The organism is Flavobacterium foetidum (assembly GCF_004634245.1).
GTDB lineage: Bacteria > Bacteroidota > Bacteroidia > Flavobacteriales > Flavobacteriaceae > Flavobacterium > Flavobacterium foetidum.
This window is the reverse complement of record NZ_SJTF01000004.1, coordinates 1-339,277: the sequence shown is the minus strand read 5'-3', so window position 1 is coordinate 339,277 and position 339,277 is coordinate 1. Positions and strand designations below refer to the sequence as shown.

The window sequence follows — 339,277 nt, the reverse complement described above, 5'->3', positions numbered from 1 at the left end:
TGCTCCCCCTCTTGGGCTCGAACCAAGGACCCTCTGATTAACAGTCAGATGCTCTAACCAACTGAGCTAAGGAGGAATCACCTAAAAAGGTAAATATGTTTGCTAAAAAGTTGCTCCCCCTCTTGGGCTCGAACCAAGGACCCTCTGATTAACAGTCAGATGCTCTAACCAACTGAGCTAAGGAGGAAGTTGCTGTTCTTTTTAGCGAGTGCAAATATAATTGTTTTTTTAGTTTCTCAAAAATATTTTAACTCTTTTTCTTGATTTTTTTTTCTACTTCGTAATTGCTTTATAAATATCGTTCCCATTAGCAAATATAAGCAGTGTGATAAGTAGTACAATACCAATCATTTGAGCATTTTCTAAGAATTTATCGCTAGGTTTTTTGCCGCTAATCATTTCATACAACAAAAACATTACATGTCCGCCATCGAGTGCCGGAATTGGCAATAAATTCATTACGCCAAGCATAATTGACAATAAAGCTGTAATTGTCCAAAAAGCTTCCCAGCTCCAGGTTGGAGGGAAAATTCCGAAAATAGCACCAAATCCGCCGACTTGTTTGTAAGCTTTGGTTTGCGGGTTGAAAATCATTTTCAGCTGTTTTCCGTAATTTACCAATTGATTTTTTCCTTTTTCAAGACCAACCGGAATCGATTCAGCAAAACTATATTCTTTAGTGCTAATTTTATAATAGCCTAACTTTTCTAAAGTTTTCAAATCAACACTTCCAACTTCAATGCCTAGTTTCCCTTTATTGTCGACTTTTAGCGTAACCGGAGTCTGCTTCAAATCACGTAACACAATGGCAGAAAGGGTTTTTCCTTTATTGTTTTTAAAGATTGATATAGCTTGATCGTAATATTTGGTTTCTTGTCCGTTTATGCTTACCATGATATCTTTCGGTTTCAAATCTTGGTTTGCCGATTCTGCAGGAACATTTTTAACCGCAAACGGTACGCGCATTCTCAATAAAGGCCCTTTTTCAGTTTTAGACAACTGGTCTACAAAATCTGTTGGAGGAGTAATCGTGATTTGTTTTCCGTTTCTTTCAATAAGGATCTGTTTTGCCATAATAATGTTCATATTCAGATCGCCGTCAATATTCTCTATTTTTTTATCATCAATAGAAATTAATTTGTCTCCAGTTCTAAAACCAGCTTTAAGCATAGCAGGATTTTCAACTAAGATTCCATCTTTCAAATCAGTATTGGCAATATAAGTATCGCCATAGACAAATGCCATTCCGATATAGATAATAAAAGCCAAAATAAAGTTTACCGTAACACCGCCAAGCATGATGATCAAGCGTTGCCAAGCTGGTTTAGTACGAAATTCCCAAGGCTTTGGAGGTTCGGCCATCTGCTCTTTGTCCATGCTTTCGTCAATCATTCCAGAAATTTTCACATAACCTCCCAACGGAAGCCATCCGATACCGTATTCTGTTTCTCCGATTTTCTTTTTGAAAAGTGAATATTTAACATCAAAAAACAAATAAAATTTTTCGACTCTAGTTTTAAACAATTTAGCAGGGATAAAATGCCCTAATTCATGAAGAATAATAAGTAAAGATAAACTCAATAGAAATTGAGAGAGTTTGATAACTATATCCATTTTATATTTTTAGTTCGTATTTAACGCACAAAAGTAGCGTTTTCTATTTTAATTTAAGACTGCAAGATAATGTTTAAGATTTTAAATGTTTGTTAATTAATAAACATTTCAATATCTCGTTTTAACAAGATGCCGTAACTTTACTTTTTAAACATTGCCTTATCAATAGGTAGCACAAAATCAGTAAAAGTTACAATTATGGCTTCACAATTATTTTCTCCTTTAACTATAAAAAATATTACCCTAAAAAATAGAATTGTCATTTCGCCCATGTGTCAATATTCTGCCGAAGACGGTTTTGCAAACAATTGGCATTTGGTGCATTTAGGAAGTCGTGCCAGCGGTGGTGCAGGTTTGATTATCCAGGAAGCGACTGCGGTTTCGCCAGAAGCCAGAATTTCTCCTTCAGACCTTGGAATCTGGAAAGATGAGCACATCGAAAAACTAAAAGAAATCAATCAATTTATTGTTTCTCAAAATTCGATTCTCGGAATCCAATTGGCGCATGCTGGACGAAAAGCCAGTGTTTCGGCTCCGTGGCTGGGCAATAAAAAGTTGGATTTCGCTCAAGGCGGATGGCAGACGGTTGCCCCAAGTGCGATTCCGTATCACGATGACGAACCTTTTCTTCCAGAAGCTTTAGATAAAAACGGAATCCAAAAAGTCATTTCCGATTTTAAATCCGCAACCAAAAGAGTAGTAGAAGCGGGTTACCAGGTTTTAGAAATTCATGCCGCACACGGTTATTTATTGCATCAATTTTTGTCTCCATTGACCAATGTAAGAACAGACGAATACGGTGGAAGTTTTGAAAACCGAATTCGTTTTACCCTAGAAATTATCGAAGCGGTTCAGTCTGAATGGCCTTCTAATCTTCCGTTGTTTGTTAGAATTTCAGCAACCGACTGGGTAGAAAACGGATGGAATCCAGAAGAATCCGTACAGCTTTCCAAAATATTAAAAGAAAAAGGGGTAGATTTAATCGATGTTTCGTCAGGCGGATTGGTTTCGCATCAAAAAATTACCCTTGGGCCAGGATACCAAGTTCCTTTTGCAGAAAAAGTAAAAAAAGAAGTCAATATCGCAACAGGAGCAGTTGGTTTAATTACCGAAGCCAAACAAGCCGAAGAAATCTTAAATAACGGTCAAGCCGATTTGATTTTATTCGCCAGAGAATCATTAAGAAATCCGAATTTGCCTTTGGATTTTGCCAAAGAATTAAGCAGCGATATTGAATGGCCAAAACAATACGAAAGAGCTAAACTTTAATATTTTTATTAGCCACAGATTACACGGATTAAATTGATTTTTAGCCACTAATTACACAAATTTTCACGAATTTATTTAAGTTTTAGGGCGCAACGATTTGTGTAAATTTGTGTAATTAGTGGCAAACAAAAAACCTTTTTAATCACATTAATCTGTGGCAAAAAAAAACATAACAACATGCAGAAAATAAAAACAGCATTATTATCATACGGAATGTCGGGGAAAGTTTTTCACGCTCCGTTTTTAGATATTCACCAAGGATTTGAATTATTAGGTTCTTGGGAAAGAAGCAAAAAACTAATTCAGGAAGATTATCCATACGTAAAAAGTTACGCTTCGCTAGACGAATTATTAAACGACGATGTCGATTTGGTAATTGTGAACACGCCAGTTGGAACCCATTACGAATATGCGAAGAAAGTGCTTCTAGCAGGAAAACATGCCGTTGTAGAAAAAGCTTTTACCACAACGGTCGCAGAAGCAAAAGAATTGGCAAAAATTGCAAAAGATAAAGGATTGAAATTGGCCGTTTTTCAAAACAGAAGGTGGGACAGCGATTTCAAAACCGTAAAGAAAGTTATCGATGACGGCGTTTTGGGAGATTTAGTGGAAGCCGAATTTCATTTTGACAGATACAATCCGTTGCTGAGTCCAAAAGCGCACAAGGAAACTGCCAATGATGGTGCGGGAGTTTTAAAAGATTTAGGGCCACATATTATTGATCAGGCAGTAAGTTTATTTGGCTGCCCAAAATCGGTTTTTGGAGATATCCGCGTAACCAGAGAAAATTCTGTTGTAGACGATTGGATAGATTTGACATTATTTTATTCTAATTTCAGGGTCAGAATAAAAGCAGGTTTTTTTGTGAGAGAAGCTAATCCAGCATACGTGATTCACGGAAAAAAAGGCTCATTTTTGAAACCACGCGGAGATGTTCAAGAAGACGAGTTAAAAGTGGGTAAAAAGCCAAATGTAGATTCTTGGGGAACAGAAGATGAAAGTCTACAGGGAATTTTACATACTGAAATAGATGGTAAAATCATCCGCGAAAAAATCCCGACACTTCAAGGCAATTATTTCAGTTTCTTTGACGGCGTTTACGATTCTATCGCAAATAACAAAGCAGAACCTGTTACTGCAGATGAAGGCGTAAAAGTAATGCAGGTTATAGAAGCGGCAATTGCAAGCAACGCACAGCAAAAGGTAATCAGCATATCATAAAAGGGAAACGATTTCTAAAGCTTGGCTTTTTGTAAGCTTCGGGGAAGCGTACTATTTATAGCAGAGAATTAATCCTTACAAAATATAGCTCCAGCGGAGCGGCATGTTTTTATAATCTGAAATGTATGTCGCTCCGCTGGAGTTTTTTTTATTTGGGATATTAAATTTCTATAAATTTTACCCCGCTGGGGTTTTATGTAAGTTTTTTAAAATATTACATCTCGTAAAATGATTTCTTTTTGATGTAGCTTCTTTTTTGGTTTCAAATTAAAAAACGTAACAAATTATAATTCGACTAAACCCGAAAAATTGTAATTTTAATAAGAAGAATTCAATCAATAACCTTCGAATTTATAAACAATAACGTTGTAAATTGTGCATAACCCTAGGCTCTGTATACTTTGCCAGGCGTTTTTAGTAATTTTGACAATATTCAATAAAATTCAATATGCTGATAAATTTTAATCCGTTAGCGCTTTTTCAAACCAAAGGGAAAATCAAGAAAGTATTTAGAGAAGCAAAAGCTTCCTATTTAAAACGAATTCGATTTGCCGTTGGAATGTTTTATTTCGGAATGGGATTAAGTTTTGCCACTTGGGCGAGCCGAATTCCAGATATCAAAACAGCGCTGCATTTAACCGAAGGCGATTTGGGTTCTATACTTTTTGCGCTTCCCGTTGGGCAATTGGCTATTATGCCTTTTTCGGGAAAAATGGTAACGAAATTTGGAAGCCACCGAATTTTGATTTTTTCTCTTATAATGTATGTTTTCTGCCTTGTTAATTTAGGTTTGGCAACAACATCGCTACAATTATCGCTCGGGTTATTTGTTTTTGGACTATTCGGAAACTTAGCGAATATTGCTGTAAATACGCAAGGTGTTTATACCGAAGTTTTGTTCAAGAAAACAATCATGTCGTCTTTTCACGGAATGTGGAGTTTTGCCGGATTTACAGGAGCATTAGTCGGATTGGGAATGCTGGCTTTAAAATTAAGTCCGCTGCATCATTTTATAATTGTGGGTATCATCGTTTTATTGATGGTAGCTTTTAATTTCAATTTTTTGGTTAGGGCCAAAGAAAAAAAGAAAGCCAAACAAGAAGGAAAAAAACTATTTGTAAAACCAGATTCGGCTTTGCTTTGGCTTGGAGTTATTGGATTCTGCAGTATGGCCAGCGAAGGTGTTATGTTCGATTGGAGCGGTGTTTATTTTAAAGATATTGTACAAGCGCCGGGGCCTTTGGTGGTTTTAGGGTATACTTCTTTTATGATTATGATGGCCAGCGGAAGATTCCTTGGAGACGGATTAATCAATAAATTTGGCCGCGAACGTGTTATGCAGATTAGCGGTGTCATGATTTCGGCCGGACTTTTTACAGCTGTTTTTCTTCCTTATATTATTCCGTGCACCATTGCTTTTATGTTTGTTGGTTTGGGAGTTGCTACCATTGTGCCTACCGTTTATAGTATTGCAGGTAAAAACCCAACAGTTCCTGCGGGAGAAGCTTTAACGATTGTTTCGAGTGTGAGTTTCCTTGGTTTCTTAATGGGACCACCTGTAATTGGCCATATCGCTCAAAGTTTCGGACTGCAGTTTTCTTTTGCTTTTATCGGAATTTTTGGAGTGCTGATTGCTTTTATGGTTTCTAAAATTAGAACTACTGTTTAGTTTTACAATTAAGCTTTTATTAAAATTAATAAAATCCTAAATAAATTTGTAAGAATTTATTTAGGGTTAAATATTTTGTTTATATTTGAATAACAAGCGACTTGCTTGCTGTTGAATTTTTTCCAAAAACCAATTTTTATCTTTTGAATGAAGGATTTGAAATCCTAAAGTAATGTTCACAGTAAATTGGATTTTTTGATGGTAAAAAAATACGCAGTCTTCTTTATTTTTTGGTTTTTTTATTCTGCCTTTGCACAGCAGGAAATAACAGTCATAGGAACTGTAATAGATGCAAGAACTCAAAATCCGCTGGAAAATGTAGTGGTGACGATACAGAATACAGCTGTAATGCAGCTCACTTCTAAAACAGGAAAATTTGAGCTTCACGTATTTCCGACTAAAGAACAATTGCTTTTGCTGAGAAGCCAAGGCTACAAAGATTTTCTTTTAAAACTACAGTACACTTCGGGACAAAATATCAATCTGGGCATTTTACAATTAGAAGATACCTATACAGATGAAGTTCCTGCTGCATTAATTACCTTATCAGACAATGATTTTTCTGATGACAACAGTTCATCCGAAATGACATCGGGTTTACTGCAGTCTTCACGCGATGCTTTTATGCAGACAGAAGCATTTAGTTGGGGTCAGGCCCGATTCAGGGTTCGTGGTTTAGACAGCGAAAACGGAACTATGATGCTCAACGGAATGACAATGAACAAAATCTACGATGGCAGACCGCAATGGAGCAATTGGGGAGGCTTGAATAATGTGCTTCGCAATCAGGAATTTTCAGTTGGAACCACGGCATCCAATTATACTTTCGGGGGGATTTTAGGAACGCAGCAAATTTCTACAAGAGCTTCATCCTATCGAAAAGGAAGCTCACTCACCTTTTCTGGAAGCAATGCTGCTTATACTTGGCGCGCTATTGGCTCATACGCTTCTGGAATGAGTTCTTCGGGCTGGGCTTATGTTGTCTCAGCAGGAAAAAGATGGGCAGAAGAAAGTTATTTTGAAGGAACCGATTTCAATGCAGATTCCTTTTTTCTTAGTGTTGAAAAGAAAGTTAACACGAAACATTCGCTCAATTTTACCGGATTTTATACTCCAAATTCACGTGGAAAAAATTCTCCCAATACCACTGAGGTTACGAATTTACTGGGCGAGAAGTACAATTCGTATTGGGGATTTCAGAGTGGCAAAAAACGGAATGCAAGGATTAAAAGAGTAGAAGAACCTTTGTTCATGCTCAATCATTATTTTAAAATTAATGATAAGACAAATCTGAATTCAACCGTCATGTATCAATTCGGGCAAGTGGGAAACAGCAATATTGACTACCAAAATGCTGACAGTCCAGACCCTGTTTACTACAAAAAAATGCCGAGCTATTTTAGCTCACTTTATGCAAAAGATTATGGTGAATTTTCGGGAGAATTTACGCCAGATTATGAAAATGCGGCCAAAAACAAAACGGCTCTTCTAGCAAATCCGCAAATTGACTGGAATGCAATGTATTTTGCCAATCAAAAGCAGACCCAGAACGGTTATGAACCTTCAAAAAGCCACTACGTTTTGTACGAGGACAGAACAGATGATAAGACTTTTGCAGTAAATTCAAATCTAAATACGCAGCTTACTTCCAATATTTCTTTTGATGGCGGATTTACTTTCAGAAAACTAAAATCACATAATTTCCAATATTTGCTGGACCTTTTGGGCGGAGAATATTTTGATGATATCGATTCGTTTTACAAAGGAAATCTGTCGCAATCTGATTTGCTGCATCCAGACAGACAAGTAAAAAAAGGAGATACTTATGGTTATAATTATAATTTTTTAGCTAATACCTTAGATGCTTTTACGCAGTTTAAATTTGTTTATAATAAAACAGAATTCTATTTGGCTCAATCTTATTCTATGTCAGATTATCAAAGAGAAGGATTGTATCAAAACGGACTTTATCCAACAACTTCTCTAGGGAAAAGTGAGAAAGTTAATTTTGAAAATTTTGGTTTTAAAGGCGGATTCACCTATAAAATTTCAGGAAAGCAATTGTTGTTTTTTAATGCAGCACATTTAACAAGAGCACCTTCGCTTCGAAATACTTTTTCTAATTCACGATTAAACAATTCTATAGTTGACGGGTTAGAAAGTGAGAACATATCGAGTGCTGATGCAAATTATATATACCGCTCAGCTAAATTAAAATTAAGGCTTACCGCTTATTATACTTTGATTAAAAACACTTCAAAAACATCATTTTTCTATGCCGAAGGAATTTTTGATAATGGAGCAGGTTATGATGCTACAGATGCTTTTGTAAGTCAGACCCTGACGCATTTAGACAAGAAAAATACAGGTGCAGAATTGAGTTTTGAATATCAGCTTTCTTCTACAATAAAAACCACTTTAGCTGCGGCTTACGGAAATTATATCTACAACAGTAACCCAAACGTAATGATTACTAATGACGCAAACATTTCAAAAGACAATAAACAGACTACTTTTGATTTTGGACAGGCCTATCTTAAGAATTACAAACAACCTGGAACTCCACAACAGGCTTATTCTTTTGGATTAGAATATCGAAACCCGAAATTTTGGTGGATTGGTACTAATGTTAATTATTTGGCAGAAAACTATATTGATGTTTCGCCCATTTCAAGAACATCTCAATTTTATATCAATCCAGCAAATGGTTTTCCGTTTCCCGAAGCAACTTCCGAAAGAGGAAACGAACTTTTGAAACAGGAACGATTTAATCCCGTAACACTATTAAATATTAATGGAGGAAAATCTTGGCGCATCAGTAAAAAATATATCGGACTTTTTGCAAGTGTAAATAATGTCTTAAACACAATTTATAAAACGGGCGGATTTGAACAGGCGAGAAATGCCAATTTTAGAGCTTTAAATCAGGACGTTTCCAGTGGCACGCCATCTTTTGGTCCAAAATATTATTACGGTTATGGACGAACTTATTTTTTAAATCTCACAATTGGTTTGTAAATCAAAATTTAATTGTCATGAAAAACACATTTTTGAACCCATTTATTGGAATTATATTGTTAAGCCTTATCAGCTGTAATACCGAAACTGAAACACCAGAATTGATTTGTACGCAACCAGATTTGGCAGTAAACAAAACCGTCGAAAAAGTTTATGAACTTTCTGGAAATACAGCCAAACAATATCTCTATGATGATGTTATTGAGGCTTATGTTGTTTCTAGCGATGAAGGCGGCAATTTTTTTAAAACGATTTATCTGCAGACTAAAGCAACAGACAAGCTTCCCGCATTAGGATTTAGTGTTCCCGTTGATGCATCCAATACTTATATCGATTATAGACTCGGAAATAAGGTGTATATAAAACTTAAAAATCAGTTTACAGATTTGTATTATGGCGGATTGCGAATCGGGAGTCTGTATGTAAGCAACGCGGGAGACCCAACGATTGGAAGAATTTCTCAAACGGAGTATAAAAATGTGCTAAACGCTTCCTGCACCATAATTGACGAAAATTTATTAGTTGAATCACTGTCTATAGAAAAAGCGCTCAATGACAGTAAATTAAATACGCTGATAGAATTAAATGATGTCGAGTTTACAGAAGCTGCCTTGGGACGACATTATTTTGAAGAGTCTAATAATGTTGGTGGTTCAACCAATTGGTATCTGAGAGACAAAACGGGAAATCAGATTATTTTTAGAACCAGCAGTTATGCAAAATTTGCCGAACATTTTGTTCCTGAAGGAAGCGGAAAAGTAAGAGGCATTCTAACAAAATTTGGCTCTGATTATCAATTTATGGTTCGCTCCGAAAGTGATGTTGAAATGAATGGAAAACGAAATACGCCCTTTTTTGCAGAAGATTTCCAGTCGGTTGCAAACAACGTCAATTTTGCACTACCAGGCTGGAGCAATATTGTAGAAAAAGCAACCAAGTTATGGAAAAGCATGGTGTATTCCGGAAATGGTTATGCCGAATTCAATACCACAAGCACAACGGCTGCCGAAAATGTTGCCTGGCTGATAACTCCAAAAATAAATTTAACAGGTTATAAAAATGCTGTTTTATCTTTTAGAAGCGCACAGCATGATTTAAAAGTAGATTCGCCATTAAATACTCTTGAAGTTTACGTTTCAACCAATTTTGACGGTTCAAGCGTCACCAAAGCAAAATGGACAAAACTGGAAGCAAAAGTTCCGTCTCTTTCAACTCCTTCCCGCGAATTCATGAGTTCCGGAGGAATTGACCTTTCTGCTTATACCGGAAACATACACATCGGATTTAAATACATCGGCTCTGGAAAAGACAAGACTTTGAATGGCGCTTTTATGGTTGATGATGTGAAGATTTTTGGGGAGAAGTAATTTAAGCTAATGAATAATAATTATGAAAAATAGAATACTATTGTGCCTGTTACTGATTAATGCAACATATGTTATTGCACAAGAAAAAGAATTTATAATCCATGACGATATCAAAAATGTATCCTCTAAAGTGTCAGATTATCATACTTTGCTGATAAATGATTTTGCATTTGCGTCTCAAAATGATACTATCTTTGAAACAGATTTTATTATAAAAAATGAAGAGTATAGTTCAGATACTGACGAAAATTATTTAAAACTGAAAACGGACAAGATATTAAAAGTAACTTCCCACTGGAATATTCTATTAACCAAGTTAGATGACAAAGAAACAAAGGTTTCAATTAAGTTAGTAAAAGCCGAATCAGGAAAGATGGTTTTGAAACTGAATCAAATTGTTTCAAAAGGAAAATTAGAGCAGAATTTAAAGGACTACATCAACAATAATAAAGTCAGTGAAGTTCATAATAAAAATGAAAACCAATCAAAAGCACAAAGTGAAGTTACAATAAGGCCTTTGGGAAATGGGTATAAGTTGCTTGAGAAAGACAATTATTCTGTACAATTTCCAGTCAAATGGGAAATGCAATGTCCTGGACCATTTCTTGAGCCGTTTTGTATGAGCGGTCCAAAAGAAGAAGAATATGTATATGTAAATTTAATAAAGGAAGATGTTAAGGAGGAATTTCATCACGAATTTTCTCAGTATGTAAAATATCAAGTTGAACAGCTCATCACTGATTGGCAAAAAGTTGTAAAGGAGGAAAAGATTAACGATAAGACATATATGATTGAGTATTATACTATTCTTGATAACAAGTTAAAATCAATACGATATTTCTATTCAATTGATAACGAATGTTACATACTGACATTTTGCGCCAATGACAATTTTTTTAATCTGTATTTAGAAGAAGCAACCAAAATAATGAATAGTCTTAAAATTAATAACAAATCAATTAAATTTTAGAAACAACATAAATTGTTGGTTTTAAGTATTGTAAGATTTGTTTTTTGTTTTTTAATGTTCCATATGTTTAATTTTTCATAGAATTTTGTATTTTGGTCATCCCAAATCAATACAAAAACTTATGAAAAACTACTTTATTGCCATCTTGTTGATGGTTTTTCCATGTTTGATCCACGGCCAGGATGCACCGGTTAAATTAAAACAGATTAATATCGTAAAAACAAATTACCAAAACTCTAAAGACGGTGAAATTGTTAATAAAACAATGGTTTTTAAAGACGGTAAACTTCAGACTATTACAACTTCAGATGTGGTTCAGCATTTTTACTACAATAAAAACGGTCTTCTGGACATGACTGTAAAAGATAAAATTGGAAGCGACTGGAAAGAAGTGATCAATTATACTTATGATGCGGATAATAACATTACCAAATTTGTAAAAAAATATCAGGAAGGGCCAAATTATATAACCAAAACAGTTTCGTTTGTTTATGAAGGTGCACGAGTAAAAGTAACTACAAAAAAGAGTACCAATCACCAAAATCTGGTTGAAGATATTGAATATTTGGTTGAAAACGGAATTATCGTAAGACGTACGTCACGAGACCGAAATAAGGCCATTATTGGAAAATTAGAATATGTTTATGTAAACGATAATGTCTCTAGACATAAAGGATTGGTTGGAGATAAAATTTCTAAATCATATACGTATGATGATAAAAAATCTGTTGATCAGTTAATCGTTCAAAGCCTTTTTGGGGATAATTATAAAGTTATCGTTCCAATGATTTCGTATCACGAAGATGAATTCGCTTTTGAGTCGATTTCATATAATAATGAATTGAATTTCAGTCCGTCTTCTACAGCGCTAGTTGCAGTGAGCAGAAAGTACAAATACAACAAATTGAATTTCCCGATTTCTTGCTCTCAAATTGAAGAAAACGGAATCGTAAAAACAGAAAAAACGTTTATTTACGAGTAGGCTTTCAGTTTGTCTAAATTATTCAAATGGAATTTTGTTGTGTCACTCGCAACAGAATTCCATTTTTTATTAAAGGGATATATGGCGATATAAATTTAAAATCAAAATTGTATAAGTAAATGTAGCGCGTAATTGATTAAATTTGCAGCTTATTCAAGACTATGTTAGAAAAAGAAGTTATAAATTTTGAGAGAACGGTAATTGTAGGTATCGTAACTCAGAACCAAAGTGAGGAAAAGCTTAATGAATATTTAGACGAATTGGAGTTTTTGACTTACACCGCTGGAGGTGAGGTGATAAAACGCTTTTCGCAAAAAATGGAACGCCCAAATCCGAAGACTTTTGTCGGTACAGGGAAAATAGACGACATCAATCTTTTTGTAAAAGAAAACAAAATATCGACTGTAATTTTTGATGACGAATTGACGCCATCTCAGCAAAAAAACATTTCTAGAATTATTGATTGCAAGATTCTCGACAGAACGAACTTGATTCTGGATATTTTTGCACAAAGAGCAGAGACTTCGTACGCAAGAACACAGGTTGAATTGGCGCAATGCCAATATTTGCTCCCAAGACTTTCGGGTTTATGGACACACCTTGAGCGTCAAAAAGGAGGGATTGGTATGCGTGGTCCAGGAGAGACTGAGATTGAAACAGATAGACGTATTGTTCGTGACCGAATTTCGTTATTGAAAGAAAAAATCAAAACAATCGATAAGCAGATGGGAATTCAGCGTAGCAATCGCGGTGCCATGGTGCGTGTCGCTCTTGTGGGATATACCAATGTCGGGAAATCGACTTTGATGAATGCTATAGGCAAAAGTGATGTCTTTGTTGAAAACAAATTATTTGCCACTTTGGATACAACGGTTCGAAAGGTTGTGATTAAAAACTTACCGTTCCTGCTTTCAGATACGGTTGGATTTATTCGAAAACTGCCAACTCAATTGGTGGATTCTTTTAAAAGTACACTCGATGAGGTTCGTGAAGCCGATTTGCTTTTGCATGTTGTAGATATTTCGCATCCCGATTTTGAGGATCATATCGAATCGGTAAATAAGATTTTACAGGAAATAAAAAGCAACGACAAACCAACGATTATGGTTTTTAATAAAATCGATGCTTACAAACACCTGACAATCGACGAAGACGATTTGATTACCGAAAGAACCAGAAAACACTGGACATTAGACGAGTGGAAACAAACCTGGATGAGCAATTTGGGAACCGATAAAGCATTGTTTATATCTGCCACTCAAAAGGAAAATTTTGAAGAATTTAGAGAAATGGTTTACGAAGCAGTTCGCCAGATTCATATCACTAGATTTCCTTATAATAATTTCTTGTATCCGGATTATAAAGATGCAATCGAAAAGGAAGAAGAATAAAAACAAAAAGCGCTCTAAAATTAAATTGGAGCGCTTTTTTTAATGACTAAATAGAAGCTTATTGTTTGTATCTAGCCCCGATGGAGGCGTTATCCTTGCTGGCCCGACGTCGGGCAACAGCGAGATATAGCCGAGAGCGGGAAATCGTGTTTATTCTAATGCCTTTTGTTTGGCTCCTGATGAATTAGAATCCAAAATTAACACCTAAACCAAATACTTGTCTGGTTTGAAAACCTCTGAAAGCATTATCGTCATAAATGGCTTGGAACGAAAAGTTTGCTGACAGGTATTTGTTTACCTTCATGATAATGTTCAACGAATAATCCATGTCGACGTTTTGTGGATCTTCAAGATAGTTTGAATACAGATTTAAGGTGTTTTCGGCCGTTACATTGGTCATAATAGCCAATTTGTAATAAACGGAAGCGTAAAAACCTAATTCGTAACGCATGCTTTTGTTGGCATCGACACCAAAATAAGTGCCGTCTACATAATCGATTCCAGATGTGTATCTGCTGTCTACGAATGTAAATTTTGAGGTTAGGGGCGCAAAATTTATTTTTAGGTTAGCATCTTTTGTCCAGTAAATTCCGGGACCGGTTGTAAGGTAACCAGGAGACATAAACTTAGTGTTTTCTGTTCTGATTTCTTTTCCGTTCTCGTCCTGACCGTAAATATACCCAGTGGTAAATTGCGTTCTAAAGTTCAGGAAATAAGAATAATACCATTGTCCAAAAGCTCTTTTTCCGACTATCGAATTGAGTTCGAAACGGTCATCTGTTTTCTTTTCGAAGTCGGCATTTTTAGTTTGCAATAAACCGTAAGATGCCAAAATCTTATTGTCCCAGGTTAAATCATCTTTTTTGTAATTAAGATCGTAATTAATACCGAGAGTTCCAGAAAAACTGTCTTCACCGCCGGCAATCCAGTTATTGAAACTGGACTGATTGAGTAATAGAGAGAAATTTCCTTTGCTCTTCCAGCCTTGACCTTCGATGGTGTCGTTTATTTTTTTGACTGCTTTTTCGGTATTCTGAATGAGTTCTTTTTCTGAGTTTTGTGCCTGAACAAAAGTAAAGTTCGCCACGATGCATAGTAAAAACGCCAACTTTCTCATGGTTGTATAGTTTAAGTGTATCATCAAATATACTAAAACCAACGGAAAACTGAGGGATAAATTGTCTGCAATTGCGGGTTATTTCTTAGATTGTTTGTATAGAGGTACTGCAGAGCAAGCCTCTCCGTACATGATGCTTCGTGCAAATGGCTGCAGATTATTTGCTGCCAAAATATAAGCACGCATCGGAACAGGTTTTCTAGAACAGCCTTTTACGATTACAGGTTTGTTGGCGTAAACAGAATAGTCGATTTTACTAAGGATTTCTTCGTAAAGACTTGCATCAAGATCTTCGATTGTTCCGTTCACTACTTTTTTGGCAAAAGGCGCTAGATGAACACCTACTAAAATTAATGCCCAAGCCGGAATAATAGCGTCTGTACCACAATTTACCGCTACATATTGATCTTGGTATTGCGACCAATCGTGGTTTTTAAGATGTTCTCTAAAGTCTTTTTCTTTTAGTAGAAATCCTTCCAAAAGCCATTGCGAAATGTCAATCTGCACACGCATTCCTTTTGGATAATAATCCTCTAAATCAAAAACTTCTAAAGCACTATTGGCTACTTTATTGATGATTTCTTCCATGATTTTCTAGTAAACAGTGTTCAGTTTTTAGTGCTCAGCCTAATAACTGAACACTAAAAACTAAATACTGAACACTTTTTATTAAAGCATTCCTAATTCTAACTTTGCTTCTTCGCTCATTAAATCTTTGCTCCAAGGCGGATCGAAAGTAATTTCTACATCTACATCTTTTACGTTTTCAATAGTTTTTACTTTTTCTTCAACTTCTCTTGGCAAGCTTTCTGCAACTGGGCAGTTTGGAGAAGTAAGTGTCATAAGGATTTTTACTTCGTAATCTGTGTTTACCATTACGTCGTAAATTAATCCTAATTCGTAAATATCTACCGGAATCTCAGGGTCGTAAATGCCTTTTAAAACTCTTACGATTGATTCACCTAATTCGTTTGTGTCTATTTCTTGTTCCATTGTTTTTGATTTTTCACCATATAAGTTATATAAGTTCATTTGAAATTGTATACTTAAATAAAATACACGATGTTTTATTTTTATAATTTAATCTTCTAACCAACGATATAATTCATTGACGTATGTTTTTTGACCTTCGTGATAAATGTTTGTAACATTAAAATTTATCATTAATCCTATTGGAGAATTTAGAAGTTTCATGTAAGACATTAGTTTGGCTATATGGATTGGAATAATTTGATCAACAGCTTTTAACTCCAAAACCAAACAATTTTCAATAAATAAATCACATCTTAAATCAGATTCTAACTCCAAACCTTTATACTGAACAGGAATTTTTAATTCTGATTGAAAGCTTAATCCTCTCAGAGAAAGTTCTTTAATCATGCACTGATGATAAATACTTTCTAAAAGTCCTGCGCCAATCTTTTTATGAACTTCAATTGCCGCTCCATTAACTTGATAAATTAAATCAGTCAAATATTTCTTTGTTATCATTTACTTTTTTAAGCAATAATAAGAAATAAAAAAGAAAGATAAAACTTACTTTATTTTTCTTCTCCATAATCTTGAGGTAAAAACTTAAATTTTCTTACATCACTTATATGGTTTAATTTTTTTAATTCTTGTTTTTTGCATCAAAAGCCAAAGCGTACATTTTGATGTTTTTTATCATCGAAACTAAACCGTTTGCACGTGTTGCTGATAAATGTTCTTTTAGGCCAATTTCGTCTATAAAATCAGTATCAGCTTCCAGAATATCTTTTGCTTTTTGATTAGAGAAAGCGCGAATCAAAATCGCTATTATTCCTTTGGTCAAAATAGCATCGCTATCAGCTGTGAAAACAATTTTATCGCCTTGTTCTTCACCTTGCAACCAAACTTTAGACTGACAGCCTTTAATTAAATTCTCGTCGGTTTTGTATTCTTCTTTGATTAACGGAAGACTTTTTCCAAGTTCGATGATGTATTCATAACGCTGCATCCAATCGTCGAACATTGAAAATTCGTCTATTATTTCGTCTTGTATTTCTTTTATCGTCATAATTATTCTTTAGCAAAATCAACTAATAAATTCACTAGTTTTTCGATTTCTTTTGGTGGAAAACCATTGTCAAAACCTGGTGTTTCGTATGTTTTTCCGTCTTTAGTTATTTTTAAATTTCCTATTGCAACACCATCATATGTGCGTTTGTCGGTAGGTGCTTTAAGTGAAGAAAGACCTTCTAAATTCACTTTTGAATATGCAGTAACAATTTCATTCCACTTTGCATCATCAATATTGATTTTTTCAGGTTCTGCATTACGCTGTTTAGTAACCAAAACCGTTTTGTTTTCTACTACAATACTTTTGTAATAGCCTCTTGACATTGCAGAATATTCAATTTGAGTTGAAGTCATATCTGTTTTTTTCTGACTGCAGCATCCAGTTGCCACAAAAAGCGTTAAAAGCAATAAAGACAATATTCTCATACAATAGATTTTTAGCTTAACATGGTTTGCGCTTTCTTAACCGCATCAACCATTTGGTCAATTTCTTCTTTTGTATTATAGAAAGAAAACGAAGCACGAATGGTTCCTGGAATACAGAAATAACTCATGATAGGCTGTGCACAGTGATGACCAGTTCTAACAGCAATTCCTAACTTATCGATAATAGAACCAACATCATACGGATGAATTCCGTCGATATTAAACGAAACTACAGAAGCTTTATTTTTGGTATTTCCATAAATTCGGATTCCTTCAATTTCAGATAAACGTTTTGTAGCGTGCTCTAAAAGTTCGTGTTCGTAAGCCTGAATGTTTTCAAAACCAACGCTGTTTAAATAATCAATTGCAGTTCCTAAAACAATTCCGCCCGCGATATTTGGAGTTCCGGCTTCAAATTTATGAGGCAAATCTGCGTAAGTAGTTTTTTCGAAAGTAACTTCTTTAATCATTTCGCCGCCACCTTGATAAGGAGGAAGTTTGTTCAGCCATTCTTCTTTTCCGTACAAAATTCCAGTTCCAGTGGGGCCACACATCTTATGGCCAGAAAAAGCATAAAAATCACAGTCTAATTCCTGAACATCTGGTTTTAAGTGCGGAACTGCCTGCGCTCCATCAATTAAAACTGCAGCGCCAACAGCATGTGCTTTGTCAATAATATATTTTATAGGATTGATTACACCCAATGCGTTTGAAATATGATTTACGGTAACGATTTTGGTTTTTTCCGAAAGTAAAGCATCGAATTCTGAAATTATTAATTCCCCATTTTCATCAATTGGAATTACTCTCAAAACTGCACCTGTTTTCTCGCATAACATCTGCCAAGGCACAATGTTACTGTGATGTTCTAATGAAGAAACCACAACTTCGTCACCAGCTTTTAAAATCGAAGCAAAACCGTTTGCAACTAAGTTAATTCCGTGTGTTGTTCCCGAAGTAAAAAGCACTTCGTGAGCATGTTTTGCGTTGATATGGTCTTTTACTTTTCCGCGAGAAATCTCATAAGCGTCAGTCGCTAACTGGCTCAAAGTGTGAACACCACGGTGAATGTTGGCGTTGATTTCTTGATAATATTTTACTTCTGCATCAATTACAACTTGCGGTTTTTGCGAAGTAGCTCCGTTGTCGAAATATACTAATGGCTTTCCGTTTACAGTTTGAGAAAGTATCGGGAAATCAGCTCTTATTTTTTGAATATCTAGCATGTCTTATTTAGAAAAAATCTATTTACAAAAGTACTAAAACTAAATTTGTTTATACAGCAATTCTATAATTTCCTTTTATGGCGCCATTGTTATAAGCCGTAAATGCTGATTCCGTAAAAAAAGATTTGCTTTTGTGAATTATCCGAAACAGATTTCGGATTTGAGTCTTAAAATCATGAACATAAATTATTTATATTGCAACAAAATACTAACTCATCATGAAAAAAATTCTCAAAGTACTACTGCTTGTATTGGTTCTCGCCTTTTTGTATTTCGGATTTACAACTTATCCGAAGCTGGATTTAATTTCGGGTTTCTCTGCCAAAAGTGTTGCGTCAGGACATTTTATTGACAATCGTCCGTTGGATTTAATTCAGAAAACCGATAATGATATTAAGTTGGTTGATTTGGCTAAAAACTCCATTGATGATGCTGGAAAATTTGCCATTTCTTCTGTTTACGGATTAAAAGAACGAAAAGCCATTTATCGTGAAGGCTTAGGAGCAACTTTGATTAATGATGATTTTGATGTTACAAAACCATATTTGCTTCCCAAAAGAACAAAACTTGAAAATAATCTTCCTTTTCCATATGGAAATAATGAACCAAAAGATACTGCATTTTCGAATGTTGATTATTCGAAATTAAAGAAAGCAGTAGACAATGCTTTTGATAAAACGGGGGCAAGAATTAAAAGAACTCGTGCCGTTGTAGTTTTGTATAAAGATCAATTGATAGCCGAAAAATACGATACAGGTTTTAATAAGGACAGTAAAATTTTAGGTTGGTCAATGACTAAAAGCATCACAAGTTCTGCTTTTGGAGTTTTGGCAAAACAAAGAAAAATTGATATTTACAAACCCGCTCCAGTTGCAGAATGGCAGAATGATGAACGCAAAAACATTACACTAAACGATTTGCTTCACATGAATTCCGGATTAGAATGGGAAGAGAATTACAGCACAATCTGCGACGCCACAAAAATGCTTTTCCAAGCAGAAGACATGGGAAAAGTGCAATTGGAAAAACAAGCGCAATTTAAGCCCAACACGCATTGGAATTATTCGTCAGGAACAACTAATTTATTGTCTTTAATTTTAAGAAGACAATTTAAAACACAACAAGAATATCTTGACTTTTGGTACAGCGCTGTAATCGACAAAATCGGAATGAACTCAATGATTGTGGAGCAAGATATGTCAGGAACTTTTGTGGGTTCGTCTTACGGATGGGCAACGCCACGCGACTGGTCAAAATTCGGATTATTATACTTAAGAAAAGGAAACTGGAACGGAGAACAAATCCTTGACGAAAGTTGGGTAAAATATACTGCAACACCAACCAACACTTCTGAAGGAAAATATGGTGCGCAATTTTGGCTAAATGCCGGAGGAAAATTCCCAGATGTTCCGCGAGACATGTTTTATTGCAGTGGTTACCAAGGTCAAATGGTGGCAATTATTCCGTCTAAAGATATGGTGATTGTGAGAATGGGAGTGAGAGAAGAAGAACCTGGATTTGATTTTAATGGGTTTTTGAAAGGGATTATTGAGAGTGTGAAGAAATAGAGATTGTTTACTCTTCCTGCAAGGTTTTGGAAACCTTGCAGGAAGAATAGGGTGTAAAAAAGCAAAATTCGCAAAGTTTTGTAATAAACCTTTGCGAACTTTGCGTAACCTTTGTGTCTTTGCGGTAAAACCTCGACTACAAATCAAACCCTAAATTCACGCCCAATTTCATAGCAATGATTTTAGTAATTCTTTGTTTTAATTCTGGTATTTTGATGCTTTCGATAACGGCATTTGAGAATGCGTACATTAATAAAGCTTTAGCTTCTTTTTTTGGGATTCCGCGTGACTGCATATAGAACATCGCTGTTTCGTCAAGCTGTCCAACAGTACAACCGTGAGAACATTTTACGTCGTCGGCGAAAATCTCTAATTGAGGTTTTGCGTTGATTGTTGCTTTATCACTCAATAAAATGTTATTGCTTTTTTGGAAAGCATTTGTTTTTTGAGCTTCTTTTTCAACCAAAACTTTTCCGTTGAAAACTCCTGTTGAACGATCAGAGAAAATTCCTTTATAATCTTGGAAACTTTCACAGTTTGGCTGTGCGTGGTTTACCAAAGTATAATGGTCCACATGTTGTTTATCATTCAAGATAGAAATTCCGTTAAGCGTACTCGTTAATCTTTCTCCGAAATGGTAAAAGTTTAAGTTGTTACGAGTTAAATTTCCTCCAAATGAGAAAGTATGGACAGAAGCATGACTTTCTTGTTGCTGTGAAACGTAAGTGTTGTCTATTAAATTTGCTTCGTTATTATCGTTCTGAATTTTGTAATAATCAACAATCGCGCGTTTTTGAGCAAAAATCTCCGTAACAGAGTTTGTCAAAACAGGATTTTCGTTCAAACTTTGGTGACGCTCAATAATTTGAACATGTGAATTTTCACCCACAATAACCAAATTTCTTGGTTGTACCATTAGAGCAGCTTCATTTCCAGTTGAGAAATACATGATTTCAATTGGTTTGTCAGCCACTTTTTTCTTTGGAATATTAATAAACGCACCTTCAATTGCAAAAGCAGTATTCAATGAAGTCAAACTGTCATCTTTACTTGCAATTTGATTAAAGTAAGTATCAATAACCATTTTATATTTTGGTTTAGTCAATGCCGATGACATCAAACAAACATCGATTCCGTCATGTGTTGTAGAAGACAAATGGGAACTGAAAACACCATCAATAAATACTAATTTGTACGTATCAATTTCGTGTAAAAAGTATTTTTTTACCTGATTGAATTCGATTGCATTTTCCTGCTTTGGAAAAACCGTAAAGTCATTTTTTAAGATGGCATTTAGCGATGTGTATTTCCAAGCTTCTTCTTTTTTGGTTGGGAAACCTTTATTTTCGAAGTTTTTTAAAGCATTTGTGCGTATGTCATGTAAATCCGAATGTACATCGACACGCTCTTCAAAAGCCATAAAAGACGATACTAATTTTTCTTTTAAATCCATTTTCGTAGTTATAAGTTATAAGTTATGAGTTATGAGTTTTTGCAAACTGTAAACTGTAACTGTAAACTAGTTTTCTGCTTTAATCCAGTCGTATCCTTTTTCTTCTAATTCGTAAGCCAATTCTTTTCCACCAGATTTTACGATTCTTCCGTTGTAAAGAACGTGAACGAAATCAGGAACGATATAATCTAATAAACGTTGGTAGTGTGTAATCACGATAATAGCGTTTTTGTCGCTTTTTAATTTGTTTACACCATTTGCAACAATTCTTAAAGCATCGATATCCAGACCAGAATCCGTTTCGTCTAGGATAGCTAATTTCGGCTCTAACATTGCCATTTGGAAAATCTCGTTTCTTTTTTTCTCTCCTCCAGAAAAACCTTCGTTAAGAGAACGAGAAAGAAACTTACGGTCGATTTCTAATAATTCCGATTTTTCACGAATTACTTTCAACATTTCGTTAGCTGGCATTTCTTCTTGTCCGTTTGCTTTACGAGTTTCGTTGATAGCAGTTTTCATGAAGTTGGTAACGCTAACTCCAGGAATCTCTACTGGATATTGAAAAGAAAGGAAAACTCCTTTGTGAGCTCTTTCTTCTGGAGCTAAATCAGCAAGATCTTCTCCGTCAAGGATTACTTCACCATCTGTAACTTCATAGTTTTCGTTTCCTGCAATAACAGCAGAAAGCGTACTTTTTCCAGAACCGTTTGGTCCCATGATAGCGTGAACTTCTCCAGCTTTAACTTCTATATTAATTCCTTTAAGGATTTCTTTATCACCAATTGCGGCGTGAAGGTTTTTTATTGATAACATCTTATTTATTTGAAAATTTAGATAATTTGAAATTTGAAAATTTCAAGATTGCTATTTTTTATTTTTTTTATTCGTAATGTCCTTTTAAAGAGAGAATCTCCAATATTTCGATAGTTCCTTCGTCAGTAACTCGGTATATTATTCTGTGTTCTCTATTTATTCTTCTAGACCATTTTCCTGAAAGTTCATATTTTAATGGTTCTGGTTTTCCTATGCCTTCGAAAGGATGAAGTAAAATATCTGCAATTAAAGCTGTAATTTTATTCATGACTGCTTTATTCCCAGATTTTTTCCAATATTCTCTGTCTTTTAGAGCTTTTTCAGAATAAATTACTTCCACAAATCTTCCAAGTCTATTTTAACTCCTTTACCATCTTTTATGCTTTGCTCAGCATCTAGAATCTCTTTTACAAATTCAGGATTATATGGTTTTTCATTTTCTTCAACAATTTCAAAACCAAGAGATTTTGCCAGTGATTGAAAAACCGGAAAATCTTTCTTCTTTACATTTTTTAAGATGATGTCCATAATTCCTTAATTTTTTATTAACCTACAGATCCTTCTAAAGAAATCTCTAATAATTTTTGAGCTTCAACCGCAAATTCCATTGGAAGTTTGTTCAAGACATCTTTACTGAAACCGTTTACAATTAAGGCAATCGCTTTTTCAGTCGGGATACCTCTTTGGTTGCAATAGAAAACCTGATCTTCTCCAATTTTACTTGTAGTGGCTTCGTGCTCGATTTTTGCTGTTGGATTTTTACTTTCGATATAAGGGAAAGTATGCGCACCACAATTGTTACCCATTAATAACGAGTCACATTGAGAAAAGTTTCTTGCATTTTCTGCTCTTGGCGAAATTTGCACTAAACCACGGTAGCTGTTTTGTGATTTTCCAGCCGAAATACCTTTAGAAATAATAGTCGATTTAGTGTTTTTTCCTAAATGGATCATTTTAGTTCCAGTATCCGCTTGTTGGAAATTATTGGTAACAGCAATAGAATAAAATTCTCCTACTGAATTATCTCCTTTTAATACGCAAGAAGGATATTTCCAAGTTACAGCAGAACCTGTTTCAACTTGTGTCCATGAAATTTTAGCGTTTGTTTCGCATAAACCTCTTTTGGTTACAAAGTTGTAAACCCCGCCTTTTCCTTCTTTATTTCCAGGGAACCAGTTTTGAACCGTAGAATATTTAATTTCAGCATCGTCTAAAGCGATTAATTCAACCACAGCAGCGTGTAATTGGTTTTCGTCACGACTTGGAGCTGTACAGCCTTCAAGATAAGAAACGTAGCTTCCTTCATCAGCAATAACTAGAGTTCTTTCAAATTGTCCAGTTCCTGCTTGATTGATTCTGAAATACGTTGAAAGTTCCATCGGACATTTTACACCTTTTGGAATATAACAGAAACTTCCGTCAGAGAAAACTGCTGAGTTCAATGCTGCGTAGAAGTTGTCTTTTTGAGGTACAACAGTTCCTAAATATTTTTTTACTAATTCTGGATGTTCTTTGATTGCTTCAGAAATCGGGCAGAAAATAATTCCTTTTTCAGCCAAAGTTTTCTTGAAAGTTGTTGCTACCGAAACAGAATCGACCACAATATCCATAGCGATATTGTTCATCTTTTTTTGTTCGTCGATAGAAATTCCTAATTTTTTGTACATCTCTAATAATTCTGGATCAACATCATCCAAAGTTTTATTAGGATCTACTTGTTTTGGAGCTGAATAGTAAGAAATCGCCTGAAAGTCTGGTTTTTCATAACTTACGTTTGCCCATTCTGGCTCAATCATTTCTTTCCAAGCACGGAAAGCCTCGATGCGCCATTCGGTCATCCATTCTGGTTCTTCTTTTTTAAGAGAAATGGCTCTAACAATTTCTTCGTTTAAGCCAATAGGGAAAGTTTCAGATTCTATATTGGTATAAAATCCGTACTCATATTCTTTAGTTTCCAGTTCGATTTTTAAATCGTCTTCGGTGTATTTACTCATTTTTAATTTTTATCTAGAAAAATGTTTTCAGCTTTAATTATAGCGAAAATGATTCTCCGCATCCACAAGTTCTGCTTGCATTCGGATTATTGAAAACAAATCCTTTTCCGTTTAATCCGCCAGAGAATTCTAATATAGTCCCTGCTAAATATAGAAATGATTTTTTTTCAACAGCAATAGATATCTCGTTGTCTACAAATATTTTATCATCATCGTTTTTGGTCTTATCAAATTTTAATTCATATGACAAACCAGAGCATCCGCCGCTTTTAACACCAACTCTTACATAGTCGTGCGCAGCATCAAAACCGTCGTCTTTCATTAAGTCGATGATTTTCTTTTTGGCAGTATCAGAAACTTTTATCATTGTTCTTAGTTGTTTGTTTTTAATAAGCAATTTTTCTTCTGTAATGAATTTAGTACAGATTTAAAACGCTAATATTCAATGTTAAATCAAAATTGTCTGCAAAGATACGACTTAAAAACCTTTTTCCATAACGCTTCACATTATTATAACAAATGTTAAAATAGATATTAGTTATTTTAACCCGTTGGGTGAAATAGAATTAGATAGCTCATTCAGAATTAAAATCTAATTTATCTAATAAAATCCTTTAATCCTGATAGCTATCGAGAGCGTGAAAATTCTTTTGTTTGTAAATTTTTCACGCAGATTCAAAACAGATTTAGACATATTTATATCAAAGCTGACTTAATAGAATTGAAAAAAAAATTTCACCCAATGGATTATTTTTAATAAAAAGTACGCAATTTATCCTCTCGAGATTATTTGATAGTTTAAGCCATCTCATGGTTGCTATTTTTAACTTTTTGAACAGATTTTAGCATAAAGAAATTGTATTTCCTAGCTTTGTTTTTCTAATAAAATTGAACTTATGAAACTCTACCCAATAGAATCAGGAAATTTTAAGTTAGACGGTGGCGCAATGTTTGGCGTGGTTCCCAAAACAGTTTGGAACAAAACTAATCCGGCCGATGCCAATAATCTAATCGACATTGCGGCAAGATGTCTTTTAATCGAAGATGGAAATCGTTTGATTTTGATTGATACCGGAATGGGAGATAAGCAATCTGAAAAATTCTTTGGCTATTATTCGCTTTGGGGATCACATTCGCTAGATAAATCTTTGGCGAAATATGGTTTTGATCGAAATGATATTACAGATGTTTTTATGACGCATCTTCATTTTGATCATTGCGGTGGAAGCGTGCAATGGAATGCCAATAAAACAGGATATGAACCCGCTTTTAAAAACGCAAAATTCTGGACAAACGAAAACCATTGGGAATGGGCCACAAAACCCAACGCTAGAGAAAAAGCTTCTTTCTTGTCTGAAAATATTCTGCCAATGCAGGAAAGCGGACAGCTCAATTTTGTTACAAGACCAGAAACTGATTTTGGATTCTCAAAAGAATTGAATTTTGATATTTATTACGTTGACGGTCATACCGAAAAACAAATGATTCCGTACATTAAATATCAGGATAAAACTATTGTTTTTTGTGCCGATTTATTAGCAACAGCCGGACACATTCCGCTGCCGTATGTTATGGGATATGATACAAGACCATTGCTTACCATGCCTGAAAAGTCAAAATTCCTTAATCTAGCTGCAGATCAAAATCATTATTTGTTTTTGGAACACGATGCACATAACCAGATTATAACGGTGGAGCATACTGAAAAAGGGGTGAGGCTAAAAGAGGTTTTTACGTGTGACGAAATTCTTTAAATTGATTTGTGATTTTTCTTTAAAAAATTGAAAAAAAGCTTCATAATTTCATAACACAGTGTTAATGGTTAGTTTTTTGTAACAAAAAAGTATAATTTAGACCCTTGATTTAACTTCTTATAAAAATAAACATACATGAGCCACATAAAACCTTTTAAATTATCTGCTTTTGCTTTATTAGTTTTAGCAGGTTGCAGCGCCACTGTTCAAGCGCAGGTTTCTACATCTAAAGAATTTATAAAAGCACCTTTAGAGATTGTAAAAAAAGCTCCAGTTTCAGAAAATGAACTAAAGAGATGGAGTCATCTGGATTTAATCAAAGATTCTATTCCGGGAATGAGTGTTGATAAAGCTTATGCCGAATTATTACAGGGTAAAACGGGAGTAAAAGTAATTGTCGGAATTGTAGATTCTGGTGTAGATATCGAACACGAAGATTTAAAAGGAATGATTTGGACTAATCCTAAAGAAATTCCAGGCAACGGAATCGACGATGATAAAAACGGTTTTATTGATGATGTGAACGGATGGAATTTTCTTGGCAATTCAGTACACGAAAATCTTGAAATGACCCGCATCGTTAAAAAAGGCGATGACGGTTCTGCACAATATAAAGAAGCTTTGGCGCAATATACAGAGAAATATGAGAAAGCTCTAAAAGACAAAGAGCAGGTAGATTTCTTATTGGATGTTCACAGCACTATCAAAAAAGCATTAAATAAAACTACTTACAAAGTTGAAGATCTAAGCGCGATTACTTCTGCCGATGCAAAGGTGTTACAAAGCAAGAGAATAATGACTCAGATTTTTACCAACGCAGGCCCGACATTTGATCCGGAAGCTGATTTTGGAGAATACAAAGAACAAGTTTACGATCAATTAAACTATAACTTAAACAAAGAGTTCGACGGAAGAAAAGTCGTAGGCGATAATCCAGACGACATTAAAAATAACCGTTATGGCAATAATGTTGTTTTTGGCCCAGACAAGGAAAAAGCGCTTCACGGAACACACGTTGCCGGAATTATTGCTCAGATTAGAGGTAATAATCTAGGTGGAGACGGAGTAGCAAACAACGTTGAAATCTTGACCGTTAGAGCAGTGCCAGATGGCGACGAATATGATAAAGATATCGCTTTGGCAATTCGTTATGCTGTAGATAACGGTGCAAAAATAATCAACGGAAGTTTCGGTAAAAGCTTTTCGCCGCACAAAGATTGGGTTTATGACGCTATAAAATATGCAGCTAAAAAAGATGTTTTAATTGTACATGCTGCAGGAAACGATGGATATAATATTGACGAAACCAAAAACATCAATTATCCGAACGATTCTAAAGATAACGTAAAAGAGTTTTCGGACAACGTAATAACAATTGGCGCAATCAATAAAGAATATGGAAAGAATGTTGTAGCATCATTTTCTAATTTCGGAAAAATAAATGTAGACGTTTTTGCTCCAGGTGAAGAAATTTACGCAACTGTTCCGAACAATAAATACAAATATCTGCAAGGAACTTCTATGGCATCTCCAAATGCTGCTGGAGTTGCGGCTTTAATCCGTTCGTATTATCCAAAATTAAAAGCTGCTCAAGTTAAAAAGATTTTAATGGAATCAGGTGTGGCGCTCCCTTCTCAAGTAGTTTTAGGAGAAAATCCAAATCCAGATCAGGAACCGGTTGCGGTATCATCTGCAGAATCTTCAAAAACAGCAAAAATGGTAAATGCTTACAATGCTTTACTAATGGCAGAAAAAATGTCTAAGAAATAAAAAGAATACACTATTAATCCGATGGAAGAGTGAATGCTCTTCCATTTTTATTATTTACTAATCATGCGAAAAATTATTTTACTTTCATTTTTGAGTTTAGGTCTAAGCTCGACATTTGCGCAAAATGCCCCATATTGGCAGCAGCATGCCGATTATAAAATGGAGGTTTCGATGGATGTTAAAAACTATCAGTACAAGGGAAAACAAGAATTGGTTTATACCAATAATTCTCCTGACACTTTAAAAAAAGTATTTTATCATTTATACCTAAATGCTTTTCAGCCTGGAAGCGAAATGGATGCGAGACTTCATTTTATCAAAGATCCTGACGGAAGAATGGTAAATAAGGTAAAAACCGCTGATGGTAAAGAAGTAAAACAAAGCCGTATTGAAACTTTAAAACCAAATGAAATTGGGTTTTTAAAAGTTACAAATTTCAAACAAGATGGAGTTGCGGCGCAAACAAGAGTTTCAGGAACTATTTTAGAAGTTACCTTGGCGAAACCAATTTTGCCAAATTCAAAAAGTACGTTTACTTTGGATTTTGACGGACAGGTTCCGGTTCAGGTTCGTCGTACCGGAAGAAATAACTCTGAAGGCGTTGAACTTTCGATGTCGCAGTGGTATCCAAAATTGGCTGAATTTGATTTTGAAGGATGGCATGCAGACCCATACATTGCGAGAGAATTTCACGGTGTTTGGGGTAATTTTGACGTAAAAATTACAATCGACAAAGAATACACAATTGGGGGTTCAGGATATCTTCAGGATAAAAATGCAATCGGACATGGTTACGAAGACGAGGGCGTGACAGTCACATATCCAAAGAAAACAAAAACATTAACATGGCATTTTATTGCGCCAAATGTTCACGATTTTACTTGGGCTGCTGATAAAGAATATACTCATGATATTGTAAAAGGACCAAACGATGTCGATCTGCATTTCTTCTACAAAAACAATCCAAAAACTACGGCAAACTGGAAACAGTTAGAGCCTTTAATGGTTAAAGTAATGGACTATTACAACCAAAGAGTTGGTGCTTATCCGTACAAACAATATTCATTTATTCAAGGAGGAGACGGCGGAATGGAGTATGCTATGTGTACGCTTATGCTAGGAAACGGAACTCTCGAAGGAATTCTGGGAACAGCAACACACGAGTTAGGACACTCTTGGTTCCAGCATATTTTGGCATCAAACGAATCAAAACACCCTTGGATGGATGAAGGTTTTACAACTTACATCGAAGACAGTGCTTTGAATGAATTGAAAGGAGACAAAAAAGAGGCTAACCCATTTAAAGGAAATTATGCCGCTTATTACAGTTTGGTAAATTCTGGAAAAGAACAGCCGCAAACTACTCACGGAGATCGTTATGACGAAAACCGTCCGTACAGCATTTCTTCTTATATTAAAGGAAGTTTGTTCTTGTCTCAGTTAGAATACGTAATCGGAAAAGAAAATCTTGATGCTACCTTAAAAAGATATTATAATGATTTCAAATTCAAGCATCCAACTCCAAATGACATCAAAAGATCTGCAGAAAGAGTTTCTGGTGCTGAGTTAGACTGGTACTTAACAGACTGGGCTCAAACAACCAATACTATCGATTACGGAATAAAAGATGTGGCCGATAATTCTGGAAAAACAACTGTGACTTTAGAAAGAATCGGGAGAATGCCAATGCCTATCGACTTAAAAGTAGATTATACAGATGGGACTTCTGAAACATTCTACATTCCGTTAAGAATGATGAATTTCATCAAACCGAATCCAAATCCAAACGAAAAAAGAACAGTTTTGGCTGATTGGGCTTGGGCGCAGCAAAACTACAGTTTGACGATTGACAAAAACAAAACGGCAATCAAAAAAATCACTATCGATTCAAGCGGATTAATGGCTGATGTAAAACAAGGAAATAATGTTTTTGAAGTGAAGTAATTCTTCTTCAAATTAGTAATAAAAAAATCTCGTCTAGAAATTCTAAACGAGATTTTTTTTTTTAGAGCATCACAAAAGGCATTTTTAATAAACAGGATTTCCCGCTCTCGGCTATATCTCGCTGTTGCCCGACCTCGGGCCAGCAAGGATACCGCCTCCATCGGGGCTAGATACAAACAATGGGCTTCTTTTAAAGATTTAATTTAGCACTGTCCAAAGATTCTCTCATTTTTGTCATTTCGACCGAAGGGAGAAATCGCACTAGAAACTCGACAAAGATTAGCGATTCTCTTTGTGGATTCACGAGTGTGATTTGCTTTGCCAGTTCGCTATCGCTCGAGTCTCCCTTCGGTCGAAATGACAAAACAATAAAAAACCTCCAGCTTTAGCTGGAGGCAATATTTTATAATGATATTAAAATCCTTACTGAACAAGATTTCAACCCAAATGCTCAATCATATCTTTTGTCATTGATTCCAAATCAAATTTATGATTCCATCCCCAATCTTCTCTGGCAGCAGAATCATCGATACTTGCCGGCCAGCTGTCCGCAATTTTCTGACGGAAATCTGGATTGTACGTAATCTCAAATTCTGGAATATGTTTTTTGATTTCGGCGGCAATTTCAGTTGGCGTAAAACTCATTGCGGCTAAATTGTACGATGAATGAATCTTAATCTGCTCCGCTGGAGCTTTCATGATGTTGATGGTTGCATCGATTGCATCATCCATATACATCATTGGCATTTTGGTTTCTGAAGATAAAAAGCATTCGTATTTTTTATCTGCAATCGCTTTGTAGAAAATATCAACAGCATAATCTGTAGTGCCGCCCCCTGGAGGAGTAGACCAGCTGATTAAGCCAGGATAACGAATACTGCGCACATCAACACCGTAGATATTATGATAGTATTCGCACCATCTTTCGCCTGATTGTTTACTGATTCCGTAAACCGTTGAAGGTTCCATTATGGTATATTGAGGCGTGTTTTCTTTTGGAGTTGTAGGTCCGAAAACTGCAATACTTGATGGCCAGAAAATTTTCTGTATTTTTTTAGCTTTAGCCAAATTTAAAACATGAAAAAGCGAATTCATATTTAAGTCCCAAGCAAAAGCAGGATTCTTTTCTGCTGTAGCCGACAAAAGTGCAGCCATCAAATACACATCGGTAATTTGATGAATTTCTACCAAATGTTCAATCTGATTAAAATCTAAAGCGTTGACCACTTCAAACGGACCTGAATTAACAACATCAGTATTTAATTTACGGATATCAGAAGCGATAACATTTTCGGTTCCGTATAATTTGCGCAACTTTTGCGTCAGTTCTGTACCAATCTGACCGCATGCGCCAATGATCAATATTTTTGGATTCATTTTTTGTTATTTTTTGCAGACACAAATATAACGTTTTCGCAATAACATCTGTTTTTTACAATCATAAATTATTAATTCAACAATAAAAAACTTTGTTCGTTACAAAATTCTTGACAGAAGGCTTTCGTTAAGAATAGGATGCTATATTTTTGTTTTTATGAGAAGATAAAAAAGAAATCTTGTAAATGGGCAGGAAAAGACAAATGTAAACTTGTAGGAGTTGCAGTAAAAAAACAGAGTTTACAATTGTAAAATTTACTTCGTAACTTTGCAGTCTAATGTTTTACAAATGAATCATAAAATATCTCTTTTCGCACTTTTATTTTTTGTGTTGATTTCCTGTCAGAATGAAAATGAGAAACGCAAAGCTGAGAATGCCAAGGAAGCTAAAAAGAAAGAAGTTATTTTTAATAATATCAGTAAAAACTGGATTTTTATTGACGAGCCTATTAATGAGATTTCAGAATCAAAAATAAACTCATGGAAAGAGTGGCGCGAATTTCTTCAGGAATTGGGATATAAACCGAAAAAAACAATAGGTGCTTTTCAGAAAAAATCGGCAGTGATTTCAAAAAAAGCAATGGCCTTAAACAATAATATTCCGCCTGAATTTAATCAACCGCACATCAAAAGCCGTATTTCAATTTTAATTACCAAAATTCGAATGCTGGATTTGTTTATTCATTTAAATAAAATTCCAGACGATAAAGTGGTTTTTTTGGTTGGAGAAATCAATAAAGAATTGATTTCTTTAGAAAGGCAGATGGATAAGGTTATTGAAAGAAGCAAGATTCCGAAAGAAGAAGGAGAAGCAGATTTTTTAAAAATGTTAGACACGGCGCGTGCGATTCCGAATTCTGCTCCGCCATTAGATCAAAATATTCCTAAAATTGAGTAAAAACGCCTTATATACCACATACGATAATCTGCCAAAAGCACAGCAGATTGCCACAAGTTTACTGGAAGGGAATCAGGTAAAAATGAACATCAGCGGATTATTAGGATCTGCTGTTTCGTTTATTATACGTTCCGTTTTCAGGAAAACCGAACTGCCTTTTTTGATTGTTTTAGACAACAAAGAAGAAGCCGCTTATTACCTAAACGATTTAGAGCAAATGATTGGAGAACAAGATGTTTTGTTTTACCCTGCATCATTTCGCCGCCCTTATCAAATAGATGAGACTGATAATGCAAATGTTCTACTTCGTGCTGAGGTTTTAAATAGAATCAATTCTCGAAAAAAGCTAGCGGTAATTGTTACCTATCCGGAAGCGCTTTTTGAAAAGGTAGTTACTCGTAGGGAATTAGACAAAAACACCTTAAAAGTAGCCTTAAATGATAAGATTTCGATTGATTTTATCAATGAAGTTTTGTTCGAATACGAATTCAAAAGAGTAGATTTTATCACAGAACCTGGAGAATTTTCAGTTCGTGGTGGAATTGTAGACGTGTTCTCTTTCTCAAACGATCATCCGTATCGAATTGAGTTTTTCGGAAACGAAGTCGACAGCATCAGAACTTTTGATGTAGAGACACAATTGTCTGTAGAAACGCATAAAAAAATCACGATTATCCCGAATGTCGAAAACAAGCTTTTTCAGGAAAACCGTGAAAGTTTCTTAGATTACATTGCGGAGAAAACAGTTCTTTTCATTCAAAATACAGAAGGCCTTTTTAGTCAGTTAGACAAACAATTTGCAAGAGCAGAAGAAGCTTTTGAGAAACTTTCGAAAGAAATAAAACACGCCACGCCAGAGCAATTGTTTTTAAATCAAGCTTCATTTATAAAACGAGCTTTAGATTTTTCGGTTGTAGAGTTGACCTCGAGACCGGTTTTTAAAACCACTAAAAAATTCGAATTTCATATTCAGCCTCAGCCGTCATTCAACAAACAATTTGATTTATTGCTGAATAATCTGAGCGATAATCATTTTAACGGATATGTTAATTATCTGTTTTGTTCGAATGAAACTCAGGCAAAACGTTTTCATGATATTTTTGAAAGCTTAGACGAAGCCAATTCAGAGAACATCAGAAAACATTATCACACGATTGTGCTTCCTTTGTATCAGGGCTTTATTGATGAAGAAAACCAAATAACGGCTTATACCAATCATCAGATTTTTGAGCGTTATCATAAATTCAACATCAAAAACGGCTATTCTAAAAAGCAAAATATCACTTTAAAAGAATTAACCGCACTTTCTGTCGGTGATTATGTCACGCACATTGATCACGGAATCGGGAAGTTTGGCGGATTGCAGAAAATTCAAGTAGAAGGAAAAACGCAGGAAGCCATAAAATTAGTTTATGCCGATAATGATATTGTGTATGTAAGCATTCATTCGCTTCATAAAATCTCAAAATACAACGGAAAAGACGGAACGCCTCCCAAAATCTATAAATTAGGGTCGAATGCTTGGAAGGTTTTAAAACAGAAAACCAAAGCGCGCGTCAAACATATTGCGTTCAACTTGATTCAGCTTTATGCGAAACGCCGTTTAGAAAAAGGTTTTCAGTTTGCGCCAGACAGTTATCTTCAAAACGAATTAGAAAGTTCGTTTATTTACGAAGATACGCCAGACCAAATGAAATCGACGGCAGAAGTAAAAGCCGATATGGAGAGTGACCGCCCTATGGATCGATTGGTTTGTGGTGATGTTGGTTTCGGAAAAACCGAAGTGGCGATTCGTGCTGCTTTTAAGGCGGTTGATAATAGTAAACAAGTTGCGGTTTTGGTTCCAACAACGATTTTGGCGTATCAGCATTACAGAACCTTCTCAGAGCGTTTAAAAGACATGCCAGTTTCCATTGGTTATTTGAATAGATTTAGAACTGCAAAACAAAAAGCACAGACTTTAAAAGATTTAGCCGAAGGAAAACTAGATATTGTAATTGGAACGCATCAATTGGTAAACAAAAATGTGGTTTTTAAAGATCTCGGTTTATTGATTGTCGATGAGGAACAGAAATTCGGCGTAAACGTAAAAGATAAACTGAAGACTATCGCTGCCAATGTCGATACGCTGACATTAACCGCAACGCCGATTCCGAGAACGCTTCAGTTTTCGTTGATGGCGGCGCGAGATTTATCGGTAATTACAACGCCTCCTCCAAATCGTTATCCGATTGAAACGAATGTCGTTGGTTTTAATGAAGAAATTATCCGCGATGCGATTTCGTATGAAATTCAAAGAAACGGACAAGTTTTCTTTATCAATAACCGAATCGAAAATATAAAAGAAGTGGCGGGAATGATTCAGCGTTTGGTTCCAAATGCAAGAGTCGGAATTGGTCACGGGCAAATGGATGGCGCAAAACTCGAAGAATTGATGTTGGGTTTCATGAACGGAGATTTTGATGTTTTGGTGGCAACCACAATCATCGAAAGCGGATTGGATGTTCCAAATGCGAATACAATTTTCATCAATAATGCTAACAATTTCGGCTTATCAGACTTGCATCAAATGCGAGGTCGAGTAGGGCGAAGCAACAAAAAAGCATTCTGCTATTTTATCTGTCCGCCGTATTCGTCAATGACCGAAGATGCTAGAAAACGTATTCAGGCTTTGGAACAGTTTAGTGAATTGGGAAGCGGTTTCAACATTGCCATGAAAGATTTGGAAATTCGCGGTGCCGGAGATTTATTAGGAGGAGAACAAAGTGGTTTCATTAATGAGATTGGTTTTGATACCTACCAAAAAATCATGAACGAAGCGATTGAAGAATTAAAGGAAAACGAATTTAAGGATTTGTATCCTGAGGAAAACGACATTGATACAAAGGAATATGTAAAAGACATTCAAATAGATGCCGATTTTGAGCTTTTATTTCCAGATGAATATATCAATAACGTTTCGGAGCGTTTGGTCTTGTACAACGAATTAGGAGCCATAAAAGACGAAGCCGATTTACAAGAATTCGAGAAAAAACTAATTGACCGTTTTGGTCCATTGCCAAAACAAGCTGTTGCCTTATTAAACAGCATCAGAATAAAATGGATTGCCACAAGAGTCGGTATCGAGAAATTGGTCTTGAAACAAGGCAAAATGATTGGCTATTTCGTATCAGACCAACAATCTGATTATTATCAATCTTCTAAGTTTAGAAACGTCTTGAATTTTGTTCAAAAGCATGCAACACTCTGCAAAATGAAAGAAAAACAAACCGTAAACGGCTTACGTTTGTTGTTGACTTTTGAAAATGTAAAGTCTATAAAACGGGCTTTGGAGTTGATGGAATTGTTTGAGGAGTAAAATTTTAATTATTTATATGAAAGCAAAAAATATATTACTTTATATACTAATAATAAGTGCGGTTCTAGGCTGCAGTTCTGATAATTCTAATGATTCATATGGTAAGGATTTTAATAAGAATTTATTAAAGTCTGTTACAGTTGAAAAAGGAGGTTATGAAGAGCTTTACAAATTTGAAAATGGATTTTTAACAGAAATAACGTATCAATCGGCAGATGGTGAAAATCAAAATTACAAATATGAGTATGATGCAGAAGGAAAAGTGATAAAGCAAAAATACAAATCAGCAACGTATTCTCAATCTAATTTATATGAATATGATAGTCAAAAACGGCTGATTAAGACTACTGTTGAAGGATCTGATGATTATACGACATTGGAATATACTAAGAATAAGGTAATAGTGACACACTATCAAGTACTATTCCTTGATAAGCCACATACTTATGTTACTGAACTTAACACAGATGATACAGGAAGAATTTTAAAAACGATTGCTGTTAAGGGTTTTACAGACGAGAATGGTGAAGAAAACTATTCTACGACTGAATTTGTTTATGATACAAGAGGGAATATAATAAAAAGAATATCAAGTAATAGAACTAATTATATTGATATTGAGGAAAATGAATATGATGATAAAAATAATCCATATTATTACAGCTTTAAAAAACTAAATCAAAGTTTGTATTATGTAATTTATAATACCCTTAGTTCACCTGCAATTTATTATTCTCCAAATAATAGAACAGCAATAAAATATCATGGAAAAACTTATGTAAAAGATAAAATGCTTTATAATTCAGAAAATTTTCCTATAAAAAAGACCCATTATATTTATGAGGACGGAGTAAATCTTAACTCAGAAGATGAAATAATTTTGGATTATTACTAGTAAGATATTTTCTAATTTTCTAATTAATGATTAAGGATTGCAACAAATTATTTTTAAATAATTCGTGAATTCTTGGCTAAAAAAATTAAGTTTTATTTACCTTTTATTTAGGAAAAACCTTAGAACTAAAAAGTTTTCTTTGAATCAAAATTTTCAAAGCCAACATTTATGCAAAATCAATTTCTTGTTCTTTTTTTACTTTTTGGATTTACTTCTATTTTTGCCCAAGGTACAGACAAAATCATTTCAAACGATTCTTTAAAATCTGAAACTATTGATCCGCTTCGACCCGCAAAAGCGGCCTTTTATTCTGCAGTTCTACCCGGTTTGGGTCAGATTTACAATAAAAAATATTGGAAACTTCCTTTGGTTTACGGTGCAATTGGTGTAAGTACTTATTTGTATATAGACAATCAGAAGAGTTATAGAATGTACAGAAATGAATATAAAAATAGACTTGAAGGAAAGGTAAGCGATTCGCCAAGCCTTGCTAGATTAGACGAAAACAGGCTAATTAGAGCGCAAAAAGGATTTCAGCGCAACCGAGATTTATCAGCACTTTTTATGGTTGGTTTTTACGTCTTAAATATTATCGACGCCAATATTGATGCGGCTTTATCGCAGTTTAATGTCAACGAGAATTTGGCTTTTAAGCCTAGTTTCAGTCGTAATGACATCACTCTAAAAAATGAAGTCGGCGTAACGCTCACTTACTCATTTTAATTACTCAAAAGTATTACTCTCTTTTTTGTTTAAAGTCTTTTGTTTCAATATAAAGCAAAAAAAATCACTCCGCGGAGTGATTTTTGGCATTATAGTGGTTTTTGGTTAGATGATTTTCATCGTAAGTTAAAAAGAGGCCTCAGAATAAATTCTAAGGAATATATTGTAATATTGATTTGCTAGATTGTTTCACAAATATATAAAAATATTATTCGTAACAAATCATATGTAAAAAAACTTAATTCGTATTTTTTGTTAGTTTTTTGTATGAAACAGGCAAAAAACGCCGAAAGACCACTTTTTACAGGTATGTGTCATATGAACGCATTTGATAAAAAAATAAAATTTGATTATGTAAATACGGAAAAATATTCCTGTTATTTCATTTGTCTTTTAAAGTATGCGAGCATCTAAAAAATAAAAAATCCTTTTACCGACAGATAAAAGGATTTATGAATTATTATTTAAGATTATTTAGTTTTTAAGATCTTTAATCACTTTAAAAGCAACGTCTACCTGATCTTCTCCAACTAATATAGTAAATTCATTAGAAGTAGAAATTACCTCATTGATGATAATTCCTTCCCAAGCCAAACGTTGGAAGATAAAATAATAAATTCCAGGAACTACGATATTTTCTTTTGGCAGTTTTACAGTAATCGAAGCCAAATTATCTAATTTCTGAATTAATTTCTCTCTCATAAAGTGTTTTTCAACTAAATGATTCACACTGCTGCTGACAACGATATTGGTTTCGTTAACACCACGAGATGAGGTATAAAAAATATCAGATAAAGCATTAATGTCAGAAATTAAATCGGCCTGTTTGTTTAAAACCGTTTCAGAAGCGGCAAAAGTGTAATCGGTAAGCTCAGAACGAACCGTGATTTCTCCGATATTCTTGATTACTTTGTTGATTTTATGGTTCAATTTAAAATCCAGTTCTTCCGTAAGTCGTTTCAAAGACATTACAACAGCTCCTTGTTTTACTTCTTTCCCAAACTCACTTTCTAGTTCGGTCATAATATTTCGCGAAAGTGAAGTCAGGTTAATAATTCCGAGCGAAAGGGCGTTCAGTAGAAATGGTTTTGTTTTAATGTAGTTTTCTACAATAGAAGACACAGTTTTCATAATTCTTTTTTTTTTTTTGTAATTCGGTTGGTTGTTAATTTAACATTGCGATGTTATAAATCTCTGCAAATATAAATAAAAAAACAATTTGTTACAATTATAACAATAAAAAATTATGTTAAAAGTGATAAAATGCGTCGGTAAGATGTTCAATTGCAAATGATTCCCCGTTTTTATGGATTGCAACGATGTCAAAACGGATTTCTAAATCTTCTTCAAAATCCTTTTCCCTATCGTTTATGTAGGCATTTACTGCTTTTACCAGTTGTTGTATCTTTTTGGGCTTTACAAAATCTTGTGGCAAACCGAAATCTAAACTTGATCTGGTTTTTACTTCAACAATGGCAATAACATTATCTTTTTTGGCAATAATATCTATTTCGGCTTTTTGTGAAGTAAAGTTTCTTTCCAAAATTTCATATTCATTTTCTTCAAGATAAGATGCGGCTAAATCTTCACCTAATTTTCCGAGTTCGTTATGTTCTGCCATGGTTATGTTTTTGTTTCAGGTTTCAATTTTGCATGATATAGCGAATAAAAAAGCAAAGCCACAGAGTGATTTACACTGTGTGACTTTGCGCCTTTACGTGATTTATGTGGTATTTTTGGAAATTCCTTAGATAGGAAATATTTATTTTTGGAAAATAACGGTACTTCCAGAAGCATTTACATCAATAGAAATTGTGCTTCCCATTATCAAAGCCCTGTTATCTTGAATATGTCCTGCAGGGAAATTGAATATTACTGGTATAGTATACTTTTTAGTTACGTCGTCGATAATTTCTAAGGCGTTTTTGCCCCAAGGAACTTCGTTGTCTTTCATCTTGGTCATACCGCCTATAATAATTCCTTTTAGGTTTTCTATACAGCCGTTACGTCTCAGATTCATCATCATGCGGTCGATGTGATATAGATATTCATCTAGATCTTCAATAAATAAGATTTTATCTTTACAGTCGATTGCCGATGGAGAGCCTAATAAGCTATATAAAATAGAAAGATTGCCGCCTACAATTTCTCCAGTCCCTTTTCCAAATCGGTTCATATTGTGTGCTGGAATTGAGTAAGAAACAGGTTCGCCAAACAAACTCGATTTCATTGAACTGATTGCAGCAGGTGTAGCGCGCGGAATTGTAACGGGCATCACACCGTGTATCGATTTGTATCCCATTGTGTTTAAATGATTATGCAGAACTGTGACATCGCTAAAGCCGATTATCCATTTTGGATGTTGTTTGAATTTGGTAAAATCTAATAAGTCCAGCATTCTGACAGTTCCGTAACCGCCTCTCACGCACCAGATAGCTTTTATGTTCGGATTGTCAAGTTGTTTCTGAAAATCTGCCGCTCTTTGTTCATCTGTTCCGGCCAGTTGATGATAATCTAACCCGATGGTACTTCCAACGACGGCTTCTAGTCCCCAGCTTTTCAGTAAATCTATTGTAGGTTTTAGATTGTCGTCGATGTTTTTTCTGGCTGTTGCTACAAGGGCAACTGTATCTCCTTTTTGTAAATAATGTGGTGTTATCATGTTTTGTTGTGATTGACAGGTGAACGATTGAAAAGCAAAAATAAGAAATGCGATTGTAAAGTGTTTTTTGAAGAAAGAGTTTTTCATTATCATTAGTGTATTGCTTTTCATTTTGAATGATAAACAAATATAAAAAAATTAGAAGTTAAAATTATTTGAATTTTCTTACAATTAAATAAAATGCTTAATATTGGACTTTAAAAAGTAAATTTATGAAGTTTTTTAAAATTAGTTTTTACATCCTTATCTTCTGTTCGTTTCAGATTTTTTCGCAATCCAAAAAATACAAAATTCACACCATTGCATTTTATAATTTAGAAAATCTCTATGATACCAATAACGATGCCTTTACAAATGATGATGAGTGGACACCAAACGGCGCACAAAATTGGACAAATGAAAAGTACCATCAAAAACTTAAAAATCTATCCAGAGTAATTTCTGAAATAGGAACACCAGAAAATTCGAATGCGCCCATTTTGTTAGGCTGCGCCGAAGTAGAAAACAGGGGAGTCTTAGAAGATTTAATCAAAGAACCGAAACTGCAGCAATTTGATTACGGAATTATTCATTTTGATTCACCCGACAAACGAGGAATTGACGTTGCGTTGCTTTATCAAAAAAAATATTTTCGCCCGACTTCCTTTTCTAATATTCCATTACTTGTTTATAAAAGGAAACTCCCAAAGAAAGAAGAGCAAGTAGAAGTTGAAGATGATGAGCTTGAAGTTAAGAAAGAAAACAACAATCGTGTTTTTACAAGAGATCAGCTTTTGGTTTCGGGGTTTTTAGAAAATGAAGAAATGTATATTATTGTCAATCATTGGCCGTCTCGATCAGGAGGTGAAAAAGCGACAACTTTGTTTCGAGAAGCGGCAGGGAAATTAAACCGAAAAATTATCGATTCGCTACAGCGCATTAACCCGAATGCAAAAGTAATGACAATGGGAGATTTTAATGACGGGCCAATCAATAACAGCATTAAGGTTGCTTTGGGAGCAAAAGGCAAAAAAGAAGAAATGAAAGAATTTGATGTTTTCAATCCGTTTGAAGAACTTATGAACAAGGGAATGGGAACTATTGCCTTTCGAGATTCTTGGAATGTTTTTGATCAAATTATAATGACCGAATCCTTGACCAAATCAGACTTTACCACTTTTAATTTTTGGAAAGCAGGAATTTACAAGGCTCCATACTTTATTCAATCCTCGGGGCAATACAAAGGTTACCCGCTCCGAAATACATTGTCAGAAGCTGGTTTCAGCGACCATTTTCCTGTTTACATTTATTTGATAAAAGAATTTGGATCGTAGATACGCACTGTAGCACTTCTATTTTTTTATCGAAATGGAATTAGAAACCTTAAGACGCACTGCAATGCGTCTTTGCAAATTCACTACCTTAGCTTTTCAAAATTTAGAATTAAAAAAATGGCTATAGCAAAACCTTTTAACCTCACCAAATGGATTGACGAAAACCGTCATTTACTAAAACCGCCTGTTGGAAATAAAAACCTATATATAGATTCTGGAGATTACATTGTAATGATTGTGGCGGGCCCAAATGCGAGAAAAGATTATCATTATAACGAAACCGAAGAGCTTTTTTATCAATTAGAAGGCAGTATAAAAGTGGTAATTCAGGAAGATGGTGAGCGAAAGGAAATGGAATTAAACGCAGGCGATATGTACTTGCATCCAGCAAAAGTGCCACATTCTCCCGTTCGTTCTGCAGGTTCTATAGGTTTGGTAATAGAGCGTAAACGTGCTGGGCAAGGTTTTACCGATGGTTTGCTTTGGCACTGTGACAATTGCAATCACAAACTTTATGAAGTGTATTTTGAACTGCATAATATCGAGAAAGATTTCTTACCTCATTTTGAGCATTTTTACAATTCAGAAGAATTGAGAACCTGCGATAAATGTGGAACAGTTATGGAAACAGATCCGAGATTTGTGGCAAAGAAATAAATTGAATTTAATTTTAGATATCAAACCCGATAGGTTTTAAAACCTGTCGGGTTTATTTTTTTACGCTCAATATGAATTTTGCAATCATTTTTGATGTATTTTTGTATTATAAATAATCTATAATTATATCAAAAATGATACAAGAGATAATCGCATATAAAAATATTGTCGATAATATAGAAAGTTTAATGAACAAATCACCTTTTAAAAAAAGCTATATTATTGAGCAAGTCGGTATTCCAAGTCCAACATTCTATCGTAAATTAAAGACTCAGACTTTTTCTGCAGATGAAATGCTTTCAATCGCTAAAATTCTTTCTCCAGAAGAAAATTTCAGATTAGAATTAAAACAAGAAATCGAACAGGGCAAACGTGATTTCGAAAATGGAGATTTTATTACTCATGAGGAAATGCTTGCAGAATTGAGAAGTAAAAATCTTATTTAGATTTATAAATCATAAGAGTTCAAAGGAGGTTGTTGGCGATTATTCCAAAAAGCAATCAGTTTTATTTGATTTTCTTTTATTTCATAATACAAAGTGATATGTTTTGAGATTACTATTTCTCGGCATTCTAAATCATCCCTATATTTTCCTATTTGAGGATTTTTTTCTAATAATTTATTTACTCTTAATACATCAAGAATAAATTTTTCTGCTATTAATGGTGACCAGTATAATTCTAGATAATTTCGAATAGAGTAAAAGTTATACTTTGCTTTTTTTGACCAAACAATTTTCATTTTTCAAAAAATTTAGTCAGCTAAAATATAAAAAATAACTTACAAAATTAAATTCTACAACTCAAACTTCTTGCCTTGTTCAGGATAAATAAGCTTCAATCCTAAATCGTTTTGGGCTTTTAACTGCTCTTTAATTTTGGCAATATTTTTTGCAGGAGGTTTTAAATGTGTAATAATGATTTTAAAATTCTCTAAAGATCCTTTTCCAGCCATTTCTTCCAAAATATGAAGTTCTTTCATTAAATAATTTGGGGTTAAATGCCCAAACAGAAATTTATCTGGCTGTTCGTTAGGAAACGAAACTTCAATAAAAATGCCTTTCAATTTTTTGGCTTTTACCAACGGAGCTATAGTTTTCCATAAGTCGCGAAGATTATTGCTTTTTTCTACTTCGTCTGGACCTGTGTCGCCTAAATATAAAACGTATTCATTATTGCTTTTAACTAAAAAAGCAGTGCTTTCAAATGGATTGACGTGGCTTAACGGAAAAGCCTTAACCGTCATTTTAGTATTTGAAATTGAAGTTTCTTCACCAATATTTAGAGTTTGAAAGTGATATTTTTTTAGTGGAAAACCAGGACCTTTATCTCCAAAATTTGCCCACGTCTCATCATTAAAATAATGATTTTCCATCATTTCCATGCATTTCTCTGTTGCATAAACGGTTTTAGAAGAATCAGCAGGAGAATTGATGATCAAACCCGAAACATGATCCAGATGTGCATGTGAGATCAAATAACCTTTTATATATTTTTTTAAAACTTCGCTTGTCGAAACTTTAAAAGTTTTCTTTTCGATCGCTTTTTCAATTCCGGCATTTATAGTTCCGGCATCGAGACAGATATAATCGTTTGTGTTAATCGGAGCAAGCAAATAAGCCGAAAGGTTTTTTTCGTCAATTCCGCCTTTTATTCCTAAAGGAACTACCTGAAAAGAGGATTTTTCTTTTTGAGAAAAAACATTCGATGAAATTAAAAGAAAACAAAGAAAAAAACGGCTGAAATTATTCATAATCTAAAAAATTGGTGTTGCAAATTTCATCAATAAAATAGAAACAAAGCACTCTATTATGGAAAAAATCATTGTAATTAATCATAAATTTACATTTGTCTAAAAATATTAAATCATGATTAGAAACATAGTTTTCGTACTGTTTTTTATTTTAATGTCTTCAAAAGCATATTGCTGTGATTGCTCTGGAAAACCATCAATAGAGAAAAATTGGGAACTAGCAAGCGAGGTTTTTGTTGGGGAAATAGTAAAAATAGATAGCTTGTTATATGGAAGTTATGGCCAAAAGGTCTATGTGTTTTCAGTAAAAATAAAAAAGTCATACAAAGGGAATTTTTTTCCTGGTTATGAATTTAGAGATTTGCTGGCTACTGATTCTGGGTCTTGCGACTTCTTTTTTGACATCGGGAAAGAATATCTGATTTATGCTAAGAGTAGCAGTTATGCCTTGTATAGCTCGATTTGCTCGAGAACTGATTTATTAAAAAATATCGATTCGACAGAATTAGTTTTGTTAAATAAATTGAACAAAGATTTTTTGAATGATAAAAAAGTTAAAATTTCAAGATTTCAAGATAATATTGAATATCAAATCGACTTAGTAAAAAATTCTTTTGAAGAAGAATTGAAGAGAAAAGAAATTATTATTTATGGTTTGTCTATATTGAGTTTTATTCTCTTTTTGATCATTTTGTTTTTAGGAAGCAAGAAAGCTTTTAAAAGGAATATTTAATTGAAATTCAATCTGAAATAATATCTTTACATTTATAATATAACAATTTTAACTAAAAAAGTTACAATGACAACAATAGCATCGCAATTTGGAATGAAGGAAGCTCTGGAAAAATTGGGCATCAAAACCATAAATGAAGGAACATCGACAGGAACAAATAATTTTTCATCGGGAGAAATTTTAGAAAGTTATTCACCTGTTGACGGAAAATTAATTGCTTCAGTAAAAATGTCAACGTCTGAAGATTACGAAAAAGTAATTCAGACCGCAACGGAGGCTTTTAAGACTTTTAGATTAATTCCTGCGCCACAACGTGGTGAAATTGTACGTCAGTTTGGAGAAAAATTGCGACAAAATAAAGAGGCGCTTGGTAAATTGGTTTCTTACGAAATGGGAAAATCATTGCAGGAAGGTTTCGGAGAAGTTCAAGAAATGATTGATATCTGCGATTTTGCTGTCGGTTTATCGCGTCAGCTTCACGGATTAACGATGCATTCTGAAAGACCGGGACATAGAATGTACGAGCAATATCATCCGCTAGGAATTGTTGGAATTATTTCGGCGTTTAATTTTCCGGTTGCGGTTTGGTCTTGGAATACAGCATTGGCATGGATTTGTGGTGATGTATGCGTTTGGAAACCTTCTGAAAAAACACCTCTATGCGGTATTGCATGCCAGAATATAATCGCTGAGGTTATTAAAGAAAATAATTTGCCAGAAGGAATTTCTTGTTTGATAAACGGCGATTACAAAATAGGCGAATTAATGACCGGCGATACTCGCATTCCGCTTATTTCTGCAACAGGTTCGACAAGAATGGGAAAAATAGTGGCACAGAAAGTGGCAGCCCGATTAGGAAAATCTTTATTAGAATTAGGAGGAAACAATGCGATTATTGTTACGCCAGATGCTGATATAAAAATGACGGTTATTGGAGCTGTTTTTGGAGCAGTCGGAACAGCCGGTCAGCGTTGTACTTCGACACGTAGGTTAATCATTCACGAAAGTATTTACGATAGAGTTAAAGACGCATTAGTGGCCGCTTACAAGCAATTGCGAATCGGAAATCCGCTGGACGAAAATAATCATGTCGGCCCTCTGATTGATGTTCATGCTGTAGAAATGTATGCGTCGGCTTTAAATAAAGTAGTGGCCGAAGGCGGAAAAATTTTGGTTGAAGGAGGAGTGCTTTCAGGAGAAGGCTACGAAAGTGGCTGTTATGTGAAACCAGCAATTGCAGAAGCAGAAAATTCATTTGAAATTGTACAGCACGAAACTTTCGCTCCCGTTTTATATCTGCTAAAGTATTCTGGAGAAGTTGATAATGCAATCGAAATTCAGAATGGTGTTGCGCAGGGATTATCATCAGCAATTATGACTAATAATTTAAGAGAAGCCGAAAGATTTCTATCTGTAACAGGTTCTGATTGCGGCATTGCAAACGTAAATATTGGAACTTCGGGAGCAGAAATTGGTGGTGCTTTTGGTGGCGAAAAAGAAACCGGAGGAGGACGCGAATCAGGTTCTGATGCCTGGAAAATCTACATGAGACGTCAGACGAATACGATCAATTATACCACAAATCTTCCGTTGGCGCAGGGAATTAAATTTGATTTGTAAAATATGATAAACATCGGGTTATTTAAAATGCTTTTTCTATTTTAGATTAAGCATTTTTATTTAATTTATTTTATGAATCAATTTGAAGCGACATTTACGGATATTTCCGAATGGCACAAAAATGTGCATTATAGTACAGGTGGAACGAGAAGTAAATATATTGCTTTGGAACCAACTACTAACGATGAATATTTTTTCAAGGGATCTAAAGAAACAATTGAAGGGGAGATTAGATATCCGACAGAGTTTTGGTCGGAAATTGTTTCTTCAAAAATAGGACAGTTTTTAGGGTTTCCAATGTTGGATTACAATATTGCATTTGATGAAAATCATAAACAAAGAATTGGGTGCATATCAAAATCTATGATTTTAAATTCAAATGATAAATTAACAGAGGGTAAAACTTATTTAACAGGTTTTAGACCTCACTATGATCCCGACCAGCATAAAAAAGACTATACATTTCAATTTATTTGTGATGCGCTTAAAGACTTTTCTTTGGATCATTTTATCAAAAATATAATTGAAATTATTGTGTTCGATAGTATTATTGGAAATTCAGATAGACACCAAGAAAATTGGGGTGTTCTGTCAACTTATGAGTTAGATGAAGATTTGGTGAAAGAAGAGATATCAAGTGTTTTTGATAAAATTAAAAATAAAATAAAAAAACTGTCAAATAGCAATTTAAAAGAAGAAACAAAAGTTCATGTAAAAATGAACTCAGATTATGTTACGTACACTTATAATTATCATTTTGCTCCAATTTATGATAGTGGATGTTGTCTCGGAAGGGAGCATACTGATCAAAGAGTTTTAAAAATGTTGAATGATAAACAAATGCTGGAAGCCTATGTGAAAAAAGGTGAATCGGAAATTCATTGGAATGGTAATTTGAAGAAAAAAAAGCATTTGGAGCTCATTGAACTATTAATAAATGAAAATCCTAAAACTAAAAAATATATTAAAAGAGTCAAAGAAAGATATAATTCCGAGTTAATTAAAGAAATTATAGATAATATCGATAAGAACATTCCAATTAATTTAATTAACTTTAAATTATCTGACGAAAGAAAGCAATTGATGTTTAAAGTGATAACTTTGCGTATCGAAAATTTAATAAAACTTTTATGAAAGCAATAGGAAACATACACCTTATCTGGAGACCAGGAAAAGGCAGTAGTCGAATATCTGTAGGTACTATAAAAAAAAGTGCTTCAGAAGGAATCCGCTTTCAATATAATCAGGCAGGAGTAGATAAAGCAAAAAAACTTGGTTTTGTACATTACGAAGGTTTTCCTGACACGGATAAGATTTATTCTGAAAATGTAATTGAAATTTTTGGACAACGTTTAATTAGAAGCGAAAGACCAGATTTAAAGGATTTTTATGATTTTTGGGGCATTGATCTTACTAAAAGAGATGATAAATATTATATGTTAGCTTTTACGCAAGGTCTGCTTCCTACGGATAGTTTTGAATTTTTAGCTGATTTTAATCCAAAAGATGGACTATCATTTGTGACAGAAATAACAGGGTTAAGTGAAGCCAAAATTCCTTCAGAAATGATTGTTGTAGGGGATATTTTAAGATACGAATTAGAGCCAGAAAATGCTTTTGATAAAAATGCCGTTAAGGTTTTTAAAGGGAACTCTTATTTAGGACATATTAAACTTGTTCATTGCAAGGTATTTCATAAAACTCACAAGCAATTAATGTTAATTGTGAAAGGAGTCGAAAAAAATGGAGTTTTGAAAAGAGTATTTGTGAAAGCAAGTCTTTAATAATTTGTTATAAATTCTTTTCTTACTTTGACGAAAGTAAAGAGACTAAATAAATAGAAAAAACTATTTTCTTTAAAGAATTCCGAGTTAATTCAAATCAGGTTCTGATGCTTGGAAAATCTACATGAGACGTCAGACGAATACGATTAATTATACCACAAATCTTCCATTGGCGCAGGGAATTAAATTTGATTTGTAAAAGATACCCAATTTAATTGCAAACCGCTTTTTTCATTAATTGAAGAAAGCGGTTTTTTATGGCACAATTTGTAGTATTTTTACTTTAATTTGTGTTTGCCGTTATTTTCCGAGCATCATAATGATGACTAATTTATAAGCAACTAATAATGACTGTGATTTTTTTAGCTGGACTTACTCCTTTTGGATATGCATTTATTGGAGTTATTCCGTTATCTTTTTTATTGGCCTATCTATGGCTGAAATCATCCAATAAAAAACAAAAGGGTGGCTGTTTGTCTCTTGGTTTAGCAGCACTTTTAATTGGGTTTGCTTTAATGTTTCCTATTTCTTTCTCATTTGCTATTATTGAAAACGGAAATAAAATTGCAATAATCGGCGTAGCGGTTTTTTGGATTTTAATTTTAGGTCTGGTCGCATACTTTTTCATTGCAAAGAAAACGACCGCAGTAAAAAATGTGATTTTTTCTATAATAAAATATTGTCTTTATTTACTATTTCTTGGGCTGTTTCTTACACTTGTTCTCGGAATGGCTTATTACATTTACGCTCGTCTTTTTACATCAGAAAAAAAAGATGATCCAATTTGGCCAGCGTTTTTGTGCATCTTTTTTATAGCGTCTTTGATTTTAGCGGGATTTGGTCTTTTAAGCAGAAATAAGGAAGAGAAGAAAAAAGAAAAAACGACTTTTTATAATCTAGAGGAGGCTAAATTAAAACCAGAACTGGTTATCGAATTGGATTTGTCTAAACAACAATTGAAAACATTTCCTATAGAGATTTTACAGTTTAAAAGTTTAAAGTTCTTGGTTTTAAGTCATAATGAAATTACTGAAATACCGAATGAGGTCAATAAATTGCATAAACTTATCGGTTTGGATTTAAGTAATAATCCTATTTCAGACTTAGAGAGAAGCAGAATAAGAAAATTACTTTCTAGTGAAGTTGAAATTATATTTTAAAAACTATTTGCCATTTTATGAATGATCTTTTTGAATTTTTAACCCATAACAAAACAGATGCTGTAGAGGTTATTTTTTTAATGCTTTTTAGTTTAGGAATCGCTTTGTTTCAAACGGTAATTTTTTCTGGTCTCTTTAATTTGAAATTTCCAAATTGGCTGTTTTTTATTTTATCTCCCGCTATTGTTGGAATTAGTTTTTTAATAGACCCTTCTTTTCCTTTGGCTGCTGTGCTGCTATTATTTATTTCTGTTTTTGTTTTTGCAATTATAGGTATGATTTATTCGGGAATTCAAAGTAGTAAAGAGGATAAAATAGAGCGAGAAAAGTTTAATAAAAAACATAACATTCCAAAAACCACTTTTGGTCAAAAGATTCTAGGTTTTTTTATAGTAGCCAGCATTTTTGGAACTTTTGCTTTATTGGCGGAGACCGGAAATCTAAAACTTCTTTTTTTAATTATTCCCGGTTTTATTATCCTAAAGAATATCTTTTTTCCCAGCAGTAAAAGCAAATTTATGCGTCTGCAATCCATTCTTCCCACTTCAAAAATTGATTCAATTGCGATGGGAATGGTCGAAGTAGAAGGCGATTTAGAAGAAATCGAACCTATTATTTCGCCGTATTTTAATAAACCCTGCATTGGATATTATTATAAAATTGAAGAAGAAAGCAAACCTGACGATGATGGAAGAACGACTTATTCGACTATTTTTAGTGAAATTAAGACAGGTAAATTTAAAATTAAAGACGAAACAGGTTCTGTTACTGTTGACGGAGAAGGAATGGAGTACTTTTTTGATAGGGTTGATAATCAAAAGGGTGGTAAGACTAGGCATTCTGAAACGTATCTAAAAAATAATGATTATATGTTTTTGGTGGGTTACGCCTCTTCGGATAATGGAAATACAATCATAAAAAAAGGAAACCCAGATAGTGTATTTGGAATTGCAATTCCGAGAAGTATTTCCTTTAGAAATAAATACAAACTTTTGTTGGATTCTTTTTTGATTACCTTGTTTTTTATTTCGCTTCTAATTATTTATATCATTCTAAACTAACCAATATGACTGTTCAAAACATCGCTTTAATAGCCGGAATAATTCTTCTAATTATATTTTTTAATTTTTTCATCAGAATTTATAATAAGCTGGTTATGCTTAAAAATAATTATGAAAAAGCCTTTAGAAACATAGATGTGATTCTAATGCAAAGAGCAGAAGAAGTTCCAGAGTTGGTAAAAGTGGCTTCTAAATTTATGGAACATGAAACGGAATTATTAACGAATCTAACTAAATTAAGAACCGATTTTTTGAACTCAAAATCAGTTGGAGAAAAAATTGAAAATGCAAATGAGTTTTCAAAAACGATGAAAAACCTATTTGCTGTTTCTGAAAATTATCCAACCTTAGCATCCAACAGTAATTTTTTGGAACTGCAGCGAAGAGTTTCGCAAATGGAAGATAAAATTGCAGACAGAAGAGAGTTTTTTAACGACAGCATAAATCTTTACAATGTGGGAATTGAAGAGTTCCCTAACTTTATTTTAGCCAAAATGATGGGGTATAAATCTCAGAGTTTATTTGATGTAACACCAGAACAAAAGAAGTACGATGGAATTCAATTTTGATACTTTTTTTGGATATGAACAACTGATAAACAATCAGCCTGATATTGTTATGATTTATAGTTTTGCAGGCATAGTTTTCGGAATTTTGGCTTTGATTTTTTTAGCAATCATTAGTAGAAAACTTGGGCTTCATAGCATAAACAGTTTTATCATAAATCCGTTAATGCTGGTATTAGGACTGACATTTATAGTATCGATTCTGCCAACATTCATTTTCTACGTAGCTGCATCTGATATTTCTTTTGTAAAGATTGTTTACAGCTGGATTGTAATTTTTATTGGTATGTTATTTTTCGTTGGAATTAATCTAGAAACGATAAAAAAATGTTTGAGTGAATTTGGAAAAATAACAGAGCAACAAGAATTCAGAAACCGTAATAGATAGAAATAAAATGCAAAAGGCTTCCAAAATTTAGGAAGCCTTTCTTTGTTTAGAAAAGATTTATTTTTTTATGATTTTCTGATTAATCGTTCCTGCAGTAGTTTGGATTCTTGCAATGTAAGTTCCTGGTGCCAGATTACTGAAGTCGATTGTTTCAGTGTTTCTTTGAACAGTTTTTACCAAATTTCCTAGAATATTAAAAATTTCGATACTTTCCACTTTTTGAGCATTGTCAGTCAAATATAAAGTACTGTTCACCGGATTTGGGTGTAAAATTACTTTTTCTTCGGTCTGAGAAAATAAATCAGAATCAGCAATTTTTAAGTTTCCGGTATTGTAAATCGTGCTCATATAAAATAAGTTCGAAGTATCTTTTTTGGTTATAGTATGACTTCCCGCGGTAAGTGATACTGTTACAATTCCGTTTGTTGCTACTTTATCTATATTATCCACTTTTATAGTGGCTGCCGCTTCAACAAAGACCAAAGTTAAAGTACTTGTTTGAGTAGTTGTAAACGAAATGTTGGTAGAAGATTCGATTTTTAAACATTGGGTAAGAGTCAAACCATTATAGGTAACTGTTCCTTTTGTTGTAGAAAGGTTGCCTGTTATAGTGTAGAAATCGCTGTCTTTTCCAGATACAGTAAAATTATGTATTTCATCTCCAGAAGGATTACTAGTTGTAACGGTTATAGTTCCAGAAGCTGTTGCTGCGGTTCCTGTTCCTGTAGTCGTTACTGTATACGCTACATTCGCAGTTGGTGTTCCTGTAATGGTAATGGTCTTAGCCGAAGTGTTTTTCACAAAGCTGATTCCAGAAGCTGGTAACCCGGTTACTGTTGCATCGGTAGCAGTGCCGCCCCAAGTAAATACAATTGTATTTATTGCTGTTCCGGCTGCAACGGTTTGACTGTTGTTATTCGTAGATGTCAATGTTTGAGTTGCAGTTGCATTAACTGTTATTGTACCAGATCCTGTTGCAGGAGTTCCTGCCGAACCTGTTGTAGCAATAGAATAACTTACTGTAGCGGTTGGAGTTCCCGTAATTGTGATTGTTTTAGCTGTAGTGTTTTTTACAAATGATAATCCAGAAGCTGGTAAACCCGTTACTGTTGCGTCTGTTGCATCTCCGCCCCATGTAAAAACTATCGATTGTATTGCAGTACCACTAGCAACAGTTTGATTGTTGTTAGAAGTTGAGGTTAACGTTTGGTTTCCGATTGTTTCTCCTTGTACAGCAACCAAACTTGTCTGGTAAGCGTTTAGCGCATCTCTCAACCCTATGTTTACGCCATCTGCGGTATCATCAACGGCATTATTGAATGTCCATTGAAAATCGCCACCAGAAACACGTCCAGCATACTGCATAACTGTTGTTTTTGCATTTTCAGGACTTTCTGGAGTATAAGCATACATCACACTTGAATTGGTGTCGAAATTATTATAAGTTTTAGCTCCTTTTTTTGATTTGATACTACTGCTGATGGTTTCATTTCTAGTTGAAGCAACGTAGGCATCAAACTCTACAGGATATGTTGAAGTATCATATGCAATAAAACGGTTTTGTCCACTCATAGTGTTGTTGAAAGCTTTAATGGTACCACCGTCTTCGCTTGAAAATGTTCCTCCAGTTCCGTAAAAAATGTCTGTGCCTTGCATTGAAGTTAGCATCGGATATTTACAGTTTCTAAAAAAGTTAGCCTCTACAAATACAGAAGAACCTAGTGTAGATCCTACGCCGTATTTAGAATTTCCGTCATAATAGTTGTTGTAAACGTGAGCTGAATAATAACGAATTCTCGGATGACGTGAATCTGAATGATCGTACCAGTTATGATGGTAAGTGATGTATAAACCTTCAGTCGTTCCTTCGCTTAAACCCAATAAATTGCTTTTTCCGTTATCCCAAAAATGATTGTATGAAAAGGTAACGTAAGTGGATTTTTTGCAATCTAGAGCTCCATCACCTTTTATTTGATCTGCGTCGCCACCAGGTTTTCCATAAAAGAAATCACAATTATGTACCCAGACATAATCGTTGTCTTGCTGTAAACCAATGTTATCGCCTTCGCCACTATCCACATTCATAATTCCAATATTTCGAATTTCTATGTTTGAAGCATTTTTAACCCTAATCCCCCAGCCATCTGCTGTAGCATCGTTTCCAATTCCTTCCAGAGTGATGTAGCTTGCAGCATTGTTATTATTTTCAATTACTAAATCACCATTCATCATATAAGTTAAGTCGGTGATTTGACCAATCATGCGAATAATTAAAGGTCTTGTGTCTTTTCCTTTTTTATATCCGTCAAGTATGGTTTGCAGTCCGACACACGGATTTGCTGATGCGCCAGTAACGTTTAACGAAATTGTATTTTTTGTTTGTTGCGTAATGTAAAGAATTACAGCATTGCTTTTTGGCGTGCCGTCTGCATTATACGCGCCAGGAACACGAGCGTTAGAAAAGGCAAATCCAGATCGGTCATGTGCTTTTACTGTTAAAGAAGAAGTTGTGGTCCCGGTTCCTTCAGCACCCGAAATAACGGGTTTGATTTTTATAGTGTACGTTCCTGCTTTCAATCCTGGAATATCAGCTCTAAAATAGGTACCATAACTCCTAATGAGCTCGTTGTCAATTTTTTGGTCAACTAGCCCACCTCCAGTGTAGTATACATTGTAGGTTTGAGCGTTGCTTACTGGTTGCCATTTTACAAAAGCAGATTCAAGCCATCCCGACGCTTCGTTAATAGATTGAGCCCATAACTGTGCAGTCATGAGCATCACTGCCAGATAAAGTAATTTTTTTTTCATAATTGTTTGGTTTAAGGTTCATGATAATTAGTAAGTGGTTTAGTTGTAATCGATTACACAAAAATAAATATAAATTGATAATAATGCAGTTTTTTACTGATAAAATTTTGTATATCGTTAAAAATTACATTTTAAAAAATCAAAAATGCAACAAATTACAAAAATTGTAATTAATTGCATAAATTGAAATTTACAAATCAGTTGTATTCGTTGAGGAAGTTATTACTCAGCAAAAAATGTGGTTTAAAAATGGTAAATTCTTGCTTTTTTTATTGCATTAAAATTACATTAAAATTTGTAAGAAAAAAGACAAAATTATTTTTTATTATATTAAGATTCGCATATAAAATAAAAAAGCCTTTCTGGTCAAACAGAAAGGCTTTGATATGATAGAAATAAAAATTTAATCTCTACTGTATAATTTTGATAACAATCTTAAGAATTCGATATACAGCCAAACCAATGTAATCATCAATCCCATTGCACCGTACCATTCCATAAATTTAGGCATTCTTTGTTGCGCTCCTTTTTCTATTAGATCAAAATCTAAAAATAAATTTAAGGCTGCTATAATAATTACAAAAACACTAATTCCGATGCTCATCAACGAATTTCCGTAATGAACAGGAGTATAGTTAAATATTAGAGAAGCAAGCCAAGAAAATAAGTAATAAGTTGCAATTGCTAATGTAGCAGCAATAACTATCGACTTAAATTGCTCATTAACTTTTACTATTCTAAACTTATATAATCCCAGACAAACCAAGAAAGTAACCAAAGTTGCTCCCACGGCATTCAACACAATTCCTGGAAATCTTATTTCAAAAATAGCTGAAATTCCTCCGATAAACAATCCTTCAAATAATGCATATCCCGGTGCAAGATAAGGTGATGCTTGAGGCTTGAATGCAGAAATTACAACAAGTATCAAACCAACAATAGCACCTCCGATTGCAGGCAGCATCGGATTCATTCCATTAAATGCCATCCACCATGTAATCATAGAGGAAGCGCATAAGATTAGAAATAAGATTGCTGTTTTGTTGATTGTTCCAGAAATAGTCATTTCCTGATTATAATCAATAACTTGCCCGTTTACTTGCTGAGTTCTGGAAGTAGCGTTTGATGAAAATCGTTTATTACTTAAAAATGGGTTGTTAGAATTAAAGTTCATAGTTTAATACTTTTAATTGAACTCAAATATATGGAGTTTTTTTCAAGTGTAGTTTATCGTATAGACTTTTTTAACATGAATTTCTCTTCTTGTAATTTGGCTGAAAATAAAAAATCCATCAAAAGTTGTTTGATGGATTTTCTAAGAATATAGGGGTTTCCGATTAGTTTAGTAAATCTAAAACTAATGAAGGAAATAAACCTAAAATAATATTTAAGGCAATCGAAACTACCGCTGCGGCATAAATAAGGAATGGTTTTCCGGTTCTTTCCTGGTTAGGCTCTTTAGAATACATTGCAATGATCAATTTGAAATAATAACCAACGCTGATGATTGAGTTAATTACCGCAACAATTACTAAACTAACGAACCCTGCTTTGATGGTTTGGTCGAACAAAAATAGTTTTGCAAAGAATCCTGAGAAAATAGGAATACCCGCCATTGATAATAATGATGCGGTAAGAATCGCAGCCAAAAGCGGATTTGTTTTTCCTAGTCCGTGGAAATTTGTGATATCTTCATTGTCATGATCTCTACATACATATAAAATCACACTGAATGCCGCAATTCCGGCTAAAGCATAAGCCGCCGTGTAATACAATAAAACACCAGCTGAAGCAGAAACCGTTAATAGTGTCATTAACATAAATCCAGCGTGAGAAATACCAGAAAAAGCAAGCATACGTTTTACATTTACCTGTCTTAATGCCATGATGTTTCCGACAGTCATAGAAGCAATAGATAAGAATACAACGATATTCTGGAAAGTATATAAAAGATCCTGATTTTCTAGAGATGAAATTAAATTAAGACCAGAAACCAATTTAAACAATGTTGCAACGGCTACAATTTTAGCAAGCGTGCTCATTAAAGCGGTTGTCAGAGCAGGCGAACCTTCGTATACATCTGGAGCCCAAAAGTGAAAAGGAACAGCCGCGATTTTAAACAGCATTCCAACAACCATCAAAATCATTCCGATCGGAAACCATATTGGCAATTCGGCAGATAAGGCGCTTTCATGAATTTCTGTTATATCAAAACTCCCCATAGCTCCATAAATCAAACAGATTCCGAAAAGGATAATACCCGAAGCAAAAGAACCCATAAGAAAATATTTCATTCCAGCTTCATTGCTTTTGATGTTTAAACGGTCGCTTGCCGCTAAAACATACAAAGCGATAGAAAGAACTTCAATCCCTAAAAAGAACATAGCTAAGTTTCCGAACGAAACCATCGCAACGCCACCAGCCAATAAAAATACTTTTATAGCTACATAATCTGAAATTTTGGTTGGGTGATTATGATAAAAATTATGACTTAAAGCTACCAGAAAAATGGTTATAATGATAAACAAAGATGAGAAAGCAGTAGAGAATTTGCTCACTGTAATCATGTTGTTGTAATAACTTTGTTCTGCTCCAAACTCGCAATAATTAAGAGCCAAAACACCAAGCAATCCTGCAATGGTAATCGGAATAATGGCTTTCCTTAAATTAAGAATTTCAAACAATAGGCAAAAAATACCCAATCCTGTTATAGCTATTAATGTATTCATTTTTGTTTTTTTGATTTAGGATTTCAAAAAATAATGAGTTCCTAATTTATTTTGTTTAAAATATTAATTCTTATTGATTACGCTCAAAATAGTTTCAAGACTTGGAGTGATTAAATCTGTAATTGGTTTTGGATAAAATCCGAAGAACAATAATACAGCAATAATTACTGCAAATGAAATTCCTTCATTAAGGCTCACATCAGCAAATGTTTTTGAGTTTGCTTCTCCCAGCATTACCTGCTGAAACATTTTAAGCATGTAATAAGCACCTAAGATGATAGTAGTTCCTCCTAAAACTGCAAACCAGATATTAATTTGAGACAAGCTATACAATACTGTAAATTCTCCAACAAAATTGAAAGTACTAGGCAACGCAACCGAAGCCAAAACCAAAATCAAAAACATAGATGTAAATTTTGGAGATTGTATGCGGATACCGCCCATTTCTGAAATTTCTCTAGTTTCAAATCTTCTGAAAATAACTTCTGCAGCAAAGAATAATCCAACTACCACAAAACCGTGAGCAATCATTTGGAGTACAGCACCTCTTAAACCATCAAGAGTAAGAGTATAAGATCCTGCCGCAATCAAACCAACGTGTGCAAGAGAAGAGTAAGCCAAAAGTTTTTTCAGGTCTTTTTGTTTCAAAGCCACGATAGAGCCGTAGATTACACCTGCAATACCGAGAGAAATAAAAATATTCAAATACTCTTTTGCAGCAAGCGGAGCAATCGGCAATTGCCAACGAAGTACACTGTATAATCCCATTTTAAGCATGATACCAGATAAAAGCATCGTTCCAACAGTTGGTGCTTTTTGGTATACATTTGCCTGCCATGTATGGAAAGGAATAATCGGAATTTTGATCGCGTAAGCTAAGAAGAACGCCAAGAAAATCCATAACTGCTCGTTAGAAGATAATTCTGCAGCATATAATTTTTCAAGCAAGAAGCTTCCGGTTTTTTGGTATAAATAGATAAAGGCGGTCAGCATGAACAAAGATCCTGCAAGGGTATAGATAAAGAATTTAACCACTGCTTTTCTGCGTTCTTCAGCATCACCATTACCCCAGATAAGTGCGATAAAGTAAATCGGAACAAGAGCAAGTTCCCAGAATACATAATACAAAAGTCCGTCTGCAGCCAAGAAAGTCCCGGCCATAGCAAATGCCATAAATAAAATTAAGGCATAAAATGATTTGGCATTTTTGTATTCATTCCCAAAAGATGAAAATATAATAATCGGAGTTAAGGCAAGAGTTAACAAAACCATTGCAATTCCAAGTCCGTCTGCATTTAAGGCAAGAACGATAGTTGGTTTATTGATCCAGTTTGCGATAAAGCTAATGTTTTCGCCGGCATTATAATTATTCAATAATAGAATCGAACATCCAAGAGCTGCCAAACTAAAAAGTAATGCAACTTTTGAAGCCAGTTTGTCACCAGATAAATAAGTGGCAAATGCACCAATTAAAAGTATAATTAATATAGTAGAAACGTTCATAGTTATAATATTATTGAGCTAAAAATAAATAGGAAACAATTGCGCAAAGTCCTATGACAAAAACAAACAGATACAATCCAATACTTCCGGTTTGTATTTTTTTACCTTGAAAAGCGATTTCTCCTGTAACTTTTCCAAATCCGAAAACAAACGCGGCTATACCTGTTTCAATATAATCTCTAAAGAATTTAGATAAAAAGTTAATTGGCTTTACGATAACAGCTTCATAAATTTCATCGATATAATATTTATCATATAAAAGCTTAGACAAACCAATAATATTGTCATCAGATTCAGGTACATTATTTTGTTTGAAATATTTAATGTAAGCAATCAGTATTCCTAATAAACCGCCTAAAACAGCAACACCCATCAAAGTGTATTCTGTTGCGCCTAAATGGTGTTCTCCGCCTTCAGCTTTTGTGAAAAGAGGAGAAAGGTATTCATTTAGCCAACTGTTTCCAGGTAAACTAATTAATCCGCCAAAAGTGGCTAAAATAGCTAAGATGATAAGTGGAATAGTAATTAATGAACCACTTTCGTGCAAATGATGTTTTTGTTCTTCAGTTCCTCTAAATTCTTTGAAGAAAGTCAAGAACATCAATCTAAACATATAAAAAGCGGTCATGACAGAAGCAATAGACCCAACAACATATAATGGAATACTGTGATGGAAAGCCGTCAATAAGATTTCGTCTTTAGAAAAGAATCCAGAGAAGAATGGAACACCTGAGATTGCTAATGAAGAAATCATCATGGTCCAGAATGTAATTGGCATTGCTTTACGTAGTCCACCCATTTTGCGCATGTCTTGTTCTCCGTGTAATCCGTGAATTACAGAACCTGAGCCTAAGAATAAACAAGCTTTAAAGAAAGCGTGAGTGATTACGTGAAAAACAGCTACTTCATAAGCTCCAAAACCTAATGCCAAGAACATTAAACCTAATTGTGAAACTGTTGAATAAGCCAATACTTTTTTGATGTCGTTTTGAACTAAACCAATAGTAGCTGCCAATAATGAAGTGATAGCTCCAATAACTGCTATGACAGTTTGAACGTCAACTGCTAAATCAAAAACAAAGTTTAATCTTGTTACCATAAAGATACCTGCAGTTACCATCGTAGCTGCGTGGATTAATGCAGAAACTGGAGTTGGTCCAGCCATGGCATCTGGCAACCAAGTGTATAGCGGAATTTGAGCAGATTTACCACAAGCTCCAATAAACAAACATAAAGCGGCTAAAGAAAGTAACGGAGAACCTTCGGAAACTGCAGTTTTTAAAGTTGCATAATCTAATGTAGAAAACATTGACCCGATGATAAACATTCCGATTAAAAGACCTAAATCTCCAATTCTGTTCATGATGAAAGCTTTTTTCGCAGCATCATTGTAATCTTGGTTTTTATACCAGAATCCAATTAACAGGTACGAACAAAGTCCGACACCTTCCCATCCGATGAAAAGAACTAATAAGTTGCTTCCAATTACAAGTGTGATCATAAAGAAAACGAACAAATTCAGGTAAGAGAAGAATTTGTGCATGTTTTCGTCATCATGCATGTAACTGATAGAGTATAAGTGAATCAAAGACCCGATTCCAGTCACAAAAAGTAACCAAAGAACAGATAATTGATCTAATAAAAATCCGAGATTGATTTTTAAGTTACTGATCTGAATCCAATCAAATAAAGTAACTTCAATTCCTTTTCCAGTCGAATTTATTTGATTAAAAAGTACAAGAGTAACTATAAAAGAAATTGCTACGGCAAGTGTTCCGATTGTTCCAGAAACAGTTTTTCCTAAGCTTTTTCCAAAGAAAACATTGATTAAAAATCCTAAAAAAGGCGTTAATACTAAAAGTAAAGCTAAATTGGTATCCATTTCTGATTATCCTTTTAAATTTTTTAAATTATCGATACTGATTGATCCAATATTTCTAAAAATAGAAACCAAAATGGCCAATCCTACCGCAACTTCAGCTGCAGCAACTGCCATCGAGAAGAACACAAAAACTTGTCCTTGCGCATCCTGATGATAAGTTGAAAAAGCAACAAATAAAAGGTTTACCGCATTCAACATAATTTCGATAGACATGAAAACGATAATTGCATTTCGTCTGTACAATACACCAAAAATACCAATACAGAAAAGTACGACACTCAAAAAGATGTAGTTCTCAATACCTATTTGATTTAATATATTACCCATTATTTATTTAATTTTTCTTTTTTAGACAATAGAACTGTTCCAATCATAGCCACCAAAAGCAAGATCGAAGCAAATTCAAACGGAACCATATAGTCGTCCAATAAAATTTTACCTAAAACTTTGATTGATTGGAAATCTTCTCCAGTAGAATCGTACTCGCCTACAATTGGTTTAGAGTTGATGAAAAGAGCAATCAAAACAATTAGGATTAAACAGAAAGAAACAATAGCGCCTAAACGTGTGATTCTAGGGCGGTGCACATCTTTTTGTTCGTTCAGATTCATCAACATGATGGTAAACAGGAACAGAATCATAATTGCTCCCGAGTAGACTATTATATGAACAACAGCTAAAAATTGAGAATTTAATAGTAAATAATGACCAGCGATAGAGAAGAAGCAAATCACTAAGTAAATTGCTGAGTGTATCGGGTTTCTGCTGAAAATAGTCAAGAAAGCAGTAATAATGGTAATAAACGCTAAGATACAAAATATCACCCCTACAGGAGTTGCGTTTGCAAGATCTGGAATATGTATCATTTAGTTAGCGTTTTTAAGTTGAGCGTTTTTCATAGCCATTTCTAAAGGCATTACCAATTTATCTTTCCCGAAAATGAAATCTTCTCTTTTGTAATTAGCAGGAACTAAAACTTTAGATTCGGTTAAGTAAATAGCGTCTTTTGGACAAGCTTCTTCACATAAACCGCAGAAAATACAACGAAGCATATTGATTTCGTATATTTCAGCGTATTTTTCTTCTCTGTATAAGTGTTTTTCATCAGCTTTGCGTTCTGCGGCTTTCATTGTAATCGCTTCTGCAGGGCAAGATAAAGCACATAATCCACAAGCGGTACAGTTCTCACGACCTTGTTCATCGCGTTTCAGCATGTGCTGGCCACGATAAACCGGACTCATTTCGCGAACCTGCTCAGGATAATGAATGGTAACTTTTTTTCTGAAAAGGTGTTTTACAGTAATAAACAAACCTTTTACAATCGCCACAAGATACAATCGTTCAATAAAAGACATGTCCTTATTTGACACCACCTTTTTTCTACCCGATAATGATATAGTTTCTATTGACATTTTTACTATTATAGTTTATGATTTACAATTTGAAAAGAATCAAATTCAAAATCTATTTGTTTTTATTTGAAGCAATTACGATTCTTAGAATCCTAAGGTTGCTAAGATTTCATGTCTTAAAATTACAACACCTGTAATCATGATATTAATGATCGAAAGCGGAATTAAAATTCTCCATCCTAAGTTCATTAATTGGTCATATCTAAATCTTGGAATTGTCCAACGTACCCACATATAGAAGAATATGAAGAAACATATTTTTGCAAATAAAGCTCCAATTCCTAATAAGTTTGCTGCATTTACACCTACGTTGTCAACCATCCATTGCATTCCAGGGTAGTTGTATCCTCCAAAGAATAAAACAGAAATAATTGTAGAAGAGATAAACATACTTGCATATTCGGCAAATAAATAGAATCCCATTTTCATAGATGAATATTCTGTGTGATAACCTCCAATTAACTCGTTCTCACATTCTGCTAAGTCGAAAGGAGTTCTGTTTGTTTCTGCAAATGAACAGATTAGGAAAATTAAGAATGATAATGGCTGATAAAAAACATTCCAGTTCATTCCCTGTTGTTGTAGTGAGATTTCTTTTAAGCTCATTGTGCCAGTCATCATCAATAAAGCGATTATTGATAATCCCATTGCAATCTCGTACGAAACCATTTGAGAAGCTGCACGAATAGCTCCCATCAAAGAGAATTTGTTGTTAGAAGCCCATCCACCAATCATGATGCCGTAAACTCCAACAGAAAGCACTCCAAAAATGTATAATAAAGCAATATTTACATCGGTAGCCTGAAGAATGATGTCTCTTCCGAAAAGATGCAAACGATCTCCCCACGGAATTACAGCACTCGTCATTAAAGCTGTACTCATTGCAATTGCTGGCCCAACAACGAATAAAAATCTATTTGGCGTGTTTGGGAAAAACTCTTCTTTAGAGAATAATTTCATACCATCTGCAAGCGGCTGTAATAAACCTCCCCATCCAGCGCGGTTTGGTCCAACGCGGTCTTGCAAGAAAGCGGCAACTTTACGTTCTGCCCAAGTAGAATACATAGCCATAATCATTGTTACCGCAAAAACGACAACAATAACAACACTTTTTTCTATAATAAATGCACTTTCCATTTCTTATTGTTTTTGATCTTTATCAGTTAATGGAATTGCTGCCATACTAATTTTTTTACGGTCGATATCTCTACCTAAAAGAATGTTCTTTTCTGTATCGATAGTAACTTTCTCTAGTTTTTGAGTGTAATTGTTTTGGTTGATAACAGAATCTTTTTCAAATTCTCTTGGCCCTTCAATAACCCAGTCATTCACATCTTTGTGATCAAAACGACAACTGTTGCAGATGAATTCTTCAACTTCATGGTACTCGTCTTTACGACCAGTTACACGCTGAATCTCTCCACCAAACATCCAAACGGTAGTTTTACCGCAACATCCTGGAGTAGTACATTCTCTGTGTGCGTTGTAAGGTTTATTAAACCAAACTCTTGATTTAAAACGGAAAGTTTTATCTGTTAAAGCTCCAACTGGACAAACGTCGATCATGTTTCCAGAAAACTCGTTGTCGATTGCTTTAGAAATTCCTGTTGAAATATTAGCGTGATCACCACGATCTAATACTCCGTGAACTCTGTTGTCTGTCAATTGATCTGCAACTTGTACACATCTTTGACATAAAATACAACGGTTCATATGAAGTTGAATATTTGGACCAATATCTTCTGGCTCGAATGTTCTTTTTTCTTCAATATAACGTGATTTCGGGTTTCCGTGCTCAAAACTTAAATTTTGAAGATCACATTCTCCCGCCTGATCACAAATTGGACAGTCTAATGGGTGGTTGATTAATAAAAACTCTGTTACAGATTTACGCGCTTCGGTAACTCTGGCAGAAGATTTACTGTTTACTTCCATTCCGTCCATACATCCTGTTACACAAGATGCCATAAGTTTTGGCATTGGTCTTGGATCAGCTTCACTACCTTTAGAAACTTCAACTAAACAACAACGGCATTTTCCACCGCTGCCTTTTAATTTTGAGTAATAACACATGGCTGGCGGCACCAAATCTCCACCAATCATACGTGCAGCCTGCAGGATCGTTGTTCCTGGTTCTACGTCTATACTTTGACCGTCTATGGTTACTTTCATCTCTTTATTTTGTTTTTTTAGTTTCAGGTTTCAGTTTTCACGTTTTCACTTGAAACTAAAAAAACTTGAAACTTTAAACTATTTTAAACTTTTTTGTTGAAAGTCGGAATATTGAAAAGAATTGCTGTCCTTTTTAACATTATGAACTTTATAACTTTATGCTTTTTATTTTTAAACGATTGCTTTACCGCCAACTAAATGTTTTACTTGTGAAAAAGGTTCAGCGACAAAGTGATCTCTATTTTTGATTTTTTCAGGGAAACGAACATGATATTCGAACTCATCTCTAAAGTGACGAATTGCAGCTGCTACTGGCCAAGAAGCTGCGTCTCCTAGAGGACAGATTGTGTTTCCTTCAATTTTGCTTTGAATGCTCCACAATAATTCGATATCCTCTTCACGGCCTTGACCGTTTTCGATTCTCCATAAGATTTTTTCCAACCATCCAGTTCCTTCACGGCAAGGAGTACATTGTCCGCAAGATTCGTGGTGGTAGAAACGAGCAAAGTTCCAAGTGTTTCTTACCACACAAGCAGTATCGTTGTAAACAATAAATCCTCCAGAACCCAACATAGATCCGGTAGCAAAACCACCATCACTTAAAGATTCGTAAGTCATTAAACGATCTTCACCGTTTGCTGTTTTGAAAATCAATTCAGCTGGTAGAATTGGCACAGAAGAACCTCCTGGTACAAATGCTTTTAAGGGACGGCTTGAAGACATTCCTCCCAAATATTCATCAGAATTCATGAATTCGTCTACGCTTAAACCTAATTCGATTTCGTAAACACCAGGATTTTTAATATGTCCTGAAGCAGAAATTAATTTAGTTCCAGTAGAACGTCCAATACCAATTTTAGCATAATCATCACCAGAATTGTTTACAATCCATGGCACAGTCGCAATAGTTTCAACATTGTTTACTACCGTTGGATTTGCCCAAAGACCAGAAACCGCTGGGAAAGGTGGTTTAATACGAGGATTTCCTCTTTTACCTTCCAATGATTCGATTAATGCTGTTTCTTCTCCACAGATATAAGCTCCAGCTCCACAGTGAACGTGAAGTTCTAAGTCATAACCTGATCCTAATATATTTTTTCCTAACCATCCGGCAGCTTTTGCTTCGGCGATTGCTCTTTCTAAGATTTTAAAAACCCACATATATTCTCCACGAATGTAGATATATGATAAGTTAGCACCTAAAGCGTAGCTAGAAGTAATCATTCCTTCGATTAATAAGTGAGGAATAAATTCCATCAAGAATCGATCTTTGAATGTTCCCGGCTCCGATTCGTCGGCATTACACACTAAGTGTCTTGGTCTTCCTGATTTTTTATCAATAAAGCTCCATTTCATTCCAGCAGGGAAACCTGCACCACCACGACCACGTAATCCTGATTTTTTTACTTCCTCAGTTACTTCGTCTGGAGTTAATGTTTTTAAAGCTTTTTCTACAGAAGCGTATCCGCCATTTTGGCGATAAACTTCGTAGGTTTTAATTCCAGGAATATTGATTTTATCTAATAATATTTTTTGTGACATCTTATTTATCGTGTAATATTATTTTATCCTCTCTACAATCAGCAATAATCTGATCGATTTTTTCTTCTGTCAGTTTTTCTTTGTAGAAATCTCCCAACTGCATCATCGGAGCGTATCCGCAAGCACCTAAACATTCTACACCAGCAATGGTAAACATTCCGTCTGGAGTAGTTTCGCCCATTTTAATGCCTAATTTTTCAGAAGTATAATCCATTAAATCTTCGGCACCTCTTAAACAACAACAAGAAGTTTGGCAGAACTCAAACATATACTTGCCAATTGGCTTCTGGTTGAACATCGTGTAAAAAGTAACCACTTCATAAACCTCAATTGGTTTTATCTGAAGAATCTCGGCAACTTTATCTTGCAGTTCAATACTAAGCCAGTTGTTATGTGCATCCTGAACTTCGTGCAAGACAGGCAATAAAGCCGATTTTTGTTTGCCTTCAGGATAATGGCTGATCAATTCATTGATGCGGTTCATCAATGCCTCAGTCATATTTATTTCTTGTTTGTAATGTTTTCTTTCCATTTTATTCTTGTTTTGCCACAAAGGCGCAAAGGCACAAATATTTTAATTTAAATTCTAGTATCTAAAATCTAAATTTTTTTAGGCGTCTAATTCTCCTGCAATTACGTTCAAACTTGAAAGGATGATAATCGCATCAGAAAGCATGGCACCTTTAATCATTTCTGGGAATGCTTGGTAATAAATAAAGCATGGTCTTCTGAAATGTAATCTATAAGGAGTTCTACTTCCGTCTGTAACTAAATAGAAACCGATTTCTCCATTTCCTCCTTCTACTGGGTGATAGATTTCTGCAACTGGTACAGGAACTTCTCCCATTACAATCTTAAAGTGATAAATTAAAGATTCCATAGAAGTATAAACATCTTCTTTTGGAGGAAGGTAGTAATCTGGAACTTCAGCATGATATTCGTTTCCTGGAGGCATTTTTTCTAATGCTTGACGAATAATGCTTAAACTTTCCCAAACTTCAGCATTACGAACACAGAAACGATCGTAAGTATCACCCGATTTTCCAACAGGAACGATAAAATCGAAATCTTCGTAAGATGAGTATGGCTGTGCTACACGTACATCGTAATCAACTCCCGCAGCACGTAAGTTTGGACCTGTAAATCCGTATGCCATTGCTTTTTCAGCAGTGATTGCACCAACGTTTACAGTTCTGTCAAGGAAAATTCTGTTTCTCTCGAATAAGTTTTGGAATTCCTGCCATACTGGAGGGAATTCTTCTAGGAATTTATCTAGTTTTTTGAAAACTTCCGGAGACCAGTCTCTTTCAAAACCACCGATTCTTCCCATATTGGTAGTCAAACGAGCTCCACAAATTTCTTCGTAGATTTCGTAGATTTTTTCTCTAAATTGAAAAACGTACAAGAAACCAGTATACGCACCAGTATCTACACCCAAAATCCCGTTACAGATAATATGATCCGTAATACGAGCCAGCTCCATAACGATAACTCTTAAATACTGCGCTCTTTTAGGAACTTCAATACCTAATAGTTTTTCTACTGTCATCCACCATCCCATATTATTAATAGGAGAAGAGCAGTAGTTCATACGGTCTGTAAGAGGTGTAATTTGATAAAAAGGACGATTTTCGGCAATTTTCTCGAAAGCTCTGTGGATGTAACCAATAGTTGGCTCAGCCTCAAGAATTTTTTCACCATCCATTAATAGGATGTTTTGGAAAATACCGTGAGTCGCAGGGTGAGTTGGACCTAAATTCAGTACAGAAAGTTCGCTTCCGTCTTCGTTAAGTCTCTCCTTAATTATTTTAGCATAACGATGCTCTGGTGGTAATAATAGTTCTGACATTTTATAATGTTGAATTATTTTTTAGCAATTTGATGTTGTTCTTCCAAAGAATCTGTCGTCTTTGTCGGTTCTTCCGCTGTCTTCCATTGGGAATTCTTTTCGCATTGGGTGAGACTGCATTTCGTCCATGTTTAAAATACGTTTCAACTGAGGATGTCCTATAAAGTTGATTCCGTAGAAATCGAACGTTTCTCTTTCCATCCAGTTCGAACTCAAGAAAATATTCGAAACCGATTTAATTTCTGGTTTTTCTCCGTTTAAGAAAACTTTGATTTTTAGTCTTTTGTTTTCGTACCAGTTGTGTAAGTGATAAACAACTGCAAACTGACGCTCACTTTCGTTATCTGGGTAATGGATACCGCATAAGTCAGTTAAGAAATGAAATTGTAATTCTGGATCGTTTTTAAGGAATAGAATCAACGGTGTGATTTTATCAGCTGAAGCTTCTAAAGAAAAAATATCTCTCTCTTGCTGAAAGTTGAAAACATCGTTATTGAATGTTTCAGTAAGTTTATCTTGGATCAGGGTGTTTTCTAAAGCCATCTTATGAGATATTATATGAAGCTAATAATTCTTGATATTCTGGAGAGCTTCTTCTTCTAACAGATTCGCTTTTTACCAGTTCTTGAAGTCTCATTACTCCATCAACAATTTGTTCTGGTCTTGGCGGGCAACCAGGAACGTAAACATCAACAGGAATTACTTTGTCAATTCCCTGAAGTACTGAATACGTGTCAAATACTCCTCCTGAAGAGGCACAAGCGCCAACAGCAATCACCCAGCGAGGCTCGGCCATTTGTTCGTACACTTGTCTTAAAATTGGAGCCATTTTTTTTGAAATAGTTCCCATTACTAACAACATATCTGCCTGACGAGGAGAAAAACTCACACGTTCAGAACCAAATCGAGCTAAATCGTAATGAGATGCCATTGTGGCCATAAACTCAATTCCGCAACAAGATGTCGCAAAGGGTAATGGCCAAAGAGAATTCGCGCGTGCCAACCCAACAACATCACTAAGTTTTGTAGCGAAGAAACCTTCACCAGTAACTCCTTCCGGTGGCGCAACCATATTTACTTTTGAATCGCTCATTTTTATTTTAGATTGTAGATTTCAGATTTTAGATTTTTGACCTTGAAACCGAAATCAATTTTAAAATTCAATATTGTGTTTTGAGATATTATTTTCAAACCTAAAATTCTAAATCAATTTAATCTAAAATCTAAAATCTGAAATCTAATATTCTTTATTCCCACTCTAATGCTTTCTTTTTGATGATGTAGAAAAAACCAACTAAAAGCAAAGACATGAAAACTAACATTTTTAACATTCCTTCAATTCCTAAGTCTTTGAAGTTTATTGCCCAAGGATAAAGAAAAATAACCTCTACGTCGAACAATACGAACAAAATGGCAACTAAGAAGTATTTTACAGAGAATGGAATACGGGCGTTACCAACAGATTCGATACCACATTCGAAGTTTTTGTCTTTAACTTCAGAGGTTCTTCTTGGTCCTAATTTTCCAGAAATAATAATTGTTCCTACCACAAAACCAACAGCTAAAAGAAACTGCATTAAAATAGGAATGTAACTGTATTGATCAGATTGCATAAACTTCGGTTTTATACTTAAAAAAATGAGCCACAAAGATAACTTGGAAGTCTGTAAAACACAAGCTAAAAAAGGATTTAAGTAGGCTGCGAAACCGCGTTTATGTGTAATTTTTATTGATTATAAATAACGAAGAGTTATTTTAATATTTTTTTAAGAATCGTCTAAAAAAAAACGTCCCGATACTTCGGGACGTCTTTTGAGACCATTCAGAGGCAAAAAAAATAAATTGCTATATTTTTCTTAGATCACTGCCACTTTAGCAGCAACTTTCCCTTTTCTTCCTTCTTCTTCTTCATAGCTTACACGGTCACCTTCGCGTAATTCTTCCGCGTTAATTCCTGAAGCGTGAACGAAGATATCTTTTCCTGTTTCTTCGTCTGTAATGAATCCATAACCTTTAGACTCATTGAAAAATTTTACTGTACCTGTACGCATTGTAATTGTAATAATAATTTATAATAAAACAAATGTAACATATAAATTCATACAAAAGACATCTACATGTTAATTTTTTCTAAAAATTATTGATTTACAGTGTTTTTACGTGGTTTGTTGCTGCAATTTTGATATGATTCATGTTAAAATGAGAATCATTAAAAATACTTCAAAAAGTAAGAAGTTTTTGACTTTATGATTAAGCCATTTTTACAAAGATTCCGATGATTTTTTAGTTAAAAAAGTCTTTGTACTATTTTTTTTCGTTTTTGAAAAAAGTTGCATGAAAATAAAAAACCGCAGTCTAGAAAGCTGCGGTTTTAAAAAATTGATTTCAAATTGATTATACCAAATCAACTTTAATATGTAATTCTTTCAATTGTGTCTCGTCAATGGCAGCAGGTGCATCAATCATAACGTCACGCCCTGCATTGTTTTTAGGGAATGCGATAAAATCTCTAATCGTTTCCTGACCTCCTAAAATCGCAACTAATCGATCCAAACCAAATGCTAATCCACCGTGTGGCGGAGCTCCAAACTGGAAAGCGTCCATTAAGAAACCAAACTGCGCTTTTGCTTCTTCTTCGGTAAATCCTAAATATTTGAACATTAATTGTTGTGTCGCCTTGTCGTGAATACGAATAGAACCTCCACCAATTTCGTTTCCGTTTAAAACCATATCATAAGCATTGGCACGAACTTTTCCTGGCTCGGTTTCTAACAATGCCATGTCTTCTGGTTTTGGAGATGTAAATGGATGATGCATTGCGTGGTAACGACCGCTTTCTTCGTCCAATTCCAATAATGGGAAATCTACCACCCATAATGGAGCAAATTCTTCTGGATTACGTAATCCTAAACGAGTTGCTAGTTCCATACGTAAGGCAGATAATTGTGCTCTTGTTTTATTTGCTGGACCAGAAAGTACAAAAATCATATCGCCAGGATTTGCTTCTGTTGCTTTTGCCCAGTTTGCTAAATCGTCTTGATCGTAGAATTTATCTACAGATGATTTGAAAGTTCCGTCTTCATTGCATTTTACGTAAACCATTCCAGATGCTCCAACTTGCGGACGTTTTACCCAGTCAATCAATCCATCGATTTCTTTGCGGGTATAATTTCCTGCTCCTGGAACAGCGATTCCCACAACTAGTTCTGCTGCATTGAATACAGAGAATTCCTTATGTTGTGCAAATTCGTTTAATTCGCCAAATTTCATTCCGAAACGAATGTCCGGCTTGTCATTTCCGTATGTTTTCATAGCATATTCGTAGGTAATTCTTGGGAATTTCTCTACCTCAATGCCTTTGATTTCTTTTAATAAATGTCGCGTCAATCCTTCAAAAACATTCAAAATGTCTTCTTGTTCCACAAATGCCATTTCGCAGTCAATCTGTGTAAACTCTGGCTGACGGTCTGCACGTAAATCTTCGTCACGGAAACATTTCACGATTTGGAAATATTTATCCATTCCACCCACCATCAAAAGTTGTTTGAAAGTTTGTGGAGATTGTGGCAACGCATAAAACTGACCTTCGTTCATACGGCTTGGTACGACGAAATCTCTTGCTCCTTCTGGAGTCGATTTGATTAAGTAAGGCGTTTCAACTTCGCAGAAATCTAAATCAGACAGATATTTACGAACTTCGATTGCCACTTTGTGACGGAATAATAAACTGTTTTTTACAGGATTTCTTCGGATATCCAAGTAACGGTATTTCATTCTGATGTCTTCCCCGCCGTCCGTTTCATCTTCAATAGTAAATGGAGGGGTAAGAGCAGTGTTTAAAATTGTTAATTCAGAAACTAAAATTTCGATTTCGCCCGTTGGAATGTTTTTGTTTTTGGCTTCACGCTCAATAACGGTGCCTTTTACCTGAATAACAAACTCACGTCCAAGAGTTTTAGCCAGTTCAAAAACGCTTTTTTCAGTACGACTTTCGTCGAAAATAAGCTGTGTAATTCCGTAACGGTCGCGTAAGTCAACCCAATTCATAAATCCTTTATCACGTGATTTTTGTACCCATCCCGCAAGAGTAACTTCGGTATTGATATTTGAGGCATTTAATTCGCCGCAATTATGACTTCTATACATATTCAAAATTTTAGACTGCAAAAGTAAATACAAAATTCAAGATAATATAGCAAAGTGATAAGTTGATGCAGAATAATTTCAAATAAATTGTTAATTCTGAAATTTTGAAGCTTAAATTTCTTTAGTTTTGATTCACTAAAAAACAAATAATAAAACCCATGAAAAAACTTTTTGTTGCTGGTTTAGTAATCATTAATGCTTTGAATGTTATAGGTCAAAGCAAGAATTCAATTAAGTTCACTGCTAAAATCTCGAATAGAAACAGTGATACGTTGGTCATTCAAGGAAGAAATAACTTTAAACAGGTAATTCCGATCGATAAAAAAGGAGTGTTTTCGGCTTCATTTGATGCTCCAAAAGGGTTTTATGTTTTTTCTGATGGTACAGAATCCTCTAACTTATATTTAAAACCAAATTCTGAAGTAAATCTGACTATGAACGCCAAAGAGTTTGATGAAACGATAGTATATAAAGGTAAAGGCGTAAATGAAAGTAATTTTTTGGCGCAACAGGCATTAAAGGACGAGAACTTTCAAAAAGATGCATTCAGCAAAGAAGCTGCCGCGTTTGGAGCTTTGTTGGATGCAAAATTAAAAGCGGATACAGAAAGTGTTGAAAAAGGTGATTTTGAGCCCGAATTTAAGACTGCCTTAAAAAGCAGTTTTGAAAGTTTTTATCAATATGCATCTCAGGAATACGAAAGGGCGGCAAAAGCAAATAAACTCGTAGGAAAACCTTCTCCCGAATTTGATTATGAAAACCATAAGGGAGGTCAAACTAAACTGGCAGATCTAAAAGGGAAATACATTTATATAGATTTGTGGGCGACTTGGTGCGGACCTTGCCGTGCAGAAATTCCATATCTTCAGAAAATTGAAGAGAAATTTCATGGAAAAAACATTGAGTTTGTGAGCATTTCGATTGATAAATTAAAAGACAAGGAAAAATGGAAAAAGTTTGTTACCGATAAAAATCTTGGCGGCGTACAGCTTTTTGCAGATAAGGACTGGGAATCTGAATTTGTTATGAATTACGGTGTAACTGGAATTCCGAGGTTTATTTTGATCGATCCAAAAGGAAATATTGTAAATCCGGATGCTACACGACCATCTGATCCTAAGCTCGAAAGTGAGCTCAATGCATTACTGAACTAATTTATTTACGAAATTTAAAACGTTTTCGTAAAAACGTAATAGTCTTAGAATACCAGTAAAACCAGTGCTTGAGCGCTGGTTTTTTTGTTTTTGATATTTTTCCAATGTTAAGTTTTTATTCAATGTTACCAAATTGTTAAGCAAAAGTTTTTTTAATGTAAACATTTAACTATATTTGATAACGATTTGATAACATTAAATACCTAAAGATATGAAAAAGAGTGTGATTTTAGCGGCTGTATTGTTCTCTGGAATTTTGAGTGCGCAAGAAGGTAAACCTGAATTGGACGCTGTTGGAAATAGAGTAAAAGCAATCTATTATTATGAAAATGGAAATGTACAACAGGAAGGTTATTTTAAGGATGGAAAATTAGACGGTGTTTGGGTATCTTATGATGTAAAAGGAAATAAAACGGTAGAAGGTGAGTACACAAATGGTCTAAAAACCGGAAAATGGATGTTTTATAACGAAAAAAATCTTTGTGAAGTGGCATACGAAAACAGCAGAGTAAGTTCTGTTAAGAATCTTCAAAAAAATGCTGTTGCTAACAGAAATTAAAAGATTACGTTTATTGTTTTTTGAGAACCGCCTTTATCGGCGGTTTTTTATTTTTTAAAAATAGAGCAAGTAAAATAATTTAAGAAAAAAAAGCCTGAAAAAAATTCAGGCTTTTTTGTATTGAAAAAGGTTTTTAAACAGCTTTGGGTTGTACAGGTTTTAAATTATAGGCGATATAGAGTGTAATTGAGGCTAATACAATCCAGAAAACATCTATAAAGAAAATTTGAATCTCATTGCGCATAAAAGAATTCCAGAACCAGTTTCCAGTTATGATTCCGTTTGTAATCGGAATCAAGAATCCTAGTATGCTTCCTGAAATCAAGCAGAATTTGTTTGTAAATGCATCATTCTTTTTTAGGATAAAGAAAACGGTCAGAAGAAGCCATCCGCCAAAATAAATCTTAAACAAATCAGATTGGCTTAGTGGATAGAAAATTTTGCTTCCAATAAATGCTAAAGCTGTAATTGGATACATGCTCAAACAAATTGCCAGATAAATTCGAACTACTGCGGCGTTGAAACGTTTTTTCTTTTCTGGTAGGTTGTTTTTTTGTCTAGCAACAAGCCAAATCATTACTCCAGAGATAATCACAAAACAACTTATTATTCCGAGAACAAAACTTATTATTTTTAAGGCATAGCCTCCGTAATCACCAAAATGAATTCGGTACAATACGTTTTTAACAACATCCAGATAACTGGTTTGCGTTATCGGATTTTTTTTGGCAATTTCTTTTCCGTCTGCAATACGGTAAATGACTTTTCCGATTGCGGTAAATTTGGTGTGGCTAGGTAATTCTCCTTCGACTGTAACGTGCATGTTGACATCGCCGTAATTTTGAATAATAACGCGTGTTATCTCAAAATCTTTCCAATTGCTTTTCGTCTTTGCAACCAAATCATTAATACTAAACGGATTTGCCAGTTTTTTGTATTCAAATGGGTGATCAACGTCGTTATATTCTAATTCTTTATATAATTTACTCTCGTCTCCGTCATATAATGCCATTACGGCTGGCGCGACAATGAGCAGCTTGATCATGAAAAAAGCTCCAGTTACTGCATAAACAAACTGAAAAGGGAGTCCGATCATTCCTAAGGCTGTATGAGCATCTGTCCATAAAGTTTTTAGTTTTTCTTTTGGTCGGAACATGTAAAAATTAGAAACAATTTTATTCCAGTGCAGTAAAACTCCGGTTACAATTGCAAATAAGAAAAACAAAGCGGTAAATCCTGAAAGGTAATAACCTACAGGATAAGGAATCTGTGCAAAAAAGTGCAGACGATATAAAAGTTCTCCTAGCGAATACGATTCTTCATAAGTATAAGACTTGAAACTTTCGGTATCCAGATAAAAAAACTGTCCGTCTTTTTGTTTTTCAGGAGCAAGAGTATCTCTTGTCCCTTCCATGTAAACGGCAACACGTTTTTCTATATTGGGCTTAGAGATAGTGATATTTCTGCCGTGTAAAATGTATTTTTTATCGAGGTTGTCCAGTGCATTATTGTAGTCTAACTGAATTTCTCTCGTAATTGCAGTAGATTCACTTCTTTCCCAATTGATGATTTCATCTCTAAAAAAAGAAAAAGACCCTGCAAAGAAAATTACAAAAAGAACAACACTGATTACAATACCGCTGACAGTGTGTGTGTGAAAATAAATATTATAATGACGGTTATTCATAAATTATTGCGCCGTTGTATTATAGGTTTGACCGAGATAAATAAAAAGACAAAAAACCAAAGTGAGCAAAATATAGATTGCCCAGATTTTCCAAGCACTTTTGGCAAGAAAAGCAAGTACCATAAGAGCTACCCAAAGAATAAAACCGGTAAAAGCCATTGTCATTAAAACATTGGCACGATTAAACCATGCAGCAAGAGCAAGGTGAAAACTTATAGCAACAAAATAACCGCCCAATATTGCGGCTGTGATTTTGGCAATACGCTGCCATACAGACTGCGTCAAATATTTAGGATTGGCTGGCATAATTTAGTTGTAATATAATTCTATTAAAGCGGCAATCAAAAAAAGAACGTAAACAACTTTGTGATTTACCTTTTTAAGAGGCGCTAAAATAACGATTAGACTACCAATAGTCATAAGTTGGATAAAAAACATCAAAGTTCCGCATCCCAAAGACTTTGTATAAAGCCAAAAAGCATAAGCAATAAGTAAGAGTGCTAATCCTGCTCGCTTGGTTTGTTTTGGATTGTCTTTCATCCATTTTTCAAAACCTAGATCATACGACAAAACGGCCCTTTTCGAGGTGTAATAAAGTGTATAAAAAGCTAGAAAAACGATAATGCTGGCTATTGTAATCATAATCTTTAAAATTTAAAAAACACCTTTCTCCTAAAAGAAAGGTGTTTGGAATGTTTTTTTTGTTAGAATCGGTATGAGAAACTTGCAGCTACGCTTCTAGCATCTTTCGGGTGAACCGTTGACCATCCATCGTAAATGTCCTCATTTGCAATGTTGTTCATTTTTAAAGTAAGCGTGTATTTCTCCGTTCCGTAAAAGATAGAAGAATTTAGTACGGTATATTCTGGAATTGTAAATACTCCAGCTAAAGTTCTGTTCATTATTTTGTTGTCGCTTGCATAGTTACCTCCAAAACCTAAACCAAATCCTTTTAAGTCGCCGTTTGTAAATTTATAACTAGCCCAAAGGTTTGCTAAATTCTGCGGACCAGCGCTTTCGGGTCTGTGATTTACAAAATCTGGTAATCCGGCAGTTAAAAGAGCATCGTTGTAACTGTATCCTAATACTATGTTTAGGCCATTAATTGGGTTTGCAATAATTTCTGCTTCGAAACCTTTATTTTTTTGTGCACCATTGTCATAACTAGTTGTAGTTGTTGCTCCATAATCAGTGTAAACCATATCTCTTACTTTAGTGTCATAGTAGCTAAAAGTAGCATATAATTTTTCTTCGAAAACATTTAATTTTGTACCAACTTCAAATTGAGCAGCATGCTCTGGTGAGAAAGTTCTAGGTGTTCTAGTACCATCAGCAGCAACATCGGTAATTGGTGACGGGTTTACGAAACCATCCATGTAGTTAGCAAAAATCGAAACTTTATCGATAATTGGCTGGTAAACTAAACCAAATTTTGGAGAGAAAGTAGTTTGGTTAAAATCGTCTGATTTTGTGGTTACATCTCCTGAATTCATGAAACGGTCAATACGTAAACTTGCCATAGCAGAAAGAGCAGGCGTAATATTGATTACGTTAGATACATAAGCACTAAAAACTTCTTGTTTTTGTTTGCTGTTGTTTGCAGGAGAATTTGCTAATATAGCTTCGGCATGTGCTCTTGATAAATTACCATTGTCTCCATTTGTGATATAGTTATTAGGATCAGTAATTCCATATACATTTTCATTGACAGTTTGTAAAGGATCATTTCCAATATAAATAAGACTTTCATTGTAAACATATCCTGAGCCATTATCAACCAGCATTCTATTGAAATAATCTAAACCAGCAACAATTCTGTTTCTTAAGTTTCCAATTTTAAAATCTCCAATAAAATTCTGCTGGATATCGGTTGTTAAAGTTTTGGAGTCATTATTTGTAAATGATCTTCCTAAAACTATTCCATCGTTAATGCCGCTAAAATTACCTGTTATATCATACAAATATGCATAGTATCCTAATGATTTTGTAGAACTTCTTGCAAGGACTGTTTGTGAAGACCATTGGTCAGAAATTTTATAATTCATTTGTCCCTGAAGACTGTATGATGGTGTTTTAAGTGTTAACTGATTACTGGTGTACGAACGTTTGTTGTCATATCCCAATTCGTCAATGTTGTTAACACGTAGAGGTGAAAAACGGTCTAAAAACAACATAGTAGGGTTGGTACTTTCGCTGCTTAAAAACTCAGTATTAACCAGGAATGATAATCTATCATTTACTTCGTAAGAAAGAGAAGGAGCTACAAATATAGATTTTCTAAAACCTGCGTCTTGAAAACTATCTTCGTCATGATAAGCTGCATTTATACGGAAGTTTACTTTGTGCTCTTCGTCAAGCGGAGTGTTAACATCGGCAGTAACCCTGTTCAAACCATAGCTTCCGGTAGTATAACTGATTTCTCCTCCAAAATGATCATATGGTTTTTTAGTAGTGATGTTGATTAAACCTCCATAAGAGATTAAACTGCTTCCAAATAGAGTTCCTGATGGCCCTTTTATTACTTCAATTTTGTCAATATTAGCAGGATCCAAACTTCCATTAGATAAACCTGGCAAACCATTTATCATAGTGGGTTGAACTACAAATCCTCTAAGAGAAAAATAACCCGCACCATCTCCGCCACGGCCAGTAGATGCCCAAAGCTGTGTTAGACCTGGAGAGTTTTTAAGTGCGTCGTCAATATTTGTAACTACTTGTTCTTTTAAAAGTTCAGCTGTAATTGTAGTATAAACTTGTGGGTTTTCAAGATTTTTTAAAGGAAGTCTTGATACTTGTTGTGTCTCTTTACGTGCAAGCGGATTTTTTTTACCATTCCCGTTTACTACGATTTCACTTAATTCTTCAGAATTAGGATTAATTACAAAATCTTCTACTAATTCGTCACCACTGTTTAAGGTGATGCTTTTTTCTTTTGAAGAATACCCTACTCCAGAAACTCTGATGACGTAACTACCTGGTTTTAGATTTTTTAGTTCGTAACGGCCTTGACTATCTGTGTTGGTGCCAATTTTTGTTCCTTTTAAAATCACAGAAATGTTGTCGGCACCGTCATTATTGGTTAAAGTGATCTGACCTTTAATAGTAGCTTTTTCCTGAGCCCACATGGTTGCGGTTGTGAATAAGAAAAAACAAAAGCTCAAAATCGAAATTGAAGATTTAAAGTTCATTTTATTTAGAATTGGTTTTAATAGCGCAAATGTAAGTCTTGATTACTTATCAAGCAAACTTTATTTTTATTTATTCCAAATTAAATGCCTTAAAATTTCATTAAAATTGTATTAGTAGGAAATTAGATAAAAAAAGAAACCCCGCTCGAGAAGAGCAGGGTTTCTAATTATAATGATAATTTAAGAATTACAATTCTAAAGCACGTTTAACGTCACCATTCATTAATAATTCTACTGGGTTTTCTAAAGCTTCTTTTACAGCAACCAAGAAACCAACAGACTCGCGTCCGTCAATGATTCTGTGATCGTATGAAAGTGCTACGTACATCATTGGGTGAATTTCCACTTTTCCGTTTACAGCAATAGGGCGCTCGATGATGTTGTGCATTCCTAAGATTCCAGACTGAGGAGGGTTGATGATTGGAGTAGATAACATACTTCCGAAAACACCACCGTTTGTAATTGTAAAAGTTCCTCCGGTCATATCGTCAACAGTAATTTGACCATCACGAGCTCTTAAAGCCAATCTTTTGATTTCAGCTTCGATACCACGGAAAGTTAAGTTTTCAGCATTACGTACAACAGGAACCATTAGGCCTTTTGGTCCAGAAACTGCGATAGAGATATCACAGAAATCATAAGCTACTTTATAATCTCCATCCATCATAGAGTTTACATCAGGATAAAGTTCTAAAGCTCTCGTAACTGCTTTTGTAAAGAAAGACATAAAACCTAACCCAAGACCGCCATGTTTTGCTTTGAAAGCATCTTTGTATTCATTACGGATGTTGTTGATAGGAGTCATGTTAACTTCGTTAAAAGTAGTTAACATTGCTGTATCATTTTTAGCAGCAACTAGTCTTTCAGAAACTTTACGACGCAACATAGAAAGTTTTGTACGCTGCGATCCGCGGTTTCCTCCAGTTGGCGTTCCCATAGATGGTACTGCGTTTACAGCATCATCTTTAGTGATTCTGCCGCCTTTGCCAGTTCCTGTTACAGTTGCTGGAGCAATGTTTTTCTCGTCTAATATTTTTCTTGCTGCTGGAGATGGAGTTCCCGCTGCATAACTTGTAGCTGCAGGAGCTTGTGCTGGTTCAGCCTTTGGAGCCTCAGCTTTTACTTCAGCTTTAGGAGCTTCCGCTTTTGGCGCCTCTGCTGCTGGAGCTTCTGATGCGCCACCTGCTGGTTTAGCAGCATCTGTATCAATTAAACAAACTACAGCGCCAACTGCAACTGTATCACCTTCTTCAGCTTTTAGTGTAATAACACCGCTCATTTCAGCAGGTAATTCAAGAGTTGCTTTGTCTGAATCTACTTCAGCAATCGCCTGATCTTTTTCTACATAATCTCCGTCTTTTACTAACCAAGTTGCAATTTCAACTTCTTTTATTGACTCCCCTGGTGATGGGACTTTCATTTCTAAAATCATCTTTGTTTTTGTTTAAGGTTTTTATGGTTTCAAGTCTCATGTTGTTGAACCTGAAACTTGAAACTTGAAACATTTTTTTATTATCTGAATAAATTTTTATCGAATACCATTCTAATAGCGTCAGCATGGCGGCGTTTTGCACGTGTATAACTTCCTGATGCAGGAGCAGAATATGCTTTTAATGAAGCTAATCTCCATTTTACAAGGTCAAAGTTCATTAACATAAAGCTGTATGCTCCCATGTTTTTAGGTTCTTCCTGAGCCCAAACATAATCATCTGCGTTTGGATATTTAGCAATGATTTCTTTAATCTGCTCAACAGGGAAAGGGAATAATTGCTCGATACGAATAACAGCAACATCATTTCTTCCGTTGTTTTCTCTTTCTGCTACGATGTCATAGTAGAATTTACCTGTACAGAAAACTAAAGTTTTCACGCCTTTTTTATCTACTGCATTGTCATCAATTGTCTCTTGGAAGCTTCCGTTTGCAATTTCGTCAACTGTAGATACACATCTTGGATCGCGCAGTAAACTTTTTGGAGAAAAAACTACTAATGGTTTACGGAAGTTAGTTTTCATTTGTCTTCTTAACAAGTGAAAGAAGTTTGCTGGAGTTGTACAGTCTGCCACATACATATTGTGTCTCGCGCAAAGCTGTAAGTAACGTTCCATTCTTGCAGAAGAGTGTTCAGCACCTTGTCCTTCATATCCGTGAGGCAATAACATCACGATACCGTTTTGGTTGTTCCATTTATCTTCTCCACAAGAAATATATTGGTCGATCATGATTTGAGCACCGTTAGAGAAATCCCCAAATTGTGCTTCCCAAATCGTTAAGGCTTTTGGGTTTGCTAAAGCATATCCGTAGTCGAAACCTAAGACGCCATATTCTGATAAAAGAGAGTTGAATACGCCAAAGTTTCCTTTTTTGTTTTCAATTCCGTTCAACAAAATTACTTCTTCTTCAGAATCTTCTACTTTAACCACCGCATGACGGTGAGAGAAAGTACCACGCTCAACATCCTGGCCAGAAATACGAACATCAAATCCTTCTGTTAAAAGAGATCCGTAAGCCAATGCTTCTGCAGTTCCCCAGTCAACGGTATTGTTGTCGTATCCAGCTTTTCTGTCGGTAACAATTTTGGTGATTTTGTTGATGAATTTTTTATCTGATGGTAAAGTTGAGATGGTATTGATGATCGAATCTAAACCTTCTTTACCAAACGTAGTGTCTACTTTTTGAAGCATTTGTGTGTCAGTCACCTGCACAAATCCTTCCCATTCGTTTTTCATGAATGGAGTAATGATAGTCAAGTCTTTTTTACGAGAAGCTTCTAAGTTTTCTTCTAAAGCAGTCTTGTATTCTTTTTCTAAACCATTAACGTAAGATGCATCGATTACGCCTTCAGAAAGTAATTTCTCAGCGTAGATATCTCTTGGGTTTTTATGTTTAGCAATGATTTTGTATAAAACTGGTTGTGTAAAACGAGGTTCGTCTCCTTCATTATGACCGTATTTTCTATATCCTAATAAATCGATAAATACGTCACGTCCGAATTGCATTCTGTAGTCTAATGCAAAAGATACAGCGTGTACAACAGCCTCAGCATCGTCAGCATTTACGTGTAATACTGGAGATAAAGTTACTTTAGCAACGTCTGTACAATAAGTAGACGAACGAGCGTCTAAATAATTAGTTGTAAATCCAACTTGGTTGTTGATTACAATATGGATTGTTCCTCCTGTTTTGTAACCGTCTAATTGTGCCATTTGAATGATTTCGTAAAGAATACCTTGACCTGCTATTGCAGCATCTCCGTGAACGGCGATTGGTAAAACTTTAGAGAAATCGTCAGCAAAATATTTGTCTTGTTTTGCTCTTGTGATACCTTCAATTACAGCTCCAACCGTTTCTAGGTGAGAAGGGTTTGGCGCTAAATTGATGTTGATGCTTTTTCCTGATCTTGTTTTTCTGTCGGCAGTAAGACCTAAGTGGTATTTTACGTCACCGTCAAAATATTCTTGATCGTAATCTTTTCCGTCAAATTCACCAAAGATATCTTGAGTAGATTTTCCAAAGATGTTTGCCAAAACGTTCAAACGACCACGGTGAGCCATTCCCATTACAAATTGCTCCACACCTTTTTCTGCAGCTTGTTCGATTAAAGCATCTAAAGCTGGGATGATAGATTCTCCACCTTCTAATGAGAAACGTTTTTGCCCCACATATTTAGTATGAAGGAAATTCTCAAAAGAAACCGCTTCGTTTAATTTATTTAAGATAGTTTTCTTTTCGTCTGTAGAAAAATTAGGCTGATTTACGTTTACAGCCAATTTATCCTGAATCCATTTTACAACACCAGGGTTTCTGATGTACATATATTCTATACCAATATGCTGGCAGTAAATTGCTTTAAGGCGGTTTACAATAGCTTCTAATGAAGAAGGTGTCATTCCGATAGTTTGCGCAGCGTCAAAAACAGTCTGAAGATCAGCAGATGATAAACCGAAATTCTCTATATCTAAAGTCGGAGATGATTGTCTGCGGTCGCGAACAGGATTTGTTTTGGTAAACAAATGCCCGCGTGTACGGTATCCGTCAATTAATTTTAGAACATTGAATTCTTTCTGAAGTTTGTCTGAAACCTGACTATAATCTGTGTTTGGGCTCGTCACATACTCAACGATTGTCTGCACTGGATTTTCGTCATTATAAGTAGCCATTCCAAAGTCGAAACCTTGAAAGAAACTTCTCCAGCTTGGCTCAACGCTGTCTGGGTTTACTAAATATTGATCGTATAATTGTGCAAAAAACTCGGTATGCGCTGCATTTAAAAATGAAAACCTATCCATAATATTAGTGAATATACTTTTTGTTAAATAGAATGGCAAAAGTACAACAATCGCATTTATTTAGATCTTTTTTTTAAGTACTTTTACGTAAAAATTTGTTAAAATAAACGTTAACTATGAATAAAATTCAATTTTCAATCGATTGCAAATTCTTTTTTGTGATTTTGACAGCGTTATTTTCTAGTTATGCAACTGCGCAGCAGCATTATGTTATTGACAACAAAAATAATTTTTGGGATAAGGTGCAGTTTGGTGGCGGACTAGGCTTAGGATTTGGTTCTGGATATACCGACATTTCTATAATGCCAAGTGCGATTTACAATGTAAACGAAATTGTGGCTGTTGGTGTCGGACTCCAATTTGGATATCTCAATTCCCGAAATTATTATGAATCGTATGTGTATGGAGGAAGTCTGATTACACTTGTAAATCCGATTCCAGAAGTCCAGCTATCTGCAGAATTGGAACAAGTGCGAGTAGATACAAGATATGATTCTAATATTAACCGACCTGCTTTTTCTGATAGTTATTGGAATACAGCGCTTTATTTAGGCGCCGGCTACAGAACCGGAAACGTAACAATCGGTGCACGTTACGATGTTCTGTATAATCCCAATAAAAGTCTTTACGGTTCTGGATTTATGCCTTTTGTCAGGGTATATTTCTAAGGTTCTAAGGTGCTGAGATTCTAAGATTCTCAGGTTTTTAAAAGTATAAAAATTTGAAAAAAATAATATTTTTAATTACGGTAATTGTGGTTTTAAGCTGTAACAATTCTAAGAAGTCACATGCTGATAATAAAGCAGTGGCTGTAAAGAAAGAATTACGACCTTTTTTTGATTCGGATGAAATCGACCATTATTATTTGAATTTTTTGGAGGAAGATTTTACAGAGATTATGATGAAAGAGAAGAATACTCCAGAAGAACTAGAATTTATAGATTTATTCGTTCATACCTTTCCGGACATTATTCCAAAAGAAAATTTCGAAAGAATTCTATTGAATTACAACTACAAAAAATCAAATTTATCACTTAAACAGCAGAAAGAGATTGAAAATGTGTTTAGTGAGAAAGATTCATTGCAAGATACTTTCGCTGGTTGTGCAGCAGAATATCGCGATATTTTTATTTTTAAAAAGAAAAAAGAAACAGTAGGAATAGTTAAGATGTGCTTCAAATGCGGGCGAGTTCAATTTATTGGAAACAAAATTGACACTGAAGGTTTTGGTCTTTGGATAGAGTTAGATAAACTACAAAAAATCGTAAGACCTGAAAATTACAGCATTTTAATAAGACACCATTAAACCTTATATTAATTTCTAATCGGAAGTCAAGAAAATTATAGAATAGTTAAAGCACTAAGGGTCTTAGCGTCTAGGCGTCTTATTTATAATAATTTACAATCAAAAGAAGAAAACGACTGAATAGCTAAAAACCTTAGAACCTTAGAACCTCAGCACCTCAGCACCTCAGCACCTTTATTTATAATAATTCCGAAACCAAACCTTCTGCCATTCTCTTTTTAGAACAAGAAATGAAACTTCTTCAGCCAAAATAACCAAATCAGAGCCATCAAGTTGTTTGATTTCGTTTTCTGGAACATCAATAATGTAAAGCAGATTCAGATATTCAGCAAATTTGTACTGAATCATTCGGTAGATTTTTTCGTGAAGCTGAATCTTTAATTCTTCGGGCGAAATGCTGAGCGGAAAATCAACTCCTTCATTAGCAAGGTTAAAATCTTTGTTGATCTGTTCGATAAGATTTAAATATAATGTCTCTGCTTGAGCCTGAGCAAACAATGAGTCGGTATTTACTGGTGCAACAAACATACTATTTAGATTTTACGGAATACTTGAAACTGAATGCTGAACACTAAACTTTGCGTCCCATTAAGTTTTCGCCAAAAGTTCTTAAAACGCTTTTCTTTTCTGCATTTATATCCATTTTTTCAAGCGTTTCAAATGCTTTAAAAGTGTACATTTCAATGGCATCCTGAGTCGCTTTTGAGGCTCCCGAATCGTTAAAAACCGCTTTGGCAGTTTCGATTTTTTCTGAATTATCTTCTAATTGTAAGCTGAACAATTTCTGGAGTTCAGAAGCTTTTTCTGCAGACGAAAACTCTAGAGCTTTTAGATATAAATATGTTTTTTTGTTTTCGATAATGTCTCCTCCAACCTGTTTTCCAAAAGTTTCCGGATTTCCAAAAGCATCAAGATAATCGTCCTGTAACTGGAAGGCGATTCCTAAATTAAGGCCAAATTCGTAAATCAAATCGGCTTCTTTTTCAGAAGTTTCGGCTACAATAGCGCCCATTTTCATGGCAGCGGCAACCAAAACCGCTGTTTTGTATTCGATCATTTTAAGATATTCCGGAATCGAAACGTCATTTCTTTTTTCAAAATCAACATCCCATTGCTGTCCTTCGCAAACTTCAAGAGCAGTTTTACTGAATAGTTTTGCCAGATTTCTAAAAACATTCGGTTCGTACTGTTCAAAATATTGATAAGCTAAAATCAGCATCGCGTCACCCGAAAGAATTCCGGTATTCAAATCCCATTTTTCATGAACTGTAACTTGTCCTCTTCTTAGAGGCGCATCGTCCATGATGTCGTCGTGCACAAGCGAAAAATTATGAAAAACCTCTACTGCCATCGCTGCTGGTAGTGCGGCTGTGTAGTCAGTATCAAAAACCTCGGCCGCCATTAGGGTTAGAACCGGACGGATGCGTTTGCCTCCAAGTCCTAATATATATTCTATTGGTTCGTAAAGATTGTATGGTTCTTTATGGATGTTTTGCTTTTTTAGGTATTCAATAAAAAAATCCTGGTACTGACTTATATCGTGCATAAAATGAAATTCTGATTTACGAGCCTCAAAGATACAATTCAATTATGATATATTTTGATTGAAAAGAACTAAAAGAGTGCTATGCTGCTAAAAACATCTTGAAGTATCTTGATTCTTAAAATGTTAAAATTATTTTTAAAAAACGCGGAAACTTTTTTGGTATTTACAGTTTCCTGTCTATATTTGCACTCGAAAATGGAAACTAAGAAAACGACAAAAGTTTCCAAAAGAGCTTTACAGTTTGTAAACGCAATAAAATTAGGTGCTTATGAAAACAACATGGACTTTAGACTCAACACAATCTGACGTTTTAATAGAAATGAGACGTTCTAGAACTGCTTATGTAGGTGGAACTGCCAATAAGTTTGATGGTTATGTAAATTTTGATGATAATGAGATTGAAGATGCTATGGTCGAATTTTCATTAGATATTCAGAATAAAAATGAAAGTTTCCAATCGATTGATGCTTATTTACAGCTTCAGGATTTTTTTGAAGAAGACGAACATCCGATAATCAGTTTTAAATCGACTTCTTTTCAGAAGGTTAATAGAAACATTAACTTTTTCAAAGGAGATTTAACGATAAAAGATATCACGAGAGTCGTAGAACTTGATGCCGAATTTATTAGTGAAAACACTTATAACGGACAAAAGAAAGTAGCTTTTGAAATCAAAGGCAATATCAAACGCCAAGATTTTGGTCTGGATTACAGTTCTTTTCATCATAAAGATGGAAATGCACTTGGTAAAGATATCAAGCTGATTGCGAATTTAGAATTCAGCATATAAATCTTACAAGATTATTAATTTAATGTAAAATTATTACAAATAGTACGGAAACTATTTTTTGTTTTTTAGTTTCCTCGTTATATTTGTAATGCAATGAGAGTAATAATGAAAGAGAAAATAATATCCAAAGCAAGTGAATTGTTTTTAAAACTCGGTTTTAAAAGCGTTACCATGGATGATATTGCAGGAGAAATGTGTATTTCTAAAAAAACGATTTACAAATATTTCTGTAATAAAGAAGTGCTTATTGAAGAAAGCACCTCAATGGTTCACAAGCAGGTTCATGAAATTATGGACACCATCGTTGCAAAAAATTATAATGCCATTCATGAGAATTTTGAAATCAGAGAAATGTTTCGTGACATGTTTAAAAACAACATCGACACCTCTCCAATTTATCAGTTAAAAAAGCATTATCCTGAAATCTATAAAAACATTTTGTCTCACGAAATTGATCAATGCACAAAATGTTTCAGAGACAATATAGAAAAAGGAATTCAAGAAGGATTATACCGCTCTGATCTGCATGTAGAGACCTACGTGAAGTTTTATTACACCCTTATTTTTCATATAAACGAAAATACGGTTTCTGAAAGTGAAGCTCAGAAAATAGAATTAGAAGCATTAGAATACCATACTCGTGCAATGGCTACAGAAAAAGGAGTGGCCGAGCTCGAAAAACAATTACAAAGAATTATCAATTAATCATCAATTTCCAAAATACTGCCTTTTAAATAGAGGGCGGTGATATATTTAATTTTCAAAAAACAAAATAATAACTACTTATGAAAAGAATCCTTCTTATAGTTTTGTGCATTACAGGCTTATCGGCCAGTGCACAGACAACTTTAACCCTGAAAGATGCGGTAAGTTACGCGCTTCAGAACAAAGCCGATGCCAAAAAGGCCAAGCTTCAGGTTGAAAACAGTGAATATAAAATTCAGGAGGTGCGCTCAAGAGCATTACCGCAAATTTCTGCAAACGGAAATTTAACCCATAATGCAATCATTCAGACTACGGTTATTGACGGAGCGGCTTTTAATGCACCAGGAACTGTAATTCAGGCTGCATTTGGACAGAAATGGATTTCTACTGCGGGAATTTCCTTAAATCAGACCATTTTTGATCAGTCCGTTTTTACGGGATTAAAAGCAGCACGATCTACTCGTGAGTTCTATCAGATCAACGACCAGTTAACAGAAGAACAAGTTATCGAAAGAGTGGCCAACAACTACTATTCTGTTTATGTACAACAGGAAAGATTAACTTTATTAGACAGCAATTATGTAAATACAACAAAAGTACGAGACATTGTACAAGGACAATTTGATAACGGTTTGGCAAAAAAAATTGATTTAGACCGTATTGTGGTACGAATGTCAAATATCGACACAGAACGTCAGCAGATAAAAAACCAGATTGCTTTGCAGGAAAATGCACTGAAATTTTACATGGGAATGCCTATCGAAACTCAAATCGTACTGCCAAAGGAAGAATTTGAAGTAAGTCCGGTTGCCTTAACACAAGAGCCAAACATTGAAAACAGAACCGAATATCTGCTTTTGAAAAAACAAGAAGAGCTTTTGGTTTACAATAAAAAAGCAGTTCAAGCAGGTTATTATCCAACACTTTCTTTAAGTGCAGGTTACAATTATATTGGTCAGGGACCTCAATTTCCTTGGTTTGCAAAACCAGAAAAAGGGGTATACTGGTCAGATTTCTCAGCAATTGCATTAAACTTAAACGTACCTATTTTTACAGGATTTGGAACTCGTGCCAAAGTAAGACAAGCTGATGTTGAAATCAGATCGCTTCAGGAAGACATCAAAGACACGAAACTTTCTCTTGATTTAGATTATAGAAATGCAATAACGCAGATCAATAATAATTTGGTAACTATCGAAAATCAGAAAGAGAATATGCGTTTGGCTGCAGAAATTCTTAGCAATACCAACAACAATTATCTTCAAGGATTAGCATCTTTAACAGATTTGCTAGATGCACAAAATGCATCGCTTGAAGCAGAAAACAATTATACAAGAGCAGTTTTAAATTATAAAATTGCCGAAATATCTCTAATCAAATCAAAAGGCGAACTAAAATCTCTTATTAAATAACTAATTACAATGAAGAAAATAATTATAACAATCGTAATCATAGTCGTGGCTTTAGTCGGGATTAACTACATCTTAAATAAAAATAAGGCAGAAAACGAAGGCAAGACTGCAATTGTAGCAGAAAAAAACGCAGCGGTTTCTGTAAAAGTAGCAACGGTAAAAACAGAAGATGTTAATCTTGGTTTTACCGCAAACGGAAATTTTGCACCAATTCAGGAATTGACTTTCTCTGCTGAAAAATCTGGAAAAGTAATCAGTGTTTTAGTAAAAGAAGGTGATTATGTGCGAGTAGGACAGACTCTTTTAACAGTAAGAGGTGATGTTATCAATGTAAATGCTCAGGCAGCCGAGGCAGCTTATCAAAATGCAAAATCTGATTATACAAGATACGAAAATGCATTTAAAACAGGCGGCGTTACGAAACAGCAACTAGATCAGGCAAAATTGGCTTTAACAAATGCACAGTCTAGTTATACTCAAGCTAAAATCAATGTTGGAGATACTAGAGTTAAGGCTCCGATTAACGGATATATCAACAAAAAGTATGTTGAACCAGGATCTATTTTAGCAGGAATGCCAGCAACTGCTTTATTTGATATTGTAAATGTTTCTAAATTAAAACTGACTGTTACAGTAAACGAAGCTCAAGTAGCAAGTTTAAAATTAGGAAATACGGTAAACATTACAGCTAGTGTTTATCCTGATAAAACATTCTCTGGAAAAATTACGTTCATTGCCGCAAAAGCAGATGCTTCTTTAAACTTCCCGGTTGAAATCGAAATTACAAACAATGCTAACAATGACTTGAAAGCGGGTATGTACGGAACGGCAAACTTTGGTTCAAACAACCAAAAACAAAACTTAAAAGTGGTTCCTAGAAATGCATTCGTAGGAAGTGTAAGCAGCAACGAAATCTTTGTAGTTGAAAACAACACTGCTAAACTGAAAAAAGTGGTTGCTGGAAGAATTTTAGGTGATAAAGTTGAAATTATCAGCGGTTTGAATGATGGTGAAATTGTAATTGTTACAGGTCAAATCAACTTACAAGACGGAAATACAGTAGAAATTATTAAATAAAAGTAATTAGTGGTTGAGGGTTTTAGTCCTTAGTCCTTAGTTTTTTAGTACCTGGCTGGGTGTCATTAAAAACTAAGTGCTAAAAAACTAAGGACTAGGAACTAAAATACTAAGAACTTAATAAAAAGACATATGAAATTAGCCGAAATATCAATAAAACGTCCGTCGTTGGTAATTGTACTGTTTACAATTCTGACATTAGGTGGATTGTTCAGCTACAGCCAGTTGGGCTACGAGCTGATCCCAAAATTCGAAACCAACGTTATTACGGTTTCCACTGTTTATCCGGGAGCTTCTCCAAGTGAGGTTGAAAATACCGTTACCAAGAAAATTGAAGATGCGATTGCATCCTTAGAAAATATCAAGAAAATCGACTCGAAATCATATGAGAGTCTTTCAATCGTATCGATTACATTGACTTCAAATGCAAATGTTGACATTTCGATGAACGATGCACAACGTAAAATTAATGCGATTTTGAGTGATCTTCCAGACGATGCAGATCCGCCGTCATTGACTAAATTCTCTTTGAGTGATTTACCAATTATGACGCTTGGCGCGAATGGTAAAATGGATGAAGCAGCTTTTTATGATTTGATTGATAAAAAGATTGCGCCGGTTTTATCTCGTGTACAAGGGGTTGCTCAGGTAAACATCATTGGTGGTCAGGAGCGTGAGATTCAGGTAAATCTTGACGCGGTTAAAATGCAAGGATACGGACTTTCGGTTCCTCAGATTCAGCAGACTATTCTGACTTCGAATCTGGATTTCCCTACTGGAAATATCCAAACTCGTAATCAGAAAATCTTAATCCGTTTAGCGGGTAAATATAAAAACGTTGAAGAATTAAGAAACTTAGTAGTTTCTTCTCAAAACGGAATTCAAGTTCGTTTAGGAGACATCGCTGATGTTCAGGATACTCAAAAAATTGCAGAGAAAATTGCACGTGTTGACCAAAAAAGTGCGATTGTTCTTCAAATCGTAAAACAGTCAGATGCAAATGCCGTTGCGGTAAGTGAGCAGTTGATTAAAACAATCAAAACATTAGAGAACGATTACAAATCTGCTCAATTGAAGTTAGAAGTAGCAAAAGACAGTACGGTCTTTACTCTTGAAGCGGCAGACTCTGTTGTACATGACTTGTTGATTGCGGTTATTCTGGTAGCATTCGTAATGTTGTTCTTCTTGCACAGTATTAGAAACTCATTGATTGTAATGGTATCTATTCCTGCCTCTTTGATTGCAACGTTTATTGGAATTTACTTATTAGGTTATACGCTTAACTTGATGTCGTTGCTTGGTTTATCTCTCGTGGTTGGTATTCTTGTGGATGACGCGATTGTGGTATTGGAAAATATTTACAGACACATGGAGATGGGTAAAAGCCGAATCCGTGCCGCTTACGACGGTACTGCAGAAATTGGAGCAACTGTAACTTCGATTACTTTAGTAATTGTGGTGGTGTTCTTGCCAATTGCAATGAGTACAGGATTAGTATCAAACATTATTACACAATTCTGTGTTACGGTAATTATTTCGACGATGTTCTCGTTATTGGCTTCGTTTACAATTATTCCGTGGTTATCTTCTCGTTTCGGAAAACTGGAACATATTGAAGGTAAAAATCTTTTCGGAAGAATCATTCTTGGATTCGAAAGCTACTTAACTCGTTTTACCGACTGGGTATCGAATTTGCTTAACTGGTGTTTAGATCACTACATTAAAACAATGGTAGTTATTGTGGTAATGTTCTTCGGTACAATCTTCTGGTTAATGGGAGGCGGATACATCGGAGGAGAATTCTTCGCATCATCTGATAGTGGTGAGTTCTTAGTGCAGATTGAGATGCCAAAAGATGCTTCGTTAGAGCAGACCAACTTTATGACGCAAAAAGCAGAAGCTTTCTTAAAAGGAGAAAAATATGTTTACAGCCAAATTACAACAGTTGGTCAGACCAGTGAAGGTTTAGGAGCAGCTCAGGCAACAGCATACAAAGCAGAGATTGACGTTAAAATGATCGAGCAAAAAGATCGTACAGACGACGCCAATGTTTATGCAGCAAAAACAAAACGTAAACTAGAGAAAATATTAGTTGGGGCTAAAGTAAAAACAGTTCCGGTTGGTATCTTAGGTACTGCTGAAGATGCAACTTTAGGTTTGATTGTAACTGGTCCAAACGTAGAAAGTGCGATGAAATTTGCCAAAATGGCCGAAGCTGAATTGCGTACTATTCCTGGAACAACCGAGATTAAATTGACAGTTGAAGACGGAAATCCTGAAATCAACGTTCAGGTTGATAGAGATAAAATGGCAGCATTAGGATTAACACTTCAAACGGTTGGTTTAACGATGCAGACAGCTTACAGCGGTAATACAGACGGTAAGTTTAGAGCTGGAGAATACGAATATGATATCAACATCAAATACAACGAATTTGACAGAAAAAATATCACAGACGTTAGTAACCTGATTTTCATCAACAATGCAGGTCAGCAGATTAAATTAAACCAATTTGCAACAATTACAGAAGGTTCTGGACCAAGTAAATTGGAGCGTAGAGATAAAACGGCTTCTGTAACCGTACAAGGACAGAACGTTGGGGTACCGGCAGGAACAATCGTTCAGCAATGGCAGGAAAAACTAGATAAGTTGAAAAAACCAACAGGAGTTAACTACATCTGGGGTGGTGACCAAGAAAACCAATCAGAAGGATTTGGTACTTTAGGGATTGCATTATTAGCGGCTATTATCTTGGTTTACCTTGTAATGGTTGGATTATATGACAGTTTCGTTCACCCGTTTGTTGTATTGTTCGCAATTCCGCTTTCGTTCATTGGAGTTTTATTTGCCTTGGCATTGACAAACAATACTTTAAATATCTTTACCATCTTAGGGGTCATCATGTTGATTGGTCTGGTGTGTAAGAATGCGATCATGCTTGTGGATTATACCAATCAACGAAGAGCAGCTGGAGAATCTATCAGAAGAGCGTTGATTCAAGCAAACCACGCTCGTTTACGTCCAATCTTGATGACGACAATTGCGATGGTATTCGGTATGTTCCCGATTGCATTAGCATCTGGAGCCGGAGCTGAATGGAAAAACGGATTGGCTTGGGTAATTATCGGAGGTTTGATTTCTTCATTATTCCTAACGTTGATTGTGGTTCCGGTTATCTATGATATTATGGAGAAAATCATTAGAAAATTCTCTAAAGGAGAGAAAATCGACTACGAAGCCGAAATGGTTGCCGATTATGAGCATACAGAATTAAGCGAAGACGGTTTCAATCCGAAACATACTCATTAATAGTTTTAATTTTTGATAGAAATTCCAAAGTCCGAATTGGAATTTCAAAATGAAAATCCCAGATTCCTTTAAAATGAATTTGGGATTTTTTTTGGCTAAAATTATTTCACGCAGATATTACAGATTTTAGCAGATTTAAAAAAGACTACGTTTGTATTAAATATAGCCTGTGGTTTCAACCACAGGAGACGTATTATATAGATTTTGTACCCGTGGTTAAAACTACGGGTTATGTTGAGCAAAAGGATAAATATTTTAGCAGATCAGATTAAAAAATCAGCCTTTATCTACCTAAATCTTTTTTAAATCTGAGTGAAAAAAATAGCACTATAAATTGGAATTTGGAATTTGAGCTTTGGAATTTAAACTTTGAGTTTTGGGATTTTTTTATTGTTAATTGAAAAAGCTGTTTATTTGCATTATCTTACAAAACTACTATGTTACAAAAAGACAAATCTGCAGCGATTGGTTTCATTTTCATAACCATGTTGATTGATATTACAGGATGGGGAATCATCATTCCTGTGATTCCAAAATTAATCGAAGAATTGATTCACGGAGACATCAGCGAAGCCGCAAAAATTGGCGGTTGGCTGACTTTCGCGTATGCGATAACTCAATTTGTATTTGCTCCTGTGATTGGAAATTTAAGCGATAAATTCGGAAGAAGGCCGATTATTTTAATTTCCCTTTTCGGATTTTCGATGGATTATATTTTACTGGCATTTGCACCAACCATTACCTGGTTATTTGTAGGAAGAATTATTGCCGGAATAACTGGAGCAAGTATTACTACGGCTTCAGCTTATATTGCCGATGTGAGCACTGCCGAAAACCGGGCTAAAAACTTTGGTTTAATTGGAGCCGCTTTCGGTTTAGGATTTATTATCGGACCTGTAATTGGCGGACTTTTGGGCCAATATGGATCTCGTGTTCCTTTTTATGCAGCAGCAGTATTATGTATGCTTAATTTTCTGTACGGATTTTTTATTCTGCCTGAATCATTGAAAAAAGAAAACCGCAGAGCTTTTGAGTGGAAAAGAGCAAACCCTATCGGAGCGATTCTCGGACTAAAAAAACATCCTACTTTGATTGGCCTTATTGCGGCAGTATTTTTCTTGTATGTGGGCGGACACGCGGTACAAAGCAATTGGAGTTTCTTTACCATTTACAGATTCAATTGGGATGAAAAAATGGTCGGAATTTCATTAGGGATAATCGGTCTTTTGATTGGATTGGTACAAGGACTTTTAATTCGATGGATCAATCCGAAATTAGGGAATGAAAAAAGCATTTACCTAGGATTGACATTGTATACTATCGGAATGTTGTTGTTTGCCTTTGCTACAAAAAGCTGGATGATTTTTGTGATTTTAATTCCGTATTGCCTTGGCGGAATCACGGGACCAGCACTGCAATCGGTAATTGCAAGCAAGGTAAAACCCAGTGAACAAGGAGAAATTCAGGGAACTTTGACCAGTTTAATGAGTGCTTCCTCTATCATCGGGCCGCCCATGATGGCGAATGTTTTTTACTTTTTCACACACGACGAAGCCCCTTTTAAATTTGCGGGAGCGCCTTTTATATTAGGCGGAATTTTAATGTTATTGAGTACGGTTGTAGCTTATTTTTCGTTGAAAAAACATACGGCTCCAAGAACAGAAATAGAGAATCAGGAAGCCATATAAAAAACTAAAGACCCCTCCAACATTAGGCAGCTTCGGAGAAGCGAGATATTTATAGAAATCGTATTAATATTAATTACGAAGCTCCAGCGGAGCGACATATTTTTAACGAAGCTATTTCGCTCCGCTGGAGCTCCTTTATATCGATGATTAAATTTCTATAAATATTTTGCTCCGCTGGAGCAGTTTTACATAAAAATAGGTTTGTCTAAAAAGTGAGACAAACCTATTTTTTATTATTTGGAATTTGGATTTTTTTTATTGTAATTTCTACTTCAAATACAAATAATGATTAAAATAATCAATAATCGCTTTTCCTTCCAATAGAACATCGGCGCCTATAATGCCGTGAACAGGTTTCGCTTTAAACGATTGCAAAGCTTCATTTACATGCGAAAGATCAAAAATTACTAGACTGAAATCTTTATTTTTCCATTTGCCCAATTCTAGTTTGTTTTGAGAAGAAACCTGTGTTTTCATTCCGGTTGCGCCAGCCCCAGAAGCTTTTGTTTTAGAATTTTTAGCGGCCAGTTCAAAACGTTCGATACATTCAAAACCAACACAAGTATTAGATGCGCCTGTGTCGAGAATAAACGTTCCGCTGATGCCGTTGATTTTGGCTTTTATCTGAAGATGCTGTGTTTTGGTAATTTTGAATTTTATTTTTTTGTATTTCTCTATTTTGAGAATTTCGTGAAGATTTTCCATTTTTTTCTATTCTTGATTCCCAAAAATAAAGCAATTACAGCCAAAAAGCTAATGATGTAAAAGATATAATTAGAAGATTTTTCAGGAGTTTCGATAGTTCCGTAATACACAAAAGCACTCCAATAGTAAGGAGATTTTTTGGCGTTCGGAATATTTTCATCTTTTAGAAATGCTCTTTTTGCATTAGCGCTAGCTTCTGCAAAAGAAGCATTCTGTTTGATTTCTCCGTAAAAATAATCCATAAAAACAGAGGTCGTATAATCGTTTACATTCCATAAAGAAAACAAGAGATTCTGCGCTCCCGCAAACTGAAAACCTCTTGCCACGCTCATCGCTCCTTCTGCTTTAAACAATTTTCCGATGCCTGTCTCGCATGCACTCAAGACAACCAAATCAGGATTAAGCTGCAAGTTGTACATTTCTGAATATAAAATTTCGTCATCATAAAATTTGATGCTTGCAGGGTCTTCCAAATTTCCCGCAGACGCATGAGTGCTGAGGTGAATAATAGATTTTCCGGCAATATTGTTTTTGAAATTAGAAAAAGAGGCATTTTCATTCTCAAAAAACTGTCCGTCGAAATTATGTTTTATTGATTGTAATTCATTTTTAGAAAAACGAAGTGTATAATTTGTATTTTCAAAAATTGGAAAAATGCCAAGAATACTTTTTTTGCTGTTGGAAAGAGGAACAGAATTCAAGTAAAACTGAGCCGAATTATTATAAGCAATATCAAAATCATACAACAGATATTGCATTTTTGAAAAGTTAGTTGTTTCAGATTTTGTCGTAATTAAAGCTTCAAAAGGAAGAAAATCTAAAATGCCATCTGGAATTATGATTAGGTTTTTCCTGTTTTTTGATTTTGGAATTTTAAGTTTTTGATAGATTTTATTGCTTATAAGAGTATAGTTTTTAGGGTTATTGGTGATTGTTTTGGCATCATTAAAATAATCGATAAAACCCGCTAAATCAGAAAGTCCTCTATGTTCTAAAGAAATAGAATACAATTTTATTTTTCTGTTTTCTAGAGTGAAATTATAAATACGATGCAATCCAAAAAAGTATTCGACCAAAACGGCATTTTCATTTTCTAGCTTATCTTGTAGCTTTTGCAAATCAAAATCATTTTGATTTTTTATACTGTTTTTTGTTTGCTTCGATTTTAAGAGCAACATCAATTCGTTTTGTTTCTTTATAGCTTCGTTGATTTTTGAAATGTCTGCCAATACAAGCTTTTGCTGTTCTTTTAAAATAATAGTATTCCAATTTTGCAATTGCTGCAAAATCAGTTTTTGCTCTCTCGAAAGTAATTCAGAGTTTTCAAGATGATTTTTTAAAACTATCGATTTTGTTTTTTCAGACAACAGAAACGCACTTTCGATATAACTTTGCTTTTTCTCTTTTTCGAAAAGCCAATTGTAGATTTCGATGCATTTTTCGGTTCGGTTTCGGTTCCTGATTTGTGTTACAATCTTAGAGTTTTCGTAAACCAAAAGAGCCTGAAGCAGTTCTTCTATATGAAACGATAGTTCAAAAGTTTTTAAGGCATTTTTGGGTTCGTTTTGTGCGGCATAAATTTCTGACTGAAGATCTAAAGCATCAAGCAAAACTGTTTCAGCATAAAGCGAATTTACATCTGGAAGCGAATTTTTAGAACCTCTAAATTTAGGAATCAGGATTTCAAAAATATTGTTTATACGCTGCGAAGCTTCATTAAACTTTTCCTGTTTGAAATACAGAAAAGCATTCTCGTAATAAAGTTGCGCGATTTTGCGAGGCTCGTTCCCAGTATTTTTTTGAAATTCAATTGTCGCTTTCGCTAAAAATGACTCAGCAGCTTTCAGGTCATTTTGTTCGATTTTAAGTTTGGCTAAATTTCGATAAGCATTTGCCAATGTTTCGCTTTGTGATTTGTTATTTTGTAATAAGGAAATCGCTTTTAAAAACGAATTTTCGGCTTTGTTGATACTGCTGAATTGTACATCAGGATTTATATTTTCCAATAAATAATTGGCACCGAGATTATTGTACAAAATACCTTTTTGAATAGACGAAAGCTTTTCGGTTTTGAGCATTTTGTCAATCAATTCAATGGCTTTATCAACGTTTCCTGTGTTTTGATAAACATTTGACAGATTGAGAATTGCCGCAACTTTCTGGTCTTTGTTTTTTTCTTCATTGGCAATAAAATAGTACTGTTTGATGATGTTTTCGGCATTTTTATAATCGCCCAAAATGGTATACAAATTCCCTAAAGGCTTTAAACAGAATTCGACAATATCATAATTCTTCAGCTTGTATTTCTGATAAGTCATCCAGGCATTTTCATAGCTTTTGACTGCTTTTAAAGTCTGTCCAAACTGATTTTCGTAATAGGCTTTGTTGCAATTCAGAATAACAATTGCTAATAATTCGTCTTTGGTTTTTGGCTTAGGGCTTTTCCAGAAATCATTCTCTATATTCTTGAGATTTTGTAACGCTTCCGCAGAAGGATTTGTGGTAAAAATATCAACAGCGTTATATATTTTATCCTCCTGATTTTGTCCGAAAACATTCAGACTCAGGAAAAGGAAGATAAAACCATATAAGTGATATAATTTCATATAAAGTTGTTTTTTTGCCACAACCCGAGCGATAGCGAACAGGCGAAGCAATTTCACGAATTTTCACAAATCAAAAATCCAATAATAAGCATTATGACTGCTATTAAACAGACTATTTTTTTTAGGCCACAGATTAAAAAGATTTTTAGGATTTTTTGTTCCGGTCTCTAAATCTCGGGATGAGATTGGACTGTTTGTTTTAATCTGTGTTAATCTATATAATCTGTGGCAAAAATTTGTTTAAACCTGAGTTATGAATAATCATATAAGCATTATTTAAAATTAGTGGAAATTAGCCAAATTGCTTCGCCTGTTCGCTATCGCTCGGGTCGTGGCAAAAGATCCTTTGGGAATCTCTGTGGAACCTTTGAGCATCTTTGCGAAATAACCTCTAAAATTTCCAAATTCCATAAACCTGAAAATAATTAAAATTCTGTTCAAAACTCATCACATAACGAGCGCCGAGACTTGGTCCAATTCTCGCAAAACCAGCCGTTAAATCCAATAAAAGCCCTGTTTTTACATCTGTAAAACTGTTTTTTATTTTATCAGAACTACTTGTAGAGCTGATTAAAAAGTTCTCTTTATCGCCTTCATAAGTATCAATCTTTATACTCTGATTTTGCTCAGAAGAAACATTGATATTCGCCTGAATTCCCGCACCGATTCCGATATAATTATTGATGTTGTACCGAATTAAAACCGGAATTTCCCAATTGATGTTTTTGTTTTCAGTCGTAGTCGTAGTACGGACTAACTGTCTCGTACCGTTGGCATTGGTATTGAATTGGTCGGAGATATTCGTTGCGCTGTTGTATTGGTTAAACGCGTTTTCCCATTCAACTTGCCAATAAAAGCGATACGATTTAAAAGGCGAAAGTGTTGCTCCCACAAAATAACTGGTCGATTTTTCTAAGTCGGGATAAAAATTATAACCCGCTTTGGCGCCAATCGAAATTCCGGGTAGGAATCGGGTAGTGGCGTAGTTGGTAATAATAGGTTCGTTTTTGTCAAAAATAATGGCTGTTCTGCTTTTGGTTTTTACCTTATGAAAATCTTCGCCAAACTTCATAGAGTATTTTACAAACCCTTTAGTAGAGTCTTTTTCTTGCACGTTTTTTTGTTCGCTTCCGGGCAGATAAATATTTTTAAAAGTAAAAATGATCTGTTTTTGTTTGATAATGGTATCCAGACAACTCACGGTTGGTTCTTCTCCTTTTGGGCAAATTGGGCATTCTGGATACATGCTTTCAATCTGGAAAGTCTTTTTATCAAACATATCCGGAATATCGGTTTCTAAACGTATTTTTCGTGCCGGACCCTCGCCATTATTCTGAAAACGAGTCTTGAAATTCACCCTTTTAAAACGCACCAATCTATAATTCATGAATCTTCCGTTAGAACCCATTTTGTTTGGGTCGTGAGAAGTTACGATTTCCATTTCCAGTTTTTTGATTTTATGGTTTTTATAACTTCGGTTCGGAACAAATATACCGCGCATCGTAACCGTTGCACTGGTATCTTTAATCATTTCGGGAGTGGTTTTGAAAGTGTAAAAAACATTTCGTGTTTCGCCCGGATTCGCATCGTCGAATTCTAAAACAGAAACATTATGATAAGTTTTATTGGCATCGGCAAGAGAAGCATCCAAATCTTCTTCTGTAGTGGTGTTTCGATATTTTTTTGATTTCAAATTCGCTTCAGCAGAAGCTGTAAAATTATTAGAATCGTTAAGGTCGTTTACAGACGCGACAAGGTTTTCTTTTACTTCCCTCTCGCCAGCATATGTTCTGAAATCGCTTAATTCGAAATTGTTGTGTTTGAATTCTTTTTCGTTGTAAAAAAGATACAGTTTGCCGCTCGAAACATAATTCTCGAGATTTTGGTAACTTACCACCACTACCATTTCTTGTTCTGGAATCGGGTCGCAGTTTTTAATAATTGCAAAACCGTTTTGTTCTGCTATCGAAGCAATATCTTTATAATCGTGATCAGTGAGGTCGTTTACAGCCACTTTTTTCGGGCGTGTTGCAGGAGGTTTGCCGTTGTCGTAATTGTTGGTTACGGCAAGTCTTGTGGTGTATGTTCCCTTTTTTTTGTACACATGCTTGGGTTCTGCTTCTTTACTGTAATGCCCGTCGCCGAGTTCCCATAAATAAGAATAGCTTGGTTTTGGCGCACCCGCAATCGGAATCAAAGGCGGTGTTTCGGGTTTAAAACTAACGCGGTTTCCATTTTGCGCAAAACCAATAGAGGCTCTTCGTGTTATGGTGTCTTTAACTTTGGTTTGACCTATTGAGATAATAGAAAATAGAATAAAGAAAATAGACAATTGTGGTTTCATAGCAGCAAGTGTTTTTTAGCCCTGATGGGAATGGCATACTTTTTCTGGCTCTTTAGCTAGAAAAGATACAACAGACAACAGGGTCAGCTTCTAAAAATCATTAAAATGTTTTTAAAACTGGATTAAATGTAAAAAAAAGCGGTGAGCAAATCACCACTTTTTCTTAAAAAAGCATTTGTAAGTTACTGAATAGCATTGATTGCAGCAACCAGTTGGGCTTCTGTACCGACTGTTGTTTCGGATAGATTAAAGGTATAAACAGCATTGGCAGTTGTGGTTACTCCTTTTATTGCATAACGCCAGTTTCCGTTGTCCTCTGTTACGAAAATGATGTGGCAAGCAAGACCAATCGGAATTTGTCCGTAGTGTTCGCTAAAAAGACCTTGAGGCGTATAAGTGTCTAATTTTGCAAGGGCATTTGTTCCTTCTCCGTCATAAGAAAGGTAAACTGCGCTGTTTTTGTTATCGTAACCATCAGGAACATCAACCAGAATAGTTGTTTTAGGTCGTGGATCGCTGTAAAAACGATCGATATTAGTCCAGCCAAAATTTCCGAATGTTACATAATAATTGTTTCCTTCTCCTTGCACACCGCCTTTTCCGTCGGCTCCACGAGCATCTTTCCAAGCCAATTCACCCTCTTCATCAATAACTCCAGTCCATAAAGTCATTAAGTTATCATAACCATCTGTCAAAGCTGTAGGAACAATCATGTTCATTTGACATGTAGTTTGTAATTCGACTCCCCCCTGAGTTGCCTTGATGAAGAATTCTCCTCCCGAAATCAGCAGGTTTTTCTTTCCGTCAGCAGTAATTCCTATCGTTGGTTTGTTGGTTACCAGCATATTTCCTTTGTCAAAAAGTTCGATATATTCGATATTTACCTGACCCGTTACCGCATTTCCGTTTTTGGTTAAACAGTCGCCATTTATGTACAATTTTACGCCTTTTGCAGAAGTTAGGCTGACAACGCCATTTCCTGCAGTTATAGTAAAGTTTTGTGTGTTTCTTTTTACTCCTTTTTCGCTGATGCTCTTAAAAGCAGCTGCTGTTGGAGGCGAAAGTTTGATATCGTCACCATCGCTGTTGTCGCAGCTTGCAAAAGTTGTAATGGCCAATAATAAGAGTCCGATTTTTTTAAAATTTGTTTTCATCATTTTTAGTTTTATAAATCTGGCTTGATGTTATCAAGTGTTTTTCAGATTTGGTTAATTAATTTTTAGTTAAATCAATTCGGGTTTGATTTTGTTACCCTGGTTTTCAAAAAATATTTTTAAATGCTTTTACACCGTTATATCAATTAGCATTAAAAATTGTTACCCTATATTTTTGATTTTTTTTAAATGACAATTTGCTTAACGAACGAATAATTGACTAAGCATATAGAGGACACGGATAAAACAGATTTACTTCGTAAAAACACGTATTTTCACAGATTTACTACTTAATTTTTTTAATTTGATAAATGAAAAAAAATCCGTTTTAATCCGCGTCTGATTAGACAGATTATTTAATTGATTCCTAGTTGGTACGAGTAACGGACGGTCTTTTTATTTAAACAGAAAGACATTTATCTTCAAAAAGATTTCCGTCTTCGTCTACAGCGAGTAAAATGTCTTTTTTTCTAGAAAATTTTAAAATGAGGAAAATCCAGATTACAATCCATAAACCCAAAGTCATACAGCTCATAAATAAATGCAGCGAATGGTTTACAGTCTGTTTTTCTTTAGATAAAACTACATACGGCAGTTTTTCGCTGTATTCTGTAACAACGAAACCGTTGCGTTTTTTAGCGGCAATTCTCTCATAAAAACGAGCCATGCTTCTTTGGTTTGTAAATTGATAGGTTTCCATTTCTTTTAATTTTTTAATGGTTTTTAAAAGACTTTTCTATGTTTGTATACAATTAAGTGCCACTTTGTTACCCCTTTTTATAAAAAATTTTGAGATTCTTTTTTTAAATTAGCTGTTAAAACCTTTTTTATGGATCAAAACAAAACTCATCCTGACCAAAAATATATCGACGGACTTGCAGCCAATGATTCTGTAATTATTGAAATGATATACAAAAAGTTCGCCCCCAAGGTGTGTATGTTCATTACCAATAACTCGGGCGATAAGGACCAGGCGCAAGATGTGATTCAGGAAATATTGATTTTGCTTTTTAATCAAGCCAAAGCCAATAAGCTAAGGCTTACTTGTCCGTTTGATGCTTACTTTTTCTTATTGTGCAAAAGGCGATGGCTCAATGAATTGAAGAAATCCGAAAACCAAAGGGTAACAATTTATGAGCATGTCGTATCTACTAATGAATCTGCACAAGACTTAATTGCCCAGACAGAAGAATTTGATGAAAAGCAGCAACTTTTTGATACGATGTTTCAGAAACTCGGAGAAAAATGTCAAGAAGTTTTAAAGCTAAGTTTCAGCCTAAAAACGATGGAAGAGGTGGCTGCAAAACTGAATGTTACGTACGGTTATGTCCGAAAAAAGAAATCATTATGTGTAGGACAATTGACGCAGTGGATTCAAGAAGCGAAAAATTTTAATTTATTAAAAAACAAATAATCATGAACGAAGAACGCTATATCTTATTTGATCAATATCTTCAAGGCGAACTGACCGTTGATGAAAAAAGCAGCTTTGAGAAACAATTGGCCGAAAATCCAGAATTGGCAGCCGAACTAGAAACTTTCAAAGAAATGCATTTTCAATTGGAAAATAAATTTGGAATCGCACAAGAGCGAGAAGTCTTTACTGAAAATCTGACCCGAATTTCAGACAAGTATTTCCAGAAAAAGAAGCCAAAAATAGTTTCTATGAGACCGTGGTATTTTGCGGCAGCGGCTTCTGCAGCCATTATGTTCGGATTGTTTTTCTTTGACTATAAACATTATCCAAATTTTGAAGATTACAACCATCCAGAAAGTGCTTATTTTACAGAAAGAGGGGTGTCTGAAGAAACCTTAAAACAGGCCGAAGATAATTTTAATGGCAAAAGATATGCAAAGGCGGTTCCGCTTTTTGAAGCTATTTTAAAAGTAAACAATTCAGAAGAAATTAAATATTTCTACGGCGTTTCGTTACTTCAGGTAGATAAATATGTAAAAGCAGAAAATGTTTTTAAAGAGTTAGAAGCAGGAAATTCTGTTTATAAGGAAAAAGCAAAATGGAATAGGGCTTTGTCGAAATTAAAACAAGGAAAATATAAAGAATGCGAAGAAATTTTGCAGACTATTTCTCAGGATTACGAAGATTATGACCAAGTAGAACAGCTACTAGAAGAGTTAAATTAACATAAACAACATAAAACGGCAAAAAAAATGCTGCCTTTACGTGAAACCTCAATCGAATTTGGAATTTTAATTCTAAATTCGATTTTCTTTTATAAGAAATTGTCCCAAAAACAATCACTGAAAAAGTAGAGATGTGGACTATGATAATCAGCTTTAGCAGTCGGAACGTAGGCCACAGCCGGTGCAGACGGAAATGTAACTGAACTAGATTTTAAAACATTCCATACTAGATACACAGGAATTGGCGTTTATTATCCAGATAAACGCGAAACACAAAGAATTGGCATAGTTCCTGATATTGAAGTAAAGCCAACAATTAAAGGCATTCAGGAAGGAAGAGATGAAGTTTTGGACCGTGCTTTAGTATTTATTGAAACGGGTAAATAGTATTCATTACTTCTACTTGTCGTCCTAAGGAACGAAGTATCACACTAGTTGATCGTTAGAAAAAATGGGGGTTTTCTTTGCGATATAACTTTTGAGATTCTTCGTTCCTTAAGATGATAAAAAAAGCAACCTCTGTCAAAGTTTTTAAACTTTGACAGAGGTTTTTATCATTCTAAGCGTCATTTCTGAAAATGAAAATAGAGAAAAATCCGTTTTATCGACGTCCTCTAATCTCTACAAAATTGGTATTCTTTTAATATTGTCGTAATTTTGACGGCTTTAAATTTACACCATTGAATTCAACACCAATTATTACCGATACCCACACGCATTTGTATTCTGAAGAATTTGATCAGGATCGTGATGAAATGATACAGCGTGCCATTAACGCAGGAGTTACCCGATTTTTTATCCCTGCAATTGATGCTGCAGCAACACAGTCTATGTATGAGTTGGAAAAGAGTTATCCTGAAAATGTATTCTTAATGATGGGACTGCATCCTACTTATGTAAAAGACAATTATCTAGAAGAGCTGGCGCATGTTGAAAATGAATTAGCCAAAAGAAAGTTCTGCGCTGTTGGTGAAATCGGAATCGATTTATATTGGGATAAAACGCATTTAAAAGAACAACAGATTGCTTTTAAAAAACAGATTCAGCTGGCAAAACAATACAACTTACCTATTGTGATTCATTGCCGAGAAGCCTTTGATGAAATTTTCGAGGTGCTTGAAGAAGAAAAATCTGAAGATTTATTTGGGATTTTTCATTGTTTTTCCGGAACTTTAATACAAGCACAGCAAGCAATTTCGTACAATATGAAATTAGGAATTGGTGGTGTTGTAACTTTCAAAAACGGAAAAATTGATCAGTTTTTAGATCAAATCGATTTAAGACATATTGTTCTTGAGACAGATTCGCCTTATTTAGCTCCAATTCCGTACCGAGGAAAAAGAAACGAAAGCAGTTACTTAGTCAATGTAATTGCAAAACTGGCAGCGATTTATGGCGTTTCAGAAGAAGAAATAGCAGCAATAACAACGCAAAATTCAAAAGACGTTTTTGGGATTTAACCTGTGCCTTACAAAACTTTAATTTTTTTTTTGTTCTTTTGCCCACTTTAAACAATTATAAATAATGCAGAAATTTGATGCCATTCGACCGTTTTATGATTCCGAAATAAATGAAGCACTTCATGCGGTGGTCAATCATCCTATGATGAAAACCATGATGAACTTTACTTTTCCGGATGTAAAAGATGAGGTTTGGAAAGAGCAACTGAAGAAAACACATTCAATTCGTGATTTTCAATGCAACTTTATTTATAATACCATACAAAAAGTTCTCGAAAAAAGTTCTGAAGGCTTGACAACTTCTGGCTTTGAGAAACTAGAAAAAAACACTTCTTATTTGTTTATTTCTAATCACAGGGATATTCTTTTAGATACGACTTTGCTGAATGTCTGTTTGTTCGAGCATGGTTTGGTTATGACTGCATCTGCGATTGGAGATAATTTGGTCAAAAAAGCTTTTCTAGCAACTTTAGCAAAATTAAACCGAAACTTTTTGGTTTTAAGAGGTTTGTCTCCTCGAGAAATGCTGCAGAGCTCTAAACTGCTATCAGAATATATGGGACAATTGCTGCTGCGCGAAAATCGTTCGGTTTGGATTGCTCAGAAAGAAGGAAGAACCAAAGACGGAAATGACGAAACCAATCCTGGTGTTTTAAAAATGATCGGGATGGCTTCTGATGAAGAAAACTTAATGGATTATTTTAAGAAATTAAAAGTTGTTCCAGTTTCTATTTCATACGAATACGATCCGACTGATGTGTTGAAAATGCCTCAATTGATGGCAGAAGCCAACAACGAAGTGTATGTAAAAGATAAAAACGAAGATTTCATGAATATCATCAGCGGTATCATGGGAACTAAGAAACGAATCCATATTTCTGTTGGAGATGTTTTAGATGCCGAAATCGACCAGATTGTGGCTGAAAACGATAATGCAAACAAGCAGGTTTTGGCATTGGCACAAACTATTGATGATGTTATTCTGAAAAATTACCAGTTATGGCCGACTAATTTTATTGCGTACGATATTTTGAACGAAACAGACCGATTTGCTGATAAATACAAAGAAAGCGAAAAACAGCTTTTTGAACGTCGTTTAGAAATGCGTATCGGAAGTGATAATCCTGTTACCAGACAAGGATTTTTGGCAATGTATGCCAATCCGGTTGTCAATAAATTAAAATACCAAGATGTCATCTAAAGCAAAAATACTGCTGATTTATACCGGAGGCACCATCGGTATGAGCAAAGACTTTGAGACCGGAGCGCTTAAGGCATTCAATTTTGGGAAATTGATTCAGAAAATTCCCGAAATCAAGCAATTGGACTGCGAAATCGAATCTATTTCATTCGAACATCCAATTGATTCTTCAAATATGAATCCGGAAATGTGGACGAAGATTGCCACAATTATCGAGGATAGTTATGCTACTTATGACGGATTTGTAGTGCTTCACGGATCAGATACCATGTCGTATTCGGCTTCGGCATTGAGTTTTATGTTGGAGAATTTAGCAAAACCAGTAGTATTTACAGGTTCGCAATTGCCAATTGGAGATTTGCGTACCGATGCCAAAGAAAACCTCATTACAGCGATTCAGATTGCGTCGCTTCAAGAAAATGGAAAGCCAGTAATCACAGAAGTATGCTTGTATTTTGAATACAAATTGTATCGTGGAAACAGAACTTCAAAGGTAAATGCAGAGCATTTCAGGGCGTTTACTGCACCCAATTATCCAGAATTGGTAGAATCTGGCGTTCATTTAAAGTTGAACAAACATTTATTTCTTCCCATAAATAAAGATGCAAAACTGATTGTTCACAAAAACTTAGACAATCATGTTGCCATCATAAAAATGTTTCCTGGAATGAGCGAAATCGTTTTGGCTTCAATCCTCGCGACTAAAGGCTTAAGAGGAATTATTCTAGAAACCTACGGCTCAGGAAATGCACCAACCGAAGATTGGTTTTTAAATTTAATCGAAAAAGCCATCAAATCTGGAATGCATATCGTAAATGTAACCCAATGCTCAGGAGGAAGCGTCAACATGGGGCAATACGAAACCAGTACAGCCTTAAAATCTTTGGGTGTTATTTCTGGAAAAGATATTACAACCGAAGCAGCGATTACAAAATTAATGTATCTGTTAGGGCATAAGATTCCGCAAAATGAGTTTAAAGATGTTTTTGAAACTGCATTAAGAGGAGAGATTTCATAGTTTCAAAATTCCAAATATTTAAAATCCCAAATTCCATACTTTAGTTTTGGAATTTGGTTTTTTTTTTGTTGAAAATTTCTTTTAATGGCTACAGTTTGTCATTTCGAGGAACGAGAAATCTTCGCGAAGAGCTCCGCAAAGATTGGCAACTATTGGAACGGAGTTACTTGTGTGATTTGCTTCGCCTATTCGCTATCGCTCGAGTCTCGTTCCTCGAAATGACAAAATTGCTGGATAATTGGAATTTGGAATTTAATTTTTGGAATTTTGATATGGAACCGGACAAGTTTCCAAATCTTCATCCGTTGATTTATGTTTTTTATAATGTACATAAACAATCACAGAAAGAAGACAGATGACACCTTGAATCGCAACAGTAGTTCTAACGCCAAGAGAATGCGAAACATACCCAATAATAAGACTTCCTACAGGAACCATTCCCTGATAGGCCATCATATAATAGCTGATGCTTCTTGAGCGCATCTTGACAGTGCTTTTGGTTTGGATATAGATATTAATTGATGAGGTCTGTCCCATCATTCCGATGCCGCTTAATGTCATGCAGATCAAGGCTATGGTAATACTGTTAGAAACGGCTAGAATTATAATGCTGAAACCTAAAAGCAAGGTCGCAGAAAGCATTAATTTATCCATGTTTTCAGCCGATTTCAGATTGGCAGCATAAATCGCGGCAGCAATAGAACCGATTCCCGCAGCACTTTCAAACCAGCTGAAAGTTTCGGCATTTCCGCTGAAAATATCTTTTGCAAAAACGGGCATCAAGGTATTAAATGAAATAACAAACAAACTGCTGCACATAAGCATTAAAAGCATCCGTGCCATTTCGGTCTCTTTTTTGACATAATCAAAACCTTCTGCAAGATCATCGAGCATTTTCAGTTTGCTTTCAGCTTTTATATGCGGTGTGATCTTCATCATAAACAACGAAATCAAAACGGGAATGTAACTTATGAAGTTTCCGATAAAACAAATATCTTCACCGTATTGATGCAGTATGATTCCGGCAAGAGCAGGACCAGCTATACGGGCAAAATTAGTAAGAGTCGAATTCAGCGCAACAGCATTTGGAAGATCTTCTTTGTTGTCGACTATATCAATCATCATGGTTTGTCTGCAAGTCATATCAAATGCATTGATAATTCCCTGAATAAGGCTTAAAGCCAAAATAAAATTGATATTGTATATTTTGAGATAAATCAGCAAAGCCAAACTCCCGGCCTGAAGCATTGCCAGAGACTGCAGTACAATCATGGCACGATGACGATCGTAACGCCCGATGATGCTTCCTGCTAGAGGAGCTAGAAACAAAGACGGAATCATACTTAAAAAAGTGGCTAATCCTAATAAAAAGACAGAGCCTGTTATGCTGTAAACCATCCAGCTTACAGCGGTTTTCTGCATCCAAGTTCCTATAACCGAAACAGATTGTCCGTAAAAAAACAACTTGAAATTTTTAGATTTTAAGGCTTTAAACATGATCTTAAATTATTTGATACAAAGTTCGTAATTATGATTTCATTAGAAAAATTAATAATTTTACTTATTATGAGTAGTAAAACTTATTAATATGGAAATTTATCAATTGCAATATTTTATCAAAACGGCAGAGATACTGCACTTTACCAAAGCGGCAGAATTGTGTTTTGTAACACAATCGGGACTTTCGCAACAAATTAAAAAACTTGAAGAAGAGCTCGGTATGCCTTTGTTTAAGCGAATCGGAAAAAAAGTACAGTTGACCGAAGCGGGTTCTGTTTTTCTGATACATGCTAAAAAAGTAGTCGAAAATGTAGAAAACGGTAAGCAGGCGATTGAAGATTTAAACGAAATGATTGGCGGCGAACTAAGAATAGGCGTAACTTACATTTTCGGACTTTTGATTTTGCCCGTAGTCAACTCGTTTGCGAAAGCATATCAAAACTTAAAAATTGTGGTAGAATACGGCACAACAGAATCTCTAGAGCAAAAACTCCTTAATAATGAATTGGATGTAGTTATGGTGATTTCGTCGCACGAAATCGAGCCACCCATACAGAAAGTGCCTCTGTTTATTTCGAATATGGTCATGGCAGTTTCTAAAAATCATCCGCTGGCAGATTTGGGCAAAATAGCTTTCAAGAAGTTAGACGAAATTCCGTTGATTCTGCCCGGAAAAGGATCCAATTCGAGAGAATTTGTAGAAGAACTGTTTCAGAAATTCAACATGAAACCAAAAATTTCGATTGAATTGCATTCTATTCACGCCTTGCTTCAAATGGTCGAAAACAGCGATTGGGCAACCATTGTAGCCGAAAAAGCCTTAAAAGGCTGGGACCAACTCAAAGCGGTACAACTAACAGGAGTCATAACCAAGAGAGAATCGTTTATGCTGACTATCGGAAGTTATCAGAAAAAAGCGGTAAAACTCTTCATGGAAGAATTCAAGAACAGCATTTAAACAAACTGCAAATTTACTTTTGTAACTCGATTTTTTTTGTGTTCTTTGCAGACCAATTAGAAAGGTGTCCGAGTGGTTTAAGGAGCTAGCCTGGAAAGCTAGTATATGGGTAACTGTATCGAGGGTTCGAATCCCTTCCTTTCTGCGAATTTTAATTTAAATAATATCAAACCTCGGAATCGTTATTTCGGGGTTTTTTTATAACTTTCTCCAATTACCAAATCAACAACAAAAATGTCTGAAGATCAAAAAAAACTACTGGAACAAAAGCTTTGGGCGATTGCCGATATTTTACGAGGAAAAATTAGTGCCAACCAATTTCAGGATTATATATTAGGTTTTATTTTTTACAAGTATCTTTCGGAAAAACTAGAGAAAGTAGCAAATAAATTTTTAGAACCAGATAACTTAATTTTTGCTGAAATTGACGAAGAAAGCGAACACGGAAAACAAATTTTAGACGCTTTAAAAGAGGCAACTGTTGATGCTTTAGGTTATTTCTTAAAACCATCGGAGTTGTTTAGCAATCTGGCAAAAAAAGGAAATGCTAAAGTCGTTAATGAAGAGGATGAAGAGCAAATACAAAGCACTTTTATTCTTGAAGATTTAGCGGCTGTTTTAAGTAATATCGAAAAAAGTACCATGGGTTCTGAAAGTCAGGACGATTTTGACCAGCTTTTTTATGATATTGATTTGAATTCTACCAAAATTGGTCGTACAACAAAAGATAGAAACAATGTTATTGTAAAAATCTTAACTTCACTTGATGCGATTGATTTTGATTTAGAGAATACCGAAGGTGATGTTTTGGGAGATGCATATGAATATCTTATTGCAAAGTTTGCTGCAGGAGCCGGACAAAAAGCGGGAGAATTTTATACACCTCAACAGGTTTCTAGTATCTTGGCAAAAATTGTAACGACCAAAAAAAGCAAACTAAAATCAGTTTATGACCCAACTTGCGGTAGTGGTTCGTTACTGCTTCGTGTAGCAAGAGAAGTAGAGGAAGTAGGACATTTTTATGGGCAGGAGCAAAACCGTACGACGTACAACTTGGCCCGAATGAACATGATTCTGCATGATGTCAATTATCATAAATTTGATATCAAACATGAAGATACACTTGAGCGACCACAACACGAAGGATTTAAATTTGAAGCCATCGTAGCGAATCCTCCATTTTCGGCAAAGTGGAGTGCGAACCCATTATTTTCTAACGAAGAGCGTTTTTCGCAATACGGAAGACTGGCTCCGGCAACCAAAGCTGATTTTGCTTTTATTCAACACATGATACATCATTTGGATGATAACGGAATCATGGCGTGTATTGCACCGCACGGTGTTTTGTTTCGTGGCGCGGCCGAAGGTCATATTCGTAAGTTTTTAATAGAAGACCGAAATTATATAGATGCTATTATAGGTCTTCCTGCCAATTTGTTTTACGGTACAAGTATCCCGACTTGTATTTTGGTCTTTAAAAAATGCAAAGAAAACCCGGATGATATTTTGTTTATCGACGCCAGCAACGATTTTGAAAAAGTAAAAAACCAAAACGTACTGCGCGAAGAACATATTGATAAAATTGTAAGCACTTACCAATCGAGAGCAATAATTGAGAAATACTCGAACGTGGCGACTTTAGAACAAGTAAAAGCCAACGATTACAACCTGAATATTCCACGTTATGTAAATACGTTTGAAGAAGCCGAAAGTATAGATGTAAACGCGATTGCTGAAAAATTACAAAGTATTGACAGCAAAATGGAAACGGTTGATCAAACTATTGCTTCTTTTTGTGCTGAGTTGAATATAAAAACACCTTTTTAAGATGGAAACATTACAACCAAAATTACGGTTTCCTGAATTTGAAGAAGATTGGGAATTGATACAATTGAATAAATTGCTAGAGTTTAAAAATGGTATCAATGCTTCAAAAGAGCAATATGGAAGAGGATATAAGTTCATTAATGTTTTGGACATTTTAAGTAATGACTTTATAACTCATAATAAAATTAAAGGAAGTGTTGATGTGGATGAAAAAACTGCTTCCAAATATCTTGTGACTTATGGCGATATATTATTCCAAAGGAGTTCTGAAACAAGAGAAGAAGTAGGTACTGCAAATGTTTATTTAGATAAGGAACAACCAGCAACCTTTGGAGGATTTGTTATTAGAGGTCGTAAAATTGGAGAATATAATCCTGTATTTTTTAATAAATTACTTAAAACTAATTTATCAAGAGAAGAAATAACATCTAAATCAGGAGGAAGTACACGTTATAATGTGGGACAAGAAATTTTATCAAGTGTTATTTTACCATTTCCTTCACTTCAAGAACAAACCAAAATCGCCAATTTCCTTTCTTCAATAGATGAAAAAATCAATTTATTAAAAGAGAAGAAAGCCCTTTTAGAAGAATACAAAAAAGGTATGATTCAGAAAATCTTTAATCAGGAAATTCGATTTAAGGATGATAATGGGAATGATTTTGAGGATTGGGAGGAGAAAACTTTGGGAGAAGTTTCTTCAAAACCTAAGTATGGACTTAATTCTTCTGCAAAAGAGTATGATGGTATTAATGGATATATTAGAATTACAGATATTGATGAATTATCTGGAAGATTTTTAAGAAATAAAATTACTTCGCCAGAAGAATTTGATGATAGCTATTTATTAGAGTCTGGGGATTTATTATTTACTAGAACTGGTGCAAGTACAGGGAAAACTTATTTATATGATGTAAATGATGGTAAATTATTTTTCGCAGGATTTTTGATAAAATTTAACATAGCTAAAGCAAATCCAAAATTTATATTTTATCAAACTTTACTTTCAAGATATGACAAATGGGTTAAGATAATGTCAATGCGCTCAGGTCAACCAGGAATAAATGCTGAAGAATACTCTGCTTTGCCTATCATTTTACCACAATTAAAAGAACAAACCAAAATCGCCAATTTTCTTTCAGCAATAGATGAAAAAATTACTTTGATAGCAACACAAATAGAAGATACGCAGGAATATAAAAAAGGGTTGTTACAGCAAATGTTTGTTTAAAAAAAAATTATGGAGAACAAAAAAATTACAGATTATATTATTTTAGAGTTTGAATCAAAGGAGTTGTTGCAGTTCGAAGTCTTAAATAAAATTAAAGAAGGTTATGTTCTATTAGGAGGTGTTTCTATGTCGGTCGATTCGGGAGAACTAACGGTATTTAAATACTTCGCTCAGGCGATGGTCAAATACGCTGAAAAGTAGAAAGGTTTTACATTACAAGTTTGTTTAAGCTGAGGTTGTTAGTTTAAGAAAGCGTTTGTTTTTATTGCAAAATGATAATTAGCGTTTGTTTTTTATGGAATATGTTTAGGTTTTGTAAAGTTTAAAAAAACCTCTTTTTCATTAAAAATTTAGAATTTACTCTATTTTCATGATTTTAACCTGTTATTCAAAATTATTAGAAAAATTAAAACCTATTTTTCATTTTATAAAACAAAAATAACCTATTTTTCATTTTTGTAACCTATTTTTCATATATTTGAATAGATTGTTTATAAAATGTTTGTGCAAATATGATAGTTTTTTCTAAGGATATAACAGTATTTAATGATAAAACAACCCCCGAACTTGTTACATTAGTAGGGTATGGTGCCATAATAAATGCATTGCAGTTATTTATGCCAATGCCTGATAAATTGGCGACCATCAGTAAAAAACACAAACAATATAGTACAGAAAATTGGTTAGTCTTTACACCAAGACACCATCCAAAAGAAACATTGTTTCATCATTTGGTTTTTGCATTAAAATATGAGGGAATAAACTTGCTGTTTTTTAAAAAGCTATTTCAAAAAGTGGCAAAAGAAGAAATAACAAGCATGGTACAAAGCGAACCAACGGGACAATACAGTCGAAAAATTTGGTTTTTGTATGAATGGCTTATGCAAGAAAAACTGGATATTCCAGACTTGGCAATTAAAAACTTTATTCCGTTAATAGATGAAGATATTCAGTTTGGGGTATCAAATTCTATTAATTCCAGTCGTCATCGTATTAAAAATAATCTACCGGGAACAGTAGATTTTTGTCCGTTAATTTTTAAAACAGACAAACTAAGAAAGTATATAGAAGAAAACCTTTCTCAAAAAAAAGACACTTATTTAAAAGCTTTTCATAAAGATGTTTTACAAAGAGCATCGGCATTTTTACTGCTGAAAGATTCTAAAGCATCCTTTACAATCGAAGGCGAAAATCCTACTGTAAATCGTGCCGTACGCTGGGGAAAAGCAATCGGTCAGGCAGGTACAAAATCTTTAGATAAAGAAGAATTACTGCGTTTACAGCAAATCGTAATCGAAAACAGCCGTTTTATTGCAATGGGTTTTAGAAAAGAAGGCGGTTTTGTAGGCGAACATGATCGTACAACCGGCGAGCCTATTCCAGAACATATTTCAGCAAAAAAAGAAGATATCGAAAAACTGATCGATGGCTTGTTAGAAACCTATAAAAAACTCGAAGACAATCACTTTGATCCTGTTTTGTCAGCTTCGGCAATAGCTTTTGGTTTTGTGTTTATTCATCCTTATGTAGACGGAAATGGGAGAATTCATCGTTATTTAATTCATCATATTTTATCTAAAATGAAGTTTATACATCAGGGAATTATTTTTCCTGTTTCGGCTTCTATTTTAAATCATATTGATGATTATCGAAATGTTCTGGAAGCCTATTCTCATCCGTTACTTGATTTTATAGAATGGGAAAAAACAAAATCAAACAATGTGGAAGTTCTGAATGAAACAATCGATTTTTATCGTTATTTTGATGCCACAAAGCAGGCTGAGTTTTTGTACGATTGTGTAAACGATACCATCGAAAATGTTATTCCGCAAGAAGTAACGTATCTTCAAAAATACGATGAAATGAAAAGTTATCTGGATGATGAGTTTCAAATGCCAGATAAAATGGTGGCATTACTGATTCGTTTCTTGGAACAAAATGACGGAAAACTTTCGAAAAGAGCAGTCGAAAAAGAATTTTCTGCTTTAACCGAAGAAGAAATAAAAGAAATTGAACGTAATTATGAATTACTAATGAAATAAAGCAATACAAATAGTTTAAATGACATCGCAATCCGAATTAATTTTAGAGCAAAATTTAATCCATCAACTAACTTCAAATGGTTACGAAAAAGTAACCATTTTAGATGAAGCCGATTTGTTGGTTAATCTTAAAAATCAATTAGAAAAACACAACAACAAAGTGTTTTCGGATAGTGATTTCAAACAGATTTTAAATCATTTAACCAAGACGAATAATGTTTTTGAAAAAGCATTATTGCTTCGGGATAAATTTGCTTTCAGGAATGAAGCGAACGAATTGGTTTATATCGAATTCCTTAATATGGATTTCTGGTGTCAGAATGAATATCAGGTCACGAATCAAATTACGGTGGAAGGAACGTATAAAAATCGTTACGATGTTACGATTTTAATAAACGGTCTGCCTTTGGTTCAAATCGAATTAAAGAAAACCGGATTGGAACTAAAAGAAGCGTACAATCAAATCGATCGTTATCAAAAACATTCGTTTTCGGCTAATACAGGTTTATTCAATTTTGTACAGTTGTTTATTATCAGTAATGGTGTAAACACCAAATACTTTAGCAATTTCGGAAACAAAAAACCTGATTTCAAACAGACTTTTTACTGGACAGATGATAATAATAAGCGAATTTCTAAACTCGAAGATTTTGTAAATGTATTTTTAGAAAAGTGTCATTTGTCTAAAATGATAACCAAATATATCGTTTTGCACGATACCGATAAAATGCTGATGGTTTTGCGCCCGTATCAGTTTTATGCGGTAGAACGGATTATTGAAAGAGTTAAAAACTCCAATAAAAATGGTTATATCTGGCATACAACAGGTTCGGGTAAAACGTTGACTTCTTTTAAAGCCAGTCAGATATTATCGCAATTGCCGAAAGTCGATAAAGTCGTTTTTTGTGTCGACAGACAAGATTTGGATTATCAAACAGCGAAAGAGTTTAATGCATTTAAACCCGATTGTATTGACCCGACCAATAATACTAAAAACCTGGTTCGTCAGTTTAATGATAACAATAACAAACTGATTGTTACGACTATCCAAAAGTTGTATAATGCTACTACGCGCGAAAATCATCTTAAAACGATGAACAATCTAAAAGACAAAAAGATTGTTTTTATTTTTGATGAATGTCATCGTAGTCAGTTTGGCGATACGCACAAAAGAATTACGCAATATTTTGAGAATTACCAAATGTTTGGTTTTACAGGAACGCCTATTTTTGCCGAAAATGCTTTATCTAAAAATAAACAAAACCAAACTACAGCCAGTTTATTTGGAGAACAATTACACAGTTATGTCATTACAGATGCCATTAAGGACGAAAACGTATTGCGTTTCTCAGTTGAATATGTTGGAAGATACAGAGAGAAACAAGATTCTCAAAACGAAATAGACATTGAAGTTGAAGCTATCGATACGCAGGAATTGCTGGAAAGCAACGAACGTATCGAGAAAATTGCGAACTATATCATTCAACAACATCCTGTTAAAACGCAAAACAAAACCTTTACAGCGATGTTTTGCGTGAGTAGTGTAGAAATACTCATTAAGTATTATGACTTGTTTTCAAAACTTAAAAAAGAACGAAAGCACGATTTAAAAATGGCAACAATTTTTAGTTTTGGAGCCAATGATGAAATGATCAGTGATGTTGCCGATTTTGATGAACAAGATTTTAATACTGTTGCAGATAGAGACCAACGTGATGATTATAATTCCTATCACAAAAGAGACAAATTAGAAACTTATATTGAGGAGTACAATAAAACTTTCGAATCAAACTGGACAACCAAAAGTAGTGAATCATTTTACAGCTATTATAAAGATATTGCGCAAAAAGTACGTAATAAACAAGTCGATTTGTTATTTGTTGTCAATATGTTTCTGACTGGTTTTGATAGCAAATCGCTGAACACCTTATTTGTAGATAAAAATTTAAAATACCATGGTTTAATTCAGGCATATTCGAGAACAAACCGAATTTTAGGCGATAAAAAATCGCAGGGGAACATTGTAGTTTTTAGAAATCTTAAAAAAGCCACAGACGATGCAATTGCTTTATTTTCGGATAAACAGGCGAAAGAAGTTATCATTCTACAACCTTATGAAAAATACATTGAGGATATAAATGAAGCCTATGAGAAATTAAAAAGTATTGTACCGACTTCTGAATCTGTTGATGATTTATATACTGAGGAAGAAGAACTTGAATTCGTTAAAGCATTTAGAGAAGTCATTCGATTAAAAAATATTATCAGTTCGTTTGTTGATTTTACCTTTGAAGATATTGATTTAGATGAACAAGAGTTTGATGATTATAAATCCAAATATTTAGATTTATCTGATAAAGGGAAAAAAGTAAAAACGTCTATCTTAAATGAGGTAGATTTTGAGCTGGAATTAATTCATCGTGATGATATTACGGTAACTTATATTCTGAGTTTACTTGCCAAATTAAAAGGAATCACTTTTGCAGAAAAAGAAAAGAAACAAAAAGAGATTCTGGATTTAGTTTCAGGTGACACTAAACTTAGAAGTAAACGCGAATTGATAGAACGTTTTATAGAAGAAAATCTTCCTTTGATTGATGAAAGCGATATTGAGGAAGGTTATAATTCTTTTATGATTGTAGAACAGCAGAAAGCTTTTAATCAATTTGTAACCGATGAAAAGTTAAATGCTGAGAAGTTGAAAAAACTAACAGAAGATTATTTGTTCTCACAACGCATTCCAACTAAGCAGGAAGTAGTCGCTGTCTTAGAAAACCAACCCTCGATATTGCAAAGGGCTGCAGTTGGAGATACAATTTTGAACAAATTTTTGAGTTTCATCGATACTTTTTTTAATGATTAATAAGCGACTTTTGATGAATTATGCGTAATACTATTCAGGTTCAATTTTATTTATGTTTTGGGGCTTGATATTGTAATCTTGGTTATAAATAAAAGAATCAACAATGAATAAACCATATCAATATCATTTTCGCCCAGGATACCACTCGGATAAACTTCTGATTGATATTTTTTTGGGTGCTGAAAGGGAAACCTTTAATAACGATTTTTTGCACTCGATAGCTTCTTTAAAGCCTCATATGATCGAGGTTTTGGATTTATGGATGAATGATGAAATCTTGCTTCATTTTGATTCTGAAGCGGGAAAATTTAGCCTTTCTAAAGATGTCTGGGGTCTTGCTTTTGTAACTGCGGATGAAAATCAGGACGGACTTAAAAAGATTGACTTAATTTTACAACAGTCTGATTTGTTTGAAAAGATAGAAGTTGATTTTGATCGTTATAAATGAAAAGGAAAAACATTCTTTTCAGCCCCGATAGCAGCGATATCTTTTTGTGGTGGGGTTCACCGCAAAAAATAAAGCGGATAGCGGGACTAAACGAATTTTTGAAAACCTGACTTTTTGCTGCCTAAAAGGAATTAATCTTCTAAAGCCATTTTTACTTTTGGCATCATGCGTTCTACAAATCGGCTGTAGGCTAATTTAGAAGGATGTAAGCCATCGTTTGCCACGAGTTCAGGGTTTTCGAGCCCTTGGCGTGTAATATCTGTAATGTTTACAAATGTAATTTTGTTGTCGTTGCAATAGTTTTCTGCAAATTTATTGTACTGGTCTATTTCTGCCGAAATCATGGCACTTGAATTGCGTGCAACACTTTTGCCGTAAGGTGTGTAGGCATAATCAGGAATTGAGATTACAATCACATTTTTGCGATCACCTTTTGCTAATTCGATGGCTTTGGTTACCAATTCTGGAAATTCTTTTTCGTAAACCGAAAAATTCCTGTGCTGATACTGATTGTTTACTCCGATTAAAAGCGTTACCAAATCGTATTTTGGTTCTAAGGCCTGCGCTTTTATTCCTGCAAGTAGATTGGAAGTTGTCCAGCCAGTTGTGGCAATTATTTTTGATGAAATCGAAACCCCATACATTGCATTTAAGCTTTCTTTGAGCTGTTCGGGAAATCTGCAGGTTTCGCAGACACTTTGGCCAATAGTGTAGCTGTCGCCTAAAGCTAAATAATTTATTGGGCCGCTTATTGGGAGATTTGGGTTTACGGCTGGCGGATTTACAGCAGGAGGCGCCGGAGCTGAACCGTTTTCTTCTGCATTACAACTCAAAAGAAATACAGAAAATATAAGTGTAACTATTTGTTTAAATTGTAGTTTCATGATTGTTTAAATTTATGAACAAATAGTTACGTTAAATGAGAGGTTTTGGATTTTTAAACCATTTCTGTTTTTAAAAGAATTTCTTCTTCAATGGCATTCCATAATCCGATACGTTTTTCGAGAGCCAGAATAGAAACCTCTTCAACTTCTTTCCATTTTTGAGCATCTTCTTCGCATAATTCTGTAATCATTGTCATAGCCATTGGTCCGTGCTCGTCGGCATCTAGCTCGATATGTCTTTCGAAATAGTAAAGCAGTTTGGCCAAATCTGTTTCTGGCAGGTTTTTTTGGAAATTTTTCAAGATTTCGGTAAACATGCTCGGAATCAGGTCTTCTCTTCCAAAAGTAAAAGCGGCTGCAATTTCGTGCGGTTTTCCTTCTTCAATAACTCTAAACGTAAAATCTAGAAATTCTTTTACATTTGGATGCAGTGAACTTTGTTTAATGGCTACGAATATATTGTGAAGAGAAGTGACTTCTGATAAAAATTTTAAAATTCCGGTCGTATCTGCACCGCAGTCTTCCATTGCTTCAAGATACATTTCATAATGGCTTTGTCTTCTTCCGTCTATCGTTAAATCGGATTCTTCTGCCAGAACAATTTCGTTGATTAAATAACGGGTTTGCGGATTTTTTGTGGCAAACCAAGGAGTTGTTGTACAAGTTAGTTTTGATTGGAGCGCTTTTAGCAAAGACATAAAATCCCAAACGGCAAAAACATGAGTTTCTAGAAAACTATGCAAATCGTCGATATTTTGAATTTTATTGTATAAAGAATGATTTAGAAGTTGATTTTTTTGTGGTTGGATGCTTTTATTTATCTTTTCGATATTCATTTTCAGGAATTTTGGTGCAAAGATAAAAAGCTTCTCCGGTTAGAAGAAGCTTTTTGTATCAATTTTGCATATAATTTAATAGTTGCGAATTATTTAAATGCTGGAATTCCAGTTACATCCATTCCGGTTATCAGCAAATGAATGTCATGGGTTCCTTCATACGTAATCACGCTTTCCAGATTCATCATATGACGCATGATTGAATATTCGCCTGTAATTCCCATACCTCCGAGCATTTGGCGAGCTTCTCTTGCAATATTGATTGCCATGTTTACATTATTGCGTTTTGCCATCGAGATTTGTGCTGAGGTGGCTTTACCTTCATTTCTTAAAACCCCTAGGCGCCAAGTCAAAAGTTGTGCTTTTGTAATTTCTGTAATCATCTCGGCCAATTTTTTCTGCTGGAGTTGTGTGCCTCCAATAGGTTTTCCAAATTGTATCCTTTCTTTTGCATATCTAAGAGCAGTATCGTAACAATCCATCCCTGCGCCTATTGCTCCCCAAGCAATTCCGTATCTTGCAGAATCTAAGCATCCAAGCGGTGCGCCCAGTCCAGATTTATTAGGCAGAAGGTTTTCTTTAGGAACCTTTACATTATCAAAAATTAATTCTCCAGTTGCCGATGCACGTAGCGACCATTTATTATGCGTTTCAGGTGTCGAGAAACCTTCCATGCCGCGTTCTACAATCAAGCCATGAATTCTTCCTTCTTCATTTTTAGCCCAAACTATTGCAATATCTGCAAAAGGAGCGTTAGAAATCCACATTTTGGCACCATTTAATAAGTAATGGTCTCCCATATCTTTAAAATTGGTGATCATGCTTCCTGGGTCAGAACCGTGATCGGGTTCTGTAAGGCCAAAACATCCTATAAATTCTCCCGTTGCGAGTTTTGGCAGGTATTTCATGCGTTGTTCTTCATTTCCGTATTTCCAGATTGGATACATTACTAGAGAAGATTGTACAGAAGAAGTGGATCTAACTCCTGAGTCACCTCTTTCTATTTCCTGCATAATCAGTCCATAAGAGATTTGGTCTAACCCGGCACCGCCATATTCTACAGGAATATAAGGTCCAAAACCGCCAATTTCTCCAAGACCTTTTATAATTTGTTTTGGAAATTCGGCTTTTTGGGCATATTCTTCTATAATAGGAGAAACTTCTCTCTTAACCCATGCACGTGCTGACTCACGAACCAATTTGTGTTCGTCTGTTAGTAAATCGTCTAAGTTATAGTAATCTGGAGCTTGAAATAAATCTGGTTTCATCTTTCTGTTTTTTTAACAAAACAAATTTAAGCAATAAAAATATAACAGATACAAGTTAAATTGTTATATTTAGCTCTTCCAAAATAATATTTAATAGGATTTTGGCAAATTAATTGTAGTTTATTGATAATATATGAACTATTTTTGAATACCAAAAACACACTAAATGAGGCTGAGAATCTCTTTTATATTTTTATTACTATTTTATACTTGTTTTGCTCAGAATAAAAGGCAATTTACTGAACAAGAGTATGTAGCCTTGCAGAATAAAATTCGTTTCAGTATGAATGGTAATTTTGACGAAGGGCTTAAATATGTAAATCAGTTGGAGAATTCGACTGATAATAAGCATTTAACCTTTGCCTATGGAGCAGCTTCTCATTTATATCAACTCAAAGGAAATATTGCTAAATCGGATCAGAAATATGCACTGGCTATGAAGTCTTTAGCAAAGATGCCTGATTCCGAAGAAAAAACAAAACTACATTCTTACTTGCTTAATTTCAGAGGTTTAGCAGAGTGGAAAAGGCGCAATTACAGCAAGGCGCTCACCAATTATCAGGAAGGAATTAAACTATCAACTCAGATTAATGATATTATTCAGGTCATTAAATTTAAAAGCAACATTGCACTTTTAAATGAAAGCGTAGGAAACTACCAGCTATCAATTAAAATCCTGAAACAAAATGATGAATTTTTAGACAAAAACCAAAGCCTCTACGGGAGCGATCAGTATCAGAATGCCAAAAGCAATCTTTATACCAATCTCGGAAATTCGTATGAGGGCTTTTATATGAAAAACCGTGATAAGGCTTATCTGCTAGATTCTGCGGAGTATTGCTACAAAAAGGCAATCACTTACTCAGAAAAATTTGTGGATAACAAAATCACTTCTAAGCTGAGTCTCGGTAATGTATATTTGATGAAAAACGATTATCAAAATGCAGAAAAGATTTATTTTGATATTGCGTTGTATGCAAAGCAGAACAATGATCAGTTTTATTTTCAGATTGCCAATTACAATTTAGGTGACTTGTATTATACGATCAAAAAATACGATAAAGCGTTAGTTTTTCTTAAGAAAGTAGATTCAATTTCACAGAAAAATAAGTTGCTAGACGATAGTTATTTCCGGTCAAATTATATTCAGGCGAAGATTTATAATATAAAAAACGAACCTGAGCTTGCGTACAAACATTCTAAGCTTTATCTCGATTCATACGAGAAATACGAAGGAAACCTTAGAGACCAAGCACTTGAAGTTAATTATAAACTTGGAGTTGCCGACTTAAGCGATGAGATGTTTACCATTCAGGAAAAATATCGATATGATGTTTTTTGGAATAAAGCATTAAAAATCTTCTATGTTGTATTGGTGGTCGGAATCGTATTTTTCTTAATCAAAAATATTCGCGATAAAAATAAGGCACATAAAAAAATGAATGCTTTAATTGAAGAGTTTAAAGCAAATCTTGAGAAAAAAGAACAGGAACAAGTTCTTGTTCAAACTATTGAAAATGTGGAGTTAGAAGATGAAGTACACGCCAAGAAAGAAAATGTCAATTTGAGCATTGATGAGGCTAAAGAAAACAAAATAGTAGAAAAACTGCTAGCCCTCGAAGAAAAATTGGAATATCTAAATGCCGATTTCACATTAGCGTATGCTGCTAAGAAAATAAAAACGAATACGACTTATTTATCGTATGTGGTTAACAAGAGATTTGGCAAATCTTTTGGGGAATATACAAATGAGCTAAAGATTAACTATGTAATCAATCAGATGATTACCAATCATTTGTACAGGAAATATTCAACCCAGGCTATTGCCGAAAGTGTTGGTTTCAAGAATGCAGTGTCTTTTGCCAAATCATTTCGCAAAAGAACTGGAGTATCTCCAGCTCAATTTGCGAGTAATATCTAAAATTGATTTAATGGTGATTAGCCATTTCCTCCTCCGCCACCAGCTTTTTTTGGATCAGAATCATCTCCGTCACCGCCTTTTACCGCTTTTTGCTGGTTTTTTGTAATTTGTGCTTTTTCGAATTCTTCAAATTTTGATTTGTTTGTTTTCATAACCTTTATTTTTTGGATTAATTTCTATATTGAGAGTTTATTGATTATCCGTTTCCTCCTCCGCCACCAGCTTTTTTTGGATCAGAGTCATCTCCGTCACCGCCTCTTACCGCTTTTTGTTGTGTTTTTGTGATTTTTTGCTCTTCAAAATCACTGAATTTTGATTCTATTTTTTTCATGCTTTTATATATTTTGAATTAGTAAATTGAAGTTTTAAATAAAGATTTTTGGAAAAAATCTGATAATAACTAAGATTTTGTCGAAGCCAATTTCTTATACGTTTCCAGCACCTCCGCCACCTTTAATTGGGTTTGGAAGATCAGTATCTCCATCGCCACCTCTAATGACTTTTTGCTCGTTTTTTGATAATTTCTCTGCGTTAAAATCGTCGAATTTCAGACCTATTTTTTTCATGTTTTAAACTATTAGAATTATTGTTTATCCAAAACTAGAGAAAAAGCAAAACCGTTAATCGAAAATGGCTTTTACAGACTTTGTAGCAAAGGTATTTTTACGTAACTCCTTGTTGTATAAGCTTTTGTGTTGGTGTTAATGACTGGTATAATTTATAAATTGTATGTGGTATAATTCATAAAATGTATGCTTATGGACATTTTTTCTCAATAAAATCAACAATATTTGCAGTGTAATTATGAATTAAAAACGGTCAAAAGTTATGTTGAAACTTGTCCAAAAATTTCTTCAGATAAATAAGTATTCAGATATAAAAGATGAGTTTAAAGATTTGTTTCTTTCTCATCCAAATTATCCGAGCTTATTTGCGATTACAGATTCGTTCGATTTGCTTTCTGTCGAGAATGCTGCAGTAAGAGTTTCGAAAGAACAGATAGTCGATCTGCCGTCAAATTTTTTGGCCTATTTTAAAGATGAATTGGTCTTGGTTGAAAAGGCTAAAAATTTTGTCCGCATTCATACTTCAAAAAAGAGCAATCTTAAAACATCATATGAGAATTTCCTTTTAGATTGGAATGGAGTGATTGTGGCGATTGAACCTAATAATGTTATTGCAAGAGAAAACCTAAAAGCAGAATATAGCTGGTTGAAATATTTTCTGCCTCTTCTTCTGGTAAGCGGTTTGTCTTTTTTCTATAATGAATATGAATTATTCAGCACTACGTTCTTAATTACATCCATAATAGGATTTATTCTCAGCATTTTTATAGTTCAGGAAAAATGGGGTGTTAAAAACACTGTGATTTCTAAGTTTTGCGAACGAGGTTCTAATACATCTTGCCAATCTGTGATCAATTTTAAAGATGATGTCGAAAACAGTTGGGTTAGTTTTTCAGATTTGCCGTTGCTTTTCTTCGGTTCAAGTTTAATTGCAATTTTGATACAGCCCCTCAATTCTGCAGTATTTGTTGGTTTCTTGAGTCTATTGTCGATTCCGGTTATAGTTTTGTCTGTATGGATTCAGAAATTCGAAATCCAGAAATGGTGCATTATGTGTCTTGCCGTGTCGTTTTTGATTTTAAGCCAAAGCATCATTTGGTTTTCATCAAACCTATTTACACTTGATTTTGGTTTTACAGTTATTTTCCCATTTCTGTTTTCTTTGCTGATGCTGATTCCGATTTGGGCCGCTGTGAAAAACATGATTAAAAATATGCTTCAAAACGAAAGTTCATTAAAAGATCTTAAGAAATTTAAAAGAAATTACTCGCTGTTAAACTTTTTATCTAAAAAAGTACAGCATTTAAAAGGACTTGAAGAATTGAGAGGTTTGAATTTCGGAAATAGAAATGCTGTCGTAAAGCTAACGGTTATTATTAGTCCGAGTTGCGGGCATTGCCATAAAACATTTCAAGAAGCATTTGATTTGGTGCTAAAATTCCCTGATAAAATATTTTTAAATGTTTTATTTAATATTAATCCTGAAAATGCCGAAAATCCATACAAGGCTGTAGTAGAAAGGCTTTTGGCAATAAACAGAGCAACGCCAGGAAAAATTGTTGAGGCGATTTCTGATTGGCACATCAAAAAAATGAGTCTGAAAAGGTGGTTGAAAAAATGGCAGGTAGACAATATCAGCATAATGATCAACCAGGAAATCAATAAACAATACGAATGGTGTTCTAAAAATGATTTTAATTATACGCCAGTAAAAATCGTAAACGAAAAATTATTTCCGAACGAATATGAACTAAACGAATTGAAGTATTTTTTAAATGATTATGTCGAAGAAAAAGAAACAATTCTAGAAAAAATTGCCTAATCGCTATGAGAATTCCTTTTGGGGAAAGAAATGATGTCGATGAAATTAAAGTACTATGTTAAAGAAAATTTTGAATCTAGAAAGCGCTCAGAGAATAACAAAAACTGAGCAGAAAAAAATTCAGGGAGGCATTCCTGAGTGCTGGGTATATGCAATAGAAGCCGGCTGTGTTTTGATACCTGCGGGCGGTATCTGCCCATTAGATACTTATTCGGGCATTTGCGAGACAAATCGCTTGTGCTGCTAGTTTAGAAAATTACTTAGAAGTAATATACAATAAAGCCTTTTTAAAATTTAGTCATGTTTTTTTTAATTCGTAGGCGCTTGATCGTGGAACATTGAGCAATTTATCCCAACATTGATGATTGGTGTCGGGATTCTCAGGATAATTGGTCACTCGGTCAGTTTTATTTGGTTAGGACTGACCAAGTGCCATCTCCTAGAGAAAATTGATATTACTAATAATTTTACTATATAAAACCTTTTTTAGTAGAGAGAAAAATTTATTTTTCTCTCTATTTTTTTATGAAATAAACAGCTACATTTAGCATTGTAATTTTATTTTGACAAATAGTACTAACAATTGAAAAAATTCACCCATTACAAACAGGCAGATCATAAAGACTGTGGACCAACCTGTTTGAAAATTATAGCCAAACATTACGGGAAGACGATTCATATTCAGGATTTAAGAGATGCAAGCGAAACTACCCGTGAAGGAAGCAATTTGCTTTTTTTAAGCGATGCCGCCGAAAAGATTGGTTTTAGAACTCTTGGCGTAAAATTAAGCCTAGAAAGATTAAAAGAAGCCCCACTGCCATGTATGCTGCATTGGAACAAAAATCATTATGTTGTACTTTATAAAATAAAAAAAGACGTTTATTATATCTCAGATCCTGCCTTCGGTCTGATTGAGTATAATAAAGCAGATTTTCTAAAATTCTGGATTGGAAACAATGCAGAAGATACTACTGAAGAGGGAATTGCCTTATTGCTGGAAGCCACGCCAAAATTTTTTCAAACAGAATTTGATAGGGAAGAGCATAAAGGTCTTGGTTTCAGATTACTGTCGCAATATGTCCTTCGATACAAATCGTTTTTGATACAGCTTGCCATTGGCCTACTGGCGAGCAGCTTACTCATGATGATTGCTCCTTTTCTAACCCAGAGTATTGTCGATGTCGGCATCCAAAATCAGAATCTGTATTTTATCTACTTAATTCTTTTTGCGCAACTCTTTCTTTTTGCAGGAAAAACAGGTCTCGAACTTATAAGAAGCTGGATTTTACTGCATCTTTCAACACGCATCAATATTTCGCTTATTTCAGATTTCTTCATTAAACTGATGAATCTTCCGATTTCTTTTTTTGATGTTAGAATGACGGGCGATATTATGCAGCGCATCAATGATCACAGAAGAATCGAAAAAATACTTACCACTTCGTCTTTAAATGTTTTCTTTTCTATAATAAATATGTTTGTTCTGGGTGGCGTATTGGCATATTTTAATCTTAAGATATTTTTGATATTTTTTATTGGAAGCTTCTTTTATTTCGGATGGATTATTTTGTTCTTAAAACGCAGAGAAGTGCTCGACTACAAACGTTTTGCCGAGGTTTCGCAGGAACAAAGCAAGGTGATGGAGTTGATTAACGGGATGCAGGAAATTAAGCTTCATAATGCCGAAAAGCAAAAACGATGGGGATGGGAATATGTTCAGGCTAGACTTTTTAGAGTTTCTATAAAAGGTCTTGTTTTAGAGCAGACACAAACGATAGGTTCTTCAGTCATAAATGAACTCAAGAACATCTTTATCATATTTTTATCGGCAAAATTGGTAATAGACGGTTCAATAACACTCGGAATGATGTTGGCCATTAGTTCTATAGTTGGGAGTTTAAACGGTCCGGTAAGCCAGTTGATTGATTTTGTAAGGGAGCTTCAAGACGCAAAGATTTCGCTGGCCAGATTGTCTGAAATTCATGAAAAAGAAGACGAAACAGAACAAGAAATTTATCAAACCAATGATGTTCCTTTTGATTCAGATATTGAAATAAAAAATATGACTTACCGTTATTTAGGTTCTGATATTCCTGTTTTGGATCATCTTAATTTATTTATTCCTGCTAAAAAAGTAACTGCTATTGTAGGAACCAGCGGCAGTGGAAAGACAACTTTAATGAAACTGCTTTTGAAGTTCTACGAACCTGAAAAAGGAGAAATTGCAGTTGGTAACTCACAGTTAAAAAATATTTCGCAAAAAGCTTGGCGTTCTCATGTGGGGGCGGTTATGCAGGAAGGTTTTATTTTTAATGATACGATTGCAAATAATATTGCTTTTGGAGCTGATAAAATCGATAAAAAGAGACTGATTTATGCAGCAGATGTCGCAAATATAAAAGAATACATCAGCGGACTGCCTTTGGGATACAATACCAAAATCGGTTCTGAAGGATTAGGAATGAGCACCGGGCAAAAACAACGATTGCTTATTGCGCGGGCGGTTTATAAAAATCCAGAAATACTTTTCTTTGATGAAGCAACCTCTGCCTTAGATGCTAACAATGAAAAGGAAATCATGAAAAAACTGGATGTTTTCTTTAAAAATAAAACGGTGATTGTAATTGCACACCGTTTAAGCACAGTTATGAACGCCGACCAGATTGTGGTTCTGGATAAAGGAAAAATTATCGAAATAGGAAGCCATAACTCGCTCGTAGAGCAGAAAGGAAGTTATTTTGAGCTGGTTAAAAATCAATTGCAACTTGGAAATTAAATCATGACAGAAGAAACATTCGAATTAAGAAGCGAGGAAGTACAGGATATTCTGACTAAAGTACCACACTGGATGATCAGATGGGGTACTGTTTTGATTTTTGCAATTATCGTCATGCTGTTTTTTATTTCCTGGTTTATTAAATTTCCCGACGTTGTAAACACCGAAATTGTCATTACAACCAATATTCCTCCAGAGAAAATCGTCTCAAAATCATCGGGACGAATCGAAGCTATTTTGATTAAAAATAAAACTAAAGTTTCTCAAAACACAGCGCTTGCCATAATTGAAAACACGGCAAACTACCAAGATGTTTTTCTGTTAAAAAGTATTGTCGAAAATTACAACATCAATAATCCGTCAAAAGAGTTTCCGTTTTCAAAACTCAAAAATGCACAGTTGGGGGAGATTGAAAGTGCGTTTGCAGTTTTTCAAAAAGATTATCAGGCACAACAACTCAACAACGAGTTGCATCCTTTTGAAGTCGAAAGCAGAGCGCAGAGCTCAGAAAAAATCCAATTGAAGGAAAGGCTGGATATTCTGCAACAACAAAAATTGATTAATGAAAGTGAATTGCAGCTTCAGAAGAATGAAATTGCGCGTTTTGAAACTCTCTTTAACAAAGGAATAATTTCTGCTCAAGAAATGGAAGCTAAAAAGCTAGGTTTCCTGCAGGCACAAAAGAGTTATAAGAATCTTTTAACCTCAATCTCTCAATTAAAGTCCTCTCTTATCGATAATACAAAATTAAGCCGTAATTCGGAGATAAGCGGCACCAAAGAGGAGGTTAATCTCGGACGTAACATGGCACAGTCTTTTTATCAGCTGAAAAAAGTTATAAAAGATTGGGAAATGGCTTATGCCTTAAAGTCTTCTATTAGTGGAGTGGTTACTTTTTTGCAGGTTTGGAACGAAAATCAGACTATAAATGTAGGAGACAATGTTTTTTCAATCATTCCAGATGCAAAAAACGGATTTATTGGGAAAGTAAAAGCCCCTGCGTTGAACTCAGGAAAAATAAAAGTCGGGCAGACCGTAAATATAAGATTGGCCAATTTCCCGGATCGCGAATTCGGAGTTCTGAAAGGAAAAATTAAGAATATTTCGCTCATTCCAGACAAAGATGGCAATTTATTGCTCGATGTAGAACTCCCAAACGGATTGCAGACTTCGTATCATAAACAAATTGTTTTTCAGCAAGAAATGAAAGGAAGAGCTGAGATAATTACCGAAGACCTACGATTAATAGAAAGAATATTGTACCAGTTTAAAAGTATTTTCGAACAGGTCTAAAATAGAAATAACACCCATTCATTTTCAAAAGCAGTAACCTAAACCCAAAATCATGGTTTTCTAATAGTCAATTGTTTCTAAATCACTTTCGAAGAAACTTAAATTTATTGAGCGAAACAGAATTCAGAAATAACATCTTTGTCAATTTTTTGAACTTTGACAAAGATGTGTTTTTACATCTTTAAATAAAAGTCTTTAGTCAATTCAATGTATTCCGGAGTATAGACGTGTCTGTCAATTTCAATTGTTAATTCATCAATTACAATTTCAGAAACTTCATTTCGGCTAAAAGCCAATAAACTTCGTTTAATTTCGGTTTTTGGATTGCCTTTAACTCGGGTGATTTTTAACGGATATAACTCGAATTCTTTTGCTAGAGCAATAAATTTTTCTTCTTCTTTGAAAGGAATAATAACCGCTAAAATTCCATTTTCTGAAAGTAATAAATCGGCAGCTTCAATAATTTCTTCAAAAGGCATTGCATCTTGAAATCTTGCTAGATCACGCTGTTCATTATCTGTTTTGTAATCTTCAGCATAAAAAGGCGGATTGGTTACAATCAAATCATATTCATCTTCAGGTTCATCAATAAATTCGTCTAAACCAGCATGAAAACAAAATAAACGATCTCCCCACGGAGAAGCTTCGAAATTTTCTACGGCTTGTTCATAAGCATCTTCATCAATTTCTAGTGCATCAATTTGTTCGGCATAACTTCTCTGTGCCAACATCAAAGCAATAATTCCAGTTCCGGCGCCAATATCCAAAACACTAAACGGATTATGATGAATAGGTGCCCATGCACCCAATAAAACGCCATCTGTGCCTACTTTCATAGCGGTTTTGTCTTGTTTTACAAAGAATTGCTTAAACTGAAACATTTTGATTTATGGTTTGGTATACTGACATTTTTTAATCAGTTAGAAACTGAATACTAAAAACTGCGACTGAACACTAACTTAAAGATACATCTCCACAAGACCTTCAGGAAGATCCATGATTACTTTTTTATTCTCACGATCAATTTTCACAAGGAATTGATCAATCATTGGAACTAAGATTTCAACTTCGCCATTTAAAACTTCAAAAAGCGGTTGAGCAGAAGAATCATTAATAGAAGTTATTTTTCCGAAAACCCCCAAACGTTTGTCTTCGATTTCAAAACCAATAACTTCGTGGTAGTAGAATTTGTTGCCAGTAAGTTTCGGCAACATCGATAAAGGTAGGTAAATGCCATTTCCAACAAGAGCGTCGGCATCTTCTTCGGTATTTACGTCTTCAAAACGGACTCTAAGAAAGTCGTTTTTGTGCAGTGCACTAGATTCAATAAAAAAAGGAACCAAGTGTTTGTTGTGTTCAACAAACACTGATTCCAGATTTTCGTATAACTCAGGTTCGTCTGTGTCTAAATAGATCAGAACTTCACCTTTGAAACTAAATTTTTTAGCGATTTTACCTAAATAAAAACATTCTTCTTTACGCATTATCGCTAAGTAAAATTATGCCTCAGTTGTTTCGTTATTCTCTTCAGCAGCAGGAGCTTCTTCAGTTGCCTCAGCAACTTCTTCTGTAGCCTCAGCAGCTTGTGCAGCGGCAGCAGCTTCAGCTTGTGCAGCAGCAGCATCAGCAATACGTTTAGCGTTTACTTCTTTTTCTGCTTTTAAAGCTTTTGCTTTCGCATCAGCTTGTGCTTTAGATAAACCATCTTTTTTAGCATCAACTTTTCCTGCTTTAGCCTCTAACCAAGCTGCTAATTTAGCATCTGCTTGCTCTTGAGTTAAAGCTCCTTTGCGGATACCTCCATCAAGGTGGTGTTTCAATAAAGCACCTTTGTAAGAAAGGATAGCTCTTGCAGTATCAGTTGGTTGAGCACCATTGTGTAACCATTTAACTGCGCTGTCAAGGTCTAACTCAACAGTTGCTGGGTTTGTATTTGGATTGTAAGTACCGATTTTCTCTAAGTATCTACCATCTCTTTTTGAGCGTGCATCTGCAGCTACTACCCAGTAAAAAGGTTTTCCTTTTTTACCGTGTCTTTGTAATCTAATTTTTACTGACATAATCTAGTGATTAAATTTTGAGGTACTCGACCTCTGTTAATTAAGGGCGCAAAGATATAATTTTTTTCTGAATTTCTCGTCTAAACAATTATTTATTGCAATTTGATGAGTTTTTAATTAAAAACTGTGTATAGTTACTGGTTTCAAGTTTCAAGTTTTAGGTTTCAAGTTCCAACAACCTGAAACCTGAAACTTGAAACAAAAATTAACTAATTATACATTCGCAGCTAACCAGTCACCTACTTCTTTAGTTCCGTAAGCTTTGCCTCCATTAGCTAAATCTTCGGTAACTACTCCAGCTTCTAAAGCTTTGTTTACAGCATCTCTCATCGCTTTTCCTTCTTCCATCAATCCGAAGTTTTCGAACATCATCGCAGCCGATAAAATAGTAGCCATTGGGTTAGCGATGTTTAATCCCGTTGCTTGTGGGTAAGAGCCGTGAATTGGTTCGAATAAAGATACTTCAGCTCCCATAGAGGCAGAAGGCATTAATCCCATAGAGCCAGAAATCACAGAAGCTTCGTCTGTCAAGATATCTCCAAATAAGTTCTCCGTAATCAATACATCATAAGAGTTTGGCCATTGAACTAAACGCATTGCAACAGCGTCAACAAATTCATAGCTCACTTCAACTTCTGGATAATCTTTTTCCATTGCCTGAACTGTTTCTCTCCACAAACGTGAAGTTTCCAAAACGTTTGCTTTGTCAACGCAGCATAATTTTTTAGAACGAGTCATTGCTAGTTCGAAACCTTTTTTAGCTAAACGTTGTACTTCTGCTCTTGTGTAAACGCAGTTGTCGTAAGCTGTATCTCCGTTATCTTTTCTTCCTTTTTCACCAAAGTAAATTCCGCCAGTTAATTCTCTTAAGAAAACTAAATCAGTTCCTTCGATTCTTTCTCTTTTTAATGGAGACTTATCTAACAATGAAGGGAATGTAAAAGTTGGTCTTACGTTTGCAAACAAACCTAAAGCTTTACGCATTTTTAACAAACCTTGCTCTGGACGTACTGGTGCAGAAGGGTCGTTATCGTATTTTGGGTGGCCAATCGCTCCAAAAAGAACGGCATCAGCATTTTTACAAACTTCGTGTGTTGCATCTGGATAAGGTTCACCTACTGCATCAATTGCTGCAGCGCCGGTTAAAGCTGGTTTCCAAGTAATTTCATGTCCAAATTTTTTCGCAACAGCATCAGATACTTTTACAGCTTCATTGATTACTTCTGGTCCGATTCCATCTCCGGCTAAAAGGGCTATGTTTAATTTCATTCTATATTTTTTAAAAGGTTCTAAGGTTCTGAGTAGCTAAGGTTCTAAGTTTTTTATTCTTATTGCTTAGTTTGTTTTTTAGGCTCTAAGGTTCTAAGTTTTTATTCTTATTGCTTAGTTTATTCTTATTGCTTAGTTTATTTTTTTCTAAGGTTCTGAGTTGCTAAGGTTCTAAGGTTTTTTCTCTTAGTGGCTTAGTTTGTTTTTTAAGTTCTAAGGTTCTGAGTTGCTAAGGTTCTAAGGTCAAAGAAAAATCTTAGAACCTCATAACCTTAGTCTCTTAGCGCCTTAAGTAATTATATTAAGCATTTTTTGTGTTGCAATAATCGCTGCTACAGTTTGGTCTGAATCTAATCCGCGGGTTTTGAATTCTTTTCCGTTGTTGACCCATGTAATAATGGTTTCACACAACGCATCAGAACTACTTCCTGGGGGGATTCTTACCGCATAATCAATCAATTTTGGAAGTGTTAGTTTTTTGCTTTTGTAAATCTTCGATAAAGCATTCATAAAAGCATCAAACTGACCGTCTCCTTGAGCATTTTCTTCGATTATTTCTCCGTTTAAATTTAAAGATAAAGTCGTAGAAGGGCGCATTCCTTTAGAATGTACCAGCATATACGAGTTTATCGTGATTTTTTCTTCGTAAGTATGACTGTCCAAAACATCTGAAATAATGTAGGGAAGGTCTTCCTTAGTTACTGTTTCTTTTTTGTCGCCCAGTTCGATAATTCTTTGAGTAACCAATTTCAAATCTTCGTTGTTTAATTTTAAACCTAATTCCTGAAGATTTTTTTCGATATTGGCTTTTCCAGAAGTTTTTCCTAGAGCATATTTTCTTTTTCTTCCAAAACGTTCTGGAAGAAGGTCATTAAAATAAAGATTGTTTTTATTGTCTCCATCTGCATGGATTCCGGCTGTTTGCGTAAAAACGTTGTCACCGACAATTGGTTTGTTGGCAGGAATTCTGTAACCAGTAAAAGTCTCTACTAATTTGCTTACAGAATACAATGAAGTTTCTTTAATGCCGATATTTACTTCTGGCATATAATCATTTATAACAGCTACGGTACTTTCAAGCGGTGCATTTCCAGCACGTTCTCCCATTCCGTTAACCGTTACGTGAAGCCCGTTGATTCCCGCTTTTATGGCTTCCATAACATTGGCAACGCTTAAATCGTAATCGTTATGAGCGTGGAAATCAAAATGAATGTTTGGATATTTTGTTCTTATTTTTGAAATAAATTCAAAAGTTAGAGATGGAATTAAAACACCTAAAGTATCTGGAAGTAAAACTCTTTTAATTGGCTGCGTTGCTAAGAAATCGAGAAATTGAAAAACATAATCTGGAGAATTTCGCATTCCGTTGCTCCAGTCTTCTAGATAAACATTGGTTTCAATATTATTTTCTTTAGCCAAAGCAATGATTTGAGCAATTTCGGAAAAGTGCTGTTCCGGAGTTTTTTTTAATTGATGTGTTAAGTGATTCATTGAGCCTTTGGTCAATAAATTCTGCACTTTGGCACCGGCTTTTTTCATCCAGTCGATTGAAACGCCTCCGTCAACAAACGTCAGGACTTCAATTCTGTTACTATATCCTTTTTCTTCAGCCCATGAAGTAATGCCTTTTACGGCTTGAAATTCTCCTTCACTCACACGTGCGGAAGCAATTTCGATTCTATCAATATTTAATTCCTCCAGCAATAATTGCGCAATGGTCAGTTTTTCTGCAGCAGAAAATGATACTCCTGAGGTTTGTTCACCATCACGAAGCGTCGTATCCATTATTTCAATTTTTCTTTTTTCCATATTGATATTCTATATTTCTTTTAATTCGAAATGATAGCGGGTTTGTATTATTAATTTAGAAAGACCCGAAAGGTTTTAAAGCCTTTCGGGTCTAATAGACTGAATGATATTTCTATTAGTAAGGAAGTTTATCAGCAAAAGCTTTAATATCTTCCTTCATGTTTTGTAAATAATCAATATCGTCAAAACCATTAATTAGGTTGTTTTTTTTGTAACCGTTAATAGCGAAAGACTCTTGCTTACCAGTTGACAATAAAGTGATGGTTTGGTTTGGAAGATTGATTTCTAATTCTGTTTTTGGGTCAGCTTCGATAGCTTTGAAAATATTAGCTAAAAATTCTGGGCTGATTTGTACTGGCAATACACCAATATTCAAACAGTTTCCTTTGAAGATATCTGCAAAGAAACTAGAAACTACAGCACGGAATCCGTAATCGTAAACGGCCCAGGCAGCGTGCTCTCTAGAAGACCCAGAACCGAAGTTTTTCCCTCCAACAAGAATTTTTCCGCTGTAAGTAGGATTGTTTAAAACGAAATCTGCTTTTGGAGTATCATCTCCGTTGTATCTCCAGTCTCTAAAAAGGTTGTCTCCAAAACCTTCACGTTTTGTAGCTTTCAAGAAACGAGCTGGAATGATTTGGTCTGTATCTACGTTCTCAATTGGCAGTGGCACCGCACTGCTTGTAAGTATATTAAATTTATCGTATGCCATTTTAATTTTAGATTTTTGGATTTTAGATTTTAGATTTTCTTGAAGTGAGAATCTCTATTAAATCTAAAAGCAATTTTATTGAATTTTTGAAATTGTTATTGCAATTGTCATTGACTAGAACAGCTCTCTCGGATCTGTCAGTTTTCCTGTAACAGCAGCTGCCGCCGCCATAATTGGAGAAGCTAAAAGCGTTCTTGAACCAGGGCCTTGACGACCTTCAAAGTTTCTGTTTGAAGTACTTACTGCATATTTTCCAGCAGGAACTTTATCATCGTTCATGGCTAAACAAGCAGAACAACCCGGCTGACGTAATACGAAACCAGCTTCAGTCAAGATATCTAAAATACCTTCCTCTTTAATCTGCGCTTCAACAACGTGAGAACCCGGAACTAACCAAGCCGTAACATTATCCGCTTTTTTTCTTCCTTTTACAATTTCAGCAAAAGCTCTAAAATCTTCAATACGTCCGTTTGTACAACTTCCTAAGAAAACATAATCGATTTGTTTTCCGATCATTACGTCATCTTCATTGAAGCCCATATAAGCTAAAGATTTTTTGTAAGTTTCCTCACCGCCTTCAACTTCTTTTGCGCTTGGGATATGTTTTGTGATACCAATTCCCATTCCAGGGTTTGTACCATAAGTAATCATTGGTTCGATATCTTCCGCTTTGATGTTTAACTCAGCATCAAACACAGCGTCAGCATCAGTTTTTAGTGTTTTCCAGTATTCAACAGCTTTAGTCCAAGCTTCTCCTTTAGGAGCGTAAAGTCTTCCTTCTAAGAAATCGAAAGTAGTTTGGTCAGGGGCAATCATTCCTCCACGAGCACCCATTTCGATACTTAAGTTACAAACTGTCATACGGCCTTCCATAGTCATGTTTTCGAAAACATCACCAGCATATTCAACAAAATAACCAGTTCCTCCAGAAGTAGTTAACTGAGCAATAATATAAAGTGCAACGTCTTTTGGACCAACACCTTTACTCAATTTACCATTTACGTTGATACGCATTTTCTTTGGTTTAGGCTGCATAATACATTGAGTAGAAAGCACCATTTCAACCTCAGATGTTCCGATACCAAAAGCAATCGCTCCAAAAGCACCGTGAGTAGACGTATGCGAATCTCCACATACAATAGTAGCACCTGGCAAAGTAATTCCGTTTTCAGGACCAACTACGTGTACAATTCCATTTTTTTGGTGACCTAATCCCCAGTGCGAAATTCCGTATTCAGCGGCATTGTCTTCAAGAGCTTTAAGCTGGTTTGCAGAAAGCGGGTCTTGTACTGGTAAATGTTGGTTTATGGTTGGTGTATTGTGGTCGGCAGTTGCAAAAGTACGTTCCGGATATAATACGTTAACGCCTCTTGATTTTAATCCTAAAAAAGCAACAGGACTCGTAACTTCATGAATGAAATGGCGGTCAATAAAAAACACATCTGGCCCATCTTCAATTTTACGCACTACATGTGAATCCCATACTTTGTCAAATAATGTCTTACTCATTTTTTATTTTTTTTAATTGTAATTTCTATAACCACAGCAATTTCCTGTTCATTATAATAGCAAAACAAAAGTAAAAAAAGATAAAAAAGCGTCAATTTCGATATTTCATTTTATACGATACCCAAACTAATTTACAAATTGTGAAACCACTTTTGTAAACTAAAATTTGACAGAAAAATGATGAAGAAACGGATTTGCTTTTCCTTTTTCGGCTTTAATTTTCCTTGTTTGTTTTTTGTTTTAATAGTTTGCAAATTTATCTCAAAATCAGTATAAAATATAAGAATTTGATTGAAAAAATTTAACAAAACTAATAAAAATAGTAATAATTGTTAGTTTTGATTTACTTGTAAAAAGAACACTTTTATGATTTTTTGATGGTGTTAATGTAGTTTTTCGAACGTTATTTAGATTCAATAAAAGGTCGAAATACTACGACGTCCAAGAGGTGTATTTTTGTGAAATTTTATGAATTTTAAGAGAAAAACTGATGAATAAATAAGGGTGTCTTTTTTTTAAATTTAATTGTTTTTTAAAGATTTATAAAATGAAATCCGTAATCCATTCTATATGTTTTGATTTTAAATTTATTTCCAAGATTTTGTATTTGATAAATTCGAGCATTGGTTTCGTCGAAGTAACAATTGTAGTTAGATGCATATTCTTCTGGATGCCATTCTCGTTTCATTAACTCATAATTTTTACGTAATCTGATTTTAGCTGAATCGATATTTTCATCAGGAATGTCATAACTTCCTCTTAAAGTATTGAGTACGATGGTACTGTCTCTTTCTTCAATTCTTTTGCAATTTAATACTGAAGTAAGCATCACGTTGATTAATGTAAACCTCTTATTTGATTTTCTTCTGTCGCTATTGTTAATTAGTTCATCTATGCCTAAATTAAGTTGATTTGTAAAAGTTGTATTTGTTTTGGGAACATCTGGCAATAGTTTATCAAATGGAAATTCCCAATAATCTCTGTATTTGCTATTGAAAAGGGGAATAGCATAGACTTGTTTTTTACCATTAATGAAAACTAAAATATGATTTCTGTTTTTATATCCTTCAGGCTGTGAATAGAGTTGAATTTCGATATTAAACTCGCCTTCTCGAACACTTTTTACAAACTTGAATTCACTTTCAGATGGTTTTTTATCAGCCGTTAATTGCGGATATTTTGTAATAAGACTTTGAATAGAATGGTTGATTTTAGACTCGACACTTTGATTGCAACTAGTTGAAATAAAATAGATTAAAAAATATGAAATAACATATTGTATCCTAAGGTTCTTTGCAGATTTATTTGTCATTGAAATTTAGTTTATTGAAGAATGAATCATCTTAAATTTTATTTGTTTGGTTTATATTTTTCGGGATTGTATAGTCTTTTCTCATTATAATCATTCGGATATTTTTTATGATCACTTTCTTTTTCTTTGATTAAAAAAATATAATTTAGATAAGGTTTTTTCTTTGTGGGATAAGCTAGTATGATTGCTTTTTCGTTAAAACTTACAATGTCATAGGAGAAATTTCTCCATGTCAAAATACTGTCTTCAGATACAGACCATTTTTCAGGAACTTCCGGCATAAATGGGTCTTCCGGCTTATCAGTAAATTTTCCATTTCCATTTTTGCTATACCGATAAGACAAGTGGTCGTCTTTAAACTTGAAATAAGTAAAATAAGAGTCGCAATTAGTATAATAACACCAATATTCATCAGATTTTGTTTCTAAAGATTTTTCAATAGTATTCTTTTTTGAACAACTAATTAGAAGAATAATCAGAAAGAGAGTAAAGTGTTTTTTCATAGAATTTTGATTAAAATTTTTATGTTTAGAATTTAATTAAATCCTCTGTATCAAGTTTAGAAATAAATTATTGTCAAAATTAGATTGTTAAAATATTCAAATCTAATAAATTTTGTCAAAAGAAGTTGTCTTAGTTTAACAATTTCAGACTTTTAATTTCTCCAAAAAAAGCGTAAATTTGAATTCCTTCCATTTTTCATTTCGCATTTTATTATGTTTCATGTTGTCAATGTTTTGCAATGTGTAAGATTTGGAATTTGGAGCTTTAAAATTTGATTTTTACAACTCTATGTATTTAATATTCGATACCGAAACAACCGGATTACCAAAACGCTGGGACGCCCCAATTACCGATTCTGACAACTGGCCTCGCTGTATACAGATTGCATGGCAATTGCATGACGAAATGGGAAATCTTGTTGAACATCAGGATTATTTGGTAAAACCGGAAGGCTTTAATATTCCGTATGATGCTGAACGTATCCACGGAATCTCGACTGAATTGGCTGAAGCCGACGGAATCACTTTGGCCGAAGTTTTAGAGAAATTCAATATTGCTTTAAGCAAAACCAAATTCATTGTTGGACAGAATTTAGGTTTCGATGTGAATATTATGGGAGCTGAATTCCATAGAATGGGAGTAGATTCTACTATGGCTTCCATTCCCGTTTTGGACACTTGTACCGAAGTTACGGCTTCATTATTACAGCTTCCGGGAGGTCGTGGAGGAAAATTCAAACTTCCGACTTTGACGGAGCTTCACGAATATTTATTCAATGTTCCTTTCGCGGAAGCGCACAACGCAACTGCCGACGTTGAGGCAACTACACGTTGTTTCCTTGAATTGGTGAGAAGAGAAGTTTTCACCAAAGAAGAACTTGATGTACCAAAAGAGTATTTCAAAGAATTTCAAGAAAGAAATCCAGAGCCATTTAAGTTAATTGGTTTAAAACACATCAACTTAAAAGCGGCTTCTGATAAAATTAGAGAACAGCTTAAAGCTCTTGCTGGGGAAGGGCAGCAGACTGTTGTTTCAGAAGAAGATAAAGCCGATTTTAAAGCTGCAAAATTTGCGCATTTACATAATCACACCCAGTTTTCGGTACTTCAATCGACTATAGGAATAGGGAATATTGTGGCTGCTACTGCTAAAAATGGAATGCCGGCTGTTGCTATGACCGATACTGGAAATATGATGGGCGCTTTCCACTTTGTGAGCGCTGTCATGAACCACAATAAAGGTGCTTCTGCAAAAAACAAAGCCTTGGTTGAAGCGGGAGAAGAACCGACAGAAACCGAAATTAAACCAATAGTTGGTTGCGAATTTAATATCTGCGACAACCATTTAGATAAAAGCAAAAAAGACAATGGTTATCAAGTTGTTTTAATGGCTAAAAATAAAGCCGGCTACCACAACTTGGCCAAAATGGCTTCAATTGCTTATACTGACGGTTTTTATTATGTTCCGAGAATTGACCGCGCGATTGTGGAGCAATATAAAGGCGATATCATGGTTTTGTCCGGGAATTTATACGGAGAGATTCCGAGTAAAATCCTGAATATCGGTGAAAACCAAGCCGAAGAAGCGTTGATTTGGTGGAAGGAACAATTTGGCGAAGATTTCTATCTGGAAGTAATGCGCCACAATCAGGAAGATGAAAATCGTGTCAACAAAACCCTGATTGAATTTTCGAAAAAACACAATGTAAAGCTCATTGCGACTAACAATACGTATTATTTAAATAAAGAAGATGCCAATGCACACGACATTTTATTGTGTGTAAAAGATGGTGAAAAACAGGCAACGCCTATCGGACGTGGACGTGGTTATCGCTACGGACTTCCAAATCAGGAATATTATTTCAAGTCGCAAGACGAGATGAAAAAACTCTTTGCCGATTTGCCGGAAGCCATAATCAATATTCAGGAAATTGTAGATAAGGTAGAGGGATATTCGCTTTATCGAGATGTATTGCTTCCTAAATTTGAAATTCCACAGGAATTTGTTGACCCTGAAGATGAAAAAGACAATGGTGTCCGTGGTGAAAACGCTTATTTGCGTCATCTTACCATGGAAGGTGCCAAAAGAAGATACGGAGAAATCACAGAATCGATTCAGGAACGTTTGGATTTTGAATTGATGACAATTTCAAACTCTGGTTATCCTGGGTATTTCTTGATTGTACAGGATTTCATTGCCGAAGCTAGAAAAATGGATGTTTCGGTAGGGCCTGGGCGTGGTTCTGCAGCGGGTTCGGCCGTTGCATACTGTCTCGGAATTACCAATATTGACCCGATTAAATACGACTTACTTTTTGAGCGTTTCCTAAATCCCGACCGTGTATCGATGCCCGATATTGATATCGACTTTGATGACGAGGGTCGTGGACGTGTAATGGAATACGTAATCAACAAATACGGTCAAAAACAGGTGGCACAGATTATCACGTATGGTAAGATGGCAACCAAATCGGCAATTCGTGATACGGCTCGTGTGCTGGATTTGCCATTGTTTGAAGCCGATAGAATTGCAAAACTGATTCCGGGAATGATGCCTTCCAAATGGAATTTGGCGCGTTTTATTTCGGAAAGTGAAGAAGAGGTTAAAAAAGCGCTTCGTTCGGATGAATTTGATAACGTAAAAGAATTAATTGCGATTGCCAATGAAGATGATTTGGCTGGAGAAACCATTCAGCAGGCAAAAATTCTTGAAGGTTCGCTGCGTAATACAGGTATTCACGCCTGCGGGGTAATCATTACGCCGTCGGATATTACGAATTACGTTCCCGTAACAACTGCAAAAGATTCGGATTTATATGTAACACAGTTCGATAACTCGGTTGCAGAAAGTGCCGGATTGCTGAAAATGGACTTTTTGGGTCTGAAGACCCTTACGCTGATAAAAGATACTGTAAAACTGGTAAAATATAGAACGGGAATTGAGCTGAATCCAGATACTTTTCCAATCGATGATGAAGAAACGTATGCGCTTTTCCAAAGAGGTGAAACCGTTGGAATCTTCCAATACGAGTCACCCGGAATGCAGAAATACATGAAAGATCTGAAGCCAACGGTTTTTGGAGATTTAATTGCGATGAATGCCTTGTATCGTCCAGGGCCTTTGGAGTATATTCCATCTTTCGTTCGAAGAAAAAATGGTGATGAAGAAATCAAATACGATTTAGATGCCTGTGCAGAATATTTATCAGAAACCTACGGAATTACGGTCTACCAAGAGCAGGTAATGCTTTTGTCTCAGTCTTTGGCAGGATTTACAAAGGGTGAGGCCGACGTCTTGCGTAAAGCGATGGGTAAAAAACAAAAAGACGTACTGGATAAAATGAAGCCGAAGTTCGTGGAGCAAGCCGCAGCAAAAGGTCACGATGCCAAGATTCTGGAGAAAATCTGGAAAGACTGGGAAGCCTTTGCGAGTTACGCCTTCAACAAATCGCACTCGACTTGTTATGCTTGGATTGCGTACCAAACGGCTTATTTGAAAGCACATTATCCTGCCGAATATATGGCAGCGGTACTTTCCAATAACATGAACGATATCAAACAAGTTTCTTTCTTTATGGAAGAGTGCAAACGTATGGGATTACAGGTTTTGGGACCTTGTGTAAATGAATCGTACTATAAATTTACGGTAAATGATGACTATGCTGTTCGTTTCGGAATGGGAGCGATTAAAGGAGTAGGAGCAGGAGCCGTTGAAACCATTGTTGAAAACAGAAAAGACGGAAGATATAAATCGATTTTTGATTTGGCGAAACGAATAGATTTGCGTGCAGCCAACAAAAAAGCGATTGAGAATTTAGCACTTGCCGGAGGTTTTGATTCATTTGAAGGAACAACCAGAGCGCAATATTTCCATGACGATGGAGACGGAATCACATTCTACGAAAAAGCGATGCGTTACGGATCCAAGTTTCAGGAAAATGAAAATTCATCACAAGTAAGTTTGTTTGGAGAAACCAGCGAAGTACAGATTGCCGAACCAGTAGTACCGCCATGTGAAGACTGGAGCACAATGGAAAAACTGGCCAAAGAAAAAGAGGTTGTCGGAATTTATATTTCCGGACATCCTTTGGATGATTTTAAGTTTGAAATGAAATACTTCTGCAATGCCCGATTAGAAGCGCTGAAAAGCATGAACGAGTATGTAGGTAAGAATTTAACATTCGCAGGTATTATTAATAACGTGCAGCATCGTGTGGCTAAAAACGGAAAAGGCTGGGCGGCTTTCAATTTAGAAGGCTACGATGAAAGTTATGAGTTTAAGATTTTTGGTGAAGAATATTTAAAGTTCCGCCATTTCTTAATCCAGAACAATTTTGCCTTTCTGAAAATATTAATCAAAGACGGCTGGGTAAATCACGATACAGGTAAAAAAACAGAGCCGAGGATGCAATTTGTGGAGATAAAACAGCTGCAAGATATTTTGGAAACTTTTGCCAAAAAACTGATTTTGCTTCTGAATATTAAAGACCTACAGGCGGAGTTTATTCATAAATTAAGTCATCTCTTTAATGATTACAAAGGAGACAACTCGGTTTCTTTTGAAATAATGGAATTAGAAAAGGTCAAACGTTTGGTTGAAGTCCAAACGCCAACAGATTTTGAGGCAGATGAAACTGTTTTTGAAGATGACAATGATAATGAAGATGTAGCTTTGCAGACCAATAAGGTACAAGAGGTAAATGAGATTGAGGAAATCAAGGTCGTGACCAAATTGACAATGCCAAGCAGACGTCTAAAAGTCAAGATTTCTGCCGAATTACTTCGAGAATTGGAAAAAATGCAGATTAATTTTAAATTGAACTAAAAAATTAACAGTTAAAATTTAAATAGATATTATTTTTTTTAGTTAAAAATATGCATGCATAATAAATTTTTAGTAATATTATTTAAAATTATAACGATTTCGTTACATGTCTAACTTTACAAATTGTAAGAATGTATTTAATATTCTAAGTTTGTACTAATTAATTAAATCAGAATTATGAAAAAGAACATATTTTTATTAGGATTACTTGTTTGCTCAATGATGAGTGTGGCGCAAACAACTGAAAATACAGATAAACCAGAAAGCTGGTACTTTAAATTGGGTGGATCATATTTCATTCAAACAGCAGCGACAGAATTTCCAATTGTAAATGGCCAATTGCCTAATACAGATGTTTATGGTCCTAATGGAACTACCTTAATTTCTAGAAAGACAAATCACGGATCTTTTGGAGAAGGTTTCCGTTCTGGATTGACTGCTGGTTACCGTTTTTCAACTCGATTAGGAGTTGAGATGGGGATTAACTATTATTCTAGTGCAGATAAATTGATGGTTGAGACTACAAATCGTTTAGTAGCAACTTCTCCAGCAAATATTTTTGTAACTGGTGATGCTGTAGGTAAAATTAGAGCATGGGATTTATCGCCATCTTTAGTATTGTTTTTGGGAGAAACTAAAGGTTTTGAACCTTATACTAAGGTAGGAATTATTGTTCCTATTCACGGAGATCTAACTATCGAAACCAACCGTGAATATTACACAGCACAAGGAGTTGTGGCAAAGACATATTCTGAAGATGTTGTAAAACCAAATCCAACTATTGGTTTTATGGCTGCAATCGGAACTTCTTATAAACTAGGAAAAAAGATTGCTGTATTTGCTGAAGTAGAATACAGAAACTTTACAGTTCACGGAAAAACTAAAGAAACTACAGTGTTTACTGAAAATGGAGTAGATAAATTACATACACCATCTACTTTTAGACAAGATGCTTCTTATTCTGCTATCCACACTAATTATGTAAGTCAATTGAGTACAAGTTCTAACAGTAGAGTTACTAATGCAGCTGGTTTTGATGATACAAGAGCTACGGATGATATTAGCTCTTTTGTTGGAATTTCAGGGATAGGCTTAACAGTTGGGTTAAAATACAGCCTATAATTTTATTCCGTTATTATAGTTTAAAATCAAAGAGGATATTCGAAATAATATCCTCTTTTTGTATTTTGTCATTTCGACGAAAGGAGAAATCACATTAGAAACTCTCCGACGATTGGCGATTCTCTTTGTAGATTCTCGAGTGTGATTTACTTCGTCTGTTCGCTATCGCTCGAGTCTCCCTTTGGCGAAATGACAAAACTGTGAAAATACTATTTAGAAGCCTCTCTAAACTCCTTCAAAACTTGATCAATCACCCAAGTAGTTCTTGCTCCAGAAATTCCTTTTGATGGAGATCCATTTTCTTTTCCTAATAATTCAGCAATAACAGTTTCAATAAACGGCTGTTGAATGTGTAACGGATTTTCTATTGTAATGGTTTCTTTATCTCCGTTTGCATATTGAACGTGTAACGGATCATTTCCAAAAGTAGAGAAAGAAATTTTTCCTTTATCACCCACAATTTCAGTATTGTCATAACGTTCAAAACTTGCGAAATTCCAAATCCCAGAGCCGTGTATTCCATTTTCAAATAAGAAAGACATTGAAACAGCGTCTTCGGCAGGATACGCTTTCAACTGCGATGTTGCATGTCCTCGAACCGATTTTATCGGACCTAGAACATAATCAAGAAAATCTAGCGTATGACAAGCCAAATCAACAAAGATTCCTCCACCTGAAATATGGGGTAAAACAGTCCAAGGAAGATTGATTTCGTTATCGTAACGCTCTTCAAAAGGATGGTATAAAACGCAGTTTACGTGTCTGATAGTTCCTAGTTTTCCTTCATCGATAATCTCTTTTATTTTCAAGAAACGAGGCAGCGCTCTTCTGTAATAAGCAACAAATAAGGGTACGTTATGTTCTTTGCAAGCATTTATCATTTCGTTGCATTCTTCAAAAGTCAAAGCCATTGGCTTTTCAACATAAACAGGTTTTCCTGCTTTGGCACATAAAATAGTATATTCTTTATGAGAAGATGGAGGAGTGGCAATATAAACCGCATCAACTTCAGGATCGTTTATTAAATCTTCGGCATTCGAATACCATTTCGGAACGTTATGGCGTTTGGCATAATCTTCAGCAAGGGCGGCATCTCTTCGCATAACTGCGACTAAAGCAGAGTTTGGCGCTTTCTGAAAAGCGGGTCCGCTTTTAACTTCGGTTACATTACCGCAGCCTATAATTCCCCATTTTACAATTTTCATGGTTTAAGTTTTAAGTTTCTCAAATTTAGTGTAAATGCTTTATTTAAAAAAGTTAGCTACGAATTCACGAATTTATTTTAATCTACATGTTTAAAAAATCTATATCAAATTAGTACGAATTAATTTCACGCAGATTTTGCAGATTTAAGCAGATGCGCGCAGATTTTTAAATTAAATCAGTTTAGATCTGCAAAAATCTGCAAAATCTGCGTGAAATAAAAAAGCCACGATATTCAGAGAATTCGTGGCTAAAAAAATTAAGCTTAAAGTCTTACTTTTGAGGTAAAGCTTTAAAACCCATATTGTAAAGCGTAAAAGCCTGGATGTCTACATTCTCTTGAATCGTAGCCGCAACAGATTTTCCTGCTCCGTGTCCTGCTTTAACATCAATTCTGATTAAAACAGGATTATCTCCAGCTTGTTTTTCCTGTAATTCAGAAGCAAATTTAAAACTATGAGCAGGAACCACACGGTCATCATGATCTCCTGTAGTTACCATAGTAGCAGGATAATGAGTTCCTTGTTTTACATTGTGTACAGGAGAATATCCTTTTAAATATTCAAACATTTCTTTGCTGTCTTGAGCAGTTCCATAATCGAAAGCCCATCCTGCACCTGCTGTAAAGGCATTGTAACGAAGCATGTCCATAACTCCCACTGCTGGTAAAGCGACTTTCATTAAATCTGGACGTTGAGTCATTGTTGCACCAACTAATAATCCTCCGTTAGAACCTCCGCGAATAGCTAAATAGTCTGATGAAGTGTATTTTTGAGCAATCAGGTATTCCGCAGCAGCGATAAAATCATCAAATACGTTTTGTTTTTGAAGTTTTGTTCCAGCATCATGCCATTTCTTTCCGTATTCGCCACCACCTCTTAAGTTAGCCACTGCATAAACACCGCCATTTTCCATCCAAACCGCATTGGCAATGCTGAAACTTGGGGTTAAGCTGATATTGAATCCGCCATAACCGTAAAGAATCGTTGGGTTTTTACCGTCTAATTTAGTTCCTTTTTTATAAGTAATGATCATCGGAATTTTTGTTCCGTCTTTTGACGTATAAAATACTTGTTTCGATTCGTAATCTTCGCTTTTGAAATCTACTTTTGGTTTCTGATAAATTTCAGATTTACCTGATTTTGGTTCGAAAGAATAAATACTTCCTGGAGTTGTATAGTTGGTAAAGCTGTAGTATAAAATCTTTTCCCCTTTTTTGCCACCAAATCCACCAGCAGATCCCACAGCAGGAAGTTTGATTTCGCGAACTAATTTTCCGCTATAATCATACTGCTGTACAAATGATACAGCGTCTTTTGTATAATTAGCAAAGAAATATCCTCCCCCAGTCGACGGAGACAAAATATCTTTGGTTTCTTTAATAAAATCTTTCCAGTTTTCAGGTTTCGGATTTGCAGCATCAACAGTCACCACACGTTTGTTTGGAGCATTAAAATCGGTTTCTATAAACAACTTGCTTCCTTCGTTTTCAATAATATTGCTGTCCGAATTAAAGTTGTCAACAATAGTTACAATTGCGCTGTTTGCTTTTGTCAAATCTTTGATATACAATTCATTTCCGTAAGTAGAATTGGCGGCAGAAATTACCAAATATTTGTTGTCTTCCGTAACATAACCCCCCACATATCTTCTTTTTTGGTCGGCACCAAAAATTACTTTATCGTCTTTTTGAGAAGTTCCCAGTTTATGGAAGTACAATTTATGCTGATCTGTTTTGGCAGATAATTCGCTTCCTTTAGGTTTGTCGTAACTTGAATAATAAAAACCTTCATTTCCAAGCCATGAAATGCCACTAAATTTTACATCCACCAAAGTATCTTCTAGAACTTTTTTAGAAAGAGCATCAATGATGATGACTTTTCTCCAGTCGCTTCCACCTTCAGAAATCGAGTAAGCGGCTTTGCTTCCGTCTTTAGAGAAATCAAGTCCACCAAGAGATGTTGTCCCATCTTTTGAGAATGTGTTTGGATCTAAGAAAACCTCTTCTTTTCCGTTTTGGTCTTTTCTGTAAACAACAGACTGATTTTGAAGTCCGTTATTTTTAAAATAATACGTAAACTTTCCTTCTTTAAAAGGAGCGCCTATTTTTTCGTAATTCCACAGTTGCTCCATACGTTTTTTGAGCGCATCGCGAAACGGAATTTTATCAAGGTAACCATAAGTTACTTCGTTTTCTGCTTTTACCCAAGCGCCGGTTTCTGCAGATTTATCATCTTCGAGCCAGCGATACGGATCGCTTACTTTTGTGTCAAAATAGACATCGACAGTTTCTCCCTTTTTAGTTTGCGGATATTGAATTTTATTTTGTGCAAACGAAATTCCTGCAGTTGTAATTGCCATTAATAGAAATGTTTTTTTCATAGTTAGTTTATATCTGTTTGTAACAAAAATAGTACTTTTTGTTGTGAAAAGTTAGAAGAAAAAAAACATATAAGCTATATAAGTTCATTTAATTTGAAGCGTCGCTTATTTTTACTTATATGACTTATATGGTTTAAAAATGTTACAGATTAAAATTAACTCCCAAAACGATGTTTCTTCCGATGTTCGGAATACCGTCTGTCTTCAATCTAGAAAGGTGTGCAATATATTTCTTGTCGAATAAATTGTTTCCGTTTAGGGTAATGTCAAAAGCAGTTTTTCCGAGTTTAACAGTTCCTCCAAAACCAAGATTTACCAAAGTATAACCCTTTGAAGCAGTTTCAAAACCACTCACATTTTTCTGATCAAATGTTGAAGAAACATTTAAAGAAGCAAAACCTTCGCTTAGCCAATTTTTAATGTTGAATTCGGTTCTCAACGTATTGTTCCAATTGTTGGCAGGAATTAGAGGCAGATAATCGTCATTGTCTTTTTTACCAGTGACCGTTTCAAAACTAGTTTCAAAATGCAACCAGTCTAAAGGATGTGGGTGAAAATGCAAACCAACTTCTCCACCGTACAATTGTGCATTATCTTGAACATAAGCAAAAACATCATTATCGTCTAAAACTTCTCCGGTTGGCGAGGTATAAATGTAATTGTTTACGTGATTGTAAAATCCGTTTACAAAAAATTCAAAATGTGTGTTTTTGTATTCTAAATTTAAATCGGTCTGTACGTTTTGCTCTGTTTTCAGGTTCGCATTTCCGATTTCATAACGATTTGTTCCTTCGTGAACACCGTTTGAGGTCAGCTCTGCCAAATTAGGAGCTCTAAATCCTGTAGCAACATTTAAGCGAAATGTTAACGGTTCTGCCAATTTGGTTTTATAGCCTAAAGAAGCATTAAAACTGTCAAAAGAACGATCTAAAGCTTGGAAATATCCTTCTTCACCTTCGGTTCCGTGAGCGATTGACGTAATATTTCGATTATCATAACGCAATCCAGCCTGAAGCACGCTGTTGTTCCATTCGTAGTTTGCTGTTCCAAAAACTCCAAAATCATTGGTGGTAGCATCTGGAATCAAGTATTCTTCCCCAGAATTTTTATTGGTTTGGTGCATTCCTTGAACTCCTATAATGGTTTCGATTTTTCCGAATTTAGGAAAATGGTATTTTGCATTATAATTAAAAGTGTTCAGTTTCATATGAAGAGAAGCCTCGTTGCTGTCTTCAAATTCGCTTCTGTCATTGGCGATATACCCTAAATCTATATCTAATTTTGAGTTTTCAAAAAAGATTACATTATTCAAGCTCAATAAGTGATTAAAAATTCCCTGTCTCGGAAATTGTGTGTCTTTGCTAGAAGATTGTTCGGCAATTCCGTCTTCTGGAATTCCAATATCCAGTTTGTTGTAGTTGTATCTTAAAACACTAGAAAAAGTAGAGTTGCTGTAACCGATTCCGGTTTTAAAATCGGTTTCGTTGTAACGTGAATTAGTCACACGGTCACCATCGGCAATTTTGTAATCAGAATGAGTATTATAGCTTCCGCGTGCTAAAAATTTCCAGTTGTCTGTCGAAGTTTTCAATCCGATAGAAGAATTGCTTCCTTGCGTATTGGTAAAATATTTTTGACTGAAATTAGCTTTAAAGTCGCCTGCATCAGCAAATTTTTCAGGATTAAAGTATAAAACTCCTCCCAAAGCATCAGAGCCGTATAATAAGGAAGCAGGTCCTTTAATCACTTCAACACTTTCGATTCCGGCATCGTTTAAACCCAAACCATGTTCGTCTCCAAACTGCTGATTTTCGATGCGCACACCTTGAGAATACACTAATACACGATTTCCGCTAAGCCCTCGAATTACAGGTTTCCCGATAGAAGTTCCAGTAGAAATCTGTGAAACTCCCGGAATTGTTGCCAAACCTTCAATCAAAGTTGAGGTTCCTTTTTGCTGTAATGTTTTGATGCTTTCGTGCTCAATTTTCATTACGTTTTGCGACTGCAGTTTATTGAAAGGAGTAGAAACAACTACTTCATCCATTTCTAAAATAGATTCTTCGAGTACTACATCAACTGTATTTTGTTTTACTAATTTGACAACGGTTTTATTTTGAGTAGCGTAACCAACATATGAGAAAGAAAGGCGTAGATTTCCGTTTGGAAGATTGTTCAGCTCGTATTTTCCGTTTGCGTCTGTTGTAGTTCCTTTATGCAATTCAGAGGCATAAACAGAAACGCCTGGCAAAGGATTATTTTGATGATCAGTTACAGTACCTGAAACTGAATTTTGGGCAGATAAAATGCCCGAGAACCCTAATATTAAGGCTAATATGAATTTTTTCATTGAAAATGATGCTATAGTTAAAATGATTAACCTAAAAACAGAATGATGCCGAAATCTATTTGTTTTTGAAATTTCCAAAACAAATAAGTCGTCTTCCTTGGTTTTTAGATGTAGGTAAAATGATTTTTTTCGATCAATCGAATTAAGATGCGAAAACGGCAGGTGGCCCCCGAAGCAGGCAGAAGTTTAGAGGAAACGAAATTACATTTTCCTGTAATGCAAAGAAATAAGGGATTTCTTTTTGAAAAGCGACAAATTGAAAAGAAAATTTTTCTGGGATAATGTAACTTCCAAAAGCAAAATTGCAGACGTAACAAACATCATTAACCTCATGCTCATGCGTAATCTCACCGTTTGGATCCTTATAACTATGGTGGCATTTTTTCTCGGTAAGCTGTTTTGCAATGTGCTCATAACTATGTATCGACTGAAATAATATTGAGAACAATATCATTACAGCAGAGCCAAAACTTAATATGAGCTGCTTTCTTTTCATGCACAGCAAAGGTATAAAAGATTAAAATAAAATAAGAGATTATTTTTTCTAAGGATGAAGATAAATCTTTGAAAAAAAGCCAATAAAAAACTAGAATGACTCCTAGAAATAGAATAATTAAGTTGTAATCTTCTCTAAATGCAGCATTATAGTATATTTGTATATAAAATAAACCAAGGTCAAAAAACGTTTATTTAAAAAACTCTTTAAACCAAAACACGATATGCGATTCTTTTTAAGCTGTTTATTTTTAGGTGTATTTTTTACTTCTACGGCACAGGAAACGGCCAAACCCGAAATAAAACCTGTGGTAAAAATAGATTCGCTCTATAGAGAAGACCAATTTTACTTCTCAATCACTTACAATATGTTTAGCGATATTCCGGATCATTTTAAGCAAAACAAGTTTTCATTAGGACTTTCTGGTGGTTTTCTAAGAGATATGCCTATCAATAAAAAGAGAACAAAAGCGATTGCTGCCGGTTTGGGTTTGAGTTACCAAAATTATTACCAGAATCTTACCATTTCGCAAGATCCTTCGGGCGCGCCTGTATATGGTGTGAACGACTACGGACAATTTGTTTCTAATCGGTACAAGCAGTATTCTGTAGATCTTCCGATAGAATTCAGATGGCGTAATTCGACTTACGAAAGCTATAAGTTTTGGCGTATTTATACAGGCATCAAACTGAGTTATGTTTTCTCAAACTCTTCGATTCTAGATGATGGCGAAAGGACATACAGAATCAATAATAATGCTGCTATCAATAAGTTCCAGTACGGTCCTTATATTGCAGCAGGTTATAATACCTGGAACTTATATGTTTATTACGGATTAAGTCCGTTGTTTAAATCGACAGAAACGGTTACGGGAGAAAAACTGAATCTAAAAACATTAAACGCAGGTCTTATTTTCTATATTTTATAACCATAAAGGAAGGAACAAAAGCTGTGGCATAATCCCGATCAAAAGTCCTATTAGTAATTCTTTTACAGAATGCGCTTTCATATCTAGTCTTGAAGAAGCCGTAATTCCAGTTAACAAAATAAGCAATGCTGGCCAATACGGATTATGAAGTTGCAGATGAATATTAAGTCCGATGACAAAAACGGTAAAACTGCTTATCGCCAGCATATGCAGACTTGCTTTTATTTTGAATAAGGAACAGATAACGGCAATAATAGAACTGAAAAGCGCTCCCAGAAAAAAGAAATGCAATTCGGGATAACGGAGTATCACAATGCTTCGTTTAACTAAAAGAATATACAAAAAGCATTGTAGAATTAATGGAATCCTGCGTTCTGTAACCTCTGGCAACATCACCGATTTTACATGTCCCGTTGATCGCAACAGCAAAAAGAATAAAACCGGAACAATTGCGGTTATGATTAAAATCTGTACTAATACAAAGTATTTTTCCTGTATAGAAAACAAATCGCCTTTGTAAAAAAGATAAAACAAAGCGGCATAAGTAGATATAAAAATCGGATGAAGGATATACGAGAAAAGGGGCAGTATTTTTTTCAAAGCATTCAAATTTAGAGGAGTAAACAAATATATAAGAAATAAAAGTAAGTTAGTCTAAACTCCTTATTTTTTAAGAAAATCACAACTCTTTTCTGTTGCTAATGTTTTAATTTTGACAAAAAGAATTTCTAAATGAGCATAAATATAAAAAGCCTCGTATCGGTTCTAAATGCCGAATGGATCGGTTCTGCTGCCGATATTTTCATAGATCATATTTCTATTGACAGCCGATCACTGCAAAACGGACCGCAGACTTTGTTTTTTGCTTTATCTGGAGTTAATCACGATGCGCATCTCTACATTGTTGAGCTTATAGAAAAAGGAGTTCAGAATTTTGTTGTAGAAAAGATTCCCGAAAATGCAGCTGGAAAAGCCAATTTTCTCGTTGTTAAGAATTCTCTTTCTGCACTTCAGGATTTTGCGGCTTACTATCGTGCAGGTTTTCATTTTCCGGTAATTGGTTTAACTGGGAGCAACGGAAAAACAATTGTAAAAGAATGGCTTAATTTTTTATTAAGCCCTGATTATAATATCATTAGAAGCCCGAAAAGTTACAATTCTCAAGTAGGCGTTCCTCTATCGGTTATTGCAATAAACGAAATGCACAATTTAGCCATTTTTGAGGCCGGAATTTCAACGGTTGACGAAATGGTAAATCTTGAGAAAATCATCAAGCCTACCATCGGGGTTTTAACGAGCATTGGTTCTGCACACGACGAAGGATTTGAAAACCTTGAACAAAAGATTAAGGAAAAACTGCTTCTTTTTAAAGATTCGTCTATCTTAATTTATCAGAAGAATAAATTAGTAGATCAATGTCTTTCTGAATTTTGTGCTACCAATGCTTTAGAAAACAGAAATTTGTTTTCATGGAGTTTTACCGATGATTCTGCGGATGTTTTTATCATTAAAAAAGAAACAAAAAATGATTCGACTCTACTAAAATTTCAGTACAAGGACGAAATTTTCAATTTAGAAATCCCATTTAGTGATTCTGCCTCGATAGAAAATGCTATTTCATGCTTGTTGGTTTTGCTTTATTTTGAATATGATTTTGCTTTAATCCAAAATCGTATCAAAATGTTGTATCCGGTAAAAATGAGACTTGAAGTTAAAAACGGAATCAACGGTTGCAGTATTATAGACGATAGTTACAGTTCTGATTTCCAGTCGCTGAAGATTGCTTTGGATTTTTTGGAAAGCCAAAAAAAGAATGCTTCAAAAACCGTTATACTTTCGGATATTTTTCAAAGCGGTTTTTCTAATGAAGAGCTGTATTCAAAAGTTGCCCAGCTTATTTCAGACAATAAAATACATCGTGTCATTGGTATCGGTCCAACGATTTCTTCTTTTGCGGCTAAATTTGCAAACAGCACCATGTTTCAAAACACGGCCGATTTTATCAACGAAATCGAAAGATTTGACTTTAATAACGAAACCATTTTAATAAAAGGGGCAAGGTCGTTTGAGTTTGAAGAAATTGTTTCGCTTCTTGAAGAAAAAACACACGAAACAGTACTAGAAATCAATCTCGATGCAATAAGCCATAACTTCAATTACTTTAAATCAAAACTGCGCCAGAACGTCAAAATGATGGTTATGGTTAAGGCTTTTGGCTACGGAAACGGCGGTTTGGAGATTGCAAAATTACTCGAACATCATAAAGTCGATTATTTGGGTGTGGCTTTTGCCGATGAAGGAATTTCACTAAAAAACGGAGGCATAAAACTTCCGATAATGGTTTTAAATCCAGAATCGACGAGTTTTCCTTCGATTATTCAATATCAGCTGGAACCCGAAATTTATAGTCTGAAAGGACTAAATGCTTTTTTGAAAATTGCGAGAGAAAAGAATTTGAAAAATTATCCAATCCATATTAAAATGGATACGGGAATGCATCGTTTAGGTTTTGAAAACAATACCATAGATGAATTGATTCAGACTTTAAAAGGAAATTCAACCGTTCGCGTCCAGAGTATCTTATCGCATTTGGCTACAAGCGATGATCCGAATCATTTTGATTTTGTAAACCAGCAAATCGATTTGTTTGAGGAATTGTCTTCAAGATTAATGTCAGAATTAAATATAAATCCGATTCGACATATCTTGAATACGTCTGGAATCAGTAATTTTCCTAATGCGCAATACAATATGGTGCGCTTAGGAATTGGCCTATATGGCGTCTCAAACGACCCATCAGAACAAAAATATTTAGAAAATGTAGGAACCTTAAAATCGATTATCTCGCAGGTTCGTACCATTCCGGCCGGTGATAGCGTAGGCTATGGGCGTAGGTTTATAGCGCAGAAAGAAACCAAAATTGCGACAATTCCAATTGGCTATGCCGACGGGATTTCGCGATTATGGGGAAATAAAGCTGGTTTTGTTACCATTAAAAACCAGAAAGCATTTATTGTCGGCAGCGTGTGTATGGATATGCTCATGGCAGATGTGACTCATATCGATTGCAAGGAAGGAGATTCTGTCGTGATTTTCGGCGAAAGCCCTACTGTTATTGAAATGGCAGAAGTTTTAAAAACAATTCCATATGAAATAATGACCAGTATTTCGCAGCGTGTGAAACGTGTATTTTTCAGATAGTATTTTTTTTTTGAACCATATAAGTGATATGAGTTCATCTTAGTCGGATTATATTTTTGACTTAACTAGGCACTATCAAAGCGTCAAGCTTATAATTTCTTATATGACTTATATGGTTCAAAAGCCACAAAAATGTGGTTTTTTAAAGAAAATTGCGTATTTTCGGTTATTCATTTATTAAAAACTAAACAAATCAGATATGGGATTTTTTTCAGAATTTAAGGCATTTGCAATGAAAGGCAATGTAGTTGACCTTGCTGTTGCAGTAATTATAGGAGCAGCTTTTGGTAAAATCGTAAGTTCATTTATCGAAGATGTAATTACACCTTTGGTATTAAAACCTGCTTTAGATGCAGCTCATCTGTCAAGAATAGAAGATTTAACAGCTTTTGGAGGCGTTAAATACGGAATGTTTCTTTCTGCGGTAATTAACTTTATTATAGTGGCTTTTGTTTTGTTCGTTATCATTAAAGCATTAAACAGTCTTAAAAAGAAAGAGGAGCCAGCACCAAATCAGCCTGCAGCGCCAACACAAGAGGAATTGCTTACAGAAATTAGAGATTTGCTAAAAAACAAAAATATATAATACCGCTACACTAAGTCTAACTTAACCGCCTTCTAACGAGGCGGTTTTTTTTATTGTTGTTATATTTGTAAGAAAAGATTTAAATTGTTTTTAGAAAGAACTGTATAAAATTCATCTTATGAAAGTAGAGTTAATTCCTGTTATTGAAATATTTAATAGTAACGAAAATATTAAGTCCCCAGATTTAGGTCCATTTTGGGAATATGAAAATGAATGGGAGAACTATAATCATTTATGCAATATTGCCGCTGGTTTTTCAGAATTTCTTAAGCCCTATTTAAAAGGGTCTTCGTTATACGCAATTGAAGAAATTTCAGACATAGATTTGTTGCAGACTATTAATAAAGAAATAGAGATGCAACAAACTGAAGAAAATAATGGAATAGAAGATTTAGTCTCTTCCTTTAATGGAGGCTATGTTTTGAAGATTGATGACAAATCGGTTTATTTTCCTCAATGTTGTAGTTCCTTAGCTGATATAAGAGCGTGGGAAAATTTACTAATTGGAATTACTAAATCCTTTTATGCAGGACATCCTTATCCCAGAATTACAGAAAATTTAAATAAAATTCGTTTTGATTTTATTGATATTCAAGTAAGAGAAAATTTTGCACCTCCAATTTCTTTAAGTTATATTGAAATTGAAAAGTCAAAACTAGAGTTTGCTATTATTGAAGCAAATAAGTTGTTGCAGATTTTTGCAGACAGACTTAAAAAGATTAATCATATGAAAAAATTGAATATTAAAAATATTGATAGAATATTAATTTTTGGGGAAACGGAGTAATATTATATAAAAACTGTTTCTAGTCTTTTGATATTTTACAAAATGTTTATTTTGTAACATTTTGTTATTTTTTGTGAATCGCCTTGCAGAGATTTTTATTATACTTACTTTTGCCTTACTAAATTAGATTATTGAATTATTTAAAAATATAAAAATGAGAATTGCAGTTGTAGGTGCTACCGGAATGGTTGGCGAGGTAATGCTTAAAGTTTTAGCAGAAAGAAATTTTCCTGTTACAGAATTAATTCCTGTTGCATCAGAAAGATCAGTAGGAAAAGAAATAGAGTACAAAGGACAAAAATATAAAGTAGTTGGCTTACAGACTGCAGTAGACATGAAAGCTGATATTGCAGTTTTTTCTGCTGGAGGAGATACTTCGCTAGAATGGGCGCCAAAATTTGCTGCTGCCGGAACTACAGTAATTGACAATTCATCGGCATGGAGAATGGATCCGACCAAAAAATTGGTAGTTCCTGAAATCAATGCGGATGTTTTGACAAGAGAAGATAAAATTATTGCAAATCCAAACTGTTCTACTATTCAGATGGTAATGGCTTTGGCTCCTTTGCATAAAAAATACAATATTAAAAGAATCATCGTTTCTACTTACCAATCGATTACTGGAACTGGTGTAAAAGCGGTAAAACAATTAGAGAACGAATACGCAGGAGTTCAAGGAGATATGGCTTACAAATATCCTATTCACAGAAATGCGATTCCACACTGCGATAGTTTTGAGGAAAACGGATACACTAAAGAAGAAATGAAATTAGTGCGCGAAACTCAAAAAATCCTTGGCGATAATACCATCAGAGTTACGGCTACTGCTGTACGTGTGCCTGTTGTGGGCGGACATAGCGAAGCGGTAAACGTTGAGTTTACAAATGATTTTGATGTAAACGAGATTCGTGAGATTTTGCATAATACAGACGGAGTAACCGTTCAGGATAATCTAGATACATTTACTTATCCAATGCCACTATATGCTGAAGGTAAAAATGATGTTTTCGTTGGAAGAATTCGTCGTGACGAAAGCCAGCCAAACACTTTAAACATGTGGATTGTTGCTGATAACTTAAGAAAAGGTGCTGCAACAAATACGATCCAAATCGCTGAATATTTAGTTCAAGCTGGTTTGGTATAAGCTGAGATTAAATAAAATTGTTAATAATAAAAAACCGTATTACAGTGATGTAATTACGGTTTTTTTGATTTAAACGATAACTTTTTTTAGTAGTAAAATGACTTTTTAGGGACTTTTAAAATTTCAATAAATGTTTCCTTTATGAAAGGATAAACTTAAAGAATAAACTTATGGCAAAATATGATGATGCTTCATGGCATTATGGAGGTGACTACCCTGATAATTTACCTGATGAAAACGCTTCAACTCACATTGGAATGTTTTTAACTTGGTGTATTGATAATGATCTTTTATCTGAGGAACAATTGGAAGATTCAGAAGAAGATATTATCGCTGTAAAAAACAGGGAACTAAAAGGTTCTGAATTTTTAATTAATAACTGTGACGAAAAATTTTCTGAATATGATCTAAGTGATTTAGGCAATGAATTTGCCAGGTCATATTATGATGAGGAATCGAGTTTTGCAGAATCTTATGGAGATTATGGTTCTGACTATGAAGAACATTTTGAGAAAGAAGCAAAAAAGAAAGGTTTTGAATATGAATCATTTTATCATATAGAAGATACATGGGAAAATTACAATTCGTTAAAACCAGTTATTGATGCACGTTATGAGCAATGGAAGAAGTATAGAGATTAAATAAAAGTCGATAAAAAGAAAACTCTAATGTATTAAGGTATTACGGTTTTTTGATTAATTGCAGTTGTATAATATACAAAGTAGACCCGACAGTTTTTAAAACTTGTCGGGTTTAACAATGTGGTCAATTAATTTAAGGTTACTTTTGGTATCATGAAACGGGAACACAGGAGAAAGCAGCAGTAAATATTAACGAATTAACAGAGAATAAAAACGACTTTTCATAAGAAACCCGACAGGTTTCAAAAACTGTCGGGTTCGAAAGAATTAAAAATTCCAAATTCCATAACGTCAAGTCGTTTGGAATTTGGAATTTTAATATATTGTAATTTGATATTTTAATATTCAGGTGCCAATTCCAGCTCTAGACCCTCTAAGTCTTCGGTAATCGGAATTTGACAGCCCAAACGGCTATTTGATTTCACATAAAATGCTTCCGAAAGCATGGCTTCTTCTTCGTCTCCCATTTCTGGTAAAGCAACATCATTTAGAACATAACATTGGCAAGAAGCGCACATTGCCATTCCGCCGCAAGTTCCTTCAACAGGAAGTTCGTATGCTTTGCATAACTCCATTATATTCATTGCCATATCAGTCGGAGCCTGTAACTCATGTACAACTCCTTCTCGATCTTTAATCTTTATTAATACATCCATTTTAACTTGTGGAATTTTTAATTGAGAGGACTTTATAACGTGAAAAAATCCTTATTTATTAACTGTTTGGTTTTGTGCTAAACGCAAATTCTTTTCTTTTATTCTCTTTGAGGCGCATCTGAACTCCAAGAACATTATCATCCTTTTCAAGAATGGTTACAACTGCAATTACAGAATAATAATCTGTACCTGCCTGAAAAATCAAAGTTCCCTCGTAGGTAGAGTTTAAAATGCCTTGTTTATCAGTATTAGAAGCGATCTTTTTTGGATGAGAAAATGCTGCTGAACTATACGATGCTTTAGCAAGTTTACCTCTTCCTTCTACAAAATCATACAAAAAATCATAATTGCCAATCCTCAAACTTCCTGCCTCCTCATTAGGATTGAAAGAAAAAACGATCTTCCCCGCATATTGAAAGTCAGACCATTCTTCGGCTTCATTTACCCAAGCTTTATCAGCAACAAAGGTTTTAATCTGCGCAGAACTCGCAGAGACCATAAAGATTGATAAAAGCAGCGTGTAAAATTTTTTCATAAAAATAAGATTTAGGGTTATAGCCGCAAATTTAATTTAAAATTGTAAAACCGACTAAACTCAAAATCTCAATTATTTCTGTTATTTTTTATTAGTTGTTAAAAAAAACGCTCAAATGTCTTGTTATTATTGATATTTGGCAAACTTTTCATTTTGTTACTGATTGCTTTTCTCTTCAGCCAATAAAAGATAGTACGCTGCTGGACGAATGTTACATAACATTTACTACAGTCTCAATCTGAGGAGCGTATTTTTTTATAGTAGTTTCAACACCTGCTTTTAATGTCATCTGATTTACGCTGCAGCTAATGCAAGCTCCTTCAAGACGAACTTTTACATGTTTATCATCCTCGATAGAAATCAGCGTAATGTCGCCACCGTCTGATTTTAAGAACGGTCTGATTTCATCAAGTGCCAATAATACGTTGCTTGTTAATTCTTCTGTTGTCATAATATTAATGTGTCAATTAGAAAAATGTGTCAATTAGCAAATTCTTTAAAATTATCTAATTCTCACATCATCTCAATTATCTGATTATTAATGTGTCAATTTGAAAATGAGTCAATAAGGGAATTATTTAATTCTCTTATTTCCAAATTATCTAATTCTTTTTCACTGCCGAGCAGCCAGCCATTGTTGTAATTTTAATAGCTTCAGTTGCTGGTAAGCTTTCGTTTCTGTTTACTGTTTCCTGAACAACATTTCTAGTAATTTCTTCAAAAACTTTTTCTATTGGAGAAGCGGTCTGCAATGCAGCTGGGCGACCGTAATCACCTGCTTCGCGAATAGATTGAACGATTGGAACTTCTCCTAAGAAAGGTACATTTAAGTCCTCTGCAAGGTTTTTTGCTCCCTCTTGTCCAAAAATATAATATTTGTTTTCAGGAAGTTCTTCTGGCGTAAAATAAGCCATGTTTTCTACAATTCCTAAAACTGGTACATTTATGTTATCCTGCATAAACATTGCCACTCCTTTTTTAGCATCTGCAAGAGCCACGGCTTGCGGCGTACTTACAACAACTGCTCCTGTAATTGGCAATGATTGCATGATCGATAAGTGAATATCTCCTGTTCCTGGAGGTAAATCAAGAAGCATAAAGTCTAATTCACCCCAGTCTGCATCAAAAATCATTTGATTTAATGCTTTTGCGGCCATAGGTCCTCTCCAGATTACAGCTTGGCTTGGAGCAGTAAAAAATCCGATAGAAAGCATTTTTATCTCGTAGCTTTCAATTGGTTTCATTTTAGATTTGCCGTCAACTGTTGTTGAAATTGGTTTTTCGTTTTCTACATCAAACATAATCGGCATAGATGGTCCGTAGATATCTGCGTCTAAAACACCAACTTTAAAACCCATTTTAGCAAGCGTAACGGCAAGGTTTGCTGTTACAGTAGATTTTCCTACTCCTCCTTTTCCAGAGGCAACAGCTATAATATTTTTGATTCCTGGAATAGCACGCCCTTTAATTTCTGGCTTTTCAGGAGCTTCTACTTTAATGTTTACTTTTACTTTTGCGTCTGGTGATACCAATTCGTGAATCGTTTTCTTAATATCATCTTCGGCTCTTTTTTTAATATGCATTGCTGGTGTGTGCAGTACTAAATCTACCACAGCTTCGTCGCCAAATGTTATAACGTTGGCTACGGCGCCACTTTCAACCATATTTTTTCCTTCTCCTGCTATGGTGATTGTTTCCAGAGCTTTAAGAATTTCTTTTCTATCTAGTTTCATTGTAATGAGCTTATTTTGTATTGTTGGAAATCAATTTTCAGAATAATCTTAATTTAAACCGATTTCAGAGTGCAAAGATAACAGATTAAGTTCGGATTTGCGCCCTTTTGAATTGTATTTCTTGATATTGAGATTACTCAAAATGATTCTTAAGAAATTCCTGAAAAGTTTTGCACTATTTTCTTTTTAAAATCGCACGCCAATCGACATAAAATTTCCGATGACATCTTTAAATTCTCACAAATCTTGATTATATTTGATTGCCCTAAAACTATGATTTTCAGTTGTGAAAAATATGTGGAAACTTATTTTTGAAATCTTATTTTGGGTTTTCGATATTTTTTAAAAAGTTATTTTCAAGCAACTTAAATTTTAAAAATATGCGAAATTTTACTTTATCATCGATTATTGCAATCAGTTTTTTTGCATTTTCATTTAAGTCGATTCCAGACAAGATAAAAAGCAGCAATTCTACAGAAGCTTCACGTTTTGCCATTGTAATGATTGATGCCGCGGCTATCAATTCATTCTTTAAAAAATATCCAAAACTCAAAAAATACCAAAAAGATGTTGAGGATATTTACAAAGCCAAGCAATACAAATCTATTTGGTACGATGATAAAAACATAAGCGAATTTGGAGCCTTATTGTATCAAAAAGTTAATGTTCTTAAAGATCAGGGAATAGACAATAAGATGCCTTATAAAGAAGTCATCGACGAAGCGTTTAACGAAAGCGACAACATTGTGCCGCCGCAGATTGATACAGAATTATTATTGACCAGCATGTACGTTTTTTATGCCAGCAATGTGTATTCTGGAGTTGATCCGGCGACTTTGAAGAAAATAGGCTGGTATCTTCCAGCCAAAACCATTTCGTATTCTCGAATTTTAGATTCGCTAATTGTAGACAATAATAGGCTTAATGAAGACGACTATCTTCTTTTCAGTCAATATTATAAACTTCAGGAGGCTTTAAAAAAATACAGAAAAATAGAACAGGATAATCTTTGGCAGAAAATCAGCATAGACAGCGCTAATTTTAAGGATTTACGACCAGATGATACAGCCGTTGCGATAAAACAAATCAGACAGCGTTTGTTTGTAGTGGGCGATCTTAAAAAAGATTCTCAAAGTGATATTTATGATGAAGAATTGATGGCTGGTGTTTTAAATTATAAAAAAAGATACAATTTGAAACTGAATTATGCCATTACAAGAGATCATATCAATCAAATGAATGAGCCCATCAGCAAAAGAATCAAAACGATTATGCTGAATATGGAGCGTTGCAGATGGATTCCGACCAAATTGGCAAGAGCAAATGAATATGTAATGGTCAATATTCCATCGTTTCGCATGTTTTATGTGAAAGACGGAAAGTACGAATTGGTTTCGGATATTTTTGTTGGAAACCGTTTGAGTGAAACCGTGATTTTTAGTGGCATGATGGATCGCATCGTTTTCAGTCCGTATTGGTATGTACCGAACAGTATTATTCAAAATGAACTGAAACTGCAGATCGCCAACGATAAAAATTATCTTGCTGAGCATAATATGGAATGGAACGGCGGAAGAGTAAGGCAGAAACCCGGCCCCAAGAATTCTTTGGGATTGGTAAAATTTATGTTTCCGAATCCCAACGACATTTACATGCACGATACGCCAGCAAAGAGTTTGTTCGAATTTGAAAATAGAACTTTCAGCCACGGATGCATTAATGTAAAAGAGGCAAAATCGCTGGCTTTGGCGATTCTAAAAGATGATCCAGATTGGCCAGCTGCTAAAATCGACAAGGCAATGAGCGGCGAAAAGGAGACAACCTGCATGCTCAAAAATAAAATTCCGGTTTATATTGGTTACTTTACCGCATGGGTTCAAGAAAACGGAGAGATAAATTTCTTTCCAGATGTTTATGGCCGTGACGACAGTCTGGATAAGCTTCTTTATTCTGATTCTGTAACCATGAAATAGAAAAGAAACCCGATAAAATCCTAAAAAATTTCTATCGGGTTTTTAAAAAAAATGGTCTACAAGATTATTCGTATTTTAAATACTTCAGTACATCTATTTTGGTTACTTGATATGCTTTTGTTACAACAATTATTAATGTTAGACACAAAAGAGAAATCAATGCGATACCAAATGGGAGTGGAGAAACTCCAATCCTGAAAGCGAAATCTTCGAGCCATTTTTGCAATAAAATATATGCAGGAACAATTCCGATTGCAAATCCCATTAGGCAGAAAAGAACATATTGTTTTGATAATTCCTTCAAAAGAATATTCGTCTCTGCACCTAATGTTTTTCTGATTGCGATTTCTTTCAGCCTTCTCTCCATCGAAAATGATGCCAAAGCGAACAATCCGAACACGGCAATTACAATTACGACCATATTTAGAATGAAAAAGAGGTTTTTTTGCTTTACTTGTTCCTCATAAGTTTTAGCAAAACTTTTGTTAACAAATTCATATTCAAAAGGATAGTCGGCATTGACGTTTTTCTCCCAATATTTTTTCAAATTTTCCAGTGTTTCTGTTAAATTTTTTGGAGAAACCTTTAGATAGACATAGTTAAAGTTATTCCATTTTAAGGTATTTAGGTTGATAAAAACCATTGGAGGCACTTTGTTTTGCAATCCTGTAATGTGAAAATCCTTTACGACGCCCACAATTCTGAATTTTAGATTTTCGGTTCCATCGCCTTTGCTCCAACCAGAAGTAACAATGGTATTGATAGGATTCTTAAGATTTAATGTTTTTACCAAGGTTTCATTCATCAGCATATTATTGATGGTATCTGAAGCATATTTCGGAGAAAGATCGCGACCTTCAACGATTTTGATATTCATCATTTTTAGGAAGTTAAAATCCATTTCGACATTTCTTGGTTGTACAAAAATGCCGTTGTATGTAAACCCGGAGCTAGAATTGGTGCTGCCACCAAAAGTGCCTGCAAATGTGCTTACATCTATAACTCCCGGAATTTTGCTGATTTCCTGTTTGGTAGTCAGATAGTTGTCGGTTCTTGTCAATCGAGTAGTATTAAAGGGTATCGAAATTACTTGATCACCGCTAAAACCAAGATCCTTATCCATCATATAATTAACCTGAGAATTAACGATTAAAGCTCCGATGATAAAAAACGCTGCGATTCCGAATTGAAAAATAAGCATCGAATTTCGAATCCAGATACCGCTTTTGCTTCTTGAAAAATTACCTTTCAAAACTTTTAAAGTTTCAAAATTTGAGATGTAAATGGCAGGAAATATCCCGGCACAAATAATTACTAATGCAAAAATAAAAAGAAGCTGTAGGTAAAATTCACTTCCGTTCATGGTTAAATTTTTGCGCAGAAAAGTATTATAATGTGGCAGTGAAAGCTCGACAATAGCCAAAGCAAAAATTATGGCAAGCGTGACAATTATGGCAGTTTCAAAAATAAACTGAGCTATAATCTGGTTTTTTGAAGCGCCGACAATTTTACGTACTCCAACTTCCTTAGCACGTTTTATTGCCGATGCTGTGGCTAGATTAATATAATTTACAAGCGATAAAACCAAAATCAGAACAGAGAGTCCGCCCATGATATAAAGCAATTTTAAATTACCGTTGCCTTCAGGAAAATTCTGTCCTCCAGAACTTTTGGTGCCTTTTAGGCGAGCCGTTTTTAACTGATCTAGAATTACGTAAATCTCTCCGTTTTCTTTTATGTATTGTTCTGGTGTCTGGCCATTTTCTTTGGCGTCTTTAAGGGTTCTATTGACATAATTTACATGCTGCATTTTTTTTCTGACCAAAGCAACATCAGCACCCTTTTTAGTTTTTATAAGCAGTCCGTAATTAAAATTTCCCCAGCTGTTTTTGTCGCTTTCGCGTTTTATACCGCTGAAAACATAATTTGGTTCGAGAGAAGAAGGACTGATAATCTGGAAAACCCCTTTTACAGTATAAATGTTGCTTCCCATTGTAATGGATTTCCCAATTGGATCTTCATTTTTGAAAAGTATTTTGGCTTGATCTTCAGAGATGGCTACACTGTTTTTTTCTTTTAAAATCTCGTCTTTTTTACCTTTTATGATAGTAAAAGGAAAGAAATCAAAAAAGTTTTCGTCTGTGAATACTAATTTTTTATCCAGCAGTTTTTGCCCCTGATATTTTATAATTCCTTGGTCATACCAATTGTAAATAAAGCAGACTTTGTCAATTTCTGGTATGGTGGCTTTGCAGGTTTCTCCAAACGGAATAGAGCTTGTAGCCCAGATGTCGCCCGTTGCCCCAATTTTGTTCAGTACCTGATAAACGTTTTCCTTGTTAGGATTCCATTGATCATAGGAATGTTCATTGTTCCAATACAAAATAGCGAATATCACACCCGAAATTCCGATACTCAATCCTAAAACATTTAAAAACGAAAACAGTTTGCTTTGTCTTAAATGGTATATAAATATTTTAAACCAGTTGAAAATCATTTTTTACAATTTTATAGTTGTTTTTGGCTGTTTTAAACCTTGTTGGTTTTAGATAATCGTAAGTATTTTGAAAACAAATTCAACTACAATTACCAATGCGGCTATAATAATCTTAATCATTTTTTATTTATTTAGCGTCCATAAAAACATCAACATTTCGTTGATTTAATTTTTCAGAAAATATAACTCCGTCTTTCATATGAATAGTTCTCTGCGAAAAAGAAGCATCATAATCAGAGTGGGTAACCATTAGTATGGTAGCGCCTTTAGCATGCAAATCGGTTAAAAGCTCCATTACTTCATTACCGTTTTTGCTGTCTAAGTTTCCGGTCGGCTCATCGGCAAGGATGATTTTAGGGTCATTAACCAAAGCCCTTGCAACGGCAACTCTTTGCTGCTGTCCGCCTGAAAGCTGTTGCGGAAAATGTTTGAGTCTGTGAGAGATATTCAATTTCTCCGCAATTGCTTCAATTTTTTGTTTTCTTTCAGAAGCTTTTACATTATTGTAAAGTAGAGGTAATTCGATATTGTCATAAACAGAAAGCTCGTCGATGAGGTTGAAATTCTGAAAAATAAAACCAATATTTTCTTTTCTCACTTTTGCTCTTCCTTTTTCTTTAAGACCTATCATTTCCTGATCTAGCAGTTTGTAGCTTCCGTCATTTGCACTGTCCAAAAGGCCAATGATGTTCAGTAAAGTCGATTTTCCGCAACCTGAAGGTCCCATAATAGTTAAAAAATCTCCTTTTTTTATTTCTAAATTGATACCGCTCAAAGCAGCAGTTTCTATTTCTTCTGTTCTAAAAACTTTGGTTAAATTCTGAATTGTGATCATAATTTTTTAAGATTTTGAATGGTTATTAATTGCGTTTTTTGATTGATGATTGAAACGATGATTTTTGTTTCAGGTTTCAAGTTTTAAGTTTTTCGTTGCGTTAACCTGAAACCTGAAACCTGAAACTTGAAACGTTTACTTTTCCAGCGAAAGTTCCTCGATATCTTTATAATCCGAGTAAGAAGAAGTAATGACAGATTCGCCTTCTTTTAAGCCTTCCAGAACTTCATAATAAGAAGGGTTTTCGCGCCCCAATTTTATGTTTCTTTTTTCGGCTTTGTTTCCTTTTACGACAAAAATCCATTTTCCTGCCGCTTCCTGATTAAAACTTCCTTTTGGAATCACCAAGGTTTTGTTCTTCTCAGATAAAATAAGTTTTACTCCAAAGCTTAAACCGTCTTGCAGCATGATATTTTCTTTAGAAGTAAACGCTAATTCGACTGTAAAACGGCCGCCTTTTACTTCTGGAATTACTTTAGTCACCAAAACTTCAAGATTTTTGCCTTTAAATTCTACTTGGCCTTTTAAGCCTTCCCTGATTTTTTCAAGATAAAACTCGTCAACCTCTGCTGTGAGTTTGTATCCTTTATTAGAATCAATTTTGCCGATGCTGGCTCCGGCCTGAAAAGTTTTTCCTAACACAGGCTCAAAAGAAGTTAGTCTTCCCGTTTCGGGAGCTGTGATCAAGAAGTTTTTTTTGTTGTTTCTCAGGATTTCGAGACTTTTTTCCATTGTCTGAATCGAACGGTTGATCTGTGAAATCTGGACCTGATTACTTTGTTTTTCTTTTTGAATGCTCTGCTGAATCGTTTTTTTGCGTTCTTCCTGAAAACGAAGACTTTCTTTAAACGTGTTCCAGTCATTTTTTGAAATCACATCTTTATCAAACAATTTCGAGTTCATATCGTACAATCTTTTGGCATCGTTGTAATCGTGCTCTATAAGAACCAAATCTTTTGTCAAATTAAGTTCCTGATTTCTGATGTTTAATTTTCCGGTGTTAAGGTTATTGATTTGCTCAATAATGGCAGTTTCCTGTGTTAAATAATTCAGTTCGGTATTTGGATTGTACAAACGGGCGAGTGATTGCCCTTTGGTGACCATAGCGCCGTTTTCTACAAAAATCTCTTTTACAGAACCTCCTTCGGTTACGTTTACCAGCATGACATTAAGCGGTTCTACTTTTGCCTGAAAAACGACAAAGTCCTCAAAAAACGATTTCTCTGCTTTCTGAATCACCAATTCATCTGCTTTTACATTCAGTGTTCTTTTGGTATTAAAAGCAAAAAAAAGCATAATCGCAAAAACTAAAAATAGAGCAATTGCTATTGTGAAATATCTAAATTTTTTATTTTTACGAGGAATTAACTTGTCCATTTTCTTTAATAATTTACTGATAGTCAATAGGTAAATACTGTGCCATAAAATTTATTATTTGTAAAGCATTGATTTTAAAGAGTCTTTGAAAAACGACTTTTAACAACAGTGTTCGATAATGAACAGTTGACCGTTCGAAAGCGAACACAAAAAACAAATCATGAGAAAAAAGCAAGCCCAAATATTAATTGTCGACGATCAGGAAGAAATTCTTTTTTCGGCCAAAATGGTTCTTAAAAAACATTTCGAAACTATTTTCACAACAAGTAGCCCCAAGAAAATCATTTCTATCTTAAGTGAAAACGAAATCAATGTGGTTTTGCTGGATATGAATTACCGAATTGGTTTTGAAGACGGACGGGAAGGAATTCACTGGCTGAAAGAAATAAAAACACTTTCGCCAAATACGATTGTGATTTTAATGACGGCTTTCGGCAAAATTGAAACTGCTGTTGAAGGCATAAAAATTGGCGCTTTTGATTATGTTTTAAAACCTTGGAATAATGAAAAGCTGCTCGAAATAATAGATAAAGCGCTCGTTGAAAGCAGAAAAAACAATAAAAAAATAGCTTTAGAAAAGTCGGTACAGACAGAAAAACTATATTTTATCGGCACTTCGGCCAAAATAAAACAGGCGTATTCTATTGCTGAAAAAGTAGCCAGAACCGATGCAAATGTTCTGATTTTAGGCGAAAACGGAACTGGGAAATATGTTTTTGCCGAGCACATTCACTATCACTCTGAACGAAAAAACCAGCCTTTTGTACATGTCGATTTAGGTTCTTTGAGCGATAATTTGTTTGAAAGCGAGCTTTTTGGATATGCAAAAGGTGCTTTTACCGATGCCAAAATCGATACAGCAGGAAGATTTGAAACCGCGCAAAACGGAACTATTTTTTTGGATGAGATTGGGAATATTCCGCTTCATCTACAAGCCAAATTGCTCCATGTATTGCAGACTAAGACAGTAGTTCGTCTGGGTGAAAGCAAACCGAGACCGCTTAACGTACGTGTTATCGCGGCAACCAACAGCGATATCAAAACGGAGGTAAAAAACAAAACTTTTCGAGAAGATTTGCTCTATCGAATTAATACAATGGAAATAAATCTGCCGTCTCTACGAGAAAGAAAAGACGATATTGTTCCGATGGCAAATTTTATTCTAGAAAAGATTGCAGAAAAATACAATCAAAAAGAGGCACAGTTTGAAGAAAACGCTGGCCCGTATCTGGAACGATATCCGTGGAAAGGAAATGTCCGCGAAATGGAGAATAAAATCGAAAGGGCTTTGATTTTAGCCGAAAATAATACGATTACGGTACTGGATTTGGATATTCTGGATTTTGAAGAAATTCAGGAAATGGATGAAAATCCGCTGTCTGAAATGGAAAAAAATGCAATCGAAAAAGCTCTTTTTAAACATAACGGAAACATCAGTAAAACTGCAGAAGAACTCGGTTTGTCGCGTGCTGCTTTATATAGAAGAATCGAAAAATACGATTTAAAAAATTAAAGAAAATGAGTAGTTAATATTGAAATAAAGATTGGAGGCTTTAGCCAAACTTAGGCATTTTGGCTAAAGCCTATTTCTATAAATAATGTATCTCTCCAGCTAAAGCTGGAGGCAATTCAAAAAAAATGAAGAACTGGAAGTTTTATAATGCATTGTTCGTGAGAGTTTTATTTGTAATGGTGCTCTTCCTTGCCACCGTATTATTATTCTATAAAGGATTTCATTACAACGCTTTATTGGTTAGTGTTTTTGTTTTAATTTTCCTTGTCGAAATGTATTTTTTTGTCAAAAACCAATTGCTGTTTTATGATAAAACAATAAACTCTATTCTACACGACGATTTTTCTGCTCATTTTACAGAAGAACACAAGAAAGACAATTTCAATAGTTTATATCTTTTATATGATACCCTAAAAGTACAGCGACAAGAACAGACATCAAAAGAACTCATTTATCGTTCGATTTTGAACAGTATCGACACTGCTGCTTTGATTCTCGAAAAAGAAAATGAAGATTGGTCTATTTTTATCATGAACGATTGTTTTTCAAGTTTGTTTAAAGTGCCAAAAGTAAGTCATTGGAAATACCTTAAAAACTATCTTCCAGGGCTTTGCAATGAGATTGAGAATGTAGGTTTTGGTGAACTTAAAACCGCTATTTCAATCAAAATTGAAGATCAGGATCTGCAGACTTTTATGCTTCAGACTTCGCTTACGCAGACTTACAACAAAGAATATTTCATCATTTTATTAGACAGTATTCAGCGTGTCATTGAGAAAAAGGAAAAAGAGGCTTGGATTAATTTAATGAAAATTATTTCGCATGAATTGATGAATTCTTTGACGCCAATTCGTGCGCTTTCGCAGAATCTGCTGCATATTGTCAATCAGGACGAGCTGGAAAATGATGATTTTGAAGATATCAAAAGCAGTATATCAACCATTATAAACAGAAGCGACCATTTGCAGGTTTTTGTTGAGAATTACAGAAAACTCGCCATGTTGCCAACGCCCAACAAGCAAATGACTCCAATTAATGTTTTGTTTGAAGACTGCCTTCGAATCATGAATCCGATTCTGAAAGCTGAAAATATAGAATTAATCAATGAAATTAAAAGTTCGCGTTCTATTTTGATTGATAAAAATCAGATGGAACAGGTTGTTATTAATTTGATTACCAATAGCATTCATGCTTTAAAAGATAAAACAGAAAAGAAATTGATTCTTTCAAGTTATACCGAAAACAATCGTTTTTTTATAGTGATTTCGGACAATGGAAGAGGAGTAGACCCCGAAATTCAGGACAAAGTTTTTCTTCCGTTTTTCACTACCAGAAAAGACGGTGCGGGAATTGGACTCACGCTTTCTAAAAATATTATCGAAGCGCACGGCGGTTATCTAAGCTACCAAACCGACTCAGAAAAAACCGATTTTGTAATATGTCTGATTTAAAAATGAGCAAGACCTTTGTCAAAGTTTTAAACTTGAGAAAGGTCTCGCATCACTTGGTATTTTAAAAATTGGAATTTAATATTTCAATAATCTTGTCCACATTCACTTCGCTATAATCATTAATGTAAAAATCACATGGAGGAAGTTGTTCTTTGGTATGTGTGCTTAAAACGCCTACGACTTTCATTCCGGCATTTAATCCTGCTGTAACGCCCGAAAAAGAATCCTCGAAAACCACACAGTCAGATGGGGCAACTCCAACACGTTCTGCCGATTTTAGATACACCTCAGGGTTTGGTTTATGAAGTGTAACGTCTTCGCTTGACATCATCGAATCCATTTTTTGATCTAATTTTAAGAAATTGGCAATTAAATCCAAATTGGCACGAGGCGCAGATGTTGCAACAGCGGTTTTAAATCCACGAACTTTTAGTTCTTCTAAAAACTGCATATAATGCGGAATCGTTTCGACTTTGTCTTTGTAAATTTCGCGGAACATTCCTTCTTTTTCGTCTTCCAGTTTTAGCAATTCTTCTCCTTCAATCGTTCGTTTGAAGAAATGTGTCATGATGTAACTATTGTGTTTTCCGTACATATGTTCTTCAAATTCTTGATTGGTGTACGGAATTTTATATTTATTGAAAAATTCTTCAAAAGCGACTACATGATGCGGATTGGTGTGGCAAATCACGCCATCCATATCAAAGATTACACATTTTTGGCTCATAATTTTATTTGTTTTTTAGACGGGTGCAAGATAAGTTATTCCGCAGAGTTGTATGGAGATTCGCTAAGAGTTTTTTTTAATCTCGCAAAGTCGCGAAGTCGAAGAGTATTCATTTAAATCCACAGAATAAAAAGATTTAAAGGATTTGTCTCTCGCAGATTTGGCAGATTGAGCAGATATGACTTTTAAAATAAGAAAATAAATAATCTGCATAATCTGCCAAATCTGCGAGAGTAAATAAAACTTTTGCGACTTTGCGAGATTAAATCCTTAACCAATCCAAATTTTACTTTTTACCAAAGTAAAGGTTTGTCTCAAATGTTGGTTACAAGCAATTAGTACAATCAAAACCACTAAACCATAACCTACGATAGTGTAAATTTCCATATCGGCCAATAAAGTCGATTGTTTGGCGATTGTACCGAAAAGCTTCTTCATCGTCAGAACATTCGCATTATCAGCCGAATATCCTTTGGCGATAAAACTTTGAGTTGTACTTGCGATGGTTTGCTGTGCTGCTGGATTTTCGCTTGTGACGAATTGGCTTAGTTTCAAAAAGTGTTTTTTGTTTAAGAAAACAACGGCATTCTGCATGATGCAAAAACCGATTGTGCTTCCCCAGAAACGCCCCGAAACACCGACAATTCCAGATGAAACTGCCATATTTGCCGGAACCGATGAGGTGGTAAATAAGATGAGCGGAACAAATAAAAATCCCACACCGATTCCTTGCAAAATATACGGAATCACGATGTCGCTCAACGCTACATCGGCTACAAAAAGAAACGTAAACCAGAAATGAAACACTGCAATAAGCGTAAAACCAATCATGAAAATGATTTTGGTTGAAACCGATTTCATCAGGAAAAAAGCAGCTAAAATTAACCCGATTACATTTCCTAATCCGTTGATGTATTGTACGCCCGCAACGCGCGATGGATCCCAGTTCCAAATGGAGAACATTGCCGAATGGCAAAGACTTAGCGTTGCTCTGCTGATGTAGAAAAGGAAAAACAATAAAAATCCGATTCGCAGATTGGCGTATTTTATCACTTCAAAATCAAAACTTGGTCTTTTTACCAGACGTTCTTTAAAAATGAATAAGCCACCCGTAATGAGCGAAATGATCAGCATCAAAACCATTTCCGAAGATTCGAACCAATATTTTTTCTCAGCATAAACAAAAAAGTAGGCACCGCAAAGAATCGAAATTAAAACCAAAAAATAACTCATCCAATCGATTTGATACAACGGAATCTTCTTTGTAATTCGGTGCCCTCTGAAAGTCACTAAGATTAAAAAGACGTTTAAGACCTGCAGTCCGCCCGAAACATACAACATATATTTCCAGTCGTAATGATCGAGAAACCACACGGCAATATTCATAATAAAAGGTGTAGACAACAACAATGCGCCGTAGTAAAACGAAAACCCAATAATTATGGCATTTTTAGTATTGAACTGTTCAATAAGCAGTTGCCTGATTGTGATTACCGGAAGCGCCATCAGGATTCCTTCGGCAACTCTCATCAATAAAAAAACAGAAAAATTGGTAATATATGCTGAGGAAACAATCGTAATTCCGATAAGGGAATAAACCGCCATCAAATAATTTTTTGCAGGGAAAAAACTTGAAAATCGGCCTTCTATCAAAATGGTTGCCAACAGTGTTCCGTACGTAACACACATTGCAAACTGCAAATCTTCGGGTTCAATGTCCAGAAAACTCGCTGCATACGTAACGTTTGAGGAGTAAACCCCTAATAAAATCATGGAATGCAAGAGACAAACGAACAAAATAATAATGATCGCCCATTTTGGAACCCAAGATTTAAAGATGCTTTTATTTTCCATTTTATTTGTGCGCAGCAACAATGGTAATATTCATTCCTGCTCTTAAAAAATCGGTTTGTTTGTCCTGTTCTTTTAATTGAATTCGAACCGGAATTCTTTGTTCGATTTTCACGAAGTTTCCAGTAGCATTATCAGGGGGAAGCAAAGAGAATCTCGCACCACTGGCAGGAGATAGTGAGGCAATCGTTCCTTCAAAAACTTTGTCACTTACAGCATCAGCTTTAATTTCAACTTCTTGGCCAACGGTTAAATATTGCAATTGCGTTTCTTTAAAATTGGCAGTAATCCATTTTTCTTTGCTAACGATAGAAAGCAGCGACTGACCTTCTTTTACCATTTGTCCTGGCTGTAAAGTTCGTTTTCCGACCCAGCCATCATAAGGCGCTGTAATAACGGTGTATGAAAGAAACAATGCCGCATTATCAGCAACAGCTTGTTTGGATGCAATAGTGGTTTGCGTCGTCGGAACATTCGCCTCAGCAACCGAAGTGCTTAAAGCCGAAGAATGAATCCTGTTTTTCATTTCCTGAAAATGCGCTTGAGCCGACTCGTAATCGGCACGGACTTTTTCTAACTGCTGAGAAGTTGCGGCTTCTTCTTTTACTAAAGCCTGATATCTTTCGTATTCTAATTTTGTTTTCCAAAGATTCGATGTGGCAGCTTCCAATTGCGCTTCATTAATCGCTGTTGCACTGGCTGTGTTAATGGCATTTTTCTGAGCTACAACACTATTTTGCTGGGCGTTTTGAACATCGGCAAGAGCCACATTCAATTTCGATTTATATTCTCTGTTATCAAGTATCACCAAAGTATCGCCTTTATGTACAAACTGGTTTTCGTTAAAACGAACTTCCTGTACATAACCTGTAATTCTCGACATAATTGGCGTCACGTATTGCTCAATCTGAGCGTCATTGGTTTCTTCGTGATTTCGGTTAAACACATAAAACCAAATTCCCAAAATAACCCCGCTTATCACCAGCGAACATGCAATAATTGTTATTAGTATATGAAACGTTTTGTTTCTTCTAGTTTCATTTTTAATCTTAACCATATCTTTTTCTTTATTTTTCCCAGGATTAAAATCCTGCGCTACAAAATGAATCGTTCCTTCGGAACTGAAAATCTCTATTCTTCCCAGGATTAAAATCCTGCGCTACAATATGAATCGTTCCTTCAGGACTGAAAATCTCTATTTTTCCCAGGATTAAAATCCTGCGCTACAAAATGAATCGTTCCTCTGGAACTGAAAATCTATATTTTTTGCTCTATTCTCTATATTCTATTTTCTATGCTTTAATTTAAATCTCGCTAGGCATCATCCCCGCCGTATGCAACAGCTCGTAATGTTTCAAAATCGCATCCAATCGGGTAGAGATTTTGTTGTATTTCGCCTGAAGCAAAGCATTGTCAGCATCGACCATTTCGGTAATTAAAACCAATTGATTTAAATATTTTAGCTTTACGATTCGGTAGTTTTCTTGAGCTAAATCCAAAGCCTTGTCAACCACAACAAACTTTTCAAGAATTTCCTGATATTGCGCATGTTCTTTATACAGTTGATCCTCAATCTCATCTTTTATGATTTCATTCTGCATTTGCTGTGTTTCGATTTTTGTATTGGCTTGCGCCATTTTCGTTTTGTTTTTATACAAAGACGAAAGGTCAAAACGCGCCTCAATACCCACTTGGCCTAAAGTGTACAAATACGGATTGGGTGGAAAGAATTTGTAGTTTGGATAATAAAAACCATAATTCCCGAAGAAATCTAAAGTTGGCAAATAATTACCTTTTACTAATTTCAATTCGGTTTTGCTGATGTCTAATTCTTGACTTGCCATTCGCATTTCCTCGTTCTGCATGGCTTTGTTTAGATAAAAATCATAAGAATCTAGACCGCTCATTTCATCGAGATTTGTCATGGTGTCGATTGCAATTTCTTCGTTTTCTGGAATCTGAATCAACGTCTTCAGATCGTGAAGTGCGATTTTAATGTTTTTGGAGTTTGTAAGCGCATTCAATTCACGATCTGAGAGTTGTAATTCGGCGCGTATAACCTCATTTTTGGTTATCGTTCCGTGTTTTTGAAGCGATTGGACTTCTTTTAATCTGCTTTTTTCTTCTTTGATGTTTTCGTCAAAAATCTTTTGAAGTTCCATCATTTTATAAATCGCTAGATAGTTGGCCACAACTTGCAGTTCGATATCATTTTCTGTTTTTTCTGATTTTATTTTCGCAATTTCGTTTTCCTGATTTGCAATTTTGATTGCGTTATTAATCTTGTTTCCGACGTAAAGAGGCATTTTAAAAGAGGCATTTACTTCGTAGATTTCAGGAATTGCCGGTGTAACTTCTTTATCTTTTAAAAAACCGTTTCCTTTAAATTCTGTAATGTTGGTAATTCTCGAGTACATTCCGTTTAGTTGTACATCTGGCAATCTGAGTTCTTTTCTTTCTTTGATGTTTTGCTCAGCTATCGTAATCTCCAGTTGAGATTTAAGGACTTTTTTGTTGTTTTCCTTCGCAAGTTTCATCGCTTGTTGTAAAGAAACCGTATGAACTTCCTGCGCTTGTAAACTAATGAATACTAATATCATTAGTAAAATCAATAAGCTTCTGGGGAAACAATCTTCTTTAGAGTTTGTTTTTGTAAGGAACATGGATGTTTAAATAATTTATGCTGCAAAGTTCCTTCATTTTTTCCTTGGCGGATGATTCTAAAAAGTCAATAACATATTCATTTCGGACAATCGTTAAAATTTCGTTTTTCGAAAACGATATGTTAAAGCACTGATAAGTAAACAGTTGAAGTCGAAATTATTTCACGCAGATTTGAAAGGATTTTAGCTGATAGCCACAGATTTCTTTTTTTTCTCTTGTAGATTTAATCATCTTGGCAGATGAAGCTGATTTTTATTTTTCCTCTCGCAGATTCCGCAGATTCCGCAGATTGACAGAATTTTAAAAAAATCCCCTAAATCTGCGGAATCTGCGAGAGGAGATTTTAGTTTGTAAAATAATACAATCAGTTAGAGAAATTTTTCAGCAAAGAATGAATAAAATCTGCGAAATCTGCTTAAATCTGTTTAGATCTGCGTGAAATATTTATTCAGCACATTTCAAAAAATCCGCTAAATCTGCGGAATCTGCGAGAGGAGATTTTAGTTTGTGAAATAATACAATCAGCGAGAGAAATTTTTCAGCACAATGAATAAAATCTGCGAAATCTGCTTAAATCTGTTTAGATCTGCGTGAAACATTTATTCAGCACATTTCAAAAATTCCGCTAAATCTGCGGAATCTGCAAGAGGAGATTTTAGTTTGTAAAATAATACAATCAGCGAGAGAAATTTTTCGGCAAAGAATGAATAAAATCTGCGAATTCTGCTTAAATCTGTTTAGATCTGCGTGAAACATTTATTCAGCACATTTCAAAAAATCCGCTAAATCTGCGGAATCTGCGAGAGAAAATTTTTAGCGTGAAATAACAAAATCTGTCTAATCTAGATAAATCTGCGGTGAAACAAAATTTTATTTTCGCTCCAAAATCTCTTCCCCGTTTAAGTAATCTGAAGGTCTTTGGCCTAAAATTTTGAAGAAAGTGTTACTGAAAGTTGGAACACTATTATAACCAACTTCTTCAGCTACCTCTTTTACCGAAAGTTTTCTTTCTAATAAAAGTTCGATTGCTTTTAAAATTCTACGGATGGTATAATATTGAATAAACGACATGCCTAAGTCTTTTTGAAATAAACGGTATAAAGAGCGTTCGCTAAAACCAAATTCATGAGCAACATCAGCAAATAAAATTGTTTCTCCGAGATTGTTTTCAATATGGCGCAGAATTTTACCAAGACGTTTGTCTTTTGGCTGAGGTAATTCTAAAGGCAAATTATTAGTACAGATTTGCGGAAGAATCGCTTTTATCGCTTTTGCAATAACAAAATTCGGAGAACCTTTTTTCAAATCTCCATTCCACTGATTGGTGAACATCATCATTTGAAGCAGTAAATTATTCACCGGATAAATACCTTCGCTTTTGTAGAAATCAACATCATCTTTTTCAACCGGAAAATAAAGATTTCGCATCATCACATGTTCCGACTTTGGTTCGATGCTATGCTCCAATCCGGCCGGAATCCAGATAAAATGTCTTGCAGGCAAAAAATAGGATTTCGTTTCAGTAGTCACAAAAACCACATCGCCTTCTGCATAGAGCATTTGTGCTTTGTTGTGTTTATGCGTTGGAACAAGCAATTCGCCCATTATATCATGATGACAATAAATGCTTTTTTTATCAGCATCTACCTTATTGAGATAATACTTGTCTACTTTGAATGTGCCTTGTTCCATTATATAAAGATAGGGAAGAAATAAATTTCAAATTCCAAAATGAAATCAAAAAAAATTAACCGCAAAGTTCGCAAATCTACACGATAAAAATTTGTGAACTTTTACGAATCTTGGCTCAAAAAAGCATTTGCGAACTTTGCGTAAATCTTCGCTCTCTGCGGTTAAACCCCAAAGTGTATAAAAACAAAAAAGCTTCTCATGAAGAGAAGCTTTCTACAAACTTAGGCGGTCTGGACGGGACTCGAACCCGCGACCCCATGCGTGACAGGCATGTATTCTAACCAACTGAACTACCAAACCCTGCGTTATTGCGAGTGCAAAAATACAACAGATTTTCATTTCTGCAAGTGTTTTTTCAAATAATATTTGAGAAATTTTTAATTGGTTAAATTCCAATATTTTAAAAATTAGCTACAAAATTAAAAAAGAAGAAGTTTCTTTGTTTTTAACCGCTAAGAGCGCAAAGTCTTTTTGATTTTTGCTAAGCATAGCCTGTGGTTTCAACCACAGGAAACGTATTGATATACATTGTGTCACCGTGGTTGAAAACCACGGGTTATATCTTAATACATGATGGACAATCTTTGTGGAGTCTCTAGTGTGATTCTTCGTCCCTCAGAATGACAAATGGTTCGTTGAAATCAGAATTAAACAAAAAAAATCGTAGAGCTTTCTGAATCGTAAGCTTTGCGAACTTTGTATTCTTAAAAAAAAATCTTTGTGTGCTTTGCGTTTAAATCTTCACAATCCAATTTTGGAATTTGGAATTTTCAACGAGTATTTAGAAATTGGAATTTACCTTTTACAAAAGTGTCTTAAATCAAAAAAGCCATCCACAAAGTGGAAAGCTTTTCATTGGTCTAACTACTAAACCGAGCTGAGAGTTACAAATTCTCAGCAAAACAACACAACTAATCTTAGATACCGTTTTTGGGCAAAAAAGCCTTTCTGTTAAGAAAGGCTTCTCCCAATATTGCGGTCTGGACGGGACTCGAACCCGCGACCCCATGCGTGACAGGCATGTATTCTAACCAACTGAACTACCAAACCTCTGCGTTATTGCGGTTGCAAAGATATAACAGAATTTTGTTTCTGCAAGTGTTTTTATGAAAAAAATATTTTTTTTATTTAAAAAATTATCCAAAGTTTTGTTTTTCAACAAGATAAGTGGTTAGTATTTTTTCAAAATTATCGCCAACATTTACCTGAACATACTTAATTTGATTCTTGGCACAGGTTAAAGACAGTTCTTTAAAATATGTTTCTGCTCTTTTTTCGTATTCTGCCTTTACATTATCGGCAAAAATAGACACTTCTTCTCCCGATTCTAAATCGATAAATTTTCTCGGAGCATTATCAAAATCAAATTCCAACTCTGTTTTGCTGTCAATTACGTGAAACAAAACTACTTTATGTTTGTTGTGCTTTAAATGCTGTAAAGCATTAAACAGTTTTTCATCATCTGCGGTCTGAAACATATCAGTAAACAGAATAATCATCGAACGACGGTGCATTTTCTCTGCAATTTGGTGCAGATAGGTAATGGTATCTGTTGTTTTTTTTGTTTTTGGCTGTTCTAATATTTGTTCCAGTTTATTCAGCAGCATTCGGTGATGACGATCGCTTCCTTTTTCTGGAGCATAATATTCGTAATGATCAGAGAAAATGCTCAAACCAACGGCATCGCGCTGTTTCTTTAGAATATTCATTAAAACAGCTGAAGCCAAAACCGAGAAACCGATTTTCTTTTCATAAAAAGGCTGATTCGATTTCAGTTCTGGATAATGCATAGATGACGAATTATCCACAATAATGTGGCATCGCATATTGGTTTCTTCTTCAAAACGTTTTGTGTACAAACGATCGGTTTTGGCAAATAATTTCCAATCGATATGTTTGGTGCTTTCGCCTGCATTATAGACTTTGTGTTCGGCAAATTCCGCCGAAAATCCATGAAACGGACTTTTATGCATTCCCGATATAAAACCTTCCACAACCTGATTCGCCAGCATTTCAAGATGCTGAAAACTGGAGACTTTCTCTATTTCCGATTCAATTTTCATTCGGTTTATTTTTTAATGTTTTGCGCTTTGTAAAGCAAATCTGTAGCCATGAATAACTTGCGTTTTAGAATCGGACTAAAATTAGGGTTTTCTTTTAAGAATTTCTGTACCTCATCAAAAGCGTATTTTGACGAATATCTTCCAACGGTGTTATCCAACCAATCTTTCGGAAAGAAAATATCTCCCGTACGCTGGATTTCCTCCACCAAATCTAATGAAAATCTGATAAATTTTTTCGCACTTTCCTGTCTAAGCGGATGGTTTACATTTGCCAGACCAACAGAAACCCAAGATTCTTTCTCGCGGTTGGTATCGTCTTTTAAGGATTCTATAAATTTATTTCGCACCGATTCGTCTTTTGAAAGAGATGGAAGCAAAAACTCAAATCGCTTCTTTTTATCTGGGTTTGTAATTGTAGTTCTTGTTTTCTCTAAAATTTCATCGGCTTTTTCATGCTCGAAAATCGCCAGATTCATCGCCATATTGGTAAAATCGTCTTCGTTTAATTTAAGTCCCGAAATCACCAGTTCCTTATTCCAAATTTGATATAATTTGGCTTTTGCCGAATCAGAATAAGCAATTGAGCTGAATAATCCGAATAATGTCTTTTTGATATTGGCTGACAAATTGGCTTGCAAACGCTCGTTCAAAACATCTTCAAGCTGTTTCTGATATTTATGCTGTTGTTTTTCGGTTAAAAATCTCCAATAAATTGTATTCAGGCTGTTTGATGCAATTCGCAAAACCAATTCATTTTGCTCAGATTCAATTCCTTGCATAAAACAATCAAAAGCTTTTTCGACAGAAATATTTCCAATCAGCGTATTTTCATAAAGATTGCTATACGCAGCAGCTCTTGCCATTTCATCTTTTAAAGAAGCAATGTAATTTAAGTTATTCCCGTCAAGCGGAAAAACTCCGTATCCAAATCCGTTATAATTGTAGGCAATGAAAAGTGGTTTTTCAAGACCGACAGTTTCTTTTATATCTATTATTCGATCAGTAATATTTGCCGTTACAATTTTTACCTCATTAGGATAAACGAAACCAATCTGAAAAATCTGAGGCCAGAAATTATCCGATTTATGTTCTGCATCTTGCATAATGTAAAATTTCTTGATACGGTTTTTGGCGTTGTATTCTATTTTATTGGAGAAAATCGCTCTTCCCGATTTGTTTACCCAGACCTCACTCCATTTCTTCATATCCAAAGGCGTTTCAGCATCCAGTAATTCTACCAGATTGTTCCAGTCTGCATTGTCATTGGCATATTTCTGAATGTATTTTTGAATTCCTTTCTGAAAAGCTTCTTTTCCCATTGATGCTTCTAATTGTCGCATCATAATCGGTGCTTTATTGTAGATTATGGCGCCATAAAGCGAACCTGCATCTTTTAAATTAGCCAGATTTTGTCGTATCGGATGTGTTCCCAAAGATCTGTCTTCTGCGTAAGCGCTAGGATAATGCGCTGTAAAAAACTGTAGATTATGATTGACTTTCGGAAAAATCGGATTCATGATTTTATCGGCCATGAAGTTGGCAAAAACTTCTTTCATCCAAACATCGTCAAACCATTTCATGGTTACTAAATCGCCAAACCACATATGAGAAGTTTCGTGTGCAATCAATTTTGCACGACTTAATTTTTCGCTGTCGGTGGCACTGTTGTCCAAAAACAAGGTCGATTCTCGGTACTGAATAGCGCCAACGTGTTCCATTCCGCCATACTGGAAAACGGGAATTGAAGCAAAATCCAACTTTTGAAAAGGGAATTTATAATTGGTGTATTTTTCTAAAAAATCTAAAGATTGCTGATGCAGATTAAAAATGGTATCGGTACTTACTTTTATCTTTTCGGGATTGTTTTCGCGGTACAACATCGTCATTTCCAAATTAGCTGGTTTTTGTGTCACGTTTTTGAATTTTCCCGCAACAAACGAAAACAAATAAGTGCTCATTTTGTCTGATTCTCTAAAAGTGTAAGACGTAAAATCACCTTTTTCGACCTTTTCTTTTACATCGGCTCCAGCCAAAACCGACCAATCTTTCGGAACAGAAAGACTCAGTTTGTAGGTCGCTTTAATATCCGGCTGATCAAAACATGGAAATACAGTACTCGCACGATCCGGAACTAATAAGGTGTACAGAAAATCATCGTTTCGGTTTAAAGATAAATTTCCGGCAATGAACGAAATCGAAACGGTATTTCTTCCTTCAGTTAAAACATCTGGACCAACAACAATGTGTCCGTTTTTATGAACGATAGAAACTTTTTTTCCGTTGGCTTCAACTGATTTTATGTTTTCTGTTTTTTCCTTGAAATCCAAATATATATAGCGATAAGGATGATTCGGCAAGGTAGTTTCTACAACTAAATGGGCTTTGATTTCTTCTTCTTTTTTATTCGGAATTTCAAATGAAAGATTATAACTTACATTTGACATTTCCTGTTTTCGATAATTTGCCAAGTATTTTGAAACGCCTTTGTCTAGAATGTAAACTTCTTCGGTTTTTGATTGAGAAAATCCAATCGTAATCATTATAATAGAAGCCCAAAAGCTGTAGAAAATTTTCATTTTTTAAGAATATAAGATTCGTAAAAATAAAAAATGTTTGCCACAGATTAAAGGATTTTCACAGATTAATTAATCCTTTTAATCTGAGTAATCTGTGGAAAAAAACAAACAAAAAAGGCTTGACAATTGCCAAACCTTTTCAAACTTACTAATTCAAACTAACCCGTTGGGTGTAATTAAAAAATAAAAGCATTTTAACACATAGAGGCATAGTTTTTTGTGCCGAAAAAAGAAAATGGAAGAAACAAGTTTCCACACATAGCTAAACTATGTGCATTTAGACTAGTGAAACGCCTTTTTTAAGTTTAGTTAAACTATGTTTCTATGTGTTGAAAATAATTTCACCCAACGAGTTCAAACTATCAAAAAAACTACTATTCTGTCTGCTGAAAATCAAAACTTAAATCTCCTGCATTGTAGCTCATTGCAACAGTCGTAGGGAAAGTTTGCGCCGTACCGCTTAACCATCTATATTCGTTGATAGTGATATTTCCCGCGACAACTGGGTAGGTAATATTGCTATTATCGGCTTTGCTCTTTTTATACCAGTCGTTAGAATTCATGGTAATCAGGTATTTTTTATCTTTTTCTAAAGCCAATTCGCTGATTTCCTTACTTACCTGAACATCTGCCGTGGCAACATTTAAAGTTTCGGTACGCAATATTGCCTTAGTGGTATAGTCCCAGATGGTAACACGTACATTTGGGTTTGTTGCAGGCAGTTTTAAAGTGATCGCTTTAATTTTTCCTTTTACAGTAGGCGTAAAAGCCAGTCCGAATTCATAATCTCCTGAGTTTATAAAATTTGTGACAGTAGAAAAACCAGTCTGAGTATAATAAGCTGCTAGAGGATTTTCTGTCTTAAAAGTTGGAGTGTTGTCTTTGTCGTCATCATTGCTGCAAGATATAGCCATTGTAGCGGTCATTAAAATTGCAAATAGGGTTTTAAAAGTTTTCATAATACTATCTTTAATTGTTTTACTTTGGTTAATGTATGATTGTCAATAATTAAGGTTGAATATTAAAACGTGCACAAACTTCTTCGTAGCTCATTTTAGAATAATCCAGTTGCGCTGTTTTTGAAGTTGCCGCCTGCACACCGCCAGGAATCAGGATGTATCGCCAGCTAAGAGTGCTTGGAAGCGCTACCGTTGTTCCGTCATTTGCATGTTTGAATCGGAATAACTTTATCGACTTGAGGCTGGCAATTGCTGTAATCGTATTAGTTGCTCCTCCTGCTGTAGAGGTATAAGGAAGCGTGTAAATATTAGTTCCTGATCCAAAAGACATATATACTAAGATTGTTCCTTTAGCCATTATATCAGCGGTTAGTTGCGGTGCAGCTATAGAAGTAGATAAACCAGAAGTTCCGTCTATGGTCTCAGGTGTTGCAGCCGGAGCATTAATCCAACCGCTGTAAATTACATTTGCTGTTCCTGTCTCTCCCGGCGTTCCGTCAGTTCCGTTAGTTCCATCTGCTCCGTCGTCGCCGCTGCAAGAAATTATTGTAAAGGCGGCCAATAAAATTGTAAAAATGGTTTTAAAAGTTTTCATAATGATTTTAGTCTTTAAAAAATTAGTCGAATGATTTTTATTTAATTCAATAACCTTATTTTTGTAAAGTTCAAAAGCTTGTTTTTCAGCTTCTGAAACATTTACAAGACAAATTTGCACCAATAAAATCACGGCAAAAACAGCCAATAGACAAACAACATTTTAAATAGACAGACGACATAATTTAAGTTCGAAGGATGAAAAAATACAGTTGTATTATTATTGATGACGATGAAATTGATCGATTGACGGTCTTGTCTTTTGCGAAAAAATTCCCCATTCTGGATATAATTGGCGTTTTTGAAGATGCCGAAGACGCATTGCCTTTTTTAGAAAAAGAAAAAGTCGATATTTTGTTTCTGGATATTGATATGCCAGGCTTAAACGGAATTGATTTTAGAAAACAAGCGCTCGAAATTCCGGTTTGTGTTTTTATAACTGCACATCCCGAACATGCCGTTGAGAGTTTCCAAATCGAAACCTTGGATTTTATTGTAAAACCATTAAAACTCGATCGATTTACGCAAACTATAAATCGTATTGAAGAGTTTATGGAAATAAAACTCAAAGCCTCTCTTTTTGAAGCTAGTATTGGCGGCGATACGATTTATATTAAAGAAGGACACGAACAAACAAAAGTAAAACTGCACGAGATTCTATATCTCGAAGCCTTAAAAGATTATACTTTAATCATTACCAACAAAAAAAGGCATTGTGTTTTGTCGAGTATCGGAAATTTGTTGAAAGAAGATCATTTTCAGTCTTTCATTCGCATTCACCGAAGTTTTGCGGTTCAGAAACAGTTTATTCAGAAAATGAATTCGACCGAAATCATTTTAAATAATAATGTGTCTATTCCGGTCGGAAGAAGTTATAAGGAAAACCTAAACCTGATTTAAATGCAGCAAATGCGATTTTTGTTTTTGTTTCTCATTACTTTTTCTGTTTTTGGGCAGCAGGAACCGAATTTGTCACGATTTAAATCTAATGATGAAAAACTAAAAGCTTGGCTTAAATATGCTAATGAAATTGATAATGCAGAAAATTATCCTAAACTGGTTATCGTTGCACAAAAAGGAATTGAACTTGCGCGTCGTCATAATGCTTACACTTCTAAATTTTATTTTTTAAAAGGGAAAGGATTCGAATTTAACAACAATCAAAATAAGGACGCAGTTGTTAATTACGAATTGGCCTTGCAATACGCGCAAAGGGCACATCATCTTAAAAATGAGACTTCGGCTTTGATGCGTCTCAATTATGCGTATTATGCTTTGAATGAAACGCAAAAAAGGAAAAATTTAATCAATTATATCAAAAAGGTTGTCGATACTACCAAAAGCAATTACACCAAATCGGTCCTTTACGGAAGCTTAGGAGAATACTACCTTGACAATGCGGCATATGAAACCTTTATCAGTTATCAGGTAAAAGCGATTAATTATAAAAAACTGCTAGACAAAAGTGTCGCCAATGATGAGGTGATCGGTGTTTCGTACAGTCAGATTGCTGCGGCTTACACCAAAATGAAGCAGTACAATAAAGCTATCGAATACCTAAATTATGCGCAGCCTTATATAAAAACATCTAAGTATGTCAGTGCTTTTTCGTGCAACTATTATCTGCAATGTTTTGTTCCGTTAAAAAAACTAGACAGCATTCAAAAGTATTATAAACTCATTTATACGTATCCGACTGTAAAAGATTCTTTGTTTCTCAACCTTAGTTTTGCCAACAGAAGTGTTTCTGAATATTATGCTAATGAAGGCCAAATCAATACGGCTTTTAATTATGCAAAAAAAGCGGTATCTCTGGCAAAAAAATCCAATGATGAAGACATGATTATGGAAGCCAATGCCATAATGGGAAGGGTTTTGTATGAGAAAAAAGACTATAAAAAAGCAATTGAAACCCTTAAAGAGGCTTCGAAAAACGCGCTGAGCTACGACAAAGAGTCATTTGTAAATATCAACAAAAAACTTTCACAGAGTTATGCAGCGCTTGGACTTTGGCAAGAAGCCTATCATTACAACGAAATTTACAGCAAAGCCAATGATGAAATGATGCAGGAATCGGCCAAACAGAGTATCGCCAATGCCGAAGCTTCTTATCAGAATAAAACCAAACAGCAGAAAATCCACAATCTGTCAAATGAAAACACCATTAAAAATATTCAGATTGCAGAAGCCAAACAGCAGCGTATTTTCCTCATTTCTGGAATTGCTTTGGTTGCCGTTATCGGATTATTGCTTTTTAAGCAAAATCAGAACAGAAAGAAAACCAATTTAAAGCTTCAGGCTCTGAATCAAGAATTGGATGAAGCCAATAAAATAAAAGCTCGATTTTTTAGTATTTTAAATCATGATTTACGAAGTCCGATTTCGAATTTGATTCATTTTCTGCATCTTCAAAAAGAGAATCCAGAATTGATGGACGAAGAAACAAAACACCGAATGCAAACTAAAATTACAACTGGAGCCGAAAATCTATTGGATGCAATGGAAGATATGTTGCTTTGGAGCAAAGGGCAAATGGAAAATTTCAAGCCTCATTTTAAAGAAATTCCTGTCGATACGATTTTCGAAGATATACAAAAGCATTTCTCCAGCATTGAAAACATTTCGATTTCATTTGAAAATCCAGCAAACATTGTTTTGAATACAGACGAAAATTACCTCAAAACCATCATTAGAAATCTTACCGGAAATGCCATAAAAGCGCTCGATAAAACTACTGAACCAAAAATTGTATGGAGAGCAGGCTATAAAGAAAATCAGCCCTATCTTTCGATAACCGATAACGGTCCGGGAGGAACAATCGAAAAGTTTAAAGCATTATACGACGAATCTGAAGTAATCGGAATCAAATCGGGTCTAGGGCTGCATTTAATTCGAGACTTGGCATCGGCCATTAACTGCAAAATCGAAGTCTGTTCCAAGCCAAATGCAGGAGCTACTTTCACTATTATTTTTAACGAATAATTAAAAAGGTTTGCCACTAATTTCACCAATTTTCGCGAATTAAATTTGTGAAATTACCCCGTTAAACTTATCTGTTTTTCAAATAATAAAATTAGTGTCAATTTGTGAAATTTGTGGCAGAAAAAAAACAATAAAAAAGGCTTGACTTTCGTCAAACCTATTTTATATCAATTGCAATCTGAGATTACAATAAAGCATCTAAGCTGTCAGCATAGGTTTGTTTCGGAGCAACTCCTACTTGTTTTCCTACTACTTCACCGTTATGGAATACCAAAACAGTTGGGATGTTACGCACACCATATTTTGCAGCAAATTCTTGGTTAGCATCTACATCTACTTTACCAACAACGACTTTTCCTGCATATTCTTCGCTTAATTGGTCAATGATTGGACCAACCATTCTACAAGGACCGCACCATGCTGCCCAAAAATCAACCATAACTGGTTTATCTGATTTTAAAACTACTTCGTCAAAAGTAGCATCTGTTATTGCTAATGCCATAATTATTTTTCTTTAAAGTTATCTTCAGTTCTTGTCTCAAAGAGATTTAAAAAGTTTCAAAACTGAGATACAAAGTTAAAAATTAAAAACAAATCCTGCACCATCTGAAAATTAGTTTTGATTATAAATGCATCGTCAATTTTTATACTATTCACATGTGCTTTATTTACAAGCCTTAATGTCTTGTAAAATAAAACCGTTTTTTATTGTTACCTTTAATCATGCTGAAAATCCACAATCATGAAGGAAACTTTACTTCAAATAAAAAACATTTTCCAGTCTGAACGGTTTAAGAAATATGCTAAACGCATTGGAATTTTTATTCTAATCCTCCTCGGATTGCTTTTATTGGCTTGTGGCGCATTGTCGATTTATTTCAATCAGAATAAAACCGAGATTATTGCCAAAGTCAATCATAAAATAAACGAAAATATTAAGGGACAATTTCATGTAACCGATTTTCATTATAAGTTCTTAACGGGTTTTCCGAATTTTACATTAGCATTAAAAGACGTTGAACTCAAAGACAATCAGTGGATTTCTCATCAACACACTTTGTTAAAGGCTAATGAAATAGAAGCACGATTAAACATCTGGAGCCTGATGCAGAACGAAATCAGCATTCATAAAATCGTTATCAGCAATGCAGATGTGTATATTTATAAAGCTTCAAACGGTTACTCCAACACCGATATTTTTAAGCCTAAAAAGAAAAAAACTTCCAATCAGGAGAAGAGAGAAACTACAATAGATGAGGTTGTTATCGAAAATGTTCATGTCACCATCGACAACCAGCTCGGACACAAATTGTTTGATTTTGCGGCAACAGATTTAAAATCGAAAATTGATTACGAAGACGACAATTGGAAAACCGATTTGTTCTTAAAAACCAAAATAACCAGTTTGGCTTTTAATACTGTGCATGGCAGTTTTGCCAAAGAAAAAGAGCTTCAGGGGCATTTTGATATTTCTTATAATAATAAAAATGAAAAGATCGATATTAAGACCCAAAACCTAAAGATCGGTTCGGATGTTTTTGATATTGCGGCTTTTTTTAATGTCGGAAAAGGGAATTCGCCTTTTGGAATCAATATTCGGACGAATATTTTATGGCGAAACGCTTCTAATTTATTGTCGGGAAATATCAGTTCGAAACTCAATCAATTCAATCTAAAAAAACCGATTGCGGTTAATTGCGATATCAAAGGCGATCTGAATGTAGAAGGTGATCCAAAAATTGTGGTTCAGGCCGTTATTAAAAACAATGAACTCAGTATTCCCGACGGATTGTTTACCAATTGTAGTTTTAAAGGAATTTTTACTAATAATTTCAAACCCGAAAAAGGATTTAATGATCCCAATTCTGCCATAATCCTGACGCATTTTAAGGGCGATTATGAAAGTATTCCGCTTACAATTCCGCAGGCCGTCATTAACAATCTCGAAAAACCCATTGCAACCGGAATTGTAAATGCCGATTTTGATGTTTCGAAACTTAATGATATAAGCAATGAAAAAGTGCTGCATTTTGAAAGCGGTCATGCCAAAACCAATTTAAGATTTCAGTTTGATATTGTCGATTTATATATTCATAAACCTCGTGTAATAGGCAATGTGGATATTGACAAAGCGACTTTTGAGTATCTACCTAAGAATATTCGAGCCGAAAAAACCGATGTAAAATTATCGTTTACAGAACAGGCGCTTTACATCAAAAAAATAGCTTATAAACACAAAAAAAACATAATTCGCATTGACGGAAGAATTGATAATTTTCTGAATCTCTATTACGACGCTCCCGAAAAAATGGTTGTAAACTGGAATATCTACTGTCCGAGTATCGATGTAAAGCAGTTTTTAGGTATTCTGAAAAAGAATCATACGGCAAAAGCAACTCAGAAAAAATTGGCGAAGAAGAATGCCAATTTTTCGAATCAGCTAAAATCGGTAATCGACAAATGTACCGCGGTTATCAATCTGAAAGCCGATAAAATAACGTACGGTGCATTGACTGCGACCAATACAAAAGCGACGCTGCAAATGCTGGATTCTAAACTGTTGCTCAAAAACGGAAACGTACAGACATCTGGCGGAAACATTGCGTTTAATGGCGCTATAGAGCCAAAAGGGAATTATTATGTTTTCAGTTCAACTGCACAGATTTACCGTGTTGATATGGCCAGTTTTTTAAAGTCGTTCAATAATTTCGGAATCACTTCTTTTAATCCCAAAAACATTCGAGGCCGACTCAGCAGCAATGCCAACGTAACAGGTTTTATGAGTGCTAAAGGCGATTTGATTGTCAACTCAATGCGCGGAAAATTAAGTTTTGATGTCAATAAGGGCGCTTTGCTCAATTTTGAACCGATTGTAAAAGTGGGCAAATTTGCGTTTCCGTTTCGCGATGTAGAAAATATTACCTTCAGCGATTTATCGGGCGATCTCAATTTACGAGGCGAGCAAATCGACGTCAATAAACTGACAATCAGTTCCAATGTCTTAAACTTCGACATTGAAGGAATCTACTCATTCGGAAGAGGCACCAATCTTGCACTTACTGTTCCGCTCCGAAATTCAAAAAACGATTCCCAACTCGCCACCCAAGCCGAACGCGATGCAGTACGCGACCGTGGTATTGTCCTGCATTTATTGGCTGTGGATGATGGTGGGAAGATTAAGATTAAGTGGGGGAAGAGGGGGAAGTAGGTTTAGTTTTTTTTGCAGTTGAAAAAAACGTATAAATACGGTATAATTAGTGTCTATTTATTAATATAATTGTCCTTAAATAATTATGGTTATCCGTAATAAAGCTATTGAGTTTAAAACTATCTTTGTTTTGATTAATATGATTTGTTTTTTATTTTGATAAAATTTTTATTTTTGAATGAAAAAACTTCATAATAAAAAAGAAATAAATATCAATTTAACGTTTTAAAAAGTATTTGCCATGAAAACGTTTGTAAGTTATAAGCTAAAATTATGAAGAATAATCTTAATTTTATTGATCTGTTTGCTGGGGCGTCTGGCATGTCTGAGGGATTTATTAAAGCAGGTTTTAATCCTGTGTCTCATATCGAAATGAACGCCGAAGCCTGCTTGACTATTAAAACAAGAGCAGCATATCATTATTTAAAATCAAAAAACAATCTGGAATTGTATTATAAATACATAAAAAACGAAATTACTAAAGATGTTTTTTATGATGAAATTCCAAATGAAATTCTTGATTCTGTTATAAATATTGAAATTAATGATGATACAATTGCAGGTCTTTTTGATAAAATAAAACAATCAGGAAAGCAGATTGATCTGATTATTGGCGGACCGCCATGCCAAGCGTATTCTTTATTAAGAAGACATCAGGAAGATATTGAAAAAGACCCAAGAAATAAGCTTTACATTCAATATGGAAGATTTTTAAAAGAATTTAAACCAAAAGCATTTGTTTTCGAAAATGTTCCTGGATTATTAACCGCAAATAAAGGAGAACATTTTAAAAACCTAAAAGCATATTTTAGAAGACTTGGATATGAAGTATATCACGACACTTTAGTAGCATCTGATTATGGCGTTTTACAAGCACGTAAACGAATAATTATTGTCGGCTGGAGAAAAGAAAATGATTTTGGGTATCCGAAATTTGAAAAAATAATTCATGAATACAAAGTAAATGATGCTTTTCAAGATTTACCTAAATTAAAACCTGGAGAAGGATTTAAAACAGTAAAATATACTGAAGTTAAGAATGAATATCTTGAAAAATTCGAATTACGAAATGGAGTCGATTTTGTTACGCAACATATTTCAAGGCCACATAATTCAAGAGATTTAGAGATTTACAAGACCGCAATTCAAAAATGGAATAAAAGTAAAGAAAGGTTATCTTATCCTGATTTACCACAAGAACTAAAAACGCACAAAAACGAAACTTCATTTATTGATCGTTACAAAGTAATTGATGGTTTAGGAGTTTCACATACAGTTGTAGCTCATATTGCAAAAGATGGTCATCATTATATCCATCCAGATGTCAAACAATGCCGTTCTATTTCTGTTCGTGAAGCAGCAAGATTACAATCTTTTCCAGATGATTTCTATTTTGAAGGCTCTCGTTCAGCAGCATTTAAACAAATTGGTAATGCAGTTCCTCCTTTAATGGCAACTGCAATTGCTAAAAAAATGAAAAAATTATTATGTCAGACAATCTAATTTTAAAATTTGATCCAAACACAATAGAACATTTAGGAATTTCTTTATATTCTCAACTTCCTAGTGTATTATCTGAATTAGTGTCTAACTCATGGGATGCTGATGCTGAAAAGGTAACAATTGAATTTATTGACAATAATCCTGATAAAGAAATTATTTATACTGACGATGGAACAGGAATGACATTTGATGAATTGAATGAAAAGTACCTTGTTATCGGAAGAAATAGAAGAGTCGAAATTTCAGAAAAACAAAGTGATAAAGGTCGTAAATTTATTGGCAAGAAGGGACTTGGTAAGTTATCTGTTTTTGGCATTTGCAATATTGTCGAAGTAATATCTATTAAAGATGGAATGAAAAATCATTTTTGCATGGATATTGAAAAAGTTAAAAATAGTAAAGGAGGCATTTATTCTCCTGAATTATTAATTGCAAAAAATACGGTAACATCAGAAAGAAGAGGAACAACAATCAAATTGAAAAAAATTAGAAGAAAAGCGCCTTTTGAATTAAAAAACATTTCAATTAGCTTGTCTAAAAAGTTTTTGATTTTTGATGAAATGAAAGTTTCATTAATAGAAAAGGACAAACCAAATATTGAGATTACCAATGAATTAAAATTTAATGGTTTAAAACAACAATTTGAATGGCTCTTTCCAGACAAAAAATATAACGAATTTTATGAATATTGGCCGGATGTAAAAGGGAAGATTTTTACTACTGAAACACCTGTAAAAGATACAGATATGACAGGAATATATCTGACATCTCGAGGAAAAATTGTAAATAATGCAAGTTTCTATGGACTAAGAGATAATGACCAATTTCATAGTTATGTTACAGGTTATCTTGAAGTTGATTTTATTGACAACTTTGATGATGATGTAATCTCTACAGATAGACATTCCTTAAATTGGGAAAATGACAAAACAAGAGAATTACAGGAATATCTTCAAACAGTTATTAGAAAAATTGGAAACGAATGGAAAACTAAAAGAAGTGAACTTAAGAATGACACTATACGAGATTCTAAATTACTTGATATTAGAACATGGCGTGATTCTTTACCAACCTATGAAAGAGAATTAAGTGATAAAATAATCAATCCAATTTTAGAAAACTCTAATATTGATGTAGAAGAATCAAGTGAAATTATTGGAAACATTATAGATAAGTTTGACAATAAAACTTTTAAAGATTATGCATCTAAAATAGCCGATGTATCGAGACCAGAAGACATTCCTGTTCTATTAAAATTAATGGATGATTGGAAATCTATTGAGGCAAAGCAGTATAGAGATTTAGCATTTGCGAGAATAGAAGTTATTAAACAATTTGAAGATTACATTAATACAAATACTAGAGAGGTGCCAACCCTTCATAATTTTCTTAAAAAATTCTCATGGCTTCTAGACCCTCGAATTTTAGAATTTAGAGATGAAGTGACATATACCAAACTTCTAAAAGAAACTTACCCTGATGATAAACTTGATATAAAAGATCGAAGAATTGATTTCCTATGCAGTAATGCTTTAGGTGAAATTTTATATGTAATAGAAATTAAAAGAAGTAATTTTAAAGTTAACAAAGATGCATTAGAACAAGCCTATGAATACGGGGCATTTTTGCATCATAAATATGCATCTACAAGTGGTTTTTCAAAAGTTGTATGCTATGTTGTCGGTGGCGAAAAATCAGATGATAATCTTTTTAAAACTAAAGAAAAGACTTATGCCTCGTCTGGAGAAGTGTTCGTAAAAACATATAGAGAATTATTAGAACAATCTAAAGAATACCATAAAGAATTTATAGATACATATAATCAATATTTATAAAAAAAAATTGAACAACAAACTCACACTTGAATGGTTTCGAATTTATTTTGGAGTCTCTTAAGTATTCAAAAGTAGTATTTGAAAATTACGAAAAATATTCTACTTATGAATACAAAAAAACGTATTAGTGGCTAAATCAAATAATATTGAATTCACAATCTATCCATAAAAATAAAAAAGCTACTAACTCTACAGTGGCTTTTCCTAATTTTTCTATTCAACCTCCAAATAAGGATTAAATATCTCAGCCAATCGATTCAACCAACTTGGAATCTCTCATGCAGTTTAAAGCAAGAATATAATTTACTTGTCTAATCGCTTTTGGAGTGAATTGAACTGTTGAAGAATTCAGTCTACCTTAATTAGATTCTTTCAAAAAGAAACCATTTAACCACAATTTCCAACAAAACCAACGCCAAAATAATATAACTTTACCCAAACAATCTGTAACCAATAAATACCACTAATTATTAAATTTCAAAGGTTTAATAATTAAATTTCCATGGACTGTTTTACCCCCGAGCAACGATCCAAAGTCATGAGCATGATTCGTGGCAAAAATACCAAAGACGAAGTTCGTTTGGCAAAAGCGCTATGGCATATTGGGTTGCGGTATCGGAAAAACAATAAAAAGGTTTTTGGCTGTCCGGACCTGACATTTAGTAATCTTAAAATAGCCATTTTTGTCGATGGGGAATTCTTCCACGGAAAAGATTGGAAAACCAGCAAAAAGCCCAAAACCAATTCGGAATACTGGATAAAAAAAATCGAGCGAAATATGCAACGAGATCTCGAAGTAAATGCCTATTTAGAGGCGCATAATTGGAAAGTCCTGCGTTTTTGGAGCAATGATATCAAGAAAAATCTCGGTTCTTGTGTAATGGAAATTCTAAACGCAATCAATCTTAGGACAAAGCAATTATCGAAAATTCCGCCTTCATGGGAATAGTAAGAAATAGGAGTGATTTTTTTTCATAATATTTCCTTAACTCACTTGTCTTTTTATTTCAAAATAAATAAGTTTGAGAATGAATCATTAAATATTATGCGTTATGAAAGTACAAATCAACACCGACAAAAACATTGAAGGAAGTGCAAGATTAGAAAGCTATTTTGCTGCAGAAACAGAGAAAAGCTTAGAACGTTTTCAGGATAAAATTACTCGCGTAGAAATTCATTTTGGAGACGAAAATGGAGAGAAATTCGGCTTGCATGACAAAAAATGCGTAATCGAGGTTCGTCCTGTTAAATTACAGCCCATCACTGTTACAGAACACGCCGAAACTCTTGAAAAAGCATTTAGCGGTGCTTTGGCAAAAGCAAAAAAATCGTTGACTTCTACTTTCGAGAAAATAAAAGCACACTAATTGTTTTGACCATATAAGTTATATAAGTCCATATTAAAAAGTGCTGAAAAGCGTAGAGGCTTAATTTCTTTAAATAACAAACCATATAAATTATATAAGTTTACTAAGTAGCGCTGAAAAGCAAAACTTAAATTACTTCTATAACTTATATGGTTTCTTTGTTCGTATTTTTAAGATTTTGGCAACGGTGCCCCAACTGCGATATCGCATCGGTGTCCCGGTTGTCCGTGTGCGGGATTCATGCCTTCTGCAACTGTCGTTTGTCCTTCTGTACTCAATAAAGCAGGAACCGGATTTGATGCCGGAGGAGTAACAGTAAAATTCTGGCTAACCGTTCCGTTTTGTGCTGTATTGGTTGTTGTTGCAGTCGTTTTGGCAGCAGGAGAATTTAAGGGCGCACCAACAGGAATATCACATCTATGGCCAGGCTGTCCGTGAGGCGGATTCATGCCTTTGGCAGTTTTAACTGGTGTGGTAGTTACGACTTGCGTTTGTTTCGGATTTACCTGAACGGTCTGTCCTTGCTGTGCCGCGACAACTTGTCCCTGCTGTGGCGCAGAATTTAATGGTGCTCCAACTGCAATATCGCAACGATGTCCTGGCTGTCCGTGTGCAGGATTTATTCCTTTTGTATCACTCAAAACCGTATTAGGATTGGCAGTTTGCGTTTGTGCAGCAACTGCAGGAGTCTGAGTTTTAGAAGTGTCTTTTGCTAAACCAAGCCTAATCAATTCAGAATTGGCAGTAGTTTCCTGAGGTTCTAATTCCTTTTTGCAGGAAATAAATAATAGAGAGGTTATAGCGAGCGAACTTATAAGTAGTTTTGGATTCATGGGGGATGGCATTTTTATTGAAAATCAAATATAATAGTTTTTGAGCGATTAAATGACATGAGGAATGTTAATGATAATTAAAGGCATGATTTTTAAATTGTTTTGATTTCGAAATCCATAGAGACTATCAGCAATTTATGTCATCCTTGAAACAACACGTTTACCATCGTGAGTATTATAGTAAAAAAACTTCCATTTTCTTATATCACTTACATGGTTTAAAAAAATTTATACCTTTAAAGTCAAATAAAATCTCTCATGAAAAAAACAATCTTATTTCTTTTGTTGACCGTTTCGTTGGCAAACGCTCAAACCGACAAAGACAAAATCAATCAAATTTTAGATGCTTGGCACAAGGCGGCAGGCGATGTAAAATTTGATGCTTATTTTAATGTTTTAGCCGATGATGCAATCTACATTGGAACGGATGCTACTGAAAATTGGACAAAAAAAGAATTCTCTGTTTGGGCAAAACCTTATTTTGACAAAGGAACAACTTGGAATTTTAAAGCTTTAGAACGTCATGTCTTTTTTGACAAATCGGGAAAAATTGCTTGGTTTGATGAATTATTAGATACACAAATGAAGATCTGTCGCGGTTCTGGCGTTTTGGTTAAGATAGGTAAGGAATGGAAAATCCAGCATTATGTTTTGTCAATGACGATTCCGAATGATGAGGTTGATGCTGTAACCAAAATAAAAGCGCCAATCGAAGACGTTTTGATTTCGAAGCTTCAGAAAAAATAAACATTTTTGAGTTTTATTCTTATAAACATAACTTTTCTAGTGTTTTAGGTAAGCAACTGCTGTATTAATTTTAATATATTCGACAAAAAGAGCGCTTTTTTTGAAGTTCAAAATAGGAAACCTTCAAAAAAAGCGCTTTACTTTTGTGTATTTTGTCAAAATAAAAGATAAGCCTCTAATTTTATAGCCTTCAAAACAAGAATCTTTATTTTTTTTTAACTTTGACCCCAAAAAAAATAGGGTTAAACAAAGTATTTTAAAAATGAAAATAGAAAAACGCTGGATTATTTCCTTTATTATGATTAGTGTCGTATGTACAGTAGGTGCATTTTGGCCGACAATAACAGAAAATAGTTATGTTCTATCAGAATTTGGAACAACAGACAATATAGTTCCTGCCGATGTTGCCTGGATGCTTACTTCAAGTTGTCTTGTTTTAATTATGACTCCTGGATTATCTTTCTTTTACGGCGGAATGGTGGGCCGAAAAAATGTGATCTCGACCATGTTGCAAAGTTTTATCTGCTTGGGTGTTGTTACGCTTTTATGGGCCGTTGTAGCTTTTAGTCTCGCTTTTGGTGAGCCTGTAGGTTTTGGTTCAGGCGATCATTTTTACAGCTTTTTTGGAAATCCGACTACTTTTGCTTTTATGGATTATGTGGGCGTTTTGCCTCATAAACAATTGGCAAACACGATTCCGTTTATGCTTTTTGCTTTGTTTCAAATGAAATTTGCCATAATCTGCCCGGCAATTATTACGGGTTCTTTTGCAGAACGCGTGCGTTTTATCTCTTACCTGGTTTTCATCAGTTTATTTACGATATTTATTTATGCTCCTTTATGCCACGCAGTTTGGTACCCAACAGGAGTTTTAGGAAGTTATTTTGGCGTTAAAGATTTTGCTGGAGGAACTGTAGTGCATATGAGTTCTGGTTTTGCAGCTTTGGCCGGAGTTATTGTTTTAGGAAAAAGAAAAAACAGCCAGCATATTCCCACCAATATCCCGTTTGTATTATTAGGAACTGGAATGCTTTGGTTTGGCTGGTTCGGCTTTAATGCCGGATCTGCTCTTGCTGCCAACGGAACTGCGGCTATGGCTTTTGCTACCACAACGACTTCATCGGCAGCAGCCATGTTGACTTGGATTTTCTTTGATCGAATGAACGGTAGAAAAGTTTCTGCTCTTGGCGCTTGTATTGGTGCTGTGGTTGGTCTGGTTGCGATTACGCCTGCTGCAGGATTTGTATCGGTTCCAGAAAGTATGTTCTTCGGATTTATAACGGCTTTGGTTTCTAATTCGGCTGTAAACTGTCGTTTTTCTAAGAAATTTGACGATACTCTTGATGTATTTGCCTGTCATGGCGTAGGCGGAATCATGGGAATGATTCTGACTGCTGTTTTTGCTCATGGCGAAAATGCAAGTTTGCTTCACGGAGGCTGGAGCGTATTCGGACACCATATGATGGCGTTGGTTTTAGTGTCTATTTTTACTTTCTTCGGAGCTTATTTCTTATTCAAAGTAACTAATTTCATTATTCCACTTCGAGTTTCAGAAGAATCAGAACATATCGGATTGGATTTGTCGCAACACGACGAAACTTTAGATCCGAAATTAAAACCAATTACAGAGCCACATTACGGTTAAAAATATTTTTTTTTTTCGCCACGAATTACAATAATTTTCACTAATTTATAATTATGTTAGGCATAGTGGCAAAGCTGCTATGTAAAAAAAATAATTAGTGAAAATTCGTGTAATTCGTGGCGACAACATTTAAAACCCGTTTACGCTATATCATTCGTTTATATTCCTTAATTTTGCCCAAAATTTTTATAAAGTGGGAAGTAAAAACAAACTAAAAAGATTCAGAGAGAACGAGACATTTCAAAACGTTTTTCAGCCAACCAGAGAAGAGGTGGTGGGAGATTTAATGCCTTTAAAAGGAAAATGGAATTCTGATTTCTTTAAAAATGACAATCCATTAGTTTTAGAATTAGGATGTGGTAAAGGAGAATATTCTGTTGGATTGGCTGAAAGATACCCAGATAAAAATTTTATCGGAATAGATATTAAAGGTGCCCGTTTCTGGCGTGGTGCTAAAACTGCTGTTGAAAACGGTCTTCATAATGTAGCTTTTGTGCGCACTCAAATCGAACTGATCAATCATATTTTTGCCGAAGGTGAAGTAGACGAGATTTGGATTACTTTTCCAGATCCGCAAATCAAATACAAAAGAACAAAACACAGAATGACGAATTCTGAGTTTTTGAAACTCTACAAAAAAATCCTGAAAAAAGACGGTGTTGTCAATCTTAAAACCGACAGCGAATTTATGCACGGCTATACCCTCGGATTACTGCATGGAGAAGGCCACGAAGTATTGTATGCAAACCATAATGTGTACAAAAATGAAGGCAGTCCTGAAGTGGTAACTTCGATTCAGACTTTTTATGAAAAACAATATTTAGAAATTAACAAGGCAATTACGTATATTCGTTTCAGAATTAAAGACTGATTTTAATTTTTGAAACCGAATTTACAACTTACAACCTAACCGAATGGCCTTATTTACCCCTTTTCTTTCTGGTTTTATCGCCGCAGTAATCGGGATTATTCCACCAGGATTAATCAACATGACGGCGGCCAAGATAAACCTCAAAGAGGGTAAAAAAAATGCTTTATGGTTTGCAGTTGGAGCGGTTTTGGTGATATTTTTTCAAGTTTATGTCGCTGTTCTTTTTGCAAGAGTTATAGATAATCGTCCTGATGTTGTGACCCTCTTAAGAGAGGTTGGGTTTGTTATTTTCTCAATTCTGACGGTCTATTTTCTTTTTATTGCAAAAGAGCCCAAAACTAAAAAGAAATCGAAGATTAAGAAGAGCAGCAAAAAAAGCCGTTTTTTTCTCGGAATGTTGCTTTCCGGGCTTAACTTTTTTCCGATTCCGTATTATGTTGTCGTGAGCGTTACTTTGGCATCGTATCATCTCTTTGTGTTTGAGAACAACGTTATTTTTACTTTTGTTTTAGGTTCTGTTTTAGGTTCTTTTGCCGCTTTGTACAGTTACATCGCATTCTTTGGAAGAATCGAAAAGAAAACCGATTACCTCATGCGGAACATGAACACCATTATCGGACTGATTACTGGTTTGATCGCTGTGGCGACGCTTTTTAATATTTTGAATTATTATTTCGGATAACATATGAAGTTTTTTCACGCAGATTTTGCAGATTTAAAGAGATTTGAAAGACTTTTTGATCTAATTTTAATCAGCTTAAATCTGTAAAATCTGCGTGAAACCTTTAAGTGATTATTTTAATCTGGTAATCTGAGGAAAGAAAATATGGCTGAAGAGAATTTTTTCGAAAGAGTATATGCTGTCGCTAGACAAATTCCGTACGGAAAAGTGACTTCTTATGGCGCTATTGCAAAAGCTTTAGGAACCGCACGTTCTGCAAGAATGGTGGGCTGGGCAATGAATGCTTCTCATAATATGGATGATGTGCCTGCGCACAGAGTAGTAAACCAAAAAGGACTTCTTACAGGGAAACATCATTTTGATGGAACAAATCTGATGCAACAGCTTTTAGAAAACGAAGGCATAAAAGTAGTCAACAATCAGATTGTTGATTTTGAAAAACATTTTTGGAAACCTGAAGTAGAAATCTAGCTTTATTGATTAATCAAAAAATACTATCGCATCCATCCTTCAATTTTATAGTTTTTAGAGAATAATTTCCTTTCGGGTTTTCCGTTGTCCGATTTGAACCATACTTCGAATCTTGCGGCGTACGGATCTCCCCAATCACCTTCATAAATCGTAAAATCGTCTTTCGTACTGAATTTTTTTATGCTGTCAGTTGGATTGTAAATTTGAATTGAACTTGTTTTTGGTAAGTCATCGTCAGAAAGCGCTTTGTTTTGCGTTATTTCATATGCTTTGAGGTAAATAGTGCCGCTTTCGATTTTGCCAATCCAAAAATCATATTCATAAAGTCCAGGCTGAAAAGAATTGTAAAGCTGAAATTCTGTTTTAGTTACAATCCTATTTGTGATGCTGTCAGGCCTTTCAGAATTAAAATTTGAGCCGAAGTCCAAATCAACTGGATTGTCAATTTGAATGTTTTTCGGGATTGTTAAGTTTTTTGCCCATGTATCAGGTCTTTCATCTGCAATAAAAGTTCCGACTAAGGCGATGACAATCAATAAAAAAATCGAGAGGCCGAATAAAAAAAGACTTATAAAGCCCTTGAGCCATTTTCGTTGCGATAATTGGAAAAAGGCCGATATTAACAAACCTAATAAGGCTAGGCAGAATAACCAAAAACAAATATTTGTAACAAGTGGATTGTTAAAGTTGCTGGAAAGAAGCAGGAGAAAAATAGAAACAATCCAAAACAACACTGGTTTCGAGAAGCTGTAAAAAAAAGTAGAAAAGTATTTTTTCATCAACATTCCAAGAATTGTGGTTTAAGGTTTTACAGCGTTTGTGATTTTAGTGTTGCGAAATATTTTTGATTCTGATGTTTTTAAAATCAATAGGCGAGCGTTCGTAGTTTAGGGAAATTTTACCTTCTGTAGAAGACGCTTCTGTGCATTCGTTTACCAGTTTTCCGTTTAAGTATTGCGTAATTTTTCCGTTGTAAGATTTGATAACGATAGAATTCCATTCGCCATGCGGATTTTCGTTTGCCAAAAACTTAGGAGAAGTCACGCTTGCTCCGGCCTCAATCCATTTGTCGTTTACTTTTGCCGTAACCTGATCCAAAAAGATAAAATCGCCTGTAGTGTTTTCTTTGATTTGAAACTGAATTCCTTTCGGCCAGATTTTATCCGATGCATCGAGTGGAATATTGTACATCACGCCACTGTTTTTTGTGCCTTTCATTTTGTATTTTTCCTCCAAATTCCATCTGTATTCTAATGAAAGCTCGAAGTTTTTATAGCTTTTTTTGGTCATCAGGCAACCGGCTTCTTCGCCATACATTCTAATCATTCCGTCTGTAAATTCATATACTTTAGATGGTTCTTGCCTTGTTGTATTGGCTTTTGTAAAAGCATACCAGTCGTTTGTTTCCAGACTTTTTTGCTGAACAGCACAAGAACTTAGTATAAAAAGAATAACAATAACAAAAGTTGATTTTTGAAACATAGCGATAAGTTTAAAACAAAGACGATTAACCCGAGTAAGATTTTTTTAAAGTAAAATTAGTAATATGAACAAATATAAAAAATTGGCAATTCTTGCTTTTTTGTTTTTTATCAAATAGCGACATAGATAAAAACACTTATTCTTCTCCATTAAAATTAATGATATATTAGCGACATTATAAATTGTCGTAGAAATGTCGTAAGAAAACCGTTATCAAAAAAAGCTTTTCGAAATAATTTTGGGATAAAATAAAAGATACGAACCATGAGTTTTATAGGAAAAAAAATTAGCGAAGCGAGAAAGCAAAAAGGCTTTACGCAAGAAGAATTGGCAGAATTGTCGAAAGTTAATTTGAGAACAATTCAAAGAATCGAAAACAACAATAACGAACCGCGAGGAAAAACACTGGAATTACTTTGCGAAGTACTTCAAATTGATAGGTCAGAATTACAAGATTTAAGTAAAGTGTCAGAAAATAATAAAATTGGAGCTTTTGTCGTTAATGCGATTTTTTTGATTCTTTTAAATCTTGCCATAGCTGTTACGTTCAGTTATTTGGTGATGCCTGTTGAGGCTGATGTTAATAGTAAATTCGGCGCGATTCTTTTAAGCTTTTTTATACCCTTTACCATCTTTTATTATACGCAGCAAATGAAAGCAACCGAACGCATTTTTAAGTTTGGAATTTGCTGGATGATATATATTACGACCTTACTGTATGCACAGGGTTTTCGTGGTGCGCTTGCTATTGGTTTTGAATCATGGATTTTCTCTTGTATTTTAATCTATTTTGGAGTGTTATTCTATGGAAAGGTTTTATTTAAATCGGATAAGTAAGCTTTTGTGTTAATCCGCTTGTAGTATGTCTTAATTAAAATTATTCATTTTTTGATATTTTATCTTCTTCAGTTCCTCCAGGAAATAAATCTTTAAGAATGATGTACATCATTCCTAAGACTTGTATTGTAGTTGTGGTTAATAGGGTTATAAGTACAGAGTCTGATAACTTAAGGCGATTATTGATTATTAGTATTAAAAAGACAATAAATAGCCACATAATAATTGTTATAGTGAATATTATGGCTAAACTTCTTCGTAATTCAGTCGTGTCGTCATATCTCTTCTTGTAAGAATTAAATAACGAATTATTTTCGTTTTCCGCTTTTGATGTGTCTAAATTATCAGGAAGCTTATTTGGATCAAAATTGTAAATACCCATTATTCAATTAACCTGTTATAATGTGCTTTTATGAGAGAATCAGGAATGATTAAATTATCTCCTTTAGGATACGTTTCAGACCAAGGAGTTCCTTCTTTATGTGTTAAGGCACTTAAATATATTCCGTCTTTTACTCCATAAATACTCCAAATTTTGTCTAAGAATTTAGCATCCTCTTCACTAATAACTTCTGTAGAGATATTTTCTATTGGTTCTTTAACAAATTTTTTTCCGTATTTTTTTAAATGATTATATAAAATAGGGAATACTGGTCCGAATTTCCAAGCTTGAGGACTTTCGTTTACTAATCGTTCTGAATTAAAAGTTTCTAAATACCATCCATATGAAATGTAAACAAGCTTTATTAATTTCAAAGGAGTAAGTTCTCCTACGGTACTATATTTTTTAATAAAATAATTAGCAATGGTTGTAGAATTGTATGGCATATTATTTTAATTTATAGGGTGAGAGATTGTGCAAAAATACAAAACAGGGATGAAATATGAAAAAATATAAGTATTTATTTACTTTTATTAAACAGAAGCAAACATATATTTCTAACTATAATGTTAAGTTACTGGAATTTTGATTAAAAGAATTTAGTAAAGTAAAATCAAAACAAAAAAGCTTCTGAAAAATCTATTCAGAAGCTTTTTTAGTGCGGATAATAGGACTCGAACCTACACGCCTTGCGGCACCAGATCCTAAGTCTGGCATGTCTACCAATTTCACCATATCCGCTCAATTGTGGGTGCAAAGATAGGCATACTTTTGAATTATCAAAGCATTTTTTGAAAATTTTTTTTAATTCTCTTTTTTGTACATTTGGTTTTCTATAAAAATAATTTAAATGGAAAATATTAAGTCCTACGTTCAACAACATAAAGATCGGTTTATCAACGAATTGATCGAATTATTAAAAATTCCGTCGGTTAGTGCCGACACTGCATATTCTCAAGATGTTATTGACACAGCAGAGGCTGTAAAAGACAGTTTATCGCAAGCAGGCTGCGATTTAGTCGAAATTTGCGACACTCCAGGTTATCCAATTATCTACGGAGAAAAAATAATCGATCCAAATCTTCCAACGGTTTTAGTTTACGGACATTACGATGTACAACCGCCAGATCCATTAGAATTATGGACTTCGCCACCATTTGAACCCGTAATCAAAACAACAGAAATTCACCCAGAAGGAGCTATTTTCGCCCGTGGTGCCTGCGATGACAAAGGTCAGATGTTTATGCACGTAAAAGCATTGGAGTACATGGTGCGCAATAATGAGCTTCCGTGCAATGTAAAATTCATGATCGAAGGGGAAGAGGAAGTAGGTTCTGCAAGTTTGGCTTGGTTCGTAGAGCGCAATCAGGAAAAACTGAAAAATGACGTAATCTTGATTTCAGATACCGGAATGATTTCTAACCAACAACCGTCTATTACGACAGGTTTAAGAGGTTTGAGTTATGTTGAAGTAGAAGTTACAGGGCCAAACCGAGATCTGCACTCAGGTTTGTACGGAGGAGCTGTGGCGAATCCAATTAATATTTTGGCAAAAATGATTGCTTCGCTTCACGATGAAGACAATCATATTACGATTCCGGGATTCTATGATAAAGTTCAGGAATTATCTGCAGAAGAAAGAGCCGAAATGGCAAAAGCGCCATTCAGCTTAGAAAAATATAAAAATGCTTTAAACATTGCAGATGTTTATGGTGAAAAAGGTTATGTAACCAACGAAAGAAACTCAATCCGCCCAACATTAGACGTAAACGGAATTTGGGGCGGTTATACAGGAGAAGGTGCCAAAACGGTTATTGCGAGCAAAGCTTTTGCTAAAATCTCGATGCGTCTGGTTCCGAATCAGGATTGGGAAGAGATTACAGAACTTTTTACGAAACATTTTACAAGTATTGCTCCGGCTGGTGTTACGGTAAAAGTAACGCCTCATCACGGCGGACAGGGTTATGTAACGCCAATTGACAGCATCGGTTACCAGGCTGCCAACAAAGCGTATACCGAAACGTTTGGAGTTCCTGCAATTCCGGTTCGCTCAGGAGGAAGTATTCCTATTGTGGCTTTGTTTGAGAAAGAATTAAAAAGCAAAACAATCCTTATGGGATTCGGATTGGACAGCGATGCGATTCACTCGCCAAATGAGCATTTCGGAATTTTTAATTACCTGAAAGGAATCGAGACTATTCCGTTGTTTTACAAATATTTTGTGGAATTAAGTAAATAAGTCTTTTTGCTGCAAAGGCGCTAAGACACTATTTTTTTGCTGCAAATACGCAGAGGCGCTAAGTTTTGATTTTTAAGCAAAAAATTGACTTCAATATAAAATCCGTTCAGAAATGAGCGGATTTTTTTGTTTAAATTAAATAAATACGTAGTACGCTCAAATATTTTCTTTTTTAAAGAAAATCTCTTTCCCATTGAATCTTTGGAACTTTGTCACTAGAATAAAAAAAATCCGCTTCTTGCTCAGAGAAGCGGATAAAATTAAAAAACTAAAAAAAAATTCTAAAAATAAAAAAATGCGATCCAGACTAAAACAAGTCAGGATTATATCCAAAGTAAGGAACTGTCTGTTCGTTGAAAACAACACCGTATTCTTCTAATTCATTTAATATAGGTTCGTAAACTTCTTTTTTGGTCGGAAGCTGTACTCCCGACGAGGTAATCTTTCCGTTTAGAATCAGCAAGGTTGCAATCGCAACGGGAAGTCCGACTGTTTTTGCCATTGCAGTATAAGTCTGGTCATCACCAATACAGACCATTTTAGAGTCGATTTGTGCTTTTTTTCCATTTATTTCATAACCAAATTTATGGTACATTACAATCATGTCTTTGTCGTCTGGTTCCAAACTCCAACTTTCTGATAAAATCTTTTGCAGAATTTGGGCGGGAGTTGCATGTGGGAGATTCACTTTTTTATTTGGGTTAAATAAATCGAGTTCCAGAAGTTTGTCCCACATAATATCGTCTTGATCGATTTTTAAAATCAAGCGTGTTTTGATTTCTACAGAATCGGTTGGATGATAAGGAAGAAACGAATTGGTAAACTGGCGGTAGCTCATATTTTCAGAATCTTCCATGATATAGCTATCGTCTGTCATTCCGAGTTGTACAAACATGTTCCAAGCTCTAGAAAAACCAACTCTTCGAATGGTGCCTCTATATAAGGTCAAAATATCATCTAAGCCATAAACCGAACGGTATTTCAGCGAATCACGATTAGAATAGGCTTCGAATTTTCCGTAACCTTCGACTTCAAGAAATTCTGTTCTTCGAAACAAAGCGCTGTACGGAATATATTTATAAGTGCCTTCCTGAATAAACTTGGCAGCGCCTCCTTGTCCGGCCAAAACCACATTTCTTGGTGCCCAGGTAAATTTGTAATTCCATAAATTATTATCAGATTCAGGAGCCACAAGTCCGCCGCAAAAAGATTCAAAAAGAAGCATTTTTCCGCCTTTAGCCCTGATTTCATCAATTACTTTCATGGCGCTCATATGATCAATTCCGGGATCCAGGCCGATTTCATTCATAAAAATCAGATTCTTTTGTTTGGCTTCCTCATCCAATTCCTGCATGGCATCGCTAATATAGGAAGCAGTCACAAGATGTTTTTTGAATTGAAGGCAATCTTTTGCAATTTCGATATGAAGATGCGCCGGAAGCATCGAAATTACAATTGATGCTTTTGCAACAGCGGCTTTTCTTTCTTCGGCATCAAAAATATCCAAAGCAAGAGCTTCGGCGTTAGGATGGTTGCCTGTTTTTTGTTCGGCTAACTCCATAGAAAGGTCTGCCACAGTAATATGCAGGCTTTCTTCTTCAGATTTTGACAGCAGATATCGTATTAAAGACGATGCAGATCTGCCTGCTCCAATTATTAAAACGTTTCTCATGTTTTAAACATTTAACACAAATATATTTAAATGTTATAAATATAACAATTGAATCGCGATAAAACTGCATTTAATTTTTTCAAAGGGATAAAAAATAATTTGATTTTGTTCTAAATAATCTCGACAGTAATGCGGAATTTCGGTTGGTTTGAAGTATTTTTGTCTTAAATTAAAAGTATGCAAATCATGAAAAGAAGAATTGTTTTAACTGGAGCTTTTATCGGAATGGTGGCTATTATTTTAGGAGCTTTTGGAGCACATTTATTAAAAAAATACCTTTCGGTTGATCAGTTAAATACTTTTGAAGTTGGTGTTCGCTACCAAATGTATCATGCTTTGTTTCTTTTATTTTTGTCTACTCGAAAAGAACTTGCTGAAAAAACAATAAAAGCTATCTACAATTTAGTTGTTGCCGGTGTAATCCTTTTCAGCGGTTCTATCTATTTGTTGTCTACAAAAGACCTTACGGTATTTGATTCTAAAATTATCGTATTCGCAACACCTTTGGGCGGATTCTTATTAATTATTGCTTGGGCGTTATTATTCTTTACGATTTTGAGGAGAAAATCATAAAATCCCGAATAAAAAATTCTATCTGAAAATTAATTTTTAATTTTGTCTCATAAATAACATATAAGTTTGTTTATGTGAATTTTTTACGTTTTTTGATTTAATTAGAAAATAATATAACAAATTCAGTAAACAGCTTGTCAGAAAAGAATTTAGAAGCGGTTATTTTTTTGTTTTTACATTTTTTTACTTAAAATTTCTCTTTTTTAATATAAATAAAAGTGAATTTTGATTATTTGAACAGGGTAAAAATTAAATCTATAATTTAGCATTCTAATAAAACATTCACACACAACTTAAATTTATGGACACTAACACAGTTTTCGCGCAATCGATTTCGTTAAAAGAATTAGGAATTGAAAATGCAAAAGTTCGCTATCAATTGTCTGCAGATGAATTGCATGCGATTACTTTGCAGTCAGGGCAAGGTGTTGAGAATTCTACTGGAGCATTGGCAATTAATACAGGCGAATTTACAGGCCGTTCTCCACAGGATCGTTTTATTGTAAAAGACGACATCACAAAAGATCAGGTTTGGTGGGGAAATGTAAATATTCCTTTTGAACCAGAAGCATTTGAAAAATTATACGATAAGGTTACGGCCTTTTTATCAAACAAAGAAGTTTTTGTACGAGATTCTTATGTTTGTTCAGACTCCAATTACAGGCTAAATGTTCGTGTCGTAACTGAGACAGCATGGTCAAATTTATTCTGTTACAATATGTTTCTTCGTCCTGAAGAATCAGAATTGGCTAATTTTACTCCAGAATGGACGGTAGTATGTGCTCCAAGTTTTATGGCAGATCCTGCTGTAGATGGAACACGCCAATCTAATTTTGCGATTTTAGATTTTACTAAAAAAATCGCTTTAATTGGCGGAACAGGATATACAGGAGAAATGAAAAAAGGAATTTTCTCTGCATTAAACTTTATTCTTCCAGTTTTCAAAAATACACTTCCAATGCACTGTAGTGCGAATGTTGGAGAAGACGGAGATACAGCAATTTTCTTCGGATTGTCTGGTACGGGAAAAACAACTTTGTCTGCAGATCCAGAACGTAAATTAATCGGAGACGATGAGCACGGATGGACAAACGAAAATACGGTTTTCAACTTTGAAGGCGGCTGTTATGCTAAAGTAATTAACTTAACAGAAGAAAACGAACCGGACATTTTTAGAGCAATCAAAAAAGGAGCTCTTTTAGAAAATGTGGTTTTCAAAGCAGGAACAAACGAAGTAGATTACGACGATGTTTCGATTACGCAAAATACACGTGTAAGTTATCCAATTACACATATCGATAATGTGCAGCCAGGTTTGGTTGGTCACAATCCTAAAAATATATTTTTCTTAACGGCTGATTCTTTCGGAATTTTGCCTCCAATCTCAAAACTAACTCCAGGTCAGGCGGCTTACCATTTTATTTCTGGATATACTGCAAAAGTGGCCGGAACAGAAGCAGGTGTAACTGAGCCTCAGCCTAACTTCTCTGCTTGTTTCGGAGCGCCGTTTATGCCTTTGCATCCAACACGTTATGCTGAAATGTTGAGCAAAAAAATGAAAGATGCTGGCGTAAAGGTTTGGTTGATCAACACAGGATGGACTGGTGGTCCTTACGGAGTTGGAAGCCGTATGAAACTGAAATATACTCGTGCGATGATTACTGCTGCTTTGAAAGGAGAATTAGACAATGTAGGGTTTGAAAACCATGCAGTATTTGGAGTTGCAAAACCACAATCTTGTCCGAATGTTCCAAGCGAAATTTTAAATCCTAGAAATACTTGGGAAGATTCTGCGTTATATGATAAAAAAGCACTTGAACTGGCTCAGAAGTTCAAAGCTAATTTTGCCAAGTTTGAAGAGTTTGCCAATGCCGAAATTTTGGCTGGCGCACCAATTACAGAATAAAAGGAATTATTGATTCAAATAAAAAAGCTGTTCATTACGAACAGCTTTTTTTAGTTTACAATCTCAGTTCGCAGTCTCAGTAATTTTAACACTGAACACTTATACTGCTACTGCGACTGAATATTGCAAACTTATTTCTTCGCTTCATCAATACGTTTTTGAATCAAATCCCAAGTGTAATAATGAAAAGTCATTCCGTTGCTCATCGCTACAAAAAGTCCGTTTCTGTATTTTGGACCTAAGTTTACGCTTGTAACATCGGCGCCGTCACATTCGATTGTCGAAGTCGGAACTTCAGCCAATAAAGGATAGCTGTTCGGATTTCCGTTGACACCTTCTCTTGGATAAACCATAAAAGAATTTGCTTGCTGATTTGATACCAAGATATAACCCGTAGAATCTGTTTTTTTGTAGATTGCAATTCCTTCGTGATCTGCCTTGAAATCTTTCTGACCAAAGAAAGCCAGTTCTTTATTATCATTTAAAGCCGGATCTGCTTTGTATTTTCTGATCCCAACTTGTTCGTCACAATAATAAACAGTTCCCATTTCGTTGTCAACTGCAATTGCTTCGATTTCTTTTTTACCGCTGTAGGTTCCGAATTTGCGAACCACTTTCGCAGCAGCGAATTTACCGTTTCCAGAAAGTTCATACTGCCATAAATAACTTCCAGAAGGACCTGTTTTTCTTCCAACAATAGCAAAAATCTTTCCATCGCTTGGGCGAGTATACAAGGAAATACCCATTGGATCGCGTTGTGTTTCTCCCTCAAAAACCGGAATTCCGCCATTATCAATTGGTTCTAAATCTGGCAAGCTGAAGATTCTGATTTTGTTTTCTTCGCGTTCTGTTGTAACCGCCACATCAACTTTTTTTCCGTCAATAATCAATCCGTAAGCGATATCTACATTATTTGGACGTTTTAATGGGATTGATTTTTTCAGGATTTTTCCATTCAAATCAAAGGCATACAAACCACCATCTGTGTCTTTGTCTGTTCCAACAATAATACTTTTAGTAGCATCGGTTGGATGAATCCAGATTGAAGGATCGTCTGTATCGTGAGGTAATGCTTCGGTAACGGTTGTCGGTTTAACAGCATTCGGCTGAATTGGCGCTAATTTATCGTCTTTGCATGCTGTGAATGAAACAGCTAAAAGTAAAAGAGCAACTAAAGATTTATTTTTCATTTGTGTGATATATTTTAATACAATTAGACAGAGCGGTTAAACCCTGTCTAATTTAAGAATTTAAAAAATTGCAGATTACAAGTCTAATTTCAAACCGAAGTTGTAACGAGGCTGGTAGTACTCAGCTTGTTTTGTATGAGCAGCAACTCCTTGGTAATAACGTAACGGCTGATTGGTTAAGTTATTTGCTTCGGCAAAAACACGCAATTGTTTTGTGATTTTGTAAGAAGCATTAGCGTCTAAGAAAAACTGTTTGTCATAATAACTGTCTTTGTACGATTCAGAACCTAATTCATCTAAATAATCAGAGGTGAAGTTTGTAGAGATTCTGGCAGAGAAACGTTTGTTTTCCCAAGATAAAGATCCGTTAAACATATGTGGAGTTGTTCCTGGCAACGTGATGTCTCTTCTTTCGTTTCCGTCTTCATCAGCAATGCCGCTTGCTTTAGATTTTGTGTAAGTATAGTTCAAATAGATACCAAAACCTTTTAAGAACTTACCTGGCAAGAAATCCAACTGACGTTGAAAAGCAACCTCAAATCCGTAAACATCAACATTATCACCATTTCTAGATTGTAAAAAAGACCAGTTTTCTCCCGCCGGAATTGGATTTGCTTGATCAGGAAAATCTGCAGCAAATTTTGCATCAGTATATTGATTGTCGCTGTAGTTGTAAATAAAATCATTTAATCTTTTGTAGAAAACACCTCCAGAAATTAAACCAACAGATTTGAAATAGTTCTCTGCCATGAAATCATAATTGTATGAATACGTAGCTTTAAGATCTGGATTTCCGGCTGTAATTTCTTTATCTGCAGCGATGTTGTTTACATAAGGAGCCAATGCGTAATAATTAGGTCTTGCCAAAGCCGTTGTTGCAGCAGCTCTTAATACTAAATCTTTTGTAGCGTTGTATTGTAATGAAATACTTGGCAGTAAATTGGTGTAAGAGTTCGTGTTGTTGATTCTGCTCTCTAATTCTTCTTCATCCAAAACACGGTTTCCTGTATAATCAATATGAGTATTCTCAGCACGGAAACCTAAAACCATAGAAAGTTTATCATTAAAATCTTGGTCCCATCTTACATAAGCAGCAGTAATTCTCTCTTTTGCATTATAGTTTACTGCTAAATATTCTGCTGGATCTGTTTCTTTGTCAAACAAGGCAGAGTTGTTTAAATCTAAACCACCTAAATAGGAAGCAGATGCAAATGTTCCTGGTACATATTTGCTTCCAGGATTGTATCCTTGTCCATCAAAGTATGAAGTTGGAACTTCAGATAATAAATCCATTCCGCCATTGATAGGCGAGTACGAATAAAACATATTGTTTCTTTCCTTTTCTTTTAAACGAAGTCTAAGACCAGTTCTCAATCGTCCTTTTTCTCCTGCAATTACAGAAAAAGGGAAACGGATGTTCACTTTTGCGCCAAACTCGCTTTCGCTTGTTTCGTCTGTATTTTCGGTAACCGAATCAAATTCAAATTGATCTAGAGCTTCTCCCGCTGTTGTAACTAGAGGAAATCTGGTATCTGTTAAATTTTCGAATACATCAAGACCTTTCTGACGGTATTCGATATAACGCTCACCCGGACGGTATTCTCTTGCTTTTGCATAATTGGCAGACCAGTCTAAGTCTAAAGTTGAGTTGATTAGGTGTTCTCCGCGAAGCGAATAATTCTGTACTCTTTGGTCTTCTAATCTTCTGTTTTTGTTTCTGCTGTTATCTACACCACCTTTTGTCTGGCGTTTTACACGACCTTCAAATCCAGTGATTTTTTCTCCATTATAAATTGGCTCAATATCGTCGATAGTTGTTCTAAAACGGTTTTCTCTATCGTCTCTCCAGTTGTAGATTGCATTAGCAAAAATAGTGTTGTTTTCATTGAATTTATAATCGAAAGCCAATGAAGCACTGCGACGAATGCGCTGTACATCATATTTTCTGATTTCAGAGGCTTGTAAATATTCATTTCCGAAATCATCTTTTACCCATTCGTTTTCGATGTTGTCAGAACCGTAATCCACATTGTTGTAAGAACCGCTAAAAACTATTCCGAGTTTGTCATTAGCAAAACGATTACCATACACTAAACCAGCAGTATAAGAAGCGTGGTCGCGAATTGGCAAATAACCTCCTGCAAGAGTCGCAGAGATTCTTTCTCCGTTTGGAGTTGCTCTTGTAATTAAGTTTACAGAACCTCCAATCGCATCAGCGTCCATATCTGAGGTAAGGGTTTTGTTGACTTCGATAGTCGAAATCATATCAGACGGAATCAAGTCCATTTGTACGTTTCTGTTATCTCCTTCAGCAGATGGAATACGGTCACCATTTAAAGTAACAGAGTTCAATGATGGAGCCAAACCTCTAATAATAATATTACGAGCTTCACCTTGGTCGTTCTGCATGGTGATACCAGGTACACGTTTTAAAGCGTCTCCCACATTTGCATCTGGGAAACGTCCCATTTGATCAGAAGAAATTACGTTTCCGATGTTTTTGTTGTTTTTTTGTTGATTCAGCGCCTTTGCCTGACCTTTTAAGATGTCTCCAACGATTACCTCTTTAAGTTCGTTTTCAGAAGCTTTAAGAGCAAAATCGATTACGTTGTTTTTTCCTTGTTCTACTTTTATTTCCTGAACCAAAGCAGTATAACCAATATATTTAACTTCAAGTTTGTAAGTTCCTTCGTTAATATTAAGAAGTTCAAAACGTCCGTTGTAATCAGAAACAGTATATTTTTTTTCGCCCACAATCTGAATCATTGCTCCAGGCAGAGGCAGTTTGTCATCAGCGTCAAATATCTTTCCAGATATAATCGCTTTTTGAGCAAAACCTGTAAAGGCTAGTAAAAAGAAAGCTGTTAATAAAAAGAATTTTTTCATTGTGTGTGTTAGTTTGATTTTCGATTGCGAAACTAAGACCCGTGTATTACTAAAGTCTTGAAAAAAAATTAACATAGTGTTATGATTGGAAGGTTGCTCTCAAAATTTATTAATCTTTAAATAACATCGAATGCATCAAATAATTGATTCACAATCAAAAAGAAAAAAATATTTTATCTCTAATTAAAAATTTGGCGTTAAATTTGCCGTATCATCAAATCAAAAATCATCAATCATGTTAAAACATTTTTTTATTTTATGTTCAGGAGTCGACCGTGACATCTTGAAAGACTGCTCAGAAGGCGAACAAACCAAATATGTTGGTATTGGAGCCACAGTATTCTTTACAGCAGTTATGGCTTTTCTAGCCAGTGCCTATGCGCTTTTTACCGTTTTCGATTCTATTTATCCCGCTTTGATATTTGGATTTGTATGGAGTTTGCTGATTTTTAATTTGGACCGATTTATCGTTTCGACTATTAAGAAAAGGGATCGTTTTCTAGATGAATTTCTACAGGCAACACCTCGTATTCTATTGGCGGTTATTATTGCGATTGTAATTTCGAAACCTCTGGAGATTAAAATTTTCGAAAAAGAAATCAATACCGTTTTATTGAAAGAGAAAAACGAAATGGAATTGGCCAACAAAAAACAAATTGGAACTTATTTCAAAACCGATTTAGATAAAAACAAAGCCGAAATCGCAGCTCTAAAAGCAGATATTGTAAAAAAAGAAAAAGAAGTAAATGATTTGTATTCGGTTTACATCACCGAAGCTGAAGGAACTACCGGAACCAAGAAATTAGGAAAAGGTCCAGTTTATAAAGAAAAACGTGAAAAACACGATGCAGCACTTAAAGAATTTGAAATGCTGAAAAAAACAAACGAAGCTAAAATTGCCGAAAAAGAAAAAGCAGGCGTACAACTTCAAGCCGATTTAGACAAAAAAGTTTCGCAGACACAGCCCATCATTGAAGGTTTCGACGGATTAATGGCGCGTATCAATGCCTTGAACAAACTGCCTTGGCTACCGTCATTTTTTATAATGTTATTATTTTTAGCAATCGAAACATCGCCAATTATTGCCAAATTATTAGCGCCGAAAGGTGAATTCGATTTCAAGCAAGAAGAAGCAGAAACTGCAATGAAAGCGACTTTATCACAAAATAAATACCAACGTGATTTATTAGTAAAAACAAGCGCCGAAATGCATGATAAAGTATATGCCGATATTGCCGAAGATAAGGCACTTTACGATTTGCAAAGAAAAAATGCAAAAGAGTTATTAGAGTTGCAATCTCACAGCTTTTTAGACAAACAGAAGGCTACGCTTTAATTTACTTAACCGCAAAGAACGCAAAGATTTACGCAAGGTTCGCAAAGTTTAAAAAGAAAAAACCATCAGGAAACTGATGGTTTTTTTATGATTTTCATTCCGTGCTTTGCGTAAATCTTTGCGCTCTTTGCGGTTAGAAATTTACATATAACTTAAAATCTCTTTTTTATAAGTATCATATTCTCCCTGCATGATTAAACCATTATCAAGAAGTTTTTTGTAGTTCTGCAATTTATCAAAAAGTTCTTCTTTAGATAAATCACTCAATTTGCGTTCTCCGGCAGGTGGTGTCGGCTGTGTTGGAAGCGGTTCATAAGTTTCGGTAACAGCTGGAGCAGCTGGTAAAATTTCTGCAAAGCTGGTTACTTCTTCTGTTTCTACTTCTTCAATTTCTTCCGCTTCAGGCGCAACTTCTTCTACGATTTCCTGAATTGGAGTAGTAGTTATAGGATTTTTTAGTAAATCTAATTGTTCTTTAGCGTAAGTATATATTTTTCTAGCTTGAATTTTCGGAATATAATCAATCGTAACTGCTAAATCTGTTTTGGTAGCAAATGAGAATTCCGAACCTAAAATGTTTTCTTTTACAAAAGTACTTGCAATATCATCCCAAGCATAATCTGTAAAATCCATTGAAAGACCTAGGTTTTTTGGTTCACAGATAATGATACGTTTGTTTGTTACTACAATACTGTCAGGAAAAACAGTGATTGCTGGTTTTTTTTGTACTGCGATATAACCAACTTCTTCACCTTTCATCAATAAATCTGTAAGTTTAGAAGTGATTTTTTCAATCGCTTTTGGATCTTGTTCTTCGTTCAGAAATTTTTTAAATTGTTCTTTCATTTTTTTAAAGATTCTAAGTTGCTAAGCTGTTAAGTCGCTGAGTTTTTTACAGACGTTACAAATGTAATGCCTAATTTCTAATTGCTCTGCCTGTTGGGTAAAAATTTTACCTCAAGTCAGTAATTTCGTTTTGAATTTTCTTTGTTAAACTTTTGAACACTAATTCGTACGAATGGTCTATCAATTCCTTGACGAATTTATCTGGCAGATTTCCGTTCAATGCCACCGTATTCCAGTGTACTTTACTCATATGAAATCCGGGTTTTATCTCGTCATATTCTGCTCGAAGTTCTTGTGCCCGGTCTGGATCGCATTTTAAATTTACTGATTGCTCGTTCTTTTCCCACTGCGATAAGGAAGACAAAGCAAACATTTTGCCGCCCACTTTAAAAACCAAGGTATCTTCATCAAAAGGAAAATGCTCGCTTACCCCTTTTTTCGATAGACAATATTCGTAAAAAGTTTCTAAATTCATAACTGTTTATTTGCCAATTTCGCCTAAATGTGTGTATTTAAAGCCTTTTTCGTATTTCAGGCCATAGCCAAAAATACGATCCATTGCAGAGTGTGAAAATAAAATAATTCCTGCTAATTGCAATATTTCGATGCTTAAATAATGTCCTGTTGCATAAATTAAAAGAGCAATTCCTTTATGATGAAAGACATTATAAAGAAATGCTCCGGCTTTGTTTCCAAACGCATAACCCATCATCGACAAATCGGGAGCTAAAATTAAAGCCAGAAACCACCACCATTCGTAATTTAAGCGGTTGAAAAAAAATATTCCGAGAATAAACAATGCTGCTTCTTCGAGTATTAAAACTGTTTTCATTTGATTATTTTTTCCATCATCTTTTCAGGATGATTTAGTTTTGTGAATCCGAATTTCTCGTACAAGAAGTGAGCATCAGTTGTTGCCAATCGCCAGATTTTGACTTCTTGCAATTGAGGCTCGTTCATCATGGCTTCAATTAAAATAGATGAATAACCTTTACCACGATATTTTTCATCAATAAAAACATCCATCAAATATGCAAAAACTACATAATCGGTAATGACACGTGCAAAACCAATTTGTTTGTCGTCTAAATAAATTCCGAAACAAACCGAAGCATCAATCGTTCTTTGAACTTCTTCTATAGTTCGTCCCGCAGCCCAATAAATGTCTTTTAGGAAGTTCTGTATAAACACAACATCGAGTTTGGTTTTATCTGTAGAAACGGTTATCATATTCTTTAGTTTTTTTGCCACTAATTACACAAATTTTCACGAATTATTTTTTGCCACAGATTAAAGGATTAAAAATGATTAAATCTGTGGAAATCTTTTTAATCTGTGGCAAAATAAAAAAAGAAATTAGTGCAAATTCGTGTAATTTGTGGCTACCTTTTAAATTTTATATAATATAGGCTTACTTGGACTTGCATCATTTTCAAACGAAGCGATTTGAAGATTTAGGATATAATCGCCATCTTCAATTTTGTCTGAGACATAAATCATTTCCGTAATTGTCGCATTTAACCGTGCATCAGCATTTAGATTATGTGTGTCTTTTACATTCCAAAATGCTTTGTGAGCCAATAATTTTCCTTCGTCATGTTCTTTGTCCACACTTGGCAAATCAATCAATAAATGTTGGATTTCGCTTTCGCGGATGAAAATCGCAGCCTCTTCAGACAAATACGGCGGATTGGTATTGGAATATTTTCTTGATTTTTTTTCTTTTGAATTGGGAAGTGTTCTGATGATTAAGGCCTCCGTTTTTTCATTTAATAGAGATGAAACTTGTTCTTTCGTAATCACAAAATCATCCCCAATTTTTTCAGGTTCAACCGTAATCAATTTGGCAAAAAAGAAAAACTTTTTCAGTGATTGATTGATGCTGTAAAAATCATTCGTAATATGTCCTACACATTCCGTATGTGTTCCATGTCCATGCGGATTGAAGAAAATATTATTGAAATTCGTCGATGATTTTCCTTCCGAAACTTTTCCAATCCAATCACCAAAAACTACAGGTTCAATTGCTGGTTTTTCGATGTACCAAGCAATGGGGTTTTCATCGGTATTGGTTAATGGAATGGAGATATCGATTGGTTTTGATAAGTCGATTTCGAAGTTGTTGATTTTTGCTAACACAAAGTTGGTTTTTATGCCGCAAAGACGCTAAGTCACAAAGTTTAATTGATTTGCGCCTTTGTGTCTTCGTGGCTAATTTTTAGTCTTCCAAATTTAGATAAAATAAATCTGAAGCAATTCCATCCGTTAAAAATTTTCCTTTTGGAGTTGGTTTTAAAATGTTGTTTTCGATTGAAAGTAAATCGTCATTTAGGAATTTCTGCGATTGTTCCAATAAATAACTCAAATATTCCGAACCAAATTCTTTTTCGATTCTGTCTAAAGAAACACCCCAAATCGTTCGTAAACCTGTCATAATATATTCGTTGTAACGATCTGAAATGGTTAAAGTTTCCGTTTCAATTGGGAGTTCATCATTCTGAATTGCTTTTAGATACAATGAATTATTCGCGATATTCCAGCCTCTTTTCTCGCCGTCATAACTATGCGCCGAAGGTCCGATTCCGATGTATTTTTTGCCCAGCCAGTAAGCCGAATTGTTTTTGGAGAAATAGTTTTCTTTTCCAAAATTGGATAATTCATAATGAATAAAACCATTTTGTTGAAGCATTTCCACCAAAATCATAAAATGATTCGAAGCCACTTCGTCTTGCGGTTCAGCAATTTTCCCAGTTTGAATTAATTTGCTCAAAGCCGTTTTCGGTTCAACTGTCAAAGCATAACTTGAAATATGCGGAATGCCGAAATCTAAAGCGGTCTGGATATTTTGTCTCCACATTGCATCACTCAATCCAGGAATTCCGTAAATCAAATCCAATGAAATATTATCAAAATATTTAGTTGCTTCTTCCAGACATTTTTTGGCTTCAGCAGAATTATGAGCACGATTCATCATTTTCAAATCCTCTTCATAAAAAGACTGAATTCCGATGCTAAGACGATTTATCGGACTTTTGGATAATTCGAAAATTCGTTCCGCAGACAAATCATCTGGATTGGCTTCGAGTGTAATTTCTGGATTTTCAGCAACTTTATAGTTTTTATAAACTTCAGAAATCAAAAAGTTTATTTCGTCATTATTTAAAACTGAAGGAGTTCCGCCGCCAAAATAAATGGTTTCTACAATCTCAGTAGAAAACTTATTTTTTCGCATACCGATTTCTTTAGCCAAAGCCAAAACCATCTCGTCTTTCTTTTTCATCGAAGTCGAAAAATGAAAGTCACAGTAATGACAAGCTTGCTTGCAAAAAGGAATATGGATGTAGATGCCGCTCATTTTTTAGTGTTCAGTGTTCAGAATTTTAGTGATCAGTTTTTAGTATTCAGTGGTCAGGTTTTTAGTGGTCAGTATTCCTCAAGCTAAAAACTGACCACTCAAAACCTGAACACTGCTTACTCTTTTCTGACTCCAAACTTCTCTGGGTTTAAAAGCATATAGTTTATTAGTTTTCCTATTTCGATACTTTCGGACAAAAGGTCACTGTAAAATTCGGTCGAAATATATTTACATGCAAGAGCAAATTCAAGCCAGACTTGTGTTTCAGAATTTTCTCCATCAGAATCAGTCAATTTGCTGTAAAAATGTTTTGGATAGATACGTTTTCTGTATGCTTCTGCAATGGTAACAGGAACACTTCTGGATGAACGTCTAATTTGGTCTGTTAATGAATATGTTTCTTCTTTTGGAAATTGTTTTGTAATATCAAATATCTTCATTGCTAAAGAAAACGACTTTTTGTAAGCTAGTAAATCTTGAAATCTCATGATGTTTTTTATTTATGAATAAAAATAAATATAAGAAAAAGCCTTCTTTTTTAGCAAACGTTTTTTAGAAACATCAGAATACTAAAAAAACGAATCATTGTAGATTTTCAAAATCAACTGACCACTAAAAATCTGACTACTGACCACTTACTTTTTAACTCGATCCTCATTCTGTTTCACAAAAGCATCCCAACCCGAATAACTCTTTCCAGCGATAACTTTCCCGGAATTAAAATGATGGCAAACCGCAGCTGCCAAACCGTCTGTTGAATCCAGATTTTTGGGTAATTCTTTTAAACCTAAAAGCTGTTGCAGCATTTTAGCAACCTGTTCTTTACTGGCATTTCCGTTTCCGGTAATCGCCATTTTTATCTTTTTAGGTTCATATTCTGTAATCGGGATGCCTCTTGAAAGTCCTGCAGCCATCGCAACGCCTTGTGCACGTCCCAGTTTCAGCATCGACTGAACGTTTTTTCCAAAGAAAGGTGCTTCAATCGCAATTTCATCAGGACAATGTGTTTCGATTAACTCGATAGTTCTTTCAAAAATGATTCTTAATTTTTGGTAATGATTATCGTATTTGGAAAGCTGTAATTCATTCAATTGAAGGAATTCCATTTTTTTGTTGGTCACCTTAATCAATCCAAAACCCATGATTGTGGTTCCAGGGTCAATACCTAATATGATGCGTTCTTTTGTCAATTGTTTTTTTGTTTCAAGTTTGAAGTTTCAGGTTGAAAAATTATCAACCCAAATTTCCTTTTGTCAATAGTATATTTTGTTCTTTATTAAGTATTTCTATTGGCTGGCAAATATTTTTGTATAGTTTCCAGAATTTATCTTCCCAAAACTCATTTTCTTTTTGGTCTTTTAGTTTGTTTCTGATAATGGTTTCTATTTCAAAATCACCTTCATCATTTAATATTGTACCATGACTTTCATTATATGATTTAAGCAGTTTTCCTTTATCTGTTAAAATCCATCGACAGGTAGCTATCCAAGGATCTATGAAAAAATAATAAACCTTTGTATTAAGTTCTTTAGAAAGAAACAAAGTCATTTGTTTTGTTTCTTCAAAATCCCAAACGTTCCATATTAAATAACACCATTCATTTATTTCACTAAATAGGATAAATGGTTTTGTGGTATTATTAGGGTTTTCATCAGATAAAAAATCCCAATCAAATTTTTCATCAAATTCAACCACTTCAAGATTTGATGCATTTAAAGCTTTTAATATTGAAGTTTTGGATGCATTTTTTATACAAAAGTGACAATTTACTAGAGAACTTATTAAATTACGTTGTGTGTTTATGGAATCTGCCATTTCATTTTCTCATTTTCAAATTGCCACATTCTCAAATTGAATTACTTTTGCGGCATGATTTCAATTCCTCACAAAGCTAAGCAATTCCTAGTTCTTCTGGCCAAACTTTTGATTGTTGGCGGCGCATTTTATTTTATTTACAATCAGCTGGCTAACAACGATAAATTAGACTGGCAGAAATTCATTGTATTGTTCCGTAAAAACCAATCGGTTTTAGGAGTTTCATTCATCTTGCTTTTGAGTGTTTTGAATCGCTATTTCGAAATTTTAAAATGGCAGAATCTGGCGCAGGTTATTCGTAAAATCTCTGTTTATGAATCTACAAAACAAGTTTTGGCCGCTTTGACAGCTGGAATTTTCACACCAAATGGAGTAGGAGAGTACGCCGGAAAAGCTTTGTATTATCCAAAATCTGAAGCGAAAAGAGTAGTTTTTCTAAACTTAATCTGCAACGGAATCCAGATGGTTCTGACCGTAATTTTCGGGATTTTCGGGTTGTTGTATTTCAACGCACAATTCAATGTGATTACAACCAAAACAGTGCTGATTCTTTTTGGTGGATTTCTATTGGTCTTTATTGTTTTATTTTCAATTAAAAAGATAAAAGTAAAAGGTTATTCGATAGAAAAGCTGCTCCATAAAATAAATGAAATTCCGAAAACTGTTCATCAAAAAAACATCTTTTTAGGCATTTTGAGATATTTGGTTTTTTCGCATCAATATTACTTTTTGTTTTTAGGTTTTGATGTCGATTTGCCTTATTTAACTTTAATGGCCGCAATAACTTCGGTATATTTTCTAGCTTCTTCGTTGCCAACATTCCAGTTTTTGGATTTTGCAGTAAAAGGAAGCGTAGCGATTTATTTCTTCGGAATTCTTGGCGTAAACGAATGGATTGTGATTTTCATCAGCACTTTGATGTGGTTTCTAAATGTGGTGCTGCCAGTAGTCTTAGGAAGTTATTTTGTGCTCAATTTTAAAGCCAAAACAATCTCATGATTTTCGGACTATTCTTCATATTAGCTATTTATATTAGCTACATTTCTTTGCTTGTTTATGGTTTTTTCAGAATAAGAATGTACCGCAAAAAGAATCTAGAACCGAAAACAAGTTTTACGATAATTGTTCCGTTTCGAAATGAAAAAGAGAATTTGCCAAATCTTCTAAATAGCTTTTCAAAATTAAATTATCCAAAAGATTTATACGAAGTGATTTTGGTTGATGATTCATCAAGCGAAAAATTTCAAGTTTCAGGTTTCAAGTTTCAAGTTTCGATGATCGAGAACATGCGCGTATCCAATTCTCCCAAAAAAGATGCGATTACAACAGCAATGCAACACGTAAAAACAGAGTGGGCAATTACGACAGATGCAGATTGTATTGTTCCCGAAAACTGGTTGTGGACGTTTGATAATTATATTCAGGAAAATAATGTTTCGATGTTGGCAAGCGCTGTAATGTATGAGTGCGAAAATTCTTTTTTAGATCATTTTCAGCAATTAGATTTGACAAGTTTACAAGGCGCAACAATTGGGAGTTTTGGTTTGAATAATGGTTTTATGTGCAATGGAGCCAATTTTGCTTATACGAAATCATTGTTTGAAAGCTTAAATGGTTTTGAAGGAAATGATAAAATTGCCAGTGGCGATGATGTTTTTTTACTGCAAAAAGCGATTGAGAAATTCCCAGATAAAGTTCATTATCTAAAAGCTCAAGAAGCAATAGTTGCTACAAAACCAACCGAAAACTGGAAATCATTATTTTATCAACGAGTACGATGGGCAGCAAAAACTAGTTCGTATAAAAGCGCTTTTGGTAAATTTCTAGGTTTGATTGTTTTCTTCGGAAATTTGAGTTTTATAATTGGATTTTTCTTGTTGGTTTTGGGAATTTGGTCCTATCCCATTTTTGTACTTTTTACTTTTTCTAAGTTTTTGATTGATTTTGTTTTGCTTTCAATAACCAATAGGTTTTTGACAAAAACTAGAATTAAAAGCCTTCTATTGAGTAGTTTGTTATATCCGTTTTTTAGTTCTACGGTTGCCCTATATAGTTTGTTTGGCTCTTATGAATGGAAAGACCGACGCTTTGCAAAATAAATTAACCGTATAAGTTATACGAGAAATTTAAGTTAAACGAATCGGCAGTACATTCCAATTTTAAATCAACTTACATCACTTATATGGTTAAGAAAAACTATTTATTGTCTTTTGCTTTTATAATAACAGGCAGAATAAATTGTGTTTTTACTGGGATACCGCGTTTTATAGCTGGATTCACTTTAGGGAAATCAACCAGTCGCGCATGCAGAATGCTGTCAATTTTTATAGTATCGTAAGCAACAGAATCTTTTTGAAACTGCGGTTCAAACTTCATGGTGGCGTTCGGAAAAACAGTTACCTTAACTTCGATAGTATCTAATTCAGGATATAAAATAGCCAAAGTGTCTACATTCAGTTTTTCTTGAATTAAATCGGACATTACTTCAAAAAAACATTGCTGACGCAATTTTTTGTCGGCTATTTTTTCGCAATTGGAAACAGATGGATATTCATCTACCTCTTTCCAATTAATCGATTTTAGTTCTTTTTGGAGTAACTCTTTTTCAGACGGAACCTGCTTCTCAAAATATTGACAAGAATTCAAGACGATGCAAATGAAAAGGAAAAAAAACTGCTTCAAAATTTAAGTATTGGAGTTGAATAACCGAATTTAGAATATAAAAATACGATTATTTTTTTTGAGAAACCTTGTATTGTAGATAATCTTCGTAATTTTCAGAAAGCCATTTTTCTTTGTTTTTTGCGGCAATTTCTTTTTGGTCAGGATATAGTTTTGCAAGACGATCAGAAAAGGTGGCAATCTGAACAGTGTAATTGTAAAATTCAGTTTTGCTCAAAACAATATTTGGATTGTTTTTACGATCAAAATATTCAAAAAACAATGCATCAAATTCTTTCATAGAATAATTAAGTACTTTTTTCTTAGTACTTTTATAAATGCTGTCCTGAATAAGTTGGTCGTCAATTGAAATTTTTTTGATTTCTTGAGCAGAACCGATCATAGAAAAAAAGACAGAAAATAGTATAAACAAAGAGAAACGCATAACATATTTTTTAACAAAAAATGTAAGTGCAAATTTACAAATTTTATGGATACACTTTTATTGATTCTTGGTTTTGTCTGCATGATTATAGGGATTTTGGGCAGTTTTATTCCAGTTTTGCCTGCTTTGTCGGCAAGTTGGGTCGGAATTTTACTGTTGTATCTAACCAAAGCCGTCGAAATAAATTATTGGGTTTTGGCAACAACGTTTGTGCTCATGCTCATAATAACTGTTCTCGATTATGTAATTCCAGCAAAAGGAACCAAAAAATTCGGAGGCAGTTCGTATGGAATTTGGGGAACTAACATCGGATTGATTGTCGGCATTTTGGCGCCTATTCCGTTCGGAATTATAATAGGCCCTTTTGTGGGAGCTTTAATTGGTGAATTATTATACGATTCCAAAAATCATCAGCGTGCCTTAAAGGCAGCAACAGGTTCGCTTCTCGGATTTTTGGCCTCTAGTTTTGTCAACTTCCTTTTCTGCATCATTTATTTTGGAATTTTTCTCACGATTGTATGGCAGAATCGCATTTTGCTGTTTTAAAATGTTAATTTTTGCCTAAGCATTTTCTTATTTTTTATGTTTTTTGAAAAAATGTCATAATTTTTTTTTATTTCATTTTAATTGCTTATATTAATTGTAAGTGCTGTATTTGTTGACTATGTTAAATTTTACAGCTAAAGCACTGGAAATCTCACCTGTAAATTTTTAACTTATTTTTTGGAAATGTTGTTTTATTTTATATTTTTATCCTGATAAACGATAAAAAGCCTCACTTTATCGATTATTTCGAATGAGTTTAAATAATGTTTTTAAATAAGTTAAGCGTATGACCCCAAACCTACAAATTGAACTTAGACGTTTTATTTCTTCTAATGTTGTCTCCAAATTAAACAAGTTTTATTTTGAAAATGATGCACTACTTATCAAAGGAATCGATGTTTCGATTGGAACAATTTTGATGGGTTTGTACAATAAAGCTGAAGAACCTGAATTTTACACAGAAATTGTACAGCAGCTGCCAGACGATTCGGCTTTTTATCAGGAAATAGATTTTACAGCCGGCAGAATTTTATCAGTAGACGACTGTTATAAGCTAGAAGGAAACTCATTATTAAAAGAACTTTTCTCCAATAAAAAAGGACGCATCTCAGAAATGGTTTCCAACGAAGTCGGAATCAAAAGCGAAACAGCCAGAGAAATCCTTAACTTTTCAGCCCTTTTGGTGGTCTCTTATCTAAAAAACAATCTTCAGTTGTTAGAAAGCTTAAAACTGCTTTTAGAAGAACAAAAAAGAGAAGTTCTCAACAGCATTCCTCCTGGAATCAAAATTATCCTCGGATTCTCCAACTACGAAACCGTAGAAGACAAAAACCAATCGATCGGAAGATCAATCTTCACTCTTTTCGGACACAATTTCTTTAGTTTCTAAAAATAAAAAATCCCATTTTACAATTGTAAAACAGGATTCTAGATATGGCTTATTTGAAACTAAACGTTTTTCAAATTGATGATTTCTTGTTCGGTCAAAAAGCGCCAATTTCCTCTCGGAAGATTCTTTTTGGTTAAACCGGCAAATGACACACGGTCAATACGCAACACATTGTATTCAAAGTGTTCAAAAATAGATCGAACCACTTTTACGTTTGCTGTGCGCAGTTTTAAGCCCACTTCGCTTTTAGGTTGGTTGTCAATATAACTTACCTCTTCAACAAATACGCGATGTCCGTCTAAGACCAAGCCTTTACTGATTTTTTCTAAATCTTCAAACTTCAGATTCTTGTCTAAGGAAACCTGATAAATTTTAGACGATTTCTGGTTCGGAAGCGTAAACTTACGAATCATATCATTATCATTCGTAAACAACAGCAAACCAGTTGTATTTTTGTCCATTCGGCCAACAGCAGCAATTTTTGCATTTGTAGCGCCACGTACCAATTCCAATACATTACGATACTCCTGACCTTCGTCTAGAGCTGTAGTAAAATTTTTTGGTTTATTAAGCAGTATGTATTCTTTCTTTTCAGGAGTCAGAACAACGCCGTCAAAATTCACAACATCATTCAATTTTACCAAATAACCCATTTCAGTCACCGGAACGCCGTTAACTTTCACATTTCCAGACTGAATGTACAAATCAGCATCACGACGAGAACAAACGCCTGAATTGGAAATATATTTATTCAGACGAATTTCATCTGCCGCTTTTGGTCTTTTCGCAGGCTGATTCTGTTTTTTAAACTTTTCCTCCGCTTCCAGTCTTGCAGCTTTCACCGCAGGTTTTTCTTTTTTCGGTCCCTGAGCGCGCTTTGGTAAAGCAGGTTTTGGCTTGTTAGAGTTTGATCTTGAGCTGTTTGGTCTCGAACCGCCTCTTTTGTTATTGCCTTCCTTATTGTTCATAAAATCATTAATTTGTGCAAAGATAGTTTTTTCCTGCTAATAATCTTAACTTCAATATTCTTAGATTAATAGCATTTTGTTCTAAAGGTTTTAGAAGCAATACATTCGGTATTTTTTTGAGACATGGTTTCCCGCTTTCGGCTTTATCTCGCTCCGTAAACTACGCAAGGATATCGCCTCAATCGGGGCTAAATTCAAACAATTGGCTTCTTTTAAATATATTGAAAATGAGCTATTTCACAGAGATTCACGAAGATTTGCGCTGAGTTACTCAAAGAAAAAATCTATAGAAAGCTAAAAAAGAAAACTTTGTGAACCCTTGTGTAAATCTTAGAGAATCTTTGAGGAACTAAACCGTTTAGTAATTAGAAATCAATTCCCTCCCGTGCCACAAAACACTCGGATTAATCAGTACAATGCAGCATACGCCTGCCACGATCAGAAATTTAAGCAAATTATGAAGCCTTAAAAACTGTTCTTTAGAATCTGATTTCCATAAAAAAATCAAGAAAAAAAGCAGGACTCCAAAACACACATAAAAGTAAATGTCCATATATCCTACATCATAAACATTTACCAAAACATAAACAGGAAAAACGGTCAAAATTGTCAGAGCCGAAATAATCTGTTTGGAGACTTTTTCGCCATAAAGCACCGGAATTGTGCGATAATCTGCTACCAAATCACCTTTAAGATTTTCTAAATCCTTAATCATTTCGCGAATCAGTAATAGCAAAAACAAGAAAGTGGCATGTGCCGAAATTACCATAAAATGACTCATATGGTTCTCGATTTCTTCAAACGAAATCTTGTTGTAGAAATAAATCAGAATAGCAAAAAACGGAATTACAGCAAGAACCGCAGAGGTCAGATTTCCGATTATCGGATACTTTTTTATTTTGTGAGAGTAAAACCAAATCAGGAAAATATAACCCGAGAAAAATAAAAAAGCTCTCCAAGAAACTATGAAAGCCATTAAAACGGCTAAGAAATTTAAGGAAAAGTAAACGGTAAGTTTTGTTTTCTGGCTTACCAATCGGTCCAACATTGATTTATTCGGGCGATTGATCAAATCTTTCTGACTGTCGTAAAAATTATTGATGATATAACCAGAAGCAATGGTTATCGCTGAGGCAAAAACAATAAGAAACAAATGAAAATCCAATAAGATATCAAGAGCTCTAATTTCTGGAGCCAAGATAAAGATAGCCGACAGATATTGCGCCAGAATGATAATCGGAATATTATAACCTCGTACCACAGAGAACAAGCTAACAATTTTCATTATCAAAAGTTTACGTTGTCTGCTTGGCATAGATTACAAATTGTGGATTAATTTAGGATTGAAGTTAAATGATATTTTCCGATTCTAAAATTCAGAGCTTGTTTTTTAACAATTCTTTAGAGCCAAAACCCAATTTTCTGATGCAGGCCAAAGCTTGTTTCTGTGTCATCTCGATTTCCTTGATGTCTTTTTTTGCTACAAAAACCACAGAACCGCTCCACGGATTTGGAGCGTCTGGAATAAAAACAGTAAAATTTGTGTCGTCTATTTGTTCTATTAAAAAAGCAAATTGCCAGCCAGCATCAGTGGGAACCAAAATTACTTTTAAATCTTCTTGAGATTCAATTCCCATAATATTCTCATTCATGCTTTTCATAAATGAATATCCTGGTACAAAACTTAAAATTCCGTTTTCTAATTTCTGAATCAGTTTTTTTGCTTTGCTAGTTCTGGCCAACAAACCAGCTAGAAAGCAAATCAGAATGATAATGGGTATGCCGACAAGTTCTTGAAGTGCGATTCCTAAAACGTGTACTCTCGGCAGATTATTTACCAATGGCAACGTAACTTTCTGAATAATGCCCAATCCTTTTTCCAAAATGACCAGCAATACCACTAAAGGCGCTAGAAAAAGAATTCCTCCTAAAAAAGTTGCCTTGATTATTTTAAAAATGCTTTTCATAACAACTAATTTTAGGATGAAACTTATGAAAACAGACTCAAATAATAAGGGCTTTTAGGGTTTTAAAACTGATAAACGACCTCTAGTTTGTAATCTTTTAAAGAAGCTTTCGCACGTTCTAAATCTTCTGTAAAACCAAGAATATAACCGCCCCCGCCAGAACCGCACAGTTTTAGATAATAATCATTAGTGTCGATTCCGTGTTGCCAGATTCCGTGAAATTGTTCTGGAATCATTGGCTTGAAGTGGTTTAAAACCACTTTTGAAAGCTTTTTGGTATTGGTAAACAAAGATTTCATGTCGCCGTGAAGGAAGTTTTCTACACAAGCATCTGTATATTTTACAAATTGGTTTTTAAGCATTGCACGGAAACCTTTATCTTTTAGGTTTTCCATAAAAATGTTAACCATTGGAGCAGTTTCGCCTACAATTCCAGAATCTAATAAGAACACAGCGCCTTTACCGTCAAAACTTTGAGTCGGAATTCCAGTTGCTTCAATATTGTCTTTAGAGTTAATTAAAATCGGAATGCTTAAATAGCTATTCAACGGATCCAAACCAGAGCTTTTTCCGTGGAAAAAGCTTTCCATATGAGAAAATATATTTTTTAGCTGTAACAGTTTTTCACGAGTCAGGTTTTCTAAAACTGTGATTTTGTTCGCAGCATATTTATCATAAATCGCAGCAACAAGCGCACCGCTGCTTCCAACACCATAACCTTGCGGAATGCTAGAATCGAAATACATTCCAGATTCTACATCGTTTTTTAGTGTTTCTAAATCAAAAGTAACCAATTCTGGTTGCTGTGTTTGAAGAACTTCAAGATAAGAAGCAAAACTTATTAAGCTTTTGTTGGATGCAATAGCTTCATCAGAAGGTTCTTCTGATTTCTTTAAAGCGCCATTGTAAAAATTATAAGGGATAGAAAGTCCTTTAGAGTCGCGAATAATTCCGTATTCTCCAAAGAGTAATATTTTTGAGTAAAATAGTGGTCCTTTCATGTTTTATTTAATGTCTTTTTTTATTTTATTTGGGTCTTGTCTGGTGTCGAAAAGTGACAAAAGACGAACTTCTTGAGTATTATATTTATAATAAAGCGTTGTTTGTTTTGAAATTACACATCTCCTAATTTTATTCCTGCTCGAAACAGGAAAAGTGTCAGGATTAAGTCTAATTGTTTCAATAATTTTATAAAAATTTGATATAAACTTATCTCTAGTTGAAAGTGAAAATCTAATCTCTAAATATTCTAGTAACTGTTCAAGTTGAAATTTAGAACGACCAGAAAACACAATTCTTCTCATTTCTTGTATTTCGCCATTACATCTTCAAAAAGATAAAATTCACCATTTTCTATTTCTCTTTCAGATGCTTCAATCTCTGCCTTTTGTTCTTCTGTCAAATCATCCCACCAATCTTTCTCTTCTTTTTTAAAAATTTTTCGAATAGATTTCAGGATAGCTGGGTTTTCAGTATCAGCTAATAGCTTTATTAATTCGAGTTTTTCTAATTGAATATCCATAACCAAAAATTTAACTAAAGATAAGGAAAATTACAATGCAATTGCACCATTTCCAATTTTGTCGCAAATGTATTGACTATTCTGACAAAATACAACTAATTCGTCTTGAATAAATTGAAGCACTTTTGTTGCAACATTTTCAGGATAAAGTACATGAACATTGGCTCCTGCATCTAGCGTAAAACAAACCGGAATCTGGGTTTCGTTTCTGAATTTCCAAATCGCATTTATGATTTGCAGCGTGTTTGGTTTCATCAAAATATAATAAGGCATCGAAGTCATCATCATAGCGTGTAAAGTCAGTGCTTCACTTTCTACCACTTTAATGAATTCTTCTAAATCTCCGTTTTCAAAAATGGCGATTAGTTTATCCAGATTTTCGTGTGCCTGAGCAAAACGTCTTTCTGCATACGGATGATTGTGCATTAAATCGTGACCAACCGTGCTTGAAACTTGTTTTTCGCCTTTATCAACCAATAAAATCGTATCTTGATAATTCTTGAAATTTTCATGAATAGCATAAGGATATTTCACTCCAAATAAATCGGTGCTTCCTTCAATATTAGCCTGATTTCCCCAAACGACTATATTTCCTTTTATACTTCGGCAGGCGCTTCCTGAACCTAAACGTGCTAAAAAGGATGCTTTTTGATAGAAATACTCATCAGTCATTTCTGGATTTAACAGTTTTTCCAAACTCATAAAATTCATTGCCAAAGCCGCCATTCCAGATGCAGAAGAAGCAATTCCTGAACTATGCGGAAAAGTATTCTGCGTATCAATCGTAAAATGATAATCTTTCAAAAACGGCAGATAAACTTCAACTCTTTCTAAAAACTTTTGGATTTTTGGCTTGAAATCTTCTTTTGGTTTTCCTTCAAAAAGTAAATCAAAAGAAAAAGCATTTTGGTTTGTTCTTTTTTCAAAAACTAATTTCGTAATCGTTTTACAATTATTCAAAGTAAAACTAATAGAAGGATTTGCCGGAATCTGATTGTCTTTTTTCCCCCAGTATTTTACTAAGGCAATGTTACTCGGAGCGCTCCACTCAAAGTTTCCTTTTTCGATTGTTGAAGTATATGGATTTGGTATAAAATCAGTTGCTGTAAACATGAAATATAAATTTTGGCAAAGATAACTTTTTCATTTTTCCACCATATAAGTTATATAAGAAATTATAAGCGTTGCCTTTAAATGAACTTGCATTACTAATATGGTTTGATATTTTTTCCACCATATAAGTCATATAAGAAAATATAAGTGTTGCCTTTAAATGAACTTGCATTACTTATACGGTTTGATATTTTTTCCACCATATAAGTTATATAAGAATTATAAGAAAGCGTTACTAAAATGAACTTATATAACTTATATGGTTTGATATTTTTTCCACCATATAAGTTATATAAGAAAATGTAAGCGTTGCCTTTAAATGAACTTACATTACTAATATGGTTTGATATTTTTCCACCATATAAGTCATATAAGAAAATATAAGCGTTGCCTTAAAATGAACTTACATTACTTATACGGTTTGATATTTTTTCACCATATAAGTCATATAAGAAAATATAAGCGTTGCCTTTAAATGAACTTACATTACTTATATGGTTTAAACTTTTCTTTTGACTATTTTTGAATTCAAAATTTGATATCATGAATAAGTTCGTAAAAATCGCCATAGCTTTAGTAATTTGTTTAACAGTTGGATATTCTGCAAGTTTGGTTACTAGACCGAGTATTGAGACTTGGTATGTAACGTTGGAAAAACCAGTTTTTAATCCGCCGAATTGGATTTTCATGCCGGTTTGGACAGTGCTTTATATTTGTATGGCTGTTGCGGCAGCTTTGGTTTGGGATAAAATTAAGGAGCAAACCGAAAAAGTAAAAACGGCGCTTCTTTTCTTTTTAATTCAACTGACTTTAAATGCAATCTGGTCTTATCTCTTCTTCGGATTGAAAAACCCAATGTTAGCTTTAATCGAAATCATTCTTTTATGGCTGATGATTTACGAAACATACTTAAAGTTCATCAAAATCAATAAAATTTCAGGTTATTTATTGATTCCCTATTTATTTTGGGTTGCATTTGCAACGGTTTTGAACGCCAGTATTTGGTGGCTTAATAGGTAGTTTCAAGTTCAAGGTTTTTTTTGTTTCAAGTTTAATCAATGCGTTTACTTTATGAATAGAATTAAGCTCTTCGTTTTTAGTAAACAAAAAGTCGATAACCGCAAGGTTAAATTTATTGTGAGTAAAATTGTTTGAATAGTTTTATAGAATACCTAATAAATGGTAAAATAGCGTTAATTTATCTGGGTTTGCAAAAAACTGATTATAGGATTTCAATCAATTCCGAAGCTGTATTGACAACCAGTTTTGCACCGCTGTTTTTCAATTCTTCTTCTGTTCTGTAACCCCATGTCACGCCAACCGGAAACATATTAGCATTTACAGCCGTTTGCATATCAATGTCAGAATCGCCCACGAAAAGGATTTCTTCTGGTTTTAAATTCCATTTTTTACTGATTTCAATCGCTTCAAACGGATTTGGTTTTTTGAGTTCTTCTGTGCTTAAACCAACTGCTGTGTCAAATTGTTCAGGGAATAATTCGTGAGCTATTTTTTTAGTCAATTCATCAGCTTTATTGGAGAAAACAGCCATTTTTATGTTTTGTGAAGTCAGTTTTTCAAGCAATTCTACAATTCCATCATACGGTTTTGTTTTGAGCGTACAGATTTTGGTATATTCATCAACCATACATTCAAAACAACTTTCGATTTCATCATTAGAATTGTTTGTGGCTGGCAATGCTTTGCTTACCAGATTTCGTAAACCGCTTCCGATAAAATACTGGTAAGTATCGTAATCATGTGTTGGGTAACTTAGAGCGGTAAGCACTTTGTTCATCGCATCTGAAATGTCGTGTAATGAGTTGACTAAAGTTCCGTCTAAATCAAAAATAATTCCTTTAAATTTCATTCTATTAAATATTTTGAGCCAGAATAAACCCGCTTGTCCAGGCATTCTGAAAATTAAATCCGCCCGTAATAGCGTCTATGTTTACAATTTCACCGGCAAAATATAAGTTCTGATGAATTTTGCTTTCCATGGTTTTGAAATTGATTTCCTTTAAATCGATTCCGCCAGCCGTTACAAATTCTTCTTTAAAAGTACTTTTTCCGTTGACTTTAAATTCGGCTTTTGTGAGTTGCAAAGTCAGATTCTGCAATTGGTTTTTAGATAAATCTGCCCATTTAGTCTCTGAATCAATTCCCGAAGCCAAAACCAGACCTTCCCATAAACGATTCGGAAAGTCAAAAGGAGATTTTTTGGAAACGGCTTTTTTAGCATGTTCTTGTTTTAAGTCTTTTAAGATTTTTTCGGCGTCTTCATAATCAACATCATTCAGCCAATTGACAAAAATCGTAAACTGATAATTCTTATCATGCAGAATACGAGCGCCCCAAGCCGAAAGTTTTAAAATTGCTGGACCGCTCATTCCCCAATGCGTAATCAGCAAAGGCCCAGTTGATTCTAGTTTAGTGTCTTTGACTTTTACCGAAACTTTTGCAGCGACGCCTGGTAATTCCTTAATTCTCGAATCTTTAATGTTGAAAGTAAATAGGGAAGGAACAGGGCTCACAATTGCGTGTCCATGTTCTTGAAGCATTTCCCATATTTTAGGATTGCTGCCCGTTGCCATAATCAATTTTTCAGCAGCGTAATTATCAGTCTGCGTATCAATTTTCCAGTGATTTTCTTTTTTGAAAATCGATTGAACGCTTTGACCTGTCAAAACTTTTATGCCTAATTTTTCGGTTGCTTTTAAGAAACAGTCGATAATGGTTTGCGATGAATTAGAAACAGGAAACATTCTGCCATCTTCTTCAATTTTTAATTCAACGCCATGTTTCTCGAACCATTCGATAGTATCGCCAGAACAAAATTGGTGAAATGGCCCGCGAAGTTCTTTTTCACCTCGGGGATAAAATTTAACCAATTCGTTGGGTTCGAAACAGGCGTGTGTAACGTTGCAACGTCCGCCACCAGAAACACGAACCTTAGAAAGCACTTCTTTTCCTCTTTCTAAAATGGCGATTTTCAGTTTCGGATTTTTCTCTGCAATATTAATCGCGGTAAAAAAGCCGGCTGCGCCTCCGCCAACGATGATGATGTCGAAATTTTTGATCATATTTTTTTAGGTTGCCACGAATTGCACTAATTAGCACTAATTTTTTTATTTTACCACAAATTCCACAAATTGATTTTCGCATTTAATTTGTGAAAATTTGTGGAATTTGTGGCAAAATTTTTTAATCTGTGGCTAAAATTTTAAACTTTATATTTTGTCTGGATTATCAGAAATAATTCCGTTTACTTTGTAACTTTTTATTTTTTGAATGTCTTCTTTGGTGTTTACTGTCCAAGGTAAAACTAGAAAACCTTTTTTCTGCATTTCGCTTACATTATCAATGTTTAGTAATTGAAAATCGGGATGAATGGCTTTTGCTTTTATTTTTTCGGCGAAAGCCAAAGCGGTTTCGATATTTTCTTCTGTTAGAACACCAATTGGAATATTTGAGTTTAGTTTTGATGTTTCCGTCAGCATGTTCCAATCGAAACTTGAAATGATAAAATGCTCGTATTTCCAGTTTTTTTGTGAAATATATTCCTCGATTAACTCGACAACTTTAGGAGCAGTTCCTAGACCTTTTAATTCAATATTGATGAAGCATTTTTTGTCTACCAAATCAAAAACTTCGTTTAAAGTTGGAATTTGGTTTTCTCCATCAATTAGAAATGATTTTAATTCTGCCAAAGTAAAAGTGTTTACAAGACCTTTCCCATTGGTGGTTCTGTCGATGGTTTCGTCGTGAATTACGATTATATGCCCATCGGAACTCAAATGAACGTCGAGTTCTATTCCGTCTGAATTTAGGTCTAATGCCTTTTGAAAAGCTGGTAAAGTATTTTCAGGTTCGTAGGCTTTGGCGCCTCGATGTGCAATTTTGAGCATTTTGCAGTGTTTTTTTAACCGCAAAGGTCGCAAAGTTTTACGCAAAGGCACAAGGATTATAAAAAAAGTTAGCCACAGATTAAAAAGATTTAAAGGATTTTTTTCTTTTGCCACTAATTTCTCGAATTTCACTAATTCAAATATGATAAATAAATTCGTGGAAATTCGTGTAATTTGTGGCAGACAAAATCTGTGTTAATCTCTATAATATGTGGCAATAAAATTTAAAACACATAGAATCATAGATTTTTCTTTGTCTAAAAAGTTAGAAAAAAATGACTAGTCATTAACATAGTTTTGAGTTGATAACTATGTTTTTTTAAACAAGTGAAACGCCTTTTGTTCAGCTAGAAAAACTATGTCTCTATGTGTTTAAATAAAAGCTTTATTCCAATTCTAAAACCAAAGCTGATTTTGGCTCTAAAGTAATTTCAGTAGCCAAATCGAATGTTTTTCCTGTGATAACATCTTTTCCTGATTTGTAGTTTTTGATGTTTTCTTTGAAACGATTTGTTTTTACAACCTGCTCCTTTGCATTGTTATTGAAAATTACCATAACCGTTTTATTATCAGTATATCTGAAATATACATAAGTGTTATTTTCTGGAATGTAATGCGTCATTTTTCCAAAGTGAACCGCTTCGTTTGTTTTTCTCCAGTTGAATAATTTCGAAGAGAAATCAAAGAAAGCTGCTTGTTCAGCCGTTCTTCCTTCTTTGGTGAAAGCGTTGTTTTTATCGCCAGCCCATCCGCCTGGGAAATCTTGACGAATATCGGCATCACCACCTTTACCTTTATCACCGCCCATTCCGATTTCTGAACCGTAATAAATCTGTGGAATTCCGCGAACTGTTGCCAATAAAGTCATTGCTAGTTTGTATTTTGGTAAATCGTATTTGAACTTTTCATTCATGCGATCCGTGTCATGATTTTCGGAGAAGACCAAAATATTATTCGTATTTGGATATAAAAAATCCATTGCAAAATTGTTGTAGAATTTAATCAATCCGTTGTCCCAGCTTGGATTATCTTCGTTGAAAGCAGAAGTAATCTGGCTTTGAAGCGTAAAATCCATTACACTTGGAAGATTTGAATTGTAGTTTTCAATCGCACCAATTTTGCTGTCTTTCTGCCAAAAAGCTAAATTCGCCTGATTATGCATCCAGATTTCGCCCACAATATTGAAATTAGGGTATTCATTTGTAATAGATTTTGCCCATTCTGCCATGGCAGTTTTATCAGAGTAATTATAAGTATCTACTCTGAATCCGTCAAGATTCGCAAATTCAATCCACCAAATAGCATTTTGAGTTAAATATTTTGCAACCAAAGGATTTCTAAGATTCAAGTCAGGCATTGAAGGCACAAACCAGCCATCAACACAAACTTCCTGATCGATTTTTGAAGCATGAATATCGGTAATAACTTCACGTCTGTGGTGTGTTTGTGTGAACGTTTCAAATTGATTGAACCAGGTTTTGGTTGGAATATCTTTCATCATCCAGTGCGTAATTCCCCAGTGATTCGTCACATAATCCATAACCAGTTTCATGTTTTTTTTGTGCATTTCTGCAGAAAGACGAGCGTAATCGTCATTTGTTCCGTAACGCGGGTCAATTTTGTAAACATCAGATTGTCCGTAAGTGTGATACGAATGCTGTTTGTCGTTGTCTTCGCATAAAGGTGTGCTCCAAATTGTGGTTGCGCCAAGAGACGCAATATAATCTAAATTTTTGATGATTCCTTCGATATCACCTCCATGACGTCCGCTTGGATCTTGGCGGTTTGCTTTTTCAGTTAAAGAAACATTGCTGTCATTTTTCGGATTTCCATTAGCAAAACGATCCGGCATGATTAAGTAAATCAAATCAGAAGCATCATAACTTTTTCTGTCGGCAGAATTGGCTCTTCTTTCTTTAAGCGCATATTTCTGAGTAAAAGCGATTTTGTTTTTGTTTTTGAAAGAGAAAGTTAATTCAGAAGCTTTGACATCTTTTGTATCGATGGTTACGAAAAGGTAATTTGGGTTTTCTGTTTTCTCGACGTTTTTAATCACAATATTATTAGAAACCGAAGCTTCGTATTGTGAAATATTTTTTCCGTAGAACATAATCTGCAGTTCCGAATTTTTCATTCCGGCGTACCAGAAAGGCGGTTCTACTTTTTGGATTTGCGCTTTCGCGGAAGCGGAAAAAAGCAAGACCATTAGGATTAATTTGTAGAAATTGTGGTTTGTTTGAATCCTCATAATTTATAGTTTTATTTTTCCTGCAAGGTTTACAAAACCTTGTAGGTATGTTTTGAGAAAAGTTTAAACCTACAAGGTTTGCAAAACCTTGCAGGAGAAGAATTTAAACCATATAAGAAATGTAAGAACATTTAAGACAAAAATGGGGAGATTTCTATTTAAATGGACTTACATTTCTTATATGGTTAATTTAAATTATTTCGTTTCAATAATGCTTATTGCATATCCTCCTCCTGGAGCAGAAAACTGAGATAATTTTGATTTATTCGTTACAGCAATTTTCTTGATTGTGTAAGCTTGCGGATTTGTTTTGTAATGCGCATCTTTTGCATCAGCATAAATTGTTGCGGTGTATTTTTTGCCTTTTTCAAGGAAACTGAAATCGATGTTTGAGGTACGTGGAGTTTCTCCGTTTACGTTTCCAACAAACCAGTTGTTTTTTCCTTTTGCTTTACGAGCAACCGTGATAAAATCTCCAGGCTCAGCCTCAATATATTTACTTTCTGACCAGTCAACCGCCACATCCTTAATGAATTGGAATGCATCAGGAAAACGGTTGTAGTTTTCTGGAGTATCGGCAGCCATTTGCAATGGACTGTACATAGTAACGTATAATGCTAATTGATTTGCCAATGTGCTGTTTACATGAGATTTGTTCTCAGGATTCATTTTGCTGATATCCATTTCGAAGATTCCCGGAGTGTAATCCATCGGCCCACCAATTAAACGTGTAAATGGCAATACAGTAACGTGATTTGGTTTAGAACCTCCAAAAGCTTGGTATTCTGTTCCTCTTGCTGCTTCGTTTCCAATTAAGTTAGGATACGTTCTAGCAATTCCTGTTGGACGAACTGCTTCGTGAGCATTCACCATAATTTTATAATCAGCTGCTTTTTCGATAGCATATTGATAGTGATTGACAATCCATTGGCTGTAATGGTTTTCACCTCTTGGTAAAATATCACCTACGTAACCGCTTTTTACAGCATTGTATCCGTTATCGTTCATGAATTTGTAAGCAGCATCCATATGACGCTCGTAGTTACGAACAGATCCAGAAGTTTCGTGGTGCATAATGATTTTTACACCTTTTGATTTTGCATATTCGTGCAGCCCTTTTACGTCAAAATCTGGGTAAGGCGTTACAAAATCAAAAACATAATCTTTTGAGTGTCCAAACCAGTCTTCCCAACCTTCGTTCCATCCTTCAACCAAAACAGCATCGAACCCATTTGCAGCAGCGAAGTCAATGTATTTTTTTACGTTAGCATTATTTGCTCCGTGCGTTCCGTTTGGTTTTGCTTTTGAGAAATCAGTAACACCCAATTGAACCGTTGGATAATCGTTTGTATACGACCAAGAGCTTTTCCCTGTAATCATTTCCCACCAAACGCCAACGTATTTAACAGGCTTAATCCAAGAAGTATTGTCGATTTTTGATGGATCGTTTAAGTTATAAGTCATTTTTGAAGCTAAGATTTCTCTAGCGTCATCGCTTACGATAATCGTTCTCCAAGGCGAATGATTTGGCGCTTGCATATGACCTTTGTCTCCTTTTGCATCTGGCGTTAGCCAAGATTCGAAAACTAAGTTTTTGTCATCTAAATTCAAGTGCATACAAGAATAGTCAATCAAAGCAGCTTCGTGTAAGTTGATGTAGATTCCGTCAGCCGTTTTTAACATCAAAGAAGTCTGAACTCCTGTTGGAGAAAAAGATTTTTGAGAAACGTTTGCAGTATATGCTTTTTGAGATAAACCTCTAATTTCTGATAATTTAGATTTCGTATAATCGTATTCCTGAGTATCATAATCTCCAGGAATCCAGAAAGCAGTATGATCTCCAGTCATAGCAAACTGAGATCTTTCTTCTTTAATTACAAAATAAGTAAGATTCTTTTGCGCCGGAAATTCATAACGGAATCCTAAACCGTCGTCGAATAAACGGAAACGGATTACGATTTGTCTATCTGTGCTTTTTTGGTTTAAAGTTACCGCCAATTCATTATAATGATTTCTAATGTGATCTACTTCTCCCCAAACTGGTTTCCAAGTTTCGTCAAAAGTTGTAGTTTTCGTATCAGCAATGGTAAAGTCATTCAATAAAGATTTTTTGTCATCTTTAAGTTCAAGACCCAATTTACTGGTTTTTACAACTTCTTTGTTCTTGTATTTTAAATTGTACGTTGGAGTCCCATCGCTTTGAAGCGAAAATTCCATTACGAACTTTCCTTCGGGTGATTTTAACTGTTGCGCTTTTGCAACCGTGCTGAACGCAAACAAAATTAAACTTGCGAAAAATAAGTTTTTCATGTTTTTTAGATTTTAGAGTATTGTAATTTAATTAATTGGTGCGAGTTTACCAGCAGTTATAGTTTTGCCATTCACTATAATATTTAAATCCTGATCGCCGTCGACAGTAAAAGTCGTTTCGTTATGATTTACAGAAACTTTTAAAATCTGATTTCTGAAATTGATTTTAAACGAATAACCTTTCCATTCTTTTGGAATTTTTGGTGAGAAATGAAGTTGGTCATTTTTAACACGCATTCCTCCAAAGCCTTCCACGATACTCATCCATGTACCGGCCATTGACGTGATATGACAACCTTCTTCTACTTCTTTATTATAATCATCCAAATCCAAACGAGAAGTTCTTAAATAAAAGGTATAGGCCATATCCATTTTATCTAATGCCGCAGCTTGGATTGAGTGCACGCAAGGTGAAAGTGAACTTTCGTGAACCGTAAACGATTCGTAAAACTCGAAATTACGTTTTAATTCTTCTTTCGAAAAATGATCTTCGAAGAAATAAAAACCTTGTAAAACGTCTGCCTGTTTGATGTATGGAGAACGCAACACACGATCCCAAGACCACTTTTGGTTGATTGGACGCTGTGATTTATCCAAATCTTTTACCGGAACTAAGTCTTTATCTAAGAAACCGTCTTGCTGTAAGTAGATTCCAAGTTCTTCAGAAATTGGGAAATACATATCGTCTGCCACTTTTTTCCATTCCTGAATTTCATTCGCCGAAAGGCTCACTTTTTCAAGAATACGTTTGTGATCTGCAGGATATTCTGCAGCTACTTTTTCGATTTGTTCAGCAGCAAAATCAATACACCATTTTGCAATATAATTGGTGTAGAAATTATTGTTGATGTTGTTTTCGTATTCGTTTGGTCCTGTAACGCCAAGAATTACGTACTGATTTTTATCTTTTGAGAAAGAAGCTCTCTGGTGCCAGAAACGCGCAATTCCGATTAAAACTTCTAATCCTTTTTCTGGAATATAAGAGTAATCTCCCGTGTAGCGGTTATAGTTGTAAATCGCAAAAGCAATCGCTCCATTTCTGTGGATTTCCTCGTGTGTGATTTCCCATTCGTTGTGGCATTCTTCACCGTTCATGGTTACCATTGGATATAGAGCCGCACCGTTTTTGAAACCTAAATTGTCTTTTGCGTTTTCAATCGCTTTGTCCAATTGATTGTAACGATACGTCAATAAGTTTCTAGCCACTTGCTGATCTTTTGTCGCCATGTAAAATGGAATACAATACGCCTCAGTGTCCCAATACGTAGATCCGCCGTATTTTTCTCCCGTGAAACCTTTTGGACCAATATTTAAACGAGAATCTTTTCCTGAATAGGTTTGGTTTAATTGGAAGATGTTGAAACGAATTCCTTGTTGTGCTTTGACATCGCCTTCAATTGTAATATCTGACATTTCCCAAACTTTTGCCCAGGCATCGATTTGGTTTTGAAGCAAAGTTTCATATCCTAAAGCAACAGCAGATTTGATTACTTTTTCGGCTCCAGCCAAGGTATTTTCATGGTTTAAAGAAACGGTATAACCTCCAATTTTTTGAATGGTTGAGGTTTGTCCTTTAGCAATAATAGTTCCGTAAGTATATTGAACTTTATCTACCGTTGAATCGATTGTTGACGGCGAAATATGAGCATCTTCACCATTTGCCAAAATCGTATTGTGCATGAAAGTCGTAACCTTAAAATGCGTTTTGAACGTTTGAGCGGTTACAAAAGCTTCGTTTGTTCCTTTTTTAACTTCAAGAGGTTCCCAGAATTTTTCTTCCCAGTTGGCGTCTTCATTGGTTACACCAGCATCGATATACGGTTTGTAAACGATTTTTGCATCTTTGTTTAAAGGTGTAATATCGTATTTGATAACTCCGGCTTCATCTAAATCTAACGAAAGAAAACGACGCACGTTTACAGCGATTTCAGTTCCGTTTTTCAAAACTGCTTCAAAAGAACGATTGTACCATCCTTCTTTCATATTCAATTCTCTACGGAAGTTTCTAACTTCGGTACATGTGTTTAAATCAAGATTTTCTTCGTTGATTTCAATGTCAATTCCAATCCAGTTTGGAGCATTTAGTACTTTGGCGAAATATTTAGGATAACCGTTTTTCCACCAGCCCACTTTTGTTTTGTCTGGGTAGTAAATTCCGGCAATATAGCTTCCCTGGAAAGTTTTGCCTGAATATTTTTCTTCAAAATTGGCGCGTTGTCCCATAGCACCGTTTCCGATACTAAAAAGACTTTCAGACGATTTTACGCGTTCTGCGTCAAATCCTTCCTCGATAATTGACCAATTGTCTGGTTTTATATAATCTTGGTTCATTTATTTAATTTGATAATGAGTTAATTAGAAAATGAGATAATTGCACGATTTAGAAATTATCTAATTGGCACATTTTCTAATTGATTAATTTTTCTATAAAGTCTGCTGTGATTTGGGTAAAATCTTTAAAAATATGATCAGCTTCATGTAAAATTGTTTCCTCACCAATTCCAACACTTACCATTTCTGCGATGTTTGCTGCCTGAATTCCGGCAACAGAATCTTCAAATACGATTGAATCTTTTGGGTCAATGTTTAATAATTGAGCCGCTTTTAAGAAAACTTCAGGGTCTGGTTTTGCGTTGCTGACATCGTTTCCGTCAACAATAACATCGAAGTAAGACAGAACACCCGTTTTTTCTAGAATTGGTCTTGCATTTTTGCTGGCCGAACCCAGTGCAATTCCCTGATTTTTATCTTTTAATAGTTTTAGAATTTTTAAAACTCCTGGAAGAACCTCACTTTCATCCATATCAACCAAATAAGACAAATAATCTTCGTTTTTTTTAATAAGCCATTTTTCTTTGTCTTCCTGAGAAGCCTGAACATTGCCTAATTCAAGTATGATGTCTAACGAGCGAACACGGCTTACGCCTTTTAAAAGTTCGTTATGTTCGTGGGTAAAATTTATATTTAATGACTGGGCGATTTTCTGCCACGCCAAAAAGTGGTATTTAGCGGTGTCTACAATAACTCCGTCAAGGTCGAATATAAATGCCTTTTTGTTCATTTTAGGGGAAAAATTAATCTTAATTATATTTTTTGGGAAACGTCGTCTACGTCTTTTACTTTAGAAACCAAAGCCGCAGCAATTAGAAAGCTGACACCGCTTGTAACTAAAGCATAAATAGCATCTCCATTGTAAAGGTATTTTACAATTGGGCCTCCGATTAAAGCATTTACGATTTGTGGAATAACCACAAAGAAGTTGAAAATTCCGATGTAAACACCCATTTTTTTAGGCGTAATAGATCCTGCAAGTATTGCGTAAGGCATAGCCAGAATACTTGCCCATGCGATTCCGACTAAAATCATAGGCAATACGATCCAGTTTTCATTTGGCATGAAGTAAATCGATATCAAACCGATTCCGCCAATGACTAAAGAAAGGGAATGCGTTGCTTTTCGCCCGATTTTTTTGGCGATATATGGCAAGAAAAACAAAGCGACAATAGCAGAAACAAAGTTATAAACACCAAACAGGATTCCGACCCAGTCTCCAGCGTCTTGATATTGCTGGCTAGAAGTGTCGTCGAGCGGCAGTCCGTAGATATGATGTGCGATGGCAGGAGTCGTAAAAACCCACATGCCGAATAATCCGAACCAAGAAAAAAACTGCACCCAGCTGAGCTGACGCATTGTAGCTGGCATTTTTGCAAAATCACTAAAGATGTCCGTGATTTTTGATTTTTCCTCAGAATCAGAAACCACCACATTTTGCGGATTTTCAAATTTTGCTAATTCTTCGGGCGAGTATTCTTTGGTTGTGAATACAGTTACTAAGATGGAACCAATTAAAACTGCAGCGCCAATGATAAATGACAAAGTCAGATTTAAGGGTACGCTTCCAGGAACTGTGCTGTTTGGAACACCGAAATATTTCGTTAAAATATAAGGAAGTGCAGAACCAATTACGGCTCCAAAACCAATTAATGAAGTTTGGATACTGAACCCCGCAGTATGCTGGTCTGTTCTTAAATTGTCGCCAACAAGTGCACGAAAAGGCTCCATCGCAATGTTGAAAGAAGCATCCATAATCATTAACATTCCGGCTCCAACCCATAGCGCAGGCAGTACAGAAATGAAAATATTAGCTTGTGGCATTAGAATTAATCCCACCGAAGCTAAAACGGCTCCCACTAAAAAGAAAGGTTTTCGTCTGCCGAATCTCCCCCAAGTTTTGTCGCTGTAATGACCAATTATTGGCTGCACTATTAATCCCATTAAGGGAGCAATAATCCAAAACCACGAAAGTTCATGCACATCGGCACCAAAAATTTGAAGAATCCTGCTGGCATTTGCATTCTGAAGTGCAAACCCCATTTGTATTCCCAAGAAACCGAAACTCATGTTCCAAATTTCCCAGAAACTTAATTTACGCTTTTCCATTATCGTAATTTGTGAAAATTATACGATAAGCGCTTTGCTTATCAAAACTTTGTTCTTTTCGAAGTAAAACTAAAAGCCTTGACGGGCGTAAAATTATAAATTATTTTTTTATTTATGCTAATAAAAAAGCCATAAAAATAAATTAGAGCTTTAGAAAGTATTGATTTTAAGAAAATTAGTCAGTAGATTCTCTTTTTATCAGATGCGTTTCTATAACTTCTGTAATGTAATTTTCATTGTGTTCTTCATCGTCATCTTCTTCGGCTTCTATGCGTTCGATAAGCATTTTAGCGGCTTTATTTCCCATCTTTTCACCACTCTGACTTACTGTTGTAATAGTTGGCGTTGAGTATTTAGAGATAATTCCGTCTGTGAATGCGATTACGGCTAAATCTTCAGGAACTTTTAATCCCATTTTATTGGCTGTTTTGATAATCGTTACGGCAAAAAGCTCATTTACAGCAAAAACAGCATCAAAAGCGCGGTCATGCAAAAGTTGCGAAATTGTTATTTCGCAAGTATTGACATCTTCAATTTTTATGATTAAATCTTCGTTAAAAGGTAATCCGTTATCCAATAACGCTTTTTCGTAGCCGTCTGTTCTTAGTTTCCCGACACTTACATAATCAACTGTAGTAACCAGTGCAATTTTTTTTCGTCCGCTGTCAATCAAGCTTTGAACAGCTTCGTAAGCAGCGGCTTTATCATCAATAATTACTTTATCGCATAAAATATCATTGGTTACGCGGTCAAACATTACAACCGGCATCCCTTGATTGATAACCTCTGTAATATGATGGAAATCGCCTTTAAACTGAGTTTCTTTAGAAAGAGACATGATAAAACCATCGATGCTTCCGTTGGCCAACATCTCCATATTTAGGACTTCTTTATCAAAAGAATCATCTGATACGCAAATAACGACACTATAGCCATGTTCGTTGGCGACCTGCTCAATTCCGTTGATAACGGTAGAGAAAAAATAGTGTACAATTTCGGGAATAATGATGCCGATACTCTTGGTTTTTCGGTTTTTTAAACTAAGAGCAATGTTGTTTGGCTTATAGTTGTAAAACTTCGCAAAAGCTTGAACTTTTAGTCGAGTTTCTTCTCCAATTTCAAGGCTGTTTCTGAGTGATTTAGAGACAGTTGAAATCGATACATCAAGTTCCTTTGCGATCTGTTTTAAGGTTATTTTACGTTTCATGTGGTTAGTTGAAAAAAATCTAATTAATAATAAAGGTATCTGATATTTTTATAATTGACAATTTTAACGCTAAAAGATTACAAAAAATAGAAAGTTTTCAACACTACCACGTTTTCGTAAAGCAATAAAAATTGCCTCTGGTCGAGCACGTTAATAAATTCATAATTTTGAAATTCGAAGTAAAATTAAAAACTTAACTAACAATCACAAACTCAAACTAATTTAAACAAAAAGTATGAAAACAATTTACAAAAAGTTGTTATTTTTATTCCTATTGTTGCCATTTAGTGTGTTAGCTCAAAGCACTCTAAACGGGACTGTTGTAGATGCTGCAACAGGTCAGCCAATACCGGGAGTAAATGTAAATGTACAAGGTGCTCCTGGAGGAACATCAACAGATTTTGACGGTAAATTTAAGTTAACAAATCTAAAAAATGGAGACAAAATTCTGGTTTCATTTATCGGATACAAAACTGAAACCGTAAATTATGCCGGTCAGTCAACTTTAAGCGTTTCTTTACAGGAAGATACCAATCAGCTGCAAGAAGTTGTGGTGCAGGTAGGTTACGGTACTGTTAAAAAGAAAGATGCCACAGGATCTGTCTCTCAAATTTCTGCAAAAGAATTTAATAAAGGTATCAACGTAACTCCAGAAAGTTTAATCGGAGGACGTATTGCTGGTGTAAATGTTGTTGGAGGAGGAGCTCCGGGCGCAAAAGCAGATATTAGAATTCGTGGAGGATCTTCTTTAAGTGCTTCTAATGATCCATTGATTATCTTAGACGGACTTCCGTTAAGTAATGCAGTTCCAAGTGGTGCTACAAGTATTTTATCTACTATTGATCCAAACGATATTGAATCTTTTACGGTATTGAAAGATGCTTCTGCTGCAGCTATCTATGGTTCGCGTGCCGCTAATGGTGTAATCGTAATTACAACTAAAAAAGGAACAAAAGGTGGTGTGAAAGTTAACTTCAGCTCTCAAGTTGGTATTAATACGGTTGCTAACACAGTTGATGTTTTAAGCGCAGATCAATTCCGTAACTTAGTAAATACTTTAGGAAATGACGCTCAAAAAGCAACCATGGGTACCGCTAGTACAAATTGGCAGAATGAAATTTTCCATACAGCTTTAACAACAAACAATAACATCTCTGTAAGCGGTTCATTATTTAACAAATTACCAGTACGTTTATCTGTTGGAAATGTTGATAATCCTGGAATCTTAAGAAACACTTCTTTTGAAAGAACAACGACATCGATATCGTTAAACCCAGTATTATTTGACAATCACTTAAAAATTGATATTAGCGGAAACTTGTCTTTCAGTAAAAATCAATTTCAGGATGAGGGTGCTGTAATTGGTTCAGCAATTAGTTTTGACCCAACTCAGTCTCCTTATCAAGCAGGTTCTCGTTATGGAGGGTACTTTGAGTGGTTAGAACCAAACGGAAATATTGCATTGTTGCCTGCTAAAAACCCTGTTGCTAGATTAAATCAGGAAGATAAAAGATCTAAATCTACAAGAAAATGGGGTAACATCAGCCTTGATTATAAATTCCACTTCTTCGAAGATTTAAGATTCGTAGCAGAAGCTGGTATCGACAGATTTGATAGCAGCGGTTATAACAGACAAAGTACAGAAAGTATTCTAGGATTCCAGCCAGTTGCTTTTACGGCTCCAGGTTATGTAAACTTAGGAAACTATGATACGTATACTGATGATCTTCAAAATAAAAATTTAAATACGTATTTTGTTTATAGCAAAAATCTAGGAAAACTTAAATTAGATGCTACAGCAGGTTACAACTATCAGTTGTTTCAAAAAGAAAAATACCAATCTGGAGCGCTTACACAACCTGTTGAGACTAGAAATGAAGATGTTATTACTGATCCAGATGTCAATTTACAATCTTATTTTGGTCGTTTAAATTTAGGTTGGGACAGTAGATATCTATTGACTTTAAACTACAGAAGAGACGGAACTTCTCGTTTCTCTGAAGAAAACAGATGGGGTAATTTTATGGGAGGTGCCTTTGCGTGGAATATTGCTGAAGAGTCTTTCTTAAAAGATAATGAAACACTTTCTAGCTTGAAATTGAGAGTTGGTTATGGTACAACTGGTCAGCAGGATATTTCGGCTCAGTATGATTATTTGAGAAGAGTTACTCTTGGTACTGTTAACACTCAATACGTATTTAATGGTGTTGTTTATAAAACAGCCAGACCTGAAGGATACAACCAGAACATCAAATGGGAAGAATTGGCTGAGATGAATATTGGAGTTGATTTCGGATTCTTAAAGGATAGAATTACAGGATCGGTAAACTATTTCGATAAAAAATCAACAGATTTATTAGCTGATGTATTGGTTCCGGATGGTGCAAACTTAAGAAACCAAGGATTTAATAATATTGGTAATCTAAGAACAAAAGGACTTGAGTTCAGTCTTCAATCTGATATCATCAAAAAAAGTGATTTTAATTGGAATGTTGCGGTTAACGCTACTTACTTAGATCAGAAAATCGAAAGTTTAGGACAGACTGTAGAAGGTTTCCAAGGTTATGAAGTTGGAGATAACATTCAAGGAGGAAATGGAAATAAGGTATTGATTAACACTGTTGGATTTGCTCCAAATTCATTCTTCGTTTACGAGCAGTTATACGATGCAAACAAAAAACCAATCGCTGGAGCTTATGTAGATAGAAATGGTGATGGTAAAATTGATGCTTCTGATCGTTACAGATACAAAAAACCAACAGCAGATTACACATTTGGTTTGTTCTCAACTTTAAACTACAAAAAGTTTGATTTTACAATGAACTGGAGAGCAAGTTTAGGAAATTACATTTTTGATAACGTAAATTCTAATCTAGGATATTCAGATGCAGCATTAAGAAGAAATAATGATTTGTCTAACCTTAGCTCAGATTATTTAAACACAGGTTTCAAATTTGAAGATAATGGAACACAACGTTATTTGTCTAATTATTACATAAAAGATGCTTCTTTCATAAAACTTGATAATGTAACTCTTGGATATACTTTAGATAAATCATTATTAAAAGATGTTTCATTAAGATTCTCTGCAGGTGTTCAGAATGTTTTTGTACTTACAAAATATGATGGGTTGGATCCGGAGAAATTCAACGGAATTGATGGCAACGTTTACCCAAGAGCTAGAACATATTTGTTTGGAGTAAATGCAAGTTTCTAATAGTACATTGAAAAACAAAATTTTAAAACATACAAAATGAAAATATCATTTAAATATATATCTTATTTCTTCCTATTTATTTTAGGGATAAGTATGACGCTTACTTCGTGTACTGACGATTTAAACGTGACGCCAAAGGATGATGATGAGTTTTTATCTGAAACTTTTTTTCAAGACCCAAACTCTTACAAACAAGTATTAGCAAAGTTGTACGCTGGTTTATATGTTGGAGGTAATGATGGAGATGGAGATGCAAGCCAGCCTGGTAGAAATCCTGATATTGCAGGACTTGGTGGAGATTTTAGCAGTTATCTACGTTTACTTTTTGTAACGCAAGAATTTACAACTGATGAAGCAATTATTGCTTGGGCCGATGGTACTTTGCCAACGTTAAACACTCAAACTTGGTCACCAAATAATGAGTTTTTATATGGGACTTATTCTAGAGCATCTTACCACATCAGTTTGGCAAATGAGTTTTTAAGACAAACTACAGATGACAAATTAGAAACCAGAGGTGTAGATGCAAATCTAAAAGCTGAAATTGCAACTTTTAGAGCGGAGGCTCGTTTTTTAAGAGCTTTTTCTTATGTTAACTTAATGGACTTGTTTGGTAATGTGCCAATTACTACAGAGGCTGATCCAGTTGGATTCTTTTATCCTGTGCAAAAATCAAGAGCAGAAGTTTTTGCTTTTGTAGAGTCTGAATTGAAAGAATTAGAAACTATCCTTCCAGAGGCAAAAGCAAATGAGTATGGAAGAATCGATAGAATTGCAGCTAAATTTTTATTGGCTCAAATTTATTTAAATTCTAAAGTTTATACTGGAACAGAAAGATATAATGAAGTAGGTACTTTATGTACAGAAATCATTAACTCGAACTACAAATTTGCAAATGTTCCTTACGCTTATCTGTTTTCTGCAGATAATGATAAAAATGGTGCTCAAAACGAGTTTATTTTCCCAATCATCAGTGACGGAATCGCTATTAGAGCAACTGGTGGTGGAATGAGTTTTATTCTTCACGCTTCTATTGGAGGTAGTATGGATGCTGCTTCAAGAGGAATGGATGGAGGTTGGCAGGGAATCAGAACTCGTAGAGAATTTGTCGCTCTTTTCCCTGATGCAACAGCAACTGGAGACAAAAGAGGTACATTCTATACTGACGGACAATCATTGGATATTACTAATATATCAACATTTACAGATGGTTATGCTGTAACAAAATATATTAATAAAAAAGCAGATGGTTCACCAGGACAAAGAACTGATATTCCTGATACCGATTTCCCAATGTTTAGAGTTTCTGATGCCTATTTAATGTATGCTGAAGCGGCAGTTAGAGGTGCAAGTACCGCTAATATAGGTACTGCAGTTGGTTATATTAACCAAATCAGAACTAGAGCTGAAGCCGCTCCAATTTCTGCTGCAAACCTAAATCTTGATTTTATTTTGGCAGAAAGAGGAAGAGAGTTATTCTGGGAATGCCACAGAAGAACAGATTTGATTCGTTTTGGAAAATTCACTGGAGGAACTAAAATCTGGCAATGGAAAGGTGGCGTGATGAACGGAACTGCGACAGAATCACACAGAGATTTAATGCCAATTCCTGCTAAAACAATTCAGGCTAATCCAACTTTGAAACAAAATCCAGGATACTAACATCTAATAAAACTGAAAAATGAAAAATATATATAAAGTTTTAATCGCATTTATTGGTGTGCTAGCGGTGTCATGTAATGCTGATGCTGTAGACGAGAGACCAGTTCTTGATGCGGTTGTGGCGCCAGAAATTACTGCTCCGGCAACAGGACAAAATTATGTCCTTGATGTTGAAAAAGCTGCAGAAGAAGTAGCTAAGTTTACTTGGTCAGCGGCAGAATATTCTAATACTGTATCAATTAGATATAATTTATTGATAGACAAAAAGGGAGGTGATTTTACAGCGGCTAAAGTCCTTGAAGCAACTACAAATAATGTAACAGAAGTTTCTGTACTTGCCAGAGATTTGAATCAGGCGGCAATTGATCTTGGGGGCGTACCCGAAGTAGCGGCCCAATATGATGTAAAAATTACATCAAATGTTTCAGGAGGATTTACTCAGGTTTCAAAAGGACTGATTTCTATTACTGTAACTCCTTATGTAGGTAAAGTAGATTATGATTTCAATGATTGGTATTTAGTGGGAGACGCTACTGTTTCGGGTTGGGATAACAACAAAGGAAACCAGATTTTGTTCAGAAGTGGAACAAATGCTAATGAATATAAATTTACGGGATTCTTTAAAGCGGGAGCTTTTAAAGCTATTAAAAACCTAGGAAGCTGGGCTCCAATGTATGGCGGTTCAGGTGGTTCTTTAGCATACAGAGGTGTAGAGGCTGATGCTGATCCTGCAAGTTTTGTAATTCCTGCGGATGGATATTATACTTTTAAAATGGATGTTCAGAAATTGACTTATTCATTAGAACCATATGCTGCTGGAGCTAGCGCGCCAAAATTTGATAAAGTTGGTATTATTGGAGATGCAACTGCTGAAGGATGGGTTGCTTCAACTCCTATGGTGAAATCAACATTCAATGCGCATATCTGGACTTTAGGCGTAACATCTCTAAATGATGGCGGAATGAAGTTTAGAGCTAATGATGCATGGGATGTGTCTTGGGGAGGAACTACAGCCTTTTCTGGTGGAGGAAATGGTGAAAATATTCCAGTAGCAAAATCTAAATATCTTATTTATTTTAATGATTTAGACGGAAGTTATGTGATGATTCCTAATCAATAAAACTTCAGTTAATAACTGAAAAAGGGCTATCTCCGGATAGCCCTTTTTTAATCGACTAACTAAACAATCACTATTATGAAAAAAACTCTACTATCAATATTTTTATTGATGGCGGTAACTCTTTTTGCCCAGCAACAAACAGTTACTTATTCAATAAATCCAACCACTTTTGAAGATACAACACCTGTCACGATAACCATTAATGGTACAAGTGTTAATGAAGCTTCATGGGGAATTAGCGCCACTCACGCATTATATCTTTGGTCTTGGTCTTATGATGTAAACGATACCAATCAAACAGATTCTCCATTAAACGGAACTTGGACTTCATCAAATGAGGCCAGTAAATTTACCTATAACGCAGGAGCCGATACTTATACAAAAACAATTACCCCTTCTTCGTATTTCGCAAGAAACGGAATAGGAAGAATTGGTTTTTTGATCAAAGCTAAAGATGGAACAGGAGACAAGAAATCGCAAGATATTCTTGTTGAAGTTGGTTCCTTTCAGGTTAGTTTGGCTTCGCCAATAGAAAACAGTAGCACGATTATTGCTTCAGGTGCAAGTTTTAATATTGCTGCAACCAATACCAATGGAGTGGCTAGCTACACATTGAAATCGAATGGAGCTACATTAAACACAGCAAGTACGGCCAATTATTCTTATACCCATACCAACATTGCCAGCAATCAAACCTATGAATTGATTGTGGTTCAGGGCACAACTACTATTGCAAAGAAATTTTCTGTGGTTGTAAATCCGAACACAGTTTCTGAGGCTATGCCTGCTGGCTTGGCTGATGGGATAAATTATAATGTTGCCGATGTTACAAAAGCAACTTTAGTTTTAGACGCGCCTTCTAAGGATTTTGTTTACGTTGCGGGAAGTTTTAACAATTGGCAACCAACATCAGCTTATGCTATGAAAAAAGATCCTGCTTCTGGAAAATTTTGGCTCGAATTAAACGGACTCGTGTCGGGCGTAAACAATACCTATCAATATTGGGTAGTTGACACAACTCCGCTAGCCAGCTCGCCCGTAATGGTAAAAACGGCAGATCCTTATGCTACTTTGGTTTTGTCTCCATATGATGATCCTTGGATCCCTGCAAAGTCCTATCCTAATCTGCCGGTTTATCCCTCAGGTCAGCAGTTTGAAGTTTCTGTTTTAAAAACAGGACAAACTCCATATAACTGGCAGGTGACGAATTTTATAAAACCTGAAAAAGAAAAACTGGTTGTTTATGAAGTTCTAGTTCGTGATTTCGACGCTGGCCGAAATTATCAAAGCTTAATTGACAAAATCGATTATTTTAAAAATCTTAAAATAAATGCAATTCAATTAATGCCGGTAATGGAATTTGAAGGTAACGAAAGCTGGGGTTACAATACGTCATTTCATATGGCTTTGGATAAATTCTACGGGACTTCGGATAAACTAAAAGAATTTATCGATTTGTGCCATCAAAACGGAATAGCAGTTATTCTTGATGTTGCTTTGAATCATGCTTTCGGAAGAAACCCACTGGTGAGGATGTGGATGAACGATCCAGACGGAGATGGTTTTGGGTCGCCAACTAGCGAAAATCCGTATTTTAATACGGCAGCAAGGCACAGTTACAATGTGGGAGAAGATTTTAATCATCAATCTGACAAAACACAATATTATGTACAAAGAGTAATCAAGCAATGGATTCAGGAATACAAAATTGACGGTTTTAGATGGGATTTAACCAAAGGATTTACACAAAACTGCACCGATTCGGATAATGCATGTACAGATGCTTATCAGCAAGATAGAGTAGATGTTTTAAAGAAGTACGCAGATTATTCATGGAGTTTAGACCCTACACATTATACTATTTTTGAACATTTGGGAACAGATGCAGAAGAAAAACAATGGGCAGATTACAGAGTTGCAGAAAGTCCAAGCAAAGGAATCATGATGTGGGGAAAAATGACAAACCCTTACAATCAATTGTCAATGGGATATGCTTCAGACAGCAATATTTCTAGAATGACCAGTTCGAGCAGAGGTTTTGCAGCAAATCGTTTAATGGGTTATGCCGAAAGCCATGATGAAGAACGTTTAATGTATAAGAATGTGCAATACGGAGCGTCTTCTGGATCTTATAATGTAAAAACATTAGATACTGCTTTGTCTAGAATGTCTGCAATTGGCGCGGTTTCGTTACTGGTTCCGGGACCAAAAATGATTTGGCATTTTGGAGAACTGGGCTGGGAGAATTCTATTTTTACCTGCAATAACAATTCTGTAAATACCGACTATGACGCAATAGGAGGAGATTGCAAATTAGACACAAAACCACAGCCGCAATGGACAGATAATTGGTTAGGAAATACAAATCGCAGTAAAATTTATAATGATTGGGCCAAGATGATTACGCTGAAAACCGTAGAACCAGTGTTTCTAGGAAGTGCGACAGTCTTAAATGCAAACTCATTAAGTGTAAATATTAAAATTACAAATGCGGCGCTAAATTCAACACAATTAAAAGATGTCTTGATTTTAGCCAATTTTGATGTTACAGCACAAAATATTTCGACAGGATTTCCGTACACCGGAACATGGTATAATTTGATGGACAACTCTGCCATAAATGTTTCAGATATAAATGCGCCAATAAACCTTCTCCCGGGAGAATACAGGATTTATGGTAACAAAACTGCAAATCTGGCAATAGAAGATTTTGAAAAAGAGAAAACGGTTAGTTTACATCCAAATCCGGTATCAAGTTATTTTACCTTAAATTTTGCTGTGTCAAAAGTGCAAGTTTATTCGGTTTCAGGAAGTTTGGTGAAGGATTTCACTTCAAATAACGATTTAAATCATCAATTCCATGTAAGCGATTTGAAAGCTGGATTATATCTGGTAAAGGCATTTGATGCAAACGGTAATTCGCAGACGATGAAATTCATTAAAAAATAAAAAGTAGTTAGGTTAGGTTAGTAATGAAAAGGGCTGTTCTATTAATTTAGACAGCCCTTTTCTGATTTGATTTTTTTACTTTTTTTTGTCGTTGTATTCGCCGATCACAGCAAAATACCCAAAAATTCCTAACCCTAAAACAATCAGTGGTGTGAGGATAAAAAGGATAATAATACCAAAAACCAGATCTTCCTGCTGATCCGATAATAATTTAGGCAGACCAAACTCAAACACGCAAAAGTACGCGGCCGCAACTGCCAAAATAACCCATAAAACGCCTAAAGCTTGTTTGACTGTATCCATGTTTTAATTATTAAAGATGATTAATTTTGTTTTTATTGTCAATGTAAATCATTCCTATTACAAAACAGACCGAAGCGATAATAATAGGATACCAAAGTCCGTCAAGGTAAAAATCACTTTTTCCGGCCGCTTTTGCATGCGTCACAAAATAAGTTGATATTGCCGGAAGCAGACCTCCAAAAATGCCATTTCCAACATGATAAGGAAGCGACATCGAAGTGTATCTGATTTTAGTTGGAAACATTTCAACCAAAAATGCTGCAATCGGACCGTAAACCATCGTTACAAATAATACCTGAACAAAAACCATAAATATCAATTTCCATTCGTCAGCAGAATTTATATTAATTGTAACTGTGCTTTGAGATTCTTTATCACTAAAAGCTGTTTTTTTTTCAATATACGAAGTCCCATCTGTATAGGTTTTAGAAATTGTAGTTACCGATGCATTATTAATATTTTCTGTATTTTGAGTGGTTTTTGCTGCGATTTCTGTTTTATTTTTAATATCTGTTGTATTATACATAGCGCTATAAATAGGTCTGTATAAGAAAATCGCCAATAGCATTCCGAGCATCATGATATATTTTCGTCCGACTTTATCGCTGAGCCATCCAAAAAAAATAAAAAAAGGAGTTCCTATCAATAATGCAATTCCGAGAAGGCTATCAACCTGCGAAGAGTCTATATTCATGACCGTTTTCATAAAACTCATAGCATAAAATTGCCCGGTATACCACACAACGCCTTGCCCCATGGTAGCGCCAAAGAGTGCTAGTAAAACAAATTTTAAGTTATAGCGGTTTCCAAAACTTTCCTTTAACGGATTGCTGCTTGTTGTTCCTTCTTTTTTAGCTTTCGCGAAAACCGGAGATTCATCCATGTTTTTTCTGATCAGGTAAGAAACACCAACCATGGCAATCGAAACCCAAAAAGGAACGCGCCATCCCCATAAATCAAAAGCTTCTGCAGAGAGTACAGTTTTGGTAGCGAGAATTACCATTAATGAAATGAACAAACCAACAGTAGCAGTAGTTTGAATCCAGGATGTCCAGTATCCTTTTTGGCCAGCAGGAGCGTGTTCTGCCACATAGGTAGCCGCGCCTCCATATTCGCCTCCGAGCGCAAGACCTTGAAGCAAACGTAAGATCAAAACCAGTAAAGGTGCAAGAAATCCGATAGTTTCGTAACTAGGAATGCAGCCAATCAAAAAAGTAGATCCTCCCATTAATAATAAAGTAGCCATAAAAGTATACTTACGACCGATGATGTCTCCTAGTCTTCCAAAGAATAAAGCTCCAAACGGGCGAACAACAAATCCGGCTGCGAAAGTGGCTAAAGTAGACAAGAATGCGGCTGTGGGATTATCGCTAGGGAAAAATTTTGTTGAAATAACGACGGCTAAACTTCCAAAAATATAGAAGTCGTACCACTCAATCATTGTTCCCATAGAAGAGGCTGAAATTACTTTCCAAATGCCCTTAGTAGAAGTTTCGCTCATAAAACTGCTTTATAATCTTGTTAGTAAATCAAGTTTAAAAATATAGTTTTACGAATATATAAGATATTTTTTTATTCAGTCAATACTTTTTTAACAAAAACTATTTATTTGTTGACATTTTGGTTTTAAAATCTAAAGTAAATTTGAAGAGGTTTTAAACCGCAGAGAGCGCAAAGATTTATGCAAAGGTTCGCAAAGTTATTTTTAAACTTTGTGAACCTTCCGTTTTTTTTTTTGCGGTCAGATAAAACAAAAAAGCATAAAAAACAAAAAACCCGAATATTGCTATTCGGGTTTTGTGGTACCTCCAGGGATCGAACCAGGGACACATGGATTTTCAGTCCATTGCTCTACCATCTGAGCTAAGGTACCGTGCTTGTTTGTTGCGGGTGCAAAGATAGAATCATTTTCCGTTTATCCAAAACATTTTTTTAAAAAAATCAATTCGTATCTTCGCAACAGCAAAAAATGAGTTATGATTTTAACAGTTGATGTTGGAAATACTAGAATTAAAGCGGCTGTATTTGAGGGTGATACTGCTTTAGAAAATTTTATTTTTGAAAAAAATGAACTCGAAAAAAAAATTGAAATAATTTTAAAAAAGTATTCTGAATGTACCGATTTAGTAGCCGCATCAGTCGGTCAAATCGAAAAAGAAGCTTTTTTGACATTCGAAAACGTCTTAAAAATACATTTTCTAACGCACGAAGATGTTTTTCCGTTTATCAATAAATATGCAACGCCAAAAACTTTAGGAATCGACCGAATGGTTTTAGCGTCGGGTGCGGTTTTGCAGTTTCCTAAAAAAAATAGACTAGTCATAGATGCAGGAACTTGCGTTACCTACGATTTTGTCGACGAAAATGACCATTATCTGGGGGGCGCTATTTCTCCAGGGCTTCGTTTGCGATATGAATCGATGCATAATTTTACGGCCAAACTGCCGTTATTGGCATTAGAAGCTCCAGATTCCTATATAGGAAACTCGACCACACAAGCAATGCATTCGGGAGTTGTTAACGGTTTCGTCTATGAGATTGACGGATTTATCGATGAATATCGCAGACAGTTTTCAAATTTTATCATAATTTTAACGGGAGGTGATGCAGATTTTTTGGCTAAACGATTAAAAAATACCATATTTGCCAATTCAAATTTCCTGCTGGAGAGTTTGAGCCAAACATATCAATATAAAATCGACAATGATTAAAAAACTTATAATAAGCGCATGTCTGCTTATGTCGTTCGTTTCATTCGCGCAGCAAGGTACCGCTTCGCCTTATTCTTTTTATGGAATTGGTGAAGCAAGATTTAAGGGAACTTTGGAGTACAGATCTATGGCAGGGGTTGCAGTAGAGCAGGACAGTATTCACCTTAATATAGAGAATCCAGCAAGTTATTCCAATCTTGGGCAAACAACTTTTACGGTTGGAGGAACTTTTGCTACTTCAAATCTAAAAACCAGTTCTCAGTCTGAAAAAGCGCAAAGAACTACTTTTGATTATTTAGCGTTAGGAATCCCAATGGGAAAACTAGGAGCTTCTTTCGGATTAATACCCGTTTCTTCTGTTGGATATAAAATTCTTAACGATAATACAGGAACAGAAGGCGCTACAAGTGCGCAGCTTGATGGAAAAGGCGGTGTTAATAAAGTATATTTTGGTTTGAGCTACAAAATTATGCGCAACTGGAATGTGGGTGCCGATGTGCAGTATAATTTCGGAAAAATCACAACGACTAGTATTGAAGCAGTTACCGGTGTGCAGAATGTTACTACAGAAGAGAATATTGCAGAGCTTTCTGGAGCAAGCTTCACAATTGGTACCATGTATCAGACCAAGCTTTATAAAAAGGTTAATTTATTTACTAGTTTAAGCTATGCTTTTGCAAGCACTCTAAATTCAGATAATACTAGAACAATTACAGTAAGCGGTGATGCAGACCCATATACATATGCACCAAATTCTCAAGAACTAAAACTTCCGAACAAATTAAGTCTTAGTGCCGGTATTGGTGAGTCGAGAAAATGGCTGATAGGTACAAGCATGGTTTTTCAAGGCGAAGGACAGTATGCAAATTATTACAACCAAAGTTCAAATGTGCAGTACGAGAAATACTCTAAATATGCGATAGGAGGATATTTTATTCCTAATTACGCTTCATTTACAAATTATTTCAGCAGAATTACTTATAGAGCAGGATTGAAATACGAAAAAATTGGTTTGATCGTAAAGAATGAATCTATTAAAGATGTCGGAATGACATTAGGGGCAGGTTTCCCTATTACAGGATCTTTTTCAAATGTTAATCTTGGAATTGAATTTGGTAAAAGAGGCACAGTGTCTTCTGACTTGGTTCAAGAAAATTACGTGAATTTTAGCGTAAGCTTCTCGTTTAACGACAGATGGTTTGTGAAAAGTAAATTCAACTAAAAAACATTGTTTTTTTTACTTTTTTAAGCTCATTACAATTTACTACTTTTGGCAAATGAATGTACCAAAAAGATATAGTCTTATAGTTGTCACAGTTTTTGCTGTGACACTGTTTTTTGGATGCGAGAGTAATTTTAAAGAAGTTCAAAAAATTAATTTCTCCGAATTTGTCCCTGCAAGCGACGCCGACACAGTCAATATAAAATATACAGATTCAGGACGTATCACAGGAGTTCTGATAAGTCCAAAAATGCTTGATTACTCCAATCTAGATTTTCCTTTCACCGAATTTCCAAAAGGAATAGATGTCACTTTGTATGATAAAAAACAAAAGCGTACCTTTATAAAAGGTAATTATGCTGTTTCATATAAAAATACAGGAATTATCGATTTGATCGGGAAAGTAAAAATAACATCAGAAACAGGGCAGGTCTTAGAAACAGAACAATTGTATTTTGATCAGAAGAACGAGTGGTTTTATACCGAAAGGAAATTTAAACTGACCGATGCAAAAGGAGTTTCATTTGGACAGGGAATAGATTTCAGCAAAGATTTTAAAGTAATCAATTCACAGCGTGTAAGCGGTGAGATTGAATCATCAGAAGAATAAATATTATGGGTTATTTAAAATATACACAATACGTTTACATCGTTTTTGGACTTTATTTTGTTTACGACGGTTTTACAAAATTAAACGAGCAAGATGATAATGCTTCTTTAAGTTTTATTATTGCCGGAATGGCTATTTTCATGTTCTTTTTTAGGAGAAGATTTGTCAAAAAGTTTGAAGACCGCAACAAAAAAAAGTAAAAAATGGAAATTAGTATTATAATCATATGTTTAATACTAGCTGCTTTTTTTTCGGGAATGGAAATAGCTTTTATTTCTTCCAATAAAATTTATCTTGAAATCGAAAAAAAGCAAGATCATTTTTTATCCCGTATTTTAACCAAACTTACCGAAAACCCATCAAAATTTATTGCTGCGATGCTCATTGGCAACAATGTAGCGCTGGTAATCTACGGGTTTTTTATGGGCGATATTATTCTCGGCTGGATTTCCTATTTCGGTTTTTCGTTTTCAAACTGGCTCAACGTTTTGGTGCAGACCTTGATCGCGGCGCTTATTGTTTTGCTGACTTCCGAATTTTTCCCAAAAGTCTTTTTCCAGATTTACGCCAATTCGCTTATTAAAATTTTCGCGCTTCCAGCTTATTTATTCTATAGGATTTTTTATTATATCTCGAGTTTTTTTATCTGGATTGCCGATTTTGTGCTAAGCCGATTCTTTAAAACTGAGGGCGACCAAGTGCATTTGTTCAGCAGAAGCGAACTTGGAAATTTTATTACAGAGCAGATGAGCACTGTAGAAGATGACGAAGAAGTTGATTCTGAAATTCAGATTTTTCAGAATGCTCTCGAATTTTCTGGAGTTAAGGCAAGAGATATAATGTCGCCGAGAACAGAAATAGCTGCAGTCGATTTATTTGACAGCGTCGATGACCTTAAGGCTATGTTTATAGAAACCGGCTATTCTAAAATAATGGTCTATCAGAATAATTTAGACGATATAGTAGGTTATGTGCATTCGTTTGATTTGTTTAAAAAACCAGCGACTATAAAATCGGTTTTGATGACCGTCGAATTTGTTCCTGAGACCATTCTTATAAAAGATGTGTTGACATTATTATTGAAAAAACACAAAAACGCAGCCGTTGTTTTGGATGAATATGGTGGCACTTCTGGAATTGTCACTGTCGAAGATATCGTAGAAGAACTGTTCGGCGAAATTGAAGACGAACATGATCTTGACGAGGAATTGATTGAACAAGAACTAGGAGAGGGTAAATACTTGTTTTCGGCAAGATTAGATGTAGAATATCTCAATGAAACCTATAAATTAATGATTCCCGAAGAAGATTCATACGGAACTTTAGGCGGGTTTATAGTAGACTTTACAAAAGAAATCCCTCAAAAAGGAGAAAAAATTGTAATTGATAACTTTCATTTTGTCATAAAAGAAGCCACAAACAAGAAAATTGAATTGGTTAAATTGACAATAAAAGAGTGATTTTTTTAATTAATGAAAAAAATTGTGTAAAATAAAACCCTAGTTGTATTGTTATTAACTAGATAATTGTATTTTCGCAAACTGAATATAAAATTAACGATAATAAAAATGGCAGTTTTAGCAAAAATTAGACAGCGTTCCGCTTTATTGATAGGGGTTATTGCACTTGCATTATTTGCATTTATAATACAAGATCTATTTACAAGAGGAACATTTGGTCAAAGTTCAAAAGATGTAGGAAGCATCGATGGAAAAGATATTTCATTTGAAGACTTTAGAGTTAAAGTTAGCAATCTTGAAAAAAGTGGGCAAGGAATAACTTCCACTGAAGCTGCAAACAGAGTATGGGATCAAGAGGTTTCAATCGCATTATTATCAGCACAGTTTGATAAATTAGGATTGAGAGTAGGTGAAAAACACCTTATCGAAGTTTTAAAAGCTGATCCAAATATTGGTAAGAACCCAATGTTTCTAAATGCTGCAGGAATTTTTGATATTGCAAAATTCAAAGATTATTTTAAAGCAAATCCAGAAGCGGCTCAATTTATTGCTCAAAAAGAAAAAGATGCTGAATTGAATGCGAAATTCCAAATCTATAATACTTTAATTAGAGCAGGACTTTATACAACTGCAAGCGAAGGAAAATTAAAGTATGAAATGGAAGCAAACAAAGTAAACTTTGCTTATGCAGGGGCACTTTATTCTTCTATTAAAGACAGCGAAGTAAAAATTTCTGATTCAGAAATTACCGATTATATGAAGAAAAACGAGAAAAAGTTTAAAGCAGACGCGACTCGTGAAATTCAATACGTTTTAGTTGAAGACAAACCATCAAAACAAGATGAGGCAGATATTAAAGCTAAATTGACAGCTTTATTGTCGGCAAGATCTGAATACAACGAAAAAACAGGAAAAACAGATACATTGCCAGGATTCAAAAATGCTACAAACATTGCTGAATTTGTAAACTCTAATTCTGATATTCCTTACGATTCTACTTATATTCCTAAAAATGCACTTCCTGCTGTAGATGCTGATAAATTGTTCAGTCTTCCTGCAGGTGCTATCTACGGGCCTTATGTGTTCGGAAGATATTATGCTATCTCTAAATCTTTAGGGTTTAAAGCTGGTGTAAATGCAAAAGCAAGCCATATCTTAATCGGTTATGAGGGTTCTCAAACTCCAAACCAAAAAGAAAAAAGAACTAAAGAAGAAGCTAAAGCTAAAGCTGAAGAAATCTTATCTCAAGTTCAAGCTAATCCAGATAGTTTTGTGATGTTGGCTATTACAAGCTCTGATGATTCTTCTGCTCAACAAGGTGGAGATTTAGGCTACTTTGGTCCAAACGCTATGGTAAAACCATTCAATGATTTTGTATTCAGTAACGGAATTGGAAAAGTAGGTTTAGTTGAAACTCAATTCGGTTTTCATATCATTAAGATCACAGATAAGCAAGACGGAATTCGTTTAGCTACTATTGCTCAAAAAATCGAACCTTCTGAAGCTACTTCAGATAAAGTATTTACTTTGGCAACCAAATTTGAAATGAATGCCGGAGAGAAAGATTTTAATGCAGCTGCAAAAGAATTAGGATTAAAAGTTTCTCCAGAAGTTTCTGTTAAAGCTATGGATGAAGCATTTGGTCCTCTTGGAAACCAACGCAACATTGTAAGATGGGCATTTGATAAAGAAACAAGCAAAGGAGATGTAAAACGTTTTGAATTGGCAAATATCGGTCACGTAATTGCTCAGTACAAAGGGGAGAACAAATCAGGATTGGTTTCTGTAAATATGGCAAGACCATACGTTGAGCCAATCTTGAAAAACAAGAAAAAGGCTGAAATTTTAAAAGCTAAAATGACAGGTTCAAGCATTGAGGCAGTTGCTAAAAGCGCAGGTGTAGCTGTACAACAAGCTACAAACGTAACGATGGATAACCCTGTACTTCCAGGAGGTGTAGGGCAAGAGCCAAAAGTTGTAGGTAATGCATTTGCTCTTGCTGCAAACAAGCTTTCTGCTCCAATTGAAGGAAACACAGGTGTTTATGTAGTGAAAAACATCAGCACGGTAAAAGCTCCAGCAATTGCAAACCATGCAGCTTACATAGAGAAATTAAAAGCTCAAAGCGCTTCTGATGCGAGCAGAGTTTTGCCAGCTTTGAAAAACAACGCTAAAATTGAAGATAACAGATTGCAATTCAACTACTAATTTTTAGAAGTTAACTTATAAAGAAGCCCGAAACACATTACATGTTTCGGGCTTTTTGCTTTAAATTTTAGCTAATTGTATTTCGTGCTTTTTTTTAACATTTAAAATGTGTAAGTGTAGCAATAATAGAAATTTAATTTAAAAAATTTGTGATATTCAAATTATTACAGTTAATTTGTCCGATTTTTATTTTAACAAAGTAAATTGTAGTAATTTCTGTTGTTAATTAAGTTTGAAAAGAACAACCAAAAACAAAATCTTTTAATAATCAGACACTTGATGTTTTCTAAGTTAAATATTTTTAGAAAGAAACCAAAAGTTTATACCAAAATTGAAAATCATATTTTCGGTATAATCACGGAACTTTTAAAGGTTAGCAGCACCGACATCAATGTTGATGAATTAGGAGGTAAGTATTATCTTAGTAATGAGGAGCAGCATTTTAAGGTAACAATTCTAAGCAACGACTACGTAATCAGATTAACCAATACCCGAGACTCTGTTGCTGAAAAATACGACAAAGTGTTCGTTGAAGATGTTTTGAAAGCTGTAAAAGAAGAAAAACACAGACGAATGGAGCTCGTATATGATTCGATTACCAACAGTATAGAAAAAATGGCAGAGCGTCTTCATAATACGCTTATCGAATCAAACGAGCAGGAAAACCAAGCTGTTCGCAGATTAGAAACCAGCGAAATAGAGAATAAAAAAGCAAATTCAAACTGATTGCTATAAAATCATTTCCTCATAAGTAAGGATAGTTTCATAGCCTTTTGAAGCAAAATATTCTTTCGGATTTTCTTTTGAAACAACCATAACAAAGTCGCCGCCCCAAGCCCCAAGACTTTTGATAACGCCAGTAAAATCTGGAAAAACAGCTTCTTTTATAGTCTGCATTTCAAGAATTCTGCTTAGGTGGATTTCATGTTTCTGTACTGCCGAGGCAAATTCTTTCAATGTCTTTGCATTTAGTATTGATGCCGTGATTTTGTTGTTTGCCGCAATGCTTTCGCTCAGATTATGATTTTTATGATTATTATAAGAGTAAATAGCCGATTTGCTGTTCTGTTTTTTGTTCAGATAAACAAAATAGATATGGTTTGTAAAATCAGGCTTAAAATCAACAGGTTTTGCGATATTATCCTTAATTTGATAGATGATTGGAGTATCGTTTTGGGCACAAGCAATATCGTAGCCGCTTCCTCCAAAGCTATTATTCAATAATTTAAAAGCATTAACATCTGCCCATTGCGCAACATTATTGATTAAAGTAGAAGAAGTCCCGAGTCCCCATTTGCGTGGAAAAGTTAGATGGGTGCTTACCTTGTGACCTTCTGACTGGTCTATAAAACTAGGATTTAAACGATATGCTTCGTGCAATATGTTGATAAGAGTGCTTTTTACAGTTTCAGTTTTAGATTCTGTTTTGTTGATGATGTCACTGAACAAAATGGTGTCTTCAAACCATATTCGATTGTCATAATCATAGCTTGTCCATTGAATCTCGTTGTTTTTGCCGTTTTCAATTACCAGGTCCTGACCGAATTTTGTTGGCAAGGCAAAAGCATCTGCTCCGTCCAAAACAAGGTATTCTCCAGCGATAAAAAGTTTTCCGTTACTGTAAAAAGTTGTTGACATAATTGTCTTTATAGTATTATAAAAATTCCAATATTTTAAACTCCAATTCACAACATTGGAATTTGCAATTTAAAACATTGGATTTTACAGATTAGTTTATTTTCTTAAGCTTTCTATAAATTCGACTACTGCGCTATGGGTGACAGTTGTTTTTTTGAAGTGCGACTTTATCAAATGACGTTCTTCATCAGTAGCCTCAAATTGATTGATAATATTGTTTAGGTGCATTTTCATATGCCCTTCCTGAATTCCTGTAGTAGTCAATGAACGCAGAGCTGCAAAATTTTGTGCAAGTCCTGCAGCAGCTACAATTTCCATTAATTCGCTAGCAGACGGTTTTTCAAGAATTTCAAGACTCAGTTTTACCAAAGGATGTAAAGAAGTCAGGCCGCCTACAGTTCCTAGAGCAAGCGGAATTTCAAGCCAGAAAGTAAAAATACCGTTCTCGATTTTAGCATGCGATAAACTTGCGTATTGTCCGTTTTTTGAAGCATAAGCATGCACTCCGGCTTCAACAGCTCTAAAGTCGTTACCCGTTGCTAAAATTACGGCGTCAACTCCGTTCATGATTCCTTTGTTGTGTGTTACGGCCCTAAAAGGTTCTGCTTCTGCAATTTGTACAGCCTGAACAAAACGTTCGGCAAATAACTGTGGATCCGAAATGTGTTTTTCTGTCAATTCTTCTACAGGGCAAGAAACCTCTGCTCTAACTAAACAATTAGGGACATAATTAGAGAGAATGCTCATAATTACCTGCAAAGCATCATCGTTAGTAAACAAATCTGAGTTTTGAAATTCCTCTTTTAAGGTTGATGCAAATTGTTCCAGACAAGAATTTATAAAGTTGGCTCCCATGCTGTCTTTGGTCTCAAAAGTGGCATGAAGCTGATAGTAATTTTCAAGAAGACTTCTTTTGTCTTTTAGTTTTAGGTCAAGAATTCCGCCGCCGCGCTGTTCCATATTTTTAGTTATAGACTGCGTTTCTGAAAAGAATTTTGGCTTAATCTGATCAAAAAAAGCATGAAGTTTTTCGGCATCACCATTAAAAGTAAAATGAACTTGCCCGATTTTTTCGGTATCTATTACCGTAGTTTTAAAACCACCACGTGTCGACCAGTATTTTGCGGCTTTAGAAGCTGCAGCAACCACAGAACTTTCTTCGATGGCCATCGGAATGGTTTTGTATTTTCCGTTTATCAAAAAGTTAGGAGCGATGCCAAGCGGAATATATAAGTTTGTAATTGTATTTTCTATAAATTCGTCGTGAAGCTGCTGTAGCTTTTCGTCTGAATTCCAGTAATTTCTTATAATCGTAAGGGCTTCTTCGGGATTTGAAAAATAGGTTTCAGCAATCCAGTTTATTTTTTCTTTTTTGGATAATTTCGAAAATCCGGCAACGGCATTGTTCATTCTCAATATATTAAATAATAATGTTGCGGCAAATATACCATTTTAAGAGTTTTGTTTAAAATCAATTTGAAAGTTCAAAATACGCAATCGTTATTTTTTTTAACATTTAACACTTAAAATGTGTATTATGTTTGTTTTTTTTACTAAAATTGGGCTCTTTTTATATTTAAAATAATTTCTAATGAATACAAGTAAAATTACTCTAGTTCTTTTATTTTTGATTACGACCGCTTTCGCACAACAGAAAATAACTGTTGAAAGTATTTACGGTGGTGCATTTCGTGCAAAAGGTATGGATGAGCTGCAATCTTTAAAAAATACGAATCAGTATACTGTATTGAATATAGACCAAGCAGCTAGAAGTATGCAGATAGGACTTTATGATTTTGCGACTCTTAAAAAAATCAATAATTTAATAGACACTAAAGATTATAAGGCACTTGCAGACGGAATTGATAGTTACACTTTTGATGCTTCCGAAAAAAAGATCTTAATTGCTTGTAATTCAAATAAAATATTTCGTCACTCTTTTACTGCTGATTACTTTATATATGATATAACATCAAAATCATTGACAAAATTGGCTGATTTTCAGATTCAGGAACCCACTTTTTCGCCTGACGGAACAAAAATCGCCTACGCTAGAGAGAACAACTTGTACATCTATGATGTAGCATCTAAAAAATCTACAGCTGTTACAACTGATGGAAAGAAAAACGTAGTAATAAACGGTATTACAGACTGGGTTTACGAGGAAGAGTTTGCATTTGTACGCGCTTTTGACTGGAGTAAAGACAGCAAAAAATTAGCATACATTCGTTTTGATGAAAGCCAGGTTCCAGAATTTTCGATGTCAATCTTCCAAAACTATTTGTATCCTGCAACCGAAACTTTCAAATATCCGAAGGCGGGAGAAAAGAATTCAGAAGTATCATTGCATATTTATGATGTTGCAGGAAGCGCAACCAAAAAAGTTAACTTAGCCAATTACAATGATTTTTACATTGCAAGAATGCAGTGGACTAATGATAATAATGTTCTTTCAGCTCAGGTTTTAAACCGTCATCAGGATAATCTTGATTTGCTATTTGTAGACGGAACAACAGCTGCGCCAAAAGTAGTTTTGAATGAAAAAGATAAAGCATATGTTGATATAACAGATAATCTGACTTTCTTAAAAGATAATAGCTTTATCTGGACAAGCGAAAAAGACGGCTTTAATCATATTTATGTGTATGATAAAAACGGAAAACTTAAAAATCAGGTAACTAAAGGAAATTGGGAAGTTACTTCTTATTACGGTTTTGACGAAAAAACAAAAACGATTTTCTATCAGTCTACAGAAAATGGTTCTATAAACAGAGATCTTTATAAAATTGGTCTAGACGGAAAAAACAAGCTTCGTCTGTCTTCAAAAATTGGTACTAGTGCGGCAACTTTCAGTCCGAACTTCGAGTACTTCATAACAACTTATTCTAGTAATTTACAGCCAACGACATATACATTAAATGAGGCTAAAACCGGAAAAGAAATCCAAGTTATTGAAAACAATCAGGATCTTGCCGAAAAATTAAAAGCATACAACCTTCCTACTAAAGAGTTTTTTGTTCTAAAAACGGCAAAAGGAAACGAATTAAACGCTTGGATATTAAAACCGAAAAATTTTGATCCTTCAAAAAAATATCCTGTATTCATGTATCAGTATTCAGGGCCAGGTTCACAGCAGGTAAACAACGACTGGAATAATAATGATGATTATTGGTTTTTATCATTAACACAACAAGGTTATATTGTGGCTTGTGTAGACGGTAGAGGAACAGGATTTAAAGGTGCTGATTTCAAAAAAGTAACTCAAAAAGAATTAGGAAAATACGAAGTAGAAGACCAGATAGATGCGGCAAAAGTTATAGGGGCTTATCCATACGTTGATGCTTCAAGAATTGGAATTTTTGGCTGGAGCTATGGTGGTTTTATGTCGTCTAACTGTATTTTCCAAGGAAATGATGTTTTCAAAATGGCAATTGCAGTTGCTCCAGTAACCAACTGGCGTTTTTATGACAGTGTTTATACCGAAAGATATATGCAGACGCCGCAGGAAAATGCAAGCGGTTACGACCAAAATTCTCCAATCAATCACGTTGAAAAATTAAAAGGAAAGTTTTTATTGATTCATGGATCTGGAGATGACAACGTACACGTTCAGAATTCAATGCAAATGATGGAAGCTTTGATTCAGGCTAATAAACAATTTGATTCTCAAATTTATCCTGATAAAAACCACGGAATTTATGGTGGCAAAACACGAATTCAGCTGTACAACAAAATGACTAATTTCATTAAAGAAAATTTATAAATCTAAAAACATTTAATCTTAATTAAACATCGAATACTATGGTAGAAACTAAAGTAAAAACGGCGCATCCAAAAGGGCTTTGGGTATTGTTTGGAACGGAGATGTGGGAGCGGTTCAATTTTTATGGAATGCGGGCATTATTGACTTTATTTCTTGTGAATTCATTATTGATGAAGGAAGAAGAAGCTTCACTAATTTACGGAGGTTTCCTCGGTCTTTGTTATCTAACTCCAATGCTTGGCGGTTTTGTAGCCGACCGTTATTTGGGTAACAGAAATTGTATCTTATTAGGAGGATTATTGATGGCTACTGGACAAATGCTTTTGTTTACCAGTGGAAGCGTTTTTGAGTCTAACCTCGACTTAGCCAAAATCATCATGTATTCTGCATTAGGGGTAATTGTTTTCGGTAACGGATTTTTCAAACCAAACATTTCCAGTATGGTGGGGAGTTTGTATCCAAAACAAGAAAAAACAAAATTAGATAGTGCTTTTACTATTTTCTACATGGGAATTAACATTGGTGCATTTTTAGGTCAGTCAATTTGTCCTTTGTTGGGAGATGTTAAAGATGCTGGCGGAATTAGAGATATTCACGCTTTTAGATGGGGATTCATGGCAGCATCTGTAGCGATGTTGTTAGGAACACTTCTTTTCTACGTCTTAAAAAATAAATATGTAGTTTCTCCAGAAGGAAAGGCATTAGGAGGACTTCCTTCTAAAAATGATGCTTCTGATTTTGAAGAAGGAGAAGCGCAGCAAGCAAACTTCTCTAATAAGGCTTTGGTAATGGCCGGAATCGCTTTTGTTGCTTTAGGTTTCTTTTTTCACTATGTAGTTGGACAGAATTTAATTTACACACTAATCTATTCAAGTGGTTTGTCTCTAGCAGGATTGATAATTTCCGATACTTCATTAACGAAGATTGAAAGAGACAGGATTATTGTAATCTATATTGTTTCGTTCTTTATTATTTTCTTCTGGGCAGCATTCGAACAAGCAGGATCATCTCTGACTTTTATTGCGGATAACCAGACAGACAGGCATTTCTTTGGATGGGCAATGCCTCCGTCAATGGTTCAGATTTTTAACGGATTGTTCGTTGTGATTTTAGCTGTTCCTTTCAGTATTTTATGGGATACTTTAAGAGCTAAAGGAAAAGAACCAATTTCTCCAGTAAAATTGGCTGTTGGTTTAGTAGTGATTTCTATCAGTTTCTTTATGATTGCCACTCAGGTTTCGTACATCGGAACTTCAGGGCTTTTATTAGTAAAATGGCTTATTTTGTTATACTTCCTAAATACATGTGCCGAATTGTGTTTGTCTCCAATAGGTTTGTCATTGGTAGGTAAATTATCTCCAAAACGTTTTGCGTCATTATTGTATGGAGTTTTCTTTTTATCTAATGCATCTGGATATGCTTTAGGTGGAACTCTAGGATCTATCTTGCCGGCAACTGGAGATAAATTCGCAAAAGCAAAAGAATTAGGTATCGACCTTCAGGCAGTTTTAGATAAAACAATAACTCCAACTGCAGAGCAAATAGCTTTATTAGACCAGCACCAAATTAGTGCTCAAAATCCAATTTTTGCTGGATTTGAAATCCATAATTTATATGAATTTTTCATGGTATTTGTTGTTTTAACAGGTATTGCTGCAATACTATTGTTTGCTTTAACGCCATTGTTAAAGAAATTAATGCACGGTGTTAGATAAAGTATTGAAATAAAAAAATATAGAAAACATCAACTCTGTCCTAAAATACAGGGTTGGTGTTTTTTTGTTATTGCTTTAAAAAGAAAAGTTTAAAATGAAGCATATTGTTACATTAGAAGAAATTCAAAATTTTGAAGGCAAGTATCCAAAGCAATTGTGGTACTTGTTTTTTGTTGAAATGTGGGAGCGTTTCTGTTTTTACGGAATGCGTGGAGTGCTCACAATTTTTATGGTCGATCAACTTTTTTTGAAAGAAGACCATGCCAACCTGCAATATGGAGCCATTCAGGCTTTTGTGTATGCATTTACTTTTATTGGCGGTATTTTTGCCGATAAGATTCTAGGATTTAAAAAATCACTTTTTTTTGGTGCAATCGTAATGATTCTTGGTAATCTTTTAATCGCCATTGCACCGCATGATTTGTTTTATTACGGAATCGCTTTTTCTATTATCGGAACAGGCTTTTTCAAACCAAATGTGTCTTCTATGGTGGGTGAGCTTTACAAAGAAGATGACGGCAGACGTGATGCAGGTTACGGAATGTTTTATGCCGGAATCAATGTGGGTGGTCTTTTAGGAGGTGCGCTTTGTGTTTATTTAGGTAAATATTACTCTTGGGAGCTGTGCTTTTTATCAGCAGCTATTGTAATGTTCTTTGGGCTAATTACCTTTATTTTTACAAAAAAATACTTGGGCCCAATTGGTGATTCGCCATTACTGGCAATGGACGCTGGCAAAAGAAAACTTCGCGAACTTGGGGTTTATGCACTTTCTCTACTGAGTATTCCGTTTATTTTTATAATGGTAAAGAATACAGATTATACCGATTATTTCATGTATACAATCGGTATTACTGCAGTAGCTTACTTTGTTTATGAGCTGATTAAATTGGGAGACGTCAAGCTGCAGAAAAAATTGTTTGCGGCTTTCCTGTTTGTTTTTTTCTATCTACTGTTTAATACGATTTACGAACAGAGCGGCGGGTCGTTGTCTCTTTTTGCCAAGGACAATTTAGATGATAAATTATTGTTTTTTACCATTGACCCTAATATCATCAACAATAGTTCGAATACTTTCTTTGTGGTAGTATTGAGTCCGTTGATTGGCTTGTTATGGATTTGGATGGGTAAACGAAAAATTGAGCCTAATACATTAATAAAATTCGGAGTTGGATTTTTGTTTTTGGCTGCTTCATTTTACATTTTTTACCTGACTCGTTTTTTTGCTGATTCAAAAGGAATTGCATCCTTAAATGTTTTTACATTTGCTTATCTCGTGACCACAATAGGCGAACTGTGTTTAGGGCCTATCGGAATGTCGATTATCACAAAACTCTCACCTAAAAGATTATTCGGAATGATGATGGGGTTATGGTTCTTGGCTGCCGCTTTCGGACAGCTGTTTGCCGGTAAACTAGGTGCTGAAATATCGAAATCAAATACAGGGACTACGTTGCTTTCTAAATTGCAGTCTTACACAGACGGGTATTATCAGCTAGCGATTTATTCTTTAGTTGCGGGTGTTGTTTTGCTTGTAATTTCGCCTTTTTTAAAAAAATTAATGCAGGAAGTAAAATAGCTTCAGCGTATTTGGTTTTTGATTAAATTTGTAAAAAATAGCTATCATGAAAAAAATACTACTTATCGCTTTGTTTTTTAGCATTTCTGCCTTGCAGGCACAAGAGTTAAAATGGTATACCGATGTTAGAGAAGCAATTACAGTGAGTAATAAATCTCAAAAACCCATGTTGATGTTTTTTACAGGAAGCGACTGGTGCGGATGGTGCATTCGCTTGCAGAATGAAGTATTGAAGACGCCTGAATTTAAAAAGTGGGCAGAACAAAACGTAATTTTGGTAGAGTTGGATTATCCTAGAGCCGTGGCGCAGACTCCAGAAATCAAACTCCAGAATAACGAACTGCAACAGGCTTTTGGAATTCAGGGATTTCCGACGGTGTTTTTTACAAGTGCAGAATCAAAAGATGGAAGAATAAATTTTAAAGGATTAGGCAAAACCGGATATGTGGCCGGAGGACCAACTGCATGGCTGAATGTTGCAGAAAGCATAGTGCATCCTAAAAAAATATAGATATACCTAATTTTTATAGTTACTGAAAACTCCTTACAATTTGTACGGAGTTTTTTTGTTTCCGTAAGAAAAATTATGCAATGTTTTTCTAGTTTTACTTTTTTGATATTTTTTTATCAATAAAAAAACACATAATGTATTTTTTATAACTTAAAAAATTGGATAATTAAAATATTATGTTAATTTCGTCATGCTAATCTAACCAAAACCAAATTTAGTATGACTAAAAAACTACTTATCCTACTGTTTTTTTTAGGTTCATTTTTTATGCAGGCTCAAAACTTAGCGTGGAGAACCAATATGACCGATGCTATTGCTATTAGTAATGAACAAAAAAAACCAATGTTAATTTTCTTTACCGCTGCAGGTGTGTCTGATAATCTGCAAAATGAGATATTTAAAACTCCCGATTTTGCTGTTTGGTCTAGAGACAACGTAGTGCTTGTAAAATTAGACTTGTCTGATTCTTCTGCAGATCAGAGCGAAAAAGAGCAGAATTTAAGATTAAAGGATGCTTTTGGAGTGCAGGATCTTCCTGAAGTTTGTTTTGCCATGGCATCTGTTAGAAAAAACAAAACCACTTTTAGTGCACTTGGAAAAATTGCCTATAAACCAGGAGGCGCAAAAGCATGGATTGCCGAGTCGAATCTGATTTTGCATCCAGTGGAATAGTAAATGTAAATTTCGATTTTAAAAAATATCCCTTTCATTTTTGTGAAAGGGATATTTTTTTAGCAAGTATTTAAAATTCCTTTCGAGAATTCTATTTTTTTTTGTAGTTTTTTTTTGGTTTTAATAAAAAAAACTTCTTTAATTGTGAAATCCTGTTTTCTTTGGGTTTTGTTGAATTTTTGCTAATGATTTGTATGATTTGCTGATAATTTTATGCTATTTTAGGCGCGTAAACTTAATTAAACCATGAACTTATGACCCAAAAATTACTTATCCTACTGCTTTTTTTAGGTTCACCATTTACCCATGCACAGAGTTTAGTTTGGAAAACAGATATGAATGATGCGATAATGTTGGGTGTTGAACAAAAAAAACCTTTACTGATTTTTTTTACTGCTGCAGGAATGCCGCAGAATATACAGAATGAGATTTTTTCGACGCCAGATTTTGCAGTCTGGTCTCGTGACAATGTTATTCTAGTACGATTAGATTTGTCTGATCAGAACATTTCAAGCACTACTATGGAGCAGAATGTACGACTAAAAACTGCTTTTGGTGTAGAAGAACTTCCTCAGGTATGCTTCGCAATTGCTAGCGTAAAGAAAGGAAAAACAACATTCAATAAATTAGGCCTTATGCCTTATAAACCCGGAGGCGCAAAATCATGGATTTCTCAATCTAATCTGATTTTAAATCCGGAGTAATAGAATTCAATCTAAAGTATCCCTTTTCTTTTGTAAAATGAAAAGGGATATTTTTTTTCAAACAGCTTTTTTCCCAACGCACAGCAAATGTTTTTGAGTTTGTGGCATCGGCAATTACTAATTTGGGAGAAATTTTCTCCAGCATGCGTTCTGCATTTATTTTCGGTGAATTTGTTACAATAACGATTTCAGGTTTTTCGTTCGGATAAATTCCGGTGCTATCAATTACTAAAATCTTATGTCCATTAAAAAACAGTAGATTTTTCAATTTTTCTGTTCTTTGTAATAACCCAAAATTTGCCGTGACATAAGCGTCTAAAGCTTTGTTTTTTAGATTTTCATTATCTGAAAAAGCGTGAATGCTTTTACCGTTTTTTTCTGCTATTAGAGTGTTTTTTGAAACATTGAAAACGACAAATTCGTTCTGATGACCTGTTTCTCTTTTTGTGTAAATAAAAGACAGTTGTAAAACAATGAAACAGCATAATGTCATAATCAGATTGTTGTAATTTGGTTTCTTCAGCCATAAAACAGAAAAAAATAGTACCAGATAACAAGTGGTCAAATAAGAGAAATTAAAGCTGATATCTCTAATGACAAATGATTCTAATGATGCGACAGCATGAATCATTTGGTTGAGGATATAGATGCTTTTTTCGAAAATAAAAATCATCCAATGCGGTGGTGCAATAAAAATCGCGAATAATATTACGATTATACCAGCAATCATTATAAAAGATAATAGTGGCAGTATGATGATGTTCGTCACAAAAAAAAGTCCCGGAAACTGATGAAAATAATACAAACATAAAGGCATCGTTCCTATTTGTGCGGCAAATGAAACGGTAAGTGCATCCCATATATAAATTACGATTTTATTTTTCGGACTCCATAATTTTTTGAGTTCTGGTTGCAGCCAGACAATAAAAAATAAGGCTAAATAACTTAGTTGGAATCCCGCATCGAAAAGGAAATAAGGCTGAAAAAGAAGAATCAGCAATATTGACACCAACAAAGTGTGGTAAATATTAGTGCCTCTTCTAAGATGAGTACCGCAAGCAACAAACGAAAACATGACAACAGAACGCAGTACAGCGGGTGATAAGCCAGAGATTACTGCGAATACTGCAAGCGAAGTTAATATAGTTGCTAATTTGATAGCAGATCCTTTCTTTGTGTTGGGAATCGGTTTTAAAATGAATGTTATAAACAGCATTATAAAGCCTACATGCAGTCCTGATACCGAGAGTACGTGTGTGGCTCCAGAATATTGATAATCTTGTATAATGTCTGATGATATTTCTTGTTGCTGCCCTAAAATTAAAGCTAATGTTACATTCATTTCGGCCTTGTTAAAACCTGCTTTTTCAAGGTTTTCGACAATTCTGGTATGAAATTTTCCTGTGTAGTACCAAATGTCTTTTTGTATAATCGGACTTATTTTTATAGCCGCTTTACTGGAATACAACCGTGCGTAAATTTGCTTGTCTGCCAAATACCTGCTGTAATCAAACTGGTTCGGATTTTTGTTTGTAACATTTTTCTGTAGTACAGTTTTTATTTTGAGGATGTTCCCAATTAAAAGTGGGGTTTTCAAACTGTCCTTGTGAACATTTAATAAGACCTTGCCAGTTACAGTTTTATTTCCAATTTTCTTTAAAATGGCGATATAACGGTCGTTATAATCATTGCTCTTGATTTTTTCTCTGAGTATTAAAGTAATTTCCTGAGGTTTTAGAAATGCGGTTTCGCAATGAGTATAATTGTCTTTTTGAAATTTTTCGGTATGAAATAAAAGTGACGCCGATCCGGTGGTTATCGAAATTAGGTAAACAGCCAATCCAAAGAATATAGTCTGTTTTTTTTGATTTCGATCAATAAAATAAGCGAGGCAGAAAAAAATGAAACTGCACAGTAAAGTTGTCTCACTCCAGAGAACAGAGAAATGCTCGTAGTATGCAATAATCACTCCTATAATAAAACCAAAGGTTATTTTAACCAATGGAAAATCTAATACTTTCATTGGGTAAAAGTATTAAAAATATGTAAGAAAAATAGTAAAATTTAAAAATAATCAAGAACTCTGTTTACTTGTTCAAAAGAGTTTTTGTAATAAGATTCTTTCGTCGAAGAGACGATGACCCCTTTTGAAGTGGAAGAATGAATAAATTTTATCTCATCTCGTAAAACCTCGATAATAAGGCCGACATGGTTAATTTGCCTGCTTTTGTTGGTTTTAAAGAAAATTAAATCGCCTTTTTGAGCATCGTTAAGCGGAATTACTTTTCCGATTTTGGCTTGGTCATAAGAACTTCTAGGCAGTTTTATGCTTTGGCTTTCAAAAGTGCTAAAAACAAGTCCCGAACAATCAAAGCCATTTTTGGTAGTGCCTCCAGCCTTGTATCGAACCCCGATATTATCTGTTGCAGTTCGAATCAGGTTGCTTACAATATGTTTGTTTTCTTTTTTCGTTTCTTTAGTTGTTGCCACCGAAGATGAAGTCGATTTACAAGAAGCAAAAACAATTAAAAGAACAAGAAAAGTGACTAATTTCTTCAAGGCAATGATTTTTAATTCAATTTCAAATCTTCAGTGATAAGTTTTGCGGTTTTTTTACTTGCTCCGGCACCTCCTAATTTTTGTTCTAGGATATCGTAATTTTTAAGCAGTTTTTCTCGATATTCCGAATCTAAAAGTTTTTGAAGCTCTTCCTTAATGCGTTTGGTGTTGCATTCTCCCTGAATTAATTCGGTTACCACTTCTTGGTCCATAATAAGATTAACAAGCGAAATGTATTTTAAGGTAATGATTCGTTTGGCAATCTGATATGAAATTTCGCTTCCTTTATAGCATACTACTTCAGGTACCTTAAAAAGCGCCGTTTCTAGTGTAGCAGTTCCAGATGTAACCAATGCAGCTGTCGAAGAGCGAAGCAAGTCATAGGTTTTATTCGATACAAATTTGATGTTTTTGTTGCTGATAAACTGCTGATAAAATTCAAAATCCTGACTTGGAGCACCAGCAATTACAAATTCATAATCCTGAAAATCATCTACAACACTGAGCATTACACTGAGCATTTTTGTGATTTCTTGTTTTCGGCTTCCGGGAAGTAAAGCAATAATAGGCTTGTCACCCAGCTGATTTTCCTGACGGAAAGAAGCTTCATTGAAAGCAGGCTGATTCTGTATGGCATCAATTAATGGATGACCAACAAAATCAACAGGGAAATTATGTTTGTTCTCATAAAAATCTTTCTCAAACGGAAGAATCACAAACATTTTGTCTACGTCTTGTTTTATGGCCTTAATGCGATTCTCTTTCCAGGCCCAGATTTGCGGAGAAATATAATAGTGTGTTTTAAAACCTAATTCTTTAGCCCATTTTGCAATTCTCATATTAAAACCAGGATAATCAATAAAAATAATGACATCAGGTTTAAACTCTGTAATGTCTTTTTTACAGATTTTAATATTATTCAAAATGGTTTTTAGGTTGAAAATAACTTCAATAAATCCCATAAAAGCTAAGTCACGATAATGTTTCACCAATGTACCGCCAGCTTTCTGCATAAGATCGCCACCCCAAAACCGAATCTCTGCCTGAGGGTCTTCTTGGTATAAAGCTTTCATTAAATTTGATCCGTGTAAATCTCCAGAGGCTTCGCCGGCAATGATGTAGTATTTCATGACGTAATTTTACAAATGCTGATTTTATTCGGCAGCAGATTTTTGTTTTACAAAGATAGAATTAAAAAAATAAAGTGGATACCGCCAGAACAATTACCGCCAAAATAACGCCTCTTGCCATATATTCCTCATTTCTTTTTAAGAGAATTCCAAAGACGGCAAGATCTAAAAGTGTTCCCAATGTTATGATTTTTCCAAGATAGCCTTGCTCTTTTATGACTTGTATTCCTGATGAAATGTCAAAGTTGGTAAAAAATGTAATGAATAAATAACTTCCCAGAAGAGAAGTGAAAATTCCGATCAAAAAGCCTATGATAATGTCTTTAGTCATTTAATTTCCAAGTATTAAGTTGCTGCATAGTATGATGTGCTGTAAGGTCGAATTGCACTGGCACAACAGAAATATATCCGTTTTCTAGTGCCCATTCGTCGGTGTCTTCGCCTTGATCTTCGTTGACAAATTTTCCTGCCAGCCAGTAGTAATCTTTTCCGAAAGGAGTTTGTCGTTTTTCAAATTTCTGAGCATAATAAGCTTTCGCTTGACGGCAAACTTTAATCCCTTTAATTTCATTTTCTTGCAGTTTAGGAAAATTCACATTCAATACCACTCCGGGAGGCAGTTTGTTGTTGAGGGTTTCTACCGCTATTTTTTTTACATAAGATTTGATAGGTTCAAAATCGGCATTCCAATCAAAATCAAGTAAAGAAAATCCAATTGCCTGAATCCCTTCAATACCTGCTTCAACAGCGGCACTCATGGTTCCGGAGTAAATTACGTTTATAGAAGAATTAGATCCGTGGTTAATTCCCGAAACACATAAATCTGGTTTCCTTTTCAAAATCTCATTTACAGCCAGTTTTACGCAATCTACAGGTGTGCCAGAACAGCTGTATTCTTCGATAACATCTCCTTCTTTAGAAATTTTATCTAAGAACAAGGTGTTGTTTAGGGTAATAGCATGCCCCATCGCGCTTTGTGGTTTATCAGGAGCAACTACAATTACGTCTCCAATTGTTTCCATTATGCTGATCAAAGTCCTGATTCCGGGAGCTAGAATGCCATCGTCGTTGGTGACTAAGATTAAAGGTTTTTCGTTTTTCATATTAAGTAATAGGGATGTTTGATTTTGGAAACATTTGAATTTAACACAAATGTAGTGACAGATTTTAGTACATAGTTCACAAAAAAAGCAAATTTTGTCAACTAATGTAAAGAACTTTTTGGTGCAAGAAACATTTTTATATCTTTAACAAAAAATTATAGTAAACTTCGCTTATGTGGCATAGTTTTTACCGTAACTTAGATAAAAAAATTGATGAATGCTATTATAAAGTTTATGAAAAGAAATTATAAAATACTCATAGCCGTATTATGCTTGTCTCTGACCTTGTTTGCTTTTAAGATGAATGCTGATAAGACAGTTGATCCGGATCCTAATAAAGATAAGACGCTATTAGAACTACTCGCGTTTGTTATTGAAAAAGGACATTATAATCCCGCTGAAATTAATGATGAGTTTTCTAAAGGAATTTTTAAAGATTATATCGAAGCGCTAGATCCTTCAAAAAGATTCTTTCTTCAATCTGATATTGATGAGTTCAAGCAATACGAATTAATGCTTGATGATTCATTCTTAAACAAAGATATTACCTTCTTTAATCTTACTTATGCAAGATTGATGAAACGTATGGAAGAAAGCAAAAAACGTTATAAAACTATTTTAGCACAGCCTTTTAACTATACAGTTGACGAGACTTTTAATGCAGATTATGAAAATATTCCGTATGCTAAAAATCTGGCAGAAATTAACGAAAGATGGAGAAAGCAGATTAAGCTTTCTACACTTTCTTCTTTGGTTACCAAACAAAAAATCGAAGACGAAAAGAAAAAGAAAGACCCTTCCTATAAAATGAAGCCTTTTGAAGAATTAGAAAAAGAAACTAGAGAGAGCTCTTTAAAATCGTTAGATGATAACTTTAGTGTTATTAAAGACTTGAACAGAGATTATTGGTTTTCTGTTTATTTGAATTCGATTATGGCTCGCTTTGATCCACATACCAGTTATTTCGCACCAGAAGAAAAAGACCGTTTTGATGTAAACATCAGCGGAAAACTTGAAGGAATCGGCGCAAGACTGACTAAGAAAAATGATTTTACTCAAATTGACGAATTAATTTCGGGAGGTCCTGCATGGAAAGGAAAAGAACTTGAGGCGGGAGATTTGATTCTGAAAGTAGCTCAAGGAAATGAAGAGCCTGTTGACGTTGTTGGAATGCGTCTTGATGATGTTGTTAAAAAAATCAAAGGACATAAAGGAACAATCGTTAAGCTTACGGTAAAAAAAGTAGACGGAAGCATTAAGGTAATTTCTATTGTGAGAGATGTAGTAGAGATTGAAGAAACGTATGCTAAATCTAGTATCGTTGAGAAAAACGGACTAAAATACGGCGTAATTTACTTGCCTAAATTTTATATTGATTTTGAGAATAAAGACGGTCGTGATGCTGGAAAAGACATCGCTCTTGAGGTTGAAAGACTGAAAAAAGAGAACATTAACGGTATTGTTCTTGATGTACGTGACGACGGAGGAGGATCTCTTACTACTGTAGTTGATATCGCTGGTCTATTCATCGAAGAAGGACCAATCGTACAGGTTAAATCTGCTGGTAAAAAGAAAGAAGTTTTATACGATAAAGACAAAAAAATCGAATGGGACGGACCGCTTGTAATCATGGTCAACAGTTTTTCTGCATCTGCATCCGAAATTTTGGCAGCGGCGATTCAGGATTACAAACGTGGTATAATTATCGGAAGTAAACAAACTTATGGTAAAGGAACCGTGCAAAACGTACTTGATTTAAATCAGTTTGTTCGTAATGTAAATTATGGTGATTTAGGAGCCTTAAAGATTACAGGTCAGAAATTCTATAGAATCAATGGTGGTTCTACTCAGTTAGAAGGTGTTCATAGTGATGTGGTTATGCCCGATCGTTATGCTTACCTAAAAATGGGAGAACGAGATATTGATAATGCCATGCCATGGGATAAAATTGACCCAGCGGATTACAGCACTTGGACTTCAAACCAAAATTTTAACAGAGCTATTGAAAACAGCCGAAACAGAATTGCACAAAATCCTCAGTTTAAATTAATTGAAGATAACGCAAAATGGATTGATGTTAAGAATAAAGAAAACACCTATAGTTTGAACATTCAGAATTTTAAAGCAACTCAGGAACAAGTTGAAAACGAAGGTAAAAAATACAAGCCTATTTCTGATTACAAAAACAACCTCGTGTTTAAATCGCTTCCTTACGAAGAAGCTGAAATGAAAGCCGATGCAGCTTTGAAAGAAAAGAGAGATGCTTGGCATCAGGCGCTTTCCAAAGATGTTTATGTAGAAGAAGCTTTAAATGTATTGGATGATTTGCAAACGAAAGGGCTGGTAAAAACTACAGTTTCTCCTAAAATGAAGAAGGATAAACTAGTTAAGTCTTAAGTTCGAAAAGAATTTAATTTGTTTAAAAACGCTCTATAAATTTTTATTTATGGAGCGTTTTTTTTGTATGTTTATCACTAAAAATTATTTTTTATGAAAGGATTAGCCGGTCTGTTTTTGATGAGTTTAGTATTGTTGTCTTGCAACAAAGGAAACATCGCAAAAGAAAGTCTGAGCAATAATGAAGTGATTTCTTTTAAAGGAAAGTCTACTACTGCCGATTCTTTATATACGATGGCTTATTTGCCGACTTCGACAACAAAACAGATTGTGAAGCATCAATATTATACATTGTCTTATAATGAAAAGTTTGAACAGGCAGAATGGGTGGCTTACGAATTAAAAAAAGAATATTTAGAGAATAATGACTTTAAAAGACCTTATTTTGTTGAGGATCCAAAGGTGACAACTGGTTCTGCAGATTGGAGAAATTATAAAAATTCAGGCTATGATAAAGGACATCTTTGCCCTGCTGGCGATATGGAATTTAGCAAAGAGGCCTATAATGATACTTTTTATACTTCGAATATTTCTCCTCAGAAAAAAGATTTTAATTCTGGAATTTGGAATAGGATAGAACAGAAGACTCGTTACTGGGCAGAAAAATACAATGATATTTATGTGGTAACAGGTGGCGTTTTGAAAGATTCGGATAAAAAAATAGGAACAGAAAAAGTTGCTGTTCCTAAATATTTTTATAAAATTGTTTTGGCTAAATCGGGCAAAAATCATAAAGCCATTGCCTTTTTAGTTCCAAACGAAAAAAGTGATAAATCTATCTACGATTTTGTAGTTCCAATCGAAGCTTTAGAAAAAATGACCGGAATTGATTTTTTCCCTAATCTAAAAAATCTAAAAAGCAGTAAGGACTTTTAAATCAGCAATTGTTGTTGTTGGGTTTTCTGCTTTAAAAACAAAGCTTCCTGCAACAAGGACATCTGCACCAGCTTCTACCAATTGTTTTGCATTTTTACTGGTTACACCTCCGTCAATTTCTATTAAGGTTGAAGCGTTTTTTCGTGTAATCAAATCTTTGAGCTTTTTGACTTTTGCGTAAGTGTTTTCTATAAACGATTGCCCGCCAAAGCCAGGATTTACACTCATAATGCAAACCAAATCAATATCGTTTATTACATCTTCTAATAAATCAATACTGGTGTGCGGATTGATGGCAACACCCGCTTTCATGCCTTCTGCTTTAATAGCTTGAAGCGTTCTGTGTAAATGTGTACATGCTTCATAGTGCACAGTAAGATTATTAGCTCCTAAATCTGCAAAAGTTTTAATGTATCGATCTGGATCTACAATCATTAAATGTACATCGATTGTTTTTTTTGCATGTTTTGTGATTGCTTCTAGAACAGGCATTCCAAATGAGATATTCGGAACAAAAACTCCATCCATAATATCGATATGAAACCAATCGGCCTGACTGTTGTTAACCATTTCGATATCACGTTGTAAGTTGGCAAAATCTGCCGCTAGAACTGAAGGAGCAATAAGTGTATTTTTCATTGTAGTGTTGTGTTTTTGTACAAAGATAAAGTTTAACCGCAAAGTGCGCTAAGATTTACGCAAAGTTCGCAAAGTTTTTCATTTAAGTTTATTCAAGAATAGGAAGCTCGCAAAGCTTTGTATTTTTTATATCCTTTAAAATTAAACAAAAACATTGCGAACTTTGCGTTTATCCTTTGCGGTAAAAAACATAGAAAAATAAAAAACTCCGGTAATCAGCCGGAGTTTCAATCATCAATCAAAAAACGAACAGTCAATCAAACTGTTGTTTGTGGTAAAATTCCAATTTAAAATAACCAAATTCCAAGCCAATTGCAATTTGGGATTTAAAAATATTGAAATTTAATATTGTTATCCTAAATAAGTTTTAAGGATTTTACTTCTAGAAGTGTGTTTCAATCTACGGATTGCTTTTTCTTTAATCTGACGAACACGCTCACGAGTTAGGTCGAAAGTTTCACCAATTTCTTCAAGAGTCATTGGGTGTTGGTCGCCAAGTCCAAAATACAAACGCACAACATCTGCCTCTCTTGGCGTTAATGTTTCTAAAGAACGTTCGATTTCAGTACGAAGAGATTCGTGAATTAATTCTCTATCTGGATTTGGAGATTCGCCAGAACGTAATACGTCATAAAGGTTAGAATCTTCCCCTTCAACAAGAGGAGCATCCATAGATAGGTGACGTCCAGAGTTTTTCATAGACTCTTTTACGTCGTTAACAGTCATATCAAGTTCTTTTGCAATTTCTTCAGCAGAAGGCGGACGCTCATTAGATTGCTCTAATAACGCATACATTTTGTTGATTTTATTGATAGAACCAATTTTATTTAATGGCAAACGTACAATACGAGATTGCTCAGCTAAAGCTTGAAGAATCGATTGACGAATCCACCATACAGCGTAAGAAATGAATTTAAAACCACGAGTTTCATCAAAACGTTGAGCCGCTTTAATTAAACCCAAGTTTCCTTCATTAATTAAGTCAGGAAGAGTCAATCCCTGATTTTGATATTGCTTAGCCACCGATACTACGAAACGCAGGTTGGCTTTTGTAAGTTTTTCTAAAGCTCTTTGATCACCAGCCTTTATTCTTTGTGCTAATTCTACCTCTTCATCAGCGGTAATTAGGTCAACTTTTCCAATTTCTTGCAGATATTTATCTAACGATGCAGTTTCACGATTAGTTACCTGCTTGGTGATTTTAAGTTGTCTCATGTTTTTGTCTCCTCAATTTAAAGTGTACAGATGGTTATACGTAAGAAGATGCAAAAAAGTTACAATTAGTTCAAAAAATAATAAAAAAAAATCCGATACCATCAAAAAGATACCGGATTTTAGCCTTGTTGTTTTTGTAAAAGCTTAATTTACAATGTTATCTGTAACGGTGATGAGTTCTTTAATAAAAACTGGTTTTCCGCTTTCTGAAAATCCTTCAAGAATAATTTCAAACTGGCCAGAAACATCAGAAGTATAAAAGTTTAACTTTTGATTTTTAAGATTTACATCCGGATTCCACAATAACTGATGTCTGTAGTCGGGAATTCTTTCGTTTTTGTTTGTGCTGTAATCAGGATGAAAATATTCTTTTTTTATTTCAGGTCTTAATAACTGCGGTCTAGTGATGAAACGTCCTGTCAGCTTAGTATCAAAATTTCCTTCCTTAGAAGTGTAAATCAGAAGTCCGTTAAATGATTTCGCTCCATAATAATAGATGCCCTTAACCACGTTTACTTTTTCGATATTTTTTGGATTGTAGGCAAAAAACTCGTTTAAATCCTCAATTACAAGTCCGTCTACAGCTACAAGTGCAGGAAGCGTAGATTCGTAGTTAGGGTCATTGTCAAAAATATGAATGGAATAGTTGTTTTTAGTTTTTGTAAAATAAACTCCTTTTATGACCTCTGTAATGGTTTCTTCCATCGTTTTGAATCTGGTATAATCGTCTAAAACAAATTCTGAAGATAAATTACCAAAAAAAGGAAGGCTGTCTTTTAAGTTAATAATGCTGTCTTTTTTGACATTATAATATGCATTCTCAATCTGGCTTGAAACCAATCTATCGGTAATATTGTTCGCAAAATCTGGGTTGAATTGAAGATTTGCAAATTGCAGTTTCGAAAAATCTACTGAAGGATCTTGGTCGACTTCAATACTATAATTTTCCTTGTCGTCCTCCACTACTTGGACAATTATGTTTGAGCTAGGGTTAGGTTTCTCAAGATTAAAAACAAACTTTCCTTGGTCATCAGTTTTTGTGAATTTTAGTTCGGAGTTCTTGTCAACAATGGAAAGGGCTACTTTTTTATTTTTAATGTCGGCAGAAGATGAGGTTATTTTTCCGGTAATCAATTCTCCTCTTAATTCTGGTAGTATCAAATTGTTATCTTTAAACGATGCGGCAACAATGTCTTTTCTGCTGTCTTTTGTTTGAGCAAATCCGTTTCTGTTTTGAATTGCAAAGCCATCTGTTTTTCTAACAGAAAGACTGTATTTTCCGTTTAAGAAATCGTCTGATTCACTTTTTACTGCCAGAGAAACTTCTTGGCGGTTGCTGTAGTTTTTGCTTTTTAAATCAAAAGAAATAAAGCTGCTGGTTACAGGAACAGGAGAAGAAACGGTATTTTCATTTTGTACTAGAGGCTGATTAGAAGCTTCTTTGTACGGATTTAAAATATAAAGATCAATATTGAAAAAATTTTCAGCATCTTTATTCAACATCCATTTTGTATAGCCAATGAGTTTGTAATTTCCCGATTGCAAAGTTGTCGGAAGAAAAAAATCTCCATTTCCTGCTCCGTCTTTGAGGAATATTTTATGAGTAAAAACACTTTTTTTATTGCTGTCTACAAGTTGTATGTAAGCCGTTTTGCTTTGTGTTTTTGTGCTTTGGGTGCTATTGTCTATACAGAAAATCTTGTACAATAATGTTTCTCCAGTTAAATAAGAACCGGCGTTTGTACTGATATAAATTGACTCATTTAAGTTTTTGTCGATTCTATTCAGTTCTGTTGGCGTATTAAAGTTCTGAGCAGTTAAAACCTGTCCGAAACTAATTAAAAGGGCCGAAAGTGCTATGTTTTTTAATCTATCCAAAATGAAGGTTTTATGTTTGATGCAAAAGAGGTACAGTCGCCGCATTGAATATCATACAAGATAAACGAAGGGCCTTCCGTAGGGAAATAAGATCTAGTCCCCGATTGCACCAATAGTATAGCAGTTGGGGATGAGAACGAAGAAAACATGTATTGATAAGCCATATCATCAGGAATAGGAACGGGGCAATCAAATGGAAATTCTGGAATAGGAACTCTTGGAAATAAATCTGTAAAATTAAAAAACAAACGTTTTTCAGAATAAGAAGAAACATCAAAAAAACCGATTACTTTTTCGCCAGGATTATCTACAGCCTTCAAATTGCCATAATTAAAACCTGGTTGTGTTTGCGAAAGAATGCTTCCGGAATTAGAAATTTCCTGCATGGTTTCGAAATAAGTATATGCTGCCAAATTCTGCACATATTGTTTTACCAAAATGCTGTATCGGGTTCTTATGATAGAATTTTTGACATCAATAAATTTGATAGGAAAATTAATTACCTTATCATCGCTCAGCTTGCTTGTATTGGTTATAAGTAGCTCATTTGATTTTTGGTACTGATAACAAGTTCTTACATCTTCTGTACGATCTATCAACTCAATTTTGTTGTTGACCACAACAGCTTTTTGCGGATAGTACTTAGGCACCACAACTTTGTAGGCTTCATCGTATTCATATCTGTAATATTTTGATGAATTTGTAGGGTCTGTACTGTTTACTGTAATTTCAACCCCAAGTTCACCTTTTTTAGTAACAGCGTTTGCCTGTACATTGTCAATTTGAGTTTCATGTGGCAGTTTTTCCGAGTTAGAAACATAACTTTTGCCGTTGCTTGCTATTATATGTAGTTGGTATTCTCTTCCTGTACCAGCCTGAAATTGATTTATTGATCTGTACTCGCCAAGTGCTTCCTCAAAATCATATCGGTTGCCCAAATCGTCTGTTACATATACTGTTGCGCCTTTTTCGAACTTTGGAGTGCTTTCTTCAAGGGTATAAGTTCTAGACATTTTAATAGTTTGATATTTTAGTTGATTTGTGATAGTTGCCTCTACAACAAGTAAATCTTCAAATTCATTTGTTTGGTAAGCGTATGGTGTCGTACATCCAAAAATCGAAGCAAGTATTAACGTTATAAGAACTCTAAAGAGTATGATTGTTTTCATAACTATTTAAAATTTAAAATTGTAAGTAATTGTTGGTATCGGCACCGCAAAAATAGTGGTTTTGTAGGCCTTGATTTCGCCATTGTTGGTCACAAAAAAGATTGAATATGGATTATTTCTTCCTAAGAGATTGTAAATAGAGATATTCCAAAAACTGTGAGCTAATTTTTTAATTTTATGATTTCCTTCGATATTTAATCCAACATCCAATCTGTAATAATCTGGTATCCTAAATTTGTTACGGTCGCTGTAGAGCGTGTATTCGGCTCCATTGTAATAATATTTTCCGATAGGATAAGTGATAGGCCTACCGGTCTGATACACAAAGTTAGATGAAAAACTGTATCGATGCGTAATCTTGTAATTCATAACTACACTTACATCATGAGGTTTGTCAAAATTGGTTGGAAAAAACTTTCCATTGTTCACTTTTTCATCGTTAAACTGACTGTCAAGTTTTATAAAACTTCTTGAATACGTATAACCAATCCAGCCGTTGAGTCTTCCGATTGATTTTTTTAATAAAAACTCAATTCCGTACGCCTTTCCGTCACCTTGTAATAACTCGGTTTCTAAATCTTGGTTTAGCAGTATCTGAGAACCGGTTTTATAATCCAATACATTTTTTGATGTTTTGTAATAACCTTCAAGGCTGATTTCTAAATCTTTATAATCAAGTTTTTTAAATAATCCCAAAGAGTATTGCTCGCCACTTTGCGGTTTTACATTTAAATCGGATAATTTCCAAGTGTCGGTAGGAGATTGCGTTGTATTATTGGTCAAAAGATGGATGTACTGATAGTTTTTGTCAAATCCTGCTTTTACAAAAAGGCTTTCGTCAATAATGTATCGAAGGCCAATCCTTGGTTCAAATCCGCCAAAAGTTTTGATGACTTCATTGTTGCCATATGTTTTTTCTTCAGTAACAGTAGACTGCGTTTTTGGAACTCCATCTTCGTAAACTTTTTGAGTTGAGGGCCCTAAAGCTGCAAACATAGAATATCTGGCTCCAAAATCAAGAAGCAGTTTTTCGGAAATCTTGAATTTGTCTGAGAAATATACAGCAGATTCTAATCCTTTTTCGTGCTCTATCTCAATAGGATTAACTATAGAATTATCTCCATTTGGACTTAATTGTCCTGGATTTATCTTGTACAATTTGCTTGCGATTCCGTAGGTAAATTTATGATTGCTGTTGAATTCACTGCTGAATTTTAAATTCCCTTGTGTTTCGTTTATTTTATATTTTAAAATGAATGATTCAGGATTGATTGAGCTGTAATCAACGCTGTATTTGTATTCGCTATTTGTAAAATTAAGCTCGCTATTGTTTTTGTCATTAAATGCGTGTTTCCATTTCAAAGAAACCATTCTGTTGCTGTAGGTGTACAATGAATCTGGTGTGATATTGTATTTGTCTTTACTGAAATAGCCTGAGCCTTCAATCGAATTGTTTTTGTTTATCTTATGTGTATATTTTGCATATAAATCATAAAATGAAGCTTGGCTATTTTTCAAATTCTCATCATCAAGAGATTTAAGGATCCAGTCAGAATAGGTTGCTCTTCCAGCAACTAGTAAACTTGCTTTTTCTTTTACAACCGGAATAGAGGCAGTTAGGTTGCTGGTTACTGGCCCAATACCTCCTTCGCCAGAAAATTTCTCTGTATTTCCGTTTTTTGTCACAATATCAAAAACAGAAGACAGCCTTCCGCCGTATTCGGGTGGAATTCCGCCTTTGTAAATATCCACCTTGTTAATCGTATAAGGATTTATAGCCGAAAAAAAACCAAAAAGATGAGACGGATTGTAAATAGTTCCATTATCCAATAACATTAAATTCTGATCTTCCTTTCCTCCACGAACGTTAAACCCAGAAGATCCTTCTCCCGCAGTTTTAACACCTGGAATAGTAAGCACAACTTTCAAGACATCTCTTTCTCCTAAAACTAGTGGAATCGTTTTAACTCCTTCTGCTTCAATAGTGGTAACACCTGTTATGGCAGTTCTTACATTCTGGCTATTTTTGCTTTTTACCAAAACTTCATCAAGCTGGTTGATTTTTTCAATAATCGTAAAATCTAATGTTCCGTTGCTGTAAATCATTATTTTTCGCGAAGCCGAATTGTACAAAACAGATCCAACTTCTATTGTGCTAAGCCCAGTTGGAATTTTTAAGCTATAATAGCCCTCTGCATTGGTAACCGTGCTTATAGGAGTGTTTTTTACTTTTACAGTAATGTCTGCAAGAGGTTTTTGGTCTTTCAAATCTGTAATATGCCCAGAAAGTATGTATAAATCGGCATCTGTTTCTGCCGTTTCTTTTCCAATTAATTCCACAGGGGCAACGATTGTTTTTTGATTTTTCTGAACAGAATCATATTGTTGGAAAAATATCGGTGCATTTGTGTTTTTAGAATTATTCACCTTGCTGTAAATAATGCTGTTTTTGGTAAGGATGATTTTGTTCTTGTCAATAAAAAAATTCAAATCTGTGTCTTGGAGTACCTTAGTCAAAACATCCTGAATAGATTTATTTTCGTACTCGCCAGAAATCAGCACATTTTTATCAAACCATTCTTCCTGAAAGTAAAATTTATAGTTAGTAGCGGTTTCAATTTTCTGTAACACTTCGATTCTGTTGATGTTACTAAATTTTACGCTAACAGTATGCTGCTGATTTTGTGAATGTGCTAAAAAATTAAAACCAAAAAAAAGTAAAAGGATTATAAATATTCTCATTGCGTAATTTTCAAGCTTTAATTATTAATGTAAAGGATAAGGTTTTTTATGAATAATGCTTGATTTTCTTTCCTCAAGCTTCCGTTCATAAAATAATAATCGTTTATTTTTCTTTTGCTGTCTGGAAATAGGGCAATAATAGCTTTCTTATCATTAATAAGGTTTAATTTTTTTTCCTTAAGAAGAATAAACTCGTTAGCAGGAATATATTCTATCTCATCGCTTTCAACCTTATTGAGCTTTTTTTTCTCTTTTAAGTGTTTTATATACAGAGTAATATCGTTGTTGATATCTATTTCTTCGTAGAAACCTCCTTTAAAAGATGCAGGCAGGTTCTTTAGGTTTACAAATTTTTCATTGTTTATTGTAAAGCTGATGACATTCTCTTTAATGAGATTGATTTTTGTGTTATTGGCCTCGTCATAAGGATTGAGAACCAAATCATCTTTGTAGATGTCATATTTAAGAAGTAAATCAAAATAGTTTTGATTATTGTAATTTACATTTCCTTTCCTAAAATTATCTGTTTGATAATACCTGTTTTGATTGTTTATGGTTTTGTCAAAATTAAGGTGGGCTGCACCATTTTTGATGTCCAAAGATTCAATGCCTAAATTTTTATCCAGCCATTTATAGATTTCTATTTCTTTGGAATTTTGGCTCTGAATACAGTGATTGTTTAGTAATAATCCAATTGTGAGAAGAAATATGGATTTTTTTTGTAAATTTTTCAACGGATTAAGATTTTTACGGGGTTGGTTTCTGGTTGGAGCCAAAAATAGTTAAAAAAAGTTATCGATATTGCTTAATACTGTTAAAATGCAATAAAATATCTATTTTTTACATTAAAAAGCTATAATACAATTTATATATTTCAAAGAAATGACAGGATTGTTGAAAATTGGAAATTCTAACGTTTCGAGACTTAGTGCTTTTCAGAATAAAAGGTCAACCTGAGAATTGATTTTGTCTTGGTAATATTCTATTTTTCTAATTGCTCTATTGAAGAATAAATTCCGTTCCTTAATTCCGGATTGCCCTAAAGGTTTCGAATTGATGATTTGCTGCTTAAAAAACTGATGTACATTTTTACAGCTTTCTTCGTTATTAGTAATAAAATAGCCCAATAAGGTATAAGGAACAAACATGGTTAGTTTTTCTTCAGATTCAATCAGCATGTTGTTGTTTAATAATATTAATTCGTTGTAATAAATCGCAAAGTTTGTATTGTGTTTATTGCATTTTTCCTGAATCAGCGAAATAATTCTCTTTAAGTCCTTACAAAGTGCATTAGCGCTCTTGAGATTGAGAAGCCCAGCTTCATAAAAATAGAGAATCTGCTGTAAACTACTGTTAATAGTGGTGTCGTTCCATACTTCATTCACAAAAGTGTTTTCGTAAATTCTTTTTAATTTCTGCATGTATTCTGTGAAAGATTCATCGATTACGAAATTTTCAAAAGAAACTTCCTTTTGGTTTGAATTTAAAAGGTTGAGCCAAACAAAAGCTTTGAATTTTGACAGGATTGTACCGTCCATGAAATAAAACAGCGGAATATCTTTGGCAGAATAAAAAAGTATTGTTTTTTCATTTTTTGTCAATGCTTCGATATTTTCAGCTGAAGATCTGAAATATTGAAGCATATCTTTCAAATTTTCAATCTCAATTGTTTTTTCGACTATCACTTTTTCCTTATTAGAAAATAAACTATCTAATGATATGCTGAAATGGCTAGCCAGTCTGACTGTTTCATCTATTGAGAATTTGCTTTTTCCCGAAATTCTTCGATGTGAAGCATCGTAACTTATTTCTAAGACACCAGCAATCTCTTCTATTAACGAAACTGATTTAGATATTTTTTGTCTGATTGCTTTTAAAAATAGTTCCTGTGATTTCATGGTTTTGCGATAATCACAAATTTACAAAATTGTTTTATTGATTTGCACAAATAGATATGTGAAAATTGCAATAGGTTTGTCTTGTAATTTTAAAAGAAATAATATGAAAAGGATCAGTCAGATTATGAGTTTCAAATCTTTAGAAGGTTTTCGCAAGATATTGTTTATTGGTATTTTATTGTTTTCAGGATTTTGTTTCTCACAAAATAAGACATCCCAAGTTGGTGATAAATTGGTTGGTAATAACCAAGTTAGCCTATCAATGGTTTTTGATGGAAAGGATATTGAACCCCATTATCTTAAAGGGAATTCCGAAGGTAGTTTAAGAAATGACAGTACTAAGGTCTTTAGTTTTTCTCCGATATCCAGAAGATTAAATAAGGTAAATGGTTTTACTCTTGGATTTGGTCATTATGAAAATAAGAACATCAAACTTCAAACAATTAATGGGTTAAATATTGAAGCCAGTCCAACATCTTTAATTCTTTTTTCGATTTCGATTAATGTTCCGTTTGAGTCCATTATTGTTGGAATAAATGACCATGTTATTAGTAATGCAGCTTTCTTTTATACAGAAGTTGATACCTATATTAAGATAAATGGTTTAAATATTAGTTCTGGAGGATTTACAGGCGGTTCAGAATTACGAGGTGTGAATATTTCGGTAATTTCAGGGATAAATAAAATGAATGGATTTTCTATCGGAGGAATATTGAATACTAAAAGTTTTTCGGGTGTGAGTATTTCAGGTCTAGCGAATTTGTCTGATTCGGGAAATGGAATTCAGGTTGGTTTATCGAATGTTTCTAGAAAGCATAATGGAATTCAAATAGGATTATTTAATAATTCCAAAGACTTAAGAGGAATACAATTTGGTCTTTGGAATACAAATGGTAAACGAAAACTTCCTCTTTTTAACTGGCAGTTTAAGAAATAAAAATAATGACAAATTAAAAAATGCCTGTTGCTCATGCCTATTTGATTCGCAGTAATATTCCTTAAAAAAAACTTTTTAATTAAACTCAAAACCCATTTTAAAATATAATAATTATGAAAGCTAAATATTTTAATAAATCTGAAGAAGAAAAACTCTTTTTTTCTACGTTAAAACAACGAGTTCATGAACAACTTGAGGGTAAAATTATTTCTTATGGAGATGCCAGATTTTGGTTTAAAGGATTGTTTTGGACTTTGGTCTGCTATTTTTCCTATTCGTTGCTTTTTTTAGATTCAATAAGCAAGACAAGTTTTTGGCTATTTTATGTTGTTTTTCAGTTGGCCGGATTGCTCATCGGATTTAGTTTTGGTCATGATGCTTCTCATAATACGGCATTCAGAAATAAAAAGGCCAATTCGGTATTGCACTTTTTTAGTTTTCTAACGGTAGGAATAGACCCTTTGCTTTGGGGATTGAGGCATATTCGCTCACATCATTTATATGCTAATGTAGAGGGAAGTGATATCGATATTGATAAAAATCCATTTTTACGATTAAGTCCCACCCATCCTTGGAAACCTAAACACAAATATCAGGCTTATTATGCGCCATTTGTTTATATGTTTACTTTGCTGCATTCTGTTTTTATGAGCGATTGGATTTATCTGTTTTCAAATGAATATGATTGGATGAAAAGAGGTGTTCCTAAAACTGAATTGTACTTTAGGTTCTTGCTGTACAAAGTGTTTTATTTTTCCTTGGTTTTGGTGTTTCCGTTGCTTTACGCCGATTTTTCATGGAGTTTTGTGGTGGTGACTTACCTAACAGCCAGTGCTTTTACTTCAATGGTGTTTATTATAATGTTGGTTGGGACTCATTTTTTTGATGGGGCAGACTATCCACAACCTGAAGGGGAATTTTTAGAACATACATGGGCAGTGCATCAGCTTTATACCAGTTGCGACTGGGATGCAGATAAAGGTTGGGCTAGATTTTTGAGCGGTGGCTCCAATTGCCATGCAGCGCATCATCTTTTTCCGAATATCTGCCATACCAATTACAGTGAAATAAATCAAATTATAGAAAAGACTACAAAAGAATACCGGCAGCCTTATCATCATAAGACTTTATTAGAAATGATGTTCTCGCATTTTAAGCACCTGCACAAAATGGGAAAACCTTAAGAACAGCAATTTTGGTAAAGTAATTTGTAAATGCTTTTGTATCAAATTTTTGCAGCCTTATGTCGCAATAACTTCGTTTAATGACATTTTTTATATCCAAAACAGAATTCTTATGCAATTTTGGGATGAAAACAAATTAATGTTAAAACAAGGGAAGCTGAAAACTAATTAGAGTAGGCATAAATTTAATACTTATTAAAATGGCAATTCAAATTAATGTAAACGCTGGATTAGATGCAAAGACATCAAGTGTTCAGGCATCTGGAAATGTAATTCATGTAATTACTGATGTAGAAAGAGAAACTTTTAATATTAAAGATGCTAATCTAAAAAAATTAGTCGAAAAATATTTCGGAAAATCTCCGAATGATGCTTATCTGCATTCAGAGACTCCTTGGGGTGATCTTTATAAGACTTACAATTGGCCTCAAGTGCAAGTGAATCTTGTTGTTCAAAGTGCCACCATTCTTGGTATTACTTCTGAACCTCAAATCATTAATACTCAAAAGTTTTCTAATAATAGTAGTGTAAAGGGTAATTTTAATGTTGCCATAACACAACAGGTTAATAATACGAGCCAAAGTAACTGGAGTAGCTCAAATAAAATCTCTGTTGGTCAGAAAGTTTCCTATAACATTGGCTTTCTGGGAGTTGGGGTAAAAGGAGAAACTTCGATGAGTTATGAGCGTACATGGGGCGAAGGAGGGTCTGTGTCAAAATCTGTTACTATTGGTACTTCAAGTGGAGTCAGCGTTGCTCTCGATCCTGGTGAGTCGATTTTGGCAGAATTGAGCGCCAGCAGAGGCGTGATGAAAGTTAGGCTTGTGTATAATGCCTATTTAACGGGAGTTAGTGCGGTAAATTACAATCCAACATTTAAAGGACATCATTTCTTTGCGCTTGATATTGGAGGATTGTTGGCAGCAGGTGGCATTTCTAACTCTGTTCAGGTTACAGAAGATATCGAGATTGGATTTTTTGGAAATTCGGAGATAATTATAAAAGACGGAAAAGGTAAAGCTACATTGCTTTATAATTCAGCCGTTCAAGCAAAATAAGAAAACTGTTTTTTGAAATTGAAAAACCCCAATTCAGATTTGAATTGGGGTTTCCTATGAATAAACCTTTAGTAAACTAAGATCTGATTACTCTTTTTTATCCTCACGCGGAGGTCTTGGAACAAGCGCTTTTTTAGACACTTTTTCTTTTTTGGTTTTAGGGTCGATTCCTAAGTATTTCACTTGGAAAACATCTCCTAGTTTAACCACATCGGCAACGTTTTCTGTACGCTCCCAAGCCAATTCAGATACGTGAAGCAATACTTCGTTTCCTGGTGCGGCAGTATATTCTACTACAGCTCCGAAATCTAGCATCTTAATTACTTTTACTTCATAAGCTTCGCCAACTTGTGGTTTGAAAGTTAATGCATCAATTTTAGCCAATACAGTTTTGATTCCTTCTGGATCAGTTCCTAAAATTTCTACAATTCCTTGCTCGTCTACTTCGTTGATAACAATTGTAGTTCCAGTAGCTTTTTGTAATTCCTGAATTACTTTTCCACCAGGTCCAATCAATGCTCCAATAAAGTTTCCAGGAATAGTTCTGGTGATAATTTTTGGTGCGTGAGCTTTAACATCTTCTCTTGGAATTGCAATAGTTTCAGTCAATTTTCCTAAAATATGCAAACGTCCGTCGCGAGCTTGTGCTAATGCTTGTTCCATAATATCATAACGCAATCCCTCGATTTTGATATCCATTTGGCAAGCTGTGATACCGTCAGCAGTTCCAGTTACTTTAAAGTCCATATCTCCTAAGTGGTCTTCGTCACCTAAAATGTCTGACAATACAGCAAATTTCTCACCGTCAGTAATTAATCCCATGGCAATACCAGAAACTGGTTTTATCATTTGAACTCCAGCATCCATAAGTGCCATTGTTCCAGCACAAACTGTTGCCATAGAAGAAGAACCGTTAGATTCTAAAACTTCAGAAACAACACGAATTGTATAAGGACAATCTGCAGGAATCATATTTTTTAAAGCTCTTTGAGCCAAGTTACCGTGACCAACTTCTCTTCTTGAAGTTCCTCTCAATGGTTTTGCTTCACCAGTAGAGAAAGGAGGGAAGTTATAGTGTAAGTAGAATTTTTCTTCACCTTGCTCGCTAGGCGAGTCGATTTGGTTAGCTTCTCTAGAAGTTCCTAAAGTTACTGTAGCCAAAGCTTGAGTTTCTCCACGTGTAAATAAAGAAGATCCGTGTACAGATGGCAAGTAATCAGTCTCACACCAGATTGGTCTGATTTCTGTCGTTTTTCTACCGTCTAGACGAATTCCTTTTTCAAGAATTACGTTACGAACGGCTTCTTTATTTGTTTTGTAGAAATATTTTCCAACTAAACCTGCAAGATCTGCATTTTCAGCATATTCTTCTTCAGTAAATAAAGCTTTAGCCTCTTCTTTTACAGCAGCAAATTTTTCACTTCTTTCTGCTTTTCCAGAAGCTTCTTGAGCGATTGCATAGCATTTGTCGTAAGCGGCAGCTTTTACTTTTGCGTAAACAGCTTCATCTTCGATTTCGCCTTCGTAAGTTCTGTACTCTTGAGAACTTAATTTTGCTCTTAATTTTTGCTGTGCTTCAATTTGAACTTTAATTGCTTCGTGAGCAAATTTAATAGCTTCAACCATTTCAGCTTCAGAGATTTCTTTCATCTCTCCTTCAACCATGGCAACAGAATCTAAAGAAGCTCCAATCATCATATCGATATCTGAGTTTTCTAATTCAGCTCTGCTAGGGTTGATTACTAATTTTCCATCAATACGTGCAACACGTACTTCAGAAATTAAGTTGTAAAAAGGGATGTCCGAAACTGCTAATGCTGCAGATGCTGCTAAACCAGCCAATGCGTCTGGCATAACATTATCGTCATGAGACATTAACTGAATCATAACCTGAGTTTCAGCATGGTAATCGTCTGGGAAAAGCGGACGTAAAACACGGTCTACTAATCTCATTGTTAATACTTCGCTGTCGCTTGGTCTTGCTTCTCTTTTAAAGAAACCTCCAGGAAAACGTCCTGCAGCAGCAAATTTTTCGCGGTAATCTACCGTTAGAGGTAAAAAGTCAACGCCTGGATTAGATGTTCTTGCAGATACTGCAGTTGCTAACAACATACAGTTTCCTTGTCTTACAACAACTGAACCATCGGCTTGTTTTGCTAGTTTACCTGTTTCGATTGAGATGCTTCTTCCATCTCCTAAATCGATAATTTCTTGTGAAACTTGTGGAATCATAAATTTTTCCTTTTTGATTATACAATGGGTTTTAGTTGTGTTGTAGTTGTTGTTGTGTGTAGTTGTTGTTGTCTAAAACCCAATGAAAAACCAAACTTTTTAGCCCCCCAACCCCCAAAGGGGGAGCATTCAAATAAAAAAAATATCTCTTGATATTTCCCCCTTCGGAGGTTAGGGGGCTAATAAAAAAAGAGGCACTTTCGCACCTCTTTTCTATATTGATTATTTTCTGATATTCAATACTTTGATAATCTCACGATATCTGTTGATATCTTTCTTTTTCAAGTAATCCAACAAAGCTCTTCTTTTACCTACTAATAGTACAAGAGAACGCTCAGTGTTGTAATCGTGACGATTTTTTTTCAAATGCTCAGTTAAGTGTGCGATTCTGTAAGTGAACAATGCAATCTGACCTTCTGCACTTCCTGTGTTTGTAGCACCACCGTGTTGTGCAAAAATTTCTTCTTTCTTTTCTTTAGTTAAATACATTCCAATATTATTTAATGATTTTTATGTATGTCGTACATCTTTTGTAAGACGGGTGCAAAATTAGATTAAAAAAACAAAAGAATCAAACAAAAATAAAAGAATCTTAAAATAGATGTGTATAAAATCCTTTTTTACTGATTTGGAGTTAATTCCTGAGTTGAAATTTTTACTTTGCCATTATGGTTATTGGTAGTTTGTAAAGAGCTCTTACGGGAATCCCTCTGTTCTTTCCAGGATTCCATTTCTTTGCTTCTTTAATCAATTGTATTGCGTTTTCATCAATGCCATAACCAACGCCTTTTATTACTTTTGGTTCTACTAGATTTCCTTCTTCATCTACTATAAAGGTCATGTATATTTTTCCAGAAACTTTTCTGGCTTCAAAAGGAATGCGCATTGACTTTCCAATATAACTGTAGAATGAATTCATTCCATTCTTAGGACTTGGTTGAAGATATTTCGTGCCGTAAGAATGTTTTATGTTTAGAGAATCTGTGGTAATGCCAGAAACCAATTTCCCATTTTTATACATTTCAATGAAACTTGATTTTCTCCTAAAATCGCTTCCTTTCCAAGTGCCTTCTGGTTCGCCGTTTTTTATTTCTCCAGATTCTTCGCTGTTTTCACTTTTGTAACTGTAATATCCGTTTCCGTCCTTTACAATTTGTTCTTTTTCAGGGTTCCAAAAGTTATTTAGTTTGCCTTCAATACTGCCTTTTCCATCTTCAGGATAGTAAACCTCAGATTTTATATTTCCATTTTCGTACCAGTTATATTCTTTTCCTGATTTCTTTGAATTGACGTAGTTAACGGTGTATTTTTTATTTCCATTTTCATAATAAGAGACAGCCTGTCCCTCAATTTTCATAATATCTCTGTCTGTTGTAGTAGCAATAAATTTTATTTTTCCAGATTTGTAATAGTCTTTATAGATATAAGATTTTTTATCTGAGTAGTATTCTTCGATAAGTCTAGTGTATTTGTAATCTTCCTGAGTAGCTGGTACCCACATAGAATCTAAATAAATTAACTTATTAGCAATTACAGCATCTTGTGAAAATGCTTTTGTAGATAGTAAAACTAAAAATAAAATACGTAAAATTTGTTTCATAAAAGGGTTGGAAATAAAATCAAGCCAAAGTAATATTTTTAAGACAAATCAACAAAAGATTGAAATCAATAAATCAAAAAAAATCTAAGGCGGTTATTTTGACTTTGAAGCCCTTTTGCCACTCTGTTTTTCAGTTAAAGAAGAATATGAAGTTTTTACATTGTTGGCATCTACGCTCACTCCAGAGACTAAAACACCTTTCTCATAATTGTCGGTAAACGAAATATTTTTAGACGAATCATTTCCCTGCCAGATTCCTTGTTTTAAGCCATTTTTTATTTCTCCTTTTTGAGTTATAAATCCATTGGTTTCTTCATATTCGCCATTTCCGTCAGTTACAGTTTGTGTTTTATCTTCGTTCCAGCAATTAAGAATCAAGGTTTGAGACTTTTTTGTTTTCGGATCCCATGAATTCTGTTTCTCTGATTTTTTACTTTGGTTTTCGTACCAGTTGATTTCTTTGCCGTTTTTATGGTCTTCCGTATAATTTACAACCGATTCCTTTGCTCCATTTTTAAAGTAATAGATAAATTCTCCGTCTTTTTTTAAAATATCCCTGTCCAAAGTGCATCCGGTCATTTTTTTTCTTCCGTTTTTGTAGAAATCGGTTACTACATAACGCGCGCTCTTTTGAGAATAATTAGTAATTACTCTCATATACACGTATTTATCTGGAGTAGTTTCCTGATTTAAGGAGTCAAGGAAGATTTTTTTTGAAACAACATTGATTTGCGCAGATAGACTAACTGAAACTAAAAAATACAGTAAAAAGAAGATGTTTTTTTTCATTTAGAAACTATCTATTACAGTAAAAATACGGATTTTTTTAGAATAATTTAGCAACTTCTTGATTTACAAATTCTAAAAAGCGTTCGTCGGCTTCTGTAAAAGGATCAATAACGTGGCTGTCAATATCAATCTGCCCAATATTAACTCCATTTACGAATAGCGGAACCACGATTTCAGATTTAACGGTAAGGCTGCAAGCGATATAATTGTCTTGTGCTTTAACATCTGGAACCACAAAATTGGCATTGCTTTCTGCTACTTGTCCGCAGATTCCCTTTCCGAACGGAATCACCGTGTGGTCTGTTTCAGCACCAACATAAGGTCCTAAATGAAGCGTTTTGGCTTCGTGATTGGCAAAGTAAAATCCAACCCAGTTGTAATATTCTACGTTTTCGTTTAAAAGCTGGCACACTGCCAGCAGTTTTTCGTCTCTATTGGTAGCAGCAGTAGCGATAATCTCACTTACTTTTGGCTGTAATTCTTGAAATGTCATGGTATAAAAATTTTATACAAAAGTATTTAAAGCTGAAGTCAAAAAATACATAAATTTGAAAAAAAAATCTTTTGAAAAAGTATCTGATTCAGTTTAAGCCCTTTCTTAATTTTGTAGGCACTTTCTTTTTGGTCTACATTGTTCTGACAATACTGTATAAATTCTACCTAAATAGTTATGAAATAAATGATTTGGACGGAATTACGACTTTTGCTGGACATAACGTCGGGCAACTTTTGAGCCTTTTAAATTATGATGTTGTAATCCAGAAAAGTATCTCTGACCCATGGCTTGAAGTAATTTTTAAAGGAAAATATATAGTCCGGATAATTGAGGGCTGCAATGCGGTAAGTGTTATTATTTTGTTTGTTTCTTTTATCGCGGCATTTTCGGGAAAACTCAAAACAACTATCCTTTTTATATTTTTTGGAATTGTGTCGATTCATGTTTTAAATGTAATGCGAATTGCGTTCCTTACAGTGCTTATTTACTATTATCCGCAACATTCCCATTTTCTTCATGGAGTTGTTTTTCCGCTAATAATTTATGGTTTTGTGTTTGTTTTATGGTTGATATGGATCAATAATTTTTCGAAATATGCTTCAAAAAATCAGACAAAATAAAGTCAAAATCATAATTGCAATTGCCGTTATTTTTGGTTTTGCATTAATTCGTGGTTTCGAGAATACACTTTTTTACGATCCTTTTCTGGAATTTTTTAAATTGGATTTTAAAGATAAGCCTTTTCCCGAATTCGATGCTTTGCCTTTGTTTTCGGGATTGCTGCTGCGTTACACTTTAAACTCTGGCTTGTCTTTGATTTTGCTTTATTATTTATTTTTAGATAAAGAAATCTTAAAGTTTAGCTTGTTTTTATACCTCTTTTTTGGACTGTTGCTTTTTGGCTTTTTCTGTGCGATACTTTATTTTTTTCAAGATGCAAACTGGTTGCTTTTCTATGTTAGGCGATTCATTATTCAGCCTATTTTTTTATTGATTTTTATTCCGGCATTTTATTACCAGTTGCAGTATTCCAAAAAATAACATTTATTTTTGTTTTTTTCTGGCATCATTTTTAATAATTTTGCGGTATGAATTTTAAAAAGTGCACAGTATTACTTCTTGCTTTCCTGTTAATGGTCTCCAATATTGGGTTTGCTATTGATGTGCATTACTGCGGCGGAAAAATTGCCTCGGTTTCTTTAAATACAACCGTGAAAGCAGAACCTGAAAAAAAATGCTGCGGTTCTAAAGAAAAAAAGAATTCTTGTTGTAAAGACAAATTAGTTCAGATTGAGAAAAAGTCGGACGACGCAACTCTTAAGTTTTTCTTTTTGCAGTTCGAGTTTCCAGCTGTAATTCAGGATTATAAGCCATTTGTTTTTGCGGCTGTATCCAATTTTAAAAACAAAGAAGTCATTTCGTATTATTCTGATGCGAATGCACCTCCTTTATTCAAATTATACAATCAATACCTCTTTTATTCCTGATTTTAATGTTTAGAATCAAGCTTTTATAGCTTGTGCTGAACTGTTTCTGTCTATTTTATTACGAACAAGAAACAGCAATTTTCTAAATTATTAAAATCTTTTTTATGCAAAAAAATATCATGCTTTTTGTGATGTTGATGCTTTCTGTTTCTGCGCTTTCTCAGGAAGATTTAGACGAAGTAAAAATCACTAAAAAGCAAAAAGGGATAAAAAAATCCTATACGCTTACAGCAAATACATCTGTAATAACAAGCAAAGAACTTCTTAAAGCGGCTTGTTGCAATCTTGCCGAAAGTTTTGAAACCAATCCGTCAATTGATGTAAATTTTTCGGATGCGCTTACGGGTACCAAACAAATCAGAATGCTTGGCTTAACGAGTCCGTATTTAATGATAACCGAAGAAAACATTCCTTCTGTAAGAGGAGCTTCGCAGGCGTATGGTCTGTCGTTTACTCCTGGAACTTGGATTGAAAGCGTTCAGATAACTAAAGGAGCAGGAAGCGTTGTAAACGGGTATGAGAGTATTTCAGGACAAATTAATACAGAACTTTTAAAACCCTTAAACGACATTCCTTTTTTCCTGAATGTTTATGGCTCTACAGATGCACGTTTTGAGCTGAATACACATTTCAATAAAAAATTATCAGATAAGTGGGCGACAAGCCTTTTTGTTCACGGAAATACGCGTGTGGCAAAAAACGACATGAATGACGATGGTTTTTTGGATAATCCGTTAGGAAAACAAATTAACGTATTGAATCGTTATCAATATTATGATCCAGAAAGCGGTATTGTAAGTTTTATCAATTTCAGATATATGAATGATAAAAAACAGACAGGTGAGGTTGATTTTGATAAAGATCGCGACCGTGGCACTACAAATTACTGGGGTTCTGAAATCAATACAGAACGTTTTGATGTTTCTACCAAATTAGGTTATGTCTTTAAAGATATGCCTTATCAAAGCATTGGTTTTCAGAATGCTTTCAACAGTCATAAACAAGATTCTTATTTCGGACTCAATCAATATGACATCAAGCAAAACAGTTTTTATTCGAACTTGATTTTCAACTCGATTATCAGTAATACCATGAATAAATTTACTACAGGGCTGAATTTTTCATACGATCAATATCAGGAATTTGTAAATTTTACTGATTATAGTCGAATTGATAATTCTGTTGGGGCCTTTTTTGAATACACTTATGATAATACTGATAATTTCAGTTTGATTTTAGGAGGAAGAGTAGACAATCATAACAGACTTGGGGTTTTTGTTACGCCTAGATTGCACATGAGATACAATCCGTGGAAAAATGGTGTAATTCGTTTTTCTGCTGGAAGAGGAAAACGTTCTGCTAATATTTTTGCTGAGAATCAGCAGTTATTTGCAAGTTCACGAACTTTTTCGATACTAGATAACAGCGGAAAAATATATGGGCTAAATGCTGAAATTGCATGGAACTACGGTTTGAGTTTTTCTCAGAAATTCAAAATTTTCAATAAAAATGCAGAAGCCGGATTCGATTTTTACAGAACTGATTTTCAAAATCAGGCAGTTGTCGATTTAATGCAGAGTCCGCAGGAAGTTTTGTTTTATAATTTGAAAGGAAACTCATTTGCCAACAGTCTTCAGGTAGAATTTAATTATGAGCTTATTCGCAACCTTAATTTAAGAACAGCTTATAAATTTTACGATATTCAGACAGATTATCTTCGTGGCACATACCAGCGTCCGTTGCAGGCAAAACATCGTTTTCTTGGAAATCTAGAATACGAAACCAATACAGTAGACGACAAATTGTGGCGATTTGATTTTACATTCAATTGGACAGGAAAACAACAATTGCCTTACACCGCGTCTAATCCTGCAGAAGACCAATTCCCTGATTTTTCGCCTTCTTACGCTGTTATGAATGCCCAGGTGACAAAAGTTTTTTCTTCAGTTTTTGAAGTCTATTTAGGTGGAGAAAACATTGGAAATTACAAGCAAGAAAAAGCTGTTTTAGGAGCAGGAAATCCTTTTGGACCAAATTTTGATGCATCAATGGCGTATGCGCCTATATTCGGGCAAATGTATTATGCCGGATTGCGATTTAAGATCAAATAAACAATTTTAAAAACTAAAAATAAATAAGATGAGAAATTTAATTTTAACTGTCATGTTCGCTTTTTTAGGATTGTCTGTTCAGGCACAGACTAAAAAAAATAAGAATTTAAAATATGATACGGAAGTAAATGGTAATTGTGAGCAGTGCAAAAAACGTATCGAGAAAGCGGCGTTTGGAGTTCCGGGAGTAAAAATGGCTTCATGGGATGTAGATTCGCATAAATTATCTGTGGTTATGAATGAGGAAAAATCATCGACAACAGATTTGAATAATGCGATAGCAAAGGTCGGCCATGATACTAAGGAAGTTAAGGCAACCAAAGAAGCTTATGATAATCTTCACAGCTGCTGCAAGTACGAGAGACAGCAATAATTTTTTCAAGCCCAAGCATTGACTTGGGCTTTTTTTAATAGTTAATTTATTTTTAAAAAACCGCATTTTATTGTGGTTAAAGTAAATTATTGTTACTTTCACACATTTATAAAACAACCAAAATCATTTTATGAATAATTTCGACTGGACCCAATTAGTTAACCCTGAATTTTACATCACTTTAAGCGTCGGAGGTGTCCAGATTGGTCTCTTTATTGTCTTGTTTATTGTGTTTGCTGAAACGGGACTTTTTGCAGGGTTCTTTCTTCCGGGAGACAGTCTGCTTTTTTTGGCAGGGATTTATAGTAGGGATTTAATCGAAAATGTAGTTTATATTCCGGGAGATTTTATAAATGTATTTCTGCTTTCGACAGCTGTCGCAATTATGGGAGTTTTAGGTAATATGACCGGTTATTGGTTTGGAGCCAAAAGCGGCTATTATTTATTTAAAAAAGAAGATACTTTTTGGTTTAAAAAGAAATACTTGCTTCAGTCTAAAGACTTTTTTGAAAAGTACGGAGGAAAAGCTATTATTTATGCTCGTTTTCTTCCGATTTTTAGAACTTTTGCCCCAATCGTGGCTGGTATTGTTTCGATGGACAAGAAAAAATTTATGTTTTACAATATTTTAAGTTCTGTTCTTTGGTCTTTTATTTTAATTTTCGCAGGACATTATTTATATGGCGTGTTTTTAAAACAAGGAATAGATCTTAAAAAACATATCGAATACATCATTATCATCATCATTGTAATGTCAACGTTTCCGGTCTTATTAAAGCTTTTAAAGAAGAGACCAAAAGAACAGATATAAAAAATATACCTAAACTAAAAAATCCGAAGTCTTTTTAAAGCTTCGGATTTTTTTACGGTTATTTCTTAACAGTAGAAATTTATAGTTTGATAGGTTGAGTTGCCAATTTGTAAATCCTGCTGTTTAGTATTTAGAATTTAATAACGGGAATTGTTTAGATTACCATTCGTTAACCTTGTTCGCATCCATTTTGAGGAAAATGAACAGAAGTATAGTAAAGCCCCAAAGTCCCGAACCCCCATATGAAAAGAACGGAAGAGGCACACCGATTGTCGGGAAAATTCCAATTACCATTGCAATATTTACAAAAAAGTGAATGAATAGAATTCCGGCCACACAATGCCCGTAGACTCGGCTGAATTTTGTTTTCTGCCTTTCTGCCAAATAAATAATTCTTAATAGAAGACAAGTGAAAAGCACAATTACAACAAGAGAACCTGCAAATCCCCATTCTTCACCAACAGTTGTGAAAATATAATCGGTATGTTGCTCAGGTACAAAACCTCCTTTGGTCTGAGTTCCTTCAAGAAAACCTTTTCCGAGCCATCCTCCCGATCCAATTGCGATTTCAGACTGATTGGTGTTGTATCCAATTCCTTTCATGTCAACTGTTTTTCCTAGAAGGATATTAAAACGATCTCTGTGGTGCTGTTTAAATACGTTATCAAAAACATAATCAACAGAAAATACAAACGCCGAAATAATAACCAGTAGAATTGTACTTAGAATGATGTTTCTGTCAACAGCTCTTCCTTTAAAGTGAATGATAGCCAAAACGGCAAATGCGATTAAAATTACGACATAAGGTTCCAAAATCAAGGTCAAAACAAAGAGGACAATGGTTATAAACCCTGTCCATACATACCATGAAGGCAAACCTTCTCTGTACAATACTAAAATAAAGACACTATAAATAAGGGCGCTTCCGGGATCTGGTTGAGGTAAAATGAGTATAACCGGCAAAAGCATGATGGCTAGAGCCTGTATCTGCCTGTTTACTTCTTTTAAGTTGATTTGGGTGTCGCTGAGATATTTTGCCAATGCTAAAGAAGTAGCAGCTTTGGCAAATTCTGATGGTTGCAAGGTAAAACTTCCTATTGCATACCAGCATCGCTGGCCGGCAATTGTTTTTCCGAAAGCAAATAAACCGAGCAAGGATAGGAGAGAGACTCCAAAAATGATACTGGCGTATTTTTCATAAAATTTACCATCAACAAAAAGCACTACAAAAATCAACGGAATTGTACAGCCGATAAATATGAGCTGTTTTTGATAAGTTCCTTCTGTCGAAAGTAAAGAAGACGAATAGATATTGAGCCAGCCCAAAGTAACCAGCGCAATATAGATAAAGACACTTATCCAATCGATATTATTTTTTACACTTTGATTTTTCATTTGAAATAATCTTTGTTAGTTCTTTTTAGTAGTGTCTATTATTGTCTTTTTTGCTTCGGTTTTTGGTGATTCTGCCGTGGTTGTTTTTGGTTTAATGATTTTAGCTTGCAGAACAGAATCTTTTGGCACCGATTCGATTTTACTTGCTTCGTTCATTCCGCCCAATTTAGCGTATTCAGCCGCCAAACTTTTGTTTAAAACTCTTGTTTCAAGATCTGTTCTAGTAATCTTATGTCTTAAATACTTCTCAATCATCAAACTGGCAATTGGCCCCGCAACTGTTGCTCCAAAACCTCCATTTTCGATCATTACAGCGATAGCAATTTTTGGATTGTCTTTTGGTGCAAAAGCCACAAATATAGAGTGATCTTTTAGTTTTTCTCTTTTTCCATTAATTTTGGCATAATTCTCCGCAGTACCTGTTTTTCCGCAGATATCGATTCCATTTACTTTAAGGGCGTAAGCTGTTCCTTTGTTATAAACATCAAACAAACCGCTGATTACGGGAGGAAAATACTTTTTGTCAATAGTAGTTTCATGTTTTGTTGTGTATTTCGAATCAATATTTCTGCCTTCTATTTTTTTTATGATATGAGGCGTATAATAATAACCTTGGTTTGCGACTGTAGCCATCATATTGGCAAGCTGAATAGGAGTCATCAAAACCTCTCCTTGTCCAATTGCGTTAGATACAATCGTAGAACTTCTCCATCCTCCGTTAGGATAGATTCTTTTATATGTTTTAGATGTTGGAATGTTTCCTCGTTTACCCGTCGGCAAATCGTAACCCATAAACTGGCCTAAGCCGAAACTTTTTACGTGATCGCTCCAAACGTCTACTGCTTTACCTGGATCCCCATATTTGTTGATGGTTAACATATAGGCCTGTCCAAAATAAGTGTTGCAAGAATTATAAATCCCGTTATGAAGTTGATGAGGTCCAAAACCGTGACATTTCATAAAACGGCCTCCACCATAGCTAAATCCATGATGGCACATAAAAGTGGTTTGTTCATTGACCACACCTTCTTGCAAGGCAATTAATCCTGTCAAAATTTTGAACGGAGAGCCAGGAGGATATTCTGCTAAAAGTCCTCTGTCGTAAAGAGGTTTTGCGATAGAATCGTGATACAGTAAAGTATAATTCTTAGACCTTTGTCTGCCGACCAAAATACCAGGATCGTATGACGGAGCAGTTACCAATGCTAGAATTTCACCAGATTTTGGTTCAATTGCAACAATTCCGCCTCGTTTGTTGATCATTAATTCTTCACCGTATTTTTGGAGCTCAGCATCGATGGTTAGATTGATGTCTTCTCCAGCAACGGCAATCGTATCGTATTTTCCCTCTTTGTAAGCGCCGATTTCTCGGTTGTATTTATCTTTTTGAATGTATTTTACTCCTTTTATTCCGCGTAAAATTTCCTCATAGCTTTCTTCTACACCTTGTTTTCCAATCAAATCTCCGCTATTGTAGTATGGGTTCTTAGCAATTAATTTTTCATTAACCTGTGTAATAAAGCCAAAGATATTTGCGCCATAATCTACTTCGTAATCACGAAGAGAACGTTTTTGGAAATAAAACCCTTCGTATTTTCTGATTTTCTCTTGAAAAGCGGCGAATTCATTTTTGTTGAGTTGCGCTAAAAACACCGAAGGAAGGCGTGGGCTGTAAACTTTTGCCTTCTCGATTCTTTTATGGTATTCTTCAGGAGTGATGCTTAATAATTGGCAGAATTCGGCAACATTTAAATCTTCTTTGATTTCGCGCGGAATTACCATAATATCGTAAGAAGCCTGATTGGCTACCAATAATTTCCCGTTACGATCATAAATATATCCTCTTTCTGGATAATCGTAGACTTTTTTTATTGCATTGTTTTCTGATTTCAGTTTGAATGAATCGTCTATAATTTGCAAAAAGAAGATTCGAATCACTAGCAAAGATGCTGCAATAATAATTAAAGTGGGCAGCAGAACTTTTCTCATCGTTTATTAGGCTTAATAAGATAAATTATTATTATTGAAGTGATTATAGTCAAAATGGTGCTGAATAAGGTTCTGAGTAAGATATCCCATATAAATTTAAACTGGAACGCTTCAAGAACAAATAGCACTATATGATGCAACAGTACCGAAACCAATATAAAAGAAAATCTTTCTGGCGTGAGTGATTCGTTTAGTTTTATGGTCTGATATTCATAACTTAAGCCAAAAGAAAATTTAAAAATATAAGGCCTGTAATAAGCGAGTATAACACAGGCAGTAGCATGTGTTCCGCCCGAATTACAAAACATGTCCATTGAAAGTCCCAATAAAAAACTGGAGATAATGAGTCCTGTTTTATTACTGTTTACTGGATATAATATTATGTATAGGATGTAAGGAAAAGAGCTTATATATCCGAGAAAGTTCATGTTGTTGAAAATAACAACCTGAACTGCCAGAAGTATAATGAAACGAAAAATATTTACCAACAAAGCGCTACTCATCTTTTTCCTTGCTTTTGTTTTCTAAATTAATAAGTTCTTCTCTGCCTTTGCTTTTAATGATGTAAACATGTCCCAGATTGGTCATGTCGTTAAATAGTTTGACATTAATGACATAATAGCTGGTTCCTGTTTTTATGAAGATTTTGTCTACTGTACCAATGTTGATTCCTTCAGGAAAGATCACAGATTGTCCTCCAGTAACAATAGTGTCGCCCTTTCTTATAGAAGCAAGTCTAGGAACATCCTCAAGCTGTACAAATCCTGTGTTTTTTCCATTCCAGGTTAAAGACCCAAAATGGTTTGATTTTTTTATTTTGGCATTAATCTGAGACTTCATGTTTAAGATACTCACAACAGTAGAATAATTTGCCGAAGTATTGTCAACAACACCCACAATTCCCAAACTGTTGATTACTCCCATATCCTGTTTTACGCCTTCGTTTCTTCCAGAATTTAAGGTAATAAAGTTTTCGTGTGAATTGTAAGAGTTATGAATCACTTTAGAAACGATAATATCCGCAGGTTTCACCCCTTTAATTGTATCCGGAAGCGGCATTTTTGAAGTGTCTTCCTTATTAAATAATAAGCTTTTTAATCTTGCGTTCTCAAGTACAAGTTCGTCGTTTTCGGCTCTTAAATTCAAATATTCATTAACACGATTAATTCTTTCGTAAACACCTCCGCTTAAAAAATTAGCTGAATTGATTACTCTGCTTCTATGGTAAGAATGGGATTGGATTGTGAGACCTAACGAAATACCTAAAAGCAGCAAAAACAGCAATCGATTGCTGTTTCGTATAATAAAATTAAAAATTTGCTGCATTTCTTGTTTGGTTATTTTGTTTCAGGATATGCTTTTAGTTTCAAATTTTATTAGAGTTAAACATTAAAATTTAACCCTAATAAAAAATATATTATAATCTTAAACCTTACTTGATTAAGATGCTTTTGAATTTTGAAATGTTTTTAAGCGCCATTCCGGTTCCTCTTACAACAGCTCTTAACGGATCTTCAGCGATATAAACAGGAAGATCTGTTTTTTGAGAAATACGTTTATCAAGACCTCTAAGCATAGAACCTCCACCAGCTAGATAAATACCAGTATTGTAGATATCTGCTGCCAACTCTGGAGGAGTCTGTGATAATGTTTCCATTACGGCATCTTCAATACGCTGAATCGATTTATCAAGTGCTTTTGCGATTTCTCGATAAGAAACGTCTACTTGTTTTGGTTTACCGGTAAGCAAATCTCGACCTTGAACCGACATGTCTTCTGGCGGTCCGTCTAAGTCTTCGATAGCGGCTCCAATTTGAATTTTGATTTTCTCTGCAGTACTTTCCCCAACAAAAAGGTTGTGTTGTGTACGCATGTAATATACGATGTCGTTTGTAAAAACGTCACCCGCAATTTTTACAGATTTATCGCAAACAATACCTCCTAATGCTATTACAGCGATTTCTGTTGTACCACCTCCAATATCTACAATCATGTTTCCTTTTGGTTGCATGATGTCGATTCCGATACCGATTGCTGCAGCCATTGGCTCGTGAATCAAGTAAACTTCTTTTCCGTTTACACGCTCACAAGACTCTTTTACAGCACGCATCTCAACCTCGGTAATTCCAGACGGAATACAAACTACCATTCTCAAAGCTGGCGTAAACATTCTCTTTTTTAATGCTGGAATGCTTTTAATGAACATATTGATCATTTTTTCCGAAGCGTCAAAATCGGCGATTACACCATCTTTTAAAGGCCTTATGGTCTTAATGTTTTCATGCGTTTTACCTTGCATCATATTGGCTTCTTTACCAACAGCGATGATTTTGCCTGATACTCTATCACGTGCCACGATAGAAGGGCTGTCAATGACAACCTTATCATTATGAATGATTAAAGTGTTTGCGGTACCAAGGTCTATCGCAATATCCTCGGTCATGAAATCAAAAAATCCCATATATTTGTTAGGGGTTTAAAATGTTATAAATTATTTTGAACAAAGTTAAACAAATTAATGTTTAAAATGACGCGTTCCTGTAAATACCATTGCAAGATTATTTTCATTGCAATAATTTATACTTAATTCGTCTTTGATTGAACCTCCTGGCTGAATTACAGCTGTTATTCCAGCTTTTTTTGCCAATTCTACACAGTCAGGAAACGGGAAAAACGCATCACTCGCCATAGAAGCGCCGTTTAAGTCAAATCCAAATGCTTTTGCTTTGTCTACAGCTTGTATTAAAGCATCTACTCTCGAGGTCTGACCTGTTCCTGATGAAATTAGGGTTCCGTTTTTTGCAAACACAATTGTATTTGATTTTGTGTTTTTGCAAATTTTAGAAGCAAAAATTAAATCTTCTATTTCCTGAGCGGTTGGTTCAGTTATAGTAACGGTTTTTAAATGCTCTTTATTATCCGTAATGTTATTTCTGTCTTGAATTAACAATCCGTTAAGACAAGTTCTTACTTGTTTTGATGGCAATTCAACTTCATTTTGAACTAAAATGATTCTATTTTTCTTTTCTTGTAAAACTGTAACTGCTCCATCATCATAAGCAGGAGCAATAACAACTTCGCAGAATAGTTTGTTGATTTCTTCGGCTGTTTCTAAATCAATTTTGGTATTAGAAATCAATACTCCTCCAAATGCAGAAGTAGGGTCGCAAGCCAAAGCAGCCAGATACGCTTCACTGATTGTTTTTCTTGAAGCCAAACCGCAGGCGTTGTTGTGTTTTAAAATAGCAAATGTTGGTCCGTCTGTCTTAAACTCGGCAATTAAGTTTACAGCTGCGTCAACATCTAAAAGGTTGTTGTATGATAATTCTTTGCCGTGAAGTTTATTAAACATGGCATCAAAATCTCCAAAGAAAAACCCTTTTTGATGCGGGTTTTCACCATATCTTAAAACCTGCCCGTTAGAAATGCTTTCTTTGTAAATCGTTTCGTCTGTATTGAAATAATTAAAAATAGCACCGTCATAATGAGAAGAAACATTAAAAGCTTTTGATGCAAATAATCTTCTGTTCTCAAGAGTTGTAGCACCATTTTGTTCTGTAATTAAATCCAAAAACAATTGGTATTCGTTCATAGAAGGAACAATTACAGTGTCTTTGAAATTTTTTGCAGCCGCACGGATTAATGAAATACCTCCGATATCAATTTTTTCGATAATATCCTGCTCGCTTGCTCCAGATGCAACAGTTTTTTCAAATGGGTACAAATCTACAATCACCAAGTCGATTTGAGGGATGTCAAACTCTTTCATTTGCTGCACATCGCTTTCGTTGTCCTGACGGTTCAAAATACCTCCGAAAATTTTAGGGTGAAGTGTTTTTACTCGTCCGCCCAAAATTTCTGGAAAAGCTGTTATGTCTTCAACCGGAACTACAGGAATTCCAAGGTTTTTAATAAAATCTTCGGTTCCTCCAGTCGAATAAATGGTCACATTTTGTTCGTGTAATTTCTTAACAATCGGCTCTAAGCCATCTTTAGAAAAAACCGAAATTAATGCTGATTGTATTGTTTTAGTTGTACTCATTGTGTAGTTATGTTTTTCAGTCTGCAAAAGTAGTTTTTTTATATATTATTTTAAAAAAAATTAATGTAACAAAATGCTAAAAAAATCTACTGATGAGTAAGTTAACTTTTATTAGGTTTTTATTTCTAAATTATTGAATTTTACTTTATTGAAAAATACAAAAATATGCTTCTTTATCTAAGATTATTAAAAGAAAGTTTAGGCTTTGCCATTAATGCTTTACGCAATAATAAACTGCGAACTTTGTTGTCGCTGTTGGGCGTTACAATTGGTATTTTTTCGATCATAGCAGTGTTGGCGGCAGTTGATTCTTTGGATAAAAAAATCTCTAAAGATTTGAGTAGTTTAGATAAGAACACGATTTATCTAATGAAATTCAGTTTTGGGCCTTCAGAAATTCCACAGTGGAAGAGAGAACAGTTTCCAAATGTGAAATATGACGAATATGTCGGATTGAAAAATTCAATGAATAATACAGATCAAGTCGGGTATCAGCTTTTTGTAAGCCACGAAACGCTGAAATACGATTCGAGAACTGTTGCTGATGTAAATATTATTCCGTCATCTTCTGAAATGGTAGATATTGATGGATTAACTTTTGATAAAGGAAGGTTTTACAATGAATCTGAATCCAATTCTGGAACTCCTGTTATTGTTTTAGGATATGATATTGCAGAAGGTCTTTTTGCAGGAACTGATCCTATAGGGAAAAATATTCGGCTGTATGGGCAGCGTTTTACGGTTATTGGCGTCATGGCGAAACAAGGAGCTGGTTTTTTTGGAGACAGCAACGATACGTCGGTTTATCTGCCAGCTAATTTTTTACGTCGCATGTATGGTGACAGCGATGCCATGACGCCAGTTATTGTTTTGAAGCCTACAAAAGGAGTAGATATGGATGCTTACAAAGCCGAAGTGTCTCAAAAACTTCGTGCCATCCGTGGTATAAAAGCAGGCGAAATGGATAATTTCTTTATTAATGTTCTTTCTGGTTTTACCGATTTTATAGACGGAATTATTGGTCAGATGAATGTTGTAGGATGGATCATCAGTGGTTTTTCTCTTTTGGTAGGTGGTTTTGGAATTGCGAATATTATGTTTGTTTCGGTAAAAGAACGGACTAATCTAATCGGGATTCAAAAATCATTGGGAGCAAAAAATAAATTTATTTTATTCCAATTTTTGTTTGAAGCCATAATTTTATCTGTTATCGGTGGTATTATTGGTCTGTTAATGGTTTGGGGTATTGCATTCGGCTTGACCAAACTTCTGGATTTTGAATTTGTATTGAGTTTTGGAAATATAATTTTAGGAACTGTTTTGGCCGCTATAATTGGATTGATTTCGGGAATTCTTCCAGCGATTTCTGCAGCTAATTTGGATCCTGTTGAGGCTATTCGAACAGGGATGTAGGTTTTTAAAAGATGCTGAGTTTTTTAGTTACAAAGTTACAGAGTGACAAAGTGGCAAAGGTTTTTTCTAGAGATTGTAAGTTGACTGATTAGCTATGATTTTAAAAATATAAATTCCATAGGAATGAATCATTTTGTAGCAACGGATTTCAATCCGTTGAATAATGAAACCACACGATGAAATAAGTTCCGTAGGAACGAGGGATATTCTTATTTGTTGCTTGTAAGTTTAATCTTTGTTTTATCTCATTTTATGGAGTCAGGATAATAGTAGATATTTCTGTTTTGATTGTTTTTATATTTTAAAACAGTGTCTTCTTCTTGAGTAGTTCTTCCGATAATGTAAGGGTCAATTTTTTTGTGTTTAGGAATTCAAGAAATAAGGGATTTTTAATTGTATCATTTTGAGAAGCATAAAATATATCTTCAAGATTAGATTCGATCAATAGTTTGATTTCACTTATATAACTTATATGGTTTAAAATAAAAAATCCCAAGAAGCTATTTTCTTGAGATTTTGTGTTTTTTTAAAATAGTCTTAAAAACTATTTTCTAATATCATTATTCTGAATCAAATCGATATATAAGTTGATCTTATCTTTCAATTCTTTTCTAGGCGTGATAAAGTCTAAGAAACCGTGCTCTAATAAGAACTCAGCAGTTTGGAAACCTTCTGGCAAATCTTTTCCTGTAGTGTCACGAACAACACGCGGACCAGCAAAACCAATCAAAGCGCCTGGCTCAGAGATGTTGATGTCTCCTAACATTGCGTAAGATGCAGTTGTTCCTCCGGTTGTTGGGTCTGTACATAGAGAGATATAAGGTAATTTAGCTTCCGCTAATTGAGCTAGTTTTACAGAAGTTTTTGCTAATTGCATTAAAGAATAAGCAGCTTCCATCATACGAGCTCCACCAGATTTAGAAATCATTACAAAAGGCAATTTGTTTTTGATGGCGTGATCAATACCTCTTGCAATTTTTTCACCTACAACCGCCCCCATAGATCCTCCGATAAAAGCAAAATCCATACAGCAGATTACAAGTTCTCTTCCTTTAGATTTTCCTACTCCGGTACGAACAGCATCTTTAAGATGAGTTTTCTCCATTACATCTTTCAATCTTTCTGCATATTTCTTTGTGTCCACAAAGTGCAAAGGATCTTTGGATGTCATGTTTTTATCTAACTCAACAAATTCGTTGTTGTCGAATAAAATTTCAAAATAGGTTGCGCTTCCAATTCGAACGTGAAAATCATCTTCAGGGCTAACGAATAAATTTCTCGCTAATTCGTCAGCGTCAATAATTTTTCCAGTAGGAGATTTGTACCACAATCCTTTCGGAACGTCCATCTTGTCTTCTGTCGCGGTCGTAATCCCTTTTTCTTGTCTTTTAAACCAAGCCATTTCTTTTAGTATTCAGTGTTCAGTAATAAAATTTCAGTGTTCAGTTGTATTCAGTTTTAAGTATTCAAACTGAACACTTAAAACTGTACACTGATTACTTTTTTATAACGTGTTTACGTTATTTAAATCAGCAAAAGCTTGTTCCAATCTTGCGTTGAAAGTTACTTCGCTTTCACGAACCCATTTTCTTGGGTCATAGTATTTTTTGTTTGGAGCATCTGGACCTTCTGGGTTACCAATTTGAGTTTTTAGGTACTCAATATTGTTTACCATATAGTCACGGATTCCCTCAGTGTATGCAAATTGTAAATCGGTATCGATGTTCATTTTGATAACTCCGTAACCGATAGCTTCTCTAATTTCTTCTAGTGTAGAACCTGAACCTCCGTGGAAAACGAAATCAACAGGATTATGTCCTGTGTTGAATTTGCTTTGTACGAAATCCTGAGAATTTTTTAAGATTTTTGGAGTTAATTTTACGTTTCCTGGTTTGTAGACACCGTGAACGTTTCCGAAAGCAGCAGCAATCGTAAATTTAGGGCTTACTTTAGAAAGTTCTTCGTAAGCATATGCTACTTCTTCTGGCTGTGTATATAATTTTGAGCTGTCAACATCAGAGTTGTCAACACCATCTTCTTCACCACCTGTAATACCAAGCTCGATTTCCAATGTCATGCCCATTTTGCTCATTCTAGCTAAATATTCTTTGCAGATCTCGATATTTTCTTCGATTGGCTCCTCAGACAAATCGATCATATGAGAACTGAATAATGGTTTTCCTGTTTCTGCGAAATGTTTTTCAGAAGCATCTAACAAACCATCAATCCAAGGTAATAGTTTTTTTGCGCAGTGATCAGTATGAAGAATTACAGTTGCGCCGTAAGCTTCTGCTAATGTGTGAATGTGTTTTGCTCCAGCGATTCCACCAGCGATAGCTGCTTTTTCTCCGGCATTAGATAACCCTTTTCCAGCGTTGAATTGTGCTCCTCCATTAGAAAACTGAATAATTACTGGTGCATTTAATTTCGCTGCAGTTTCAAGAACTCCATTGATTGTGCTTGATCCAGTAACATTTACTGCTGGTAAAGCAAACCCTTTTTCTTTCGCATAATTAAAGATCTCCTGAACCTGATCTCCCGTAGCTACTCCCGGTTTGATGTTGTGTGCCATTTTAATTTTTTTTATAGTTGTTTTTAGTTTTTAGGTTGCAAAAATAAGAATTAATTAGCATTAGAACGGATAATTTATACCAAAATTTAAAACGGAATGCCCAAAATTGTACTCTTTAAACCATCGGTCTCCTTTCTCATGCGCCGGATTATAAGTCTTAAAGCCTAAATCTAAACGGATAACAAAAAAGCTTAAATCGTATCTTATACCAAAACCTGTACCTATAGCAATTTCATCTAAATCGTTTAAGTTGTTGAATTTTGCTTTTTCGTCTACCACATTATCCAGAACATTCCAGATATTTCCGGCGTCTGCAAAGATGGCGCCTTTCACATCTCCGAAAATTTTAAAACGAAATTCTCCGCTTAAAGCTATTTTCATATTTGCCTCATTAAAGTCGTTTATGGCATTGGTGCTTCCTGGTCCCAGTGCGTAAGGTTGCCATGCACGATTATCATTTGAACCTCCTGAGTAGTAACTTCGTGAAAACGGAATGTAATTAGAGTTTCCAAACGGAATTGCGATTCCGAAGAAGCTGCGCACTGCCAAAACTTTTTCTTTGCCAAAATCCCAATGTTTGATGTAATCGAATTCCGTTTTAACATATTCGGAATATTCTAGATTGAAAATCTCATAATTGCCTCTTGAATTTTTAGGAAGATTTCCAATAGCTGAAACAGCAGATAATAAGGAGCCTGCTGATTCGATTTTGGTTCTAAACTGATAAAAATTATTGTCGGCCAAATCCTTTTTGGTGGTTTTGGTAAAAGTATAACTGGTGGCTAAAATAAAGTCGTTTTCAGTCAGACGAATTCTTCTTTCTTCAATACTTTCTACTTCTTGATATTGCGGATCTCCCGGTCTCAAAGCTGTCTGCTGCGTTAGAACCTGACTCGTAAATTGTGTAGTTCCCTTTGGAATCGTTAGGTTGTTGTCGGTATCAACCTCTGCACCTTCTGTATTGTAAGTGCTTGCGATATCATTCAAATCATCATAAGAAGAAGTATATACGTTAAAATAGTTGCCCGGATTCAAATTACGCACAAACTGTGCATTCAACAAATCCAGTTTTGCTGTATTATGACGTTTTGGCGACCAATTGTAAGATATACCGCCAGTAAAATTCTCTTTGTCGAGACCGATATTACGCTGTTTAGAAAAACCTGATGTTATTTGAGTAGACGGAATCATGCTTTTCGGAATAATTTTTTCTGTTCCGAAAGGGAGTAATATCCTAGGGAAATTCAATTTCATATCTAATCCATATTCCGAAACATTAAAGAAGTTATCGTTTGGATTAGCCATATCTCTTGATGATCCGATGTTTAAACGGGCTGATATTTCTAAAGTTTCGGCGCGGTTAAAGACATTTCGAATCGTTTCAGAAATACTGGCTCCGATACCAAAATCCTGAATATTGGAGTGGGTAACATCAAAAGTGGTTCCGAAACTGTATTTTTTTCTTGGAGTTAAATAAACATTTGCAATCAATGACTGTGCTGTCGGATCTCGCTTGTCTACTTCATACTGAATAGATGGATAATTGAAAATCTTGAGATTATTCAGATATCTTGAAGAAAGTGTCGTCCTGAAATCGGCAAACGTGCTTCCTTTAGAAATAAAAATGGCATCAGTGATGGCTCTTGGTTTGTATTTTAATTCTTTAAAGCTGTAAAGATTAAAATTGTTATAAGTCGTGCTATCCGAAGGCTTTTTCTTAGCATTGGCTGCAGAATAATCAGTGTAGATGTTTACGTCGCTGATGGTGTATAATTTAAAAGGCTCAGTGCGGCTAGAATCTCTTTCCTGAATATTATTATTGTTGATGACCAAGGTTACATTGGCCTTGTTTTTTTTGCCTATTGTATCAATGTCAAAAGTAACGTAAGTTGGCTGAAAAAAATATGCTCCGTGATTTCTGAAATAGGTAGTTATTCGGTTTTTTTCTTCTTCAAAATCTGAAGTTTTGTACTGGTTTCCAGATTTTACAAACGAAGGTTCGGTATTTGTTTTATACAGCGAATCTAATGCAGGGGATAAGATTTTGGTGCTTATAGTGTCTATAATATATCCAGGTCCCGTTGTAATGTTGTAATTAATCTGAGCTTTTTTATTTCCGACGCTGTCAATCGTATAATCGGTTTTGACATCAAAAAAACCATTGTTGAAATAATAATATTTTAAGCGAAGCAGTGATTTTTTGGTTTTAGACGTGTCGATGATTACAGGTGGTTCTCCTGTGTTTTTTAAAAATTCGTGAATTCCTTTATAATAAAACGACTGTCCCAAACGATCTACTTGTTTAGCAGAATATATTTTGGACATGCGTTCGTATTTGCCAGGTTTGTTTTTGAATTTTGCCTGATAAGTAGAATCCGGATTTAAATTGGCCAAATTATAAAGGTTTAAGCGCAAACGATAACCAAGCAGTGTTCCATTAGGTTTTTGGTACATTTGATTGTCGGCCTTTTCGTCGTTTGTCGGTTTTCCGTTTACAAGAATATTATTTTTTACAAGAAGATTTTTTCCATCAGGAACTCTTTTTACAGCATTACAGGCGCAAATTAGTATTGCCATTAGAATAAATGCTGTTATTTTTGTGGAATTATTTTTCAAGTGTTTTAAAATATTTAATTCAAAAGTACATTATTTTATGGTTAGTAAAAACCAAATAAAGCTTATCTCAAGTTTACATCAAAAAAAGCACCGTTTTGCTAATCAATTATTTTTTGCCGAAGGAGTAAAAGTAATTCAAGAATTATTGGAATCCAATTTTGAATTAGAGCAATTATTTACGACATTAAATGATTTTCAAGAAGTTAAAACCTCTAAGAGAACGATTATTAACGATCAGGAACTTAAGAAAATAAGTGCTTTGTCGACTCCAAATACCTGTCTTGCGGTTTTTAGAATGCCAGCCGAAAACAAAATTATCGATTCTGGTTTGATTTTGGCCTTAGACGACATTCGTGATCCAGGGAATCTAGGAACCATTCTGCGTTTATGCGATTGGTTTGGCATCAAACAAATCATCTGTTCCAAAGAAACCGTTGACATTTTTAATCCAAAAGTTGTTCAGGCTACAATGGGCTCAATTGCCAGAGTAAATGTAAATTACTTAGACCTAAAAGATTTTTTGGATAAAACACAACTGCCGGTTTTTGGGACTTTTATGAACGGTGATACTATTTATCGGTCTGATTTGCCTCAAAACGGAATCATTATTATGGGTAATGAAGCCAATGGGATTTCATCAGAAATCGAAAAAACAGTCACAACCCGTCTTACAATTCCGAGATTTGGCGAGCTTCAGAAAACTGAAAGTTTAAATGTAGCTACTGCGACAGCAATTATTCTTAGTGAATTTAAACGAAAGAGTTAAGATTTTGTTTTAATGAAATGTGAAATTTATTAAAATAGCTCTTGATTTCATCGAATCGATATTGTCTGTCCACGGACTAGCCCCGTTTGCAGGATTGTCGCGGATTAATTCATCAGTAATGCCAAACATCCCGCGAACAGAAGGAGAAAAGATAAAGTATTCGGTGAAAATATCAATTCCGAAACCTAATTCGTACGCAGCAGTCCATTGTTTTACTCTGAATTTCTGCTGAAAATTATCATCTTTAGATTTTGCATTGCTCGACAGGTTTAAAGTCGTAGACATACCGCCCAATAAATACGGACGTATGTTTCCTGTACGAAGAGCAGAATACTTTAGCAAAAGCGGGAAATGAATGTATGTACTGTTTACCTCTCTTAAATAATCATTTTCAGAATCCCAGTCTCCTGGAAAATATAAATCACGTTTTGTGTAATAAAGGCCAGGCTCGAAACGCAGGTTAAAATATTCCTGTAGTCTCAAATCTGCTACAACCCCGACATTAAATCCGGTAGTCTTTTTTACCTGAATATCGCCGCCTTGTGCTGGAGTTTTGTAATCAAATTTAAAATCAAAACTGTTAAAACCTAAATAATAACCGAAATAAATACGTTGTTTCTGCCAGTTTTCGAGGTTGATAATAGGATCTTTGCTAAACATGCTTTTAGCAAATTGAGAATGTCCTTTTGTCGTTAAGACCAATAAAATTAAGATTACAGCTTTTTTCATACTATTTTTTAGAGGCAGAATAAATGGTTGCGGCACCAAAAGTTTGAGGCATTGCCACGACATCTATAAACCCAATTTTTCGCAAAATATTGTTTAAAGCTTCTCCATACGGGAACGCAGCAGCCGATTCAGACAAATAACCATACGCATTATTGTCTTTAGAAAATATTTTTCCGATTAGCGGAAGGATGAATTTGGTGTGAAATTTATATCCCTGTTTGTATGGAAATTTGTCAGGAACAGAAGTTTCAAGTATGACAAAAACGCCATTTGGTTTGAGAACTCTTAAGATTTCTGCAAAACCTTTTTCGAGATTTTCAAAATTCCTTACTCCAAAACCTACCGTAATAGCATCAAAATAATTGTCTTCAAACGGCATGTTTTCAGAATCCCCCAAAACAAGCTCAATAACATCTGACAAGCCTTTTTCTGCTACTTTCTTTTTTCCAACCTCAAGCATTCCGGCAGAAATATCCAAGCCAATAATTTTTTCAGCATTGGTTTTTGCCATTAAAATTGCCAAATCTCCAGTTCCTGTTGCAATATCCAGAATGACTTTTGGTTTTTTGTCTGAAACTATTTTTAATACTTTTTTTCGCCATTTAACATCTATTCCAAACGAAATGACACGGTTTAGATTATCGTAATTCCCAGAAATGGTGTCAAACATTTGGGTTACTTGCTCTTTTTTGCCTAAGGCAGATTCTTTATACGGAGTTATTTTTTCAGACATTTTTTTAATTTACGCAAATATAAACATTCTATTGTAACTGTAATTGAGTTTTTTATTTGATAAATCAAATGTTTTTTTAAGTGTCCATTGGCAATAGAGCACTTAAGTTTTGGCATCCCTAAATTTAGGGATATTTACAAAATCCCTAAATCTAGGGATTGTGTGATAATGCTTTTATTGACAACTTTGCTAAAGTAAAAATGATTAAAGTTTTAATGATTGATTTACAAAGCTGAGACCTAATCAAATGAATGCTTTTTGCACTGGTAATCATTTGTTCTAGCTGGTAGTTTTGAAAGTATTGTTCTTGGGGGAAATACTATTTAAAAGTGCGAAATACGTTCTTAGGATTAAATTTGTTTTTGGAAATTTTAATTTTCTGCCTTTAATATCTTAGTGGTATTTGTTATTAAAGGCTTTTGAGATTTATCTCAATTTACATTAAATGTTATTCAGTTATTTCAAGTGTTATTTTTAACATTTGTGATTTTTAACAAAACTATTTTCTAGAGCAGGTTAGGCCTAAAAAAAAATCAATCGTTTGCAAAAACATCCTCCAAAAGAGGATGTTTTTTATTTTTATTTCCTAATGTAAGTTTCGTAGGTATAATCATAAAGATGTTTGTCGTCTTTAAAATTTTCTTCAGATTCTACCAATTGCCATTCGCTTTTGCTGATTTTTGGAAAAAAAGCGTCTGCTTCAAATGTATGATGAACTTTTGTTAATTCGATAATATCAGTAAAAGGAAGCGCTAGATTGTAGATTTCTCCTCCTCCAATTATATAAGAATCTTCATTTTCTGGACAGAGCGCAATGGCATTTTCAATACTGTCAGTTACAATACATCCTTCTGGTTTGTAATCTTCTTGCCGGCTTATTACAATATGAACTCGGTTGGGTAATGGTTTTGGGAAGCTTTCGAAAGTTTTTCTTCCCATAATAATATGATGATTGGTAGTAAGTGATTTAAATCTTTTAAAATCATTTGGAAGGTGCCATACCAATTTGTTGTTTTTTCCGAGCTCATTATTTTCGCCCGCTGCCGCTATCATTATAATCATGGTATTCTGGAACTAAATTGTATTTTCGTTTTCTGCATTTATTTTCGATTCGAGCTGACTGATTCTTTTTTGCTGTAAAGCAACCAATCGCTCAATTTGTTCTCTTTCCCATTTTTTATTCATAAAACGGTCTGTTATATACACCTTTATAAAATGTAAAATGAATAAAAAAAGCCAGATTGTAATTCCCCAAATGCACCAGTTCTGATTTGTGCCTTCACCAAAACCAAAAAATCGATTGGCAATAAATAAAAACAAACTCCCTATTAAAAAAAGTACAAAATGAAAATATAGCACTTTTTTCTGCCTTAATCGTCTTCTAGCGTACTCGTATTGTTCGTGAACTTCTCTTTCCATAAAGATATAAATGAGAATATAAAGTTAAAATTTATTTTGAAAACTCATCATTTTAAAGCTAGAATATTTGAATCGAAAGCGGTTAAGAATTTGAAATACAAAATTTTGCATGGGTTAAATTATCGAATTGGCTAAAATCATATGCTGTTTTTGGCATAATCGTAAATCGGAACAACAATGTCTGATGTTCAGCTGATTTTGTTTAATTTTAACGTACGAATCTAAAAATTAAGTAGTTATGTCTTTGAAAAAACAATTTATTAAAACTAAACCGGTTTGTAAAGTAACCTTTTCTATCGATGCCAAAGATGCTGATTCGGCAGCAGTTGTTGGTGATTTTAATAACTGGAATGCTACTGAGGGGACTTTGAGCAAGTTGAAAAACGGAACTTTTAAAGCAACTTATGATTTGGTAAAAGACAGGGTTTACGAATTTAAATACGTAATTGACGGAAATTATGTAAACGATCCTGAGGCTGATTTTTACAAATGGAATGATTACGCCGGAAGCGAAAACGGGGTTGTAGTCGTATAAAAAAATCCGCTTTTACAAAAAGCGGATTTTTTTATTTATACAGCAACACTTCCCTTAATGGCAGGATGCGGGTCGTAATCGACAAGTGTAAAATCTTCAAAATCGAAATCGAAAATGTTTTTAATCTCCGGATTTAAGATCATTTTTGGTAATGGTCTTGGCTCTCGTGTCAGCTGCAGTTCCAATTGCTCAAAATGGTTGTTGTAGATGTGTGCGTCTCCAAACGTGTGAATGAAATCACCAGGTTCTAGATCGCAGACCTGCGCAATCATCATGGTTAATAATGCATATGAAGCAATATTAAAAGGAACGCCTAAAAATATATCGGCGCTTCTCTGATATAACTGACAAGAAAGTCTTCCTTTTGTTTCTCCTTTTTCAGGATCTGGACTGGCAACATAAAATTGGAAAAATGCGTGACATGGAGGCAATGCGGCCTTATTATTGGCAACATTCTCTTCAAAAGATTTTTTTGTGTCTGGCAGAACCGACGGGTTCCATGCAGAAACTAACATTCTTCTGCTGTTCGGATTTGTTTTTAACTCATTAATCAATTCAGAAATCTGATCAATCTCCTCGCTGTTCCAGTTGCGCCATTGATGACCGTACACTGGCCCCAGATCCCCGTTAGAATCAGCCCATTCGTCCCAGATTTTTACTCCGTTTTCTTTTAGGTATTTGATATTGGTATCTCCTTTTAAAAACCAAAGCAATTCGTAGATGATTGATTTTAAATGAAGTTTTTTTGTTGTAACCATTGGGAAACCTTCACTTAAATCAAAACGCATCTGGTAGCCAAAAACACTTTTTGTTCCAGTTCCTGTGCGGTCACCTTTTTGATTGCCGTTTTCTAAAACGTGTTTTACTAAATCTAAGTATTGTTTCATTATTCTGTTATTCAGTTAGTGCCTAATCGTTGGTGTTTTAACGATAAACACAAAATTATCTTTTTGAGATCTCGTCTCTGATTTTTGCGGCTTTTTCGTAATCTTCTTGAGAAACTGCCTGATCCAGAAGCTCATTCAATTCCTGTAGAGAATGTTTTGAATACACATCTCCTGATTGATTGCTTTCTTCTTCGCGTCCAAAAGTTTCAGGATTAGAAAGTACGTCAATTTCTTGTGCGCCTGAATCTGTTTCGGCTGTATTTGATTTTAAATAGATTCCCGCCTTGTCCAGAATGTTTTTATAAGTAAAAATAGGAGCGTTGAATCTTAGAGCTAAAGCAATGGCATCTGAAGTTCTTGCGTCAATAATCTCTTCAATTTTATCTCTTTCGCAAATCAGGCTCGAATAAAAGACACCATCAACTAGTTTGTGAATGATTACTTGTTTGACAACGATATCAAATCTTTCAGCAAAATTTTTGAACAAATCGTGCGTTAACGGGCGAGGTGGTTTTATTTCTTTTTCTAAAGCAATAGCAATCGACTGAGCTTCAAAAGCGCCAATAACAATTGGTAATTTTCTTTCTCCGTCGACTTCATTCAAAATTAAGGCATAAGCGCCATTTTGAGTTTGACTGTATGAAATTCCTTTTATGGATAGTTTTACTAGACTCATAAATGTTTGTAAAAAAGGCACTTAGTGCCTCATTTTAATACTTTTTTTGATTGGAAAATAAAGCTGCAATTTTAATCAAAAAATATGGAACAAAAAAGTTGCCTATAAACAAAGATACAACATCTTGTTTTTAGGCAGCAATATTTTTGAAGAGAATTCTTAAGAATGTTGTGCTTTAAAAGCTTTTAATTTCTCTGTTAATTTAGGTACGATTTCAAAAGCGTCTCCAACAACCCCGTAATCAGCAACTTTGAAGAAAGGGGCCTCTGGGTCATTATTGATTACCACTTTCACTTTAGATGAGTTAATACCCGCAATATGCTGAATAGCTCCAGAAATCCCGACTGCAATATATAAATTAGTTGCAACTGGTTTTCCTGTTTGTCCTACGTGTTCGCTGTGAGGTCTCCATCCTAAGTCAGAAACTGGTTTAGAACATGCTGTTGCAGCGCCAAGTACAGATGCTAAATCTTCGATTAATCCCCAGTTTTCAGGTCCCTTCAATCCGCGTCCGCCAGAAACTACGATATCCGCATCAGCGATAGAAACTTTTCCAGAAACTTTTTCTACAGATTCTACTTTAACGCCAAAGTCATTATCTCCAATTGTTGGGTTAAAATCTTCAGCAGTTGCAGCTCCAGCACTTTCAAAAAGTCCGTAAGAGTTTTTAGCCAAACCAAGGACTTTTACCTCTGTACTGATTTCTGTGATGTTGAAAGCTTTGTTTGAGAAAGCATTTCTTTTTACCTGAAATGGCGAAGTGCTAACTGGCAGTCCAACCACATTTGATGCGAAACCAGCTTCTAAAGCTACCGCAACAAGTGGCGAAAGATAAATACTGTCTGTAGTCGAAGAAAGTAAAACTAATTTTGTTCCTTCTTTTTGAGCGGCTTGTTTTATTACATCAGCGTAAGCTTTTGCATTAAAACCAGCTAATTTATCATTGCTTACTTTTAGGACTTTATCAACTCCATATTTGCCTAATTCGCTTACCTCGCTGATATTTACTGTCAAGGCCGTAACGGTCGTTCCTAATGATTCTGCCACTTTCTTAGCGTAAGAAGCCAATTCGAAAGCCACTTTTTTAAATTTTCCTTCTGCAGATTCTGCGTATATTAATATTGACATAATAATTTTAGATTTTAGATTTTAGATTTCAGATTAAACTGAAAACTAAAAAATGGATTATTAAAATATTTGGATTCAGTTAAAACTGAACACTAAAAACTGATAACTGAATACTAGATTACCTTCGCTTCGTTGTGTAATAAATTGATTAACTCATCTAAATTATCTGCAGAAATTAATTTTACTGCCGATTTTGGAGCTGGTTTTTCAAATTTCACTGCTTTTGTATTTACCGCTGCATCAACCGGCTCAACAATAGCTAGTGCCTTGGTTCTTGCAGTCATGATTCCTCTCATGTTTGGAATACGAAGATCTTTTTCTTCAACAAGACCTTTTTGAGCGCCAATGATTAGTGGAAGAGTAGTGCTTACAGTTTCTTTTCCGCCGTCGATTTCGCGAACCCCTTTTACAGAGTTTCCGTCAACAGTTAAATTTGTACAAGAGTTTAAGAAATTATACCCTAAAATTCCGGCAATCATTCCAGGAACCATTCCTCCATTGTAATCTAAAGATTCTTTACCAGCAATTACTAAATCGTAACCGCCGTTTTTGATTACTTCTGCCAATTGTTTTGCTACGAAGAAACCATCTGTAGGGTTTGCGTTAACGCGAATTGCTTCGTTTGCTCCAATAGCCAATGCTTTACGTAAAGTTGGTTCAGTATCAGGACCTCCAACGTTTACAACCGTTACATTTGCTCCTTGTTGCTCTTGAAACCAGATAGCGCGTGTAAGACCGAATTCGTCGTTAGGATTAATTACATATTGTACGCCGTTGGTGTCAAATTCTGAGTCACCGTTGGTGAAATTGATTTTTGAAGTAGTATCAGGCACATGGCTGATGCAAACTAGTATTTTCATAAGTATATATTTTGAATTTATAATATGCTTTTACAAATTTAGAATTTAATTTGGAATAATTATACTATGCATGCATAATATTTTTTAAAACTATTACGATTTCGCAGATTGTATAGTTTTGAGTGATTTTCAACGGAATCAAGAAATGAAAAAACACTCATTTTGTCTGATTGTTAGGGATTTTGCAATATTTGAACCATTGAAGCAGATTTGATTTTTGTCTAAAAAATACTTTTTTTTGATTTTTGGCGTTTTAAGGATTCAATTTCAGGAGAAACAAGAAATAACAAATAAAGGAAAGTTTGTCTGAAAATTTTTTTTGTTGAAATAAGTGTGTAATATACCTTATTATATCGATTTCGTAAATATCACAATAAGCATAAAAAAGTTAAAACCTCAAGATGCAAAGAAGTTGATGCGATTTTAAATTTAATTTTTGCTTTTAAGTTATTTAAAATATTTATTTTTGCTCTTCAGAAAATTCAACATACAATAAAAAATATGAGAACAATACAATTTAGAGAGGCCATTTGTGAAGCGATGAGCGAAGAAATGCGTCGCGATGAATCCATATATTTAATGGGAGAAGAGGTTGCCGAATACAACGGAGCTTACAAAGCTTCAAAAGGAATGCTTGCTGAGTTTGGTGAAAAAAGAGTAATCGATACTCCAATTGCTGAGCTTGGTTTTTCAGGAATTGCAGTTGGTTCTGCAATGAACGGAAACCGCCCTATTGTAGAATATATGACATTCAACTTCTGTTTAGTTGGTATTGATCAAATTATTAACAACGCTGCTAAAATGCGTCAAATGACAGGAGGACAGTTTAATGTGCCTATCGTTTTCCGCGGACCAACAGCTTCTGCTGGTCAATTAGGAGCAACTCACTCACAAGCTTTAGAAAACTGGTTTGCTAACACTCCGGGTCTTAAAGTTATTGTTCCTTCAACTCCTTATGATGCAAAAGGACTTTTAAAATCTGCGATTCGTGACAACGATCCTGTAATTTTCATGGAGTCTGAGCAAATGTACGGTGACAAAGGTGAAGTGCCAGACGGAGAATATACAATTCCAATTGGTGTTGCTGATGTAAAACGTGAAGGAACAGATGTAACAATCGTTTCTTTCGGAAAAATCATCAAAGAAGCTTTTATCGCGGCTGATGAATTAGCTAAAGAAGGAATTTCTTGTGAGATTATCGACTTAAGAACAGTTCGTCCAATGGATAAAGACGCAATCTTAAAATCGGTTAAAAAAACAAACCGTTTAGTAATTCTTGAAGAAGCTTGGCCAGTTGCCAGCCTTTCTTCAGAAATCTCTTATATTGTTCAAGAGCAGGCATTCGACTTCCTTGATGCGCCAATTCAACGTATTACAACTGCAGATACTCCTGCACCGTACTCTCCAGTATTATTAAAAGACTGGTTGCCTAATGCTGGTGATGTAGTAAAAGCAGTTAAAAAAGTATTATACAAATAATACATATTTAAAATACTCACAAAACTTCATCATTCATAGTTAATTGATGAAGTTTTTTTTTGTCCTGACAATGAAAAGAATAATTTTACTCAGCCTATTTCTTGTATTCGCATTTGCGTCTATTGCTACTGCACAAACGAAAGTGAGTGGAATTGTTTTGGACAAGTCTAATCAGCCGATACCTTTTGCAAATGTAGTTTTTAAAGGTTCAAATACTGGAATCGTTTCTAATGAAGACGGTCGTTTTTATTTAGAATCTCCTAATAATTATACTGCCTTAATAGTAAGTTCTGCTGGTTTTTCAGATAAAGAAGTTCCTTTAGAAAAAGCAGTCAATTATAATTTTAAAATTGTATTAGGAGAAGCCGAGGCGCTCAATGAGGTTGTAATTTATACGGGAAAAACATCTAAAAAGAACAATCCGGCGCTAGATATTTTGAGGAAAATTTGGGAAAGAAAACGTAAAAACGGACTTTACCAATTCAATCAATATCAAATGCAGAAGTACGAAAAAGTGGAATTTGATATGAATACCATTGATAGTGCTTTCATGAAAAACAAGCTTTTCAAAGGAATGGAGTTTGTCTTTGATCATGTTGACACTTCAGATGTTACGGGTAAAACATATCTTCCGATTTTCATTAACGAATCGGTTTATGATGTTTACGGCGACAATAAATTAAAGAAAGTAAAAGAAAATCTAACGGGAAATAAAATGTCTGGTTTTAACGGAAACCAGCAAATTTTATCTTTCGTCAAAGACCTTTATTCGGATTATAACATATACGACAATCACCTCAAGTTTTTTGATAAGAGTTTTACAAGTCCGCTCTCAAGAACCGGAATTGATGTTTACAATTATGTGCTGAAAGACAGTGCCTTTGTTGACAAAAAATGGTGCTATAATATTGTTTTTTACCCGAGACGTAAAAATGAATTGACCTTTAAAGGAGATTTCTGGGTAAACGATACCACTTTTGCAATAAAGAAAATTAATATGGGTGTTACTAAAAGCGCCAATATTAACTGGGTAAAAGACATTTATATCGAACAAGAATTTGAAGTAGAAAACGATTCAGTTTTTCTTCTTACACGAGACTACATGATGTCTGATTTTGCTTTGAACAAAAAAGAAAAATCGAAAGGAGTTTATGGAAAACGAACGACTTTGTATCGTAATCATAAATTCAATATTCAGAAACCAGAGAAATTTTATAAAGAAGAAGTCAACTTTATAGATAATGCTGTTTATGACCGACCGCCCGAATTCTGGGAAGAAAACCGTTTTGAAAAACTAAATAAAGATGAAGCGGGTATTTATAAAATGCTCGACACCTTACAAACAGTCAAGCGATTTAAGCAGCTGTACAATGTCGTCTCTATTTTAGGAAGTGGTTATGTCGAATTTAAGAATTTTGATTACGGACCTATATTTTCGACCTTTGGCTACAATGAGGTCGAAGGACTTCGATTACGAGTAGGAGGACGAACTTATTTCGGACCAAACGATCCTTGGCGTCTTCAGGCATATACGGCATACGGATTTGATGATCATAAATTTAAATATGGTGTTTCTGGAAAATGGATGTTGGACAAGAAAAACCGCCTTATTATTTCTGGAGGAAACAGACGTGACATAGAACAAATCGGCGCCAGTTTAACCACTACAAATGATGTGTTAGGAAGAAGTTTTGCTTCGTCGGCATTATTTACAACGGGGAGCAATGGAAAACTGACCAACATCAATTTGAGCAACGTTTCTATCGAAATGGAGCCTAAAAAGAATTTTATTATTCAAGCGGGATTTTCTTATAGAACATTAGAATCGGCTTCGCCAACATTTAGTTTGGATTATTATACCACATTGCCTAGCGCCACAAACCCAATGGGAGTTGTAAAAAATGATGTCAAACAATCGGAAGCCAATATTCAGTTTGAATATATGCCAAATCGCAAAACGATTGGTTATGGAGTTGAAAGAGATTTAGTAGACAGCCCTTTTAGTCATTTCTTTGTAAACTTCAGTTATGGATTAAAAGGTGTTTTAGATAGTGATTTTGCTTACGAAAAAATTCAGGTTTTCTATAGACAGCCCATCATCATCGGGCCTTTAGGAAGAACTAATATTACAATTGAAACAGGAAAGACTTTTGGGACGATTCCGTTAGGATTAATGAGTGTAATTCCGGGTAACCAGACTTACTTCACGATAGAAAATACCTTCAGCAATTTGAATTTCTACGAATTCGTAACAGATCAATATACAACCCTGCAGTGGAATCATGATTTTGGAGGAAGATTGTTTGCAAGAGTTCCGTTTATGAGAAAGTTAAATTGGAGGGAATTTGTTGGAGTTAGAGCGGTGCACGGAACAATTTCTGATGCTAACCGTGCCATCAATGCATCTGGATTGCCTTATAATGCTCCAGAAAATGTATATTGGGAATATCACGCTGGTATTGGAAATATTTTCAAAGTCTTTAGAATTGATTTCTCTTGGAGAGGAAATTATTTAGATATGCCAGATGCTCACAAATTTGCAATTAAAGGATCTTTTGGGTTTTATTTTTAATTCTTAAAAGCAGCAAAGGTTCAAAGTAACAAAGTCGCAAAGGTTTCAACTCTTTGCGATTTTTTTTTGTTGCCGCAAAGACGCCACGACGCTAAGTTTTGTTTGGTATTAAATTTTTACACAGATTTTACAGATTCTGAGCTGATGAGTTCTTAAAAGTTACAAAGGTTCAAAGTAACAAAGTCGCAAAGGTTTCAAATCTTTGCGATTTTTTTTTGTTGCCACAAAGACGCCACGACGCTAAGTTTTGTTTGGTATTAAATTTTTACGCAGATTTTACAGATTCTGAGCCGATGAATTCTTAAAAGCAGCAAAGGTCCAAAGTAACAAAGTCGCAAAGGTTTCAAATCTTTGCGATTTTTTTTGTTGTCGTAAAGACGCCACGACACTAAGTTTTGTTTCGTATTAATTGTCACACAGATTTTAAAGATTAAAGCTGATCAATTTGATTTAAATAATCTGCTTTATCTGCAAAATCTGCGAGAGGTAAACTTTGCGCCTTCACGCCTTTGCGGGAATTTTTTTCTGAATTTTAAGACAGGTGAATAATAAATTAAATCAGCTTAAATCTGCAAAATCTGCGTGAAACTAAAACTTACGCATTTGCGAGAACTAATTACATTTTCTTAATTTTGATTACTTTAAAATAATCATCATGCAGGAAGCTATTGATTTTCTTTCGTCTAAAAGTCCCATATTTCTTGAGATAATCGAAAAATACGGTTTGCCATCAGTTCCCAAACGACCGCAAGGTTTTGAGACTTTGGTACTGCTTATATTGGAGCAACAGGTTTCTATAGATTCGGCGAAAGCCACTTTCTTAAAAATAAAAGCCTATACGACTTGTAATCCTGAAACGATGGCGGTTTTATCTGATGAGGAATTTAGAAGTCTGGGCGTGAGCCGCCAGAAAACGAGATACATTAAAATTTTAGCTGAAGCTGTCCTCAGTAAAGAATTGGATATTGAAGGATTGGCCCTAAAAACTTCAAACGAAGTAAGAGAAGAACTCATTAAATTGAAAGGAATCGGAAACTGGACGATTGACATTTATTTGATGTTCTGCCTACAAGAGCCCGATTTGATTCCGCTTGGCGATATTGCTGTTGTAAATACCATAAAAGAACTATTTGGTATTCATGATAAAGAACAGATGGGAGTTCATGCTGAGCAGTGGAGTCCGTACCGATCTTATGCAACCTATTTGCTGTGGCATCATTATTTAAGTAAACGAAACAGGAAAATAACTTTTTAGAGGCTTATTTTTAAAAACTTAATGCAGATATTACATTGTTTTTTATTGTAAAAAAGGATTCTTTACTTACTTTTGCAACCGAAATTATAGAAACAATAAAAAACGAAAATGACCGCAGACAAATTAACGACTTTCGATGTATTAATCGAAATACCAAGAGGAAGCAGAAATAAATACGAGTACGATTTTGAAATTAAAAGAATGCGTTTTGACAGAATGTTGTTCTCTTCTATGATGTACCCAGCAGATTACGGATTTATTCCAGAAACTTTAGCTTTAGACGGAGATCCTCTTGACGTATTGGTTTTGGTAAATGAGCCAACTTTTCCTGGATGTGTAATGGAAGTTAAGCCAATCGGTGTTTTCCATATGGCAGATGACAAAGGTCCAGACGAAAAAATCATTTGCGTACCAGTTTCAGATCCAATCTGGAATTCGTTAAACGATCTTTCAGATATCAACCCTCACTTGGTAAAAGAAATCGAGCATTTCTTCCAGGTTTACAAAGATCTTGAGCACAAAAAAGTAGATGTAGAAGGATGGGGAGATGTAAAAGAAGCTTACGAAATTATTGCTGAATGCACGAAGCGTTTTGATGATATTGAAAATAAACCAGCGGGATTATTTAGCATTAAATAATTTTATCCCCTCTATTTTATAAAAAAAGCAATACTCCGTTAAGAGTATTGCTTTTTTGTTTAAATTCGTTTCAGTTAGATTGTTGACTATTAACCAAAACCATTAATAATTATGAATGCATTTATGATTTACCTGCCTATTATTATGGCAGTTTTAGGATTACTTTTCATGGGAATAAAAAGGACTTGGGTTTTAAAACAAGACGCTGGAGACGGTAAGATGAAAGAGATTTCAGATTACATTTATGAAGGAGCCTTAGCCTTCCTAAAAGCCGAATACAAACTATTAACCATATTTGTAATTATTGCCAGTTTAGCCTTGGCAGGAATTACTTTTATCCCAGGAGTTAAAACACATTTATTAATCGTAATTGCATTTATTTTTGGTGCTTTGTTTTCTGCTTATGCCGGAAATATTGGAATGAAAATAGCAACTAAAACAAACGTTAGAACTACACAGGCCGCACGTACAAGTCTGCCTCAGGCGTTAAAAGTATCTTTTGGAGGCGGAACTGTAATGGGCTTAGGTGTTGCAGGTCTAGCAGTTTTAGGATTGACAGCTTTTTTCATCATTTTCTTTAATTTATTTTCTGACGGAGTTTGGAAAGATACCGATACCATGACCGTTGTTTTAGAAACTTTAGCTGGTTTTTCATTAGGAGCAGAATCCATTGCGCTATTTGCCAGAGTTGGAGGCGGAATTTACACTAAAGCGGCCGATGTTGGCGCGGATTTAGTTGGTAAAGTTGAAGCAGGAATTCCAGAAGATGATCCGCGTAATCCTGCTACAATTGCAGATAACGTGGGTGATAATGTAGGTGACGTTGCAGGTATGGGAGCCGATTTATTTGGTTCTTACGTGGCAACAGTTCTAGCCGCAATGGTTCTTGGAAATTATGTCATTAAAGATATGGGCGGAAGTATCAATGATGCTTTTGGCGGAATCGGGCCAATTTTACTTCCAATGGCAATTGCTGGTTTCGGAATTTTATTTTCGATTATAGGAACAACATTAGTAAAAATATCAGATGATAACGCTAAAGAAGCCCAAGTGCAGAAAGCACTAAATATTGGAAACTGGGTTTCTATTGTTTTAACGGCCGTGGCTTGCTTCTTTTTGGTGCAGTACATGTTGCCAGAAACAATGCAGATGACATTCTTTGGAGAAGGTTCAAAAGCGATTTCATCAATGCGTGTTTTTTATGCCACTCTGGTAGGATTAGTGGTTGGTGGAGCTATTTCATCCGTAACAGAATATTATACAGGATTAGGAACAAAACCAGTATTGGCTATTGTTCAAAAGTCGTCTACAGGTGCAGGAACAAACGTGATTGCGGGTTTGGCAACGGGAATGATTTCTACGTTTCCAACGGTTTTATTGTTTGCCATCGCAATCTGGATTTCATATGTTTTAGCAGGATTTTATGGAGTGGCGCTAGCAGCTTCAGCGATGATGGCTACAACGGCAATGCAATTGGCAATAGATGCTTTTGGACCAATTTCTGATAATGCTGGTGGAATCGCAGAAATGAGCGAATTACCAAAAGAAGTTCGTACCAGAACCGATATTTTAGATTCTGTTGGAAATACAACTGCTGCAACCGGAAAAGGATTTGCTATTGCATCTGCAGCCTTGACTTCATTAGCCTTATTTGCGGCTTATGTAACCTTTACCGGAATTGACGGAATTAATATTTTTAAAGCGCCAGTTTTAGCCATGTTATTTGTCGGAGGAATGATTCCGGTTGTTTTCTCTGCTTTAGCCATGAATTCTGTTGGAAAAGCTGCAATGGACATGGTTTATGAAGTTCGCCGCCAGTTCAAAGAAATTGCTGGAATTATGGAAGGAACAGGAAAGCCAGAATACGGAAAATGTGTTGAGATTTCTACAAAAGCCGCTTTACGCGAAATGATGCTCCCTGGAATTTTAACTATTGGTTTTCCAATTGCCATTGTTCTTTTAGGAAAATTAGTTTATCCGCACAATAATCAGTTGATTGCTGAAATGCTTGGAGGATACATGGCTGGAGTTACCGTTTCTGGAGTGCTTTGGGCAGTTTTTCAGAACAATGCAGGAGGTGCTTGGGATAATGCTAAAAAATCTTTCGAAGCGGGAGTTATGATTAACGGCGAAATGACCTACAAAGGTTCAGATGCTCATAAAGCTGCCGTTACTGGAGATACTGTGGGTGACCCATTTAAAGATACTTCTGGGCCTTCAATGAATATCTTAATTAAACTAACTTGCTTGATCGGATTGGTTATTGCTCCAATTTTAGGAGAGGGGCATGCTCCGTCTGATATTGCTGCAAATGCTTCTTGTTGTGCCAAAACTGAGATGCATTCGGGAATTTCTAAATGCGGAGATATGTCTGGAATGACAAAAGAAGAATGTATTAAAATGTGTAAAGAAAAAGGTTGTTCTGAAGAAGAAACCGCTAAATGTTTGGCTCATTTTGATAACACGGGAAAATACCAAAAAACAGATTGTTTTGATACTAGCAAATATGAAAAAGCATCTGTTCGTGTTGAGGTTAAAAACATAAACGGTAAAACTATCGGAAGTGTTACTAAAACCGAAAATGGTAAAACAACCACAGAAGTCTTTGAAGGAACAGAAGAAGAAGTTTTGGCAAAAGTCGAAGCGGCGAAATAAGCGCTTACATTTATAAATAAAATTTTAAAAACTGCCCAGATGTACTTTCGGGCAGTTTTTTTTTATGCCCGACAGCATATATTTCTCTCCACAATCTTGTGATCCTGACGAAAGAAGGATTTCCAAAAGAAACTCCGCATCCAGAACCGACAATCTGGAATCAACTGTAGTTCAAAACCAATAATTGAAGTAGTTACAGTTGATGCAAAATTCCCCATTTTGACATTTTTTAGGTCTTTTCCGTCCATTTCTCCTCGATTTATGGTTTTTATTCTTATAAAATGGGTAAAAATCGAACCCTTATTTACTGCTTATCCGTTAAAAAACATCGATGAAAAGCACCAAATTCAAAATAATTAAGGTTATTTCTTACATTAAAAATCGTTTTGGCTTTTAATAACATTTTAAAAACTTTTTGGGGTTACTCTAAGCTCTGTATTCAAAATAATTTTGCCAATTAAAAACTCTTTGTTTCAAATTTAGCAACTTATTGAATAATAAATCATTAAATCCTATGAAGAATTGCTACTCTATATTATTGACACTTTTTTTAGTGTTTTCACTAAATGTCAGAGCAACTGTATATGATCATGCAGCAAGTAAGAAAGATTGGACTAATCCAATGCCATGGACAACCACCACCAATGGTGTTGAAAGTGTCTATAGTAGGCTATTAAATCATCATAAAGCTGTAAGTACTAAGACCGTTCTAGCACCTACTATTACATTGAATGTTACTACTGATGGCTGTAAAAATGGTGGAAGAATCGAAGTAGCAACAGCTGGTACAACTGGTCAAGTTTTATACCAACTGGATGGACCAACACCTTTTCCTCAGGGGACATCCAATATCTTTGATGGTTTGACTTCGGGTAATTACACGGTAAAAGTATGGGATGGTAGCACTGGTGGTACACCAGTTACCAAAACAGTAACTATTACTAATAATTTTATTGACTTAGATATTACCAATGTATCGGTTAGTAATAATCTTTCAACATTACCTGTATGTGCCCCGAGGGGAATAATTACTGTAACCGCAGTGGGTGGAAAGGCACCACTGAAATATTCTTTGCTTAATCAGGCTACCGGAACACTTATTGTAGATTTTGCGTCGCAGACCTCAAATGTTTTTACAGGCGTGCCTCCTGGAACCTATTCTGTATTGGTACTTGATGCTTGTAATAATGAAGTAAGAAGCGGCGATAGTGGCATAACAGTAAGCGATTATGATGATATTTCAAAAGCAACTTCCTTAACTACAACATTGCTCATTACTGGTTATAGAAATAGTAATGATGTTTATTTCAGTGAAAATAGTACTTGTGATCAAACTACAGTCTCTTTTGTTCCCGGGACTACTTTTTGGAAATACACCCTAACAGACGTATCCGGTAATGTCTTAAAAATAAATCCTAAAGATGTGCTGTATAGGATAAAAGCACCAAATGGCAATTGGTCAAGCTGGGTTGCTTCAGATCAACCGGCTACTGTCAACTACACATTAAACACCAATAACGATGTTGACTTTGTTTTTGAATTTCAAAGTGGTTGTAACACAAACCTTACGACTTCTGCCACATATACTTATAATGGATTTCATGATTTATATTTTCCAGTTTATTATAAAGATGCTGACAATTGTAATTTTCTGCCTATAGATCATATACGAACAAATGCAGAATGGCAAAGTGATGCGTTGCTCTGCTTACCAATAACAGTAAAAATAGTTGATGTAACAGCTGGAGGCACAGTATTGGCTAATAAAACATTTACAACTAAATGGCTTGCAGCTGGTTATTCAGTATCCAACAGTGAAACGACTGGTTTCATTTCTGGTCATGTGCTTGAGATAACCATGACAGATGCGAAGGGCCTTTTCGTAACGAAACAAATGACTGTACCAGATCTAGCGTTACCTAATATGATAACTGATGGAAATATTGTAAGTTACCCTAATAGCAATAATTGCGACTTTACAGGAGTAAAATATAGTTTTTACGGCTCATCTGGTAAAAATATTATACCTAATGGTCCTTACCCAGTTACTTATAAAATCATATCTGGACCTGGGGCAGGTACCAGTGTTACAGTGCTTAATGCAACCGATAAAAACCCTGATGGATCATTAAAAATTACAGCCCCATTTGGTACTTATCTTCCTTATGGTAACTATACCATTCAGATTGATTTTGGCGATACTGGTACATCTTCATGTAGAACAATGACCTTTAACTATAATATAACACAAAGAGTTAGTTCATTACGTCTAGGGAATGTGACTACTCCGACTAACGTTACAAACTGTAAAACTTATGCTGTTAACATTCCGTATTCTTATACAGATGCAACGACAGGAGCTCCACTTGCCGCTCGTACGGATAAAGCGGATGGTGTTTGGATTACGCTTACCAATACAGACGGAAGCGGCAATGGTGATCGAACTGTTTACTCTTATAATAGTACAAATTATACTTTTACGGGTGTAAATCCGGGTACATACACCATAACTATTGCTCCGTATGACGGAACAGTTGGAGCTGCCCCAACTTGTTTATCAGACAGTAAAACCATTACGCTGGCTCCCTATGCCATACCAGTTATAGATGTACCACATTCAGGAGGTTTAGTCTGTTCACCGGCAACTAACGGCGATTTGACTGTAGTAGCAACAGGAATCAATTTGAAATACGCTTATAAAAAACAAGGAGCAGCAGATGCTACTTATAGTGCCAATCAGACTAATAATGTATTTTCGTCGTTGCCTATAGGTTTCTACACGGTAAGGGTTACAGATGGATGTGGCTACACCATCACACAGGATCTTACTGTAGCCAGCTCTGACGCCTCCATATTTTCGGGAGCAGCACAAACCATCTGCCCGGGAACAACAGCAACAATAACCACAACACCTATTGGTGCGGTTACCAATTATAAATGGACATTGCCTGATGGTGCTGTCCAGCAAGGTGCAGACCTTTACCAGTTGGTTATCCCTAATTTTACAGCAGTAAAAAATGGTGTTTATATAGTGACGGCAACAAATCCTGTAGGCTGTACGGTAACCTCTACTATTAAATTAACTGCAGCTACAGATCTTAACTTAGTGGTTACAAATCCAGCTACAGTTTGTGCAGGAACAACCGTTAACCTTGCCAATGCTGCAAGTGGTGTTGCGTCTTATATTTATTATGCTGCTGACCAGACAACGGTATTAGCAACTCCTATGGTGACCCCTTTAGTAACTACAGATTATTATGTACAAGGAACATCTGGAAGCGGTTGTGTATTGCCTAAACAAAAAATAACCGTAACAGTTAATCCTGCACCTGCGTTGGTTATTACAAACCCAGCGCCTGTAGTAACTGCTGGTGCAACTGTAAATCTTACAGCTTCTACAATTACTGCAGGAAGCACGAATGTTGTTTCTTTAGATTATTATGAAGATGTTGCATGTACTATACCAGTAGCTACGCCAAGTGCTGTATCTATTAGTAGTAATAAAACGTATTACATAAAAGCAACTGCTGTAGGTGGTTGTACAGATATTAAACCAGTAACTATAACGACATTATTTCCAACTGTAACGATTACGGGAACAAATGGTTCATGCCAAAAAGATTGTACAGTTGCACTCAATACTACTTCTTGGACAGTAGGAACGTCAGCAACATATACCTTAACTGATTATACTACAGGTCTTCCAGTTTATTCTGGTGTTACTACGAGCACATTCGTGGGATTATTTCCAGGCACCTATACTATTACAGTTTATGATTCTTCTACTGGACTAAGTGGTGTAACATCCGCTCCAGTAACCGTTACTTCATCTTATGTACCGTTGCAGTTAACGGCAATATCAGTTACAAACGGTACTTCATGTGCAGGCAATGGTACAATTAGCTATGGTTCTAAATTTGGAACTTCACCAGTACAATATTGGATTGAAAGTACAGGTTATACCTCGCCAGTACAAACAAACTCTTTAGGAACAGTAACCTTTACAGGAGTGCCTCCGGGAACCTATAAAGTATATGCAAAAGATGCTTGTAATACAACACTTAATGAGAATGATATAAAAGTTACTGGCGTTGATTATACCGGTTTTGATAATGTCAAAATATGGGATCCTGAAAAATATTTTGATAGAGGAACTACTTGCGATAAACTTGCAATAAACATAGCACACCTTACGCCACATATAGGACTATATAACGGTACTACTAAAATAACAACAGTAGATCCACTTACATTGAGTTACAAATTGGAATTTAGCTCAGGAACACCTGCAGTTACAAGCAGTTATGACATTGTTCAGGGACAAACAAGCCAAGAAGTGGGAATTTACGTTCCGTTTACTCCAACTAAGTATCGTGTAAAAATATGGAATCCTTGTTCAAGTGCTTATGTTGATTCAGAATGGATTGATATTAATGATCCCAAAATTGCTGTAGATGTATCAGGTGATGTAATTACTGATATGTGTACAACAGGAGGATTGGTTTTAAACGTACAATGGGATACAAAGCCTTGTTTTCCTATAAATCCTATAAAAGTTAAGGATGTAAATGCTCCTTATACAGAATATACTTTTGGACCATGGACAGATTCTAGCCAAGTACAATTCCCGCTTACAGGTGTGCCTCCGGGAACCTATGATATAACAGCTACAGATGCAGAGGGACATACCTATACTATTGCTTCTACAGTTTCTGGAACAAGTTATACATATACACCAATTAGCCAGAATGCCAGTATCAGTGTGTCTCAGGGATGTACTATAGGTGAAAGTCTGAATTTGAGAGTAACTGGTATTTTGTCATCAGTAACATCTCCCTCTTCATTTCCAATCACTTATACTATTACAAGCGGACCAGCAGGTACAATAGGCAAGAAATTTACACAGACCACGAGCGATGGAATTTATGGAAACCCAACTATATTCGAGAATCTTCCTGCAGGAAACTATACAATTAAGATTGCCTATGCAGATAATGGAGTAGATACTCCTTGTAGAACACAAGATATTACTTTAGAGGCTAAAGTTCCTCTTTTGGCTTATGATTTTGATAAATTAGGATTCACAGGTTGTTTTACAACTCATAGTATTTATGGTTCCCTGTTTGGAAAAGACGAAAATGGCAATGTATTTAATCAATGGAATACAGATCCAGCTCCAGGAAATAATCCTAGTGAATATGCGAGTGCATGGGTAGAAATTATTTCAGGTCCTACTGGTTATACAGGTCCTACAGGTCTAGCTTCAGCTGTACAGATGAAAATAGACGAAACTGAATTTAGGTTTCCTACTGAAACAGCAGGAATACGAGATTATGAATTGCCTGCAGGAACTTATACTATAGGGCTATATCCTGATTATTTTCATGGTGATAGAACATGCGGTTATGCAGATACCAGAACGATTACTATAGTAGACAATAATACTATTCTGGAACTGGATAAAAATAACTCAGGTGGAGCAGTATGTACAGGAACGACTGGTACCATGATTGTAAATGCTATCGGAACAGGACCATTTACGTATCAGATAAAACCTGTAGGCGCTCCAGACTCAAGTTATTCTGCTCCTCAGGATTCTAATCAATTTGAGAATGTTGCAGTAGGCAATTATAATGTTAAAATAAAGGGAGGATGTATAAGTATTGAACCAGAAATTTCAATGCTTGATATCGCAACAAGTCATGTATTGACCATAACGCCATCGCCAGCAGTTTGTGAAGGACAAGAAGCTAAAATTAGCGTGATGCCAATTGGTCCAATCTCAAGTATTGTATGGAGTTTTGGGGCTACACCAGCTACAGCCACACCAATAACAACAGGTCTTGATGCAACAGAAACAACATTAACGATAGCATCATTTGCAGCTGCAAATGCGGGGAATTATTATGTGAATGTAACCACTTCTACAGGATGTACTTTTACGTCAACTGTTAATGCTACGTTGGCTGCTCCAGAGACATGTGGCGCAACACCAACTTTCACAGCGATCAAAACTGTAACCGATGCAGACGGAGACAAAAAAGCTCAGGCGAATGAGATTTTGACCTACCATATAACAGTGAAGAATACGGGCACTGTCGCGATTCCGTCAATCACAATATCTGACAACATTCCGGCCAATACGGCTTATGTTGCCAGCAGTGCGAGTGCGGGCGGTTCTTACGACAGCACCAACAACAAAGTGACCTTCAGCGATACAGCACCATTGGCTGTAGGGGCATCAAGAACCTACACCTTTGATGTACAGGTTGGGGCAGATTTGACGGGCATTTTGAAAGTTTCGAATATCGCTACGGTAAACGGAACTCCGACCACGCCTGAAGATCCTGAGAATCCAGGGAACCCGGATCCGTCATGCACCGATCCGGCTAACTGTCCAACGGAGATTCCAACGGATGGAACGACTAAGTTCACGGCATTCAAGTCTGTAACAGATGCGAGCGGTGACAACAAAGCGCAGGCGAATGAAGTATTGGCCTATCATATTAAAGTGACGAACACGGGCACTGTCGCGATTCCGTCAATCACAATATCTGACAACATTCCGGCCAATACGGCTTATGTTGCCAGCAGTGC

General features: G+C 34.9%; 283 protein-coding genes and 7 tRNA genes. 124 read left to right on the top strand and 166 right to left on the bottom strand.

Annotation, left to right across the window (positions count from 1 at the left end; translation table 11 throughout):
- Positions 1-2 precede the first annotated feature (2 nt).
- From E0W73_RS08065 to rseP, 3 genes are all read right to left on the bottom strand, one after another.
- Positions 3-76, bottom strand: a tRNA-Asn gene (locus E0W73_RS08065).
- Positions 77-113: 37 nt separating this feature from the next.
- Positions 114-187, bottom strand: a tRNA-Asn gene (locus tag E0W73_RS08060).
- Between the two features lie 86 nt (positions 188-273).
- Positions 274-1,614 carry an RIP metalloprotease RseP gene (rseP, locus tag E0W73_RS08055; protein WP_135221570.1) on the bottom strand — a complete coding sequence of 447 codons (1,341 nt, stop codon included), beginning with the start codon at positions 1,612-1,614 and terminating at the stop codon, positions 274-276.
- Between the two features lie 198 nt (positions 1,615-1,812).
- On the opposite strand from rseP, the gene namA reads away from it, so the two are divergent.
- From namA to hflX, 8 genes are all read left to right on the top strand, one after another.
- Positions 1,813-2,883, top strand: a complete 1,071-nt coding sequence (gene namA, locus E0W73_RS08050; RefSeq protein WP_135221569.1) for an NADPH dehydrogenase NamA — start codon at positions 1,813-1,815, stop codon at positions 2,881-2,883.
- A gap of 177 nt (positions 2,884-3,060) precedes the next feature.
- The gene (locus E0W73_RS08045) at positions 3,061-4,104 is read left to right on the top strand and encodes a Gfo/Idh/MocA family oxidoreductase (protein ID WP_135221568.1); all 1,044 of its coding nucleotides are present in this window, start codon (positions 3,061-3,063) and stop codon (positions 4,102-4,104) included.
- A 448-nt stretch (positions 4,105-4,552) separates the two neighbouring features.
- Positions 4,553-5,773 (top strand): MFS transporter, encoded by a 1,221-nt coding sequence (locus E0W73_RS08040; protein ID WP_135221567.1) that lies wholly within the window; start codon positions 4,553-4,555, stop codon positions 5,771-5,773.
- A 198-nt stretch (positions 5,774-5,971) separates the two neighbouring features.
- The gene (locus E0W73_RS08035) at positions 5,972-8,791 is read left to right on the top strand and encodes a carboxypeptidase-like regulatory domain-containing protein (protein WP_135221566.1); all 2,820 of its coding nucleotides are present in this window, start codon (positions 5,972-5,974) and stop codon (positions 8,789-8,791) included.
- 17 nt (positions 8,792-8,808) lie between these two features.
- Positions 8,809-10,158, top strand: coding sequence for a DUF5689 domain-containing protein (locus E0W73_RS08030; protein WP_135221565.1), 1,350 nt, complete (start codon positions 8,809-8,811; stop codon positions 10,156-10,158).
- A 22-nt stretch (positions 10,159-10,180) separates the two neighbouring features.
- Positions 10,181-11,128, top strand: coding sequence for a hypothetical protein (locus E0W73_RS08025; RefSeq protein WP_135221564.1), 948 nt, complete (start codon positions 10,181-10,183; stop codon positions 11,126-11,128).
- 121 nt (positions 11,129-11,249) lie between these two features.
- Positions 11,250-12,110: a hypothetical protein gene (locus E0W73_RS08020; RefSeq protein ID WP_135221563.1), complete on the top strand. Its 861-nt coding sequence runs from the start codon at positions 11,250-11,252 to the stop codon at positions 12,108-12,110.
- 161 nt (positions 12,111-12,271) lie between these two features.
- Positions 12,272-13,501 (top strand): GTPase HflX, encoded by a 1,230-nt coding sequence (gene hflX / locus E0W73_RS08015; protein ID WP_135221562.1) that lies wholly within the window; start codon positions 12,272-12,274, stop codon positions 13,499-13,501.
- Positions 13,502-13,685: 184 nt separating this feature from the next.
- On the opposite strand, the gene E0W73_RS08010 is transcribed toward hflX, so the two are convergent.
- The 7 genes from E0W73_RS08010 to E0W73_RS07980 all read right to left on the bottom strand — a co-directional run bounded on the left by E0W73_RS08010 (position 13,686) and on the right by E0W73_RS07980 (position 18,310).
- On the bottom strand, positions 13,686-14,618 hold the full coding sequence (locus E0W73_RS08010; RefSeq protein ID WP_135221561.1) for a DUF3078 domain-containing protein: 933 nt from the start codon (positions 14,616-14,618) through the stop codon (positions 13,686-13,688).
- 78 nt (positions 14,619-14,696) lie between these two features.
- Positions 14,697-15,206 carry a DUF2480 family protein gene (locus E0W73_RS08005; RefSeq protein ID WP_135221560.1) on the bottom strand — a complete coding sequence of 170 codons (510 nt, stop codon included), beginning with the start codon at positions 15,204-15,206 and terminating at the stop codon, positions 14,697-14,699.
- Between the two features lie 81 nt (positions 15,207-15,287).
- Positions 15,288-15,611, bottom strand: coding sequence for an SUF system Fe-S cluster assembly protein (locus tag E0W73_RS08000; protein WP_135221559.1), 324 nt, complete (start codon positions 15,609-15,611; stop codon positions 15,288-15,290).
- 87 nt (positions 15,612-15,698) lie between these two features.
- Positions 15,699-16,109 (bottom strand): GxxExxY protein, encoded by a 411-nt coding sequence (locus E0W73_RS07995; protein WP_135221558.1) that lies wholly within the window; start codon positions 16,107-16,109, stop codon positions 15,699-15,701.
- A 121-nt stretch (positions 16,110-16,230) separates the two neighbouring features.
- A complete protein-coding gene (locus tag E0W73_RS07990; protein ID WP_135221557.1) occupies positions 16,231-16,656 on the bottom strand; it encodes a SufE family protein in 426 nt (141 codons plus the stop codon).
- 2 nt (positions 16,657-16,658) lie between these two features.
- Entirely contained in the window at positions 16,659-17,084 is a 426-nt protein-coding gene (locus E0W73_RS07985) for a hypothetical protein (RefSeq protein ID WP_135221556.1), read from the bottom strand.
- Positions 17,085-17,095: 11 nt separating this feature from the next.
- On the bottom strand, positions 17,096-18,310 hold the full coding sequence (locus E0W73_RS07980) for an aminotransferase class V-fold PLP-dependent enzyme (protein ID WP_135221555.1): 1,215 nt from the start codon (positions 18,308-18,310) through the stop codon (positions 17,096-17,098).
- A 218-nt stretch (positions 18,311-18,528) separates the two neighbouring features.
- Between E0W73_RS07980 and E0W73_RS07975 the strand changes: the two genes are divergently transcribed.
- On the top strand, positions 18,529-19,878 hold the full coding sequence (locus tag E0W73_RS07975) for a serine hydrolase domain-containing protein (RefSeq protein WP_135221554.1): 1,350 nt from the start codon (positions 18,529-18,531) through the stop codon (positions 19,876-19,878).
- 136 nt (positions 19,879-20,014) lie between these two features.
- Here E0W73_RS07975 and sufD read toward each other — a convergent pair whose 3' ends face one another.
- From sufD to E0W73_RS07945, 6 genes are all read right to left on the bottom strand, one after another.
- Positions 20,015-21,331 carry a Fe-S cluster assembly protein SufD gene (gene sufD / locus E0W73_RS07970; protein WP_135221553.1) on the bottom strand — a complete coding sequence of 439 codons (1,317 nt, stop codon included), beginning with the start codon at positions 21,329-21,331 and terminating at the stop codon, positions 20,015-20,017.
- A gap of 66 nt (positions 21,332-21,397) precedes the next feature.
- On the bottom strand, positions 21,398-22,144 hold the full coding sequence (sufC, locus tag E0W73_RS07965) for a Fe-S cluster assembly ATPase SufC (protein ID WP_008466070.1): 747 nt from the start codon (positions 22,142-22,144) through the stop codon (positions 21,398-21,400).
- Positions 22,145-22,211: 67 nt separating this feature from the next.
- A complete protein-coding gene (locus E0W73_RS07960) occupies positions 22,212-22,484 on the bottom strand; it encodes a Txe/YoeB family addiction module toxin (RefSeq protein ID WP_135221552.1) in 273 nt (90 codons plus the stop codon).
- Positions 22,475-22,672: a DUF2683 family protein gene (locus E0W73_RS07955; protein WP_135221551.1), complete on the bottom strand. Its 198-nt coding sequence runs from the start codon at positions 22,670-22,672 to the stop codon at positions 22,475-22,477. Before E0W73_RS07955 ends, E0W73_RS07960 begins: the two co-directional genes overlap by 10 nt.
- Positions 22,673-22,689: 17 nt before the next feature.
- Positions 22,690-24,138, bottom strand: coding sequence for a Fe-S cluster assembly protein SufB (gene sufB, locus E0W73_RS07950; RefSeq protein ID WP_008466071.1), 1,449 nt, complete (start codon positions 24,136-24,138; stop codon positions 22,690-22,692).
- A gap of 37 nt (positions 24,139-24,175) precedes the next feature.
- Positions 24,176-24,505, bottom strand: a complete 330-nt coding sequence (locus E0W73_RS07945) for a HesB/IscA family protein (protein ID WP_135221550.1) — start codon at positions 24,503-24,505, stop codon at positions 24,176-24,178.
- Between the two features lie 529 nt (positions 24,506-25,034).
- On the opposite strand from E0W73_RS07945, the gene E0W73_RS07940 reads away from it, so the two are divergent.
- The 3 genes from E0W73_RS07940 to E0W73_RS07930 all read left to right on the top strand — a co-directional run bounded on the left by E0W73_RS07940 (position 25,035) and on the right by E0W73_RS07930 (position 29,606).
- Complete coding sequence (locus tag E0W73_RS07940) at positions 25,035-25,892, top strand: MBL fold metallo-hydrolase (protein WP_135221549.1); 858 nt, start codon at positions 25,035-25,037, stop codon at positions 25,890-25,892.
- A gap of 135 nt (positions 25,893-26,027) precedes the next feature.
- The gene (locus tag E0W73_RS07935) at positions 26,028-27,662 is read left to right on the top strand and encodes a S8 family peptidase (RefSeq protein ID WP_135221548.1); all 1,635 of its coding nucleotides are present in this window, start codon (positions 26,028-26,030) and stop codon (positions 27,660-27,662) included.
- A gap of 63 nt (positions 27,663-27,725) precedes the next feature.
- Positions 27,726-29,606, top strand: a complete 1,881-nt coding sequence (locus tag E0W73_RS07930) for a M1 family metallopeptidase (RefSeq protein WP_135221547.1) — start codon at positions 27,726-27,728, stop codon at positions 29,604-29,606.
- A gap of 438 nt (positions 29,607-30,044) precedes the next feature.
- Here E0W73_RS07930 and E0W73_RS07925 read toward each other — a convergent pair whose 3' ends face one another.
- The gene (locus E0W73_RS07925; protein WP_135221546.1) at positions 30,045-30,983 is read right to left on the bottom strand and encodes an L-threonine 3-dehydrogenase; all 939 of its coding nucleotides are present in this window, start codon (positions 30,981-30,983) and stop codon (positions 30,045-30,047) included.
- Between the two features lie 289 nt (positions 30,984-31,272).
- Between E0W73_RS07925 and E0W73_RS07920 the strand changes: the two genes are divergently transcribed.
- From E0W73_RS07920 to E0W73_RS07905, 4 genes are all read left to right on the top strand, one after another.
- The gene (locus E0W73_RS07920) at positions 31,273-31,881 is read left to right on the top strand and encodes a hypothetical protein (RefSeq protein ID WP_135221545.1); all 609 of its coding nucleotides are present in this window, start codon (positions 31,273-31,275) and stop codon (positions 31,879-31,881) included.
- Positions 31,874-35,239 (top strand): transcription-repair coupling factor, encoded by a 3,366-nt coding sequence (gene mfd / locus E0W73_RS07915; RefSeq protein WP_135221544.1) that lies wholly within the window; start codon positions 31,874-31,876, stop codon positions 35,237-35,239. The genes E0W73_RS07920 and mfd overlap by 8 nt, the downstream gene beginning before the upstream one ends.
- Positions 35,240-35,255: 16 nt before the next feature.
- Positions 35,256-36,134, top strand: a complete 879-nt coding sequence (locus tag E0W73_RS07910) for a hypothetical protein (protein ID WP_135221543.1) — start codon at positions 35,256-35,258, stop codon at positions 36,132-36,134.
- 168 nt (positions 36,135-36,302) lie between these two features.
- Complete coding sequence (locus E0W73_RS07905) at positions 36,303-36,857, top strand: DUF5683 domain-containing protein (protein WP_135221542.1); 555 nt, start codon at positions 36,303-36,305, stop codon at positions 36,855-36,857.
- Between the two features lie 474 nt (positions 36,858-37,331).
- Here the strand turns inward: E0W73_RS07905 and E0W73_RS07900 are convergent, their stop codons facing one another.
- The 3 genes from E0W73_RS07900 to E0W73_RS07890 all read right to left on the bottom strand — a co-directional run bounded on the left by E0W73_RS07900 (position 37,332) and on the right by E0W73_RS07890 (position 39,519).
- The gene (locus E0W73_RS07900; protein WP_008466087.1) at positions 37,332-37,988 is read right to left on the bottom strand and encodes a hypothetical protein; all 657 of its coding nucleotides are present in this window, start codon (positions 37,986-37,988) and stop codon (positions 37,332-37,334) included.
- Between the two features lie 118 nt (positions 37,989-38,106).
- The gene (locus E0W73_RS07895; RefSeq protein ID WP_135221541.1) at positions 38,107-38,478 is read right to left on the bottom strand and encodes a YraN family protein; all 372 of its coding nucleotides are present in this window, start codon (positions 38,476-38,478) and stop codon (positions 38,107-38,109) included.
- 141 nt (positions 38,479-38,619) lie between these two features.
- Complete coding sequence (locus E0W73_RS07890; protein WP_135221540.1) at positions 38,620-39,519, bottom strand: S66 peptidase family protein; 900 nt, start codon at positions 39,517-39,519, stop codon at positions 38,620-38,622.
- A gap of 212 nt (positions 39,520-39,731) precedes the next feature.
- Between E0W73_RS07890 and E0W73_RS07885 the strand changes: the two genes are divergently transcribed.
- From E0W73_RS07885 to E0W73_RS07875, 3 genes are all read left to right on the top strand, one after another.
- Positions 39,732-40,832, top strand: coding sequence for an endonuclease/exonuclease/phosphatase family protein (locus tag E0W73_RS07885; protein ID WP_135221539.1), 1,101 nt, complete (start codon positions 39,732-39,734; stop codon positions 40,830-40,832).
- Positions 40,833-40,949: 117 nt separating this feature from the next.
- A complete protein-coding gene (locus tag E0W73_RS07880; RefSeq protein ID WP_135221538.1) occupies positions 40,950-41,489 on the top strand; it encodes a 3-hydroxyanthranilate 3,4-dioxygenase in 540 nt (179 codons plus the stop codon).
- A 134-nt stretch (positions 41,490-41,623) separates the two neighbouring features.
- Positions 41,624-41,935 (top strand): hypothetical protein, encoded by a 312-nt coding sequence (locus E0W73_RS07875; protein ID WP_135221537.1) that lies wholly within the window; start codon positions 41,624-41,626, stop codon positions 41,933-41,935.
- Between the two features lie 2 nt (positions 41,936-41,937).
- On the opposite strand, the gene E0W73_RS07870 is transcribed toward E0W73_RS07875, so the two are convergent.
- The gene (locus E0W73_RS07870; protein ID WP_135221536.1) at positions 41,938-42,231 is read right to left on the bottom strand and encodes a type II toxin-antitoxin system RelE/ParE family toxin; all 294 of its coding nucleotides are present in this window, start codon (positions 42,229-42,231) and stop codon (positions 41,938-41,940) included.
- A 54-nt stretch (positions 42,232-42,285) separates the two neighbouring features.
- Positions 42,286-43,242 (bottom strand): MBL fold metallo-hydrolase, encoded by a 957-nt coding sequence (locus E0W73_RS07865; protein ID WP_135221535.1) that lies wholly within the window; start codon positions 43,240-43,242, stop codon positions 42,286-42,288.
- A gap of 115 nt (positions 43,243-43,357) precedes the next feature.
- On the opposite strand from E0W73_RS07865, the gene E0W73_RS07860 reads away from it, so the two are divergent.
- From E0W73_RS07860 to E0W73_RS07825, 8 genes are all read left to right on the top strand, one after another.
- A complete protein-coding gene (locus E0W73_RS07860; RefSeq protein ID WP_135221534.1) occupies positions 43,358-43,975 on the top strand; it encodes a hypothetical protein in 618 nt (205 codons plus the stop codon).
- Positions 43,976-44,041: 66 nt separating this feature from the next.
- Positions 44,042-45,595: an L-piperidine-6-carboxylate dehydrogenase gene (gene amaB, locus E0W73_RS07855; protein WP_135221533.1), complete on the top strand. Its 1,554-nt coding sequence runs from the start codon at positions 44,042-44,044 to the stop codon at positions 45,593-45,595.
- A gap of 72 nt (positions 45,596-45,667) precedes the next feature.
- Positions 45,668-46,729 (top strand): HipA domain-containing protein, encoded by a 1,062-nt coding sequence (locus E0W73_RS07850; RefSeq protein ID WP_135221532.1) that lies wholly within the window; start codon positions 45,668-45,670, stop codon positions 46,727-46,729.
- Complete coding sequence (locus E0W73_RS07845; protein ID WP_135221531.1) at positions 46,726-47,379, top strand: hypothetical protein; 654 nt, start codon at positions 46,726-46,728, stop codon at positions 47,377-47,379. Before E0W73_RS07850 ends, E0W73_RS07845 begins: the two co-directional genes overlap by 4 nt.
- Positions 47,380-47,852: 473 nt before the next feature.
- The gene (locus E0W73_RS07840) at positions 47,853-48,539 is read left to right on the top strand and encodes a leucine-rich repeat domain-containing protein (RefSeq protein WP_162847676.1); all 687 of its coding nucleotides are present in this window, start codon (positions 47,853-47,855) and stop codon (positions 48,537-48,539) included.
- A 17-nt stretch (positions 48,540-48,556) separates the two neighbouring features.
- Positions 48,557-49,600 carry a hypothetical protein gene (locus E0W73_RS07835; protein WP_135221529.1) on the top strand — a complete coding sequence of 348 codons (1,044 nt, stop codon included), beginning with the start codon at positions 48,557-48,559 and terminating at the stop codon, positions 49,598-49,600.
- A 95-nt stretch (positions 49,601-49,695) separates the two neighbouring features.
- Positions 49,696-50,169 carry a LemA family protein gene (locus E0W73_RS07830; RefSeq protein ID WP_244248449.1) on the top strand — a complete coding sequence of 158 codons (474 nt, stop codon included), beginning with the start codon at positions 49,696-49,698 and terminating at the stop codon, positions 50,167-50,169.
- Positions 50,153-50,554 carry a hypothetical protein gene (locus tag E0W73_RS07825; protein ID WP_135221527.1) on the top strand — a complete coding sequence of 134 codons (402 nt, stop codon included), beginning with the start codon at positions 50,153-50,155 and terminating at the stop codon, positions 50,552-50,554. The genes E0W73_RS07830 and E0W73_RS07825 overlap by 17 nt, the downstream gene beginning before the upstream one ends.
- A gap of 57 nt (positions 50,555-50,611) precedes the next feature.
- Here the strand turns inward: E0W73_RS07825 and E0W73_RS07820 are convergent, their stop codons facing one another.
- The 18 genes from E0W73_RS07820 to aspS form a co-directional block, all read right to left on the bottom strand.
- On the bottom strand, positions 50,612-53,362 hold the full coding sequence (locus E0W73_RS07820) for a pectate lyase family protein (RefSeq protein ID WP_135221526.1): 2,751 nt from the start codon (positions 53,360-53,362) through the stop codon (positions 50,612-50,614).
- A gap of 403 nt (positions 53,363-53,765) precedes the next feature.
- Positions 53,766-54,536 (bottom strand): Bax inhibitor-1/YccA family protein, encoded by a 771-nt coding sequence (locus E0W73_RS07815; RefSeq protein ID WP_135221525.1) that lies wholly within the window; start codon positions 54,534-54,536, stop codon positions 53,766-53,768.
- A 163-nt stretch (positions 54,537-54,699) separates the two neighbouring features.
- A complete protein-coding gene (locus E0W73_RS07810; protein ID WP_135221524.1) occupies positions 54,700-56,091 on the bottom strand; it encodes an NADH-quinone oxidoreductase subunit N in 1,392 nt (463 codons plus the stop codon).
- Between the two features lie 63 nt (positions 56,092-56,154).
- Positions 56,155-57,594, bottom strand: a complete 1,440-nt coding sequence (locus tag E0W73_RS07805) for a complex I subunit 4 family protein (protein ID WP_135221523.1) — start codon at positions 57,592-57,594, stop codon at positions 56,155-56,157.
- A 10-nt stretch (positions 57,595-57,604) separates the two neighbouring features.
- Entirely contained in the window at positions 57,605-59,476 is a 1,872-nt protein-coding gene (gene nuoL, locus E0W73_RS07800) for an NADH-quinone oxidoreductase subunit L (RefSeq protein WP_135221522.1), read from the bottom strand.
- 6 nt (positions 59,477-59,482) lie between these two features.
- Positions 59,483-59,803 carry an NADH-quinone oxidoreductase subunit NuoK gene (gene nuoK / locus E0W73_RS07795; protein ID WP_008466103.1) on the bottom strand — a complete coding sequence of 107 codons (321 nt, stop codon included), beginning with the start codon at positions 59,801-59,803 and terminating at the stop codon, positions 59,483-59,485.
- A complete protein-coding gene (locus E0W73_RS07790; RefSeq protein WP_135221521.1) occupies positions 59,803-60,342 on the bottom strand; it encodes an NADH-quinone oxidoreductase subunit J family protein in 540 nt (179 codons plus the stop codon). Before E0W73_RS07790 ends, nuoK begins: the two co-directional genes overlap by 1 nt.
- Positions 60,343-60,888, bottom strand: coding sequence for a NuoI/complex I 23 kDa subunit family protein (locus E0W73_RS07785; protein WP_135221520.1), 546 nt, complete (start codon positions 60,886-60,888; stop codon positions 60,343-60,345).
- Positions 60,889-60,972: 84 nt separating this feature from the next.
- The gene (gene nuoH / locus E0W73_RS07780; RefSeq protein ID WP_135221519.1) at positions 60,973-62,025 is read right to left on the bottom strand and encodes an NADH-quinone oxidoreductase subunit NuoH; all 1,053 of its coding nucleotides are present in this window, start codon (positions 62,023-62,025) and stop codon (positions 60,973-60,975) included.
- Positions 62,026-62,028: 3 nt separating this feature from the next.
- Positions 62,029-63,060, bottom strand: coding sequence for a 2Fe-2S iron-sulfur cluster-binding protein (locus tag E0W73_RS07775; protein WP_129745950.1), 1,032 nt, complete (start codon positions 63,058-63,060; stop codon positions 62,029-62,031).
- A 171-nt stretch (positions 63,061-63,231) separates the two neighbouring features.
- On the bottom strand, positions 63,232-64,602 hold the full coding sequence (gene nuoF, locus E0W73_RS07770) for an NADH-quinone oxidoreductase subunit NuoF (protein WP_135221518.1): 1,371 nt from the start codon (positions 64,600-64,602) through the stop codon (positions 63,232-63,234).
- Position 64,603: 1 nt separating this feature from the next.
- Positions 64,604-65,134: a complex I 24 kDa subunit family protein gene (locus tag E0W73_RS07765; protein WP_008466111.1), complete on the bottom strand. Its 531-nt coding sequence runs from the start codon at positions 65,132-65,134 to the stop codon at positions 64,604-64,606.
- Positions 65,135-65,212: 78 nt separating this feature from the next.
- Positions 65,213-66,451 (bottom strand): NADH-quinone oxidoreductase subunit D, encoded by a 1,239-nt coding sequence (locus E0W73_RS07760; protein WP_135221517.1) that lies wholly within the window; start codon positions 66,449-66,451, stop codon positions 65,213-65,215.
- A gap of 21 nt (positions 66,452-66,472) precedes the next feature.
- Positions 66,473-66,994 carry an NADH-quinone oxidoreductase subunit C gene (locus E0W73_RS07755; RefSeq protein WP_135221516.1) on the bottom strand — a complete coding sequence of 174 codons (522 nt, stop codon included), beginning with the start codon at positions 66,992-66,994 and terminating at the stop codon, positions 66,473-66,475.
- Between the two features lies 1 nt (position 66,995).
- Entirely contained in the window at positions 66,996-67,544 is a 549-nt protein-coding gene (locus tag E0W73_RS07750; RefSeq protein WP_129745954.1) for an NADH-quinone oxidoreductase subunit B, read from the bottom strand.
- 154 nt (positions 67,545-67,698) lie between these two features.
- A complete protein-coding gene (locus E0W73_RS07745; RefSeq protein WP_135221515.1) occupies positions 67,699-68,064 on the bottom strand; it encodes an NADH-quinone oxidoreductase subunit A in 366 nt (121 codons plus the stop codon).
- A 243-nt stretch (positions 68,065-68,307) separates the two neighbouring features.
- Complete coding sequence (locus E0W73_RS07740; RefSeq protein ID WP_007137066.1) at positions 68,308-68,502, bottom strand: cold-shock protein; 195 nt, start codon at positions 68,500-68,502, stop codon at positions 68,308-68,310.
- A gap of 343 nt (positions 68,503-68,845) precedes the next feature.
- The gene (aspS, locus tag E0W73_RS07735) at positions 68,846-70,597 is read right to left on the bottom strand and encodes an aspartate--tRNA ligase (RefSeq protein WP_135221514.1); all 1,752 of its coding nucleotides are present in this window, start codon (positions 70,595-70,597) and stop codon (positions 68,846-68,848) included.
- A 158-nt stretch (positions 70,598-70,755) separates the two neighbouring features.
- Between aspS and E0W73_RS07730 the strand changes: the two genes are divergently transcribed.
- Positions 70,756-71,751 (top strand): TlpA family protein disulfide reductase, encoded by a 996-nt coding sequence (locus tag E0W73_RS07730; RefSeq protein ID WP_135221513.1) that lies wholly within the window; start codon positions 70,756-70,758, stop codon positions 71,749-71,751.
- 211 nt (positions 71,752-71,962) lie between these two features.
- Positions 71,963-72,310, top strand: a complete 348-nt coding sequence (locus E0W73_RS07725; protein WP_135221512.1) for a toxin-antitoxin system YwqK family antitoxin — start codon at positions 71,963-71,965, stop codon at positions 72,308-72,310.
- A gap of 133 nt (positions 72,311-72,443) precedes the next feature.
- Here E0W73_RS07725 and E0W73_RS07720 read toward each other — a convergent pair whose 3' ends face one another.
- The 6 genes from E0W73_RS07720 to E0W73_RS07695 all read right to left on the bottom strand — a co-directional run bounded on the left by E0W73_RS07720 (position 72,444) and on the right by E0W73_RS07695 (position 81,472).
- Positions 72,444-73,997: a PepSY-associated TM helix domain-containing protein gene (locus tag E0W73_RS07720; RefSeq protein WP_135221511.1), complete on the bottom strand. Its 1,554-nt coding sequence runs from the start codon at positions 73,995-73,997 to the stop codon at positions 72,444-72,446.
- A gap of 3 nt (positions 73,998-74,000) precedes the next feature.
- Positions 74,001-74,303 carry a hypothetical protein gene (locus tag E0W73_RS07715; protein WP_135221510.1) on the bottom strand — a complete coding sequence of 101 codons (303 nt, stop codon included), beginning with the start codon at positions 74,301-74,303 and terminating at the stop codon, positions 74,001-74,003.
- 3 nt (positions 74,304-74,306) lie between these two features.
- Positions 74,307-74,639 (bottom strand): hypothetical protein, encoded by a 333-nt coding sequence (locus E0W73_RS07710; protein ID WP_135221509.1) that lies wholly within the window; start codon positions 74,637-74,639, stop codon positions 74,307-74,309.
- Between the two features lie 62 nt (positions 74,640-74,701).
- On the bottom strand, positions 74,702-77,185 hold the full coding sequence (locus E0W73_RS07705; protein WP_135221508.1) for a TonB-dependent receptor: 2,484 nt from the start codon (positions 77,183-77,185) through the stop codon (positions 74,702-74,704).
- A gap of 187 nt (positions 77,186-77,372) precedes the next feature.
- Positions 77,373-78,617, bottom strand: coding sequence for a 2-oxoglutarate dehydrogenase complex dihydrolipoyllysine-residue succinyltransferase (odhB, locus tag E0W73_RS07700; protein WP_135221507.1), 1,245 nt, complete (start codon positions 78,615-78,617; stop codon positions 77,373-77,375).
- An 80-nt stretch (positions 78,618-78,697) separates the two neighbouring features.
- Positions 78,698-81,472 (bottom strand): 2-oxoglutarate dehydrogenase E1 component, encoded by a 2,775-nt coding sequence (locus E0W73_RS07695; RefSeq protein WP_135221506.1) that lies wholly within the window; start codon positions 81,470-81,472, stop codon positions 78,698-78,700.
- 116 nt (positions 81,473-81,588) lie between these two features.
- Here E0W73_RS07695 and E0W73_RS07690 point away from each other — a divergent pair, with 116 nt between their 5' ends.
- Positions 81,589-82,140 (top strand): hypothetical protein, encoded by a 552-nt coding sequence (locus tag E0W73_RS07690; protein WP_135221505.1) that lies wholly within the window; start codon positions 81,589-81,591, stop codon positions 82,138-82,140.
- 53 nt (positions 82,141-82,193) lie between these two features.
- Positions 82,194-82,778: a hypothetical protein gene (locus E0W73_RS07685; RefSeq protein WP_135221504.1), complete on the top strand. Its 585-nt coding sequence runs from the start codon at positions 82,194-82,196 to the stop codon at positions 82,776-82,778.
- Between the two features lie 174 nt (positions 82,779-82,952).
- On the opposite strand, the gene E0W73_RS07680 is transcribed toward E0W73_RS07685, so the two are convergent.
- Both E0W73_RS07680 and E0W73_RS07675 read right to left on the bottom strand, forming a co-directional pair.
- Positions 82,953-83,306 carry a hypothetical protein gene (locus E0W73_RS07680; RefSeq protein ID WP_135221503.1) on the bottom strand — a complete coding sequence of 118 codons (354 nt, stop codon included), beginning with the start codon at positions 83,304-83,306 and terminating at the stop codon, positions 82,953-82,955.
- Between the two features lie 43 nt (positions 83,307-83,349).
- A complete protein-coding gene (locus E0W73_RS07675) occupies positions 83,350-84,324 on the bottom strand; it encodes a polyprenyl synthetase family protein (RefSeq protein ID WP_135221574.1) in 975 nt (324 codons plus the stop codon).
- Positions 84,325-84,592: 268 nt separating this feature from the next.
- On the opposite strand from E0W73_RS07675, the gene E0W73_RS07670 reads away from it, so the two are divergent.
- The 6 genes from E0W73_RS07670 to E0W73_RS07645 all read left to right on the top strand — a co-directional run bounded on the left by E0W73_RS07670 (position 84,593) and on the right by E0W73_RS07645 (position 93,305).
- A complete protein-coding gene (locus E0W73_RS07670; protein ID WP_135221502.1) occupies positions 84,593-85,114 on the top strand; it encodes a YceI family protein in 522 nt (173 codons plus the stop codon).
- A gap of 105 nt (positions 85,115-85,219) precedes the next feature.
- Complete coding sequence (locus E0W73_RS07665) at positions 85,220-85,819, top strand: TetR/AcrR family transcriptional regulator (protein WP_135221501.1); 600 nt, start codon at positions 85,220-85,222, stop codon at positions 85,817-85,819.
- An 80-nt stretch (positions 85,820-85,899) separates the two neighbouring features.
- Positions 85,900-87,231 carry a TolC family protein gene (locus E0W73_RS07660; RefSeq protein WP_135221500.1) on the top strand — a complete coding sequence of 444 codons (1,332 nt, stop codon included), beginning with the start codon at positions 85,900-85,902 and terminating at the stop codon, positions 87,229-87,231.
- A gap of 9 nt (positions 87,232-87,240) precedes the next feature.
- Positions 87,241-88,308: an efflux RND transporter periplasmic adaptor subunit gene (locus E0W73_RS07655; protein WP_135221499.1), complete on the top strand. Its 1,068-nt coding sequence runs from the start codon at positions 87,241-87,243 to the stop codon at positions 88,306-88,308.
- Positions 88,309-88,440: 132 nt separating this feature from the next.
- A complete protein-coding gene (locus E0W73_RS07650; RefSeq protein ID WP_135221498.1) occupies positions 88,441-91,617 on the top strand; it encodes an efflux RND transporter permease subunit in 3,177 nt (1,058 codons plus the stop codon).
- Between the two features lie 437 nt (positions 91,618-92,054).
- Positions 92,055-93,305: a TCR/Tet family MFS transporter gene (locus tag E0W73_RS07645; RefSeq protein ID WP_135221497.1), complete on the top strand. Its 1,251-nt coding sequence runs from the start codon at positions 92,055-92,057 to the stop codon at positions 93,303-93,305.
- Between the two features lie 267 nt (positions 93,306-93,572).
- Here E0W73_RS07645 and E0W73_RS07640 read toward each other — a convergent pair whose 3' ends face one another.
- The 5 genes from E0W73_RS07640 to E0W73_RS07620 form a co-directional block, all read right to left on the bottom strand.
- Positions 93,573-94,010, bottom strand: a complete 438-nt coding sequence (locus E0W73_RS07640) for a retropepsin-like aspartic protease (protein ID WP_135221496.1) — start codon at positions 94,008-94,010, stop codon at positions 93,573-93,575.
- A complete protein-coding gene (locus tag E0W73_RS07635; protein ID WP_135221495.1) occupies positions 93,980-96,616 on the bottom strand; it encodes a CHAT domain-containing protein in 2,637 nt (878 codons plus the stop codon). The genes E0W73_RS07640 and E0W73_RS07635 overlap by 31 nt, the downstream gene beginning before the upstream one ends.
- Positions 96,617-97,007: 391 nt before the next feature.
- Positions 97,008-98,960 carry a PKD domain-containing protein gene (locus E0W73_RS07630; protein ID WP_135221494.1) on the bottom strand — a complete coding sequence of 651 codons (1,953 nt, stop codon included), beginning with the start codon at positions 98,958-98,960 and terminating at the stop codon, positions 97,008-97,010.
- Positions 98,961-99,142: 182 nt separating this feature from the next.
- Entirely contained in the window at positions 99,143-100,114 is a 972-nt protein-coding gene (locus E0W73_RS07625) for a hypothetical protein (protein WP_135221573.1), read from the bottom strand.
- Positions 100,115-100,514: 400 nt separating this feature from the next.
- On the bottom strand, positions 100,515-100,814 hold the full coding sequence (locus E0W73_RS07620) for a hypothetical protein (protein WP_135221493.1): 300 nt from the start codon (positions 100,812-100,814) through the stop codon (positions 100,515-100,517).
- 129 nt (positions 100,815-100,943) lie between these two features.
- Here E0W73_RS07620 and E0W73_RS07615 point away from each other — a divergent pair, with 129 nt between their 5' ends.
- From E0W73_RS07615 to E0W73_RS07590, 5 genes are all read left to right on the top strand, one after another.
- Positions 100,944-101,528 (top strand): RNA polymerase sigma factor, encoded by a 585-nt coding sequence (locus E0W73_RS07615; RefSeq protein ID WP_135221492.1) that lies wholly within the window; start codon positions 100,944-100,946, stop codon positions 101,526-101,528.
- Between the two features lie 2 nt (positions 101,529-101,530).
- The gene (locus tag E0W73_RS07610) at positions 101,531-102,256 is read left to right on the top strand and encodes a tetratricopeptide repeat protein (RefSeq protein ID WP_135221491.1); all 726 of its coding nucleotides are present in this window, start codon (positions 101,531-101,533) and stop codon (positions 102,254-102,256) included.
- A gap of 680 nt (positions 102,257-102,936) precedes the next feature.
- Complete coding sequence (locus tag E0W73_RS07600) at positions 102,937-103,716, top strand: TatD family hydrolase (protein ID WP_135221490.1); 780 nt, start codon at positions 102,937-102,939, stop codon at positions 103,714-103,716.
- A 64-nt stretch (positions 103,717-103,780) separates the two neighbouring features.
- Positions 103,781-104,917 (top strand): 1-acyl-sn-glycerol-3-phosphate acyltransferase, encoded by a 1,137-nt coding sequence (locus E0W73_RS07595; protein WP_135221489.1) that lies wholly within the window; start codon positions 103,781-103,783, stop codon positions 104,915-104,917.
- Complete coding sequence (locus E0W73_RS07590; protein ID WP_135221488.1) at positions 104,907-105,935, top strand: asparaginase; 1,029 nt, start codon at positions 104,907-104,909, stop codon at positions 105,933-105,935. Before E0W73_RS07595 ends, E0W73_RS07590 begins: the two co-directional genes overlap by 11 nt.
- Positions 105,936-106,187: 252 nt before the next feature.
- Here the strand turns inward: E0W73_RS07590 and E0W73_RS07585 are convergent, their stop codons facing one another.
- Positions 106,188-107,432, bottom strand: a complete 1,245-nt coding sequence (locus tag E0W73_RS07585) for an MFS transporter (RefSeq protein WP_135221487.1) — start codon at positions 107,430-107,432, stop codon at positions 106,188-106,190.
- Between the two features lie 91 nt (positions 107,433-107,523).
- Here E0W73_RS07585 and E0W73_RS07580 point away from each other — a divergent pair, with 91 nt between their 5' ends.
- The 8 genes from E0W73_RS07580 (at position 107,524) to E0W73_RS07545 (ending at position 116,804) form a co-directional block, all read left to right on the top strand.
- Complete coding sequence (locus tag E0W73_RS07580) at positions 107,524-108,393, top strand: LysR substrate-binding domain-containing protein (protein WP_135221486.1); 870 nt, start codon at positions 107,524-107,526, stop codon at positions 108,391-108,393.
- A gap of 58 nt (positions 108,394-108,451) precedes the next feature.
- Positions 108,452-108,538, top strand: a tRNA-Ser gene (locus E0W73_RS07575).
- Positions 108,539-108,627: 89 nt separating this feature from the next.
- A complete protein-coding gene (locus E0W73_RS07570) occupies positions 108,628-110,220 on the top strand; it encodes a type I restriction-modification system subunit M (protein WP_135221485.1) in 1,593 nt (530 codons plus the stop codon).
- 1 nt (position 110,221) lies between these two features.
- Complete coding sequence (locus tag E0W73_RS07565; RefSeq protein WP_135221484.1) at positions 110,222-111,451, top strand: restriction endonuclease subunit S; 1,230 nt, start codon at positions 110,222-110,224, stop codon at positions 111,449-111,451.
- Between the two features lie 9 nt (positions 111,452-111,460).
- Positions 111,461-111,652 carry a hypothetical protein gene (locus tag E0W73_RS07560; RefSeq protein ID WP_135221483.1) on the top strand — a complete coding sequence of 64 codons (192 nt, stop codon included), beginning with the start codon at positions 111,461-111,463 and terminating at the stop codon, positions 111,650-111,652.
- A 311-nt stretch (positions 111,653-111,963) separates the two neighbouring features.
- Positions 111,964-113,493, top strand: a complete 1,530-nt coding sequence (locus E0W73_RS07555; protein WP_135221482.1) for a Fic family protein — start codon at positions 111,964-111,966, stop codon at positions 113,491-113,493.
- A 19-nt stretch (positions 113,494-113,512) separates the two neighbouring features.
- Positions 113,513-116,356 carry a type I restriction endonuclease subunit R gene (locus E0W73_RS07550; RefSeq protein ID WP_135221481.1) on the top strand — a complete coding sequence of 948 codons (2,844 nt, stop codon included), beginning with the start codon at positions 113,513-113,515 and terminating at the stop codon, positions 116,354-116,356.
- Positions 116,357-116,459: 103 nt separating this feature from the next.
- Entirely contained in the window at positions 116,460-116,804 is a 345-nt protein-coding gene (locus E0W73_RS07545; protein WP_135221480.1) for a hypothetical protein, read from the top strand.
- Between the two features lie 131 nt (positions 116,805-116,935).
- Here E0W73_RS07545 and E0W73_RS07540 read toward each other — a convergent pair whose 3' ends face one another.
- From E0W73_RS07540 to E0W73_RS07530, 3 genes are all read right to left on the bottom strand, one after another.
- Positions 116,936-117,688, bottom strand: coding sequence for an SGNH/GDSL hydrolase family protein (locus tag E0W73_RS07540; protein WP_135221479.1), 753 nt, complete (start codon positions 117,686-117,688; stop codon positions 116,936-116,938).
- 53 nt (positions 117,689-117,741) lie between these two features.
- A complete protein-coding gene (locus tag E0W73_RS07535) occupies positions 117,742-118,524 on the bottom strand; it encodes a DUF3050 domain-containing protein (protein ID WP_135221478.1) in 783 nt (260 codons plus the stop codon).
- Positions 118,525-118,613: 89 nt separating this feature from the next.
- Complete coding sequence (locus tag E0W73_RS07530; RefSeq protein ID WP_135221477.1) at positions 118,614-119,792, bottom strand: acyl-CoA dehydrogenase family protein; 1,179 nt, start codon at positions 119,790-119,792, stop codon at positions 118,614-118,616.
- Positions 119,793-119,958: 166 nt separating this feature from the next.
- Here E0W73_RS07530 and E0W73_RS07525 point away from each other — a divergent pair, with 166 nt between their 5' ends.
- Complete coding sequence (locus E0W73_RS07525) at positions 119,959-121,713, top strand: helix-turn-helix domain-containing protein (protein ID WP_135221476.1); 1,755 nt, start codon at positions 119,959-119,961, stop codon at positions 121,711-121,713.
- Positions 121,714-121,730: 17 nt separating this feature from the next.
- On the opposite strand, the gene E0W73_RS07520 is transcribed toward E0W73_RS07525, so the two are convergent.
- The 3 genes from E0W73_RS07520 to E0W73_RS07510 form a co-directional block, all read right to left on the bottom strand.
- Entirely contained in the window at positions 121,731-121,865 is a 135-nt protein-coding gene (locus E0W73_RS07520) for an rSAM-modified peptide (RefSeq protein ID WP_135221475.1), read from the bottom strand.
- Positions 121,866-121,909: 44 nt separating this feature from the next.
- Entirely contained in the window at positions 121,910-122,044 is a 135-nt protein-coding gene (locus tag E0W73_RS07515) for an rSAM-modified peptide (protein ID WP_135221474.1), read from the bottom strand.
- A 94-nt stretch (positions 122,045-122,138) separates the two neighbouring features.
- The gene (locus E0W73_RS07510) at positions 122,139-122,279 is read right to left on the bottom strand and encodes an rSAM-modified peptide (protein WP_135221473.1); all 141 of its coding nucleotides are present in this window, start codon (positions 122,277-122,279) and stop codon (positions 122,139-122,141) included.
- Between the two features lie 262 nt (positions 122,280-122,541).
- Here E0W73_RS07510 and E0W73_RS07505 point away from each other — a divergent pair, with 262 nt between their 5' ends.
- From E0W73_RS07505 to E0W73_RS07495, 3 genes are all read left to right on the top strand, one after another.
- The gene (locus E0W73_RS07505) at positions 122,542-124,101 is read left to right on the top strand and encodes a vitamin K epoxide reductase family protein (RefSeq protein ID WP_135221472.1); all 1,560 of its coding nucleotides are present in this window, start codon (positions 122,542-122,544) and stop codon (positions 124,099-124,101) included.
- Between the two features lie 583 nt (positions 124,102-124,684).
- Entirely contained in the window at positions 124,685-126,877 is a 2,193-nt protein-coding gene (locus tag E0W73_RS07500) for a peptidase domain-containing ABC transporter (protein ID WP_135221471.1), read from the top strand.
- A gap of 3 nt (positions 126,878-126,880) precedes the next feature.
- Positions 126,881-128,170: an HlyD family secretion protein gene (locus E0W73_RS07495; protein WP_135221470.1), complete on the top strand. Its 1,290-nt coding sequence runs from the start codon at positions 126,881-126,883 to the stop codon at positions 128,168-128,170.
- A 173-nt stretch (positions 128,171-128,343) separates the two neighbouring features.
- On the opposite strand, the gene E0W73_RS07490 is transcribed toward E0W73_RS07495, so the two are convergent.
- The 9 genes from E0W73_RS07490 to E0W73_RS07450 form a co-directional block, all read right to left on the bottom strand.
- Positions 128,344-129,051, bottom strand: a complete 708-nt coding sequence (locus tag E0W73_RS07490; RefSeq protein WP_135221469.1) for a tRNA1(Val) (adenine(37)-N6)-methyltransferase — start codon at positions 129,049-129,051, stop codon at positions 128,344-128,346.
- 78 nt (positions 129,052-129,129) lie between these two features.
- Positions 129,130-129,654, bottom strand: coding sequence for a ribosome maturation factor RimM (gene rimM / locus E0W73_RS07485; protein WP_135221468.1), 525 nt, complete (start codon positions 129,652-129,654; stop codon positions 129,130-129,132).
- Positions 129,655-129,669: 15 nt separating this feature from the next.
- Positions 129,670-130,230 carry a 30S ribosomal protein S16 gene (locus E0W73_RS07480; protein WP_135221467.1) on the bottom strand — a complete coding sequence of 187 codons (561 nt, stop codon included), beginning with the start codon at positions 130,228-130,230 and terminating at the stop codon, positions 129,670-129,672.
- Positions 130,231-130,443: 213 nt separating this feature from the next.
- On the bottom strand, positions 130,444-131,499 hold the full coding sequence (gene leuB, locus E0W73_RS07475) for a 3-isopropylmalate dehydrogenase (protein ID WP_135221466.1): 1,056 nt from the start codon (positions 131,497-131,499) through the stop codon (positions 130,444-130,446).
- A 288-nt stretch (positions 131,500-131,787) separates the two neighbouring features.
- Complete coding sequence (locus tag E0W73_RS07470; protein ID WP_135221465.1) at positions 131,788-133,308, bottom strand: alpha-isopropylmalate synthase regulatory domain-containing protein; 1,521 nt, start codon at positions 133,306-133,308, stop codon at positions 131,788-131,790.
- 115 nt (positions 133,309-133,423) lie between these two features.
- On the bottom strand, positions 133,424-134,020 hold the full coding sequence (leuD, locus tag E0W73_RS07465; protein WP_135221464.1) for a 3-isopropylmalate dehydratase small subunit: 597 nt from the start codon (positions 134,018-134,020) through the stop codon (positions 133,424-133,426).
- Positions 134,021-134,134: 114 nt separating this feature from the next.
- The gene (gene leuC / locus E0W73_RS07460; protein ID WP_135221463.1) at positions 134,135-135,529 is read right to left on the bottom strand and encodes a 3-isopropylmalate dehydratase large subunit; all 1,395 of its coding nucleotides are present in this window, start codon (positions 135,527-135,529) and stop codon (positions 134,135-134,137) included.
- Between the two features lie 532 nt (positions 135,530-136,061).
- A complete protein-coding gene (locus E0W73_RS07455) occupies positions 136,062-136,841 on the bottom strand; it encodes a hypothetical protein (RefSeq protein WP_135221462.1) in 780 nt (259 codons plus the stop codon).
- 38 nt (positions 136,842-136,879) lie between these two features.
- Complete coding sequence (locus E0W73_RS07450; protein WP_135221461.1) at positions 136,880-137,344, bottom strand: hypothetical protein; 465 nt, start codon at positions 137,342-137,344, stop codon at positions 136,880-136,882.
- Between the two features lie 289 nt (positions 137,345-137,633).
- On the opposite strand from E0W73_RS07450, the gene dnaE reads away from it, so the two are divergent.
- Positions 137,634-142,169, top strand: a complete 4,536-nt coding sequence (gene dnaE, locus E0W73_RS07445) for a DNA polymerase III subunit alpha (RefSeq protein ID WP_135221460.1) — start codon at positions 137,634-137,636, stop codon at positions 142,167-142,169.
- A 177-nt stretch (positions 142,170-142,346) separates the two neighbouring features.
- Positions 142,347-143,291, top strand: coding sequence for an outer membrane beta-barrel protein (locus tag E0W73_RS07440; RefSeq protein WP_135221459.1), 945 nt, complete (start codon positions 142,347-142,349; stop codon positions 143,289-143,291).
- A 209-nt stretch (positions 143,292-143,500) separates the two neighbouring features.
- On the opposite strand, the gene E0W73_RS07435 is transcribed toward E0W73_RS07440, so the two are convergent.
- The 4 genes from E0W73_RS07435 to E0W73_RS07420 all read right to left on the bottom strand — a co-directional run bounded on the left by E0W73_RS07435 (position 143,501) and on the right by E0W73_RS07420 (position 149,722).
- Complete coding sequence (locus E0W73_RS07435; protein ID WP_135221458.1) at positions 143,501-144,496, bottom strand: Gfo/Idh/MocA family protein; 996 nt, start codon at positions 144,494-144,496, stop codon at positions 143,501-143,503.
- 271 nt (positions 144,497-144,767) lie between these two features.
- The gene (locus E0W73_RS07430; protein ID WP_449404038.1) at positions 144,768-146,855 is read right to left on the bottom strand and encodes a prolyl oligopeptidase family serine peptidase; all 2,088 of its coding nucleotides are present in this window, start codon (positions 146,853-146,855) and stop codon (positions 144,768-144,770) included.
- Positions 146,856-147,018: 163 nt separating this feature from the next.
- A complete protein-coding gene (locus E0W73_RS07425) occupies positions 147,019-149,226 on the bottom strand; it encodes a TonB-dependent receptor (RefSeq protein WP_135221456.1) in 2,208 nt (735 codons plus the stop codon).
- Between the two features lie 142 nt (positions 149,227-149,368).
- Positions 149,369-149,722: a hypothetical protein gene (locus E0W73_RS07420; protein ID WP_135221455.1), complete on the bottom strand. Its 354-nt coding sequence runs from the start codon at positions 149,720-149,722 to the stop codon at positions 149,369-149,371.
- A gap of 223 nt (positions 149,723-149,945) precedes the next feature.
- Between E0W73_RS07420 and E0W73_RS07415 the strand changes: the two genes are divergently transcribed.
- Positions 149,946-150,650 carry a porin family protein gene (locus E0W73_RS07415; RefSeq protein WP_135221454.1) on the top strand — a complete coding sequence of 235 codons (705 nt, stop codon included), beginning with the start codon at positions 149,946-149,948 and terminating at the stop codon, positions 150,648-150,650.
- On the opposite strand, the gene E0W73_RS07410 is transcribed toward E0W73_RS07415, so the two are convergent.
- Positions 150,645-151,250 carry a hypothetical protein gene (locus E0W73_RS07410; RefSeq protein ID WP_244248447.1) on the bottom strand — a complete coding sequence of 202 codons (606 nt, stop codon included), beginning with the start codon at positions 151,248-151,250 and terminating at the stop codon, positions 150,645-150,647. The two genes, E0W73_RS07415 and E0W73_RS07410, sit on opposite strands and share 6 nt — an antisense overlap.
- Before the next feature lie 132 nt (positions 151,251-151,382).
- Here E0W73_RS07410 and E0W73_RS07405 point away from each other — a divergent pair, with 132 nt between their 5' ends.
- From E0W73_RS07405 to E0W73_RS07385, 5 genes are all read left to right on the top strand, one after another.
- Positions 151,383-153,851, top strand: coding sequence for a bifunctional UDP-N-acetylmuramoyl-tripeptide:D-alanyl-D-alanine ligase/alanine racemase (locus tag E0W73_RS07405; RefSeq protein WP_135221453.1), 2,469 nt, complete (start codon positions 151,383-151,385; stop codon positions 153,849-153,851).
- Between the two features lie 199 nt (positions 153,852-154,050).
- Entirely contained in the window at positions 154,051-154,437 is a 387-nt protein-coding gene (gene mscL, locus E0W73_RS07400) for a large conductance mechanosensitive channel protein MscL (RefSeq protein WP_135221452.1), read from the top strand.
- A 118-nt stretch (positions 154,438-154,555) separates the two neighbouring features.
- Complete coding sequence (locus E0W73_RS07395; protein ID WP_135221451.1) at positions 154,556-155,224, top strand: hypothetical protein; 669 nt, start codon at positions 154,556-154,558, stop codon at positions 155,222-155,224.
- A gap of 154 nt (positions 155,225-155,378) precedes the next feature.
- Positions 155,379-156,368 carry an aspartate-semialdehyde dehydrogenase gene (locus E0W73_RS07390; RefSeq protein ID WP_135221450.1) on the top strand — a complete coding sequence of 330 codons (990 nt, stop codon included), beginning with the start codon at positions 155,379-155,381 and terminating at the stop codon, positions 156,366-156,368.
- Positions 156,369-156,538: 170 nt separating this feature from the next.
- Positions 156,539-157,009 carry a DUF7832 domain-containing protein gene (locus E0W73_RS07385; protein WP_135221449.1) on the top strand — a complete coding sequence of 157 codons (471 nt, stop codon included), beginning with the start codon at positions 156,539-156,541 and terminating at the stop codon, positions 157,007-157,009.
- A 338-nt stretch (positions 157,010-157,347) separates the two neighbouring features.
- On the opposite strand, the gene E0W73_RS07380 is transcribed toward E0W73_RS07385, so the two are convergent.
- The 4 genes from E0W73_RS07380 to E0W73_RS07365 all read right to left on the bottom strand — a co-directional run bounded on the left by E0W73_RS07380 (position 157,348) and on the right by E0W73_RS07365 (position 159,933).
- Positions 157,348-157,665, bottom strand: coding sequence for a 2Fe-2S iron-sulfur cluster-binding family protein (locus tag E0W73_RS07380; RefSeq protein ID WP_135221448.1), 318 nt, complete (start codon positions 157,663-157,665; stop codon positions 157,348-157,350).
- A gap of 58 nt (positions 157,666-157,723) precedes the next feature.
- Positions 157,724-158,200, bottom strand: coding sequence for a hypothetical protein (locus E0W73_RS07375; protein WP_135221447.1), 477 nt, complete (start codon positions 158,198-158,200; stop codon positions 157,724-157,726).
- Between the two features lie 211 nt (positions 158,201-158,411).
- Positions 158,412-158,651, bottom strand: coding sequence for a NifU family protein (locus E0W73_RS07370; RefSeq protein WP_135221446.1), 240 nt, complete (start codon positions 158,649-158,651; stop codon positions 158,412-158,414).
- A gap of 151 nt (positions 158,652-158,802) precedes the next feature.
- Positions 158,803-159,933: an Mrp/NBP35 family ATP-binding protein gene (locus E0W73_RS07365; protein WP_135221445.1), complete on the bottom strand. Its 1,131-nt coding sequence runs from the start codon at positions 159,931-159,933 to the stop codon at positions 158,803-158,805.
- Positions 159,934-160,313: 380 nt separating this feature from the next.
- On the opposite strand from E0W73_RS07365, the gene E0W73_RS07360 reads away from it, so the two are divergent.
- Complete coding sequence (locus E0W73_RS07360; RefSeq protein ID WP_135221444.1) at positions 160,314-161,906, top strand: L,D-transpeptidase family protein; 1,593 nt, start codon at positions 160,314-160,316, stop codon at positions 161,904-161,906.
- Positions 161,907-161,970: 64 nt separating this feature from the next.
- On the opposite strand, the gene E0W73_RS07355 is transcribed toward E0W73_RS07360, so the two are convergent.
- From E0W73_RS07355 to E0W73_RS07345, 3 genes are all read right to left on the bottom strand, one after another.
- Positions 161,971-164,403 carry an ABC transporter permease gene (locus E0W73_RS07355; protein WP_135221443.1) on the bottom strand — a complete coding sequence of 811 codons (2,433 nt, stop codon included), beginning with the start codon at positions 164,401-164,403 and terminating at the stop codon, positions 161,971-161,973.
- Positions 164,404-164,530: 127 nt separating this feature from the next.
- Positions 164,531-165,238: an ABC transporter ATP-binding protein gene (locus E0W73_RS07350; protein ID WP_135221442.1), complete on the bottom strand. Its 708-nt coding sequence runs from the start codon at positions 165,236-165,238 to the stop codon at positions 164,531-164,533.
- A 135-nt stretch (positions 165,239-165,373) separates the two neighbouring features.
- Positions 165,374-166,615 (bottom strand): efflux RND transporter periplasmic adaptor subunit, encoded by a 1,242-nt coding sequence (locus E0W73_RS07345; protein WP_135221441.1) that lies wholly within the window; start codon positions 166,613-166,615, stop codon positions 165,374-165,376.
- A gap of 160 nt (positions 166,616-166,775) precedes the next feature.
- On the opposite strand from E0W73_RS07345, the gene E0W73_RS07340 reads away from it, so the two are divergent.
- Complete coding sequence (locus E0W73_RS07340) at positions 166,776-168,128, top strand: sigma-54-dependent transcriptional regulator (protein ID WP_135221440.1); 1,353 nt, start codon at positions 166,776-166,778, stop codon at positions 168,126-168,128.
- A 125-nt stretch (positions 168,129-168,253) separates the two neighbouring features.
- Complete coding sequence (locus E0W73_RS07335; RefSeq protein ID WP_135221439.1) at positions 168,254-169,579, top strand: sensor histidine kinase; 1,326 nt, start codon at positions 168,254-168,256, stop codon at positions 169,577-169,579.
- 61 nt (positions 169,580-169,640) lie between these two features.
- Here the strand turns inward: E0W73_RS07335 and E0W73_RS07330 are convergent, their stop codons facing one another.
- The 11 genes from E0W73_RS07330 to E0W73_RS07280 all read right to left on the bottom strand — a co-directional run bounded on the left by E0W73_RS07330 (position 169,641) and on the right by E0W73_RS07280 (position 182,706).
- Positions 169,641-170,306, bottom strand: a complete 666-nt coding sequence (locus E0W73_RS07330; protein WP_135221438.1) for an HAD family hydrolase — start codon at positions 170,304-170,306, stop codon at positions 169,641-169,643.
- A gap of 270 nt (positions 170,307-170,576) precedes the next feature.
- The gene (locus E0W73_RS07325; RefSeq protein WP_135221437.1) at positions 170,577-172,160 is read right to left on the bottom strand and encodes an MFS transporter; all 1,584 of its coding nucleotides are present in this window, start codon (positions 172,158-172,160) and stop codon (positions 170,577-170,579) included.
- 1 nt (position 172,161) lies between these two features.
- Positions 172,162-173,214: an HlyD family secretion protein gene (locus E0W73_RS07320; protein WP_135221436.1), complete on the bottom strand. Its 1,053-nt coding sequence runs from the start codon at positions 173,212-173,214 to the stop codon at positions 172,162-172,164.
- Between the two features lie 247 nt (positions 173,215-173,461).
- The gene (locus E0W73_RS07315) at positions 173,462-174,757 is read right to left on the bottom strand and encodes a TolC family protein (RefSeq protein ID WP_244248446.1); all 1,296 of its coding nucleotides are present in this window, start codon (positions 174,755-174,757) and stop codon (positions 173,462-173,464) included.
- Between the two features lie 934 nt (positions 174,758-175,691).
- Positions 175,692-176,513, bottom strand: coding sequence for a helix-turn-helix transcriptional regulator (locus E0W73_RS07310; RefSeq protein ID WP_135221434.1), 822 nt, complete (start codon positions 176,511-176,513; stop codon positions 175,692-175,694).
- A 226-nt stretch (positions 176,514-176,739) separates the two neighbouring features.
- A tRNA-Asp gene (locus tag E0W73_RS07305) sits at positions 176,740-176,813 on the bottom strand.
- A gap of 676 nt (positions 176,814-177,489) precedes the next feature.
- Positions 177,490-177,563, bottom strand: a tRNA-Asp gene (locus E0W73_RS07300).
- An 86-nt stretch (positions 177,564-177,649) separates the two neighbouring features.
- The gene (locus E0W73_RS07295) at positions 177,650-178,576 is read right to left on the bottom strand and encodes a DUF58 domain-containing protein (protein ID WP_135221433.1); all 927 of its coding nucleotides are present in this window, start codon (positions 178,574-178,576) and stop codon (positions 177,650-177,652) included.
- A gap of 5 nt (positions 178,577-178,581) precedes the next feature.
- The gene (locus E0W73_RS07290; RefSeq protein ID WP_135221432.1) at positions 178,582-181,152 is read right to left on the bottom strand and encodes a M1 family metallopeptidase; all 2,571 of its coding nucleotides are present in this window, start codon (positions 181,150-181,152) and stop codon (positions 178,582-178,584) included.
- Positions 181,153-181,526: 374 nt separating this feature from the next.
- Positions 181,527-182,111, bottom strand: coding sequence for a DUF4082 domain-containing protein (locus tag E0W73_RS07285; protein ID WP_135221431.1), 585 nt, complete (start codon positions 182,109-182,111; stop codon positions 181,527-181,529).
- A gap of 49 nt (positions 182,112-182,160) precedes the next feature.
- On the bottom strand, positions 182,161-182,706 hold the full coding sequence (locus E0W73_RS07280; protein ID WP_135221430.1) for a hypothetical protein: 546 nt from the start codon (positions 182,704-182,706) through the stop codon (positions 182,161-182,163).
- Positions 182,707-182,903: 197 nt separating this feature from the next.
- Here E0W73_RS07280 and E0W73_RS07275 point away from each other — a divergent pair, with 197 nt between their 5' ends.
- Positions 182,904-183,605, top strand: a complete 702-nt coding sequence (locus E0W73_RS07275; RefSeq protein WP_135221429.1) for a LytR/AlgR family response regulator transcription factor — start codon at positions 182,904-182,906, stop codon at positions 183,603-183,605.
- Positions 183,606-185,687 (top strand): tetratricopeptide repeat-containing sensor histidine kinase, encoded by a 2,082-nt coding sequence (locus tag E0W73_RS07270; RefSeq protein WP_135221428.1) that lies wholly within the window; start codon positions 183,606-183,608, stop codon positions 185,685-185,687. It begins immediately after the preceding gene.
- Positions 185,688-185,871: 184 nt separating this feature from the next.
- Here E0W73_RS07270 and trxA read toward each other — a convergent pair whose 3' ends face one another.
- On the bottom strand, positions 185,872-186,189 hold the full coding sequence (gene trxA, locus E0W73_RS07265; RefSeq protein ID WP_068844792.1) for a thioredoxin: 318 nt from the start codon (positions 186,187-186,189) through the stop codon (positions 185,872-185,874).
- 240 nt (positions 186,190-186,429) lie between these two features.
- Here trxA and E0W73_RS07260 point away from each other — a divergent pair, with 240 nt between their 5' ends.
- The 5 genes from E0W73_RS07260 (at position 186,430) to E0W73_RS07240 (ending at position 193,600) form a co-directional block, all read left to right on the top strand.
- Positions 186,430-188,895, top strand: a complete 2,466-nt coding sequence (locus tag E0W73_RS07260; RefSeq protein WP_135221427.1) for an AsmA-like C-terminal region-containing protein — start codon at positions 186,430-186,432, stop codon at positions 188,893-188,895.
- Positions 188,896-189,168: 273 nt separating this feature from the next.
- On the top strand, positions 189,169-190,398 hold the full coding sequence (locus E0W73_RS07255; RefSeq protein WP_135221426.1) for a DNA cytosine methyltransferase: 1,230 nt from the start codon (positions 189,169-189,171) through the stop codon (positions 190,396-190,398).
- Positions 190,383-192,233 carry an ATP-binding protein gene (locus E0W73_RS07250; protein WP_135221425.1) on the top strand — a complete coding sequence of 617 codons (1,851 nt, stop codon included), beginning with the start codon at positions 190,383-190,385 and terminating at the stop codon, positions 192,231-192,233. The genes E0W73_RS07255 and E0W73_RS07250 overlap by 16 nt, the downstream gene beginning before the upstream one ends.
- Before the next feature lie 502 nt (positions 192,234-192,735).
- Positions 192,736-193,182 (top strand): very short patch repair endonuclease, encoded by a 447-nt coding sequence (locus E0W73_RS07245; RefSeq protein WP_135221424.1) that lies wholly within the window; start codon positions 192,736-192,738, stop codon positions 193,180-193,182.
- Positions 193,183-193,285: 103 nt separating this feature from the next.
- Positions 193,286-193,600, top strand: coding sequence for an HPF/RaiA family ribosome-associated protein (locus E0W73_RS07240; protein ID WP_135221423.1), 315 nt, complete (start codon positions 193,286-193,288; stop codon positions 193,598-193,600).
- Between the two features lie 170 nt (positions 193,601-193,770).
- Here E0W73_RS07240 and E0W73_RS07235 read toward each other — a convergent pair whose 3' ends face one another.
- Entirely contained in the window at positions 193,771-194,433 is a 663-nt protein-coding gene (locus E0W73_RS07235; protein WP_135221422.1) for a hypothetical protein, read from the bottom strand.
- A gap of 258 nt (positions 194,434-194,691) precedes the next feature.
- Here E0W73_RS07235 and E0W73_RS07230 point away from each other — a divergent pair, with 258 nt between their 5' ends.
- The 5 genes from E0W73_RS07230 to E0W73_RS07210 all read left to right on the top strand — a co-directional run bounded on the left by E0W73_RS07230 (position 194,692) and on the right by E0W73_RS07210 (position 198,849).
- Complete coding sequence (locus E0W73_RS07230) at positions 194,692-195,180, top strand: nuclear transport factor 2 family protein (RefSeq protein ID WP_135221421.1); 489 nt, start codon at positions 194,692-194,694, stop codon at positions 195,178-195,180.
- A 262-nt stretch (positions 195,181-195,442) separates the two neighbouring features.
- Complete coding sequence (locus E0W73_RS07225) at positions 195,443-196,825, top strand: ammonium transporter (protein WP_135221420.1); 1,383 nt, start codon at positions 195,443-195,445, stop codon at positions 196,823-196,825.
- 193 nt (positions 196,826-197,018) lie between these two features.
- The gene (gene trmB, locus E0W73_RS07220; protein WP_135221419.1) at positions 197,019-197,696 is read left to right on the top strand and encodes a tRNA (guanosine(46)-N7)-methyltransferase TrmB; all 678 of its coding nucleotides are present in this window, start codon (positions 197,019-197,021) and stop codon (positions 197,694-197,696) included.
- Positions 197,697-197,739: 43 nt separating this feature from the next.
- Positions 197,740-198,378 (top strand): LysE family transporter, encoded by a 639-nt coding sequence (locus E0W73_RS07215; RefSeq protein WP_135221418.1) that lies wholly within the window; start codon positions 197,740-197,742, stop codon positions 198,376-198,378.
- A gap of 144 nt (positions 198,379-198,522) precedes the next feature.
- Complete coding sequence (locus E0W73_RS07210) at positions 198,523-198,849, top strand: MGMT family protein (RefSeq protein WP_135221417.1); 327 nt, start codon at positions 198,523-198,525, stop codon at positions 198,847-198,849.
- A 23-nt stretch (positions 198,850-198,872) separates the two neighbouring features.
- On the opposite strand, the gene E0W73_RS07205 is transcribed toward E0W73_RS07210, so the two are convergent.
- The gene (locus E0W73_RS07205) at positions 198,873-199,385 is read right to left on the bottom strand and encodes a hypothetical protein (protein ID WP_135221416.1); all 513 of its coding nucleotides are present in this window, start codon (positions 199,383-199,385) and stop codon (positions 198,873-198,875) included.
- Positions 199,386-199,674: 289 nt separating this feature from the next.
- Complete coding sequence (locus tag E0W73_RS07200; RefSeq protein ID WP_135221415.1) at positions 199,675-200,331, bottom strand: 3-keto-disaccharide hydrolase; 657 nt, start codon at positions 200,329-200,331, stop codon at positions 199,675-199,677.
- A 264-nt stretch (positions 200,332-200,595) separates the two neighbouring features.
- On the opposite strand from E0W73_RS07200, the gene E0W73_RS07195 reads away from it, so the two are divergent.
- A complete protein-coding gene (locus E0W73_RS07195) occupies positions 200,596-201,168 on the top strand; it encodes a helix-turn-helix domain-containing protein (RefSeq protein WP_135221414.1) in 573 nt (190 codons plus the stop codon).
- A gap of 381 nt (positions 201,169-201,549) precedes the next feature.
- Here the strand turns inward: E0W73_RS07195 and E0W73_RS07190 are convergent, their stop codons facing one another.
- Both E0W73_RS07190 and E0W73_RS07185 read right to left on the bottom strand, forming a co-directional pair.
- Complete coding sequence (locus E0W73_RS07190) at positions 201,550-201,996, bottom strand: Panacea domain-containing protein (RefSeq protein WP_135221413.1); 447 nt, start codon at positions 201,994-201,996, stop codon at positions 201,550-201,552.
- Positions 201,997-202,209: 213 nt separating this feature from the next.
- Positions 202,210-202,291, bottom strand: a tRNA-Leu gene (locus tag E0W73_RS07185).
- A gap of 109 nt (positions 202,292-202,400) precedes the next feature.
- Between E0W73_RS07185 and E0W73_RS07180 the strand changes: the two genes are divergently transcribed.
- The gene (locus E0W73_RS07180; RefSeq protein ID WP_135221412.1) at positions 202,401-203,789 is read left to right on the top strand and encodes a dipeptidase; all 1,389 of its coding nucleotides are present in this window, start codon (positions 202,401-202,403) and stop codon (positions 203,787-203,789) included.
- A gap of 307 nt (positions 203,790-204,096) precedes the next feature.
- Here the strand turns inward: E0W73_RS07180 and E0W73_RS07175 are convergent, their stop codons facing one another.
- Positions 204,097-205,461 (bottom strand): saccharopine dehydrogenase family protein, encoded by a 1,365-nt coding sequence (locus E0W73_RS07175; protein ID WP_135221411.1) that lies wholly within the window; start codon positions 205,459-205,461, stop codon positions 204,097-204,099.
- A gap of 186 nt (positions 205,462-205,647) precedes the next feature.
- Here E0W73_RS07175 and E0W73_RS07170 point away from each other — a divergent pair, with 186 nt between their 5' ends.
- Together E0W73_RS07170 and pckA are read left to right on the top strand one after the other, a co-directional pair.
- Positions 205,648-206,034: a DUF423 domain-containing protein gene (locus E0W73_RS07170; protein WP_135221410.1), complete on the top strand. Its 387-nt coding sequence runs from the start codon at positions 205,648-205,650 to the stop codon at positions 206,032-206,034.
- Between the two features lie 301 nt (positions 206,035-206,335).
- Positions 206,336-207,940 carry a phosphoenolpyruvate carboxykinase (ATP) gene (pckA, locus tag E0W73_RS07165; RefSeq protein WP_135221409.1) on the top strand — a complete coding sequence of 535 codons (1,605 nt, stop codon included), beginning with the start codon at positions 206,336-206,338 and terminating at the stop codon, positions 207,938-207,940.
- Positions 207,941-208,071: 131 nt separating this feature from the next.
- On the opposite strand, the gene E0W73_RS07160 is transcribed toward pckA, so the two are convergent.
- On the bottom strand, positions 208,072-209,130 hold the full coding sequence (locus E0W73_RS07160) for a phytase (protein ID WP_135221408.1): 1,059 nt from the start codon (positions 209,128-209,130) through the stop codon (positions 208,072-208,074).
- A gap of 75 nt (positions 209,131-209,205) precedes the next feature.
- Complete coding sequence (locus tag E0W73_RS07155) at positions 209,206-212,016, bottom strand: TonB-dependent receptor (protein WP_135221407.1); 2,811 nt, start codon at positions 212,014-212,016, stop codon at positions 209,206-209,208.
- Between the two features lie 235 nt (positions 212,017-212,251).
- Here E0W73_RS07155 and E0W73_RS07150 point away from each other — a divergent pair, with 235 nt between their 5' ends.
- Entirely contained in the window at positions 212,252-213,352 is a 1,101-nt protein-coding gene (locus tag E0W73_RS07150) for a DUF4407 domain-containing protein (protein WP_135221406.1), read from the top strand.
- A gap of 141 nt (positions 213,353-213,493) precedes the next feature.
- Here E0W73_RS07150 and E0W73_RS07145 read toward each other — a convergent pair whose 3' ends face one another.
- The 9 genes from E0W73_RS07145 to E0W73_RS07105 form a co-directional block, all read right to left on the bottom strand.
- Complete coding sequence (locus tag E0W73_RS07145) at positions 213,494-214,198, bottom strand: PH domain-containing protein (protein WP_135221405.1); 705 nt, start codon at positions 214,196-214,198, stop codon at positions 213,494-213,496.
- A gap of 106 nt (positions 214,199-214,304) precedes the next feature.
- Entirely contained in the window at positions 214,305-214,673 is a 369-nt protein-coding gene (locus tag E0W73_RS07140) for an MmcQ/YjbR family DNA-binding protein (RefSeq protein ID WP_135221404.1), read from the bottom strand.
- 6 nt (positions 214,674-214,679) lie between these two features.
- The gene (locus E0W73_RS07135; protein ID WP_135221403.1) at positions 214,680-215,030 is read right to left on the bottom strand and encodes a DUF4260 domain-containing protein; all 351 of its coding nucleotides are present in this window, start codon (positions 215,028-215,030) and stop codon (positions 214,680-214,682) included.
- On the bottom strand, positions 215,027-215,428 hold the full coding sequence (locus tag E0W73_RS07130) for a GNAT family N-acetyltransferase (RefSeq protein WP_135221402.1): 402 nt from the start codon (positions 215,426-215,428) through the stop codon (positions 215,027-215,029). The genes E0W73_RS07135 and E0W73_RS07130 overlap by 4 nt, the downstream gene beginning before the upstream one ends.
- 159 nt (positions 215,429-215,587) lie before the next feature.
- Positions 215,588-216,337 carry a cyclase family protein gene (locus E0W73_RS07125; protein WP_135221401.1) on the bottom strand — a complete coding sequence of 250 codons (750 nt, stop codon included), beginning with the start codon at positions 216,335-216,337 and terminating at the stop codon, positions 215,588-215,590.
- A 79-nt stretch (positions 216,338-216,416) separates the two neighbouring features.
- Positions 216,417-217,553, bottom strand: a complete 1,137-nt coding sequence (hemW, locus tag E0W73_RS07120) for a radical SAM family heme chaperone HemW (protein ID WP_135221400.1) — start codon at positions 217,551-217,553, stop codon at positions 216,417-216,419.
- Positions 217,554-217,669: 116 nt separating this feature from the next.
- Complete coding sequence (locus E0W73_RS07115) at positions 217,670-218,041, bottom strand: four helix bundle protein (RefSeq protein WP_135221399.1); 372 nt, start codon at positions 218,039-218,041, stop codon at positions 217,670-217,672.
- Positions 218,042-218,188: 147 nt separating this feature from the next.
- The gene (ruvC, locus tag E0W73_RS07110; protein ID WP_135221398.1) at positions 218,189-218,743 is read right to left on the bottom strand and encodes a crossover junction endodeoxyribonuclease RuvC; all 555 of its coding nucleotides are present in this window, start codon (positions 218,741-218,743) and stop codon (positions 218,189-218,191) included.
- A 43-nt stretch (positions 218,744-218,786) separates the two neighbouring features.
- Positions 218,787-219,368, bottom strand: a complete 582-nt coding sequence (locus E0W73_RS07105) for a hypothetical protein (protein WP_135221397.1) — start codon at positions 219,366-219,368, stop codon at positions 218,787-218,789.
- Positions 219,369-219,422: 54 nt separating this feature from the next.
- On the opposite strand from E0W73_RS07105, the gene E0W73_RS07100 reads away from it, so the two are divergent.
- Entirely contained in the window at positions 219,423-220,367 is a 945-nt protein-coding gene (locus E0W73_RS07100; protein WP_135221396.1) for a lysylphosphatidylglycerol synthase transmembrane domain-containing protein, read from the top strand.
- On the top strand, positions 220,364-221,467 hold the full coding sequence (locus tag E0W73_RS07095; RefSeq protein ID WP_135221395.1) for a glycosyltransferase family 2 protein: 1,104 nt from the start codon (positions 220,364-220,366) through the stop codon (positions 221,465-221,467). Before E0W73_RS07100 ends, E0W73_RS07095 begins: the two co-directional genes overlap by 4 nt.
- Positions 221,468-221,564: 97 nt before the next feature.
- Here E0W73_RS07095 and E0W73_RS07090 read toward each other — a convergent pair whose 3' ends face one another.
- Together E0W73_RS07090 and E0W73_RS07085 are read right to left on the bottom strand one after the other, a co-directional pair.
- Complete coding sequence (locus tag E0W73_RS07090) at positions 221,565-222,050, bottom strand: hypothetical protein (protein WP_135221394.1); 486 nt, start codon at positions 222,048-222,050, stop codon at positions 221,565-221,567.
- Between the two features lie 49 nt (positions 222,051-222,099).
- Positions 222,100-222,474, bottom strand: a complete 375-nt coding sequence (locus E0W73_RS07085; RefSeq protein WP_135221393.1) for a hypothetical protein — start codon at positions 222,472-222,474, stop codon at positions 222,100-222,102.
- A 45-nt stretch (positions 222,475-222,519) separates the two neighbouring features.
- Between E0W73_RS07085 and E0W73_RS07080 the strand changes: the two genes are divergently transcribed.
- Positions 222,520-223,020 (top strand): DUF456 domain-containing protein, encoded by a 501-nt coding sequence (locus tag E0W73_RS07080; RefSeq protein ID WP_135221392.1) that lies wholly within the window; start codon positions 222,520-222,522, stop codon positions 223,018-223,020.
- A 286-nt stretch (positions 223,021-223,306) separates the two neighbouring features.
- Positions 223,307-223,909: a DUF937 domain-containing protein gene (locus tag E0W73_RS07075; RefSeq protein WP_135221391.1), complete on the top strand. Its 603-nt coding sequence runs from the start codon at positions 223,307-223,309 to the stop codon at positions 223,907-223,909.
- Positions 223,910-223,968: 59 nt separating this feature from the next.
- On the opposite strand, the gene E0W73_RS07070 is transcribed toward E0W73_RS07075, so the two are convergent.
- From E0W73_RS07070 to E0W73_RS07040, 6 genes are all read right to left on the bottom strand, one after another.
- A complete protein-coding gene (locus E0W73_RS07070) occupies positions 223,969-224,877 on the bottom strand; it encodes a pseudouridine synthase (protein WP_135221390.1) in 909 nt (302 codons plus the stop codon).
- A gap of 358 nt (positions 224,878-225,235) precedes the next feature.
- The gene (locus E0W73_RS07065) at positions 225,236-226,192 is read right to left on the bottom strand and encodes a geranylgeranylglycerol-phosphate geranylgeranyltransferase (RefSeq protein WP_135221389.1); all 957 of its coding nucleotides are present in this window, start codon (positions 226,190-226,192) and stop codon (positions 225,236-225,238) included.
- 61 nt (positions 226,193-226,253) lie between these two features.
- The gene (locus E0W73_RS07060; protein WP_135221388.1) at positions 226,254-226,844 is read right to left on the bottom strand and encodes a DUF502 domain-containing protein; all 591 of its coding nucleotides are present in this window, start codon (positions 226,842-226,844) and stop codon (positions 226,254-226,256) included.
- Between the two features lie 62 nt (positions 226,845-226,906).
- Positions 226,907-227,845, bottom strand: a complete 939-nt coding sequence (locus E0W73_RS07055; protein WP_135221387.1) for a mevalonate kinase family protein — start codon at positions 227,843-227,845, stop codon at positions 226,907-226,909.
- Positions 227,846-228,144: 299 nt separating this feature from the next.
- The gene (locus E0W73_RS07045) at positions 228,145-228,366 is read right to left on the bottom strand and encodes a hypothetical protein (RefSeq protein ID WP_109191553.1); all 222 of its coding nucleotides are present in this window, start codon (positions 228,364-228,366) and stop codon (positions 228,145-228,147) included.
- 30 nt (positions 228,367-228,396) lie between these two features.
- On the bottom strand, positions 228,397-229,479 hold the full coding sequence (locus E0W73_RS07040) for a diphosphomevalonate/mevalonate 3,5-bisphosphate decarboxylase family protein (protein WP_135221385.1): 1,083 nt from the start codon (positions 229,477-229,479) through the stop codon (positions 228,397-228,399).
- A 543-nt stretch (positions 229,480-230,022) separates the two neighbouring features.
- Between E0W73_RS07040 and E0W73_RS07035 the strand changes: the two genes are divergently transcribed.
- Positions 230,023-230,499, top strand: a complete 477-nt coding sequence (locus E0W73_RS07035) for a TspO/MBR family protein (RefSeq protein WP_135221384.1) — start codon at positions 230,023-230,025, stop codon at positions 230,497-230,499.
- A 202-nt stretch (positions 230,500-230,701) separates the two neighbouring features.
- On the opposite strand, the gene E0W73_RS07030 is transcribed toward E0W73_RS07035, so the two are convergent.
- The 9 genes from E0W73_RS07030 to E0W73_RS06990 form a co-directional block, all read right to left on the bottom strand.
- The gene (locus tag E0W73_RS07030; protein WP_135221383.1) at positions 230,702-231,349 is read right to left on the bottom strand and encodes an HAD family hydrolase; all 648 of its coding nucleotides are present in this window, start codon (positions 231,347-231,349) and stop codon (positions 230,702-230,704) included.
- A gap of 4 nt (positions 231,350-231,353) precedes the next feature.
- A complete protein-coding gene (locus tag E0W73_RS07025; RefSeq protein WP_135221382.1) occupies positions 231,354-232,562 on the bottom strand; it encodes a BaiN/RdsA family NAD(P)/FAD-dependent oxidoreductase in 1,209 nt (402 codons plus the stop codon).
- A gap of 147 nt (positions 232,563-232,709) precedes the next feature.
- Positions 232,710-233,387 carry a glycerophosphodiester phosphodiesterase gene (locus E0W73_RS07020; RefSeq protein WP_135221381.1) on the bottom strand — a complete coding sequence of 226 codons (678 nt, stop codon included), beginning with the start codon at positions 233,385-233,387 and terminating at the stop codon, positions 232,710-232,712.
- A gap of 385 nt (positions 233,388-233,772) precedes the next feature.
- Positions 233,773-235,635 carry a glycoside hydrolase family 13 protein gene (locus E0W73_RS07015; RefSeq protein ID WP_244248445.1) on the bottom strand — a complete coding sequence of 621 codons (1,863 nt, stop codon included), beginning with the start codon at positions 235,633-235,635 and terminating at the stop codon, positions 233,773-233,775.
- 195 nt (positions 235,636-235,830) lie between these two features.
- Positions 235,831-237,945 carry a glycoside hydrolase family 97 protein gene (locus tag E0W73_RS07010; RefSeq protein WP_135221380.1) on the bottom strand — a complete coding sequence of 705 codons (2,115 nt, stop codon included), beginning with the start codon at positions 237,943-237,945 and terminating at the stop codon, positions 235,831-235,833.
- Between the two features lie 27 nt (positions 237,946-237,972).
- The gene (locus tag E0W73_RS07005; protein ID WP_135221379.1) at positions 237,973-240,276 is read right to left on the bottom strand and encodes a glycoside hydrolase family 65 protein; all 2,304 of its coding nucleotides are present in this window, start codon (positions 240,274-240,276) and stop codon (positions 237,973-237,975) included.
- A gap of 76 nt (positions 240,277-240,352) precedes the next feature.
- On the bottom strand, positions 240,353-241,006 hold the full coding sequence (pgmB, locus tag E0W73_RS07000; RefSeq protein ID WP_135221378.1) for a beta-phosphoglucomutase: 654 nt from the start codon (positions 241,004-241,006) through the stop codon (positions 240,353-240,355).
- 23 nt (positions 241,007-241,029) lie between these two features.
- Complete coding sequence (locus E0W73_RS06995) at positions 241,030-242,385, bottom strand: MFS transporter (RefSeq protein WP_135221377.1); 1,356 nt, start codon at positions 242,383-242,385, stop codon at positions 241,030-241,032.
- A 175-nt stretch (positions 242,386-242,560) separates the two neighbouring features.
- Entirely contained in the window at positions 242,561-243,592 is a 1,032-nt protein-coding gene (locus E0W73_RS06990) for a LacI family DNA-binding transcriptional regulator (protein ID WP_135221376.1), read from the bottom strand.
- Positions 243,593-243,827: 235 nt separating this feature from the next.
- Between E0W73_RS06990 and E0W73_RS06985 the strand changes: the two genes are divergently transcribed.
- The 4 genes from E0W73_RS06985 to E0W73_RS06970 all read left to right on the top strand — a co-directional run bounded on the left by E0W73_RS06985 (position 243,828) and on the right by E0W73_RS06970 (position 252,540).
- Positions 243,828-246,809, top strand: a complete 2,982-nt coding sequence (locus E0W73_RS06985) for a SusC/RagA family TonB-linked outer membrane protein (RefSeq protein ID WP_135221375.1) — start codon at positions 243,828-243,830, stop codon at positions 246,807-246,809.
- A 36-nt stretch (positions 246,810-246,845) separates the two neighbouring features.
- The gene (locus E0W73_RS06980; RefSeq protein WP_135221374.1) at positions 246,846-248,471 is read left to right on the top strand and encodes a RagB/SusD family nutrient uptake outer membrane protein; all 1,626 of its coding nucleotides are present in this window, start codon (positions 246,846-246,848) and stop codon (positions 248,469-248,471) included.
- Positions 248,472-248,490: 19 nt separating this feature from the next.
- Positions 248,491-249,591 carry a SusE domain-containing protein gene (locus E0W73_RS06975; RefSeq protein ID WP_135221373.1) on the top strand — a complete coding sequence of 367 codons (1,101 nt, stop codon included), beginning with the start codon at positions 248,491-248,493 and terminating at the stop codon, positions 249,589-249,591.
- A gap of 75 nt (positions 249,592-249,666) precedes the next feature.
- Positions 249,667-252,540 carry an alpha-amylase family glycosyl hydrolase gene (locus tag E0W73_RS06970; protein ID WP_135221372.1) on the top strand — a complete coding sequence of 958 codons (2,874 nt, stop codon included), beginning with the start codon at positions 249,667-249,669 and terminating at the stop codon, positions 252,538-252,540.
- Positions 252,541-252,615: 75 nt separating this feature from the next.
- On the opposite strand, the gene E0W73_RS06965 is transcribed toward E0W73_RS06970, so the two are convergent.
- The 3 genes from E0W73_RS06965 to E0W73_RS06955 all read right to left on the bottom strand — a co-directional run bounded on the left by E0W73_RS06965 (position 252,616) and on the right by E0W73_RS06955 (position 254,716).
- Entirely contained in the window at positions 252,616-252,843 is a 228-nt protein-coding gene (locus E0W73_RS06965; protein ID WP_135221371.1) for a DUF6814 family protein, read from the bottom strand.
- Positions 252,844-252,853: 10 nt separating this feature from the next.
- Positions 252,854-254,344, bottom strand: coding sequence for an MFS transporter (locus E0W73_RS06960; protein WP_135221370.1), 1,491 nt, complete (start codon positions 254,342-254,344; stop codon positions 252,854-252,856).
- A gap of 299 nt (positions 254,345-254,643) precedes the next feature.
- Positions 254,644-254,716, bottom strand: a tRNA-Phe gene (locus tag E0W73_RS06955).
- Between the two features lie 103 nt (positions 254,717-254,819).
- On the opposite strand from E0W73_RS06955, the gene E0W73_RS06950 reads away from it, so the two are divergent.
- The 7 genes from E0W73_RS06950 to E0W73_RS06920 all read left to right on the top strand — a co-directional run bounded on the left by E0W73_RS06950 (position 254,820) and on the right by E0W73_RS06920 (position 261,780).
- The gene (locus E0W73_RS06950; RefSeq protein WP_135221369.1) at positions 254,820-255,554 is read left to right on the top strand and encodes a type III pantothenate kinase; all 735 of its coding nucleotides are present in this window, start codon (positions 254,820-254,822) and stop codon (positions 255,552-255,554) included.
- Positions 255,547-256,776, top strand: coding sequence for a hypothetical protein (locus E0W73_RS06945; RefSeq protein ID WP_135221368.1), 1,230 nt, complete (start codon positions 255,547-255,549; stop codon positions 256,774-256,776). The genes E0W73_RS06950 and E0W73_RS06945 overlap by 8 nt, the downstream gene beginning before the upstream one ends.
- Before the next feature lie 55 nt (positions 256,777-256,831).
- Positions 256,832-257,386 (top strand): LPS export ABC transporter periplasmic protein LptC, encoded by a 555-nt coding sequence (gene lptC, locus E0W73_RS06940; RefSeq protein WP_135221367.1) that lies wholly within the window; start codon positions 256,832-256,834, stop codon positions 257,384-257,386.
- A gap of 5 nt (positions 257,387-257,391) precedes the next feature.
- Positions 257,392-257,586, top strand: coding sequence for a hypothetical protein (locus E0W73_RS06935; protein WP_135221366.1), 195 nt, complete (start codon positions 257,392-257,394; stop codon positions 257,584-257,586).
- Between the two features lie 3 nt (positions 257,587-257,589).
- Positions 257,590-258,846 carry a hemolysin family protein gene (locus E0W73_RS06930; protein ID WP_135221365.1) on the top strand — a complete coding sequence of 419 codons (1,257 nt, stop codon included), beginning with the start codon at positions 257,590-257,592 and terminating at the stop codon, positions 258,844-258,846.
- Positions 258,847-258,954: 108 nt separating this feature from the next.
- Positions 258,955-261,054, top strand: coding sequence for a peptidylprolyl isomerase (locus E0W73_RS06925; protein ID WP_135221364.1), 2,100 nt, complete (start codon positions 258,955-258,957; stop codon positions 261,052-261,054).
- A gap of 279 nt (positions 261,055-261,333) precedes the next feature.
- Positions 261,334-261,780 (top strand): hypothetical protein, encoded by a 447-nt coding sequence (locus E0W73_RS06920; protein WP_135221363.1) that lies wholly within the window; start codon positions 261,334-261,336, stop codon positions 261,778-261,780.
- A 3-nt stretch (positions 261,781-261,783) separates the two neighbouring features.
- Here the strand turns inward: E0W73_RS06920 and E0W73_RS06915 are convergent, their stop codons facing one another.
- Together E0W73_RS06915 and E0W73_RS06910 are read right to left on the bottom strand one after the other, a co-directional pair.
- The gene (locus tag E0W73_RS06915; RefSeq protein WP_135221362.1) at positions 261,784-262,692 is read right to left on the bottom strand and encodes a GYDIA family GHMP kinase; all 909 of its coding nucleotides are present in this window, start codon (positions 262,690-262,692) and stop codon (positions 261,784-261,786) included.
- Between the two features lie 96 nt (positions 262,693-262,788).
- Positions 262,789-264,102 carry a hydroxymethylglutaryl-CoA reductase, degradative gene (locus E0W73_RS06910; protein WP_135221361.1) on the bottom strand — a complete coding sequence of 438 codons (1,314 nt, stop codon included), beginning with the start codon at positions 264,100-264,102 and terminating at the stop codon, positions 262,789-262,791.
- Positions 264,103-264,283: 181 nt separating this feature from the next.
- Here E0W73_RS06910 and E0W73_RS06905 point away from each other — a divergent pair, with 181 nt between their 5' ends.
- From E0W73_RS06905 to E0W73_RS06880, 6 genes are all read left to right on the top strand, one after another.
- Positions 264,284-266,455, top strand: coding sequence for a S9 family peptidase (locus tag E0W73_RS06905; protein ID WP_135221360.1), 2,172 nt, complete (start codon positions 264,284-264,286; stop codon positions 266,453-266,455).
- A gap of 38 nt (positions 266,456-266,493) precedes the next feature.
- Positions 266,494-268,170, top strand: coding sequence for a peptide MFS transporter (locus E0W73_RS06900; protein WP_135221359.1), 1,677 nt, complete (start codon positions 266,494-266,496; stop codon positions 268,168-268,170).
- 94 nt (positions 268,171-268,264) lie between these two features.
- Positions 268,265-269,749 (top strand): peptide MFS transporter, encoded by a 1,485-nt coding sequence (locus E0W73_RS06895; protein WP_135221358.1) that lies wholly within the window; start codon positions 268,265-268,267, stop codon positions 269,747-269,749.
- Between the two features lie 46 nt (positions 269,750-269,795).
- On the top strand, positions 269,796-270,260 hold the full coding sequence (locus tag E0W73_RS06890; protein WP_135221357.1) for a thioredoxin family protein: 465 nt from the start codon (positions 269,796-269,798) through the stop codon (positions 270,258-270,260).
- A gap of 219 nt (positions 270,261-270,479) precedes the next feature.
- A complete protein-coding gene (locus tag E0W73_RS06885) occupies positions 270,480-270,932 on the top strand; it encodes a thioredoxin domain-containing protein (protein ID WP_135221356.1) in 453 nt (150 codons plus the stop codon).
- A gap of 254 nt (positions 270,933-271,186) precedes the next feature.
- Complete coding sequence (locus E0W73_RS06880; protein ID WP_135221355.1) at positions 271,187-271,636, top strand: thioredoxin domain-containing protein; 450 nt, start codon at positions 271,187-271,189, stop codon at positions 271,634-271,636.
- On the opposite strand, the gene E0W73_RS06875 is transcribed toward E0W73_RS06880, so the two are convergent.
- From E0W73_RS06875 to surE, 5 genes are all read right to left on the bottom strand, one after another.
- Positions 271,611-273,659 carry a ComEC/Rec2 family competence protein gene (locus E0W73_RS06875; RefSeq protein WP_135221354.1) on the bottom strand — a complete coding sequence of 683 codons (2,049 nt, stop codon included), beginning with the start codon at positions 273,657-273,659 and terminating at the stop codon, positions 271,611-271,613. The genes E0W73_RS06880 and E0W73_RS06875 overlap by 26 nt on opposite strands.
- 41 nt (positions 273,660-273,700) lie before the next feature.
- Positions 273,701-274,195 (bottom strand): C40 family peptidase, encoded by a 495-nt coding sequence (locus tag E0W73_RS06870; RefSeq protein ID WP_135221353.1) that lies wholly within the window; start codon positions 274,193-274,195, stop codon positions 273,701-273,703.
- Between the two features lie 11 nt (positions 274,196-274,206).
- Positions 274,207-275,325, bottom strand: coding sequence for a lipid-A-disaccharide synthase (gene lpxB / locus E0W73_RS06865; protein ID WP_135221352.1), 1,119 nt, complete (start codon positions 275,323-275,325; stop codon positions 274,207-274,209).
- A gap of 61 nt (positions 275,326-275,386) precedes the next feature.
- Complete coding sequence (locus tag E0W73_RS06860) at positions 275,387-275,656, bottom strand: hypothetical protein (protein WP_135221351.1); 270 nt, start codon at positions 275,654-275,656, stop codon at positions 275,387-275,389.
- A complete protein-coding gene (gene surE, locus E0W73_RS06855; protein WP_135221350.1) occupies positions 275,649-276,428 on the bottom strand; it encodes a 5'/3'-nucleotidase SurE in 780 nt (259 codons plus the stop codon). Before surE ends, E0W73_RS06860 begins: the two co-directional genes overlap by 8 nt.
- A gap of 213 nt (positions 276,429-276,641) precedes the next feature.
- Here surE and E0W73_RS06850 point away from each other — a divergent pair, with 213 nt between their 5' ends.
- On the top strand, positions 276,642-278,825 hold the full coding sequence (locus tag E0W73_RS06850; RefSeq protein WP_135221349.1) for a carboxy terminal-processing peptidase: 2,184 nt from the start codon (positions 276,642-276,644) through the stop codon (positions 278,823-278,825).
- Between the two features lie 234 nt (positions 278,826-279,059).
- Complete coding sequence (locus tag E0W73_RS06845) at positions 279,060-279,701, top strand: DNA/RNA non-specific endonuclease (RefSeq protein WP_394345986.1); 642 nt, start codon at positions 279,060-279,062, stop codon at positions 279,699-279,701.
- Here the strand turns inward: E0W73_RS06845 and rpe are convergent.
- From rpe to E0W73_RS06810, 7 genes are all read right to left on the bottom strand, one after another.
- Positions 279,678-280,340 carry a ribulose-phosphate 3-epimerase gene (gene rpe, locus E0W73_RS06840; RefSeq protein ID WP_135221347.1) on the bottom strand — a complete coding sequence of 221 codons (663 nt, stop codon included), beginning with the start codon at positions 280,338-280,340 and terminating at the stop codon, positions 279,678-279,680. The genes E0W73_RS06845 and rpe overlap by 24 nt on opposite strands.
- A 351-nt stretch (positions 280,341-280,691) precedes the next feature.
- Positions 280,692-281,555, bottom strand: a complete 864-nt coding sequence (locus E0W73_RS06835; RefSeq protein WP_007804760.1) for a sigma-70 family RNA polymerase sigma factor — start codon at positions 281,553-281,555, stop codon at positions 280,692-280,694.
- A 144-nt stretch (positions 281,556-281,699) separates the two neighbouring features.
- Complete coding sequence (locus tag E0W73_RS06830; protein WP_135221346.1) at positions 281,700-283,433, bottom strand: hypothetical protein; 1,734 nt, start codon at positions 283,431-283,433, stop codon at positions 281,700-281,702.
- Positions 283,421-284,602, bottom strand: coding sequence for a DUF4249 domain-containing protein (locus E0W73_RS06825; protein ID WP_135221345.1), 1,182 nt, complete (start codon positions 284,600-284,602; stop codon positions 283,421-283,423). The genes E0W73_RS06830 and E0W73_RS06825 overlap by 13 nt, the downstream gene beginning before the upstream one ends.
- A 6-nt stretch (positions 284,603-284,608) precedes the next feature.
- A complete protein-coding gene (locus tag E0W73_RS06820; protein WP_135221344.1) occupies positions 284,609-287,344 on the bottom strand; it encodes a TonB-dependent receptor in 2,736 nt (911 codons plus the stop codon).
- Positions 287,345-287,361: 17 nt separating this feature from the next.
- Positions 287,362-288,078, bottom strand: a complete 717-nt coding sequence (locus E0W73_RS06815) for a hypothetical protein (protein ID WP_135221343.1) — start codon at positions 288,076-288,078, stop codon at positions 287,362-287,364.
- Between the two features lie 201 nt (positions 288,079-288,279).
- A complete protein-coding gene (locus E0W73_RS06810) occupies positions 288,280-289,242 on the bottom strand; it encodes a helix-turn-helix domain-containing protein (RefSeq protein ID WP_135221342.1) in 963 nt (320 codons plus the stop codon).
- A gap of 103 nt (positions 289,243-289,345) precedes the next feature.
- On the opposite strand from E0W73_RS06810, the gene E0W73_RS06805 reads away from it, so the two are divergent.
- From E0W73_RS06805 to E0W73_RS06795, 3 genes are all read left to right on the top strand, one after another.
- Positions 289,346-290,179: an LA_2272 family surface repeat-containing protein gene (locus E0W73_RS06805; RefSeq protein ID WP_135221341.1), complete on the top strand. Its 834-nt coding sequence runs from the start codon at positions 289,346-289,348 to the stop codon at positions 290,177-290,179.
- A 113-nt stretch (positions 290,180-290,292) separates the two neighbouring features.
- Positions 290,293-291,363, top strand: a complete 1,071-nt coding sequence (locus E0W73_RS06800; RefSeq protein ID WP_135221340.1) for a fatty acid desaturase family protein — start codon at positions 290,293-290,295, stop codon at positions 291,361-291,363.
- Positions 291,364-291,563: 200 nt separating this feature from the next.
- Positions 291,564-292,421: a follicular epithelium yolk protein subunit gene (locus E0W73_RS06795; RefSeq protein WP_135221339.1), complete on the top strand. Its 858-nt coding sequence runs from the start codon at positions 291,564-291,566 to the stop codon at positions 292,419-292,421.
- 87 nt (positions 292,422-292,508) lie between these two features.
- Here E0W73_RS06795 and E0W73_RS06790 read toward each other — a convergent pair whose 3' ends face one another.
- The 5 genes from E0W73_RS06790 to E0W73_RS06770 all read right to left on the bottom strand — a co-directional run bounded on the left by E0W73_RS06790 (position 292,509) and on the right by E0W73_RS06770 (position 297,535).
- A complete protein-coding gene (locus tag E0W73_RS06790; protein ID WP_135221338.1) occupies positions 292,509-294,653 on the bottom strand; it encodes a polyribonucleotide nucleotidyltransferase in 2,145 nt (714 codons plus the stop codon).
- A gap of 222 nt (positions 294,654-294,875) precedes the next feature.
- Positions 294,876-295,142, bottom strand: coding sequence for a 30S ribosomal protein S15 (gene rpsO / locus E0W73_RS06785; protein ID WP_135221337.1), 267 nt, complete (start codon positions 295,140-295,142; stop codon positions 294,876-294,878).
- A 166-nt stretch (positions 295,143-295,308) separates the two neighbouring features.
- The gene (locus E0W73_RS06780) at positions 295,309-296,253 is read right to left on the bottom strand and encodes an energy transducer TonB (RefSeq protein ID WP_135221336.1); all 945 of its coding nucleotides are present in this window, start codon (positions 296,251-296,253) and stop codon (positions 295,309-295,311) included.
- 93 nt (positions 296,254-296,346) lie between these two features.
- Complete coding sequence (locus tag E0W73_RS06775; protein WP_135221335.1) at positions 296,347-297,042, bottom strand: toxin-antitoxin system YwqK family antitoxin; 696 nt, start codon at positions 297,040-297,042, stop codon at positions 296,347-296,349.
- A 37-nt stretch (positions 297,043-297,079) separates the two neighbouring features.
- Positions 297,080-297,535, bottom strand: coding sequence for a GAF domain-containing protein (locus E0W73_RS06770; protein ID WP_135221334.1), 456 nt, complete (start codon positions 297,533-297,535; stop codon positions 297,080-297,082).
- Between the two features lie 71 nt (positions 297,536-297,606).
- On the opposite strand from E0W73_RS06770, the gene xrtF reads away from it, so the two are divergent.
- The 6 genes from xrtF (at position 297,607) to E0W73_RS06740 (ending at position 302,320) form a co-directional block, all read left to right on the top strand.
- Entirely contained in the window at positions 297,607-298,158 is a 552-nt protein-coding gene (gene xrtF, locus E0W73_RS06765) for an exosortase family protein XrtF (RefSeq protein ID WP_135221333.1), read from the top strand.
- Positions 298,133-298,579: an exosortase F system-associated membrane protein gene (locus tag E0W73_RS06760; RefSeq protein ID WP_135221332.1), complete on the top strand. Its 447-nt coding sequence runs from the start codon at positions 298,133-298,135 to the stop codon at positions 298,577-298,579. Before xrtF ends, E0W73_RS06760 begins: the two co-directional genes overlap by 26 nt.
- A gap of 47 nt (positions 298,580-298,626) precedes the next feature.
- Positions 298,627-299,025 (top strand): HYC_CC_PP family protein, encoded by a 399-nt coding sequence (locus E0W73_RS06755; RefSeq protein WP_135221331.1) that lies wholly within the window; start codon positions 298,627-298,629, stop codon positions 299,023-299,025.
- A 104-nt stretch (positions 299,026-299,129) separates the two neighbouring features.
- On the top strand, positions 299,130-301,136 hold the full coding sequence (locus E0W73_RS06750) for a TonB-dependent receptor plug domain-containing protein (RefSeq protein ID WP_135221330.1): 2,007 nt from the start codon (positions 299,130-299,132) through the stop codon (positions 301,134-301,136).
- Positions 301,137-301,164: 28 nt separating this feature from the next.
- On the top strand, positions 301,165-301,509 hold the full coding sequence (locus E0W73_RS06745) for a heavy-metal-associated domain-containing protein (protein WP_135221329.1): 345 nt from the start codon (positions 301,165-301,167) through the stop codon (positions 301,507-301,509).
- Positions 301,510-301,639: 130 nt separating this feature from the next.
- Positions 301,640-302,320 (top strand): DedA family protein, encoded by a 681-nt coding sequence (locus E0W73_RS06740; protein ID WP_135221328.1) that lies wholly within the window; start codon positions 301,640-301,642, stop codon positions 302,318-302,320.
- A 159-nt stretch (positions 302,321-302,479) separates the two neighbouring features.
- Here the strand turns inward: E0W73_RS06740 and rodA are convergent, their stop codons facing one another.
- The 6 genes from rodA to purH all read right to left on the bottom strand — a co-directional run bounded on the left by rodA (position 302,480) and on the right by purH (position 309,746).
- Positions 302,480-303,715: a rod shape-determining protein RodA gene (rodA, locus tag E0W73_RS06735; protein ID WP_135221327.1), complete on the bottom strand. Its 1,236-nt coding sequence runs from the start codon at positions 303,713-303,715 to the stop codon at positions 302,480-302,482.
- Positions 303,716-303,730: 15 nt separating this feature from the next.
- Positions 303,731-305,704, bottom strand: coding sequence for a penicillin-binding protein 2 (mrdA, locus tag E0W73_RS06730; RefSeq protein ID WP_135221326.1), 1,974 nt, complete (start codon positions 305,702-305,704; stop codon positions 303,731-303,733).
- A complete protein-coding gene (locus tag E0W73_RS21560) occupies positions 305,701-306,207 on the bottom strand; it encodes a rod shape-determining protein MreD (protein ID WP_135221325.1) in 507 nt (168 codons plus the stop codon). Before E0W73_RS21560 ends, mrdA begins: the two co-directional genes overlap by 4 nt.
- Positions 306,200-307,030: a rod shape-determining protein MreC gene (gene mreC / locus E0W73_RS06720; protein WP_135221324.1), complete on the bottom strand. Its 831-nt coding sequence runs from the start codon at positions 307,028-307,030 to the stop codon at positions 306,200-306,202. The genes E0W73_RS21560 and mreC overlap by 8 nt, the downstream gene beginning before the upstream one ends.
- A gap of 106 nt (positions 307,031-307,136) precedes the next feature.
- Positions 307,137-308,165 carry a rod shape-determining protein gene (locus E0W73_RS06715; RefSeq protein ID WP_135221323.1) on the bottom strand — a complete coding sequence of 343 codons (1,029 nt, stop codon included), beginning with the start codon at positions 308,163-308,165 and terminating at the stop codon, positions 307,137-307,139.
- Positions 308,166-308,219: 54 nt separating this feature from the next.
- Positions 308,220-309,746, bottom strand: a complete 1,527-nt coding sequence (purH, locus tag E0W73_RS06710; RefSeq protein WP_135221322.1) for a bifunctional phosphoribosylaminoimidazolecarboxamide formyltransferase/IMP cyclohydrolase — start codon at positions 309,744-309,746, stop codon at positions 308,220-308,222.
- 165 nt (positions 309,747-309,911) lie between these two features.
- Between purH and E0W73_RS06705 the strand changes: the two genes are divergently transcribed.
- Positions 309,912-311,159, top strand: coding sequence for an ABC transporter permease (locus tag E0W73_RS06705; protein ID WP_135221321.1), 1,248 nt, complete (start codon positions 309,912-309,914; stop codon positions 311,157-311,159).
- Between the two features lie 544 nt (positions 311,160-311,703).
- Here the strand turns inward: E0W73_RS06705 and accD are convergent.
- The 3 genes from accD to tamL all read right to left on the bottom strand — a co-directional run bounded on the left by accD (position 311,704) and on the right by tamL (position 316,347).
- Positions 311,704-312,561: an acetyl-CoA carboxylase, carboxyltransferase subunit beta gene (accD, locus tag E0W73_RS06700; protein WP_135221320.1), complete on the bottom strand. Its 858-nt coding sequence runs from the start codon at positions 312,559-312,561 to the stop codon at positions 311,704-311,706.
- 102 nt (positions 312,562-312,663) lie between these two features.
- Complete coding sequence (fbaA, locus tag E0W73_RS06695) at positions 312,664-313,731, bottom strand: class II fructose-bisphosphate aldolase (protein ID WP_008466540.1); 1,068 nt, start codon at positions 313,729-313,731, stop codon at positions 312,664-312,666.
- 60 nt (positions 313,732-313,791) lie between these two features.
- Complete coding sequence (tamL, locus tag E0W73_RS06690) at positions 313,792-316,347, bottom strand: translocation and assembly module lipoprotein TamL (RefSeq protein ID WP_135221319.1); 2,556 nt, start codon at positions 316,345-316,347, stop codon at positions 313,792-313,794.
- A 37-nt stretch (positions 316,348-316,384) separates the two neighbouring features.
- Here tamL and E0W73_RS06685 point away from each other — a divergent pair, with 37 nt between their 5' ends.
- Entirely contained in the window at positions 316,385-317,113 is a 729-nt protein-coding gene (locus E0W73_RS06685; RefSeq protein ID WP_135221318.1) for a TrmH family RNA methyltransferase, read from the top strand.
- Positions 317,114-317,122: 9 nt separating this feature from the next.
- On the opposite strand, the gene porT is transcribed toward E0W73_RS06685, so the two are convergent.
- The 4 genes from porT to E0W73_RS06665 form a co-directional block, all read right to left on the bottom strand.
- Positions 317,123-317,842 (bottom strand): type IX secretion/gliding motility protein PorT/SprT, encoded by a 720-nt coding sequence (gene porT / locus E0W73_RS06680; RefSeq protein ID WP_135221317.1) that lies wholly within the window; start codon positions 317,840-317,842, stop codon positions 317,123-317,125.
- A gap of 1 nt (position 317,843) precedes the next feature.
- Positions 317,844-318,575 (bottom strand): bifunctional demethylmenaquinone methyltransferase/2-methoxy-6-polyprenyl-1,4-benzoquinol methylase UbiE, encoded by a 732-nt coding sequence (ubiE, locus tag E0W73_RS06675; RefSeq protein WP_135221316.1) that lies wholly within the window; start codon positions 318,573-318,575, stop codon positions 317,844-317,846.
- A gap of 579 nt (positions 318,576-319,154) precedes the next feature.
- Positions 319,155-319,637, bottom strand: a complete 483-nt coding sequence (locus E0W73_RS06670; RefSeq protein ID WP_135221315.1) for a dihydrofolate reductase — start codon at positions 319,635-319,637, stop codon at positions 319,155-319,157.
- Between the two features lie 12 nt (positions 319,638-319,649).
- The gene (locus tag E0W73_RS06665; protein ID WP_135221314.1) at positions 319,650-319,994 is read right to left on the bottom strand and encodes a 2TM domain-containing protein; all 345 of its coding nucleotides are present in this window, start codon (positions 319,992-319,994) and stop codon (positions 319,650-319,652) included.
- A 238-nt stretch (positions 319,995-320,232) separates the two neighbouring features.
- On the opposite strand from E0W73_RS06665, the gene E0W73_RS06660 reads away from it, so the two are divergent.
- Positions 320,233-320,529, top strand: a complete 297-nt coding sequence (locus tag E0W73_RS06660) for an isoamylase early set domain-containing protein (RefSeq protein ID WP_135221313.1) — start codon at positions 320,233-320,235, stop codon at positions 320,527-320,529.
- Between the two features lie 35 nt (positions 320,530-320,564).
- Here the strand turns inward: E0W73_RS06660 and E0W73_RS06655 are convergent, their stop codons facing one another.
- From E0W73_RS06655 to E0W73_RS06640, 4 genes are all read right to left on the bottom strand, one after another.
- Complete coding sequence (locus E0W73_RS06655) at positions 320,565-321,416, bottom strand: thymidylate synthase (protein WP_135221312.1); 852 nt, start codon at positions 321,414-321,416, stop codon at positions 320,565-320,567.
- Between the two features lie 55 nt (positions 321,417-321,471).
- Complete coding sequence (locus tag E0W73_RS06650) at positions 321,472-322,092, bottom strand: bifunctional nuclease family protein (protein ID WP_135221311.1); 621 nt, start codon at positions 322,090-322,092, stop codon at positions 321,472-321,474.
- A gap of 159 nt (positions 322,093-322,251) precedes the next feature.
- Positions 322,252-323,220 carry an electron transfer flavoprotein subunit alpha/FixB family protein gene (locus tag E0W73_RS06645; protein WP_135221310.1) on the bottom strand — a complete coding sequence of 323 codons (969 nt, stop codon included), beginning with the start codon at positions 323,218-323,220 and terminating at the stop codon, positions 322,252-322,254.
- Between the two features lie 113 nt (positions 323,221-323,333).
- Positions 323,334-324,080, bottom strand: a complete 747-nt coding sequence (locus E0W73_RS06640; protein WP_135221309.1) for an electron transfer flavoprotein subunit beta/FixA family protein — start codon at positions 324,078-324,080, stop codon at positions 323,334-323,336.
- A 501-nt stretch (positions 324,081-324,581) separates the two neighbouring features.
- Between E0W73_RS06640 and E0W73_RS06635 the strand changes: the two genes are divergently transcribed.
- From E0W73_RS06635 to E0W73_RS06610, 6 genes are all read left to right on the top strand, one after another.
- Complete coding sequence (locus E0W73_RS06635; protein ID WP_109191633.1) at positions 324,582-325,559, top strand: pyruvate dehydrogenase complex E1 component subunit beta; 978 nt, start codon at positions 324,582-324,584, stop codon at positions 325,557-325,559.
- A gap of 70 nt (positions 325,560-325,629) precedes the next feature.
- Entirely contained in the window at positions 325,630-328,131 is a 2,502-nt protein-coding gene (locus E0W73_RS06630) for a DUF5686 and carboxypeptidase-like regulatory domain-containing protein (protein WP_135221308.1), read from the top strand.
- 655 nt (positions 328,132-328,786) lie between these two features.
- Positions 328,787-329,386: a DNA-3-methyladenine glycosylase family protein gene (locus E0W73_RS06625; protein ID WP_135221307.1), complete on the top strand. Its 600-nt coding sequence runs from the start codon at positions 328,787-328,789 to the stop codon at positions 329,384-329,386.
- 108 nt (positions 329,387-329,494) lie between these two features.
- Complete coding sequence (locus tag E0W73_RS06620) at positions 329,495-330,025, top strand: inorganic diphosphatase (protein WP_135221306.1); 531 nt, start codon at positions 329,495-329,497, stop codon at positions 330,023-330,025.
- Between the two features lie 111 nt (positions 330,026-330,136).
- Positions 330,137-332,680 (top strand): sodium-translocating pyrophosphatase, encoded by a 2,544-nt coding sequence (locus E0W73_RS06615; protein ID WP_135221305.1) that lies wholly within the window; start codon positions 330,137-330,139, stop codon positions 332,678-332,680.
- Positions 332,681-333,194: 514 nt separating this feature from the next.
- On the top strand, positions 333,195-339,277 hold a 6,083-nt coding region (locus tag E0W73_RS06610), incomplete at its 3' end, for a DUF11 domain-containing protein (RefSeq protein ID WP_135221304.1).

Excerpts from the sequence above, each read along its gene's own strand:
- sufD (WP_135221553.1), bottom strand. The coding sequence starts at position 21,331 with ATGGATTTAAAAGAAAAATTAGTATCGTCTTTTATGGCTTTTGAAGAG.
- E0W73_RS07625 (WP_135221573.1), bottom strand. The coding sequence starts at position 100,114 with ATGAAAACAAATTTTAAAAAAATCGGACTCTTATTATTGGCCATTACA.
- mrdA (WP_135221326.1), bottom strand. The coding sequence starts at position 305,704 with ATGAGAAAAGTTCTGCTGCCCACTTTAATTATTATTGCAGCATCTTTG.
- E0W73_RS06950 (WP_135221369.1), top strand. The coding sequence starts at position 254,820 with ATGATTTTAACAGTTGATGTTGGAAATACTAGAATTAAAGCGGCTGTA.
- E0W73_RS08030 (WP_135221565.1), top strand. The coding sequence starts at position 8,809 with ATGAAAAACACATTTTTGAACCCATTTATTGGAATTATATTGTTAAGC.
- E0W73_RS07040 (WP_135221385.1), bottom strand. The coding sequence starts at position 229,479 with ATGTTTACAGCAACTGATTTTATACCAAATCCATATACTTCAACAATC.
- E0W73_RS07710 (WP_135221509.1), bottom strand. The coding sequence starts at position 74,639 with ATGATTACAATAGCCAGCATTATCGTTTTTCTAGCTTTTTATACACTT.
- E0W73_RS07440 (WP_135221459.1), top strand. The coding sequence starts at position 142,347 with ATGAAAAAGAACATATTTTTATTAGGATTACTTGTTTGCTCAATGATG.
- E0W73_RS06980 (WP_135221374.1), top strand. The coding sequence starts at position 246,846 with ATGAAAATATCATTTAAATATATATCTTATTTCTTCCTATTTATTTTA.
- hflX (WP_135221562.1), top strand. The coding sequence starts at position 12,272 with ATGTTAGAAAAAGAAGTTATAAATTTTGAGAGAACGGTAATTGTAGGT.
- E0W73_RS07275 (WP_135221429.1), top strand. The coding sequence starts at position 182,904 with ATGAAAAAATACAGTTGTATTATTATTGATGACGATGAAATTGATCGA.
- E0W73_RS07375 (WP_135221447.1), bottom strand. The coding sequence starts at position 158,200 with ATGAAAAAATTTTACACGCTGCTTTTATCAATCTTTATGGTCTCTGCG.
- E0W73_RS07010 (WP_135221380.1), bottom strand. The coding sequence starts at position 237,945 with ATGAAAAACTTATTTTTCGCAAGTTTAATTTTGTTTGCGTTCAGCACG.
- E0W73_RS07045 (WP_109191553.1), bottom strand. The coding sequence starts at position 228,366 with ATGGATATTCAATTAGAAAAACTCGAATTAATAAAGCTATTAGCTGAT.
- E0W73_RS07765 (WP_008466111.1), bottom strand. The coding sequence starts at position 65,134 with ATGGAAAGAAAACATTACAAACAAGAAATAAATATGACTGAGGCATTG.
- E0W73_RS07385 (WP_135221449.1), top strand. The coding sequence starts at position 156,539 with ATGGCAAAATATGATGATGCTTCATGGCATTATGGAGGTGACTACCCT.
- E0W73_RS07535 (WP_135221478.1), bottom strand. The coding sequence starts at position 118,524 with ATGAATATCGAAAAGATAAATAAAAGCATCCAACCACAAAAAAATCAA.
- E0W73_RS07740 (WP_007137066.1), bottom strand. The coding sequence starts at position 68,502 with ATGCGTACAGGTACAGTAAAATTTTTCAATGAGTCTAAAGGTTATGGA.
- E0W73_RS06750 (WP_135221330.1), top strand. The coding sequence starts at position 299,130 with ATGCAAAAAAATATCATGCTTTTTGTGATGTTGATGCTTTCTGTTTCT.
- E0W73_RS07015 (WP_244248445.1), bottom strand. The coding sequence starts at position 235,635 with ATGAGGATTCAAACAAACCACAATTTCTACAAATTAATCCTAATGGTC.
- E0W73_RS07525 (WP_135221476.1), top strand. The coding sequence starts at position 119,959 with ATGAGGCTGAGAATCTCTTTTATATTTTTATTACTATTTTATACTTGT.
- E0W73_RS06825 (WP_135221345.1), bottom strand. The coding sequence starts at position 284,602 with ATGAAAACAATCATACTCTTTAGAGTTCTTATAACGTTAATACTTGCT.
- E0W73_RS07870 (WP_135221536.1), bottom strand. The coding sequence starts at position 42,231 with ATGAAAATTGTTTGGTCAAAAAAAGCAAAGTATAACTTTTACTCTATT.
- dnaE (WP_135221460.1), top strand. The coding sequence starts at position 137,634 with ATGTATTTAATATTCGATACCGAAACAACCGGATTACCAAAACGCTGG.
- E0W73_RS07860 (WP_135221534.1), top strand. The coding sequence starts at position 43,358 with ATGATTAGAAACATAGTTTTCGTACTGTTTTTTATTTTAATGTCTTCA.
- E0W73_RS08035 (WP_135221566.1), top strand. The coding sequence starts at position 5,972 with ATGGTAAAAAAATACGCAGTCTTCTTTATTTTTTGGTTTTTTTATTCT.
- E0W73_RS07785 (WP_135221520.1), bottom strand. The coding sequence starts at position 60,888 with ATGTCAATAGAAACTATATCATTATCGGGTAGAAAAAAGGTGGTGTCA.
- E0W73_RS06630 (WP_135221308.1), top strand. The coding sequence starts at position 325,630 with ATGAAAAGAATAATTTTACTCAGCCTATTTCTTGTATTCGCATTTGCG.
- E0W73_RS07760 (WP_135221517.1), bottom strand. The coding sequence starts at position 66,451 with ATGTCAGAACTATTATTACCACCAGAGCATCGTTATGCTAAAATAATT.
- E0W73_RS07720 (WP_135221511.1), bottom strand. The coding sequence starts at position 73,997 with ATGAATAACCGTCATTATAATATTTATTTTCACACACACACTGTCAGC.
- E0W73_RS07235 (WP_135221422.1), bottom strand. The coding sequence starts at position 194,433 with ATGAATCCAAAACTACTTATAAGTTCGCTCGCTATAACCTCTCTATTA.
- E0W73_RS07160 (WP_135221408.1), bottom strand. The coding sequence starts at position 209,130 with ATGAAAAATAAATCTTTAGTTGCTCTTTTACTTTTAGCTGTTTCATTC.
- E0W73_RS06660 (WP_135221313.1), top strand. The coding sequence starts at position 320,233 with ATGTCTTTGAAAAAACAATTTATTAAAACTAAACCGGTTTGTAAAGTA.
- leuC (WP_135221463.1), bottom strand. The coding sequence starts at position 135,529 with ATGAGTAAGACATTATTTGACAAAGTATGGGATTCACATGTAGTGCGT.
- E0W73_RS08025 (WP_135221564.1), top strand. The coding sequence starts at position 10,181 with ATGAAAAATAGAATACTATTGTGCCTGTTACTGATTAATGCAACATAT.
- trxA (WP_068844792.1), bottom strand. The coding sequence starts at position 186,189 with ATGGCATTAGCAATAACAGATGCTACTTTTGACGAAGTAGTTTTAAAA.
- E0W73_RS07085 (WP_135221393.1), bottom strand. The coding sequence starts at position 222,474 with ATGCGTTTCTCTTTGTTTATACTATTTTCTGTCTTTTTTTCTATGATC.
- E0W73_RS06705 (WP_135221321.1), top strand. The coding sequence starts at position 309,912 with ATGCTTCTTTATCTAAGATTATTAAAAGAAAGTTTAGGCTTTGCCATT.
- E0W73_RS07660 (WP_135221500.1), top strand. The coding sequence starts at position 85,900 with ATGAAAAGAATCCTTCTTATAGTTTTGTGCATTACAGGCTTATCGGCC.
- E0W73_RS06810 (WP_135221342.1), bottom strand. The coding sequence starts at position 289,242 with ATGAAATCACAGGAACTATTTTTAAAAGCAATCAGACAAAAAATATCT.
- E0W73_RS07560 (WP_135221483.1), top strand. The coding sequence starts at position 111,461 with ATGGAGAACAAAAAAATTACAGATTATATTATTTTAGAGTTTGAATCA.
- E0W73_RS07100 (WP_135221396.1), top strand. The coding sequence starts at position 219,423 with ATGATTTCAATTCCTCACAAAGCTAAGCAATTCCTAGTTCTTCTGGCC.
- E0W73_RS07175 (WP_135221411.1), bottom strand. The coding sequence starts at position 205,461 with ATGAGAAACGTTTTAATAATTGGAGCAGGCAGATCTGCATCGTCTTTA.
- E0W73_RS07030 (WP_135221383.1), bottom strand. The coding sequence starts at position 231,349 with ATGAAATTTAAAGGAATTATTTTTGATTTAGACGGAACTTTAGTCAAC.
- E0W73_RS06850 (WP_135221349.1), top strand. The coding sequence starts at position 276,642 with ATGAATGCTATTATAAAGTTTATGAAAAGAAATTATAAAATACTCATA.
- E0W73_RS07365 (WP_135221445.1), bottom strand. The coding sequence starts at position 159,933 with ATGAAACTAGATAGAAAAGAAATTCTTAAAGCTCTGGAAACAATCACC.
- E0W73_RS07725 (WP_135221512.1), top strand. The coding sequence starts at position 71,963 with ATGAAAAAGAGTGTGATTTTAGCGGCTGTATTGTTCTCTGGAATTTTG.
- E0W73_RS07590 (WP_135221488.1), top strand. The coding sequence starts at position 104,907 with ATGTCATCTAAAGCAAAAATACTGCTGATTTATACCGGAGGCACCATC.
- E0W73_RS07995 (WP_135221558.1), bottom strand. The coding sequence starts at position 16,109 with ATGATAACAAAGAAATATTTGACTGATTTAATTTATCAAGTTAATGGA.
- E0W73_RS07370 (WP_135221446.1), bottom strand. The coding sequence starts at position 158,651 with ATGACAACAGAAGAATTAACAAGCAACGTATTATTGGCACTTGATGAA.
- E0W73_RS07940 (WP_135221549.1), top strand. The coding sequence starts at position 25,035 with ATGAAACTCTACCCAATAGAATCAGGAAATTTTAAGTTAGACGGTGGC.
- E0W73_RS07985 (WP_135221556.1), bottom strand. The coding sequence starts at position 17,084 with ATGAGAATATTGTCTTTATTGCTTTTAACGCTTTTTGTGGCAACTGGA.
- E0W73_RS06995 (WP_135221377.1), bottom strand. The coding sequence starts at position 242,385 with ATGGAAAAGCGTAAATTAAGTTTCTGGGAAATTTGGAACATGAGTTTC.
- rpsO (WP_135221337.1), bottom strand. The coding sequence starts at position 295,142 with ATGTATTTAACTAAAGAAAAGAAAGAAGAAATTTTTGCACAACACGGT.
- E0W73_RS06670 (WP_135221315.1), bottom strand. The coding sequence starts at position 319,637 with ATGATTATAATGATAGCGGCAGCGGGCGAAAATAATGAGCTCGGAAAA.
- E0W73_RS07345 (WP_135221441.1), bottom strand. The coding sequence starts at position 166,615 with ATGGACAAGTTAATTCCTCGTAAAAATAAAAAATTTAGATATTTCACA.
- E0W73_RS07170 (WP_135221410.1), top strand. The coding sequence starts at position 205,648 with ATGAAAAGAAGAATTGTTTTAACTGGAGCTTTTATCGGAATGGTGGCT.
- E0W73_RS07510 (WP_135221473.1), bottom strand. The coding sequence starts at position 122,279 with ATGAAAAAAATAGGTCTGAAATTCGACGATTTTAACGCAGAGAAATTA.
- E0W73_RS07480 (WP_135221467.1), bottom strand. The coding sequence starts at position 130,230 with ATGTCAGTAAAAATTAGATTACAAAGACACGGTAAAAAAGGAAAACCT.
- leuB (WP_135221466.1), bottom strand. The coding sequence starts at position 131,499 with ATGAAATTAAACATAGCCCTTTTAGCCGGAGATGGAATCGGACCAGAA.
- E0W73_RS07230 (WP_135221421.1), top strand. The coding sequence starts at position 194,692 with ATGAAAAAAACAATCTTATTTCTTTTGTTGACCGTTTCGTTGGCAAAC.
- odhB (WP_135221507.1), bottom strand. The coding sequence starts at position 78,617 with ATGATTTTAGAAATGAAAGTCCCATCACCAGGGGAGTCAATAAAAGAA.
- pgmB (WP_135221378.1), bottom strand. The coding sequence starts at position 241,006 with ATGAACAAAAAGGCATTTATATTCGACCTTGACGGAGTTATTGTAGAC.
- E0W73_RS07135 (WP_135221403.1), bottom strand. The coding sequence starts at position 215,030 with ATGAAAACAGTTTTAATACTCGAAGAAGCAGCATTGTTTATTCTCGGA.
- E0W73_RS07155 (WP_135221407.1), bottom strand. The coding sequence starts at position 212,016 with ATGAAAAAATTCTTTTTATTAACAGCTTTCTTTTTACTAGCCTTTACA.
- E0W73_RS07180 (WP_135221412.1), top strand. The coding sequence starts at position 202,401 with ATGGAAAATATTAAGTCCTACGTTCAACAACATAAAGATCGGTTTATC.
- E0W73_RS06930 (WP_135221365.1), top strand. The coding sequence starts at position 257,590 with ATGGAAATTAGTATTATAATCATATGTTTAATACTAGCTGCTTTTTTT.
- E0W73_RS07380 (WP_135221448.1), bottom strand. The coding sequence starts at position 157,665 with ATGGATGTATTAATAAAGATTAAAGATCGAGAAGGAGTTGTACATGAG.
- E0W73_RS07825 (WP_135221527.1), top strand. The coding sequence starts at position 50,153 with ATGGAATTCAATTTTGATACTTTTTTTGGATATGAACAACTGATAAAC.
- E0W73_RS07845 (WP_135221531.1), top strand. The coding sequence starts at position 46,726 with ATGAAAGCAATAGGAAACATACACCTTATCTGGAGACCAGGAAAAGGC.
- E0W73_RS06795 (WP_135221339.1), top strand. The coding sequence starts at position 291,564 with ATGGCAATTCAAATTAATGTAAACGCTGGATTAGATGCAAAGACATCA.
- aspS (WP_135221514.1), bottom strand. The coding sequence starts at position 70,597 with ATGTATAGAAGTCATAATTGCGGCGAATTAAATGCCTCAAATATCAAT.
- fbaA (WP_008466540.1), bottom strand. The coding sequence starts at position 313,731 with ATGGCACACAACATCAAACCGGGAGTAGCTACGGGAGATCAGGTTCAG.
- E0W73_RS06970 (WP_135221372.1), top strand. The coding sequence starts at position 249,667 with ATGAAAAAAACTCTACTATCAATATTTTTATTGATGGCGGTAACTCTT.
- E0W73_RS07665 (WP_135221501.1), top strand. The coding sequence starts at position 85,220 with ATGAAAGAGAAAATAATATCCAAAGCAAGTGAATTGTTTTTAAAACTC.
- E0W73_RS07705 (WP_135221508.1), bottom strand. The coding sequence starts at position 77,185 with ATGAACTTTAAATCTTCAATTTCGATTTTGAGCTTTTGTTTTTTCTTA.
- E0W73_RS07610 (WP_135221491.1), top strand. The coding sequence starts at position 101,531 with ATGAACGAAGAACGCTATATCTTATTTGATCAATATCTTCAAGGCGAA.
- E0W73_RS07550 (WP_135221481.1), top strand. The coding sequence starts at position 113,513 with ATGACATCGCAATCCGAATTAATTTTAGAGCAAAATTTAATCCATCAA.
- E0W73_RS07330 (WP_135221438.1), bottom strand. The coding sequence starts at position 170,306 with ATGAGCCAAAAATGTGTAATCTTTGATATGGATGGCGTGATTTGCCAC.
- purH (WP_135221322.1), bottom strand. The coding sequence starts at position 309,746 with ATGAGTACAACTAAAACAATACAATCAGCATTAATTTCGGTTTTTTCT.
- E0W73_RS07715 (WP_135221510.1), bottom strand. The coding sequence starts at position 74,303 with ATGCCAGCCAATCCTAAATATTTGACGCAGTCTGTATGGCAGCGTATT.
- E0W73_RS07390 (WP_135221450.1), top strand. The coding sequence starts at position 155,379 with ATGAGAATTGCAGTTGTAGGTGCTACCGGAATGGTTGGCGAGGTAATG.
- E0W73_RS07415 (WP_135221454.1), top strand. The coding sequence starts at position 149,946 with ATGCGATTCTTTTTAAGCTGTTTATTTTTAGGTGTATTTTTTACTTCT.
- E0W73_RS06880 (WP_135221355.1), top strand. The coding sequence starts at position 271,187 with ATGACCCAAAAATTACTTATCCTACTGCTTTTTTTAGGTTCACCATTT.
- rpe (WP_135221347.1), bottom strand. The coding sequence starts at position 280,340 with ATGAAAAATACACTTATTGCTCCTTCAGTTCTAGCGGCAGATTTTGCC.
- E0W73_RS06740 (WP_135221328.1), top strand. The coding sequence starts at position 301,640 with ATGAATAATTTCGACTGGACCCAATTAGTTAACCCTGAATTTTACATC.
- mscL (WP_135221452.1), top strand. The coding sequence starts at position 154,051 with ATGGGATTTTTTTCAGAATTTAAGGCATTTGCAATGAAAGGCAATGTA.
- E0W73_RS07210 (WP_135221417.1), top strand. The coding sequence starts at position 198,523 with ATGGCTGAAGAGAATTTTTTCGAAAGAGTATATGCTGTCGCTAGACAA.
- E0W73_RS07320 (WP_135221436.1), bottom strand. The coding sequence starts at position 173,214 with ATGGTTAAGATTAAAAATGAAACTAGAAGAAACAAAACGTTTCATATA.
- E0W73_RS06820 (WP_135221344.1), bottom strand. The coding sequence starts at position 287,344 with ATGAGAATATTTATAATCCTTTTACTTTTTTTTGGTTTTAATTTTTTA.
- E0W73_RS08000 (WP_135221559.1), bottom strand. The coding sequence starts at position 15,611 with ATGGAACAAGAAATAGACACAAACGAATTAGGTGAATCAATCGTAAGA.
- E0W73_RS07005 (WP_135221379.1), bottom strand. The coding sequence starts at position 240,276 with ATGAACCAAGATTATATAAAACCAGACAATTGGTCAATTATCGAGGAA.
- E0W73_RS06920 (WP_135221363.1), top strand. The coding sequence starts at position 261,334 with ATGTTTTCTAAGTTAAATATTTTTAGAAAGAAACCAAAAGTTTATACC.
- E0W73_RS06905 (WP_135221360.1), top strand. The coding sequence starts at position 264,284 with ATGAATACAAGTAAAATTACTCTAGTTCTTTTATTTTTGATTACGACC.
- E0W73_RS06800 (WP_135221340.1), top strand. The coding sequence starts at position 290,293 with ATGAAAGCTAAATATTTTAATAAATCTGAAGAAGAAAAACTCTTTTTT.
- E0W73_RS07055 (WP_135221387.1), bottom strand. The coding sequence starts at position 227,845 with ATGAAAGGACCACTATTTTACTCAAAAATATTACTCTTTGGAGAATAC.
- E0W73_RS07880 (WP_135221538.1), top strand. The coding sequence starts at position 40,950 with ATGGCTATAGCAAAACCTTTTAACCTCACCAAATGGATTGACGAAAAC.
- E0W73_RS06885 (WP_135221356.1), top strand. The coding sequence starts at position 270,480 with ATGACTAAAAAACTACTTATCCTACTGTTTTTTTTAGGTTCATTTTTT.
- rimM (WP_135221468.1), bottom strand. The coding sequence starts at position 129,654 with ATGCGTAAAGAAGAATGTTTTTATTTAGGTAAAATCGCTAAAAAATTT.
- nuoK (WP_008466103.1), bottom strand. The coding sequence starts at position 59,803 with ATGGGTAATATATTAAATCAAATAGGTATTGAGAACTACATCTTTTTG.
- E0W73_RS07850 (WP_135221532.1), top strand. The coding sequence starts at position 45,668 with ATGAATCAATTTGAAGCGACATTTACGGATATTTCCGAATGGCACAAA.
- E0W73_RS08005 (WP_135221560.1), bottom strand. The coding sequence starts at position 15,206 with ATGGAAGAAATCATCAATAAAGTAGCCAATAGTGCTTTAGAAGTTTTT.
- E0W73_RS06935 (WP_135221366.1), top strand. The coding sequence starts at position 257,392 with ATGGGTTATTTAAAATATACACAATACGTTTACATCGTTTTTGGACTT.
- E0W73_RS07245 (WP_135221424.1), top strand. The coding sequence starts at position 192,736 with ATGGACTGTTTTACCCCCGAGCAACGATCCAAAGTCATGAGCATGATT.
- E0W73_RS07865 (WP_135221535.1), bottom strand. The coding sequence starts at position 43,242 with ATGAATAATTTCAGCCGTTTTTTTCTTTGTTTTCTTTTAATTTCATCG.
- E0W73_RS07820 (WP_135221526.1), bottom strand. The coding sequence starts at position 53,362 with ATGAAAAAAAAATTACTTTATCTGGCAGTGATGCTCATGACTGCACAG.
- E0W73_RS07200 (WP_135221415.1), bottom strand. The coding sequence starts at position 200,331 with ATGTTTCAAAAATCAACTTTTGTTATTGTTATTCTTTTTATACTAAGT.
- E0W73_RS07895 (WP_135221541.1), bottom strand. The coding sequence starts at position 38,478 with ATGGCAGAACATAACGAACTCGGAAAATTAGGTGAAGATTTAGCCGCA.
- E0W73_RS07035 (WP_135221384.1), top strand. The coding sequence starts at position 230,023 with ATGAATAAGTTCGTAAAAATCGCCATAGCTTTAGTAATTTGTTTAACA.
- E0W73_RS07340 (WP_135221440.1), top strand. The coding sequence starts at position 166,776 with ATGAGAAAAAAGCAAGCCCAAATATTAATTGTCGACGATCAGGAAGAA.
- E0W73_RS07430 (WP_449404038.1), bottom strand. The coding sequence starts at position 146,855 with ATGGCAATTACAACTGCAGGAATTTCGTTTGCACAAAATAAAATTCAA.
- E0W73_RS07315 (WP_244248446.1), bottom strand. The coding sequence starts at position 174,757 with ATGATATTAGTATTCATTAGTTTACAAGCGCAGGAAGTTCATACGGTT.
- E0W73_RS06895 (WP_135221358.1), top strand. The coding sequence starts at position 268,265 with ATGAAGCATATTGTTACATTAGAAGAAATTCAAAATTTTGAAGGCAAG.
- E0W73_RS07640 (WP_135221496.1), bottom strand. The coding sequence starts at position 94,010 with ATGGAAAATCTTCACGAAATTCTCAAAATAGAGAAATACAAAAAAATA.
- E0W73_RS06645 (WP_135221310.1), bottom strand. The coding sequence starts at position 323,220 with ATGTCAATATTAATATACGCAGAATCTGCAGAAGGAAAATTTAAAAAA.
- E0W73_RS06655 (WP_135221312.1), bottom strand. The coding sequence starts at position 321,416 with ATGAAACAATACTTAGATTTAGTAAAACACGTTTTAGAAAACGGCAAT.
- E0W73_RS07435 (WP_135221458.1), bottom strand. The coding sequence starts at position 144,496 with ATGAAAATTGTAAAATGGGGAATTATAGGCTGCGGTAATGTAACCGAA.
- E0W73_RS07105 (WP_135221397.1), bottom strand. The coding sequence starts at position 219,368 with ATGGCAGATTCCATAAACACACAACGTAATTTAATAAGTTCTCTAGTA.
- E0W73_RS07630 (WP_135221494.1), bottom strand. The coding sequence starts at position 98,960 with ATGAAACCACAATTGTCTATTTTCTTTATTCTATTTTCTATTATCTCA.
- E0W73_RS07140 (WP_135221404.1), bottom strand. The coding sequence starts at position 214,673 with ATGAATTTAGAAACTTTTTACGAATATTGTCTATCGAAAAAAGGGGTA.
- E0W73_RS06900 (WP_135221359.1), top strand. The coding sequence starts at position 266,494 with ATGGTAGAAACTAAAGTAAAAACGGCGCATCCAAAAGGGCTTTGGGTA.
- E0W73_RS07495 (WP_135221470.1), top strand. The coding sequence starts at position 126,881 with ATGACAGAAGAAACATTCGAATTAAGAAGCGAGGAAGTACAGGATATT.
- E0W73_RS07595 (WP_135221489.1), top strand. The coding sequence starts at position 103,781 with ATGCAGAAATTTGATGCCATTCGACCGTTTTATGATTCCGAAATAAAT.
- rseP (WP_135221570.1), bottom strand. The coding sequence starts at position 1,614 with ATGGATATAGTTATCAAACTCTCTCAATTTCTATTGAGTTTATCTTTA.
- E0W73_RS07360 (WP_135221444.1), top strand. The coding sequence starts at position 160,314 with ATGCGAAATTTTACTTTATCATCGATTATTGCAATCAGTTTTTTTGCA.
- E0W73_RS06640 (WP_135221309.1), bottom strand. The coding sequence starts at position 324,080 with ATGAAAATACTAGTTTGCATCAGCCATGTGCCTGATACTACTTCAAAA.
- E0W73_RS07195 (WP_135221414.1), top strand. The coding sequence starts at position 200,596 with ATGAGTTTTATAGGAAAAAAAATTAGCGAAGCGAGAAAGCAAAAAGGC.
- E0W73_RS07570 (WP_135221485.1), top strand. The coding sequence starts at position 108,628 with ATGTCTGAAGATCAAAAAAAACTACTGGAACAAAAGCTTTGGGCGATT.
- E0W73_RS07945 (WP_135221550.1), bottom strand. The coding sequence starts at position 24,505 with ATGATAAAAGTTTCTGATACTGCCAAAAAGAAAATCATCGACTTAATG.
- E0W73_RS07075 (WP_135221391.1), top strand. The coding sequence starts at position 223,307 with ATGACCCCAAACCTACAAATTGAACTTAGACGTTTTATTTCTTCTAAT.
- E0W73_RS07505 (WP_135221472.1), top strand. The coding sequence starts at position 122,542 with ATGTTGAAACTTGTCCAAAAATTTCTTCAGATAAATAAGTATTCAGAT.
- porT (WP_135221317.1), bottom strand. The coding sequence starts at position 317,842 with ATGAAAAAAGCTGTAATCTTAATTTTATTGGTCTTAACGACAAAAGGA.
- namA (WP_135221569.1), top strand. The coding sequence starts at position 1,813 with ATGGCTTCACAATTATTTTCTCCTTTAACTATAAAAAATATTACCCTA.
- E0W73_RS07695 (WP_135221506.1), bottom strand. The coding sequence starts at position 81,472 with ATGGATAGGTTTTCATTTTTAAATGCAGCGCATACCGAGTTTTTTGCA.
- E0W73_RS06960 (WP_135221370.1), bottom strand. The coding sequence starts at position 254,344 with ATGAGCGAAACTTCTACTAAGGGCATTTGGAAAGTAATTTCAGCCTCT.
- E0W73_RS07680 (WP_135221503.1), bottom strand. The coding sequence starts at position 83,306 with ATGTTTGTTGCACCAGTAAATACCGACTCATTGTTTGCTCAGGCTCAA.
- E0W73_RS07900 (WP_008466087.1), bottom strand. The coding sequence starts at position 37,988 with ATGAAAACTGTGTCTTCTATTGTAGAAAACTACATTAAAACAAAACCA.
- E0W73_RS07260 (WP_135221427.1), top strand. The coding sequence starts at position 186,430 with ATGAAGGAAACTTTACTTCAAATAAAAAACATTTTCCAGTCTGAACGG.
- E0W73_RS07790 (WP_135221521.1), bottom strand. The coding sequence starts at position 60,342 with ATGATACATATTCCAGATCTTGCAAACGCAACTCCTGTAGGGGTGATA.
- E0W73_RS07295 (WP_135221433.1), bottom strand. The coding sequence starts at position 178,576 with ATGAAAATTGAATCGGAAATAGAGAAAGTCTCCAGTTTTCAGCATCTT.
- E0W73_RS07455 (WP_135221462.1), bottom strand. The coding sequence starts at position 136,841 with ATGACAAATAAATCTGCAAAGAACCTTAGGATACAATATGTTATTTCA.
- E0W73_RS07810 (WP_135221524.1), bottom strand. The coding sequence starts at position 56,091 with ATGAATACATTAATAGCTATAACAGGATTGGGTATTTTTTGCCTATTG.
- E0W73_RS07990 (WP_135221557.1), bottom strand. The coding sequence starts at position 16,656 with ATGACGATAAAAGAAATACAAGACGAAATAATAGACGAATTTTCAATG.
- E0W73_RS06715 (WP_135221323.1), bottom strand. The coding sequence starts at position 308,165 with ATGGGATTTTTTGATTTCATGACCGAGGATATTGCGATAGACCTTGGT.
- E0W73_RS07470 (WP_135221465.1), bottom strand. The coding sequence starts at position 133,308 with ATGGAAAAAAGAAAAATTGAAATAATGGATACGACGCTTCGTGATGGT.
- E0W73_RS07405 (WP_135221453.1), top strand. The coding sequence starts at position 151,383 with ATGAGCATAAATATAAAAAGCCTCGTATCGGTTCTAAATGCCGAATGG.
- E0W73_RS07675 (WP_135221574.1), bottom strand. The coding sequence starts at position 84,324 with ATGCACGATATAAGTCAGTACCAGGATTTTTTTATTGAATACCTAAAA.
- E0W73_RS07645 (WP_135221497.1), top strand. The coding sequence starts at position 92,055 with ATGTTACAAAAAGACAAATCTGCAGCGATTGGTTTCATTTTCATAACC.
- E0W73_RS07955 (WP_135221551.1), bottom strand. The coding sequence starts at position 22,672 with ATGGACATCATCTTAAAAAATGTAAAGAAGAAAGATTTTCCGGTTTTT.
- E0W73_RS07130 (WP_135221402.1), bottom strand. The coding sequence starts at position 215,428 with ATGATAACCGTTTCTACAGATAAAACCAAACTCGATGTTGTGTTTATA.
- E0W73_RS06790 (WP_135221338.1), bottom strand. The coding sequence starts at position 294,653 with ATGATTCCACAAGTTTCACAAGAAATTATCGATTTAGGAGATGGAAGA.
- E0W73_RS07905 (WP_135221542.1), top strand. The coding sequence starts at position 36,303 with ATGCAAAATCAATTTCTTGTTCTTTTTTTACTTTTTGGATTTACTTCT.
- E0W73_RS07755 (WP_135221516.1), bottom strand. The coding sequence starts at position 66,994 with ATGGCTTTAGAAAACACCCTGATCCAAGATAAACTTACTGAAACATTC.
- E0W73_RS06985 (WP_135221375.1), top strand. The coding sequence starts at position 243,828 with ATGAAAACAATTTACAAAAAGTTGTTATTTTTATTCCTATTGTTGCCA.
- E0W73_RS06965 (WP_135221371.1), bottom strand. The coding sequence starts at position 252,843 with ATGGATACAGTCAAACAAGCTTTAGGCGTTTTATGGGTTATTTTGGCA.
- E0W73_RS06805 (WP_135221341.1), top strand. The coding sequence starts at position 289,346 with ATGAAAAGGATCAGTCAGATTATGAGTTTCAAATCTTTAGAAGGTTTT.
- E0W73_RS07830 (WP_244248449.1), top strand. The coding sequence starts at position 49,696 with ATGCTTAAAAATAATTATGAAAAAGCCTTTAGAAACATAGATGTGATT.
- E0W73_RS07285 (WP_135221431.1), bottom strand. The coding sequence starts at position 182,111 with ATGAAAACTTTTAAAACCCTATTTGCAATTTTAATGACCGCTACAATG.
- E0W73_RS07490 (WP_135221469.1), bottom strand. The coding sequence starts at position 129,051 with ATGTTTCAGTTTAAGCAATTCTTTGTAAAACAAGACAAAACCGCTATG.
- E0W73_RS07775 (WP_129745950.1), bottom strand. The coding sequence starts at position 63,060 with ATGAAAGTAACCATAGACGGTCAAAGTATAGACGTAGAACCAGGAACA.
- E0W73_RS07270 (WP_135221428.1), top strand. The coding sequence starts at position 183,606 with ATGCAGCAAATGCGATTTTTGTTTTTGTTTCTCATTACTTTTTCTGTT.
- leuD (WP_135221464.1), bottom strand. The coding sequence starts at position 134,020 with ATGGCATACGATAAATTTAATATACTTACAAGCAGTGCGGTGCCACTG.
- E0W73_RS07975 (WP_135221554.1), top strand. The coding sequence starts at position 18,529 with ATGAAAAAAATTCTCAAAGTACTACTGCTTGTATTGGTTCTCGCCTTT.
- lpxB (WP_135221352.1), bottom strand. The coding sequence starts at position 275,325 with ATGAAATACTACATCATTGCCGGCGAAGCCTCTGGAGATTTACACGGA.
- E0W73_RS07350 (WP_135221442.1), bottom strand. The coding sequence starts at position 165,238 with ATGATCACAATTCAGAATTTAACCAAAGTTTTTAGAACAGAAGAAATA.
- rodA (WP_135221327.1), bottom strand. The coding sequence starts at position 303,715 with ATGAAAAATCAAAGTGTAAAAAATAATATCGATTGGATAAGTGTCTTT.
- E0W73_RS07310 (WP_135221434.1), bottom strand. The coding sequence starts at position 176,513 with ATGGAACAAGGCACATTCAAAGTAGACAAGTATTATCTCAATAAGGTA.
- amaB (WP_135221533.1), top strand. The coding sequence starts at position 44,042 with ATGACAACAATAGCATCGCAATTTGGAATGAAGGAAGCTCTGGAAAAA.
- E0W73_RS07935 (WP_135221548.1), top strand. The coding sequence starts at position 26,028 with ATGAGCCACATAAAACCTTTTAAATTATCTGCTTTTGCTTTATTAGTT.
- E0W73_RS08020 (WP_135221563.1), top strand. The coding sequence starts at position 11,250 with ATGAAAAACTACTTTATTGCCATCTTGTTGATGGTTTTTCCATGTTTG.
- E0W73_RS07240 (WP_135221423.1), top strand. The coding sequence starts at position 193,286 with ATGAAAGTACAAATCAACACCGACAAAAACATTGAAGGAAGTGCAAGA.
- mreC (WP_135221324.1), bottom strand. The coding sequence starts at position 307,030 with ATGCAGCAAATTTTTAATTTTATTATACGAAACAGCAATCGATTGCTG.
- E0W73_RS08010 (WP_135221561.1), bottom strand. The coding sequence starts at position 14,618 with ATGAGAAAGTTGGCGTTTTTACTATGCATCGTGGCGAACTTTACTTTT.
- E0W73_RS07750 (WP_129745954.1), bottom strand. The coding sequence starts at position 67,544 with ATGAGCGATTCAAAAGTAAATATGGTTGCGCCACCGGAAGGAGTTACT.
- E0W73_RS07885 (WP_135221539.1), top strand. The coding sequence starts at position 39,732 with ATGAAGTTTTTTAAAATTAGTTTTTACATCCTTATCTTCTGTTCGTTT.
- E0W73_RS06945 (WP_135221368.1), top strand. The coding sequence starts at position 255,547 with ATGATTAAAAAACTTATAATAAGCGCATGTCTGCTTATGTCGTTCGTT.
- E0W73_RS07145 (WP_135221405.1), bottom strand. The coding sequence starts at position 214,198 with ATGAAAGAACAATTTAAAAAATTTCTGAACGAAGAACAAGATCCAAAA.
- E0W73_RS06990 (WP_135221376.1), bottom strand. The coding sequence starts at position 243,592 with ATGAAACGTAAAATAACCTTAAAACAGATCGCAAAGGAACTTGATGTA.
- E0W73_RS07690 (WP_135221505.1), top strand. The coding sequence starts at position 81,589 with ATGAATAAAATTCAATTTTCAATCGATTGCAAATTCTTTTTTGTGATT.
- E0W73_RS07025 (WP_135221382.1), bottom strand. The coding sequence starts at position 232,562 with ATGATCAAAAATTTCGACATCATCATCGTTGGCGGAGGCGCAGCCGGC.
- E0W73_RS06875 (WP_135221354.1), bottom strand. The coding sequence starts at position 273,659 with ATGAAAGTATTAGATTTTCCATTGGTTAAAATAACCTTTGGTTTTATT.
- E0W73_RS07425 (WP_135221456.1), bottom strand. The coding sequence starts at position 149,226 with ATGAAAAAATTCATATTAGCCTTAATATTAGGGTTCTCGGGCATTTTA.
- E0W73_RS07020 (WP_135221381.1), bottom strand. The coding sequence starts at position 233,387 with ATGCTCAAAATTGCACATCGAGGCGCCAAAGCCTACGAACCTGAAAAT.
- pckA (WP_135221409.1), top strand. The coding sequence starts at position 206,336 with ATGGACACTAACACAGTTTTCGCGCAATCGATTTCGTTAAAAGAATTA.
- sufB (WP_008466071.1), bottom strand. The coding sequence starts at position 24,138 with ATGAGTAAATACACCGAAGACGATTTAAAAATCGAACTGGAAACTAAA.
- sufC (WP_008466070.1), bottom strand. The coding sequence starts at position 22,144 with ATGTTATCAATAAAAAACCTTCACGCCGCAATTGGTGATAAAGAAATC.
- E0W73_RS07325 (WP_135221437.1), bottom strand. The coding sequence starts at position 172,160 with ATGGAAAATAAAAGCATCTTTAAATCTTGGGTTCCAAAATGGGCGATC.
- nuoL (WP_135221522.1), bottom strand. The coding sequence starts at position 59,476 with ATGGATACCAATTTAGCTTTACTTTTAGTATTAACGCCTTTTTTAGGA.
- E0W73_RS07730 (WP_135221513.1), top strand. The coding sequence starts at position 70,756 with ATGAAAAAACTTTTTGTTGCTGGTTTAGTAATCATTAATGCTTTGAAT.
- E0W73_RS08040 (WP_135221567.1), top strand. The coding sequence starts at position 4,553 with ATGCTGATAAATTTTAATCCGTTAGCGCTTTTTCAAACCAAAGGGAAA.
- E0W73_RS07280 (WP_135221430.1), bottom strand. The coding sequence starts at position 182,706 with ATGAAAACTTTTAAAACCATTTTTACAATTTTATTGGCCGCCTTTACA.
- E0W73_RS07565 (WP_135221484.1), top strand. The coding sequence starts at position 110,222 with ATGGAAACATTACAACCAAAATTACGGTTTCCTGAATTTGAAGAAGAT.
- E0W73_RS06845 (WP_394345986.1), top strand. The coding sequence starts at position 279,060 with ATGGCTTATTTGCCGACTTCGACAACAAAACAGATTGTGAAGCATCAA.
- E0W73_RS07395 (WP_135221451.1), top strand. The coding sequence starts at position 154,556 with ATGAAAGTAGAGTTAATTCCTGTTATTGAAATATTTAATAGTAACGAA.
- E0W73_RS07585 (WP_135221487.1), bottom strand. The coding sequence starts at position 107,432 with ATGTTTAAAGCCTTAAAATCTAAAAATTTCAAGTTGTTTTTTTACGGA.
- E0W73_RS21560 (WP_135221325.1), bottom strand. The coding sequence starts at position 306,207 with ATGAGTAGCGCTTTGTTGGTAAATATTTTTCGTTTCATTATACTTCTG.
- E0W73_RS07580 (WP_135221486.1), top strand. The coding sequence starts at position 107,524 with ATGGAAATTTATCAATTGCAATATTTTATCAAAACGGCAGAGATACTG.
- E0W73_RS06780 (WP_135221336.1), bottom strand. The coding sequence starts at position 296,253 with ATGAAACAAATTTTACGTATTTTATTTTTAGTTTTACTATCTACAAAA.
- E0W73_RS07615 (WP_135221492.1), top strand. The coding sequence starts at position 100,944 with ATGGATCAAAACAAAACTCATCCTGACCAAAAATATATCGACGGACTT.
- E0W73_RS06685 (WP_135221318.1), top strand. The coding sequence starts at position 316,385 with ATGGTTAGTAAAAACCAAATAAAGCTTATCTCAAGTTTACATCAAAAA.
- E0W73_RS07250 (WP_135221425.1), top strand. The coding sequence starts at position 190,383 with ATGTCAGACAATCTAATTTTAAAATTTGATCCAAACACAATAGAACAT.
- E0W73_RS07070 (WP_135221390.1), bottom strand. The coding sequence starts at position 224,877 with ATGAACAATAAGGAAGGCAATAACAAAAGAGGCGGTTCGAGACCAAAC.
- E0W73_RS06635 (WP_109191633.1), top strand. The coding sequence starts at position 324,582 with ATGAGAACAATACAATTTAGAGAGGCCATTTGTGAAGCGATGAGCGAA.
- E0W73_RS07745 (WP_135221515.1), bottom strand. The coding sequence starts at position 68,064 with ATGCAATCTGATCAATACAGTTACATTCCTATTTTAATGCAGTTTCTT.
- E0W73_RS07225 (WP_135221420.1), top strand. The coding sequence starts at position 195,443 with ATGAAAATAGAAAAACGCTGGATTATTTCCTTTATTATGATTAGTGTC.
- E0W73_RS07910 (WP_135221543.1), top strand. The coding sequence starts at position 35,256 with ATGAAAGCAAAAAATATATTACTTTATATACTAATAATAAGTGCGGTT.
- E0W73_RS07805 (WP_135221523.1), bottom strand. The coding sequence starts at position 57,594 with ATGAACGTTTCTACTATATTAATTATACTTTTAATTGGTGCATTTGCC.
- E0W73_RS07875 (WP_135221537.1), top strand. The coding sequence starts at position 41,624 with ATGATACAAGAGATAATCGCATATAAAAATATTGTCGATAATATAGAA.
- E0W73_RS06770 (WP_135221334.1), bottom strand. The coding sequence starts at position 297,535 with ATGACATTTCAAGAATTACAGCCAAAAGTAAGTGAGATTATCGCTACT.
- E0W73_RS07980 (WP_135221555.1), bottom strand. The coding sequence starts at position 18,310 with ATGCTAGATATTCAAAAAATAAGAGCTGATTTCCCGATACTTTCTCAA.
- accD (WP_135221320.1), bottom strand. The coding sequence starts at position 312,561 with ATGGCTTGGTTTAAAAGACAAGAAAAAGGGATTACGACCGCGACAGAA.
- E0W73_RS07420 (WP_135221455.1), bottom strand. The coding sequence starts at position 149,722 with ATGAAAAGAAAGCAGCTCATATTAAGTTTTGGCTCTGCTGTAATGATA.
- E0W73_RS06760 (WP_135221332.1), top strand. The coding sequence starts at position 298,133 with ATGCTTCAAAAAATCAGACAAAATAAAGTCAAAATCATAATTGCAATT.
- hemW (WP_135221400.1), bottom strand. The coding sequence starts at position 217,553 with ATGAGCGGCATCTACATCCATATTCCTTTTTGCAAGCAAGCTTGTCAT.
- E0W73_RS07215 (WP_135221418.1), top strand. The coding sequence starts at position 197,740 with ATGGCCTTATTTACCCCTTTTCTTTCTGGTTTTATCGCCGCAGTAATC.
- E0W73_RS06665 (WP_135221314.1), bottom strand. The coding sequence starts at position 319,994 with ATGGAAAGAGAAGTTCACGAACAATACGAGTACGCTAGAAGACGATTA.
- E0W73_RS07520 (WP_135221475.1), bottom strand. The coding sequence starts at position 121,865 with ATGAAAACAAACAAATCAAAATTTGAAGAATTCGAAAAAGCACAAATT.
- E0W73_RS07890 (WP_135221540.1), bottom strand. The coding sequence starts at position 39,519 with ATGATAACACCACATTATTTACAAAAAGGAGATACAGTTGCCCTTGTA.
- lptC (WP_135221367.1), top strand. The coding sequence starts at position 256,832 with ATGAATGTACCAAAAAGATATAGTCTTATAGTTGTCACAGTTTTTGCT.
- E0W73_RS07670 (WP_135221502.1), top strand. The coding sequence starts at position 84,593 with ATGAAAACAACATGGACTTTAGACTCAACACAATCTGACGTTTTAATA.
- E0W73_RS07650 (WP_135221498.1), top strand. The coding sequence starts at position 88,441 with ATGAAATTAGCCGAAATATCAATAAAACGTCCGTCGTTGGTAATTGTA.
- E0W73_RS06925 (WP_135221364.1), top strand. The coding sequence starts at position 258,955 with ATGGCAGTTTTAGCAAAAATTAGACAGCGTTCCGCTTTATTGATAGGG.
- E0W73_RS06915 (WP_135221362.1), bottom strand. The coding sequence starts at position 262,692 with ATGTCAACAACTTTTTACAGTAACGGAAAACTTTTTATCGCTGGAGAA.
- E0W73_RS07115 (WP_135221399.1), bottom strand. The coding sequence starts at position 218,041 with ATGAGATTTCAAGATTTACTAGCTTACAAAAAGTCGTTTTCTTTAGCA.
- E0W73_RS07065 (WP_135221389.1), bottom strand. The coding sequence starts at position 226,192 with ATGCCAAGCAGACAACGTAAACTTTTGATAATGAAAATTGTTAGCTTG.
- E0W73_RS06745 (WP_135221329.1), top strand. The coding sequence starts at position 301,165 with ATGAGAAATTTAATTTTAACTGTCATGTTCGCTTTTTTAGGATTGTCT.
- E0W73_RS06650 (WP_135221311.1), bottom strand. The coding sequence starts at position 322,092 with ATGAGTCTAGTAAAACTATCCATAAAAGGAATTTCATACAGTCAAACT.
- E0W73_RS07290 (WP_135221432.1), bottom strand. The coding sequence starts at position 181,152 with ATGAAAATTTTCTACAGCTTTTGGGCTTCTATTATAATGATTACGATT.
- nuoH (WP_135221519.1), bottom strand. The coding sequence starts at position 62,025 with ATGGAAAGTGCATTTATTATAGAAAAAAGTGTTGTTATTGTTGTCGTT.
- E0W73_RS07095 (WP_135221395.1), top strand. The coding sequence starts at position 220,364 with ATGATTTTCGGACTATTCTTCATATTAGCTATTTATATTAGCTACATT.
- E0W73_RS07555 (WP_135221482.1), top strand. The coding sequence starts at position 111,964 with ATGATAGTTTTTTCTAAGGATATAACAGTATTTAATGATAAAACAACC.
- surE (WP_135221350.1), bottom strand. The coding sequence starts at position 276,428 with ATGAAAAACGAAAAACCTTTAATCTTAGTCACCAACGACGATGGCATT.
- E0W73_RS07355 (WP_135221443.1), bottom strand. The coding sequence starts at position 164,403 with ATGATTTTCAACTGGTTTAAAATATTTATATACCATTTAAGACAAAGC.
- E0W73_RS07620 (WP_135221493.1), bottom strand. The coding sequence starts at position 100,814 with ATGGAAACCTATCAATTTACAAACCAAAGAAGCATGGCTCGTTTTTAT.
- E0W73_RS06890 (WP_135221357.1), top strand. The coding sequence starts at position 269,796 with ATGAAAAAAATACTACTTATCGCTTTGTTTTTTAGCATTTCTGCCTTG.
- E0W73_RS06910 (WP_135221361.1), bottom strand. The coding sequence starts at position 264,102 with ATGAACAATGCCGTTGCCGGATTTTCGAAATTATCCAAAAAAGAAAAA.
- E0W73_RS07545 (WP_135221480.1), top strand. The coding sequence starts at position 116,460 with ATGAATAAACCATATCAATATCATTTTCGCCCAGGATACCACTCGGAT.
- E0W73_RS07655 (WP_135221499.1), top strand. The coding sequence starts at position 87,241 with ATGAAGAAAATAATTATAACAATCGTAATCATAGTCGTGGCTTTAGTC.
- E0W73_RS08045 (WP_135221568.1), top strand. The coding sequence starts at position 3,061 with ATGCAGAAAATAAAAACAGCATTATTATCATACGGAATGTCGGGGAAA.
- E0W73_RS06860 (WP_135221351.1), bottom strand. The coding sequence starts at position 275,656 with ATGACTAAAGACATTATCATAGGCTTTTTGATCGGAATTTTCACTTCT.
- E0W73_RS07080 (WP_135221392.1), top strand. The coding sequence starts at position 222,520 with ATGGATACACTTTTATTGATTCTTGGTTTTGTCTGCATGATTATAGGG.
- E0W73_RS06620 (WP_135221306.1), top strand. The coding sequence starts at position 329,495 with ATGACCGCAGACAAATTAACGACTTTCGATGTATTAATCGAAATACCA.
- E0W73_RS07930 (WP_135221547.1), top strand. The coding sequence starts at position 27,726 with ATGCGAAAAATTATTTTACTTTCATTTTTGAGTTTAGGTCTAAGCTCG.
- nuoF (WP_135221518.1), bottom strand. The coding sequence starts at position 64,602 with ATGTCACAAAAAATATTATTAGATAAAATCAATATTCCTGGAATTAAA.
- E0W73_RS06625 (WP_135221307.1), top strand. The coding sequence starts at position 328,787 with ATGCAGGAAGCTATTGATTTTCTTTCGTCTAAAAGTCCCATATTTCTT.
- E0W73_RS07925 (WP_135221546.1), bottom strand. The coding sequence starts at position 30,983 with ATGAATCCAAAAATATTGATCATTGGCGCATGCGGTCAGATTGGTACA.
- E0W73_RS07335 (WP_135221439.1), top strand. The coding sequence starts at position 168,254 with ATGAAGAACTGGAAGTTTTATAATGCATTGTTCGTGAGAGTTTTATTT.
- E0W73_RS07530 (WP_135221477.1), bottom strand. The coding sequence starts at position 119,792 with ATGAAACCAGATTTATTTCAAGCTCCAGATTACTATAACTTAGACGAT.
- ubiE (WP_135221316.1), bottom strand. The coding sequence starts at position 318,575 with ATGTCTGAAAAAATAACTCCGTATAAAGAATCTGCCTTAGGCAAAAAA.
- E0W73_RS06755 (WP_135221331.1), top strand. The coding sequence starts at position 298,627 with ATGAATTTTAAAAAGTGCACAGTATTACTTCTTGCTTTCCTGTTAATG.
- E0W73_RS07255 (WP_135221426.1), top strand. The coding sequence starts at position 189,169 with ATGAAGAATAATCTTAATTTTATTGATCTGTTTGCTGGGGCGTCTGGC.
- E0W73_RS07060 (WP_135221388.1), bottom strand. The coding sequence starts at position 226,844 with ATGAAAAGCATTTTTAAAATAATCAAGGCAACTTTTTTAGGAGGAATT.
- E0W73_RS07515 (WP_135221474.1), bottom strand. The coding sequence starts at position 122,044 with ATGAAAAAAATAGAATCAAAATTCAGTGATTTTGAAGAGCAAAAAATC.
- E0W73_RS07150 (WP_135221406.1), top strand. The coding sequence starts at position 212,252 with ATGTTAAAACATTTTTTTATTTTATGTTCAGGAGTCGACCGTGACATC.
- E0W73_RS07190 (WP_135221413.1), bottom strand. The coding sequence starts at position 201,996 with ATGCCATACAATTCTACAACCATTGCTAATTATTTTATTAAAAAATAT.
- E0W73_RS06775 (WP_135221335.1), bottom strand. The coding sequence starts at position 297,042 with ATGAAAAAAAACATCTTCTTTTTACTGTATTTTTTAGTTTCAGTTAGT.
- E0W73_RS06615 (WP_135221305.1), top strand. The coding sequence starts at position 330,137 with ATGAATGCATTTATGATTTACCTGCCTATTATTATGGCAGTTTTAGGA.
- E0W73_RS07540 (WP_135221479.1), bottom strand. The coding sequence starts at position 117,688 with ATGAAACTACAATTTAAACAAATAGTTACACTTATATTTTCTGTATTT.
- E0W73_RS06975 (WP_135221373.1), top strand. The coding sequence starts at position 248,491 with ATGAAAAATATATATAAAGTTTTAATCGCATTTATTGGTGTGCTAGCG.
- E0W73_RS06835 (WP_007804760.1), bottom strand. The coding sequence starts at position 281,555 with ATGAGACAACTTAAAATCACCAAGCAGGTAACTAATCGTGAAACTGCA.
- E0W73_RS07815 (WP_135221525.1), bottom strand. The coding sequence starts at position 54,536 with ATGAACTTTAATTCTAACAACCCATTTTTAAGTAATAAACGATTTTCA.
- E0W73_RS07635 (WP_135221495.1), bottom strand. The coding sequence starts at position 96,616 with ATGAAATTATATCACTTATATGGTTTTATCTTCCTTTTCCTGAGTCTG.
- E0W73_RS07835 (WP_135221529.1), top strand. The coding sequence starts at position 48,557 with ATGAATGATCTTTTTGAATTTTTAACCCATAACAAAACAGATGCTGTA.
- E0W73_RS07920 (WP_135221545.1), top strand. The coding sequence starts at position 31,273 with ATGAATCATAAAATATCTCTTTTCGCACTTTTATTTTTTGTGTTGATT.
- E0W73_RS07450 (WP_135221461.1), bottom strand. The coding sequence starts at position 137,344 with ATGAAAAAACACTTTACTCTCTTTCTGATTATTCTTCTAATTAGTTGT.